Genomic DNA, 461,373 nt, shown 5'->3' with positions numbered 1-461,373 from the left:
TAGGCGTTGTAAGCCTTACGGGAGAATTAGTAAAGATTCAGATGAAAAAGAAAAAGTTTTCAGAAGAATTGGCACTCAAAATATACAGACAGGCCAACCAAAAAGATCTTGAGGTATGGCAGGAAGCAAGAAAAAAAGAAGACGGTGTAAAGCTTGAAGCAAGAAAAATTGCTCAGAGAATAGGCCTCGAAATGAAAGTTACCGATGTGGAATACCAGGGTGACTCTTCAAAAATAACCTTTTATTACACTGCTGAAAACCGAGTGGATTTCAGACAGTTAATTAAAGATTATGCCGGTGCATTCCGTACTAAGATCGATATGAAACAGATCGGTTTCAGACAGGAAGCGGCAAAAGTAGGTGGAATTGGATCTTGCGGACGTGAACTTTGCTGCTCTACATGGCTTACAGATTTCAGATCGGTAAATACCAATGTAGCAAGATATCAGCAATTGAGCATTAATCCTCAAAAGCTGGCTGGACAATGTGGTAAGCTTAAATGCTGCCTTAATTATGAGCTTGACAGCTATTTGGATGCATTAAGCAACTTCCCTTCTTCTTCAACCACTTTAGAAACAGAGAAAGGAAAAGCATTTTGTATCAAAATTGATGTTTTCAAAAAGAAAATGTGGTTTGCTTACGTAGACAGCTCCATTGCATGGTATGATTTCGATATTGATCTTGTTAAAAAACTGATTTCAAAAAATAAAAGAGGAGAAAAAATTCTTCCTCTGGAAGACTTGAAACAACCGGAAGCTTCTACTCAAAATATTGATTTGATCCAAGAAAACAGTGTGGATCGTTTTGAAAAGAAAAACAGAGGAAACAGGAACAGAAACAACCAGAACAAGCACAGCAATAACCAACAGGGGCAACAAGGACAGCCACAAGGTCAAAAAAGAAACAGACCGGAGAGACAAGACAGACCTGAAAGATCTGAAAAACCCGAAAACCCTAATGCTCAATCTGGAAATCAGCCCAGACCTCAAAAACAACATCCACAGCAAAAAGCGCCCGTGGAAAAAGTAGAGGGTAATTCTGATGCTGAAAACAAGCCACAAAACAGCCCGAACAAGAAGAAATTTAAAAAGAAATATCCTCCAAAAAAAGATAATAATGCATAAAATTTTAGGATTATTTTCCCTTATCCTTTTCTTTAGCTGTAACTCTTCATCAGGAGGAGATGTCATCATGAATTCCGTTGATAACAAATGGAATAAGAAAAATGAGCAAAAATTTAATCTTGAAATTTCAGATCCGCAGAATCCTAAAAATATTATATTTGTCGTAAGAAACAACAATAGTTATCCTTACAGCAATATAAGATTCATTGTGAATTTCACCAATCTCCAGAACAAAAAAAAGGAAACTGACACCTTGAATTATGTGCTGGCAAAACCTAATGGAGAATGGCTTGGTACAGGCTTTGGTGATACAAAGGAAACTTTGTTTCAGTATAAACTGAATTATCAGTTTCCGGGAAAGGGAAAATATGAAATCGGTCTGACCCAGGCGATGAGAAATGACAACCTTTCAGGAATTGAGGATATTGGGGTAAAAATAGAAACGGCTAAACCGTAACCATAAATGGAAGAAAACAAAAAAAATGCAGGAAATAAGGGGAAAACATTTCCTCTGCCTCCTAAAAAAAAGAAAGATACCTCCTGGAAAAAATGGGTCTCATTTATTTGGATTGGACTCGTTGCGGTAGTTTTGGGAATTTCAGGACTTTTCTTTGCAGTTTCTCAAGGATTTCTTGGGGAAATGCCTGATGTAAAAGAACTTGAAAATCCTGATATCTTTGTCGCTTCAGAAATCATTTCTTCAGACGGAGTTATGCTGGGTAAATTCGAAAAGGAAAAAACACAGCCTATCGTTTATAAGGATCTTCCTCCTTACCTTATTTATGCCCTTCAGGCTAAAGAAGATGAGCGTTTCAAAGAACATTCAGGAATCGACTTATATTCTATCGCAAGAGCCGTGGCATATGGTGGTGGCCGTGGTGGTGGTTCTACGATCACTCAACAGCTGGCAAAACTTCTTTTCACAGGAAATGCTTCTCAAAATAAAGTTGAAAGAGCATTCCAGAAATTAAAAGAATGGGTAGTAGCGGTAAGCCTTGAGAAAAGATATACCAAAGAAGAGATTGTTACTCTTTATTTCAATAAATTTGATTTCCTTTTCAACGCTAACGGTATTGAAATGGCTTCCAGAGTTTATTTTAACAAAAAGACTTCGGAACTTACACTACCTGAAGCTGCAACATTTGTAGCAATGCTTGAAAATCCAAGAAAAAATAATCCTTACAGATACCCTGAAAAGGCAAAAGAAAGAAGGAATGTTGTATTGGATCAAATGCAGAAAACCGGATATATTGATGCTGCCACCTATGAAAAAGCAGCCAATACTCCTATTGAAGTAGACTTTCACCCTATTAAAAGCATCACTGACGGATATTCGGCTTATTACAAATTCTATCTGAGAAAAGAGATTGATAAATATCTTGAAACTCATGAAAAAGAAACCGGCAAAAAACTTAACCTTTACAAAGACGGTTTAAAAATATATGTTACGCTTGATTCTAAGATGCAGAAGTATGCAGAAGAAGCAATCAAAGAACACTTAACGGATCTTCAGAAAAGATTTGATGCAGAACAAAGAGGTAGAAAAAACAGACCTTTCTACTATCTTAATGACAAACAGATCAAAGATGTGATGCTTCAGGCTATGAAAAGAACCGGGCGATATAAGCTGTTAAAAGCTGACGGAATGCCGGAAGACTCCATTATGATGGAATTCAAGAAACCAATCAAAACTTCAAGATTCACATGGAGCGGAGAAGAAGAAGTTGAAATGTCTCCTTGGGATTCTATCAGATACCACAAACAAATTGCACAGGCAGGTCTGATGTCTATGGTTCCTGGAACCGGAGAGATCAAAGCATGGGTAGGAGGTATCGACTGGCAGCACTTCCAATATGACCACATCAAGCAGGGTAAGAGACAGGTAGGATCTACCTTCAAACCTTTCGTGTATGCAACCGCTATCATGAAACTGGGAATGACTCCTTGTTCAGCTGTTTCTAACGGAACGTATGATCATAACGGATGGCATGTGCCGGGAAGAGGAGGAATGCTTACTTTAAAAGATGCATTAGCGCACTCTCAAAACCCTGTTGCTGCAAGATTAATTGAAATGACAGGAGTAGATGCTGTTATCCAGACCGCAAGAGATCTGGGCGTAACAGAAGATATTCCAAGAAACAATACAATCGCTTTAGGTTCATCAGACATTACTATTTATGAAATGCTAGGTGCTTACAGTACTTTCGCCAACTATGGTAATCACAATAAACCGGAAATGATCTGGAGAATTGAAGATGCCAACGGTAGAGTAATCAAGGAAGTAAATGTAGAACCAAAAGAGGTCATGAACCCAATGTATGCTTACACCATGATTGAACTGATGAAAGGTGTTGCACAGTACGGAACCGCTTCCGGAGAGCTGGGAAGAAGAGGAATTTCAAAAGCAGTAGAAATTGCCGCTAAAACAGGAACAACTCAGAACAACTCTGACGGATGGTTTATGGGAATCACGCCAAAATTAGCAACCGGAGCATGGGTTGGATGGGAAGACAGAGCAACTCACTTCTTTGGAACCGGTGAAGGTCAGGGTGCAAAAATGGCATTGCCGATCTGGGCAATTTTCATGAAGAAAGTATGGGCAGATAAAAGCTTAGGAGTTACTCCTGATGATAAGTTTGTTAAACCTTCCGATTGGAAAGACGGCTGTTCAAACCTTAAAGGATTAAGCGGAGGCTATGGAGACGATGGAAGCCTTCAGACGATCGATGAGATCAAAAATCCAAGGCCGGCAGACCCTACGCCTAAAAAACCAACAGAAAAGAAAGAGGACAACATCAATGAAAATCTTCATTCCAATGATGAAGTAGATTTCAATAAATAAATTCTCTTTTAGAAATACATAAGACCTTTCAATAATTTGGAAGGTCTTTTCTTTTATAATTAATACCTTTGAAGGATGAATATCGAACGTATCAGACAACCTTTTATCGAGACTTTTCCAGGTGACTTTTCAAACAATCCTATGCAGAGAAATACCCCAAAGGTTTTATTTGCTACCATCAAACCTGCTGGTTTTGGTCAACCCGAATTAATTGCTTTTAATGAAGTTCTGTCCAAAGAAATAGGATTAGGAAAATTTGAAGATAAAGATCTGGACTTTCTGGTTGGAAATAACCTTCCGGAAAATGTTAAAACCTATGCTACAGTTTATGCAGGACATCAGTTTGGAAACTGGGCAGGACAACTCGGAGACGGAAGAGCGATACTTGCGGGTGAAATCACAAATGAAGCTGGAAAAAAAACAGAGATCCAATGGAAAGGTGCCGGAGCAACCCCCTATTCCAGACATGCTGATGGAAGGGCCGTATTGAGATCTTCTGTACGCGAATATCTGATGAGTGAGGCTATGCATCATTTAGGAGTTCCAACTACAAGAGCACTCAGCCTGGCTTTTACGGGCGAAGATGTAATGCGCGATATTATGTACAGTGGAAATCCTCAGCTTGAAAAAGGCGCAGTGGTCATCAGAACTGCTGAAAGCTTCTTACGCTTCGGACATTTTGAACTGATGTCTGCTCAAAGAGAATACAACAGTCTGCAGGAACTTACCGATTTCACCATTGAAAATTATTATCCGGAAATCACATCATCAGACAGCCAGAAATACAGAGATTTCTTTCAAAATATCTGTACCCGGACCGCAGATTTAATGGTTGAATGGTTCAGAGTGGGATTTGTACATGGAGTGATGAATACAGATAATATGTCTGCTCTGGGATTAACCATCGATTATGGACCTTACTCCATGATGGATGAATATGATTTGAATTTCACCCCCAATACCACAGACCTTCCGGGAAGAAGATATGCATTCGGAAAACAGGGACAGATTGCCCAATGGAATCTTTGGCAGCTTGCGAATGCACTCCATCCTTTAATTAAAGATGAAAAGTTTTTAGAAGACACCTTAAATAATTTTGGAACGTATTTCTGGGAGGCTCATGATCAGATGCTTTGTAAAAAATTCGGACTGGATCAGCTACAAAAAGAAGATGAGAATTTTTTCACCAATTGGCAGGGATTAATGCAGGAACTTCAGCTAGACTACACCCTGTTTTTCAGTCAACTGGAAAAAATAACTCTGGATACCGATATCAAAGGACATTTTAAAGAGGTTTCTTATATCTCTTTAAATGAAGAAATGCTGGAAAAACTTAGCAATTTCATTAAAAGTTATGAAGCAAGATTAGGTTTAAATTCTATATCAAAAGAGGCTTCATTAGCGATGATGAAAAAAACAAACCCAAAATTCATCCTGAGAAATTATCTTCTTTACGAATGCATTGAAGAGATCAATAACGGCAAAAAAGAAATGCTGGAAAAACTCACCAAAGCTTTAGAATTTCCTTATCAGGAATTATACCCTGAGTTCTCCGTCAAAAGACCTTCCGGCTATGACGACACTGCAGGATGTTCAACACTTTCATGCAGCTCATAAAATTTCAACAACAAAAGACATATCTAATTACCATATTATCATCATATTAAATATTTTCACTATATTTAGAAAAATCTTTAATATGAAAAAAATTGTACTTTCTTTAGCATTGGCATCATGCTTTTACGGCAATGCCCAGACCCTACTTTCGGAAAATTTCGAAGGAGCGACATTTCCTCCAACAGGATGGACTAAAACTAACACAAACGCATCAAGAGCATGGGATTTAACAAGTTCTGTTTTTTCCGGAACTTCAGCATCTTCTATTGAACTCAAAACGAGATTTACTATTGCCGGAAATAATTCTGCTACTATTGACTGGATTGCTGGCTCTAACACAGCATACCTTACAAGCCCTTCATTCAGTTTAGCTGGAGCGACAAGTCCAACCCTAAGCTTCAAAGTAAAAGTTGGCTGGGGCTATATGATAAGCCTGAACAAAGGAAATCTTCTGGCACAGATATCAATAGATGGGGGAACTAACTGGGTTACTCTTTGGAATGAAGATAGCGAACCCGGCTTTACTGATGACGGTGATGGTAATATAGATACTGATTTTTATAACACGGTTACTGTACAAAAAAACCTTAGTACATACATAGGACAGGCGAATGTAAAAATAAGATTCCAGTATATGGCAACTGATGCTGATGCTGTTTCAGTAGATGATGTACAGGTTGTTGCTAATGGAACTCTTGGTACATCTGAAACTTCAAAAACAAAAAACAGCGGTATTTCCATTTATCCAAATCCAACAAGAGGAGAAATCAACATCAAAGCAGATAAAAAAATCAAATCTGCAACTGTAATTGATGCGAGCGGAAAATCTCTACTTAATAATACTTCTGAAAGATTAGATATTTCTTCGCTTCCGAAAGGAATCTATTTATTAAAAGTAGATTTTTCTGATGGAACATCGAAAACAGAAAAAGTAATAAAACAATAACAACGTTTATACAATCTTTACATAACCACCAGCTTTGGTGGTTTTTTTATTTTACTTTTGCAAAAAATCTGACACGTGTCTCTTATCAAAACAAAAACAATCAATTTCTTTAAACTTATTTTTCCTTCCACTTACACCGAGCTGGCTGTCTTTCTTTTTTTTATGATCTGCTATGGAATTTTAGGCTCATACATCGCCCTTCATTACAGAATTATTTTTGACAGCAGAATTCCATGGGATGCTTATTTCAGTTTTGATAACAAATCTATCCTTATGACAGGAGGAAGCTTTGAAAGACATCCTCTATCCTATTATTTTTTCAATTGGGTAAGAGAATTCTCATTATTCATTTCAGGCGGAAAAATGGACACCAACTTCAGGCTTACACTGGCTTGGCTCAGCAATATTATTATCAGCTTAAACATTGTTCAGGTTTTTAAATATTTAAAAAACATTATCTGTCTCCCGCTATGGTTAAGTGTATTAATCATTTTGTTTTTTGGAGTTTTTTCAACCAATATCATATTGTCCTTTACTCCGGAAAATTTCACCTACACCTTGTTTTTACTTTCATTATACAATTATTACGCAGCAATAAAACTCAGAAAAGAAGAAAAAACACCCGCAATTGCTCTTTCGCTTGCCGGAATTACCATCGGCGGGCTTACTATTACCAATTTTATAAAAGTTTTCATTCCCCTCCTTTTTGAAAAAAATCTTTTCAGAGACTGGAAAAAATTCGGAAATGCAGTGTTTAGGGTAACAATTGCAGTAATTTGTTTTGTACTACTCTATTTGAATAGAATTGATTTTAAATATCAGAATATATTTTCCAAAACCAACCAGCAGTACGAAAAATTCTCTAATGTAGAATCAATGCCCACTTGGGACATGATTCTCTCCTTCTTTTTCGGAGGCAATATTCTTTTCCCTGGATTTATTATTTCGGATAAACACAATATGAAGGGATTCGACTTTAAAGGACTTTATATGGACCTTTATTCTTCTGCTTTTCCTTACTTTTTTATAACCATATTATTGACCCTGATTATTTGGAGTTATTTTAAAAATTTCAAAAACAAATGGGTTCAGGTTATCGCCATTTCTTTTTTCGTTGACATTGTGATTCATTGTGTTATGAGATTCGGACTTCACACTTCATCCATTTATGGAGGACATTTTGTTTTCGTGTATCCACTTCTTTTGGGATGGCTTTTTTATTCCTACAGATCGTCCCGTAAAGTAATGTCAGTCTTAACATTAACTGTGATCTTACTATTTGTCTATCTACTGGCCAACAATTTATTTCGAATGGCTGAATTTTTCTGGTTTATGGAAACTTATTACCAATAAAAAAAGCTGAGAAAATTTCTCAGCTTTTTTGTTTTTATGTTGAAATGAATTCAATTCTATTTTGCTTCCGCACAGAAAATTCTGTACTGTACAGCTACCGCAGATTTAAAATATTCTCTGATTCTTGAAAGATCACCAGCCGCACTTTGTTTTGTGAAATAACTTCCTGCCAAAATCTTGTAGTTAGGTCTTAAAGAAGCATCCGTTTCCACTTTAAGGTTAGGGAATCTTTTTCTGAAATAAGACTTTACTTCATTGGCTTCTTCGTTACTTTTCACAGTAGTAATCTGAATTTTAAAACCTAAAATTCTAGGATTTTTCTTACAAATTTCAGCATTCGTAAGTTCTCTGCTCGGCACAAAGATTTTGGGAGGTTTTGTATTGATCCCTGTAGAAACTCCAATATCATTGGAACCGGAATCTTTAGGATAATTTGCGGGAGTAACTTTAGCACATTTTCCTTCAATTCCTTCCAAAGCTGCATTTATTTTGGAATCCATTGTCATAACAAGTTCCGTACCCGAAAGGGTATCTTTTTTAACAACTTGCTGGGCTTCAATATTATAAAAACCAAATAGTGATAATATCGAAAATATTTTAATCAAATTTTTCATTTAAACTTGTTTTCGCAAATTTATACAAATTAAAAAACTATACCAAACAGGTTATTTAGAATCAATACAAATTAAACGTAAATGATATTTTCCCTTTTAGATATACCGTTAAATTCCTGTTAAAAATATTATTTTTGCCGAATTGATTGAATGTTCAATAATTTACTAACATAAGATAATTTAAATGATTAGTTGGAGAAAGCATTATAAAAAAACGTTGATCGCAATAGGCTTATTGCTATCAACCAGTGCTTCATTTTACGGGCAAGACGGCGATCCTAAAAACGGAGAGAAACTTTTCAAAGCGAATTGTACTGCATGTCACGCGCTGGACAAACAAGTTGTTGGACCACCATTAAAGGGGGTTGTAGAACGAGTAAAGACAGAAGGTGGTGTAGACAAAGATTGGCTTCACAAGTGGATCAAAGACAACAAAGCTCTGAGAGCTTCTGGGGATAAATACGCCAATGAGATTTTTGAAAAGTTTAATAAGACTGAAATGCAGGTCTTTCCAAATCTTACAGATAAGGATATTGACGACATTTTAGCTTTCACGACTAATCCTCCTGCTCCGGAAGAGAAAAAGCCGGAAGCAACTCCTGCAACTGACGCCGCTGCGGCAGCACCTGCAGACAAAACTACTACAAACGTTGTTATCATTTCACTTTTAGCGATCGCAGGTTTACTGGTTTGGATCTTAGTAAAACTAAGACAATTGGTAAAACTGGGTCAATCTGAAGATTTAGCTGGGCTTAACGAAACAAGAGTTCGTTCTTTCAGTGAAATGTATGAGAAGTTCCACTACATTGGTAAAGGTTTATTAGCAATTCTTGCTATTTTAGCTGCTTATGGAGTATGGAACTGGTTGATGTGGATTGGGGTTTACAAAGGTTACAAACCTGAGCAGCCTATCTACTTCTCTCACAAAATTCACGCTGGAGAACAAAAAATTGACTGTCAGCTATGTCACTCTAGTGCTAAATACGGAAAAGTATCTGAAATTCCTTCTATGAACGTTTGTATGAACTGTCACAGAACAATTTCCGAATATAACGCAGATCACTACATGGAGCCAGGAAAAGATAAGGCATTCTATGACGGAGAAATCCAGAAGATCTACGCGGCAACAGGTTGGGATCCTGCAAAACAACAGTACACAGGAAAAACACAACCGGTTGAATGGACAAGAATCCACAACATGCCAGACTTCGTTTACTTCAACCACTCACAGCACGTAATTGCTGGAGAACAAGCAATCATCAATTCTTTCAACAAAAAGAATCCTAACAACAAAATTGATGTTGTATGTAAAGCTTGTCACGGTAAAATTGATACAATGAATGTTGTTCAAATGGCTAACGACTTTACTATGGGATGGTGTATCGAGTGCCACAGAACGACTGAAGTTGATATGAACAACGGTTATAATAAAGAGTACTTCAAAAATCTACATGACAAGTTGAAAAAACAATATCCACAAGATGGAGGTAAGATCACTGTAGATGCAATTGGAGGTCTTGAGTGTGGTAAATGTCATTATTAATAACTAAAAAATTAGAAGTATAAATGGCTTCAAACAAAATACAATTCAGAAGTATTCATGAACTTAAAGACCCAGCTTTAAATGGTAAGCTGGCTCTTAAAGAGTTTCAGGAAGAAATTCCGGTAGAAGATTTCCTTGGAGATGCTGAGAAAAACGGATCAAGTACTTCAAGAAGAGATTTCCTTAAATTGCTAGGATTCTCTACAGCAGCAGTTACTTTAGCTGCCTGCGAAGCTCCGGTAATCAAAACGATTCCTTATGTGGTAAAGCCGCATGATATTATTCCGGGAGTCCCTAATTATTACGCTTCAACATATTTTGACGGTTTCGACTTTGCTAGTGTTTTAGTAAAAACCCGTGAAGGTAGACCCATCAAAATTGAACCAAACCCGGCTGGTGGCGATTTAGGTAAAACTAACGCAAGAGCTCAGGCAAGTGTACTTTCTCTTTATGATAATGATAAAGTAAAGCAGCCTAAACTAGACGGTAAAGACGAAACTTTCGATAAAGTAGACAGCTTCGTTATTAAAGGTTTAGAAGAAGCTAAAGCGTCTGGCAAAAAGATTGTGGTTTTATCACACTCTTTTGCTTCACCAACTTTCAAAAAGTTATTCGCTGAATTCAAAGCTAAATATCCTACAGCTGAATTAGTAACTTATGATGCTTTCCCTTACTCTGCAGGATTAGATGCAGCTCAGGAAGTATTCGGACAAAGAGCATTGCCTGTTTATGACCTTAAAGGTTCTGAATTGGTAGTTGCTTTCCAGGCTGATTTCTTAGGAGACTATAACGCTTCAAGCTTAGAAACTTCTTATGCAGCAGCTAGAAAACCGGGAGCAAGCATGTTGAGACACATCCAGGTGGAATCTAACCTGTCATTAACTGGTGCTAATGCTGACTCAAGATACAGATTAAAACCAAGTGCTGTAAACAAAACATTAGTTGAAGTTTACAATGCAATCGTAGGTGCTGGTACTTCTGATAAGACTGCAACTGAAATTGCTAACGAATTGAAAGCAAAAGGAAGCAAAGCTGTTGTTTTTGCTGACGGTTCTAAAGGAGCACAGGTTTTAGCACACTTAATCAACCAGAAATTAGGTTCAGTAGCTTTCACAGGTAAAGCAAACTTACTGAAAGAATTTAACGGTGCAAGATACCAGGAATTCCTTGGATGGGTAAACGGTGGACAAGTTGGTGTATTAGTTACAAACAACGTAGACCCTATCTACTCTCATCCAAAAGGAGAAGATTTCAAAAAATCTTTATCAAAAGTTCCTTACGTAGTTGCAGTAGCAGATAAGAAAAATGAAATGTACAAAGCAGCGAAAGCTGTAATTCCTGTAGCTAACTGGCTAGAGTCTTGGGGAGATATCGAACCACAGACAGGAGTATATTCATTGATGCAGCCTACCATCCAGAAAATCTACAAATCAAGACAGATTGAAGAGTCTCTATTGGTTTGGAAGAATGGTAAAAACAATGCCGCAAACAATTACTACGATTATTTAAAAGCAAGCTCAGCTTCACTTTTAGGTAGTACTTCTTTCAACAAAGCATTGTACAACGGTATCAACGCTTCTACAAACACAGCAACTTTATCTTATGCAGGTGGAAACGCTGCACAGGCTGTTGCTGAACTAGGAAACTTTAAAGCTTCTGAATTAGAATTAGTATTATACACTAAGACTTCAATGGGAGATGGTACTCAGTCGAACAACCCTTGGTTGCAAGAATTACCTGACCCAATTACAAGAATGTCTTGGGATAACTACCTTACAATTTCTCCTAAAGACGCAGAGAAGTTTGCAATTGACAACGATCTTAATGCAAGAATGCAGTTAGATGGTTCTATTGTAAACCTTACTGTAAACGGAGTTAAAATAGAAAACGTTCCTGTATTTGTACAGCCAGGACAAGCTGAAGGATCTGTAGGTCTTGCACTTGGTTATGGTAAGAAAAACTCAGGAGCAACTGCAGATACAGGGGTAAACGCTTATCCTTTATTTGATGGTTCTAACCTTGCTCTTTCAGGTGTTAAAATAGAGAAGACAGGAGAAGACCACGAATTTGCAGGTATCCAGCTTCAAAATACATTAATGGGTCGTTATGAAATCGCTAAGGAAGTTCCTTTAGCTGAATTCATTAACGTTGCTTTTGATGATGAACACAAGGGATGGAATAAGCCTTTGGAATACCACACGATCAGTGGAGCACTTCCAGCGAGAAAAATCGACCTTTGGGATGCTTTCGATGATACGGATGGACCTCACTTCAACTTATCTATCGACTTGAACTCTTGTACTGGTTGTGGAGCATGTATTATTGCTTGTCAGGCAGAGAACAACGTTCCTGTAGTAGGAAAAGAAGAAGTAAGAATGTCAAGAGATATGTACTGGTTAAGAATTGACCGTTACTATTCATCAAGACAAAAGGTAGAAGTATACGAAGGATTGAAAGAAGGAATGGCTGTACCAGAATTGTATGGTACTGCGTTCGGAGACGGAGGAGCATTAAACCACCCTGCAGACAACCCGGATGTAATCTTCCAACCTGTAATGTGTCAGCACTGTAACCACGCTCCATGTGAAACTGTATGTCCAGTAGCGGCTACTTCACACGGTAAGCAAGGTCAAAACCATATGGCTTACAACAGATGTATCGGTACAAGATATTGTGCAAACAACTGTCCGTACAAAGTAAGACGTTTCAACTGGTTTACTTATAACCTAAATGACAAGTTCGATTTCAACATGAACAACGATTTAGGAAGAATGGTACTTAACCCGGATGTAGTTGTAAGAACTAGAGGGGTAATGGAGAAATGTTCAATGTGTATCCAAATGACTCAGAATACTATTCTTGAGGCTAAGAAAGAGGGAAGAAAAGTGAAGGATGGAGAATTCCAGACTGCTTGTTCTAAAGCTTGTTCTACCGGAGCAATGACATTTGGAGACATGAATGATAAAGATTCTGCAATTAGAGAGCAATATGCATCTAACAGAAGATATTATTTACTAGAGGAGATCGGCACAAAACCAAACGTGTTCTATCATACTAAAGTAAGAAACAGAGTAGAAAATTAAAGTTTAAATAATAAATAGGTAAAAAATGTCAGGACATTACGAAGCTCCGATAAGGGAACCTCTAATTATTGGTCACAAAACTTATCACGATATTACAGAAGATATCGCACGACCTATCGAAGAAAGAGCAGGTAAATTATGGTGGATCTCATTATATGCTGCACTAGTTCTATTCCTCTATGGATTCGGCTGTATCGCTTACACTATCGGGACAGGTATTGGAGCATGGGGGCTTAACAGAACTATTAACTGGGGTTGGGATATTACCAACTTCGTATGGTGGGTAGGTATCGGTCACGCCGGGACCCTAATCTCCGCAGTATTATTATTATTTAGACAGAGATGGAGAATGTCTGTAAACAGATCTGCAGAGGCGATGACGATCTTTGCGGTTGTACAGGCAGCAATCTTCCCTGTAATCCACATGGGTAGAGTTTGGGTTGGATACTGGGTATTCCCTTTACCAAACCAATTCGGTTCTCTTTGGGGGAACTTCAACTCTCCTCTACTTTGGGACGTATTTGCGATCTCGACGTATTTCTCAGTATCAACTGTATTCTGGTTCATGGGACTAATCCCTGACTTTGCAATGATTAGAGATAGAGCTAAAACCCCTTGGACTAAGAAAATTTATACATTCCTAGCATTCGGTTGGGGTGGTAAAGCAAAACACTGGCAAAGATTCGAAGAACTTTCTTTGGTTCTTGCAGGTTTGGCAACTCCACTTGTATTCTCAGTACACACTACCGTATCTTTTGACTTCGCAACTTCAGTTATTAAAGGATGGCACTCAACAATCTACCCTCCTTATTTCGTAGCTGGTGCGATTTTCTCAGGATTTGCAATGGTACAAACACTATTGTTAATTGCAAGAAAAGTTTGTCACTTAGAAGACTATATTACAATGTATCATATCGAAATTATGAACATCGTAATCGTTCTTACAGGTGGTATGGTAACTGTAGCTTATGCTACTGAATATTTCATCGGATGGTACTCAGGATCTAGATTTGAAGATTTTACATATCTTTCTCCAGGTGCTGCTGTAGGACCTTACTGGTGGGCATTCTGGTCATTGATCATCTGTAACCTTGTGATTCCTGCTTCTTTCTGGTTCAAAAGAGCGAGAACGAACATTATCTGGACATTCATTGTTGCATTAATCATCAACATCGGTATGTGGTTTGAGCGTTTTGATATCATCGTTATCAACCTTTCAAGAGACTACTTACCAGGATCATGGACAATGTTTAAGCCAACGATCATTGATGTGGGTGTATATTTAGGAACTATCGGATTCTTCTCTGTTTTGTTCTTATTATACGCAAGAACATTCCCTGTAATTGCACAGGCTGAATTAAAATCGATTCTGAAAATTTCAGGTGAAACTTATAAAGCAAAAGAAGGAGATGAGCACCACTAAAATTGTATACGGACTTTATGCTGACGACGACGATTTAATGAACGGCGTTAAGGCATTCAACGATAAAGGAATCGCTATAAACGAAGTGTATACTCCGTTTCCGGTTCACGGACTAGACAAGGCTTTAGGGTTAAAGAAAACCAGAATTTCTGATGCCGCATTCTTATATGCTCTTTACGGTGTTACTATCGGTGCTACTGTAACTTGGTATGTGATGAATCATGACTGGCCACAGAATATCGGTGGTAAACCAGCTTTTGACTGGGCACACAACATGCCGGCATTCGTAGTTCCAATGTTTGAATTAATGGTATTCTGTGCTGCTCACATGATGTCTTTAACTTTCTTGGTTAGAAACAAAATGTATCCAGGAGCTCCTGCTCAGAACCCAGACCCGAGAACTACTGATGATAAATTCATGATGGAATTTGTAACTGAAGATGTAGAATCTGTAAAACAGTTGCTTATTGAAACTGGAGTTGAAGAAATAACTGTTAAAGACGCTTAAAATGAAAAAGAATGTATTAAAAATTACAGCGGTTTTAGGTTTAACAACGGTTTTACTTAACTCTTGTGGACCAAAGGACAATACTCCGCTGGTATATTTCCCGGATATGTATTTTCCGGTAGCTTATGATCCATTGATGAAAGCACAGGATGCTTATTCAGATCATGAAAATGAAATTCCTGCTTTTGTTAAAAATAGTGGTGCAACAGGTCTTGCTCCAGTAGAAGGATCTGTTTCTCAAAATAAAGATGGCGTTTTTGAAGAAAGCTTACTACCTAAAAATGTTGACGAGTACAACGCTGGGTATGATGCTTCTAAAAAACTTACAGTATCTCCTCTAAATCCAGCTAATGCAGCAAAGGATATTGAAAGAGGAAAAATCTTGTTTGATCACACTTGTGCGGCATGTCACGGAACAGGAGGTGATGGACAAGGACCTATCGTACAAAGTGGGGCATTCTCTGGAGTACCCAACTATGCAGACAGAGAAATTACTGTAGGATCTGTTCATTATGTATTAACAAACGGTAGAAATGCCATGGGATCTTATGCGGGACAACTGAACGCAGGAGACAGATGGAGAGTAGCATTGTATGTGATGAGTGCTTTCAAAAAAGGAGCAGCAGCACCGGCAGCAGCTACAGCGGCGGCAGCAGCAACAACTGAAACGACTACCGAAACTAAAAAATAAGAAAAGAAATGTATAGTTTTTCACCAAAATTAAAATCAACTTCTATAATACTTCTTGTTGTAGGTTTAGTTCTTTTCGGTATTGGTTTCTTTATGAACAAAGGAATTTCTACTGAGAAAATAGAACAAATGATGGAAGCTGTTCATGCTTCTGGTCATGATGCTCCTACACACTCAAGTGAAATGGTTGGGCCACAGGATCACGCAGCTCATTTAGAGCATGCTGAGCTTCAGGTTCACAACCAGCCATTAGCATCGCTGCACTTTGTAGCAGTCTTTTTCTTTGGAGTAAGTTGCGCTGTACTGTTCTTCTACTGTATTCAGCACGCAGCTCACGCAGGATGGCCAATTATCATCACAAGAGTAATGGAGGCTATTGCTTCTTATATTCCTTACGGTGGTGCAATCCTGATTATCCTGATGATCTTAAACATCACTCATAATGGTCATTTATTCCATTGGATGGACCCTGAATTGACAAATCCAGAGTCTGCTCATTTTGACGTGATCCTATTTGAAAAGAAAAGATTCTTAAATATTCCTTTCTATGCAATCAGAACGTTCATCTATGTACTAGGTGCCTCTTTCTTCGCTTGGAAACTGAAAGCTCAGTCTAAAAAAGTAGATGAGACTAAATCTAAAGTTGAGTATCAATTCCTTTACAGATGGGCGGTAGGTTATATCGTATTCTTCGGATTTGCTTCTGCAGCTTGGGCTTGGGACTGGTTGATGTCTATTGACCCTCACTGGTATTCTACAATGTATATCTGGTATTCAATGGTTAGCTGCCTTTCAAGTGGTATTGCTGTAATCATCTTATTAAGTGTTTATCTTAAGAAAAATGGTTTCTTACCACAGTTCAATGACAACCACTTACACGATTTAGGAGTTTTCCTTTTCGCTACAAGTATGCTTTGGACATATACATGGTTCGCTCAGTTCATGCTTTACTGGTATGCAAACGTTCCGGAAGAGGTTAACTATTTCTTCGGTAGATTCCAGCACTATGGTACAACGTTTTTACCAATGCTGATTGTAAACTTCTTATTACCACTATTGGTATTAGTAAGCAGCAGCATCAAGAGAAACTACAAAGTAGTTACCACAATGGCAGTAGTAGTTATCTTAGGACACCTTTTAGATTACTTCAACATGGTAATGCCGGGAACGGTAGGACCATACTGGAACACTCCTGAAGTATTCTTGTTAATCCTGGGAGCAGTTCTATTCGTAGCTGGATTATTTATGTTTACTGTTCTTTCAGCTTTATCTAAACTGAAGTTGATTCCTACAGGAAACCCATTCTTACACGAATCCGAAATTTATGAGTATCCTTTCTAAGGACTTGTAACAAAATAAAATTATAAAAGACTGATTGTTTAACGATCAGTCTTTTTTTATGCAGTGACGTCAATAAGAATTTTCAGGCAACCATTTTCTGTTTTTCTCGTCTCTATATAGAAGTCTGTTTTTACTATTAACACCAAAAACAAAATACTGCAATGAAAAAAATTCACTTTGTTTACCTTCTGTTCATTTTGATCTCCGTATTCACAAATGCACAGGTCATTACATTTGTTTCTGAAAAAAATAATAATCCTCTTCCCAGAGTTTCCGTATTTGGCAAAGACGGAAGCATACTCGCCTACTCTGATATTGATGGTAAGATTGACAAGCAATCGCTGTCACCTGCCCAAGAAAAGTTTCAGCTGGTTTATAATAATTTTCTGGTTGCCACCCTATCCTATTCCGATTTTGATCAGCCAGTCATTAAAATCAATGACCAGGTGAAAGAAATTGAAACAGTTGTTATTAAAAATAATAAGCCTGCCAAATACATTTTCATCAAAGGAAATTTTAATGCTTATGTAACGGTGAACAATAAACTGAATAGTTATGCAGACGGAATTGTAACCTACATTTTTGATAATAAATCCAAAAAACTGAAAAGTACCAATGTAGAACAATACAGAATTTTCAGGCTGGCAGAATCTAAAAATGAGAAAAAAGAAACTTCAAAATGGGATTATAGCAATTCTCTGGAACTACCCAAACTTAAAAATGTTGGAAACCCGGAAGAATATAAAACAAAAAGAAATACCGTTAAAGAGTTGAAGGGTGAACATAAAGATCAAATAGAGATTACTGGTGCAGCCCTTCAGGATAAAGAATTTTCATTCTTTGGATATAGATTTTACGATATAAAAACAATTTTAAACATGTCTTTTGAAAAAGGATCTGAAAAAACCCTGAAAGATTTCCTGGAATATAATGAACTTGTTTTTGTAAAATTGAAACATAAAAGTGAACCCAATTACAATCAGATAACACTTTATACTAATTTTTATCCAACAGAACTTAATTTCAGCAATGACAATGATATTGATAAAGTGAAGTTTGATAAAGACAACAGTAATTACAAGACATCCTATTGGCAGGATTCGTCATTTCCTAATATGCAGACTATTTTCAGCAGTTTTTTCAAAGGTGATTTAAAAGAACAAACCAATAAAAAATAATGAAAACTCTGTTCCGGAGTACTAAATATCTCAATTGAATTCTAAAATTAAAAGAACAGCATCCATTTCCGGAAAAAAATAATAAATAAGCAAAAAACATAAAGTAAAAAATAAAATCCAGTATTAATAAAGGTTTTATTAAATTTGCAACAAACCAAATAAAAATGAAAAAGTTTTCTTTTCTACTTGTTTTCAGTCTGTTGCTTTTTACAGCATGTAAGAAAGATCATGTAGATGCTACGAATACTAAAACACTGCAGTCAAGTATCAATGATATGACTTCCAGTTTACCTACCATTAAACAGATTAAGTTTAATGAGGCTCTTTATATCCTTAAAACATTTGGCGTAGAAGCTGATGGTGATATAAACGAGCTAAAAGCCCTTGGAAAACTGATCAATGGAAAAAAAGTTCCTGAAATTATGTCCCTTGCAGACGAAGTTGCGCAGAAAAACGGAATAGAATGGGCCAGTACTGCCCCGCCATCACTCGGAGAAATGAACATCTTCGGAGATGATAAAGCCAAAGAAAGCGATCCTAATGACGTAAAAGCAGGATCATTAAGCCTTATTACAAGACCTACAGGCGATGACGGTTCCGGAGCTCCTACTGCCATTCAAATTGTACCAAGACTTGTAGATGCAGCAGGAAACCCGGTATCTTTCACAGGAGCAGGTCTGGAAGCAACCCTTGAAGTATTCAGTAACGGAGTAAGACTTGCTACCGCTAAAAACCTGATGCAGGATAATAACTTTAAAGGATTCAACTTGAAGTTCTCTTCTATTCCGGCAGCAAAAGTGGTAGATAACAAAATCGACATCACAGTTTCTGTAAAAACAACTGCGAAAACTTTCAAAATGTCAAAAATCGGTCTTGATGTGAATGCAGCAGCTCTGAAAGTTCCTGCCATTCCTAAAACTGATACAACAGCTGTACCGGAACAACCAAGCGCAGTTATTGATCCAAACAATCCAACAGCAACTACTGGAACCCCTACAGATCCTGCTACTGCTACTCCAACGGCACCAGCTACGCCAAAACAGCCGACTGCTGATCCTAAAAATACAGTAAGCAAATTTTTGAACAGCGTAAGTTCACAGAACTTAAAAGCGGCTTACGATACATCGAGCAATCCAAACTGGGGAAGCTATGAATCTTTCTCTAATCCTAATTCAGGTTTTGGAGCTGTGAAAAATGTAAGCGTAAAGAATATTACAACAAGTGGTACTACAGCCAACAGTGCAAGCGTAAATGCTACCTATGATGTAACAGATAAAAGCGGTAAGACAACTTCATTGAAAGTAACTTTCGGGCTTAAAAATGTAAACGGTGACTGGAAAATTTCTAGCTATAAAATCAATTAATAAATGGCTTCAGCAGAACTGATCAAAAAACTAGAAGAAACAATTGAAAATATTCCTGATTTTCCGATTCCGGGAATACAGTTTAAGGATATTTCACCCATTTTTTTAGATCCGAAACTTTACGAAGATGTGATTGCAGATCTTGCAGCCTTCAGTAAAGGAAAAGTAGATGCAGTCTGCGGAATCGAAAGCCGTGGTTATTTGTTTGGAATCGCTATTGCCGTAGCATTGGAAGTTCCTTTCATTCTGATCAGAAAAGCAGGAAAACTACCCCCTCCCGTCATTTCAGAAAAATATGATCTGGAATATGGAAGCGCTATTATTGAAACCCGTGAAGGACAAATAAAGCCAGGACAAAGAATTTTGATTCATGATGATCTTTTAGCAACCGGAGGAACTACTGAAGCAGCAGCTAAATTGGTAGAAAAACAGGGCGCAACTGTTTCCCAATTCAGTTTCCTTATTGGCTTAAAAGATTTGAATGGTGATGAAAAATTGAAAAAATTTGGTGCAGAAGTGTATCATGTTTTAGGATATTAAGATTGATCCTAACAAGATAAAGATATATGCTTCGACTCCGCTCAGCATGACAACGCTAATAAGGCTGTACAATTAGTACTATTAGAAGTGTCACGCTGAGCGGAGTCGAAGCGTTTTTATAAGAATTTACATTATTTGTTTAAATAAAATCAACAATATAAACAAAGTATTTTGTAAATCTCTCAGAAACAATTAAATTTGCATTTCAATTTTTAAAAACTTATGGCAAAATTGGGAAAGAGTGCTCAGAACGAGCAAGAAGGTAAAGAAACGGTTGAGTTCTTTAAAGACCTTGACAGAGAAGCTTTAAACACTGAAAGATTTGTTGAAAAATATTCAAAACCTCTAGGTTTTGTATTTGGAGCATTAATTTTAGCAGTGTTAGGATTCTTCGCTTACAAGCAATTTATAGTTGCTCCAAAGAACGCTGAAGCTGTGAAAAGTTTCCTTTCTGCTCAAAAAAGTCTTACTGAAGGTAAGGATAAAGATGCTTTGGGTGGAAAATCTGCAGCTAACCCAGGTTTTGTAGGTACATATAACGAATATTCTTCTACTAAAATCGGTAAACTTTCATCTTATAATGCAGGTTTATTGAAGTTCAAAGAAGGAAAATTCCAGGAAGCTTATGATCTTTTAGACCAGTTTTCATCTGACAACAAAACTTTAGTAGCAATGAAATTCGGAGCTATGGCAGATGCAAAATCAGGTCTTAACAAAAACGATGAAGCTTTAGCTTTATTAGACAAAGCAGCAACCGCTTCTGATGATCCGTATACAACATACTATTTCACAAGAAAAGCAGGTATCGTTGCTTTAGGATTAAAGAAAAATGCAGAAGCTAAAAAATACTTCTCTGCAATTGATGAGAAATATCAGGACTACGACAACGGAATGTCTGATTCTTATATTGAAATGACTAAATATTACTAAAAAATGGCAACAGTTAATCTTTCCGATTACAAGCCACTTCATATAACTAATGCCGAAGATTTTTCTATCGGCATTGTTTTTTCTGAGTGGAATGATTTTGTAACGTACAATCTTCGTGATGCAGCCTTGGAAATTCTTGAAAAAGAAGGGGTAAAACCTGAAAACATCAAACTTTTCCCTGTTCCGGGAGCCTTTGAACTCAACTATGCAAGCATGCAGCTTTGCAAAGAAAGAAAATATGATGCAGTAATTTCTATCGGGTGTGTGATCCGTGGGGAAACACCTCATTTTGACTACGTGTGTTCTGCAGTAGCACAGGGAATCAAAGACTGTAACATTATGACTGACACCCCTACTATTTTCTGCGTATTGACAGATGATACCAAAGAGCAGTCTATCGCAAGAAGCGGTGGTGATCTTGGAAACAAAGGGGTAGAAGCAGCCGTTACCGCTTTAAGAATGATTGATTTCAAAAAGAAATTATCTGACAAAAAAGGAAATATCGGTTTCGGACACTCTTAACCGCAGATTGCCTTAACAATATATTGGGACTATTTTTTAATAGTCCTTTTTTATTGGGTATTTTAAATCACAAATCTTACTAATAAACAGGATGTTTTTGTTTTTTTCTATCAAAAGTTCTATACAAAAACTATCTTTGTGAAAACTAATAAAGACAGTAAATACATGTTTTTAAGAAAAATAAAACCGTTCCTATATTTAGGAGTTTTCTATCTTATTATTTCATTGATAATAAGAACAGTATTCTTTTTTCACCCTATTACCACAGCTAGCTTTGGGTTTTTCGAGGTCGTAAAAGTCTTGTTAATAGGCATGGTGAATGATATTTTTGTATTCGTTCTTGCCAGTTCTGTTCTCGCGCTTTATTTTCTCTTCCTTTCCAATTCAAAATATAAAAAACCTTACGGCTACATTATTTTGGGAGCACTGGTCTTATTCTTCCTTTATATATGGCTTGTTCCTAACAATATTTTCAAGCAATATGGAGGTTCTATCATGGAGGTAGCACTTGTTTTTGTTGGAATAAAAACCTTTTTCTTCGGATTGATGCTTTTCCTTCCGACCCAAAGAATAAAGATTCGTAACACTCTATATTTCATTACATTATTATTATATGTTCTTCTGATTATTTTCAATGGAGTAAGTGAATACTTCTTTTACAATGAATTCGGAGTTCGGTATAACTTTATTGCAGTAGATTATCTGATATATACCAATGAAGTTATTGGAAATATCATGGAAAGCTATCCTGTCGTTCCATTATTTTCAGGGATAATGATCGTTACACTTACCATCACATGGTTCATTTATAAGAAAACAAAAGATGAGCTGCTGGAGCTTCCGGATTTTAAACAAAAAATGGTTCTTCTGGGGAGTTTCATGGTACTTTGCGCCCTTAGTGCACTGGCGATTCCTTCTCTGATTCAAATGAGGTCAGACAATGTTTTTGCAGACGAAATTGAGGCCAACGGACTTCCAAAGTTCTACTGGGCTTTTACTCATAATGAGCTGGATTACTTCCAGTTTTATTCACAGATCAATCAACAGCAGGCCGAAAAGAATTTTCTAAGTCAGTATCCACAGCAGACATTATCAAGAAATATTGTTGCTGAGCAGCCTGAAATGAAGAAAAACGTTGTATTGATTTCTATTGAAAGTCTTTCCGCAGATTTCATGGAACATTACGGCAACACACAAAAAATTACTCCTTTCCTTGACAGCCTTGCAGAGAAGTCATTGATGTTTACCAATCTTTATGCTACCGGAAACAGAACAGTACGCGGTCTGGAAGCTTTAACATTGTGTATTCCACCGACAGCGGGAGAAAGTATCATCAAAAGAGATGATAATAAAAACAAATTTACAACCGGGAATGTATTCAAATCTAAAGGCTATGACGTTAAGTTTTTATATGGCGGATACAGCTATTTTGATAATATGCAGGATTTCTTTAGTGGAAATGGCTACGGAATTATAGACCGAAATAATTTTAAACCTGAAGAAATCACTTTTGCCAATGTTTGGGGAGTTGCTGATGAAGATATGGCAAAAAAAGCGATTCAGGTGATGAATACTGAAGCAAAATCAGGGAAACCATTTTTCAATCACTGGATGACGGTTTCCAATCACAGACCTTTTACTTATCCTGACGGAAGAATAGACATTCCGGGAACAGCAAAATCCCGTGAAGGCGGTGTAAAATATACCGACTACTCTCTTAAATTATTCTTTGATATGGCTAAGAAACAAGACTGGTATAAAAACACTGTTTTTGTTATCATTGCAGACCACTGTGCATCGAGTGCCGGGAAAACGGAACTTCCGATGGATAAATACAGAATTCCTGCGATGATCTTTTCAGAAGGGTTTGTTCAGCCTCAAAAGTTTGATGGATTAATGTCTCAGATAGACGTAATGCCAACCGTTTTGGGACTTTTGAATTTCAGTTATCAGTCTAAATTTCTGGGACAGGATGTCTTCAAAAAAGAATTCCAACCTAAAGCTTATGTTGCAACATATCAGGATCTTGGATTTATAAAAGACGGGCGTCTTACCATTATTTCTCCGGTAAAAAAGGTAAAACAATATTCTTTGGAATTGGAAAAAAGCGATCTGGCCCCAGCTTTTAAGCTGTATTACGACGAAAAATTATTAAAAGATCCAGACCAAAAACTGGTAGATGATGCCGTATCAGCATATCAATCTACCTCCTACTGGCTAAAAACGAAACAACTTAACAGATAAATATCTAAATATTTTTAGCATAAAGTTTGGCGTAAAATATTTAAATTAACGAATAAATTTATTACTATGAAATGGACAGACGACAGAGGCGGAAACGTTGATGACCGCCGTGGTTCCGGAGGAGGAAATGGTGGTATGATTGTAGGCGGAGGGCTCGGAACTTTAATTATAGCAGCCATTGTATTCTTTTTGGGAGGTGATCCATCCGGTATTTTGAATTCCGGCAGTATGCAGTCTTCCGGAAATTCCAGTGAACAAAGAGAGCTTACAACCGGGGAAAAACAAATTGGGGAAATGGTCAAAATGATGGATGCATGGAATAGCCAGACCTGGAATCAGATTTTCACTGAAAACGGAATGACCTATACCGATCCGGGTATTGTTCTTTTCGAAAATACAACTTCTTCAGCATGTGGTACAGCTCAATCTGCCATGGGACCATTTTATTGCCCGGCTGATCAGAAAGTATATATGGACATGAGTTTTTTCGGTGAGCTTCAGCAAAAATTCGGAGCTAAAGTAACAGAATTTACGGTAGCTTATGTTCTTGCCCACGAAGTAGGACATCATGTTCAGACACTTTTAGGAACCACACAAAAAGTAGATGCGTTAAGAAGAAGTGGAAGATATTCTGAAGAACAGATGAACAGAGTATCTGTGGCTACAGAATTACAGGCTGATTTCTATGCCGGAGTTTGGGCTAAAAAAACAAATGACAGCAAACATATACTGGAACCTGGAGACATTGAGGCTGCCATAGATGCTGCAGAAGCCGTTGGAGATGACAACATTCAGAAAAGAGGTCAGGGATATGTCAATCAGGAAAGCTTTACTCACGGATCATCTGCACAGCGTAAAGAATGGTTTATGAAAGGCTACAACACCGGAGATATCAGACAAGGAGATACTTTCAACCAATTATTAAAATAATTTATCAGAATTATTCAGACTATACAAAATAAAAAAGCGGCCTTACTTTAAGGCCGCTTTTTTATTTATTGCAATTCTATAGGATTAGAATTTTTCTTAGCTTCTTCTTTTACCCTTTCTTCCATTCTTTTTCTCATATCGGCAGGATTCTGATTTCCACCACCGCCTCCAGGACCTCTTCCACCACCAGCTCTCACTGTTGTCGAAAATCCGCCTGAACCTCCACCCTGGCTCATGAATGACATAGGATCAGTTTTAAATTTCTGCTGTTGTTTTAAATAATCTGATCTTTTTACTTTCAAAGTATTTCCAAACTGATTCAAAGTAGGAAATTCCGTGATTTTGTAGTTTTTCATTAAATCAAAAGAATAATCTCCTTTATCATCTTCTACTTTTACAATCAACCCCGGAAGTCCTCCAAACTTGTAAGGTCCATCCTGATAAGGAAGATCTGTTGTAAACCATGCTGTCCATTTTCTGCCTCCAAAATCAGTTTCGGCCTTCTGAACTTTATATTCACCTATTTTTCTTGTTTCTGATTCAATTTTCCAATTTAGTGGTCTGTCTTCTTCATACGAATAGAGATCACGGCCAATTCTGTCTTTAAAATACGTCTTTTGATTTGTTTTATCTTTTTCTATGGAATAATTGATATTAGTTCTCAAGCCCTCCATCTGATCTCTGTTAATACTTCCTCTTCCACCACCGCCCTGAAATGCTTTTTGCATGATGGAATCTCTTTTAATCCTGTTTTCCGAATAAAACACAGACTTTTCCGGAGAAATATCCAGGTAAGCATTTTCTGTCTTAATATCCGTTTTATTTTCGGCATCAGGCTTCATAGTCACCTGATACACAAACCTGTTTGTCTGTGCAGAAACATTCTGTATAAAGAGTGCCAATGCAATAATACCTAATTTTTTCATTTATATTTTCTTTATTTTAATTCAATTGGGTTCTGGGCTGTGCCCGTAAAGGAAGGAACATCTACCGATGAGCCTTGTGACATAGAGGGACTCTGGTTTTCACCACCCATTCCACCTCTATGCATCCCGCCACCGCCACCGTGGCCGCCGCCTTTCATTCCTCCTCCATTCATACCACCGCCGTGCCTTCCGCCGCCAAAATTCATATTTCCGCCACCGTTATTTCCCGCCATAGTATTTCTGTTTTTACCAAATTCAAGTTCCAGAGCCGCTTTATCACCATGGAAATTAACTCTTGTACTTTGCTTGGCATCAGCATTTATCTGTTCTTCAAAAGCATTTTTAACGATAATCTTTTTAACAAGATCAAATTTATAGTCTCCTTTGTCATCTTCCAGTTTTACAATCAGTCCTGGCAATCCTGAGAACTTATAAGGTCCGTCCGACAAAGGAATATCTTTTGTGAACCATCCTGTCCAGACTCTTCCTCCAAATTCTGCAACTGCTTTTTGGGCTGAATATCCATTTTGTTTTTCAACAACATTGGTCACTTCCCATTTTACAGGTCTGTCTTCCTGATAATAAATTTGTTTTCCAGCTGCCTTTTCATAATAATACACTTTTTGGTCGGGAATACTCTTTGTAATAAAATATTCAAAAAAAGTAGGTTCAAAATGTTTTCTTCCTTCCTGTTTTGAAAAATCTTTTTCCTCTTTTTTATTTTCCTTCATTTCTGATCTCAGAGCAGTAAAAAGAGAGTCTCTTATCAATTTATTTTCACTGATAAATAAGGATCGTCCTTCCTTAATATCCAGAAAAGTTCTTTCACTTTTCATACTTACCAGATTTATAGAATCTGGATTTACCAGCGTTTCATAAACATATCTGGTGGTCTGTCCATAAGACAGTGCGGTGAAAAACAATACAAAAAAAACTATTATTTTTTGTCCCATTACCAATTTTATTTATAGATAGAAAATATGATTCAAGGTTAAAATCAGAAACAGAATCTTCCGTATCACGATAAGAAATTTATCTAATTTTAACATAAATCATGCTTTTCAAAATCGCTATTAATATAAGAATCATTAAAATAGATATCTTCGATTTGAGATTGCGGAAATTAGTTCGTATTTTTGCATCATTAAATCATTCTAAATAAATACAATGATAAAAGTATCAGACTATGCAAAGGAGAAAGCTATCCAGTTGATGACTGAAGATGGCTTTAACCCTGCTGAAGATTATATAAGAGTAGGGGTGAAAAGCGGCGGATGCTCTGGTTTAGAGTATGTTTTAAAGTTTGATAACCAAAAAACAGACACAGATCAGATTTTTGAAGATAATAACATCAAAATTATTATAGATAAAAAATCCATCCTTTATTTGGCAGGAACAACTCTTGAGTATTCAGGAGGATTGAACGGAAAAGGGTTTGTTTTTAACAACCCGAATGCATCCAGAACATGTGGATGTGGAGAATCATTTAGTCTTTAGAGAAAAGACATTAGATACTAGATAACAGATATCAGAGCCATTCTGAATGCTGAAATCTACCATCTGAAATCTAAAAAATAATAATGAGTAAATATACAGAAGACGATTTAAGGGTCGATCTAGAAAATAAAAAATATGAATTCGGTTGGGAAACGAAGATTGATTATGAAGATTTCCCGATCGGTTTAAATGAGGATATCATCCGTGCGATCTCTGCTAAAAAAGAAGAGCCGGAATGGATGACTGAATGGCGACTGGAATCTTTCAAAATCTGGTTGAAAATGGTAGAGCCTAACTGGGCGAATATCAAGTATGAGAAACCGGATTTTCAAGCAATCCGTTACTATGCTGCACCTAAAGTAAAGCCGGAACTGGCAAGTCTTGACGAAGTAGATCCTGAATTATTAGCAACTTTTGCAAAATTAGGGATCAATATCGAAGAGCAAAAAAGACTTTCAGGAGTTGCCGTAGATATCGTAATGGACTCAATTTCTGTGAAAACTACTTTCCAGGATACATTGGCAGAGAAAGGAATTATTTTCTGTTCAATCTCTGAGGCCATTAAAAACCACCCTGACTTAGTAAGAAAACATCTTGGAAAAGTAGTTCCGAGAGGAGATAATTTCTACGCAGCATTGAATTCCGCAGTTTTCTCTGACGGAAGTTTCTGTTATATTCCCAAAGGCGTAAAATGCCCAATGGAGCTTTCCACTTATTTCCGTATCAACCAGGCAGGAACAGGACAGTTTGAAAGAACACTTCTTATAGCTGATGAGGGAAGTTACGTTTCTTATCTTGAAGGGTGTACAGCACCATCAAGAGATGAAAACCAGCTTCACGCTGCGGTAGTGGAACTGATCGCTTTGGACGGAGCGGAGATCAAATATTCTACAGTTCAGAACTGGTATCCCGGTAATGAAGAAGGTAAAGGAGGGGTATTCAACTTTGTAACGAAGAGAGGACTTTGCGAAAGAAATGCAAAAATCTCCTGGACTCAGGTAGAAACAGGTTCAGCAGTAACATGGAAATATCCTTCTTGTATTCTGAAAGGAGATAATTCTATTGGAGAGTTCTACTCTATTGCGGTAACCAACAACCACCAGTATGCAGATACAGGAACGAAAATGATCCACATTGGAAAGAATACCAGATCAACGATTATTTCCAAGGGTATTTCTGCAGGAAAATCTCAAAACTCATACAGAGGACAGGTGAAAGTAATGCCTTCAGCAAAAGGAGCAAGAAACTTTTCTCAATGTGACTCTTTATTGATGGGTAATGAATGTGGAGCTCACACTTTCCCATATATTGAAATCAAAGATCCTACTGCACAGTTAGAGCACGAGGCAACGACTTCAAAAATCGGGGAAGATCAGATTTTCTACTGTAACCAAAGAGGTATTGATACGGAAAGAGCAATTGCTTTGATCGTGAATGGTTTCAGTAAAGAAGTTTTGAACAAGCTTCCAATGGAATTTGCTATTGAAGCACAGAAATTACTTGAAATTTCATTAGAAGGTTCAGTAGGATAAGAAAATATGATAGCTACAGAAAGATTAATTTTAAGAAAACCTACAAAAGAAGATTTTGAAAGATTCTTTGAAATTAATCATGATCCTCAAACCAATATTCATAATCCAGGCGGACCAATGAGTTTTGAAAAAGCAGAAAGCACATTTACAAGAATGCTTGATCATTGGGAAAAGTACAGTTTTGGAGGCTGGGTGATTGTTGAAAAGGATGATCCAGAAAATATAATAGGTTTTGGAGGATTGAGCTATAAACTCTACGGAGAAGAAGAAAAATTGAATTTAGGCTATCGTTTTGCTTCCGAGGCATGGGGGAAAGGATACGCCACAGAATTCACAAAGAAAGCTATAGATTTTGGGTTAAACGAAGACAGTAAAGAAGAAATATTCGCCATTGTCCGTCCCAGTAATATAGCTTCTGTTAAAGTATTGGAAAAGGCAGGTATGATACAAATCGGGACACTGAATGATGTCCCTGGTCAACCTGAAAGTTTAGTATATAGAATTCAAAAATAATTTGTTTAAGCAAATAAAATGTTAGAAATTAAAAACCTTCACGCCAAAATTGAAGATGGCGCAGAAATATTAAAAGGTATTAATCTTGAAATAAAGCCAGGCGAAGTTCACGCTATCATGGGGCCGAACGGAGCTGGGAAATCTACCCTTTCTTCTGTAATCGCTGGTAAAGAAGATTACGAAGTGACTGGTGGAGAAATTCTTTTCCAGGGAGAAGATATCGTTGAAGATGCTCCTGAAGATAGAGCTCACAAAGGAATTTTCCTTTCTTTCCAGTATCCAGTGGAAATTCCGGGAGTTTCTGTGACAAACTTTATCAAAGCTGCTTTGAACGAAACAAGAAAAGCAAACGGATTGGAAGAAATGCCGGCAAAAGAAATGCTTGCATTAATCCGTGAAAAATCCGAAAAACTGGGTATCAAGAAAGATTTCCTTTCAAGATCATTAAACGAGGGATTCTCAGGAGGTGAAAAGAAAAGAAATGAGATCTTCCAGATGATGATGCTTAATCCTAAACTGGCTATTCTTGATGAAACTGATTCCGGATTGGATATTGATGCTTTGAGAATCGTTGCAGATGGGGTAAATCACTTTAAAAATGAAGGAAATGCAGTTCTTCTGATTACGCACTATCAGAGATTGCTTAATTATATTCAACCTGACTTCGTTCATGTTTTAGCAGATGGAAAAATCATCAAGACCGGTGACAAATCTTTAGCATTAGAACTTGAAGCAAAAGGTTACGACTGGCTTCTTAACTAAGAAGAAAATATATTATTTCAGAGATTATAATTTTCGCAGTTATTCATAAACCCTGTAAAAATAAGAATCTCTACTATTAAAAATTGGGTTCCCTATTCCTCGGAATAACAATATTTTAGTTAATAAAAAAAGAAAAAATGGTGCAAACCACAGATATACCAGTAATGGCATTAAAAGAACAAATTATAGAGAACCATAATGAATTTTTGGAGAGTCTTCGTCACAGATTTCTGGATGACAGTAGAAAAGCAGCTCTTCAGAGGTTTCAAAATGTTGGTTTTCCGACAAAAAAAGACGAAGAATATAAATATACCAATCTAAAGGAAATCACGGAAAAAAGCTACAACTTCTTCCCGAAGGAGAGCCACAATATCACCAAAGAGCAGTTTGATGAACTGCACCTTGGAGAAGAAAACTTTGATTGGATTGTTTTTGTAAATGGTAAACTTCACAAGGAACTTTCAAAAGTTTCTATTGAAAATGTAGAATTCCTTTCATTCAACTATGCATTGAATGATGAGAAGCATAAAGAGGTTTTTGAAAAATACTTCAACACTATTGCTTCTAAAGATCAAGCTTTTACAAACTTAAATCTTGCTTACTGCAAATACGGTTTCTTTTTGAAAGTTCCTAAAAATGTAGTGATTGAAAAACCAATCCACGTTTTTTATATTTCTCAGAATCAGGAAGAGAATACGTTCTACAATACAAGAAACCTTTTGATTGTAGAAGAAGGAGCCAAAGTAGAAGTAATTGAAAGCCATCATAATTTTGACAGCGCCTATGTATTGACAAACTCTGTAACGGAAATCTTTACATATCCCAATGCAAAAGCTGACTGGCACAAGCTTCAGAATGACAACAACACAACCTATCTTATCGACAGTACGTTCGCAAGACAGGAAAAAGACAGCTTAACCACTGTAAACACGTTCTCTTTCGGAGGTAAACTGGTAAGAAACAACCTTGATTTTATTCATAATGGATCAAACATCAATTCATTCATGAACGGAATCACAATCATCGGGAAAGATCAGTTGGTAGACCACCACACGGCAGTTCACCATAACTTCCCGAACTGTGAAAGCTATCAGAACTATAAAGGAATCTTCGATGGCAATGCCCACGGAGTTTTCAACGGAAAAGTTTTTGTAGATAAAATTGCTCAGAAAACAAACGCTTATCAGCAAAACAATAACGTGTTGCTAAGTGAAGGAGCAAGCATTGATACAAAACCTCAGTTGGAGATCTTTGCAGATGACGTAAAATGTTCTCACGGATGTACGGTAGGTCAGCTGAATAAAGATGCTTTATTCTACCTGAGAGCAAGAGGAATCTCTAAAAAAGAAGCTCAGGCATTACTTTTATATGCTTTCGCAAATGATGCCATGCAAAATATTGATATAGAGCCTCTAAAAGAGAAAATTTCAAAGCTATTGGCAGAGAAACTAGGAGTAGATATAGAATTCTAAGACTTATATATATTGATACGAAAAAGCACTTCTTTTTGAAGTGCTTTTTTTATTTCTTACGGGTATCTTATCTTGTTTATTTCTTTAGCCAGCCTTGGTTATCCTTATTATCTGAACGTTTCTTACCATTATCAAAATTGTAAGCCAAACCTACGCCCAATGTCTGCTTCAGCTGTGTTTTCCAGATCTGGTTATGGTCATACAGCAGATCCAGGGTAATATTGGATGAAATATATTTATTAATCTTCATATTTAAGACCGCTCCATAAGCCAATACCAATCTATCCGGATGATCCAGATAATTTGAAAATACAGACGCTGTATTGGTCAGATTAATATTCTCCATGATTTTGATCTTATAAATGGCAGTACCAAGGAAACCGAACTGGAAAAGTGATGAATCACCATCATTTTTAAGGCCATACGTTCCGGCAGTCTGGAGATCCTTATCTAAAACAAAAGTCCATCTCGCGTTGGCAGGACGTAATGTTACGGTCAAATTATCATTAGGACGATAGGTAACCCCTGCACCCACATTCAGATATCCCGGAGCCATGAAATTGGAAATCTTTTTAGCATCAGGGTTGTTCCCATCTTCATATCCCGGAGCAAACTGAGTCTGAAGGCCGGCTCCTACTGAGAAATACCAGCTTTCAGCAAATTTTCTACCATAGTTTGTAGAAAGATTGATAACATCCTGAGTTTTTCGCACACCTGTTCCCTGGGTATTATTCTGTCCGTAGCCCAGAATAATGATATTTTCCCAAAGATCTTTCCCTTTCTCATAAGTCAGGTTATAATTGACACCAGCAAGCCATCCTACGTTGTTGGCTCCCCCTCCTACCCAGTTTGAAAAGGCAGCCTGGTTAAGCATTAATGTATTTTGTCCTTGAATAGACCAGGCTTTAACAGTGTCTGTTACCGGAGCCTCTGTTTTAGTTTCTTGCGCCAAAGCTATCGCTCCAAAAGAAATGGAACTGATCAATAAAAGTTTTTTCATAATAATGATTTATTACAAATGTATAAATAATAATCTACGTCTAAATAAAATTCACTTTAAAATGAATTTAACATAATTGATTTTTCGCCTGTAATACAATGAAAACAAATCATTTAAACAACACTATATTGCACCCCAAACTTAAGTCAACTTAAAATGACAGTATTTAAAAAACAAAAAACACCTCATTTCTGAAGTGTTTTTATATTAGAATTGATATAGTTATATTATTTTTTAATCCACCATTGACTGTCCTTACGGTCAGAACGTTTCACACCATTATCAATGGTATAAGCGAAGCCGATTCCAAGGGTTTGTTTCAGCTGAGTCTTTTCGATTTGGTTGTGATCATACAGCAAATCAACCGTCACATTGGAGGAAATATATTTGTTTACTTTAAGGTTTAACAGCGCACCGTAAGCGAGAACCAATCTGTCCGGACGGTCAAGGTAATTCGAGAAGACCGAAGCAGTATTCGTTAAATAAATATCTTCCATTATTTTCAGCTTATAAATTGCCGTTCCCAGGAAACCGAACTGCAATAAAGAAGAATCACCATCACTTTTCAAACCATAACTTCCTGCGGTCTGAAGATCTTTATCCAATACAAAAGTCCATCTGGCATTGACAGGACGTAAAGTAACCGTAAGATCGTCATTAGGTCTGTAGGTGATACCCATACCGACATTCACGTAACCTGGTGCCATAAAATTCGATATTTTCTTTGCTTCAGGGTTATTCCCATCTTCATACCCTGCGGCAAACTGGGACTGCAGCCCTACTCCACCAGAGAAATACCAGCTTTTTGAAAACTTCCTCCCGTAATTTGTAGAAACATTAATAACATCCTGAGTCTTTCTTATTCCAAGCCCCTTCGTATCATTTTGTCCATAACCTAGGATAACAATATTCTCCCAAAGATCTTTGTCTTTTTCATAAGTTATGTTATAATTGATACCAGCAAGCCATCCCACGTTATTGGCTCCACCTCCTACCCAGTTTGAAAAGGCTGCCTGATTGATCATTAAAGTGTTTTTTCCTAAAACTGACCAGTATTTTACTGTGTCTACCACAACAGAATCTTTCTTCAATTCTTCTTGTGCACTTGCATAAATCCCCATAAAAAAGGAAAGAATCAATAAAAACTTCTTCATTACTCAAATAATTTTCAATGCAAAAGTATTAATATAATTTTTTTTAAAGGTAAATTCAGCTTTAAAGAATCCTAATTCATAAAGTTTAATACCTAACAATAGCATATCTCTATAAAATCAATGCCAAAATAATAAGTTTAAAAAATAAATTTAACACCTTTTGTCTTAAAATCAAGGAAGTAGAAATTGATTCATCGACAAATTTTCCGAAATTTATGATTGGCTTTTGATTTGACGTAAAATCCTCATGTTTAAAAATGCAATTTCCAAAAGAGCGATTATCTACCCATTGCTGATGCTTTCTGCGATGTGGTTTGGGTATTTTTTACAAATGCAGGGCTTTTTTCAAAGCTGTTTTGGAGCGATTATACCGCTTTTGCCTGAAGGGCTGCTGGGTATAGTTACTTCTCCTCTTTTGCATGGAAACATCGATCATATTATAGGAAATTCTATTCCGATAGCCGCACTTATGTTTTTGCTCTATCAGTTTTACCCAATCGTAGCAAATAAAGTTTTTATTATCGGCTGGCTGGCAACAGGGCTTTTAGTATGGCTTCTTCCTCCTATTGACATTTTCTCTGGCGAATATATGTACACCTGTACCATCGGAGCCAGTGGTGTAGTCTATGTTCTTGCCTTCTTCCTTTTTTTCAGCGGGGTATTTAAATGGAATACAAAACTTCTTACCATTTCAATGCTTGTTGTACTTTATTATGGAAGTTTAATCTGGGGAATGCTGCCTGAAGAGCTGTTTTATAACATGCAGGAACCGAGTAAAATTTCATGGCAGGCCCATCTTTCCGGAGCAGTAGTCGGAAGTATTATTGCATTTGCTTTCAAAAATGTTGGGGAAAAGAAGAAGAAGTTCATTTGGGAATTTCCGAATTATTATAGCGAAAAGGATGATAAATTGTGGCAGGAATACAAGGAAAACCATCCGGAAGATTTTATGGAGCTTCCATATAAAAAAAGAGATGATATCTGGGATCATTTGGATGAATTAAGGAAAAAATAAAAACTTAATTTCACTACATTTGAAAAAAACACACATGATTTCCGAAGAATACTTTTATGCAATCGCCCTTCGCGAATGCAGCCAGATAGGTGATATTCATTTTCATAAACTTGTCCATACTTTTGGAAGTGCTCAGGAAGCATGGAAAAGAGCAAAGAAAGAATATAAAAAACTGGAAGGCATAGGACAAAAAACAGTTTCAGATATTGGGAATAACAACCATTTGGAATTCGCAGAAGAAGAAATAAATTTTTGCGAAAAGAATAATATTCAGATCAGGCTGAAGCATCTTCGTGAAACTCCTTTACTGCTTAATGAATGTAATGATGCACCGGCTATTCTTTATCAGAAAGGAAAGATTGATGATACACTGTCAAAAGTAAGTATTGTAGGAACCCGGAATATGACTGGCTATGGTCAAAAATTTATTGAAGATTTTTTTGAAGCAACCCAATCTTCAAGATATACATCAGTAAGCGGTCTCGCTCTTGGAGTTGACAAAGAGGTTCATGAACAGTCTATTCTTCATCGAAAACCCACTGTAGCAGTTCTTGCACATGGTTTCCAATATTTATATCCATCAAAAAACAGAAAACTTTCAGAGAAAATTTTGGAGGAAGGAGGTACATTAATCACAGAGTTCAGCTCTTCCCAAAAACCAGACCGTGAAAACTTCATCCAGAGGAATAGAATTGTAGCAGGAATGTCTCCCGCAACCATTGTGGTGGAAACTGGTTTTGGAGGAGGATCTGTAAGCACTGCTGCTTTTGCCAATGATTATAACCGTGATGTCTTTGCCCTTCCCGGAAAAATTACAGACCTCTGCAGCCAGGGATGTAATCAGCTGATTTTCCATAATAAAGCAACAGCCATTTCTACTATAAAAGATCTTATAAGCATGCTTGGGTTTAATGGTCCCAAAGAAAAAATCGAAGAGTTATTTCCTTATAGTGAGACCACAATACAATTGTCTGACAATCAATATTTAATATATCAATCTATTAAAGACCAACCACAGATTTCTCTGGATGATCTGTCACAGAAAATTAATATTCCTCCCTACAAAATTTTACCAATAATTTTGGAATTGGAACTTTTAGGGAAAGTAAAATCATTTTCCGGGAGGCAATTCATCGCAATTTAAGATTTAATGATTTCTTAATATTGCATTATTTCACACATAACATTTCATTTTTAATAAAATTTGAACATAAATTATCAATTTAATAATATTACGAAACATTATTATTTAATTTTTAACAATGTTGAAATACAGTGTTGTGAATCTTGAAAAAAAAATTAAATTTGTTGACAATAATATTCAACCTTAATATATGGAACAATATAATATTGACCAGAAAATCCAAGAGTTTATTGCAAAAATTGAAGCAAAAAATCCTAACGAACCGGAATTCTTACAAGCTGTAAAAGAAGTTGCCGTAACTGTAATTCCATTCATTGCTACTAAAAAAGAATATACCGGAATGAAGCTGCTTGAAAGAATGGCTGAAGCTGAAAGAATTATTATTTTCAGAGTTCCATGGGTTGATGACAAAGGAGAAATTCAGGTTAACAGAGGTTTCAGAATTCAAATGAACTCTGCTATTGGACCATACAAAGGAGGAATTCGTTTCCACCCTACTGTAAACTTATCAGTTCTTAAGTTCTTAGCTTTCGAACAAGTATTCAAAAACTCTTTAACAACTCTTCCAATGGGAGGTGGTAAAGGAGGTTCAGATTTCGATCCACAAGGAAAATCTGATATGGAAGTAATGCGTTTCTGCCAGGCTTTCATGACAGAATTGTGCAAACACATCGGTCCTGAAACAGACGTACCTGCAGGAGATATCGGTGTTGGAGCAAGAGAAATCGGATATTTATTCGGACAGTACAAGAAAATCAGAAACGAGTTTACAGGAGTTCTTACAGGAAAAGGTCTTGCTTACGGAGGTTCATTGATTCGTCCTGAAGCTACAGGATACGGTGTAGTATACTTCGCTGAGCAGATGCTTAAGACTATCGGACAGGATTTCCAGGGTAAAACAGTAACAGTATCAGGTTTCGGAAACGTAGCTTGGGGAGTGATCAAAAAAGCAACTGAACTAGGCGCTAAAGTAGTAACAATCTCTGGACCAGATGGGTACATCTATGATAAAGACGGTATCAGTGGAGAAAAGATTGATTATTTATTAGAGCTTAGATCTTCAGGGAACAACAGAGCTGAAGATTATGCTAAAAAATATCCTTCTGCTGAATTCCATGCTGGAAAACGTCCTTGGGATGTGAAGTGTGATGTTGCTTTCCCTTCTGCAACTCAAAACGAATTAGATTTAGATGATGCAAGAAAATTAGTTGAAAACGGATGTGTTTGTGTAACTGAAGCAGCTAACATGCCTTCTACACTAGACGCCATCAACTATTTCTTAGATAATAAAGTATTATTCTCTCCTGGTAAAGCTTCCAATGCTGGAGGTGTTGCTACATCAGGATTAGAAATGACTCAGAACTCTATCCGTCTTAACTGGACTTCTGAAGAAGTTGATGCAAGATTAAAGGAAATTATGATTGGTATCCATAAAGCTTGTAGAGACTACGGAAAAGATGAAGACGGTTATGTAAACTACGTGAAAGGTGCAAATATTGCCGGCTTCGTAAAGGTAGCAGAAGCAATGTTGGCTCAAGGAGTTGTGTAACAGAAAAACAAAGGTTGGGAAAAATTCCCGACCTTTTTTGATATAGCCTGTTCCCGGGATAATGGGAAAAAAGTAAAAAGTGAAAGGAGAAAGCGCTGCTATATGCAGTGCTTTTTTTTATTTTTATATCATGAAAAACGCTTTTAAAAATATTGATGAATACATTCTTCTGTTCCCCATAGAAGTACAGGAAAAACTGCTTGAACTACAACAAGCCATCCATTCACTGGTTCCTGGTCTGGAAGAGTATATTGGATATCAGATGCCTGCTTTCAGGTACAAAGGAAAACCTTTGATTTATTTTGCGGGATATAAAAAGCATATCGGATTCTATCCAGGCGCTGAAGGTATCCATAATTTTGAGACAGATTTTAAAGAGAGAAAATATAAATTCTCTAAAGGAGCTGTGCAGTTTCCAATTCATGAAGATCTTCCGCTGGATCTGATTACTAAGATTCTTCTATTCAGGGTAGAGGAAATTGATCAAAAAAAATCCTGAAATACAAGATTTCAGGATTCCGACTAGTGTTTGCTAAAGTACTTTTACTTTTTCTTCTTTTTGTCTTTCTTTTCTTCCTTAGGTGCATCTGCAGGTTTCGTTGCATCTGTAGGTGTTGTACTTACAGTTGGGTCAGTTGCAGGAGCAGTTTCCATTGTAGTTGCAGGTGTCTTTTCCTGTTGAGTCTTTGGATCCGAAGGACTTGTAGTCTGTGTATTCGGTTGTTGGGTTTGAGTTGTCGTTGGATTATTAGTAGAAGTATCCGCCGGCTTTTGTGGTGTTGATTGTGCTGATACTGCGATTACTCCGACTAATGTAAACGCTGCCGTTAAAAATAACTTTTTCATAATGTAATATTTAAATGATTGTTTAACTTAAACGAAGCATCATTTATAAAATTATATGTAATAAGCTTATTTAACGTACTTTATAATTATTTAAGAGGAATTTGCAAAAATAATTATAATAATTTGGCTGGAGGATCGAAGCTTGAAGCTTGAAGTTTATCGCAGTTGAAACATCAATTCTTTGGTGTAACAGCTTCCCTCTCCCATCATCCTGCTTCCATCCTTGAAATCTACTTCGTTATATTCTTCATCATTTTTTCTACAAATTCAAACGCGGCCGGGCAGATAACCGTATTTTTCAGCATCAGATTATTAATCTGGTAGATCTTCTTACGGTCTGTATGCGGATATTCGCGGCATGCTTTAGGTCTTACTTCGTAAATAGAACAGGTATTATCATTGTTCAGGAAATGGCAGGGAAGATTCTGCAATACCTTATCATTATCTTCATCCACTCTTAAGAACTTAGATTCAAAATCAGCAGACTTCATACGAAGATGTTTGGAAATACGCTCTATATCCTTTTCCGTGTACAAAGGGCCGGTTGTTTTGCAGCAATTGGCACATTCTAAACAATCTATTTCATCAAAAACTTCATCATGGGTCTCCTGTACAATATAATCGAGATTTTTGGGCGGTTTCTTCTTTAATCCGTCCAGAAATTTCTTGTGTTCTTTCTGCTTTTGTATCGCTTGTTTTTTATAAAAATCTAAATTCATTTATTCATTATTTCTTACAAAATCCGGAAGATCCTCTTTCTTATACTCATTTATTTTATCAAGATCAAGAACCGTCGTAAGGCTTTCTTTGCTTGGATAATACATCGGAACAAATTTAGCCCCGTAAACAATTTCCCCGGTAGTATATGAAGATCTCTGCACTACGGTGTTTGAAAACACTTCATCAAATGCACGTACCTGTACAATAAGTTCAATATCCGTATTTTTAAAATCATCTTCAGAAAAGCCGTAAAACGGAGAGTTTTCATCAATTTTATGTACCACAGTCCAGTTGAGAGCTAAAGTATTAATCTTATTTAACTGTGTATCAAGTCTGTAAAAATTACTTTTAGCAACTCCATTTTCTATGACTTCAATAGCTGCAGAAAGAATCACATCTGCATCTGTCAGCGCATTGTTTTTATAAGGAGCCAGCCTGAACATCAGTGCCGAAGATTCCTGAAAAGGAGCAATCACAGCTATATCAGAAAACCTGAGATATGCTCTTGGTCTTGAAAATCTTCCGTAAAAAAGCCCTGTTGCAATAGCAAAGGTAAGCAATCCCAAAAAAGCCTCAAAAGTAGCCACAAGGCTGGCCAAAAATCCCACCGGAGCAATTCTTCCATATCCAACTGTTGTGAAGGTCTGGGAACTGAAGAAAAAAACGTCGATAAATTCATTCAGCGGATCACTTTTATCAATTCCTGTAAGATGTTCCACACCAATCAGGTAATAGATCATTGCAAAAAGAAGATTGATAAGAATATAAGCAATAACCAAATAGGAAATAAAGCGGAATGATGAAAGATTCAGCATGGTATGATACCAGCTTAGCCTGTTGAAGACATTCACGCCTCTTCTCTGAACATTCGGGAGGCCGTCTTTATTGATAAATCTTCCGGATGCATTGGTTCCAAAACCACTGTTCTCCGCATTTTTCTGACGGATCTTTTTTCTGAATCCTCCTGTCATTTTTTAATCATTTTGATTGTGTTATATAATGATTTCTCTCTGCAAATAAGCCGGTTGATGATCAGCTCTTCCCTTTTGTTTTTATAATATTTAAAAAAGCAAAGTTATGTTTTTTAGTCATCATTTCTTTAACATTCATCATTCAGATAACAGATTATTTTTCCACAGGCTTTTATGATGTTTGTATTCAAAATAACACACACAAAAACAGCAGAAAGCTTTGAATTTCTGCTGTTTATATTATATTGATCAAAGTGGCTTTATATAGTTTGTGCAGGTGATTCCAGGACCGTAACGCTTACATTGCTGACCGATTTCACAGTCCCTGACTCTCCATGTATATTAGAAAGAAAATTAGGGAAGTTTTCAATAGGAAAAGCCCAATAATAATGGCCATTGACTGGAGAAGGAAAGTTAGCCTGCAATCTTCCATTCAATTTCATGGGAACAAAGTATTCTACAGAAGATCCTTTTAGCTTCGTGAGGATAGAAATGGTCTTTTTAGAGTGTGCCGGGACAATAGCCTTGTAAGTACTGGTTTCTGTAATTTCTTCAGAATTTTCTGTGCCTTCCGTTGTATCTCCTCCTACAACAACTTTAGTGCTTGCTGAAGCTTTTGCAACCAACGGAATATCAACAGATACAGATGCAGCTACTTCAAATGATCCTGAAACAGTACGTTTCCAGGAGGTAGAATATCCCTTTTTGTAAGAATAGGATACCGTAATTTCGCTTTCACGATCTCCATTATTAATAGCTTCCGTAGTATAAGCATTATCCGGCAAATCTATTCCGTCGGTTTTTATCGTTACCTCAGGAGTTCCTAAAACAATGGAAACATTAGGATTAGGAGCTGTATTCCGGGTATCTCCATCTACAGAAAGATCAGGATTAAAGATAATTCCATCCGGGATCTGGCCAGCGTAAGCAAAAACATTTTTCAACCTTGTTCTTTCTCCGGAAAAACCGATATCATATCCCATATCTTTCAAATGGTTAGGCTTGAAAGGGATTTCACGCTCTTCATTAGCCGGACTGTTTACACTCAGACTGTTATTATCTGACAATTTAAACTCATCTACAATTTTCCAGCCTTTCTGCAGCATCTCAGCCTCTGTCAACTGTACTTTCTTTACATCAGCAGAATTCACCTTTTCTGAATCATCATTAATAGTATTCACTTCATCTCTTGAACATGACACCGAAAGCATCAATAAGAGAAACCAAAAAGAATTGATTTTTTTAATCATTTTAATAATTTTTTTAGCATTTAATACTTAAATTTACAAAAAACAAGCTCTTTTAATCTGTTTTTTTGCGAATTAATCAAATTTTAATTTTTCCCAATTTCCCATCTGATTATCCTGTATTTTACTCTAAAATGCTGTTTATATGAAATTTATCAATTTAGAGGCTGTAATTTTTTATATGATTTACACTAACTTTGGGCTATGAAAAAGCTTGAATCACGAGAAGATATTGAAGACCTAGTCAATAAATTTTACAGCAAAGTCGTTAAAGATGAAACCATAAGCTTTTTCTTTAATGATATCGCTAAAGTAGATTGGGACAAACATCTTCCCAAGATGTATTCTTTTTGGGAGTCTATCCTTTTTGGACAAATGACGTATAAAGGAAATCCAATGGGTGTACATTTCCCTATCAATGAAATACAGGCAATGGAGCAGAAGCATTTTGACAGATGGCTTTTGCTTTGGCGTACGACTATTGAAGAAAATTTTGTTGGAGAAAACGCAGATATGGCAATCTACAAATCCGAAAACATAGCCAAACTCATGGCTTTTAAAATGGAGCTGGCGAGAAGGCTATAATGTGGTACAGGGGATCGGAAAGCGTGATATGAAGCACGAAACCCAAGATTTATTTCAAATAATAAATTTGCTTTTTTAAGGAACAATTACTGTAAAGATATAGGCTGCGAGATTCACCAGTAGAACAGTTCCGTACAGAACATTTGTTTTTCCACGGCTTAATGAAAGCATTACGATAAATACGGATAAAGAAAGCAGGATAATATCCTTTTTGTCTAAACCTAATACCAGTGGAATATCATACATGATACATACTGCAGAAACAGCAGGAATAGTCAGGCCGATACTTGCCAATGCAGAACCCAGCGCAAGATTCAAGCTGGATTGTATTTGATTGGCTCTTGCTGCTCTAATTGCGGCAACTCCTTCAGGAAGAAGTACAACGGCTGCAATAATGACTCCAACAAGGGATTTTGGTGCTCCAAGACTTTGTACCATCCCTTCTATTGTATCAGATAATCCTTTTGCCATGAGTACTACAATAACAAGGCAAACCACCAAAAAACCAAAACTGATAAGCGTTTTTGTCAGTGACGGAATATAATGTTCTTCCGGATGCTCATCAGGAACAATGAAATAGCTTCTGTGGCGCACAGTCTGCACCATCAGGAACACTCCGTAGATGACAAGACATGCAATAGATATAAAAATAAGCTGTGCTTCGTTATAGAAAGGTCCGTTGACACTTGAAGTAAAATTGGGAAGGACAAGGGTAAGTACCAGGATTGAAACAATACTTACCAGATAGGTAGTTGCTGAGGTTCTTGCAAAGAACTGCTCATGATATTTAACGCCGCCTACAAGAATACATATTCCCAGAATTCCGTTAAGAATAAGCATTACAGCGGCAAAAACCGTATCTCTGGCCAGCGTGATCGCCTGATCTCCGCCGGCCACCATCAGCGAGATGATAAGCGCGACTTCAATAATGGTGATACAAAGAGCCAGAATAATGGTTCCGAAAGGCTCCCCTACTTTATGAGCTACTACTTCAGCATGGTGTACTGCTGACAATACACTTCCGATCAGTAAAACACCCGCAAGAATATCATAAAGAACACCCGATCCCATCAGTCCGAAAAAGTAGTACCCTACCGCAAGGAGAGGAAAAATATAGGTATAATGTAAGAATTCTTTAGGTTTCATAAGTGACTACAAAATACAAAAAATCTATGAAATTTTCAATATCAAAAGAAAATATTAATAATATTTTAATAAGGCCAGAAGTTAAAGTCCTGATAATCTGTGAACATATGAAACAACAGCCCAATTCCTATAATTCTGATATTTCCTTTAAAAAACAGCAGCAAAAAATACACCGCAATGGCATAATATGAATGTAAGAAGTGAAAACCTATACTTTCCCGCGATGGATCAAAAATCGGATTGGCAAAAAGATGGTCCAAATCTACCAGCATGGTAGCCAAGAGAATAAAATAAGCCTTTTTCCAGTTTTTACGATAAAAAATCAAAGCAATAAAGATCGGAAAAACAAGATGCAAAAAATAATGAGTAAAGGTTTTAAGTAATGCGATATCTGATGGAGCCATTAATAGATAATTTTATTCGGTTTTATGCTTACCACCGTAAAATTAAGGGTAATTCTCCGTTTTTTGCTTTTATTTTCACCCAATAATCCTTTGACCTATTCCCATACAACACATAATCTATATCTGAAATGATTCTTTTTTCAGTATTACCAAGCGTTTTCAAAGAAGAATACAATAAAGCATTGTTTCTGATGAAAATATAATTTTCTTGTAAACGTGGTGATAATGTTATTGGTTTTCGGCTTGATTTTATGACAACATCATCATTATTTTGACTGATTTTATTGGGTTGGAAAGGAATTGCGGTAAATTGATTTTCACTGTTGACCCACTTTTTAGATTTGAAATACTTCCATGTTTTTTGGGGATCATCACTTTTAATATCAAGCGTATAATTCGGTTGGGTAATTTTTTGAAAGGTCTTTTTTTCAACTTCATTGAAATTGTCATCATACTCATAGCTGATAATTGTATCATTGACCTGTTCAAGATCCGCTATTGCTTTAAAGTAAATAGCCCGTGAGGAATCAGCGATACTTTTATTGAAGAAACGGCTAAAATTTCTGATGTTTACTTTGTCTAATTCTAACTCCAGAAAGTGATTCCCGTTCTGAAGTTTGGAGGCGACAGCGTTAAGAATTTCAGGATTTGAATTGTTTTTTATTTCAATTTCATTATCATGCAATTCAATAGAAAAGTTTTGAATTTTCTTTCCTGAGATGAAAGAAATGCTCCCGGCCGTATTATGGATAAACTGATCTGCATCCAAAACAGGATTTGAAGAAGTCTTAAGAATATTTTTCTGAATCTTTTCAAAAGCCAGATCCGAAGTCCCTGCAACACAATGGTCTCCATTGATCATAATAAATAGCTGATCCTTCTGAAAACGATTATTCCCTTTATCTACAAAGTTTTGTTTCTTTAAAAAGGTGATGAATTTTTGAGAATCTTTCAGTTCTAAAATACTGTACCATTCTGAGAACTTTGTGTCTTTAAGATGGAAGATCTGTAGAAAATCCGGAATTCTGATTCCTGAGTCTTTCAAAGAACCTGAACTCTTGCCCTTGGCTTTGCTTCCGGACCAATGGGAAGGATGCGTTGCCAGGCTGAAGAGGTATTGTCCCGTTACTTTCTTTATATCAATTAAAACTACGGCATCTGCATTTTCAGGAATATATCTGAGGTTCTTATTTTTATAAAAAACCACAAAATATACTGCAATAGCCAGCAATAAAACTAACGGGACAATAATCTTCTTTTTATTCATCTATAAAATTTGTGGTTTCTCTTCTGTTTCTTTTGTTTTAAAAACCTGATCGAATACATCAAAGAAATACATCAAGCTGTTTTCTGAAGAATCTTTAATATTATAATTCATTTCTGTCTGGATACTTTCTCCTTTCACTTCTGTCTTATAATACATTTCACCTACATTTTTTCTGATCGCGTCCAGCGCTTTTCTCTCTTTAGGACTTTTGAACTCTTTGTCTAAACCTGTCAAAAGTTTTTGGATATCCAATCTTCCTGATAATGGATATTTAGCCGAATCTTTCGCCCATTTTCTGGAAATATCAGACTGATTTACGGGTAAAATATTGTCCGCCGAGCTCATTAGATAAACAACACCATCTTTTACCGTGAAGAACAACTGATCTATATATCCTCCGTTCTTTTCTTCTTTAAAGGTGTAAAGATTTCCTTTTTTTGAGAATCTCTTAGCCAATTTTTTATTGGTAGTCATTACATCAAAAATACGGTTCCAATAGCCTTCATTCTCCGTTGCAAAAGCAAAAGTAAAGTTAGGAACAGCGATATCTTTAGTCTTCTTTACTTCTTTTTCGTTGAAATCAGCATCATATTCATAATCGGTGTACTCTACTTTTTTAGATTTCAGTTCATTCAAAACAAAGATTCCGTTTCCTGGTGCTATTTTGGTAATGGCCTCTTCATCCAGAACAATTTTCATCGTTTCCATAATCAGCTCCATTTCCTTTTTGTACTCGTTTTCTCCGGAATCCTGAAGCAGGCTGTACATCATATCAAAACATTTGGCTCCATTCACGTTCATAGCATAGTAACCAACACTTTTTTCATTGATCAATTCCAGTAGTTTTTTATTTTTCTTTCCTTTATAAATAGCAGAAATATTCTTTTGAATGTCAGCATTTTTGTGCTGATAATTATTAACGAGTCTTACCTTATCTTTATCAAAATACAGATTGTAAGAATAGTTGGAGTTATACATATTTTTAAAGAACTGCCCATAGCTGTAGAACTTCGTCATCTTGCCATAAATTCCTTCATTCACGATTCTTCCATAGTCTGTATAAACAAAAACATCAGAATTGGCATCTCTGAATGCCAGCATTTCTTTAGGAACTTCAATTTCCAGATTTGAGCTGAAGTATTGGTCAAAATGATCTTCAGCATTCTTTTTAATGACCTTAAAGTTTTCTCTGCGGATAGAATCCTGTTCTTTTTTGTAAGCAATATCCTCTTCTTCATCGTAAGCATAGGCATCAGCAGGCACTTCCCCTTCATTTTCAGTACTCTCCTTCTCTTCAGGATATTTATGGTGTTTCTGCAGGTATTTGATATCTTTCTGAATTCTTGCGATCTCGTTGTTGTTATCTTTAATACTTTCCTTCAGATACTTAATATCGTCTTTAAGGGTTTTAATTTCTTCTTTATAATCAAAAGGTTTTTCCGGCTCATCAGTATAAGCAGTATCTCCCGTTTCTGCGTAAACGCTGTCAACGGCAACAGCAGTGCTGTCTGTAACAGCTTCTTCTGACCAAAGATCTTTATAAGGTTTGGTATAGCTTATCATCCTAAGAACTGCACGGTTTCCGTTCCAGGCAACAAAAACATCATCATTGATGTCTACGTAAGAATAGTTCTTTTTATTAGAAACCTCCTGTCCTTTTTTCTTGACAGAATTAATAAATTCCTGAAATTTCTCCTTATTATCAATAATAAAATGAGTATTGTATGCCCTAATAGAATCATTAAAGCTTGCATAATGGTATTGAACAGCATCATATTTGATCCCGGTCTTGGAATAATCTGTCCACGAAAGGTTTTCTTTGTTCTTTTTGCTCAATTCGTGCAGCAAAGGATTCAGTTTATTCCAGTTGATTTTGTTGTTAAGCTCTTTCCCGTTGACTTCCATATAAAATACAGCATCAGTAGGGATTTTCATACTATTTTGGGCAAAAACCAGTGTAAAACCAAAGAGTACAAAAATAATTTTTTGTGTTTTTAATAAGATAGATTTCATGACTATAGTTTAGAAATTTATTGAAAAAGAATTGTGTTTTGTATTTGTTTTTTCTGAAGAATCAGATCCAGAATATCAGCTTCCAGTTTGAGTGCTTTTTTATTGGGAGAAAGCACATACGTATTATTCGTTTGTGATTTCACTGTACTTTCGAACTGCATAATGGAAGTATATCTGGCATTGTTAAAAACTTCCTTATCCGCCTTGCTCATTTTGTTGTAATCTTCTTTGAAGGTATTGACCTTATTTCTTGCGAATGTCTTTTTCTCAAGATTTTGACTGTACACTTGTGTTGGAACCATTTTACCCAATATATTCTGAGCTTTAAGTTTTTCCAGACCGGTATTAATGTTTTCAATCTTTTTGAAATTACAGCTCAGTTTGACAATATAATTATCAAAATCCATGGATGTTTTCACGTTGCTGATTCCGGGAGTTCCTTTAAAAATTTTTGCTGCTTCATTGATTTTATTTTCAATGTCAGTCTTTTTAGGAACCTTTTTCCCGTTAATGGTTTCCATTTTTGAGATGGATGCCAGTCTTGTCTTGCTTTTGCTGGCATTCAAAATAATTGTATACTCTCCCGTTCCATCAGCCTTGACATTTACTTTATCAAGAATATCGAAACAGCTTGTCAAGAGTAACAAAGGAATATATAGAAGAAATAATCTGAGAAAATTTTTCATGATTGGGTTTAAAGGCACAAAATTACTCAATTCTGACCTTAAATCCTTACAATCTTTAATTTTTTGAGCATAAATAGCTGTTTTCCGGTACTTTTTCAGGACAGGAAACTACACTACTATTGATTTTATTCTTTTTTAAATACGCCCTTTCAGATAATCCTGGCGAAGATCTTCATCCAGCTTTTCAATAGCATACCGAAGACAGGTTCTCGGCATTTCTCTGTAATACAAATTCAGATAGCTGATCAATTCTCCTTCATTCTTATTTCCCATTTCGCGTAACAGCCATCCGTTTGCTTTATGCATCAGATCGTGAGGATGCTTCAGGTTTCTGGTTACGAACTCCTTAGTAAGATCAAATGATCCTTTTTTTATATAATGCATCGTCCCGACAACAGCCACTCTTTTGCGCCACATTTCTTCAGATTCAGAAAGTTCCCTAAGAAGGCTTTCTTTCTGATTTTCAAAAGCATATCTGCCCAAAATCTTATAACAGCTTGAATCTACCAGATCCCAATTGTTGACATGAGAAAGATGATTAAGATAAAACGCAACCACTTCTTCTTTCACAGCTTTATCTTTTGTTTTTTCAAACTTTGAAATCAGCATAAAAAGCGCTGTCAGCCTATGTTCATGGTATTTGGAAGAAATTAATATACTGAGTTCTTCCAAATTTATTTTCGGATAATATTCTTTGGCAACAGAACGCTGATCCGGAACTTTTACGCCCAGAAATAAATCGCCTTCACCGTATTCTCCTTTTCCGGTTTTGAAAAACTTTGGAAAGAATTCTGCTTTTTCAGGAATGGATAGAACAGCCAGTGCTTCCTGTATTTCTTTAACAATGCTCATAGTATAAGCGTTTTTAAGCTTTTTCTTCTAAGGCAATATTCTCCTGCTCTTCCTCTTCTTTTGCAATCTTATTGGGGTTGGCTACCTTGGCAATGGTAAGCCCCTGAACGATGATCGAGAAGACTACTACACAGTACGTAATACTTAAAATAATCTCACTGTATTCACTTTTAGGAATAGACATTGCCAACGCAATGGAAACTCCACCCCTGATTCCTCCCCAAACCAGAACTTTTACGGTCTGCGGGCTGAAACTTCTTCTTAAAGAGGTAAACTTCGTAGGCCCCCAGATAGAAATAAATCTTGCAAGCAGCACTACGATAATTGCCAGGAATCCAGGAATCATAAAATGCTTCAGATCTTTTATCATCAAGAGTTCAAATCCGATGAACAGGAATAATACGGCATTCAGAATTTCATCAATCAGTTCCCAGAATTTGATCAGATAATCCTGAGTAACCGATTTCATTTTAAAACTTCTGTTGAAGTTCCCCATAAACAATCCAGCTGCCACCATAGTCAGCGGCCCTGAGATATGCATTTGTCTAGCAATAAGATAACCTCCCATCACTATAGAAAGCGTTACTAATACAGAAATAATATAATCATCCACTTCACGCATCAATCTTGAAGTAACCCATCCTAACAGAACCCCAAGTAAAAGCCCTCCTCCGGCTTCTTTAAGCAAAAGCAATCCGATAGTTTCAACACTCAGATCCACTTCTTTCCCGACTGCCAGCTGTAAAATCACTGTAAAGACCACAACCGCCATACCGTCATTGAAGAGAGACTCTCCGGCTACTTTTGTTTCCAGTGATTTTGAGACATTCGCCTGTTTCAGTACACTCAGAACCGCTACCGGATCGGTAGGTGAAATCAGAGCACCAAAAACAAGACAGTAGATAAAAGGAAGCTTAACACCTACATAAGGAAGCAGATAAAACATTCCAAATCCTACCACAAAGGTAGAAATCACAACTCCCACTGTGGAAAATATCACTACAGGTCTGAACTGTTCTTTCAGATCATTAATATTAATATGAATTCCTCCTGCAAAGAGTAGGAAATTAAGCATTGCTCCCATCAACACCTCTGTAAAGTCGATACCGTTCATAAGGTTGTGAAGATGTCCGAAAGTTCTCGGAAGTACTGTTTCTCCAAACATTACCAAAAAAATAGACACCACAATGGCGATCACCATAATTCCGATGGTACTTGGAAGTTTTAAAAACCTGTAATTGAGATATGCAAATATTGATGCTAATACGATTAATGCTGAAAATGAATAATATAATTCCACTAAGTGTTTTTTATTTTATGATTAATTGGTGAGTTCCAAATAGAGTATTTTTATATAGAGCTGCTGCCCTTCTTTTTCCCAAACATCAAACATGCCATCCTTAGCAGGTTTTGAGCTTCTTGTATAATCCTTTCCTATATTCAGAATATTCAGCAGAATATATTCATCTCCTACAGAATTGACGATATAGGCTGTTTTTTCCGATTTTCCGTCTCCTGAAACTTTTATTCCTTCCGTAAGCGAACGAAACTGATTCAGATGATGCATAAAATTGCTGCCATCCTTCACAGAATCATATGCTCTGAGAAGGATCAGCAAAACATCCAGGTTCGTAGGATCTTTATCATACAAGGCCTTTCCCTGCTTGATACAGTCTGCAAAATTGTTCTGCTTAAAGGCTTCAGCAAGATTTTTAAAGCTATCGTCTGACGTACTTACTTTATCTTTTCTGAAATTTCTTCCATAGTAAAGATATTGTGACTCTATGCTATCCAAAGATTTTGGATATCCTTTATATTTAAAAATAAGCTTCTCATAATTGTAAGGAGAATCAGAATTTTTAAGACTTTTCTCAACAGCTTTTAAATCAAGTTTTGATTTCTGGCTGAAACCAAAAACCGAAAACATGATGAATAAAAGGAAAAAGTGATATTTCATTAATTGTTGCTTTCTTCTTCCTCGTCGTTATCGAAATATTCGAAAAGGAAATCGTTGTAAGGAAATCTGGAAATATGGATTTTCATCACCTCATCGTAAATCATTTTCTTCATTTCCGGAAAGTTTTCCTTCGTTAAAGCAGAAATGAATACCGTTGGATATTTTGATTTCCCCATCCATGTTTTCTTCCACTCTTCCAGCGAAATATTTTTACGGGTTGAAGGGGTAAGATCGTCTTCATCCTTTTTCTCATAGCTGAAATCGTCAATCTTATTGAAAATCATAATCATTGGTTTCTGATGAGCATTGATTTCCATCAGAATATGATTTACAGATTCTATATGATCCTCAAAACTCTCGTGCGAAATATCCACTACATGAATCAAAAGATCAGCTTCACGAACCTCATCCAGAGTAGACTTGAATGATTCTACCAGCTGAGTAGGTAATTTTCTGATAAATCCTACCGTATCCGTAAGCAGGAATGGTAAGTTTCCGATCACCACTTTTCTTACTGTGGTATCCAGCGTGGCAAATAGTTTATTTTCTGCAAAAACCTCAGATTTTGAAATAGAATTCATCAAAGTAGATTTTCCAACGTTGGTATATCCTACCAAAGCTGCGCGAACTACTTTCCCACGGTTATTACGCTGAGTCGCCATCTGCTTGTCGATTGTCTTCAGCTTCTCCTTCAGTAAGGTTATCCTGTCACGGATAATACGACGGTCAGTCTCAATTTCCGTTTCTCCGGGACCTCTCATTCCAATTCCTCCTTTTTGACGCTCAAGGTGAGTCCACATTCTCGTCAATCGTGGCAAAAGATATTGATATTGTGCTAGTTCCACCTGAGTTCTCGCATAAGAAGTCTGAGCTCTCTGGGCAAAAATATCAAGAATAAGATTGGTACGGTCCAAAATCTTAACCTCCATGTCTCTTTCCAGATTTTTAAGCTGTGAAGGAGAAAGTTCGTCATCGAAAATTACAGTTCCTATCTCGTTTTCTTTTACATATTCTTTTATCTCAATTGCTTTTCCACTTCCGATAAAGGTTTTGGAATCCGGCTGAGTCAGTTTTTGGGTAAAACGCTTTTGTACGGTTGCTCCGGCTGTGAAAGCTAAAAACTCAAGTTCATCTAAATACTCTGTCAGTTTTTCTTCGTCTTGATTTTGAGTAATAACACCCACTAAGACCGCTTTCTCATAGTTATGTTCTTTCTTTTCTAACATTAAGTTCTATCTATGTTTATGATTTTTACAAGTTAATATTTTTCAGAAAAAAAACAAAATCAATTTTTATTTAATAACATATTTTAATATAAATTTAAGTTTGCCAGTAAAAGTTTTATAAAAAATCAATAACTTTATGTAATAATTTTCTGATTTTTAAATATTTAAATCAAAAACTAATCTCCGGAATATCATGATTACCCATATTAGATGTATGATTATTGATGATGATGAACTGGACAGACTGGTTCTTCAGCATTATATCAGACAATATCAAAACATTGAAATTGTCGCCTCTTTTGATTCTGCAGAAAAGGCAATTCCCTATCTTGACATTCCTGCTGATCTTCTGATTATCGAGACTAATTTGCGGGGTATGAACGGACTTGAATTCCGGAGGCTGGCCCATAAGATCCCTGCCTGTATTTTTGTAAGTTCCCATCCTGAGCTGGCTGCCGGAGCTTTTGAGATCAGTACTTTAGATTTTATCACCAAACCCCTTACCGCAGAACGCTTTCATTATTCTATGGAGAAGCTTTTTGATTTTTTTGAAGTGAAAGAAAAATGTGAATGCTATGATGCTATGGTAGGAGAAAACTGCATCAAAATAAAAGAAGGAGGACATATTTTTCAGATTAAAATGAAAGACATTCTGTATCTGGAAGCTCTGAAAGATTACACCAGAATTATCACTCTTGAAAAAAATCACTGTATTTTAAATTCTCTGGGAAACCTCCTGCAAAAAAACTTTTTTGATTCTTTTGTCAGAATTCACAGAAGCTACGCGGTACCACGTCACCTTATCCGTGGAAAAAGCTGTCATGAGATAGAACTTGCCCATCATATCAAACTTCCTATCGGCAGAACTTATAAGGATAATCTTTCTTTTTTTCATCCTTAAAAAAAGCCCAACAAACATTCCATCATAATTAACAAAACGCCATTGGTCGATTATTTCTGTCGTTGGTCTATTTTCCTGTCATTTGATTAAGATCGGTGGTAATTTAGTCTTCCCAAATTCCCCCAGAAAAAACACATCTATTAATCACCAAAACTGTTATCCATGGAAAGAATATCTATTTATTGTATTATTCTGTCTGTCTTTTCCATCTCCATACTGCACGCACAATCTGCAGTTTTGGCAACCGGACTGGATGCTTCAGCAGCTAATGGTTTTGTTTCTTACAGTGTAGGCCAGATGACCTACCTCGAAAAAGGAACAGGACAGGTTCTCGAAGGCGTACAACAGCCTTACGAAATTATCACTCTTACTTCCCTTGAAACTTCTTCTGAACTCACAGGCATTTTGCTCTACCCCAATCCTTTCAGAGATTATTTGTATTTGGATTTTACCTCAAATAATTTTAAAGGATCAGAGTATCAGTTATTTGATGCCCAAGGTAAGCTGGTAAAAAAAGATAAGATCTCACAATCAAAATCTGAGCTTAATTTCTCCTCACTTCCTTCTGCGATGTATATCATCAGGATCACTCAAAACGGAGAAAATATTAAAACATTTAAAATCATCAAAAAATAAAATGCCATGAAAAAAATATTATTACTGTTCTGGATCCTGACTGGTTTCTTTATGGGACTTTCTCAGGCTCCGGAAAAAATGAGCTACCAAGCTGTCATGAGAAACGGTTCCGGACAACTCTTAGTCAATCAAGGTATAGCCGTGAAAGCAAGTATATTGCAGGGATCTCCTGCCGGCGCCGCAGTCTATTCAGAAAGGCTCACCGGAAATACCAATGCCAATGGGCTTATCAGCCTTGAAATAGGAACAGGAACTGTGCTTACAGGAACATTTGCCACTATCGACTGGCCCGCAGGAAGCTATTATTTAAAAACAGAAACTGACCCTGCCGGAGGAACCAGCTACACGATAGTAGGAACGAGCCAGCTGCTAAGTGTTCCTTATGCTATGTATGCCAAATCTGCAGGTGGCGGAGGCGGAAGCTTCGCAATTCCCTATACTAATACAGTCAATAATGCCTCAACCTTATTTTCATTAACTAATGATGGTGATGGAACATCTTTAGAGGGTAACAACAATACAACTACGTCAAATATTGCAGCAGTAAGAGGAGTTGTTACCAATACAGCTCCGGGAGGATTTTCTTCAGCAGTTCGTGGTATCAATAACGGAACCGGAGGATTAGGCGTGGGTGTATATGGAAGCCAGGCCGGAAGCGGATGGGGAGTATATGGCGTAACCCCAAATGGACTAGGCGTATATGGCAATGCCAGTGCTGCCGGAACCGGGGTTTATGCCAACAGCAATACAGGAACCGGTCTTACTGCTACCAGTAATAACGGAATCCCTGCAAGTGTTTCAATCTTCAATAATGCGAATAATAATGTTGCTCTTAATGCATCCAGCGTAGGGAATGGTACAGTTGTAAATGTTACGACCTCAGGAAATGGAGCCGGAGTAAGAAGTTCTACCGGAGCAGGATTTGGGGTACACGGTTCCACCTCATCCCAATCTTCTGCAGGTATTGTTGGTGACAACACCGCAGCTGGTGAAGCAGTAGTGGGCAGAACTACCAGTGATATTGCCGGAGCTGTAGTAGGACGTAATGACGGAGGAGGATATGGAGTAAGAGGATTTGTGGCTACCAATACATCCGGAACCGGAATAGGTGTTTATGGGCAGGTAGGTTTAAATAACAGTACTGGCCGTGCCGGAAGATTTGAAAATTTTAACCAAACGAATACTACAGGAAATACTTTCGAGGTAGAAACCAATGGAAATGGAAACATTCCGGACAACACCCAGGGAAATGCAGCCTCTTTTCTGGTTGACAACACCAATAGTGTTGGTGCTGCAGTAAGAGGGGAAGTAAACACGATTTTCGGAAACTTTGGTGCCGCCGCTATTTTTGGAATTTCTTCCGGTACGGGAGGACGTGCCGGCTTATTTTATGCATCAAACCCTGCAGGAAACGGAGCTTCATTAATTGCCCTTACCGACGGGAACGGAAATGCGATCACCGCCAATGCAGGCAAAGACGGAAACGGAATTGAAACCAACATTGATGGCGCTGGAAATGCTCTCTATGCATGGGTTCCTACATTTGCTACCGGAAGAGCCGGAAGGTTTAACATCTTCAATGAGAATAATACCAGCGATGTTATAACCGTAACCACTGTAGGAAACGGTATTGCAGGAAATTTTAAAGTAGACCGAACCACAGGAACTTCAGCGGCAGTGAGAGGAGAAGTTAACTCTCAATTTGCCAATTTCGGAACAGCGGGTATCTATGGGATATCTTCAGGAACCGGAGGTTTCGGCGGATTATTCCATGCTTCCAATCCTGCAGGAAACGGACCCGCTTTAATTGCCATTGCAGATGGTAATGGTAACGGTATAACAGCTAATGCATCCAACACAGGGGATGGTGTAGAAACCACAGCAGACGGCACAGGAAGTGCTATTTATGCATGGATTCCTAATTTTGGAACAGGCCGCGCCGCAAGGTTCGTTAATTATAACACCTCCAATACCAATCCTCCTCTTACAGCAGAAACCCGAAGTGCCGGTTCTATTGCTGTATTCAGATCCGGCAATCCCAGTGCTGTAAATGTGGCTCGTATTGACAATACCGGACGTGGATTCTTTAATGGAGGAACTCAAAGCAGCGGTGCTGACGTTGCAGAGGTCTTTGATGTCAATGGAAACATTTCTCAGTACGAACCCGGTGATATTCTAGTCATCTCAACCAGTGCAGACAGAACCGTTGAAAAATCTTCAACACCTTATTCTAGCCTTGTGGCAGGAGTATATGCTACCAAACCCGGTGTACTTCTTACGGAGGAACATATTGACACTGATATTTCCAATAAAGCCCCCATGGGCGTCATTGGGGTAATTCCTACCAAAGTATGTCTTGAGAATGGGAAAATAAAAAGAGGAGACCTTTTGGTAACTTCATCTAAAACAGGTGTTGCAATGAAAGCAGATATCAAAAAGGTGAAAATAGGACAGGTAATCGGAAAAGCACTTCAGGATTATGACCAAAAAGAGATTGGAAAAATTCAAGTATTAGTCAACATAAAATAAACCGTCATGAAAATAGCATATATTATCCCGTTATTATTTTTAAGCAGTATTATCTATGCTCAGGAAAATAAAAAAGCGGCTCCGATAGAGGAAGATCAAACACTGGTTGTAAAACAGGCACAGGAACAACAGGCAAAACTAATGCAGGAAGCCAAGGAAAACAATGAAAAGAAAACTGTAAACTCAGGTCTTGTTACTGATCATGGACTTGAAGTAAAAAAACAGGATTCCAAGCCCAAAGCAGCTGCAGATAATTCAGGAAAACTTCTTCCTAATACAGCAAGTCTTGAAGACCTAAAAAAAACAATCCCAAACAGACAGGCATCTAACAATACTATAAATTCTAGGAACACAAAAATGACAGTTACCGGGCTACCTAACACAGCAACCCTGGAAGACATAAAAAAAACAATTCCCAAAAACTAATGACCATCAAAAGCTAATAACCGCAAAAAGCTGATAACCAAACTAGATTTTTCAAACAAAGAAGTCCGCTGCAAGGCGGACTTTTATATTATGATATGGGTATTATTAATCCCAATCAGCAGCTACAAATTTCATTGTATTTCCTTGATCATCGGACAAGGTAAGAAAATGTCCTTCAATAGAATACTTAGTCATCGTTTCAATTTTTTTCTGAAAAGAGGCTTCAAGATTCATATCCTGACAGGCTTTCATGGTACTTATTCCGCTTGAAATCTTTACTTTTCCTCCTTTTTTAAATTCAGAAACAAAAGACATCTGGTTACATCCCATATAGGCATTCCCTTGAATTTTATTGTCAACCATACTGGCTGTCAGATTCATTTCAGCTTTATTAGCAATCAACTGTTCTTTTGAAAAAACATCAAAAGAAATCAACATCCACTGCCTTTGAAGGGAAAGATTTTTATCCGGCACTGAGGAACAATTTAAAACAAGTCCTAAAAATAAAACTGCAAAAATTGATGAGAGTATCTTTTTCATGCGGATTATCATCCCATTTTCATACCAATCCGGGACAGAATCTCGTAAAAATTAGTAAATTAGCGACACAAAAATTATTTTATAAAATGAAAAGACTATTTCTACTATTCACTTTCTTACTGGGCTTTGCTCAGATGAGGGCGGATGAGGGGATGTGGCTGCTAATGCTCATCAAAAGACTTAACGGTGTTGATATGCAAAAAGAGGGTCTACACCTTACGCCTGAAGAAATTTATTCTGTAAACAATTCAAGTTTAAAAGATGCTATCGTAAGTTTCGGTGGTTTCTGTACAGGTGAGATTGTTTCGGATAAAGGACTTATATTTACAAACCACCACTGTGGTTACGGTGCTGTTGCTGCGGCTTCTACGCCAGAAAAAGATTATTTGAAGAACGGTTTCTGGGCTATGAAACAGAAAGACGAATTCAATGCAAAGGATCTTTATGTAAGATTTTTAGTGAGAATGGATGATGCTACGCAGAGAATCACTTCTAAACTAAACAACAATATGACCGGAGCAGAGAGAAAAGCTGTTATTGATGCTGAAACAAAAGCAATTCAAACAGAAAACTCTGAGAACGGAAAATATACTGTAGTGGTAAGAGATTTCTTCAACGGAAATGAATTCTACTATTTCGTATATCAGGATTATAAAGACATCAGATTAGTAGGTGCTCCACCTTCCTCATTAGGAAAATTCGGGGGAGATACAGATAACTGGGAATGGCCAAGACATACAGCAGACTTCACTGTTTTCAGAGTATATGCTGATGCTGCAGGAAATCCTGCTGAATATTCTCCAAGCAATACTCCTTTAAAGCCTAAACATTTCCTTCCGGTTTCTCTTAAGGGAATTAAACCTGGTGATTTCTCAATGATCTTAGGTTACCCTGGAAGAACAAACCGTTATCTGACTTCTTATGGAATTCAGCAAATGGTAACTAAAGATTATCCGGCTTGGGTTGAAGCTTCTAAACTTGCCATGGATGTAATGAAAAAGTACATGGATAAGGATAAAGCAACTCAGCTTAACTATGCTTCTCAATATGCTTCAGTAGCAAACTACTGGAAAAACAGACAGGGAACTATTGATGCTGTAGAGAAAAACGGAACTATTTCTGACAAACAAAAGATCGAAGAAACTTACAACAAATGGGCTGCAATGCCAGGAAACGATCAGTACAATGGTGTTTTGGAAGATATTGGAATGTATTACAAGCAAGTTTCTGAAAGAAATGTTGAAAGAAACTATGCTTCACAGTTTTCAAGAAACGCAAAATATATTACCCTTGCATTACAGGTAGGATCTGCTCTTAAAGCTTATGCAGCTCAGGATATGCAGGGAAGACTGGCAATGAAAGCTAAAACTGAAACAGCTATCAAAGCGGCTTATGAAAACTTTAATCCATCTTTGGAAGGAGAAATGCTTGCAGCTATGACAAGTCTTTACCAAGCAAGAGTTAAAAATCCTGAGGTTGCTTCTGCTACTATTTTAGGGTTGGACTCTAAGAATGTTTCTAATCTAGCTTACTCTTCAATCTTCGCTAATAAGACTTCTGCAACGAACTTCTTATTGAATCCAGATGCATTGAAACTTGATGCTGATCCACTTTGGAAAGCAGCTAACGGAATTATTGCAGATCAAAAGATAAGCACAGAAAGATTTGTTAAAATAGATGATAATTTTGCGAAAAACAACCGTCTGTTCTTAGCTGGATTAATGAAGGCTATGCCTGAGAAAAAATTCTACCCGGATGCTAACTCTACCATGAGATTAACTTACGGTACTGTAGATAAATTACCTATCAGAAATGACAGAAACTATTTCGGTATTACTGATAACTATTATACTGATATGACTGGTCTTGTTGGAAAATACAAGAAAGGGGATGAAGAGTTTGATCTTCCTCAAAGACTGATTGACCTTTACAACCTTAAAGATTTCGGACAGTATGCAGATGCAGCAGGTTATATGCCTGTAAACTTCCTTTCTAACAATGATATTACAGGAGGTAACTCTGGTTCTCCGGTAATTGATGGAGACGGAAACCTTATCGGTATTGCTTTCGACGGTAACAGTGAAGCATTAAGCGGTGATATCGTATTCGAGCAGGAATGGCAGAAAACAATCAACGTAGACGTTCGTTTCGTTCTTTGGACAATCGATAAGTTTGCTGGTGCAAGAAGATTAGTTGACGAATTGAAGCTTGTAAGAGGAGAAAACACTCCAGCTGATACAAAAACTAAAAACTCAGGTACTACAACAACGCCTAAGAAAATCAATAAAAAATAATCTTATTTGATTTATTTTTGAAACCGTGAAATTTACTTTCACGGTTTTTTTATTTTTAACCATTAAAATCTTTCATCATGAATCCTCAAATGATCAAATTTTCAGCTATTATTCAGCAAAACGGAGAGATGAACGCTGCATTTGTAGAGTTTCCTTTTTCTACAGAAGAACTGTTTAATAAAAAAGGGTTAGTAAAGATTAAAGCTATATTTGATGACAATGTTGAATATCGTGGAAGCCTTGCCAAAATGAAATCAGACTGTCATATTTTAGGCCTTACACAGGAGATCAGGAAGCAGCTTGGGAAAACTTTCGGGGATGAGGTTTCCGTTTCTCTTACTGAGGACAAAGAAGAGAGGGTCGTTGAAATTGCCGATGATATCGTCTCTGTCTTTAATGAGAATCTGGACGCAAAAAGTCTGTTTGACAAAATGAGCTACACGCACAAAAAAGAATACATCCGCTGGATTGAAGAAGCCAAGAAGCCGGAAACAAGAGAAAACAGGAGGATAAAAATGATTCAGATGATTCTGGATGGAAAAAAAGGAATATAATTTACCCTACTTTTCATTCTCAGAAACTATACATTGAAAAAAAATTGAATTAAGAAAATATTTTTTGTCAGGATCTCAAAAAGTAGCCGACTATAGTTACAAATACCATTTATAACTATAAAAAATTACTTTTATGAACAAGTTTATTTTCAGAACATCAGTTTTAGCAGCGGCTACTCTAGCGGCATTCACCCTTTCTTCATGCAGTGATTCAAATGACGACATGATGACGGACATGGCTTTTCAAAGAACGATTACCTTTGAAAATGTGGTAACACCTAAAGATTTTGTAGAAAGCGGAAGTTTTCAGGGAATGGGAACTGCTCCTATTATTTCGCCCGGACAATCTGTTTCTGTTACATTCAGTGCAGGAAAAACACAAGCGTTAATGTTTGCTACAATGTACGGAGCATCAAAAGACTGGTTTTTTGCCTCCCAACAGCCGGGCATCAAACTGTTTGACACCAATGGAAATGCAATTACCGGAGATGTTTCTTCAAGCGTACGGCTATGGGATAACGGAACTAAAGATGATACCACAGGACAGGTTGAAAGTAAACCCATCATGCAGGTTCCTAATGTAAACGCTTCACAGCTTATGAAGCTCAGTCTGGCTTACAATGATGTAACTTCGGAATTCACCCTCACCATTACCAATACATCTGGCGGAACTGCCAACGAAACTCCTTTTTCTCCCGGAGTATGGGCTGTTTCCAACTACAATGGTTCTCAGCTGCTGAACAGTGCCCCGTTCTTTACTCCTAACGCTTTATCAAATCCTGAAATCACAGATATTGCTCAAATGGGGAATATCAGTAAAATGATGACTCAACTGAATGCCAATACCGGAATTATGACAGGACTTTCTCCTGCATTGATTGTTGTTTACCGTGGTGATAAAAATCCAATGTATGAATTGGGTAAAACAGATAACGGAATGGGACTGAAAGACATTGCCCAGTTTGGAAATGTAGCCAAACTTCAAAACAGTTTAAAATCTTTACCCAATGTACAAGGTGTATATGTTGCCGGGAATGCTCCTGTAGCACCGGGAAGTAAGGTAACAACAAATTTCAATGCTGAACCGGGTGATAAAATTGCCTATGCAACAATGTTTGGTTTCTCCAATGATTGGTTCTATGCCAATGAACAAAGCATTGATGCCAACACTAAGGGAGACATCAGTTCAAAAACCTCATTATTTGATTCCGGAACAGGTATTGACCAATATCCTGGAGCTGGAAATCATCAGGCATTATTTGGTGGAACACCACAAATTGAAAGTAAGATCATTTCCAAAGTAGGAACCCAGTATCCTGTTCCTGCTGTTCAGAATGTAATTAAAGTAACCATCAATTAATCTTCAAATAAAGAAAAGATGAGACGATATGAATGTCTGATTTTTAAATTGTAGTAAAACAAGAATAAGCATTATAAAGCCCAAGCAGAATCTGTTTGGGCTTTTTCAATTATTAAATACTATTCAACCGGAATTCCCAGATATTTTAAATAGGAATCCAGTATTTTTTTATCAAATACCGGTTCCTGAATATCTGAACCCTCCAGAAACTGAATCACATTGGAACAATCCCATACATAAGTATTCTGATAAAGCTCTACGGTGGATAAACCTTCATGCATATTGTCCCTGAAAAGGCTTGTCAGTGGATATAACCGATTTTTACTGTCATCTTCCCATTGTTTTCGCCATTCTTTATAAGGAAGATCTTTCAGGGTGAAAGGATAATACTTTTTCATGAGTCCGAAGAATCCTTCCAGCGTAAGATTGGTTTCCGGGCGGGCAATCAGGTTGAATTTCTTACCTATTGCCTCTTTATTTTTTGTGATATGAGCCATAGATTTCGTCATATAATCTACTGTGATAAGCCCTTCTCTAAGTTCAGTCAATGCAGGATAAGATTTGAATTCTATACAGTTTTTCACCAATCCGGACCACCATTGATAGGAAGCGCTTGCTCCTGTTTCACTGTGGCACATTGCATATCCAAGACGATAAGTAATCAATGGAAGCCCTTCTTTTGCCGCCAGATCTGCTACTGCCTCCATTACCCACTTGCTTCTCACATAACCGATGTCTTTGCTTACAGACATTAAATTCTGTTCAATATCATCAGACTCCAGCATTACTGTTTTTCCTGTAAACACATGTCCCCAGCTGTATACCGAAATGGTGGATAACAAAGCAAGACATTTGGTCCTTTCTGCTCCGGCCAATTTGATGATCTCTCTTAATCCTTCTACATTTGGAGCTTTCATGTAAGAATAAGGCTCAATGAAGTTTACGGAACTTCCGGAATGGTAAATCAGATCGGTCTGTTTTGCCAGTTTTGAGAATATTTCTTCTGACAGTCCCAAAGCCGGCAATGCCAGATCTCCGATGACCGGAATAATTCTCGATTTCTGCTCTTCTTTCTGAGGAATTTTATATTGTTTAAAACACCTCTCTATCTTTTCCATCGCATGAAATTGATCCTGAGCTCTTACAAGGCAGTAAATATCAGCATTTGTAGTATCCAGAAGCTCCTGCAAAAGATGAATTCCTACAAATCCTGTAACTCCCGTTAAAAATATGGTCGTTGGATTTTCCACCTGCTTAGGATCAAATCCACCCGCAAAAACAGTTCCGGGAGCGAGATAAACATCTTTCTGCAATTCAACATAAGGTTCTACATCTTCCATGGGAACAGCCTCTCTTGTTGCTTTGGATCTTGCTATAAGAACTTCCGACAGCTCCTGCAACACCGGAAACTGATAAATATCCCGCAGATACACTTTTATATCCAGCTTTCTTTGCAATGCCACAGCAACTGTTGCTACTAACAGAGAGTTTCCACCGATATCAAAGAAATTATCTGTAATATTAATAACAGGCCTTTCCAGTGCTGAAGACCAGATATCAACAACAATCCGTTCTGTCTCATTGGTTGGCGGCTCAAATGAAATAAGTTCTTTCGCTTCTTTATCTGCCAGATCTTTTAAAGCCTGAGCATCTGTTTTTCCATTTGCCGTCAACGGAATTTTATCTATAAAAATAATCTGGGCAGGAATCATATAACCCGGAAGTTCTTCTTTCAAAGTATTTCGGACTGACGAAACATCTTTTGCTGCATCAGGCTTTAATACAATAAAAGCAATCAGATATTTGGTGCTTCCTTCCGTATCTTTGCTAATGACCACGGCTTCTCTGATATCTTTCTGCTGAACCAGCGTGCGTTCTATTTCTCCAAGTTCAACTCTGAATCCACGAATCTTCACCTGATTATCTATCCTTCCAAGAAATTCAATATTGCCATCCGGCTTCCATTTGGCAAGATCACCGGTATGATAAAGCTTTTCTTTTTCATTGAATGGGTTGGGAATGAATTTGGAATCTGTAAGCTCTTTATTATTAAGATATCCATCTGCTAAAATATTTCCTCCAATACACAGTTCTCCCACAGCTCCTACAGGTAATAACTCTCTATTTTCACCTAAAATATAGGCTTTTGCATTAGCAATGGGTTTCCCTATTGAAGAGATATATTTTCCATTGATATCTTTCACTTTTTTAAATGTTGCAAATACGGTACATTCCGTAGGTCCGTAATAGTCTATCAGTTCGTAGCTTAATTCTGTAGTAAGTACAGGCTTCAGTTTTTCACCTCCGGTAAAGAGATATTTCAACTTCAGATCATTATAATTCCGCGAGTAATTAACTACACCCGGCGCTAAAACAGAAGGCACAAAACCGTGTGTAATCTGATTTCTCCTATAGTAATCTACCAATGCATGAGTGTCTGTTCTGTCTTCATTATCTGCAATAAAAAGAGTTGCACCGGAAGTAAGGGCAGACCAGGTTTCCCATACAGATATATCAAATGCCAATCCTGCTACGAGGGTCAGTTTTGAACTGTGATCCACGTGAAAATGATGATTGTGCCAGGTTACCAGGTGCTGTATAGCCTGATGACTTACCATTACCCCTTTCGGTTTTCCGGTAGAGCCTGAAGTATAAATTGTATATGCCAGACTATTCTGGTGAATTATAATTTCCGGATACTCAGAAGGTAGATGATTAAGATTCTCCATGCTGCTCAGATCAAATACTTTTGTTCTTTCAGTTTCGGATAAAAGGTTTTCAAGATTTTGATTGGTTATAATAATATCAGCGGCGGTATCCGAAAGAATAAATTCTACTCTTTTAGCAGGATAAGCAGGATCTATAGGAACATATGCTGCTCCAGTTTTGATCACGCCAAGAACAGCAACAATCCATTCTAAAGAACGGTCCAGCCAGACAGGAACATACTTACCTTCTTTGATTCCATGGCTCAATAACAGATTGGCAATCTGATTACTTTTCTCATCTAAATCACGATACGTGATCTCCTGATCCTGATAAACAACGGCTGTTTTATCGGGATGAAGGAGTGCCTGTTTTCGGAAAAGAGACTCTAATGTTTCTTCATGATGATAGTCCCAGCCGGTTTTATTGAATCCGTTTAACAATTTTTCTCTGTCTTCAGGCGACAGTAATACAGCTGTACCTATTGATAAGGTTTCTAATGAGGGAATTGTGTTTGACATAATAATAATTTGATTTGGTTTAAAAATTTGTAATTAATGGCTTCAACCCTATTCTAAGTTGATTTTAGACTCTATGAAATAAGGAAACAACCAGGCATAAGGCATAACCACAGCTTATTTACTAAATATGTTTGCTTAATAGTTTAAAAAACTGAATGACATAAAGCCTTAAGCGATCCACTCAGAGAGCAGAACAGTAAACAGCGTTCAAACGTTATTTATTGAATCGGAAAGAAGAAAAACAGATTATATATTCTTCAGAAACGAGAGGTAAGTTTTTATTCAGTGTTTAAAAATTTGATTTCCATAATGTAATATTTTTAATAATTTGGTAATCAAACTTAACATAATATTTTAACCTATGCGTTACATAATTACTATGTTTATTCCAGAGAGTCGAATTAAACTTATGAAAACATCTTTTCTATTTATTTTAAAATCAATCAAATATAAAACTAACCATTCCAAAATTCACGATCCAGGCTTCTGTACTGTATCGCTTCAGAAATATGATGAGACAGGATATTCTCAGATCCCTCAAGGTCAGCAACTGTTCTGGCGACTTTCAGTATTCTGTCATATGCTCTTGCCGAAAGATTTAGTTTCTCCATTGCCAACTTGATGAGACCGAAAGAAGTTTCATCCAACTCACAAAAGGCTTCAATTTCCTTAGGCCCTATTTGAGCATTACTGCTGATATTGAGGCTTTGATATCTTTTATTCTGAATATCTCTTGCTTTCAGGACACGTTCCCGGATGTTTTTGCTCATTTCTCCTTTTCTTTTTTCGGAAAGCTGTTCAAACTCCACCTTCTGAACTTCAATATGAATATCAATCCTATCCAGAAGCGGCCCTGAAAGTTTATTCATATAGCGCTGCATTTCATAAGCAGATGAGGTATTGTTAGGATCATCGGGGAAGAAGCCGCTTGGGCTGGGATTCATAGAGGCTACCAACATGAAGCTTGCCGGATAGTTTACTGTAAACCGTGCTCTTGAAATTGTTACTTCACGATCTTCCAAAGGCTGTCTCATCACTTCCAGCACGGTTCTCTTAAATTCTGGCATTTCATCCAGAAATAACACTCCGTTATGAGCCAGGGAAATCTCTCCGGGCTGCGGATAACTTCCACCTCCTACCAAAGCAACATCAGAAATAGTATGATGCGGAGATCTGAAGGGACGAACGGTCATCAATGATGCTTCAGTTCCTATTTTTCCGGCTACGGAATGAATTTTTGTTGTTTCTAAAGCTTCTTTCAGGGTCAATGGAGGTAAAATACTGGGAATCCTTTTAGCCAGCATGGTCTTTCCGCTTCCTGGCGGACCGATCAAAATGATATTATGTCCGCCTGCAGCTGCGACTTCCATCGCTCTTTTAGCTGTTTCCTGACCTTTAACTTCGGAGAAATCAAAAGGAAAATCGTTGATTCTCTCATGAAACTCTTTTCTGGTGTCCAATATCATTTTTTCAAGCGGTTTTCCTTCATTAAAAAAATCAATAACTTCTCTGATATTTTCTACCCCATATACGTCAAGATCATTGACAATGGAGGCTTCTCTGGCATTTTGTTTGGGGAGAATAATTCCTTGAAAGCCTTCTTCTCTTGCCTGAATAGCGATGGGCAAAACACCTTTGATGGGCTGCAGGCTTCCGTCGAGAGAAAGCTCGCCCATAATAACATAATGTTCAATTTCCTCAGCCAAAATCTGATCTGAAGCCGCTAAAATACCAATGGCAATACTCAGATCATAGGCAGAACCTTCTTTTCTGAGATCCGCCGGAGCCATATTGATTGTGATTTTCTTTCCGGGAATTTTATATCCTACATTTTTCAGTGCGGCAGAGATTCTATAGCTGCTTTCTTTAATCGCATTATCAGGAAGACCCACCAGATGGTATCCTACTCCACCGGTATCTACATTCACTTCAATTGTTATTGTCTGTGCAGCCACTCCATGAATGGCACTTCCATAAATTTTGATCAGCATGGTGTGTTTTTGAAGTAAAAATAATGAATATACTATTTTGAAAATCTGATGTTTACATGAATGATATTCTAGTCAGAAAGGGATATTTAAAAAGATATTAAGAAAAACTCAAAATAAAAAAATCGGCACAAAAAATTGTACCGATCCAACCATTATTAAAAACTAACGAAAGAGATTATTTCATCTGAATTCCGGATAAAATGCCAAATGTGAGTCAGGAAGCCGGATGCCGGAAAGAGAGAATTCCTTTTTGGGGGTAATTATGACGTCATTAGATTAACAAGGATGAAATTTTATCTATTGAGCGTAAAGTATTAAAATAAATTACTCTAGTTCTTCTTCAATACAAGAAACATCCCTCCTCTAACATCCAATCTTCCTTCCCACAATCAAAATTTTAACACATTCAGACTATGTAATCTTATTTCTTTATAAATCTATTTTTATATTCTTTTCCATCTGCGCTTTTAGAAACAATGATATAGTTTCCTGACACGAGCTGACTTACATCAATCGCCTGATTATACCTGTGGTCATTTTTCTTTAGAACAAGTTTTCCGGACATGTCTATAATGGTAACTTCCTTATAGATTTTATCCGATTCTTTTCCGATATAAAGATGCTGCGCTGTAGGATTGGGATAGATTTTCAGATTATTATCTTTAGTCTTCACCTCTCCCGTTCCCAGATTGGTACAGAAATCCCAATTTCCGAAATTCACTTCCACAAAGGCAAACGGATCCAGCATCTGGCATTGATCCGGGCAATATTCTGTACAGGCATAAAAGCCATATTTTCCGGAACTTGTCGCAACATATGTATCTCCTATCACTCCAGGAATGATGCAGGGATCTCCCGGCAACGCAGGATTACTGCTTGGTACACATCTGAACCAGGTATGTTTGCCATATACAACAGGAAATATATTATCAAATTGTACAGATGCTCCATTACATACATTCACGATTCCCATATTTTCCTGATAGGTTCCGGGAGTATAAGTTGTCATCATAGCCGGAAGACCATATACAAATCCATCAGCAAATACTGCCGGGCTTTCTGCTGTACAATCCCCATCTGTAACGACTACTTTAAAATAATTCAGCTGGTCATTACCGCTAACGGTTAACTGCTGCGATGTAGCTCCCTGAATGGCCACCCAAGGGTTGTTGTTGGGTGTCTGCCAGGTCCATTCCTGTTTGTACCACTGATAGCTTCCATAGGTCTGTGTAGTAGAAATTATTTCATCTTCCACATCACAGAACAAAATTGTTCCCGGATATTTCTGTCCAAGTCTCGGACTGGTAATGGTAGGGGTACACTGTGCTTTTATATCCAGAATGCTGAATAGTAAAAACACTAAAAAAATTAGTTTTGTTTTCATATATAATAATTAAGTTTGGTTTTGTTTTAAAATCCCCAACATTAATCCAGCAGCACTCTGATCCCGAATTTCATGTTAAAATGAAATGGTTTCTCTTTATAAATGGTATTAGGAGCATTTTCTTCCTTGAAATGATATCCTATTCCCGGTTCAGCATAAATTCCGACTTTGTCTATGACCTTCAGCTGAAATCCTACCGCAGTGTTAACCGAAAACTGAAAAGGTTTTGGTGCCACACGCTCTTTTGAGGATTCCTTTATTTCATCATTCACCACATAAGTTGTTGTGATATTTCCTGCTATAGGTTTTTCAACAAGTGCTCCGCCTGTAACATATCCTGTAAATTTCCCTTTCTGAATGATATTATAATTGACCTGCACCGGAATTCCTATATAATGAACCGTCTGATCTCCTTTAATATAATTATTCTCAGTTCCTGAATGCAATTCAGAAGAAAGTTTCGTATAATTCAGTCCTGTTCCTATTCCCCATCTTTTTCCTAAATTGTAGTAAAGAGACAATCCAAATGTAACAGGCACCTTATGTCTGATTCTTGCTTCAACCGGCTGACTTTGATTTGCCAGAAAGATTGCTGTCAGAGGATCATCATGATATTCAGAAGTACTCCAGACCTGCTCAACATTCATTGCTTTTCCAGTGATGGAAGCATATCCCGGAAACTGCTGTTCTGCAGAGTTGGAAGCAACATTTCCTGTAAGCATACTCAGCATCCACGACTTTTTGTCACGGGATCTTTTGGTGGTATGTTTTGTATTCTCTGCATACACTTCTTTTAATTCTTCCTGTTTGAAAAGAACCTCATCAGGGGTCTTCTCTATGGCCGGTTCTTTTACTGTATCATCGGTATGAGATACTTTCTGAGCGATCTTGCTCTCCTGATGAAAAGGCTCCATTACAGCTGGAAGTTTGATGATTTCATGAATATCCTGAATATTCCCTACTTCATTTTTTTCTTCAGTATTAAAATATTTCTGTCCTGACTTTTTCTCCGGACCACCTGCTTTTGATATTTTTTCAGCTAAAAAAGGTACTGTTCCGGATTTCACTTCACCGTTTGAGAGATGTTCAGTTTCCAAAGGTTTTAAAGAATTCTTTTCCTTTTCTTTTTTCACATCTGCCGGTTTCTGAGACAGGGTTTTACCTGTATCATTCTGTGGCAGGAGTTTCGTCAGTAAAAAGAGCAGTGCAATGGCAGCTGCAATACCTCCGAGACGATAGAATAACGTTTTTTTTCCTGCACCGGTTCCCTTCTCTTTCTTGTTTTTTCCTCCTTCATGAATTTCTGGGATAAACCCGGGAATACTGTTGTTTTCTTCCCCGGAAAATAGTTCATCTTTGATGTCATCCCACAATCCTTCCGGAACGTCCTCTTCATGGTCATCCATTCTGCTTCGCAGGTTATTTAGCCATTCATTATTCATATTGTGCTTTTTTTGACATTTTAAATTCTTTTATTTTCTGAACAAGCAGTCCTTTTGCACGGTGAAACTGAGATGCAGAAGAATTTTCTGCAATTCCCAGCAGTCCGGCAATCTCCTTATGGCTTTTTTTCTCAAATACAAACAGGTTAAAAACAGTTCTATACCCTTCAGGAAGCGCTCTTATCATCATCATAATATCATCACGCGGAACCTCTTCAAAGTCCGGTTCTTCTTCATTAGGAATATCCGGAAGATCATCCACTTCCACCGCAGAATTAAAATCTCCTTTCTGTTTGATATGTTTCAAAGATTCATTGACAGCAATACGGGTCATCCAGGCTTTCAAAGACCCACTTCCTCTGTATTCAAAAGATTCTATCGAACGGAACATTTTGATAAAACTGTTCTGAAGTATATCATGAACATCTTCTTTTTCAGCTACATAACGGGAGCAGACATAAGCCAGATTTCCGGAATAAGCTCCAAAAAGCTCTTTCCAGGCAGCTTCCTCCTTCTTCAGAAGGTGCTTTACCAAAATCTGTTCTTTACTTTCTTCCATATACTGCTGCCTCCGTATCCACTGGGATGTTATAAAACTGTCAAGCAAAAATAGATTGCATCTTAACAATAAAGTGCAATCCATTGATGATAATATCTATTAATTAATTTTTTATACAGAATGGAAAATTATAATCAATCACCTCATAAGGGGTAATCAATGTACCATCTACTGTAATTTTTTCTGCTGTTACAGCATACCTCAGTGTCTGGTCCAATCCTACATAATATCCTTTTTGTTTCGCTACAAATTCTACAACGGTCTTTTTATTCACTCCGTCTACAGGGATCTGAAGTTCCATAGCCTTAGGAGCAAATGTAAGTTCTATCACATTATTCGCAGTATTAATTACTGCAGCATACTTAAGGTCATACTTCACTTTTCCCATTGATTTCAATGCGGTTTCTGCTTTTGCAGGATTTTTCACCACAGTTTTTACAATTTCTTCTATTGGAAATTCAGCAAACGAGATTGTATCTTTTTTTACTTTAAATTCTTTTATTCCTTCTCTTTTGCTATTTCCCTGCACAATAACCAGCTTACCTTTGTAGTTTCCTTTTAAGTCTTCCATTTTTACAGGAGGTATGTCCGGACCATCATTATCATTACAAGAGGATAAAGTAAATCCTACTAAAACCATTAAAACTGTTATAAAAAATCGGGGTACTGTCAATCTTTTCATTGCATTACTTTTTTCGTTAAACATTAATTATTTTCGAGTACTCATCTATATAAATCCTACTTTTCAAAAATCTTGCATCTATTTTTGAAAAAAAGATAAAATTTTTCATAAATCACTGATTTAATGAGTGTAAAATTTCATCACTCCTGTGCAAATTCCGGACCTTATGCTCAATTAAATTGTATTTACCTTTAGAAATAACAAAAAAAAGGAAGCTATAAGATGCAGCTTCCTTTTAATTTAATATCTATTATTTACATGTTATTGTACTCCTCCTCCAAGCGATCTGTACAGGTCTACTTCTGCATTTAATCTTTCAAGGGTTACATTAATGGCTTCCAGGTCATTCTGAAGTTTATTGTTCTGAGCTGTAATGACTTCAAGATAGGTTGCCATCCCGCTTTTATACAGTTTCAGGGCATCATTGATTCCTTTATCCAGAATGGCTGTTCTCTGTTCTAAAAGCTGCAGTCTTTCTGAAGAACCTTTAGACTTGGCCATGGCATCGGAAACTTCTCCCACAGCAGTCATTACAGATTGTTTAAAGTTGATGGCTGCTTTTTCCTGTTCAATCAATGCAGTTTCGTAAGCTGTTTTCAATTGTTTTTTCTGAAAAATCGGGGCTGCCAGATTTGCTGCAATTGTTTTGGTAATAGATCCGGGAATGTCAAACCATGAGCTGAACTTATTTGAGTTCACTCCTATCTGCGGGCTCAGGCTGATACTTGGGTACATGGCTGCTTTTGCCAGTCCGGTTTTGGAATTCAGGCTAATTACGTTAAATTCTGCCATTTTCAGATCCGGTCTGCGGCTCAGCAGCTGGGCGGGCAATCCTTCAGACAATCTATTTTCCGGAATCATTGTTTTAAGATTTCCTTCTCTTTCTATTCTGGTGGGATATTCCCCACAAAGAATGCTCAGTGCATTTTCCTGAATAGAAATATTCTGTTTTGCTAAAGGGATCAGTAGCTCAGCTGTTTTCTTTTGGGCTTCTGACTGCTGAACTGCCAATGAATTAATCTGTCCAGCTTTAAACTGCAGATTCATCATTGTAAGAGTATTGTCACTGAGTTCAATGTTCTGCTCGGCTATTTTCAGCTGTTCATCCAGACTTATGAGATTATAGTAAGCCTGCGCAACCTGAACTACGATCCTGCTTTTTATCGCATTCAGGTTTTCTTTCTGTCCAAAATATTCTGCCGCGGCAGATTCTTTCTGCATTTTAGCTTTTCCCCAGATATCTATTTCCCAGGAAAGCCTTAGGGCGGCACTAAAATCATCCATATACTTTGTTCCAACAAACTGTTCATTAAGAGAGCCATTAAGAGTATTTTTGGACGCCCAGCTTCTATTCGCCCCAGCGGTTAAATCCAATGTCGGCATCAGTCCCAGCTTGGCTTGTTTATAGATCAGATCCAGCTGTTCGATATTTTTCAGGGCTACGTTTACTTCGTTATTTCTTGAAAGTGCTTTATCTATTAAGCCTATCAATTTAGGATCTTTGAAAAAAGTTTTCCATGGAAGAACCACCGTATCTCCTGTTACCTGTACAGATTCTTTGTACGTTTCCGGAACCTGAAGGTCTGTTCTTGTATATTTTTTCCCTACGGCACAAGACATCAGCAGTGATGCCATTGCGCCTGAAATAAGGAAGTTTTTTATATTAAATATTCTCATTTGTCAATTGATTTTCTATCGTATTGTACTTCTTTTTGGCAGAGAATTTCTCATCCAGATACTGGAAAAACATGTAGAGTACAGGAATTACAAAAACTCCCAAAACCACTCCACTCAGCATTCCCATTGCTGCACTTGTACTGATTGATTTATTTCCTGAAGCCATTCCTCCTGAAGAAATCATCAGCGGAACCATTCCTACAATAAAGGCTAATGAAGTCATGATAATCGGACGTAATCTCGCCTTCGCTCCTTCCAGTGCAGAATCCAGGATCGAAAGCCCTGATTTTCTCCTTTGGATAGCAAATTCAACAATAAGAATGGCATTTTTGGCTAATAATCCAATAAGCATAATCAATCCTACCTGCACATAAATATTGTTATCCAGTCCGATCGCTTTTATTCCCAGGAACGCTCCTACAATTCCCGTTGGGATAGAAAGCATTACTGCCAGAGGAAGGATATAACTTTCATACTGAGCTGCCAATAGCAGGTATACGAAAAGCAAGCATAATCCGAAGATGGCAATCGTCTGATTTCCTGCAGATTTCTCTTCCAGGCTCAATCCCGTCCATTCGTAGCTGTAGTCAGAAGGCAATTTGCTTAAGGTCTGCTCCAGTTTCCCCATCAATTCTCCGTTACTTACTCCCGGTTTTGGAGATACGTTGATATTTAATGAGTTGTAAAGGTTATAACGCTGAACAGATTCCGGACCATAGACTTTTTTCAAAGTGATCAGTGTATTCACCGGCACCATATCTCCTTTTTCATTTTTCACGAAAATATCATTGAAGGCCTGCTCATCCATTCTGAAAACACCATCTGCCTTAATATTCACTCTGTAAAATTTCCCGAATCTTGAGAAGTTCTGAGACTGATCTCCTGAGAAATACGTCTGAACGGTTCCTAACAGGTTTGAAATGCTTACTCCCAGCTGTTTTGCTTTATCTTCATTCACTTCAAGCTCCATCTGAGGATAATCTGCCCTGAACATCGTGTAGGCAAATGCTACTTCCGGGACCTTCATCAGCTGACCAATTAATTCATCCGCTTTGGCCTTAAGAACCTGAGGATCTCTTCCCATACGGTCCTGAAGTACGATCTCTGCATCATTCGTCATTCCGTATCCTTCTACCGGAGGCATTCTGAAGGTCATCACACTTCCTTCTTTGATCACTCCCAATTTTGCATTAGCCATATCTACAACCTCCTGGATATCCTGAACTTCACCTCTTTCTTTTTTGGGTTTCAGTTTAACAAATCCCATGGCGTAAGCTGGCCCCGCACTGTTACTAAGCAGGTTGTATCCTGTAATGGAAGTATTTTCCTGAACGGCATCTACTCCTTTTAAGATTTCATTGATTTTGTTGGAAACTTCCGTAGTTTTTGTCAATGCCGTTCCCGGAGGCATGCTTAAGGTGTACATAAAGAATCCGTCATCTTCCATGGGTACAAAACTTTTTGGCGTGCTTGACATGAGCCATCCTGCGACACCGATAACCGCTACTATTAACCCTCCTGCAATCCATTTACGTCCAATTAAGAATCGAACTCCTTTTGCATAACGGTTGGTCATATTATTAAATCCGGCATTGAATGCCACCGCAAATCTTTGCCCGAATCCTTTTGGTTTTTTACCTTCTCCCGAATGGTTATTCTTCAAAAATACAGCACATAAAGCCGGAGTTAAAGTCAATGCATTAACCGCAGAAATAATGATCGCTATAGCCAATGTATAGGCAAACTGCTTATAGAATAATCCTGCTGAACCGGACATAAATCCGATAGGAATAAATACTGCAGACATTACCAGCGTAATAGAAATAACAGCTCCTGTAATCTCACTCATCGCTTTGTGAGTAGCCTCTCTTCCTGAAAGGTTAGTTCCTTCCATATTACTGTGGACGGCTTCCACTACTACAATCGCATCATCGACGACAATACCGATGGCCAGTACAAGGGCAAAAAGCGTCAGTACGTTGATGGTAAATCCTAAGACCAGAAGGAAGAAGAAGGTACCGATAATCGCTACCGGAACTGCCACTGCCGGAATAATAGTAGATCTGAAATCCTGTAAAAAGATAAATACTACAATAAATACCAGTATAAATGCTTCTATCAAGGTAGACTTCACCTGTCCTGTAGCCTCATCCAATCTCTCTTTGGTACTCATTACCTTTGTATATTTAATACCTGGAGGGAATGATTTTGACAACTGATCAAGGGCTTTGTTTACTCCTATTTCAATCTGATTGGCATTGGATCCTGTGGTCTGCATAATCGCTACAGTAACCGCATTTTTCCCATTGGAAAGGTTATCTCCCGTATTTGAAATCGCTCCGAACTCTACACGGGCTACATCTTTAAGCCTGATTACCTGACTTCCGGTATTTTTAACAATGATATTCTCATATTGCTCCGGCTTGTTCTTTTTCCCTTTATATCGGATGACATATTCTAAAGCCGCATCAGATTCTTCTCCCAACTTACCCGGAGCTGACTCCAAACTGTGGTCAGCAATCGCTCTGGAAACATCTGCCGGCTCAAGACCGTAAGATGACATTTTCTGAGGGTTAAGCCATATTCTCATGGAATAATCTTTCAACCCAAATACCATGGCCTGCCCTACTCCTTTTACCCTTTTGACCTGCGGAATAAGATTAATATTCGCGTAGTTCTGAAGGAAGGTTTCATCATATTGTTTATTATCTTCAGTATAAATATTGAAAATCAATACCATACTGTTCTGCTGCTTGGATGTAGTCAGTCCCATTCTCACCACCTCCTGAGGAAGTATCGGAGTGGCCTGCTGTACCCTGTTTTGGACATTTACAGCAGCCTGATCTGCATTCACACCTTGTTTGAATATGATGGAGATCGAAAATGTGCCGTCATTACTTGCACTGGATTTCATATACTCCATATCTTCCACTCCATTAATCTGTTCTTCCAGTGGAGTTACCACGGAACGGATCACTGTTTCACTGTTTCCTCCCGGATACGATCCTGAAACAGTAATGGTAGGTGGGGAAATATCCGGGAATCTGGTCACTGCCAGCTGGTTTAATCCTATGATCCCTAAAATAACAATGATAAGGGATATTACCGTCGCCAGTACCGGACGGTCTATTATCTTTTTTAACATTTTTTGAATTTTCTAAGAATGGTTATACAACTATTTCAAAGGAACTGTTGTCGCAACAACCTGTGCGCCGTCTGTAAGAGCATCAATTCTGTTGATGGCAATCTTGTCTCCTGCATTCACGCCTTCGTTGATAAAGTAATCCTGAGATGTGCTTCCAGAAACGGTAATCTGGGTCATTTTCACTTTATCCTTACCATTCAGTTTATAGACAAAGAACCTGTCCTGAATATCTTTCACAGATGTTTTCGGAAGTTTGATCACCCCATTCAGTGCATTGTGAATCATTACTCTTGCTGTTCCTCCGGCTCTCAATAATTTATCGGGATTTTGAAAAACAGCTTTCATCTGAATACTTCCTGTATTCCTATCGAAGTTTCCGCTGGCATTTTCCAGTTTTCCTTTAAGAGAATAGGTAGAACCATCTGCAAGGATCAGTTCTACATCTTCTGCATTATTTCCTGATACCGAAGCTTTACTATGCGCGATAAAATCAGCTTCATTCATTGAGAAGTATACATTCACACTGTTTATGCTTGAAAGTGTTGTCAAAGGAGAAGCATCTGACGGACTGATAAGGTTTCCTACTCTATTTGGAATTCTTCCTATATATCCGCTCACGGGAGCTTTGATGTAGGTAAAATTGGCATTGATTTTTGATGATCCTAATGATGACTGTGCCTGTGCTACTTGTGCTGAAGCGGCTTTATAGCTTGCCTGAGCTGTTTTCAACTGCATATCAGAAACTACTTTTCCTTCGACAAGAGGTTTTAGTTTTTCAACTTCAAGTCTTGCTGTCTCCTGTGCCGCCAGAGCAGATTTTAAAGCGGCTTCATTGGTATTTACCTGTTCGTTGTATACGGATGGATTTATTCTGAAAAGGGTCTGTCCTTTACTTACATATTGTCCTTCTTTGATATATACTGCTTCCAGATAACCTGTTACCTGTGCTTTAATATCTACATTGTCCTGCCCTTCTATGCTTCCCGGGTATCCTGTAGACACATCGGCATCTCCGGACTTCACCTGGATAAAATCTGTAGGCAATGCCTGCTGCATCTGCTGGGCATTTTCCTGGCCATTCCCGGAACCGCACGAGGACAGTATTGCTGCAGCTGTAAGTGAGAGTACCAGATATCCTTTTCTGTAATTCATAACATGAGTTTTTAAATTTTACAGGAGCAAAATAACTTCATATAATAAGGATATTCACTTAGAAATTGGGTGAAGTGTCATTAATCGCAGGTGAAACGTATGATAGTAAAAATGAAGGGAAAACAGCTGTTTTCTCTTATAAATCTGATAAAAAAAAGCTTTTCTGGGTAAAATAAGACTGAAACAAAAAAAAGACTGCTTTTAGATAAAGTAGTCTTTTTTTGTTTTTATGAGATTAATAATCCATCCAGGATTTGAAAATAGAGGCTTTTTCACGGCTTACAACCACTTCCATATCGGGCTGTTTTCTCAGTTCCAGTTTTAGCTTTCCATTAAAATGATTAAAGATTTGCTTTACTGAATTGATGTGAATGATAAATTGTCTGTTGGCCCGGAAAAAGAATTTGGGATCTAACTGTTTCTCAAGTTCTTCCAGCGTTTGCGGAACATTCTCTACCACCCCTGTATTCAACATCGCTTTGCTGATTCCCAATTCAGTATAAATGTATAGGATATCTTCTGCCAAAACAGTTTTATATCCATCTCTGTGGGCTATGAGAAAGCGCTTTCTGTAATCTTTCGGCTGAATATAATTCAATAATCCTTCAATAGCTGTTCCTACTACCGGAACGGCTTCCATAAAGGTTTCATAACGTTTTAAAGCGGCATCCAGCTCTTCTTCTTCAATGGGTTTCAGCAGATAATCTACACTGTTGTATTTAAATGCCTGTACTGCATATTCATCGTATGCTGTAGTGAATATAACTGCACTTTTAATTTCATGCTTGTTGAATATTTCAAAGCTAAGCCCATCTGCAAGGCGTACATCCATCATGATGACATCCGGAACGACATTATTTTCCAGCCAGTGTACTGTTGAAGTTATCGAGTCTTCTACAGACAGGATTTCGATATGGGGTCTTAACTTCAACAAGAGTCTTTTTAATCTGTCAGCATTGGGTCTTTCGTCTTCAACGATTAAAACTTTATTAATCTTCATATCAATGGGAGTTTTACAATAAATTTATCTTCCGTTTTTTCAATTACAGGCTTAGGATATCCCAGGATTTCGTACCGTGCAATAATATTGGTGAGTCCTACTCCTGAGGAATCCGGCTTATTGATCAAAGGCAGAAATGTATTGGAGACTATCAATTCTCCTTCAGAGTTTGTATAAACGTGAATTTCCAGAGGATTTAATTTAGAAGTTTGATTATGCTTAATGGCATTTTCAACCAACAATTGTAAAGACAGTGGAAGGGTAAATCTGGACCTGTATTCTTCCTGAATATCTATTTTGAATATAACACCTTCACCAATTCTTTTTTCAATCAGAAAGATGTAGGATTCTAAAAATTTGAGCTCCTCTTCTACTGCAATAATATCTTTTTTGGAATTGACCAACAGATATCTGTATACTCTTGCAAACTTCTCTGAATATTCATACCCCAGCTGCTGATCTTCAAGGATGAGTTCTGACAGTACACTTAAGTTGTTGAAAATAAAATGAGGGTCTATCTGAAGCTTAAGAGCCTGAAGCTCTGCCGCCATAGCAGCCTGCTTGTGTTTTGATGCCCTAAGTTTATGCTGGGCTGCTTCTACGGCAGTTTTTTTCCAGTTTTCAAGTAAATAATCCACGGTATTAAAGGCACTGATAATCAACGATATTACAATATTAGTTGCGATCCATTGTCCCAACAGCGTGTATTCTTTGCGGGAATCCATTTCGGGTAATGTCACTGAGGTACAGTCTACAATGGCATTAATAATGATCACAATCATGACACTTCCCACGATCTGAATCAAACACTGGATGAGCAATCGCTTCACGGTTCTGTTACTCCAGGGAAGCAGCTTATTGAGTGTTCTGTCTATAAATATACTTACCTCTGAGATGATGATAGAAAAAAAGACAATCCATGAGGCATCTTCCAGAATCATCCTCAGCGGAGCGTTCAAATATTCTTTCCAAATAGGGTCAAAAGGATCAATAAGATAGGAAAAAACACAGAAAGTAACTACTGCTACTGCCCAGATCACGAGCCTTCTCTTCATGGTAGAAAGAATCTTCTTATTTCTTACTATATTTTTTCTGATGGTAGAAATCCTATTCATATCCGGGATTTTATGAATGTAAATATAGAAATAGATTTTAGACGAATCCCTCCTATTTTAGCCGAGACCGCCAAAACCGTACCTGAAACGTAAAATAGCAGCGTTCAAATGGATGTGACGCTTCATCACCTGAAAAAGACAGTTCATCATCATTTTATGCAATGTCACCTTATTTTTACCATAGGTGAAATCCTGTATACCATAGTTTTGCAGTATTAAATCCGGAACAATGAAAACAATAATTGTCTGCACAGATTTTTCCCACGAAGCTGAAAATGCTACTCATTATGCAGCATCTATGGCTAAAGAAAATAAATACAGGATTATACTTTTTAATCTTCAAACCGTATCTATTCATGCTTTGAATGCCCAGGCTTCAGCAGATTTTTTCTATGCTCAAACGCTTAAAAATCAGAAAAAACTGGACGACAAGGCCGCCGGACTTACGACGCTTTATGCTATAGAAACCGGATATCATCTGGCTTCCGGCAATTTTATTGAAGAGCTTGAAAAGTGCATACAGATCCACGAATGTGATTTTATTGTGATGGGAATCGCAGAAAAAACGCTTGAACAAAAGCTTTTGGGTAACAGTGTAACAAGAGCTATCCATAGAATAAAAAAGCCGATATTAATTGTCCCTGCCCATATAGAGTATACGGGAATCAGGAAAATTCTTTTTGCTTATGATACCCACAAAAGCATGACCTGGACAGCAATGAATGATATTTATTATTTCATTAATAAGTTTAATGCTGAGATTGAGGTATTCAATGTAAGTGAAAGGCTGGAAGATTTTGCCGAGGTTATTCATGATATTGACCTGAATTCCGGATATGATCTGGATGATATTAAATATAGTTTTAAAATGACTCAATCCATAGAAGTTATCAAAGCTATTGAGGAGGAAATCAGACTCACAAACCCGGATCTTCTGACTATGGTTCCCTACAAATACAACCTTATAGAATCTCTTTTTCACCGAAGTAAAACAGCTATAATGGCTTATAAAAATAAAGTACCATTACTATCAATTCCCCTAAACATAGATTAAGATCAATAAAAATCTGAACACATTTTGAATTATCCTTTTTGCCTTTAAAGGCTAAATTTTACACTTAATCTTGTTTGACAGGACCGGAAATCTCTTCCCGGTCCTGTTTTTTATACTTAGTTTCGGAACCAAACAGATATTGTTATTTTAATAATCATAATTAATATTTTTTTTTAAATAAAAACAAATCAATAATTCATATTCAACTGAATATTAAAAAGCCGTAAATTTAGTAAAGGATAAAAACAGTGTTTTCCCTCTTTTTTATAGTTGTGCCGTTAGCTAATTTTGTTCCATAAAATTAAAAACCATAAAAATGAAAACTTCCTTTTTTACTAAGACTTTAAGTTTGCTTTGTGCAGCATTTATTCTAACGCTCTGTTTTTTAAGCTGCACCCGCTGCTCTGAACCTCCTAAAGAACCCGTTAGTAACAGTTATAAAAAGAAACTGATAAGCTATCGTGAAGGCCGGGTCCTTTTTGATGAATACACGAGAACCAATCATGAAATTCTCATGAAATACAGAAACGGTGAACCTGATTCCCGATGGTACTGGTTTTCACTGGAAGATATGGAAGGCTATATTAAATACGTAAAAGAAAATGCCAAAAAACAAAAATTAAAAAATCCGGGAATCAGGATCTATATGGGAAAATATCCTGTGAATCATCCTAAAAACAAAATGGCAAAACCTGAATATGCAGGCTATCAAACCATATTTTTAGTTCCTACATCCCAAAAAAGAAAAGGTGACAATGCGATGGCCAGATCGGCGTCCACCGAGGAAAATACAGACGTCACTTCTATAGAATCTATGAATATGACCAATCTGGCACCTCCTCCAAAAACCCTGTCAGGAACCATGCCTTAAAAACACAAAATTATGAACTGGAATATTGAAACAGGGAAACAGATATCGATAATCCTATCCATCATAGTGATGCTTTTAATGGTCATAAAACATAGAAAAACCGGAAAGGAGAACTTATTTTTTATTATTGGATATCTGTTGTTTTCCCTGATTGATATTTTCTGTTATTTCTACTACGACCTGACAAACCTGCCTACGGACATATTTTATGTAATTGGGTTTTTAATGATCGTATTCTTTTTGTATTTATTTTATTATCACCAGTTATTATATGTTCCGCTGCTCAAAAAGATACAGACTATCATCCTGGCTCTTTTCGTCCTCAATATTGCTGTAATGTTTTCTACGGAAGACGATCTGCTTCATCATTTTTCTTTTAATATGCTGTATGTAGATATTCTTCTGTTGTTATTTTCAATTATTTTGTTCCTGTACCAAACCTTTAATTCTGATAAGATACTGGAAATAAAGAGCTATTTACCATTCTGGATATCAGTGGCTTTACTGATCTTTTTTATTGGAAGTATTCCGATACTCTTTTTCAGAACTACTGTTTCGGAGACTATTTATTTCTTCATTTTATTTATGCTGAATCTGATCAGTAACGGTATACTCATATTGGGCTTAATTTGGAACAAACAAGAAAAAATAAGATAAATCCTTTTCAGATATGGAAGAGAATAATTTGGTCATCATCTTTACGATTACTTTATTCATCGTTGTTTTGACAATGATCTTCATTTATGCTGTTTTCATTAAGAAAAAGACAACCTTGCTGATAGAGCAAAAAGAAAAAGATTTGCGGTTTGAAAAAGAGCTGGCCACTTCACAGGTAGAAATGAAGGAACAGACCTTGAATTATATCGGACAGGAATTACACGATGATCTGGGACAAAAACTTTCTGTGGTCCGGCTGCGGCAAAACCAACTGATTACCAAATTAAAAAACAACGAAAAAGAAGATCTGATTGAGCTAAATGAACTATTGGGCGAATGTATACAGGATATAAGAAACCTGTCTAAAACATTAATTACCGAACAGATCATTCATTTCGGACTGGCAGAATCCATTGAAAGAGAAGTTCAGCGGATCAAAAAATTGAAATTATTAAAAATAGAATTTATCACTCAAAAGCAGGATATTGATATTTCCCCTAAACATGGTCTGATCCTTTTCAGGATTGTCCAGGAAAGTATTAACAATATTCTAAAACATTCCAAGGCCAAAAATGTTTCCGTACAGATAGAAGATGACTGTGAAAAATTACACATCAGTATCTCCGACAACGGAAGAGGCTTTGATACAAACATTATTCAGGATGGCTCAGGATTAAAAAACATGGAACTGAGAGCAAAACTGATTCATGCCGAACTGTCTATACACTCAGAATTGAATAAAGGAACACAAACTTTGATAACCTATCACAAAAATTTATTATGAAAACTATCCCCATAGCGATCGTTGATGATCATACCTTAATTTCCAAAGCTTTGGAAAATATGATCACAGAAAACACTCAATATCGGGTAATTATGAATCATCCCAACGGAGAAGAATTTATTGCAGATGTGGAAAAAGCTTCTGAATTACCCGCCGTAGTACTGATGGATGTTAATATGCCTTATAAAAACGGTATAGAAACTACAGAATGGCTTACGGAGCATTATCCTGACATCAAAGTCATTGCCCTGACCATGGATGATGATGAAAAAGTTCTTATCAGAATGCTGAAGGCAGGTGCTAAAGGATATTTACTGAAAGACATGCAGCCTGCTATTCTCTTTCAGGCCATAGACACTGTATTCGAGAAAGGTAGTTTTTATACTGATTTTGTAGCTCAGAAATTATTGAAAGTAAAAACAGAGGAAATGAAAAATGCATCCCTGCTTTCCGAGCTTAAAGACAGAGAGAGAGAATTTATAAAATGGGCGTGCAGTGAGCTTACCTACAAAGAAATTGCTGACAAGATGTGCCTGAGTCCGAAAACAATAGATGGTTACAGAGATTCCGTTTTTGTAAAACTGGATATCAAAAACAGAGCAGGCCTAGTCCTTTTTGCCTTGAAACATGATCTATGTTGATTGAATAGTCTCATTTTAAACTTATTTCTTACCCAATATAATAAACATCTTTACATTCTTTTTACGTATCCGGCAGCTTTTCAAGCTGCCGGATTTTTAATTCATAACATACTCATATACAATTAAAAAGGTGTTTTTCCTTTTTCAAAATACGGTTTTCTCCTCTGTTTTTGTCCTTCAGAATAATGGAATTTTGTCATAGAAAAAACACAGAAAGGCAGAACCTGAAAAGCCGAAACAGAGTAGGGAATATTTTTAAAACTAATACAATGAAAAAAGCACTTATCGTAGGTATTAATGATTATGCACCTATCGGTTACGGAGGACCGGATCTTAATGGTTGTGTAAATGACGCAAGAGATATGGCAAATACATTGGTGATCTGTGGTTTTAGTCCGGCAAAGATTAAAATTCTGACCAATCAAAATGCAACACGAGCGAATATATTAAACTATCTGAAATCCATGATCAGCACAAGTGTAAAAGGAGATTCTCTTGTTTTTTATTATTCGGGACACGGGACCAGAGTGGCTAATATAGGATCAGATCTGGAACTGGACGGTTTGGATGAAGCCATTTGCCCGCACGATTATGCCAATAACGGAGTCATTCGTGATGATGATTTTAAAACAGTTCTCAGTAAGCTGAAAGCCGGAGTCAATATGGAAGTCATTTTCGACTGCTGCTATTCCGGAACAGGAACCCGAAAAATGGATCTGGGACTGGAAGCGGATTTTCTCAACGAAACCGCCCGCTATATTCCGCCCATGCTTGAAGATGAATTTTATCTGACCTATGCCAGTGAAATGGAATCGTCTAAGAATTCAAAAAAATCAACTGTTCTTACTAAAGCACTTATCCCTGTTGCCGGAATGAATCATACGTTATGGGCAGCTGCAAAAGACAATCAGGTATCTATGGAAGGCAGTATCAGCGGACAGATACGAGGATATTTCACCTATCATTTCTGCAAAATTTTGCGCGCTACCAATGGGAGTATTGTCAGAAAAACGCTTGATAAGCAGGTTGCTATTGCATTGGCGGCTATGGGAGCAGCCCAGATCAACCAAACAGAAAGCATCACTGCAGAATTTTCACAAAAAATATTTACTTAACCAATAACCTTTACCGGCGGAATCCGAAAAGCCATTAAAAGAGTAGGAATACACTAGATTAAAAATAATAATCATGTCTAAAATTGAAAACAACAACCCAATGACAGCAGAAGAAGTTTTAAGACTTAGAACTGTTAAAGCAAAATCAACTGAAAAACCGTCAGCAATTGAAAAATTATCCAGCCAGCTTCCAGCTATGGAAACCCTTAACGGAAGAACTTTTCCGAAAGGAATGAAAACAATAGGAATGCCTATGGATGAAAAAACAGCTGAGATCCGATCTCTGGAAACTGATCATTTCTACCCTACCCATGCTGATTTTGAATACAATCCAAAGCTTGAACCGAAAAGAGACCGTAAACCAAAATTCATTGACAGAGATTCTTTCCTGACTCCGGAAAATGCAAGAACAATTTTCGGAGCAGATCAAAGAAAAGTATATAATTCTACAGCCTATCCATGGAGATGTGTCGGCAGGGTAGAAAGTTCTTTAGGATCAGGAAGTGGTGTAATGATAGGACCAAGACACCTTCTTACCTGTTCTCATATTGTTGACTGGCAGCCTAATAACACAACGGGATGGCTGAAGTTCACTCCAATGTATTATAACGGCAGTGCTCCTTACGGAACCGCTTGGGGTACATTAACCTATTACAAGTATAAAGTAGCAGGTCCATCTATTGATTCAACAGAAATACAATACGATTATGTTGTCATTGTATTAGACAGACCTATCGGAAACAGCACAGGATGGCTAGGTTCAAAATCCTACTCTGACTCATGGGATGGAGGCGCTTACTGGACTCACGCTGGATATCCGGGAGACCTTACAGGAACTCAAAGACCAACATACCAAACAGGTATCGCACTGGATGGAGATTTCTGGAGTGCTGATGACAACGAAAGCATGAGCCATAAAGCAGATATATGGCCTGGACAAAGCGGAGGCCCTTTCTGGGGATATTGGGATGGCTCTCCGTATGCTGTGGCTACTCAAAGTGCCCACAACCCAAGCGATAATTTTGCAAGTGGCGGCTCAGATTTAGTAAATCTGGTCATCAGAGCAAGAAATGAACATCCTTAATTTTTTTTAGTTTCAATAACCAGCCCATCTTTGAAAGGTGGGCTGGTTTTATTTTATGCTTTAACAATTTTACTTTTAAAGCATTTTCAAGTAATTCTTCGGAGTATTCTCAATATTTTAATACATTTGTTACAAAACATATCTCAGATGAATTTCGAGCAGATCAACTTACACCTTGAGGCTTATAAAGAACATGATCAGATTCTGGATGCAGCAAAATATCTGATCCATTCCTTTGATCTTGAACATGAGAACTTTGCAGGATTTGGATTCAGGGAAGAACTTTCTCCCACTTCAATGCTTCTTACAGCAGAAGGAGGTCTGGGCGGGCCGCAAACCGTAATGATCCCAAGAAATTTATTTGATTTTGACCTGAACCTTGTCCTTAATATGGTGGCGCACGAAATGCTCCATGTAAGGCAGAAAGCTCCCGGACAGGTAATTGAAGACAAAAATGAGAGAGAATTTCAGGCCTATTATGAAATGCTTTTTCACAAAGTTTTTCCACAAATTCCTGAAGTTTCAGATTTTCATAAAAAATTCTTCGGGGGAAAAGCTCTGGAGTATTACAAAAGAATGGGTGAAGGATCAGTCTTACAGCAAAAATATGCAGAACAGAAAACAGAAGTAGAACATTTAATCAACGAATTACCATGACAGTAAAACCAGATATCACCTGGGCAGATTTTGAAAAAATAGACATCAGATGCGGAACGATAATCTCTGTGAATGATTTTGAAAAGGCAAGAAAACCGTCTTACCAGCTGGAAATAGACTTTGGAGACTTAGGAATCAGAAAATCATCTGCACAAATTACCTCTCTTTACAAAAAAGAGGAACTTGTTGGAAAGCAGATCTTAGCGGTAGTTAATTTCCCTAAAAAACAGATTGCCAATTTCTTCAGTGAATGTCTTGTGTTGGGATTATATGGTGAAGACAAAAGTGATGTCACTCTTGTAACCCCCTCATTACCTACAAAAAATGGGATGCAGGTAGGATAATAAAAAACACAACACATATGATACAGAGTATACCTTTAGAAAGAGTTTTATTCCTTGATATTGAGACCGTTCCACAGGCGGGGTCCTGGGACGACTTATCCGAAACTGAGCAATATCTATGGGACAAGAAAACCCGGTTTCAGAGAAAAGAAGAAATCTCTGCAGAAGAGTTTTATGACAGAGCCGGTATTATGGCCGAATTTGGAAAAATCATCTGTATCTCCATCGGAATGCTTGAAAAGAATGAAACTCTAAAAATAAAAAGTTTTTCCGGACACGATGAAAAGAAAATGCTTCAGGAATTTGGCGAAATTTTCAACAGCCCAAGACTTTACAACGTGATTCTCTGTGCTCATAATGGAAAAGAATTTGATTTCCCATGGATTGCCAGACGATATCTTATCAACGGGATACTGCCTCCTGCTCCGTTTCAGATGTTTGGAAAGAAACCCTGGGAGGTTCCTCACATCGATACGATGGAACTATGGAAGTTTGGAGATTATAAAAGTTTTGTATCCCTTGAATTACTGGCGCATGTCTTTGGAATTCCTACTCCAAAAGATGATATTGACGGCTCAATGGTTTCATCAATTTACTACATAGAAAAAGACTTGCAGAGAATTGTAGACTATTGTGAAAAAGATGTCTTAACTTTGGCGAATATTTTCCGGCGCATGCGTCAGGAAGATTTGTTGAAAAGGAATATCAATCTAGATTAAAAAATGAAATTTACAGACGATCAAATTGCTGACATTGGTGAGGAAATCATTGGTGTACTGAAAACCGTATATGACCCCGAAATTCCGGTAGATATTTACGAATTAGGACTGATTTACGATGTTCAGATCTCCGATGATGCTGACGTAAAAATTATAATGACCCTTACTACTCCCAACTGCCCTGTTGCAGAAACACTTCCTCAGGAGGTAAAAGATAAAGTGGCTGAAGTAGAGAACGTAAAAAGTGTAGATTTAGAGTTGACTTTCGAACCAAGCTGGAATAAGGATATGATGAGCGAGGAAGCGAAGTTTGAATTAGGAATGCTATAAAATCATTCAGAAAATAATGGCAAAAAAAATCGGAGCAGTAGCCCTTGCCTTTCTTGGAATATATATGCTTTATTTAGGAGCCCGGATGCAGGCACAACCTCCTTTTATTACTGGAGTAGGCTTCATCATTATTTCTCTGTTTCACTTAACTAAAAAATAAGTACAGCTGAAAATATTGTACCATAAAAGAAAAGGATGTCTGATTAGACATCCTTTTTTCTGTATTCATATTGCTTACATTTCTTTTGCTATTTCCTTTCCATCTCTTCTGCTCCACTCACTCCATGAACCTACATACAGATCCGGCACTGGGAAACCTGCATAGTCCAGCGCCAAAATAGTATGACAGGCTGTAACTCCTGAGCCACAATGAATGATCAGATGCTCAGGTTTATTCTCTAATAACTGCTTATATTTTTCTTTTAACACTTTCGGATTCAGAAAGTTTCCGTTTTCATCAAGATTTTCAGAAAAAGGAATATTGATCGCTCCGGGAATATGCCCCGCAACCAGGTCAATGGGTTCAGATTCCCCTTTATAACGATAGGCATCTCTTACATCAATGACCGTAGAAAAATTGTTTTTCAACTCGTTTTCAACAACTTCCAAACTCGAAACAGGAAGAAACCAATGTTCTTTTTTGATTAGAGAAGCTTTCTCAAATGTTTCCTCTCCAGAAGAAAATTCAAGTCCGTTTTTTTCAGCGGCCTGCATTCCGCCATCAAGAACCTGAACTTTTTCAAAACCGAAAGATCTTAACATCCACCAGGCTCTTGCAGCAGCATTTGAGGCATTTTTATCATCATACACAATGATATGAGAATTTTCTGCAATTCCAAGGTTTGAAAGTGTTTCCGCAAATTTTTTTACGGAAGGAAGCGGATGTCTCCCGCCAAAAGCAGCATCTTCCCCTATCTCAGCCAGATCTTTATCCAGATCTATGAATCGAGCTCCTTTTATGTGTCTTTCAAGGTAATTCTGCTTTATGTCTTTTCCGGTTCTTGCATCAAGAATGATAAGATTTTCTGTTGGAAGGTTTTTCAAATCGGATGGGGAGATTATTGGAGTCATTTTGTCGATTTTGGAATTAATACTAAATATGATCATGGACACAATCCATTATATTTGAACACATTAAGAAGACAGATAGTTCAGCCGTATTTTTTTCATTCCGTAGGAATCTTAATTCCATTATTGAAAAAACAATCTGGATTCCTAACGGAATGACAAATTTAACTCTTATCCATCCTAAGATCTATTTAAATTGTTAGATCTGTGAAATTTATGATTTATTCTTTTTAAAAATGAAAAATATCCTTCGCTTTATTATAAGAACTTTCAAAATTCAGAAGATTCAGTTTATGTTCTGCTTTTTCAACGCTCATAAAGTTAATCACCTGCTCAGTAGGCATATTCCCAACAAGATCATCTTTAGCCATAGGACATCCTCCGATTCCCTTGATGGCGCTGTCAAATCTTCTGCAGCCTTTATCATAAGCCGCTTTTAATTTTGAATAAGAATCTTCATAACGGTTATGAAAATGTCCTCCGAAGTTGATTTCAGGATATTTTGAAGGTATTTTTTCAAACAAAAGGGCAATAGTTTCCGGTGTTGCCACCCCTGTTGTATCCGATAATAAAATATCTTTCACTCCGATATCTGAGAATCTTTGTGCCCAATGATCAACATCTTCCCATTTCCACATTTCTCCGTATGGATTTCCAAAAGCCATGGAGAAATAGATGTTAAGCTGCTTGCCTTCACTTTTTACCAGATCAAGCATTTTAATGATTTCATCAAAAGCTTCTTCCTGACTTTTATTGGTATTTCTGTGCTGAAAAGTTTCGGAAATAGAAAACGGAAAACCAAGAATATCAACAGATTGGTGTTTCAATGCTTTTTCAGCACCTCTATAATTACCGATAATTGCTGAAACCTTCGTTTTGGAACGTGATTTGTCAATATTTTCGGCCACCTCATCAGAATCAGCCATCTGCGGAATTGCTTTCGGAGAAACAAAACTCAGACAATCCAATACATCAAAGCCAACATCCATCAAGGAGTTGATATAATCTATTTTTTTATCGGTAGGGATAAATTCTCCCCATCCCTGCATGGCATCTCTAGGACATTCGGTAAGAAACATTGTTACTTTTTGATTTTCTCAAATATAATAAAACTAAACTACTTAATATACTGTACATACAAAGCTAACACTATTTTGATTTTCAAAGTTTTATATCTGATTTATAATTTCGATAACTGATATTAAATCGCAAATAACGTATTCTCAGCATCAAATTTGCTAACTTTGTTAAAATTTATGATATCTGATGAGTACAATAGAATTCAACCCATTGTGGAAAGAGAAATTACTGAACCGTTTTCTTAGCTATGTAAAAATATATTCAACCAGCGATGCAGAAAGTGAAATTACACCTTCTACTCCCCGCCAGTGGGATATTGCCAATTACATTACTGAAGAGCTGAAAACTATCGGCCTGGAAAATGTTTCAATTGATGAGCATGGATATATTATGGGATATGTTCCTTCTAACCTTGAAAATGATGACAGACCTACGATCGGATTTATTTCACACTATGATACTTCACCGGACTTCAGTGGAGAAAATGTAAAACCTCAGGTTTGGGAAAATTATGATGGAAATGATCTTCTTTTGAACCAGACGACAGGATTCACATTATCTCCTGCAAGATTTGAAAGTTTAAAAAAATATATCGGCCAGACGTTAATTACTACTGACGGAACTACTCTTCTCGGTGCTGATGATAAAGCGGGTTGTGCAGAGATTGTAACGGCTGCAGAATATCTTATTGCTCATCCGGAAATCAAACACGGAAGAATTGCTATAGGATTTACTCCTGATGAAGAAATCGGAAGAGGAGCACATAAATTTGATGTCGCTAAATTCGGTGCTGAATGGGCGTATACAATGGACGGTGGAGAAGTTGGAGAACTTGAATATGAGAACTTTAACGCTGCCGGAGCTGTGGTAAAAATTCATGGATTGAGCGTTCACCCGGGTTATGCTTACGGAAAAATGATCAATGCAGCTCTTTTAGCGGCTGAATTTGCTCAGACACTTCCGGCTAATGAAACACCTTCAACAACAAAAGGTTTTGACGGATTCTATCATTTAATGGATATTACCGCTGATATCTCTGAAGCTAAACTTCAGTACATTATCCGTGATCATGATGCAGATAAATTTGAAGCCAGAAAGAAATTCATGGAAGGAAAAATCGCGGAATTCAATCAAAAGCATGGTGAAGGAACTGCTGAAGTGGAGATCAAGGAGCAATACAGAAACATGAAGCAGCAGTTTGAAGGTAAAATGCACATTGTAGATCTTGCTGCAAAAGCAATGACTGAAGCTGGTATTGAACCTAAGATCAAGGCAATCAGAGGAGGAACAGACGGTGCTCAGCTTTCTTATATGGGACTTCCATGTCCGAATATTTTCGCAGGAGGAATCAACTTCCACGGACCCTATGAGTATGTAGCTCTGGAAAGTATGGAAAAAGCGACTGAAGTAATTATTAATATTGTAAAAGCTTAATAAATCATGAAAAAGGTCTTAGCATCAGCATTCATTTTCACTTTTATTTTCGGCAGTGCCCAGATTTCTGAATTTCAAAGGGCAGATTCACGCTATGAAAGAAAGAAAACGGCTCTGTATAACAAATATCCTAAGCCTAATGATTTAAGAACGAAAAAAGAATGGCTTTTGACGGAAGATAAAATAGCGGCTTACCAGGATGCTTTAGATAAAGCCTCTCTTGAAGATCAGAAAATGATTGCTGCAGATCCTCCGACAAAAGCAAAAGTCACTAAAGAAGCTGAATATGATAAAGGCAAAGCAGCCTTTCAAAAATTATTATATGAAGCTGTGGATCTTGATTTTTTAAACTTTTCTTCAGAAACATACAAATCAACAATAACTTTTGTTGTTGATTCTAAAGGAAATGCTCTGAATCCTAATGTAAAAGGAAATAATGAAGATGTAAATGCATTTATTGAAGCCGCTTTTTACCGGATGAAAGATAAAGGCAAGTGGAAACCGGCAGAAGACAAAGGAAAACCAGTGTCATCAAATGTTTCTATTCCTTTGGCGTTGACTTTTAAAAAATAATATAAGTAACCCGCTCCCATAAGAGCGGGTTTTTCTTTGCCTTTTTAGGAATATATTATGAGGAATTAAAATATAAATTCCATTGAAAACCATTATGTTATTGACAGTAATTTAATATGATTCTTTTGTAATCTTTAAATAATTCACTTAAATTAGAGAAAACTTAAAATCACTGCTTATGAAAAGGAAATCTAATTTCTTCAAAATCAACAGAAAATTTTATTTTTCTCTTATTTTTTCTATTTTCTGTTTGTTTCTTTTAACGTCTTGTTCTCAGGAAGATCCGGCGGAAGCTCCTGTTGAAAAGCCCGCAGAGTCATTTCCTATGAAAACATTAGGAAATCTTACTTTACAGAGAAATGTTATCATTCTGAATGATGAATCTGTCAATGCGATTTCCATTCACAATGACAGGGAAATTACATTTAGCCGTACAACTCCGCAAACGGATAGTATTTCGGCAGGAACCGTTATTGTTGGTACAAAAGTAGAAGGTGACCAGGTGAGCACAATCCTTTCAAAAGTAAGCTCTGTTTCTAAGGCCAATAATCAGTTTACTGTACAAGCCTCCAGCGCGAAGCTTGAAGAATTTATCTATAGCGGAACGTTAAGCGGAGTGTATGATCCTTCAGATAAAGCACCTGTAAGCATCAATGGGAAAATGGTGAATTATGTTCCCGTAGAAGGCTTGGTTTCCCAGGAAATTAATCGTAAAATACTTTCTATTGAAGCAAAGAATCTCCAAAATCAAAAGATAGTTGCCTTCAACCGTTTTAATTTTGATAAAACTTTTTCTTTTCCTTTATCTTCAGCAGGAGCATCCAGCGTGAACGTAAAAGGTGGATTTACTCCAAAAATTGATTATAATATCACATTCTCATGGGGACATTTAGCTGATTTTTATGTCAATCTTATCATGGATGACATCCAGCTTAAAAGTTCTGCGAGTATTGTAGGAAGCTTAGGGTATACAGCAAGTACTACAGATTACCTGAATATTCCTATTGTTCCTATTGTGTTGGGACCTACAGGACTTATTTTAAGTCCTACCCTTTCTGCCGGACCTTTTCTGGGTGTAGAAGCGGCAGGAAAAGTACAGGGACAGCTTTTGGATCTTGAAGGAAATGCCAACTTTCTGGTAAGCAAAACCCCGGCACTCAATATCAATCTGAAAAAGAAGTCAGATCCCGTTATCACCGGTGCTGAAGGAAACCTGTCTGCTGAAGCAGGCGTAGAGGCTAAAGGAGCAGTAGGACTGATGTTTATTTCTATTCCAATTGCTAATTCCGGATTGAGAGGAAGAGCTTCTGCCCTTTCATCTTTAGGGCTCACATTCATTCCTGAAAGAAAAGGCGTGATCTCCGTAAAAGGCAAAATTCAGGCTGATATGTTTTATGGTTTTGGAATAGCTCCTCTCAGATATGAAGGAACGATTCCTCTTTTCAAAAAAGAATATATGCTGTATCAAAAGGATTTCAGTTTCTAAGACAAAACTTTCTATCTATCATAATAAAGCCGCTCCTGTAGTGGCTTTATTCTCATAATGCATCTGCATGCAATTCATTTACAATTCATTAAGACAATTTTATTATATTTACAAGGATGTACAATTTTAAACAATAACATTTAATACCAAATTAATCATGAAAACAATGAAAAAACTTTTGAGAAAGGACTTAACTACAATTCTGGGCAGCGGAATAGATGGCTGCCATATGGGAGGTAATTCTTATAATTGTCAGGACGACTGCCAATGTGCCTGGGGGTATGCATGTGAAATGTATGAAGACGGAAATCCGGGACAATGCATCTTTGTAGGAGGCGGCGGAAATCCTGGCGGCGGCGGATGTAATCCACCTTCGATCTGTGAAGAACAACCGTATTAGTAATAGCAAACCGGAAGTAGAGATACTTTCGGTTTTATTTTTCACCCTAAAACAGATTCTTGTCAAAGTATCTTTACCGTTCATCAAATAAAATTTCATCCCATACTTCATAATTGTTGTTTTGCAACAGATTTTTAACAACACTTAATTTATGAAGCAGCAATTTTTAGCGCTGAGCTCACTATTATTGTGCATTTCCTGCACCATAGAAACGAAAGCACAGCAGACCCCGGCTTTTCACATCGGAGTAAAGGGAGGAGCAAATTTTACAAAAACCTCAACGGAATCTTCTTCCTTAGAAGGGAAATACGGATTCGGTTATCAGGCAGGAGTAATGACAAGAATGGATATCGGAAGACTATATGTGCAGGGAGAGGCTCTGTTCAACAAAAGAAAAACATCATACCAATCCCAAGACGGAAGCTCTTCCAAACTTTCATGGAACGCTATTGATATTCCTGTAGTGGTAGGGTATAAATTCATCAAAACCAATGATTTTAATGTAAGAGCATTTGCCGGAGGTGTTTACAGCTATGCCTTTAATAATAATTTATCTTCTTCTGAGGCTTTGCAGGAAGGTTTTAAAAAATTCGACAAATCCAATATTGGAATTACGGGAGGTATCGGGGTAGATTATAAAAACTTCACGGTAGATCTCAGGTATGAAACAGGTCTTTCAAGCATCAGTAAAGAGTTTAAGTCCAAACCCCATAGTTTTTCCCTTGGAATAGGTTATTTCCTGTTCTAAAAAACTTAAATTATCTTTACCATTAGAAACTGTTTCCCTGCAGTTTCTATTTTTTTATCAACCTATTTCCAGTTCTATGACAAAATCTTTTGTTTTCAAAGAATACGTATTTACTTTTATATTCTGGCTTACTCTTGCTATTGTATTGTGGTGTAATATTCAGATTTCTACAGAAAAATATCTTGCTGTTATTCAGGCTATTATCATTACAGCTTCTTCTTTTACATTCACCCATTTTTTAACCAATAAGCTTCTATCAAAAGCCTTACGGGAAAAAAAGATGAACCAGTTTCTGATACAGGCAGTCATTGTTATTTTCATATTGAGCCTGATCTTCGCTGTTATTTTTACTTATCTTGAAGTCACTCCAAAAAACCCTCTTCCACAGAGTTTTTCAGATCAGCTGCCTATTGTATGGCAGGGCTTTTATATGTCTTTACCAGCCTCCTTTCTTATTACCGGAGTGGCATGTGGCATAAAATTTTATAAAGAACACGGAAGAATAGAACGTGACCATATTCTCCTTCAGCAGGCTCATCTTGAAAACCAGCTCAAACTTCTACAGGATCAGATCAATCCGCATGTGGTATTCAATATTCTGAACCACATTCATATTCTGATGAAAACGGACACGCAGCTTGCAGATTTTTTACTGATGAAATTTTCAGATATTCTACGGTATCAGCTGTATCATTGTAACCAGCCTTTGGTTCCTTTGTATAAAGAGATAGAATACCTTCAGAATCTTGTGGAGGTAGAAAAATTAAGATGGGGAAATGAGCTTGGGGTAAAGGCTTCCTGGGAAATTGATAACAGGAAAACATTTATTGCTCCTTTACTGCTGGTTCCTTTTATTGAAAATGCCTTTAAATATGTCTGCAGACTTCCCGGGCATAAAGGGTATGTGAAAATCTCCTGTAAAGAAAAAGACAATAACCTCTATTTCTATGTTGAAAATCCCTATTCCGATATGGCAACCCATAAAAAGAAAGACGGAGCGGGCGGAATTGGTCTTCAAAATGTAAAAAAACGTTTAAAGCTGCAATACCCTGATTCTCATGATTTAAAAATTGAATCAGATCATCATATCTTCAAAATAACTTTAATTCTTACTTTATCTGATCATCATGAGCTGTAATATTCCTAAAATGAAATGCCTGATTATAGATGATGAACCTCTTGCAAGATTCCATCTTAAAGAACTGGCTGGTCAAATTGATTTTTTATCCGTTGAAGATACGTGCGCTACAGCACTGGAAGCAGACACCAAAGTAAAGGAAAACCAAATAGATCTTCTTTTTTTGGATATCAACATGCCCTATCTTACTGGTCTTGAATTTCTGGAACAGCTGGAAAATCCGCCTTTGTGTATTCTTACCACAGCCTATTCTGAATATGCTTTGGAGGGATTCCGTTTACAGGTAGTGGATTATCTTTTAAAACCCATTGCCTTTAACCGTTTTTATCAGGCTGTAAATAAGGCCCAGCAGCAGTTTATCATCAGTGAAAAATTGAAAAAAAATACACCTCTGGATGATCCTTTTCTGTATGTGAGACAGTCCGACTCCTTTATTAAGGTTTCCTGGGTAGATATTTTATATATTGAAAGTATGCAGAATTACACCAGACTTCATTTTAAAGACAAATCACTGACTATTCACCAGACGATGAAGGCGATTGAGGAATCTCTTCCTTCAGATCATTTTTTCAGGATTCATAAATCTTACCTCATCAATATTACCCATATTGATATGATCTCGGGAGGACGTCTTTTCATTAATAAAATTGAGCTTCCTATTTCCCGTACCCGTAAAGAAGAGTTGCTTAATCAGGTGGTGTATAAGAAATTAATAAGTAAGTAGTGGAAGAGAGAAGCTGGAAGCTGGGAGTTATCAAATTCCCCGCCTCCGGCATTTTTTATGGCAGATTCCAGCGCAGTGATACGGCAGCGTAGAATGTACTTGCAAACCTTGGATCTGCTACTTTTTTGTCTCTGAAAATACTTTTGATCTTTCGGTCATTTTCGTTGAAACTTCTCAGTATTGCTGTTCCACCCGTGAGACGCAATGTAAGATTGTCATTGATTTTTAATTCCGGTCTGAGTCCTGCAGTGATTTGCTGATAACCCAAAAGTATAGATTTTCCGCCTACATTTCTCTCTGCCGTCATCCCGTTAAGATCTACAACAGCTTTTAAAGCAAATTTATCTGAAAACAGATAACCGGCTTCCATCCCTTGTGGGAAATTGATGTTGAATTTAATTTTCCCGTTGGTCTTCCAGTCAAAATAGATCCATGGTAAAATCATAGGAACTCCAAAAGCTGTGGTGAGCACCGGCCCTCCACCCAACGAAAGATTTGGATTAAAATGTCTGATAAACAAAATTCCTCCCTGTCCCAGTACATCATCAAAACTGACTCTTTCAAGGTCTGTATACACTCCCACGGATGCCGTCATCATCATACTCCACTTTTTGCCTAAAGGTCTCATATGCTGTATTCCGACCTGTGCATTCAGCATCTCATCCGGAAATAATTGAGTTTCATAATTTTTATGCGTCATCTTCGCATAAGATCCGCTCAATAACATCGACCATGATCTTACTTTTCCGTCGGTATCTTTTTTTACAGATAAAGGAATACTCAGGTTAAGATCTATTCTTTTAAAATCACTTTTAGAATTTGTCTTTGTACTGTCTTCAGGGCGGATATAGTTTGAGCCCGGAATATATTCTGTTTTTAGCTCCGCAGAGAGCCCGGATTGTGCATTTACCCAATATCCTAATGGCAATAAACAGCATAAAACTGTCGAAAGGGTTCTTTTCATATTTTAAATTTTATGCAAAGAGAACCCTTTGGTTATTTTTCACAAAAATTACTTGATTAAGTGTCCGGATAGTATGACAACAGGATCAAATAAGAGGATGAGTTTCCGGACTAGAACTGGCAAGTAAGCTTTCTCTTTTTTGATTTTTAAAAATACAATACCCGAACCATACTGCAATCAATGCCATTGCAGAGCGTGTTACCACCATTGGAATGATAGAATCTGCTTCTAAAAAACCCAGTAATGCTGAGATTAAGAATGTAACCATCAGCTGCATGAATCCAAGTAAAGCCGCCGCTGTTCCTCTTCCTTCTTTAAATGGAGACAGCGCATGGGCGGATGTAATAGGAAATAAGATACCGATAGCCAGTAATGACAGATAAAGCATTGCAATTTCCAGGGCTACAGAAACGTTTTCAGCGGCAATCAGAATATGAAGGGAACATACCACCAGTAATACAATGGTAGCTGTAAATAACAGTGCTGAGTTGCTTATTCTCTTGATCAGCTTTGGGGTAATATAGGCCGCAGTGATCAATGCCAGGGAATTAAAAGCAAATATAAAACTAAATGTACTGCTCGAAAACCCATGGATCTCCATGAATAGAAAAGGCGCATTTGAAATGTAAATAATAAGGGATGCAAAAGCAATACTTCCCACCATTGTACTGTTGATAAAATCTTTGTTGGAAATGATCATTTTCAGCTGGTCTTTTAATCCTTTTTCATTCACCAGCTCCTCATCAGGAAGATTGATTCTGCTGTTGGTTTCCGGTACATATTTGTATACCATGAAAAATGTGATCAGTCCCATGATGCATAAAAAGGCAAAAGAGCTGTTCCAGCCCCAGAATTTAAGGAAAACACTTCCCAATAGCGGAGCCACAATAGGAGCGATACCACTGATCTGAGACTGCTGGGAAAAGATTGTTACCGATTTTTGTTTATCATAAAGATCAATAATGATCGCTCTACCAATAACAATTCCGGCACTTCCTCCGAACGCCTGCAGAAAACGCATTGCCCATAAAACATAAATATCTGAGGTAAAATAGATGGCCGTAGCTCCTATAATAAAAAGTAAAAGCCCGCAATACAGCATGGGTTTTCTCCCTTTTTTGTCAGATAAAGGCCCCCATAACAGTTGTCCAAAAGCAAACCCGGCAAAGAACACCGAAATGGATATCTGGATATGTCCGATATCGGTATTAAAGATTTTAGCCATACTTGGGAAAGCGGGAAGATAAAGATCTATACTTAGCGACTCCAGTGTGTTGAGCAGTGCCAAAATAAACACTACAATATTCAAATTCTTCTTCATAAATACATAAGCCTTCACAGGCGGTTTTTCAGCTGCAAAGTTGCTGTAAAAAGCACCACATTTCAATAAAAGAACTGAAGGAAGTATAGGACAAACTGAAGATTTAAATACAACAATAAATGAAAAATATTATTTTAAGCCCATCATTACAGTAAATATTGAGGATTATATTTTTTCATTATTCTTAAAACTGTCAGGATTTTGGCTAGTATGTTTCTTAAAAAACCTTGAAAAATATGAAGCATCGTTAAAACCGAGTTTAAAAGCAATTTCCTTTACTGTGAGCGCTCCAAAGCTAAGTTCTCTTTTGGCTTCCAGGATAAGACGCTGGGAAATCATTTTTTTGACTGTCGTTCCTCTCAAAAGGCGCACAATATCATTAAGATGATGTGTACTTATCTTTAATTGAGCTGCATAGAAACTTGTTTCTTTATGCACTATATAATGCTTCTCAATAAGCCCCACCAGTTCCTGAATCCGTTGACGGTCATTCAATAAAGGTTCCTGAGTATGAATTTGTTCTCCAATAATGATACAAAATGCTTTCAGATATGCCTTTAAGAGTTCTGTTCTTGATGTAGCTTTATATTCCTGCTCAATCAATGATATAATTGTACTGCAGGTTTTTTCATTTTCCGGATTTAAAAAAAAGGGAAGCTCTCCTCCTGTAAGTACCGATTCTATATCACAGGCTTCGTTGAAAATCTCCCTGCTTATCGCCATTGCGTATCCCTCCTCTCCTTCCAGCTTCATGTTGAATGCCTGTCCTGGTGCAATGATACAGATCTGATTGTTTTCAAGTTTATAGCTTTCAAAATCCAGTTCCAAACGGCTATTTTCATACACTTCCCTGAACCAGATAATTTCAAAAAAATTATGCCGGTGAACATCATGAAAATTCTCCGGGCCTGCTGCACTCAGAGTACTCATCTGAAATTCTTCGGAAGTCAGATGGTGAACCGGGATTTCTTTTTCGGGTGTAATCATCACTATATTGTAAAGTAATTAACTATAAACAAAAACCACAGCAAAAAAAGTGCTGCGGTTCTCTTACAATATTTAAAATTAAATATAATTTTTCAATTTTATCAGACTGATATTTATAATCATCAGTCTATTTTTAGCTAAAAACAAAATAATAAATCAAACTCCAGACTGTTACGAAGAAAAAAACAAAAAAGAGCGATTCTTTCAGATTCTGATCCTGTTTTTTAATGTAATGTTTATAAAGAGTCACTATTATGAATGCAATAATAACTAAAACCGGTAGTACGGTAAACGTATACATTTTATTGGTTTAAAAAAGCATCCCAACCCTGAGCAGTAAGTGCTACCAACTGGTTAGATCCTCTCGCCACCATAAAGTTTCCTTCTTCTTTTTCTACGGCATGACCTATAATGGTAAAATCCGGGTGATTTTTAATTTTATCAAAATCATCTGGCGAAATCGTAAATAAAAGTTCATAATCTTCACCACCGCTTAAAGCAGTCATTACCGGATTCAAATTCATTTCATCCGCGGTAGAGATCGTAAGGTTGTCCAGTGGTACTTTTTCTTCATACAATCTGAATCCTACTTTTGACTGATCTGAAAGGTGAAGGATTTCGGAAGCCAGGCCGTCTGAAATATCAATCATAGAAGTTGGCTTTATATCCAGTTCTTCCAAAATCGTTTTAACGTCTGTTCTTGCTTCAGGTTTCAGCTGTCTTTCCAGTATATAGTCGTAGCCTTCCATTTCCGGCTGCATGTTCGGATCTGCAAGATACACAGCATGTTCTCTTTCCAGAATCTGTAATCCCATGTAGGCACCCCCTAAATCTCCGGTTACCACAAGAAGATCATTAGGTTTTGCTCCGCTTCTTTTTACGATATTTTCCTCATTTTCAATTCCTACAGCGGTAATACTCATCACCAGCCCCGAATTGGAACTTGTAGTATCTCCTCCAATCAGATCAACCTTGTATCTTCCGCAAGCAGCCTGAATTCCGGAATAGATTTCTTCTAAAGCTTCCACCGGAAAACGGTTGGAAACCGCAAGAGAAACCAATATCTGTGTAGGAGTTGCGTTCATTGCTGCAATATCGCTAAGGTTTACTACCACCGCTTTATAACCTAAATGCTTCAATGGTACATATCCAAGATTGAAGTGTACTCCTTCCGCCAGTACATCTGTGGTAAGAACTACTTTTTTGTTATCAGGATTGATAACCGCTGCATCATCTCCTACTCCAAGCTCCGAAGATTCATTGGATAACGGAAAATGCTCTGTCAAATGCTTAATAAGACCGAATTCTCCTAATTTTGAAATGGGCGTCAGCTCCTGTGATTTATCTTCAAACATGATTTTTTTTTATTAATGTCCAATGTAAAAAGTATGAATGATTTAAAATTGCTTCTCAAACTCTAAACCTTGAACCTTGAATTTTAAACTTTGAATTATTTAATCAATTCTGCCGGGTCGATATTGTGTGGATGGAAAGGAAATTTTTTGAAATCTTCTTTCGATAATACAACCGTTTCCGGGCTTTTATATTTATTCATTGCTTCCACTACATCATCCGGCGGAGTGGTCATTTTTCTAAGCATCATATCAATCCATACTCCTGTAGCTTCTGCAGTGGCGCAGTGCATTCCATCTGGTGTATAGAATTTGTGTACGAAACGATAAATGGAAGAATCTTCTGCACAACCATCTATTTCCACACTTACAATGACAATTTGATCTGCATATATTTCTTTGAAGAAAGAATATCTTTCGTGCAGGATAACAGGACCAATTCCCCATCTGCTTAGCTGGGTAACTCCCATTTTCTCTTTAGTCATAAAAGCCATTCTGGCTTGCGCACAATACTGTACATATGATGAATTGGCTAAGTGCTTATTGGCATCAAGATCGCTCCATCGCACTTCAAATTTATGGTAGAAAATCATTTTTGGTCTCGTTAAAATTATAATCTTCAAAAATACTCAAATAAGATGGTTTATAAAAATTGTACTTTTGAAAAAATAATCTTCCGCATAGGATTACATATACATGAAACAGATCATTATTATCGGAGGCGGTGCTGCAGGCTTTTTCTGCGCATCCAATCTTGACGAAAAGAAATATACAATTACGATTTTAGAACAGAACTCGGATGTTCTTCAGAAGGTTAAAATTTCCGGAGGTGGGCGTTGCAATGTGACTCACGCATGCTTTGATCCCAGAGAGCTTGTTCAGTTTTATCCTCGTGGAAATAAGGAACTATTAAGTGTTTTCAGCAAATTTCAGCCTGGAGACACGATGGAATGGTTTGACCAGCGTAATGTTCCGTTGAAAATTGAAAATGACAACAGAACTTTCCCTGAAAGTAATTCTTCTCAGACGATCATCAATACTTTTCTGAACGAAACCCAAAAGAAAAATGTCTCTGTAAAAACAAAATGTACGGTAAAAGAGATTGAAAAGCAGGATGAAAAATATATCGTAAAGACCAATTCGGGGGATTTTGAAGCCGATTATATCGTATATACTACCGGAAGCTCACCAAAATCTCTAAAAATGGTTGAAAATCTGGGTCATAAAATTGTAGACCTCGTCCCTTCCCTTTTTACATTTAATATTAAAGATGAATTGCTTAAAGATCTTCCGGGAACAAGCTTTGAAAATGCAGGAATTTCCATTCCAAAGCTGAAAACTGACGAGAGCGGGCCGCTGCTTATTACCCACTGGGGACTTTCCGGACCTGCTGTTCTGAAAATCTCCGCATGGGAAGCTATAAGTCTGGCAAAACTTAAATATAACTTTGAAATTGAAGTTAATTTTGTTTCCATAGAAATGGATGAGGCTGAGGAAATCTTCCATAATTTTAAACAAAGCAATCCTAAAAAGACCATCGGACAATCGAAGATTTTTGATATTACCAACCGATTCTGGCAGAAGATTTTAGACATTTCAAAGGTTGACCTGAACAAACAGGTTGCTAATATTTCCGGAAAGGAAATGCAGAAGATCCTGGAAAATCTTTGTCAAAAGAAGTTTCAGGTAACCGGAAAGTCTACTTTTAAAGATGAGTTTGTGACGGCTGGAGGTGTTGATTTAAAGGAAATTAACTTTAAAAACATGTCTTCAAAATTACTTCCTAATTTCTATATTGCCGGAGAAGTTTTGAATATAGATGCAGTGACTGGCGGTTTCAATTTCCAGGCATGCTGGAGTGAAGGATGGCTTATTGCACAGGATCTCAATAATTTGTAAAAAACACTATTTTTACTAAAAACTAAATACATGAAAAAAAATTTCGTATTCCTTCTTCTGTTCTGGCTGTTCTTAGGATATAGCCAGGAAAGATCTATTGTTTCTAGCTGGACCGCATTTGCACAAGCCCTAAATATAGAGAATAAACAAAACTGGAATTTCCGGGTAACGGCAAAAATCCGAAAAGACAATAAAGATAATAATTCCAACTGCGGCCTATGGTGCAGAATAGACAATAAAGACCGTTCTACTGGTTTTTTTGAGAATCAATATTATGGAATCAAAGTCACTAATGAATGGAAAACATATGAAATAAAAGGAATCATCAATACCAATGCGAAAACAATCAATATCGGAGCTTTTGCACAAGACAATGGAGATTTTTATTTTGACGATTTCAAGTTGGAAGTCAATGATGGAAAGTCAAAAAAATGGCTTGAAATTCCTTTAGAAAATTCAGGTTTTGAGAACGATATTACTGCATCAAATGCCTGGTTTGAAGGAATCCATTCTCAGAAAATAACCCATGTAAAACATTTTACGGTTGGATCTTCAGATTACAAGCCATTCAGTGGCCATAAATCATTGCTGATAAAGGGTCAGGGCATTATAGGTTCCATGCCGGATGGAAAATTTATGGAGGTCAATGGTATTAAATTATATTACGAGATCTATGGAGAAGGAGAACCATTGCTTATGCTTCATGGGAATGGACAATCCATCAGTGCTTTTATGAACCAAAAGGATACTTTTGCTAAAAAGTACAAAGTTATCATTGTAGATTGCCGTGAGCGTGGAAAATCTACTTATGACAAAACGAAAGAACTTACCTTTGATATTCAGACAGAGGACCTTAAGCAGTTTTTAGAGAAACTGAACATCAAAAAAACAAAGATTCTGGGCTGGAGTGACGGCGGAATTCTTGCTTTATCCATGGCTATGAAATACCCTCAGCTAGTAGATAAAATTGCCTGTTCCGGAGCCAATATTTTCCCTGAAGGAGTCAAAGATGATGAGTTTAAATCTATGAAAGAAATGCTCGCCAGCCTTACTAAAGAGAATAAAGACCATAAAAATGATGTTTTCATAGACCTTTTGAATCTTGACCTTAAATATCCAAACTGGCAATATGAAGATCTGAAAAAAATTCAGTGTCCGTCATTGATTATTGCTGGCGATAAAGATCTTATAAAAACAGAACATACGGTAAAAATAGCGGAATCTATTCCACAAGGGCAACTGGCTATTATTCCGAATACAAGCCATTATGTTCCTGAAGAAAAACCAGAATTGTTCAATGAACTCGTTATCGATTTTTTTGAAAATAAATAATCTGAATTCCCCATAAACCATGAAAAAAATATCAATACTGATTTTACTGTTAGGAGCTCAGTTTGCCTTTTCCCAAACAACACAAAAAGAAGAGCAGCAATCACCATCTCCTTCGTCAGAGATAAATAAAGATGAGCATAAGGTAGATGATACTATATCTATTGCTCCGGAATTTCCAGGTGGAATGGTAGCCATAAGAAAGTATATAAGCAGTGAAATGGATATTTCTAAATTTTCGAACTCTCCTGGAACATTTAAATCTGTAACGACTTTTGATGTTAATCCTGATGGAAGTATTAGCTCAATTTCTACAACTGGCAATAGTCCTATTCTGAATAAAGAAATGGATCGTATTATGAAGAAATTAAAGAAAAAATGGAAGCCCGGTACTATAAACGGACAACCGGTTAAAACCAAATTTACCATGCCGATGGGCCTAAGTATTTAAAAAACTAATCCAAACAGACTATAAACTAATATGATGAAAAAAATATCAACATTCATTTTATGCCTTGGATTTGGGCTGGCTTTTGCTCAGACACAGGAAACTAAAACGCAGCCCACAGAAGATCATTCCAGAAATGAGAATATACCTGAGCAAAGTAAGCCATCAGAATATCCTGGTGGAATTTCTGCATTCATGCGGGATGTAACTCAAAAAATTAATTCTAATCGAATAAAAGGGCCAAAAGGTAAAGCCCGCTCCAATGCAAAATTCTCAGTCAATGCTAAAGGTGAGATAGAAACTATTATCGTAACAGGAGAAAATGAATCTCTTAATCATGAAGTGGAAAGAGCTATGAAATCTATGAAAACCAAGTGGACTCCCGGAGAATACAAAGGGCATCCTGCGTTGATTTGGTTTACCGTCCCTTTCACTATCAATTTTGAATAATTAAAATGCTCTCTGCTAAAAGAAATAGTAATTCCTTCTTTAAAATCCTTCTCATCATAGGATTCGGGTATTTCTTTTGGCTGATGCTGAAGATCACCTTAGAATACATTCCTTTTAATCCTGAAGTCAGTTTTCTGATGATCAAACAGACGGAAGTTATAGACAGACCTGAATATCTTACATTTTTTTATACTCACGTTTATACAAGCATTTTTGTCCTTCTTTCAGGATTTCTGGCTATTCTCAGACTGAATTTTGGATTAAAAAACTTTCATCGGAATATGGGAAAAATGTATATTTTTCTCATTCTGATTTTCGCTGCCCCTTCTGGAATCTATATGGGACTCTTTGCAAACGGAGGGCTTTTATCAAAGGTTTCTTTTGTTATTTTGGGCTTTTCATGGTGGTTTTCAACATATAAAGCATATCAACTGGCAAGACAGAAAAGGTTCAAAGAGCACAAGCAATGGATGTGGCGGAGTTTTGCTTTTACATTATCTGCCATTACTCTGAGAATGTGGAAAGTAATTATTGTATATTTATTTCATCCCAATCCAATGGATGTCTATCAGATCATTGCCTGGTTGGGCTGGATTCCCAATATCCTTATTATTGAATATTTAATCACAAAAAAACATATATGAAAATTGTAAATTACACTCTTATTTCTTTACTGGCAGTTTCTTTGGCAAGCTGTAAAAAAGAGGGAAATACCAATGAATCGGGGAAAGATTCTCTGACCGCCAAAAAGGACTCTGTCGTAGTACCTGAAGTTCATCAAGAATATTACGGAATTTACACAGGTGAATTTGCCGGAATGGAAAAGGTAGTTGACGAGACAGATGGTTCGGAATATGATGTCAACAATTATAAAAGAATTTCTTTAAAGATCAACAGAATTACAAAGGACAGCGTTTACGGACAAAGTATTGTAAATGGCAACCAACGCCCGTTCAGAGGTGTTTTCAATGAAACATCTACCTCTTTTGTCCTGGATGAACCGGGAAATGACAAAACAGACGGAAGGTTTGAAGTAAAACTAAAAGGTGACAGCTTAACCGGAAAATGGAATGCCTTCGATAAAACAACAGTTAAAGCGCCTTCAAAAACACTTAAGCTCACTAAAAAAGAGTTTGTTTATAATCCCAACTTTATGCTTGATAAGGATTCTGATCTGGTAGACTGGTCCAATCCCAAAGAATTTACAGAAAAGTACAAAGATGAAGAAACCGGAAAGACAGAAAGCTATAAAACGTCTAAGAACCGTATCGCTTCAGAAGCAATATTCAAACTAAATGCCTCCAAGCAGAAACTGACAGAAAAAGATCTTAAAAACTTAAGAAAACTTGATCTTGAGATCATCAAAAATTCCGTATTTGCAAGACATGGTTACTCTTTCAAAAAAGAAACCTACAGAAATTTCTTCGAACAAACAGACTGGTACATCCCGGTTTCCAGCAATGTAGACAATGATCTTTCTCCAATGGAAAAGGAAAATGTGGCTTTATTGAACCGTTTTACCAAATATGCAGAGGATAAATATGACAGTTTTGGGAGGTAGGTAATAGGGGTTAGGTTGCAGGGATTAGGAATTAGAGGTTGAGGTTACGCCTTCACTTTTTGTTATTCTTACGAAAATATAGAGCAGTAGACAGCCTATGGCATAGCAAAGGTTATCAATCCATGAAAAAGAATTTCCAATAACAATATACATCAGGCTTCCAGAACGGAAGCCTAATTTTTCTGCAATATGGAAATACTGTGCAAATTCTATCAAAAATGAAAAAATAAGGATCCTCAGAATCAGTTTCTCATCATTTACTTTTACAAAACTCTTTACGAAAGTATAAAGAAGCATCACCACAATAACATCCCCGAGATAAGCTCTTACGAAGAAAATACCGCTCAGTTTAGTGGCAATCAATACTTCTACAAGAAAAATAAATAGGGTCAGAAGGAGATATTTAAGGCTGAATTGTAATTTCATTTCAAAAGGGATTAGGCATAAAAAATCGGTATTCAAGGAACACCGATTTTATTTTTATGTGAGCAAATATATTATTTCTTTATTTTAATTGTACATCCGATAGCTACCGTTTTAGTCATTTTTACCGGCTCTCCTTTTATCAGAGCATTTACGGCATCCTGAGCATAATATTCGGATACATCATTCGGGTTATCATAATTATTGTCGATAGCACCAATATATTTCACGATATTCTTTCCGTTTTCTTTCTTCAGTACAAAAACATGAGGAGTCTTTGTCGCTCCGTACTGTGGATAAATTTTCTGCCCTTCATCTACTAGGTATGGGAAAGTAAAACTTTTTTGCTTTGCTCTTTCAATCATCTGCTGGAAGCCGTCTTCAGGCTGTACATTAGGATCGTTAGGATTAATCGCGATTACCGGGTAACCCTGAGCTTTATATTTTTTATCCAGCTCAATAATTCTGTCTTCATATTTCTTGGCGTATGGGCAGTGATTGCATGTAAATACAACAATGAATCCTTTTGCACTCTTAAAATCGCTTAAAGAAACCATTTTGCCATCAATATTTTTAAGCTTAAAATCAGCAGCTTCATCTCCTACTTCATAGCCTTTTGAAGAAATATTCTCTTTCTGAATTTTGTTTTTATCATGATCTGTCGTTGTAAAGCTCAGTAATCCAAGCCCAACGATGAATGCGGTCATTAAAATTTTCAGGTTTTTCATAATTGATTATTTATTGTAGATTTTCTTTAATTGTTTTCCCAAGGTCTTCTTTGCTCATTTCACCGTCATTGAAATGAACTTTCACTCCATTTTTATAGAACAGCGTTACAGGAATATTCCCATCCCAGTCTTTTTCAAACTTGGGGATCCAGGTATTCATTCTTTTGATATCATCCAGCAAGAGAACCTCAGCAGTAAGATTTTTATTTTTAATAAATTTCAATACTCTTTCTTTATCTGCAAGCCTGTCCAGTGAAACCAAAATCATTTTAAATTTCTGATTATCAGCAAACTCAACATTCACTTCCATAAAGTGAGGAAGCTCTTTTACGCATGGCCCACAGGTTGTTGACCAGAAATTGACAACCAATAATTTGTTTTTTTCCTGCTGAATCCGCTTTTCCAGATCTTCATATTTTATCACAGAAACTTCAGTCTGCTGGGCTTTAAAAACCGTACAAAATATAAATATAGCTAATATCTTTATTAAATTCTTCATATTAAAAACCATAAAACACTAAAATTCAACGATATATAAAAATAAAATTCACCTATTTCATAAATTATTTACAAATGAACAATTTATTTTTATCATGGATACATTTTTTTAATACTTTTACAGCCTTAAACTTAAAACCATGAAAAAAACTTATTTGCTTCTGCCAATTTTCTTGTTGGCATCATGCTCTAGCAGCAACGACGATAATGATTCACCTAACAACAACGGAAATAACAATGATAACAGTCCGGTTTTGGTAACAAAAATGACGATGGACGGAGATGTTTTAACGTTTACGTATAACGGTTCAAAAATTTCTCAGATCAAAAATCTTACTGAAGGAAGTGTAACTACATTTATCTATGCAGGTGATCTTATTTCCCAGTCTGTAGTCAATGGTTCAAATACCTCTCTTACTACGAAATTTACCTACGACGGAAATGGCAGATTATCAAAAAAAACAATTAACGGGATTGATTTCGGTGGATCATGGAACTCAGAATCCAACTATACTTATCAAGCGAATAACAATGTGAAAATAGTATACACTGCGTCTACTTCAGGATCAACAAGATCTGAAACAAGAAATGCTGTACTGAATGCTGATGGATCGATGAGCAGCTGGACTGGTACTCTTTCAAGAACTCAAAATAACACTACTGAAACAGCAACTTCTACCTTAAAAACAGTGGTATATGATACCAAAAATGCTCCTTTAAAAAATATTACCGGATACCTAAAAATCATTGATAATGAAGATGAAAGCGGATCTGCTCACAATACATTAAGCTACAATCACATCGTCAGTTACAATAATGGAACCGGAACGGAATGGACAATCTTCAAATCCAATTTTGAATACAATGCCAGTGGTTACCCTACAAAAGAAATTCGAAGCTATTACGAGAAAACAGGGAATACACCTTCAGGTTCCACGGATGTTAATACTTACGAATACAATCATTTATAAAACACAGAGCGCTTAAGGCGCTCTTTTTTATTTTTAGACACAGAGGTGTTAATTTTTTTCACAAGCTATAGAATTATACAGATGATTTTGTATATTTGAGTAGAATCAAAAACTAAATTACCATGAAAAAATCAAAAACTCAAAAGAGAAAGCTTTCCAAAAGCGAACTAAAAGAAATTAATGGTGGAGCACTTCCTCCAAGATGCCTTCGAGGGTTCTGTACACATCCTGATTCGGGAGAAATGGTTCCGGGTCTTGTAGGAAAAGACGGATTCTGTTGCTAATCAAAAAAATTTCAAGAAATCAAATCAAAACTAAAATTATCATGAAAAAATCAAACATTCAAAAAAGAAAATTGACAAAAAGTGAATTGAAACAAATCAATGGAGGTAGCGGCCCCCTTTGCCCGGGAACTTGTTTCTGCAATATTGACGGTGAAATGACTATAGGCTCATGTGACACCAAAGGAAGATGCTGTTAATAGCAAAAAACTTTGTTAAATAAAAAAGATTGAGGGGTTTCCTCAATCTTTTTTATGAAATGACATTTGCGTCAAAAAAAGTTAACAATTTGACTTACAATATTTTGAACATAATAAAATAACTTGTAAATTAGCTTTCACCAAATTCAAATTATTATGAAAAATTCAAAAAATCAAAAAAGAAAGCTTAGTAAAAATGAGCTTAAAGAAATCAGTGGCGGAGCCAACAGACCCATCTGCCCAAGAGTAATAAGCTGCACAGATCCTCACACCGGAGAAGAACGCTCAGGAGTGCCTGGCATGCAGGATGGATTTTGCTGTTAACCAGGTTGATAATATTTAAACAAGGCGGATATGAAAAATTCAAACCTTAAAAGAAGGCTCACCAAAGCTGAGCTCAAAGAAATCAACGGAGGTGCAGCTGCATGTGCAGAAGGTCTATGTAAACTAAGAGGAGTAAGCCATTTCCTTATTATCGGACCGAGGGGTAAAGACGGCTATTGCTGCTAATTAAAACTAAACTTTAACATCATTAAAAAAAATGATTGGATTAACCTCCAATCATTTTTTTTATCGCATTCAGCTTCATTAAAGCTTCAATAGGTGTCAATGTATTGATATCTATTTTTGTAAGTTCCTCACGGATATTTTCCAGAACAGGATCATCCAGCTGGAAGAAGGAAAGCTGCATATTTTCCTCAGTCACTCTTTTGATACTTTCAGAAGTACCTCCTCCTCCCTGAGTTCTGCTCGCCTCAAGTGTTTTAAGAATTTCATTGGCTCTGTTGACCACTTTGGCAGGCATTCCGGCCAGTTTTGCCACATGGATACCGAAACTGTGTTCACTTCCACCAGGAATCAGTTTTCTCAGGAAAATGATGTTTCCTTTATTTTCCTGAATAGAAACGTGAAAGTTTTTCACTCTTTCGAAATTGACTGTCATTTCATTCAGCTCATGATAGTGCGTGGCAAATAAAGTCTTGGATTGCGTTGGATGCTGATGAAGGTATTCAGCAATCGCCCATGCAATAGAAACCCCGTCATAAGTGGAAGTTCCACGACCGATTTCATCAAGCAAAATCAGGCTTCGCTCTGAAATATTGTTCAGAATATTGGCGGCTTCATTCATTTCTACCATGAAAGTTGATTCACCTGCAGAGATATTGTCTGTAGCTCCTACCCTTGTGAAAATCTTATCCAGCATTCCTATTTCAGCATGTTTTGCAGGCACAAAACTTCCAATCTGAGCCAAAAGACAAACAATTGCCGTCTGGCGCAGAATTGCAGATTTACCGGCCATGTTCGGTCCTGTCACCATGATAATCTGCTGGGAATCTTTATCCAGAAAGATATCATTCGGAATATACTTTTCACCCAGAGGAAGTGCATTCTCAATGATCGGGTGTCTGGCTTCTTTTAAATCGATAGCATAGCCATCATTTAAAACAGGCTTAGTATAGCTCTCAGAAACAGCCAGTTCAGATAGTCCGGCAGCCACATCAAGCTGTGCAATAATATTGGAGTTCCCCTGGATCTGATCAATATAAACCATTGTTTCTGCACATAAATTTCTGTACAGTGAAGTTTCCAGAACCCCTATTTTTTCTTCGGCACCCAGGATCTGGCTTTCGTATTCCTTTAATTCTTCGGTAATGTATCTTTCAGCATTCACCAGGGTCTGCTTTCTTACCCAATCATCCGGAACTTTATCTTTATGAGTATTTCGAACTTCAATATAGTATCCGAAAACATTATTAAAATCAATTTTAAGGCTTGTGATACCTGTTCTCTCAATTTCTCTCTGGCACATTTCGTCCAGGAATCCGCGTCCTTTATTCTGTAGATTTCTCAATCTGTCAAGCTCTTCAGAAACCCCTTCTTTAATGATATTTCCTTTGGCAATACTTACCGGAAGTTCTTCATTAAGATGATTCTGCAGGAACTTAATCAATTCTTCAAGATCAAACAAAGGTTCCAGCCACGCCAGCACATCCGCATGAGGATGCAGTAATGCTTTGATTTTATGGATATTAATTAAACTTTGGCGAAGATATCCCAATTCTTTAGGTGAAATTTTCTCTGCAGCCAGTTTTCCCATCAATCGGTCTAAGTCAGAAATCGATCTCAGAAGCTGGCAGATTTCATATTTCAGATGATCATTTTCGTTTAAGAAATCAATCAGAGAAAGCCTTCTCATAATCTCATCCACTGATTTTAAAGGAAGAATGATTCTTCTTCTCAAAAGCCTTCCTCCCATCGGAGTAGAGGTTTTATCAATGATATCCAGCAGCGATTTTCCCTGTGGATTACTGGGATAAACAATTTCAAGGTTTCTCAGGGTAAAATTATCCATCATCAGATAATCTTCCTGTGGAATGATCTGAAGTTTTGTAATATGGGCCAGCAGATTGTGGTGGGTATCTTCTACCAGATAGGCAAAAATAGCTCCTGCTGCAGTAATAGCCAGTGGAAGGTTTTCTACTCCAAACCCTTTTAAAGAATTGGTTTTAAAATGATTCGTTAATTTCTCGTAGGCAAAATTATATTGGAACGCCCAGTCTTCCAGTTTAAAGGCACTTTTATTCTTAATCTGCTCCGGAATCTGTACACTTCTCTGGTAAATAATCTCACTTGGGTCAAAAGTATTGACAATATGAAGCAGCTTTTCCAGGTTTCCTTCACTTACCAGAAATTCTCCTGTAGAAATATCCACTAAAGCAATTCCATATTTCTCTTTTTCTTTGTGTAGAGAAAGCAGGAAATTATTCTTTTTTGAATTTAAAACCTGATCATTGAAGGTAACACCGGGTGTAACCAATTCAGTTACCCCTCTTTTTACAATCCCTTTCACCATTTTAGGATCTTCCAGCTGATCGCAGATCGCCACCCTCATCCCTGCTCTTACCAATTTTGGAAGATAAGAATCTACAGAGTGATGCGGAAATCCGGCCAGCTCTATATGCCCATCGCCATTGGCTCTTTTGGTAAGGACAATTCCCAGAATCTGAGAAGTTCTGACAGCATCCTGCCCAAAAGTTTCATAAAAATCCCCAACCCTGAATAATAATAGCGCATCAGGATATTTACCCTTGATGGTATTGTACTGCGTCATTAACGGAGTTTCTTTCTTCGCTGCTTTTGCCATAGTAAAAAATGAGCCCCAAATTTAGAAAAATAAATTCAGGGTAAGAGAATTGTTTAGAGGTTAATCTTCCCCACTTTTCTTTATCAGTAATTAATTGTATTTTCACCATCAAATCACATCATTCATGGAATTTCCTGTTTTAGAGACTGAAAGGCTTATTTTACGTCAGCTTACTTTCGATGATATCCAAGACCTGTTCGAGTATTTTTCTCTGGATGAAGTTATGGAATATTATGATCTGGATACCTTCAAAACAGAAGAAGACTCCCGACGCATTATTCAGCATTTTAACAATGAATTCGAAAATGGGAAAGGTTTCAGATGGGCTTTGGAGCTGAAATCCAATGGAAAAGTCATTGGCACCTGCGGCTATCATAATTGGTACAGGGAACACTTTAGAGCTGAAATTGGTTATGAGCTCAATCCTAAATTCTGGCAGCAATCTTATATGAAAGAGGCTATTCTCCCTATTCTGACTTACGGATTTGAATCTATGAGACTTCACCGGGTGGATGCTTTCATTGATCCCTCCAATATTTCTTCTGAAAAGCTACTGTCTTCATTAAATTTCAGTAAAGAAGGAACCTTGAAAGATTATTTTTTTGAAAAAGGAAAATTCGTAGATGCCACGATCTTCGGTCTTATCAATAAATAAAATTAATCCAAAATTTAACGCTAAGAGGCAAAGAAAATTGATATTGACTCCTTTTATTTTCGTTCGAAGGCATTTCATTTAGCAACCGAAAGCTTTCTTCGCTGAGTGAAACGCCTTTGCGAACCCTTATCAGCAAATAAAAGTTTGCGTTCCCTGCGTTAAAATAATCTAAGGTATACTGTCTATTTTCCCGACTTTAGATGTTTTTCCAGGGCTTCCGAACTCTTTCTGTAAGCCCATTTTTGTTTATAGCTCACCCATTTGGCTTTGAAAAGTTTTCTCATGAGTTTATCCGTATATCTCATAATGAAAACATGATACAGCATATTGGCAAAGACATTCGGTTTATTGGGAAGCGCTCTCAAAGAAAGTGAAAAACCAGGCTCCAGATATCTGTTGAAGTGCCAGAAAGCTCCCGGAATAAAGAGTGCATCACCATGCTCCATAAAAATTTCGTACCCTTTGGCATATTGTAAAGCCGGAAACTTTTCATAATCAGGGTTTTCATAATCCAGCTCATAAACGGTATGAACAGATAAAGGAACTTTATATAAAAATGGTGACTGCTTCTGATCAAACAAAAGAATTCTTTTCTTTCCTTCAAAATGGATATGCATAAAATCACCCAAATCCACATCATAATGCATTAAAACATGAGCATCACTTCCCCCGAAGAATAACGTTGGAAGTCTTTTAAAAAACTTCATCCCCAAATCCGGATACGTAAAGTTTTTCAGCAGCTCAGGAAGTCTGTCTGTAATGATATAGAAAAAGATACGCAGATCTGAAGGTTTACTTTTTATAGTATCAATATATTCTTTCATTTTCATCCGGGCTACCGGAGCATCAGAGCTTTTCGCAGCATCCGCAGGTTTATTGTCATACAGCGGCACTTCCTGATCTCCCGCTTTTTCACGGATGTAAGCCAGATTCCATTTGTCAAAAGCATCCCATCGACTGGCAAAATTCTTAATTAAAAGAGGTTTCTGCTTTTTAAAATAATTCTTCTGAAAATCTTCTTTACTGATATCATTTACAATATCTACGTTTTCGAGGATCATGTATTTTGTATTTAATGCGAAATAAAAATAGTGTTTTTTTGAAACCTGAGAAAATTAAGATTAAAAGAGCAGGAAGCTGGAAGAGAGATGCTGGAAGTTAAGATTTGTCTACAAACATATATACCTCATTCCATAAAATCTTTTTATGGAAACTTAGACCTCTTCTTCGGCTTCAATAACTTCCCTCTTCCAGCTTCAGGCTTCTTTACTTTATTAGCAGAGCTCAGATGAAAAATTTATATTTGTGGTAACAAGTGAATTTATGAGAGTCTACAATACCAAACATTTCCTTAAAATCCTTTTCAGTTTACACAAAAGTGATACACTGAAGATTCTTTTTCCAAGTATGGTTCTTATAGGGTTGTATTCCTGGGGAATTCAGTATCTGGAAGTGGAATATCTGCACCTTACCTCAAAATCAGGAATCAGTAATGTGGGGATGATTCACTCGCTGTTAGGTTTCGTACTCTCGCTTTTATTGGTTTTCAGGACCAATACGGCTTATGACAGATGGTGGGAGGGCCGGAAGCTTTGGGGGAAACTGGTCAATGATACCAGAAATTTCGCTATAAAAATCAATACTATTCTTGGTGACAACCGTCAGGATGCTGAACAGATTGCAAGATATTTAAAATATTTCCCTCACTTTTTAGCCAAACATCTTTCTAAAGAATCTACAAGGCTGGCTTTGGATGAAGATTATTCTGAAATAGAAAGTTCATTAAAAAACCATGGCCCAAGTGAAATTGTCATCCTGCTCACCCATAAATTGAACTTATTAAAAAAAGAAGGTAAAATTTCAGAAATTGAAATGCTGTATTTAGACACTCAGCTTTCAGGATTTCTTGATGTATGCGGAGGCTGTGAGAGAATCAAAAACACTCCGATCCCTTATTCATATTCTTCTTTTATCAAGAAATTTATTATTCTGTACGTTTTCGCTCTGCCTATTGCTTATGTGATCACTATTGGTCTTTTCATGATTCCTCTTACTGTTTTTGTATATTATGTTTTAATGAGTCTTGAGCTTATTGCAGAAGAAATTGAAGATCCTTTCAATAATGATGAAAATGATATTCCAATGGAGACCTTAGCCCAGAATATTGAGAAGAATGTACATCAGATTATGAACAGAAAATAAAAAATCAAGCTGTTAAAGCTTGATTTCTTTGAGTTCGCCGTCCTGTTTTATTTCTACAAACTTGCTTTCCCTGTTGGCAGCCGAGTATCCATAGAAAAACGTACTGTATATGGGGGTTGAATACAGATAAGCTCCATACCCGTTATAAGCATTTGAAGTTCCTGTCTGCTGCTGATAGCTTGCCGTCGCTGTAAAATTTACGATCGTTTCAAGATAATATTTACCAGGTTTCAGTTTTTCGAATTTAAACCTGCCGTGATCATCCGTTAAAGCTTCCACTCTGTATTTAAAAGCTTCTTCAGACATGTACACCGTTGTTTTTTTGTTTTCATACTTCCTTCTCATGTCATAAAATTCCTCAAAATAAGGAGTGACAGGAAAAAGCATGATAACTGTTCCTTTGGGTGCATAATGTTTTTCTCCAAGCAATGGTTTGATGCCCCAATTGTTTTTTTGTTTTGTGGAAGCAACGCCTTCAATCGTAGAATTCCCGAATCCCAGCATGTCTCTGGCTAGTTTTTTATCAAAAAAAGCTTGAGGATAATATGCATTTTGTGCTCCCAGATACATAAATCCCCACATCAATATGAATAATGTGAATAATTTTTTCATAGTATATTTTTGAGTCAAATATAAGTATTTTACTATTTTTGAAATAAAAATAGCTATGAAGTACATGTTTCTATTGTTTTTTTCCACGTCTGCCATGATTATGGCACAGAAACCATGTGGATATAAAAACGGGTTACAGGAAGGATCCTGTAAAGAATTTTATGACAACGGGCAGGTAAAAAATACAGTAGAATGGGAAAAAGGAAAGCTGGACGGAGAGGCTATTTTTTATTATGACAACGGAAAAATGCAGTCTAAAGGAGAGTATAAAAAAGGATTTAAAGTAAAAGAATGGTCCTATTTTGATAAGAACGGAGTACTTACTTCCAAAGAGGCTTTCAGAAACGGAGAAAAGAATATTTATGATAACAGTCTTACGGCTACTTTTTATTCTCCAGCCGGCAAAATAACTGAAATTTCAAATTATAAATTCAATAAATTACAGGGTGAAAGCAAAACCTTCCATGAAGACGGAAAATCAGTGAAAGACATTGGCCAGTATGACAACGGCCTTGCAACCGGAAAATGGAAAGTATTTTATCCATCAGGAAAATTACAGCGTGAAACTGAACTTGCCAACGACAAGAGAAATGGCAACAGGGTTCATTACCGTGAAGACGGAAGCATAGAAAAAACAGAGGTCTATAAAGACGGAAAATTAATCTCAACAAAATAATACAATTGGTACAGAAACTAAAACTGGAAGAACTTAACAGAATAGATGTAGAAACATTTAAGAAGGTTGAAAAAATTCCGTTGGTCATCATTTTAGATAATATCAGAAGTATGCACAATGTAGGTGCTGCTTTCAGAACGGCAGATGCCTTTTTAATTGAAAAAATAATCCTTTGTGGAATTACACCACAACCACCCCACCGTGAGATCCATAAAGCGGCATTGGGAGCAACAGAAAGTGTAGACTGGTCTCATAAGGCAGAAACCAATACGGCGATTTCTGATCTGAAAAGCAAAGGGTACGAAATCATCGGAATTGAGCAGACTACCGGCAGCCAGCTGATTACTGATTTTACGATTGACAACTCGAAAAAATATGCATTGATTTTAGGAAACGAGGTAGAAGGAATCAGTGATGAAGTACTTCCAAATGTTGATGTATTTTTAGAAATTCCACAGCTTGGAACAAAGCATTCTCTGAATGTAAGTGTATGTGCCGGAATTGTAATGTGGGAGTTTGCAAAAGCGTTAAAATAAAAAAAACTGCATATGTCCTTAGTAGACAGTGCAGTTTGAAATAAATCTAATAAAAAGTAAAAATGAAAGGCGACAAAGGTACTTTTTTTTTCCTTACAAACAAATTTTGATGGCATTTTTTTTGTTTCAGCTTAAAAAAAGTCGGGTTTTCAGAAAAAGTTTCATTTAATTTTTTATAAATTAGCACAATGTTTATCAAGGACTATATCTCAAAAGACTTTCCATGTTTTAGCCTGTCTGACTCCATAGAGTCAGCCAGAAATATGTTGGAGGATTTTGGATATTCCCATATTTTCATCAAAAAATCCCACCATTTCTACGGAGCTCTTGCAATGGACTTTCTGTATGAAGAAGATGGCGGGACTCTGAAGGATCTTGAACATCAGATTGAACGGTTCGCTATCCTGGAGGACAGCAATATTATGGACAGTATCCGTCTGTTTTACACCTTCACCAGCAATGTGATCCCGGTGATTAATAAAAATGAAAAGTATCTGGGGTATATTACCTGTGAAGATGTTTTTCAAGACCTTTCCCGTTATCCTTTATTTTCAGAAACAGGTGCTATTCTTACGGTAGAAACTCCTGCCAGAAAATATTCTATGACGGAAATTACCAATATCGTAGAAAGCAACAACTCGAAGTTTTATGGAGGGTTTATAAGCTTTATGTCTGAAGAAGTGGTCCAAATCACAATAAAGATCAGCAATGAAAACCTAGCCTCGATAGACTCAACTTTTGACCGGTACGACTACAGAATTGTTGAAAAATACTATTCTGATGAGAAATCCGATCTGTTTAAAGACCGATTTGGTTTTTTACAAAAATTCATAGAAATATAACATGAAGGCAGCCATATATTCTCAGAAAAAAGATCTTGATACTTTTTTATATTTAAGCAAGTTTATCTCTGAACTTGAAGCCAGAGATGTAAAATCTGTTCTGTATGATGAAATGGCTGAAGCACTTCAGTTCTCAAAAATTTTCGAAACCTTCAACTGTAAGCAGGATCTTCTGGATAAGGAAGTTGATCTGTTTTTCACTTTTGGTGGAGACGGAACGATTGTAAATTCTTTAACCTTCATTGAAGATCTTGAAATTCCTGTTGTAGGAGTTAATACCGGAAGACTTGGATTTTTAGCCTTTTTCACTAAGGAAGAAGCTTTTAAAGAGCTTGATTCCATATTAAAAGGAGATGTAAAAACAAGTCGCCGTTCCGTAATTGAAGTTGTTTCTCCAAAACTTGAGGGATCTTTCCCTTATGCTTTGAACGACGTTACTGTTTCAAGAAAAGAAACCACATCAATGATTACCGTAGATTCTTACATCAACGATGAATTTTTGAATGTCTTCTGGGGTGATGGTGTTATCATCTCTACTCCTACGGGTTCTACCGCTTACTCTTTGAGCTGTGGCGGGCCTATCATTTCTCCAAACAACGAAAATTTCGTCATTACTCCAATCGCGCCTCACAATCTGAATGTGAGACCTTTAGTGGTAAATGACAAAGTAGAAATAAAATTCAGGGTGGAAAGCCGTGTACCTCAGTATTCCCTTTCTCTGGACTCCCGACTGATCCATATAGAAACCGATAAGGAAATTATCATCAAAAAGGCCGCATTCCAGCTTCTTCTGGTACAGCCCAACGGTTTAAGTTTCTATGAAACGATCCGTCAGAAGTTACTTTGGGGAAGAGATAAAAGAAATTAGTAATTTCTTAAAAATGATTACCTTTACACGAAATTAAAACACCTAATAAATTTATAATAAAAAGTAAAACATGAGCAGAATTTTTCCGGCAGGAGTTGCCACAGGTCAGTTAGTTACTGATATCTTTCAGTATGCTAAAGAAAACAAATTTGCATTGCCTGCAGTAAACGTAATTGGATCAAGCAACATTAATGCTGTGATGGAAACTGCAGCGAAATTGAACTCTCCTGTAATTATTCAGTTTTCAAATGGTGGAGCTGCATTCAACGCAGGGAAAGGATTAAGCAATGACGGACAAAAGTCTGCAATCTTAGGAGCAATCGCTGGAGCAAAACATATTCACACTCTTGCAGAAGCTTACGGAGCAACAGTAATTCTACACACAGACCACTGTGCAAAGAAATTACTTCCTTGGATCGATGGGTTGATGGATGCTAACGAAGAATTCTTCAAGCAGACAGGAAAATCTCTTTACTCTTCTCACATGTTAGACCTTTCTGAAGAATCTTTAGAAGAAAACCTTGAGATTTCAGCTCAGTATTTCGAAAGAATGGCTAAGCTTCAGATGACTCTTGAAGTAGAAATCGGGGTTACAGGAGGTGAAGAAGATGGTGTTGACAACTCAGACGTTGATAACTCTAAATTATATACTCAGCCTGAAGATATAGCTTACACTTATGAAAAACTAAAAGCTATTTCTGACAACTTTACCATTGCTGCTGCTTTCGGTAACGTACACGGAGTTTACAAGCCAGGAAATGTAGTTCTTACACCGAAAATCCTTGACAATTCTCAGAAATATGTTCAGGAGAAATTCGGAACGGCTGCTAAACCTGTAAACTTTGTATTCCACGGAGGTTCAGGATCTACTTTAGAGGAAATCAGAGAAGCTATCGACTACGGAGTAATCAAAATGAATATCGATACTGACCTTCAGTTTGCATATACAGAAGGCGTTAGAGATTATATGGTAAACAATATTGATTATTTAAGAACTCAAATCGGAAACCCTGAAGGAGAAGAAAAACCTAACAAGAAATTCTATGATCCAAGAGTTTGGGTAAGAAAAGGTGAGGATACATTCTCTACAAGATTGGTGAAAGCATTTGAAGATTTAAATAACGTAAATACTTTAAAATAAGAACTGTACATTTGTACCGATGTAAAAAGTATTCATAAGAAATACATTTACATTGGTACATTTTACATTTATACATTAATACAAGCAAAAATGGCATTCGACTGGTTTAAAAGAAAAGCAAAAAACATTACCACTTCTACTGATGAAAAAAAGGACGTTCCCAAAGGCCTTTGGCATCAGACTCCATCCGGAAAAGTTGTGGAACATGATGAACTAAAGAGAAATAACTATGTTTCTCCTGAAGACGGATTTCATGTAAGAATAGGAAGTGCGGAATTTTTTGACATCCTTTTTGACGGTGGTAAATTTACCGAACTGGATGCCAATGTTGAAAGTATTGATATCTTAAACTTCAAAGATACAAAGCCTTACAAAGACCGTTTGAAAGAAGTAAAAGCAAAGACCAAGCTTACTGATTCTATCAGAAATGCTGTAGGAACCGTAAAAGGAACTGAAATGGTAGTTTCTTGTATGGATTTTGCTTTCATCGGTGGATCTTTGGGTTCTGTAATGGGAGAAAAGATCAGAAGAGCAGTAGATTACTGTATCAAGCACAAACTTCCGTATATGATTATCTGTCAGTCCGGAGGAGCAAGAATGCAGGAAGCCACTTACTCTTTGATGCAGCTGGCAAAAGTTCAGGCTAAGTTGGCTCAGCTTTCTGAAGCAGGGCTTTTATACATCGCTTATCTTTGTGACCCTACATTCGGAGGAATTACAGCTTCTTTCGCAATGACCGCTGATATCATTATGGCAGAGCCGGGAGCACTGATCGGTTTCGCAGGACCAAGAGTAATCCGTGAAACAATTGGTAGAGACTTACCGGAAGGATTCCAGACATCAGAATTCTTACAAGAAAAAGGATTTGTAGATTTCATTGTAAAAAGAACTGAAATTCAGGATACTGTTGCAAAAACAGTTAATTTATTAGCTGTAAAAGCATAGTATCTGTAACAAAAACAATACAATCTCTCTCTAATTAGGGAGAGATTTTTATTTATGAGGACTTTTAAGATATTTTTCAATACCATCAGAAGCATGAGTTTTAAAAAGATTATCCGTCTTTTATCACTTATCCTTCCCCATCCTCTTTTTGCCCTGTTGAGCTTTCATGCCACTGTAAAGGCATTTACCATCGCTCAGAAAAGATTCCCTGATACGGCTTCCAATAATGGAATTGGAAATGCTTTCAGACATGCTCTTTGGTGCAGCTTCATTATGATGTACTGCTGTAAAATTTCTTCCCCTGAGAAAGCGCTTGATTTCTGCAAAAGAATAACAGACATGCATGAAGAGCTATTCCCGAATGAACCTTTGGAAACAAAAATGGATCTCCACAATAACAAAATCGGAATGGATTATTTTATGGAACTTCTGCCGGGTATTCACCGCCAGTTTTTTGAAAAAAGTTTTTTTGTGGATGCATTAGTCAAAAAAATGGATGATGCCAAAGTTCTGAAAAATCTGGATGATGATTTTGAAGGGCACCTTGTCTATTTGGAAGAGTAAATAATTCATTTTAAACGCTAAGGATCGCAAGGGAAATCTAAAAACTTAACGTATATTTTTTGTCCGCAAGGGTATTTCATTCAGCAATATTTCCTGATTGTGGTTATTTGCTTAGTGTTAAAGTCTTTGCGAACAAAAAATCATATTTATCTTCATTAGAAACTTGCGAACATTGCGTCAAAATAATTTGAAATCAGTAAACCATCATTAGTTCTCTCACTCCAGAATAACAAAAGACTTTAGTTATTTTTGTGGTTTAAAGTATTTTTGATAAGTTTAAACAATTAAATCAATCAAATGGTTCTCAGCAGAATTTGGTCGGCTTTTATTATCATTGCCATTGCCATTGCCAGTATAAAATACGTTTCGTCAGGTCACTACAAAACCATTTTCAATGATATGGTGGTAGGAAAAGGAGGTGATACAGTGAAGATTGCATCACAACCGATGAACAGCCTCTCCCCTGTTGTAAGAGACAGCCTGATGAAAAAAAATGATTTTGCAGACAGCAGAATTCACTATAAAACAGATTCTTTAAAACAAAATGTAAATGTTTATCGTGTTCAGGAAGCTGATGGAGTCATCGGAACATCTGAAACAGCGGTGAAGATCTGCCTTGGCCTTATCGGGATCATGACCTTATTCATGGGATTCATGAGTATTGCTGAAAAAGCAGGAGGAATCAACCTTCTAAGCCGTCTGATTCAACCATTTTTCTCAAAGCTGTTTCCTGATATCCCTAAAAATCATCCCGCATTCGGACATATGCTGATGAATTTCAGCGCCAATCTTCTGGGATTGGATAATGCGGCGACTCCTTTTGGACTAAAAGCCATGGAAAGCCTCCAGTCTTTAAATCCAAATAAAGATACAGCCAGTAATTCACAGATTATGTTTCTGTGTCTCCATGCCGGAGGTATGACTTTGATTCCCGTATCCATTATTGCTATCAGAGCATCTATGGGCTCAAAGACACCTACTGATATCTTTCTTCCATGTATGATTGCTACTTTTGCGGCTACTTTGGCTGCAATGATTATTGTTTCTCTCTATCAGAAGATCAATCTGCTTCGCCCTGTAGTTATAGCTTATGTAGGAGGAATTTCGGCAGTTATCGCTTTATTGGTCGTATACCTTGTACAGCTGAGTAAAGATCAATTGGATGACTTCAGTAAAGTCTTAAGCAATGGTTTAATCCTGTTCATATTCCTTGCTATTGTGCTTGGAGCCGTTTACAAGAAAATAAATGTTTTTGATGCCTTTATTGAAGGAGCGAAAGAAGGGTTTACTACCTGCGTTAAGATTATTCCTTATCTGGTTGGGATGCTGATTGCTATTTCATTGTTACGAACTTCCGGTGTTTTTGATGTTATCATTGACGGAATGAAATGGGTTGCCAATATAGCCAATATGGATCCGAGATTTGTGGACGGGCTTCCGACAGCGCTAATCAAGCCCTTATCAGGTTCAGGAGCCAGAGGAATGATGGTAGATACAATGGCAACGTTCGGAGCCGACAGCTTCCAGGGGAAATTAGCCGCGGTACTTCAGGGAAGCTCAGATACTACTTTTTACGTGATCGCAGTCTATTTTGGCGCTGTAGCTGTTAAGAATACAAGATATACGGTAATTGCTATGCTTCTGGCCGATTTGGTGGGTGTTATCACTGCAATTGCATTGGCTTATCTGTTCTTTGCTTAACCTACCCCGCTCCTTTAAAAACATTAAACTCTAAACTTTAAACTATCATATGATTACCGATAAAGAATTTACCTTAAGACTCATCCGCCAGTTAACCCAGGCACTGGAAAAACTTATTCTCGATAAACCTGAAGAAAGTTTAATGCAGAAAGAACTGGATTTTGATACACTCATGCGGGACATTTTCAAGATGAGCTTCACAGAAGTTTCTTCTAAAACGAAGGAAGAAATGATTGCCATTGTCAATGAAAGACAGGAAAGAGATCACAAAGATTATTATGAGATGCTGGGAAATCTTTTCTACTTTAACAGCAGACATGATCATAACAAAGATTTTCAGGATAAGGCAAAAACATTCTACGAGCTGTATCTTCAGACCAGTGGTATTTTTGCACTTCCGATAATTAACAGAATCAACGAATTAAAAAAAGCACTTGAATAAAGTGCTTTTGTATTTTTAGAATGTAATTTTATAAGTTCCGGTGGAAGAAGTACTGGCTTTCTCTGCTTTTACATATTTCTTTACCCAAGCTACTGATGTAGATGATACACAAGGATCTGAAACACCTCCCAATCTTCTTGCAGACACCACATTTCCTGCTTTATCTACGGTGTAGGCAACGGTAATTGATCCACTTGCTGTACAGCTGTGAGAGGGTTGTGCTCCTCCTCTGCCCATTGTCCCGGGAATATATCCAACCAGCTTTCTGTCGATTCCTACTTTACTGTCTCCATTTCCGTCACCACCTAAAGGATCTCCTGCGTTTCCTATACCCTCGCCCGTTCCCTGGCTTCCGGCTTTTGTTCCTCTTCCTTTAATCAGGTTTCCAATAGCGGCATTTCCTTTTCCATCTCCATTTCCGGTCTTTGAATTGGCTGTTGCAGCCCCGGATTTCTTAGTATTTTTAGACGCGCTGGTACTTGTTGCTTCCTTTTTTACCGCTTTTTTTGATTCCTCTTTTTTAGGAACTGTTGCTTTTGAATTGTTTCCTGTGATAACTTTCTCCTTAACGTCTGCTTTCTTTGGCTCAGGAGTTGGTTCCGGCTTTACAACAGTTTTTGTTTCCGGGACAGGTGTTTCTGCGGGTTCAGGTGTTACTTCTTCTGTTGCTGCAGCAAGACTTCCCGGCTGTTCAGCAGGTTCTTCAATTCCTTTCCCATTTCTGTTGTCCCCAAAGTTGACCAGCATAGTAGTAATCACTTCAGGATCTTTGTCCAGTTCAGGTTTCAATTTATATAAAAAAACAAAAAGCAAAATAGCAGCCCAGATAAGAACAGAAAGCAGAGCGCTCTTTATCCTATCTTTGTTTTCTTCGTTTCTATTTGCTGTATAGCTTCTCATCTTAACAGGTAATTTCCGGAGATCCGGATTTATTATTTATCTTTAACTGTTGCAATCGCAATATTAAACTTATGTTTTTCAGCAATTTCCATCACAAAAACAACATCTTTATGCAGTGTGTTTTCGTCAGCTCTGATTGTGAACGATTGATTGGTCTGACCAGTCAATTTATCTACAATAATCTTCTCCAGTTCTCCTTTATTGGCAGGATTGTCATCTACAAAGAATGAGCCATCCGGCTTAATGCTTACTGTCACAGGATTGGGTATATTATCGTCAACAGCTCCGGCTTTCGGCAGATTCACATCAATAGCACTTTGATTGGCGGCAGAAGATGTGATCATAAAGAAAATCAGCATCAACAGGATAACGTCTGTCATCGCTGCTAAACTGAATTCCGGGTTTGCTTTATTTCTTCTCTGAATTTTCATCGTAAGAAAGATTTATAAAGGTTTATTGATAAGGTCTAAAAATTCTCCTGACATATTCTGAGCCTTCAGTACAAATTTATCAATCCTTGTCAAAAGAATGTTATAGCAGAAGTTTGCAGGAATTGCCACTGCCAAACCTACCGCAGTCTGTCCCAAAGCGGTATAAATACCTTCTGAAAGTGTTTTCGGAGAGAAAGATCCTGTGGCATGGGATAAATTAAAGAAAGCGATAATCATCCCGATTACGGTACCCAAAAGACCTAACATTGGTGCAATACTTGGTACTACAGCCAAAAGATTCAGATTTTTCTCCATATTAGCAACCTCCACCTGGGCCTGCGCTTCCATAGCACTCACGATATCAGAAACAGGACGTCCCAATCTTGAAATTCCTTTTTCTAAAATTCTTCCTTCCGGAGAGTTTTGTGTTTTGCAGTAATCTGCAGCAGCCTCTATTTTTCCTGCTTTAATAAAGTCTTCAATATTATTCATGAAGTTGGAATCCGTTTTTGAAGTCAGTCTTTTGATAAAGAAAAATCTTTCAAAAAACAGATACAGAGAAAATATTCCCAACAGCAATACCGTGACCATCACTATTTTAGCGAACGCTCCTCCGTGGAACATAATTTTCCAGAATGAGAACTCTAAGTTGTCTGCAGCAACTGCAGGGGTGGCGATTTGTGCAAATAAAATCTGAGAAAGTTCCGTTAACAGCATTAAATGTAAATTTTATTAAATTTCAACGACAAATGTAGTAGAATATTATGAATTGAACTCTTAAAAATTGCTTAAAAACAACTTAAAATTTGTTATGATTTACCAATAGCAAATTTCTTTCCAAAAATAAATTTGAAAAGAAATCCGGTATTAAAAAAGGATGAAGACGATCGTTAATCCTCGTCTACCTCAATATCATCCTGCTTGAATTCGCATTTTAATCTAAAAGGAATAGGTGTATCTGATCCGGTGTAGAAATCATCAATGGTACCCTTCCAGATGACCTGAAGCTCTCCTTCTTCATTCCTTTCGAAGAGAAGCTCATTGTCATAGATATAGGCATCTTCGTCATCGAAAAGGTCTACTTCTGTGTAGGTTTCTTCATCAGAGTCATTGATTGTGATAGTTTTTCCTTCTATTTCCGCTGATTCGATAGGAAAATCAAAAACTTCAAGTGAAAGCTGCGGAAAGTTGTACTGTAGTGAATCATCGTCTACGTGATCCAAACTGTCATCCGTAATAACTTCAACCTCTAAAAAATGTTGTTGGTTGCTGTAAACTGCCTTACAATAAGTATTTCTGATATTGTATTTTAGCGTCTCCTCCGGATGGTAAATTTTTAAAATCCCTTTCATTTTTTCTTAAAAAAGAACTGTAATAATATGATTGTTAAACGTTTTAGACAAAGATAAAAAATTGATTCAAAGTTGAAAGGATTTTGAAAATAATTTTTTAAAATCAACTCATACCATAAGTCTGAATATCCCAATAATACTTACTTTTGTTTTCATAAAGATTCTGAAAATGAAAAACATTTTATCAAAAGGTATTCTTGGATTAGGATTGATAATCGGGCTTGCTTCATGCAAAAAAACGGACTCTCCTCTTACCAAAGTAACCCCCAGCAACCTGGATTCTATTGCTTCCAACTATTATGAGCAATATCTTAAGCTATACCCTTTAGATGCTACATCTCAGGGAGATACAAGATACAACGACCAGCTTCCTATTAATATTGATAAAGATTTTATCTCAGGAGAAATCGCTTTCTACAATTCTGTACAGAAACAACTGGAGCATGTAGATTACAAATCCTTGTCTGATGAAGATAAAGTGGTGTATGATGTACTGGATTATACTTTAAAAGATAAAATTGAGGCCTATGCCTATCATCCGGAATATATTCCTTTTACCCAATTCGGAGGTCTACCGCTTACTTTTCCGTTGTATGGGAGCGGACAGGGCAGTCAGCCTTTCAAAACTGAAAAGGATTACAGCGACTGGCTGAAAAGAATGGAAAAATTCCCGGAATGGATGGATGCCGCAGCAGACAACTTCCGTGAGGGAATCAACAATAAGGTGGTACTTCCTAAAAAACTGGTTGCCAAAATGATTCCTCAGATGAAAGCCGAGGAAATCACAACGTCTGATATGGAAAAAAATATTTTCTACGGACCGGTTAAAAATTTCCCGAAAAACTTCACGCAGGATCAGAAAGATAAATTTTCAGCACTTTTTAAAGAGGCAATCACGAAAAAAATTATTCCGGCTTATACTAAAATGGGAGTATTTTTAGAAAAGGATTATCTTCCCAAAGCTAGAAATACAGACGGATACAACAGTCTTCCCAATGGCAATGAAATTTACAGCTATTACGTAAAAAGCTGGACAACTACGAAGAAATCTCCTGATGAGATCAATAAAATTGGTCTGCAGCAGGTAGCTATGCTTCGTGCAGAAATGGAAAAAGTAAAGCAGCAGGTAGGTTTTACCGGAAGCCTGGAAGAGTTTATTACTTTTGTGAAAACAGATCCAAAGGCAATGCCTTATAAAACGTCTAAAGAAGTTTTAAATGCCTTCAACGGTATTCTGACAAAGATTACTCCGAAACTGAAAACGATGTTCAATGTAACTCCAAAAACAAAGTTTGAAATCAGACAGACGGAAAAATTCAGAGAGGCCAGTGCCAGTGCAGAATACATTCCGGGAACTCCTGACGGGAAGAGAGCGGGTATATTTTATGTTCCGCTTCCAGATCCTACGAAATTCAATGTTACTTCAGGAATGGAGTCTCTTTTCCTTCATGAAGCAATTCCAGGACATCATTACCAGGTTTCTCTTCAACAGGAAAACACAAAGCTTCCAAAATTCATGAGATTCGGATGGTTTGGAGCGTATGGTGAAGGATGGGCACATTATTGTGAAACACTAGGTCCTGAGTTCGGTTTATATACAGATCCTTACCAGAAAATGGGATACTTGAGCGATCAGATGCTAAGAGCTGTACGACTTGTGGTAGATACAGGGCTTCATACGGGAAAAATGTCAAGAGAAGAAGCTATTAAATATTTCTTAAGCAATATTTCTTATGATGAAGGAGCTGCTGTAGCAGAAGTGGAAAGATATATGGCTATGCCGGGACAGGCTTTAGGCTATAAAATAGGTTCTTTAAGAATTCGTGAGCTGAGAGAAAAGTATCAGAAAGAACTTGGAAACAAATTCAATCTGGCGAGCTTCCATGATGAAATATTAAGCCAGGGATGTCTTCCTTTAGATGTTCTGAACAGAAAAATGGAGCTTTGGGCCCAAAAACAGAAATAAACTTATACTAATAAAAAGGGGTACGATTGAAAAAAGTACCCTTTTTTATTTACCCTTCTAAATAAACAAAAATTGATATGATCACAGAAAGCCTTAGATCTCTTTACAACAGAGATTTAAACAAACTAAAATCAGAGATAGAAGCCTATCAAAATGAAGAAAATCTCTGGAAAATTGATAAAAGTATTGCCAATTCTGCTGGTAACCTTTGTCTTCATTTGGTTGGAAATATCAATCATTTTATAGGTGCACAGCTAGGAAATACAGGATATATAAGACACCGTGAGCTGGAATTTTCATTAAAAGATATTTCAAAAGCTGAACTTATTGAAAAAATTGAAGCTACAGCAGCCATGATAGATTCCGTGCTTCCACAATTATCAGATGATGATCTGAAAAAAGAATATCCACTGGTTGTTTTTGAAAGCGCTATGACAACAGATTACTTTCTGATTCATCTGATTGCTCATCTGGATTATCATTTGGGACAGATCAATTACCACAGAAGGTTATTAGACATTTAATCCATCAATAAAAATTAAAATAACGCAACAATCACTAAGTAATTGTTGCGTTTTCTTTTTCGTTCACAAAGACGTTTCACTCAGCTAGGAAAATATTGCCTTTGCTAAACGAAGTGCCTTTGCGAGCTATTTCAACGTAATTTTTTATAAAATCCTTGCGAGCATAGTGCTAAAATCAATGAATTATTTTTCAAACATCATTTTCGTAATAAAATCCTTCTCTCCTTTTCCTCTTGCCGGAGAATATTCTCTTCCATAAAAAATGATCTGAAGATGAAGTTTATTCCATACCTCTTCAGGGAATAAACTCTTGGCATCACGCTCTGTTTCCACAACATTTTTTCCTGAAGTAAGTTTCCATTGTGTCATCAGACGGTGAATATGTGTATCTACAGGAAAAGCAGGAAATCCGAATCCCTGGCTCATTACTACTGAAGCCGTTTTGTGTCCTACTCCCGGAAGTGCTTCCAGTTCTTCATAAGTCTGGGGAACAATACCGTTGTGCCTTTCCAATAGAAGTTCAGCCATTTTTTTCAGGTTTTTGGCTTTGGTATTGGATAATCCTATTTCTTTGATTAATTCTTTGATTTCAAATTCTTCCAGCTTCGCCATTCTTTGTGGTGTTCCTGCTACTGCAAAAAGATCAGGGGTAACCTGGTTTACTTTTTTATCTGTTGTTTGTGCAGAAAGTGCTACGGCAACCATCAATGTATACGGATCAGTGTGATCTAACGGGATAGGCGTTGTAGGATATAATTTCTCCAGTTCTATCTGAACGAGCTCAGCTCTTTGTTTTTTTGTCATGTAACCCTTAAATTTGAACAAAATTAAATCATTATGCTGAAAGTTGGAGATAAATTACCTGAATTTGAAGAACTCAACCAAGACGGAGAAACAGTAGCCTCATCAAAATTAATTGGAAAAAAACTAGTGGTTTTCTTTTATCCACAAGCGAATACGCCAACCTGTACGGTGGAAGCCTGCAACCTGAGTGATAACTATACTAAGCTTAAAAAAGCGGGATTCCAATTATTGGGAATAAGCGGTGATTCTGTAAAAAAACAAAAGAATTTTCACAGCAAATTTGCCTTTCCTTATGATCTGATTGCGGATGAAAACCGTAATATCATTGAAAAATTCGGGGTATGGCAGGAGAAAAAAACATTTGGAAAAACCTATATGGGAATTGTAAGAACCACTTTTATTTTTGATGAAAATGGTATCTGCACAAGAGTCATTGAAAAAGTGACTTCAAAGACTGCTGCTGAACAGATTCTGGAGGGATAATTTCTTTTTTGAAACACAGATATCACAACTATTTTCACAAATAACACAATTATGTATCTGTGTTATTTGTGAAAATAAATTTTTATGTATTTATTATTCTGTTTCGTAATAGTTTAATTCTTCTGTTTCTCCGGGAAGAGTTACAAAATTTTTAAATCTTAGTCCCAATTTTTCGATCAGTTTTTGGGAAGAAACGTTATCTTTTGAAATGATAGCCGATATTTTTAACAGTCCAAAATCATCCATCCCAATGGATTTGACCTTCTGAGCCGCTTCAAAAGCATATCCTTTGCCTTCAAACTCTTCCAGTAGAGAATATCCTATATCTACAATATCCAGACCTTCTCTTTCAAAGATTCCTACTGCTCCTACTTTTTCATTCCCTTCTTTAGTTACTAAAAGATAGTTCCCAAATCCCAGTCTTTCAATCTGTGGAGCAAATCTGTTCAGTATATAATTTTCGGCATCTTCAATGCTATTGACATTACGGTTGCCGATATGTTGAATAAATTTGGGTCTGTTGTAAAGCTCAAAGATAAAATCACTGTCTTCACGGGACATCGGGCGAAGTATTAATCGTTCCGTTTCATAGGTATTATCTGCGCTTGGGTGTTTTTTTAGGCTCATCTTTCTTTGGTTCTTCTTTTTTTTCGATTTTTAAAAGTCTCGGATTATTAGCACATTTTTTATTGTAAAGCTCAATATAGGTTCCATTGTCCTTCACATTACTTACTGCGCCTGTTGATTTATTTACAGTCACTGTATAATGTGTTTTTTGGTAAGGACACTCCTTTGAGGTCAGTTTTCCAAGGTCCAGATAATAGTTTGATTTATCTTCATGATAGTTACCCGCAAGGTCTTTGAATTCTTCATCCACCATATATCCTTCGGCAGCCAGCATTACAGCAGCTTCCTGAGCATTATCAATCCGGTCTATAAACTTCTTAAGTCCCTCAACATCGGCAACATAATTGATTTTACCACCTTCTGAATAAGCAATATAATAAAAGCTGTCTTCACTAGGGAAAAGATTAAATCCGGAGAACTGAGGGGTATAATCCAGTTTACCCGAAACCTTTATTTCCTCCCCTTTTCCATAGCTGTTATATACCAAAATCCATGAGTCTACCCTATTGCTTGGGTTGATCTGCTGTAAAATATTCGGGATGCTTGAAAATTTTTTCTTCTCCTGAGAAAATCCTAAGATTCCCAAAAGTAAAAATGTAAGAATTGTAATTCGGGTTGCGGCTTTACTCATAATTTAAAAATCAGCAGAAAATATACCAAATATTACATAAACTTATCTCCTTTCTTAAAGTTTTTTAAGTCAAGGACATAATCCTTTATAAGCTGGTCGTTATCTCGCGGGCAGATAAGAAGTGCTTTATCGGTATCTACAACAATGTAGTTTTCAAGGCCGTCAATGATTACCGCCTTATTATTATTTCTCAGACGGATAATGTTTCCTTTTGAATTATAGGAAAGTAAATGCTTTAATTTCACAGCATTTCCGTCTTTATCTTTTTCTGTATTTTCGTAAACAGATGTCCATGTTCCCAGATCACTCCATCCCAAATCCGATGGAATCACATATACATTTTTTGCTTTTTCTAAAATTCCGTTATCAATTGAGATTTTCTGAACTTTTGGATAAATGGTTTCAATACAGCTATTTTCCTTTTCTGAATTGTATTCACAAGCCATAAAATGCTGCATCATCTCAGGAAGATAAAGATCAAAAGCATGGTGAATACTTTTTACGTTCCATATAAAAATACCTGCATTCCAAAGGAAATCACCACTCTCTAAGAAGCTTTGGGCAATTTCAAGGATCGGTTTTTCTGTGAATGTTTTGACTTTAAAATAATCAGAACCCTTCTTTTCTACAAATTGAATGTAGCCGTAGCCTGTATCAGGCCTTGTTGGAGTAATCCCTAATGTTACCAGATAATCATGTTTTGAAGCCACCTCAAATGCCAGCTCCACTTTTTCCAAAAATACATCCTCTTTAAGGATCAGATGATCCGCCGGAAGCACAATCATTGTTGCATCCGGATTGATCTCAGCAATCTTGTTGGCCATATACAGGTTACATGCAGCTGTATTTTTCATAAGCGGTTCACCCACAATGTTTTCTTCAGGAATCTCCGGAAGCTGCTGATGGGAAAGAGCCACATACTCTTTATTCGTAATCACGAATATTTGCTCTTTAGGAATTACCTTGCTGATTCTGTCATAGGTCTGCTGAATCATAGTGCGTCCGGTTCCTAAAATATCCTGAAACTGTTTTGGAAATTTCTGCGTGCTCATGGGCCAGAACCGGCTTCCGATTCCCCCCGCCATTATAACGCAGTATCTATCTGATTTTAACATTCTTAGCTACATTTTTCTACCCTCGCTAAAGGCTTGAAAGAATACTTCCTTCCAGTAGCCAGGTTCTTACAAAGATAGTTTTTTTTAACTAGACCTTCTAATAAATACTTTTCGTTGCGGTATATAAAAAATTCACCCTTCTGAAGTTGTTCAATAAAATGAAGAGTATCATCTTGTTTCTCAGTATGAAAATATCTTACCAGATCCGGGCTGGCCATGAAATTGGCCTTTGGGGATTTTGAAAATTTTACAATGATAGGCTTTAGTTCTTCATCATAAATTTCAAGGCTTTCGAGGAGCATATTTCTGAAAGTTTCTTTCCATTCGTTACCGTGAGGAGAGATTTTTCTTCCATATTTTTCAAACGCAATCAGGTGCGCGAGCTCATGGGTCAATACAAAGAAAAAAAGCTGCGGGGTAAGCGTAGAGTTTACCGTTATTTCATGTGAATTGTCCGGAAGTTTTCTGTAATCTCCCAGTTTTGAATTCCTGTTTCTTGTAACTTTTATGTGGATATAGTAATCTGAAAACCATACCCTTAAATATTTGAGTGTATTTTGAGGTAAATATTTTTCTAATGATTGGATAGACATTTTACAAACTTAATGGAATTCCGGCATAGAAATTCAATAGTTTAAGACTAAAAAGATAATTATATTTTGCCTGCGCTACTGATCCCTGTGCATTTGCATAATTATTTCTTGCCACGTTTACGTCATAGATGGTAGATCTTCCTGCAGCATAACTTTTGTCTGCAAAATCAAGAGCCAGTTTGGAGCTTTTTTCGGCTTCCACAGCTGCCAGGTAATTTTCATAATTGGCGTCTGCATCAAACTGAGCTTTCTGTACATTCTGTCTTACGGTCTGTTTCTGCTGCTCAAGTGTATTTTTAGCAAGACTTTCGTTAACCTTAGATTGTTCTACCTGTAATTTTGTTTTTCCTTTATTGAAAATAGGGATATTAAGTGATAGCCCTACATTTTGTCCAAACTGATCTTTATATTGTTCAAAAAAATTCCCCTGCACAGTACCTGGCATAGGATCAAACTGCCTGTTATAGAAAGTGTTAAGACCAGCGCTTGCTGTTAATGTAGGCCAGAATGCTGTTTTGCTTACTTCAGTTTGTGCTTCGGCAGATCTTATACGGCTTTCCGCTGCTTTTATCTGAGGTTGTATCTCATATGCAGTTGCAAGCACATCATCTGCGGTAGTAAGTTGTAAATCAAGTTTTTCCGGAATATTCACATCTTCCACATCAAAACCCTTATAATCTGACAGTTGTAAAAGCTGAGCGATGGCAAACAAAGCACGTCCAACATTTACTTCTGCTGTTTTAAGGTTTTGTTTTTCTCTTGCCAGTGCTGCTTCAGCCTCTGCCAGAACCGTCTGGGCAGTTGTTCCAACCTGAGTTGTGATTTTAGCTCTGTCAAACTGCTTCTGAGCATTCCCCACAGCACTCTGAGAGATTTTAACAATCTCTTTATTCAACAAAGTGGTTAGATATTGTTGAGCAATCTGAAGAGAAATATCATTTTTAATGGTTTCAATGTCATATTGGCTTGCTTCTACATCAAACTGAGCTTTTCGAACATTCTTCTCTAATCTCCTATTATTATAAACCAAGATATCGGCTCCCAGGCCAACACTGTTATTGAATCTATCGTTTCTAAAGCTTCCGGCTCCTAATGATCCTTGTCCGAAACTCACCCCAGTCGTCATACTCCCTGTTACCGAAGGCAAATATTCTTTTTGAGCTGCTTTAAGATTGTATTCCTGGTTTTGTTTGTTATACTGATTTTGGATAACCTGAAGATTATGCTCCACTGCATAGCTTACACATTCTTTTAAGGACCATTTCTTCTGAGCACTTAAACCCAGATAACCTAATCCAAAAACGATGATCCAAACTTTTTTCATATTATGTAGATGTTTATTTGTTTTTAATGGCATATGGAATCGTGTCACCTGCATTGTAATTTGTAAATCACAGCGATTTCATATTAAGATTTTTCAATATTAGACGAATTAAATATAAAAAAGTTACAGATTGAAAAATTATATTTTTTTTTAAAAAAACTTTTGGGAATTTTGCACCATGACAAATGAACAATATCAGGAAGCTATTGACTGGCTTTTCGTGCAGATGCCCAACTATCAGATAGATGGGCAGAAGGCTTATAAACCCGGACTTGACAATATTACAAAGCTTTGTGCTTTCTTTGAAAATCCTCAAGATAAAATCAAATGTATCCACGTTGGAGGTACCAATGGAAAAGGTTCTTCAAGCAATATGCTGGCATCTGTCCTTCAGGAAGCTGGTTATAAAACCGGGTTATACAATTCTCCTCACCTGATAGACTTTACAGAACGCATCAAGGTTAACGGAAAAAACTGTAATAAAAAATTTGTCTTTGAGTTTATTCAAAAGCTAAGGGCTCTTCCGGAAGATATCCGCCCTTCTTTCTTTGAATTTACCACTATCATGGCTTTTGAATATTTTTATCAGCAACAGGTAGATTTTGCCATTATTGAAGTTGGATTGGGAGGAAGACTGGATTCAACAAACATTATTAAACCACTGATCTCTGTAATTACGAATGTTCAGCTGGATCATCAGAATATTTTGGGAGATACCATTGAAGAAATTGCCACTGAGAAAGCGGGAATTATTAAAAGTAATATCCCGATTATTTCAGGTGATGAGAATGAAACAGTCAAAAATATCATCCAGGAAAAAGCGATTAAAGAAAATGCTCCCCTTATAGACGCCACTCTTATTAATACAAACCTTGAATCTGATTTGAAAGGAAATTATCAGAAGAAAAATATCAGAGTTGTATTGGCTGCGGTAGAGGAATTAAGAAAACTGGAGGTTCCTATTTCCTACAAAGATCTTGAAAACGGACTGCTCCATGTTCATCAGAACACAGGATTCATTGGCCGTTGGTTTGAGTTTTCAAAAAATCCGCTTACAATTTGTGATACGGGACACAACCAGGCAGGTTTGGAATATGTTTTTTCGCAATTAAATTCAATTGACCGTCACAAGCATATTATTTTGGGGTTTGTGAATGACAAAAAAATAGATGATGTGATGAAATTACTTCCTGGAAATTCTGAGTTCTATTTTGCAAAACCATCTGTCAACAGGGGAAGACATCCAGAAGATTATGAAAATCTGCTTCAGGAGGCGAAAATTTTTTATAAAATTTTCGATTCTGTACAGGAAGCGTATCTTGCTGCAAAAGAACAATGTACAAATGAAGAAATGATTTTTATCGGGGGAAGTAACTTTGTTGTGGGAGATTTTTTAGAAAAAAATTTGGAGATTTCCGAATAAGTCGTATATTTGCACCACTCTAAACGAGGAAACAAGTTATAGGGGCTCTTAGCTCAGTTGGTTCAGAGCATCTGGTTTACACCCAGAGGGTCGGGGGTTCGAATCCCTCAGGGCCCACAAAAAGGATACTGAAGCCTTTCAAAAAATTTCAGGGCTCTTAGCTCAGTTGGTTCAGAGCATCTGGTTTACACCCAGAGGGTCGGGGGTTCGAATCCCTCAGGGCCCACAAAAATCTCTCAAGAAATTGGGAGATTTTTTATTTTTATACCTAAGCTATTTTAGAGTTTCCTCACCACTTTTCCTTATATTTATTTACCTTTGCCTGCATTTGAATTTGCTTGACGTGAAGGAACTCCATATCATATCATTCAACTATCCCTACCCTCCTTCTTATGGCGGCATCATTGATGTGTATTACAAGATCAAGGCTTTATCTGATCTGGGGATAAAAATTCACCTTCATTGTTTTGTAGACAAAATTCCTGTAAAGATTGATCCGGAAATAGGAGGAATCACAGAAAGCGTATTTTTTTATGAAAAGAAAAAGAATTTTCTTCTTTATTTCTCAAAAACGCCTTTCGCGGCCGCAATAAGAGATTCTGAAGCTCTCCTTAAAAATCTGGAAAAGATCAAAGCTCCAATATTGTTTGAAGGCCTGCAGACAACGCATATTATCAAGTTTCTGAAAAACAGTCGTCATAAACTGTATCTTCGCCACCACAACAACGAAACAGCGTATTATAAAGGACTTTCATTATCAGAAAAAAACATCCTCAAAAAGATTGTTTACAGCATTGAATCTTTAAAATATAAAGGATACCAGGAAAAGCTTTTAAAGAAGTTTGAAACTGTATTCTGCCTGTCTGAAAAAGAATATAATGAAGTGAATATTTATTCGGGAAATGCACAATTGATCCATATTTTCCATGGCAATCAATCGGTAAAGCAACTGGATAAAAAAGGAAATTATTTTCTTTTCCATGGAGATCTCACTACTGCTGATAATAAAAAAGCACTGATTGAGACTATTGATTTATTCAAAACTCTCCCACAGTATAAACTGATTGTTGCCTCCGATCGTGCCAATGAAGATATTAAAAAAAGGATGTCAGCGGTTGAAAATATCACCCTCACTCCTATCCTGACGACAGAAAACCTTCACCATCTCCTGGAAAATGCCCATGCCAACATTCTGATTTCTTACCAGAATTCAGGAACCAAGGTGAAGCTTTTCAACACCCTTTACAATAGTCGTTTTGTGATTATTAATGGAAATATTACAGATAACCCTGCTTTGAAGGATTTATGCCTGTATGGGGCTGATATGGCTGAAATTCGCCAACAGATTATCAGCTCTGCCGAAAAAGATTATAATGATACTGAAAAAAGAAAGCAAATCTTAGAAAAAACACATTCGGATCATACTAAAGCCGAAGAGATGGTAAAGATTATTTTTAAAAATTAACCCTATCTATCACTTTCTGAATATTGAATTCCTCAAGACAAGCCCAGTCTCCTCTGTAACATTCTTTATCTCCAAAAACAGAACATGGTCTGCAGGTGAGATCTTTTACCTGAACAACATCTTCTTCACTCTGCCCGAATCCTAAAAATCCTGCATAGGGATGAGTAGCACCCCAAATAGAAACACATCTTGTTCCTACAAGACTCGCAAGATGCATATTCGCAGAATCCATGGATATCATCAGTTCCAGCCCGGCAATATGATTGAGTTCTTCGGTAAGGTTTAATTTTCCGGAAAGATTTTTGGTATTGGGAATCTCACTTTCCCATTTGTCAAGGGTTTCGGTTTCTTTTTTACCTCCACCAAAGAAGTACACCGTATGTTTCTGAGCCAGAATTCTGACCAGTTCATAGGATTTTTCCAGAGGAAGCATCTTTCCTTTGTGTTGGGCAAAAGGGGCAAAACCAATTCCTGATTGATGCTCCGAAGTAGGTCTGAGCTGATGTGAAAGCTCAACTTTGAATCCCATTTTACGGAATACATCAGCATAACGTTCCACGGTTTTCCTCAGCTGCACTTTCTCAAGATTCCAGACATCTGTAAGGTGTTCTTTCTCCTCTTTACCCTTATCTATTTTGAAAACTTTAAGTCCTTTTCTTCTATATATCCTGTCTAAAACCTTGGTCCGGATTACATCATGAAGATTGGCAATACAGTCAGGATTAAACTCCCGGATCAGTTCATTGCTCAGTTTCCTCAATCCAAAGAGACCTTTATAGTCATCAAGATCAATTCCTTTAAAAGTTACATTGGGAACTCCCGCAAACAACGCTTCGAAATTCTTCCTGGACACCATAATAATTTCCACACCAGGGTTCTGCTCCAGAAATTCTCTGAAAACAGGTACGGTCATCGCAACATCTCCGAATGCGGAAAAACGATATGCTAAAATTTTTGTCACGGCTATGATTTCAGTTGATAAGCAACTGCATAAAACTTGATCTGTTTGGTCATTGCCATCAATCCGTTGGCTCTGGATGGCGAAAGAAATTCCTGTAACCCTATTTCTGCAATAAAATCAAAATCAGAATCCAGAATTTCCTGAGTGGAATGCCCACTATAAATACTTACTAAAAGAGAAACGATTCCTTTGGGTAAAATACCGTCAGAATCTGCATTAAAGAAAAGTTTCCCATCTTTAAATTCGGCATCAATCCAAACTTTACTCTGGCAGCCTTTAATCAGATTTTCTTCTGTCTTTCTTTCTTCCGGCAGGCCTTTCAGTTCTTTTCCAAGATCAATGATGTACTCGTACTTTTGCTCCCAATCGTCCAGAAAAGCGAATTCGTCTATTATTTCCTGCTGTTTTTCTTTAATGGTCATTTTTAATCAAATTTCTTTTGCAAAGATAACCAATTTTGTAAAATTTATTACCGGGATGCTTTTTCAAAAAGCTGAAGAATTTTTGTTTCTTCGTTCTCCCAGCAAAATACATCTGCAGCTTTGTTCAATTCGCCCTGATAGTACAGTCTTCCTCTTTCAAGAACCAGATTAATTGCTTTTTCAATCGTTTCAGGCTGATGATCTGTAATGATCTCTCCTACATTAAACTGATTTTTTATACGCTGCATTTCCGGGAAATTAATCATAACAAGCGGCACTCTGGACTGGATATAGTCACAAACTTTATTGGGAAGTGAGTAATAATAACTAACTCCGTTATTCTCTTCAAGACTAAATCCTACATCTGCTGTTTTTGTAATTTCTCTGAGATTTTCCGGTTTCAGTTTACCCAGGAAAAAGACTTTGTCCTGCAGTTTTTCCTGAATGACAAGTTCTTCATATTCTTTTTTCTTCGGTCCGTCACCAGCAATTTTCAGAACAGCATCTTTAATATGATGCATGGCGGCAATCATTTTTTCAATTCCTCTGGATTGATTAATCGCTCCCTGATACAGAATAATTTTAGGATGGTTTTCAGGAATTTCAGGGGCAGAAAGAATTTTTCTCGGGATATTTCTGACAACTACCGGGTTTACCTTATATTTTTCGTGAAACCACTCAGCATAGCTTTCACTTTCTGTCATCATAAATTTCACATAAGGAACCAGCTTTCTTTCCAGCACTCTCCAGAATTTTTGTGAAAACCTGTTTTGTACTGATGGCATTTCCGTGAAAATTTCATGGCTGTCAAAGACCAATGGAATATTGAGTTTTTTGGCAATGAGATAATTTGGCAGAAGCGCATCAATGTCATTGGCATGAAGGATAGTATCTTTGTCTGCTTTTTTCTTAAGCTCATGGTATAATTTCCAGTTGAACTCAAAATAAGCTGTCTTTAGGCTTTTTGACGTCAGTCCTATTCTTGAAAAAGGATAAGGACGTTCCATTGTCTCATTTCCTTCCCAATCGTTTCCGATCAATTCAATGGGATATCCGTTGTCAAAAAGGGTTTTGCATACCTTTTCTATTCGCTGATCGGTATACAAACTGCTAAAGGCAGATACTAGTATTTTTTTCTTCATCAATTTTTCTTGTCTAATATTAAATAATAGATCTGAATGAAACAAATGAGCCCGTTTGGAATGATAACCGGCCAAAGCATTCCATTGAAGATACCATAAATGACAAAACAAATACAGCCGATCATATTGACTACCCTAATTTTTCTTACATCTTTCAGTATGAAACTCAATACGATAAAAAGAGATGCAGAATAGCCGATGTAGGTGGTAATTTCAGTATTCATGGGGGAAATTTAAGGATAACAAACTTAATCATTTTCAATAAGATAATAAAATTTTTTCTGCCATAAAGTCATTAATTGATTTTTGGTAAAATATTTGTAATTTAGATAATGAATAAAAGGTAATGTTGCCTTTGTTCTAATGAGATATATTATGGATTATAAGTTTTCACAAGGTTTGAGCCAGGTGTTCAAACAAAGCAAAAGCGAAGCTAAAAGGCTGAAAAGTGAATTTCTTAATACAGAACATCTACTTTTAGGTATTATAAAAACGGAAAACTCTGCAAAAGAAATCCTTCAAAACCTTAATGCGGATTTAACACAAATCAGAAGAAAAATTGAAACTTTAAATACAGCAAGTCTAAATCCTATTTCTGAAGAGGTTACCAATATTTCTTTCACCAAGATGGCAGACCATGCCATTAAACGTGCAGAGCTAGAATGCCGTCAATATAAAAGCAATGAAATTAATACCGTTCACCTGCTTTTAGGTATTCTTTATAAATATGAGGATCCTACTTCAAATATCCTGGGAGCTTATGACATAGACTATGAGGGAGTTTCAAGAGAATACCAGACTATGCTTAAAAATTCAGGCCAGTCTCCACAGATGAGTGCTTATGATGACGATGATGAAAGAGAAGAATTTGAGCAAATGAGAAAGCCTACAGGAAATCTAGGTTCTGCAAAAAGTAAAACACCTACATTGGATAACTTTGGTAGAGACCTTACTTCTTTGGCCAGGGATGGAAAGCTAGACCCGGTAATCGGCCGTGAAAAAGAAATTGAGAGAGTTTCTCAGATCTTATCCCGTAGAAAGAAAAACAATCCTCTTCTTATTGGAGAGCCGGGAGTTGGTAAATCTGCTATTGCTGAAGGTTTAGCATTAAGAATTCAACAGAAAAAAGTGTCAAGAGTTCTTTACGGAAAACGTGTGATCACTTTAGACCTGGCAAGTTTAGTTGCCGGAACTAAATACCGTGGTCAGTTTGAAGAAAGAATGAAGGCCATCATGACGGAACTGGAAAAAAACAGAGATGTCATCTTATTTATTGATGAGCTTCATACGATTGTAGGAGCGGGAAGTTCTACAGGAAGTTTAGATGCTTCCAATATGTTCAAACCGGCTTTGGCAAGAGGAGAAATTCAATGCATCGGGGCTACGACTCTGGATGAATATCGTCAGTATATTGAAAAAGACGGTGCTTTAGAAAGAAGATTCCAGAAAGTAATGGTGGAGCCTACTTCTATTGATGAAACCATTCAGATTCTGAACCAGATTAAGGATAAGTATGAAGAACACCACAATGTAATTTATACGCCTGAAGCAATTAATGCCTGTGTCAATCTGACAGCAAGATATATTACAGACCGTTTCTTACCGGACAAAGCGATTGATGCAATGGACGAAGCTGGGTCAAGAGTTTACATCAAGAACATGAAAGTTCCTACGGAGATCATTGATTTTGAAAAGAAAATTGAAGATATCAAAGAACTGAAGCAGAAAGCTGTAAAAGCTCAGGATTATCTTGAGGCAAGAAAGCTTAAAGATGAAGAGGAAAGACTTCAGATGGAACTGAATGCTGCTCAGGAAAAATGGGATAAAGATGTAAAAGAGAAAAAAGAAACCGTGAGTGAGGAAAGTGTAGCGGAAGTGGTTTCTATGATGAGTGGAGTTCCTGTAACAAAAGTTGGCAAGAACGAGCTTGATAAGCTTGCCCAGATGGATGAAAAACTGAACGGAAAAGTAATCGGTCAGGAAGATGCTGTGAAAAAAGTTGTGAAAGCAATTCAAAGAAACAGAGCCGGTCTTAAAGATCCAAATCGTCCTATCGGTACATTTATTTTCCTTGGAACAACCGGGGTTGGTAAAACCGAGCTGGCTAAAGTAATGGCGAGAGAACTGTTTGAATCCGACGAATCTTTGATCAGAATTGACATGAGTGAATACATGGAGAAATTCGCAGTTTCAAGATTGGTGGGTGCGCCTCCGGGATACGTAGGATATGAAGAAGGTGGTCAGCTGACTGAAGCGGTAAGAAGAAAACCTTATGCTGTGGTTCTTTTGGATGAGATTGAAAAAGCTCACCCGGATGTATTCAATATTCTGTTACAGATCCTTGATGAAGGTCACGTTACAGACAGCTTAGGGAGAAAAATCGACTTCAGAAATACGATTATCATTCTTACTTCCAATATCGGAACCAGAGATCTTAAAGACTTTGGAGATGGTGTAGGATTCGGAACTTCAGCTAAAAAGACAAGCTCAGATACAAGAGCGAGAAGTACCATTGAAAGTGCTCTTAAGAAAGCATTTGCTCCTGAATTCTTAAACAGAATTGATGACATTGTGATCTTCAACTCTCTTGTTCAGGATGATATCAAGAAGATTATTGATATTGAATTGAACAAATTGTATGGCAGACTTGAAAAATTAGGATATAAAGTTGACTTAACTGAAGATGCTAAAAACTTCATTTCTGAAAAAGGATGGGATAAAGATTTCGGTGCAAGACCATTGAAACGAGCAATCCAGAAATATATTGAAGACTTATTGGCAGAAATGTTGGTAAACAAGCAATTGAATGAAGGAGAAACCGTAGTTCTTGACCTTAATGATGCTAAAGACGGACTGATTGGAAAAACGCAGAAAGCGAAAAAATCAGCTGCTGAGAAGTCTTCTCAATCATAATTGAATAAATAATTTAATTTCAAATAGAAAAGCCCCGGGAAATTTTCCGGGGCTTTTCGTTTTATAAGTTTTACGTTAAAACCAATTATATTGAGTATTGTATTGAACTCCAAATATCTTTGTGGCTTAACATTATGAGGTTTGGCTGAAGCCGAATGAATTTTGTTCTTTGATTAAACGGGCTAAAGCCCGTTCCTATTGATAAACCAGGCATTAAAGCCCTACTACAAAACCGATATTCGGGATCAGACCGCTTGAAAACACACTGGAATTCTGCTTCCAGAGTACATTATACATCAATCCAATCTGCATAAAAGAATTATTCCCGATTCTTTGCATATATCCTCCTCCAAGATACAATGCATTTTCTTCTGTATTGTATTTATAATCATAGTATTTATCTTTATAGTCAACAAAATAATGCTGATAGTTTGCTCCCACATAAAATGATCTGGCAAAATAGTAATTGACAAATGGCCCTACCCCAAACATGGTAGATTTATAAGAATTGGAAGTCTGCCAGGATACACTTCCCACAACACCTGCCTCAAGATCATCCGTAAGCCTGTAACCTACTCTTGGTGAAGCAGACAGATTAAAAGCACTATTACTCCCGAATCCTAATCCGATTCCCCCTCCAAAAGTCCATTTGCTGTTTTCCTGCACCGGAGTTCCTACTGAAACCTGGGAAAACGCTGACCCCGAGATGATCAGCATCATTGAAATAATAATTTTTTTCATATGTAGATATATTTTGTTTTGATGATATTGTATACTCCCATCACTTGTTATAGTACGGTATAATGGCAAATACGATTAATATCGTTTTTATCAATGTTTAAAATTATGGTTTTTTTACGAATTTATTTAGTTGTATTTTTGCCGCATCAAACTAAGAACTCCCGTTAAGAGTTTCGTAAAATTGAAATACAATGAAAATAGTAGTAGGCCTCTCCGGAGGTGTAGATTCTAGTGTTACAGCGTATTTGCTGCAACAGCAAGGCCATGAAGTGGTGGCTTTGTTTATGAGAAACTGGAACGATGCTTCCGTAACTCTGGAAGATGAATGTCCCTGGATTGAGGACAGTAATGATGCCCTTATGGTGGCACAAAAGCTTGGAATTCCTTTTCAGGTGATAGACATGAGTGAACTTTACAAGGAACGTATCGTTGATTATATGTTTGCAGAATATGAAAAAGGAAGAACTCCCAACCCGGATGTATTATGTAACAGAGAAGTAAAATTCGATGTTTTCATGAAGACCGCAATGTCATTGGGGGCAGATAAGGTGGCAACCGGACATTATGCAAGAGTAAACTCTACTTTTGACGAAAACGGAAAAGAAATTTTCCACCTTCTTGCCGGAAAAGACAACAATAAAGATCAGTCTTATTTCCTTTGCCAGCTAAGCCAGGATCAACTTTCAAAAGCGTTGTTCCCTATCGGAGAACTTACAAAACCTCAGGTAAGAGAAATCGCAAAGGAGATCGGGTTGGTAACAGCAGATAAAAAGGATTCTCAGGGATTATGTTTTATCGGGAAGGTGAGCCTTCCACAGTTTTTACAGCAACAATTGAAGCCCAATGAAGGGGAAATTGTAGAAATTTTCAAAGATTCACCTTTATTTTCGGAAGAAAAACCAGAATTCGCTTCTAAAGAAGAAGAACTTGAGTTTTTATCCAGAAAAATCAACTATAAAAAGTCTGACGGAAAAGTAATCGGGAAACATCAGGGAGCCCAGTTTTTCACCATCGGACAAAGCCGGGGCCTTGGAATAGGCGGGCACAAGGAAAGCTGTTTTATTATCTCCAGAGAGATGGAAAACAATATCATTTTCGTGGGAGAAGGAAGCCATTTCCCTGGTCTTCACAAAAAAGCATTGAAAATAGATAATTCTGAACTGCACTGGGTACGTGAGGATATGAAACTTCAGAGTGGAGAATCTATGGAAGTAATGGCCAGATTCCGATACAGACAGGCTTTGCAGAAAGCAATTCTGTATCAGTTTGAAAATGCATTATATATTGAGTTTGATGAACTTCAGTCTGCCATTGCGGAAGGACAGTTTGCTGCATGGTATATTGATGATGAACTTATCGGAAGCGGTGTGATTGCGTAAAGGATGATGAGTTCAGGGTTGAGAATATATAAGTTTGTTTTTTGAAGAAATAATTTTAAAGTTTTCTGTAACGTTTTTTAAGTTGTCTTACTTACTGAGTAAATAACAATAAAAAATTACTATGAAAACAACTACAAAAAACCAGTATGCTTATGTAAACAATATCCTGATCTCAGTTGTATCTGCGGTTTTCGGTTACAATCTTTATCAGGCAATTGTACATCCTGAGAATTCAAATATCGGAATCAGCCTTATTTTAGTGGTGATCACTTCCATTATGGTTAGAAAATATGGCTACCAGCCCATAAAAGAAAAAAAGTAAGAGATTTGATCTCTATACCTTATTATAAAGCCCGGAACAGTTCTGTTTCGGGTTTGTTTTTATGAAACAATTACTTTGTTTTCTTGTTGACGTGGCTCATGATAAGAAACACTGCCACAATACATTCCAGGATTAAAATCATAACGAGAAATCCAACGGGTTTTCCCAGCATGATTCCTCTTACCAGTTTTATAATTCCCAGTAAAAAAATGAAGCCTGTAAAATAAAATGTAGTCTCCGAAATGGTTTCTCTCAAGGAGTTTAAAATAAAAACTGAAGCATAGAATCCGAGAACCAGAATGAGATAAAACTTCAGAAAATCCGGCCCTTTAAGAATAATGGGATTCAATGTCTGACATGCTGTCATAAACCACATAAAGCTTACTCCAACAGGAACTGAGTGAATGGTTAGTTTTTTCATATTGATTATTTTTTATCCTCCACATCCCCCACAACCACCACAGCCTCCGCCACAACCACCTCCTCCGCTGCAGCTCGATCCTCCGCAGCTTCCACCTCCTCCTCCATCATTGCTTTGCTTATCCTTTCTATTAGGATCGGAAATTTCACCATCTCCTATGATTGAGGTTATTGTTCCCAAAATAAAAATAATGGCAAAAATCACTGCCGTGACCAACAATCCGGTGAATCCTCCTCCTTCTGTACAGGAAAACAGCAGCAATAAAATAAAAATTGGAGAAAAAAAGGCCATCTTTTTCATCCAGCGTCTTACTTTAGATTCTTTCTTTTTCCCTTTCCATATTTCTTCGGGTGCTTCCTGCTGAAATATGTTCCTGTAGCCGGACATCGTATCTTCAAACCAATTCTCATGCTTCACTCTTTCTGTGTTTCCTCCTTTAGAAGGATAATGGTGAAGCGGTCTTTTTAAAATATTCGGACAGAATTCTTCCCAATAATTCTGGGTGTAGATCAGATGCAGATGCCATACTTTATCCACTATTTCGCTGGGAGAGGCCCCGTTGGGAAGAATACAGCAGAGATAGACAAACTTTTTATATTCTTCTATCGCTTTTTTTGCAAAATCAAGGCTCCAGCTTTCTTCTTTTGCCAGTTTTTTTGAAAAAGGGAAAGCAACGCCGGGAGCATCCAGCGAAAATCCCTGTATCCGGTTCCAGAGGGATTCATCTTTTAATAACATTCTTGTTTCCATTGTTTTAAATTTTGTTTTCTATTCAAATATCAATGGATTTTAAAATATAAAAATCTCTCAAAAGTCTTTTTTGGCTTGATAAAAATCTTAAATTAGTCTTATAAAACTAAAACGAATCTGACCATAAAAAATAAACAGATGAAAAAGGAAGATATACTGCATCTTGAAAAACTGATGAATTTCTTAAGCCGCCATTTTTTAAAGAAAAACCATTGGGAAGACGTTACCAAAACCGAATGGTCCTACATCAGCGCAGAACTGAATGAGCTCATTATCAATGATCATTCAGAGAAAGAAATTAAAAAAGAACCAGATCTTCTGGGGACTAATTACCTGTATGAACACCTGATTATCAATAAACTGAAAAAATTCAGGCAAAATGAAAATGCTGTTCTGAGCAGACCGAACCTTGCAAAACTGAGTCTAATTGTCAAAGTTCTGGGTTACTCCAATTATATAGACTTCATCAATTCCACTACAGAGTCTTTCAACTTTAATGATCTCAGGATTGAGATGAATAATGTAAATCTGAATACCGCTCTTCTGGACCGCCTGGTAGGCTGCTGGTACTCTTATAACAGAAATCTTCCTGACAATCCTTTAATGGCAAAAGAAGACCGTATATGGCGCTCTGCGATGGAAATTTATAAATCGGAGACAACCGGAGAATATTTTATTGAAAGAAGCGGTGGTGACCAGCATAAGTATTTTGGTAAGGTAACAGCTTATTCCGACTATGTTTTTATCATTATGAACAGCAACACTTTTATCCGCCAGCGGCATTTTATTTCAAGAATTAAAGATATTAAAGAAAAACTTAAGAATCCTGACTATAAACTCCACGAAATCCACTTTATAAGTACCTGTATCAGTTTCAATCAGGAGCCGATAGCCTTGTTTGAAATCTTCAGAAAAGCAGACAGAAAAAACTTTATTTCCGACTCTATCAGCTTTCCCATTGACAGCGATGAAATTCCGGAATCCATCCTTAAACAGCTTGAAGACACTGAATCTAACAGGATTGATTACAGATAGTTATGTAATTATTGATTATTATTTTGAAAATTGTTGTAACGTATTTTGAATTGTCATACTTACTGGATAAATAACAATAAAAAACATCATTATGAAAACAACAATTAAAAACCAATATGCATCCGCTAACAATGCTCTTATCTTTTTTGTCTCAATACTTGTAGGCTACAATATCTACCAGGAAATCTTTCACCCTGAAAAAGCAGATCTTATCTTGTGCATTGTCATGATCATCTTTACAGCTGCTACCATCCAGGAAAACGGAAAAAAAGCGGAAGCAAAAGAGTAAACATCCTTATCAATTTATATATCTACTGCCCCGGAATAAGACTGTTCCGGGGTTTATTTTTTCTCCTATGCCTAGAATACATTTAACTCTTAAAAATCAACATATTATAGCAATAATTCTCTAAATTGATAGTTCTAAATATGAATCCCTTCAATTGTCGTACTATGGAATATTATGAATTGTATGAAGTTTTGAAAAGTCATTTTGATTCCGGAAAAGACAGGGTTGAAATAAAGGAATTAAATGTAACTATTGAGGCTGTTCCTTTTGAATCGAAGGTTTCTGATCTGCTTTATGGTTCGGAACATCAACATTGCATCACCCACCAGCAATTACTGGAAATCAGTGAAAAAGGGTATCTTTTTTATGGTCAGCCTGCAGTGGACATCAAGGATTTCGATATTGAATGCAATAAAAGGTTTACATATTATATACTGAAGAGAGCGGATATAGAAACCGTCAAAGGGTGTATTTTTTTCTTCCATGGCCTGAATGAAAAGAAATGGGACAAATATCTGCCATGGGCATATGAACTGGCCCAGAGAACACAGAAAGCCGTTATTCTGTTTCCTATTGCTTTTCATATGGATCGTGCAGAACCTATCTGGAGTGACCGTCATCACATGATGGAAGTGGTTCGTTTCAGGAGGAAAAAATATCCGGAAAATATGAATTTCTCCTATGTGAATGCTGCGATAAGCTCAAGGCTGGAAGCACATCCTCAAAGAATATTCTGGTCCGGCCTGCAGACTTATTCTGATATTACTGAAGTAGTAAAAGAGATTAAAAACAATAAAATAAAAGGGATTTCCCCAGAAGCAGATCTGGATTTATTTGGATATTCTATTGGATCTTTTCTTTCAATGATCATTAAAATGGCAGATCCGAACCATTACTTTACCCGGTCTAAAGTTTTCTGTTTTTGTGGAGGAATGACTATTGACAGGATGTTTCCGATATCCAAATACATCATGGATACTCAGGCTACTATTAAAATGCAGTCTGTCTTCACAGAGCTGCTGAGTTCTGATTTTAAATCAGATACCCGTTTGAAACATTATCAGAATGAAGAACTTCATCCGCAGGAAAGCTGGTTCAAAAAAATGCTTCGCTACAATTATTTTCAAAGGGAAAGAGAAGAAAGAATTCATGAAATTCAGTCCCAGATAAAAGCGTATGTCCTGGAAAAAGATAGTGTTGCCCCTCCAATAGAAGCGTTGAATACTTTACGTGGAGGCTACAGGAACATTAATGTAGAAGTAGAAATCAAAGATTTCCCGTATGAGTATTCCCATATGGTTCCGTTTCCTCTTGCTCATAAGCATAAGAAAGAAGTCACAGAAGCCTTTCACCAGTTTGTACAATCTGCCAGTAACTTTTATAACTCCTGACAATTCCTGTTTTCAGGCATAAAAGAGGGAAAGGAACAGTTTAAAAATCAATAATATAAGATCCATGGTGTTTGTTTTTGTATGATGAGGAAATTTCTTCCTTTTTTATCAACTGACCAGCCAATCTTTGAAGTCTTTGACGCGGTCTCTGCTTACTGTAATTTCTTCTTCAGGCTGAAACTCCATATCCACTTTATAATAAGGTGATGTATGGATATTTTTAATATAATCTGAGCTTACAATAAACTGTCTGTTTACTCTGAAAAATTTTTTCTCATCCAGAACATCTTCCAGCTCATCAAGTGTAAAATCTGATGGATAGATACGGTCTTCTGTCTGAAGATAAACGATTTTATTCTCACTGAAAAAACAGCTTATTTCCTGAGTCTGGATAATTTTAAGGTTATACCCGATTTTTACCAGAACTCTGGACAGTGTAGATTTCTCTTTTCTGATCAGCTGTTTGATATCCTGAGAACCATTCGTATCATTGGCAGGAATAAAGGATTTAAACTTCTCTACTGCGCCTTCCAGATCTTCATCAAGAATAGGTTTTAAAAGATAATCAATACTGTTCAGCTTAAAAGCTTTCAGTGTATACTGATCAAAAGCCGTGGTATAGATGATGAATCCTTTCGTTGGAATTTTTTCAAAGATATCAAAGGACAGTCCGTCACCTAAAACAATATCAGAAAAGATCAGCTGCGGATGTTCGTTTTCAGAAAACCAGACAACTCCTTCTTCTACTGATTCTATTTTCGCAACGATCTCTATTTCAGGAAAATTACTCAGCATACGTTCTAATTTCCTTGAAGCAGGTTTTTCATCTTCTATAATGACAGTTTTGATCATTGAGCTTTAATTTTGGTTTTTAGATTTTAGGAAATAAAGTTAGATAAAAGCGGGCATATTTTAATATTTTATTGGCTTTTTCTCCTTCTCAAGCTCTTTTTCAATCATATTTCTTTCCCATTCAGAATCAAAAAGAAACAGTTTTACGGCTTTAATGAGAATAATAAATCCCCAGATCCCAAGGATAGTATATCGGTCAAACAATCGAAAATTAATAATCTTTTCGCCAAAAATATCATCCGGAATGATAAGAGCAGCAAAGATTGCAAATATAAAAATGCTTTTATAGAATTTTCTGATGTTGTTCGTTCTTGTGCTTGCAGTTTCGTAATTCATGATCGTGTAAGTTTTTAGTTATGATTATTGTTAGAATGTTTTTATTTTTCCTTTTTCCTCTTTCTCCATCAGTTCTTTTATCTTTCTTTCTTCCCAGCTTTTTCCAATTCCGAATACATTTATTGCATGAAACGCAATTCCTATTCCCCAGCCCAGCGCCGGCCATAAAAACCACAGGTATCCGGGAGCGGTCATAAGATTCAGTATTGCCAGAAATGGAATAACAATACAATAAGAAGTAAGATTTCCATAAAATTCTTTTAATTCTTTCACTCTTCTGGATGCTTTTCTGTAAGCAATGGTCTCTTTATTTGGTAAAATTTCCATAATGTTTTGTTTTAAAAGGTTAATTTGTTTTTTTCTTGAATCAAAGGTAGTTCAGGAAAAGGGGTCAAATCAATTTTATATTACCGAATGGTAGATTATGCTATCCGAATCGTAAAAACGGGTAATTAATAGATAAACGGGATCAGCTTCTTTGTACTTTTTCTGTATTCAATATATTCATCACCGAACTGCTCTACCAAAGCCTGTTCTTCGATCTTAATCCTGTGGGCGAAGGCTAAAAACGGAGGTACAAAAGCAAAGACTAAAGACAGCCAGTTATTCAAATACAAACCAAGACCAAGAGAGGTTAGCAGGGAAAAGGCATAAGAAGGATGTCTCAGATATTTATAAAACCCTTCTTTTTTGATTTTATGATCCTGTCTGATGGTAACATCTACGGTAAAATATTTTCCCAGGGATCTGATGATCATATATCTGAAAATAATTCCGGTAAGAATGAGGAGTTCTCCCAGATAAAGAATCCAAATTCCTGCAGCAATCGTAAAATGAGTGTTATAAGATATGAATATCGAACTCATTATAGAAAAAGGAATGGCAAGCCATAGAATATTCAATGTTGATTTATCTTTGTTCTTTTGATCTTCTTTACCGGATTTCAACATGTTTTTGTAAAGAAATTCTGTAAGAAACCAGGCGGCCATTGAAATGTAGAATAGCGTTGACAAAGTGTTCATCTTTAATGAGTTTTTAAAATTAAAAGTGTTTGAATAAAAAAGGAAATTCCTTTAATGATTTTTCTGCTTATCCATGAGTTCTTTAATCTTATGGTCTTCCCATTTCCTGATAAAATTAATACGGGGTAAAAAAACCGTAACAGCGTGTGCTGCAACTCCTATTCCCCAGAAAGTGGCTGTAAAAAAGTTTTTAAACTGAAAATAACTTTCACCGGGTTTCAGGTTCATACAGTTGTATACAACGATCATAGCATTCACTGCGATATAAGCGAATAAATGTCCGTAAAATCCACGTAACCGTTCTACCTCTCTTCTGGCACGTTGGTATTCAATATCATTTTCGTCAAATCTTTCCATCGTTTTATTTTTTTTGTTTGTTCATAATTTCACGAATCTTCTTTTCCTGCCATGATTCTCCTACTCCAAACACCTGAAAGGCATGGGAAGCAACCCCAATTCCCCACCCCAGTACCGGAAACCAAAACCACTGATTTCTGCTGCTGGTGTAAAGATTGATAAAGATTAAAAAGGAACATACAGTGCAGTAAGAAATAAGATTCATATAAAAGCTTTTCATTTCTTTTACTCTCTTCTGTGCACGCTTGTACGCAGCAGAATCATCTTCAGGTTTTGCACTGGAAACTTGCGGTTTATTCAAAAGCATCGGAAGTTTTACTTTAAAATGATCCTCTGACTTTTCTATGAATACATTTCGATCGGTAAGCAGAGAATAACGCTGTACAATATTGGCAAGACCAATTCCCGAACTTTCTTTGATCTGCTCTCTTACCTGTAAGTTATTTTCAATACAAAGTATATTTCCCGCTGAAAAAATTCTTATCATCAAAGGTTTTGATGACGTAGCGAAATTATGTTTGATACAGTTTTCCAGCAGCAGCTGTAAAGACAGCGGAACAACATATTTCTGGTAATCTTCCCGGGCAACTTCAAAAGTAAAATCTACACTGTCTTCAAATCTTGTTTTCAAAAGGTCACAATATGTTCTGGCAAATTCTATTTCATCTTCCACCGTTACAAGCTCTTTATCTTTCTGTTCAAGTACATAACGGTAAATCTTTGACATTGAAGCGGTAAACTTCTGAGCTTGGCGCGGATTCTCATCAATCAGTGAGCTTAAAACATTCAGAGAATTGAAAAGGAAATGAGGATCCAGCTGATTTTTTAAACTTTCAAACTGAGCGTTTGCTGATTTCGCGATTAGCTTCTGCTCTACTACTTCTTTTCTGGAAGTCTTTTTCAGCTCTTCCATAAAGCTTTTAGCATGAAGAAAGGCAGAGATCAAAAGAGCAATATTGATCATAAACCAATTCGTTACCCCATACTTTGAAGAAAAAAACTCTTGTATGGTAGCCGTTTTCTGAATCACCACATAGTTCATATAATTACAGAAATAGACCAGAATAAAGTTCCCGATGATAATGGAAACAATACTTAAAACCGCTCTCGTTCGGGTAGCTTCCGACCATGGGAATTTTCTGTTGAGAAATTCATTGATAAATCCGTTTCCAAACCCCAGTACAAAGGAATACATGGTTGAAAGAAGCAGCGTGATCAGAAAAGAATTCAAAGTCTTTTCATCATTAAAAAACAAAAAGAAAAATAATGTGGTTCCTAATGACGTCCAAAGTAATATGGTAAAGTATTTCCGTTTCATGATCTGTTTTCTTGACTCAAAATTAGTTTTTATTAAAGGTATCAAAAATTAATTCTTACCGAAGGGCTGATTTTCTTCCCTGAACGGTATAAAAAAACCTTCACGAATGAAGGTTAATTTATAAGTAAAGCAAAGAATGTATTATTTCGCTTTTTCTGCCGGAAGGCTTAGAAAATAATCAGCTTCACCTCTTCCCCAGTTAGGATCTAATGCCGTTTTAGGTTTGTAGGTCTTAAATTTTGCCTGTGCATCTTTGAACATTTCCAGTCCTTTGGTTTTGCTTCCTCCGTACTGCTCAGGAGTAAAATAAACGTCTTCTGCTTTGATAAGAGCAATTCTTGGATTTGCAGGCTCTAATTTTTCTGCAATATTAAGTTCTTCAGCAGCTCTGGCTCCGTCTGTCATATAACGCTGTGCCGGATTTACCATCATTCTCAGTGAGTAGGACATTTTTCTCAGCAAGTGAATTTCTGCATTATCTGCTCCGGCAAGATTCTGTGCCATTGACAGTTGTTTCTCGGCCTGATCTGCAATAGCATCCAGTTCCTGCATTTTTCCGTCTCTCATCAAGGTTCTTCCTTTCTGGATATAAGAAAATGCCGAATAGTACGCCGGAAGCCATTTTGTGCTTTCTTTACTTCCTATCCTCTGGAAATCATTGGCCAGAGTCTGGAAATCTTCCGATGTTTTACAGACTTCAATTCTTCCGATTTTTTCAGTCATTATTTTGTCGTAATCTGCCTGTGCAAAAGCTGTTAAGCTCACAAAAGCTAAAGCAAAGCTTAAAAGGTATTTTTTCATGATATCAAATTTTAAAAGTTAGTCTATTTGTTTGCCCTAAGGTATGTTTTTTATAAATTATTATTGATGGCATCATCCGTTTTATCTACTCCGAAACTTATAAATGCTCCAATGAACACAAAAGTATTGACTGGCGGAACGATTGCAGAACTTCTGGATCCGTCTGCAGAGAAATTATAGCCATATACATTCTTTGATCCTAAAATATTGCTGACACTCAATACGAACACCGGAAAAGCTTTCGCATCTTTTTTACCGATATTGGGTAGATAATTGATACTGAAATTCAAAGCATTATAATCTTTTAATCTCCCTTCATTTCTGGTATAATTAATTGCTTTCCCGTTCTCAAACGTAGAGGCAATATCATAATAAGGACGTCCTTTAGCATAGGTATACGATAAGTTTACTCCAAGCTTCCATTCCGGAATAAATCTTTTTGCCACTGCAGAAAGGGTGTGTTCCGCGGCAAAACTTGGCTGCAGGCTAACCGGATAATTAAGAAAATCTCTTTTAGAATTCAGGTATGAGTAGCTGATCCAATAATCAATATTCTCAAATGTTTTTTTATTGTCTCTCCAGAAAAATTCTACTCCTTTTGCATATCCGTATCCACTGTTGTTTAATGCGGATTGAGTCTGCTGATTCTGTTCTTTATCCTGATTAACATTAAATGTTTTAATCAATTGGTCATATTTTTTATAAAACGCTTCAAAACGTAATGTTCTTCCTTCCGAAGCTCTCTGAACCTGAAAAATATAATGCTGAGACTTCTGGAAACCAAGATTTGCAGGACCATTGATATATTTACTTTCCGGATTCTGATAAAAGAGACCATACGCTAAGGAAGTGGTCCAGTCTTTTGCCAGACGGTAAGCAATGGCAAAACGAGGGGCAATATTATTCTTCCCTAAAAAAGAAGAGTGCTCTGCTCTTACTCCTATTTTCGCTGACAATGCATTACTGAATCCCAGATCTGTTTCAAGAAAAGCAGAAGATATCAAATCCTTATAATATTTCTGCACCGCTTCAAAGTTCAGATTTTCATCCGTATTATTCAACTCAAATCCTCCTCTCAGAGCGCTGATTTTGTTGATCTTTCTTTCAATAACTGCTTTGAAGTTAAAATAATTTCCGTCTGTAAGAAGCTGGCTTCTGTTGGATTCAATATCATTGGTTTCTGTAGAAAAATGAAGATCAGATCTGTTGTAAGAGTAAGAACCCCCTACATTCAGAAGGTATTTTCCAAATTTCTGTTTAAAGGAAAGATTATGAAATGTATTTTTACCGTTAAGCTTTACCAGACTGAAATCATATCCGGGTTCAAGGCTTTCCGATCTCACTCCCATTTTATTGGAATTAAACATCCCATAATATTTGAAAAAGCCCCCTGATTTTGTTTTAAATCTGAAATTCAGATCTCCGTTAAGACCCTGTGGTGCTTCAACAAAATCTGTATTAAAATTAAAGACTTTCTGCATCAGACTTAAAATAGAATATCCTGCTGTAGCGCCGTAGGAATAGTTTTTATTGTCTCCAAGCTTCTGAAATCCGGCACTCAGGAAAATAGGTGAAACACCTAAGCTGTAAGAACTTTCATCCGGAAGATCAACACTTTCCAGCATCAAAGCTCCTGAAAGAGCCTGTCCGTATAATGCAGAATATCCGCCGCTTGAAAATATATTCCCTTTGAAAAGTGAGGTATTGAACTGATCTCTTCCTGCAATTCCCGGAACAGAATTTGAAAAATAATTATTGATAAGACTTCCATCCATAAAAATTTTAGATTCCGTTCCTGTACCACCTCTGATAAAAAGACCTTCTGTTCCACCTACTTTCTGCACTCCCGGAAGGTAGGTTAAAGCTGAAGAAATCTGCCCGTCAGCTCCTGCTGTGGTGTAAATATCTATTGGAGAAAGCAGTGCTGTTGCTCTTTTCTTATCACTTGCTTCAATGGATCCCGCAGAAACTACTACTGCATCAATCTCACTGATCTGTTCTTTAAGGTCAACAATCAAAGAAATTTCCTGATTTTCAATAGAAACTGTTCTTTCTATATTCTCATATTTCGGATGGGTAAATGTTATTTTATGCTCTCCTTTTTCTGAAGTTTCAAAAGAAAAATTACCTTGGGCATCTGTGGTTGTCCCGTCATAGGTATCTTTCAGAGTGACGTTTACTTCACTTACCCCTTTGTTTTTAAAGGAAACTTTTCCTGAGATCTTCACCTGCGAATATCCCATTATGGAAGCGATCAGGAAAATAAGAAGCAGTATGTTTTGTCCTTGCGTTTTCATTTTTATTGTTTTCTGGGTCAAAAATAGGATGAGAAATGCCTTCCCGTAAAAAAATTGTTACCGAAAGGCATTCTTTTGTTACCGAATGGGAAATTAATGAATCGGAATACAAAAATCAACGATCATTTTTCCTTCCGGATGTTCTTTAAAGTTGGAGTGATAGATTTCGTAAGGAAAGGTTTTTCTGGTGGTATACTTGTTTTCATTCATCCATAAAAACAAAGAAACCCAGCATTGCTCGAAGTCATCCAAAGTAACTTCGCCACTTCCTACAATGTATTTGCCCGCATCTAAAGTTTCGGCAAATACTTCGCCCTCCTGCTGCCTCAGTTTTTCATCCAGGAGCATGCAGGCATGAATTCTTACTTTGTCAAGAGGGGTAATCTTACAGCTGTCATGATATATAGCGATCATTTTCACATTTTCCCGCGGAAAAAGATTCTTCTTTATCGCCCAATCTATTAATACGTTGAAAGAAGATTCCACATTTGCAATTCCAAGGCTCATTACAGACGCCAGATTCATTTCTGGCATTTCTTTTACTTCGATTTTTAAATTCATGTTGGTCCAATTTAACAGGTTTTCAATATTGCAAATGTATTGGCTGAAAACCGTATCAATTTGTCCGTTCTTGCTATGTGTTTGTAAAATCTTGTGAAATTTTTCAGGAGCCGACCTGCGGAATTCTGTAGGGGGCACACCATAATATTTTTTGAATGTTTTGCAGAAAGCTGAGTGGTTTGAAAATCCAAGATTCCAGTAGATCTCTTTGATCTCCATATTTTTATGCATTGCCAGATGAAGGGCGCTTTTTTCTATTTTCTTCCTGATAATATAGCTCTGAAGAGTCTCTCCGGTGACAAGCTTAAATATTCTGTGGAAATGAAAAGGCGAATAAGCGCTTATCTCTGAAACTTTCTCCAGAGACAAATCCGAATCAATATGATTATCAATGTATTGAATTGTTTTTACAATTCGTTTTTTATATTCTTCCAATTCAAAGTTGTTAGTTTACAAAGATATTTTTCCGGGGCAGAATTCTGTTGTCTTTTATTGCTATAATAAAGATAAAGAACCCGCTTTTACTATAGGATATCTCCTTCAAAATGTTTGAAAAGAGGGACTACATTTTTAATTTTTGGATCTGAAGAAGCCATATAGCTATGATAGTCTTTGTGAATAAAAATCTCTTTTATAAAGAACTTCTCATCTTCAATAACACACTCCCCATTAGTTACTTCAAAAGAATCTAAGGGAAGTATCATCCCACCTCCATGTGCTTTTATAGCAGCTTCTTTTCTCGTCCAATAGGTGAAGAATCCTTTCATTTTATCCATGCCATCCTGAATTTCCTGCATCTCATTAGGAGTCATCTGAAATATAAAATCCCGGTAACTGACCTTCGGATCATTGTATTCTACATCTATTCCCAAAGGATATTCTGCAATGACACAGGCAACAAGGTCCTTGGAATGCGATATATTAAAATGAAGGTTATGTCCTTTCAAATAAGGCTTTTTGTTGGGAAGAATACCTATTTCCACCTCCGGAATATTATAAAAAGTTCTTAATCCATGCCGTAAAAGTAACTTCCCCAGCAAAGAAAGCTGTGCATCCTGCCATCTTCTGTATCTCAGAATATCTCTTTTCATATCATCAGAAAAAACAGGCAGATACCGGTCAAGAAGAGACTGGTGTTTTTCTTCGCTGATAAATGTATATAGAATAATCATTTTTTCTATTTCTTCCTTCTTTTGATGTTAGAGATTAATTACTTTCTCCGTTAAAAATAAGCTTTTTTCATCTCTTTTTAAAGCAAGCAATATTCTTGACAAAGCTGCAGAATCTGAGGCCAAAACCTATTGGATTTCGGCTGTACTGCGCCGTATCTTTTGAAAAAAAGACTGGAATCATAAAGCGCTTTGGAAAATCTTTTATAATTTTAGGGATAAAATCACTTTAAATCATTTAAAAAATGAAAGTACAAACATTAGCATTATTGGCAGGATTTGCATTTTTAGCAGCTTCATGCGGAACAACAAAAATGTATTCTGTAAATGCCAAAAGCGGAACACAAACAGGAGGAACGGCAAAGTTTACCCAGCAGGGAAATGACGTGATCATGAAACTGAATGTAACAAACCTTACTCCCGGAATCCATGCAGTACACATTCATGAAAAAGGAGATTGTTCTGCTGCAGACGGAACCTCTACTGGTGGTCACTGGAATCCTTCCAAAAATGATCACGGTAAATGGGGTGCTGAACATTTCCATATGGGAGATATAGGAAATCTGGTTGCTGATGAGGGCGGAACGGCAACACTGACTTTCAAGACAGACAAATGGTGTCTGGGCTGTACTGATGAGTCTAAAAACATCATCGGCAAAGGTCTTATTGTACATGCTGCTGCAGATGATTTCCATACTCAGCCTACTGGAAATGCAGGAGGAAGAGTGGGATGTGTAGAAATTAAGTAAGCCTTTTTACTCAATAAAAAAACCCGCTAATTTTCATTAGCGGGTTTTTTATGTTTAGGATTTCGCTCCCATATCTGATACAATATTCATTGCTTCCTGCAGATAAAGATCTTTTTTCAGATTTTTGATCCACATTTCAGATTTCTTTTTGAAAGCTTCGTCTTTTTTCTCTCTTTCAACTTCACTTGGATACATCATGAACTGAAGTCCGTTCTCAAATTTAGTTAAAGCTTTGAACTTTTCAATCTGAGATTTTCTGTTCTTCATTAGTTCATTGAACTTAGTGATATTCAAAGTGATATTTTCTTCTTTGTCCAATTGTTCTCTCCACTGGGCAGACTCTAATAACAACTGATAATTGCTGTTTTTAGCCATTCTGTCTGCACTTGCTTTTTCCAGCGCCTGAATGTTGAAATAGTTAAGCTTCTGGAATTTCGTAGGCGGAATTTTATCCCATGCCAATGCATAATCATCATATCGCTCTCCTACTTCAGCATAGGTAAAGAAGTCTTTCATCTGGATATCAGAAACGATACCTTTTCTCTGTGTAGATTCTCCGGTAATTCTGTAGAACTTCTGGATAGTCAGTTTTAAAGATCCGAAATCATCTTCTGTATTCAGGAATCTGTTCAGATCAACAAAAGTCTGAACGGTTCCTTTCCCGAAAGACTGCGGAGATCCGATAATCATTGCTCTTCCATAATCCTGCATTACTCCTGCAAGGATTTCTGAAGCCGAAGCAGAAAGCTCGTTTTGCATAATCACCAATGGACCTGTCCAGATAGGAGTTTCATTTTTATTCTTAAGAGTCTGTATTTTCCCGTTTCCGTCTTTCACCTGAACATAAGGTCCAGCTTCCATGAAAAGACCCATAATATCCCCTACTTCAGTTAAAGAACCTCCTCCATTATTTCTAAGGTCAAGAATAATTCCCTGGATATTCTGTTCTTTCAGTTTAATGATCTCATTTTTAATATCATCAGAAGCATTTCTTCCTTTAGCATTTTCAAAATCAGCATTAAAACTTGGAAGGTTGATGAAACCATATTTCTTTCCGTTTGGAGTGTTCACTACGATACTTCTTGCAAAAGTGTCTTCAATAGCTACTTCTTCACGAATCATTGTTACGTCTTTGATGGTACCGTCTTTTTTCTGAACCGTTAGTGTTACCGGAGTTCCTTTCTCTCCTCTGATCAGTCTTACAGCTTCATCAGAAAGCATTCCTACTACATTTACAGCATCGTCTTTCGGTTTAGACCTTACTTTCAGAATTTTATCACCCTCAGAAAGCTGCTTAGACTTCCATGCCGGTGCACCAATGGTAAGAGCTCCTAAGTAAAGATTTCCTTTTTTCTCCTGAATCAATGCTCCGATACCGATTACTTTTCCGGTAAACTGAGTATCAAAATCTTCTTTATCTTTTGGAGAATAATAGTTGGTATGTGGATCAAATACTTCTGTATAGGCATTCATATACACGGTAAACCAATCCATTTTCTTTCTCTTTTTGAATCGGGTAAAGGTATCTTTTACAAGATCTTTTACTTCATCAGTCGCTTTTTTGATCTTTTCATCCTGAGTAAGAGGCTTAAACTTGATCGTATCTTTCAGCTTGTATTTCTGAACAGAGTCTTTCTTTTCTTTCTGAGCTTCTTCTTTGCTGTTCATCGACTCTACTTCCTGAAGGATATTGTACTTGATGAATTTTTTCCACTCATTATACTGTTCCTGCTTGTTGGAAGGTACCTTTTTGAGTTTCGGCTCAAGAGTAAGCGTTTCATCTTCCTGAAGATTGATTGGCTTATTGAAAATATCCTGTGTTATTTTATCGATCTCATCCACTCTCTGGTATAGCCTGTCAATCGTAAGCTTGTAGAATGTAAGGTCACCCTGGCTGATATAATCGTCAAGCTTTGTCTCATGCTTGTTGAATTCATCCATGTCAGATTGCAGGAAATATCTTTTCGCAGGATCTACCAATTCGAAATAATGCTTATAAACGTCCTTCGAATAGGCATCATTGATAGACTTGGGGCTATAATGCAGATAAGAAAGTGTGTTTTTTACGCTCACCATAATCGTCTGCATCTTTTCATCGTCATTCTTTGGCGAGTTGAAACAAAACATTAGACTGGTTAATGGAATAAGAAGTAAAAATTTATTCAGTTTGAAATTTTTCCACATAAACTGTCTTTATTTATTAATTTTTTTAAAATAAGTATAATAATTAGTAGCAGTAAGTTTGGTACTGTTACAAATGATCAAATTTAATACCTTATTTGCAATTATCAGATAGTTTTGAACATTTTTATTAAATAGATCTGCAAATAATAATAACAGTGTTAGCCATTTCCTATTATCAGGCAGTTTAGCTCCAAAATGAAATAATTATCGTTCCATTTTCAGGGAATGGCCGCAACATGTATTTCTCATTGGAAATTAAAAACAGATACCACAAAAATCAATTTTCATCCATAAAGGCATAAAATATGCTGATATTTAACCAAATAACTTTAAAATGTAAAGTCATGAGAAGTTTATTATGGTTAATTGCAGTCATCTGCATCGTTGTTTGGCTTTTAGGAATGTTAGGAATAGTCCCAGGCATCAGCACGGGTTATTTGATTCACATTCTGCTGGTCATTGCCATTATTGTTATTCTTTATAACATCATTACAGGCAGAAAACCTCTTGATTAGTTTATTATTTTGTACAACCACTTAAATTGAACAACCATCAGGCTTAGCAGGTGCTTTTCAGATGAAGTATAAGATTCTTTCTGAAAAAGCACCTGTAAAGTACTGAGGCCATTAATGAAACAGGAATTAATATTTGAGAATGTGAGATCAAATCAATGTATTAATTTTTCTTCATTCTTAATTTATTTTCTAAACTTTAAACTTTTCTTTTTTCCTGCTCACAGCCTCATTTTTTAATTAAAATAGGGCAATCTCTATTCTGAATTCACAACAATTAATAATAAAACAGCTGTTTTATCACGTCTTATTTTTACCTACATTTGATGTGTTGAAAATCTATTTGTTCAATTCTTAAATGAACAAATTCACTCTATTTGAATAAAAAATATTAAAGATAATTTATGGAAAGACCACTTATTCTGGTTACTAATGATGATGGAATTACAGCTCCTGGTATCAGAAATCTTATCAGTTTTATGAATGAAATCGGAGAAGTAGTTGTTGTAGCCCCCAACTCTCCTCAAAGTGGAAAAGGCCACGCTATTACCATTAATTCTACGCTAAGCTACGAAGAAGTTACTCTGGATGGTCCGCAGACTGATTTTTCTTGCAGCGGAACTCCTGTAGACTGTGTAAAAATGGCTCTTGATAAAATTCTGAAAAGAAGACCTGATATTGTAGTTTCAGGAATCAATCACGGAGCAAATTCTTCTATTAATGTGATCTATTCGGGAACAATGTCCGCTGCTGTAGAAGCAGGTGTAGAAGGAATTCCTGCGATAGGATTCTCATTACTGGACTTCAGCTGGGAAGCTGATTTTACCCAGGCTAAAGAATTTATCCAGAATATCGTAAGAAGAACCCTGGAAAACCCAATGCCAAAAGGTATTGTCCTGAATGTGAATATTCCTAAACTTCCGGCTGAAGAAATAAAAGGTGTAAAAGTGTGTAAACAGGCTCATGCAAAATGGGAAGAAAGCTTTGATGAAAGAATAAACCCGCACGGTAAAAAATATTACTGGCTGACCGGTTATTTCAACAATATGGATGATTCCGAAGATGCTGATGAGACAGCTTTGGCTAACGGATATATTTCCATTGTTCCGGTAAAGTTTGACCTTACGGCATACGAATACATGAAAACACTGGAAGAAGTGATGACTTTTGAAAGCGTTAAAGAAGTAAAATAAACCCGGAAATTAATGATAATAAAAGCGTGAAATTAATTTCACGCTTTATTTTTATACTGTTCAAAATAATACTTTATCTTCTTTTCTGAGTTCTTCAAGATAAGCCTTTTTTTCATCTCTATAGAAAAGATTCATTGTTTCAAAGGGTATTAACTTCAGGTCTTTATTGACAATGTGTACGCATGATTTTTTCACTGCTCTTACATCAAAATCATGTGCATCCATAAAATTCATAATGATTATTCTAAACAGGTTATCATAATCAAGATCCGGCGCACAAACTTCGGGTAGACAACATAGTAACTGATTTACCTTGGGCTGAACTTTATCTACAGAAATCCCCGTACTGAATATATCCAGCAGTTGCATATGTAATCCCTTATCCTGTTCGTAAACAATAGTATTTCTTGATTCATTATTCAGAAGATCTGCAGGATTGATATATCTGGTTAAAGGAATCGTTTCGTCCTGAAGTTTTAATATATAACCCATAGCCAGAGCATCCGGATTACATGGTACCGGAATAATATCATCAGAATTTAATAGCGGAAACTGATTGATTATTTCCTGTCTTACCTCAGTTAGAGTAATCTTTTCATGGGCAGAATCTTCCCTGTTTCTTCCAGCAATTTCAACGGGTTGGAAGGTAATTCCTCTAACACATTTCTGCTTCAAGGCAAATTCTATAATTTTTCCTATTTCATCAATATTTTTGTCTTTTTGAAGGACAATAACCAATGTAGTAGAAAGATTAAGCTCATTAAGTTTTTCCAGTGCTTTCATTCTGACTGCAGTAAGATCCTTTCCTCTGAAATCTTGCAGTACTTCAGGTTTAAATGAATCAAACTGAAGATATATTTCAAACTCCGGGGCATAAGTTGCCAATCTTTCAGCAAATCCCGGATCATTGGCAATTCTGATTCCGTTGGTATTCAGCATCAGATGTTTGATTGGTTTTGACTTGGCAATATCCATGATTTTGAAAAACTCCGGATGAATTGTAGGTTCTCCTCCACTGATTTGCACTACATCCGGTTCACCTTCATTTTTTACAATAACATCAAACATAGCCTCTATTTCCTCCAGACTCCTATGACTTCCATAATGTGGAGAGGACATCGCATAACATGTGGGACAAGTCAGATTACAACGATCTGTAACTTCTACAATAGAAAGACAGCTATGCTGTTCATGATCTACGCATAGTCCACAATCATAAGGGCAGCCATATTCTACATCGGTTCCGAAATGTAAAGGTATTTCAGAAGCTTTATTATAGTTTCTGATGTTTTTATAATAATGCACATCTGAAGCTATTTTTGTTTTAAAAAAACCATGATCAGGGCATCTTTTGGTCATAAAAACAGTTTCATCCTCAATAATGATCTTGGCGCCCACCCTTTTAAGACATTCCGGGCAAAGACTGATTGTATAATCGTAATAGGTATAATTTCTTACTGGCATAGCAAAATTTTTAAAGTCCTCCGCAAATATAACCACTGATCAATCCACAGATCAGAAGGGATATAAGCATTGTCTGAATAAATTGTTTCTTGGTAAATTTCCGGTCTCCCTTTCTTTCGTAAATAAGTTTTGTTATAACAGTGATAATAAGGGAAATAACCAGTGCAACCAAAATAATTGCACCAACGATAATTACGACTAAACCTGCCAGATTGCCGACTTCTAAAATAGTTAAAGTTTTCATCTTGAATATTTTAAATATAAAGGCTTGGTATTTTTGATTTTATAAATGTAGTAAATAATTACGCAAATACAGACCATTTGAATTGTACCCATATTTCCCATGATCTCTGCCCTTGGTTTTATAAAATCTAAAAAGAATCTAAACGTAAAATAGCTGACCATAAACAGCTGAAAAATAAAACCGGAAGGGTATTTCTTATGATTTTGAATATATTTTAACCCCACCCACAGAAGAATTAAAAAAGCTATTTCATACAAAGCAACTGGATGCCTGAGGTATTGGTCTCCTAAATGCATTCCAAAAACAGAATCAGTAGGGATGCCATATGTTTCTTCATAAATACCAGTGAGAAAACACCCTATTCTACCTATAATAATAGCAAATATCAGAGGAAAAACAATAAGATCTCCTGTGCTTTCTTTATGATGCACTATCTTCTTTGCCAGCTCTACTCCCAATAATCCAAAGGCCAGGCCTCCGACAATGGTATTGTTTGACCAAAACTTTTTGATTGTAAAATTCTCAAATAAGGTATAAGGGTTTTCAAGATTACCAATCAGCTTGGAACCTATCAGAGCACCAGCAGTAGCCCCTATTAAAACTGCAGCCGAGGTGTTGAAAGAAAGTTTTTCTTTGGACTTGCGTTTCAAATAAAAATAATATCTCATACCCAAAAACATACCTCCAGCCTCAAAAAGTGGATGTGCAAGAATTGTTTTGCCGAAAATATGAAATGTTACAGGAAAATCCATTATTTCAAAAATACACTATTTCAGATTATTCACTACCTTTATTCTGACAAATAATTACAAAATGCGTATAGAATATGACATAAAACTGGGGTTCAAGGATGTAATGTTCCGCCCTAAGCGTTCTACTTTAAAATCCAGGTCAGAAGTTGATTTACAAAGAGAGTTTACCTTTAAACATACTAAGAAAAAATGGACAGGTGTTCCGGTAATTGCCGCCAATATGGATACCGTAGGAACTTTTGAAATGGCTGTAGAGCTGGCAAAAGAAAAAATTATCACAGCTGTTCACAAACATTACACCCCCGAGCAATGGGATCAGTTTCTACAGAGTCAGCCTGAAAGTATTTATCAATATATTGCCTTAAGCACAGGAACAGGAAAAGCCGATGAAGAAAAAATAAGACTAATCCTTGAAAAGCATCCAAAAATTGAATTTCTCTGCATTGATGTAGCCAATGGTTATTCTGAGCATTTCGTTGGATTTGTGAAGAAGGCAAGAGCTAATTTTCCGGATAAAATCATTATCGCTGGAAATGTCGTTACCGGAGAAATGGTAGAAGAGCTGCTTCTTGTAGGTGCCGATATCATAAAGGTAGGAATTGGCCCTGGATCAGTTTGTACTACCAGAGTAAAAACAGGAGTAGGATATCCTCAGCTTTCTGCTATTATTGAATGTGCTGATGCTGCCCATGGTTTAGGCGGACATATCATCGCTGATGGCGGATGTAAAGTTCCCGGCGATGTTGCAAAAGCTTTTGGAGGCGGCGCAGATTTCGTAATGCTGGGTGGAATGTTTGCCGGTCATGATGAAAGCGGTGGAGAAATGATTGAAGAAAATGGGAAAAAATACCGTCTTTTCTATGGGATGAGTTCCAAAACTGCAATGGATAAGCATTCCGGAGGTGTAGCAGAATACCGTTCCTCTGAAGGCAAAACTGTGAAAGCCGCGTATAAAGGTCCTGTAGCAGACACCGTAAAAGATATTTTGGGAGGTGTACGGTCTACCTGTACTTATGTAGGCGCTTCAAAACTTAAAGAGCTTTCCAAGAGAACCACTTTTATCCGTGTTCAGGAACAGGAAAATCAGGTTTTTAAAGACTAAAAATAAAAACATAATAAAGGCTTTAGAATTATTATCTAAAGCCTTTATTTTATTCTTTTGTTCTGATATATTTTTTGTTAAAGTATTTTTGGAGCTGATCATTTACATAGGTTTCCTGTTCTTTTTCTGAAGCCATTTCATCGAAATATAAAATTCTCGGAATCTCTTTTATTTTATCTACTACAACAGAGTCTTGAGGAGAGTTTTTGATAATATCTACTCTTTCGTTCATTTCTCTCTCATATTCTTTCAAATCTGTAGTCACAAGTTCCATCATAATATTTTCACCATTAAAATCAATATTAAAATAATCATATTTTTCCGGGAAAATTTTAAGTTCAGGAAGAAAAATAATGAACAGAGAAATCCACCAGAATTTTTTAATTTTTTCAAATTTAAAATATACTAACAGAGAAAAAGTAAGCAAAAAATAAAAGAGTATACTTTCAAACTGTCTTGCAATAGAGGTGAGAATATAGCTCGTAAATAACAAGGGAATCAATGAAACAGACCAAAATAGAACTGCTTTTTTCAATGTAATTTGGGCAGTGATCTTTTTGAGTTCTTCTTCAAAAACTTTAATAAATAATGGAAGTACTGCAATAACTTTTAATCCTACATAGAATGTATCAGCACCAAAAAGAGCAATTCTTTTCAGCCATTTTACAATTCCTCTTTCTACCTCTCCCATTCTGTTGAAATTTCCTGGTGCAAGAAAACATGCTAGCAAAAAAACGGTTCCTAACAGTACCAGAAACAGGCTTTCTTTATTCCGTTTCTGATAATAAGATACTAACAGGAGGCCTTCAAGAATCAATGCCAGAATTTCATTAGAACCCATCAGAATGATGATAAACAAAACTGAAAGGTAAAACCATATTTTCTGTTTTGTATCCTGATATTTTTTGAAAAAATAAAGTAAGATCCCGGATAAAATAACAGGAACGAAATAGACATTGGAACCTGTGATCCAGAAGTAATGTTCTGGTAAGCTTACAAGAAGCACTGTATAAAAGAAAAACAGAAGAAATCCTTTTTTGAGGGATTCTTTCAGAGAATAGTTGAAATATTCTTTAAAATTTAATGCTGAAATTCCAATAAAGGAAAGTAGTAAGAAAACAGGATATATTTTCGGGAGAATCGTATTGCTGTCGTAAAAGACTGGATTAAACATATTAATTGAATACCCGAAATACCTTCCGCCCCATGTTGTATAGGTATCTATAAAACTTTGCAGCAATCCTGCTTTTCTGGTTGTATAGGACCAGAAATAATCATCGGTCTGATATACATTAAAAAAACTAATGTATGCCAGACCGACGCCTATTAAAATCGACAAGAATAATACTATATTCTGTACTTTTTTCATTTTCTAAGTTAACATTCCACCGTCAACATTTAACGTTTGTCCGGTAATGTAAGCTGACATTTCGCTGCCCAGGAATACACATGCATTTGCGATATCTGCAGGTTGCCCTCCTCTTTTCATTGGAATTTCCTCTCTCCATCCCTGAACCGTTTTTTCATCCAGAACGGCTGTCATTTCAGTTTCAATAAATCCTGGAGCAATAGCATTACATCTGATATTTCTTGATCCTAATTCCAGTGCCACAGATTTTGTAAATCCTATTACACCTGCTTTAGAAGCTGCATAGTTGGCTTGTCCGGCATTTCCTTTCACTCCTACTACAGAAGTCATATTGATGATAGATCCAGATCTGGCCTTCATCATCGGTTTGATTACCGCTTTGGTAAGATTAAAAACTGAATCTAAATTTACTTTGATTACTTTATCCCAATCTTCTTTGGACATTCTCAATAACAGGTTATCTTTTGTAATCCCTGCATTGTTTATTAAAATATCAATCTGCCCGAACTCTGCCATCACATCTTCCACCAATTTCTGGGCAGCATCATAATCTGATGCGTCAGACTGATATCCCTTAATTTGGGTTACAGAACTTAAAGCTGCTTCTAATTCTTTTGCTTTGTCTACAGAGCCAGCGTAGGTAAATGCTACTTTTGCCCCTTGCTGAGCAAACATTTCAGCGATACCTTTACCGATTCCTCTTGTAGCTCCGGTAATTAGTGCTACTTTTCCTTCTAATATTTTCATATCTATTGATAATTATTTTCTTTTAACTCATTCAGCTTGTGACAGCTGACACTTATAATTTTTACAATTCCTATCCGGAATTAAACGGTTTGCAAAGATATTATAAATTGTTATTCAACCCATTTAAATTGTTAAAATACTGGATTATTTTGATAATTATTTAGATTTTTATCAAAGCTGAACAGGATTATTTTTAAATCTCGTGAAATAAATAAAGTCTGTTTTTTTGCTTCTATCCAGCTTCAGTACTTCTTTCTGCCAGAAATATTTATCATAAATAATCTCCTTCAAAGGCTCATTCTGAAAGTTTGAAACTCCGAATTTTCCTTCTTTCTTTACCACAATTTCGTTCTCAGCATTCCCGAATGTAATGATATCTTCGTAAATAAAGGGAACAATTTCCGTTCCTTTCCCATCCAGAATACCATATAAATTGTTTGTATTTTTACATACCAATGGTTTTGAATACTGATTAAGCGGATTAAAATATTCAACGTCTTCATTTCTGATTTCACTGATATTCTTCAGCTCTGCCGTTGAGCCATCCTTCACAGAAAACCTATAGTAACGATCCTGTTTTCCAATAATAAGATTGTCCGGATAAAAGCCTAAAATCTGTACTCCTTCTCCAACAATATTTTTAATATCCTTATCCAGGAATTGTTCTTCAGTTCCTTTTTTAAGATAGATAAAATCTTTTCCGGAAATGCTAAAAGCCTTAATAAAATCGTATTCCAGAGGAAAAATAATATTCCCTTCCAGATCAACAATTCCGGATTTTTTTACTTTATCGTTATAAACACTGAAGAAATTACTCAATAAAGGATTTACATATTTAAAAGTCTGGGAATACAGCTTCTTATCTTTTTTATTGAATACCGTTGTTTTTCCATTTTTTATGAGGTAGATGTATTCTTTTCTGCCAAAGTATTCCGGTGTGATATCATTAAAGATTTCCTCTGCAATTGTATTTTCTTCTGCATCTATCAAACCATATTTTCCTGTACTTTTATTTTTAGTAATCAGATAAGGATATGCATTGATATCTACCACCTGTTTTGAAAATTTATGCAGGGTCTGACCGTTATTTCCTATGATTTCACTCTCATTTTCTTCATTAATGATCAGTGCTTTGCCATATTCAAAGCTGTAATCTTCTTTAAATTCGCGGCTGCTGAGCTGTTTTCCGTCAAGGTCATACAGAAACCATTTTTTATCTTTTAAAACAAAGAATCTGTTCTTTCCCGAAAAACGGATTTTTTCAGCATAAGGAATAATTTCTTTCCCATTATAATCATAGACGGCTTCTTTATCCTGTTTCGAAGAAATAATACGGTCTTTGCTCCACCAGGGTGTATTGAATTCCTGATCATCCAAAGCAATGAATTCCTTCCCTTTTTCGTTAATAATGGCTGATTTTCTATTATTGCCATCTTCAGAATAAAGAATAAATCTGTTTTTAAAAATATGTAAAATTCCTCCTCTGTAAGGAGATTCAAAGGTAATGGTTCCTAAAGAGTCTATGATTCCCTGCTTTTTAGAACCCGAATCGTAAACCGTTCCATATCCGTCTGAATAGGAAGTCACCTCCTTCCCTGTCTTTTTTGACAGGATCACTTTCATATATTGGTTGGTCTGTGCTGTACAGACTACAGAACATAATACAAAGACTAATTTTTTCAAGAAAAATTAAATAGAATTGTTGACAATAAGAACGATCTCTCCTTTTAATGTTTTACTCTTGGAAAATTCAATTAATTCATTGATTGTTCCCCGTTTGGTTTCCTCAAATTTTTTAGAGATCTCACGACTTAAGCTTACTTTAGTTTCCTCTCCGAAGAATTCTTTTATCTGCTCCAGCGTTGTATTGATTTTATGGGGACTTTCGTAAAGAACGATGGTCTTTTTTTCTTCAGCAAGCTGCTTAAGCTTTGTCTGTCTGCCTTTTTTCTGTGGTAAAAAACCCGCAAATAAAAATTCATTATTGGGAAGTCCTGAAACTACAAGTGCAGGAATGAGAGCTGTTGCTCCGGGAAGGCAGATCATATCAATATTATTGTCTGCTCCTGCTTTTGCCAGCAAATATCCCGGATCCGAAATACCGGGAGTTCCCGCATCGGTAATAATAGCGATATTCTGACCGTTTTTAAGGTCTGTAATTACTTTCTCCGTTGCCTGGTGTTCATTATGTAAATGATAAGATTTTAAAGGCTTTGAGATTTCAAAATGTTTTAAAAGTATTCCGGAAGTTCTGGTGTCTTCACATAAAATATAATCAACTTCTTTAAGGACATTTACCGCCCTGAAAGTCATATCTTCCAGATTCCCAACAGGTGTGGGAACAAAATATAAGATTCCGCTCAAAATTATAAGAATTTATTTTCCACCAATATCCAAAGTCTCTGAGCATATTCATCCACTTTATTCCATTTTCTTTCGTAATACAGATCACTAAGATATTCTTTGGCTTCTTCCAGTGTTTTGAACTGGTTCAGCTGAAATACCGTATCATTCAGATCTGTCTGACTTCCTTCAAAGAGCATTTTTGAAAAAGCAATTCTGTCATTCAGATCCAGTTTAAATTCCGGTTTCTGTTTGTCTGCTTCCATAAAGTTGGTAGGAATATTAGACTTCAGAATACTTCCGCTATCTTCTTTCTCTGCCACATGTTCTTTTTCGTTAGGAAATTCTCTTTCCAAAGGATCGTCATCAAAAAGTGACTGAACAGCCTTCATTCCTTTGATATTGGCTAATTTTATTTTTTTCTCCTGGTGATACGCTTCTAAATTTTCAAAGCTTTCATCAGAAGGATGTTTTTCTGTTTCTTCGGCAGAAGGTTTATCGATCTCAACGATTTTTCTTCTGTCATAGACTTCAGCAAGGATGCTTTCCTCTTTTGTCTCTTCTACTGAATGATCATTTTTTATCTCGCTCAGTATATTTTCCACATTCGAAGTTTCTGTGGCCAATTCACCCTGTTCAATAGAAACATTTGAAGCAACAAACTGCTCTTCGTTTTCTTCGATAAGTATTTCATCTTCCAGAGTTTCTGTATCAAAAATACTTGGAATAATCTCTGTCACAGGAACTTTAGCATCGTTTACCCCGGCAAAATCAGTTTCTTTTTTTGATTCTTGCTCAATGTTTTCCTCTTCCTGCTCATCCATTTCATTCAGCTGGTTGTTGAAAATGGCTTCTTCCTCAGTCACTTCATCATGAAACAGGTCTTCATTGAGATCTTCATCAGAATCTGGTGTAGAATCAGCAAGAATTTTTTCTTCATCTACAAAGCTCAGAACAGCTCTCTGCTCTTCTGAAATTTCATTTTCATCAATTTCGTTCAACTGATTATTGAAAACGGCTTCCTCTTCTAAAGTTTCATGACCAGAAGCCTGTTCCTGAGTGTTTTCCAGTGTTTTTTCTTCGTAACCTTCTTCCACAAAGCTCACAATATTTTCATGGAATTCATTTTCAACAATTTCATTCAGCTGATTATTGAAAGCAGCTTCCTCTTCTTCAGAACCGGTTGAGAAAATTTCATTCTCATCAATTTCGTTCAGCTCATTATTGAAAATAGCTTCCTCTTCTGTTACTTCATTTCCTTTATCATAATGTTCCGTTTCTCCGGATGCAAAAGAGATGTACTCATTGTTCGGAGACTGCTCCGGATGATCTGTAACAAAATATTCAATATTCTTTTCCAGCAGTTTCAAAAAAGAAATCCTGTTAGCAAGCTCATCTACAAGATCTTGCTTGGAAAGTAATTCGTCTACGTTGCTTATTTTGTCCAGATTATCAATGATATTCATGGACTCAAAAAAAATCTTTTCCTTTAAATCTTGGATATTCTGCATAATAAGATTCTTATTAAAATTGCTTACTTTTGATGTTAAAAATATACGGCTAATTTAACAAATGTTTTTAGAAAATACAATTAATCATTCCAAACAAAGTGGTTGGATGGAAGTGATTTGTGGCTCTATGTTTTCGGGTAAAACCGAGGAACTGATCCGCAGATTGCGAAGAGCGGAAATGGCAGGACAGAATGTGGAAATTTTTAAACCAAAAATGGATATACGATATTCTGAAGAGGATGTAGTATCTCATAATCAGAATAAAATCCGCAGTACATCAGTAGAAAATCCTAATGAAATTCTTCTGTTGGCTTCCAATTGTGATGTAGTAGCCATTGATGAAGCTCAGTTTTTTGATGAAAGTATTGTTGATGTTGCCAACCAGCTTGCCAATAGCGGGATCAGAGTGGTCATTGCAGGATTGGATATGGACTTTTTGGGCCGTCCGTTCGGGCCAATGCCCAATTTGATGGCTACTGCCGAGTATGTCACAAAGGTGCATGCTATTTGTAAGAGAACAGGTAATCTCGCCAACTATTCTATGAGAACTTCCCAGGGAGATAATCTGGTAGAATTGGGAGAAACTGAAAGCTATGAAGCAGTAAGCCGCCGTGTATTTATTGACGAAGTACTTTTAAAAAGAAAATAAGGGATTGAATACACCCATAAAAAATATTCACTCAATAAAAAATAAAAACGAGAAAGCAATAGAGTAAAATCTGGAAAAAAGAATCAGTATAAATTATCATTTTCTTACTTTCTTGAAGTTTTACTTCTGCTGTTTCGTTCAAAAAATAAAGCAGAAAGGGCACCAATGAACTATACAGTACAACACATTGCAGAAATCACCAATGCACAGATCATTGGAGACAGTAATTTAATGATCAAAAATATAGCGTATGACAGCAGGATTATTTATTCTACTAAAAATACAGCTTTTATTGCGATCAATACCCATAAAAATTCCGGCGAAAAATTTATAGATTCTGCAGTAGGCAGGGGAATCAATGTCATTATTTCTGAACATCATTATCCGGAGTTTGAAAATATAACCTGGCTTATTGTTGAAAATTCCGTGGAGTTTCTTCAAAAATTAGCAAAATATCATTTCGAAAATTCTCATTTACAATCTATCGGAATCACGGGAAGTAATGGTAAGACTATTTTAAAAGAGTGGTTATATCAATGCCTCTGGAATGAATTTCCTACTGTAAAAAGTCCTAAAAGTTTTAATTCTCAGATTGGTCTTCCGCTGTCTCTTCTTCAGATCAACAGTTCGTATAAGCTGGGAATTTTTGAAGTTGGAATTTCAAAACCACATGAGATGGATAAACTTGAAAATATGTTCCATCCTCAAATCGGGCTGCTCACCCACATCGGGACAGCTCATGCTGCCAATTTTTCTTCTGAAGAGCAACTCATTGATGAAAAGATCAGTCTTTTTAAAAATTCTGAAGTAATCATTTATAATGGTGACAATTCTTTGGTTGAACAAAAAATTAAAAACTTCTATTCTGATAAAAAATTAATTTCTTACGGTTTTAAAAAAGAGAACCAGGTTTTCATCAAAAGCAATATTTCCAAGGATGACAACATTATTGTTGATTATTTTGGCGAAGAAATCAGTTTTCCTGCTCATCAGAGAGACGAAGCTACATTAACCAACGCTATGGCGCTTATCACAGTTCTCAAGGAACTGAATATCGAAAATAAAAAGATCGTTGAAAAAATCAACCTTTTAAAAGCCGTTGAAATGAGGCTTGAAGCGATCGAAGGAATTAAAGGCAATATTGTCATCAATGATTCTTTTAATCTTGATCTTGATTCATTGAAGACTGCCCTGCAATTTTTGAATGAATATAATAAGTCTAAAAAATCCCTGGTCTTAACTGACATCGTAGGGGTGAGTACCAACGTAAAAGAATTATATGAGGAAGTTTCTGAGCTGGTGAATGAACAGAATTTTGATTCTGTTTTCTTAATCGGTGATGAAATATCAAACTTCAGTGAATTATTTAAAGCTAAAACATATACATTTATTGACACTAAGGAGCTAATTGAAAGTAAGCATCTTACTGAAATAGAAAATCAGATTATCTTGCTAAAAGGAGCCAGAAAATTTGAGATTGAAAAGCTTAAAGATATTCTTGAGCTTAGAAAACATGATACGGTACTGGAAGTAAATCTTAATGCTATTCTTCACAATATCAACTATCATAAATCATTGCTGAAACCGGGAACTAAAATGATGGCAATGGTAAAAGCCAATGCTTATGGTCTGGGAAGTTATGAAGTATCAGAATTTCTTCAGCATCATCACATAGATTATCTGGGGGTAGCCTATGTGGATGAGGGAGTTGAACTTCGTAAAAAAGGAATCACAACTCCTATCATTGTTATGAATCCTGAGCAGCACAGCTATCAGACGATCATAGAATATAATCTGGAACCTGAAATTTACAGCTTCAGAGTGTTGGAATTATTCTATGAAGCCGTTCAGAAATCAGGTTATGATAAAAAATATCCTATCCATATTAAACTGGAAACCGGAATGCACCGTCTTGGTTTTAAAGATTTTGAACTGGATCAGTTAAGCGAAACCTTAAGCCAAAAAAATCTGAAAGTTCAGAGCATGTTCAGCCATTTATCATCTTCTGATATGCCTGAAGAAAAAGAATTTACTTTGAAGCAGCTGGAAGTTTTTGAAAAGAATTCCAGTTACCTGATAGAAAAATTAGAATACGCTCCGCTTCGTCATATTCTGAATTCATCCGGAATAACAAGCTATACCAATTATCAGTTTGATATGGTAAGAATCGGTATTGGAATGCTTGGAGAGTCACCGGATAATGAAATTCAACAGCAGCTGCAGTCTGTTGTAAGTTTTAAAACCGTAATTTCACAGATATCAATGGTTGAAAACGGAGAATCTGTAGGCTACAGCAGGAAGTATAAAGCTGATCATCTTACCAGAATTGCTACTATACCTGTTGGATATGCAGATGGTATTCCGAGATTGATAGGAAATCAGGTAGGAAATGTAGGTATCAACAAAGTCCTGGCACCAATTGTTGGAAACCTCTGTATGGATATGATGATGATTAATGTAGATAATATTCCAAATGTAAAAGAAGGCGATACTGTAACTGTTTTCAATGCCAAACCAAGTTTAAAAGAATTCGCAGGCTACTGCAAAACGATAACTTATGAAGTATTAACCTCCATTTCACCTCGGGTGAAACGGATTTATATAAAAGATTAACTATGAGAAAACTCCTGATTCTGCTTTCCATATTCCAACTGTTATTGATCCATTCTCAGGTAAAAAAAGATTTGGTGATTCCTAAAAATCCAAGGATAGGACTGTCGCTGGCCGGTGGCGGAGCCAAGGGGTTTTCACATGTAGGAGTTCTTAAAGTATTAGATTCATTGGGAGTGAAGGTGGACTATGTTTCCGGAACAAGTATGGGTGCCATTGTAGGGGGTTTGTATGCCGCAGGTTACTCCGGAAAAGAAATAGAAAAAATTGTCATGGATACGGATTTCTATTCTTTAATTATGGATCCAAAATCCAGGCAGGAAACCAGCTTTTTTAACAAATCTGTAGACAAATATCTTTTATCCATTCCGCTCAAAAACGGAAAAATCACACTTCCCTCTTCTATCAGTACTGGCCAAAGAAATGTTTATCTTCTGAAAGAACTTTTTAAAAATGTTTCCAATATTGAGGACTTTTCCAAAATGCCCATTCCATTCATGTGTGTTGCAACCAATCTGGAAAGCGGCAATATGCAGATCTTTGAAAAAGGAGATCTCGTACAATCTATTATGGCGAGTTCTGCTTTTCCTTCTTTAATGGATCCTGTTAAAATTGGCGACAGCATTTATATTGACGGGGCCATGACTGTAAACTATCCTTCAAAGCCTTTAAAGGACAAAGGAATCGATATTGTGATTGGAGTGGATCTTAATCAGGATCTTTCAAAAAGAGAGGATTTAAACAATATTATATCCATACTGAATCAGGTAATCGATTTCGGAATAAAGAAAGATACAAGAAAACAGTATAAATATACAGACATCAATATCAAACCCAACCTGAAGGGCATGTCTGCAACAAGCTATGACGATAAGAAGAAAATTCTGGACAGCGGATATGTAGAAGGGCTCAAATATTCACAAGTACTGGATCAATTGCCAAAGCGCCCTTTTGACCGCCTCAGACAACGCATAAACCCTATATATTCCAACGTATACAAGATAGATAGCATTTCTATTGAAGGAAGTAAAATATATGGTAAAAACTACACCCTGGGGAAAATGGGACTTCGTCTACCCTCTTTACAGACTTATGGAAGCATCAATAAAATGGTGGATAAATTGGTGGCGACAAATAATTATCGTTTTATCAATTATGATATCGTTCAGGAAAATGATGCCAACTACTTAAAGCTTTATGTCACTGAAGATGACACCCGCCATTTTATAAAATTCGGGCTGCATTATGATGAAGTTTTCAAAACTGGGCTTCTTTTAAATTATTCAGCAAAGAGGCTGTTATTTAAAAATTCAAACCTTTCCCTGGATGTTGTTGTGGGAGACCGCGTGAGATATTATATGAACTATTTTATAGATAACGGATACATTCCTGGATTTGGTCTTTATTCATCAGGAATGAGTTTCGATATAAAAAATGTTGATAATTATGTTGTGGACCGATGGGAATGGTTAAGAAATGAAGCCTATATACAGTCTATATGGAAGGATAAATTTGCTATTGGAGGTGGTATCAGCCATGATTATTTCAAAGCGGAAAACAGCAATGGAGACAACAGACGTTACAGCCGTTTTCTGAACCCTTACATCTTCATAAAAACCGATACGCAGGATGATAAAGAGTTTCCTACCAAAGGAATTTATTTTGCTGCAGAAGGAAAGGTAGTGGATCTTTTAAAATCTGAAGTTGATAAAAGAATAATTCAGATCAAAGCAGATCTTAAAATCAATATTCCTCTGGGTAAACAATTCACTTACCGTCTGAACGTGTTTGGAGGGGTTACTATTGGTGAAAATCTTCCTGCTTACTACCAATACAGATTGGGTGGAATTTTTGAGCAGAATCTAATGAATTTTAAAAGTTTTGGAGGATTTTATTTTGCCCAGCTTTATACTAATAATGTGATATTAGCTTCAAACGATGTTCAGTTTAAATTTAACAAAAACTATTTCATCAGTGGAAACTTCAGCTTTGCTAACTTATCAAATGATATCAAGTTTGAAGACGCAGTTAAAGTAAATTATAGTTCCCTGGGAATTACGGCAGGTTACAAATCTCCTTTCGGGCAGATAAAAGTTAACTTCAGCCACTCACTTAAAAACAACCAAAAAGGTATATTCAGTGTTATTCTAGGACACTGGTTTTAAAAAAATGATACAGTTCTTTTACGAAAGCTTACCAGAGTCGGTAAGTACAGATTACAAAAAATGGCTGGAAGATCTTATTCTTTCAGAAGGAAAAAAGCCAGGAGAAATCAATTACATTTTCTGTGATGACGAATATCTTCTTAAGATTAATCAGGATTATTTGCAGCATGATTATTATACAGATATCATCACTTTTGATTATGTAAAAGGCAAGACAATAAGCGCTGAGATTTTCGTATCTTTGCAGCGCATTTCTGATAATGCCTCTACCCTATCCCGAGATTATGAAGAAGAATTAAGAAGAGTTTTAGCCCATGGTATTTTACACCTTATAGGCTATAAAGACAAGACGGAAGAGGAAGAAAAAGAGATGCGGAGAATGGAAGATTTGTACTTGGCCAAATACGTGGATTTAAAGTTTTAAAATTGAACAATCACTTAAAGTCCCATACCTAAAGTACTCAATTCTAGTAATAATATAACTTTACCTAGAGTGCATTCTTCAAAAATGTTTCACGTGAAACATTGGTTATAAAGATAAGGTTTAAAGCTTAAAACAAGCGAGATAAAAATGATTTCAGAAATATATGATGTAATAGTAGTAGGTGCCGGACATGCAGGTTGTGAAGCAGCAGCAGCCGCTGCCAACCTAGGTTCAAAAACACTACTCGTTACAATGAATATGCAGACCATCGGACAGATGAGTTGCAACCCGGCAATGGGCGGAATCGCAAAAGGACAGATCGTAAGAGAGATTGATGCAATGGGAGGATATTCCGGAATTGTAGCAGACAAATCTGCTATACAATTCAAAATGCTGAATCTTTCAAAAGGTCCTGCGATGTGGTCTCCGAGAACCCAAAATGACAGAATGCTTTTTGCCGAAGAATGGCGCTTAGCATTAGAGAATACACCCAATCTTGATTTCTTTCAGGATATGGTGAAACAACTGATTGTTGAAAATAACAAAGTAACCGGAGTAGTTACTTCTTTAGGAATTGAGATTAAAGCAAAATCGGTAGTTCTTACTAACGGAACTTTTCTTAATGGTTTAATTCACGTTGGAGATAAACAATTAGGCGGAGGAAGAATGGGTGAACCAAGAGCATTTGGAATTACAGAACAATTGGTCACTTTAGGATTTGAAGCAGGAAGAATGAAAACCGGTACTCCACCAAGAGTAGATGGAAGAAGTTTGGATTACTCAAAAATGGAAGAACAAAAAGGAGATGAAAATCCTCAAAAGTTCAGCTATCTTGACACCCCAAAATTGACAAAACAATTAAGCTGCCATATCGTATATACGAACGAAACAGTACACGATATTTTGAGAGAAGGTTTTGACAGAAGCCCAATGTTCAATGGTACAATTCAAAGTTTAGGTCCAAGATACTGCCCAAGTATTGAAGATAAGATCAACCGTTTTGCAGAAAGAAACAGACACCAGCTATTCGTAGAACCGGAAGGATGGAAAACTGTAGAGATCTACGTAAACGGATTCAGTTCTTCTCTCCCTGAGGATGTACAGATCAAAGCAATGAAACATATTCCTGGATTTGAAAACGTAAAAGTGTTCCGCCCAGGTTATGCAATTGAATATGACTACTTCCCTCCTACCCAATTAAAACATACCCTGGAAACAAAATTAATTGATAATTTATATTTCGCAGGACAGATCAACGGAACAACAGGATATGAAGAAGCAGCAGGCCAAGGATTAATCGCCGGCATCAATGCTCACAATAAAGTTCATGAAAAAGGCGATTTCATTCTAAACAGAGATGAAGCTTATATCGGAGTCTTAATAGATGATCTTATCACAAAAGGAACTGAAGAGCCTTACAGAATGTTCACTTCACGTGCCGAATACAGGCTTCTTTTGAGACAAGATAATGCAGATATCAGATTAACTGAAAAAGCTTACCACTTAGGATTGGCAAAAGAAGACAGATTAAGAAGGATGGAAACTAAAGTATCTGAAAGTCAATCACTTGAAGAATTCCTTCGCGAAACTTCTTTAAAACCAGGTATCATCAACCCTGTTCTTGAATCTATAGAAAGCAATCCGGTAGATCAGGCATATAGAGCAGCACAGATTCTTACCAGACCTCATATGACATTAGGAAAACTGGATGAAATTGATTTCATTAAAGAAGTTTCAAGCCAATACAACAATGAAGTAAGAGAACAGGCTGAGATCAATATTAAATATAAAGGATATATTGAGAAAGAAAAAGAAAATGTAGCCAAACTAAACCGTCTGGAAAATATTAAAATTCCTGAGGATTTTGATTACACAAAGCTTTCCAGTCTTTCTGCAGAAGCAAAACAGAAGATGTCTAACGTACGTCCAAAGACTATTGCCCAGGCAGGAAGAATAAGTGGAGTTTCTCCAGCCGATATCAACGTTTTACTAGTCTATTTAGGACGTTAAAAAAGATATGTTTCACGTGAAACATAAAAAATAATAAAGCAAAAATTAAGGTATTTGTGAGCATACATCAAGCTCTGGATATCTTAATTTTTTTTACAATATAAAAGATAACGATTTCAATGAAAATAAAAGATCATTTTCTTTCACAGGAAATTTTTGAAATTAAAGAGACAGAAACAAAAGGAGTCTTCAGGACCACTCCTATTCCATCCGATATTTCCAGATATTATGAAAGTGAAGATTACATTTCTCATCATCAGGATTCCGGAAGTCTGAAAGAAAAGCTTTATAAATTCCTTCAGTCTTTTAATCTTCAATACAAGAAAAATGTATTGGTAGACAGAATAAAAAAAGGATCAAAAGTTCTTGATTATGGATGCGGTGCCGGAGAATTTGTTAAATTTATAGAAAATGATTTTGAAACTTTCGGTTTTGAACCAGATGCAGATGCAAGAAAAGCAGCACAAGGAAAAATAACGAAAGCTTCTATATTAGATAATATCAATGCAATTGAAGAAAACAGCTTAGATGCTATTACCCTATGGCATGTGTTTGAACATATCGAGAACCAGGATGAAATGCTTAGTGCATTTCACGGGAAATTAAAAGAAAAAGGAATTCTTATTATTGCTGTTCCCAACCCTACTTCATATGATGCAAAACATTATAAAGAATATTGGGCCGCCTATGATGTACCCAGACACATTTATCATTTTTCAAAAGTTGGAATGGAAAATCTGATTTCAAAAAAACCAAACTGGAAAATGAGAAAAATAAAACCTTTAGTGCTAGACTCCTATTACATCTCAATGTTGAGCGAAAAATACAAAAAATCACCCCTTTTTTGGGTAAAAGCAGTAGTCTACGGAACAATTTCAAACGTAAAAGCATTATTTTCCAACGAATTTTCAAGTTTGATATACATTATTGAAAAAAGATAGAAAGTGGATTTTTGACCCATTTATGAAGGTCGGATTTTAGCATTTCAAGGCTTAAAAAATAAAAACTCAGGATTTTTCTCCTGAGTTTTCTATTTTTCAACTAAAATCATTTAGAAAAAGGAAACTTTAAAATTTAAGATCCTTATAATTTTTATAATAAATACTCCCCTACTCCATTTCAATTAAAAAAAGAAAAATCAAGAACTCTTATTCTTGATTCAGTTAAAGTATTGCTCTAATCATTTATCTACTTTCCAGTTTCTGAACAAAGTTGATCCAAAAAAAATAGAAAAAACAGATATTAGAAACTAAATCCTGACAAAAAGGGTATAAATTTCGACTCAAAATTACTCAAGATGTAAATACTCGGGAAAATTTAGTTTTTAGATTTTAAAGGTGATTATAAAGGTCGATTTTTGGGGACTTCATTGGAAAAAATAAAAAATTAAGAGCCTTAGTAAATTTCTTTTTGATCAAATCCAAAATCTAAAATCTGTTTAGTCAAAAAATTTTATGTTCAACCAGAAAAGGAAATTTAAAATCCGGAATATAAAACTCCCCTACTCTATTCTATCTTTCACATAAAAAATTTTCAAAGAAATTTCTTTAGGTTAATTTAAAGTTCAAAAAAATAATGAAGTTGAAAATTCTGATAAAATAAAAAGTACCGAAAAAAATTACTGGTTGCAGAAAAGAGTAAAGCAAATATATTTCAAAAAAATTCTTGAAATTATTTTTCTTGAAAACTGAGTTCATCCTTCATTTTATAGTATTCAATAAATAATTTCTAATTTTTAACTACCCTTTAAAGTAAAAACAGCATATAATTTAACAATAAAAAATAGTTTAAAAACTGATATAGAATACATTACAAAACTATCACTAATATGTGAAATAAAAAAATATAAAATTCAGATAAAAATAAAGCTTAAACATATAAAACTTGCTCTTTAAATTAAAAAAAATACTAACAAGTCACATACATATGTAAATTATGGTGACAATTGAATTTTACACCATTGTCATTGACTATGGACGAATCATCGATTTCTGACGAAGGAAAAATCTCATGTAAAGCTTAGATTCCTCATTTCACTACGTTACATTCAAAATGACAGCGTCACAATAGTAATATAGCAGGATTAATGCAAAGTTGTATATAATTACCTAAATTATTATAGAGTTTAAAGGTTCAATGAAACTCCAAGATCCAATTTAAGCAATCACAAATTCTTCGGCAAAAAATTGTTATCAGAAAATACTCTTAGCTTTCAGAAATTTTATGTCACATCACATCATTTTATCAATCTAATGTTTGTAAAATACAACATGATAATTAATAAAAAAAAGATATCATTATCTCTCAAAAAAGTACAAATTCATATCAAAAATCATAGCTAATCTATCACAAAAATCTGATTATGAAAACAAGAACACATTCTTTCTAATCCCAAATTTTAAAAAGAAAAACTAAGCACACAATTTATTAAATACCTAAGTGACTGAAAGCGAATTCAAGTCAAACCAATATAACTACAGGTTATATCTAAGATACTATGAAAAATCCGATCAATAAAGGAATTTTTTATAAATTCAAAAACAAAAAAACCTGCTAATATAATTAGCAGGCTATAAAATATCTTTAATTTTTATTTAATTGTTGATTGCAGCTACACCTGGTAACTCAAGTCCTTCAAGACTTTCAAGCATGGCACCACCACCGGTAGAAACATAACTTACCTGATCCGCATATCCGAATTGCTTAACAAAAGCAACACTGTCTCCTCCTCCAACTAAAGAGAAAGCTCCTAATCTGGTAGCCTCTGCAATACTCTCACCTAATGCAACAGTTCCGCCAGCAAAATTTGACATTTCAAAAACTCCGATTGGCCCATTCCAAAGAATAGTTCTTGAATTTAACAATACATCATTAAACTGATCTCTTGATTTATGGCCTGCATCAAGGCCCATCCATCCTTCAGGGATTGCATAGATATCAGCTTCTTTTCTTTCCACATCATTACTAAAACTTTCAGCGATAATAGCATCAGAAGGAAGATATACTTTTACTTTATGTTCTTTTGCTTTGCCTAAAATCTCAAGAGCTAAAGGAAGTTTATCTTCTTCTACTAAAGAATTACCAATTTTTCCTCCAAGAGCCTTAATAAAGGTAAATGCCATCCCTCCACCAATGATCAAATTGTCAACAGCAGGAAGGATATTTTCTATAATGGTGATTTTAGTTGAAACTTTAGAACCACCAAGGATAGCTGTAACAGGTCTCTCACCACTCTTTAATACTTTATCAATAGCTTTAAGTTCATTAGCCATTAATAAACCGAAATATTTAGTTGAAGGAAAATATTGAGCGATTACTGCTGTAGAAGCATGAGCTCTATGTGCAGTCCCGAATGCATCGTTTACATAAGCATCTCCTAGTTTAGAAAGTTTCTCAGCAAAACCTGCATCTCCTTTTTCTTCTTCATTATGAAAACGTACATTTTCCAATAATAAGATCTCCCCTGGTTTCAGATCTGCAGCAGCCTGTTCCGCTTTTTCTCCGATACATTCATCAACAAACTTTACCTCCTGTCCAAGAACAGCAGAAACTTCGCCAAGAATATGTTTAAGAGAAAATTCATCTTTCACTTCTCCCTTTGGTCTTCCAAGGTGTGTGATTAAGATGACAGAACCACCATCATTAAGGATCTTTTCCACTGTTGGTTTTACAGCAACAATTCTTGTATTGTCTGTCACCTTCAGCTGATCGTCCTGAGGAACATTAAAGTCCACTCTTACCAGAGCTTTCTTATCTTTAAAATTGAAATCATTGATTGTTTTCATAAGCAGATTTATTTTTGTCAAAGTTCTATGAAGTCTCGCTGGCCAGATCCCGGTTTGCATTTCCGCAAATCCAGCGGAGACAAATTCATGAAACTCATTGAATTTTCGTTTCACAAATGTAAGGTTTTAAACTTTTTCAACAGATTGATTAAAATAAAAGTTTTCAAAAACTTTCCCCGAACCCAATCACCCATTAATCAACAATTTTTTCTCTTTATAAAAAAAGAATAATGTAGTTGTTGTTGAGTGTTGTTAGTTTCGGGGATAAGTTTTAGGCTAAAAATTGATAACATTCAACTTTTATTCAATTCATATTTAACTCACAATATAAATCCTTGTAAACCCGCTATTTCACATACTTATTAACAAATGTTGGTAACTTTGAGATCAAGTCATTATTAGTTATTTTATTATGGAAAAATCTGGGGATAGCTGAAGAAAACATCTGGAAAGTTGTGGTAAAAATTTGCGGAAAGAATTTCTATTACGAAATAAATTGATCTTTAAAAATAGAAAGTTGAGAAAAGTTTTCCACAGTTATTAACATACCTCTTAACAATTAACTCAGGGTTTACTAACACGAATTGTTATTATTCTTACCTTTGTAAGGAAATAAAATCTAATAAAGCTTAATAAGAGTATTATGAAAAGAAAAATTGCTATTGCAGCGGACCATGCAGGCTATGAATATAAGGAGATTGTTAAGAACTATCTTTCAGAACGATTTGAAGTTCAGGATTTTGGAACGTTTTCCACAAACAGTGTGGATTATCCGGACTTTGTACACCCTGCTGCAACCTCTGTGGAAAACGGAGAAAATGAGCTTGGAATTCTTATCTGTGGAAGCGGAAACGGGGTTCAGATCACTGCAAACAAACACCAGAAAATAAGATGCGCTCTTTGCTGGATGCCGGAGATTGCAACGCTGGCAAGACAGCATAATGATGCCAATATGATTTCAATGCCTGCGAGATTTATATCAAAGGAACTGGCGATTGAGATTGTAGATAAATTTCTTTCAACAGATTTCGAAGGTGGAAGACACCAGAACAGAGTTGATAAAATTGCAGTTTGCTAAATATACTAAGGCTTGTAAATTACATTACAAGCCTTATTTATTTTTTATTCGTATATTTGCAGTGTCCAATAGAAATTACATTCTATTATTCTCTAAAGCCTTTCTTATATTTGAAACATATTTAATAGAAGGTTTTTCTCTTTTCTTCTCAAGAATTGTATTAAATTTATACAAAACTAAAGCTCCCGTTCTAAGTAAACTGAAAGATAATTTCTGATGATGTACGGAAAGAATCTAATGATGAAATTGAATAACCTTTATAAGGAATGAACGGGGAAGATTTATAGAAAGGTTTTATTTTAAGTAAGACCAAAATAATTAAAAGAAAATTAAAAATGCCAAAAAAAAGAAAATATATAAGTCATAAAAATGATTTAAAAATGATGGAGATCGGAAGATTGATCCTCCGTTTTATGAATGCGAATTCATCAAAAATTTATAATTATAAGCAGATCGCTGATGGAATAGATTACAAAAATCCAAGACAAAGAGAACTTGTCATCCAGGCACTGCACAAACTTCAGGGATCTGAAAAGATCAAAGAAGTAGAAAAAGGAAAATATATAGTGAACCTGAAAATTGCAGGAACGCTTACTGGAATTATTGACTTCAACCAAAGTGGAAATGCTTACGTAAATGTGGAAGGATTGGAAGATGATGTCTTCATTCACGCCAAAAATGTGAAGGATGCTCTGCAGGGAGATAAGGTTCTTATTATAACTTATCATTATAAAGGAAAGAAATTGGAAGGTTCCGTTCTGGAGGTTTTGGAACGTACCAGAACTGAATTTGTAGGAACATTTCAGAAGGTGGCTCATAAAGATTTCGGCTTCGTTGTTTGCGATAAAAAATCAATCAATACAGACATCTTTATTTCAAAAGCGAAGTTCAACAATGCTGAAGATGGAGATAAGGTCATCGTAAAAATGACTGAATGGAGACCTGGAGATAAAAACCCTGAAGGAGAAATTATCAAGGTGTTGGGTGCTCCGGGAGAACACGAAACAGAGATCCACTCTATTCTTGCAGAATATGGCCTGCCTTACGAATTTCCACAGGAAGTAGAGGCCGATGCCGATAAAATAGACAGAAGTATTACTGATGAAGAAGCTGCAAAGCGTTGGGATATGCGTAACATCTGTACATTTACGATTGACCCTAAGGATGCGAAAGATTTTGATGATGCCTTATCCATAAGAAAACTGGAAAATGGCAACTGGGAAATTGGTGTTCATATTGCTGATGTATCTCATTATGTAGTTCCGGGAACTATTCTTGATGATGAAGCATATAAGAGAGCTACTTCAGTATATCTTGTTGACAGAGTTGTTCCGATGCTGCCGGAAGTTTTGAGTAATGATGTTTGTTCCCTTCGTCCTAACGAAGATAAATATACTTTTTCAGCAGTTTTTGAACTGAATGACGAGGCTGAAATTCAGAAACAGTGGTTTGGAAGAACGGTAATCCATTCAGACAGAAGATTTACTTATGAAGAAGCTCAGGAACGTATCGAAAGCGGGCAGGGAGACCTGGCAGAAGAGATCAATACTCTTGATAAGCTGGCAAAGATTATGCGTAATGAACGTATAAGAAGAGGTGCTATTACTTTTGACAGAAGTGAAGTAAGATTCAATCTTGATGAAAATAATGAACCGATTGGAGTTTACTTTAAAATAAGCAAAGACTCGAATCACCTGATTGAGGAATTCATGCTTTTAGCCAATAAAAAAGTATCTGAATATGTTTCTCTGAGCAGAAAAGATGAAATCACCAACAATACATTTATTTACAGGGTTCATGATGATCCGGATCCTGCAAAATTAGAATCGTTAAGAGACTTCGTTGCTACTTTCGGATACAAAATGGATCTGGCCAATACCAAAAAGGTTGCCGCATCTTTAAATAAACTTCTTCATGATGTGAAAGGAAAAGGAGAAGAAAACATGATTGAAACACTTGCAATGAGAAGTATGAGCAAAGCGGTGTATTCTACTGAACCTATTGGCCACTATGGCTTAGGTTTTGAGTATTACAGTCACTTTACCTCTCCTATCCGTCGTTATCCGGATTTGCTTGCACACCGTCTTCTTCAGCATTATCTGGACGGAGGAAAATCTCCAAACAGAGGGGAACTTGAAGATAAAGCAAAACACTGCAGTGCCATGGAAAGACTGGCTGCAGATGCGGAAAGAGACTCTATCAAGTTTATGCAGGTGAAATTCATGGAAAAACACCTGGGAGAAACTTTCAGAGGGGTTATTTCCGGAGTGGCAGAATTCGGTTTCTGGGTTGAAATTCCTGAAAACGGAGCGGAGGGACTGATCAAACTTAGAGACCTTGTAGACGACTCATATATGTATGATGCAAAATCCCATGCGGTATACGGAATAAGACACGGAAACAAGTATCAGTTGGGAGATGAAGTTCAGATCAAAGTGGTAAAAGCTAATCTGATTCAGAAGCAGCTTGACTTCCAGATTGTGAAGTAAGAAATAGGTCTTAAAATAAGACTCCAGATAAAATTATAAAGAGGCTGAATGTTCATGAACATTCAGCCTCTTTATTTTTTGAAGCAAAAAACTTTTGAATATACCCTCCTCTCCTATTTTCTTAAAAAATTTACATTAAACTCTCCTTAAAATCCACTTGATATATCACAACTTTATTGAATAATTAAATCATAAAGTATAACTTTGTATAAAACGAAATGAATTTTTTTCATTTTAAAACACATTAAATGCTAGAACTTGTACTATCGGCGGTCATATTAGGATTCATGCTGAGCTTGGTTTTTATAGGACCTATATTTTTCCTGTTAATAGAAACCAGCTTTTCCAGAGGCCCAAAACATGCCTTATCATTGGATCTTGGAGTTATCACTGCAGATTTATTATGTATTGTAGCGGCGTATTATGCCAGTACAGATATTGTAGCTTTAATTGATAAACATCCTGGCTTCTACAGGATCACTTCCATTCTTATTTTTATTTATGGGATTGTGATGTTGGTTACCAAAACCAAGATGCATATGCCTGGTGAAGAGAAGATTATTGGCCAAAATTATATTAAAACATTTTTCAATGGTTTTTTCTTTAATCTTTTGAATGTAGGAGTCATCCTTTTCTGGCTGGTAACGGTAATTTCTGTGAGGAATCAATATCCGGACACCAGCAGTTTTATTTTATACATAGGGATCGTACTGGCCACTTACCTTTCAATAGATCTTGCTAAAATATTTCTTGCCAAGCAATTTCACGATAAATTAACACAAAAGCTGGCGAACCAAATCAGAAGAGTTGTCGGCTGTATTCTTATTATCTTCAGTTTCTTTATCTTCCTGCAGAGTTTCAAAAAGTTCAATCAGTTTGAAAGACAACTGGAGGAAGCAGAAAAGAAAGAAGTAAAATATCAAAAAACAGAATGAAAAAAATGATCTTTCCAAAGTCCCTTAAAAAAGGTGACAAAATAGCTGTTATTTCCCCTGCAGGAGCGGTAGATGCCTCTCAAATGGAAAAGGGAATAGAAATGATTAAAAGTAGAGGTTTTGACCCCGTTCTCGGGGAACATCTTTACACCAGATTTTCAAACGGATATAATTATGCCGGAACAGAACAGGAAAGAATAAAAGATATCAACTGGGCTTTAAATGATACAGAAATCAGAGCGGTATGGGCTTCCAGAGGAGGCTATGGCTGTCAGCACCTGATTCAGCACCTAAAAATGAAGGGTTTTACAGAAAATCCAAAATGGTATATCGGCTATTCTGATAATACGGTTATACAAAGCTATCTGTTAAAGAAAGGCTTTGCATCCATTCATGGGCAGACCATTAAAACATCAAGTTTCGGCGTTACTGATGAAAGCTATGATCTGATCTTTGATATCCTCAAAGGAAAAACTCCAAAATACACCCTTGAATCAAATCAATTCAATAAAGAAGGGAATATTGAAGGAGAATTGGTTGGAGGAAATTTAGCCCTTATCTATGCCCTTTTAGGAACAAAATATTCTTTTGACTTTAAAGATAAAATCTTGTTTATTGAAGATATCGGAGAAAATTTCTATGCCCTGGATCGCATGATTATGAGTCTGGAGCTGGCAGGAGTCTTCAGTAAGATCAAAGGACTTATCGTTGGCGGGATGACTAATATGGGAGACGAAAAGGAAAATAAAAGCTATGAAGAAAGCTTTGATGAATTTGCCTATAAACTGATCTCGGAGAGAATTTCAAAATATAAATTCCCTGTAGTATTTGCTTTCCCGAATGGACACATTAAAGATAACCGGCCACTTTTAATTGGTGGTAATCTTAAAATGAAAGTTGGAACTAAAGTAAAGCTCGAATTTTAAAAAGACGACTCTCCTATCTTCAAACTCTTAAATACAAAATATGGCTGATCACAACGATTTTGGAAAAATAGCAGAAGATATGGCCGCCGGTTATCTTCAGAAAAAAGGCTGCAAAATCCTTGTGAGAAATTACCGTTTTCAAAAAGCGGAGATTGATATTATTGCTGAAAAAGATAATCTGATTATCATAGTGGAAGTGAAAGCAAGATCTACTGATGCATTTATGCTCCCTCAGGAAGCTGTAACCAAAGCAAAAATAAAATCAATTGTTTCTGCAGCCAATCATTATCTCGAAGAATTTAATAAAGATAACGAAGTCAGATTTGATATTATCTCCGTTCTTCCTGATGAAAACAGAAACTTAAAAGTTGACCACATAGCTGATGCTTTTCAGGCATTGGATGCAAATTAATAAATCAATAACAATGTATGAAAGGAATAATATCATACTCCAGGTAAAGTATTCCATTCATATCGTTAATAAGCAATTTTATGAAGACAATATTAATCACCGGAGCAACTTCCGGTATAGGTAAAGCCACTGCAGAACTTCTTGCAAAACAAGGAAACAGAATCATCATCTGTGGAAGAAGAAGTGAAGTACTGGAAGCTGTAAAATCAGAGCTATCTCAGTATACCGAAATATTTAGTTTATTGTTTGATGTAAGGAGTCTTAAAGAAGTGGAAGCAGCCATTGATTCGCTTCCGGAAAACTGGAAAGAGATTGATGTTCTGATCAATAATGCAGGAAATGCTCATGGGTTGGACCCTCTTTCTGCCGGGAAGACTGATGACTGGGATTCTATGATTGATGGGAATGTAAAGGGACTACTCTATGTTTCTAAAATGATCATCCCGATTATGAAAACTAAAAATTTAGGTCATATAATAAATATAAGTTCTGTAGCGGCAAGACAAACCTATGCGAATGGAGTAGTGTACTGTGCAACGAAGAAAGCTGTAGACGTGATTTCAGAAGGAATGAGACTGGAGCTTACGGAATTTGGGATCAAAGTAACCAATATTCAGCCGGGAGCTGTAGAAACCGATTTCTCTTTGGTAAGATTCAAAGGTGACAGTGAGAAAGCTTCAACAGTGTATGCAGGCTATGATGCTCTGAAAGCTGAAGACATTGCGGATGCCATTGCTTATTGTGTGAATGCTCCGAAACATGTTACCGTTTCAGACATGACAATCTACCCGAGTGCTCAGGCAGAACCGAGAACGATTTATAGAAAATAGTCAAAATAATGGACTAAATTTGCAGAATATTAAAAGCAATTTTGCTGTTTAGCTTAAAACAAAAAAATGAAAATTCTATATCTGGAAACATCTTCCAAAAACTGTTCAGTAGCGGTATCAGACAATGAAAAACTGCTGTGTGTATGTGAAGAAGTTTCTGAAAATTATAAACAATCTGAAAGCCTTCATACCTATGTAGAATGGGCGTTGGAAGGGGCTGGAATTGCTCTTAAAGATATCGAAGCCGTTTCTTTGGGGAAAGGTCCCGGATCTTACACAGGCTTGAGGATTGGTGCAGCCTCTGCAAAAGGATTCTGCTATGGTCTTAAAGTTCCATTGATTGCTATAAACTCCCTTGAAAGCATGATAGAGCCCTTTTTAGACAATAACTATGATTTTATAGTGCCTTTGATTGACGCGAGGAGAATGGAGGTGTATACGGCCGTTTATGATGGAAATACGGGAAAAGAATTATCTGAGACCGAAGCCAAGATTTTGGAAGAAACTTCTTTTGAAGAATTCAGAGATAAAAAAGTATTGTTTGTAGGTGATGGTGCCAAGAAAGCAAAAGAGATTCTGAATCTTCCTGATGCTGTTTTTAACGAGAATGTGTATCCTTCTGCGAAATATCTTATCAAAAAGACATTGGAAAAAATAGGAAATAAAGAATTTGAAGATATGGCTTATTTTGAGCCTTTCTATCTCAAAGATTTCCATGGAGTAAAGAAGAAGAACCCGTAAGATTATTAGTTCAAATAATAAATAACTGCATAAAAAAAGCGAAGAGTAGATCTTCGCTTTTTTATTTTATTGAGGTCTTGGCGGTGCCTTTGACCCAGGTTTGGTTTCTGTTGATTTTTTATTTTTTTGCTGCTGCTGGTCAGGATTTCCCTGTTGTGGAGTAGGATCCATATTCAGAGTTTTTGTACTGATATTTTCCAGCTTTTGTACTTTTCCATTGTTCATTTGCGGAATGCCGGTGTTCTGGGCATTAGGTTGTACAGGTGCTCCTGCGGGTTGTTGAGGGACGGCATTTCCTTTATTATCCGTTGCCTGGAAGCTGAGGTCGCTTTTCAGATAAATCAACATTTCTTTAGCTCTTATCCCTTCAGGAGTTTTAGAATAATTCAGGGCAATCTGTTCAAGCTGCAGAATCATTACTTCCTTTCCACTGGATTTTCCTGCATTGAATGCATTGAGCAGGTACAATTTAGGAACTAGTGCATCTTTAGGAAATTTTTGAAGAGTCTGATCTATGACCTCCTTACTTTCCAAAAATTTTTCCGATTCAAATAAGGCATATGCTTTTTTATATTCATTTTCAACTTCCTCCGTTGATTTTACGAACGATTTGTTTTTAGGATTTCTGGCAAATTCAGCATAAGAAGTGTAAGGATAATCCGCCAACAGAATTTGTTTCGCTTTTTCAGATGCCTGTGGATTTTTCTCATAATTCATGGCAAAAATTTCATACAATGCCTGTAGCATTACCTTTTCTTCCGGTTTTACATCTACAAGATCATACAGCGTTTTTGTCGCCAGGGGAGTGTTGGTAAAATAATTCTGATACATGATTCCCAGACCTAATGAAGCGGTATCTCTGTCCTTTTTCAATTGGGATAATTTACCCTGATCTGTTGGGATCTGCTCAATATAGTAAGAAGGTTCAAAACGTCTAGGATTAGGTGCTGAAGTTACCCCCAACGCTTCATTCTTCATATCTTCAATGGAAGCCATTTTCTTGGAAAAACGCCAGTTATCAGCAAGAGCACGATCTCCCCAAACTTGTTTAAAGGTAGAGGTTCCTTTGCTTACAGTACCGGTATTTCCGAAGTAAAATCCTTTGGTAGTTACTCCGAAATCCTCAAAAGCATTGGAGCTGTTAGCAAAAATAGAATTAGCGCTATAATCTCCGGTATCAAATCCTTTGTTCCTTTCTGCGCGTCTTCTTTCCTGTTCCTCTTTTTCTTCTTTAATCTTTAATTTTGCTATATATTTTGTGAAATAGTCTGTTTTCTGGCCTTCATCCATCTTTGCCAGTGAAAGAATACTGTCATTCTTTTTGATCAGATAATAATTCCTTGAAATCTTTTTGATGTAGGCAGACTGATCTTTTAAAAGGATTTTTGATGGCTCATACGTCATTACGGCAAGCGCAGAATCATAATAGCTTCCGGCCCCGATGTAATCATTCTTGTCAAGATAGCTTTTTCCTATTTCGTAATAAGCCAATCCACGGATCTGAGGGTCAGACACCTTTTCAAACAGTGATTTTCTGAAGAATTGCTGGGCTTCTTCTTTTTTTCCTGCTTTGTTGGCCATTAAGCCTAAAGCATAATAAAATTCATTTTTTCTGGAACCATAAGTACCTTTTTTACTGATTCCTTCCAGATAGTTTTTGGCTCCGGCATAGTCACCTTTACCATTAAAAGTTTTAGCAATGGCAATCTGAGATTTTACTTCAAATTCAAAATCATTGGCATATTTATAAGCTGCGGTATAGCTTTCTCTTGCTTTATCATTCTGGTTCAGATTTTCTAAAACCTGGCCTCTCAGATAAGCAATTCTACTCTTTAGTTTTCTGTTGCTGTTCAGTTCAAAAGCTTCATCAAGCTCTTTGGCTGCCTCTTCCTTTTTACCTGCATCCAGCAGAGATTCAGAATAATAGATGCTCAGCAGTTTTGCATAGCTTTTATTAATGTCTTCTCCTTTCAGTTTAGCAAAAGTTTCATGAGCTCTGTGATAATCTTTGATTTGGTCATAGGCAAGCCCCTGATAAATTCTTGCCAGTGCAATTCTTTTATCGTCTTTCATATGGGTGAACACATAATTAAGAGCATCCAGCGCTTCCAGGGATTTACCTCTATAAATTCTCGCTTGGGCAAGAATCATATAGGCATCGAAAATCTGCTTGTTTTTTTCTTCACCATTTCTGGTCACAGAATATTTATTAATCGCTTTTAAAGCTTTTGCTTCCGCAATTTCAAGTGTAGTAGCACCTTTACCTTGTTCTCCTTCAGGCCTTGCAGGGGTATTTCCCTGAGGTCCGCCAGGGATATTCGGCACTCCGGAATTTCCTCTTCCTGAAGGTTTGTTGGCTACTTCAGCCATTTTCATGGAGTTTTCGGCAAAAGCCTCTGATTGTCCAAGATCACTTCCCAAAGGTTGTTCTTCATAGGTAAGAATAGGTATATAAGGAGCATAAAAATTGTCTTTATGTCCCTTATCTCTGGTTGTAAACTCACTGTTTAACGCATCTTTCGCATTAAAAAGAGTGTTGTAATATGTGGAAAATCCTTTCAATAGTTTTGATCGCTGCTCCGGCTTTTTTGTTTTGGTAGCACAGGAAGCAACAAGGCATATCACTAAAAGGAATAATATATTCTTTTTCATTATTCAATTATAACTTGCTAATCTGCTTTTTATTATCAGCAGTTTGATGATTTTGTAAAAATAATAAAATTTTATAATGAATAATATTTATATTTCTTGTGGAAATATTTTATTTCTTCTTTAACTGATATTCGAAACTTCAATAATTTCTTAAATCAGGGAGGTTTCTTTCAATATTTTATAAACAAGATGAGTAGGAAGTCCCATAATGGTATAAAAACTTCCTGTAAGGCTGGTGATCTTTGCCATTCCCAGCCATTCCTGAATACCATAGCTGCCCGCTTTATCAAAAGGCTTATAGTTTTGAACGTAATAGTTTATTTCCTCATCGGAGAGCTCATCAAGTGTAACGTCAGCAACATCAGTTTCTGTAATGGATTTATCTGCAGTTTTGATGGTGATTCCTGTATATACCTGGTGAGTTTTTCCGGAAAGGCTCTGAAGCATTTTGTAAGCATCAACTTCATCTTTTGGTTTCCCAAGAATCTGATTGTCAATGGCTACAACAGTATCAGCGGTCAGCAGAACTTCATCTGCTTCCAAGTGTCTGAAAGCATCTGCTTTTAAATCAGATAGATAAGCTGCAGCTTCTTCTATTTTTATATGTTTTGGAAGAATTTCTTCACAGTCTATTTTTACAACTTCAAATTCAAAACCCAGGTTGGAAAGAAGCTCCTTTCTTCTTGGCGATTGAGAGGCTAAAAGTAATTTCATACCAGTAATTATACAGATTGAGTATTATCGTCATGCCAGTTTCCCTGAACCTTCATCACCTGTTCAATCACATCGCGTACTGCTCCGGTTCCTCCTTTTTTCGGGGAAATATAATCGGAGATTCCTTTTACTTCAGGAACTGCATTTTCAGGACATGCCGCAATAGCCGAACTTTCCATAATATGAATATCCGGAAGATCATCACCCATAGTCAGGATTTCTTCATTTTTAAGATTGTGTTTTTTCTTAAAATCTTCAAAATCATCTATTTTGTTGTGGGATTTCGGATAGTAATCCTGGATACCCAGGTAATTGATTCTGTGTTTTACCATTTCATCATTTCCACCGGTAATCACTCCAATCAAATAATTGTTTTTTAATGCTTTCACTACTGCATATCCGTCCAGAACATTCATTACTCTGCACATATTTCCTCCGGGAAGAAGATAAACACTTCCGTCTGTGAAAACGCCGTCAACATCAAATACAAATGCCTTAATATCTTTTAATTTCTCTTTATAACTCATACATTTCCTGAATAGAATGATTCATTGTTTTATAAATTTTAAGACTTTCGTCTTTTAATAACTGTTCATGCAGCTGTAAAATTCTTACATCATTTCTCACTGCAGGGCCGGTCTGTGCCTGTTTGGGTTCAATTTCATAAATTTTCTGAACCGTTTCATCAATCAGCGGTAAAAAATAATCAAACGGAATATCCTGAGAATCCGAAATTTCTTTAGCTCTTGAAAAAAGATGATTCACAAAATTACAGGCGAAAACAGCCGTTAAATGAATATATTTTCTTTTTTCGTGGCTGCTTTCCATTACTTTCTCTGAAATCTGTGAAGCGAGATCAAGCAATATTTTTTGATCTCCCTCATTTTCTGCTTCTATGAAGAATGGTATTTTTTCATACTCCAGTTCTTTTGATTTTGAAAAAGTCTGCAAAGGGTAGAAGCTTGCTTTCCTGTACTCACCAGACAAAGCTTCTTTTGGAAGTGATCCTGATGTATGGGCAACCAAACAGTCTTTTCTGGAAATACTCTTTGAAACTTCTTCTATAGAATTATCACTGACACAGACGATATAAAGATCTGCTTCCTCCAGATGATCTGTGGAATAAGGAATATTTAATTCTTCTGAAATCTTACTCAATTCTTTTTCGTTCCTGCCAAAAATCTGGGCCAGGGGAATACTTTTCAAAGTGAAAGCTTTTGCCATATGATAGGCAACATTTCCGGAACCGATGATTACAATTTGCATATAACAAATATAAGATTTTAAGCTGAGCCGGAAAAGGAAGATGTCCTCAGAAATCTCACACTTCAATATAGGCACGTTTATTGCGTAAGTGTCTCATATTATTTTAAATATTTAAATTGAAAATTGAAGTTTTAATTTAACTTTCAGTTATTTTTGTAATCCAAAACAATGTAAGGCATCTCATGAAGATTAAGGACGCGGAAATTATTTCGTTGATGCAGAATCCACGGACCCAGGATAAAGGTGTCCGGGCCTTGATGGATGCCTATCAAAGCAGATTGTACTGGCATATAAGAAGAATTATTGTGGACGGAGATCTTGCACAGGATACTTTGCAGGAAACTTTTATTAAAGCTTATCAAAATTTTCATCAGTTCAAAAATGATAGCCAGTTGTATACCTGGTTGTACAGAATTGCAACCAACGAAGCATTGCAGCAGGTGAATAAAATGAAGAAGATGCAGAAAACTGATGAAGATCCGGAGTATCACATGCAGAATCTTGTAGCTGATAATACGGAAGGAGATGCCGAAGAAATACAGCTTTTGCTGCAGAACGCCATACAAAGCCTGCCCGAAAAGCAGAAACTGGTATTTATGATGCGGTATTATGATGATTTACCCTACGAAGAAATATCAAAAATTGTAGATATGTCGGTAGGAACATTGAAAACAAATTATCATTATGCCAAACAAAAAATAGAAGATTATATTAAAGAAAATTACGAAAGATAATTTTTTGACCCAACAAAGATGAAAGAGTTCGACATAGAAAAATTAGAGCGTAAAAACATTTACACAGTTCCTGATAATATGTTTGAAAATATTCAGGAGAACGTTATGAATGATATAAAGACAAGTAAAAAAGCACCTGTCTTTAAGCTGAACTGGATGTATGCTGCAGCGGCATCACTGGCTTTGATCTTTGGAGCAACTTATGTTTTTAATTCAGATAATGATTCTACGCAAAAAGGATTGAATTCTGAAACAACATATACAGCCAATACCAAAGAACCAAAAACAGAGGGCGAGCTTGCTTACGAAACTTTAAAATCTGATTTAACTTCTGTTGAAAATAATAATCAAACAGTTGGAAATCAAAAGAGTAACAATGTTTATGCTTCTAAAAATGTAAGCGAAACTGAAAAAACAATCGAGACACCCAAACCGGTGAAAACCGTGAATAAAAAAGTAGAAACACAAATGAATGAATATCTGGACTCGTTTTCTAACTCTGAAATTGCAGAGCTAGCAAGTAATTCGACTCAGGACGTTTATTTGGATATTTATAATTAAAAGAAAATGAAAAAGATATTATTGACGTTTTTGATTATTTATGGCTTTGGATTAAATGCCCAAAGGAGTGATTACGACTGGAAAAAGATGGACCCTAAGGAAAGGAAGGAAGTCATCAATAATCTTTCTCCGGAAGAGAGAAAAGAGCTCCTGAAAAAATTCAGGAACAATATGATTATGGATAATCTGAATGTCGATCCAGGTGATAAAGCCGAATTTACACAATTGTATAACGAATATCTGGATAGCCAAAAGCAAATCAAAAGTCAGTTTAATTCAAGCTTTGATCCTGAAACTCTAACGGATGAAGAAGCAAAGGCCAAATTGCAGCAAAGCTTTGAAGTAGGACAAAAACTGTTAGATAACAGAAAAAGATATGCAGAAAAAATGCAGCAGGTAATTCCCTGCCAGAAAGTTCTGAAGTTGTTTCAATCCGAGAAAATGATGAAGGATAAAATGGATGAAAGAAAACCTCACGGAAACAATAATGCTTCGGGACCTAGACAAAACCCATAATAGTTTATTTTTTTAATGTTGGACGGCTCTTACAGATCTTTCTGTGAGAGCCGTTTAATTTTTACAACAAAAAAAATTACTTTTACCAGAAAGTTCACATATGAAAAAAACACTTTTCTTTTTATTATTTTCGATGGTATTATTGGGACAGAAAATAGAAACAATTGATCTTTCAAAATCTATTAAAGATAATAAAAACTCTATTAAAAGTTTTACGGTGATAGATCAAAGAGCAAATCAGGAAGTCGGAATGGTCATGTATCATAAAGACGAGGTGAAAATTATTTTCGAAAATAATGCCGGCAAAGACATAACAGATTGGTTTTATAAATACAATCCGGTAAGAGGAAATGATGACATGGTTCTTTTGCTGGAAAGGTTGAATATCTCAGAAGACAAAAAAGAAAAATACTCTATCGGAAAGCTTGAATTAAGAGCAAGTACATTTATTAAGAAAGAAGATGGATATCATTTTATTGACAGAAAAGATACAATAGCAACAGTTTCATCACGTATAACGCCCTATTTAGCCCAAAGCCTGTCCAGAAAAGCGACTTTAATTCTTACTGATCTGTTTAAAGAATCTTATAAAGGAGAACCATGGGAATTTAGTGTTTCAGAAAGTGATCTTCCTAGCTATTGCTCTCTATTAAAAGAAAAACTTAGCATCCTGAATGCAAACGAATTGAAAGAAGGGGTGTACAAAGATTATTACAGCTTCTTTATCCATAATCCTGAACCCGGATTTACTTTGCAGGCTAATGATAAAGGAGTGGTGACAAAAGCAGTAAAAGGAGAGGAGAAAACGGGGATAAGACATTTTTACGCTTTTGTGTATAAAGGAATAGCATATAAAAATATTCCTGTTGGTTACACTGAGATTTTTAAAGATGAGAACGGTGTTTTTATTGAAGTAACAAAAGCAGAACTATTTCCTGAAACAACTGCAAGTGGTGTCACCATTGGAGTTGCTGCAGGTGGTTTGGTTGGTGGTGTTATTGGCGCGGTCATAGATGTTAGTCTCTCAAATAAAAAAAAGAATACTTTAGGCCCCAAAGTTTATCTTGATCCTTTTACAGGAAATTACCTGTTGCCGGAAGACTTTGGTAAAACCAAATAATATTGAAAAAGGGAAAAATTGAGCTTCTCTTCCTATTGTTATCTGTGTTTCAGTTAAAAGAAAGAATTAGAATGAAAAATTCTCTTGCATTTTCTTATCTTTGCAAATTACAAGATTCTTAAATGAAAAACATACGAAATTTTTGCATAATCGCTCATATCGACCACGGTAAAAGTACCCTGGCAGACCGTCTATTGGAGTATACGAATACCGTTACCCAAAGAGAACTACAGTCTCAGACGCTTGATGATATGGATTTGGAGAAAGAACGTGGGATTACAATCAAGTCGCACGCCATCCAGATGGATTATGAGTATAAAGGAGAAAAATATATTCTAAACCTTATTGATACACCGGGACACGTTGACTTTTCTTATGAAGTTTCCCGTTCTATTGCTGCCTGTGAAGGAGCACTTCTTATTGTTGATGCTGCACAGAGTATCCAGGCACAAACCATCAGTAATCTATACCTGGCATTGGAAAATGATTTAGAAATTATTCCAATTCTTAATAAAATAGATCTTCCGTCAGCAAACCCTGAAGAAGTAACCGACGAAATTATGGGCCTTTTAGGGTGCAAATATGAAGATGTTCTTAGAGTTTCTGGAAAAACAGGTGAGGGGGTTCATGATTTGCTTGAGCAGATTGTCAACAGAATTCCTGCTCCGGTTGGAGATCCCAATGCTCCGTTACAGGCACTAATCTTTGACTCTGTTTACAATCCGTTCAGAGGAATTGAAGCGTATTTCAAAGTAGTAAACGGAAGTATTTCTAAAAACGAGAAGATAAAATTTTTCGCGACTGGAAAAGAATATGGTGCTGATGAAGTGGGAACTTTAAAACTAAAACAGGTTCCGAAAAAGACAATTGAATGTGGTGATGTAGGGTATATTATTTCCGGGATTAAAGATGCAAGAGAAGTGAAAGTGGGTGATACCATTACCTCTTTTGTGAATCCTGCTGCTGCTGCAATTGACGGTTTTGAGGAAGTAAAACCAATGGTTTTTGCAGGAATTTATCCTATTGAATCTGAAGATTTTGAAGAATTGAGATTCTCATTAGAAAAATTAAGACTGAATGATGCTTCTTTGGTGTTTGAACCCGAAAGTTCTGCAGCATTAGGTTTTGGTTTCCGTTGCGGATTCTTGGGAATGCTTCATATGGAAATCGTGCAGGAACGTCTCGAAAGAGAATTTAATATGAATGTAATTACTACAGTTCCCAACGTTTCGTATCACGGGTATTCTAAAAAAGATCCTGAAACGGCAATGTTAATCAACAACCCATCTGAAATGATTGATCCCAATCTTTTAGACAGAGTTGAAGAGCCTTATATAAAAGCTTCTATTATTACCAAATCGGATTTTGTGGGTGCAGTAATGACGCTTTGTATCGAGAAAAGAGGGGAAATTGTAAACCAAAGCTATTTAACAGCAGACAGGGTGGAATTAACATTCAATATGCCTTTGGCTGAAGTTGTTTTTGACTTTTACGATCGTCTGAAATCTATTTCAAAAGGATATGCATCATTTGATTATTCCCCAATCGGAATGCGTTCTTCTAAATTGGTGAAAATGGATATCCTGATCAATGGTGACATGGTAGATGCACTGTCTTCATTGATTCACGATTCTAATGCTTATTACATTGGTAAAAGAATGTGTGAAAAGCTTCGTGAACTGATTCCTAGACAGCAGTTTGATATTGCAGTTCAGGCAGCATTGGGAGCCAAAGTAATTGCTAGAGAAACCATTAAAGCCTTAAGAAAAGACGTTACCGCAAAATGTTATGGTGGAGATATTTCCAGAAAACGTAAGCTATTGGAAAAGCAGAAAGAAGGTAAGAAGAAAATGAAACAGATTGGTAGAGTAGAAGTCCCGCAATCGGCATTCATGGCTGTATTAAAACTAAATGATTAATTCATTATAAAATAAAAACCGCTTCAGATGAAGCGGTTTTTTTATTTCCTGATTTATTTTTTACGGGTATATTTTATTTCCATGGTTTTGTACTCTTTGCCTGTTTTGGAATCAGGGCCGTACATTTCCAGTTTTTGATTATTATCATCTACAAATGTGAAAACTTCTCTGAAATCACAATCTTTTCCTGGTCTTGAAGGGTCAGTCATTTTTCCTTTAAACTCAACTGATTTTGTGGATGCATTCCATTCTCCTTCTCCATGCATGATTCCCGTTCCCATATTGTCTATCCATGTACTGATAAACTTCTTCTTTGAGTTGTCATATCCTACAATACTCATCCCTTCAAAAGGCATTCCCATAAAGTCACCTTTGTGATTAGTGATCTGATAACGTCCACCATACATCATTTTATTGGTTGCCTCGGATTTACTCATCATAGGTTTTGCTCCGTTTTCCATCCACATTGTTGTTTCTCCAGTCCAGGTTCCATCAGATTTGGCCAGCATTTTGTGCATTTCTCCAGGAGTAGAATACTCCATCCAGGCTTTCATAGCTGTTGCAGAATCTACAGGTTTCCATTCAGAGGTCGAAGTAGAATCGGCTTTGTCAGTAGTATTAGCAGCAGTAGTTTTTCCTTTCTCACATGCTGTTAATAAAAAAGCAATAAAAAGAATTGTTAATACATTTTTCATAATGATTTAGTTTTAAGATGGTTAGAATGATAACTTAAAGATAGGAACTTTTATTATAACCGAAATTATTTTTTAATTTGAGCATAAATCGTAACTTTGTGTATTCGTAACGCAAATTAATTTATGGAGTCTCCAAAAAAATTACAGGATATAAAAGTGGCTGTAGATGCCGTTATTTTCGGATATTTTGATAAAAAAGATCTTCAGATCCTTCTGATTAAAAGAAATATTGAACCTTTTAAAGGTGGATGGGCTCTTCCGGGAGGACTTGTTCTTGATGATGAAAGCGTAGATGACGCCGTAAAAAGAGAACTCTATGAAGAAGCAGGCATAAAACCCGATTTTCTGGAACAACTCTACACATTTGGTAATCTGGGTCGCGATCCGAGAAACAGAGTAGTTTCTGTAGCATATCTGGGCCTTGTGAACCCATCTTACCATGAATTGTTTGCAGATTCTGATGCTGAAGACGCACAATGGTTTAGTATTAATAAACTTCCTTCAGTTGCTTTTGATCACAAAACAATCATTGAGACTGCCTTAAAGAGACTTCGTACAAAAATTCAATACCAGCCGATCGGTTTCAATCTTCTCAACGAAGAATTTCCTTTTTCAGACCTTGAAAATCTTTATAAAACCATTGTAGGACAGGAAATCGACAGAAGAAATTTCCGTAAGAAAATCATGAGTTACGGACTGTTGAACGAAACGAATAATGTTAAAAAAGAAGGAAGCGGCAGACCTGGAAAGCTTTTTACTTTCAATAAAGAAAAATATAAAGAGCTTGAAGAACAGGGTTTTTATTTTGAAATTAAATAGTTTTAAACACAAATTTCATAAATTAGTTTACACTAATGGTCACAAATGCATAGGAGAAAAAAAAGAATTATATAAGAAAAATCACTCAAAATACATTCAATAGGAACGGGCTTTAGTCCGTTTTTTTATGATCAAATTCTATCAGTTTTAGCCTAAATCAATTAAAGATTAGGATCATTTGTGATAAAAATAAGCGTTATCCGTGTTTTATAAAATAAATTTTTGCAATTGAAAATCAGTAGGTTATGTACATTAGCGTAAAATTAACACAAACAAATTTGGTGCAAAGACTGATAATATTTTAAATTTGTGTAGAAATAACGCAATAATGAAATACACCATACAAAATATTACAGAACGGTTTCAGAAGAAAGAAAGGATAAAATTTCTCTTTTTCTGGGGACATACGGCAAAAGATATGGTAACCAAATCATGCTTCAGCCAATGGTTTCCCGGAAAATTTGAAGAAAACGGGATCATTTATAAAACGGCAGAGCACTATATGATGGCCGGAAAAGCAAGGTTATTTAATGATCCTGAAACGGAAGAAGAAATCTTAAAGGCAGCTACTCCTAACCAAGCAAAAGCTTTAGGCCGAAAAGTAAAAAACTTTGATCCGAAACTTTGGGATGATTATAAATATGAAATTGTAACTCAGGGAAATCTTTTGAAGTTTTCTCAAAATCAGAAATTTAAAGACTTTCTTTTGTCAACCGGAGATAAAATTCTTGTGGAAGCGAGTCCTTATGACAGAATCTGGGGAATCGGAATGCTGGAAACAGACAGCAGAGCAGAAAATCCTTTATTATGGAACGGAGAAAATCTCTTAGGATTTGCTTTAATGGAAGTAAGAGATCAATTAAAAAACTAAAACACATCACCAATACAAAATAGGAATCATGGAAAAAACAGAATTACACCCACAGATATTTCTGATTGAAGATTTTCTGACCGAAACGGAATGCAATCATTATATCAGTCTTTCGCAGGAAAAAGTTTTTGAAGAAGCAAAAATCAATGTATTTGGACGTCAGCAGATGAATAAAGGAGTCAGAAATAATGACCGACTGATGATTTTTGATGAAACAATGGCTGAAGATCTGTTTAAAAAGGCAACCGAATTTCTGCCTCAGGAACACGATGGATATCAGCTTCTTAACTTTAATGAAATGCTTAGGGTCTATAGATATGCTCCCGGACAGCAGTTTAAAATGCACAGGGATGGAAGTTATATCAGAAATGAAAAAGAGAAAAGTTTTTACACCTTTATGATCTATCTGAATGATGATTTTGAAGGAGGAGAAACAGAATTCGAAAGTCTGTTTACCGTGGCTCCGAAGAAAGGAACAGCACTGATTTTTCATCATCCTCTGAGACATGAAGGAAAGACCTTGATTAGTGGACTGAAGTATGTTTTAAGAACGGATATCATGTATTCTAAAGAATAAACATTCTTAAAAAATGGCATTGCTATGTCTTGTTTAATTAGCGTAATATTAACACAAATAAAAATATTTGATCATGGAAGATGAATTAAAACCCAGATTTATCGAATCATTACAAAGAAATAATGATCAGATCAGAGAAGACCGTGCAAAGATCATCGGAGCAGATTCCGAATTGATTTACAGACGCAGAGTTGAAGATATCGAATTAAAAATCAAAAGACTCGAGCGTGAACAGGAAGGGCTTATAGATATCAGTCCTCTAGACAGGAACAGTCTGACATTCGCGGATTTCAATCCCGAATCATTCGTTCAGAAAGACATGGAATTATCATTAACAATCAGAAACCTTAATATTCAGCTTGAAGTAACCCAGAAGAGATTTGAATATTTATTTGGAAAAACACTATAGTCATGGGAAGTACAAGATACGATTTAGACGCTCGTTATGACAGAGCAAGAAAAGCAGGGTACGGAACAAAATCCGCAGGTGAAATTTTTACCCAGAATGCCAAAAGAATGGCTCACGAATCAATGAATCCTCACGGAATTTCTTTCAGAGAATCCAGAGACTCTGAAGTTCACCCCAACTCAGCTCCGATTATTTTAGGACTGGATGTTACAGGAAGTATGGGACATATTCCTCATGAGCTGATCAGAGATGGATTGCCTAAACTGATGGGAGGAATTATTCAGGGAGGCGTTCCGGATCCGGCATTATTATTTCTTGGAATCGGAGACCATGAATGTGATGGCTATCCGCTTCAGGTGGGACAGTTTGAGTCCGGGGATGCAGAACTGGATATGTGGCTTACCCGTACTTATATTGAGTCTGGCGGCGGCGGAAATGCCGGAGAAAGCTATCTATTAGCGTGGTATTTCGCAGCGTTCCATACCAGGACAGATGCCTTTGAAAAAAGAAATCAAAAAGGATTGCTGTTTACCGTTGGAGATGAACCTTGTTTAAAAACACTTCCCGCTTCCGCCATCAGAGAAATTATGGGAAAAGGACAGCAAACCTATACTCATATTGAATTGCTGGAAGAAGTAAAGAAGAAGTACGAAGTATACCATATCAGTGTTTTACATTCAGATCAGGCACTGAGAGCAGACAGAGGATGGAGAGAATTATTAGGACAAAATTGTATTTCCATAGAAGATCACAGAGAAATTCCAAATGTTATTAAAGGAATTATCTGCGATACATTTAAAAATAAAACCTTGGGAACTACAGGAACAGAAGGGTTGGATCAATTTCAAATGCTTTAAAACAGAGCAATTGCCATCAGGAAAATTAAAAGCACAAATGAAGGTGGCAAAGACTTTAAAAAAAGAAAAAAGGACATGAAAAAGGCACAGATCGTTATAGGACTAGGTTTTGGTGATGAAGGAAAAGGGATCACTGCAGATTTTCTGGCTTCTCAGAATCCGGAGGCTGTTGTAATCCGGTTTTCAGGAGGGCAACAGGCTGCTCATACCGTGATGATTGATGATAGAAAACATGTGCATTCAAGCTTTGCAAGCGGATCTCTTCGCGGTTTACCTTCTTATTTTACGGAACATTGCACTATTCATCCGGTTTTTCTACTCAATGAAAGAGAAGAATTAAAAATAAAGAACGGAAATATTGAGCTGCATATTCATCCATTGGCAAAGGTAACCACTCCTTTTGATGTATGGCAGAACAGAACCAATGCAAGAAATCTGGAACACGGAACCTGTGGAAAAGGAGTAGGAGCAACCATGAAAAGATACGAAAGTCCTTATAAACTGTTTGCCATAGACCTGATTGCGCCCAGAGAAATGTTATTGGAAAAACTGAAAGGGATCGCCTATTATTATGGTTTTGCAGATGAAAAAGAAGTTAATGAACTTTTACATCCTTTTTTGAAAGCTATTGACAGGATTGATTGGAAAATAAATGATTATACCTGGCTGGCTTCGTTCAGACACCTTATTTTTGAAGGCAGCCAGGGTATTTTACTCGATATGGATCATGGCGTTTTCCCCAATGTGACCTATGCTCATACCACTTCAAAAAATGCATACGAAATCTGTAAGCTTTTAAAAATTGAAGACATTGAAATGTATTATGTCACCAGAAGCTATTCAACCCGTCACGGAAACGGCTGGATGAGCAATGAAAAAGAAATGGATCTGAAAAATAATGAAGAAGAAACCTGTACATTTAATGAATATCAGAAGGAGTTAAGAACAGGAGAAATAGATTATAACCTGTTGAATTATGCCTTGAAACTGGATGCAGCGTATGTATTTCCGGTTAAAAAGAATCTTGTTATTACATGCCTGGATCAGATTGATGAGAAATTTAAGGTAGAAAATATCGATGTAGAATTTGATGCGATCTACGGATCATATTCTCCGTATTCAAAAGATTTTAAGCAGATTTTATAAATTTTGCAGATACAAGTATTAATTTTATACGAGTCAGAACCAGGGTATTGATAATGAATAAAAGTAAATAACCATGAAAACGATACAATATTTAAAAGGAGATGCTACAGCACCACAGGCAAAAGGAATAAAAATTATCACTCATATCTGTAATGATATCGGAGGCTGGGGAAAAGGTTTTGTAACTGCTATTTCCAAAAGATGGAAGCAACCTGAGCAAGAATACCGTGATTGGTTTAAAAACAAAGAAAAATTTAACTTAGGGGAAATCCAGATTGTTCAGGCAGAAGGAGATATCTGGGTCTGCAATATGATTGCTCAGCATAAAATCATTACTCATTCAGAAGTTCAACCTATCAGATACGATGCAGTGGAAGAATGTTTGTTGAAACTCGCTGATGAAGCTTTGCAGTACAATGCAAGTGTTCATATGCCACGGATAGGATGTGGCTTGGCGGGAGGAAAATGGGAAGAAATAGAACCTATTATTAAAAGAACACTGCTTGCAAAGAATGTAGAGGTGTATGTGTGTGATTTTTAATAGATTAACAACGATGAAAGAATTTGAAATAAGAGCAGATTATAAAAATGACACTCTGGTGGTATACCAGGCTTATAATAAAACAATTGCAAAAGCAGCCGTAGAGAATCAGAAGTTTATGGCACCGTTTTCATTCAACAGAATGACCTGGATAAAGCCTTCTTTTCTTTGGATGATGGAACGCAGTAATTATGGACAGAAATCCAATCAGGAATGTACGCTGGCAATTCACATCAAAAGAGAGGCCTGGGAGAAAGCTTTAAGCAAAGCAATACTTACTTCGCCAGAAAAAAGAGTTTATCCTGATCCCCGAAATTGGGAAAAAGACTTTGAAAATGCTGAAATTTATGTGCAATGGGATCCTGAAAGGAATATTAAGGGAACAAAACTTAATTACCGTTCCATCCAGGTTGGGATCAGCAGATCGCTGATTGAGGAATTCAATGAAGAATGGATTATGAAAATAGAGGATTATACCCCTTTGGTTAAGAAGATTTTGAACTTTACTCAATCAGGGGAATTCGATAAGGCAAAAAAACTGCTGCCTGTAGAAAAGAATTATCCCTTATCAAATGAACTGGCCCATAGAATTGGGGCCACAGTATAATAAATAATTAAAAGAAATGCCATGAAAACAACAACATTATACAGACCAATAGGAGAAAAAGAAATGATATTGATTATAGAAAGTGGGTTTAAAAAATTTCCTCCCAGACTGGATTGGCAGCCCATTTTTTATCCTGTTCTTAATGAAGAATATGCTTCTGAGATTGCTGAAAAATGGAACACCAGAGACGAAGCGGGAAACTATCTGGGCTTTGTAACCCGGTTTGAAGTGTTGGAAGAAGTGGCAGATCAATATCCCGCACAGAATGTAGGAGCCATGAACCACAATGAATTATGGGTTCCTTCGGAAGAGCTGAACAGCTTTAATGAAGCAATTATAGGAGATATCAAAGTCACCAAAGTATTTATAGGAGATGATTTTAAGAATGCCGGAAATACTGAACTGGAAGAACTGATGCTTAACATAAAAAAAACTAACGATGACAAATAAAGGAATGGCAAAAGATACCCTGGATATCCTTGCTAAAAAATATTATATCAACGAACATAGCGAAAAAATAAATATAGAACACGAGCTGGAAATCAGTAAAAAAGAAACCACTCTTTTCACCCCGGAACAGCTTTCAGAAATGATAGAATCCCCAATGCCGGAAACCGGTTTTGAAACGCAGTTTGAAACAAGAAACTGCAGTTCTTTAAAAGCAATTTTACAATTAGCTGAAGAAGAAAATCAGGAAAAAATGATGTGTCTGAACTTTGCTTCAGCAAAAAATCCCGGAGGAGGATTTATCAACGGAGCTGAAGCACAGGAAGAAAGTCTCGCAAGAACTTCCGGATTGTATGAAAGTCTGCTTCAGGCCTGGGACTATTATATGATTCACCGAGCGATGGAATCCTGTTTTTATACTGATACAATGATTTACAGCCCGAAAGTTCCGGTTTTCAGAAAAGATAAAGGAGAATTGCTTCCCAAACCTGTTCTGTGTAATTTCATCACCTCTCCGGCAGTCAATGCAGGGGTGGTAAAACGTCAGGAACCGGAAAGAAAAAATGAAATTCTCCCTGCCATGGATGTCAGAATGGATAAAATGCTTTCGCTGGCTTTACATGAAGGAAATGAAGTTTTAATTTTAGGGGCATGGGGCTGCGGAGTGTTCAGAAACGACCCGAAGGAAATTGCAGGATTATTTAAAACACATCTTCAGGGTAAATATAAAAATAAATTTAAGAGAGTCGTTTTTGCGGTGCTTACAAAGAAAGAAGAAATGCTGAAACCATTTGAAGAAATATAATGAAAATTGAATTAATAAAAGGAGACCTCACAAAGATCCAAGTTGGTGCGATTGTCAATGCTGCCAATTCATCCTTACTTGGTGGAGGCGGAGTGGATGGAGCTATTCATCGAGCAGGAGGGCCACAGATCTTGGAAGAATGCAGAGCGATCAGAAACAGACAAGGTAAATGTAATACTGGTGAAGCTGTAGTAACAAATGCGGGAAATCTCCCTGCAAACTATGTTATTCATACGGTAGGTCCGGTTTGGAATGGTAATGAAGAAAAAGAATCAAAGCTTCTGGCAAACTGTTATCATAATTCCTTGAAATTAGCAGAAAGCCTTGGTGTAAAAACAATTGCTTTTCCAAACATCAGTACAGGAGTATACAGATTCCCAAAAGAACTGGCAGGAAAAATTGCAATAGATGAGGTCAGAAAATTTAAGTCAGATGTCATTGAGAAAGTTATTTTTGTTTGTTTTGATGATGAAAATGAAATGATTTACAAAAAACTATTAGAGTAAACCAATGAAAAAACTAACCATATTAAGCGGCGCAGGAATCAGTGCCGAAAGCGGAATAAAAACCTTCAGAGACGGAGACGGTCTTTGGGAAAATCATAATGTAACAGATGTGGCAAGTCCGGAAGGATGGAGAAAAGACAGGGCTTTAGTGCTGGAGTTTTATAACCAAAGAAGACGTCAGCTGCATGAAGTACAGCCGAACGAAGCGCATCAATTATTAGCAGAACTGGAAAAACATTTCGATGTTCAGATCATTACCCAGAATATTGATGACCTTCACGAAAGAGCAGGATCTACCAATATCTTTCATATTCACGGAGAATTGTTCAAATCATGCTCATGCAACAATAAAAGTCTGATTTATGACCAAAAAGAGGATATCAAAATCGGTGATAAAGCAGAAGATGGAGCTCAATTAAGACCTTTTATCGTTTGGTTCGGAGAAGATGTCCCTTTGTATCAGACCGCAAGAGAAATTGTAAAAGAATCAGATATTTTACTGGTAATTGGAACGTCTTTACAGGTGTATCCGGCTGCCGGACTGATTCATGATATCAAAGATGATTGTCTTTTAATCGTAATCAACCCTAATGAAACAGGATTTGGATACGGACAGAGAGCAGTTGTAATGAAAGAAACAGCAACCCAGGGAATGAAACTATTATTTGATAAACTGGTAAACCTTGCCTGATGGAAAATAAAGTAAAAGCAGGAATCATGGGCGTTTGTATTGGAGATGCTCTTGGTGTTCCTGTAGAATTTAAAAAAAGAGAAGATTTAAAACGTTTTCCAGTAACAAAAATGCTGGAATACATGTCCTGGAATCAACCCAAAGGAACCTGGAGTGATGACAGCTCTCTTACACTTTGTCTTGCTGATGAACTTACCAAGGGATATGATCTGGAAAAGATCGGGCAAAGCTTTGTAAAATGGAACAAATATGGTCACTGGACTGCCCACGGAAGACTTTTCGATATAGGAGGAACAACAAGACATGCCTTGGCGAGATTAATTAAAGGTGAAAGTGCCAGATTTTCAGGAAATATTTTTGAAGAAGACAATGGGAATGGTTCTTTAATGAGAATTCTTCCCCTTGCTTTTTATCTTGAAAATGAAAATGATATTCAGAAACTCTATCTGACGGTAAAAGAAGTCTCAGCAATAACTCACGGGCATTTCCGTTCTGTTTTTGCCTGTTTCATCTATGTTATTTTTACTATTCAATTGTTGAAAGGGAAGAGCAAAAGAGAAGCATATGCTTATACACAAAAAATTGCATTAGATTATTCTGAAGAACAGGGATTTAATCCAAATGAGATTGAGCTTTTCAGAAGAATTCTAAAAAATGATGTTTCCCAATATCCTGAAGATGAAATCAAGAGTGGCGGATATGTCCTCTACAGCCTTGAAGCTTCATTATGGTGTTTTTTAAACTCAGAAAGCTATGCAGAAGCAGTTTTGAAAGCAGTCAACCTGGGCGAAGACACAGATACAACAGGAGCTATCACTGGAGGAATTGCCGGAATTTATTATGGATATGGAAGTATTCCGGAAGAATGGATTGCAGAGCTGGTGAGAAAGGAAGATATTGAAGCATTATGTGAGAAGTTAAACCAAAAATTAATGAATTAAACACAAACCATGAACGAAATAGAAAAGAAAAAAATAAGTAAATTTTTAAGCCTGATTCTACGTCATCAGCCAGAAAGTATAGCACTTAAGCTGGATGAAAACGGGTGGGCAGATATAGATGAGCTGAGAGCAAAATCTGCTAAAAAGAGAATGTTTTTTACTCCCGAAGAATTGGATGAGGTTGTAGAAACCAATAACAAAAAACGTTTTGCTTTTAACGAAGATAAAACCAAGATCAGAGCAAATCAGGGTCATTCTATTGATATAGATCTGGCTTTGGAAGCCAAACAGCCTCCTGAATTTCTTTATCACGGAACTGCAGAAGCCAATATCACTTCCATTTTAGAAAAAGGAATTGAAAAAAGAACCCGCCAGCATGTACACTTAAGTGCTGATAAAGAGACTGCTGCAAAGGTTGGAATGAGACACGGTAAACCCGTAATTCTTACCATCAGAACAGGAACCATGCATCAGGAAGGATTATCTTTCTACCAGTCTGCAAATGGAGTTTGGCTGACAGATTTTGTAGATGCAAAATATATTTCGAAGTAAAATGAAAAGAACATTAGTAATAGGAGACATTCACGGAGGATTTAAAGCATTACAACAGGTTCTTGAGAGAGCTAAAGTCACAATGGATGATCAGCTGATCTTCCTCGGTGATTATGTGGACGGATGGAGCGAATCTTCTGAAATTATTAAATTTTTAATGGAACTTTCCAAAAAGCAGGAATGTATATTCATCAAAGGAAATCATGATGCCTGGTGTGAAGATTGGTTAGCTTTGGGACAAAGCCCCGATGTATGGCTTTTCAATGGCGGAAAAAGTACAGTGGAAAGCTACGCAGATTATCTCCCGGAAGATCTGGATATTCATCTGGAATTCTTTCAAAGAATGAAAAGCTATCATATTGACAATCAGAGCCGCTTGTTTATTCATGCGGGATATGCTTCGATGCACGGCCCTGAAAAAGAAGTTTATTCCAGCAATTACCGATGGGACAGAACCCTTTGGGAAACAGCCGTAGCAATGGATAAAAAACTGGAAAAGAATTCAGAGCTGTATCCCAAAAGACTGCTTTTATACAAAGAAATATTTATCGGGCATACACCCACTCTTGATATTGGGATTACAACGCCGGCCAACAAAGCTAATATTTGGAATATGGACACCGGAGCAGCCTATACCGGAGCTTTATCAATTATGGATATTGATTCTAAAGAATTCTGGCAAAGCGATCCGCTTCCCTCTTTATACCCAAATGAAAAAGGAAGAAATTAATAAATTTAAATAACCCTTACTTGTTTTTAAAACTGGTGAGGGTTTTATTTTTAAAAACAATTTTGGAGTTTCATATATCTGCTTTTTCATAAAAGATGGTTACTTTTAAAGTCTGAAAAATATGACTTCAATGAAACTGAAATATCTTTTATTCACCCTGAGTTCTACCTTATTTTTTGCCCAAAAATCATTTCAGACCCCATTTGAAAAAGGGAATGGCAACCAAACTGTTACCTACGATGAAATGAATAACTATTATCAGGATCTGGCTAAAAACTTCAATACCATTCAGTACCTTAAAAAAGGAGAAGATGATAACGGAAAACCAATTTATGTGGTGGTTTATAATCCTTTTCCGGAAAAAAGCGTTGAAAAATTAAGAAAAGATAAAGCCGTTCTCTTCGTTAACAATGGTATTCACCCCGGAGAACCGGACGGAATAGATGCAACTATGATGCTGATGAGAGATCTTGCTACCCAAAAGATCAAAACTCCACAGAATTTTATCATTGCCGCTATTTCCGCATACAATGTGAGTGGAATGCTGAACAGAGGGGCTTATTCCAGGGCCAATCAGAATGGTCCGGAGCAATATGGTTTCAGAGGAAATGCAAGGAATTATGACCTGAACAGGGACTTTATTAAAGCGGATTCCAAAAATGCCAGAAGCTTTCAGGAAATCTATCAATGGTTAAAACCAGATGTTTTTATAGATAATCATGTCAGCAACGGAGCAGATTATCAATATACATTCACCTATATTTCAACCTTTAAAGAACGCCTGGGAAACACACTTGGAGCTTATTTCTATAACGATTATCAGGCTAAAAATCTTGAGGATATGAAAAAACTGGGGTATGAAAGTACGCCTTACGTCAATATTCATGGTGATGTTCCTGAAGTAGGATTTGCTTCATTTGAAGACTCTCCAAGATATTCCACAGGGTATACTTCTCTTTTCAACTCCTTAGGAACTGTCCCTGAAACCCATATGTTAAAACCTTATGACAAAAGAGTAGATGCTACTTACAAATATATGTTGGTCAACCTGCAGAATTTAGATAAAGAGTACCACAAAATAAAACAGCTCCGCATTGAAAATTTAAAACAATACCAGGCTGGAAAACAATATGGAATCCGTTGGAAAATAGATTCCACCAGGTTTTCTACCATAGATTTTAAAGGCTTTGAAGGGAAATATAAACCCAGTGAAGTTTCCGGCAAGCCAAGGCTTTATTATGATAGAAACAAACCTTTTACAAAGAATATAAAGCTATTTACTACTGCGGTTCCAACAGGATATATTACCATTCCAAAATATTATGTGATTCCACAGTCGCAATACCGCGTTATTGAGGAATTTAAAAGAAATAATATTCAGATGAAACCGATTCGGAAAGACAGTATTTTAGCGGTGGAATCCTATAAAATCAAAGATTTTAAAACAGTTAAAAACCCCTATGAAGGTCACTATCTGCATTTTGAAACCACAGTAGACAAATTCAATAAAAATCTGATGTTTTCTACCGGAGATTACCTGGTTTCTACCAATCAGCCTGGTGTGAAATACATCATAGAAACACTTGAACCTGAGGCATTAGACTCATTTTTCAACTGGAATTTCTTCGATGGGATTCTAGCTCAGAAAGAATACTATTCCGCCTATATTTTTGAAGATACCGCCGCTGAACTGCTGAAAAAAGATAAAAAACTGAAAGAGGCCTTTGAAACAGCGAAAGCATCCGATAAAAAACTGTCTGAAGATGGAGAAGCACAACTGGATTGGGTGTACAGACATTCCCCTTATTTTGAAGAAAAGACTTTCAGACAATATCCTGTTTATAAGGTGTTGTAAAGGGTTTTCATAAAAGTCTGGGTTATTTTTTGGGTTTTCGTGATTATTTGCTAATCAATTTGTTTATTTTTTATTAAATTAGTATGAAAAATAAACACTATGAAACAAATTTATCAATTCGTAACATTGCTGTGCTTTGTACCAATAGGTCTGCTGGCACAATATTCTCAAAGTTTTGATTCGGCAACAATGCCTGCCGATTGGACCGTCATTAATGGAGGCGATCCGGGAACCTGGGAAACCTGGGATTCTTATGATTCCTCATTCAATGCTCCTCATTCCGGAACTCATTTTCTGGGATTGGAATATGGCAGTACTGCCCATGATGATTATGTCATTAGTCCTGCTATAGTAGTGACTGCCGGAGTATCAGATAAGCTTACTTTCTGGGCAAGAAACAGAGGGGCTGGTCTTGCTGAGACGGTAGATATAAAAATATCAACAACAACACCCACCATCGCTGGGCTTACCAATACGCTCGCTGCTGCAGTAAAGCCTCCTACTTCATGGAATCAATATACTTATGATCTGACCCCTTATGTTGGACAAACAATCTATATTGCTTTCTATTCCACTACAGAAGATATCTGGTTTATCGGGATAGATGATTTCCAGGTTTCTGCAAACAGTCTGTCGGTTTCTGATGTGAAAGCAGATAACAGCCGCGCATCTGTCTATCCGAATCCGGTAAAAGATATGTTATATATCAAAAATAAAACGAAGATGTCTGAAATCAATATCTATGATTTTAGTGGTAAGCTGGTGAAAAAAGAAATGATGAACTCAGAAAACGGAACTGTAAATGTAAGCGAATTGGCTGCAGGAAATTATATAGTAAAGGTTAAAGATAAAGAGACTGAGAAAGGCTATAAAATTATTAAAAAATAACATTTTTATAATAGAATCAAAAAGACGTTTCAATTGAAACGTCTTTTTATTTATCTTGGTAAGCCTCTTTTTAAAGCGATTTCTGCCCTTTCAATAGCAAGCTTTTCTTTCCAGTCCATGTATTTACTTTTAAACTGAGACTTCATAACATCGTCAAATTTACGTTGTACGGTAAGATTCCATAAAGAATGAGCTTTTACTGCCCATGATTTGTCCCATGCTCTTAAAGAAATAGAGAAACTTCCATCAAGGTATTTCATCCAATGCCACCATCCTGTAGGCATGAATAAAGTATCTCCGTGTTCCAGGAAACATTCAATTCCTTCTACGCCATCCAGTGCCGGAAACTTTGTGAGGTCTGGATTTTCAATATCATAGTCTTCTAATGCATAGGTTGCATACGGTATCTGATAGAGTCTTTCTCTCCATTTATAATCGAAAAGAAGAATATGTTTTCTTCCGTTGAAGTGAGTATGGAAAATATGTGCCATATCAATATCAAAATGAAGGAATGTTTCAGATCCTTTTCCACCGAAGAACATATTGGGATATTTATCAAGAAACCCTCCCATGAGTTCTTTGGGCGAAATATAATCTTCCAAAAGATTCGGTGCGTATTTTATGGGGTCAAAAAGGAATATTCTCAGATCGGTAGGCTCTCGCTGAATGAGATCTATATAATCTCCAAATTTCATTTTTGCGGCAGAAGAATTGATGGGAGCAGAAGGATCTGCCTTTGAGCTGTCGTATAAAGGAACCTCTACATCTCCTACAACCTCCTTCATGTATTCCATCGTCCATTTTTGGTAAGCTGGCCACTTTTTTGCCATATTTTTGATGACAACGGGCCTTCTGGGCTTCAGATATTTTTCGTAGAATTCCTCTTTGGAAATGTCATCTACAATATCTATAGGCTTTAAAATAATTCCCATTTTAGTAAATTTATATGACAAAATTATTAAATAAATGTTAACGATCCTTGTCTTTAATTTTTTTTTAATCTATGATTCAAATCAGATTTTACTATTTGGAATAGTTAAAAATACTATTTTTTTTTATTAATTGATCAGATCCCTCTTTTTGTTGTAAAAAAAGGCTTAAAATGACGATATATTGTATCAATGATCTAAAATAAGCTAAATTTTGGAGATAGTTTTATTATTGATTAATATGAAATATTTATTTAATAGATTCTTTTTTTTAACAAATCATAAAATTGTAAATTTTAAAGCAGATATTATTAGGTAAATAAAAATAGAGTTTTGATATAGTTTATCTATAATGTTTCTGTTAAAACATAAAAAAAACGAAAATTGTTTTGTTAATTATTGTTAATAATTTAAAAGAAATTACAATTAGTTTTTTGAAACTTGTAAAAAACAAAATTATAACTATGTTTATAGTGATAATGGATTTAACTTTTAATAACAAAAGTCATCTTTATAAAAGTGTAACAAAAAACTACAATGATTAACTAATTGAGCAAATAATAGGTATGAAAAAAAATATTTCTTTATTTCTGATGCTTTTCTTTACGGTGCTCACTTTTGCACAGAAGACAGTTACAGGAAAGATTACTGATGATGACGGGGTAGCAATACCAAGTGCCAGTGTGACTATAGAAGAACCAGGTAAAGATGCAATTCTGGCTTACGGAATTACCAACTCTAAAGGAGAATATAAAGTAACTTTCACATCCGCAGAACCCAATGTGGATCTTAAAGTGAAAGCGTTCAATCAGAAACCCCTTACTAAGCAAATCAGCAACAGCGATCAGACTCTGAGCTTTAAAATGCAGTCTGAAGCTACGGAAATAAAGGAAGTACAGCTGAAAACAAAAATGATTACCGCAAGAGGAGATACCATTTCTTACGATCTTAAAGCTTTCAACAGCAAGAATGACAGAACCCTGGCAGATGTAATGAAAAAAATCCCGGGAATTGAAGTCAATAATGACGGAACAATTCTTTATCAGGGAAATGCCATTAATAAATTCTATGTCAATGGAAAAGATCTTATGGAAGGTGGTTATGGTACCATCAACAATTCACTTCCGAAAGATGCAGTACAGAAAGTGGAAGTTCTGGAGAACCACCAGCCGGTAAAAATACTTCAGGACAAAGTGCCTTCAGATCAGGCAGCCATCAATATCAAACTGAAAAACTCCGTAACCATGACTGGTAGAGGGGAAGTAGGAACAGGATTCGGAGATCCATGGCTTTGGAATGTAAAACTGACCCCTATGTTCTTTGGACAGAAAAGCCAATGGGTAGTCAATTATAAAACCAATAATATGGGTGAGCAGGTGGAAAACGAAGGGAATATTCTGGCGTTTGGAAATAGATTTGAAGGAAAAAGAATCAATGCTTCACAAAATGACTGGTTGAACGTAGAAAATGCAGATACCCCTAATCTTCCAGTGAAAAGATATCTGATGAATAATGTTCATTATTTATCAGCCAATTATCTTACCAATATTGATAAGAAAAAGGAGTGGGAACTTAAAGCCAACGCAAACTATACCAACAATGCTGTAGAAAGAGAATCCTATAGTCAAAAGGATTATTTTGGAGGAACTTCCAATAGTATAAAAATCCTGAATAATTTTTATACAGATAAAGCAAAAGGAGAATTAATATTTACAAAGAATGCAAAAAAAGGATTTTTTAAAAATACCACAAGTTTCTCTCAATATTGGAATGCAGACAGGGGAATTGTTGACAGAACAGATCTGAAAAGTGGAATACTGAGAAATGCTAATGAGGGTGTTGAATCTCCTACAACATCATTCCAGAACTCACTAAGTACAATTATTCCTTGGAAAGAAAAAATGGTAAATCTTTTATCCTATGTAAGCTACCAAACGGACAGACAGACTTTGCAAGTTTCTCCATCATCTTATCTGGATATCCCTGGATTTGAACCGGTAGCTAATACAGAATTTGCAACACAGAGTTTAAGACTTAAGACTTTTGAAGCTAATCACTCTGCCAATATTGGTTTTTCTGCTAAAGGATGGACATTTACTCCTGAAGTTGGATTTAATTTTAAAAGCACAGGTATGGTGTCAGATTTGTCAAACGTGAAAGCAATTCCATCTGCCAATCCTGATAAAGATCCCAAACCAGAGGCATATAGCAATGATTTAAATTACACCATAGCTACACCATACGGAAGTTTAGGGATAAATTATAAAAATGAATCATGGATGATCTATGCCAATCTTCCGGTAAACTCAAACAATATTAAAGCGGAAGATCCATTAAGACTCGTTTCAAAATCGGTAAATAAAGTAACGTTTGAACCTAATATTTTTGCACAATATTCTTTTGCTTCATTCTGGAAAGCATCCGTAAATGCTAATATTAATAATAATTTTGGAGAAATAAATACAGCATATTCAGGATTCTTAATGACATCACCAGAGGGAATTAGAGCAATGGATGTTAAAAACCCAATTCCTCAGAATAACAATAAATCTGCAGGAACAAGAATAGAATATAGAAACCCATTGAATAATCTGTTCTTCAATGTTAATTACAGATATTCTGATGCAAAGAGAAACTTAATTTCAAATCCGGAGATCAATGGAGCCGGATATACCATAATGAAATATAAAGAGCAGGATAATCATGTATTGAGTAATGGATATAGTGTAGAAGTTGGAAAATATTTTCCAAAATTTAAAACAAACGCATCTCTTAGTTATAGCAACAATACGACAGAATCTGATGCATTTTTGAATGATAAATCCTATACTAATAAAAATAATGGCCAGTCATTTGGTATTAAATTCAATAATACCTATTTCAGTTGGATGAGCGTTGATTATAATGCAAGTCTTACCAGAACAAAACAAACAAGTGTTGGAGAATTAAACTCAAATGCTACCAGAACAGGATTTACCCATAACCTAGGGGTTTTCTTCTATCCTATGGAAAGTCATACTGTGGGATTCAATTGGGATCAGGTAAATACAAATGCGGCAGGTCAAAAATATCATAATGGATTCTACGATGTATCATATCAGTTCACTTGGACTAAAAAGAAAATTGATTTTGAATTGAAATGGATGAATATCGCGAATAAAAAAGTTTTCGAAACCTATGATATTAATACCACAAATATTACATATACAAGATATCAACTCCGCCCTAGTCAAGTCATGTTTACTGTAAAATTCAACTTTAAATAAAATAAAAACCAATCCATCAGGATTGGTTTTTTGTTGAGATATACTGATGTATTAAAATTAAAAACTTTGCTGGTCTGCTGAAGGCCCATAGCTTCCTGGCAAAGGAATGTTGTTCAGTCTGTAATATACTCCCAATTGTGCTCTGTGATGCGTAATCTGATTTAATGCATGCCGTATCGCTCCGTATTTACTCCAGCTTGCCAGTTCATGGCCGTCATTTTTAATCGTCCAGCTGGGGGTCAGATCGTCCTCCGTACTATTTTCCAATGCCGCTTTACCTGCCTGATAATCTTCTTCCAGTTTTTTCATAAGATCATCTTTTGTAGAAAGAATTGTCGGTTTGTAATCGCCTTTACCAAAATCCAGTTCAGAAGTTTTCAAAATAGTGTTCGGCCATTCAAAAACTTCTACGAGATGGGTGGCAAGAGGCATCATTTTCATGCTTTTTTCATGGGGAGCGAAGTCATTTTTTCCTTCGGGAAACAATTCAATAAACTTTTTTGTGGTTTGGAATTCTCCTTCCAGTTCGGATTTTAATTGAGATAACGTGTCCATAATATTTTGTTTTTTAGAAACTTAAAGGTAAGCGTTTAAAAAATGAAACTGTTTTAAGAGAATCATAATTTTTTAATCACCACGTAATCCGGAGGAGATAAATCTTTTCCTAAAAAATAAAATTTCAAAAAAACTGTAACAAAAGAAGACATGTGATTACTAATTATATAAAACTTGTTATAATGAAAAAGTTATTCTCTATATTTCTTATTGCTCTTTTTGCATTTGCAGGAGCTCAGGAATCAAAGGAAACTGCAAACCGTTTCTTTTATGAACTGACTTTTAAACCGAAGAAAGATTCGGCAAAACTTGATAAGATCATTACCATCCTTGATATTACTCCAAAGAAATCAATCTATCAGGATTATACAATGCCTGCTCAGGATTCTATCATTAAAATTCAGATAGAAGAAATGGAGAAAACCAAGTCTTTCAAGGATATGACCAAACTGATAAAATGGCCTAAATTCTCCTATAAAATTATCAAAAGCTATCCGGACATGAAGGTTCAGTATGTAGACAGAATCAGCAGAAACCTATTTTCATACGATGACGAGCCGAAACTGCAGTGGAGTATTTTACCTGATAAAGAAAAGGTGGGTGCATACAATGCTCAGAAAGCAACTACAGAATTCGGAGGAAGAAAATGGACGGCATGGTTCAGTTCAGATATCCCTTTTCAGGATGGACCTTATAAATTTAAAGGACTTCCAGGTCTGATTGTAAAAATTGAAGACGCTGATAAAAACTATTCCTGGCAGTTGAGCGGAAATAAAAAGATCGAAAACTATGATGAATTGTCATATGCAGATAAGATCAATGCTAAGATGGGAATGATGAGCAATACAATAACACCTACATCCAAAGATAAATTCCTGAAATCCTACGAAGGATATAAAGCTGATCCGTTTGCAGAATCAAGACCTTATATGACGGCAGAGAATATGAGCAGACCTATGCCGGGAACAGATGGAACAGTAGGAGATTTCATGAAGAGATTGGAAAAACAGGTAAAGGATTTCTTCGGATCCAATGATAACCCAATAGAAAAAGAACAAGCTTCTGACAAGAAGAAAAAATAAGACTTCATATCAACTAAATTATATTTTGAATCAACCCAGATACAGCAATGTGTTTGGGTTGATTTCTTTTATCCCTAAACGTTATTTAGATTAAATTTAAATAACGTATATTTGCAGGACTAAAAATTAGGCTTTGAAAGAGAAAGGATTACATAAATTAAGTGGATTCCCTAAAAACAAAATGGGGAAGATATTGGGGTATGATAATGACCATCTGAAAATGCCCAATAAAATCATTGAAATGGGGCTTCTTCCGGAAACCACTTTCAGAATTTTGTATCAGGCTCCGTTCAACGGGCCAATGTATGTGGAGTTTGGAGCAGAAAAAAGCCGGATTGCTCTTCGTGAGGAAGAAGGAGATTACATCATTGTTGAAGAATTGAATTAATGCAGGAAAACAAGAAAAAACAGATACTTTTAGTCGGAAATCCTAATGTAGGAAAGTCAACGGTTTTCAATACGCTTTGCAACAAAAAGCAGAAGACCGGAAACTATGCCGGCGTTACCGTTGCTAGCCATTCGGGGAACTATACTTATAAAAATGAAGAAGTGGAAGTAATTGATCTTCCAGGTTCTTACAGCGTATACCCGAGTTCAGAAGATGAAGCTATTTTTTCCAAATACCTTATTGACGAGCAGAAAAACTATGCAGGAGTTGTTTATATTCTTGAAGCATTAAGTTTAAAAAGAGGACTGCTTCTGTTTCAGCAGATTCAGGACCTTGGGATTCCAATGATTCTGATTGTCAATCAGATTGATCAGGCAGAAAGAAGAGGAATCACTATTGATATTCAAAAATTTTCCGAAGCATTAGGCATTAAAATTATCCAGACCAATGCCAAAGAGCAGATCGGGATTGAGGAAGTAAGAGAAGCTGTTTACAACAATGAGTTTGTAAAAACAGATCAGGTTTCTTTTGAAACACCAAACGAACATAGAGATTTTATTCAGAAACTGGCAGCACATAAAGGTTTCGATAATGAATACAAAGCCTGGATGAGCCTTTCACTTGGGACAGACCTCGGCAGAATAAGCTCTGTAATGGAACAACTGAATGAATCCGATTCTAAAAGCCTGGTTCCAAAAAGGTTGCAGGTTCAGGAAACCGTTAGAAGATATCAGAACGTAGACAAAATACTGGCTGATGTAATTTCTAAAAAAGCCCAATTCAAAGAATTATTAACTGAAAGACTGGATAAAGTTTTAGTACATAAATTCTGGGGTTATGTCGTCTTTTTAGTGATCTTACTGATTATTTTCCAAAGCGTTTTCTTCCTTGCAGAATTTCCTATGAACTGGATTGAAGAGTCCTTCTCTTGGCTGGCAGCATTTACAAACGAACACCTTCCTGAAGGACCAATTAATTCGCTGATTTCAAACGGAATCGTTCCGGGAATCGGAGGAATTGTCGTTTTTGCACCACAGATTGGAATTTTGCTGTATTTTCTTTATCTGTTGGAAGACTCAGGATATATGGCAAGAGTTGTATTTCTGATGGACAGATTACTTCGTCCTTTCGGACTTAACGGAAAAAGTATTGTTCCGCTTGTATCGGGAACGGCCTGCGCTATTCCTGCGGTAATCTCTACCAGAAACATTGAAAATGTAAAAGAAAGATTGCTGACGATATTGGTAACACCATTTATGACATGCTCTGCAAGACTTCCGGTGTACAGTATTATTATCGGTCTGATCATCTCAGAAGGATCATTTTTAGGAATAAAATATAAAGCGCTGGTTCTGATGGGGATGTATCTACTAGGTTTCTTGGTCGCTTTATTGTCAGCAGCAATCCTAAAAAGATTTATTAAAAGTAAAGGAAAAACATACCTGGTAATGGACCTTCCGGCCTATAAAAAACCACTTTTTGGCTACGACTTTAAAATGGTTTTAGGGAAAGTATGGGACTTCGTTACAGGAGCAGGAAAAATCATTTTTATTGTAAGTGTTATCATCTGGTTCCTGAGCTATTTCGGACCAAGTCAGAAAACAGATGAATTGGTAGCAACAGACGTTCATCTTGACCATTCTTACCTTGCCAAAATGGGTAAAGGAATAGAGCCTGTTATTGCTCCACTGGGCTACGACTGGAAAATGGGAGTTGGAATTCTTACCAGTTTTGTGGCGAGAGAAGTGTTCGTAGGGACAATGTCTACCCTTTACAGTTTGGAAGATGATGCTCCGGAAGTAAAAGTGATTGATAAAATGAGGAGAGATGTAAAACCCAACGGAGAAAAAGTCTTCAGCTTTGCAACCGGAATCTCAGTTCTTCTTTTCTATGCATTTGCAATGCAGTGTGTTTCTACACTTGCAGTAGTCTACAGAGAAACCAAAAGCTGGAAATGGACCGGCTTTCAGGTAGTCATGATGACAGGTTTGGCATATTTTGTGTCGATGATAGTATATCAGATTTTAAAGTAATGGACTCATCATTAATTTTTCAATACGTACTTATCTTATTAATTGTAGCATTTGCCTGTTACTCTCTATTTAAAGTACTTAAAAAGAACTTTGCCCCTAAGAAATTCAGCTCCAAAAGAACCAACTGTGATAAAGATTGTGGCTGTTCTTAATACTGGGTTCATCGGATAATTGAAAAAAATGTAGTAATTTCATTTTTCTAACGTAAATTATTCGGTTTGAATTTTTTAAAGACAGGATTACTTGTACTATTTTCTTTATCAGTCTTTCAGGTAAAAGCACAGTCGGATACCGCAAATACCAAGTCTTATGCAGACCAGGTAATGATCCGTGTGAATCTTGATACTAATATCGAAAACTATGTTTTTTCAACAGGAGAAGGCAAGAATGCGTTCGAAATGGACCTGTCAATCAACAATAAAACGAAAACATCATTTTCAGTCGATTATAGAATTATAAGTGCGACCGTATCATTTGCACCCAGATTTTTAGAGGGTAATAATGATGATGAAATGAAAGGAAAGAGCTCTTATACCGATTTGAGTTTCAGATTATTCCCCGGAAGATTTATCCAGAATATTTATTATAAAAATGTAAGCGGGTTCTATGTTGAAAATATGAAAGACCTGTCCCCCGAATGGCAGGAAGGAAGAGATCCATACATTCAGTTTCCGGATTTAAGGGTTCAAACCTTTGGTGGATCCACCTCCTATATTCTCAATAAAAATTTTTCAGCAAGAAGTATCTATACACAGGGAGAATGGCAGTATAAAAGCAGCGGAAGCTGGGTTCCTTTTGTAGACTATGACCTTACTATTTTCAGAAATAAAATTTATGGTATAAAAAGCAAAGAGACCCAATATAATATCGGCGGAAATATAGGATATTTCTATAATTGGGTCATTGGTAAGAATGTTAATATCTCACCTTATCTGGCTATTGGGGTCGGAGGGAAGTTCTCCAGCTACCGTGATTTTCAGAATGGAGGAACCAAAGAAAATGCCCAGTATGCCACCATAAGAATGCAGGGCGGGCTTCACATCGGGTATAATACAGACCGGTTTTTATTCGGAGGTAAAATGAATTTTAAGACCTATGCCTATGATCAGAAAAATAATCAGACCGTAGAAAATAATAACCTCTATGGACTGTTATATATAGGGTATCGTTTTGCACCACCGAAAGTTGTGAAAAATACCTATGATAAAATCCAAAAAAAGATTCCCGTTTTATAAGTTGAAAGGTCTTTTAAGTATCTTTGCGTTGGAAAATTTAGAAAGAACAAAATAAAAGTAAAAACATCATGTCATTAATAAAATCTATTTCCGGAATTCGCGGAACCATTGGCGGTAAAGTAAATGATAACTTAACACCGCTGGATGTAGTAAAGTTCGCTTCCGCATTCGGAACCTGGCTTCAGAATAATAAAAACAAAAAAGATCTTACCCTTATCATCGGAAGAGATGCCAGAATTTCTGGTCAGATGGTTTCTTCTTTGGTTACTGCTACATTGCAGGGATTGGGAATTAATGTAGTAGATCTTGGCCTTTCTACAACACCAACAGTTGAAATAATGGTTCCTGAGCTGAATGCAGACGGAGGAATCATCCTTACCGCTTCCCACAACCCAAAACAGTGGAATGCCCTTAAATTATTGAACGAAAAAGGAGAATTCATCACTGGAGAAAACGGGGCTGAAGTACTCGCTTTAGCAGAGAGTGAAGACTTCAACTATGCAGAAGTGGATGATCTTGGAAAATATGAAACAAGAGATGATGCTTTTGATATCCATATCCAGCAGATCCTGGATTTACCAATGGTAGATGTAGAAGCAATCAAAGCTAAAAACTTTAAAGTAGCCCTGGATGCCGTAAACTCTACAGGAGGTATTGCCATTCCTATGCTTTTGGATAAACTAGGTTGCGAAACCATCAAATTATACTGTGAGCCTACAGGACATTTCCCACACAATCCTGAGCCTTTGAAAGAACATTTGGGAGACATCTGTGAATTGATGAAAAGAGAAAATGCAGACGTAGGAGTTGTAGTAGATCCGGATGTAGACAGATTAGCCCTGATTGATGAAAAGGGAGAAATGTTTGGTGAAGAGTATACATTGGTTGCTGTTGCAGATTATCTGTTGAAACACAAAAAAGGAGCAGCTATTTCCAATCTTTCTTCCAGCCGTGCTTTGAGAGATGTAGCGCGTTCGCATGATTCAGAATACTTTGCCAGTGCTGTGGGAGAAGTGAACGTAGTGACTTTGATGAAAGAGAAAAATGCTGTCATCGGAGGAGAAGGAAACGGAGGAATTATCTATCCTGATTTACATTACGGAAGAGACTCTTTAGTAGGAGTTGCACTATTCTTAACGCATTTAGCTAAAGAAAATAAGACTGTTTCTGAACTTAGAGCAGGATATCCAAGCTATTTCATGGGTAAAAAGAAAATAGAACTGACTCCGGAGATTGATGTAGATGCTATTTTAAGCAAAATGGAGCAGGAATATCAGAATGAAGACGTTTCTACTGTAGATGGTGTTAAAATAGATTTTGAAAACAACTGGGTTCATCTTAGAAAATCCAACACAGAGCCGATTATCAGAATTTATACTGAAGCTCATTCTCAGGAAGAAGCTGATCAGTTGGGTGATGATATCATTGCTAAAATTAAGAGTTTAATCTAAAAAAATAGAAAAAGAACGGGCACATTGTCCGTTCTTTTTTATATCAGGCATGTTTGAGCATATCAAAAAAAGGTTTCCCTTCCCTAAAGAAAAATGGAGAAAATTCCTGGGCAGCTTCGAACGTATGGAAGTTCCCGCCAAAACCTTACTTTTAAAAGAAGATGAGGTTTCCTACAATGCCTATTATATTGAAAAAGGAATGGTGAGAGCATGGTATAATAATGACGGAAAAGATGTAACATTCCAGTTTTTTCTTGAAAATACAATGTTTTCTTCCCTTGAAAGCTTCAAAAAAGGCTTACCAAGTATGGTGTCATTTGAGACCATAGAGCCCTGTATTTTATATAAAATCAACAAACCCGATGTAGAGGCTTTCCTGGAAGAAGTATATGAAAATCCAGAGCTCAGAAACCTGTTTATGGATGCTCTTTTTGAAAGGGTATTCGATTATATGAAACATTTCTTTTCATTCATTAAAGACACTCCGCAGCAACGATATCTGAATCTGGTTAAGCAAAAACCCGAGATTATCAAAAGAGTTCCCCAGCATTATATAGCCTCCTATTTAGGCATTACAACGGTGCATCTCAGCAGGATTAAAAGCAAAATATTAAAGGAGAGGCTGGAATAGGCTGGAAGATGGAAGCCAGAAACTTAAAAAGAAACTGCATAAATTAGACTCATCTTAAACGCAACGTTCACAAAGATTAATATGTATTGTTGAATACGATCGCAAAGGCGTTTTACTCAGAAATGATGGTTCTTTACTAAACGAAGTGCCCTTGTGAACAAATAATAATAACAATATTATGTTATCCTAGCGTCCTCTGCGTTTTTAATTCTATTATCAGGGTTATAAATTTCCTTTCCCAAAATCCAAATCTCATAACAAATGTTATCGTTCCACAGCATTCATCCCTCATAATTTTGTATAAAAATTAAAGAATGAAAGCAGCAGTAGTATTTGAAAAAGGAAGTATCCCTCAATATGCAGATTTCCCGGAGCCTGAAGTACAGGAAAATGAAATTTTGGTTTCAGTAAAAGCAGCCTCCATTAAAAACCTTGACAAAGCCAGAGCGGGAGGGAATCACTATTCAACAGAAAATCAGGAGCATGAGCCAACAATTATTGGAACAGATGGGGCAGGATATCTTGAAAACGGAAATAAAGTCTATTTTTTCAGCAAGAAAGGAACCGTATCCGAAAAAGCCGCAGCAGATAAAAAAATGATCATTCCGATTCCTGAAGAACTGGATTTTTCGTTAGCAGCAGCACTACCCAATGCTGTTATGGGATCAGCGATGGCTTTGAAATTCAAGGCAGGGTTGCAACCGGGAAATACGGTCCTGATTAATGGAGCAACAGGAATTACAGGCAGAATTGCTGTTCAGATCGCCAAAATATATGGAGCTGGTAGAGTTATCGTTACCGGTAGAAATGAAAAATCTCTGGAGTCTTTACTTGAGTTGGGCGCTGATGAGGTAATTTCACTCAAACTGGACGATCATGATTTTAAACAAAAAATAAAAGAAGTTCATCAGGAAACACCTATAGATATTATTTTGGATTATATCTGGGGCCATTCCGTAGAAATGATATTGTCCGCCTTTAAGGGATACGGAACTTTTTCCCATAAAACAAAACTGGTAACAATAGGAGGAATGAGCGGAGATACCGTTCAGCTTTCTTCACAGATTCTCAGAGGAACTGATATTCAGATTTCAGGATCGGGATTGGGCAGCTGGACAAAAGAAGAATCTGCACTTCTGTTTTCAGAAATTATTCCGGAAATGTACCAGGCAGCTGTTGAAGGAAAAATTAAAATGGAAACAGAAGAGGTTGATATTAAAAATATCGAAGCCGTGTGGAATGCTGAGATACAAAGCGGAAAACGCCTGGTCATAAGAATTTAACCCCAATTTCCATTTTTTTATCCACAATCCTTTTATCGGTTTTCTTTTTTTACTATTTTTATAATAGAAATTTATGAAATGGAAAATTCAAAAAAAAGTTGCAACTTTGCATAAATATTTGAATATCAGTTTCAGATGTATTATTAACTAACCGTTTGCCGAGGTTTGTAAGCAAATTCAGACATCAGGCCGACAAAGAGGACACTATTGGAAGAGTATTTTGGAAATGAACTTGTAAAAAAGTTCGAGGAAATGATGGAAAACAATGACGAATTCTACTTTGATACAGAAGAGTTGGAAGACATTATTGTTTATTATTTGGAGCTTGGTGATTTTAATTACGCTGATATGGCGGTTAATTATGGACTGAAGCTTCATCCCAATTCATTGGATATCAAGATCAAAAGGCTTGAGATCCTTTTGGAGTGGGAAGAGTATAATATGGCGAAAGAACTTATCAACGAGCTGAAAGGTGCTTCTATGGAGAACACAGACTTTTTGGTTTGTTACGCCAAATATTATTCGAGCTTAGGAAATCCCAGAAAATCCATTGAAATTTGTAAAAAAGCTTTGACATTAGAGGAAGAAGAAAACTTTCTCCACAACTTTATTGCGGATGAATATGTGAATCTCGGAGATCCTTTTAACGCCCTTAAACATTACAGAAAAGCACTGAAAGAAGATCCAACGGACGAATATTCGCTGGAAAACTGTATGGTGTGCTTCAGTGACCTGAATAAGAGCGAGGAGGCTATAGCCTTTCTTAATGAATATTTAGATGAATTCCCTTATTCTGAAACCGCCTGGTTTGAATACGGACAATTCTATTTCAACAGAAAAAATTATGATGAAGCCATAAGAGGCTACGATTATTTGTTGGCAATCAATTCAAGCTCTGTAGGAGTATATGCTAACAAATCAGCCTGTTATGAAGCTATGGGACAATACCAGAAAGCTATCGATACTTATGAAGAAATGCTGGAGCTGGAATACACAAAAGCATTTACTTTTTATAAAATCGGATTGTGCAATAAGGCATTAAAACAACCTATTTTAGCTTTAAATGCATTCCAGAAATCATTGAGAGAAGACCCTCAGTTTTATCTTGCAATGATGGAACAGTCTTATCTTTACGAAGAAATGGGCGGAATGTCTGAAGCATTGCACTATGCTAAAGAAGCTACCCAGCTGAATGAAAACAATCTTGATTACCAAAAAAGATTAGCGTTTCTTTTCATCGACTCAGGGAAGTTTGAAGAAAGCCTTTCATGTCTTAAAAAGCTGGTGGATGCAGAGCCTACAAGGTTCTACAACTGGTATGCCTATTCAGAAGTTTTAATGTTGGTAGGAGAGTACGAAGATGCAGTAACGGTGTTGAATAGTGCCATAAAAAAACATCACAGAGCTGAGCTGTTTTATCAGTTGAGTAATTGTTTTTTCAACCTGAAAGATCAGGATAAAGGAACAGAATCACTTCAGAAAGCATTAGAGCTTGATCCGTCTTTAGCTAAGGATATGCAGAAAAAATATCCTTTCATTAAAGATGAAGTGAAAAAGGTTAAAGCTACTAAAGTGAGGAAAAAGAACTAGATTAATCTAAAAAATAATAGAAAAACCTGCAGAAATGCAGGTTTTTTTATTGATAGTTATATTCGTAGATGAATTTATCAGGAGCACTTGTGAGAGGGTTTCCATTACTGTCAAGAGACTGTCTGTCTTCTACAGACGGATAACCTGCGGTATTAAATGTAGCGGTATATTTATGAGAAGTTGTTCCGGTTCCGGTTCCTACACCAGCTGTAGTATTGGTAAACTGCCCCTTATAGGTGCTTAGGCTGTTCTTTATATTTGAAAACAACATGCTTACGCCATCGCTGCTTTCATTTCCATTGAATATGATTTTATCAAAACCCTTTACGTTTTTAAAAGGATAGTTTTTATCCGTGTAAGTGTAGGTCTCTGTTTCTGTGTAATTAACGGTGTTTCCATTTACGATTCCGGTGCCTGAACCTACATTGCTTACCATATTTCCATTGTTGTAGGTAAATACACTGTTGATTGTAGAAGATCCTGCAACCCCGGAATTTGTTTGTCTTTTTACATTGATTTCTGTATTGTTTGTATAAACATAAGTAAATGCAACCGTGTTCTGTACTGTGCCTGTAGTAGAATATTCTTTAGTAACTGCTGAAGACATACGACCGTTATTATATCCATATTCAACCGTGCTTTCAAGAACATTGTTTTCGTAATTTTTGATTCCGGTAACATACTCATCGGTATAAGTGAATTCAATTCTTTGCCCATGATTAATGTTGTTAATCATACTGATGATTTTAGTACCGTTGTAATTGATTTTCATTACAATACCATCCTTGATCATTTTTGTAGGAAGAATTACACTTTGATTGGAGGGATCACTGTTGTCAAAAGGAGTGTCATCGTCAGAAGAACACGAAAGTGTTAATAAAGCTATTGAGCCACAAAGTAGAAGTTTTTTCATAGTTATAAGTTAAATCGGTCAAATATAATTTAATTTATAATATGATTTATCTTTTTTGATTTGTTCTTAAAAATATAAGCCCTCCAATGATGATTCCGGCCCCTATAAATTGTAAATAAGTCAGTTTTTCACCATCTAAAATTCCCCAGATAATAGCCACAATTGGCATTATTAAAGTAACCGTGGAAGCAAAAAGGGGAGAAGAAACTTTCAGCAAACGATAATTCATTGTCATCGCAAGACCCGTTCCGAAGATAGATAAGAGACCGACAAACATAAGTCCCAGGAGATTATCTTTCGAAAAACTGAATTCGGAAAAGAATCCGGTGGAGGTCAGTGCTATAATGGATGGAAATAGTAAGACAAATGAGAATACAAAAGCTGATAAAACAGTGGAAGAAACCTCCATAAGCTTTGATTTGACAGTTGTTGTACTTATGGCGTAACATAAAGTAGCCAATAATAACAATAGGATTGGAATCATTTTCAATTCTCCGCTGTCACCCCCTCCAAATGCAAGGATGCAAACCCCGGTAAAACTTATTAAAGTCCCTATAATCTGCTTTTTTGTTGTTTCGAATTTCCAGACCAAAGCCCCTACAATAATGACGAAAATAGGCATCATAGAGTTGATGATTCCCGCAATACTGCTGCTCACTTCGGTTTCTGCTATTGGAAACAAAAACATAGGAATAAAATTCCCTGTAAAAGCAGCCAGAATTAACCATTTTAAATGCTTTTTTGGGAAAAGCTTGTAATTGGAAATCGCAATCGGAAGTAAAATAATCCCCGCAATAAGAACCCTTAAAGATCCTACCTGATAAGGATTAAAATGCTCGAGAGATTTTTTGATCAAAATAAAGGAAGATCCCCAGATAATACTCAGGATAACCAGAAGAACCCATTTTTCTTTATCCGCGTTCATTATTTTCGTGTAAGATTTTTAGAAATTCTTTTTTAGGAATCATTTTAGCACCCAGGCTTTCAAGATGCTCTGTATGGGATTGACAATCAATTAATTCAATATTGTTTCTGTTACTCTCTACAAAATGAATAAATCCTGCTTTGGAAGCATTGCTTACTTTAGCAAACATGCTTTCTCCACAAAAAACACTGCCAATCTGCAATCCGTAAAAGCCACCCACAAGCTCTTCATCCTGCCACACTTCAATACTTTTAGCAAGACCATATTCATGAAGCTGGATAAAAGAATACATCAATTCATCAGAAAGCCATGTCCCGGACTGCCCTTTTCGGGTTGTCTTTTGACAATTCCTGATTACTTCCCTGAAATTTTTGTTCTCTGAAAAAGTAAAAACGTTTCTGTTTAATATCTTTCTCATTGATTTTGAAACTTTCAATTCTGCCGGGTCAAGTACAAACCTTGGATCCGGACACCACCATAGAATTTCTTCTCCGGGATTGTACCAGGGGAAGATACCAAGTTGATAAGCAAACCAGATACGCTCTACAGACAAGTCGCCTCCAAAAGCAACCACTCCTTCATGACCGTCATACAGCTCAGGGTCAGGAAATGAAATCTCGTTTTCGTCTAATCGAACCATGCTTAGAAAAAAAATCCCACTTCAAAAAGCAGGATTTATATTTGATCTTATTTTCTTTAATTAAAAAGGTAAATCATCATCATCGTCTCCCGCAAACGGATTTTCGTTTGAAACTGGAGTTGCAGATTGCTGAGACATTGCCTGAGTAGGTTCTGAAGCATTTTCAGAAACTTTCTCTACTCTCCACCCTGTAATAGAGTTGAAGTATTTAGTTTCACCTTGAGGAGAAACCCATTCTCTACCTCTGATGTTGATTCCTACCTTTACGTTTTCTCCTTCTTTAAGGTTATCTAATAAACTGATTTTATCAGATAAAAATTCTATGTTTATAGGCTGTGGATACTGTTCTTGAGTTAAAATAACCATTTCTCTTTTTTGAAACCCGCTCGCAAATGTTTGAGCATCAAAAAGTTTCTTTACCGTTCCTTGTAATTCCATATCGTAAATATTAACGATGTAAAAGTAAGAAAATGAAATGTAATAAAAGGTGCCGTGAAAAAAAAATGTAGAAATTTTAATTTTTTTTCTTGAAAAGTTTGGTGGTAAAGGAAATTGCCCTATATTTGCACTCACAAAAACGAAGCAAGCTCTTTAAAACTTACAATATAAAAAAACCAGCGGATGTGGTGTAATTGGTAGCCACGCCAGACTTAGGATCTGGTGCCGTGAGGCGTGGGGGTTCGAGTCCCTTCATCCGCACTATGCGAAAATAGCTCAGCTGGTAGAGCACAACCTTGCCAAGGTTGGGGTCGCGGGTTCGAATCCCGTTTTTCGCTCCACACCATGCCCTGGTGGTGGAACTGGTAGACACGCAGGACTTAAAATCCTGTGTCCGCAAGGACGTACGGGTTCAAGTCCCGTCTGGGGTACAAGACCCTCTGTAATATCTTACGGAGGGTTTTTTGTTTTAATAGAGAGCGTTCTTTAAATAAAAATCTTATATTTGTAAGAAATATAGCTGAAATCTGTAAAAACAGATTGGCAAATCAGCGGATGTGGTGTAATTGGTAGCCACGCCAGACTTAGGATCTGGTGCCGTGAGGCGTGGGGGTTCGAGTCCCTTCATCCGCACTATGCGAAAAGACTCTTCAGAGTCATTCAAAAGGTTGGAACGCTAGTTCGAATCTTTTTTTTTGCCCACACCATGCCCTGGTGGTGGAACTGGTAGACACGCAGGACTTAAAATCCTGTGTCCGCAAGGACGTACGGGTTCAAGTCCCGTCTGGGGTACAAGTCCCTCTGTAATCTGATTACGGAGGGATTTTTTATGTCTGGTAAGCACAACTTGTCATATTTTATATATTAATAAGATGCCTTTAACGGTTGTTTCCAGCTTTAAATACTTGTTAATGCCAAGACGAAGATGGGTTTGATTACAAATAATTTTAAATAATTAAAAAATTGAGGCTGCTTTTGGTACATTTGTTTCAGAAATAAAACAACCATGAAATTATTGAATACCGTTTTAGCAGTTACGATGATAACTGCTTCTCATCAATTATTCTCACAGACAACCAACGAGAAAAAAGCCCGGGAAATTATTGAAAAAGCCATTCAGGCAGAAGGAGGAAAAAAGCTTTTAAGCAGCATAAAAACACTTTATTCCAAATCAGAAACGGTAATGGACGGCCGTAAGGTAAACTGGATCACAAAAGAAATGGTGCCTAACAAAGGAAGTTTTGAGATTGAATATCAGGGAAGGATCGTATACAGATCCTGGTTTGATGGGAAAACAGGATATGAGTTGGTTAATGGTGAGAGAAAACTGGCTGATCCTGATGAATTCAAAGATAAAGCTGACAGGAAATATATCATCAATGAATTAGCCTACATAGATCCTAAACTGTACAAAATTGAACTTATTGATGAGAATCCTGATAAGATATATTATAAAATAAAAGCGACCTATGTAACAGGAAAGGTGACTTATCTGTATTATGATGTGAAATCATTCTTTCTAAGCAAAGAAGAAACTGTTGAAAATGGAGAAAAGAATACGTTTTCAACGGTTTTACAAAGTGATTACAAGAAGTTCGGTGATCTTTGGTATGCCACTCAATCTACTTTTGTTTCTGAAAGTGGAAATCAGGGAGCCAACCTCGTGGAATTGTATTATAATAAGGGTATTGAAGAAAACGATTTTAAATAAAATATGATAGCTCATAAAAATCCCTATACAATCAAATGCATAGGGATTTTTTATTTCCTGTATGATTGACGGGCTATCCTTTATTTTCCAGCCTTTCCAGTCTTTCAAAGATGCTGTCAAAAATATTCTTTTCAGTAGTAGAAACATATCCTACAACCTTATAGTATTCCTTATTTTTTTTGTTTGTTAATTGATTATCAGTTGAATGTTGAAAATTTCCATTGATGTGAACTAATAGATTATCAATAGAGTCTGTTGTCAGATCAGCTTTATTCAGAAATATAACATCTCCGTATTGATATTGTGGTAATAGATGCTTTTCTATAGTAAATTCATAGATCAAATCAACGGATGCTAATATTTTTTGCAGTATTGATGTGTTGAGACTCTTATTTTCCGTTGTTACTTGCGTTTCCTTATCATTCTGATGAGTCAATTCCGGGAAAAGCATGAGCTGATCAGTGCTTGAAATACTTCCCAATTGGTTTGACTGCAGGGTTTCTGTCAGAAATTTATCAAGATTAAGATTAAAATGATTGGCAACTTTCAGTATTGTTTCTATTTTTGGTTCTGCACGTCCTTCCTCATAAGAACTTATTACCCCTCTGTTTAAATCAAACAAGTCTGCAAAGGCCTTTTGGCTTAATCCTTTAACCTGTCGTATTTTCTTAATATTACTTCCAAAGAAGCTCATGTTGTCTAAAATTTTTTGCAAATATAGATAATGCGAATAAATGATTGATAAAAATATTTGCAATTCTGTGCAACTCAACGATAAGCAACCATTTGGTATCACAATATTTCAGAGAATGAATAGAGATTGCATAATTTGTTTTAAGAATACAAACTGCTACAAATGAAGTTCCTTATAATATCAATTTTCTATGCTGTTTGTGGAACTGTTTTTCTTTCGTTATCACAAATTCCTGCGAGTATAAATCTGTACCCAGAATATTGTATAGTTCTGTATCTGTATCCAAACTTAAAGACTCCATAATTTTGTTAAACAAGAAGAGTACTTATGGAAATGATGGTTCAACCTCAGGAGCAGATTCAGTATGCCGAAGCATATATTTCGGACATGCCTGAACTGAAAAAGATTTTCCTGCAAATGAAAGAAGTAAAGAAAGTAGACCCGAATTTCGGACTTCCTTTTATGTTGGCGAAAAAGAAAAATGAGACCGTTGCATTTGCCAGTCTTATTGTGAATGAAAAGGATGAAATATCTTTCATAATCTATGATAAAAACAGAATAACAGAATCTGAAAAGAGAAATTTCTTTTCCCGTGCTGAAAGATATTTTAAAAATAATAGTACCCCTAATTTCAGGGATTCAGAACAATTGAATAGCAGTATAAGAAGAATGGTCAGCTGGCTGAATCTTGAATAAAGCCATGATAAAATTGTACATTTACTTAAAACCGTAATGCAATGCCAAAAGATGTTCTGTACCTTAAAATAGCAAACTCTGTCACAGAGCAGATCAAAAGTGAAACCCTGCAGTTTGGAGACAGGCTGCCTTCGCTGAGAAGTGCCCAGAAGTTATATAACGTAAGTCTGAATACCATAAAACAGGCTTATATGGAGCTTGAAAGCAGGTCTCTGGTAGAATCACGTCCTAAATACGGATATTATGTAAGCCAGACTTCCCAGCGGAAACTTGCCCTGCCGTCTGTAGCTCAAATGAAGCATTCGGAAGGAAAAAATACGCCTGAGGATCTCTTTGATAAAGTATTCGGGACGATTGCCGGTACTGATGTAACGCAGTTTGCTCTGGGAATTCCCGGGAAAAGCCTTCTTCCGGTAGCCAAGATGAAAAAATGCATGATTGATGTGGTGAAGAGGAAAAGTGACAGCGGAGTCAATTATGAATCGGTACAGGGAAGTGAACAGCTTCGGCGTGAAATAGCAAAATGGGCGATGGTAATGGAAGGGAAAATCACAGAAGATGACCTGGTAATTACATCCGGAGCAATGAATGGAGTATATAATTGTCTGATGGCAGTTACTAAGCCGGGAGATTGCGTAGCGGTGGAAAGCCCGGTTTATTTTGGAATTCTTCAGGCCATTCATTTATTAGGGTTGAAGGCCGTAGAAATTCCTACTCATCCTATTACAGGGGTAGATCTGGATGCTTTAAAAAAAGTGCTTCCAAAGCTGTCTGCGTGTTGTTTTGTGGTAAACTATAACAATCCGCTAGGATTCCAGATGCCTGATGAGAATAAAAAAGAACTGGTAAAAATGCTTACCGAGCAGAATGTTCCGCTGATTGAAGATGATGTCTACGGAAACATCTATTTTGGTGCAGGAAGACCCAAACCCTGTAAATTTTATGATGAAGCAGGAATTGTGATGTGGGTGGGATCTGTTTCCAAAACATTAGCTCCTGGTTTTAGGACGGGATGGGTGGCTCCCGGGAAGTTTAAAGATAAAATTATCCGTCAGAAACTCGTTCAGACGGTTTCCAGTCCGTCATTATTTTCAGATGTAATCTCAGATTTTCTTGCCCACGGACGGTACGACCATCATCTGAGAATGTTCAGGAAGAAACTCTACGCCAATTATCTTCAAATTCAGAAATCAGTGATTGAATATTTTCCGGACAATACCAAAATCTCCGAACCAAAAGGAGGTTTTATGCTGTGGCTGGAACTTGATAAGAGAATCTGTACAGAAGATCTTTATGATGCGGCTGTCAGTCAGAAAGTAAATTTCGCCCCGGGAAGAATGTTTTCACAATATAATCAGTACCAAAACTGTATGCGTCTGAATTATGCATTAGAATGGACAGACAGAGTGGAAAGTGATCTTGAAAAGCTCGGAAAAATGATAAAAAACAGAATTTAATAAACCTTATAGCGATGAATGATAATAATAATGAAGTAAAAATTGTAGCCTATGAACCTCAGTATAAAGGAGCTTTCAAAGCTTTAAATGAAGAGTGGATCAAAACATTCTTTGTGATGGAAGCCAGTGATTATAAGCTGTTGGATAATCCGGAAGAACATATTTTAAATAAAGGAGGGCATATTGTTTTTGCCCTGTTAAATAATGAAGCTGTAGGAACTTGTGCATTGGTGAAAGCGAAAGAGGAACCTCTTACTTTTGAGCTGTCAAAAATGGCGGTAAGTCCTAAAGCTCAGGGTAAAAAAATAGGATATTTACTGGGAGCCACATTAGTAGATCTGGCAAGAGGCCTGAATGCTGAAAAAGTAGTTCTGGAAACAAACTCTGTGCTGGTTCCTGCAATAAAACTTTATGAAAAGCTTGGGTTTAAACATGTACCTATTGTAGCTGCAGGATATGACCGTGTAGATGTGCAGATGGAGCTGGATTTGAAGATATAACAAAAAAAATATTAGAACTCGGATAGGAATATCCTTGTTCTAATATCAAAATTTAAATCTAATTGCTTTACTGTTTTATTTCTTGATGAAAGTCTGGGTCAGTGGTTTTTTACTTCCGTTGATTTTAATAAAATACATTCCTGCCGGAAGATTTCCGATATTTATTTTTTCATCGTAATATTCTCTTGAAGACTGTAAATGTGATGTTGAAACAATCGCTCCTTTACTGTCGATGATTTCTACTTTAATTTCCTTATCCTCAGACTTGTACTGGATTCCGATGAATGTTGAAACAGGATTGGGATATACTTTAAAATCATCAGCGATGACCTTCGTCTCTTTTGATGCCAATACTTCTTTGGAACATGCCGGAATTCTGTTCACGCCGTCAATTCCCCATGGAGACTGAACCGGAATACAAAGCCAGTTCAATACAGTAGGGAAATGATCTGTTTCTCTTGTCGTTGAAGTATAATCATACACCTTAAAGTTATTAACCGTACCGGTATTATAAGTAGGAGAACCTGTTACTGACATATTATTAGCATTTGGACTTGAATCCGTCAATGTATTTCCTGAAGTTCCATTACATTTCCAGTTGGCTAATAATTGAGAATAATAAGGGTGTGAAGCCGTAATATCCTGATTAGCCCAATTCACAATCACATCATTAGGAAGAGCCGATTTCCAGATTCTTACATCTTTATAAGAAGCCGCCAGATTGATTCCATAAGTATTTGTTCCATCCTGATTTAAAGTTAAAGGAAGCCCGGAATCAATATTTCCGATCGTATTCATTTTAGCAAAAGTTACCGGAACACCATCTTCATACAGCGTTACAAGGCCGTCTCTGTCAAAGCTGGCAGCAATATGCTTCCATTTATTGGTTTCCACTTTTCCGCCAACAAGATCTATTCTGCTGGTACCATCACCAATATTCATCTTGAATGTCTGCCCGGAATATCCTGAGAAAACAAATCCTTTATTTTTCCCATTAGCCCAGTTTTTATTACTGATCATTACCGGATCACTGGAATAGGCTGCATTAGGTTTTACCCAAAATTCAATGGTAAAATCCTGATTGGCACCAAAATTAAAAGGCGTTTGGTTAGATGGTTTTGCATAAGTTCCCGCTGGAAAATTCAACTGATTAAATGTTTTATTGGATTCCAGAACGGTTTTGCTGATCTGCTGAGGAGTAAATCCCGGATTAGAATATACTGTAAAAATATTTCTTTCAGAAAGATTTCCACCACCATGAGAGCTGTCTACCGCACCATGATCTGTAGTAAGAACTACGAGCCAGTCTTCATTGTTATAAGAAGGTCTGTTTTTCATCGCTGCAACAATCTCTCCAATGTAAGTATCTGTTGTTTTAATAGAAGATACATATTGAGGAACGGTGGAAGAGAACCCGTAAGAATGTCCTGCGTGGTCTACATCGTCAAAATCTACAAAGAGAATATCAGGATTATCATTCTGCAAAGCAGTTACAGCAGCATTTTTCACTGCAAGATCTGTTGCCAGATTGGTTTTTACATCAGCGTTTTGGATAATTTTATCGTTGATGGGTGCCCAATGAGCGAGAGAAATAGTTCTCAGACCAGGATTGTAAGTTTCAGCTCTTGTTAAAAAGTCAGGATAATTGACGTAGTTCGGGCTTGTAAAATTATTGTCCTGAACATTATGCTTGGTGTGCCATACACCGGTAAGCATCGTACTCCATCCGTTTCCGCTCCAGGTAGTGGCAGCACAAAGCCCGTCGACAGAATATATCGACTGACTGATAAGATTTTGAATGTTGGGAGTAGGAGTAGACATCATTACGTCTGCACGGCAACCGTCAATACCGATAAAAAGTACTTTTTTGGTCTGAGCTCCAAGGAAACAGCTCATTACAACAGCCATTGAGAATAGTTTTGTTTTCATAGGGAAAAGAGTTTTTGAAATATAAAAGTTTACAAATAGTAATTTATTTTTAACTATTGTAAAATTAGTTTACTATTTGTAAATATTTATGAACTGAAAATTAATTAATTGATAATTAAAAAGCTCCAGAAAAAAGTTTTCTAAAATCTTCAATTGATTGTACTAAATGGAGGCTGTTTCAAAAATGTCATTCTGAACGAAATGAAATGTAGTGAAGAATCTAATGTTTCGTAAATCAATAAAATTCTTCCTTCGTCAGAATGACAAAAGCGAAATTATCTGGCTTTTGTGAAAACCTCTGTCAAATTGGAAATTTGACGGGGTGGTAAAAACACAAACGTTTCCAATGATTTGCCTTGAAAACATTTGTGTAAAGAAGTACTAAAAATTAGTTTGAAAAAGATGTGTTTAAAGAAGATCTTCAGCCTCAGAAATTGTATTTAGAATATAATCAGGGGATGCTTTTTTAAGTTCTGATCGGGTCTGAGCTCCGGAAAGAACGGCTACCGTAAGTCCGCAGCCTGCATTTTTGCCCTCTTTAATATCAATAACAGAATCTCCCGCTTTTAAAACCTTATGTGCTTCAGTGATATTGAATTTCTTCATCGCAAGATGAATCATTTCAGGGCTTGGACGGCTTTCCGAAACATCATCCGCAGTAATTAAAGCATCAAAATGAATACTTTCTTTCCAGTTGAGTTTATCCAAAAGCTGATGAGCGATTTCAGATGTATATCCCGTATTCAGAACGATTTTTTTGTTTTGAGACTTCATGCTGAGAAGGAAATCTTCCGTTCCGGTGATGGGTTTTACTTCAAGATTTTTGTAAGACTCTTTAAGCTGATCAGAGAAATTCTCAAAGATTGCGGGAGCGTCCTCTTCATTGCCATTAATTTCTTTTAAAAGACTTGTGATGGCTTCCAGTTTTTCCATTCCGGCACAGCTGGATAATACCTTTTCCAGACTTACCACATAGCCGTAATCATTCACGGCATTGGTAAGTGTTTTGTACACTACATTATCCTCATCAATTGTTGTTCCGGCCATATCCAGAACCAATAATTCTATATTTTTCATTTAAATTTTAAGCGTAAATTTTTTCAATATTAAATTTTGAGAAGCCACCGCTTCCTGTCATTCCTTTTCCTCCAATACCCGTTACAATATGAATATTGGCAGATGGGCTGTGTTCAAAAATATCTTTGGTTTTGCACTGAGAATAAATTCCGAACCATCTTCTCTGAATATCATACGTGGGAAGATCAATGATTTTTTTAGCCTCAAGAATCATGAATTCATCAATCTCCATATTAAGATCATATCCAAGATCATCCGCATTTTTAGCATCGGCATACTCATGAGAATCTCCAATGATGACAGAACCGTCAAGAGCCTGTTTGAATAAAATATGAACTCCGTATTTCTTTTCAAAAGAAATCGGGTCTTCTAAAGCCTTGATTTTCTGGAAAGAAGGACATTCGCTGAATGATTCATATCTCCTGACAGAAAGACCGGTAAGAATATTTCCCTGAAGCGAATAAATCCCCTGCGGTTTGGTCTGAAGCATCTGAAGTTTACTGACTTCCAGATCACTGTCATTGAATACTTTAGGGTATAAAGTCTTAAACTCATGTCCGCCACAGATGATGATTTTAGATGCATTGAATTCCATTCTGTCTGCAGTTACAGCTGTACATTTCTGATCATCTTCATGGGTTTCAAGAACCGTTGTATTGTAGAAAATCTGCAGTCCCATTTTTTCCTGAAGCAGCTTGTGAAGTTTTACAATCATATCTGCAGAATCTACTGAAAGTTCCTGAGGGAAAAACAGACCTCCTTTACAATAATCCGAACGGAGCCCGTCATATTTTTTAACGCAGTCATTTTTTGATAATAAAATAGATTCATAATCATTGTTTCTGTTGATTTCATAAAGCTCTTCAATCAGCTGAAGCTCTTCATCATTGGATGCGATATATACAGATCCGTTTTGTCTGATGGTAAGATCCGCCTGGGTATGAAGTTCATTGTATATGGTGAGACTTTCTCTTCCGAAATTCTGCCATTTCAGATCCATTCCGGACGGTACTACCTGTCCGAAGTTCCTTACAGTGGCTCCCTGAGGAACAGAATTTCTTTCCAGTAAAGCTACTTTAAGATTTTTCTTCAGCGCATGATAAGCATGGAATGTTCCTAAAATTCCACCTCCTACAACGATTAAATCAAATTTTGTTGTCATTGTATTATAATTTATAAAATTTTCGATGTATCGAAATTGATGAATTGATTAGAGTTTGATTTTGGCTTTGATTTATTTCTGAAAGCCAGAAAAGCAATCACCGAAAGAATGAAAACGGTAACGGTGATGATGTAATTTAAGTTGATATAGAAATTTAACCATGAAGTCTGAGCCGAACCAAAATTTTTATACAAAAGAATCAGAACACTTCCCAGATACCCGAATGAATCTACAATATAAATGAGAAAACCTACATTTCCTTTGATTTCAAAAGCGGCAATCATCCGGTCAAAGTAAATTCCGTTAAAAGGAATATAACAGATATACATTCCGAAGCCGGAAATCGTCATCCATAAAAAAGGAGATAAAGAGCCCTGCTGAAAAAGATAAGTAGAAAGCCCTACTGTTAGAATTCCTATGAAAAGTATATAGTGATAGTAGGCAAATGCTTTTTTGTTGTTCTTTACTTTGACCATGAAACTGAAGATCAAAAGGACCATCACCGCAATAGGAATTTCCGTTAAAGTGAAAATGGAACTGTCAAAAGTAAAATGCAGTCCGTCCCAGATCTCACGGTTGAAATTATCTCTGAAATCTCTTAAAACCGTTAAACTGATATATAAAAAGATAATACACATGATGGGAACAAAAAACTGTTGGATCAGTGCTTTTCTTTCCCTGCCGTTCAACGGTTGTCTTTTGTTTTTAAGCAAAATGTCTTCTTCTGAAGGTTGGGGAATTCTTTCAAGAAGCAGCCCGAAAAGAATCAATGGAATAATAAAAATAAGTCCGGCTGAAAACGGCATCCAGAACTCGGAAATGGAGAACGTATCCATTAAAAATTTTCCTGCGGATTTTGTAAATCCTGAAGAAACGACAAAGCTTGAACATAAAAACAGACCGATGATTTCCGTGGTTTTTCTCCCTTCGATGTAAGAGAAAACAATTCCCCAGATCATTCCCAACGGAATCCCGTTGATAAACATAAATATAATATTGTAAGGAGCAGGAACCGCTGCAAATCCTAACAGGGCAAGCTCTGCAATGGCAATAAAAACAAACAGATAAGTAAGTCTTTTTTGTGGTTTCAGCTCAGAAATAAATTTGATCCCGATGAATTTTGAAATAAAATAGCCTACTGCCTGCGCAATAATAATCAGAATCTTATAATCTACTCCGAAATAGGAAAATCCCTCGAAAGAAGCTACAGTAAAAGGTTTTCTGAAGCCGTACATGCAGAAGTAAACACCAAAAGCAGCAAAAGCGGCTTTCAGTGTTACTAATGTTTTTTTATTGATGGTTCTGGCCATGATAATGGTTTAGAAGTTCAGTTTTACTCCAAGATTGAATCGTACTCCGTAATATTCTACCTGTTCAGGGCGGTCTTCATTTTTACCGAAGTGATAGATCAGAGGTTTGTTCAGAATATTGTTTACATCTGCATATAAAGTCAGATATTTTGTAAACTGATAAGACCCTCCGAAATCAAGATTGCTGTATTTACCATAATAAGAATCGTTGATATCTTCCTCAGCATATTCTACAGCATACTTTCCTTTATAGTTGTAAGCCAGCCTTGCATTGAATCCTTTTTTCTCAAAGAAAAGCTGTGCGTTGTATAATTCTTTTGCCTGATAGGGCAGTGCTACCGTTCTTCCGCTTGGCTTCTCCATTTCAGAGGTCATGAATGTAGCATTCAGCTGTACTCCGAAGTATTGTAAAAACCCTGGAAGGAAGTCGAATCTTTTGTTAATTCCAAGTTCAATACCTCCAAGCCATGCTGCTTTTCCATTATTAGGTGCTGTAAATTGTACACCCGTAATTCCGTTATAATTTCCGATAAAAGAATCCTGAAAAATAGGATCTGTAATCGATTTATAGAAAACGCCGCCACTCAGAATCCCTACGTTGGAGAAATAATATTCTCCCATCAAATCAAAATTCAAAGAATAGGTAGGATTAAGATTTGGGTTTCCTCCTTTAAACTCATTGTCTGCTTCAATATAAGTTCCTCCAGGGGTGAGATCTCCAAAGTTCGGTCTTGAGAAAGTTCTAGTCGCAGCAAAACGAAGGTTGGTTTTATCATTTAATGTATATTTCAAGTGAATCATCGGAAGAATAGCCAGATAGTTTTTGGTGTTTTCTACTGGAGTCAGTACATCATCATTTACGCTGTATCCTCTTACTTTGGTATTGGTATTTGATAATCTGATTCCTCCTAAAATGATGATCTTATCATTCAGTTTATAGGTTGCCATCCCGTAAGCGTCTGCATGTTTTTCAAAGACATCAAAATTTCTTCCTAATGCTTTATTGTACTGCAGTGCTTCGGAATCAGCCGTATTAATCTTTAGATTCCCTTGATTCTGATACCAGAACTGGTTCATTCCTGTTGTAGAAAGTACGGGTCCAAAAGTATTGCCGATATGAGCATTCATTTCACTTAAATATTTCGGTCCATTGGGCTGTGTTGTGATATATTGTGAATACTCAGACAGAAGTGGGGCAGTACCATTGTTCCAGTTGTAGAAAATATCAGAGAACTTTGCATTACGTTCTTTATCTCTGTATTTAAAACCATATTTTAAGGTCAGTTTATCAGATGCATTAATTTCGTGGTTGAATGCTGCTACGATTTTGTCTTTTTCCTCTACAAAAACTTTATAGAACTCAAGATCTGTAAATCTCATCTGGGAAGCATCCATCTTAAAATTCGGATCACTGTAGAAACTAAACAGAGCATCCGGATTTTTATAATCTAATTTTCCGCCATCGGCTTTCCAGTAGGCTCTGGGACCATTTCCATGATTGGAAATGTAATCTGGATTGATCCCTACACCAGATTGGGTATACTTGATGACATAATAGGAATTGTTCTGTTTATCAGGAATGTTTCCATACTTGAATTTGTTGTCGTAGTAAGATAAGTCCCAGTCGATTTTTCCTTTATTTAAATTATGAACGGCTCCCAAAGAGACAGAAGTAAGCTCTGTAATTAATAAATTGTGGATATTCTGAAGCTCTACTCTCGCTGTATTGTTGGCGCTGCTGAATTTATCAAATCGGATTCTATGTTTGTAGTGGGTTTCATCATCCGATAATGTACCATACATTCCTTTTAAATAGAAAGTAGTTTTTGGAGACAATACATATTCAAAAGCCGTATTGATCCCTGTTGTTTTTCTTACTCCGTTATAATCACGAAGTTCCAGTCTGAAAACACCTTCGTCACCACTTCTCCTCGCTTCAAAGTTATCTGTAGACCAGTTTCTGATGAAATGGGCAAAGTTGAATAAATACCCGAATTTTTTATCTTTCGTTCTTCCTCCATATAAAAATCCAAGGTTGTAAACTCCTTTATCAGCTTTAGCATTATATCCACTTCCAATAGTTGCTTTGAATTCTGTTTTCATTGGCGGAGTCTTGGTGATAAAATTGACACCACCACCAATTCCGTCTGCTTCCATGTCTGGGGTAAAAGACTTGTTTACATGTACATACGAGATCAGTTCCGTAGGAAAAAAGTCGAATGCTGTTGCTCTTGATGTTGTTTCCTCCTCAGCGGTAGGAAGTCTGTTTCCATTGATGGTTGTAGAAGCCCAGAATGGCGGAAGTCCTCTCAGAGAAACAAATCTTCCTTCGCCCTGGTCTCTTTCAATAGAAACTCCCTGTACACGCTGTACGGTCTCTGCCGCATTTCTGTCCGGTAGCTTTCCGATTCCGTCAGAGGCAATGACATTGGTAATATTGATTGCATTTTTCTGAAGATTCAACGCTCTTGCTTCCGTATTTTTCAGCGTTCTGGTAACGACTACTTCATCAATGTTTTTTCGGGGCTGGGAAAGTTTGATGATTCCCAAATCAACCGTTTGTTCTGGCTTCAGATCTACATTGATGTCTGTAGATTCATATCCGATGTAGCTGATTTGTAGCGTGTACTGACCTTCTTTGATATCATTGATGGTAAATTTTCCTTCAATATCAGTCGCTATATTTTTAGATAAGCCTTTTATTTTGACTGTGGCCCCGGGGAGAGGCTGGCTGTCGTCCAGAACAGTTCCTATAATTAACTGTTTCTGTGCTGAAACAAAGACAATGAAACAGACAAAAACAAGGGTAAGTAATTTCTCTAAATTTGCTTTCATTTTTACATATATTAAATTTTTTATGCAAATCAAGCTAATAATTTTAATATATATAAATATTCTGTATTAAGTATTGTTTAACAAATAGACACTGTTTATTACGACTATTTTACTTTGGAAACCATTGAAATTGATCTTTTAAAATAGAATAAAACAGAGATAGAGTTTGTTCACACAACGTTTTTTATAAATATTGCTTTATAGTTATTCAATGGGAAATTGATCTAAAATAGGGGTGTTTTGGTTCATATTTCGTTCATTTTGGGAGAAAGTAGAAAATCAAAAATTGCATATTTGTAAACTTTTGTTTTGTCTGGAAATCAAAAATTGAAGAAGAATGAGTAAAATGATTATTATTTTAAACGCAAAGTTTAATGATTCTAACAGTATATTTATAAGGATGCAAAGGTTGCGACTTTGTCGCTGATGAAGCGTTCTTGTGATGCGTGTACTCATAAAGAATCAATGAGATTGATTCTACTCTAGAATTGTCATTCTGAATGCAATGCAATGAAGAATTTTATACTATTGAATGTAAATAGGATTCTTCCTTCGTCAGAATGACAAAGTCAAATAAAAAACTTTGCGTTAAAAAAAATGCGATTAAGCAGTATAAAAATAAAGGACAAGCATCACACAGCTTTCATCGCTGATGCTTACCGGAACGTGAGGAAACTTACCATTGAAATATAGAGAATCACCTTCTTTTAAAATGATTTCTTCATTATCAATCACGTATTTCACTTCTCCCTTCAGGATATATTTGAATTCCCAGGCATCGGTAATAACTTTTTCCCTTTTTGAATTGGGTTCAAGGGTAAGGAGTGCCGCTTCAAATCCCAAAGAATGAAGACTTTTGCTGAAGATATGCATATACTTGAATCCTTCAGCTTCTACCTCTTTTTCTATTACCTGCTGGCTTTCTTTCGGAACATAGATGAATTTTGCATTGGATTTTTTCTCAACCCCTTCAAAAAAGTAGCTGGCATCAATCTCAAGAGACTGAATCAGATCCAATAAGACAGGAAGTGAAGGAATCGTCCTTCCGTTTTCAATTCTGGAAACAAGACCGTTACTCACATTCGCTTTGAAAGCCAGATCATTGATGGTTAAATTATTCTTTTTTCTAATATCCTTTAATCTCTTGCCGATACCTATTAAAAAGTCGTTCATACTCTATGTAATTTAACCTGAATTATTTTTTCATCATTCTATTAAAAGCAAAGGTAATATTATTATATAGAGTTTGAATAAGGTAGGGAATCAATTCATTGAAAATTATTATTGAAAAAGGAATACTGAATTTGCCTTCTGCTTGCTCTTTTTGTCCACCCCAATAAAATTTCCCTATTTTTGTGAAACTCCTTATTTCATTTATGAAAAAAATTATTCTTATCGAAGACGAAACCAGTGTAGTTTCTTTTATTAAAAAAGGACTTCAGGAAAATGGATATGAAATTTCTGTAGCTTTTGACGGCCGTACAGGAGTACAACTGGTGCAGGCTAACGATTTTGATCTGGTAATTTTAGACATTATGCTTCCGGAAATGAATGGTCTGGATGTCTGTAAAGAGATAAGAAAAACAAATCAGAGCGTTCCGATTTTGTTTCTAACTGCTTTGGGAACTTCTGAAAATATCGTTCTTGGACTGGAAAGCGGAGGAGATGATTATCTTGTAAAGCCTTTTAAATTCATAGAGCTGGTAGCACGTGTGAAGTCTTTGCTAAGGAGAAGCAACAACAACGGTCCGCAGGAAGCCATTGAATCTGAACCTGATAATGAAGATGTTTTTCAGTTTTCAGACCTGATGGTGAATGATTATACCAAGAAGGTAACCCGCGCAGGAGAAGACATTTCGCTTACTTCTACAGAATATAAACTCCTGCTATATTTCCTGAATAATCCGGAAAAAGTAATTTCCAGAGCTGAAATTCTGGATGCAGTATGGGGAGTGAACTACGAACTGGGAACCAATGTGGTAGATGTATATGTCAACTATTTAAGAAAAAAACTGGATAATCAGGATGATAATAAGTTGATTCATACAGTGATAGGAATGGGATATGTGTTGAAAAAAACATAATGGATGTTTAATAAAGTGATTACAAATCAGACCAAAACGATGGTGCTTTTGATGTTGGTTTTTACAGCCATCATTTTGCTGTTCAGTGGTTTGGTATACTTTTCTATCGTGAATTTTTCCCATCAGAGATTTTATGAGCTCCTGAAAATCAGAACAGCTACTATTGTTCAGATCGAAAAAAGCAAAGATCATCTCGACCTTCCGGAAAATTATATTCTCAACAGTCTGAATGATGAGGAACTTCCAATGGAAAAGGACTATGTTTTTGCCGTTCCCAGAGATTCCAATTTCAAAAAAATATCTCAGGAAGTTCATATTCCTGCTTATTTCTTTAAAAATATTATCAAAGAAGGAGAGTCCAATTATAATGATGAAGAATTCTATTATATAGGACAAAGCTTTAAATATGATAATAAAGATTATATCGCTATTGCTTCAGCTAAAAATCATTATGTCATTTATTATCTGGGCTTTTTAAAAAGAACACTGCTTACCTGTATCGTTCTTTCTTTGTTCTTCAGTATGATCTTCTCTTTTTATCTTTCCAAAACGTTATTCAGACCTATCTTAAAAATTACAGGAAAAGTAAAAGAGATAAGTTCTGAAAATCTTCACTTAAGGCTGGAGTCTCAGCCTGATAACAAAGAGCTGAACGAGTTGGTAGATACTTTCAACGATATGCTCAACCGTATTGAAACCTCATTTGAAACTCAGAATCACCTGATCGGAAATGTTTCCCACGAATTGAGAACTCCTCTTACCTCCATTATGGGAGAAGCTGATGTTGCTCTTTCCATCAGCAGAACAGCCGATGAATACAAAGAAACTCTTGGAATCATTCTGGATGAAGCTGAAAAGCTGGATAAAAAGATTAAAGCTCTCTTAATGATTGCCCAAACCGGATTCGATGGGAAAATCCAGAAAATGGATAAGGTAAGAATAGATCAGCTGCTTTGGGATGTTATTGAAACGCTAAGAAGAATAGATTCCAGAAATAATATTTATCTTGATATCAGTATGCTTCCCGATAATCCGAAAAAGCTGAAAGTACAGGGAAATGAACAGCTGCTCCATCTTGCGGTAGCCAATATCATCAGTAATGGCTGCAAATATTCTAATTTTCAGCAGGTAAAAGTATCTCTGGGAGCTACCAATACAGATGTCTACATTATTGTAAAAGACAATGGTATCGGAATTCCTGAAGTAGAGATGAATAAAATCTACGATCCATTCTTCAGAGCCTCCAATACGAACAACTATGAAGGTTATGGAATTGGGCTTCCTTTAGCAAGAAACATCGTAAGAATGCATCACGGGGAACTGATCGTAAGTTCACACGAAAACCAGGGAACTACAGTACAAATGCGCTTCCCAAATTTCTATAGTACGCAGAAAGGAGAGTAGCCTGATCTTATTCAGCCTGAAGAACAATCCGGAACAAACAATGTCTATGAGCAATTTCGTCCTTTTACGATTTTGTTTTTTGCTATATGAACTCTCCTTAACAATTTTCTAATCTCATTTTAATCTCTTTAATCACATTTTAATTTCGTTCCAAAGATGTTCTAATATGGTCGTTCTAGTTTTGTATCATCAAAAAAGATAAACACAATACAAAATAATAAAGAACATGGCTAAAACAATTTTAATTGCGACAGATTACTCTCTTGAGTCATTGAATATATTGAAAAAAGTACTTAAGGAGAAAGATGCATCAGAAGATCAGAACCAATATAATATCCTTCTGACATCCGGGTATGATGGCGGAGATTCTATCAGAGATCTTTTATTCACAACCAAAACATCGGTTTTTAATAAAATAAGACCGGAAGAGTTCTGTGATGCCTATGGAATTATCAGTAATAAATATCCCCACCTGATTAATAAAATCACTTGTGATATTTTTACAGGAAGTTTCCAGAGAACATTCAACCAATATGTAAAGGCAGAAAATATTGAAGAGGCTTATTATTCTCCATCTATCAAAAGTAAGGGAAAAGGTAAGTTTGATCTGATTCCTTACATCAAAAAATGCAAAGAACTGCAATCCCAAGAAATTACCGTTGAAGTAAGAGAAAGACTTCCGGAAAGAGGAAGATTGGCAGAGATCTTTGTAGAGGTCTAAATAAAACACAAATAAAAAAATAAAAAAATGTTAAGAAATTATAGTAACAGCAGGACACTGGGAGATAATATCAGGTTGGGGACGCTGACTGCCTTTACGGCGGGTACTATAAATATTGCTTCCCTATTGATATTTCTCTCTTTTACATCGAATGTAACGGGACACTACGCTATTTTAGCAGCAGAAATAAGTAAAGGAAACTGGACGCAGGTAGGAGTAGTAGGGGGATGGATCTTTTTGTTCTTCTTCGGAAGTTTTCTGTCCAACTTTATCGTTATCAACTTTAACAAGAAAAGTAAATATTTTGCCCATTCTATGCCTATTGCGCTGGAAATTATATGTCTCCTTTTTGTGGGAATATACGGGCAGTTTTACTATCAGAAAACATTAGTGGAAACAGAATATCTGGTAGCATTGATGCTTTTTGCCACCGGACTGCAAAACGGTCTTACGGCAAGTATCTCCAACTTCTCCGTGAAAACGACCCACCTTACGGGAACAACCACCGATTTAGGAATCCTGGTATCTATGTTTACACAGAAAAAATATAGAAAAAACGGAGAGCTGATTGGCAGAGCAAAACTTCTGATGAGTATTATGCTTGCTTATATCATGGGAGCAGTGTTCTCAGGATTGACTTATTACTATCTGGAATTCAGAGTGTTCTATGTAATCAGTCTGTGTCTTCTGATTGTCATCGGGTATGATGCTTATAAAATTCATGTTCGACACTTTAACACGAAATATAGATATAGCAGGATTTATAAAAAGCCTAATCTCTTTGCATATCTCTATGATAAAATCCATGGAATTCCTAAAAGAGAGAAGAAAAGAAAGCTTGTCTTTGAAGATTAAAATATAAAACACACTATTGATTTTTTGTATAAACTAGCTGTAAATGCCCTTATTTTATTATGAAATAGGGGTGTTTTTCTTTAAAAATGTCTTAAAAATCTATAAATCTGTTGTTTTTTATCCTGTTTTTCAAAGGTGTTAAAATGAAAATTTCCCGATCAGATTAATAAGTGAGCTAACGCCCTTCATTACAAACATTAAAAAAAATGGTTGGGGATAAATAAGTAAAAATGTTGATAATTAAATATTAAATCACGATTTTGGTATTTTAATTCCCGTTTCCATTGACTATTTTTGTAAGTTGATTTACGTTTTTATGTCAGATATTATTCAGCTTTTACCGGATCATGTAGCCAACCAAATTGCAGCGGGAGAGGTGGTGCAGCGGCCTGCATCCATCGTGAAAGAACTTTTGGAAAATGCTATTGATGCAGATGCAACGAAGATTGAATTGATCATCAGAGATGCCGGGAAAAACCTTATTCAGGTGGTAGACGACGGAAAAGGAATGTCCGAAACAGATGCCCGTATGGCATTTGAAAGACATGCTACCTCCAAAATCAAAGGAACAGAAGATATCTTTAAGATTGCTACAAAAGGCTTCCGGGGTGAAGCACTGGCTTCTATTGCCGCAGTTTCACAAGTAGAGCTCAGAACGAAACAGAATGACACATCCATTGGTACCAACATTTATATTGAAGGCGGAGTTTTCCAGTTTCAAGACCCGGTTCAGACAGCAGACGGATCAAATTTTTTAGTAAAAAATCTTTTCTATAACGTTCCTGCAAGAAGGAAGTTTTTGAAAAATAACAATATTGAATTCAGACATGTAATTGATGAATTTCAGCGTGTTGCACTGGCTCATGAAAATCTGGAGTTTTCCCTTTTCCATGATGATGAAGCTGTTTTCAGGTTGAGAAAAGGAAGTCAGATGCAGCGTATTGTAGATGTTTTCGGAAGGAAACTTCAGCCGCTTTTGATTCCTATCAAAGAAGATATTATCTGGTGTAAACTTCATGGATTCGTTGCTAAGCCTGAAGGTGCCAAGAAAGCAAGAGGAGAACAGTTTCTTTTTGTGAACGGAAGGTATTTCAGAAGCCCATACTTCAATAAAGCAGTACAGGAAGCCTTTGAAGGATTGCTTCAGCCCGGATATGTCCCTTCATTTTTCCTTTTCCTGGAGCTTGATCCTGAGAAAATTGATGTGAATATCCATCCACAGAAAACCGAAGTGAAATTTGAAGATGAACATCTTATTTTTGCTTTGCTCCGCTCAACCATCAAAAGGTCGTTAGGGATTTATAATGTCTCTCCAAGCCTTGATTTCGACAGAGATCCGGAGTTGGATGAAATGATGAATAAACCGATTCCAAGCAAAGGAAACGGAGGTGGAAGTGGTTTTGTAAAAATGCCGGAGATTATTGTAGATAAGGATTATAATCCGTTTCTGGAAGAAAAAAATGTAGTGCATCCAGAAGAAATTCAGAATCTTACAGAAATGTACCATCAGAATATTACTGCTGAACCTTCAAAGATTAATTTATTTGAAGATGAAGATTTTGACGAAGATCTGATGAGGCTTCCAAATGGCTACTGGCTTTTCAATAAAGGTGATGTGACCTTGATGCTGGATCTCGGAAGAATGCACAGATTATTGGTTTCTGAAGGGAATAAATCTACCAGAAAATCAAATACAAACAGCCATGCTCTTCTTTTCTCTCTGGAATATCATATGAATGAGATTGAGAAGACAAAATACAATTCGATCAAAAAATATCTTCCGGAATTAGGGTTTGACATGAAAATTGCTCATGAAAGCGTACTTCGAATAGATTCACTTCCTGAAGGGCTGAAAGAAACCCAGGCAATGAAATTCCTGGAGAACCTTTTTGAAATTCTGGAATACAAAACAGAAGAAGAATTTTTGCATTACTACCATAATCAGTGGAACAAAATGCAGTCCAAGTCAAGATTTGACTTTATTTATAAAAAAGATGCGGAACAGCTTATCAAAGACTTTACAGCACTAGGTTTCCCGGAGTTTTTGCCGGATGGAAAAAGATGCTATTATGAAGTTCCGTTTAATGATTTTAAAAACAAATTTTAAATTATGTTTAACAATATACCGCCCATTACAAGGAATATTATTATAATCAATGTTATAGTATTTATTGTTACTTATTTCATGGGAAACCAGATGATTGGTTATCTCGCGGGCTTTTATCCGTTCTCCCCTTTTTTCCATTCATGGCAGGTTATTACCCATATGTTCATGCACGGAAGTATCATGCATATTTTATTTAACATGATGACGCTCTTTAGCTTTGGACCCATTCTGGAGCAGACATTAGGAGATAAAAAGTATTTGATTTTATATTTTGCAAGTGGTTTAGGTGCATTTTTCCTTTTCAATTTGTGGAATTTTGTAGAAGTTCAGCAGCTTTCCAGTGAATTGGAACAGCTGGGGTTTAATGTAAATGCATATTTGTCAGGTGCCAGTGTTGGGTTTGCAGGGAATGCAGATTCCATTCTTAAACAAAAAGAATTACTTGAAAGTTTCAAAGACATTGTAGCTACACCCATGGTTGGGGCTTCTGGAGCTATTTTCGGAGTTGTAGCGGCATTTGCGACGCTTTATCCAGATTCTAAAATTGGAATCATGTTTATTCCGGTTCCTATAAAAGTAAAATACCTTCTGCCAATTATTGTTGTTGTTTCTGTGTTCCTTGGTGTCTCCGGGAATGGAGGTGGCATTGCTCACCTCGCTCACGTAGGGGGAGCTTTGGTAGGATGGCTGCTGGCAGTAATTTGGAAAAAGCATTTGTACAGATTCAATTAAAATAAGATTGTGAAGGTTTTCCGACTCATACTATTCATCCTGCATCTGGGAATTCTGTTTTTACTGCTGGGTACATTATTGAATGCTTATGTTCCACCGAAGGTTTTCCCATGGTTTAACTTGCTTTCCTTAGGTTTTCCGGTACTTATGATCTCTTATATCATTCTGACGATATTCTGGGTTTTCAGCTGGAAAAAAAGAGCTTTTGTATTCATGTTTGCAGGGCTTGCATTTATCAACCCGGTAAAAAGATGGGTGAATTATTCTTCTCCTAAAAATGGAAATTCAGAAATAAAAATAGTCTCTTTCAATACGAGGGCAGGGGGAAGAGGAAATGCCGGAATTGGACCTTATCTGAAATCTCAGCGTGCAGATGTTATCCTTTTACAGGAAGATGCTGGTAAAGATTATCAATTTGAGGGATATCAGAAAGTAAATCCGGGAGCAGGGTTAACGATTTTGACCAAACATAAAATTATTAATCATAAAATTATCGACCCACAGGATGAAAATATAAGAATTCCTGGTTTACAGGCTGATATCGAGATTAATGGAAAGGTATATCGGTTTATTGATGTATATCTTAATCCGTTCCACTTTGATAAAGATATGGTAAGACTTAATGGAAATACCGATTCCAACGAACAAAAAGCAAAAGATGTTGTAAAAAGGCTGATTCCAACTTTTAAGAAACATCAGGAGCAGACAGTTTTGATCAAACAGGTTATTGAGACCTCACCTTACCCCGTTATTCTTACAGGAGATTTCAATTCTGTTCCTAATTCTTATGAATATTATCATTTATCGGATGGGCTTGAAGATGCATTTTTATCGGCCGGAAAGGGCAGTGCAACCAGTTTTCACGACTATAAATTTCCAATCAGGATCGACTATGTTTTTTCTTCAAAATCATTAAGGGCAATATCTTATGAAGTTGACCGTTCTGTAAGTATTTCAGATCATTATCCTGTCATCGTGAAATTTTCCACGGAAAGCAAATAATCATAAAAAGAGTTAAAGTTATCTGCTTGGTAGGATTTTTGTTGAAAGAAAAGCGTACCAAGACCGTTTTTTCATGAAGTCGAATCAGATATTACTATTTATACATATCGTTATTGCTGTTTTGCTGTTAAGCACATTAGGGAATGCATGGATTCCGCCTAATCTTTTGGGCTACCTTAACCTGCTATCACTTGGTTTCCCCTATCTGATCTTAGCACATTTGATTCTTACACTGATATGGATTTTCAAAAAACAAAAAATAGCTATCGCTTTTGCACTGGGTACACTTATCTTCTATAATCCCATCAGACGATGGGTCAACTTTTCACCAAAAACAGAGAATGGAAAAACAATACGGGATATTAAAGTATTGACATTTAATGTAAAATATGGAGAATATGGTTGGGATAAAGTGAAAAATTACATTAAAGAACAGGATGCAGATATTATTCTTGTACAGGAAAAAGATACTAACCGTGCCATAAAACGGGATCTTATAAAATATCCTTCTGTTATTCTGAAAACAAAACATAAAATTGTAAGACAGGCAGAGTTGATTGATGAGAAAGCAAGAGGAAATTCATTCTATGCTGATATTGATATCAATGGAAAGGTAGTCAGAATCATTAATGTCTATCTTGAACCTTTCAGACTTCATAAGTCAATGTTTACGAAGTTAGATGCACTTGGATTTGGAAATGTTTCAACATTGCTCTCTCACATGACTCCTACATTTCAGGCCCATGAAGATCAGGTAAAAAGAATCAGAAAGATGGTAGATTTATCACCTTACCCGGTTATTTTAGCCGGAGATTTTAATTCTGTTCCCAATTCTTATGAATATTATAATCTGGGAAAAGATCTTCAGGATGCCTTTTTAGTAGCAGGAAAGGGAAGCGCAAGCAGTTTTCATGACTATAAAGTACCTTTGAGAATTGATTATATCTTCAGTTCAAAATCTATTATTCCTCTAAGCTATAAAGTAGATCAGTCTGTGAAATTATCGGATCACTATCCTGTAATTGCAGAATTTCTGCTAAATTAGTTCCATGAAAAATATACTGTCTGTGATTTTTATTTTCACAATTCTTCTCACTGCATGTTCCAAGAAGGAATCTCCGGGTTTCGCTGCGGAACAGGATGTTAAAAGGAACTATGATACTATTGCTGTTGATTCCTTTTCTACCGGCGCTGTTTCAGTAGATATTGCCCGAAAGATAAGAATGTCTTCCCCCCAGTATCTGGACTCTGTAAAACAGGCTAAAAAGCTTCAGGAAGAGGAGAGCAAGCTAAAGGCAGAGCTTGAAAAAGAAAATAAAGCAAAACAGGAAGAGGAAAAGAAAAAAGCAGATGCAGAAAAGAAAAAGAAGTCTGTAGAAACGCCTTCGGGTCCAGACTCTAAAACACAATAACGCCTATATCATTAAAAAATAGACAATATGAAAAAACAAATCCTTACAGCAATGGTGATCTCAGTATTCACTGTAGCATGTACAAAATCAACAACGAAAACAGAGCAGGTAGATAACGCTGACGGATCAGTTACTACAACCACTACTACCGTTACAGAAACTCCAACTACTGTTGATACTGCAAAAATCAACAATGCAAAAGAAGATGTGAAAGCAAAAGTAGATGCCGCTGGTAATAAGATTGATGATGCAGCTCAAAAGGCTAAAGATAAAATTGATGCAACAGCTGATAAAACGAAACAGGATCTTCAGAAGGCCGGTCAGGATATCAAAACTGAAGCAAATAAAGTAGGACAAGATGCTAAAGAAGCCGCGAAAAAAGGAGCTTCAAAAGTAGAGGAAGCTGCGAAAAAAGTGAAAGAAGACTTAAGTAAATAAAAAAAAAGCCGTAATTCTAATTGAGTTACGGCTTTTTTTTATTAATTGACCAGAATGGATATTCTGTATCTTTATTTATTCATTTCCAGCAAAGGTTCAATATATTCTCTGTCATTGCTCAACCTTGGCACCTTATTTTGCCCGCCAAGTTTTCCTTTAGCTTCCAGCCAGTGATAGAAAAGGTTGGTTTTAGCAATATGTACAATAGGTCTTTTAAGCGTCAAATTGTTGTATCTCTTTGCTTCATAATCAGAGTTGATTGTTTTTAAATGCTTGTCAAAAGCATCAATAAATAGGTCCAGGTTATCTGGATGCTGACTGAACTCAAAAATCCATTCATGGGCACCTCCTTCGTTTCCTTTCATAAAGACAGGAGCTCCTGTGAAATCGGTGATCTGCGCTCCCGTAGCTTCACATGCCTTTGAAAGGGCAGATTCCACATTGGTAATCATCAGTTCTTCACCAAATGCATTGATATAATGTTTTGTTCTTCCTGTTATTTTTATTCTGAATGGATTGGTTGATGTAAAGACAACGGTATCGCCAATCAGGTATCTCCACAGACCGCCGTTGGTTGTAATTACCATGGCATAGTTTTTACCTACTTCCACATCTTCCAGACTTACCACTTTCGGATTTGAAAAATGGAACTGATCCATGGGAATGAATTCGTAAAATATACCGTAATCCAGCATCAGAAGCATCTCATCACTGTCTGATCTGTCCTGTATCCCGAAGAAGCCTTCAGAAGCATTGTAAATTTCGTAGTAATTGATGTTTTTTCCGATGATCTGTCTGAATTGCTCCCTGTAGGGCTTGAAACTGATTCCGCCGTGAAAAAACACCTCCAGATTCGGCCATAGTTCTGAAATACTTCCGATATTGGTTTCCTTTAATACTTTTTGAAGGAGAACCATCATCCAGCTTGGTACCCCAAGGATACTTCCCACATCTTCATTTTTTACTTCAGAGGTGATCGCCTTCAGTTTGCTTTCCCATTCTCCCATCAATGAGACTTTTTTGCTTGGGGTTGTGGTTATTTCTACCCAAAATGGAAGGTTATCAATTAAAATAGCGGATAAATCCCCAAATTTTGTGTTGAAATCAGCATACAGTTCAGAACTTCCTCCTAAACGTAAATTTTTATAATTAAAAAGCTGATTTTCGGGATGGTTATTGGCGTAAATGGAAACCATATCCTTTCCTGCCTTCATGTGACAGTATTCCAGGCTTTCTGCAGAAATGGGTATAAATTTACTCTTGGCATTGGTGGTTCCCGACGATTTGGCAAAATGTTTAATGAGCCCGGGCCAGCTTATATCTTTCTGACCCTGCCTTGCTTTTTCAATATAAGGTTCCATTTCTTCATAGGTAACGATCGGGACTTTATTTTTAAAATCCTGATAACTTGATATAGAATTGAATCCGTACAGTTTACCGTATTCCGTGTCTTCTGCATGAAACAGCTGGGAAAAGAGTATACCTTTCTGGGTCTCAATGGGATGATCCATGAAATTCTGTATCTGATCTATCCTCTGACGGATGAACCAGTTGACGACGGTATTGAAAAGTGCTTTGGTTGCCATTCCAACAAATATAATGATATTTGAATTTTCTGAAAATTTTTTGCGTGATTAAATAAAAAAACCGTTACAAAATTTGTAACGGTTTGATATTTAGATTATTGTTTCTTAGCAATACTCATCATATGCAGCCTGTAGGTTTGCTGCGATAGCTCCTGCAGGGTTTCCTTCGATGTGGTGTCTTTCCAGCATGTGAACCAATTCACCATCTTTGAAAAGAGCTACACATGGAGAACTTGGAGGGAATGGAGCAAGGTGTTTTCTTGCCTCAGCTACAGCCTCAGTATCAAATCCTGCAAATACAGTTGTTAAATGATCAGGTTTCTTATCTCCAGTCAAAGAGTATACAACTCCCGGTCTTGCAGCACCTGCTGCACAACCACATACGGAGTTAATTACCAATAATGTAGTTCCGGACTGCTTCAATGCATCTTCTACCTGAGTTGGAGTTGTCAAGTCCTGGAAACCTTTATCTGTAAGCTCTGCCTTCATAGGCATTACTAAATCTGTTGGATACATATATTTTGTTTTTATCTGTACAAAGTTAAGCATTTCTTTGCGTTTGTTCAATATATAAAAACTATCAATCGATTAGTCATATAAAATTAATCAAATATTAATATTGTAATAATATTCAAAAAAATGTGAATTAAGACTAGGAATAATGGAAAATTATTATTAATTTTGAAATGATTCTGAAAAACAAACGACCATGAAAAAAACATTTAAGGCTTTCCCTCAAGCAATCAATCACTTAAATACTCTATGAAATATGGTAGTATCTTAATTCTTTTTCCAGTTTTAGAATCAAAACTGATTAACAAACTTTAATATCCAAAGAAAGCGAAGCCCGGAACTGAAAAGTTCCGGGCTTCTTTAATCAAATCGATATGCAAAGGTTGTATATCCTAATATAAATAGTTGATAGAAAATAAGTTGAAGGGTTATGGATCGCCGTCAACGGTTAGTTATCAACTAAGACAGGAGCTTTTTAGCCATCTCGGAAATACTTTTTCCGTCAGATTTTCCGGCTAATACTTTTGATGCTGCTCCCATTACCTTCCCTAAATCTTTAATAGATTCAGCTCCGGTTTCAGAAATAATATTTTTAATTTCTGTTTCAAGTTCTTCAGCAGAAAGTTGTTTAGGTAAAAACTTCTCAATTACTTTCATTTGAGCTTCTTCTACTTCTGCAAGATCCTGTCTTCCTTGAGCTGAAAACTGCTCAAAAGAATCTTTACGCTGCTTGATCATTCTCTGCAGAATAGCAATTTCCTGCTCTGCGGAAACTTCAGCGCCTCTTGCTTCTGTCTGTAAAAGAAGAATCTGAGATTTTACAGCACGAAGAGAGTCCAGAGCTACTCTGTCTTTTTCTCTCATGGCTGTTTTTATAGCTTCGCTTATTATATTTTCTAAACTCATGTTATTCTTATTTGTACTAATGTGAAAGGATTAATGTATTGATGATTTTACAGAGTGACTCATCAATACATTAATACACTTATTTTAGTCTACGTCTTTATTTAAAAATCTGTTTTCTCTGATCTGCATAGATCCATTGTTGTCAGACAGATACGTGTTGATGTTCTGATCTGAAGCATTGGTTCCGTCGATCGAAATATTTTTTCTTTTGAAAGCAGGAATAGATTCAAACTCACTCGTGCTGTCAAAGCTCTGGTAGCGTGAGTTGAATTCTTTCAATTTATTTCTTCTTTCAATCACTCTGTCCTGGTCGATCGTTTTATTCACAAAAGTGAATTCTGATTCTTCCGTTTTTGGAGCTTCAATTTCTGTTTTGTTTTCAAAAGCAGTTTTTGTTTCTGCTTTTGGTTCTTCCTGTTTCTGATAGAAGGTTTCAATCTTCTGAGCCGGTTCAGCTACAGCAGCATTGCTTGGGTTGTTAAATTCTGCTTTTGGCTGTCCGAAATCGGTATTAGGCTCGTTTCTCACAGGTTCGTTTACAAAGAAGCTGAATTCAACAGGCTTTTCTTCTGTAAACGAGCTGCTGAATGGAGTTCCTGCCTGTGGTTCATCTTTTTTATTTTCAAAATCAAATGAGAAAGACTGAATTTCCAGGTCGTTTGGATCTTCATTCTCTTCGTCAATAGAAAATAAGCTGTATTCCTGCTCACTTTCTTCTTCGTTTTTCCACGCCTGTTCAGGAGTGTTTATAATATCTTCCTCTTTATCAGAGAATTTTATTTCGGGTCTTACCTGCTCTTCTTCAAGAATCATTTTTTTTTCAATGGATGTAACCTTGAACTGTGTGCTGTGGTCTTCATCATCTAATCTGAAATGATTGGCTCTGCTGGAATCATAGGTGGTATCAGGTGCAGACTCTCTTTCCTCTCTTGTTTTGAAAGGGGAGTTTTTCGGAGCATCGAAGCTGTCGTTAAGACTGATTCTGATTTTCTCTGTAGGTCCTGCAAATTTCTTATTGTCGTTAGAGAATCCTGTTGCGATAACAAGAACGCTTACTGCATCTCCCAATTCCTCATCAGCACCTACTCCGAAGATAATATCTGCGGTGTTTCCAGCTTCTTTCTGAATATGGTCCATGATGATACCGATCTCATCCATGGTTACTTCTTCAGCACCACTTCTGATCAATAACAGAACGTTTTTGGCACCTGTAATCTTATTATCATTCAATAATGGAGAATCAAGGGCTTTTCTTACCGCTTCTTCGGCTTTATTTTCACCTGAAGCAGTTCCTGTAGACATCAAAGCGGTACCTGAATTCTGAAGTACAGATTTAGCATCTCTAAAGTCAATGTTTACATCAAAGTAACCTGTAATAACTTCTGCCATACCTTTGGCTGCATTAGCTAGAACTTCATCGGCTTTTGAGAATCCCTGCTTGAATCCAAGGTTTCCGAACTGCTGTCTTAGTTTATCGTTGTTGATAACAATTAATGAATCAACATTATTTTTTAGTTTATCAAGACCATTTTCAGCCTGATCAAGTCTTCTTTTACCTTCAAAACTGAAAGGAACGGTAACAATACCTACAGTAAGAATTCCCATGTCTTTTGCTACTTTAGCAATGACAGGAGCCGCTCCGGTACCGGTACCACCGCCCATTCCGGCAGTGATAAACACCATTTTGGTGTTTTGTCCCATAGCTGCTTTAATATCTTCAATACTTTCGATTGCAGATTTTTCACCAACCTCAGGGTCTGCACCTGCTCCAAGACCTTCTGTGATTGTGGTTCCTAACTGAACTTTATTAGCAACCGGGTTATTATCAAGAGTCTGAGCATCTGTATTACAAATCACGAAATCAACTCCGTGAATACCTTTCTCGTACATGTGCTTCAGAGCGTTGTTTCCACCGCCCCCTACACCGATTACTTTTATGATGGATGAATTTCCTTTTGGCAAATCAAATGAAAATCCTTGTGTACCTATATTTTCCATAACTATACTTTTAATAATTATAATTGATAATTGATTGATGATAATTGATAAGGAAAAGATCGTTTATCGCTTATCATTCACCATTTATAATTTATTCTACTTCTTCAAAGAATTTTTTTACTTTTTCCATAAGCGACTGTCCGAAGGTCAATTTCGCCTTTCTGTTCTCCTGTCTTTCATTTTCAAAAGACTGCTGCTCCTGAATGGGTGTTGCATGCTGAACCGGCTGAACAGTTTCTGTCTGTACTGAAGCGGTTTCAGGCTTTGGCTGTTCTACAACAACTTCCATGATTTCATCAGCATTCTGCTTTTTGTCTCTGATCTTTAAACTCTCCATCAGTAACCCGATAGACGTAGCAAATTCAGGGCCTTTCAGGTACTGATTTTTATCGTTGGCGATATATTCATTCGCAAAACCTATTCTGCTGTCAAAACCAGTGGTATAATTGGCCAGCTGACGAAGATGTTTTAAGTTTGAACCACCACCTGTAAGAACGATTCCTGCAATAAGTTTTTTCTTTTGTTCAAAAGCACCATAAGCTTTCAGTTCTGTATTGACCATTTCTAAAACTTCTTCTACTCTTGCATTGATGATTTGTGCTAAAGTTTTTAAAGAAATTTCTTTGTCCGGTCTGCCATGAAGCCCCGGTATGGTTACAAAAGTACTATCTTTTTCTAATTCGGGAACAGCCGAACCAAACTTTACTTTAAGTTGTTCTGCATGTTTCTCTATGATGGAACAGCCTTCTTTGATATCTTCGGTAATAATTCCGCCTCCGTATGGAATCACACAGGTATGACGGATGATGTTATCTTTAAATATCGCAATATCTGTTGTACCACCACCAATGTCAACAATAGCGACACCAGCTTCTTTTTCTTCTTTTGTAAGAACAGCTTCAGAAGATGCCAATGGCTCTAAAGTAAGGGCTTCCATTTCTAGTCCGGCTTCACGAACGCATCTTGCAATATTTCTGATGCTGCCCATTTGGCCTACTACAACGTGGAAGTTAGCTTCTAAACGCTTTCCATGCATTCCAACGGGTTCCTGAATTTCACCCTCGGAATCCACTTTATATTCTTGAGGAAGTACGTGGATAATTTCTTCTCCAGGAAGCATAACCAGCTTTTTCACCTGATCTTTTAATGCTTCAATGTCATCGTCTGTAATAAATTTATCAGGATGTTCACGCATAATATAATCGGAGTGCTGCAGAGAACGAATGTGTTTTCCTGCAATACCTACCGTAACTTTGCGGATAGGAACACCAGCACTGGACTGTGCTTCGGATACTGCAGCCTTGATTGAATTAATAGTCTGTGAAATATTATTCACAATACCTTTATGAACACCAAGACTTTTAGCTTTTCCTACACCGAGAACTTCTATTTTCCCGTGTGCATTCCTTCTTCCGACAATCGCGACTATCTTTGTTGTCCCGATGTCCAGACCCACTGAATACTCTTGATTTTCCATTTTTATATCGATTTGATTTTTTCTACTTTTTCCTTTTTTTCTCTAAAGATGATCTCCTATTTGTGTATTGAATGTCCCGAAAGGACTTATTCTATTTTTACTTTTGCCTTTGGCTTGGATAAGGCCTTAGCGGTTGATTTTTTTTCTGTTTTTTTCGCTTCTTTTGTATGTGTTTTCGGTTTCGCGCTCTCTTTCGGTTTTGCCGGCGTGGAGCTCGTTTTTTTTGCTTCCGCTATTTTTGGTCTGGCCTCTGTCTTCTTTGTTGCTGCCATTGGAGCAGGAGCTTTTGCCAGTTCTAATTTTCCTGCTTTTAAAATACTGTCATTTTCTTTAAAATAAGGGTTTAAAGTAGTAACAATCTGATTCTGGTATTTTACAGAAATCATACTGTACTTCTGTGGATCCTGGTAGACAAGATATTTTTCCACGAAGGTTTTAAATCCTTTTACTTTAAAATCAATATTATCCAGATCTCCAATCTCTACCCGGTAATTTCCTTCACTTGTCAGAAGATTGTAGCTTTCTTTGCTTTTTGAAATCCCGATAAAATATTTCTTACTGAAATCATCTTTATCGATCTTTCCTACCAGCTCTGCCAGTTTTTCATATTCATCCGGCTGTACATTTCCGGTTACCAGCATACATGGATGCGAATACGTTCTTGAAATTGGAAATTCAACTCCTTTTTCATCTACGTAAAAGTCTTTTCCGTCTTTATTAAGCCTGAAAACAGGAACTCTCTGCTTGATATCCAGATTCAGTTTTCCATTCAGGTTCAGGTAGACATTAGCACTATCTACCGCCGGAAGTGAATTGATTCTTTTTTCTAAAGAAGGAATATTAAGGTCACCTACTTTTCCAGAAGGGTTTTCTTTTTTTACAATCTCCCTGATGTCTTTTTCATCAACAAAATAAACCGGAGTTTTTTCACTCATTTTTACAGAAATCTTATTGTCTGTAATCTGTTGGTGGCTGAATCTCTTCAACGAGAAACTCAGTAACAATCCAAGGATGATTACAGTGACAGCAATTTTTAATATTCTGTATTTATTTTTCATATTTTTTGTACAGCACTTATCCACTCACAAATAGGATCATACAGGGTATCTATATTTCCTGCACCTACGGTAAGAAGGATATCAAAATCTTTTTCTTTTATTTTTTCAAAAGCATCGGATAATGTCGATACTTCTTTCTTATCTAATGTCACTTTGTCCAGCAGCCAGCTTGAATTAACTCCTTGAAAATTCTCCTGAAGTTCTCTTGCAGGGTAAATATCAAGCAGAATAAGTTCATCGGCTTTGCTTAAACTTTCTGCAAATCCATCTGCGAAATCTCTTGTTCTGCTGAAAAGGTGAGGCTGGAAGACCACCACTAGTTTTTTATCAGGGTAAAATGTTCTGATTGAGCTCACTACAGCATTGATTTCTGTAGGGTGGTGAGCATAATCATCAATATAAATTTTACCGTTTTGATAAATATGTTTGGTATATCTTCTTTTAATTCCTTTAAAGTTGGCAATAGCTTTTTTCAGCGTATCAAAATCTGCGCCTAAATTATGCAGAATCGCTAGTGCTACAGTAGCATTCTCCACATTATGGATTCCCGGAATTTCCCACACAAAATCCTTTATTGTTTCGGTAGGAGTATGGAAGTCAAAATAAATTTTATCATGATCCATTCTCAGGTTGTCAGAATAGTAGTCTGCAGGCTCATTTACAGCATACGTTTGATGTCCTCTGCCAATTTCTACTCCTTTTCTTACAAAGAGCTGTTTATCCTGAGGCACTAAAGCCGCAAACTGTCTGAACCCTTCTTCAATATGACTTTTATCTCCATAAATATCCAAATGGTCTGCATCTGTAGAAGTTACAACTGCCCAATCAGGAGAAAGGTTCAGGAAGCTTCTGTCATATTCATCCGCCTCTACCACAGAATATTTGGAACCGTTGTACAGGAAGTTCGATTTAAAGTTTTCAGAAATTCCTCCTAAAAAACATGAGAAAGGCAGATCTGCTTCTTTGCATAAATGAGCTACAAGGGTTGACGTGGTTGTTTTTCCATGAGTTCCCGCAATAGCGATACAATCTGTATTTTCAGTGATTAATCCTAAAACTTTAGCTCGCTTCAACACTTCAAATTGATTTTCATTGAAGTAATCCAATATTCCAAGCGTTTTAATAGCCGGAGTATAGATGACCAATGTATCTTCTTTCTGAAGAGAAGTTATCCTTTCATCAATAAAGTCTTCAAAAACAATATCAATCCCTTCATTCATCAGATTCTGAGTCAATTTTGTATTGGTTTTATCGTAGCCCAATACTTTTTTTCCGGATGCATTGAAATAGCGCGCTAATGCACTCATTCCGATACCTCCGATTCCAACGAAGTAAAAAGTCTGATATGTTTGTAAAATGTTCATTTATATTTTAATCTTTAATGACTCTTGAACCAATTCAGAGTTTAATTACTAATATTTTTATTATAAAGCTTTAATCAACTAACATTCATGACTCGTTAATGAAATAAGTTTTAACGGTGTCAGGCTGAGCTTGTCGAAGCCTTTCCTAATTATTTTATTACTTTAAAAATCTCATCTACAATCTCTTTTGCGGCATTTGGCTTGGCAAAATATTTAAGATTGTCAGACATTTCTTTCCTTACCCTTTCATTTTCGCAGATTTCTGATAATGTATTCCAGAATTTTTCCTGCATTTCAGAGTCTTTTACCATTCTTGCTGCATTTTTTTCAACCAGATTCATGGCATTTTTAGTTTGGTGGTCTTCCGCTGCAAAAGGGAAAGGAACCAAAAGGACCGGTTTTTGTGCTACGGCCAACTCTGAAATGGCAATAGCTCCGGCTCTTGAAACGATGATATCAGCTGCAGAATAAGCCAGTTCCATATCTTTGATGAATTCAAGGATCTGAATATTAGGAGTGTCTGTATCTTTTGTTTCGTTTACAATATCTTTATAATCAAGCTTTCCTGTCTGCCAGATCAGCTGATAATCTTTATCTGTCATTTGTTTTAAATGAGATTTCCATGCATTATTCAATGTTCTGGAGCCTAAAGAACCACCCACAGACAGAATCGTAAGCTTATCTTTATTCAATCCCATTTTTTCTTTTGCCTGGGTTGTTTCCTGCATTCCTGAAACAATGTTCTCACGAATCGGATTTCCCAGAAATTTTATTTTTTCTGCCGGAAAACCTTCCACTTTTGGATAAGCTGTAAAAACGGCTTTCGCTTTCTTGCTTAAAATTTTATTGGTTACTCCCGCATGAGCATTCTGTTCCTGTATGAAAATAGGAATTCCCATTTTGCTTGCTTCATAAAGAGCGGGTCCGCTGGCAAATCCTCCAGTTCCTACGGCAAAATCAGGAGCAAAATTTTTAATAATCTTTTTAGACTTTGATAAACTCTTCAGAATTTTGAATGGCAGGCCTAAATTGGATAACAAATTTCCTCTGTCAATTCCTGCGATATCAATTCCCTCAATTTTATACCCTGCTTGTGGAACTTTTTCCATTTCCATCTTTCCATTGGCACCAATGAACAAAAATTCTGCATCAGGAAATCTTTTTTTGATTTCATCAGCAATGGCGATGGCTGGGAAGATATGACCTCCTGTTCCTCCGCCTGATAATAATATTTTTAATTTTTTGTCCATCTTAAGCGATATCGTTTATTTCTGCTACACTTTGTTTTTTGCCCATTCCTTCTTCATCATAAATCTGAATCCTTGAGCTTATATTTAAAATAATACCTAACTGTAAATAGGTTACCAGCATTGAGGTTCCTCCGTAACTTATCAAAGGCAGCGGCTGTCCTGTTACCGGGATCAGGTTGACTGCAACGGCTATGTTTACTGAAAGCTGTATAAAAATCATTACCCCGAGACTGAGAACGAGCAAGGATCCGAAAAATGCCGGCATTTTACTGGCGATCATCACGATCCGTATCATCATAATCAGATATAAACAGATGAGAAAAGCAGCTCCAATCACTCCGTATTCTTCTACAATAACCGCGAAGATAAAGTCGGAGGCAGATTGTGGAAGCATTTGTTTCAATGCACTTTTTCCTGGTCCCATTCCGGTGATTCCACCATGTACGATGGCTGCTTTAGCCTGCATTACCTGATAGTTTTTTGCTTTTATACTTTCATCATCTACATCGGCTGATTTTGCTTTGCTTGAAGTAAATGTTTCTACACGGCTCATCCATGTATGAACACGGTTTCCGCCAATCATGTTCGTATTCAGAGCTATTAATAAAAATAAAACAATAGCTACAAATGAGGCAGAAATAAATCCTGCAATGTATTTCCAGTGAAGCTGTCCTATGACAAGAACCACTACGGAAACCATTAAAATCATTAATGCGGTGGAACCGTTATCTTTTGCTACCAATACAAAAACAAGCAGGATAGGCCCGAAAATATACATGATATTCTCTATTGGAAGCCTTTCTCTTGTGATCTTTTTGGTTAAATATCTGCACAGGTAGATAATCAGCATTAAAAAGGCAAATGATGAAGGCTGGAAGGAAATTGGTGTTCCCGGGATTTTCAGCCATCTGGAAGCACTGGCTCCGTCAATGGTTTGCCCGGTAAACATGGTAACAATCAGCAGAACAATCATAAGACCGAGCAGAATACTGCTGAGCTTTCCGATATATTCATATTTTATTGTTCCTACCAGTCGCATAATTGCTAATCCTAAGACTACAAAGAACATATGTTTGATAACGTGACCCGTTGTAGTCCCGTTATTAACAATGTATTCGAGATTTGAACTTGCAGAGTATACAGGGAAAATAGAGAAAATGGAGATCACAAGGATGACCATCCAAAGTACTTTATCACCCTTTAGAAATTCAAATCTGCTTTCTGTGTTCTGTTCGTCCATAATTTTGTATTGATGTATAATGTACTTTGTACAAAAAACATTTTACTTTAGTACCTGCTCTTTAAACTGGCGTCCTCTGTCTTCATAGCTTTTGAACAAGTCAAAACTTGCGCAACACGGAGATAATAAGACGGTATCGCCTTTCTTAGCCAGTGATTTGGAAATCCTCACGGCTTCTTCCATGCTTGAAGTATCATAAATAACTTCTTTTTTGTCTTTAAAGAAATCTATGATCTTCTTGTTATCTACTCCAAGGCAAACAATTGCCTTTACTTTTCTTTTGACTAAATCTTCAATTTCGGTATAGTCATTTCCTTTATCTAATCCACCAACGATCCATACGGTTGGTGTTTTCATGCTTTCTAGAGCATAATAAGTAGCGTTCACATTGGTTGCTTTACTGTCGTTGATGTATTTTACACTATCAATTTCAGTCACCAATTCCAATCTGTGTTCTACAGCCTGGAATGTCATCAATGAATGTCTGATGCTTTCATTGTTGATTTTTAATATCTTACCTGCAATAGATGCTGCTAAGCTGTTCGCTACATTGTGATTTCCCAACAGAGACAATTCATCAACTTTCATTGAGAATTCGTCTTTCATTTTTACAACAATCTCATCTTCATTTACAAAACCTCCTTCAGATAACTTCTCTTTTGTTGAGAATGGAATCATTTTAGCCTTTATTTCAAGCTTTTCAAGAAGATTTTTGCTCATTTCATCATCCTTGTTATAGATGAAGAAATTATCATTTTCCTGATTTTCAGTGATTCTGAATTTTGCCAAAGCATATTCTTCATAGTTGTAGTTATACTGATCCAGGTGATCCTGAGACAGATTCAACAGTAAAGAGATATAAGGTCTGAAATTTTGAATATCATCCAACTGGAAAGAGCTTACTTCCAATACATAATATTCATGGTTTTCATCTGCCACCTGCTTGGCAAAGCTGTATCCGATATTTCCTCCCAAACCTACATTCAATCCGTCATTTTTCAGGATATAATAGATTAGGGAAGTAGTGGTTGTTTTTCCGTTGCTTCCGGTAATGGCAATAATCTTTGCATCTGTAAATTCAGAAGCAAATTCAATTTCAGAGGAAAGTCTGATTCCTTTTTCATGAATTTTATGAATGATCTCCGCCTTTTTCGGAATTCCCGGGCTTTTTACGATCCAGTCAGCGTTTAAAACCCTTTCTTCATCGTGGTTTCCTTCTTCAAATTCAATTTCATTATCGGTAAGAAACTGCTTATAGTTATCCTTAATGGCTCCTTTATCTGAAAGAAATACTTCCAGACCTTTCTTTTTAGCCAAATAAGCAGCTCCGCATCCGCTTTCTCCACCTCCTAAAACAACTATTTTCATATTATTTGGATTTAATGATTAAAAGATTTAGTGATTAAAAAATTCTTCAATATTTCAATCTTTTAATTTTTAAATTGGTTTTTATCTCATTTTTAATGTGATCAGACATACAATAGCCAGTATTACCCCAATGATGATCATTCTGTTCACGATTTTACTTTCGTGGAAACCTTCTTTCTGATAATGGTGGTGTAATGGTGACATTTTGAATAGTCTATTGTTTTGGGCATATTCCAACCCGTATTTTCTTTTTCTGTATTTGAAAACAACTACCTGAAGCATTACAGACAGGTTTTCAATTAAGAAGATTCCGCATAATACAGGAATCAGCAATTCTTTTCTTAAAATAATGGCTAAAACGGCAATTACTCCTCCCAGCATCAAACTTCCGGTATCTCCCATGAAAACTTGCGCAGGATAGGTGTTGTACCAGAAGAATCCGATCACCGCACCTACCATTGCCACGGCAAAAATGGTGGTTTCACCCATATTGGGAAGGAACATGATATTGAGATAGTCTGCAAAAATGATGTTCCCGGAAAGATAAGCAAAGAGCGCCAGCGATAGTAGTATAATGGCACTTGTTCCTGCCGCCAGACCGTCGATTCCATCTGTAATGTTGGCACCGTTTGAAACAGCTGTTACAATGAAGATGACAATAGGAATAAACACAATCCATGCCCACTCATGAGCATCTTTATCATTCATCCAAAACAAAATTCCGCTATAATCGAACTCATTGTTTTTGGCAAAAGGAACGGTAGAAACAGTAATTTTTTCAGTAGGCATAAAGTTTTGCTCGACATTATTTCTGTTGACCACTTTAGCATCGGCATATTTTCTTTTAACGGTAATGTCCGGGTGGAAATACATTGTAATTCCGACAATTAGCCCTAAACCAACCTGGCCTACAATTTTGAATTTACCACTTAAACCGTCTTTATTTTTTTTGATTTTCTTTAAATAATCATCCAGGAAACCAATAGCTCCCATCCAGAACATTGAAACCAGCAACAGAACAATATATACATTGGTAATTCTTGTAAACAGCAATACGGGAATGATGGTTGCCAAAATGATGATGAGCCCTCCCATGGTAGGAGTTCCTTCTTTTTGTTTTTGACCATCCAATCCAAGATCACGTACCAATTCTCCCATTTGTTTTGTTCTCAGGTAATTGATTACTCTTTTTCCATAGACAAGAGCAATAATCAGAGAGAATAGTACAGCCATCCCGGCACGGAAGGAAATGTATTTCAACAATCCTAATCCCGGAACGTGGATTCCATGGTTGGTTAGATATTCGTATAGATAGTATAGCATAGTTTCAATTGTTAATAAATAATCATTGATAATTGATGAATGATAAAGTTGTTATTATGTATCAATTATCGCCTGTAATTTACTTGCTCATTAATTTCCAAAGCTCATTAATTACTTCTTTGTCATCAAAATGATGTTTTACACCATTTATCTCCTGATAGGTTTCGTGCCCTTTTCCGGCAACCAAAACAATATCTTTAGGTTCTGCAAATTTTATCGCCATCTTTATGGCTTCTCTCCTGTCTGGGATTGAAGTGTACTTGCTGAAGTTTTGAGGTTCAATGCCTGCTTCAATTTCTTTGATAATCTGGGTAGGATCCTCTGTTCTCGGATTATCCGAAGTGATAATTGCCAATGTTGATTTTTTAGAGGCAATATTTCCCATTTCAGGTCTTTTGGAGTGATCTCTGTCTCCTCCACAGCCGAATACAGTGATTAATCTTTCGTTTTTGGTTCTGATATCGTTAATGCTGTCCAGAATGTTTTCCAATGCATCCGGAGTGTGTGCATAATCTACAATAAAGAAAATTCCGCCATCGGATTTGAAGGTTTCAAATCTTCCGGAAACTCTTTTTAATTTGCTGACCGCCTGAAGAATTTCATCCTGCTCAAAACCAAGTTCAGCAGCAATCCCGAATACAAGCAGCAAGTTGTATACATTGAACTTCCCGGTAAGTGTCGTCCAGAATTCCTTTCCGTTGAAGTTCAACAGCATTCCGTTGAAATCTACTTCCAACAATTTTCCGTGATAGTCTGCCATGGTTTTCAAAGCATAAGACTTTTTTGAAGCCTTAGTATTCTGAAGCATGACATTCCCATTTTTGTCATCTACATTAGTGATGGCAATAGCTGTATCTTCTAACTGGTCAAAGAATCTTTTCTTTGTTTTTAAATATTCTTCAAAGGTTTTATGATAATCTAAATGATCATGAGTAAGGTTAGTGAAGCCCGCTATTTTGAAGTGTAGTCCTTCAATTCTGTTTTGGGCAATTCCGTGTGAGCTTACTTCCATAAAAGCAAATTCGCATCCTTTTTCTACCGCTTCTGCTAAAATTCTGTTGATGGTAATCACATCAGGAGTGGTATGGGTAGCCGGAATAATTTCTTCACCGATTCTGATCTCAACAGTGGAAAGCAAAGCAGAGTCATAGCCCAGGTTTTTGAAAACATCAAAAAGAAGGGTAGAAACAGATGTTTTTCCATTAGTTCCGGTAACTCCTATCAGCTTTAGTTTCTGAGAAGGGTTTCCGTAGAAATTGGAAGCAAGGTGACCCAGAGCTTTAGATGAATCTTTCACCTGAATATAGGTTATATTTTCAACCAATGTTTCTGGAAATTCTTCGCAAACGATTGCTGCAGCACCTTTTTCAATAGCAGATGCAATGAATGAGTGACCATCCACCACTGTTCCTCTCATAGCAATATAAAGAGAGTTTTCTGTAACTTTTCTGCTGTCAATCACCAACTCAGCCACCTCACGGTTGCTATCACCGTGGATTTCCAGTACTGGGATTCTGTTTACTAATTCTGTTATAATCATCTTTATCAATAAGGCTTGCCCTATTTTGTTTTAAATGGTCCTTGCGGGACTTTGTTCTTAATGTTGCAGAGACAAATAAATTCTCTGGTTCTTGCTGATCGTTGTGCCTTCCAGAGGGAATTGTTCTTTAATTCTTCCCACTCCTTTATAGTCGACACGGTATCCTAAGTTTTCCAATTGCGGGATTACGTTTTTACCGATTAATCCTACCACATTAGGCATTTGTTTATCATTTACTGCTACTTTTACATTAGGTTCAACCATTTTGCTCAGGTTTACCTTTTTGTCTACAAGCATTTCTTTTTCGATATTCTGAGGAGTTTTCAGGAATGTTTTTCCTGCAATTTCCTTAAATACGGGTGCTGAAACGGGTCCTCCATAAAATCCTATTGATGTATTGGGTTCACTTATCATTACATAGCAGGTGTATTTTGGTGCGTCTGCCGGATAAAACCCGGCAAATGATGCGCGGTATTTCATAGGGCCAGGCAGCCAGTATTCAAATCTTGCAGTTCCTGTTTTACCTGCCATTTTAAGGTTGGGAGTAAAGATGCTTCGTCCTGTTCCTTTTTCTACCGCTTTGGTTAAAGCACTGGTCATCATTTTAATCGCTTTTTCAGAAGCCATTTTGTTTACCATTACTTCAGGTTTGGCATTGTACATTACTTTGCCATCTTTCATGATTTTATCAATGAATAAAGGTTTAAGCATTTTTCCGCCATTGGCAACGCCGTTGTAGAAAGTTGTCAACTGCAGAAGGTTGATGTTGGAAGAATACCCATAAGAAATAGAAGCCAGCGTGGCGGCATTCCATCTTTTATTTTGTGGAGTTACGATCTTTGGTTTTGTGATTCCCGGAAGTTCTATATCCATTTTGTCGAATAACTTCCAACGTTTCAGGTGGTCAAGGAAAATCTGAGGCTTTTCTGCATAATATTTTGTGATCAGTTTTGCTGTTCCTACATTACTGGATTTAGCTAAAACATCACTGATATCATATGTTCCTCCGCCGTGTCCGTCAGAAATTCTCTGTTTTGCATAAGTCCAGACACCGTTTCCTACGTTTACAGTTGTATTTTCATCAATGAAGCCGTCATCCATTGCTGCTAAAAGCGAAATGGTTTTAAAAGTGGATCCGGGCTCAATATTATCTTTTAGGGCGTAGTTGTAAGAATCTTCGTAATCTCCTGAATCTGTTCTTCTTAAGTTCACAAGGGCACGTACCTTTCCGGTTTCAACTTCCATTACAATCACAGTTCCATGTTTTGCTTCAAAATGGACCAGCTGCTTCTCCAGAGCGGAGTGTGCAATGTCTTGAATTCTAAGATCTAAGGTTGTATATACGTCTTCTCCGTCTACCGGTTCCTGAACTTTCCAGAAGTCGATAGGTTTCCATTGGGAAGAATTGATTCTCTGCTCCAGTCTTTTACCGTCGGTACCCGTTAAATATTTCGAGAAAGCACCTTCTAATCCTGATCTAAGCTCTCCGTTATCCATACCGATAGTTCCGGCACCGATTTCTGAAGTGGCCAACTCTCTTTTGTAGTTTCTGTCAACGATAAATCCTCCTTTATTTTTACCTTTTTTGAAGATAGGGAACTTTCGGATTCTGTCATATTGATCGAAATCCAGTCCTTTTACCAAAGTATAGTACTGGTTTTTCTTTTTCTTCTGTTCGTCAAATTTCTGTCTGAATTCTCCTCTGGATTTTCCGAACATTTTGCTCAGAGAATCTGTCAGCGCTTCGATGTGGTTGGAGTACACCGTATCTTTCATCGTTTTGAAGTCAAGAAAGATGTCATATCGCATCACTGTGGTTGCGAGAATAGAGCCGTCAGAAGCAAAAAGATTACCGCGGGCAGCCTTTAAAGTAGCTTCACGATAGTTTTTATTAATGTAATCGTCTTTAATTTCCTGAACATTGGTATTCTGAAGAATAACAATTCTTGCCAAGAACATTACAAACACGCACAAAGCTACCACTGCAAAGAGGTAGCCCCATCGTAACGTTTTCTTACGTTTATTGTCGTATTCATTTTGCTTTTGCATCTGTACTGTCCAGTTTTATTAGCAATTTGTGAGGGTGGTTTTCCAGGGTCATCAATGAATCCCGGGCAACTTCTTTCCCCAGCTCTGATTCCATTTTTACTTTGATCAGCTTACTCTGGGCGTAAGCATTTCTCGATTTGTATTCTTCTGTTTCCTCTTTTAAGGCGTTTACAATTTTAATTTTTTTATTGACGAGATGGTTGGTATAAATCATGGCCATCATCAATATAAACAACAGGAGAAAATACTTGTAATGTATTTTGATCTCATCACGATTCAGAAAGTTTCCTTTTATAATATCTATAAAAGTGAGTCTTTTCTGGGGTCGATTTGTTGTTCTTTTTGCCACTTTATAATGTCAGTTTGCTTTGTAGTGAATTCGCTTTGTTCATCAGTCGTGAATATTATGATATTAAAAATTGACCATTGACGATTCACTATTCATTTTATATTTTTATTCCCGTTCTCATTTTGGCACTTCTTGCCCTTGAGTTTTCTTCGATTTCCTGATCATCAGGAATGATTGCTTTACTCTTTATCAATTCGAATGCCTTTTTATAATTTCCGTAAATATCTCTTGCCGGTTCTCCTTCAAACATTCCGTTTTTCAGGAATCTTTTTACCAAACGGTCTTCTAAAGAGTGGTAAGAAATAACGACCAGTCTTCCTTCCGGTTTCAACACATTATAAGCCTGAACCAGCATTTCTTTTAATACTTCAAGCTCCTGGTTAACTTCAATTCTTATTGCCTGGAAAAGCTGGGCATAAAATTTATTAACCTTATGAGGCGGAATGTAGCTGAAAAGCTTTTTCAAATCCTCAGTTGTATTTATGCTCTTTGTTTTTCTGTGGTGAACAATTTCTCGCGCCAGTTTTCTTGCTTCTCTTAATTCTCCATAATGATAGAAAAGATCTGCAAGCTCACTTTCTTCATATTCATTGATCACTCTTTTAGCATCAAGATTCTGCATTACGTTCATCCTCATGTCCAAAGGAGCATTGCTTCTTGTAGAGAAACCTCTGTCTGCTTCATCAAACTGGTGTGAAGAAACACCCAGGTCGGCCAAAACACCATCTACCTGAGGAACTCCATACATTAGTAATGAATTTTCCAGAAATCTGAAATTCTGATTAACTAATGTGAATCTAGGATCATCAATTGTATTTTTAAGTGCATCCAGATCCTGGTCAAAACTGAACAATCTCCCTTTATCAGAAAGTCTGCTCAAAATCTCCCTGGAGTGGCCTCCGCCTCCAAAGGTGCAGTCCACATATATTCCGTCAGGATTCGTCACCAAATCATCAACACTCTGCTTCAACAAAACGGGGTTATGATACATGCTTAATTGTGTTTTTTATTTAATATATAATCAATTAATAACCTACAGTTATTCTTCCTCGAAAGAGCCCATCACATCTTCGGCAAGGCTTGCAAAATCAGTTTCGTTGGTTGAGATTACCTTTTCGTAGGCTTCTTTATCCCAAATTTCGAAGAGCTCTCCCGCGCTGGTAATCACAATATCTTTCTGAAGATTTGCAAAATTCGTCAGGTCTTTAGAGATCTGTAACCTTCCTGCATTATCCAATTCTACTGTCTTTACTCCTGCCGTAAACATTCGTATGAAATCAGCATTCTTTTTTATGAATCTGTTCAGTTTATTAATTTTGCCCATCAGTTTGTCCCATGCATTCATAGGATAGACTTCCAGACAGGGTTGGAACACAGATCTTTTGACTACAAATGCCTTGTCTTCGAAGTTTTCCATCTGTTTAATTAAAGATGAAGGAACTTTTAGGCGGCCTTTGTCGTCAATTTTGCACTCATATGTTCCAATGAAATTTTTCATTTGGGACAAATTTATATAATAATTTCCAAAATTTCCCACTTTTTCCCACTTTTTGACTCAATGTTAATAAGTTTTATTAGAGATTGAATTTCAATAATGTAAAATACTGATATGAAGACAGTTGTAAAAAGTGTTATTTAGGCCATAGTAAAGCATGTTTGAAAAAAAAAGTTAAAAAGGAGAATATTATATTATTTTTATCTTAAATTAGGATAATCAAAATTTTTTTGAGGTTTAATTTGTATTTTTGCAGGGCTTTATTAAGGCGTTTTATGATATTTAGTACAAAAAAAGAAAAGAAATATTCCTATGTAGAAGCGGGAGAAGGACATCCATTAGTGCTGTTGCACGGGTTAATGGGTGGTTTGAGTAATTTCGATAAAATGGTAGATTTTTTTTCGGAAAGAGGCTTCAAAGTATATGTTCCTCAGTTGCCGATCTATGATCTGCCGGTACTCAATACGAATCTTACCACTATCGCAAAATATATTATCAAGTTTATAGAAAGTCATATTTCAGGCCCGGTTACCATTATGGGAAACTCAATGGGTGGGCATGTAGGGCTTATCTTGACGTTGGCAAGACCTGATTTGGTGAAAAATCTTGTGCTTACAGGAAGTTCCGGATTATATGAAAGAACTTTCGGGGACAGTTTTCCAAGAAAAAATGACCGATCTTATATCAAAAAGAAAACGGAAGAAGTTTTCTATGATCCAAAGATTGCGACAGAGGATCTTGTAGATGAAGTTTTTGCGGTGGTAAATGACAGAATGAAAGGAATAAAAACGGTAATGCTGGCAAGAAGTGCCATCAAACACAATATGCTGAACGACCTTCCTAAGATTTTGACACCTACGTGTCTGATCTGGGGAAAACAGGATAATGTGACTCCTCCGGAAGTGGCTGAGGACATGCACAAGTTTATTCCAAATTCAGATTTATTCTGGATAGAGCATTGCGGCCATGCAGCCATGATGGAAAAGCCGGATGAATTCAATGAAATCCTGTACAACTGGATAAAAGATAAAGTTTAATAAATACATCATAAAAAGACCATTAAGAGCTTTTCTTAATGGTTTATTTTTCTAAAATACATTCAAAAATGATTATCAAGACAGCAGAATTTGTAAAGAGTAGTGGAAAATGGCAGGAATGCCCAGAACCAAATATTCCCGAATATGCTTTTATCGGAAGGTCGAACGTAGGAAAATCATCACTGATCAATGCCATGATGAATCATAAAGATTTGGCTAAAACTTCGGGGACTCCGGGAAAAACTCAGCTGATCAATCATTTTTTGGTGAATGAAAACTGGTACCTTACCGATTTACCAGGATATGGATATGCAAAAGTTTCAAAAGTTCAGCGAAAGGATTTTGAAAAACTGATCACCAACTATATTCTGAACAGGAGAAACCTGGTGAACCTTTTTGTTTTGGTAGATTCAAGACACTCTCCACAGAAAATTGATCTGGAATTTATCCAATGGTGCGGAGAAAGTGGAATCCCATTTTCAATTGTCTTTACAAAAGCAGATAAGCTAAAACCGAATGTGGTTATTAAAAACGTTGAGGATTATAAGACCGAACTTCATAAAACATGGGAAGATCTTCCTGAACTGTACATTACGTCAGCAGAAAAGAAAGAAGGCGGAGACAACATTCTTGATTTTATACAAAAGACCAATGATTTTTTAACGAATAATAATATAAGTTTCGATGAGTAATATTGTCTGGAAAATCAAAACGTTTGATGAGTTCACCGTTCCTGAATTGTATTCGGTATTGAAAGCACGTATAGATGTTTTTGTTATTGAACAGAACTGTCCTTATCCTGATCTGGATAATTATGACCAGAAAGCGGTTCATATCTGGGCTGAAGAAGATGGGCAGGTGCTGGCATACTGCCGTGTTTTTGATAAAGGAATAAAGTATGATGAAACTTCCTTCGGCAGAGTTCTGACTACGGAGCAGGCAAGAGGAAAAAGTCTTGGGAAACAGCTGATACAATATGCTGTAGAAACCATAGAAAATCGTTTTCATACTTCTGAAATCAAAATATCCGCACAAGATTATCTTTTAAGATTCTACAGTGGATTTGGATTTATAGATACAGGGAAAAAGTATCTTGAAGATGATATTCCACATACGGAAATGATAAGAAAATAAAAAGGTATCTCATTTGAGATACCTTTTTTCGAACTGTATAAAATTATATTGGGTGTTATTAGTTTTTTTCATCATTTACTACTTCAAAAGTAGGATAATTAAGAAAAATAACCTTACGGAAAACCGTAATAGGTTAAATAATTCCCAAATCTTTACAAAAAGCTACAAGCTGTTCATTGCTTGTTATCTGAAGATCTTCTTTCATGCTGTTCAGTTTTTTCTCTATACTGCTTAAACTATAGGGCTTAATATCATTATTTTGAAGATAAACAGGGATGTTTTTCTGTAAAACACCCTGAGACAGGAGAGATACCAAAGTTATGTCATAGGTGGAAAACTCATAATTATTGAGCTTCTTTACTTCTTGTTTAAGATCGAGAGAAAGATAATTTTCATTCACATAAGTTGAGGCAATTGCTTTTTTCAGTTCTTTTGAGTCATTTCGGGCTTTACGAACAAAACCATTGATTCCGTATTCGTTGAAAAGGCTATCAATAATTCCGGACCTATGCTCTGCTGAAAAAACAATTATTTTCAAAGAAGGCTGTAGTTCTTTAACGGCTTTTATCAGCTCTTTTCCATTTTTAAGATTTTGTATGTTGTGGTCTTCTTCAAAAGAAAGATCTGTAATTAACAAATCATAAAGATCATTTTCACGAATGGATTTTTGAATTTTAGCTAATGCATCATCACAATAATAAACATAATCTGTGGTGGAAATAGTAAGGTCTTCTAATGTTTTCTGTACAGAAATACTGCTGCTTTCGTGATCTTCAGCTATTAAAATTTTTTTGAACATTCTTTTTCTTTTTTAAGAAGCAGGAAATGAAATATAAATTTTCAACCCTTTTTCGGTTTCAGTGTCAAAAATAATTTCTCCATTGATAGCTTCAATACGGGAATCCGTATTTGTCAAACCATTTTTGTAGGTAATTCCTTCTGAAATGCCGATGCCATTGTCTGTATACTGAATTTGTATCCTGTTATTTTTTCTTTCAAATTTAAAAGCAACATGGGTGGCGTGGCTGTGTTTTTTCATATTTACCAAAAGTTCACGCATAACCTGATAGATTTCTTCCCGCGTAAATTCTTTTAGCGTTTTCCATATATTTTCATCATTTCCGGCCAGGTACGTTTTTACATTTTCATTATTAAAAGATGCAATAAGAGTTGATACCTTTTTGCTGAATTCCTGCTTATTTTCAGAGGCTGTTTTCTCATAGGAAATATCTCTGGACTTTTCGTACACAAACTCAAGCTCGTCGAGTACTTTTTCTTTATCAAAATCTTCCTGATTTTCGATCTTTGTCATCACCTGATAGATACCATTGGCTACCACATCATGCACTTTTTTGGAAAGATGAAGCTGATTTTCTTTTATTCTTAATTCATTTTCCCGTTTCAGTCTTTTTTTTCTTCTCTTGTATAATATTGAGCCACCAATTAAACTTAAGGAGAGAATTCCTAAAATAACATTCTGTTTTAAAATTCTGTTTTGTTTCTGGACGGTAATCACTTTAAGCTGCTGGTTTTCTGCATTCTTTTTTTCTACATCAAACTCTATCAGTGCAAATCTGTTTTTTGCCTTATCTCGGGATAATTGAATGCTGTCATTTAGATATTGATATTCTGTGAAATAGTTTTGTAAACGAACTCCTTTATCATTTTTAACCATAAATTCAAGAGCCTCTAATCTATCATTAGGGTTTTTGATTACTTTTGCTAAACGATATTTTTCATTGATATGATGTAAAGCTTTGGTCTTATCAGAGTTTAAATAGTATTCAGCAAGATGAGAATGGCTGGATATAAGTCCGGATTTGTCATTGATTTTTTGTCTTAAAAAGAAAGCTGATAATAAACCTTCTTCTGCTTTATAATTATTGTTTTCAAGCCAACTGATATAATTGTAATTATCTAAAATTCTTGCATAATCTATATCATGTTGTAGCAGCTCTTTATCCTTAAGGATAGATTGATAGATACGGATTCCCTGTGAATAATTTTTCAGTTTTCCATAGGTGTCTGCAATATTATTTTTAATTCTGATTTTCTGATAATTATCTGAACTTGCATGCAATGCCTTATGATACCAGGTAAGAGCTTCTGCATAGTGCTTGAGATTTTTTTCAGATATCGCAAGGTTATTGTATATGGAAGGCAGATAGGCAGAATCTTCAGGCAGTTTTAGAAAGGTTAATGCATCAAGAGCTCTTTCATTACAGCTAAGATAATCTCCAATATCATTCAGTATAATTGCTTTGGTTGTTAAACAGGATGCTATATTAAGTGAGTCATTCTTTAGTTTATAGATACTCTCTGCTTTTGACAGAAGTGTAAATGCTCTTTCGTTATCATTATTATACAGAGCTGTTGCTTCATTATACATTTTGTCCGCTTCAGCTGAAGGGGTTTTCGCCGGAGAAGTTCTGTTTTCGGAAAAATTACAGCCAATGAATAAAAGAAAGACTCCTAGAAATTTTAACCCGGCATACATGATAATAGTTGATAGCAACTAAAGGTATTAAAAAAAGGACAATTTTCATTGCCCTTTTATTTAATTATTTTTTTGGTGGTAAAATCTGTCCTGTCTCGCCACTTGTATCTTCCAAAGCTGTTCCTACTGTTTCGGCAGAAAAGCCTGGTGCAGACTCGTAATTGTTGTTATCTGTTGTTGATGTACTGGCATTATTATTTGAAAATGCTAAACCTAATAGCATCAATATAATTTGGATCATTTCCTTTAAAATTTTCGAAGTTGAAACCGTATTTCTTCCTCTCACGAAGTATTTATCATGAGCTGTACACTGTTAAAATTTCGAAGCGCTTCTTAATTTTTCAGGGAAGTGAACCTTTAAAAACGGAGATGAAACGTCTGCTTCCCAATCCGGAGTTTAGCCTCTGTTTTTTCTGGTTTTTTTGAAATCAATTTTTATAAACGTTTTATTTGTTGTTGATTTCTAAGGCAAATTTGCAGTAAAACAGGAGAGATATGGTAGACAAAACATAGACATCAATAGACAGTAAGTAAGTGTGGAGTTATTACGGAAATCCGTAATGTGGTATGATTGAAAATCATCTACTTTGTAATGCCCGAAAACGTTGTTTATGTCCAAGAAAAAACTACTGATTAATGAAGTATTTGAGCAGGCAAGAAGAGAATCAGAAAAAACCACAAAAAGTGGCTTAGCTTCTTATCTGCATCTTTGTTTTATTGATAATCTGAAATTCTATGATATTTCGGAGAAAACATTTATACGATATTACGAAGACTTTGTTGAAGGCAATAGCAGCAGGAATATTGAGTCTGAGAGGCTTAATAAAATGAGTCAGTATGTTGGATATGAAGATTTTACGGATTTTTCCAGAACTTTTATCAGGAATGATGAAAAAAAAAATCTGACTACAGTAAAAATCAGTGTGGATCAGGATGAGGAGATTATATCAGAAAGGCTGTCCAAGATCAATATTAATATCATCAATGAACAGCACTTTAGAATGCCGGAATTTGTCAGACAGAATAGTTTTGGCCTTGTCGGTATGTTTATCCTTGGAGGATTTTTGATTGGTAATTACTATTGTTCAACGGGAAATAAGACTCCATATGAACCATTGAGTATTTTGAGTACGTATTCGATTGAAAAGAACTGCATGTATTGGAATAATAATGAATACAAGCTAACAGATTGTAAGGAAGGAAATCCTGTTCTGACTGTTGTTCCGAAAGATAATGTTCAGATTAAATACTTTAAACGTATTACAAGAAAAGATACACTTACAGTAGAAAATGCTCTTGGGAAAACATGGTATTCCAAGGTCAACGGAAAAGTTGAGTTTTTTACAATGGACGGGATTGATCCGGAGAATAAAAAAGAGCTAAAAAGATCAACCGAATATATTATTAAAAAATATTCCGGCAAAAACTCTGATATGATACCAATAGAATAAATTTCCTTCACAATAATTTAAAATTCAATTAAAACAATTCCCCATTCATTCCTGTAATTTCGTCTTATTTTTAAGATGGATAAACAAATAGTCTTCGTTTTATTGTTTATAAGCACGTTTTTCTCGGCGCAGAAACCTGTACAGATTGCTTTTCTGTCTGACATACATTTTCAGGATTTATATGGAAGTTTTTCAGATCATGATTTTAAAGGAATTCTGAATCCTAAAACGGGAAAATATACAATCCTGAGAACGATGGATTCTCAACTGCATTCCACAAGAATCTTCAATGAGAACTATTTTGCCTTTCTCAAAGCGTTGGATGATATTGCTGCTAAAGGAATTAAAATCGTAGCGATGCCCGGAGATTTTTCTGATGATGGACAGGCTTATAACCTTCGTGGGCTTCATAGAATTTTAGAACAGTATCACCAGAAATACGGGATTAATTTTTATCTGACCACGGGAAACCACGATCCTGTTGGGCCGTTTCGAAATGACGGAGGAAAAGATGATTTCCTCGGACAAAATGGAAACCCATTGGGGATTTACAGTAAAGAAAGTATCGGAAAATCAACAGATAAGATCATCACAAAAGATATTGCAGAATCCGGATATTTTGAAATTTTAAATGAATTAAAAGATTTTGGTTTCTATCCTAAAAAAGAAGATCTGTTCTGGAGTACACCCTTTGATCATGATACTTTTAAAAATTATACTTACAAAAAAGGGTTAGAGGCTGCAGAGTATTCCAAAAGGCTATATGAAGTGGAGAATGGTTTTTCTGTTCCGGATTTAAGTTATGTTGTTGAACCAGTGAAAGATGTATGGGTGATTGCTATTGACGGAAATACCTATATTCCTAAAAATATCAATGAAAATTCCCACAGTCCGTCTAATTATAAAGGAGCAAGCATTGGCTATAATAATGTGCTGACCAACAAACAGCATTTGATAGAATGGATAAGAAGACTTTCTGGTGAAGCAAAGAAAAACAACAAAACCCTGATTGCATTTACCCATTACCCAATGATTGATTTCAATGACGGTGCAACCAACGAAATTAAAAACCTCTTGGGAGAGAAAAAGTGGCAGTTGGAGCGTGTTCCTCAGGAAGAAGTGGCAAAGGTATTTGCTGAAACAGGATTACAGATTCATTTTGCAGGGCATATGCATATTAATGATACAGGAATCAGAAAATTCGGTGAGAATATTTTGGTCAATGTTCAGGTTCCATCACTGGCCGCCTATCTGCCGGCGTATAAAATTCTGACGATACAGTCTCCTGACAAACTGGAAGTACAAACTGAGGTTCTAAATGAAGTTCCGCGTTTCAATGAATTGTTTCCTTTGTACGAAAAAGAATATAAAGCTTTACAGCATGATATAACTAAAATACTTTGGAATAAAGACATTTTAAAAACAAAATCCTACCATGATTTTATGCTTTTCCATTTAAAAGAATTGGTCCGTTTGCGAATGATTCCTGATGACTGGCCAAAAGACTTTATAGAAAAAGCAGGGAAGCTGAATGGTGAAGATCTGTTGTTATTCACCCAAAATAATAATCAGCTCAAAGAAAAGAGAATCAGATCTGAAACTTTTACAAAATGGTCTTTTGATGATCTGTTGCTGGATCTGTATAAATTTCAATCAGCAGATGAGCTGGCGAAAAGAGATATTCCCAAAGAAAGGCTGAAGCAGTACCAAATATTGGAAAAACTCTATCAGGAGAATCAGTCACAGAATGTATTGGTAAGACAGTTAAAATCTGTTTTTAAAATTCTTACACTGCTTTCTAACGGAGATCCGGCAGATCAGTTTGAAATAGATTTGACAGAACAGGAAATAAGAAAACGGTAATTAATTTGCCGTCTATTACCGATTCCATGGATTTTCCGTTCAAAAGAAAAGGCCGTCAATCTGACGGCCTCCTCAATTATAAATCTAATAGCAAAACAGGATTAATTTCCCGTTATAGGATTTTTTCTTTCATAGGTATTGTTGTCAAAACCCACCTTATAGTTGGATTTGAATAATTTGCTGGGATAATAATAATCTGTAGTGATAATTTGTGCACCGCTTTCCTTTGCTTTTTCAAATCTTGAATAATCCTCACTTCGTGCTTCCATCGTATCCGCATCGGCTCTGGTACGGATGATATATCCTTTTTTAACCAGATCTTTGATTATCACATCGTCCTTCTTCGGTTCATTCATAAACAGAACAGCCGATTCTGGAGTTCCGGGAGTGGAGTTGGTGAAAATCATTCTTCCTTTCAATGAAGGATGATCCGTTGCGTACAGATCCCTGTTTTCTCCATTGTTATCTAAGACAAAAAGAAACTTTCCCTTGGCATCTTTTACTTTTGGCCAGTTTTTATTTAAAACAGCTTCGTTCAGCGTTTTATAAGAACCTCTGATATCATCCGGTGTAATAATTTTCTCTTTTCCTAGGTACTTTTTCAGTTCATTATCCAGATCATTAAAAAGCTGATTGGTATAATGCTCAGGCTCTGTCCCGAATTGATTTGCTTTTCCATCTTTGGGTTCAAGCGTGATAAAAACCGGATCGTGATCAGGATGCCTGTCAGACCATTTTTTCAAATCCTTCAGACATTCTTCCAGCGTATAATACCAGGTCTGAAAATCAATATCCGTAATATGAATCATCTTGTAACCCGGTTTTTTCATTTTTCCTTCCGGATCAAAAGATTCGGTGGTCTTTACAAGATCCAGAATTTTCGGATGGGCATATTTTCCTCCTTTGCTGTCTGCATAGACATCAATCTCAAGATTTCTAAGCCCAAGATCCAGCTGCTGAGGAATAGGAATGTGTTCATATTGAATCTTCGGTAAAGAGTTCTGAGTATCTTTTTGGGATAAATAATGGTATACTTCAGGTAGAATGGCTTTTTTATAAGAATTGTGAGAGCCAATTATCTGAATTTCATTGATCTTAAGCTCATCGAGTTGCTGAGATTGTGACCAATAAAGGTTAAATGAAGATAAACAGATACCAAGAAAAACAGCCTTTTTCATTTCTATACATTTTATATGCGAAATTAAGGACTCTTTGTTGGTGATGATTTGTATATTATGTTAAGTAATTTTTAAAATTCTGTGAATGTTGAAAAAATAGGGGTGCATAAATGTTTGATATATAACAAGTTTATATTCTCTCAATTTGAGATATTTATATTTTGTTGACTTTAAGATAATATTATGTTAAAATAGATTTGTAGCAGATCCTTTTACTTTGTATGCCGAAATAAAAACTAACCGTTGCCTGAAAAGAAAACCACTGTTGCGGGAACAACAGCGGCTTTTTGATAAGCAATGTAACGTCTTGCAATTACTTTACTTATTGATATGTACCACAAAATTAATTTTTTTAAGTTTAAAAAGCTAATCCCGATTGCATTAATTTTTTTGGTGGCCCACCAAGCTGATGCTAAAGGATTTACTTCAAACTATCCTGTGTTTTCGCAGGTAAACGAAACCATTTCCGGAAATGTAACGGATCAGAATGGTTCTGCAATAGAAGGCGCGAAAGTGACTGTTGTAGAAACCGGAGATACTGTTTCTACCGACTCATCAGGAAACTTTTCAATTTCGGCCAGCATTGGGCAGACCTTATCCATTTCATATGACGGATATGGAGAACAGATGGTGAATATCTCCAGTACTTCAGTTTCCATAAAATTAGAATCCAAAAAGGGCTCAACCTCTATTGAAGAGGTAACTCTGGTTGGATATGGTTCTCAGAAAAAATCTGATTTAACAGGAGCTGTAAGCCAGCTGAAAGCAGAAAATTTCAAAGAAGGAATGAACATTTCCGTGGATAATCTGATGCAGGGAAAAATTGCAGGTGTCCGTATTGTTCAGTCGAGTGGTGAACCCGGAGCAGGAGTGAATGTTTCCATCAGAGGTATTGGTTCCATCCGAAGCGGAAGTACACCATTATTCGTTGTGGACGGTATTCCTTTGAATAATGATCCGGTAAGTGCACAAAGTCCGAATGTAGGACTTGGAAATACAACTGCAAAGAATCCGCTCAACTTTTTGAATACAAGTGATATCGAATCCATCACGGTTTTGAAAGATGCTTCTGCCGCTGCAATCTATGGAGCAAGAGGTTCAAACGGTGTTGTTTTGGTAACAACAAAAAGGGGAAAGAAAGGAGAACCAATGTTTACGTACGATACGTATTTAGGTTTTTCTTCAGTGATTAAGAAATTAGATCTGATGACTGCCGATGAATACAGAGCGGCAGGGATTGATAAATCGTATGATCATGGCGGAAATACAGATTGGCAGGATGAAATCTACAGAAATGCGGTCTCATCCAATCATTCCGTATCATTCTCAAAGGCTACAGAAACAGGGAATTATTTTGCATCCCTTTCTCACATGGATCAGGACGGTATAGTCCTGAACAGCAGCTTTAAAAGAACAACAGCCCGTTTGAATGCAGAAGAATCTTTCTTTGATAACAAGAGATTAAAGGTTAAACTGAATCTTACGGCCAGTGATATCAGAGAAACGGGAATTCCAAACGGTGGAAATGCAGGGTCTGATGGACAGCTCATTATTCATGCTTTAATGGCCAATCCTACGCGTTCTGTCTATGACCAAAATGGAAATTATACCAATTTCAATATGAACGCCCATTACAATCCACTTTATTTATTGAGCGTTTACGAAGATAAGACGAATACTTTCAGAGTGTTGGGGAATACAGAAGCAACGTTGAGAATTTTACCCGGATTGAATTATAAATTTAATTTAGGGGTGGACAGAAGCTTGTCAGAAAGAAACACAACAATGTTCCCGAATATTACAGACAGAAGTCCAAAAGGAATCTATTCACAGGCCAATCTGGATTCTTATAATATTCTTTTGGAGCATTATTTAACGTATGACCTTAGCTTAAACAGACATAATTTCAGCGTATTAGGAGGTTTTTCTTATCAGAAGTTTAAAGCTACTGCTACTTATCTTGGTGTAAGAAACTTTGTTAACCAGGGAGCGGGGATTTCGCCGGAAATTAATCCTGGATATTCCGGAGACGTATTTATTCCACAGCCGGGAACTTCTCAGGAAAATGAACTGCAGTCTTACTTCGGAAGAGTAAATTATAATTTTGATAAAAAATATTTCTTAACAGCTTCATTAAGAGCCGATGGTTCCACACGTTTTGGAGATAACAATAAATATGGATATTTCCCGTCAGTGGCTGCAGGCTGGACCATTTCAAAAGAAAATTTTCTGAAAGATGTTTCATTTATCAATGAGTTGAAGTTAAGAGGGAGCTGGGGAGAGACAGGAAATCAGGAAGTTCTCAATAAAATTACAAAAGCAAGTTATCTGTTATCACAAAGTGCAGGATACTATTTGTATGATAACTTAAATCTGATCAATGGAGTTCAGGTGGTAAGAACACCCAATCCCAATCTGAAATGGGAAATTGTAGCGCAAACCAATATTGGATTGGATTTCAGCTTGTTCAGAAACAAACTGTACGGTTCATTGGAATACTACAACAAAACCACCAAAAACCCGATATTATTTATTCCTTCCACTCCATTAAGCCCCACAGATTTTGTCTGGCTGAATGCCGACGGGAAAATCGTTAATAAAGGTTTTGAATTCTCTTTAGGTTCAGAAATTATTAAAAACGAAAACTTTACATGGAATCTTGATATCAATGGAGCTACTGTAAATAATGTGGTGAAAGATCTTCCGGTTTCCGGAATTAATTCCGGTGAAGTTTCCGGACCAGGGCTTTCAGGCGTTACCGCAAATATCTACAGAAACGGATATGAAGCAGGATCTTTCTATATGTACAATTATTTGGGGATTGATGCCAACGGAAAATATATCTATGAAGATCTGAACGGAGACGGAAAGATTGACCCGAATGACAGAAAGATTTTTGAAGGAGCGATTCTCAATTTTACTTTCGGGATCAATTCTTATATGAAATACAAGAAGTTTGATTTTGCATTCTCTTTCATTGGGCAAACGGGAGGGTATTTGGTGAATAATACGGCTTTGGACTTAAATATCAACAATTTAGCTTCAGACAGAAACGTGTTGAAGAAATATTATGACTCAGGAGCAAGCTTTGCCAATCAGCCGCAATTATCTTCTTTATACCTTGAAAAATCAGACTTTATTCGCTTAAGCAATGTAAGATTAGGATATACTTTTGACATGAATCAATTGAAATTTTTGAAAAGTATCAATCTGTATGTAAGTGCACAGAATCTATTTACAATTACTAATTATTCAGGATACGATCCACTTGTTGACACCAACAAGCAGGTGCAGGGAAATCAGTCTTTAGGAATTGATTATACGACCTACCCGTCTGCGAAAACTTTCATTTTGGGAGCTACTATTAAATTTTAATTTAAGTTAAAAGAAATCATGAAATCTAAATTTTTAAATCTAAATAAAATCGTTTTGTCCATCGCAGTAATGTCTTTAGTGGGATGTACCAATCTGGATGAAAAAGTAATTGATGAGGTAATGGGAACTGAAAATGCAGACCCTGAAGCATCTCTTGCTGCGGCTTACGGACAGCTTGGTGACGGGACTTTTGTAGACCATGGAAGTGTGTTTGCCTTACAGGAATATTCTACCGATGAAGCCATTTTGCCAACAAGAGGAAGTGACTGGGGAGATGGAGGAAAATGGAGAGCGATGCACGAATTTACCTGGGACGCGAATAATGATGTGGTAAAAACCACCTGGAATCAGCTGAACTCAGGAATTACAAAATCTCTGTTTGCTATAGGAAGTATCAACAAGAGTACGATCAATAATAAGACTTTATTTCTGGCTGAAGCAAAAGGGTTATTGGCATTTTACACGTATACAACAATCGATTTGTATGGACAGGCTCCGTACAGAGATCCGGATAATTTAAATGCTCCCATACAGATCAGAAAGGCTGAATCTACCATTGATGCATTAATCACTGAAGTGGAAGGTCTTATTCCAAATCTGGCAGATATTAAAACCCAGAATACACATGCAGGAAGGTTTACAAAACAGGCAGCGTATGCATTATTGGCTGATATGTATCTTAACAGAGCGGTTTTAAAGAACAAGACGGCAGGTAGTTTTAACTTTAAGGAGCAGGCTTTAAGCGGAGGAGGGAATGATATGGAGATGGTCATCAAGTATTCTGATATGCTGATTAATGGAGGTCTTTTTAGTTTAGAATCAAATTACTTCCACAATTTTGATATCAACAATGATACAAGTAAGGAAATGATCTTTACTATTGTTCAGAAAAAGAATTCCAACAGAAATGCAGACAATGATCTTGCATATATGTCTATGGAAAGAATCCAGAAGCCGTCGCCTGATAACAGGGGAACCAATGCAAATTGCGTTACTCCGGAATTTTATTATTCATGGAATGGAAATCATGATGACCCGCGTTTCCAGAGAACCTATCAGTATGAAGACGGAACATGGTTCAGAAATGACGGAACCGATGTAAGTGTGCCATCAACAAGTAAAGTGGAAGGAACAGGAAAACCATGGTTTCACTTCAACAGGGGATTACAGGTTGGGCAGCAATATGGACCTAAAATTCTTGCCAATGGTAACTTCGACTTAACGGCCGATGGAAGAATTAAAGTGTATAAGCTATTCACAGAAAAAAATACAACACTTGCCGCAGATTTTACTCCGGACCTGAATTTTGATAATCCTTCAGAGGCGGTATTTACACAGGCTCAGATCAACAGAGGAGTAAGAAATTTCAAGTTTGAATTTGATCCTGGTTATGGAAACAACGGAACAAGCGGAATGGATGTTCCATTATACAGATTAGGAACCATCTATATGATGAGAGCAGAGGCCTTTTTCAGAAACGGGAACGTATCGGGAGCGCTGGCTGATGTTAATAAATTAAGAACAATAAGAACGAATGATGCTTTGAAGAATAATGCCCCGGGAGTTGCACTTACTTCTTTGGATGCTGATGCTCTTTTTAAAGAATCAGGATATGAATTGTATTGGGAAATGTACAGAAGAAAGGCAATGATCAGGTTCGGAAAATTTGATTTGCCGGGAACTGCAAAAGCAGCTACTCAGCCCTACAGAAGAATTTTCCCGATTCCTCAGGCAACCCTTGATGCTTCAAAAGATTTCGCTCAAAACCCAGGATATTAGTTTTTTTCATATAAACAATTATTTTTGCGTAAACAGAAGCGAAGAGATTTCCTCCTCGCTTCTGTTATTTTGTATCGGTTTGTAGCCATTCTATTGATGTCAATAGGAACGGACTGAAGTCCGTTTAACTCAATATACATTATCAATCTGGCTTTAGCCAAAATTTAAAAAGCAATTTTTTACTCTGCGTTCAGCATTCCCAATTCTCCATAATGTTTTTTGAACTTCTGGATTTTTGGACCTACTACAGCGCTGCAATAAGGCTGTGTTGGGTTTTCATTGTAATATCCCTGATGATATTGTTCTGCTGGCCAGAATTTTTCGAATTGAGTCAGTTCTGTCACATAAGTACCAGCCCATCTTCCTGATTCCTGAGATACTTTGATGGCTGCTTCAGCTTTAGCCTTCTCAGCAGCATCTTTATAATAAATCACAGAACGGTATTGAGTTCCTACATCATTCCCCTGTCTGTTGAGTTGAGTAGGATCATGAAGGAAGAAAAATACATCCATCAATTGTTCATAAGAAATAACAGCAGGATCATAAGTGATCTGTACAACTTCTGCATGTCCCGTTTCACCGGTACAAACTTCCTGATAAGTCGGGTTATCTTTATGTCCTCCTGAATATCCCGAAATAGCGGATTGTACCCCTTTCAGCATATTGAAACAGCTTTCCACACACCAGAAACATCCACCACCGAAAGTAATCTGCTCTAAATTATTGTTATCCATTTTTGGTAATTATATTGTTTTATGATCCTTTCCTGATCCGGAAAAGACTGATCAAAAATAGGAAAAACTTTTCCATTTGAATATGATTTTAACCTCTTAAACTTAAATTGTCGTGATAGATGTGACAAATGATTTGTAAACCATTTTATGAATAAATATAGGATATAAATCAAACAGATCATCTTCGAAGTTATTTTAAAGATATTAATATTAGCAATGTCATGCTGAGCGGAGTCGAAGCATTTCAATTAAATTTAATCTTTAAGATGTTTTTTCGTCTTCTGTTTTTTAATTCCAAGACCAATAACACCAATGTTTTCACAAATAATCACAAAAAAAGCACCCTAAGAAGGATGCTCTATATTATTTAAAAAGGTTCAGTTATTTTTCCCAAACCAAAGCACTTGCTCCAAGAATGGCAGCATCTGCTTCGTCAAGTTCACTGAAAACAAGTTGTACTTTATTTCTGAAGATAGGAAGAAGGTTTCTTTCCATATGAAGTTTAGCTGGTTTCAAAATAAAATCTCCTGCTTTGATCACTCCGCCAAATAAAAGAATGGCTTGCGGGGAAGAGAACATCACAAAATTGGCTATTGCTTCACCCAATTTCTGACCTGTATATCTGAAAACTTCAATAGCAATTGGGTCTTCTTTGATAGCACATTCATATACTGTTTTAGAATTGATTTCATCTTCAGGATACTGGTTCAGCATAGATTCCGGAAACTCAGCTCTCATTTTCTTTGCTGTAATGGTAATACCGGTTGCAGAAGCATAAGCTTCCAGACTTCCTTCAGATCCTGTGCTCCAATGTTTTCTTCCGCCTGGCTTTACAATGGTGTGACCCAACTCTCCGGCAAACCCGTCGTGCCCATAGATTAAACTTCCGTTGGCGATAATTCCACTTCCTACTCCTGTTCCCAACGTAATCATGATGAAATCTTTCATTCCTCTGGCTGCTCCGAAAAGCATTTCCCCCAGGGCTGCAGCATTGGCATCATTGGTCACTGTACAAGGAAGGCCGAATTTTGCTTTCATAAGCTCAGCAAAAGGAATTACCCCTTTCCATGGAAGGTTTGGAGCTAATTCTATGGTTCCTTTATAGTAGTTTGCATTAGGAGCTCCTACTCCGATTCCGTCAAAGTGTGCTTCAGTACCATATTTTTCCATCATTGGACGAACACTTTCATATAACGCATCGATGAAATCCTCAACTTTGTCATAAGCATCGGTTCTCAGATTTCCTTTATCCAGAACTTCTCCACGGTGGTTTACGATTCCGAATTTAGTATTGGTTCCGCCGATGTCAACTCCAAGGGCAACTTGTTTTGATAAATCTATTAATGACATTTCTATTATTAAATTCTAGGGGCTAAAATTATAAAAAAGATTGTATTAATGGATTATTAACTGGATTTTATTTAGTATGTTAAGCTGTTTTTAATGGTTTTTTCTTTTTTCTACCCCACCAGATCATAAATCCGGTAACCGGAAGAGAAGCACAGATAAGACTTACAATAAAGGCAATAATCTTAGTAGGAAGGCCCAAAATAGCACCTACGTGGATGTCATAATTGGCATTTACAGCTTTTTCTCCAAAATTTTTGTCCTTCGGATCATGAGTGTGCAGCAATTCTCCAGAGTTTTCATCAAAGATTAAGCTGCTGCTTTTATGATAAGAATAAGAAAGATGTTTCACATACACCTCAAAGTTGGGATGCTCGTGATCATCCATATGTGGGTGGCCTAAATCTATAGCAAAACCATAGGAATCAGGATATTTTGTCTGTACTGTATTAATGATTTTATCCAATGTACCTTCTGTTCTCAGCTCAATAGGAGCCTTTGTCTTGATATGGGAAAAGTCCGGGTACTTTGTTTCTCCTCCTGAAAAGATGACATAGATCATTGCCTGAACGACAAAAAATGCATAGAAAAGACCTGTAATGGAGAAGATCAAAGCAAAAATAGATGCATAAAAACCCAGCACATTATGAAGGTCATAGTTCTTACGCTTCCAGCTTTTAATATTTTTCCATTTGAAGGAAAAACGCTGCTTTCTTGCTGCTTTGTTCTTAGGCCACCATAGAATGATCCCGGAGATCAGCATAATGATAAAAATAATAACCGGAATACCTACCACATAAGTTCCCCAATCCTGTTTTAAAAGGTAGCTCCAGTGGATCATTTTTACGATATTGAAGAAACCGTTTTTTTCATCATAAACTCTTAGTACTTTCCCGGTGTATGGGTTTACATAAGCTTGTTTATAGATAGGAAATTCATCAAAATAATTCCAGGCATCCGTATTATGTTCATACCAGAAGAACATATAGGACATCTTTTTGTCAATAGGAACATTTACCCAGTGAATCGGATATTTTTCCTTGACCTGTTCTGCAACAGCTTTTTCCATTACTCTGATAGGAAGTACCTGTTTCTGTTCTATATTTTGCTCCTGATGATAGATAACATCTTTTCGGGTGATGTTTTCCACTTCATCCTTAAAAACGTACAAGGCTCCGGTGATAGAGATAATAAAGATCAGAAAACCTATTCCCAATCCGAACCAAAGGTGAAGTTTGGCAGACCATTTCTTAAAGAATCCCGGTTTCTTTTTATGATGATGATTTTTCTTCATATAGCAGTAAAAAGTAAAGCAAAGATATGCTTTACTTTTTATTTAGTTTAATTAAAATTTGTATTCAATCATAAATGTTCCTCTCAATCCAAGAGCATTCGTAAAGTCACTGTCTCTTGCTGTCCACCATGAAATGGCAGGCTGATATACTTTATTGAAAAGGTTTTCAATTCCTAATGATACCCTCCAGTTGTTGTTAACCTCATAGCTTGATTTGAAATTGAAAACGGTATACTCAGGAACATATCCTTCTCCATAGGCATATAATCCTGTTTTTGCATTAGGCTCGAATCTGTTTTGCTGGAAAGAATGAAGCATATCTAAACCAACTGATAATGCCGGAACAGGTCTTGCCTGTACATAAGCCAGAACTTTAGGAGCAGAAATTCTGCTGTTATTGATTTTTGCGGAATAATCACCATCATCTTTTACAGAAGTAATGCCTTCCATCCAGCTGTAGCTTCCTCCAAACTGAATCCATTTTGTAGGGGTAAAGTGTAAAAATCCTTCCACTCCATATACAATTTCGGGAGATCTCTGAATCATCAGCGCTCTGTCCGGGCTCTGTACAAATGATGCTCCTAGTTTGGATGTACTCACATAAGACGTCAGTTCATAATTCAGCCAGCTGTAAAGCTGTCCTGTCGCCCCCAATTCATAATTGTTAACAATAATTGGTTTCGTTTCCAGGCTATTAATCGTTTCAGAAGTTGAGGTTCTCAAAATTCTGCCTAACTCATTGATGGAGTAGGCTTGAGAAAAACTTCCAAAAAGGTTGATATAAGGTTCAATATTATAACGTACTCCGATATTTCCCACCAACGCATTATAGCTCAGTTTTCCGCCGGCTACAGGAATGCTTTTGGTGAAAGTTCCGTCACTTTTAAGGGTAGAAAGCGTGTTGAAATCATCTACATTCACTTTGATGTTTTCGTAACGAAGACCTCCTTTGATGGTAAATTTTTTGAAAAGATCAATTTTTGCCAATACGAAAGGAGCGATATTGGTCATGCTCATATTAGGGGTCCAGAAACGTCCGTCTTCCAGTTTTTGTACGGTTTCATCATTCAGAATATCAGCTCCGTAGATGATTTCTCCCTGTGAATTCGGAGAATTCCATAGTTGGGTATCCAGGTTGATTCTTGCCCCTTTTTTATGGGAAATGACATTGGATTGCCCACCATTGAAGAATGTGTCACTATATCCGTAAACGGTTTTAAAATCCTGATAATAAAGATTAATATTTAAAGAAGTTCCTGCAAACAGGTTCTTATTATCATAGCTCACTCTGATGTTGTGGTTTTTCGGAGTTCCCTGAGGTGTGGTTTCCAACCCTTTTCCTATTCCTTCACCAATGGTAGGCGTGATGCCGTATTTTCCTGTTTTCAATCCTACATTCAGGTCTGATTTTGAAGAATAGCCAATATAAGAAGCTTCAATTCTTTGATTCTCATTGATATCATATCCTATTTTCAGCAATCCATTGTAGTTGTCCATCTTGGCAATGCTGTAAGTAGGGCTGATCAAAATGCCATCTCCATCTTTTGTATATCCCGTTCTTTCGTAGGCTAATGAAAGGGTATAGTCAAATTTGTTGATTTTTCCGGATAAAAGCTGGCTGGCTCTTACTCCTAAAGTGCCACCGTAAGGCTGTCCTGTAAGACCGATCTGTGAAACCCCAGAAATTTTTTTATCTGTTTTGTTTCTTTTCGTAATATAATTGATGATCCCTCCATCTGCTCCGTTACCATAGATGGACGAAGCTCCTTTGATTACTTCAATTCTTTCGATTGCAGAAGGGTCTATAGTCCTTAAATCTCTTGCTCCGTTACGAAGTGGGGTAGACTGTGGAATCCCATCAATCAAAACCAAAACCTGACGCCCTCTTAACGTCTGCCCTGTGTTGGAAGTCTGCCCGGAATTTGTTCCTAAACTGGGAACTGTATACTGCAGGATGCTCGTAATATCAGAATTAACAGTCAGCTGAGACTGAATCTGTTTTTCTCCTACAACTGTAATAGAGCTTGGAACCTCCTTTATATTTTCCTTTTTTCTGGAGGCGGTCATTACAACCTCGTCTACATTTTTAGTTTGTAGAGTATCTTTTACCTGAGCAAAAACGGTAGTAGTTCCTAAGCAGGCAGCTGATAAAAGCGCTTTTTTCATTATATTTTCTTTCCTTTTTTCTTTCTTTTTCCCCACCAAACCAGGAATCCGGTTACAGGGAGTGATGTACATGTGAGGCCGGCAATAAACCACATGATTTTTCCAATGATTCCGAAATAGGATCCGGTATGGATATCATAATTGGCGTTGGAATATTTCTCGGCAGTAATGAGCTTGTGATGAGGTTTGTTGGCCAGTAGTTTTCCGGAGTATTTGTCAAATGTCAGGATATTTCTTTCACTATATCTTCCATCCAGTCCGTAAACGGTTACCGGAAGGTTTTTCAGTTCTTTTCCTTTTTTATTCTTTCCGTTCAGAGTAATTCTGAAGCTGGATGATTTTGCATACAGTTTTTCTGTCTGTGCCGCAGCCAGATCAAAAACAGCTTCATTCTTAACCGTAAGGGAGTCCGGTGATTTTCTTTCTTTTTCTTTTGGAAGTTCCCATGAGCCGGATAATGCAAAAGTAAAAGTGTTTTTTACATAAGGATAAGCAAAATAAAGCCCTGTAACACTTAAAAGCAGGGCAATAAATGATGCATAAAAACCAAGGATATTATGAAGATCATAGTTTTTACGCTTCCAGTTTTTTACATTTTCCCAATTGAACCAAAAACGTCCTTTTCTGGCATTTTTATTTTTAGGCCACCATAAAATAATTCCTGTAATCAGCATGATAATAAAAAGAACAGTTGGGATTCCTACGGTGTATGGCCCCCATTCTGAATTGAGCAGAAGCCCCCAGTGGATATATTTCAGAATATTGAATACATCATATTTTTCATTGTACACCGCAAGAATTTCTCCGGTATACTGATTGACATAAGCCAGCTTATTGATGCGCACCTGCTGAAAATAGTTCCATCCTTTTTTGCTTTTGTCATAGTATTCAAACTGATAGGATTTTGTTTTGTCCAAAGGAATTTCTACAGCGCTTATCGGATACTTTTCATTAAGCTCCAGCGATACTTTTTCACGAAGAAGGTTAATTGGTAAAGGTTTTGATCCAATCTTGTCTTTTTTCAGATAAATCTCGTCTTTGCGCAGGGTATTCTGTATTTCATCCTTAAAAACATATAAAGTCCCTGAAAGAGAGACAATAAATACAATGATGCCAACGGATAAACCAAACCACAAATGCAGTTTGGCAGACCATTTTTTTGAAGGAGCTTTCTTTTTATGATGATGCTTTTTTCTCATAGCAAAAAGTTAACCCCGTGAGGGGCTAACCTTTGATTTTTTAAAATTTATATCCTATTGATAATCTCCAGTTACGTGGAGCATTGTAGATCCATGCATATTCACCTGCATCTCCTCTGTATCCGCTGTAAAGCTTTTTATTAAGGACATTATTTAACATTAAATTGACATCGAATTTCTTGGCAACATAAGAAACTCCAAAGTTGGTATCAAAATAATCCGGAAGGCTCTGATCTTTCGCAGCACTTACTCCATACCAGGATTGTCTTCCTCCCTGATACTGATACCCTGCTGAAATACCAAAGCCTTTCATAAGACCATTTTCAAACCTGTAGTTTACCCAAGTATTTTGTACATTTTTTGCATTTCCAGGAGACTGGATTCCTATTCTTGTAGGATCTGTGTCTTTGATAGTTTTTGCATCTGTATAAGCATAATTGATAATAATATTCAAACCTTTGATGATCTCTCCTTTGATATCTGTTTCAAAACCTCTTGCTCTTTGCTCGCCTGTAGCAACCTGAAATGCAACGCCATTGTTTTCATTTGCATTTCCTGATACAAGAATATTCTGTCTTCTGATCTCATAAACCGCAAAAGTAGAATTCCATTTTCCTCCGAACCAGTCTTTCTTTAATCCGAATTCAATATTCTGTCCTCTGAAAGGATCTGTAATCAATGTTTGATTGATTCCAGTTCCGGATTGTGGAACAAAAGTTTTGTCATAGATACCGTAAGCTGAGAAGTTTTCATTAATAGAATAACTTATTCCTACTCTTGGTGTAAATTCACCTGCTTTATCTGGTACTATAGGAGTGCCAGGGCTTAGATTAGGATATGCAGAATAGGTTTTTCCACTTGTATATCTTCCTGCTAATGTTAATCTTAACTTATTGTTAAACATTTCAATCTGATCCTGAGCGTAATAAGAAGTATATTTTACTCCCTGATCATTATAAAAAGGAGCAGATTTGTTTAATCTATAAAAATCAGAAGAAGGAAGTTCCGAAGGATCCACTCCATAATTCACATTATAAATGTCAATTGGAAAAGGTCCTCCTGTAAAAGATGAAAAGTCAGCAATGTATTTTCTGTCTCCATAATCAAACCCTGCAATTATTTTATGAACAATATTTCCTGTATTAAGCTTTCCTCTTACATACGTCTGGAAAATATGATTTTTTCCTTTTGCCTGCCAGTTGCTTAATGTTCTGTTTAAAACATTTTTATTGGCTGGATCAAAAGTTCCCCACCATGAACCTCCATCATAATTCAGGTCCATATAAGCATACTGTGTACTCCAAACCCAGTCTTTGAACAGTTTCTGGTCTAAGCTTAAGAATAAACTCTGATCTTTTACTTCAGTTTTTTTGAAGTTCGGATCATTAAAATTGGTATGTACATTCAATGAAGCATATCCGTCATTAGACATCAGGTAAGCTCCCGGCTGATTGAATTTTAAATACTGATAGTTGTATTGTGCTGTAAATGTAGTGGTCTTCGTAGGTCTGAAAGTAATCGATGGAGCAACAATGATTTTGCTTGTTTTATCATTTTCTACCCATGAATTGTTGGAGCTTCCCATCAGATTGATACGGTAATCTAAAACACCGTCTTTTACAAGTACTCCATCCAGATCAGCTTCTCCTCTGAAAAGGTTATAACTTCCCGTAGTGAAACGTACACTGTTGGCAAACTTTCCGGTAGGCTTTTTAGTTACAACATTATAAAACCCGGCAGGATCTCCCATAGAACCCATAAATCCGGCTGGACCTTTTACAAACTCTATTCTGTCTATGATAGAGGCATCAGGATTGATTGGGCCCCAGGTAGAAGAAACATTCATTCCGTTCATAAAAGTGGAAATACTGGCACCTCTCATGAAAACATTGGAGTATACATTATCCCAGTGCTCCACTTTTCTTGCCCCACTTACGTTACGGACAATTCCTTCAGACATGTTCAATGTAAGTTGATCAGCAAGAACCTGAGAACTTACAGACTGTACATTTTGAGGAAGCTCAAGAATAGGCGTCTGGATTCTTAATGAACCTGAAACCTCATTCAGTTTGTACTTCTGATAATATCTTCCGCTTACAACTACTTCTTCAATATCGTTGGATTTGATGGTGTCTTTTTTTTCCTGTGCAAAGCTTAACATAGTTGTTAATAATGCAGCTCCTATTGTTATTCTTTTCATTGTTTATAAGGAGAGTAATTTTACTCTAACAGTTTAAAATTTATAAGTGAAGCTTCCTAATATGTTAGCTAGTACCTGAGCATTGGCAGTTGTATACCCGCTCCAGTAATGTTCGTTGGTAAAGTTGTCTACCTTTACACCAATTCTGAATTTTTTAGTATCATAAAACGCGTTGGCATTCAGTACCAGATATTTTGGAAGGATGAATGTACCCATGGTTGTAGAGTTCACAATCTTGTTATCACTCGCATAGTTTCCTCCTACCCCGAATCCAAGACCTTTTAAATTTCCGTCTAAGAACTGATAACTTGCATTGAAATTAACCAACCATGGAGATGATGCTGTAGCGGGTCTTCTTCCGATAACCGTTTCATCAGCTTCTGTATATTTCATATCGTTGTAGCTTACTCCGGCGATTACGGAGAACCCTTTGATCAGATAAGCATTTGCTTCCAATTCTACTCCCTGGCTTCTCAATAATCCAGCCTGGTTTTGTACAGCCTGTCCTGTTCCCGTCATTTCACCAGTATTTAGGAGCGTATTTTTTACCTGAATATTATAGTAGCTTAAAGTTGTAGTAACTCTTCCTTTGATAAGATTTGTTTTGAAACCTCCTTCAAATTGATTGGCTCTTTCAGGAGTTGAAAGTGCTACATTTCCTGTCTTATCTGAAGTATAATATCCATTTACTGAAAAACTGTTCTGATAGTTTCCGAATACGGATAATTTCTCAGGGAGTATTTGATAAACGATACCAAATTTTGGTGACCATGCTCCCTGGCTGTATGAATCAGTAAGTTTCTGTCCGGTTTGTCCTCCTTTAAAATTTACACTTTCGTATCGTACTGAAGTAAGAATATTAAGACCGGTTACGGGAGTAATTACATTGGAAATATATCCACTATAGGTATCTTTCTTACCGCTGCTTATATAGGCGTTGTTTTTCTCAAAATCAGGCTGATTTCTCAGATTATCATACATTGCCCCCAATGTCTGTCCATTCATATTAGAATAGTCTGTACCTGTGAAAGGAACCCAGTCAAAATTGGTAAACATAAAGTATTGATTGTCATTCAATCTCATATAATCGAAACCTGCTACAGTTCTGTTTCTCACGCTTCCGATGTTGAAATCAAAATTAAAGTTCTGCTGAACCTGGAAATAAGTTCTTTTGCTGTCTTTAGTTGACTGGTCAGCTCTTACAATTCCCAATTCTGTATCTGTAGGAACTCCTGTTACCATTCCTTTCGGAGCAAAATAGAAGTATGGGTTAAATCCATCTGAGTAAGAATATGAAGTGCTTACATTGGTAGAGGATTTAATGTGCTCATTAATTTTATAGTTAACCTGTCCAAAGAAGTTTCTTGCTTTACCAACAGTTTTAAGCCCTTCTCCTGTGTAAGATTGCTTATAGTCATAACCAAGTTTTTCCAGTTTATCCATGCTGTCTGCACCAAGCTGCGCACTCGGAACATAAAAGAAGAAAGCTGTTTCAGGATATGAATTGGTTTCAAACATTTCCAGTTCCGCATTGATCTCTAAATTATCCGTAGGACGGTAAGTAATGGATGGGGTAAATGCATAGAAAGAATTCTTTGCATTGGTTCTCTGGAAGGTTCCCTGGTTTGTATAAGCTGTATTTAATCTGAATAATAATTTTTTATCTTTTGTAAGGGGAGCATTTACATCTGCCTGTACTCTGTAATAGTTATAGCTTCCTCCTGCCAGAGAAACGGCGCCTGCAAAAGTTTCAAATGGTTTTTTGGTAACTCTGTTGATAACACCTCCATAAGATGTCACGTTACTACCAAATAATGTGGCAGAAGGTCCTTTTAACACTTCAATTCTCTCCACATTGATAGCGTCCATAGAAGTTGTAATAGGAGCTACCATACCATTTCTGATAGAGTTTCCGGCCACAAAACCTCTTAAATTAAGATAAATACCTCCATCTCCGGCTCTGTTTGTTGCACTCCACATTTTCTGTGCACCTGCCACATTTCTGAAAGCATCATCTACGGTGAATAACAATTGATTTTCCAATACTCCTTTGTCAATAGAAGAATATACCTGTGGATCCTCTATTGCCTTCAAAGGCATCTTATTGGAGTATTCACTGTCTTTCTTGACGTATGTATTGATAATTACTTCATCAATGCTTTTAGTGGCTAATGAATCTTTTTTTTGGGCAGAAACCAGCATTGTTCCCAGAGCGGAAGCACAGATCAGTACATTTTTCATGAAAGTCAAATTTTTTGCAAATATATTATTTTTAACTGTTCTAAATAAATAATAAGATTGATATTTATCATAAAAATATTATATACTGAATAACAAAAAACCGCTATGACCAATGCCATAGCGGTTTTTAGATGATATTATTAAATTTTTCTTAAGCTGGAATTTCTCCTTTGTATAAGAAAGAAATAATTTCTTTGTTTAGTTTGTCGATCATTTCGCTGAATAAGTGGAAAGATTCCTGCTTATAGATTACCAATGGATCTTTCTGCTCGTAAACAGCTCCTTGTGAAGATCTTCTTAAATCATCCATCTCACGAAGGTGAAGTTTCCAGTTTTCATCAATGATTGATAAAGTGATGTTCTTTTCGAAATCGTTCACTAAACTTTCACACTGTGTATCGTAAGCTTCTTTAAGATCAGCTACAATAGTCATTGTTTTGTGTCCGTCTGTGAAAGGGACCTGAATCATTTTGAACATTGAACCTTGATTTTGGTATACATTCTCAATGATTGGGAATGATTTTTCTTTCAATAGATTCAGTTTCATTCTGTAATCTTCCTGAGCTGCGTTGAATAAGATATTTGTCAGATCCTGAACATTTTTATTATTAAAATCATCTTGGGAAACCGGAGATTCCATTGTAAATGTTTTAATGATTTCGTATTCAAAATCTTTATAACTTCCTGAAGCTTTTCCTTTCGCAACGATAGAATTGGAAACATCGAAAATCATATTCGTAATGTCATACTTCAGGTGGTCTCCGAATAAAGCATTCTTTCTTCTCTTGTAGATTACGTCACGTTGTTTGTTCATTACGTCATCATACTCAAGAAGTCTCTTTCTTGTTCCGAAGTTGTTTTCTTCTACTTTCTTCTGCGCTCTTTCAATAGACTTACTGATCATAGAATGCTGAATTACTTCACCTTCTTTATGACCCATTCTGTCCATCATTTTAGCGATTCTCTCAGAACCGAACAAACGCATCAGGTTATCTTCAAGAGATACATAGAACTGAGAACTTCCAGGATCTCCCTGACGTCCCGCTCTACCTCTAAGCTGTCTGTCAACACGTCTTGAGTCGTGTCTTTCAGTACCGATAATAGCTAAACCTCCAGCTTCTTTTACTTCCTTAGATAGCTTAATATCCGTACCACGACCTGCCATGTTCGTTGCAATAGTTACAACTCCCGGCTGTCCTGCTCCTGCCACGATCTCAGCTTCTTTCTTGTGAAGCTTCGCGTTCAGTACCTGGTGAGGAATTTTTCTTAACTGAAGTGCTTTTGAAAGCAATTGTGAAATTTCAACAGAAGTTGTCCCTACAAGTACAGGTCTTTTTGCCTCTGTTAATTTTTCTACTTCTTCAATTACAGCATTATATTTTTCTCTGTTAGTTTTGAAAACTAAATCCTGTTTGTCATTTCTTAGAATTGGACGGTTTGTTGGGATAACCACTACATCTAGTTTGTAGATTTCCCAAAGTTCACCAGCCTCAGTTTCAGCTGTACCAGTCATCCCCGCAAGTTTATTGTACATACGGAAATAATTCTGAAGCGTGATTGTTGCAAAAGTTTGAGTAGCTGCCTCAATTTTTACATTCTCTTTCGCTTCAATTGCCTGGTGAAGACCGTCTGAATAACGACGACCTTCCATGATACGCCCTGTCTGCTCATCAACAATTTTTACTTCACCATCAATCACCACATACTCGTCATCTTTTTCGAATAATGTATATGCTTTCAATAGCTGGCTCATTGTGTGAACACGCTCAGACTTTTCAGCAAAGTCCGCAAATAGTCTTTCTTTCGCTTCAAACTCCTCTTCTTTAGAAAGGTTTTTAGCTTCTAATTCAGCAATTTCAGTTCCAATATCAGGAAGAACGAAGAAGTTATTGTCAGAGTTTCCTTGAGACATATACTCAACCCCTTTATCAGTAAGGTCTACCTGATTGTTTTTCTCCTCGATAACGAAGTAAAGATCTTTATCTACAATCGGCATGTCACGGTTGTTGTCCTGCATATATTGCGATTCAACTTTTTGAAGCAAAGCTCTGTTTCCGCTTTCCGATAAGAATTTGATTAATTGTCTGTTTTTTGGAAGACCTCTGTAGGCCTGAAGCAATTTGAATCCACCTTCTTTTGTATTTCCTGCAGCGATTAATTTTTTTGCTTCGTTGAAAATAGCAGAAACGGTTTTCTTTTGTACTTCAACAATTCTGTCAATAGAAGGTTTAAGAACATCAAACTCCTGTCTGTCTCCCTGAGGAACCGGACCGGAAATGATCAATGGCGTTCTTGCATCATCTACCAATACAGAGTCAACTTCATCCACGATAGCAAAGTTCAATTCTCTTTGTACCAATTCTGAAGGTGAAGTTACCATGTTATCTCTCAGATAATCGAAACCAAATTCATTGTTCGTTCCGTAAGTAATATCTGAGTTGTATGCTTTTCTTCTTCCGTCTGAGTTCGGCTGGTGGTTATCGATACAGTCGATAGACATTCCATGGAATTGATAAAGAGGACCCATCCATGCGGAGTCTCTTTTTGCAAGATAGTCGTTCACGGTTACAACGTGTACTCCTCTTTCCGGAAGTGAATTTAAGTAAATAGGTAATGTTCCTACCAAAGTTTTACCTTCACCGGTTGCCATCTCGGCAATTTTACCACTGTGAAGAATAACCCCTCCGATAAACTGAACATCATAGTGGACCATATCCCAAACTACTGGAGTTCCGGCAGCATCCCATGAGTTTTTCCAAACAGCTGTGTCTCCCTGAATGCTCACGAAATCTTTTCCTGCATCAGCCAGTTCTCTGTCCCAGTCACTTGCCGTTACACGAATTTCTCCATTCTGTGCCCATCTTCTTGCCGTTTCTTTGATCAATGCAAAAGCTTCGGGAAGAACCTGAATAAGAACTTTCTCTTCAATTTCGTATGATTCCTTCTTTAGAGACTCAATTTTTGAAAAAAGAGCTTCTTTTTCGTCAACATTTGTTGAATTTTTTATCTGCTCTTTTATCTGTTCTATTTGAGCTGTGATCTTGCTGGTTGCAGATTTTATATTCTCTTTAAACTCAGCGGTCTTTTGTCTCAAACCATCATCCGACAATTGTTGAATGTTAGGTTCTACAGCCTTGATTTTTGTTACAACTTTTTTTACTTCTTTTAGGTCCTGCGCTTTTTTGTCTCCCAAAAACCCTTTAAGAACTTTGTTTAAAAAACTCATAAATTTTTTGCTTTATGCTTAATGCAAAATGCTTTAAGCGTTTTAAATAACACTTATCGTGTAGATTAATATATAAAAAGGGCAAAAAAGCTCTAAGCACGCAGCCTAAAGCTTATCGCTTTATTAATATTCGTCCTCGTTCCAAAGGAAATCTTCGTCAGTAGGATAGTCGCTCCATACTTCTTCGATAGATTCATAAATCTCTCCTTCGTCTTCGATTGCCTGAAGGTTTTCTACTACCTCCATAGGTGCACCAGTTCTGATTGCGTAGTCAATAAGCTCTGCTTTTGTCATTGGCCAAGGTGCGTCACTTAAATATGAAGCTAATTCTAATGTCCAGTACATAATTTTCTAATTTTTTGCAAAAGTATAAAAATAGGTTGTATAATAAACTTTTTTATACTTGATTTTCAATTCTTTTTATAATTTTTTCTTATAAACGGCTGTCACAAACTGAATGGCAGCTATGTCAGCAATTTACTTATTGTCGTTTTCTCAAAAACCATTCCACAAATTTTTTTATGCCATTTTGGAAGTCTGTGGCAGGTTTGTACCCTATTAAATCCTTTGCTTTTGTAATATCGGCATTTGTTTTTGTGACATCTCCCGGCTGCATTGGCAGAATTTTTTTGATGGCAGCTTTTCCTAATACATTTTCTATAGTAGAAACCATCTCGGATAAAGTGATCACCTGGTTTTCTCCGAGATTAAGAATCTCATAAACCCCGGAATTATTTTCCAGGTAAAGGATAGACTTGGTAATTCCGTCAATAATATCATCTATATAAGTATAGTCTCTGGCGGTACTTCCATCACCATAGAATGGAATTTCCTGATCCTCTGAAATAAGCTTTACAAACTTGTGTATTGCGAGATCTGGTCTCTGTCTTGGCCCATATACTGTGAAGAACCTAAGCTGGATCATATCTATATGGTATAGATTGTGGTAAACATGTCCTATGACTTCACCACTTTTTTTAGTAGCTGCATAAGGAGAAATAGGATTATCTACATTATCTGTTTCTGCAAAAGGAATCTTTTCATTGTTTCCATAAACACTTGATGAGGAGGCGCAAATAAATTTTTTGATATTAAAATCCTTACACAGTTCCCAAAGGTTCATAGTACCTCTTACATTGACTTCCTCATATTCTAAAGGACGCTCAATGGAAGGACGTACACCAGCAAGTGCAGCCAAATGAATCACCATGTCGATATGGTGGTTTTTAAAAATGTTTTCAAGACCTTTCTGGTCCCGGATATCCTGCCAATAGAGGGAATATTGGTCAGAATGAGCAAGTGATACTAAATGACGGACATCAGTCTCTTTGTCTGAGTATTCAAAATCCGAAATTTTACCAATTGACTCTAAAGTATTTTTAATTTTTACCTGATAGTTATAGAAATTATCAAAATTGTCAATGTTTATGACAGAATGTCCATTTCTTAATAATCGTTCAATTAAATGAGATCCGATGAACCCACTACCGCCTGTTACAAGATAAACCATTTGTATTTTTTATTAGTACAAAAATATAAATTTTACTTTTTGAAAAATATAATCATTAAATTTACTTAAAAAAGTAATATAAATATAATATGCAGTTTCAAGGGCAAATTTTAAAGATGACAAGCTACGATGCAAAGCCAATCCAATACTATCTCAATCTTTCAGGAGATCTGGTTCATATGAATGAGTTGATTGGAAGGGAGTTAAGCATCAGGCATACCGGATTCCAATGTGTAAATTGTGGGGAAAACAAGCCTATTTACAGGATGGGATTCTGCAAAAACTGCTTTTTTGAAAGTCCTTATGCAAGTGATACCATTATCCGTCCGGAGCTTTCTACGGCACATTTAGGAGTTGCTGAACGAGATCTGGAGGTTGAAAAACAAATTCAGCTTCAGCCGCACACCGTCTATCTGGCTTATACCGGAGATGTAAAAGTAGGAGTAACGAGAAATACTCAGATTCCAACACGATGGATTGATCAGGGAGCAACTTTTGCATTGCCTATAGCAAGAACCGAAAACCGGTATGAAGCAGGAATGATAGAAGTGGCTTTAAAAGAACACCTGGCAGATAAAACCAATTGGAGAAAAATGCTGCAGGATGATTTTGAAGGGGAAGTAGACCTTGCGGACTTCAGACAAAAGATCAGAGAATATTTTCCTGAAGATTTTCAGAAATTCTATAGAGAAGGAGAAGAATTATGGATGTTTGATTATCCTTTTGAAAAACCGGAAAAGGTTACTTCATTTACATTAGATAAAAAACCTGAATTTACAGGAAGGCTTTCCGGCATCAAAGGACAGTACCTGGGATTTGAAGGAGGAAACTTTATCAATGTAAGAGGACATGAGGGATATGTGATAGATCTTGAAATAAGAAATTGATTGATGTAAAATAAAAACCAAATCGCAAAATATGGGAAAATGGGTTAAAAGACTATTGATAAGTTTCGGAATCCTGGCAGGAATTCTTCTGGCTGCGAATTTCGGACTGAATATATGGCTTAAAACCCAGGTTCCAGAGTATATAAAAAAGAATACTGACTACAAAGTTTCCTACAAAACCCTGGATGTAGATTTAGGAACAGGAAATATCTTCGCCTCAGGAATTTCTGTCAACAGTAAAGATCCTCAAAACATAGACGTTATTGGACTGCAGGGAACTATTGATACCCTGAAAATAAGCCGTTTTGGGATTTACGATGCTATTTTTAATAAAAGAATAAGCTCCTCGGATCTGTTGCTTGCAAAACCTAATTTGAATGTCATTCTCGCAAAACCTGTTGATCGTAAAACAGGAAAAAAGAGAAACCCGTTTTTGTTTGAAAATATCAGGATCAGCAACGGGAAAATTGCTATTTTCAAACATACCAAACAGAAGTTTTTGTCTGTACAGCAACTGGATCTTTTTGTAGAAAACTTACAGATGACAGAAGAATCTGTTGAAAATAAACTTCCTGTAATTTTCGATCGATACAGCATTAAAGGAGAGAAATTCTTTTTCCGGCCTAATGAAACGTATGCTATTACTATCAGTAGTATCAATACAAGTAATGGGCAGATGTCAGTTGGAAATTTCAGACTGACTCCGCTTCTTTCTTTTGCTCAGTTTAAAAAGTTTTATCCCCAAAAGACTCAATTATTTGAATGCATCATTCCCAAAATGGAATTCAAAGATGTGGTTTTAACTAAAAATAAGGTAGCACTTACCAACGCGGATTTTCAAAATCCAGCTTTTACAGTATATAAAACAGGAATAAAAGCTAAAAAGAATGAAAAAAAATCAAATTTTGAGGTTGATTTAAAAAATATAAAACTAAATAATGCCATAGTTCAGGTCAACAAACCTGATGGCAATACACTTTTGTCTGTCGGAAATCTTAACTTAAATATTAATGAGCTTAAGTTTGATAAGGAAAGTTCAGAACAGGTCATTCCTATCGGATATAAAGATTTTCTGCTTTCGGGAAGGGATATACTATATTCTAATCATCAGAATATTGCAATAAGAAGTCTTGCCCTGAAGCCTACAAATGGTGAAATTCTGGACGTTGTATTGACGCCAGGTTCTTCCCCAGCTGGAAAAACAACAATTAATTTAAAAACAAATCATATTGCTTTTAATATCAATAAGCTGGAATTTGTTGATAAAAAACTCAATCTGGATATCAAAGATGTTCTTGTTGATAATGTAAACGGAACGCTCAAAGCAGGGGAGAAGAAGCAAAATAAAACTTCTGAGCCAGGTATTATACAATCTGTTATTGTAAGGAAAATGTCTTTGAAAAATTCAAATATTACCTATGATAACGGAAAAGAGCCATTGAGTTTTCATGATTTGAATGCCACAATAAATAATATTGAGTTATCACCCAAAGCCAATCAGCAGGGACTATCTTTTAAGGTGAAAGATTATTATCTCACCACCCGGAACTTTGCTTACAAAACACAATTCTATAATATGAGTTTAGGATTGCTGAAGCTTAACAAAAATAAAGTTCAGATCAATAATTTTGCAATGAAACCTCTTGTTTCGAGGGCGCAGTTTATCAAAATGATTCCTGTGGAGAGAGATCTATATGATATAAAAGCCGGGGAAATAACAGCAGAAGGAAACTGGGACCTGTTTTCTCATCATAAAATGATAAATGCTTCCCATGTCATGATCCAGTCGGCAGATGCCAATATTTTCAGAAGCAAAATTCCGAAAGACGATCCAAAGGTAAAAGCTTTGTATTCCAAAATGCTGCGTTCTATTAAAATTCCGATGACGATCAATAATCTTGATATTAAAAACTCAGTATTAGTATATGAAGAGGATACTCCGGAAAGTATGGGACCCGGAAAACTGATCTTCAGTAACTTTAATATGAATGTCAGAAACCTGAATTCTGCTAAAATAAAAGGAAAATCCACAAAAGTAGACATCAAAATCAACTGTTCATTCATGAACCTCTCACCACTTTCCGTAAACTGGAACTTTGATGTTGCTGATAATAACGATAATTTTGCAATTTCCGGAAAAACCACCAATCTTCCAGTCAGTGGTATTAATCCGTTTATCAGGCCCTACCTTCATGTGACAGCTACTGCGGGAACAATTCAGGAAATGCTCTTTAATTTTAAAGGAAACCCTGCCGGATTACACGGAACCTTTAATCTTAAACATAAAGATCTGAAAATTGCCGTACTCAATAAGAATAATCATGAGGAAAAAGGCTTCCTTACAGCCGTTGCCAACGTTTTTCTAAAATCAAATTCGGGTAATTTCCCTGAGGCTGTTACCGTAGAAAATGTAGAGCGTGATCCGACAAAATCTTTCTTTAATCTGTTCTGGAAAGGAATTGAACAAGGATTAAAGAAAACCCTTATTGGTAAAAATGTAGAAAAAACAGAAAAAAAGGTAAAAGAAGCGGTTTCTTCTGTGAAAGAAATGAAACAGTCTGTAAAAGAAATAAAACAGGAGATCAAAAATAAAAAAGAAACTCCCAAACCGGAAGCAGAAAAAAAAGAAAAGAAAGGTTTTCTGAATAATATTTTCAAGAAAAAGGAAAAATCTGAAGAATAATTCTTTAAACCATTAAGATTGACCCCATTAATTGATGATCATATAAGAAGATGTCTTTTTTAATTTAAAACAACCTTAATGGTTTAAAAAATTAATATAAGTATAGATTCAGTTAAAAGTTGAATTCGTCACTTTCCAGAATGGGAATATCTCTTAAAAACTTATCAAACTCTTCACCGGGATAATTGCTGTCCGCCCCGTAAGAGTCTATAATCATTCCACGGTTTCCGGCACCATCTTTTACGACATAAAGCACCGCGTTGTCATCAGGATTGCTGTCTCCTTCAAAACGATATGTTTTTAAAATCACCAGTTCTGCAGGCTGATAAACTTTATCAGAATTTTCAAACTTCATTTCACATTTTTCGTTCATTCTGAATTCTCTGTGTATTCCTCTTTCAGAAAGCGTTTTCATGACTTCACTTAAGGTTGTCATTGCATCAAAATTCCCTGAATTTTCCATAATAATATTTTTCTTGTTAAGTACAATAATTAAACCATTGCAATCTTTAAATATAAGAAAAATAGTGGATTGTAATTTTCCTAAAAATAAAGTTTAATGTTAACAAAATTTATAATTTAAAAAAATAAAATAGGTATACTTTTTGCAATGCTAACAATATTAAATCAATGAAAATATGAAAAAAGAAGTTGGAGTTCTACTGGCAGGAGGAGTTGGTCTTTTGGCAGTATTAAGTTTAATCAGCATCAAGAAAATATTGACTAAAAAAGATAAAAAATATAGTGATTCCTATTCGGATTATCACAGACACTTTGATGAAAAGAATCAGGAAGATGAAACTCATGGAGTGGAATTTTACGCACTGAAGTAGTAAAAAAATATATTTAATTATGTTAAATCCAACGCTTTTGAAAGTGTTGGATTTTTTTGTGGAAAACTTTAATGTTAAAACTCATTATTTTATACAAATTCCATTCTAATTTTACAAAGGAATGCAAAACGAAAATTTCATAAAAGGTCAGGGCGCTCAGCGAAACGTTATTAATCATTTCGACAGATATACCTATGAGCCTGAAGATGAAGATTTCGAAACAGTAAAAACCTCCTTCACTGAAGTTTTTCCCAAAACAATTGTTAATCAGGTGAAAAGCGAAGACCTTCCGATGGAATATTCCATGAATCCTTATCAGGGATGCGAACATGGCTGCTCTTACTGTTTTGCAAGACCTACCCACGAGTATTGGGGATACAGTGCCGGGATTGATTTTGAAAGAAAGATCATGGTAAAGAAAAACGCTCCCGAATTACTGGAGAAATTTTTTCAAAAAAGAGGCTATAAAGCAGCCCCAATTCTGCTATCCGGAAATACAGACTGCTATCAGCCCGCCGAAAGACAATTTGAAATCACCCGAAAACTCCTGCAAGTTTGTCTTGATTACAGACATCCTGTCAATATTCTGACAAAAAATGCAATGGTACTAAGAGATCTTGATATTTTAAAACCCATGGCGGAGCAGAACCTGGTTTCAGTTTCTTTAAGTATTCCTACTATCAACGAAGAACTGAGACGAAAGATGGAGCCCAGGACGAGTTCTGCAAAAAATAAATTAAAAGCTGTAGAAATTCTCTCCGGAAACAATATTCCCGTACATGTGATGGTTGCTCCCATCATTCCCGGACTCAATAGCGATGAGCCGTTGAATATATTAAAAGCGATTTCCGATGCAGGTGCTTCAGGATTCGGATATACCCTGGTGAGATTAAATGATACTGTTGAACCTGTTTTTGTTAATTGGATAGAAACCCATTTTCCGGACAGAGCACAAAAAGTCTTAAATCTTATCCGCTCTATGCGGGGTGGTAAGCTTGGAGATAAAAGATATTTTGAAAGACAAAGGGGAGAAGGTAACATCGCTGAAATGATTCATACAACCTTTAAGATCGGCAGAAAGAAGTTTTTTGAAGGCAAAGAATTTCCAAAACTCTCAACGGCCAATTTTACTGGGACCCGTGATCAACAATTGAGATTGTTCGATTGATTACGAGATCCGGGTTGATCCCACCTATTATATATTGTATATAGTATAAAAAGGAGCTATTTTCAACATTGTTGTTCTTAATAAACTTTCCACTGCTCATGTTTCCTGGGCTTATCATATATATAGTATATAATGCGAATCTTTTTCAGGAGCTATTTCCTGCTATCCATTCATACTCCTCACGCCCGGGCTGTGCAATTCTCAAATCCACCTGCTCTCCAACGCATGCTGCGGGGTACCCATTCCTATCAGGGCTAGGGGTGAGGTTAATGATGAATTATGAATTATGAATTATGAATTTCCCCCGAAATACCCTATACTAAATATACATCATCATCTGTGCAAATCTTTGTGATCTGTGGTTACCCCAATACTCATTCCATAAGAACGCGCTATTATCCTGAGCGTAGACGAAGGGAGCCTGTTTTATAAAAGCTTCCCCCTGCACCTTTCCCCCAACCTTCCCTTTATCTTATATATAATAGAATGTATCTTTCATTACTCATTACCCATGATTCCCCTTTCACGCTCAAACCCTCCAACCCTCAAACGCTCAAATTCTCCCACCCTCCAACCTTCCACTTGGAATCCCAAACAAATGTTTAAAATTTTTCTCTCTGCGTTCCAGCGTATTAGGGTTAAATATTACGGGTGTGTAAAATTTATGTTAAATAAAGTTGTTTTGCGTTGCAATAAGTTGTTATCTTTGCCCCACTGAAAAACGAGAGTAATACAGTAGCGCAGGAGAGCTTTTAGATAAGCATAGACATTATGATACTTCAAAAAAGAGGCAGACAAAAAACTTTAATTTTTTTATCAAAAAAAGTTGCGAGTTTAAAAAGAGTTTGTATCTTTGCAGTCCCAAATAAAGGGAGCGCAGGAGTAGAGTGATTGAGGTTTAGGAGAGGGATTAAGGTTACTTAAAAAACTTTAAAATTTTCTTTCAAAACATTTGGTCATTAAGAAATAAAGTTTTACTTTTGCACTCGCAAATACGGAGCGCCACTGACAGAAGAGAGTGCTTCGTTACAAAGCGAAAGATATAAAGATCATTGACATACAATATAACAACCAAGTAAGGAAAAACTAAAGCGTAAAAAAACTTTGAGTGAGTCAGACAAACATACAATGGAGAGTTTGATCCTGGCTCAGGATGAACGCTAGCGGGAGGCCTAACACATGCAAGCCGAGCGGTATTGTTTCTTCGGAAATGAGAGAGCGGCGTACGGGTGCGGAACACGTGTGCAACCTGCCTTTATCTGGGGGATAGCCTTTCGAAAGGGAGATTAATACCCCATAATATTTAGAATGGCATCATTTTAAATTGAAAACTCCGGTGGATAGAGATGGGCACGCGCAAGATTAGATAGTTGGTGAGGTAACGGCTCACCAAGTCAACGATCTTTAGGGGGCCTGAGAGGGTGATCCCCCACACTGGTACTGAGACACGGACCAGACTCCTACGGGAGGCAGCAGTGAGGAATATTGGACAATGGGTGAGAGCCTGATCCAGCCATCCCGCGTGAAGGACGACGGCCCTATGGGTTGTAAACTTCTTTTGTATAGGGATAAACCTACCCTCGTGAGGGTAGCTGAAGGTACTATACGAATAAGCACCGGCTAACTCCGTGCCAGCAGCCGCGGTAATACGGAGGGTGCAAGCGTTATCCGGATTTATTGGGTTTAAAGGGTCCGTAGGCGGATCTGTAAGTCAGTGGTGAAATCTCACAGCTTAACTGTGAAACTGCCATTGATACTGCAGGTCTTGAGTGTTGTTGAAGTAGCTGGAATAAGTAGTGTAGCGGTGAAATGCATAGATATTACTTAGAACACCAATTGCGAAGGCAGGTTACTAAGCAACAACTGACGCTGATGGACGAAAGCGTGGGGAGCGAACAGGATTAGATACCCTGGTAGTCCACGCCGTAAACGATGCTAACTCGTTTTTGGTTTTTCGGAATCAGAGACTAAGCGAAAGTGATAAGTTAGCCACCTGGGGAGTACGTTCGCAAGAATGAAACTCAAAGGAATTGACGGGGGCCCGCACAAGCGGTGGATTATGTGGTTTAATTCGATGATACGCGAGGAACCTTACCAAGGCTTAAATGGGAAATGACAGGTTTAGAAATAGACTTTTCTTCGGACATTTTTCAAGGTGCTGCATGGTTGTCGTCAGCTCGTGCCGTGAGGTGTTAGGTTAAGTCCTGCAACGAGCGCAACCCCTGTCACTAGTTGCCATCATTAAGTTGGGGACTCTAGTGAGACTGCCTACGCAAGTAGAGAGGAAGGTGGGGATGACGTCAAATCATCACGGCCCTTACGCCTTGGGCCACACACGTAATACAATGGCCAGTACAGAGGGCAGCTACACGGTGACGTGATGCAAATCTCGAAAGCTGGTCTCAGTTCGGATTGGAGTCTGCAACTCGACTCTATGAAGCTGGAATCGCTAGTAATCGCGCATCAGCCATGGCGCGGTGAATACGTTCCCGGGCCTTGTACACACCGCCCGTCAAGCCATGGAAGTCTGGGGTACCTGAAGTCGGTGACCGTAAAAGGAGCTGCCTAGGGTAAAACAGGTAACTAGGGCTAAGTCGTAACAAGGTAGCCGTACCGGAAGGTGCGGCTGGAACATCTCATTTTAGAGCGTCGTAAGACGATAAAAAAACAAAGGTACTTAAATGTACCATGCACTTACTTCAAAGTAAAGCTTTAGTTTTTTGTTTGGTTGGTTATATAAAAAATACAACACCCACTAGAAATTAGTATAGGGAAAGAGATTGAGAAATGAAGAAGAGGAAAAGTATAACTTACTTACTCATCCCCATAACTCATATAAAGTCTCGTAGCTCAGCTGGTTAGAGCGCTACACTGATAATGTAGAGGTCGGCAGTTCGAGCCTGCCCGAGACTACTAATTAAAGCGGCTGGCAAATAGCTTATAGCTGATGGCAAAAATGCCAGAAGCCAGAAGCAAATAGCCAACAGCAACTAGAGGGGGAATTAGCTCAGCTGGCTAGAGCGCCTGCCTTGCACGCAGGAGGTCAAGGGTTCGACTCCCTTATTCTCCACAGTTTTGGAAGACTGATTTAAAAGTTACGGATAGAGCCAAAAACAATATCTGTTCATCAGTTGTACAAAAAGAATTTAAGATCATTGACATTAACGGTAAAGACATCACAAAGAGATAACCGAGCACTTTCGAGTGCCGAGTTTATAAAAATATCGATAAATTAAATTTATCAAAAAATACTGAACTAATATAATTATTAGGAAAGAAATCGTTAAGGGCGTATGGCGGATGCCTAGGCTTTCAGAGGCGACGAAGGACGTGGTAAGCTGCGAAAAGCTGCGGGGATTGGCACACACGAATTGATCCGCAGATGTCCGAATGGGGCAACCCGGCTGGTTGAAGACCAGTCACCTCGTAAGAGGAGCAAACCCGGAGAACTGAAACATCTAAGTACCCGGAGGAAAAGAAATCGAAGAGATTCCGTAAGTAGTGGCGAGCGAAAGCGGATTAGCCCAAAAGCTGATATATGTTTAATAGAATGTTCTGGAAAGAACAGCCGTAGAGGGTGATAGCCCCGTATATGAAAGGCATATTTGAGTGATAAATGAGTAGGGCGGGACACGTGAAATCCTGTCTGAATATGGGGGGACCATCCTCCAAGGCTAAATACTCCTGAAAGACCGATAGTGAACAAGTACTGTGAAGGAAAGGTGAAAAGCACTTCGAATAGAAGGGTGAAATAGAACCTGAAACCGTACGCCTACAAGCGGTCGGAGCAGCATTAAGCTGTGACGGCGTGCCTTTTGCATAATGAGCCTACGAGTTAATTTTACTAGCGAGGTTAAGGTATTAAGTACCGGAGCCGGAGCGAAAGCGAGTCTGAATAGGGCGTATAGTTAGTAGGATTAGACGCGAAACCTTGTGATCTACCCATGGGCAGGTTGAAGCTCTGGTAACACAGAGTGGAGGACCGAACCGGTTGACGTTGAAAAGTCTTCGGATGACCTGTGGGTAGGGGTGAAAGGCCAATCAAACTGGGAGATAGCTCGTACTCTCCGAAATGCATTTAGGTGCAGCGTCGTATATAAGTTTATTAGAGGTAGAGCTACTGATTGGATGCGGGGGTTTCATCGCCTACCAATTCCTGACAAACTCCGAATGCTAATAAATGTTCTACGGCAGTGAGGGCATGGGTGCTAAGGTCCATGTCCGAGAGGGAAAGAACCCAGACCAACAGCTAAGGTCCCAAAATATATGTTAAGTTGAAACAACGCGGTTGGACTGCATTGACAGCTAGGATGTTGGCTTGGAAGCAGCCATTCATTTAAAGAGTGCGTAACAGCTCACTAGTCGAGCGGTCCGGCATGGATAATAATCGGGCATAAACATATTACCGAAGCTATGGATTTGTACTTTATGTACATCTGGTAGGAGAGCATTCTATTTGCGCTGAAGCAGTACTGTGAGGTATTGTGGAGCGGATAGAAAAGAAAATGTAGGCATAAGTAACGATAAAGCGGGCGAGAAACCCGCTCACCGAAAGACTAAGGTTTCCTCAGCCATGCTAATCAGCTGAGGGTTAGTCGGGACCTAACGCGAACCCGAAAGGGGTAGTGGATGGACAATGGGTTAATATTCCCATACTTGCTCACACTAAAAAGGGGACGGAGTGCCGTACTTACTGGAGACTGACGGAATAGTCAAGGCCTAGCCTTCGGGCGAAGCTGCTGTAGGGAAAGTGCTTCCAAGAAAAGCCGAAGTGAAGCAACCCGTACCAAAACCGACACAGGTAGTCGAGGAGAGAATCCTAAGGTGCTAGAGTGAATCATGGTTAAGGAACTAGGCAAAATAGTCTCGTAACTTCGGGAGAAGAGACGCCATCAGCAATGGTGGCCGCAGTAAAGAGGCCCAGGCGACTGTTTATCAAAAACACAGGACTCTGCAAAATCGAAAGATGCAGTATAGGGTCTGACACCTGCCCGGTGCTGGAAGGTTAAGGAAGGTGCTTAGGGTTAAACCGAAGGCATTGACTGAAGCCCCAGTAAACGGCGGCCGTAACTATAACGGTCCTAAGGTAGCGAAATTCCTTGTCGGGTAAGTTCCGACCTGCACGAATGGTGTAACGATCTGGGCACTGTCTCAACCATGAGCTCTGTGAAATTGTAGTATCGGTGAAGATGCCGATTACCCGCAATGGGACGAAAAGACCCTGTGAACCTTTACTATAACTTCGTATTGACTTTGAGTAAGTAATGTGTAGGATAGGTGGGAGGCTTTGAAGCTTGCACGCTAGTGTAGGTGGAGCCAACGTTGAAATACCACCCTTTACTTACTTGGAGCCTAACTTCTTAAGGGAAGGACATTGCGTGGTGGGTAGTTTGACTGGGGTGGTCGCCTCCAAAAGAGTAACGGAGGCTTTCAAAGGTACCCTCAGCACGCTTGGTAACCGTGCGTAGAGTGTAATGGCATAAGGGTGCTTGACTGTGAGACCTACAAGTCGATCAGGTGCGAAAGCAGGACATAGTGATCCGGTGGTTCCGTATGGAAGGGCCATCGCTCATAGGATAAAAGGTACTCCGGGGATAACAGGCTAGTCTCCCCCAAGAGCTCACATCGACGGGGAGGTTCGGCACCTCGATGTCGGCTCGTCACATCCTGGGGCTGGAGAAGGTCCCAAGGGTTGGGCTGTTCGCCCATTAAAGTGGCACGCGAGCTGGGTTCAGAACGTCGTGAGACAGTTCGGTCTCTATCTATTGCGGGCGTTAGATGTTTGAGAGGGCTTGATTCTAGTACGAGAGGACCGAATTGAACAAACCTCTGGTGTATCAGTTGTACCGCCAGGTGCACTGCTGAGTAGCTACGTTTGGAAGAGATAAGCACTGAAAGCATATAAGTGCGAAACTCGCCTCAAGATGAGACATCTTTTAAGGGTCGTTGGAGATGACGACGTTGATAGGCTACAGGTGTAAAGACAGTAATGTCATAGCCGAGTAGTACTAATTACCCGTAGATTTATAGCCTAATATGGCGCACGAAAGTGCAGCAAGGTTACCTCTTTGTGAAAGTTTTTATCGAAAATAACCAGGTAGCAGATGGTAGCTATTGGGAAGCAGGTAAAACCTGTATCCTTTTATCTATACCGTGCAGCCTTATATACCTTCTTTAGGGTGGTTTTAGCGGTGGGGCTCACCTGTTCCCATTCCGAACACAGAAGTTAAGCCCACCAGCGCCGATGGTACTGCGAAAGCGGGAGAGTAGGCCGCCGCCAGTTTTTATTTTATTTTTAAAAAATCCTTTATCATAAGATAAAGGATTTTTTTTTGCTGTATACCCAAACCAAGCACAACCCTAAAAGATAAGTAATGAGCAATAGATATACATCATTGATACATACTCCACTCCGTAGAGTCTATACAATACCTTTTAAATTTTATAATTAAGTAGATCTAAGATTATCAATTTATCAATCACTTAAATATTAAAACATCTATAGTATTCCTTTGAACTCTTAAGATTCTAATAAGCCTTGATTCCTACGGAATGACATAATCGGAAAAAGGGATATTAGTTCGATTTAGAACTTATCATTTCTCATCCACAGTTCATACGCAGAACCCAGAGCCACACAACTCATCATTCATAACTTATAATTCATAATTAGACTTCTTCCTAGCCCCGATAGTAATGGTTACCCCGCAGCATGCCTGGGAGAGCCAGTGGGATGCAGCGTAGGGCAGCCTGGCGTGAGGAGTATGAATGGATAGCGGGAGAAGGCTTCTGAAATTTGTTAAAGTATTTCCTCATCACTCCTATTTTATCGTATATATAAATCTTACTTAAGAATACTTTAAATTTAAGCTTATAAATCGATTATTATACTTGAAGGCTTACTCAGATGTAAGAAAGATGTATAACTTACCAAAATCCATCTTATTTTAATTCAAAAGAAATAAAAAACCGCTTCTCTAAAGAAACGGTGCTATTTTATCACATTTTGATTTTCAATCTTACATATCACTGTTTGTGTCCGGGCATTTGAAATCATCACTGCAGGTAGCGCAAACAATTACTCCGCTGCAATAATACATACAGAAATCTATTTCAGGAAGAGTAGCACCTCCAGAAATGTTTTTTAATTGATCTTTTTGTAGTTTTTTTAAATTTTTCATATTTTTTTAATTAAAAATTTGTAGGTAAAGTAAAAATAAATAAAATATTTTAAATTAAACAGGATATGGTATATAAAAAAATAAATTTTAATGAAACCAGTGTCTCTTGAATTTATTAGAAACTCAATTTTATTTAAATATTTGATTATTAAAGGAATAAATATTATTTTTAAGTAAGCGTTATCCGAAAAGCTTATAGAGTAGGAAATACTAAAAATCAAAAACTATGAAAAATCTAAAAAAACTTTCAAGAGAAGACAAGAGAAGTATTGTAGCCGGAGTAGACTTCCCGGCCTATTGTTTTGAAGGCGGAGGCCCAGGAGAAGGAGGATGCTCTGCGGGGGAGATCTGTTCAGGTGGAAAATGTGTGCCTTACGGAGGAAATCCGGGAGGTGGAGGAAATCCTGGCGGTGGTGGTGATTCTTATACCTGTATCTGTCCGTGGGGAACTTTTACACAGCCTACACCATGTCCTGAATTTTATTGTATAACAGGATAAAACAAAATGATTAAACATCAATTTGCTATGTAAATGTGTTTGTATATTTCTTATAATAAGGAATAGAATAAAAAAGGCTGTCTCAACGTTGAGACAGCCTCTTTATTTATTTTTTAATCAATCCTAATTCGATCAAGCGTTCATGCAGGAATTCTCCGGCAGTTGTATCTTCGTATAGTTTTGGATTATTTTCGTCTACACAATTTTCAAGTGCATTTAAAGACATTGCACTGATAGGATGCATAAAGAAAGGAATTGAATATCTTGAAGTACTCCACAGCTCTCTTGGCGGGTTTACCACTCTGTGGATTGTAGATTTCAGTTTGTTGTTGGTATGTCTTGAAAGCATATCTCCAACATTAATCATCAGTTCATCCGGTTCTGCAATGGCATCAATCCATTCTCCGGTGTGGTTCTGAACCTGAAGTCCTTTCCCTTGTGCTCCCATTAAAAGAGTAATAAGGTTAATGTCACCGTGAGCAGCAGCTCTTACAGCATCATCCGGCTCTTCAGTAATTGGAGGATAATGAATAGGTCTTAAAATAGAATTTCCTTCTGCTATTTTGTCATCAAAATAAAATTCATTTAAACCAAGGTGCAATGCTAAAGCTCTTAGAACATACTGTCCTGTTTTCTCAAGCATCTGGAATGCTTCTTTACCCACTTCGTTGAATTTCGGAAGTTCTTCAACGATTACATTGTCTGGATACTCAGTTCTGTATTTTGAATCATCAGACAAATATTGCCCAAAGTGCCAGAATTCTTTTAAGTCTCCTCTTTTGAAACCTTTTGCAGTTTCTTTTCCAAATCCTACATAACCTCTCTGGCCGCCAATACCTGGAATCTCATACTTCTTTTTTGTTTCCACTGGCTGTTCAAAAAAGTTTTTTACCTCTCCATACAAATCATCCACTAGGTTGTCATCAAGAAAGTGGCCTTTTAAGGCTACAAAACCAATTTCTTCATAAGCTTTTCCGATTTCATTTACAAATTTCTGTTTGCGTTCCGGGTTGTCCGAAAGGAAATCACGCAGGTCTACACTAGGTATTTTATCCATTTTTAGAAATTTACGAATAGCAAAATTACATTTTTTTTAAATTAAATGATTTTAAAATCATTATTTATAAGTTAAATTTGCTGTATGAAAAAATATTCTTCTAAGAGAAGTATCCAAATACTTGCACATCTTCTTCAACAGTACGGAATTGCTGATATTGTAATTTCTCCGGGGTCAAGAAATGCTCCTTTGGCCATTCATTTTTCAGAGGTAGATAGTTTCAACTGTTACAGTATTGTAGACGAAAGAAGTGCTGCTTTTGTGGCAATGGGAATGGCGAAAAGCGAAAAGAAGCCGGTAGCAATTACCTGTACCAGTGGATCTGCAGTGGTAAATTACTATCCTGCTGTTACTGAAGCTTTTTATCAGAATATTCCACTTTTGGTACTTACTGCTGACCGACCGACTGATTATGTTGATCTGTTCGATGGGCAGACGATAAGACAGAAGGATGTTTTTCATCAGCATTCTTATGGTGACTTCCAGCTTTTGGAAGACAGCAAAGAACATGCAGAAGATATTAATTTCGATATCATTAAAAAAGCCATTGAACTTTGCTTTGAAAAGCAGGGGCCTGTACATATTAATATTCCATTGGAGGAGCCTTTGTATGAGCTTGTATCAGAACTTCCTACTTTTCCTACGGTAGAAAAAACAATCAAGCATAAAGAGTATGAAATCCCTTCAAATTTAATTGCAGAATGGCACACTTCACAAAGAATTATGCTGTTGGTAGGAACAAGAGATTACAGTCCTGAGTTGGAAAATCAATTGACGCAATTGGTGAAAAACCATTCTGTTATTGTTTTAAGCGAAGCTAATTCTAACCTGCATCATGAGAAGTTTTTCAAACATATAGACCGCTATATATTTAATTTTACAGAAGAAGACTATAAAACCTATGCCCCCGACCTGTTGATTACAGTAGGGCAGAATGTAGTTTCCAAAAAAGTAAAACAGTTCCTGAGAAGTGCCCGTCCTAAGCAGCATTGGCATCTGGATGAAGTATGGCAGCCGGATACTTATTTCTCACTGACAGAAAAAATTGAAGTTAAGCCTGAAGTTTTCTTCTCAAAATTGTTGAAATTTATCAATCTGGAGCCTAGACCTTATTTTAACCTTTGGGACGTTTTAAGGGATAAAAAAGATGCTAAACACGAGCAGTTTTTAAATACGATTGATTTCTCAGATTTTTATTTCTTCAATAAGGCTTCACAGACGATTCCTGAAAATTATAACATCCATTTCAGTAATTCTTCCGGGATCAGATATGCACAGCTGTTTGATTTTGGAAAACGAAAAATGTACTGTAACAGAGGAACAAGTGGTATTGACGGATCTACTTCTACGGCAATGGGGTTTGCTATTAAAAATGAAAACCCTACTTTACTGATCACGGGAGATTTAAGTTTCTTTTATGATATCAATGGACTTTGGAATCAATATATTCCGCCGTTCGTAAGAATTATGATCTTCAATAATGGTGAAGGAAATATCTTTAAAATCATTCCTGGTCCCGGAAATGCCAACCCGAATACATTAGACGAGTTTATTGCCACAAAACACCGTAAAAATGCAGAATCTCTTGCCAAGCACTTTGGGTTCTCCTACATAAAGGTAGAGGATGAAATTACGCTTGACAGAGTTCTTGAGAATTTCTTCAAACCTGACGCACAGCCAAAAATCCTTGAAGTAAATACTCACGGGAAGAATAGCGCAGATGTACTGAAGTCATACTTTGAATTTATGAAATAATCTTAAAGATCAAGATATTCTTCATTCCCCGGCAGATTGATAATTCTGTCGATGGGATAGATGAACATATCATCAAAATCATTCAATGCATTAATGATCTGGAAATGGGTGAATTGCTTTATATTTTGTAAAGTGATCTCCGTTTCTTTGATCTTTTTATGCTTTAAAAGATGTTGTCTTTGTACCCCGTTCAGAAGATAGGTAGCGGGAGTAAACCAGTCTTTCCCTTTTAAAAATAAAAGGTTGGAAAAAGAGGTGTCGGTGATATGATTATTTTTAACGATGATAATTTCTTCTGCTTTGGATTTCATCTTCATTTTATCCAACTCTTTACGGTCTTCAAACTTAAATGAATAATCAAAACTGTTGTTCTCTACCAGCTTGAAATTCTGAATCTCAGGAATAGCATAAGGAATCATCTGTGTCCTGACTCTTTTGTCGAGATCATAAGAAATTCTTAGTTTGAAAAGACCATCCTCGTCATGCTGCAGATTTTTGTAGATCTTGGCCAGATCAATAGAGTCTTCTTTCCCAAAATGGGAAAATGTTTGATTGACACGTTTCTGGTGTAAGTCTAATAGAAAAATCTCCTGATCTTCTACTTTAATGCTTTCAATGAATTGGGACATAGATTTTATTTTTCATTTCCTGATACTCGTCTTCTAATTTACTCATATGCGTTATACCGCCTCCGCTTTTGAAATAGAGTTGATTTCCTTCTTTTTCTATAAAACGGATCATCACACAGCTGTCAACATTTTCGCCGTCAAACCAGCCGCAAACGCCCGTGTAATATCCTCTTTCATACCCTTCCGCATCCAGAATTATTTCCAGCGTTTTAGGCTTGGGAGCTCCTAAAATAGAGCCAGCAGGAAGAAGCTTCTGCATAATACTTCCTACTTTTCCATCAAATTCAGGTTTTATTATTCCTGAAATTTCAGAACTCATTGCATACAGATCCTTTTGCTGGGTTTTGATGAAATCAATATGCTGGAACTGGTCCACACTTACATCATCAGCCACCATGCTCAGATCATTCCTGAGCAGATCTACTACAGTGTAATGTTCTGCTTTTTCCTTTTTATCATTTTTCAGTATTTCCGCAGCATTTTCAATAGAGGCATCAATAGTACCTTTCATGGGATAGGTTAAAATTTTACCGTTAATGATCTTTACAAAAGTTTCAGGAGAAAAAAATACAAAAAAATCTTTATAAAAAACTTTATACTTTGCATTTGAATGATAAAAAATCTCTTTTAAGGTTAAATTTGTCTCTATTTTCGTTTTTCTAGTATAGTTTACTAAATAAGAGTTTCCCAAACGAATATTTTTCTGAACCTTATCAAAGCCGGTTTTAAAGCTTTCCAACGTTTCAGGAAACGACTTCCAGAGTACTTTTTTATCTAGCGTGTGTGTTTCTTTTATGTTTGAAAACTCTTGAAAATCAATAATTAAACCTGATTTTTCAATTTCATGTTGCTGATATATTTCGACATTCTCCGAGAGAAAGTCGATTACGAAAAAATAGGGAACCTTCTGAAGAGAAAGCTCGTCCATTTCCATAAATTTTTGATGATTCATTGAAAACATTCTGCAAAAATAATTATTGATGTTTACTTTTGCATAAATTTTTTATGATGCAGAACAAATATCCTCAGAAACCGGGACTAGATTTTATATTGAAGCAGGCTTTTTTTTATTGGAATAAAACACTGGTCTTTCAGTTGATGTTTTCCATCATCTTTTTTGCAATATTGCTTACCGCTGTTATGCTTTTTGGAGCGAAATATGACGTTTTCTCTTACAATAAAGAATTGGAGGAGGCCTTTTTGCAAGGCACTAAGGTGTATCTGAAAAAAATGGAAGAAATAACAGCTACCGAAAATTATCAGATGTTTACACTGGCCATCTGGGGAACTACAGCGTTTTTGTATCCATTAAATCTTGGGATGTTCCAGATCTTCAGGAAAATTGATCTTAAAGAAAATATTGTGATCGGGGATCTGTTCGCAGGGTACAATGGGCTCAACTTTTTTAAATATGTAGGGTATTTTCTTTTCTGGTTCTTTATTTACAGATTTACAATTCCTACCGTAATACTGGCGGTGGTTTGGGTTGCAGTGACCCTATTTGTAGCGCCGCTCATGTTTTTTACGAATAAAAGGATATTTGAAGCAATTTCTCTGAACTTTAAAGCCCTTAAAATGTATTTTGTGGAAATAATGGTTTGTGTAATTGTTGCTTTTCTATTTAAGTATTTGGGTTTTGCTCTGTTTTTGATAGGAGGACTTTTCACATTCCCGTTTTGGAATGCTATGATATATTCACTTTATAAAACTGTTTTTTCAGAGAAAAGTTAAAATTCATTCGTGTTTGATATGATTTTTTACTAAAAAAAGCTAAATTTGGTAAAATCATTAAATATTTAAACTATGTCTGAATTTAACGAATTTGATCAGCAAGGCTCTGTACCTAACAGAGATACGGGGTCGATTATTTCTCATGCCTTTGAAATGTATAAAGGTGTTTTCGGTTACGGAATCGTAGCAATGATTATTTATCTGGTTGGAGGATCTGTTATTCAGATGCTTACTGGATTTGACTCTGCTTCTATCGTAGAAGATATGAAATCTTCAGGAGGTGACTTTAATTATTGGAGTGCTCCGGGACTTCCTTTGTATATGGGTGCTTCCAGTCTTTTCGGTCTCTTATTATCTCCTTTGTATGTAGGATTGATCTACATGGTGAATAAATATAATACCAAAAGTCCTATTGAGTTTTCTGATCTATTCATCGGATACCGTCAGAATTTTGTAAATATATTGATCTACAGTCTTCTATCGGGGATTATTTCTTCAGTTGCTCTTGCATTGTGTGTGCTGCCTATTATTTTTGTATATCCTTTCCTTTTATTAGGGTATCCAATTCTGTTATTTGAAAATGCTTCAGCTACAGATGCCTTAGGGAAATCTTTCAATATTGCTAAAGAAAATTATGGGATTTTCTTACTAACCGGATTCTTAGGGTTTCTGATCTCTATTGCAGGGGTTATTCTTTGCGGAATTGGGGTAATCTTAACCGCTCCGTTTATTATGATTGTAATGTACTCTACGTATTGTGCTTTCTTAGGAAAACCAAGACAAATTATGTACAGTAAATAAATATAAAATACATGATGAATAAGGACAAACAAATAAGCAGTGTTGCGATAAAGCAGATGTCGTTGCTGGCCATTATTGTGGTATTGGCAGGGTTGATCTGTTTTAATCTGGCATTGTTTATTCCCTCCGTTTTGGGAGCAATCACCATTTATGTAGTCTGCAGGAAGTATAACTTTTATCTGCAGGAAGAAAAAAAATGGAAACCTTCGCTTGCTGCGTTTGCATTAATGTTTGCGAGTCTTATCGTTCTTATTCTTCCTATCTATTTTATTGCCGATCTGATTATTGATAAGCTGGGAAATGCACAGGCTTATATGGCCAAGTTCAATATTTTCCTGGATAAAATACATTCTTATATTTTCTCTAAAACAGGATTTGATATTCTGAGCAAAGAGAATATGGCAAAACTGAAAGATAATGTAGGGAAGTTTTCTACATCTGCAGTCAGTGGTACTTTCAATACGCTTACCGTAGTGATGTCCATGTATTTTATACTCTATTTTATGTTGGAAAGACCAAGACTCTTCGAAAAGATTCTTACTTCTTCCGCACCATTGAAGAGATCCAACATTGCTTTGATTGGCGATAAAATGAGAAAACTGATTATGGCCAATGCTATCGGAATTCCCGTTGTGGCAGTAGGACAGGGGATCGTAGCGCTTATAGGATATCTTATTTTTGGGGCACCGGGAGCAATACTCCTTTTTGCACTGACGGCAGCAGCTTCAGTAATTCCTGTGGTAGGAACTGCTATTATATATGCTCCGGTGTGTATCTTTATGATTGCTGAAGGAAATACAGTACAGGGAGTCGGCTTAGCAATCTATTGTGTTGTTGTGGTTGGCCTTACAGATAATCTTCTTCGTTTTACCCTTTTGAAAAAACTGGAAAATATCCACCCTTTGAATACTGTATTCGGAATTATCATGGGAATGAATCTTTTTGGCTTCATGGGGCTTATTTTCGGGCCTATTCTGATCTCACTGACACTTCTTCTGGTTCAGGTGTACAGAAATGAATTTTCAGACGAAGATACGCCTCCAGACCTCGAATTACCCAATAAGAATGATCTTGAAGAAAAATTAATTTAATTATATAAAAGCGTGGAAGGAATCAATCCGGAAATATTAAAAGAAATCTGTGTCATGAAAATGCCTTTCGGGAAGTATGAAGGAACGGTCCTGGTAGATCTTCCGGTAAGCTACCTGGAATGGTTCAACAGAAACGGAATGCCAAAGGGAAAACTGGGAATGCAGCTTTCAACAGTTTATGAGATCAAATTAAATGGTCTGATGGATCTTTTGACTCCTATCAGAGCAGCAGTAAGAAACGGATTATAAAAATTAAAATATTTCAATCTCAGAATAAAGCTTCGGCGGCATCAAAGATGCCGCCGAAACTTTTTATAAAACAGTTTTATTTAAGCTTTCAAAGCTGTAATTTCATCTCTCAGTTTGGCTGCTTTTATAAAGTCAAGATTTTTTGCAGCAGCTTCCATTTCTTTCTGCTTCTGCGTAATCATTTTCTCTATATCTTCACTTGCATAGGTTGCTTTTGTTTCGGCAACTTTTTGAAGAATCTCTTTTTGAGTATATTTTTCATCAGGGAAGTCTTTGCTTCTTCCGACAAGATTTTCAGAAATCTTTTTATTTAATGCTTTTGGCTTCAGGCCATGATCATCGTTGTACTGTATTTGTTTAGCACGGCGGTATTCAGTTTCATCCAGGGTAGCCTGCATAGATTTGGTGATTTTGTCAGCATACATAATCGCTTTTCCGTTCACATTCCTTGCAGCACGTCCCACGGTTTGAATCATTGATCTTCTGCTTCTCAGCATTCCTTCTTTATCAGCATCCAGAATAGCAACCAACGAAACCTCCGGTAAATCCAATCCTTCTCGTAATAAGTTAACTCCGATTAGCACATCGAAAAGACCCAGACGTAGATCCTGCATGATCTGAATACGTTCCAGCGTTTCAACATCAGAGTGAATATATCTTGTTCTGATTCCGAATTTAATAAAGTATTTCGTAAGCTCTTCCGCCATTTTCTTCGTTAAAGTGGTTACCAGTACTCTTTCATCAGCATCAGATCTTTTATGGATTTCCTCCATCAAATCATCAATCTGGTTGATAGTAGGTCTTACCTCAATAATCGGGTCAAGAAGTCCAGTTGGGCGAATGATCTGCTCTATATAAGCTCCTCCGGTTCTCTCAAGTTCATAATCTGCAGGAGTTGCAGATACATAAATTACCTGATTCTGAATGGCTTCAAATTCTTCAAACTTTAAAGGTCTGTTATCCATTGCAGCCGGAAGTCTGAAACCATATTCCACTAGTGCTTCTTTTCTGCTTCGGTCACCTCCATACATGGCATGAACCTGTGGAACTGTTACGTGGCTTTCATCAATAACCATTAAAAAGTCTTTAGGAAAATAATCAATCAGACAGAAAGGTCTTGTTCCCGGAAGACGGCCGTCCAGGTATCTCGAATAGTTTTCAATTCCTGAACAATAGCCCAGCTCTTTAATCATTTCAAGATCCAGTTCGGTTCTTTCCTGAAGTCGCTTGGCTTCTAATGGTTTTCCAATAGAGCTAAAGAAATCAACCTGTTTTACCATATCATCCTGAATATCTTTAATGGCACCATTTAAGGTCTCCTTCGATGTTACAAAAAGATTGGCAGGGTAAATCTGTATTTGATCAAAATTATCCTCTACATTTCCCGTAACTGGGTCAAAACTTTGAATTTTTTCAATTTCATCCCCAAAAAACTGAATTCTGATCGCATTATCAGTATAAGCAGGGAAAACATCAATTACATCTCCTTTTACACGGAATGTTCCTCGTTGAAATTCATTTAATGTTCTGGCATATAATGCATTGACTAATGAGTGGAGAAGTGCTGTTCTTGTCACTTTTTCACCAATAGTAATGGAAATTAAAGATTTATGAAATTCTGTAGGGTTTCCGATACCATAAATACAGGAAACGGATGCCACAATCAAAACGTCTCTCCTTCCGGAAAGCAGACTGGCTGTTGCAGAAAGACGTAGCTTTTCAACTTCTTCATTGATGCTCAGGTCTTTTTCAATATAAGTTCCTGTTGTGGCAATATAAGCCTCAGGCTGGTAGTAATCATAATAGCTTACAAAGTATTCCACGGCATTTTCCGGAAAAAACTCTTTAAACTCCATGAAGAGCTGTGCCGCAAGAGTCTTATTGTGTGCCAGAACTAAGGTTGGGCGCTGAACATTTTTTACAACATTCGCAACAGTAAAAGTTTTTCCGGAGCCGGTAACCCCGAGAAGTGTTTGATATTTCTCACCGATCTCTATACCTTCAGTAAGTTTTTCAATAGCTTGGGGCTGATCTCCGGTAGGTTTATATTCTGATTGAAGCTTAAAATCCATAGAAAAGAATGTATACAACAAAAATACAAAAGAAATTATTAGACAGGATAATGTTTTGAAGATGAATATTTTGATAATAAAATTTTAACAGTCTCAACAAGAATAATTGAAATAATAAAAAGCGCTAATTTTTAGCGCTTTTCATTATTAAGGTTTGGTAAAAGTCATTGTTGCGGGGATTTTTAATACCGAAGCGATGGCTTTCCCATCTTTTGTGGCGGGTTTCCAGACTGTTTCGCTGCTTATTGCAGTCATTGTTCTAAGGAATTCCTTATTGAAAACATCGTTGTCACCGGAGGCTGTCACATTGGTTGTTTTCCCTGTTTCGTCTATATGAACATACGCAAAAGCTTTTATTGTTCCGTTTACTGAGTTCAGAGTATTGAGATCCATGGTTCTGCCTATTTTTGTTCTAAGGTCTTTCATCCCATTTGGATATTCAGCACTCACAAAGGTTTTGTCTTCCTGTAAGTTTGTGTTTTTACCTTCGCTGCTCACTATATTGTTTTCTCGTGGCGTTATGGTATCCTGAGTTTTTTTTAGCTCTTGTCTTTTAAAACCCATCATCATTGAAGATTTTCCCTCTTCTTTAGTTTTTGCAAAATAGGGATGAGTCATTAAGCTAACCTGATAAGGCTGAGGATTTTTTGCTGTTTTTGCATTCGGATAAATTTTGCTGATAGAAACATTTGAAAAATCTGTTTTTTTATAGTTTTTCAAAACGCTGTTTTCAATTTTTTTTGAATCAATCCAGACTGCATACTCATTTTTATTTAAGAATGATTTCAGCTCATTCTCTGTTGGAATTCTTTTTTTCAATTCAGGCAGCGCAAAGAATGTGATTTTCTGTTCATTCTTCTGATTTTCATTAAGTAAAGGATAGAGTTCTGCCAACCTTTTTTTATCACTTTCAGTAACGTTTTTTGAAAACTCAGCATATTTCCCATGATTCAGCAAATCTGCATACTTAGCTAATATGTCCTTAAATTCCTGGTAAGAATTCTGGCTATTAGCCTGAACAGAAGTTTCTGCTATTTTTTCAGGCATCTGAACATTCGCTGGATTGCCTGCATAAGTTCTTTCAGAAAGTAATACTGCAGCGACGATCAATGTTGTGATTCCAGCTGTTTTCTTTAACAGACTGAATTTCGATTTTTTTGTTTTCATCATAATAAATCTTTTTTTGGTGTTATTAAAATTAAATGAATGAGTAAGAGGAGGATTTTGGCGGCTAAGAATCTCTTCAAGAATAAGGTTTTGGTACTCCTTAATATTATAATTCTTTTTCAGAACCGCTTCATCTGCTAAAAATTCGTGATTCGTGATCACTGCTTTTTTGTATAAGAAAAGAACAGGATTGAACCATGTAAAAATCTTTAAAAGATTCAGTATTACTAGATCTATGCTGTGTTTCTGGTCAATATGAGCCTTTTCGTGCAGGAAAATCCTTTGGTCAATGACATTATTTTCCATATAACTTTTCCCCATATATATTGTATTCCAAAAGCTGAAAGGAGAAAGGCTTTCACTCGTTAATAGGATATTGTAATCCTCATAAATTTGTTTTTCTCCCTGAATTCTTCTGACAGCTAAAAGAGCGAAAAGGCTTTTTATCAGTAGAAAAAGTGTGATTACAGCATAAATAGCCCATATAATATTCATCCAGTTGAAACTTTCCGGTTCCGGCTGAATAAAGACCATTTGCTGAGCTGTTTCTTCAATGATCATTTGTGGTTTAGTCTCTGCTTCAGGTCTTTGTATGGTAATGTTGATCAATGGAATTATATAAGAAAGGAGTATAGCACTTAGCAAATACCATCTGTTGAATCTGTACATTCTTTCTTTTTCCAGGAAGAGATAATAAACGGCAATGAAAATAGAAGAACACAGAACTATTTTCAGAATAATAGCTGTCATATCTATTCTTTTATCTGTTCATCTATAATATCGCGGAGTTCTTTCAGCTGCTTTTGGCTGAGCTTGGCATTCGATGTAAAAAAGGATGCAAACTGTGTTACCGAGCTGTTGAAAAAACGATCAATCATGGATGACATTTCCTCCTTGAAATATTCCCCTTTTTCTATTTTCGGATAGTATTCACGGGAATTTCCATACACTTTATAGCCTACAAGTTCTTTGTTCTGCATTCTTTTAAGCAAGGTTGCAATAGTAGTTGCAGCAGGCTTAGGGTCTGGGTAGGCTTCCAGAATATCCTTCATGAAAATCTTTTTCTTCTCCCAAAGGATGTCCATGAGAATTTTTTCAGAATCTGTTAATTTAATCTCTTTCATTCTACAATGTTATAATTTGTTCTACAAATGTAGAATAAAAAATGAAACACACAAACTTTATGGCATTATTTTTCCATTCATTGTACAATCACCAATCATAATATTATGAAAATCAATCAATTTTATATCCCGGCACTGAGTTTTTTTCTTATTTTTTCTTCATGCAAAGAAAATCATGCGAATGCTCAGAAAACCGGAAATGATGGAAGTGTAGAAACAGAGAAGCCTAATTCTGACTACAAACCGGCATTTAAAGGGCAGACAAGAATCAAGGCAGTAAAGAGCACAACGGCCTATAATGTAGAGGTATTGAATAAAGATTTGGGAAGACCGTGGGGGATTATCAATTTACCTGACGGAAAATTTCTGATCACAGACAAAAAAGGTTACATGAATGTTGTTTCAACAGATGGAAAGCAGGTATCAAAAATAGAAGGCTTTCCAAAAGTAGATTCAAAAGGGCAGGGTGGAATGCTTGATGTAGCTCTTGATCCTGATTTTACTACCAACAGTATTATTTATTTCAGTTTTTCGGAACCGTTTGGAAAAGGAAATTTAACTTCTGTAGCGAAAGGTAAGCTGTCTGCAGATCTCAAAAATATCTCAGAAGTAAAAGTTATTTTCCGTGCGGAACCTTCTTATGACGGAGATAAGCACTATGGAAGCCGTTTGGCTTTTGATAAAGATGGAAACTTATTTGTCAGTACAGGAGAAAGATCAGATAAAGTAACCCGTGTGTATGCTCAGAAAACGGATAATTATCTTGGGAAAATTCTAAAAATCACAAAAGACGGAAAACCGGCTCCGGGAAATCCTTTTATCGGAAAATCTGGCTATAAACCTGAAATTTATGCTTATGGTGTACGTAATCCGCAGGGAATGGCCATTGATCCTAATGGAAATCTTTGGGATGTGGAGATGGGCCCGAGAGGCGGAGATGAGATCAACCTGATTCAACCCGGAAAAAATTACGGATGGGGAGATGTGACGTATGGAATTGAGTATTCAGGAGATAAAGTAGGGCAAGGAATCACTCAAAGAGAAGGTACTGAGCAGCCCGTCTATTACTGGGATCCTGTGATTTCACCAAGCGGAATTACTTTTTATACAGGAAATATTGAGGAGTGGAAAGGAAACCTGATTATCGGATGTTTAAGTGGTGAGCATATTGACAGAATTGTAATGAAAGATAATAAAGTAGTGGGTGAAGAACGTCTTCTTGCAGATCAGAAAGAACGTTTCCGGGATGTATTGAATGGAATGGACGGAAATCTTTATGCGGTAACCGACAGTGGTAAATTGTATAAGATTTCAAAAAAATAAATAAAAAAACTCCTGAAAATTTTCAGGAGTTTTTATTTTCAGTTAAAACTTAAAGTTAAGTCTGGCAAAAACCTGTCTTCCGGAAAATCCCATCTGAACAGGGTCAAAAATACCTCCGCCTTCTGTATTTCCCTCGCTTACATGAGTGGTTTGCAGCGTAGGATATCTGTTGAATAGATTTTTACTACCTAGAGTTAGGTTCAGATTCTTACAAAATTCATAACCAAAAGAAAGATCGGTAGTTACTTTGGGATTATATAGCTGTTCTGTACCATCATAACCAATTAGTGTTGCTTTGTCAAATCTTACCAACTGCAGATTCGCATTGAATTTGTTGATCTTATAATTGAGATTTAAATTAACTTTTGTTTTTGGAGCAGAAGCAAGGATAAAAGCTTTTTCTCTCTTACTCAGGTAAATATCTTCTTTTCCTGCCAGCTGTTCTGAAGTATTCACTTTGGTAATTTCCATATCATTATAGTTTCCGGCTAAGGTAGCAGTCAGTTTCCCGGAACCAAGATTTTCAGTATAACTTAAAATAAGGTCAACCCCTTTTGTGCGGGTATCTATTGCATTGGAAAAGAACTGTACCTGATCAATAAATGGATTATCTGCCTGAACATCTGCAGGCAAGTCTGGCTGTGCGAAATATCCGGTAAGAACGATTCTGTTTTTTACCTGAATATAATATCCATCCACTGTCGCTGTGAATTTTCCTGTATTGAAAGTAAATCCGGCACTTCCGTTCACAGAGGTTTCCTGCTTCAATTGAGGAATTCCAAGACTGCTTGCAATTTTACTATCGTTAGAAGCTAGCTGAATAGTAACCAACTGCCCACCCTGAAAATTGGTAAACTGCTGGCTGTAGTATTTCTGAGCCAGAGAAGGTGCCCTGAACCCGGTGGAAACGGAACCACGAAAAGCGAACTGCGGTGTGATCGCATATCTTGTCGCAAATTTTCCATTCAGGGTACTTCCGAAATCATTATAATTTTCAAATCTTCCGGCAACACTTATCATCCAGTTTTTTGTAACATCCAACTCGGTGTCTACATAGGCGGCAAAGTTATTTCTGCTTTTGCCAATATCTGTTGAATATCCCGGGAATCCCTGAGAACCGCCTGGTCTTACATTACCGCTTAAAGGGTTGGTAACAAGAAGGTTTGGAGGAGTACTGGCGGTTACAGGATTTCCATTGACATCATACATGGCATAAGAAGCTTCTTCTCCTTTGATGATATCAAATTTCTCATACCTGAATTCCGACCCGAAAGCAACGTTTAGCCCTTCCAGCACTTTGAACTGTTTCACTGCATTAAAGCCGGTTGTATTCTGTAATAATGAATGTCCTCCGGCATTAAAACTTGTAGGTGATTTGATGCCCAGAGTAGCATTAATCGTATTGTCAATCTGATAGGTAAATCTGTTGTTGCCAAAAGCATTATAAAAATCTACGTCCCAGTCAGCAACCTTAAATTTCAGACCGTTATCAAACGTAAAATCTGTAATACTTGTATTTTCAATCGGATTAAATCCTGTAGGGTAAACTTCGGGAATATTTCCGTCTGCATCTGCTGATCTGGTCCATGCGTAAGCTTTGGTATTTCTATGGGAAAAGCCCTGACGAGAATAGAATTTCAGACCATCAGATAAAGGAAGCTCAATATTTCCGAAAAAGTAAATGTTTTGAGCTTTTGCATCCCCGAAACGCTGCCTTGGTGCAGTATACACATCAGGATTTGCATTTCGTATCGCATAATCTTTGTTCATAAACTCTACTGTAAAGTTTCCAAAACCTCCTTTTGAACCTATTTTAGTTCCTAAATTTCCACTGAAATCAACGGTTGTTCCGTCTATTTTATGATCAGAAACGACATCATTATTTCCGGGACTTTTAAAAAGGTTCATTCCTGTGAATAGATTTCCCTCAAAACCTTTATCACGATCATTCAAAATAACATTGATTACCCCTGCGATAGCATCTGAGCCATATTGAGCTGAAGCTCCGTCACGAAGGACCTCCACTCTTTTTATGGAACCAATGGGAATGGTATTCATATCGTATCCCGTATTTCCTCTTCCTTTAGTTCCGAAAAGATTGATCAGTGAAGACTGGTGATATCTTTTTCCATTTAATAAGAGTAGGGTTTGATCTGGGCCTAAGCCTCTTAAAGTGGCAGGATCTACTGCATCAGCTCCATCAGACCCTGATTGTTTGTTGGAATTGAAAGAAGGTGCAGAGAACTGTAAAAGCTGGTTGATTTCTACTTGCCCAGTTGACTGGCTTACCTGTTTGATGTCGATGATATCAATAGGAACGGGTGTATTTACTACAGTTCTTTTTTTATTCCGGCTTCCGGTAATAGCGACTTCGTCTATCTTAGATTCTTTCAGGGTATCCTTTATTTGCTGGGCATAGGATAGGGTGGAAACTCCAAGAAAAATAATGCTGATGTATTTTATTTTCATATAGATAATTTTGAGTGGTGATTTAATCAAAATTATCAATATTTATTTTTAAATCCATACTAAAATTAAATATTTAGTATGGATATCTTAATTTAATAGAGATTAGCGTTAATTTAAGAAAAATAATAACTTATTATTTGAAATTAATGAAAAATTTTAATGTTAAAAGCTGGTAATGATTCTGTTAATTCCTTCTTCTAAAATTTCCTGTGAGGTGGAAAAGCAAATTCTGATATGTCCTTCCGCTCCTTTTCCGAACCATCTTTCTGATCCTGGAACAATGGCAACTTTCCCCTGTTTTAAAACATGTTGGGCAAATTGATCACTGGACATTCCGTTTTCAATCTTTGGAAAGAGTACGAAAGTAGCCTCAGGGAGATTGGGGTTTAGAATTTCTGAGCGGCTTAATAATGTAAACGCAAGATTCCTGTTACTCTGTAAATGAGCTAAAAATTCCTCATACCAAGGTTTTGCTTTCTCCAAAGCTACGCTTCCGGCAATCTGTGACAAAGTAGAAACACCTTCTATCGTTGAATTGAAATTGGATTTCTCTGTAAAATCCTCAAGGATATCCTGATCATGACACAAGACAGCCCCGATTCTCAATCCTGCTATTCCAAATGATTTTGAAAACCCATACACGGTAAAGCTTTTTCTCTTTGCTTTTTCAGAAACAGAAGAATAGGTATGAAAATCTTTGTTGTCATAAATAATATCACTCCAGATTTCATCGCTCATCACCCAAAGATCATGAGCTGAAGCGATCTCTGCTATTTTTATTAAGACTTCTTTAGAATAAACCCTTCCCAGGGGATTGTGTGGATTGCAAATGCTGAGAAGTTTGGTTTTGGAACCAATTAAAGAGACCAGTTTTTCAAAGTCAATGTCTCCGGTTATTGTATTTACAGGACAAAGCATCACTTTTCCACCTGCTGTTTCTACTGATTTTTTGAAAAGAAAATCTACAGGATCCAGAATAATGGCTTCATCTCCCGGATTCAGAACATAAGAAGCAATCAGGAACATTCCCTGAGCAGCACTGTTGACAGCCAGAACATTTTCAGGAGAAAAAGTTCCGTGTTTCTCTTTGTTGAAATGGTCTGCAACACTTTTTTTGAATTCCGGAAGACCAGAAAACGGTCCGTAGCTTAGATAGCCGTCTTTTAGGTATTCAATAATTCCCTGTTCTATTTCAGGAGCTGTCCTGAAGTCCGGATCAGCAGCGGTAAGGGGAATAATTCCTTCTTCCAGGGTTGCCCATCTTCCGTTATAAGCCTTTCTTTTCAAAGCTTCAAAATTGATATCATTATTGCTGAACATAGTTATTTATAAGATATGGGTAAAATATTTTCTGATTGTTGACTAAGTGGCAAGAGGAACTGATTGAGCAATGTTCTTCCGTTGTTGATATGAACCTCAATTTCAGGCTTCCTTTTTTCTTCATATTTTCTGAAGGCTTCCTTTATGTTTTTATCTTCAACTAAATATTTCGTTAATGTAAAAGAATCTTTTAGTGCAGAGGTTACTCCCTGGCTTGTAAAAGGAATCAGCGGATGGGCTGCATCTCCTATGAATACAATATTATCTTTATAAAACGGATTGAGCTTTTCCAACTCATACACACACCATAAATGTACGTTTTTATAGTCTGATTTCTGTATAATTGACGGGACTAAAGGATGCCAGTTTTGAAAAACTTCAAGCATATATTTCCTTAGATTCTCTGGTGAACACTCATTGATCGTGTATTTCTCATTATCAAACTGTGAATACCAAAGAATGGTATCAGCAGAAAGTTTAAGGATTCCAAATGTAAGGCCTCCTTCTTCATGATGGAATTTTATAAAGTCATTTTCAATAGAATCCGCAATTTCCTTATCCTGAATAATATTGACTACTTCACTTTCTCTTACCGCTTTCAGTGTTTCACTTTTGAAGAGGCTTCTTCTGATGCGGCTTTTGGAGCCATCAGAAACAATAGCAGCATCCGCGTCAATATCAGTGCCATCCGAAAGTTTCAATTTTCCATTGCGTCTATCATCCGGGGTGATCGTTTGTTCATAGGTTATTTTTTCTGGGGAGATGTTTTGTACCAGCAGATCAATTAATGAATGTCTTGAAATGGCGAAGACATTGTTCAGCTCCTTTTCTGCCAGCATCTTTCCTGTATGGGAGTACTGTATGTATTTTTTTAGAAAATTTCCATGCTGAAGAAGAAGATCAGGATCGAGAATCTGATAAAGGTATTCCATCCCTTCCTGTGGAATGAGAAAGCCATGACCTGCCAGATCTTTCTTTTTTCTTCTTTCGTAAATGTGGTAATCAATCTTGTGCTTTTCTAAGTAATTCGCCATGCTTAAACCGGAAATACCGGCACCCACGACAGCAATTTTCTTCATTTTTTTCGGAATAACGGATTTTTCAGGTTGGTTCTCAAGTATTTTTACATCTGTTTCATCAGATGGATACAAAATTAAAATTAAAAACATTCACTATTTCAAAAAATGGATTAATTTGATTTTGTTTTCTTAAAAATAGAATGAAAAGAATAATATGTTATATGTAATAAAGAAATATGCTTGATTTATATTTATTTTTAAAATGCAGTATCTGATTGATTTTGAATTTGTTATTAGTGTGTGTTTTGGAATATAAAAAACAATATTGTCTTAGTGTTGGAGGATTTTGAACTTTAAAGCATAAAAAAACCGGAAAAAATTCCGGTTTTATGATTAAGCTTTTTCAAGCTGAACAGTAAAGTGTCTTAAGATTTCCGGCTCCCAGGTGATCTTGTACCCTTTTGCTATTTCTTCACGTCTTTCATAAACGTTCTTGATAGCGGCAGCAATATAATCCATATGGTTATTGGTATAGGTTCTTCTAGGAATTGCCAGACGTACCAATTCTAATTTCGGATAACGGTTTTCTCTTGTTGCAGGATCTCTGTCTGCCAGTAATGTTCCTATTTCTACGGTTCTGATCCCTGCTTCTTTATAAATTTCAAGACCTAATGTCTGTGCCGGATATTCTTCACGGGAAACATTGGGAAGGAAGTTTAGAGAATCAATGAATACAGCATGTCCTCCGATTGGTTTTTGAACCGGGATTCCATATTCAATCAGCTTATTGCCTAAATATTCAACCTGAGAAATTCTGCTTTCAAGATAAGCAAACTCAGTAGCTTCATCAAGACCTACAGCTAATGCTGCCATATCTCTTCCGGCCATTCCACCGTAAGTAATAAAGCCTTCGTAAATAATTGTAAAGTTGGAAGCTTTTCTGAAAACCTCTTCATTATTCAAAGCAATAAATCCTCCGATATTTACTAAACCGTCTTTTTTAGAACTCATTGTCATCCCGTCTCCGTAAGAGAAAATTTCCTTGCAGATTTCTTTGATGCTTCTGTTTTCCTGTCCTGCTTCTCTTTTTTTGATGAAGTAAGCATTCTCAGCAAATCTCGCTGAATCAAAGAATACGGGGATTCCATATTGGTCAGAAAGTGCTTTTACAGCCTTCATGTTTTCTAATGATACGGGCTGTCCTCCTGAAGAGTTACACGTAATGGTAATTAAGCAGAAAGGGATGTTTTCTTTAGGGTGGCTTTTATAAACTTCTTCCAGTTTTTCAAGGTTGATATTTCCTTTGAAAGGGTGAAGGTCATTAATGTCAAAAGCTTCATCAATTGTACAGTCGATGGCATGTGCTTTTCTGATCTCGATATGTCCTTTTGTGGTATCAAAATGTGAGTTTCCCGGAACTACATCTCCTTCTTTTACCAATACTGAAAAAAGAACGTTTTCAGCAGCTCTTCCCTGGTGTGTAGGTAATAAATATTTGAATCCTGTAATTTTTTCAACAGTTTTCTGTAATTGTTCAAAAGAACGGGATCCTGCGTAGCTTTCATCTCCGGTCATCAAAGCAGACCATTGTTTATCAGACATTGCTCCGGTTCCTGAATCGGTAAGCAGGTCAATATAAACATGTGAAGATCTTAAATTGAAAAGGTTATAATTAGCTTCTTTAAGCCATTGCTCTCTTTCTTCTCTGGTGGATTGATAGATTTCTTCCACCATTTTAATGCGGAAAGGTTCCGCGTACGGTAAATTCATGAGTTAAATTATGTTTTAAATTGTTTGTAAAGAAAATGTGTTTGAAAATAATTTTCAAAATTCATCAATGTATAAATAAGGCTTGGGAAGTATTATTCCGGAGCTTTAAATATGTTTTCATCAGAATGGAATCCGGCTACACCGCCGCTCACTGCAAACTTCATTGCAGAAGCTGCTGTCATTCCCACTACAGGTTTGATGTTTTTTTCTTCAGTAACAATTACCCAGCCCGAGATGGCGTACGAGTGGGGAAGATATACCGCAACGTAATTATGCTTGTCAACGTCCGACATTTCTTTTTGAGTTAAAAAACCAATTCTCCAGATCTCCGGATTTTCATTGGTTTTTACCCATACAGGATCGTTGAATTTTTTCTTATCACCTACAAATGAAGACATCACGTCTTTTGTGGGAGTGTAAATATGTTTTACTCCCGGAGTTTTCTCCAGTAAACTGTCCATAGTATCGAAAAAGAATCTTCCGACCACGAATTTATTTCCCAGATATCCTAAAATAGCTGTAAACAGAATAATGGATACGAATACAAGCCCTGGAATCTGCTTGGCCAGCGAAGGAACAAGATTGTCAATGGCGCTTACAATATACCAGATTACAAAAATGGTAAGCCCGATAGGGCCAATGATAACGAGTCCCTGAAAAAAGTTTTTCAGAAATAGATTGGCAATATTTTCAAAGCTTGGCTTCTTCAATGTGTATTCTTTACTGTTTCTATTTTAACCGTGAATAGTTTCTTTGTTTCCGTAGGATTTAATAATATTAGCTTCATATTCCAGCCATTCTTCCCAACGTTTGTTTACTTTCTCCGGATCTCCAAGCTGTCTTGCAAATCCAATGAATGTAGTGTAATGATTAGCTTCAGAAATCATAAGTTCTTTGTAAAAAACTTTAAGTTCTTCGTCTTTGATGTTTTCGGTAAGAACCTTAAATCTTTCGCAGCTTCTGGCTTCAATCATAGCAGCAAAAAGCATTTTGTCTACGATGAGGTTGTCTCTTGTTCCCTGAACGATAAATTTCGCCAGTTCATTCACGTAATCATCTTTTCTTGCTCTTCCAAAGGTATATCCTCTTTTCTTAATGATCTCATGAACCTGATTGAAATGATCCAGTTCTTCCTGTGCAATGGCAAGAAGTTCTGTTACAATCTCAGGATATTCCGGAAGCATTGTAATCAGGCCTATGGCATTAGTAGCTGCTTTTTGCTCACACCAGGCATGATCTGTTAAAATTTCTCCGATGTTTCCTTCTGCAATATTTGCCCACCTTGGATCGGTAGGGAGTTTCAACTTAAACATGTTGTAAAATTTCTGTAAATTTAAACAAATTGAGGTAAGAAATGTGACTTTATTTCAATTTGATCATTAAAGTCTTAAGAGGCGGTCTTTCTTCTTAGGAATTCCAAAATATTCCAACCCCAGATATCTACTTTTTTTAATCCGGCAGAGATAACAAAAGCTAAAACGATATTAATCCCATAAATAATGATCATTAAAATCCACCATGACATATTTTCTTTTAACGGAACGACCAGAAAATACACCAATGAAGAACTGATGCCCTGTGCAAAGTAGAAGAAAATAGCATTCTTCCCGATGTGGGTGATAAAATTTTCTTTTGTGATCTTTAATCGGTTATAAAGGACAAATAATGTTACGAGTGAGAATAATGTCCAGATGATATAAGGTATTTTTGGTGGGAATTTGTTTTTGTTGATTTTATAGAAAATTTCTCCCCCATAGTACCAGAACATCCATATAAGAGCTGCCCCAACGCATGCATATAGTATAGGAATTGCTTTGGCAGGAATCTTTTTCCCACGCATCCTGTGACCAATTAAAAATACAGCAAGATAAAAAGCTACATACCCCACCTGTCCTGTTGGATAATATTCCGGGAAAAGATTGAATAATAAAGTCAGACCCATACAAAGCCCAATGAACCAATTGATATGTTTCGCGAAGAACCTTAAGATAAGGACACCAAAAACAGTGAGAACATAATAAACTTTAAGATACCAGAAGCTTCCCATCACTACAGGAAAAGTGTCAGCATTGGTATATTGATGAAGATACCAGTTGCCCAGATTTTCCCATTGAGGGGTTGCTGAAATACTGGTGGCCGAGTATTTAGATCCAAATGTGGAATAAAAGTTTTGAAGCCATTCCATGGAAAAGAAGCTCAGTCCAAAAACTTTAAAGAAGTAATCTAAAAAGAACAGGAAAGTCACAAATATCATATAGGTAATCTGCAGTTTCAATAGCCGGTACAATGTTTTTTCAATATTGGCTCCGGAAGTGATTCCACTCAGGGCATAAAAAAGAGCAACGTCAAAAACAAGCGAGAAGACTCTTACTTCTGCGGGAATATAAAACTGTCCAGACCAGAAAGCGGTATGGATAAAGATGATAGAAAGTGTTGCCAGTCCTTTGGCGAAATCAATATAGAGATCTCTGTTCATTATAGATTGCTTGGAAGATTTTATTTTTTCAAAAATACAAACAAATTGATTTTATAGAACATAAAAGATTTTAAAAACAAAAAAGGGGCGGAACATACTGTCCGCCTCCTTTCTTAAATATGCTAAAAATGAATGTTCTCGTTTATTGAAGATGTTTAAACTCTTCTGCGGAAATTTCTCCGGACTGAATTTTTCTCAGCTCATCAATATATTGACTCATATATGCGTCAATTTCAGGATTTACTGTATTCTTAGCCATCTTATAAGTTCCGTTTAATACTCCCTGATAATAATAGAAGAAGTTATAATCGAAATTTGATGCATTAAGATCATATTGTCCTAAAAGGAATCCTAAACGTACTGCTGATCTTCTTTGAGCAGGAGTTCCGTGGTGTCCCGGATTGGTGGTCTGATAATCTCCGATGCTTTGTGCAAACTCGTAAGCTGCTGCAATTTCAGGAAAGCTGGTTTTATTATAACCATTAGGTCTTCTCAGGTAGTATCCTGCAAAGCCATCAGCTTCAAGCTCATTAGGTCTGGCTGTATTTTCATTTACAGAAGGAAGCCCAAATATATATTGCAGCTGATGCCCGTATTCATGTGCAAGAATCATCGCATTCACAATATCTCCGCCTTTTGCTTTTGCATCATAATAGATGGCATATCCATAATAGATCTTTCCGGTAGAATAGGAAATTGCATTGTACGTTGAATTGAAATTGGATGCATCATTCACAAATCTCAGTGTAGGATTGCTTCTTCCCCACAAACTTGCGATTTTAGTCATCTGACTATTCATAAAATTGGTATCTGTGGAGTTTTGTAGACCGGTTAATAAAACCGAATTGTTGCTCCAGTTGTTGTCTACATAGGAGCAGATTTTTTCAAGATCTCCGGGTTGATCAATTTTAGCACTAAGTGCTTCTTGCTGGGGTTGAACATTGCTGTCCATTTGGTCATCACTACATGCTGTCAGTGAAGTGACAGCAATGGCACCTGCTAGTAAGCAGAGATTAAAGTTTCTTTTCATATATAAATTCAATTTGGTAAAACGAAGGTATGAAATTATCTCTTAAGTGTGAGTACTTTATTAAAAAAAATTATTCAAAACATAGTGAATAGGATTTATATTAAAAAAACATTACTTTGATTGTAAGCTATTTAGAAAATTATATGTATATTTGCACCTCGAAATAACTAAAAATTTATAAACAATGTTTGCAATTGTAGAAATAGCAGGGCTTCAATACAAAGTTGAGCAAGACCAGAAGTTGTTTGTAAACCGTTTAAAAGGAGATAAAGGAGGAAAAGTTTCTTTCGATAAAGTTCTTCTTACTGTAAACGGAGCAATCACTGTAGGCGCCCCAGCTGTAAATGGAATCACTGTAGAAGCAGAGATCCTTGACCACGTAAAAGCTGATAAAGTAATCGTTTTCAAAAAGAAAAGAAGAAAAGGTTACAAAGTGAAAAACGGTCACAGACAATCTTTAACTAGAATCGTAATCACTGGTATTACTGGTTTTGAAGGTGGAGCTAAAAAAGCTGCTGCTAAAAAAGAAACTGTGAAAGGTGAAGTTCTTTCTGACAACGCAACTGTTAACTTTGGTGAAGATCATGAATTGAACTATCACTTGAAGAAAAACAACTTGTCTCAGTCTAAAGAGAACAGAGAAACTTTAATTACTTTAGGTAAAGCAGTTAAAGTTGAATTAGAAAAGAATATTCTTACTCATGAAGAAGTAGATGCTGCTATCATTAAGAATATCGATCAATTTAAAGCACTTAATAAATAATCCAGTAATAAAATGGCACACAAGAAAGGAGTCGGTAGTTCCAAGAACGGTAGAGAGTCTCACTCTAAAAGATTAGGTGTGAAGATTTTCGGAGGACAAGCAGCTATTGCCGGAAATATTATTGTTAGACAAAGAGGTACTCAGCACCACCCAGGTGATAACGTGGGAATCGGTAAAGATCACACTTTGTTTGCATTAGTAGATGGTAAAGTAGTTTTCAGAAAGAAAGCAAACAACAGATCTTTTGTATCTGTAGAGCCAAACGCATAATTTTTAAGCGTTTTATAAAAATTAAAGCCTCAGCATTTGCTGGGGCTTTTTTGTTATTTCTACTGTAATATTTTTTTCTGGATATTCTATTGTTTGTGAAATATTTTTATATTTGTTAACTGCCCAATTATGAGTCAGTTGCGAGAGCCGAAAAGTATAAAGAGTAGGCACGTATTAAAACAATATATCTATGAAAAATCTAAAAAAATTAAGCAAAAAGAATTTAAAAGAAATAACCGGAGGAGTAGCGGCAGTCTGCCCTTCTATGTTTCAATCCTGTGATGAATGGTGCAGATGGTCACCATGGCAAAAATCACACTGTATACTTTCTCAGCCCTGTACAGAATGTTTTGAATGATATTAAATGAGATCCCTTTGAGATTTTTTAGAACTGAATCTTTAAACAGGGTTCAGCTTTTATATTGAGTTAAAAAAACTTAAAAAATATCCTATGATAGTGAAATAATTATATATTTGTTTATAATCAACTAGAAATCGTTGCGGAAGCCGAAAAGCAGAGAGAGTAGGCAACAAAATAAAACTAAATATAATCATGAAAAATTTAAGGAGATTAACGAAAAAAAATCTGAAGAGTATTAACGGAGGTGCTGTATGGTGCCCGCCAAAACCTATTACATCATGTAGTACATGGTGTGGGCTGACAAAGGAGCAGAAAATGCGTTGTCTGCTTGATGTAGAAGAACCTTGCGAATGCTTTTAATATCTTATATGAGTTAGAAAATAAAAGTTCGGCGGCTTCAAAGAAGCCGCCGAACCTGTTTTTGTATTGTATTTTGTTTAGAATCCTACCTGGAATCCTGCTTTAACACCGAATTTTGAAATATCCGGCCTGTCAAGATAATTTCCTCTCCAGTTGAAATCTACCCTGAAAATTCTAATGTTTCCGATTCCTATATTTTCAATTCCGAATCCATATTCATAATAAATATGTTCGCTTGGCGCTGAGTATCTAAAACCTTCTACGTTGATTGCCTTAGAAGCATCGCTTAGCGTTCCGTAGGCTCCTCTGATGAATGCTACTTCCCTGAATTTCAGCTTTTTAATCAAAGGAATATAAGAAAGGATCTTACCGTTAAAATGATGTTCCAGCTGAAGCGTGGTATAAGCATCAGTCACAAATTCATAATAGTTAAGCTGAGAGAATGTATTCGGTACCAAACCATATGAAAGGTTGGCCGGAATGATATTCTGTAATGCTAAAGGAACTGTACTGAAGTTCTTTCCAGCCTCAAAATTTACTACCAGTTTTCCCATGCTTCCAATCAAAAACGGCTTATAAAGCATGAACTGAAGCTTATCATAATTGAAGTCGGCATTAAATAAACCTTCAATACCTCTGGTGTATCTTAAAACAATGGTTGGTGCCAGGTTTCTGGCCTGATAACGGTCAATTCCGGTTTGAGAAAATTTAGCGCCTGGTTTAGCAATTAAACTGATGGTAACATGTGAGTCATTCACTGTTTGCCTTAGTCGGCCATCTTTGTAATACATCAGGTTGAATTTCTCCGGAATAGCGGATTTAATGCTCTGCATCACTCCATCCACTCTTATCTGAAAGTTTTTCCAGGGTTCAATAGCCGCAAAAACACTTGTTTTGTTTACAGAACTCAAAGAAATATTTTCTCCTCTAGCAAAAAAGGTACTGGAAGATGAAGATTGTGGAGTGACACCATCACCGGATGTAAGCTGGCCTCCAAGCTGAACGATGTCTCTGCTGGTTCCTGCTCCAATCATAAATCGGTTAAGCTTATTGAACATATATCTTGCCTCCACTCCATATTTAAACTGCTGATCTTTGAAACCATAGGCTGTATAAAACTGAGCCCTCCAGGTATCATTCAATCCGAAATAAGTTCTTGCTCCTAATCTTATTCTGTCCCCTTCCACTTCATTCCTTCCGTAAATAGAGAAAATAGGACCAATATCTATTCCTTTAAAGGCATTGTAATACCGTGAGCCAAGGGTCTCAAACAGTTTTACCATTCGGTTGAATTTTGGCGTCTGCTGAAGCTGATCAAGCATACTGTAAACACCCTGTTCTGCTTTAGATAAAGTATCAGGTCTGGCTTTGGTCCAATAGGCATCATCTTTATTGGTAAATTTATCTTCATATTCCTCTTCCGTGCGTTTGAATACTTTCGGATCAAGAGGTTTATTAAACTCATATTCGGAATAATCTACCGATCTTTTGGCTATAATACTTTTAGATCCCTTCTTTTTTGAAAAAGGGCTCATTTCAAATTCTGTAACCAGTTTTTTAGGAAGAAAAGTCGTTTCATCAGGATTGTCATACTCCACCTGCGTATAGACACTGTTGACGAAATTGACATTGATTTTTTGGGTTGACTTTAATGTTGCCCCTAAAACGGCATAGGTGTCCGTATCTATATAAAGATTTCCCTGAAAGGCGAGGATATCTTTTCTTTTAGGCTGATATCTGATCTGAAAGGCTTTCTCACCACGAACAGTAATGGTATCCATAAGACTGTAGTCGTATGTACTGAATCCATCTGTTCCCACAGGGCTTTGGAATCCGATATCAAAATAATTTAAGGTATTGTCGTAGATATTAATATCACGATATAAATTTTTAGCTGAAACGGTAATTACCTGATTGTCCTGGAATCCCGAAGTTTTCTGAGCAACCAATGTTCTTTTGCTGTCTTTGTCTGGTTTGTTTTTACCATAATTTTCATAAACAGCTTCGTTCAGGAAAACAGGAAGTCCAAGTCTTCCGCTTGCGGTGGAATCAGCATAATCGAAAATGAAATCCAGTTTATTGAAAATCTTTTTCTTCATGAAAGCACTGTCCAGGTTGTTTAGGTCAAATTGGGTTTTTTCGTATTCTTTATACGAGTAGGTATCAAACTTTTCTAACCCATTGTTTCTTTTTTGTGCCCAAACTTTTTGCATAATGGCGTAAGCAGGGTTTTCTTTTTTATTCTTGTATTTAGTCTTACCACTTTGAAGAACGATCTCCTGAATATCACTTACTTTAGCCTGAGAAAGCTGCACAAAAATATTTTCAGCATTTTCAGGGGTAATGTCAAGTGTTTCTGTAGTGTAACTTTTTCTGGAAAATTTTAACTGATGGATAATACTGTCTGACTGAATAGTGAAACTGCCTGAAGTTGTCGTCAGGGATGGAGTCTTATCATTGTTGATAAAAATATCAACTTTATTGAGTTCTTTATTGCTTTTTTCGTCAACTATCTTGCCACTGGCTCGGTTTTGAGCACATACGGAACTGGAGAGAATCAGGAAAAAAAATAAAAGATAGTGTTTTTGGGAGTTATTGTTTAACATCATTCGTTTCTTCAGGCAATTAGCATAAACAAAAAGTATGCAGTTTATTAAAAAAAATAGGTAAAAAAATAAAATATTTTTAGTATACCCTATAAAACGGCAAATGTAGGAAAAATTATATATGTGATTATTAAAATTAAATGAGAAATTTTAATGCTTAAAGGATAATAATCAGGGTATTAATAGAGTAAGGGAGATACTGTGTTAACGGGATGCTGTTTGCTGCTGCGCTAAAATTATAAACAAAAAAAAGACCTACATTTCTGTAAGTCTTTTTGCTCCTCCTGCTGGGCTCGAACCAGCGACCCTCTGATTAACAGTCAGATGCTCTAACCAACTGAGCTAAGGAGGAATGTCCTTTGTTTTAAGTGGTGCAAATATAATAGGAATATTAATATCAGTCAAGTCTTTCTCCTTATTCAGGGTGACTTTTGACTAAATGTATTGAATTTCAATAAGAAATATTTCTGAATATTTTTATTTAGATCTAGAGGTCTTCAAATAAATGTTGAAAATACCGCTCCGGTGCTTCTAAAAAATTCTTTGTTAACTGATAATGCTCTGTTTCTTTATAGTGGATTTTTTGAATTTTGTCATCAAGTGCATAAATTTCAGCAGATGGGTAACTCATTAATATGGGTGAATGGCTTGAAATTATAAACTGAGCCTTTCCTGTTTTTTCTAATTTATGAATAATGGATAGCAAAGAAAGTTGTCTTTGTGGTGATAAAGCAGATTCCGGTTCATCAAGAATATAAATACCATGCTGGAAATGGTTATGGAATAATGATAAAAAAGCTTCACCGTGAGATTGCTGGTGCAAAGATTTTCCTCCATAGGCTTCCAGCACTCTTTGATCTTCTTTCGCCACTTCATCAATATAGGTAGCAAAGTTGAAAAAACTTTCTGCTCTCATGAAAAAGCCTTGAGAAGTCTTATTACGCCAGGAAAGAGTAGGATAATCTGACAGTACAGACTCTGTTTTATGAAAATTATAATGATGATTGCGGCTTCCACCGGCCACATTGAAATTACATTGGTCTGCAATGGCTTCAAGCAATGTGGATTTTCCAATTCCATTTTCGCCAATGAAAAAGGTAACATTGCTTTTTAGCCTTATATCTAAACCGTTGCGTAGAAAAGGCAGATTGAAAGGAAAGTCTTGTGGATGATTATCTTTTAAATAAATCTTTGATAAGTAAGGCATTTTGCTTGATAGAATTATTTATCCTATCAAGCAAAATATGTGCAAAAAATAAGAGCAATTTTCTTAATTCTTATTTCTTTAAATCCTTAAGTATTTCCTGAACAGCTCTTTCCAGCTGAGGGTCATTGTCCTGAAGACGGTCCAGAAAGGTATTTTTAACATAGATATCAGGTTTCACGCCCGTTTTTTCAAGATTTTGTCCGTCCAAAGTATACGTTCCCCATGAAGGCAGTCTGTAAGAAGATCCGTCTACCAAACCTTTAGCTGAAGTGAAAATAATCCAGCGATAGGTATCCTGGCCAATAATTTTACCCAGTTTTAGTGCTTTAAATCCGGCTGCAGTCATCTCGGCATCGCTTAGTGAAGCTTCATTAATCAGAAGTACAATAGGTTTTCCGGAAGGAGCAAAGTTAGGCTGTGTCGTCATTTTTCCTTCACGATATTTCCATTGTAAATAAGGCTTCTGAGAAAGGAAATTTAAAACCTTATCATGAACATTTCCGCCTGTATTGTAACGCAGATCAAGAATTACAGCGTCTTTTCTGTTTTCCTGTTCTACCATATCCAGAAGGAAACGGTCCAGCTCATCTGTAGACATATTTTTCATGCAGGAATAGGCAATACGGTTATTGCTAAGCTTATCAACACGCTGATGATTGTTGTAGATCCAATCATCATAAAGCAATCCTTTTAATTCTCCATTAGAAATCGGATGTACTTTGGTGGTTATATTTTTACCATCACGGTTAAAAGTAAGAACAAGTTCTTCCTGTTTTTTGGGGCTTGTAAAATACGTTTCGATATTTTCGTTTAGATCCACCTTTTTCCCGTTTACAGAAATCAGCTGGTCGCCAGGCTTAATATCAACTCCTGAGCGGAAAGCCGGAGATTTTCTTACAATACTTTCTACAGTGTAAGGCTGATCTTTTTTGAAGATAATTCCTGTTTCGTTAGTGAAATAGTTCAGGTACATTGTTTCTTCTTTTCCGGTTGAAGAAAATCCGGTGTGTGAAGAATTAAGCTCTCCTAAAAGATCATTTAATAAAATTCTCAGATCATTTCTGTTATGTACATACGGAAGATATTTGGCATACTGTTCCTTTTTTGCTTTCCAGTCAATCCCATGGAACTTCTCATCATAAAAATTTTCTTCCACACCAGTCCATGCTTCAGCAAACATCTGAGTAAATTCTGATGCCAGGTCTTTATCAAAACTATATTGAATATTTATTTTCTCAGGTTTTAAAGCCGCTACAGTTGTTTTATAAATATTACCTTCTATCAGCGCAAACAGGTTTTTCTCATTTTTGGTAAGATAATACGCTGCTTTATCGAAAACTTTTTCGGATTTGGCAGGCTCAAAATCTGTGAACACTTTTTTGTACAACTGTCTTTTCCCATTATCCTGATTAGAATTGAATAATAGAATTTCCTTTTTTTCGTCTGCAAAAACTGCAGGATCATCCTGATATCCATATCGGTCGGTTACCAGTTCGATTCTGTCTAGGGTATCTTCAGGATTTACTTTCAGTTCTTTAATTATTGGTTCTTTTTCTTCCTTTTTCTCCTTATCCTTGTCCTCCTCTTTCTTGTCCTTCTTATCTTTATCTTTCGCTTTATCAGTAGATTTTGTTTCCTTCTTTTCTTCAGTAAAGAGAGTATCGAATTTTTCAGATTTAAAAGGTTCGTCAAACCAGTCCAGAGCCATGCGGTAAATGTTAGACTTCTGCATGCCTAAAGGATAAGACGGATTGGTTCTATCGCTGGCAAAATAAATGTATTTGCCGTTTGGAGACCATACAGGATCTTCCTCTGAAACACCAGTATTGGTAAGATTGAGCGTCTGTCCTTTTTTGATATTATAGATGAAAATATCCAGTTCAAAGTTTCTTTTCGCAGAGAACAGTACGTATTCATTGTTTGGCGAAAAAGAAGGTCTTGAGTTTTGGAAAGCCCATATTTCGTCTTTTACGATCGTTGTAGATTTGAAATTTTTTAAATCCAGCAATCTTACTTCATCACGGCCGCTTAAATAAACCGCTTTTGAAAGGTCGCTATTAAGCGTGATGCTTCGGTTATTGCGTAAATCTTCTGTTAATTGTTTGAGCTGGCCTTTTCCGTCTGCTGGAATAGTAAACCAGTTTTGGTATCCATTGTAGGTCTGACTGTAAAGCAGGGTACGGTTGTCTTTCAACCATTTTACTTCCATGGCACGTTCTTTCCCATCAGAAACCTGTTGTGCAAATTTTCCTTCAATATCAGATACAAATAAAACACCGCGGCTTATAAAGGCCATTTTTTTACCATCCGGAGATACATCATAATAGGAAATATTATTTTCCACGTTGAAGTTTTGTTCTTTTTCCAGCGTTTTATTAGTATTCAGGCTTACATTCAGAGGTTTTGCATTTTTTGAAGCGATATCGTAAATATAAAGCTGGTAATCTTTTTCAAAAATGACTTTAGATCCGTCTGCTGAAACAAAAGGTTTTTTAATAGAAGTGTCAAATTGGGTTAATGAAGCCTTCTTACTATTTTCGAGTTGATAAAGATTGTATTCTCCATTATTCTCATCGGAAATAAAGTAAATAATACCTTTTTTATCTACACTTGGGTTGAAATCTTTTCCTTCATAGTTAGTGTACTGTTTGAAAGAATTGCTTTTAGGGTTGTATCCTAAAATATCAGGATTATTTTCTCCTTTATAGCGCTTGCGTTGTACCTGATGGGCACTTTCTGAAGAGCTGGTGAAAAGATATTCTCCCGCCGGCGTTTCTACAAGTCCATTGGTGTTGTTAAAATAATTACTGAAAAGCTTTTGTGGTGTTTTTCCTTCAATTGTAGTTTTAAAACTGCCAAAATTATTATTTCTGCTGGAAGTAAAATAAATGGTTTTGCTGTCCCATGCCCAGCTTTCCATTTCGTCTCTTCCGGTGTGGAAGGTTAGCTGCTTGATCGTTCCCCCTTCTGCAGGCATTACATACACATCATAATTTCCATATTGGTTAGAACTGAATGCAAGCCATTTTCCATCCGGTGAAAGGCGGGGATTGATTTCTTCTCCGTCAAGGGCTGTAATTCTTGAAGCGTTTCCACCATTTGAATCTACTTTCCAGATATCGCCGTCATAAGAGAAATAGGCTGTCTTGCCATCCGGACTCAATGAGGGGCTTGATAAAAAATAAGACTTTTCCTGTGCTGAAATCCCTATAATAGAAAATGCTGTTAATAACGAAATAATAGTTTTCTTCATGGTATAATAAGGTATTTATAAAATACAATAATGTTGGTTTTGTTATTTTTTTTAGATGCAAGTTATTAGAGAAGTATTTATAAGATGTTAATTTCTCAAATTCTATAATTCCTTAAGTAAGAATAGTCGGATTATTGGGGAAATCGTTACATGAAAATACCCGAAATGGTGGGTGATATTCCGTAAAACAAATAAATAGTTCATAAAAACTTAAGGTAAGTTACAAATATCTATCTTTTTAAATGATATCTTCAGATGAAAGCACAAAAAAAAGACTTACATTTCTGTAAGTCTTTTTGCTCCTCCTGCTGGGCTCGAACCAGCGACCCTCTGATTAACAGTCAGATGCTCTAACCAACTGAGCTAAGGAGGAATGTCCTTTGTTTTAAGTGGTGCAAATATAGGACGAATATTTATACCTTACAAATATTTTTATAAAAATTTCTAAAAAAATTATAATTTCCCTGTAAACACCTTGAAGATGTCGCTTCCGAAGATCAGTAACATCAATCCTAACAGGAAGATAACTCCAATCATTTGTGCGTTTTCCAAAACCTTCTGTGGAACCGGTTTTCCTACAATAATTTCATATAAAGTAAATAAAACGTGTCCGCCATCAAGTCCCGGAATAGGAATAAGATTCAGGAATGCCAACCATACGGAGAACATTGCTGTAAAGCTCCAGAAAGCAACCCAGTTGATCTTAAAGTTTCCGTCTGCATCTTTATCTACAGGCATATTCTTTACAATCGCAATAGGACCTCCTACATTTTTATACCCCTGAACTTTAGAGTTGAACATGATTTTGAACTGCTTAACCTGGGTAGTTAATGCTTCAATAGTTCTGGTAAATCCTCTTGGAATAGCCTCCCCAAAAGAGTATTTTTTATTTGTTACAACAGCTTTTGCGATGTTTTTTGTATCAATTGCTACCCCTAGTTTTCCGTTTTTATCAACAGAAACTGCTGGTAATGTCTGCAAAGCCCCATTTCTTTCAACATCTACAGTAATCGTCTTACCTTTATTTTCACTTAGAAGAGTGCTTACTTCATCAAAGAATGCCGCTTTTTTACCGTTGATTCCTACAATTTTATCTCCTTTCGCAAGACCTGATGCCTGAGAAGAAGGAGTTGCCAATGAATCAATGACCATAGAAACTCTTGGAGTGATATACAATTTTGCTTCTCTCTGCTTAAGAACATCTGCAACACCGTCAGCATTTACCGGGAAAGTAACTTCCTGGCCGTTTCTGTTTACGGTAACATTGTCTCCTAAAAGAATATTGATTGATGTATTTTCAAGTCTCTCTGCAGGTTTTCCATCTACGCTGATGATTTTGTCACCATTCTGGAATCCCATTTTCTTTCCTGCTGAAGTCGCTTCAATACCATTGTCGAATTTCGTGATATCTGTATAGGTTTCTCCGTTGAAGAATGATAAAGAGCTATAGATCAACCATGCAAGGAAAAAGTTAACCGTAACTCCACCCAGCATAATAATAAGTCTCTGCCAAGCCGGTTTCGATCTGAATTCCCATGGTTCTGCCGGCTTTTTCATTTGGGCAGTATCCATACTTTCATCCACCATTCCTGCAATTTTTACATACCCTCCGAAAGGAAGCCATCCAATTCCGTATTTGGTTTGTTCAGGATGTTTTCTCCAGTCATTGTCCGGTAGTTTTGATATATCGATAGGAACTTCTTCCTTCTTTCCGTTTACCTCTATTACTTCAGAATCCGGCAGGTTCTTTGATAAAAACTTATACTGCCATTTCCCGTTGATTTTCTTCATGGAGAATATGGAGAAGTAAGGATCAAAAAACAGGAAAAACTTCTCTGCTCTGGTCTTGAACCATATTGCCGGTAAAAAATGCCCAAGCTCATGAAGAAGCACAAGTATAGAGATGCTCAGAATGAACTGAAAAAGTTTGATTGCTATTTCCATTAATAAATTTTAGATTTTAATTTGCAAAGGTAACAATTATCAAAACTATGCCAAATAAAAAAGCTCCCCGAAACGAGAAGCTTTGTCATATTTAAAGACGATTTGATTATAAATTGAAAGAAACACCCAGACTGCCATTATTACCTACTTCTGCAAATACCCCTATTTTCTCTGTGAAGAAATAACGGGCTCCAATGTGAGCGCCAACTCCGAAGTCTCTTCCGAGAACTCCAAGGTCTACACCAGGGTAGATATCCCATTTTGAGGGAAGGTTCAGTGCTTCCTGTAAATGAAAGTTCAGTCTCCCGAAAACAAAAACACGATTATCCTTATCGTTGTTTTTATAATTGTCAAAATAGCCGTTGATTCCGGCTCCTACTGAAATAAGTTTATTGAGCCCATAGTCGTAGGTTCCCGTTACTCCGGTTCCATATCCCCAGGCACTCAGCCCCAGTTGTACTTTCTGATCCCCTTTTCCCGTCCAGGCCTGAGCATTAGCCATGGCCCCAAAAAAGAAAATCGTCACCATAAAAAACAATTTCTTCATAAATTTTAAATTTTTAAGGATAGTAATAAAAAATATCTCTATCAAAAATGAAACCGAAAGAGAATCCGTATTATAAAAATGAAAGACTTTAATAAATTATTATGAAATATTGTTTGATATTGGAGAAGGAGACACTGTTTTTCTGCAGTTGAATTCTCCTGAGAGTTTTCTTTTTGTAATGATAAAAGGCGTATTTTTATACTTCAGATTTGAAATAATTTAAAAAGAATAAAAGATGAAAGTTGTAGGGCTTAATTTAGATATCATCTGGAAAAATAAAGCTGAGAATTTTAAACTCATAGAAAATGAGCTTCATAATGTGGAAGCGGATCTGTTTCTTCTACCCGAAATGTTTTCTACTGGCTTCTGTATGGACGCTTCTGAAGTTTCGGACAGAAATAATGAATCACTGGAATTTTTGAAGAAACTTTCAAAAGATAAAAATGCAGCATTCTGTGGAAGTGCTCCGGTAGAACACAACGGAAACTTTTACAACAGAATGTATTTCGTACGGCCGGGTGGTGAAGTTTCTTTTTATGATAAACGGCATCTGTTCTCTTTTTCAGGAGAAGATAAAGTATATACACCTGGAAAAGAGCGGGTAGTTGTTGTGTATCAGGGAATACGATTTCTGCTTCAAGTATGTTATGACCTTCGTTTTCCTGTTTTTGCCAGAAACAATGATGACTACGATGCTATTTTATATGTGGCCAACTGGCCCGAGAAAAGAGTAGGAGCATGGGAACATTTGCTAAAAGCCCGGGCTATTGAAAATTTATCTTTTGTATTTGGCTTAAACAGAATTGGAACTGATGGAAACAATTTGTTTTATCAGGAAAGTTCTCACTGCTTCTTTGCAGACGGAAAAGAAATTTCTGAAAAACAAGGGAATCTTGTGTCCGCAGAACTAAATATAGATGAATTGAAAGATTTCAGAACCCATTTTCAGTTTTTAAATGACCGGGATAGTTTCTCTATTCAATTGTAATAAAAAATAAAGGCTGAAATTCATTTGAATTTCAGCCTTTATTTTGGTCCTTATCTAAGCATATTGCTGGAGAAGATTAGTGAGTGTATTCACATCATGTACACCACTTTCTTTCCATAATAGTTCTCCTTTTTTGAAAATGGCAAGAGTAGGAACTCCGCGCACTCCATATTGAGCTGCTAATGCAGGATATTGGTCTACATCTACCTTGATGATTCTTGCTTCTTCGCCAACATTCTCCTTTACCGTATTTAATACTGAAGACTGTACTTTACAAGGCTGACACCATGTTGCGAAAAAATCGATCAGTACAGGCCTTTCGGAATCAATGATTTCCTGAAATTTTTGTGACATAGTTTTGGTTTTATTAGTTTACTTTTTTGTTTGTTTCGTCCTGGATTGCTTTTACATTCTTCCAGCTTGTACCATCATAGGCTTCCACTCCGTTTTTCTTCAGAATTTCCATAGCCTGATCTGCCTGAACTCCTTTATTACAGAACACAACAACTTTTTTACCTTTCAAGGTTTCTATATTGCTTTGAAGCTCTGCTAATGGTATGTTGACAGCATTTTTTGCTGTTCCTGCAGCATACTGTTCCGGAATTCTGACATCCACCAATGTTACATCAGAGCTATTGACTACTTCTTTGATGTTAGCTTTGGGTGTGAAAGCGGTATGAGATGTTTTACAGGCACTTAGCGTAAAAGCCATTGCTAAAGCAAGCCCAAAAAACTGTATCTTCATGATCTTATGACGTTTTAGATTGGCATACAAAATCTGTAGTCGGGAATTTTTCCGTCTTTTTGATGCCGTTAAAACCTCCTTCTATTTCGGTAAAGTTTCTGATTCCGTGTGAGTTAAGGATGCTTGCTGCGATCATACTTCTGTATCCGCCTGCACAGTGAAGAAAGAAATGTTCCGAATCATCCATAGTGCGGGCCCAGTCACTGATCGTATCCAGTGGCCTGTTATAAGCGTTGTCAATATGCTCTGCAGAATATTCAGTCAGTTTTCTTACATCAATTACTTTTGCATCTTCTGTAAACTGTTCAGCAAACTCAGATGGGGTAATTCTTTTGATCTCATCAGTTTCCTTACCTGCATTTTTCCAGCCTTCAAAACTTCCTTCCAGATAACCTACTACATTATCAAAACCTACTCTGCTTAGTCTGGTAATTACTTCTTCCTCGGTTCCTTCATCTGCTACCAGTAATAGAGGATGCTTTACATCCACGATAAGATTTCCTACCCATGGGGCGAAATCACCTTTCAATCCTATATTGATAGAGTTAGGAACAAATCCTTTATGGAAGTCCGCCGCTCCTCTTGTATCTAAAATTAATGCTCCGGTTTCTTCAGCCAGTGCCTCAAAATCTTCCGGCGCTACAGGTTGTAATCCTTTGTTCATTACAACATCCAGACTTTCATATCCACCTTTGTTTAATGCGACATTCATTCCGAAATATTTTGGTGGTGCTGTTAAACCATCAAGAACCTCTCTGATGAAAGAGGCTTTATCGGGTTGATTAAGCGCATAATTCGTCTTCTTTTGGTTTCCTAAAATATCTACCGTTTCCTTCTGCATGTTTTTTCCGCAGGCAGAACCTGCCCCGTGAGCAGGATAAACGGTAATGCTGTCATCCAAAGGCATAATTTTGTTCTGAAGACTGTCGTATAGAATTCCCGCAAGGTCTTCCTGGGTAAGATTGGTTGCTTTCTGTGCAAGATCTGGTCTTCCGACATCTCCTAAAAATAAGGTGTCACCTGTAAAAATTGCAGTTTCAATACCGTTTTCATCTATTAAAAGATAAGTGCTGCTTTCCATGGTGTGTCCGGGAGTGTGCATTACCTTTATTTTTACTTTTCCGATCTCAAAAATCTGATTGTCTTCGGCAATAATTGCTTCAAATTCAGGAGCAGCAGTAGGTCCATATACAATCGGAGCACTTGTTTTCTTGCTTAAATCCAAATGGCCTGATACAAAATCTGCATGGAAGTGAGTTTCAAAAATATATTTTAAAGTGACATTATCTTTTTCCAGACGATCCAGGTAAGGTTTTACTTCTCTTAAAGGATCTATAATGACTGCTTCATTCTCTGATACAATATAATAGGCACCCTGAGCCAGACAGCCCGTATATATTTGTTCAATTTTCATTGGGGTCTTTTTTTAATGAGTTAAAGATACAAAGTATTAGATAAATTCTAAATGAAATGTTAAATCCCATTGATAGTTTCTTTCAATACTTTGTTAAACGGATGTTTAATACATTGTCTTTTTCAGCAAAAAGAATGCCTTACAACCTGTGAATTTGCAAATGCTGTTTTTTATCATGTTCTCTTTAGAAATCATATATTGTTCGCAGGTTAATACATGTGGTTTAAAATTTGTTTATGCAGATACAAATTTATTTTTCAAAGAAATAAAGATAAGTTCATTGGAAAATATCTTTACATATTCTCCAAAAATTTTATATTTATAAGTTAAAAAAGCGATCAGATGGCAGACAAAACACAATTTATTGAAGAACTAAACACGAGATACACTCCAAAAGGAGAACATATTATATTGGGAAAAGGAATGCTGGATGGTGAAGTGGTCACAGAAGTAAATGTAACCATTCCCCTGAAAACGATTAACCGTCATGGTCTTATCGCCGGAGCTACGGGAACTGGTAAGACAAAAACATTACAGGTATTTGCAGAACAGCTTTCTCATGCAGGAATTCCCTCTTTGGTTCTTGATATTAAAGGAGATTTCTCCGGGATTGCAGAAGCAGGCCAAATGAATCCTGTTATTGAAGAAAGATATGCTAAAACACAGCTTCCTTACAATCCACAGAGTTTTCCGGTAGAATTGATGAGTATTTCCGGTGGTGAAGGCGTGAAGTTGAGAGCTACCGTTACAGAATTCGGGCCCGTTTTACTCAGCAAAATCCTTGAACTTAACGATACACAGCAAAGCATCATGTCGATTGTCTTCAAATACTGTGATGATAAAGGGCTTCCGTTGATTGATCTTAATGATTTGAAGAAAGTACTGCAGTATGTGACGGATAATGCGCAAGGAAAAGCCGAGCTTGCAGCGAATTACGGGTCCATTGCATCAGCATCTCTTGGAACAATTTTAAGATCTATTGTCGCGTTGGAACAACAGGGAGCGGCAGGATTCTTCGGTGAATTAAGCTTTGATGTTCATGATTTACTGGAAACAAGGGACGGAAAAGGAGTGGTCAATATTTTAAGAGTATCAGATATTCAGAATAAACCACAGCTTTTTTCTACGTTTATGCTTTCGCTTTTTGCAGAAATTTATATGACGTTTCCTGAAGAAGGAGATAGTGGCAAACCAAAGCTGGTGTTATTTATAGATGAAGCACACCTGATTTTTGATGAAGCTTCCAAAGCACTTCTTTCACAAATTGAAACAATGGTAAAACTGATCCGTTCCAAAGGAGTAGGGATCTATTTTATTACTCAGATTCCTGGTGATGTCCCTGAAAATGTACTTTCTCAATTAGGATTAAAGATTCAGCATGCATTAAGAGGTTTTACAGCAAAAGATAAAAAAGAAATTTCCAAGGCCGTTGAAAATTACCCTACCACAGAATATTACAATGCTTCCAGCCTGATCCAGAATTTGGGAATTGGAGAAGCATTTGTCACGGCTCTTGATGAAAAAGGAATACCTACACCATTAGTACACACTTATCTGATCTCTCCGGAATCAAGGATGGATGTTTTGAGTGAAGCGGAAATCTCTGATCTGACTTCAAAATCAGCACTTGTTGCAAAATATGAACAGCCTATTGACAGAGAGTCAGCTTATGAAATGCTAACCAACAGAATGGAACAGGCAGCACAAAATCCAGCGCCTACTCAAAAGACAAAACCGGTAAAAGAAGAACCAGGAATGTTTGAACAGGTATTGCAGAGTAAAGCCGGCCGTACTTTTACTTCTACATTAATGAGAGAAGGAGCAAAAGCTATTCTCGGAATGTTTGGTCTGGGAGGCAGAAGAAGATAATTTTGAAGGATAACCTGCTATATTTTGCTATATTTTTTGTTATTTTAGCAGGTTATCTTTACATAACAGTAAAAAATAGAACCAGATTTTATCGGGGAATAAGCTTTGGTTTTAAATATAAATGACAAAACAGCAGTTAACACACATTCAATGTATTCAATTATAGATATAGAAAGTAATGGTGCAGGTTATAGAAATGAATGCATTATCGATATCGCCATCTACAGATATGATGGTCAGAAAATTACTGACCAGTTTATTTCTCTGGTAAACCCTGAAGGAGATATTACCCCTTTTGTACAGAAACTGACCAGTATTACCCCAAAAATGGTCAAAACTGCTCCGAAATTTCATGAAATTGCCAAGAGGGTTATCGAAATAACTCAAAATACAACCCTGGTAGGTCATAATATTGATTTTGATTACAGAATGCTTCGTCAGTCATTCAAAAGGCTTGGATATGACTTCAAAACCAATACTTTAGATACAATTCCGTTGGCTAAGAAACTGATTCCTGATGAGGTAAGTTATTCACTGGGAAAACTGGTGAAATCTCTGGGAATTCCTTTGACCAATCATCACAGGGCTGAAGGTGATGCAAGAGCTACATTAGAACTTTTCAAACTTCTGATTTCAAAAGATACTGAAAATGAGATCATTCAGAAACAACATGATGAGTCTAATGCAAAAACCTATATCAACAAGATCAAAGAGCTTACTCAGGATCTTCCCAACGATAAAGGCTTTGTCTATTTTCAGGATGAAGCGGGACGGATTATGTTCTCAGATTATGTTCAGGATATCAACAAGTTTTCAAAAAAAGTTTTCAATTCGAAATCAAAAAAATGGGAACAGATTCAGAAAGATGTTGAGCAGATTAATTTTGAGCTTACCGGAACAGACATTATTGCTAAGCTGATCCTGAACTCCAAAAATATTAAAAAGAAAGAAGTACTGCCTTTCGGATTGTATTTCAGGAACAATAAATATATAGTTGAGAAAAATACACTCAATAAAACCGAAAAACCGGTTTTAAAATTCAGATCATTTACGCAAGGAACAAAAGCGGTTCAGTTTATTGGTTCTCAGGAAGATTTTAAAGATTTTTCAGTATTGAAACAGAAAATTGAATTCAGAAAAAGAAATGAACTTTGGCTGGGACCAGGAAGAAAACTGGGGGAAAAATTATTTTTAATTATAGAAAACGGGAAAGTGGTTTCATTTGGTTTCTATGAACTGTTTACCCAAATTCAGACTTTAAGTAAGCTGGCTAAATTAAAAATTGACCTGCCGTTATCTTCCACAGATCTGAATAATGAACTGCAGCTGGCACTCCTTCGCAGCGATTTTGAAACACTGCCTTTACCGAAATGATATAGGAATTAACACTTTATAAGTTGATCTGAAAGAAGGTGCTTTTAAAATCAATTTTCGAAAAATAAAAAATAAATAGTATTTTTGCAAAAAATAAATGGAAGCAATGCAAAATTTTAAACAAATTAAAACTGGAAAAAAGGGAGCTGTAAGGTTCTCTAAGGTTTGGAATATTTAAAAGAGTTGTCTTGCATAAAAAATAATCAATGCGGCAGGCTCTTTTTATAAGAATCTGCCTTTTTTTATGTTAAAATGAAATTATGAATTCAAAAGAATTATTAAAGATTGCCAATGAGTTTGGCACCCCGGTGTATGTTTATGATGCGGAATCCATCAAAGTTCAATACGAAAAACTTACATCTTCTTTTTTAAAACATACAAAGTTCTTCTATGCAGCGAAGGCGTTGACAAACATCAATATCCTTAAGTATGTCAAGAATCTGGGAGCTTCTTTGGATTGTGTATCCATTAATGAAGTAAAACTTGGGTTAAAGGCAGGATTTTCAAAAGAAAAGATTTTGTTTACTCCCAACTGTGTTGATCTTGCTGAAATAGAAGAAGCAATGACTTTCGGAGTTCATATAAATATTGATAACATTTCTATTCTTGAGCAGTTCGGTAATAAATATGGAAATTCATATCCTATTTTGGTAAGAATCAATCCGCATATTTTTGCCGGAGGAAACTACAAAATTTCAACGGGGCATATCGACAGTAAATTCGGTATTTCTATCCACCAGGTTCGTCACATTGAAAGAGTGATGAAAAGTACAAACCTGAATGTGGAAGGTCTTCACATGCATACAGGAAGTGAGATCAAAGATCCTGATGTATTCCTGCAGGCTCTGGAGATTATGTTGGAACTTTCTGAACATTTCCCGAACCTGAAATATCTGGATATGGGAAGTGGTTTCAAAATTCCTTATCAGGATAGTGAAGAAGAAACTGATGTGAGAACATTAGGTAAAAAAGTAGAAAAAGTAATTTCTGAGTTTTCAAAATCTACAGGAAAAAAATTCGAATTATGGTTTGAACCTGGAAAATTCTTGGTTGGTAAAAGCGGGTATTTATTGGTGAAAGCTAATGTGATCAAGCAGACAACGGCTACTGTTTTTGTGGGTGTGAATTCCGGATTCAATCACCTGATTCGTCCAATGTTCTATGATTCTTACCACATGATCGAGAACTTATCCAATCCAAAAGGTGCTGAAAGAATTTATACGGTAGTAGGAAACATTTGTGAAACCGATACTTTTGCCTGGGACAGAAAACTGAACGAAGTGAGAGAAGGAGATATTCTTGCTTTCCACAATGCTGGAGCTTATGGTTTTGAAATGAGTTCAAACTTCAATTCAAGATTAAAACCTGCAGAAGTACTATTCTTAGACGGAAAAGCACATTTGATCCGTAAAAGAGATGAATTTGAAGATCTGTTGAGAAATCAGATTGAAATAGTAATGTAAACTTAAGTGATACGATATAAACAGCCACCTTTTTGGGTGGCTGTTTTGTTTTTTAATCAATTTGTTTGAGGGGTAAGTAGAAAGAAAATTCAAAATTAAATTACAAGTTTTTAACATTGAAATCGGATGAAAGTTCCAATTTTATTAGCTAAATTTGATAGAGATAGGGGCATTATTATCCCTGTTAAATACTATTTTTCACCAAAAACAACCACCAAAATAGAATAATTATGGCCAAAAACATAGCAGAGCAGATTGTTGAAATGCTCGAAAATGCCAATGTGAAAAGAATTTATGCAGTAACTGGCGACAGTCTCAACCATCTGAATGTTGCTGTTAAAAAAAGCAGTATCCAGTGGATTCATGTGCGGCACGAAGAAGTGGGAGCTTATGCAGCTGCTGCAGAAGCCGAACTGGATGGCCTGGCAGTATGTGCAGGGAGTTGCGGCCCGGGACATGTTCATCTTATCAATGGAGTGTATGAAGCACACCGCTCTCATGTTCCTATGCTGGTTATTGCCTCTACGATTCCCAGTGATGAGATGGGAATGGATTACTTTCAGGAAACCAATACAATAAAACTGTTTGATGACTGCAGTTACTATAATCAGATGATTACCCGTCCGGAGCAGGTGCAGAGAACTGTGCAGACGGCTATTCAGCATGCTATTTCCAAAAAAGGAGTTGCCGTAATAGGCCTTCCGGGAGATGTTTCTGAGCTGGATGCAGAAGAAGGATCTACTTCTACTCAAATCTTTAAAACCAATCCTGTTGTAAGACCTTCTGATGATGAATTGAAACAGCTGGCAGCATTGGTAAATAATAGCAAAAAAGTAACATTGTACTGCGGAGTTGGAGCGGGTGAAGCAAGTGCGGAAGTTATAGAATTGTCTAAACTATTAAAAGCGCCTGTAGGATATTCATTCCGGGGAAAAATGGCAATTCAGCCTAATAATCCTAATGAAGTGGGACTTACCGGGCTGTTGGGATTTCCATCAGCATATCATGCAATGCACGAAGCAGATCTGGTTCTTCTTTTGGGGACTGATTTTCCTTACCAGAAGTTTATGCCGGTAAAAAATAAAATTGTACAGATAGATGAAAGTCCGGAAAGATTGGGAAGAAGGGCAAAACTGGAATTAGGTCTTGCAGGAGATATCAAAGAAACAATAAAAGCATTACTCCCTTTATTAGAAGAAAAAACAGATGTTCACTTTCTGAATGAGCAACTGGCATTTTATGAAAAAGTAAAAGAAGGTCAGTTAGAATATGTAAAAGATTTTGGAAAAGAGAATGCTATCCAGCCGGAATATGTGGCACATACCTTAGATAAACTGGCCAAAAAAGATGCTATTTTTACCGTAGACACCGGAATGTGCTGTGTTTGGGGCGCCCGGTTTATTACAGGAACGGGAGAAAGAAAAATGCTTGGCTCATTTAATCATGGATCAATGGCTAATGCAATGCCAATGGCAATCGGAGCAGCTTTAGCCCATCCGGAAAAGCAAGTTATAGCAATGTGTGGAGATGGAGGCCTATCGATGCTATTAGGAGATATGGCGACTATTTTTCAGTATAAACTACCCGTAAAACTAATCGTGTTCAATAACAGGACCCTTGGAATGGTAAAACTGGAAATGGAAGTCGGCGGAATGCCCGATAATGAAACCGATATGATTAATCCGGACTTTGCCATGGTAGCTCATGCAATGGGATATCCAGGGAAAAATGTACACCTTCCCGAGGAAGTGGAAAGCGCGATCAAAGAATGTTTAGATCACAACGGGCCTTATCTTCTGAACATCTTTACCAATCCCAATGCATTGGCTCTTCCTCCTAAAATTGAATTTGATCAGATTATGGGAATGACCAAATCTATGGCTCAATTGATGCTTGGAGGTAAAATGGATGAGGTTTTTGAAACAGTGAAAAGCAATTATAAACACATTAAAGGTCTCTTGTAAGGCTTCAAAGTAAATCTTGTATTTACCATATTCGTATTTTAAACTTCATGCTTTGCGTGAAGTTTTTCTTTTTTATAAATAAGCTAAATATTTACCTTTGCTTATTATTAGGAAACAAAATTATGAGAACAGTACTTTTATTTTTGGCTTTGTGTGCAGGGACTTTTTCATTTGCACAGGATCAGGAAGAACGGGATGATTCCTTCATAAGAGAAAGTAATAAAAACCTTTTAAAAATAGATATTAAAGAGCCTTTTATGCAGGTTGCCGTGAAATGTAATGATTTTAAACCGGCTGCTTATGAAGGTGGAGTTGCAGCTTACAAAGATATCCTCAACAAGTATATTTATGCTTATCTGAATTCAGATTTCTATGCGCTGACGGGAGATTTTACATTTACTTTAGTGCTTGATGACAAAGGAAAAGTTGTGGATGTGAAGGGAATGCCCAAAGTACAGAACAGCGAAGTTTTTTTTGATGACATGCAGTATGTCGTAAGAAGAATAAAGAAAAACTGGACTCCGGCGTCTTGTAACGGGCAGCCTGTAGCTTCACAGATTAAAGTTAAAATGAACTTCTCTTCAATGTCAGCAGATATTGATTAGCAGATGAAAAAGTAACTTTTGATTACAAAAACAATACTGAAAATCAGATTTGATAATCTCAGCTATGATTATGATTAAGAAAACTCTACAACTACTTGGATTGATGCTGGTTTGTGCTATGGGCAAAGCGCAGACATTTGATCTGCTTCAGGGAGATATGAACCCTTATAAAGGAGGTGCTGTCCAGTTTTATAAAGATTTGAATACAGTTCTGATTGAAAGTCATTCAGAACACTGCAATAACAGAATGTCTGAAATGTTTCTGGCTGAACTTGAAATCGAAAAGGGACAGGCTAAAATTATTAATAAAACTCTTTCTGATAATTGCCCTACCGCTGTATTTGTAAAGGCTCTCAATGAAATAAATAAACTTAAAAAATGGAAAAAGGTGCGGATGTACAGAAATATGTTTCCATCATATTCTATCCGATCGATTATTTTGACAACTTTAAAGAAAATTATACTACACAGGGATTAAAAAAATCTGCTGAATTTCCAGGAGGAATGGGAGAATTCAGAAACCGTCTGCTCATTAATCTGAAAAACCAGAATATCAGAAATGCTGATGGAGTAACAGCTGAAATACGATTTAAAGTTAATCAGGAAGGTTTTTTACAAGATATTATAATACAACCTGATGATTTACAGGATGATATTAAAAACAAGGTAATGAAAGCTGTAGGACAAATTACCGAAAAATGGCAGCCGGAATCTTTTCGCAGTGTTCCGATAACATCCACTTACACTATGCGTGTAACTTTATGATTTTGTTAAAATAATAGCGCTGACAATCTGTCACAATATTTTGTATCTTTGCAAACTTATTTGTTCGTAATTTAAAATTGCGGGCCTTAAATTGATTATCGTGCAGGAAAAATATATAGACGAAACGAAACAGGGCGAAGCTTTTGCCATTGCTGAAAGACCGGAGAATTCTAAAAAACTGTTTTTAGAAAGCTATGGCTGTCAGATGAATTTCTCTGACTCTGAAATTGTTGCATCCATCCTTAATGAACAAGGATACAATACAACAATGAAGGTAGAAGAAGCAGACCTGATTCTTTTAAATACATGTTCCATCCGAGAAAAAGCAGAACAGACCGTAAGAATGCGTCTTTCCCAATTCAAAAACCTGAAAAAAGAAAAACCGAATATGACGGTGGGCGTTTTAGGCTGCATGGCGGAAAGATTAAAAACCAAATTCCTGGAAGAAGAACAATTGGTTGACCTTGTTGTAGGTCCGGATGCTTATAGAGATCTACCTAATCTTTTAAAAGAAACTGACGATGGAAGAGATGCAATTAACGTAATCCTTTCCAAAGAAGAAACTTATGCAGATATCAATCCTGTTCGTCTGGGCGGAAACGGTGTTACAGCTTTTGTTACCATTACTAGAGGTTGTGATAACATGTGTACATTCTGCGTAGTGCCTTTTACAAGAGGAAGAGAACGAAGCCGTGATCCACACTCAATTATAGATGAATGTAAAGATCTTGCTAACAACGGATACAAAGAAATTACCCTTTTAGGACAAAATGTAGACTCTTACCTTTGGTATGGAGGAGGTCCGAAAAAAGATTTTGCCAAAGCTTCTGAAATGCAGAAAGCAACAGCAGTTGATTTTGCCCAGCTTCTTGATTTGGTAGCTAAAGCCGTTCCTGAACTGAGAATCAGATTCTCTACTTCAAATCCACAGGATATGAGTCTGGATGTGTTCAAAATGATGGCAAAGCATGACAACATCTGTAAATACGTACACCTCCCTGTACAAAGCGGAAGCAATAACATGCTTGAAGCAATGAACAGACAGCATACCCGTGAGGAATATCTGGATCTGATTAAAAAAGCGAAAGAAATTGTTCCTGATGTGTCCTTTTCTCAGGATATGATCGTTGGATTCTGTAATGAGTCAGAAGAAGATCACCAGGATACCCTAAGCCTTATGAGAGAAGTGGAATATGACTACGGTTATATGTTTGCGTACTCAGAAAGACCGGGAACTCCGGCTCATAAGAAAATGGAAGATAATATTCCTGCCGATGTGAAGCAGAGACGTCTTGCTGAGGTTATTGCTCTTCAGGGTGAACTTTCAAAACAAAGAATGAAATCTTATGTGGGAAGAACACACCAGATTCTGATTGAAGGAATTTCCAAGAAAAACAAAAACCAATGGAAAGGAAGAAATTCTCAGAATGCAGTATGTGTCTTCGATCAGCTTGAAGGTCAGAAAATAGGTGACATTGTGAACGTTTTTGTCTATGATAATACACAAGGCACGCTTTTAGGGAGAACAGCGGAATAATATAAATATATCTTCTGAAAAGAAAATCAACGGTTATATTACCGTAAGATTTTTAGTAAATTGTGAAGGAAAGACAGGATTCTTCAGATTACAGCATATGAGCCCGGATCTGAAAGATACTGTACTGGATGAAGAATTAGAAAATAAACTGCTGCAGTTTATAAAATCACTCGATGGCTGGATGCCAAAAGAGATAAAAGGTTTAAAAGTAGATTATTATCAGTATTTAACCTATAAAATTGAAAATGGAAAAGTTTCAGAGGTATTACCTTAGCTTTTTGTTACTTATCGTTTACACCAATACTATTGCACAGGTCAACTGTAATGCAGTAGAGGGTGAGAACTGCAAAAAAGCGTGTGAGTTATACAACTGGGCTTCAAATTTACAAGGTTTCGCAGAATCTCAGGAGGGTTTTGATAAAGCCATTGAGCTGTGTCCTGATTTCTCCCGTGCTTATATGGAAAAAGCAGTTCCATATCTTAAAAACGGAGATTTTGTAACCTGGAAAATTTTAATTGATAAAGCAGTTGCCTTAGACCCCCAAATGCACCTTGGTTACAGAGGTTGGACCAAGTTCCAGTTTTTGAGAGACTATAAAGGGGCAATTCAGGATTTAGAAGGTTTAAAAAAATATTATCCCAAAGACTTAGGAAGATCTCAAAACGGAGACTATAACCTGGATGTAGTAAGAGCTATGTCCTACAGTGCATTAGGCCAGAAAGGAAAAGCAGCGGGAATTATAGAAAGACTTCTGGCAACCAGAGGTTATGTGAAGGGAATGTTTGATCATTACCAGCTGGGAGTTACTTATTTCGAGCTGGGAAGGTATGACAAAGCCCTGGAAAATTTTGAAAAACAAAGCAAAGAATACAACTTTGCCGAGAATATATACTTTAAGAGTAAAGTTTCTAAGATCAGAAACAAAGATTATTTAGATTTAAAAATGTTAGCCCTGCAAACGTATGATGAAGGAAAGACGATGAAAGATGTCTACACTCATCATTTCAACAAAGTCTACAGAAAAGAGATTGAAGAGCTGTAGAAGAGTAACATTAAATCAATAATCAAAAATTTACTTATGAGCAACGAGTTACAAAACATAAAAAACCGTTTCGGAATTATAGGGAACTTTCCGGCACTCAACCGGGCCCTGGAAAAATCTATTCAGGTAGCACCTACAGACATTTCTGTCCTGGTGATAGGAGAAAGTGGTGTGGGAAAAGAATTTATTCCGAAAATTATCCATTCAGAATCCAAAAGAAAACATCAGCCTTATATTGTGGTCAACTGTGGAGCAATTCCGGAGGGAACCATAGATTCTGAGCTGTTCGGGCACGAAAAAGGAGCTTTTACAGGTGCTACAGCAACAAGAAAAGGGTACTTTGAAGTCGCAGACGGCGGAACAATCTTTTTGGATGAGGTAGGAGAGCTGCCATTACAGACGCAGGTGCGCCTTTTGAGAGTACTGGAAAGTGGGGAATTTATGAAAGTAGGGTCTTCACAGGTACAGAAAACCAATGTGAGAATTGTAGCCGCTACCAACGTTAATATGATGAAGGCAATCCATGACGGAAGATTTCGTGAGGATTTATATTACCGGTTGAATACCGTTCAGATTGATATGCCGCCTTTGAGAGAAAGAAAAGGAGATATTCATCTGCTGTTCAGAAAGTTTGCGATAGATTTTGCAGAAAAGTACAGAATGCCGGAGCTGGAACTGGAGCAGAGCGCTGTTCATTATATAGAAAGTTATTCCTTCCCTGGTAACATCCGCCAATTAAGAAACTTAGTAGAGCAGATGACTGTTGTGGAAAGAAACAGAAATATCACTGCTGAGAAACTTGCCGAGTATATTCCGATGGAAACACACCTTCCCATGGTAGTGAGCACTCAGAATACTCCTAAACAGAATGATTTTGGAAGTGAAAGAGAAATCATGTATAAAATTCTGTTCGATATGAGGAATGATATTAATGATTTAAAATCCTTAACTTCGGAATTGATTAAGAACAGAGGAACGGCAGATCTGAGCAGCCATGAGAAAAACCTGATCAACAGGATTTATACTCCTGAAAATCAGCCACAGGTAAATTCCGGATCTTTAGTCTATTTTGAAAATAATAATGACACACCGGTAGTTCAGACCCCTACGATTATGTCAACACCTGATGACAGCTATGAAGATATCGAGGATATCGAAGTGGAAGAAAACAGACCGGAGTCACTTTCTCTTCAGAATAACGAGAAGGATTTGATTATCAAGGCGCTGGAGAAGCATAAAGGTCGCAGAAACAGAGCTGCAGATGAATTGGGAATCTCACAAAGAACTTTATACAGAAAAATAAAACAATATAACCTGGAAGATTAGCACAACATAAATAATGAAAGTAAATTTAAAACCTAAGCCAATCAATTTTAAACTCGGAGAATATATTAATAAAGGGGTCGAACTTTTAAAGAAAGATTTCGGGAATATATTTGTAGCATTTTTAGTGTGCTTTATCATGTCGATTATTCCGTTCTGCGGACTATTAGCGATGGGTAATTTATATAAATACCTTCAAAGGCTGAACAGAAATCAGCCGGCAAGTCCCGGAGATATCTTTGATTTTAAAGACTTCATGCCTTACTTTATGCTGCAGCTCATTGTTTTTGGAGGCGTTTTACTGCTTTACATTCCTTTATTTGCTGTATTGGGTGTATCGGGGGCAATGTCAGAGGGTAATCAACCCAATCCGATGGTAACTCTTTTTGTGTTTCCTTACATGTTCTTATTGATTGCTGCGATATATTACTTCGTATTGAAAGGTTTTTATATCATTCCATTAATAAGTCTTAAAGGAGTTAAAGAAATAAAAGAAGCCTGGAATATTTCAAAAGTAATGACCAAAGGGAATCTATTGTCAATTTTTCTTTTCTCATTAGTAGTAAGTATTCTAGCACAGATTGGTATTGTTGCCTGCGGAATAGGAATTTTTCTTACCCTGCCATTTTTATACACAGCAAACTATTTTGCCTATGAAGATGCTATTCAACAAATTGAGTATGATGAAATTACTGAAATTGGATCTAAAAATGAATTTTAACATTAAAAATATCAGCCTGAAACAATCACTGCTTACGGTAATGCTTTTTGCATTGCTGGGAGTTTTAAATTCATGTTACAGCTTTACGGGATCATCCCTTACAGATGAAAAAACCGTTCAGATCAATGAATTTCCGAATAATGCACCCCTTGTAAACCCTGCATTATCCCAACAGTTTTCTACAGCAATACAAAACAGATTCCTTCAGAGAACAACTCTGAAAGGAACCAAAGAAAATCCAGATATCCTGATAGAAGGAGAAATCACAGACTATTCCATTACACCTACCACAATCAGTTCCAATACCCAGACAAACCCTTCTGGTGGAGTGATTCAGCAGGCACAGAATAAACTTACGATTACAGTAAAGGTACATTATGAAAACAAAATTCATCCGGATGCAAGTTTCGACAGAACCTATTCCGATGAAGCAGCTTTCAACAGTGATGTATCACTAAGCCAAATCGAAGACCAGCAGGTAAAGCTGGTAACAGATAGAATTATTAATAAGATATTTAACGACATTGTAGCGAATTGGTAAGATGAATCCGAGAGTTTTAGAATTAATAAAAAATCCGAAAAATATTCAGTCCGAGGACCTTGGTCTTTTGAAAGAAGAGATTCATACTTTTCCTTATATTCAAAATATCAGGGCGCTTCACCTGTATGGAGTCCATCTGTACGAAAAAGAAAATTATCAGAAAGAGCTTTCTACAACGGCGGCATATACTACTGATAAAAAGATTTTGTATCAGTTGATCAACGGAAAGATCAAGCAAGAGGCCAAACCAGAGGTTGCTGAAGAGAAGAAACCTTCTAAAACAATTGAAAAGCCTGCTCAATTGGCCCAGAAAACCAAATCTTTCCCTATCAAAAGAGAAGAGGACGGTTCTGTAGAAAAGCCAGCAGAAGAGCAGGAAACGGCATGTGTTTTACCAACTGTACAGGAGATTAAACACATTTATATCAATGGTGAACGAAACAGAATTTTATTTGAAGGAGAAGAAAACTTCCTTGATGAGCAAAATTCCGAGACAATAGATATTGAGTCTACTCTGGAATCAGGAACTTTGGTAACCCAAAAGACTGAAACTGTAACAGAACCTGTTGCCGAACAAAAAGAAGAGATTCCATCCGAAACAGAGAAATCAGAAGAAAACTTTACACCGGAAACAATCATTCATGAAGATCAGATTTCTTCAGAAAAAGAAGAAGAAGAAAAGGTTGACGACGAAGAAAATATCAGTTTCCATGAAGTATCTCCTTTATTACAGGAGGAAAATATTGTAAATGTAGCAGAAGAGCCTTTAAATACAAGATCAACAGATAACGAAGCTAAACCTGTTTCTGAAGAAGAACCTGCTCAACAAGAAATACAAGCTGAAATAGAAGAGAATGCTGGAGAAAACTTTACGCCAGAAACCATTATCGACGAAGATCAGATTTCTGCTGAAAAAGAAGAGGCAAATAGTAATGAAGAAGAGTCATTAGTAGAAGTATCTGATGCTGAAGTAAGCTTCCATGGAACAGATTCGTTCATGCCAGATGTTAAAATCCAGGCCAATAACGAAGAAATTTCTGAAACAGCTGAAGTTTCCCAGCCCCATGTCAATAAACATGAGGAGGAAATGAGACGTCTGATTGAAGAAGTTGAGAAAAAGATGAAGGAAGCTAAGCCTGTTTCTCAAGAAGAAAAGGTAGAGCCTGAAACAACTGGGGGGCATGAAATTAGCTTCGCGGAAACCCAGAATTTTCATTTTTGGTCAACAAGTGAGGACAAGCCTGAGGAAGTTAAAGAAGAGCCTGTAAAAGAAGAAATTGTTGAAAACCAATTGCTTGAAGAAGAGGTTAAAGTTGAAATTCCAGAAGAAAAAGAAGAAGATATTCCTAAAGTTCAGACAGCTTGGAAACCTATGAGTGTGGAATCCAATATGCCTGATTCATTAATCAGCAAATCAAAAGAAGTATCAGCTCCTGAAATAAAAGCTCCGGTAGCAAAAATTTTCCCTGCAGAAAAAAAAGAACAGGTAATTGAGACTGAAACACCATCTGAAATGATGGATACCGCTACAGAAATTGTTCAGGAAGATACTCTTTCAACAATAGAAAAAAGTTCGGAAGTTTCTGAAAATCAATCTGGATCTGTGGAAACGGCCGAAGAGAATACTGATAAAGCTGTTGCAAAAGAAGAAGTTCCTGTGATGAATGTTTCTTTCTTTGGAACCGATATTTCTACCCTTAAGGTTGAAGAAAAGCAGAAGGAAAGTAAAGAAGAATCTGTAGAACAAATGCAGGAAGTTACTATGAAGAATACAACGCAGCCGCAATTAGACAGTAATGTTCCCGGTTTTATCAATACCTGGCAAAGCTGGCTAAAGATTGACAGAACTGAAGAGATCGAAAAGGATAAATCAGAAATCAAAGAAAAGGCTATTGAAACCTTCATTGAAAAAAATCCTAGAATCAGTCAGTTAAAAGAAGAAAGCTCCTATGTTGTTAAAGAAAAGAACGATGATATCTCACATTTGATGACAGAGACGTTGGCGAATCTTTATTTTGAACAGAAATTATATACAAAAGCAATAAAAGCGTTTGAAATATTAATCAAAAAGAGTCCAGAGAAAAAAGAATATTTTGAATCTAAAATTCAGGATATTAAGGACTTCAGAAGTAAAAATTAAAAGGAAAAAGGTACTGTTTTTAAAGCAGTACCTTTTTATTTATAAATTCTGGGGATTACTTTTATTGCCTCTTAATTTTTTCCAGGCTCTCCGCCCAAAAACAACAACAAGAATTAAGATAATTATGGCAAGAATTGCTGCGATTACCGGCGCTGCCATAGCAAGAACAGACATAAGACCTGCTCCGGCTGTTTCCGTGGTTCCTACCACAGAATTTCCCAGTCCTCCGGTTGTTGCCGTAGAAGCAGCCCGTATTCCTGCAAATCCGGAGCTGATTGTGGCCGCTGTACCTCCACCCGCAATTAATGCCAGCCCCCATTGTGGAAATGTTCCCAGTTCGGCAAACTGACTGGCAAATAATATAGAGCCTGCTACCGTCGCCATCGGAATAGAAACCGTATCCAGCAAATGATCAACAAAAGGGATGTAATAGGCCAGGATCTCTGCCACCGTGGCAATTCCTGTTGTAATCAACGCAGGAAGACCCGCAAGCCACTCAAAATGCTCATTCATGGGAATCCAGTTGAAATAAGACGCAAGACTTACGATAAACATCGGGAGAAATACCCGAAATCCAGTAGCCGCTGCCAGTCCAATTCCGATAAATGCACTAATGATATAAGAAAAATAGGGAATATTATCTAACATATTAATTTTCAGATTTATTGTTTTCCCTAAAATTACAAAAAGTATATGATATTAAGACGTGTTAATTTCTAAGTTTGAGGTACAGGATTCAAGCTTTGTTATTCATGATTTGCTGTAGAATAAAAGATAGTATCTACGCAATCATCTGTGTGGTCCAAAGGAAAATAAAAATCTGCGAGATAAAATACCTCACAGATCTCTTATTTTAATAAAAAAATTATTTTTTCTGCGTTTCACAAAGCGTTATAAACTGTGCTTCCACATCCTGAAATTTCAGAGGCATTTCAGGGGATGCCCAAAATAGCATGGCCATTGTTTTTTCTCCGAAGGCTTGTTTAAATAAGTCTTTATTCAGACGGTATGATTCTCTCAGCAATCTTTTGATCCGGTTTCTGTGTACAGCTTTTTTAAAATATCTTTTTGAAACAGAAACCCCGAATCTGGATGCTTCTACTGGAAGGGTGGGCTTGTCTTTCAGAATAATGATTCTCAGATTTCCACTGGTTCTCCATTTACCCTTATCAAAAAGCAAACTGATTTCCGTGTTTTTTTTGAGCTTTTCCGCTCTGGGATACTTGGAATTTGTCATTTACGGAGTGTAAATATTGTTTTTTATTTTTTTTCACAAATTTCTCAGATTAATTTACGAAACCGTTTTTACAAATCTGCAGAATGGGTGGGAAAATATTTTAATCCTGGTTTAATAAATGATTAATCACTTCTGAAGCGGTGTACAGGCCGAAAATGGCAGGCATGTAGCTTATTGTTCCGTAAAAAGATCTTTTATAATTGGTTCCGTCAGTCATTTTCAAACTTTCTTCATCCTGAATATCATTGGCAAAAACACAACGGACTCCTTTGTCAATTTTTACTTTTTTCAGTCTTTTTCTTACTTGTCTTGCAAGGTGGCAGTGTTCTGTTTTGCTGATATCTCTTACCAATACTTTGCTTGGGTCGGTTTTTCCGCCGGCTCCCATTGAACTTACGATTTTTATCCTTCTTCTTTTGGCAGCAATAATCAAGGAAAGTTTTGGCGTAACACTGTCGATACAGTCTAAAACATAATCAAATTTTGCGGAATCTAGTACTTCATCCATTCTTTCCGGATTCAGAAATTCATTGATTTTCGTTAAATTAAGCTGTGGATTGATGTCAAGAAGCCTTTCAGCAACCACATCTACCTTATGCTTTCCGACAGTAGAGTGTAAAGCAGGCAGCTGTCTGTTGATATTGGTAATATCTACCGTATCACCATCCACAATGGTCATATTTCCTACTCCGGCTCTCGCCAGAAATTCTGCGGCAAAAGAACCTACTCCGCCTAAACCTACAACAAGCACATTCGCTTTGATCAGTCTGTCCAATCCCTCTTCCTTTACCAAAAGTTCGGTTCTTTCCAGCCAGTATTTATCCATTTTTTATTGAGTGTAAATTTTCTAAAATTTGTTCATTCAGTTGTTCCAGAGAAATAGCTTTTATTTCCGAAACTTTAATGTACAATTCTTCAATGTTAAATTCTTCATTATCAGTTTCTAAAAAGATTCTGTCTAATGGAGTGTTTTTTATAATATCCTGCAAAGATAAATTATACAAAACAGCTTTTCCAAAACTCAGGTAAAAATTATTGCGCAGAAGATCTTCAGCAATTTGTTGTTTTTTATTGAAACCATGGATGACCATTGGCTGTTCGGCCTTCTTTTTAAAAGAAATCACTTCATAAAATTTTCTTACACAATGAATAATCAGGGGCTTTTTTACCTCATTGGCGATCTTTATCTGTCTTAAAAAAACTTCCTCCTGAATTTTCTGGTCTGTAGAAACCAAAGAATCCAAACCACATTCACCAATGGCAAAACAGTTTTCAGACATCATGCTCATCATCCATGAAAACTGCTGCTCTATAGTATTAATATCAATATCATTTGGGTGAATGCCGATGGAATATGGGAAATCAGGCGGAATACTCTCAATGTCCAGATTATAAATTCCGTTTCTGATATATTTTTTATGGTGGTGAAAATCAAAAAATTCCATATTCAAAAATAGTGCTTTTCAGATTTAATTTAAAATTATTAAACGATCGTTTATAAATGTGTTAAAAATTTCTTAACTTTACTCAAAGTGCACTTCATGAAAAAAAAATTTACGGAAAAACAGATTCACATATTGGATATTGCAGAAGAGCTCATTGCCAAAAAAGGATATGAGGGTACTTCTGTAAGAGATATCTGTTCCAAAGCAAATATTAATGTTGCTATGATCTCTTATTACTTCGGTTCTAAAGAGAAAATGATGTCTTATCTCTATCAGTACAGGGTATTGAAGACCAGAGAGAATTTTTCAGAATTTGCGGATACTATCAAAGATGGGAAACCGGAAATGCAGATGCGGGAGATGATCAAATATATCGTTTCTCAACTGTTCAAGTATAACTATTTTCATGGGTTTGTAACCCAGGAACTCCGTCATACAGAAAATCTGAAAGACGAACTGCTTGATTTCTACCAGTTATTCGTAAAAAAACTGGATGAAGTAATTAAAAAAGGGGTGGCTTCCGGTGTTTTTACTTTTACTCCCAAACCTGAAGATATCCTTACCATGATTATTGGATCCACTTTATTTGTCATCAGGAATAAAAACTTTTATGAGCTTTATGTTCCGAGTAAAAACGAAGAAACCTACACCAAAGAAGCTGAAAAAAAGGTAAGAATGAATCTTTTATTAAGTGTTTTTGCAATTTTGGGATACGCTGCAGACTAAAATTACGTTAAATATTCATAAAAAAAAATCTATTGACAAAAAAGTTATATTTTTGCAAATTAGTAAATCGGCTGTATAATCCGAAAACTGTTGAACTTTTTATATGAAAAAATATATTTTAGGTCTTTTTGCTGTAGCGGTGATTTCATCTTGTGTAAGCCAGCAGGAAAGAGCAATGAGGAGTGCTGATAAAGAATTTATCTTGAAAGCAGCTAATGAAAACTTTGCTAAGAAAAAGTGGAAAAATGCATTGGCTCTTTATGACAGACTTGCAAATCTTGTGGCAGGAACAGATGATTTCCCTAACGTAGGTTTCAACACTGCTTATGCCAACTATTATGACAAGAGCTATAAGCTGGCAGGTCACCAGTTCAAAAATTTTGCAGTTAGTTTTCCAAAAGATCCGAGAGCCGAAGAAGCAGCTTATATGTCTGCATTGTGCTACTATGAAGGATCTATGGATTACAACCTAGATCAGTCTAGTACAGAATTAGCGATCAATGAACTTCAGGACTTCCTGAACAATTATCCAAACTCTGAGAGATCTAAAAATATCAGCCAGCTCATTGATGAATTGTCTTATAAGCTTGAGTTTAAAGCATATGAAAATGGAAGACAATACTACAAAATGGGAGAGTATAAAGCAGCGAATGTAGCATTTGAAAACGTTCTGGAAGATTTCCCAAGTACAAAACTTCGTTCAAAAATTTATGATTATATCATGAAGTCCCGTTATGAACTGGCGATGAAGTCAATTTATAATCTTAAAGCTGAACGTATTGAAAGTGCGTTAACTTATACAAGAGTTGTAGAGAAAGAACTTCCTAATACAGAATATTCTAAAGCAGCAATAGATCTTAGAGAAAAACTGGAAAAGGAAAAAGAACACTTTGCTGTCGTTAAAAAAGAAACAGATGCAAGAATTGCAGCTTTAACGGCAAGACAGAAAAAAGAAGCTGAAAAATTGGCTGATCAGGGTAAAACTGAACAGCAAGTTAAAGATCAGATAAGCAATGAAAAGAAAGCAATGCAGTTACAGAGGGACAGTGCAGCACTTAAGACCCCTCCTCCTGCAGCGACTTTCAAAATTCAAAGATAATTCGTAAATTTGCCATCTTAAAATAAAAATAATTTTCTCAAAATGAGTGTAAAAGATACAAAAGCAGAAGTAAATACAATTACTTACGATAAAGATAAGATTGAAGATAAAGTAGGTTCAATCTATGAAGCTATTGTTATCATGGGAAAGAGAGCAGAGCAGATCAATGCGGAGATCCGTACGGAACTTCACAACAAATTAGATGAATTTGCGGTTCACAATTCTACATTAGAAGAGGTTTTCGAAAACAGAGAACAAATTGAGATCTCTAAACATTACGAAAAGCTTCCAAAGCCAACTTCAATTGCTATTGAAGAGTGGTTAAACGAAGATGTTTATTTCAGAAAAACAGAAGAAAGAAAATAAATCTTCTGTATTCTTATAAATGAAGGTCATAAAGGAAATCTGTTCTTTTATGACCTTTATCGTTTTAAAGCCAGATTGTGTGGGAAAAAATAAGTATTTTAGTATTTCAAAAAAATTAGAACTTAATGAGTGTTTCCGGTAAAAAGATTCTTATCGCCGTCTCTGGTGGGATTGCAGCCTACAAAATTCATTTTTTGATAAGGGATTTTGTGAAAAAAGGAGCAGAAGTACAGGTTATTATGACTCCTGATGCAGAACACTTTGTGACAAAACTAAGCCTGTCTACACTATCCAAAAAGCCGGTGTATTCAGAGTTTTACAGCGATAACGGAACATGGAACAGTCATGTGGAAATGGCACTGTGGGCAGATGTTATGATCGTAGCTCCCTGTACAGCCAATACACTGTCTAAGATGGTTCACGGGATGTGTGATAATCTGGTTATTGCAACTTATATGTCTGCAAAATGCCCGGTTTTCATAGCTCCGGCAATGGACCTTGATATGTATATACATCCTTCCACAAAGAAGAATCTGGAGCTTGCAGAAAGTTTTGGACATATTGTAATTCCTGCTGAAAACGGTGAGCTGGCTAGCGGACTGATCGGGCAGGGAAGAATGGCCGAGCCTGCAACTATTTTTAGTGAAGTTGAAAATCATTTTACAAACAGTAACCACTCCAAAAGCCTTGAAGGAAAAACCGTTTTAATTACTGCAGGCCCTACGTATGAAGCTATAGATCCGGTAAGATTCATAGGAAATCATTCATCAGGTAAAATGGGATTTTCTCTGGCAGAAGAAGCTTCAAAAAGAGGCGCAAAAGTGATTCTGATTTCAGGACCGAGTTTCCAAACCATTAATGATCCCAATGTTGAACTTCATAAAGTAACTTCAGCAAAAGAAATGCTGGCAAAAGTATTTGAATTTTATGACAGCATAGACATCGGTATTGCAAGTGCTGCGGTAGCAGATTATGCTCCCAAAGAAGTAGCAAAAGAAAAGATCAAGAAAAATGATGATAACCTGACCATTGAACTGGTGAAGAATCCGGATATCCTTAAAACGATGGGCGAAAAGAAAACACACCAGTTTTTGGTAGGTTTTGCACTGGAAACCCAAAATGAAGAAGAAAATGCAAAAGGAAAACTGGAGAAGAAAAACCTTGATATGATTGTTTTAAACTCTCTGCGTGACGAAGGCGCCGGATTTAAAAATGATACCAATAAAATAAGGATATTTACCAAAACGGAGAAGAAAGAATTCGACCTGAAATCCAAAGATGATGTAGCGAAAGATATTCTCAATTTTGTTGAGTCTCAACTTTTAAAATAATTTTAATAAATTTCCGTTCTCAATTTTTAATAGACAATGAAAAAAATTATAAGTTTATTTTTTCTGTTTTTTATCTATACCCAAAGTTTTTCTCAGGAGCTGTTGGCAACTGTTCAGGTAAACTCTCAACAGGTAGGAGGAAGTAACCAGCAGGCATATAAAGCATTGGAGAAAAGTCTCAGGGATTTTATCAATAATACGAGCTGGACAGGGAAAAAGCTTCAGAATTTTGAAAAAATAAAATGTGGTTTTTCCGTTGTTATTGGAGAAAGAGATGGGAACAGATTCAAAGGATCCATTGTTGTTCAGGCTATGCGCCCTGTTTACAATACAACTTACGAATCCCCGTTAATTAATCTTCAGGATCAGAGATTTGGTTTTGAATATGTTGAAAATGAGAGTCTTATTTTTAATGAAAGACAGTTTTCAGGAAAGAATCTTACGGATGTGGTTAGTTTCTATATTTACCTTATTTTGGGACTGGATGCAGACAGTTTCCAGTCTATGGGTGGATCTCAATGGTACGCAAAAGCACAGCAGATTGCGCAGAATTCTCAGAACAGAAACTATGAAGGCTGGAATACCATCAATGAGCCAAGAAGCCGTTCTATATTGATTAATGAAGTTATGAATCCTAACTGGAACCAATTGCGTTCTACTATTTATACTTACCACAGAGCCGGAATGGATAATCTTTTCAATCAGGACCAGACTGCCGGGAAAAAAGTAATCTTTGATGCCCTGATGCAATTGAAAATGTATGAGAACACATTTCAGCAGGCATTTTTCTTTAATCTGTTCATGGATACAAAAAGTGATGAGATCTTCAATATATTCAATTCCGGAAATAATGGAGGTTTGATTCTGAATGATCTTAAACAGACATTGATTATTCTTTCGCCAAAAAACATTGATAATAAGTGGAATAAGTGGAAGGTGTAAGATAGTAGGCTTTAAAAATTTTTGAGAAACAGCTTTATAAAAAATTAAAGAAGCAAAAAGTGTCAAGAACAGAAAGCATATCTAAACATTTTCTCAATTCATTAAAAAAAAACTTATTTTTACAGTTCAAACTCAAGTTGGATCATAACCCGGATTATCAATGCTTTCGAGAATTTACATTAAAAACTTTGCCCTGATTGATACTCTTGAAGTATCTTTGAATAATGGTTTACAGGTTATTACCGGTGAAACGGGTGCGGGTAAATCTATTATTTTAGGAGCGCTCCGGCTTATTTTAGGAGAAAGAGCAGATGTAAAGTCCATTGCCAAATCTGAAGAGAAAAGCGTGGTGGAAACTGAGTTCTCCCTTAACAACCAGTTTAAGAAATTCTTTATTGAAAATGATCTGGATTACGAGCTTCAGACGATTATAAGAAGAGAGATCCTGCCATCAGGGAAATCCCGTGCATTCATCAATGATGTGCCGGTAACGCTTGATATTCTTAAAGAACTTTCCTCACAGCTGATTGATATTCATTCCCAGTTTGAAACATCCAATCTTTTTACTTCAGAATATCAGTTTAAAATTATCGACGGACTTTCTGAGAATAAAAAAATTATTGAAGAGTATCAGAAGGAGTTTTCTGACTTTCAAAGCCTGAAAATGCTGTTGAAAAAATTGAAGACTCAACTTTCAGAAGCCAATAAAGAAAGTGATTATAAAGAATTTTTACTCAATGAGCTGGAAGAACTGAAACTTGATGATGTAGACTATGAAGATGTTCAGAACCAGCTTTCTATTCAGGAAAATGCTGGGATGATTTCAGAAAACGTAGGTCAGATCCTGTCCAGGTTTCATCAGGAAGAAATAGGGATTCTGTCTTTCTTTCATGAAGCTACCCATAAGCTTTCAAAAATTTCGGAAGTTTCTACCAGTTTCGCAGAGCTTGATGAAAGGCTGGAAACCTCTTTTGTAGAGCTGAAAGATATTATTTCTGAACTGGAACATGCGGCCGAAAGAGTTGAAATCAATCCTGAAAATCTGGTATACCTTACCGATCTTAATAATAAAATCAACGCTCTGTTTCTTAAGCATAATGTTTCAGATCTTAATGAACTGATTGAAATCAGAAACCAGCTGGCAGGAGACCAGAAGGGGGCTTCAGAACTGGAAGCACAGATTGAAGCAACAGAAGAAAATATTTCTCAGAAAGGAAAAACACTTCAGAGCCTCGCTGCAAAGCTTTCTAAGAACAGGCACAAAAATATTCCTGTCTTCATCAAAAAAGCAGAAAGCCTACTGAAAAAATTAGGTCTTGAAAAAGCAAAAGTAGATATTGAACTGCAGGATGCCGAGGAGTTCAATCAGTTTGGAAAAGAAAATATCCAGCTGCTATTCCAGGCCAATTCCGGTTTTCCTTTAAAACCCATTCAGACCGCTATTTCCGGAGGGGAAAGATCAAGGGTAATGCTTGCTGTTAAAAAGATTATTGCCGAAAGTGATGAGCTTCCAACCCTTATTCTTGACGAAATAGACACCGGAGTTTCAGGGAAAGTTGCCGAAGAGATCGGAAACCTTATGAGAGAAATGTCTGAAGACATGCAATTGATTGTTATTTCACACCTTGCACAGGTTGCTGCAAAAGGAAATGACAACTATAAGGTGGTAAAGCAGGATGTTTCCGGCAGAACACAATCTACTATAATTCCTTTGAGCAAAGAAGAAAAGCTAAACGAAATTGCCCAGCTGCTGTCCGGAAGCAAAATTACAGAAGCTGCGCTGGCACAGGCAAAAGAGCTTATTGGATAATTACATAAATCTATTTTTCTTTAAAAACTTGTAACATATTTTACATTATATTTACTAATGTAAAAAACTAACATATGTTTCTAAAGTTACTTAAGCTTGAAATAAAAAGCTTCTTCCGTGGTACATCTTTAGGGATCAATCTGACCATGAAAATCCTCCGGCTTATTGGAATACTTTATTTCGTGGGCTGTCTTGTAGGCGGGGCTTTTATTGCTTTTTTCTATGTACAGGAGGAGATGCATCAGAATCCTGTAAAGGTGGTTTCAAAATTCATGATTGTTGCCTGGATTATTGATCTTGTTCTTAAATATCTCTGGCAGGAAATTCCAACCCAGAATATTAAGCCATTTCTTACCATGAATGTCCGGAAGAATACATTGGTTAATTATATGCTGGCCAAAACCTTTCTTTCCGCATTCAGCTGGCTGAGTTCTCTATTCTTTATCACATTTTCATTGATTGCTTTATTTAACGGATATAGCATTTTAGGAGTGTTGGTGTGGCTTATAGGAGTTATTTCATTGCTTTATCTGAATAATTTTATCAATATTTTCTTTAACGGTAAAGAAACTCTGGCGGTGATCATAGGGGTATGCTTTTTGGGCATAGGAATGTTAGGATATTATAAAATAGTTCCTGTTCTGTCTTATTCTGAGTCTGTTTTCTTTAGTTTCTATGAGAAACCTTACTTTGCACTGATCCCTGTTGCGTTGTTCGTAATACTGTGGTGGATGTGTTTCCGGTACCTGCGCAATGAATTTTATCTTGACCAAGGGCTTGAAGCCAAGAAAACAGTAGGAAAAACAGAGAATATTGCTTTTCTGAACAAATATGGAGTTATTGGAACATTTATCAATAATGATATTAAAATGCTGAGACGTAATAAAGTACCCAAGGGGATTTTACTGGGCAGTTTTATGTTTCTGTTCTACGGATTGCTGATGTTTACTTCTTCAATGTACAAAACACCGGCAATGATGATGGTTATGGGACTTTTTGTAACAGGAGGCTTTCAGTTTCTGTTTGGCCAGAGAGTTCCTGCTTTTGACAGTTCTTATTATCCATTGATGATGACCCTGAATGTTCCATATAAAGAATATTTAAAAGCGAAATGGTGGCTGATGAATATTGTAACGGGAATTTCTATCATTATAGCGCTTTGCTATGCATACTTCGGCTGGGAAGTCTACGTTACATTTTTTGCAGCAGGATTATATAATATCGGTGTGAATTCTCAATTTACCTTGTGGTCAGGAGCTTTCAATAAAACTCAGATTGACCTTAATACAAAAGAAAAAAGATTAGGACAGAAAGGGAGTTTCAATATGATAGCTATGCTTCTGCTGATTCCTAAAATGCTTCTTCCGATGGGTGTATTTGCTTTAACAAAATATTTATGGGGAATTACCGGAGGAGTGATAAGCATTGCAATTATCGGGATTATAGGATTTTTCCTGAGAGAGAAAATCTTCGATATTATCGTAAAACTTTACAAGAAAGAAAAATACAGCACACTGGATGCGTTTAAAAATATAAGTTAAGCCATGATCAACATACAAAATTTATCTAAAACATACGGAACGGCAACGGTTCTTAATATCGAACATCTTGAAATTCCAAACGGGGAAACATTTGGTCTCGTAGGAAACAACGGAGCAGGAAAAACAACTCTTTTCAGCCTGATGCTGGATTTAATTCAGGCTACAACAGGTTCTGTAAGTATTGACGGAATTAAAGTAGATGAATCTGAAGCATGGAAAAATAAAGTTTCAGCATTTGTTGACGATACATTTCTCATTGGATACCTTACTCCTGAGGAATATTTTTATTTCATTGGAGAGTTGAGAGGGCAGAACAAAGCATCTGTAGATGAATTCCTGAAGCCTTTTCATGATTTTTTCAATGGAGAAATCCTTAAATCAGGAAAATACGTCCGTGACCTTTCAAAAGGAAATCAGAAAAAAGTAGGAATTGTAGGAGCAATTATTGGAAATCCTGAGATTATTATTTTGGATGAGCCTTTTGCCAATCTCGATCCATCTACTCAGATCAAACTGAAAAATCTTATCAAGGAATTATCAAAACAGGATGGTGTTACTTTTCTGATATCCAGTCATGATCTTTCCCATACAACGGAAGTCTGCAACAGAATTGTGGTAGTAAACAAAGGCCTTTTGGTAAAAGATATTCAGACCAATCCGGAAACATTAAAAGATTTGGAACAATATTTTGCAGATCAGGTTTCTGTTTCGGATATTTAATACCACAAAAATAGAGGTATGAATACGATAGAATCACAGAATGTAACAGATTATCCGAACAGCAATACTATTTTCATGGTCTGGAAACTTAATGACAGCCCACAGCTGAAAAATATTTTTCAGGAACTATGCGCTTTGGTATTAAATCTTAATAATTCCGTTTTTAACCGTTTTCCAGACAGCAGGGCAAGCTGTGTAATGGGAATTGGGGCTGAAGCATGGAGAAAACTGGATCTTCCTACACCTTTGCCAAAAGAATTAATCAATTTTGAAGAAATAAAAGGAGTGAAGCACACAGCTGTTTCCACTTCTGGAGACCTTCATTTTCACTTGAGAGCGGATAATAAAAGCCTGATTTTCGATATGGCTGTTGAAATATCCAAACTATTGAGTTCAGTGGCAGAAAGTATTCTGGAGATTCATGGATTTAAATATTGGGATGCACGTTCCATTCTTGGTTTTGTAGACGGAACAGAGAATCCACATGGTGATGACCGTGATTATTTTGCAAAAATCGGAGATGAAGACCTTCAGTACAAAGGCGGAAGTTACCTTTTTGTTCAGAAATACCTGCACAATATGGATGCCTGGAAAGGGCTGTCAACAGAAGATCAGGAGAAAGTCATCGGGAGATCAAAAGAAAACGATATTGAAATGTCGGATGATGTAAAACCTTCCAATTCACATATTGCTTTAGCCAATATCGAAGGAGAAGATGGGGAAGAATTGAAAATAGTCAGAGATAATATGCCTTTTGGAAATCCTTCTACTAATGAGTTCGGAACCTATTTTATTGCCTATTCAAGCACATTCGCAACAACCAGAAAAATGCTGACCAATATGTTCATAGGTGATCCTCCGGGAAATTATGACAGAATTTTAGATTTCAGTACAGCGGTTACAGGAACGCTTTTCTTTGTTCCTACCAGGAATATGCTTGATGAATTTTCAGGATAAAATACAAAAAAGGCAGCTTCGAAATTAAGGCTGCCTTTAACAATTGTTTTACAATACTATACTGGATTTCCGGGGTTGTACGAATCACACATTCCGTTTTCCACCAGACATTCTCTTTTTTTCAGTTCACAGGGATTGGTTGTAGGTACGCTGCAACATGCATAAAATCCGTTGTATTGTATCAGATACATATTACAAAGTGGCGTATTTCCCCCATTAATTGTTTTCAGGTTCTCTCTTTTTAATTTCTTTAAATTTTTCATGGTTTTAGTTTTAAATTAATTATATCTCCAATATAGGAAAAAATGAAACACTGAATAGATTAAGTAAAAAATTGTACCTCAGTTTTTTAATTAAAATCTTTCTCGCCTTTTTGAAACAAAAAAGAAGGTAAAATTTGTAACTCTGAACAAAAAAAATCAACTTATTGCAATAAATAGTAAAATATTTTTTTTCAAGTTGTAACCTTTTTTTGTTTTGATTGTCTTTAGTATAGAAACAGCATAAGCATGAAACTTTTGTTCGGAAATAAAAAGAATGATTTGTTGAGCCTCCTGAAAAAACAGGATCCGGCTGCACAGAAGATTTTCTATGAACAGAATGTAAAGAGATTCCTGAGCGTAAGCAAAAGCTATGTAAGCGATTTGTATCAGGCGGAAGATTGTCTCATTAAAGCATTCTGTAAAATTTTTAAGCACATAGAAAGCTTCAGAGGAGAGTCGAACCTGGACAGCTGGGCAAGAAGAATTGTCGTGAATGAATGCCTGAATTTTATCAAAAGCCATAAAACGGTATTCTATCTCGATGAGATCAACCAATCTTTTCATGAAGACATCCATGAACCGGGGATTGATTGTGATTTTAATGCGCAGGATCTTTTGGATCAGCTTCCCGATGCCTACAGAATGGTTTTCAATCTTTATGTCCTGGAAGGATATTCCCATCAGGAAATTGCTGATACTTTGCAGATTTCAATGGCTGTCAGCAAAACACAGCTGTTCCGAGCTAAAGAAAAATTAAGAAAGATCTACTTTCAACAACAAAAAAAAGTGAAAAATGAAAACGTCTAAAGATAATATTGAATGTCAGATCAAAAAACAGATTGAAGAAAGAGAGATTACTCCTTCCCGTGATTTGTGGTCTGAAATTGAGTTTCAAAACAGCAGCAATAGCCGTCCCAAATCACAGATGAACTGGGTTTTAGTGGCTGCCTGTCTGGTCTTGACATTGAGTTTAGGAACCGTTCTGTTTTTTCTTAATCAACCTTCAGAAATTCAACCTGAAATAGTAAAGAAGGCAGAAGAAAATAAGGCAGATGAAATCATAAAAAAACCGGCTCAATATAATACACCTCTGGCTGTTCAGAATAATGATAAAAAGGAAGTAAAAATAATCCTCCCCCAGGATAAAGAAGAAGTGATTTCTGCAGTAACAATAGGTCAAAATAAACTTATTCCCAGAGAAACCGCAGTGAAAAAACTGGATATTCCTCAGATTTCTAATCCTAAGCTTATAGCAAAAGCTGATTCTTTGAAAACTCCGGTTAAAAAGAAAAAATATGTAGACCCTTCTACCCTCCTTTTTTCGGTAGAGCATAAAGATGTTATCGAAAAGACAAAGGATGGAAGTAATGTGGCCACAACTATTGACCTGAATGCCAGATAATTTGTCCGTAAAAAATTAAAAATTAATAATATGATCAAGAAATTAATCGTAATGGGATTGCTATGCTCTATTTCAGCATCATTCCATGCACAAAAAGCTTTGAATATTAACCTGTCTTCTAAAAAAGATACTGAGGTAAGCCCTATTGTAAAAGAGAAAGTGGAAGAATATGCCACAAAGATCAATACCATTATTCAGGAAGAAAAGAAACTGATGGAAGAAGAATTAGTTGTCTTGCAGGCAAGAAACCTTGATAAAACAGATTTTGACAGAGAAAAAGCCCAGATTGCAGACCGTTATTCTGAGAAAATGGATAAAAGAATAGAGGAACTTGGATTTGATCTGGATGACGTTATTCAGAAACAGGTAAGATATTCACTTTTAAATACTGATGTTACTTCCAAAGAAGAGCTTAAAGAAAAGCTGTTGAAAAAATTCCGTCCCAGCAGAAGTTTTACAGGGTATTTCTCTTACGGAATTATGACATTGACAAACAGTTCTCCGGATAATGAACTGGACAAAAATATAGGATATGCCAATAACCTGGAATTTGGTCTGAAACTGAATTATCAGCTTAGCAGAACAAGCCCGTGGGCAATTACCTCAGGATTAGGATTCTCATGGAGAACCGTAAGAGCAGATAACAATATGCTTTTTACAAGAAGTGCAGATCAGGGAGTGGCTTTGGCTCAGTACAGCGGAAACCTTGAGAAAAGTAAGCTGAGAACCGGGTATATTATGGTTCCTCTTGGTGTACAGTATAATTTTTCCAAGCTTAAAAATGCAGGAATGGACATCCAATACCGAAGTTATTACACCGGATTTAAAATAGGAGCCAATGTATATGGCGGGGTGAAAATGTCTACCAACAATATTGTAAAAGGAAATGACGGAGAGACAAGAGACCGGGGAAACTATCAGGTGAATCCTTTTGTATATGGGGCACAGATTACATTCTCATATAACAGTTTCAGTCTTTTTGTGAAAAAAGATTTCAGCAATTTCTTTAAAGACAGTTATTTCAAAAATGATAAAGCGCTGATATTCGGCTTAGCCATTGGATTGGATTAAATACATTTTGACAGCAAAACGAAAAACTCCGGGAAAAGCTCCCGGAGTTTTTGCATTGTATCAGTTATAGAATCATTATTTTAAACTTCCTACCATATCTTCAGGTTTTACCCACTCATCAAACTGCTCAGCAGTTAACAAACCAAGATTGACGGCTTCTTCTTTTAAGGTTGTACCATTTTTATGGGCTGTTTTAGCAATTTTTGCTGCATTTTCATATCCGATATGAGTATTTAAAGCTGTAACAAGCATTAAAGATTTGTCTACAAGTTCTTTAATTCTCTCATGGTTGGGTTCAATTCCTACAGCACAATGGTCATTGAAAGAAATACATGCATCAGCGATCAATTGGGCAGACTGGAGAAAATTATAAGCCATTACCGGTTTGAAAACATTCAGCTCATAATTTCCCTGAGTTCCTGCAAACGAAATGGTTGTATCATTTCCTAAAACCTGAGCGCAAACCATTGTTAAAGCCTCATTCTGAGTAGGGTTTACTTTCCCTGGCATGATAGACGATCCGGGTTCATTTTCAGGAATATGAATTTCCCCGATTCCGGAACGTGGCCCTGATGCCAGTAATCTTACATCCTGAGCAATTTTATATAAAGAAACGGCCAATTGTTTTAAAGCTCCGTGAGATTCAACAATTGCATCATGAGCAGCAAGGGCTTCAAATTTATTTTCAGCAGTAATGAAAGGGTGTTTTGTAAATTGAGAAATATATTCTGCAACCTTTACATCATAACCATTAGGAGTATTCAATCCTGTTCCTACAGCTGTTCCACCTAATGCAAGCTCAGAAAGGTGAGGTAATGTATTTCTTAAAGCTCTCAATCCGAATTCCAATTGAGCCACATACCCGGAAAATTCCTGTCCCAGAGTAAGCGGAGTAGCATCCATCAGATGGGTTCTCCCGATCTTTACCACGTCTTTAAAGGCTTTAGATTTTTCAGCCAGCGTATTTTTTAATTTCTCTACTGCCGGAATGGTTACCTCCACTACTTTTGTATAGGCAGCGATGTGCATGGCAGTAGGATAGGTATCATTGGAAGACTGGGATTTATTCACATCATCATTTGGGTGAATTTCAGATTTTTCACCCAATATTCCTCCATTATTAACATGGGCTCTGTTTGAAACTACTTCATTGACATTCATGTTCGATTGCGTTCCGGAACCCGTCTGCCAGATCACCAACGGAAACTGGTCATTAAGTTTTCCTTCAAGAATTTCATCACATACCTTGGCGATCATATCTCTTTTTTCAGCAGGAAGCACTCCCAGATCAGTGTTGGTATAAGCTGCTGCCTTTTTCAGATAAGCGAAAGCTTCAATGATTTCATGCGGCATTGAACCTTCAGGTCCTATTTTGAAATTATTTCTGGAACGTTCCGTCTGTGCACCCCAAAATTTATCCGCAGGTACCTGCACTTCTCCCATGGTGTCTTTTTCAATTCTGTAATTCATAGTGGTTGAAATTTGTATGATCTGTTTATTTAAAAGCTATAAAAATCTTTAACATTATTGATTTTTAATGAAAGAAATAATGTTTTGGCTTTGCTTATTAAGCTTTTATAAAGTTAATTATAAACTCACAAACCCGCAATTTATAATCATTATAAATATCAATTTAAATGACTGATTTTACTCATATTTTTTTTAATGAGACGTATTTTTGCACAAACAAAAATTGAATGGACTTTAGATATCAGGATCCGTATCCAATTCAGAAAGATGATACGGTGTACAAGAAGCTTACATCAGATTATGTAAAGGTTGAAAAACTGGGTGACAGAGAAATTTTAACTGTAGATCCGAAAGGACTGGAATTGTTGGCTGAAGAAGCTATGGCAGATGTTTCTTTCATGCTTCGTTCTTCACACCTGGAAAGCCTTAGAAGAATCATTGATGATCCTGAAGCTACTGATAATGACAGATTCGTTGCTTACAACCTTTTGCAAAATGCTGCAGTAGCTGTGGAAGGAGCTCTTCCTTCATGCCAGGATACGGGAACGGCTATCGTAATGGGGAAAAAAGGAGAAAATGTATATACAGGAGTAGATGACGGGGAATATTTGAGCAAAGGAATTTTCAATACCTATCAGAAAAGAAACTTAAGATATTCTCAGGTAGTTCCTTTGACGATGTTTGATGAAAAGAACTCAGGATCTAACCTTCCTGCACAGATTGATATCTACGCTAAAAAAGGAGATTACTACGAATTTTTATTCTTGACAAAAGGAGGAGGTTCTGCTAATAAAACATTCTTATATCAAAAGACGAAATCTTTATTGAACGAAAAATCTCTTGAAGAATTCGTTAAAGAAAGAATCTCTGATCTTGGAACAGCTGCCTGCCCGCCTTACCACTTAGCGTTGGTAATTGGAGGAACTTCAGCAGAAGCCAACCTTGCTGCAGTGAAAAAAGCATCAGCAAAATATTATGACCATCTTCCAACAGAAGGAAATGAGGCCGGACAGGCATTCAGAGACCTTGAATGGGAAGCAAAAGTTCAGAAAATCTGCCAGGAAAGTGCAATCGGAGCTCAGTTTGGAGGAAAATACCTTACCCATGATGTAAGAGTAATCAGGCTTCCGAGACATGCCGCATCTTGTCCGGTAGGAATGGGTGTTTCCTGTTCTGCAGACAGAAATATCAAAGGAAAAATTACTAAAGAAGGTATTTTCCTTGAGCAGTTGGAGCAGGACCCAAAAAGATTCTTACCTGATACACCTCCACATCTGGAAGAAGCAGTTGAGATTAATCTAAATAAACCAATGCCGGAAATTCTTGCAGAGTTATCCAAATATCCGATCAAAACAAGATTGAAACTGAACGGAACATTGATTGTAGCAAGAGATATTGCACACGCAAAAATTAAAGAAATTATCGACAGTGGAAAACCAATGCCGGAATATTTCAAAAACCATCCGATCTACTATGCAGGACCTGCAAAAACTCCGGAAGGAATGGCTTCAGGAAGTTTCGGACCTACTACAGCCGGTAGAATGGACGTTTATGTGGATGAGTTTCAAAGCCACGGCGGAAGTATGATTATGCTGGCAAAAGGAAACAGAAGTAAAGATGTTACCAATGCCTGTCATAAATACGGAGGTTTCTACCTTGGATCTATCGGTGGGCCTGCTGCTATTCTTGCCAAAGACAATATTGTGTCTGTAGATGTAGTAGACTTCCCGGAATTAGGAATGGAAGCAGTAAGAAAAATTGAAGTAAAAGACTTCCCTGCATTCATTATTTCCGATGATAAAGGCAACGATTTCTTCGCAAATCTTGCTCACTAATTAGTTTAAAATTAAAATAAATAATAAAATAGAGCGCTGATCTTTTGTGTAAAAAAGAAAAAAGCTTTATTTTTGCCTAAAATCTTTAAGAGAATGATAACGATATTATCAGCATTTTGGCCGTTTTACCAGTTCCTTTGGACTATATTCTTCATTACTATGTTCTTAGTAGGATTCTGGTGTATTTTTATGTTCTTCGGATTAGTAATCCCAATGTGGCTAACTGAAGGTTTGAAAGAGTATTTCGGAAAAGTAAAGCCTTTCGATCCTGAAGACATCAGAAGAAAGCTTGTTTCTGAGCAGGAAGGTGTAGAAGTTATCTATAGCGAGCCTAAAGGAAACGGACCTTTCCTTCACGATCACGGACATCATCATTAATTGATTGTCATTGCTTTTTCACCTGAATTCTGAAAAAGTAATATCAAAGCAAAACAACATATATAAAACCGCTTAATTCGTTAGGCGGTTTTTCTATTTATTATTCCTGAGGCTTTCCGGAGATACTCCAAATTTCTTTTTAAAAGCCCGTGTAAAGTTCTGGAGATATTCATAACCGCATTCAATAGCGATCTCTTTGATCATAATCTCTTTGTCAGTAATCAGTTTCCTCGCTTTCAGCATTCGGAGTTCCGATATATAATGAGCAATCGTTGTATGATAGTAGGCCTTGAATTCCTTTCTGATCATATTCTGATTCATTCCGATATACTTTCCGATCTCTTCCGCTTTTATATTTCTGTGGTAATTTTCATCAATGAATTTCCTGATCATTTCAGGCGTTTTTGGTGTGGATTCCAAAATATTTTTCTCATTGAACTGTTCAAAAATCAAAATCAGAAGCTTAATAATCTTGGCTTCTATAAATAATTTCTGCATGATTCCTTTCTTGGTATATCCTAGAATTTCCTTTACAATCATATGCATTTCAACCGTCATATCCGGTGGTGTTTCTTTGTGAAGGAAGATGAAGTTATTATGGGTCATGTTTTCCAGAATTTCTGCATTCTCGCGGTTGAGATCCGGATTGATGAGGTTGAAAACATATTGATAATTGATCTGAATCTGGAGATATTTAAGAACTTCCTGGTTTTCCGTCCATAGTTCAGCGACATTTTCTTTGGGCGAGTAATGAAGAATGTATTGGTTTTTCTTAAATGAAAATTGGGTTCCGCAGTCATGAGCTTCCAAATTGATTCCCTCACTCAGCAGAAAAAGAAGATTAAAACTTGCCTTCCCTTCCAACATGTGAGATTTGAAGGATTGATCAGGGCACAGATCTTCCTGCATGATGATTTTGATGTCTTCGGATCTGAACAAAAGTCCACTTTTAGATGATTTCCTCATGCAACACATTTTTACAGCCATGGTACAACTACTTAAGGTAAAAGTCCTTCGCAGGATAACCAAAAGTTCAGAAATGATAACTCGGGGTTAATTATGTGAGGTACTTTTGCGCAAAATTAAATTAAATTTAGAATAATTAAAAATAATATTTTATATGTTTAGAGATTTACATTTTGCAATACAGAAAATCAGAACGGGATTAACGTTGCTGATTATCGCCGGAAGCTGCTTGTATGCTCAGCAATGGGAAAATGTTGGAGGCATTCAGGATGTATCAGCAGGAGGAAGTAGTTTTAACAATTTAGTTATAGACAACTCAGGAAATTATTATCTGTCATATTATGATGTTTCCGTAGCCAGAGGTTCTGTTCAGAAATTTAACGGGAGTTCATGGTCATATTTAGGAGGAAGTGCGGGAGTTACAGCAGGAACGGCAACTTACAGTTCACTGTCTATAAGTCCTAATGGAAACAGTCTTTATTATACAAACCAGCTTGGTTATCCTGATTCCGGAATGGAAGTACGTTTGTTTACGGGGTCTTTATGGTCTCAACTTCCGAATGCTACAGACAGTTCTGTAAATTATCAGGCTTCTGCAGTTTCTTCTGATAATATTATATTCACTTATGGATCTTATGGTTCAGGAACGGTAAAAAGATATTTTGGAGGAACCTGGGAGCAGGTAGGAAATGCCGGCTTTTCAGGAGGTGCTGAATTTGCTGAAATGGTTATCGGAACCAATAATATGGTGTATACGTGTAATGTTTCCGGAGGTTTAAAAGTGTATCAAAACAGCACTGGTGCAGATTCTTCACAAAACTGGAGTCTGGTAGGAGGTGCTGCTGCAGATGCTTCTTCTTCAGGAGAACAGTACAACGCCGATATTGCTTTGGATGGATCTAATACGATCTATGTAGCCTATGTTTCAAACTCAGGAGGAGGAAAAAAAGTGAATGTTAAAAAATTTGACGGTAACTCTTGGGTTCAGGTTGGAAATGCTAATTTTTCAGAAGGAAAAGTTCAGCATGTTGCCTTAGCTGTGACGGAATCCGGGAAACCGTATGTCGTTGCCAGCCGTTTTGAAAATGACAATTTCCTTAGAAATACGGTTTATAAATTAGATGATTCTCAAAACTGGGTTGCTTTTGGAGGTGATTTTGTTTCAGATGGTGAGGCAAAATACAATGATCTTGCTATAGATAAAGCGCATAACTATCTTGTTCTTGCTTATTCTGACAATACCACAAAAGTGAAAAGAATTTCTCTGACACTGAATCCTCAGACATGCAGCAATACGGACCCGGGAACCAATGTGGGTGATGTAGGCTGTGTAAGTTTTATGTATCGTGGTCAGCAGGTTGCTTATACTACTGTAAGAGGAGCAGACGGAAAAATATGGCTTCAGCAGAATCTGGGAAGTACACAGGTAGCTTCATCAGTAGCCGATGCGAACGCATATGGAGACCTTTTCCAATGGGGAAGATGGGATGACGGCCACCAGCTTAGAAATTCACAGACAGCGCAAGCACCTTCATCCAATACTCCCGAAGGAATTGCAGCGGCTGGAGGAGTGTATATTGCAGGATCTCCGGCATGGTGGGCGGGTTTTGCAAGTTCAGATACATGGGCTGGTACATCAGTGGCAGACGTTAATGCATCCGCTGGGGTAGATCCTTGTAAAGCGATCGGAACAGACTGGAAAATGCCTTCTCAGGCAGATTGGGCTGCTTTGGTAGGGGCTGAAGGTATTGGTAATCCGGCAACTGCTTACAGCAGCAATCTTAAATTACCGGCAGGAGGAAACAGAAGTTCCAGTAATGGCGACTTTAGTTTTGTAGGACAAAGAGGATATTTCTGGAGTTCAGATACATCAAGTTTAGGAGCGAAATATTTATATATCGGATCCACTATTGCCAACCCATCAGCCGGAGGAATGAGAGGTCAGGGGTCTTCAGTAAGATGTATTAAACCGACATCTTCTTTAGGTACTTCAGACATTAAGCTGAATAATGTAGTAATAGGAATGTATCCCAACCCGACAAAAGGAATTCTTACTGTTAAATCAGACTCCGCGATTGACAAAGTGAACGTTATCAATGCGGTAGGGCAAAGAATGAATGTACAGTTCTCAGATAATCAAATCAATATGACTGAACTTTCTTCAGGGTTATATATCGTAGAATTAAAATTAAAGAATGGACAATCCGTTTCTAAAAAGATTATAAAAGACTAACTGAATTTCTATAACAAAGATTTTCGTCCAAAAAATAGTTCATTACAATTACTTTTATTGGGAGGCTCATGAAAATTTCATGAGTCTTTTTTTATTTTATTTTTTCCCGGAAAATTGAAATATTTGATGAAGACTGGACAAGAATAGTCACTATGAAGAAAAATTTATACTATATTCGATAAAAAATAAGAAATGAAAAAACTTTATTCCGTTGTTTTTCTGTTGATTGCAATGGCAGTTTTTGGGCAGATCAATTACTCCATCAGCCCGAATCCATTCAATGAAACCGATGCCGTAACCCTTACTGTTCCCGGAGATCAGATTGATGAGTCGGCATGGGGCGTGTCTAATAATGCCATTTATATCTGGACATGGTCTTTTGATACTAATTATCAGAACAGTCAGGACTGTCCTACCAATGGCAGCTGGAACAACTCCAATGACCTGAATAAACTAAATTATAATGCTGCTACAGACAGCTATTCACTTACTTTTACCCCGACTTCTTTTTTCGGAAGAACAGGAATCGGGAGGTTCGGGTTTTTATTAAAAGATAAAACAGGATCTCATCAGAGCTCACCGGACATTTTTGTAAATGTGGGCACTTTAAGCTTAAATCTTACCAATCCTCTGGCTAATAGCCTGACTTCTGTTCCGGCAGGAAACTCTATTAATATTACGGCTACCACAAATAACAATGCAACATTTCAGTTAAAAGCAAACGGAACTGTTGTCAACTCTACAACAACTCCTTCACAATCCTATTCTTACAGTTATACGGTTACTCAGGATGCCAGCATGGAACTTGTTGCCACAGAGGGAGTTAATTCTAAAACTGCGACATTCATTTTACAGGTTCCGAGAAATGTAGTTGCTGAAGCCATTCCAAACTGGATTAAACAGGGGATTAATTATCATCCGACAGATCAGACCAAAGTAGGACTTGCGTTATATGCGCCTGGCAAAAGCTTTGTACATGTCATTGGAAGTTTTAATAACTGGGCGGTGAATGATACTTATTTAATGAAAAAAGATACCACAAACCCTGATCTTTATTGGATTGAGCTCAATGGGATTACGCCTCAGCAGCTCTATACTTTTCAGTACAGAACGAATGATCTGAGAAAAGTGGCAGACCCTTATTCACCCCAGATCTTATCTTCTTATGATGATCCGTGGATCTCAGCTTCTACCTATCCGAATTTACCTGCATTTCCTGCCGGACAAGGTTTTGAAGTTTCAACATTTAAAACGGGGCAGACAGCCTATAACTGGCAGACAACCAGTTTTCAGAGACCCGCGAAAGAAGATCTGGTGGTCTACGAATTATTATTGAGAGATTTTACACAGGAAAAGAACTGGCAGTCTCTGATCAATAAAATTTCTTATTTAAAAAATCTAAAGATCAATGCAATAGAATTACTTCCCATCATGGAATTTGACGGAAACCTTTCCTGGGGATACAATACTTCTTTCCATTATGCATTGGACAAAGCTTATGGAACCCCCGAAAAATTCAAAGAATTTGTAGATATCTGCCACCAGAACGGAATTGCAGTTATTCTGGACGTCGCATTTAACCATGCAACAGGACGTTCTCCTCTGGTAAGGCTTTGGAATGTAGATACTGATGGAGACGGTTACGGGGATGTTGCTCCAAACAATCCTTATTTCAATCAGGTCCCGAAACATTCATACAATGTATTTAACGATTTTAATCATACAAGCCTTTCAACTCAATATTACGTTGAAAGATGTCTTCAACAATGGCTGACAGAATATCACATTGACGGATTCCGCTGGGATTTAACAAAAGGATTTACCCAAAGCTGCTCCGAAAATGATGAAGCATGCACCAACGCTTATCAGCAGGACAGAGTGGATATCATGAAACATTATGCAGACAGACAGTGGGCAATCGATCCCAATTCTTACATGATTTTTGAGCATCTGGGAACGGATGCAGAAGAACAGCAATGGGCAAACTACAGGGTAGCAGAGGGAAAAGGAGTGATGCTTTGGAATAAACAAACGGAGCCTTATAACCAGAATACCATGGGATATAAAGACAACAGTAATTATGACAGAATGAACCATAGTCTTCATGGGTTTACCAATATGCGTGCTGTAGGGTACGGAGAAAGTCATGATGAAGAAAGATTGATGTTTAAAAATCTTGCATATGGTGCTGCGAACGGTAGCTATGACGTTAAAAACCTTAATACAGCTCTTGAAAGAATGAAAACTTTCGGTGCGACATTCTTTACTATTCCAGGTCCGAAAATGATCTGGCAGTTTGGGGAATTAGGATATGAATTCAGTATCAACAGATGTGCTGACGGTACTATCAATAACGGGTGCAGAACGGATGAAAAGCCTGTTGCATTTACTTTAAACTATGATACCAACGTAAACAGAAAAGCTGTATATGATATATGGGCTAAAATAATCACGATCAGAAATACCCATCAGATTTTTAAAACTAAAACGTACAGTATAGAATCCAATAATCTGATTAATGATCCGGACGGATTGATCACAAGAATTTATCTCTATGATTCGGCTATTACAACCGGGATAAAAAATGTTGTCGTACTGGCCAATTATGATATATCTGCAAAAAATGTTGTTCCTTTCTTTCCTTACACAGGGCAATGGCAGAATCTCATGGATGACAGTATTTCGAATATCGCCTCTACCACGGCTCCGATAACTTTACAGCCAGGAGAATTCAGGATTTTCGGGAATTATGGAGGTGCACTGTCAACAACAGATCCAAATACTGTAAATAAATTATCACTTCAGATCGCTGATAATCCAATACAAAACGGAGTGGCGAAATTAATTTTTAATAAAGCAAAAAACGGAGAAATTTTGATTTTTGATATGACGGGTAAAAAACTGGATTCATTCAAACTGAATAAAGAAAACGGAACTTATGAAATGAAAGTCAGTTATCCTGCAGGAACTTATCTGGTGCAGTTGAAATCGGAAACCGGAATTGCCATTCAAAAGATGATAATCAGATAAAAACAAATTATGAAGTTGTTTAGACTTAAAAATGTAGGATATATTGAAACCATTAAGAAGGATTTAAGAAATAAAGTGTAGTTAAGATGAATCATTCTGATTTTTAAGCTTAAGGCGAAGCTTATCTTAATACTCTTATCGCCTTACTATAATCTTAATGTTTCAAAAATAAAACTTTAAACAAGTTCTATAAAATAATAAAAGGCAAATTTGCAGTGTAGCAGATTTGCCTTTTTTGTCTATTTAAAAAAATAGTCTACTTTTGCAGTAGATTTATCAAGAAAGGTGGAGGGATTTGGCCCAAAGAAACCTTAGCAACCTGCACGATTCGAGAAGTGTAAAGGTGCTAATTCCAACCCTGAGGGGGAGATAAGCGAAGTCAATATTCTTATATGAATTCCATTTCTTGAAGTCTTGTATATCTGCGGAAAAATCCGTCAGACTGTAATTATTAATTGGCAAGAACAAAAATGAAAAAATTAAGTACAGCTGTATTATTGCTTGGGGCAATTTTGGTTGCTGCTCAGGAGAATGAGGAGAAAGGAAAACAAATAGAAGATATTGTTATCGTTGGAAACCGTAATGTAAAAAGAACAAAACTGGAAACACCGGTTCCTGTAGATGTTATCAATATTGACAAAATTCAAAGGAGTTCTCCGCAAATGACTGCTCAGGATCTTCTGAATTATGTTATCCCATCGTTTAATTCCGTAAGACAGTCTGCTTCTGATGGTACGGAACATATTGATCCTGTAACCTTAAGAGGAATGGGCCCTGATCAGGTTCTCGTATTGCTGAACGGGAAAAGAAGACACACCACTTCTTTAGTCAATTATCAGAATACCGTGGGGAATGGCTCTGTAGGAACAGATCTGAGTACAATTCCTGTTATTGCTATTGATAGGATAGAAGTGTTAAGGGACGGAGCTGCAGCACAATACGGTTCTGATGCCATTGCAGGAGTGATCAATATTATTCTTAAAAAAAATACGGGAGCCTCAGCAAGTCTTACGTATGGATTGACCGGGAGAAATGATGGAGATACCTATCAGGCAGGAGCCAATTATGGTACTTCATTAGGAAAAAAAGAGGGTTATATCAACCTTTCTCTACAATTAAGCCACAGAGGAAAAACCACAAGAACTCAAAATCACGATCTAGATATTTTCGGAGATAATTTCGCTTACGCCTTTGCAAATGATCCTGAAGCGGCAAGAGCTGCAGATGATGCGAAGATTAAGGAGCGGGGATTGTCACGTGATGATTTCAATTTCCAGATTGGAGATGCGCAGATCAGGCAGGGACAGTTGTTTTTCAATGCAGAATATCCTTTTAACGATCAATTTAAAATCTATTCTTTCGGAGGTTTTAGTATCAAAGAAGGAAAAGGCTTTGGTTTCAGAAGACTGCCGAGCGAAACATCCAATGTGGTTTCATCCATTTATCCGAACGGCTTTCAGGCAACTCTTGGATCTCAGGTATATGATATTTCCTATGCTGTAGGAGCAAAATATAATGTCAATGATTGGGTATTAGATCTAAGCAACACATTCGGAAGTAATACCTTCAATTATAATGTAAGCAATACCAATAATGCTTCTCTCGGGGTAAAATCGCCAACCCGGTTTTATGCAGGAGCCCATAGTTTTCTTCAGAATACCGTGAATCTTGATGTTTCCAAAAGTATAAACCGTTTCAATATCGCATTTGGGGGAGAATTCAGGTTTGAACAATACCAGATCAAACCAGGGGATGAAGCTTCTTATACCCAATATGATATCAATGGAAATGTAGCTACAGAAGGGTCAACAGTATTGGGTGCGGGTGGATCTCAATCTTTTATCGGGTTTTCTCCAAACAATACCTTGAAAAAAGACAGACACTCAACTGCTGTGTATGCGGATGTTTCCTATGATTTAGATAAAAAATTAAATATTGACGCCGCTGCCAGATTTGAAAATTATTCAGATTTCGGAAATACGTTGAATGGAAAGCTTGCCGTTCGATATGAGTTCGTAAAAAATTATGCAATAAGAGCTGCCGTTGGAACAGGATTCAGGGCACCTTCCCTTCAGCAGCAGTATTTCAATAATTCATATGCGGATATTTCTACTTCAGGCTCAAAGATTGTTACCAAAGGAATATTCAGTAACGATAGCGAAGCCGCCAGAATTCTGGGATTTGATAAACTCAAACAGGAAACTTCTGTCAACGCGAGTGCGGGATTTACCCTGAAACCTTTACACAATTTAACGGTCGCTATAGATGGATACTGGATTAAAGTGAAAGACAGAATTGTGATTACCAGTAATATAACAGACCCAAGACTAGACCAGTTTAAGGTGGAAAGCGGAAGGTTCTTCGCCAATGCCATTGATACAGAAACGAAAGGAGTAGATGTAGTGGTTTCTTATGACTGGATTCTTGGTAACGGAAAATTAAATATGAATCTTGCCGGAAATTATACAGAAACTAAAATTACAGACTTTCATTTTCCGGAAAACTTAGGAACTCCTCAAAATCAGTTTTTTGGTCCGGATCAGATCAATATCATTGAAACACTGTCTCCAAAAACAAAAGCTTCATTTGGATTAAATTATGGAATCGGGAAGTTCAATTTTCTCGTGAGAAATACCTATTTTGGTAAAGTAATAAGAGATGGTTATCCATTTGGAGGCGTTCAGGAATTCTCCCCAAAAGTAGTTACGGACATCAGTATTGGATATGATATCACAAAAAGTATAAACTTTACAGTAGGGGCCAACAATGTATTTGATGTTTTTCCGGATCGCCAGATTTATGAAAATTCATACTATGGAGTATTCAAATATGCGCCAGTTCAGATGGGAACACTGGGGAATTATTTCTTCGGAAGGTTTAATTTTAATTTTTAATCATTAAATGAGTACTACCTCACATCAGATTGGCTGGAAAACAGCAGCAGCCATCGTCGTTTCCAATATGATAGGAACAGGGATTTTTACAACCCTGGGATTTCAGTTATCCGATATTACCAATACCTACAGTATTTTCCTGTTATGGAGCATTGGAGGAATTCTCGCCTTATTCGGGGCTTTTTGCTATGCCGAATTAGGCTCACATTTCAAAGGAAACGGAGGTGATTTTATCTATCTTAAAGAAACCTATCATCCGCTGTTCGGATATCTGATAAGCTGGGTTTCACTCATCATCGGATTTTCCTCTCCGGTTGCGCTGGCTGCACTGGCAATGTCGAAATACCTTTCTGTATTCAATTATTCTTTTGGAAATGGGTTTGCAATTGCCGCTATTTTTCTGGTAGCAGTGGCATTGTCATTCAGTTTAAAAACATCCAGTAGGTTTCATAACTTTTTTACATTCATCAAGATAGCCTTTATTATTGTACTGGTTATTCTGGGAGTTGGGCTTTCAGAATCTACACAGATTGGCAACAGTCTGAATTTCAGTGGCAGCTGGCAGAATGAGATCATGCTTCCTGCCTTTGCTACGTCTCTGGTGTTTGTTACCTATTCTTATACAGGCTGGAATTCTGCTTCCTACATCGCAGGAGAAATAAAAGACGTCCAGAAAAACCTTCCCAAATCTTTGATCATTGGAACTATTTTCGTGACGATAAGCTATATTTTGGTGAATTATATTATGCTGAAACATGCTCCTGTGAGTCAGTTGGCAGGAAAAGAAGACGTAATGGGGGAAGCTGCTGTCAATATGCTGGGGCCTATCTTTGGAAAGATTGTCAATATTTTTATTGCGCTGCAGCTGGTTGCAACAATTAGCGGATATTTATGGGTAGGTTCAAGATTGACACAGGCTTTTGCAAAACATACTTACATCTGGAAACCGTTATCAGCGGGTAATGCAAGAGGAATTCCCGTAAGAGCTATTTTTGCCCATGCAGTTATTGCTGTGGTTATTATTCTCACCGGAAGTTTTAAAGAAATCTTTGTTTACACAGCCTTTATTTTACAGCTTTTTGCAAGTCTGGCGATTTCTACCGTATTCTTCCTGAAGAAAAAAGACAGGAAAATTTTTAAATCCAATGCTTTCCATATTTTTCCAGCCGTTTTTCTATTGTTCAGTATCTATATTCTCTATTTTACATTTATTCATAATCCTAAAGAAAGTCTTATAGGAGTAGGAATTATTGCTGTAGGAATTATTTTATATTGGGTTGACAGGAGACTTTCCAAACAACATCAAAACAAACCTTAATGGCATAGAAAGGTTAATATACAATTGATAAATTCACCTTTTTACAGTTTAGCCCTCTTTATCCCTAATGCTCAAAAATTTATGATGCTCAGTAATTTTAATTTTGAATTAATAATCCTTATCTTTGCACCCACAAAATTTCTACAATGTCTAAATCATTAATTCCAAAATTAGAAGCTATAAAACAAAGATATAATGAGGTTGCAGACCTTATTATACAGCCTGATGTCATTTCAGACCAAAAAAGATATTCTTCTTTGAACAAAGAATATAGTGATTTGGGAAAAATTGTAAGAGTTTACGATCAGTATAAGGGAGCACTGGACAGTATTGAAGAATCTGAAGAAATTATTGCAGACGGTTCAGACAGAGATTTGGTAGATCTTGCTAAAGAAGAAAAGCTGGAAGCTCAGGCTAAACTTCCAGGATTGGAAGAAGAGCTGAAAGTATTACTGATCCCTAAAGATCCTGCTGACGACAAAAACGTTATTGTGGAATTACGTGCCGGGACAGGTGGTGATGAAGCCGCTATTTTTGTAGAGGACGTGTACAGAATGTATACCATGTATTTTAAAACAAAAGGATGGAGACATGAGGTAACAGACTCTAACGAAGCTGCCAAAGGATACAAGGAATTGATCATGAAAGTGGAAGGAGAAGGCGTTTACGGAATCATGAAATTCGAATCCGGAGTTCACCGTGTACAGCGTGTACCTGAAACAGAATCTCAGGGAAGAGTACATACTTCTGCCATTACAATTGCTGTTCTTCCGGAAGCTGAAGAAGTAGATTTTGAACTGAATCCTGCTGATATTGAAATGCAGACATCCCGTTCAGGAGGTGCCGGAGGTCAGAACGTAAACAAAGTTGAAACGAAAGTTCAGCTTACCCACAAACCTTCAGGGATGGTAGTGGTATGTCAACAGGCTCGTTCTCAGTTAGCTAACCGTGAACTGGCAATGGAGATGCTAAGAACAAAATTATACGATATCGAATTGCAGAAAGTACAGGGAGATATTGCTGCACAACGTAAATCTATGGTTTCTACCGGTGACCGTTCTGCAAAAATTAAAACATACAATTACCCTCAGGGAAGAGTTACAGATCATAGAATCAACAAGTCTATGTATAATCTGGATGCTTACATGAATGGAGATATTTCTGAAATGATTGATGCCGTAATCATGGCAGAAAATGCAGAGAAAATGAAGGGGGAAGAAGAAAATTATTAAAATTAAAAACAAAATAAGAATAAAGCCTCTGATCCTTCAGGGGCTTTGTTTTTTCAAATAACTAAACATAAAAATATTAACTATGAAAAACTACAAAATTATTTTACTGCTGCTTACCATGATAGGGCAGCATCTTATGGCTCAAACTGAAGTGAAGAAGCCCAAAGAAGCCTTCGAATTATTTTTCGGAACTTTTGTGAATAATGATGAAGCGGCGTTGAATAAACTGAATGATTACTTAAAACCAACAGTGGAAGGACAGAATGCTTACCAGGTAGATTTTAAAGAAACGTCAAAAGAAATGATGGATGGGAGTGTAGAGAATTTTCTGTCTGCTTTCCCTAAGGCAACGGCTGCAGCATGTAAAAAAGAAGCGGAGGAGTACTTTACCGCAATGTTTGGGAATTTTAAAACAGGAAAACTGACAATTAAAAATGTAAAAGTTGTCCCGAATGAATATATTGAAGGACAAAAAATTGCAGAAATAAGTTATTCCGTAAGCTTCCTGGTTCCCTCAAAATTAACTTCCGGACCCAAGGGTGATCTCAATAAAATAAAAGCAGAAGACCTTAAGAAATATTTGATTCAGGCGGTTCAGGACTTCAAAAATGCTGATAAAACAGTAACAACCGATCAGAATTTTAATCTTTATGAACTTAAAGAAGGCGATAAAATATACTACTGGAACGGAAGTCCCGATGAGATTGTTACCAATCTTACGGATTTCTATTTTGAAAGCTTCGGAGCCAATGAATAGTTGAAAAATATTCCATTAAAGAATAAAGAGTCCCAATATAAAGGGACTTTTTTTATTTCACATACTTTACGTATTTTTGAGAAAAACCGATCAGTATGAATTTTAAACCTATATTGTTAACCGCTGGAGTGTTGTTTTCAGCATCTTTTTATTCTCAGAAAATGAATTACCCTAAAGCATTAAAAGGAAGTCAGACAGATACCTATTTTGGAACTGCTGTTTCTGATCCTTTCAGAGATCTGGAAAACGATTCTGAACCTACAAAAAAATGGGTAGATGAAGAAGTAGCTTACAGTCAGAATTATCTTTCTAAAATTCCGTTCAGGGATAAAATTAAAAATCAGTTGAAGGAAATCTGGAACTATGAAAAAATTTCAGCACCTTTCAAAGAAGGAGATTATACCTATTATTATAAAAATGATGGTTTGCAGGCGCAGTCTGTTTTGTACAGAACAAACAACAAGACCAATGCTACAGAAGTATTTTTAGATCCTAATAAATTTTCGGAAAAAGGAACAACTTCTCTTTCCAATCTTTCATTCAATAAAAAAGGAAACCTTGCGGCTTACTCTATTTCTGAAGGAGGAAGTGACTGGAACAAGATCATCATCATCGATGCTGTTACCAAAAAACAAATTGATGAGACTTTACTGGATGTGAAATTCAGTGGAATTTCATGGCAGGGAGATGAAGGATTCTATTATTCAAGCTACGACAAGCCGAAAGAAGGAACTGTGCTTTCCGGTATGACAGACAAGCATAAAGTATATTTTCATAAATTAGGTACAAAACAGTCTGAAGATAAATTGATCTTCGGAGGAGATAAAACGCCAAGAAGATATTTGGGGGCCGGAGTTTCTGAAGATCAGAGATATCTGATTATTTCTGCCGCTAACGCTACGAATGGTAATGAATTGTACATCAAAGACCTTCAGAAAGGAGGAGATTTCGTACAGATTGTAAACGGATTTGATATCAATGCCAGCATTGTAGATACACAAGGTGATGATCTTTTCATTTTTACAGATAAAGATGCTCCGAATATGCGTCTTGTAAAAACTACGATAAGCAATCCTGCTCCGGCAACATGGAAGGATGTCATTCCACAAACTGAAAATGTGTTAGGAATTTCTTCAGGAGGTGGATATTTCTTTGCAACCTATATGATTGATGCCATAGATCAGGTAAAACAATTTGATAAGGCTGGAAAACTGATCAGAGAAATTACATTGCCGGGTAAAGGAAATATTTCAGGATTCGGTGGAAAAGAAAAAGAGAAAGATGTTTATTTTTCTTTCAGCAATTATATTACACCGGGAACTACTTATAAATTCAATGTAGATTCAGGGAAATCTGAAGTCTATCAAAAACCTAAGGTGAAGTTTAATCCGGACGATTATGTTTCAGAACAGGTATTCTATACTTCAAAAGACGGCACGAAAGTTCCTATGATGATCAATTATAAAAAAGGAACTAAGCTTGATGGTAAAAACCCTACGATCTTATACTCTTATGGAGGTTTTAACATCAGCTTACAGCCATCATTCTCCGTAGTAAACGCGATCTGGATGGAAAATGGAGGTATTTACGCTGTTCCAAACATTCGTGGTGGCGGTGAGTATGGTAAAAAATGGCACGATGCCGGAACAAAACAGCAAAAGAAAAATGTCTTTGAGGACTTTATTGCTGCAGGAGAATATCTTCAGAGCAAAGGGTATACTTCAAAACAATACATGGCGCTTTCAGGAAGATCAAACGGAGGTTTGCTGGTAGGTGCAACCATGACAATGAGACCGGATCTGGCAAGAGTAGCCTTCCCGGGAGTTGGTGTTTTGGATATGTTGAGGTATAATAAATTTACAGCCGGAGCAGGATGGTCTTATGACTACGGTACTGCAGAAGACAGTAAAGAAATGTTTGAATATCTTAAATCTTATTCTCCCGTACACAATGTAAAAGCAGGAACTTGCTACCCATCAACAATGATCATCACTAGTGATCATGATGACAGAGTTGTTCCGGCACACTCATTCAAATTTGGAGCAGAACTTCAGGAGAAGCAGGCATGTAAAAATCCTATTCTTTTGAGGATTGAAAAGAATGCAGGACACGGAGCCGGAAGAGCTACAGATCAGGTAATTAGTGAAAATGCAGATCTTATATCATTTGCTTTATTTGAGATGGGAATAAAGAAATAATTGTAAAAAGTATAATATTTAAAAAAACAGTCGATTTTGTTTAAAATTGACTGTTTTTTTTATGTGGTTGTGTTTATAATTCTTATTTTTATGGCGGATATTTAAAGTTTATTAATTCTAAATTAATTAAGTAATTATGAAAAAGAGAATTTTACTAGTTTGTGCATTGGCTGCTGGGTTGTCCAGCTTTAATGCACAGAGGTGGGAACCAGCCTCCCAAAGGACATCACAAATCAGAAAAGAAGTAGAAGTTCAGTATTCTTACAGATTTGATTTGCAGTCGCTTAGAAACATTTTAAAAGATGCTGTAGAAACAGGAAAAGGCGCTCAGGCTGTTATTGTATCTCTTCCTACAGCGGAAGGAAAGATTGAAAAGTTTGCGGTATATAGTGATCCTGTTATGGAAAAATCTATGGCAGACAGATATCAATTAGGATCTTATATAGGAGTAGGGGTTGATGATCCGGGTAAATATGTAAGATTCAGTACTGCACCTACTGAAATGCAGTCAATGATTATAAAAGACGGGAAATTCCAGTTTATAGAACCTATTACTACAGACAAGCAGGTGTATGGAGTTTTTTATAAAACGAAAAGAACAGATGCTGATCATGGCTTTGAATGTACTACAGAAGAGAAAAGCTTAAAAGATATAAAGTCTTTAGAAGCTTTCGGGAAAAAAAATCTTTCTAATCTAGGAATTACAAACAGACCGGCAAGTACAAAATACAGGACGTATAGATTAGCTCTTTCTACTACAGGAGAATATACAAAGAAATTTGATCCGTCTGGAGGAACAGCCAATACGGTTACTCAGATGAATGCTACGATGACCCGTGTAAACGGTATTTTCCAGAAAGATTTTGCAATTAAGCTTATTATTCAGGATCTTCCGAATATTATTTTCACTGATTCCACAACAGACCCTTATACTGGAAATTTAAATCTAAATCTTCAGCAAACTTTAACAAGCCTGGTTGGAAATGCTAATTACGATATGGGACACGTTTTCAATGCCTCAGGAGGTAATGGAAATGCTGGATCTATCGGATCTACATGTGTTGATCCTGCAACAGCTACTTCATTAGCAAAAGGATCTGCATTTACACAGAATACAAACCCGGTAGGAGATTCTTTCGATATAGATTATGTTGCTCATGAAATGGGACATCAGCTGGGAGGTAACCATACATTCTCGCATGTTTCAGAAGGTTCAGGGGTAAACATAGAACCAGGTGGGGGAACTACCATAATGGGATATGCAGGAATCACAGGAGATAATGTTCAGGATTTTACAGACGCTTATTTCCATTATTCTTCTATTAATCAGGTTCTTAATAGTTTAGACAGCAAACCTGGATGTGGAACATCAGAAAATATTACAACAAATACCGCTCCGGTAATTTCAGCTCTTCCTGCTTACAGTATTCCAAAAGGAACAGCATATTATTTGGATGCTTCAGCTACAGATACTGATCCTATTAAATATACATGGGAACAGTATGATAGTGTGGATTCTTACAACTCTATCTCAGGAGACAGCGGTTGGGGGTATAATGCTCAGGGAGCTTTAACAAGATCTTATTTTGGTACAGCAAGTGGAAGAAGATACTTCCCAAGTCTTCCTGTAGTAATGGGAGGATCTTTAACTGATAAAACTAAATGGGAAACTGTTTCTTATATTCCAAGAGTACTTAAATATGCAGTCACTGTTAGAGATGAGAATGCTGCTAAACCTATGCTGGTATCTGCTGAAACTACGGTAACTGTTACCAATGACGGGCCTTTCAAATTTAATGGTCTTATTGATAATACTACATTATACAATAATGCAACTAATACAATTTCATGGGATGTAGCGAATACCAATGTGGCACCTTATAATGCAGCTAATGTAAAAATTGAATATACAACAGATCTTGTTAACGGATCAGCATGGACGGAACTTGTTGCGTCTACCCCTAATACGGGAAGCTATACGGCTCAAATGCCTTCCGGTTTAACAGGTCCTATTAAATTGAGAATTTCTGCCATTGGAAATGTATTCTATGCGGTGTCTCCTAAGGTTATAGTGGGAACTGCTCCTACTTCAACTACAGATGCTCCAACAGGGGTAGGTTCAATAGCTTCAGGAATTTTGAAAACATCCGCTACGATTGGATGGAATAGTGTTCCAGGTGCTACCTATGCTGTTAAATATAGAAAATTGGGAGAGACTAACTGGACAAATGCTACCAGCACTACTAATTTTGTATTGTTGAACTCTCTTGAAGATGAGACTAACTATGAGTTTCAGGTGGCTGCAGTAGTGAACACTGTTCCAGGAACATTCTCTTCTACTTATGCATTCAAAACAAAAGGGTTAAGAACTGGTTCAGACTATTGTTTAATGACAACCGGTGGAAATAGCTTTGCAAGCTTTAGCTTTAACAGTGGTTTAGCTCAATTAAACTTAGCTAACCTGGCTTATTCTCAATTAACATATAAAACTATTTTCAGTACATATCAGGATTTTACTGAAGATGTAACTAAACAAGTTAATTTAGTTAAAGGAACACAATATACACTATCTTATTTCAATGTTGGTAACACAGCAGGTTACAATGACAAAATGGAAGTTTGGATTGACTTTAACAGAAATGGAGTTTTTGAAGCTTCAGAGAAAATAGGGACTAAGACTACTGTTCCTCCTGCAAATGGACAATATACAGGAACTATGGTATTTACTGTTCCTGCTACTGCCTATGCTGGAGACAAACTCCTAAGAATGAGAGTAGCAAATACTTTCTTTAATGCTGCTACAGGGCCGTGCGGTAGCCCGTCAGTTCCTGTACAGGGAGGAGGCGTTATTTCACAAGGTTCATTCAAGGATTTCTCTGTGAAAATTTCAGAAACCCTTGCTGTAAATGAAACAAAAGATGTAAAATCAACTGAAATTTCAATTTACCCGAACCCTGCAGATACTTTCGTAGAAGTGAAAAACCTTAAAGGTAAGGCAGATTACAAAATCTATACTGCTGACGGAAGATTAGCTCAGGAAGGTCAGATTGATGGACAAAGAATTAATGTTGCTTCATTAATCAAAGGAATGTATGTGATCACGATAAAAGATGACAAAAACACTTACAATACGAAGCTTATCAAAAAATAAGCAGACGATATAACAATAAGAAAGGCCGGGCATTTGTCCGGCCTTTTTCTTTTGCTAAATTTAAGTAAAACAGAACGTTAACAGAAGTTTCATGTTTCGTTCAAAAAAATTAACTTTACGGAGACAAAAATAATTGGAATGCGAAAGACAATTTCTGTGAAAAAACCGGATTTTAATGTATTACCTCAGGAAAGAGAGATTTACAATTTTGAAAAAGACGGGCTTGAACTCAAATCTTCCTATGAGAAAAAAGATGTAAAAGATGAATCATTAACGCAGACTTCTCCAGGAATTGCTCCTTATCTGAGAGGACCGTATTCTACGATGTATGTACAGAAACCTTGGACGGTTCGTCAATATGCAGGGTTCTCTACTGCCGAAGAATCCAACGCTTTTTACAGAAGAAATCTTGCCGCAGGTCAGAAAGGACTTTCAGTGGCATTTGACTTGGCAACACACCGAGGATATGATTCTGATCACTCAAGAGTGGTGGGTGACGTAGGAAAAGCAGGAGTTGCCATTGACTCTGTGGAAGACATGAAAATCCTTTTCAATGAAATCCCACTGGACCAGATTTCAGTATCCATGACCATGAATGGGGCGGTACTTCCTATTTTGTCTTTCTATATTGTAGCAGCAGAAGAGCAGGGAGTAAAACAGGAACTGCTTTCAGGAACCATTCAAAATGATATTCTGAAGGAGTTCATGGTAAGAAATACCTACATCTATCCGCCGGCACCTTCCATGAAGATTATCGCAGATATTTTTGAATATACTTCGCAAAATATTCCAAAATTCAACTCCATTTCTATTTCCGGATACCATATGCAGGAAGCGGGTGCCACACCGGTACTTGAAATGGCGTATACGCTGGCCGATGGTCTTGAATATGTAAGAACAGGAATAAAAGCAGGAATGAATGTAGACGATTTTGCTCCAAGACTATCTTTCTTCTGGGCAATCGGCATGAATCATTTCATGGAAATTGCTAAAATGCGTGCTGCAAGATATATCTGGGCAACCCTTTTAAAACAGTTTAATCCTCAGAACCCAAAATCTCTTGCATTAAGAACCCACTCTCAGACGTCCGGATGGTCTCTGACAGAGCAGGAACCATTCAATAATATTACAAGAACAGCCATTGAAGCTTTGTCTTCAGCTTTAGGAGGAACACAGTCTCTCCACACCAATGCACTGGACGAAGCCATTGCTCTTCCTACAGATTATTCAGCAAAAATTGCAAGAAATACACAAATCATTCTTCAGCAGGAAAGCGGAATATGTGATGTGGTAGATCCGATGGGAGGAAGTAACCTGGTGGAAAGCCTTACTCAGCAAATGATCGAAGAAGCAATGAGGTACATCGATGAGGTAGAGCAGGAAGGAGGAATGACCAAAGCTATCGAAGCCGGAATCCCCAAAATGAGAATTGAAGAAGCTGCAGCCAAAAAACAAGCGAAGATCGATAGCGGGGAAGAGTTCATTATTGGAGTGAATTCATTCAAATCCTCATTAAAACAGGATCAGATAGAAATCTTAGACATTGATAATACAGAAGTTCGCAGAAAGCAGATCGAAAGGCTGAATACCATTAAAGCAGAACGAAATACTGACGCTGTAGAACAGATCCTGAATGAAATCCGTGAAAGCGCAAAAACAGGAAAAGGAAACCTTCTGGCATTATGTATCGAAGCCGCAAGAAGAAGAGTTACTCTTGGCGAAATGAGCGATGCCATGGAAGAAACCTTTGGAAGATATAAAGCAAATATTAAAACAATCTCTGGTGTATACGCAATGAATGCCGGTAAAAACGAATACTTTGAAAAAGCCCTTCATCTGACTCAGAAATTTGAAGAAGAAGAAGGACGACGCCCAAGGCTTATGGTTGCCAAAATGGGACAGGACGGTCATGACAGAGGAGCAAAAGTAGTAGCCACAGCATTTGCCGATATGGGATTTGATGTGGATGTAGCTCCGTTGTTTCAGACACCGGAAGAAGTGGCTAAACAGGCTGTGGAAAATGATATTCACATTTTAGGAGTATCATCATTGGCTGCCGGACACAAAACATTAGTTCCGCAGGTAGTGGAAGAATTATCTAAATTAGGTGCGGATGATATCACCATCGTTGTAGGAGGTGTAATTCCTCAGCAGGACTATGAATTCCTTTATGCCAACGGTGCAGATTTTATTTTCGGACCTGGAACCAACCTTCCGAAATGTGCAGTGGAAATCTTAGAAAGATTTTTAGAAAAATAAACAGAAAAGCTTTAATTTCAAGTTGAAATTAAAACACAACCTATGAATCTGAAAAATATAATAAAGCCTACGAGGAAAAAACTGTTTCTTCTCGTAGGCTTATTTCTTCTCGCTGGCGTTGTCCTGTTAGCTTCAGTGAAGAAAAATGTATCCATACAAAGCTCGAAGATCATTGCAGATACTTCCTTGGTTAAAAAGCATTTGACAGTACTTACCCAAACGCCACAGTTTAGAAACCATAAAAATATAGACCAGCTGAATGCGGTTGCAGACTATATTCATCAGACTTTTAATGTCTATGGTGACAGTACCGCCTATCAGGAATATAAAGTGGATGGAAAAATATATAAGAATGTCATCTCTTCTTTTGGAACTGAAAACAAGAAACGAATCATTATAGGAGCTCATTACGATGTTTGTGGAGACCAGCAGGGTGCAGATGATAATGCAACCGGAGTTACAGCTCTTTTGGAGTTGGCAAGAATGCTTAAAGGACAAAAGCTGAAGTACAGAATAGATCTTGTAGCCTACACATTGGAAGAACCCCCTTATTTCAGAACTGAAAACATGGGAAGCTATGTTCATGCAAAATATTTAAAAGACAACAAGATCGATGTCTATGGGATGGCCAGTGTAGAAATGATTGGATATTTCAGAGATGAAAAGGGATCACAGAGCTTTCCTTTAGGGATACTTTCATGGTTTTACGGTGATAAAGGAGACTTTATTACTTTAGCTAAAAAGTTCAGTGGGGCAGGTCCGTTTGTAAAAAACTTTATTAGCAATTTTAAAGGTTCAGAGCAGATAAAAACAGAAACCTTCTCAGCTCCAAAATTTGTAGCAGGAATAGACTTTTCCGATCATCTCAATTATTGGAATTTTGATTTTCCCGCACTCATGATCACTGATTCATCTTTTTTCAGAAATAAAAATTATCACGAACCCACTGATACTCTGGAAACCCTAGATACAAAGAGAATGACAAAGGTTATTGACGCCATTTTTCTCAGTATTATTAACCTTAGGTGAAAAAAATATTTTGATTCTCAGAAAAATTTATATATTTGCACCTGAAAATCAAGTTTAACCAATTAAAAAGCGACGAAGCAATGTTCAAAACAAAACAGAATTCTACAGTTGGATTGCCACTTATGGTGGTAAGGCTTCGCGGTTTGGTACATTCTTAGAATAATAGTACAATACAATATCAAAACCCGAAGTCGTAAAGATTTCGGGTTTTTTATTGCGCAATATTTCAAACTCCCAGGTTTACCCGAAATCTTTTTTAGTGTCATTTCGAACGAGGAGAAGGAATCTCAATATGCAGAACTTTCTCATCAGTTCATAACATTCATCTTGTCATTCTGACGGAGGAAGAATCTATTTCTTTTCCCGTTAAAAATGATAAATATTAAGTCAACTAACTGTTTAGTTGAGCGAGAATTAATGGAAAATGATAACCTTCTGTTTTTCCGTCTGAGAAGCATGAGAAGCAGGAAAAGAACAATTAGAAAAGATGTAGAAAAGCAGATAAGAAAAAAATATCAACGTAGTGATGAACTTTGGGATATCAGACGAAATACCCCATGGATTCCTTTGGATAAACCTTATCAAAGAGGATTTGTAAGATTCTTTGCGGTAAGGGAAGATGTATTAAGATCCAAAGACGGAGAATTCTTTGAAGGAATATTGAAGAAGATTAATACATACATGTATTCAGAAAGCCGACAGTTTTTAAAAAAGAAAAGAAAATTTGGGCGAAGAATATATGTAGAAAGAGTACAGAAACTCGAACATATCTCTTCATATTCCTGGAATGACCCAAAGCTGGGACTTACTCCAAGGGAAAGACAGTATTTTCTGAAACAGGAAGAATATTGTCCTGCCCGGAAGACTTATGTGCCTTACTACGAATTTACTGAACCCTGGAGATTTATCCTGCGTATAAGACCCAATATGATTACCCACTATAAACCTGTAGACTTTGAATTGGAAAAAGAATGTGCAGAGCTGGAAGATTATTTGGGACAGCATAAAATTGTAGGAATTATCCATAAAAAAATTTATGGCAGGTCATATCCATGGAGAAGAAAAAGAGAAGATATTCCACTTATCAAAAGCAGGAAATATATTACCTGCACTATGTCTGCAACAGAGATTGCAGAAAGCTTACAGGACTTATGAGTCCAACTGTTATTTAAAACAAAAACAATGGGAAATTTAAAACTAAAAGGAAAAGATATATTAAAACTGGGCTATCCAAATAACCAAAGCGTAAACGTAGCATTGGAAGTCATGAAAAGAAATTTTGCAACGAAAAATATTCACCACGTAAAATCTCTTTTAAAAGAAATCCTGCTGAATCCGGAGGAATTTGAAAAAGATCTCACCTTCGGACAAATCGCAGAAACCCTGCTTTCATCCAAAAAAACTGAAAAAAGAATGTTGAATTCACAGCGTGCTTCATTTCATATTTTTGGTAACAATATCTCAGAAGAGGCAAAAAATCAGTTATACACTGCTTTGAAACTGCCTGTTTCTATTCGGGGAGCATTAATGCCTGATGCCCACAGTGGGTACGGACTTCCAATAGGAGGAGTTCTGGCGGTGGAAAATGCAGTAATTCCTTACGGAGTAGGAATGGATATAGGATGCAGAATGAGCCTCAGTATTCTGGATACACCCATTTCATATCTTGAAGGAGCAAGAGATAAATATGAAAAAGCTCTTGCAGAACATACAAAATTCGGAATGTATGAAACGCACAAATCTCACATAGATCATGAGATTTTTGAAAGAGATACATTCGATATGATCCCTATCTTAAGAAGACTAAAGGGAAAAGCAATCAAACAGATGGGATCCTCAGGCGGAGGAAATCATTTTGTAGAATTCGGAGAAGTAGAAATCACTGAAGAAGACGAGCAGATTGGCCTTCCAAAAGGAAAATACCTGGGAATCCTTTCTCACAGTGGCTCAAGAGGTCTCGGAGCAGAGATTGCCCAATATTACTCAAGAGTGGCTGCAGAACAGTGTCCATTACCAAAAGAAGCGCAAAACTTCGCCTGGCTGGATCTGAGTACACACCTGGGACTGGAATACTGGACGGCCATGAATCTTGCCGGAGATTATGCTTCGGCCTGTCATGATGATATTCACAGAAGGCTGGTAAAAGCAGTCGGTGGAAGAGTAAAAGCCAGAATTGAAAATCATCACAACTTTGCATGGAAAGAAATCCATAACGGCAAAGAAGTGATTGTTCACCGCAAAGGAGCAACACCTGCCAATGAAAATGAGCTTGGAATGATTCCAGGATCCATGACAGCGAAAGGATTTATCGTTCGCGGAAAAGGAAATCCGGAATCACTGAACTCAGCATCTCATGGAGCGGGAAGAGCCTATTCAAGGGGAGAATGCAGAAGCCTTTTCACTCAGCATGATATTAAAAAAGAATTAAAGCTTAAAAATGTCACACTGATGGGTGGAAACGCAGAAGAAGCACCAATGGCCTACAAAGACATCAATGAAGTAATGAATGCACAGAGTGAACTGGTAGACATCCTGGGAACATTCCAGCCGAGAATTGTGAGAATGGACAGATAATTTGGTTGATTGTTTATAGTTGTCAGTTGAAAATACTGAACTGTCAGCTATAAACCTTCAGCTTTTAACTTAAAAACAAAGAAATGGGAGCACCACATAACATAAAAAGATACGGTGAAGTCTGGCCGGAGTTCAGAATCCGGTGGGGACTCGAAATTTTGAATATATTAAAAGATAAAATCATTATCTCAGGTGGCTGGGCATGGCATTTTATGTCAGAAAAAGGACATACGGAATACAAGCATGCTCACGACCACAAGGATATTGATGTTTTTGTAAAGAAAGAAAATGTCGCAGAAGTCGTTATCATTCTTCAGCAGGAAGGATTTCAGAAAGTCTGGACCCGATATGATCATCTGCCGAGTGAAGAAAATTTTCGCAGGTATGAGAAAACGGTAGAATTGGAAAATGATAAGTTTCACAGAATTACCATTGATTTCTTCGAAAGAGATGATTTTGAAACCATCGAAGCCAATGGTTTTACCGTTGTGAAACCTGATATTTTACTTTCATTTTACAGAAATATTCACTCCAGCGACAAATGCTGGGCAGTAATGGCTGCAAAAGATTTATTACAAAAGGGAATAGATCCTGTTGGACACCCTTTATTAAGCAAAATGCCAACATAAAATGGAAAAATTAATACAGATCACTTCAGGAAGAGGGCCTTTAGAATGCCAATGGGTAGCAGCCAAGGTCCTGAAGACCTTTATTGAAGAGGCAAAACAAAATACAATAGATTACGAAATCATTCATCGTGAAAACGGTGATGAAAACCTGACATTAAAATCAGTAACCCTGCTTTTAAAAGGAAAAGAGGTAAACCTGTTTTTAAAAAACTGGCTGGGAAGCGTTTGCTGGATAGGAAAAAGTACTTTCAGAAAACTGCATAAAAGAAGCAATTGGTTTATCGGAATTTTTGAACTGGAAGATGTAAAAATGATTGATTTCAATGAAAAAGATATCCGGTTTCAGACCGCGAGAAGCCAAGGGAGTGGTGGACAAAATGTAAACAAAGTAAATACTGCCGTTCGTGCCACTTATATTCCTACTAACGAAACTGTTTTTGTGCAGGATTCCCGTTCACAGCTGGAAAATAAAAAACTATCCGTTATCAGATTAAAAGAAAAGGTAATGGCAGTTTATATACAACAGCTGGAAAGAAAACTGAAAGACACCTGGTCTCTTCAGATGCAGATAGAACGTGGAAATCCGGTTCGCACATTTTCAGGAACAGATTTTAAAAAGAATTACGAAGACAGGACATTCAAAAAACAAAGGAATGCCTTGAAAAATGAACTCAAAAACTACAAAAATGACCTTAACTAAAAGTAAATATTATTTTGAAGCATTAGATTATTTTCCATTCAATCTTTCCGAATGTATGGATGCTCTGAACTATGCTCTGTCTTATGAACCTGAAGATGCAGACAGCCTTTGTCTGATGGGAAGAGTATATTCCGAAGAACTGAAGGATTATGAAACGGCAAAGAAGTACTTTGATGAAGCCATGCAGAGTAACATTGGTAATGTCAATACTCCCAAATATTATATTGAATGTCTTTTGAATAATGAAGATTATAAAGAAGCAGAAAAATTGATAGCATTTGCCTTAGAGCTCAAAGGAATTGATAAATCGGAAATCCTGAACTGTCTGTCTCTTTTGCATGAAAGAAACTTTGAGTATAAACAGGCTCTAGGAACGCTGAAAGAAGCTAAAAAATTTGCTTACAACAGGGCTGCGCTTGAAATACTTGAAGACCGGGAAAAACTGGTTAAAGGAAAGGTAACCAGAACAAGAACTATAAAAAAGACGGAATAATCTGTTTTTGACTTTTGTCATTCTGACGAAGGAAGAATCTTGTTAGTAATCATAATAAGAGATTCTTTACTCCATTCCATTTCGTTCAGAATGACAATTTTGAGGCAGTCTTATTTTTTGTTTACAGAGATCAGATAGTCATACACCATTTGATGCTGGTCATCAGTCAGTTTAGCCTTTGGAGCCATTCTGCTTAAAGTGTTGATCCATCCCTTGTCGTCATGCTTGGTAGGTTCTGGCAGCTTATGACATTTTGTACAGGAATTTTCAAAAATGGTTTTTCCTTGGGTCAACTGCTCAGATGAGGTATACTTCGGCCCTGTCACAGCCACACTTTTTGGTCCGCAGGATACCAGAAATGCTGATGCTGCGATACCTGTTAAGATGAATTTTTTCATATCCTATTTTTGTTTGATGATTACTTCTTCGCAGAAACAATATAATCATAAACCCATTGGTGCTGTTCATCCGTTAGTTTTGCCTTTGGAGCCATAGAATTCATGATTCCTACCCATTGTACAGGATTGTGTGAAGCAGGATCAGGTAACTTATGACATCTTCCACAAGAGTTTTCAAAAATGGTTTTTCCTTGGGCAATCTGCTCCGCAGTAGACGTTGAAGTTCCTGCAGTAGCAGTGGATGTAGCAGCTTTTGGCGTACAGGAAACCAGCAAAATAGCAGTAAACGAAGCCGCAGCGATGAGTTTTTTCATGTTTCTTCTTTTTGAGATATAACAAATGTAATAAATTCCTTAAGCCTTTGATACAGGGCGTTCTAGTTTTAATTTAGAAGAAATAAAAATTGAATTCATGAAGAATCGATAATCCAGAATGAAGACAATTTTTAAATCTTTTGTCTCATCATTATGAGCCGGCTATTGATCATTCCCATTTTAATTATTAATTTTGAATCAATGAAATTTTCTACAGAAGAGCTAATAGAAGGAATACAGTCAGGAAACAAACGCCTGATTGCAAAAGCTATTACATTGGTTGAAAGTAAAAAAGCAGAGCACAGGGTACAGGCAGAAGATCTTCTGAAGAAGATTATGCCTTTTACCGGAAACTCTGTGAGAGTAGGAGTAACAGGCGTTCCCGGAGCCGGAAAATCCACCTTTATAGAAAACTTCGGCCGCTTGGTTATTGCACAGGGTAAAAAAGTGGCTGTTTTGGCGATTGATCCCAGTTCTGCGATCAACAAAGGAAGTATTTTAGGGGATAAAACCAGGATGGAAGAACTTGCAAAAGAAGAAAATGCGTTCATACGTCCTTCCCCAAGCTCAGGTTTTCTGGGCGGAGTAGCCAATACTACTTTTGAAACGATGATGATCTGTGAAGCAGCAGGATACGATTATATTTTAATAGAAACAGTGGGTGTAGGGCAGTCAGAAGTCCTTGTTGCTGATATTACTGATGTTTTTTTATTCCTTAAAATCATTGGAGGTGGAGACGAACTTCAGGGAATAAAACGCGGTATCATGGAAATGGTAGACCTTATTTTCATCAATAAAGTAGATCAGGACAATCTCCAGAAAGCAAAAAATACAAGGCTGGAATTAAAAAGAGCTTTAGACTTTATCCCTCCTAAAGAAAAAGGCTGGAAAATTCCGGTTTTATTAGGCTCTGCTCTTCATAACCAAGGATTACAGGAAGTTTATGATACAATCTCTGAATTTATTGATCTGAAGAAGAAAAGCGGACGTTTTGAAGAAATCCGTGTTCAACAGGCAGAGAAACGCTTTGAATATTGGGTTCAGGAATATATTTTATCCCTGATGAAAAAGAGTGATGCGGTAGAAGAAGCTTATCATATGCACAAAAAAAATGCTTCAGCGATGGTTTCCAATCCAAGTACTGAAGCAAAATTATTTGTTGAAAAATTTTTATCGAACGAAAACAGGGATTAAGGTTTCTCTTTTTCCTGTTTTACCTCAGTTTTTGAAACATATCCGTCATAGGAAATCGGCTGTCTGTCGTTACTTCTCATAGAAACGAAAGCTTTACCGTTTTTAAAAATTTCAATATTCACTTCCTCCACATTCCTTACATCATTAGGCTTGAACTTTAAAGTCCATTTTCCTTTTTTATTCTGAATTTTATTGACTGTGAAATCTTTAGAAGTAAATCTATAGCCATTTTCACTAGTGTTTCCATAGGTTGGATTGAATAATCTTCCGAAATATGGCAACACTACTTCCAGTGTATTTTTACTGACATCAATGGTATAATCTCCGTTCAGGTTCAGTATTCTTGTGGCAGTAGCATTAGGCATTGAGTTCATGACATTAATAACGTCATAATTCGTAGGATTGGCTCTTTCTGCATGGAAAGTAAACTCCTGAGAACTTACTAAAGTATCCACTGTTTTTGAGTCTAATGAGCCTTGTGATGCACAGCTCTGAAATAAGAACAGGAATCCAAAAATCATCAGTAAAGAAATATACTTTTTCATAATGAGATAATTATTAAATTTAAACAGCAAAATGTATGCAAATATATTCTTTCTGAAATATTTTGGAATAAAAATTGTTAAGGTTGAATTATTAACACTCAAACTATGAAAGTTACACATCTATTAGGAATGGGAGCTATTGCTCTGTCGGCTGTTGCCTGTACTACAAACCCGATTACTGGAAGATCGTCTTTACAGCTGGCCAACAACTCGGAAATTTTAACAATGTCTTCACAGGAATACAAGACGACATTGTCTAAAGGTAAGGTGATTACCGGTACGGCAGATGCAAAGAGAGTGGTAAATGTAGGAAACAGAATTAAAAGCGCTGCAGAAAGATATTATCAGAGCATAGGAAGATCAGCAGATCTTGCGAGCTACAGCTGGGAATTTAATCTTCTGCAAAGCAGCGAACTGAATGCCTGGTGTATGCCAGGTGGTAAAGTAGCTGTCTATACCGGAATATTACCGGTTACAAAAGATGATAACGGACTTGCAGTAGTACTGGGACATGAGGTTTCCCACGCACTGGCAGGCCACGGAAACGAAAGAATTTCTCAGGCAATGGTAGCCCAGTACGGAGGGGCTATCCTGGGAGGAACAATTTCAAATTCACAATGGGCCAGTGTTTTCCAAAAGGTATATCCTATCGGTTCACAGGTGGCATTATTGAAATACGGAAGAGGTCAGGAGTCAGAGGCTGATGAAATGGGACTTTATCTTATGTCTATGGCAGGATATGATCCAAGAGCGGCAATCCCTTTCTGGAACAGAATGGAAGCGGCATCTACAGGAGCAAGACAACCAGAATTCTTATCTACCCACCCAAATCCGGAAACAAGAATTTCAGATATCAATAAGGATCTTCCGAAAGCTTTGGAATATTATAAGGCTGCGGGAGGAAAAATATAATTAGAATTTTAATCTTGAATAAGGCCTTATTAAATTTTTAGTAAATTTGGTAAGGCTTTTTTATTTAAACCACCTAAACACAATATTATGAAGAGTTTATCAATTACCGGACTTATACTTTTGGCTGTTTCTGCATTACTTTTCTATTTAACGACTGATTTTGCAGTAGAACAAATAAAAATTTCTCACATTATGGGAATAATGGCAGGAGTAGGAATAGGACTTATCATTGGAGGAATGGTAGGTTATCTAAGTAAAGGAAGCGCTATAAAAGCAGACCAGAAGAAAAAAGAATTCAAACAACTGCAGAAAGACAAAGAAGAGCTTGAAAAACAGGCTGCAGACATTGCAAAACGCCAGGCTGAGCTTGAAGACCAAAATAAAAACCCTCAAATTTAATTTGAGGGTTTTAAGTTGTTATTTCGATATCTGATTAGAATTTATATCCTAAACCTACCATAAACAGGTTAGGTCTGTTATCATATCTGATTTCCGAACCGGAAACTCTGTTGATAAAGTTTCTTTCATCTTTACTGAAAGCGCCTTCATATCTTGCATTTACAATGAGCTTCTTGATTTCTAGCTGTGCCCCAAACTGGTAGCCAACGGTAAAATCATTTTTAGCATTTTCTTTGAAATCGTTGTAAGTATTGTCTTTATTTAAGTTAAAACTTCCAACAGGACCTACAAAAACACCTAGCATATTCCCCAAAAGGTTATATCCTAAAAGAACCGGAACATCTATACGGTTGCTTTTAACATCAAAAGTAGTGTTCTCTGTAGTAAACTCATTTTTAAAATGAGTATAATAGATTTCCGGCATCACAAACAATGAAGTAGGAAGACCCACTTTTAATGAAAGTCCTACATTGAAACCTACATTGTTTTTACCTGTTCCGTCAATGGCATCATTCACTGTTCCTTTAATATTAGACCAGGAAGGAGATCCGGTAGGAAAGATCAAGTTAGCCTTACCTGCCAGTGAAATCTGTGCAGAAGCCCACATTGAAAATCCTATTAACGCTATACTAAGTACCTTTTTCATTATCGTCTATTTTTGTAGTTGTAGTTTCAATCGTTTTATTATTCTCAAGTAAATATTCTCTCAGCTCTTTAAACAGTTCTGAAGAATAAACGAAATCAATCAGATTTTTATTGCCTGCGGTAATCAGGATGTCTTTATTCCCTTCCCATTCTTTGATTCCAAGTCTTAGGTATACAATTTTCTCGCCAATCGTCATTACAGAGTTCATATCGTGAGTATTGATGATGGTGGTCGTATTATATTCTTTGGTGATCTCGTAAAGGAGATCATCAATTATCTTAGAAGTATAAGGATCCAGCCCGGAATTGGGTTCATCACAGAATAGATACTTCGGATTGTTGACAATAGCTCTGGCGATCGCTACCCTTTTCTGCATTCCTCCTGAGATCTCAGAAGGATACTTTCTTTCCGCTTTGTCAAGATGTACTCGTCCTATTACTTCGAAAACCCTTTTCTTTTTTTCTCTGTAGGTAAGATTGGTAAACATATCAAGAGGAAACATGATATTCTCTTCCACAGTTAAGGAATCAAATAATGCACTTCCCTGGAATACGGTTCCGATTTCTGAACGAAGATGCTGTTTTTCTTCCCTGTTCATGGTATTTACATTTCTGCCGTCGAATAAGATTTCTCCTGAAGAGGGCATATAAACATTCAATAAACTCTTTAAAAAAACGGTTTTTCCGGAGCCACTCTGCCCAATGATTAAGTTTACTTTTCCTTTATCAAATGAAGTTGAAATTCCCTTAAGTACTTCAACATCATCAAAACTTTTCTTAAGATCTTTTACCTCAATCATCAGCTTAATATTAATTGGGTTAAAATTAATTCGGAAATGATAATAAATACCATTGTCCATACTACAGCCTGTGTACTGGCTCTACCTACTTCCAGCGATCCTCCTTTTACATTGTATCCGAAATAAGACGGTACAGTAGCAATGATAAACGCAAAAACGATAGTCTTGCTAAATGCATAGTAAATAAATAAATTCGGCATATACATCTGAATCCCAACAATATAGTCGTTTTCCGTCCAGTTTCCTGTTAAAATCCCGGCTATATAGCCTCCTCCAATACCAAATACGATACTGATAGCAATAAGAAGGGGATTAAAAATCATACAGGCGATAATTTTAGGTAGTATCAGAAAATTGGGTGAGTTTACTCCCATAATATCTAATGCATCAATCTGCTCGGAAACCCTCATTGTTCCAATACTGGAAGCAATGTATGAGCCTACTTTTCCTGCCAGAATCAAACTGATAATAGTAGGTGCAAATTCCAGAACCAAAACTGCTTTTGTAGCATATCCTACAAATGAAGGTGGAATAGGAAAAGAAGAAGCATCAAAGTTGTTGAACATCTGAATAGCCACTACAGCTCCAACGAATATGGATGTGAAGATGACAAGTCCGAAAGAATTTACTCCCAAATCATTAATTTCTCTCATGAACAGCTTCCAGAAAACCTTCATTTTCTGAGGTTTCTGCAGGGATTTCCCCAAGAGGATCATGTATTCTCCTACTGCTGTGAAAAACTTTTTTAACATACTGCTAAATTAGACTTTTTTATTTAATTGGACTAGAGTCGAGAATAAGACTAAAGCCTGGTTTTGTGTTAAAATTATTTCGATATTGAACTGGTCCTGTTCTTTATTTTGCATTTTTATCTCCCCCTATAACCAGAAAAACGGTTTTTAAAGTAATCACAAGATCGAGTACAAAACTCCAGTTTCTTACATAGAAAGTATCGGCCAGAACCCGTTTTTTCATCTCTACTTCCACATCTCCGAAGTCACCGCGTAATCCATTTACCTGTGCTAATCCTGTGATGCCGGGGCTTACCATACTTCTTAAGCTGTATCTTCCGATTTTTGGTTTATAATAATTATCAACGGAAAGCATATGAGGGCGCGGCCCTACTACAGACATTTCCCCCTTCAGTACATTGATAAATTGCGGAAGCTCATCAAGACTTGTTTTTCTTAAAAACTTACCCACTTTGGTAATCCTTGAATCGTTTACTGAGGTGGTTTTGGTTGTGGACTCATCATTTACAACCATTGTTCTGAATTTAAGACAATTGAATACCTCTTCATGAAAACCGTATCTCTTCTGAAGGAAAAATACCGGGCCTTTGGAAGTAGCCTTGATTAAAACGGCAATGATCGGGAATACCCACGAGCAGATAAAAACCAGTATAATAACAGAAAACAAAATATCAAACGTCCTTTTCATTAGAAAATTAGAATAATAATCTAAAGGATATCTTGCCTGATTAAGAACCGGCTGGGTTTGTATATATCCCAGATCATACAGGAAAAAATCACTTTGTGTGATACTCGGAATGAGTGAAATATGAATCTTATTATCTTCTGCCAATTTGAAAATCTCATTCTGAATCCATTCATCATAAGAGTTTTCCATTGATAAAAACAGAGTATGAATCCCGTTCTTTTTCCAGAAAGTAACCAGCTCATTACTATTGATATCAGAATTTTCATATTCAAATATTCTGTATCCGTAGTCTTTACGGTCTGTAAAAATATTTTTCAGGATCTCCGTGGAGTGGCTGTCTCCTAAGAACATCACATTCCTGTAATTGGCTCCAAGGGATCGTAAGTACTTGATTGCGAAATAGATCAAAGACTTTACAAGGAAGATGAAAATAAAAAGATAAAGAGAGAGCCAGTATATATCCGAATTGAAAAATACATTGTTACTTACCTTTCCTATAAGCAGTACGCCAAGTATAAAAAAGAGGAAGTGGATTAAAAGGCGTTCAAGAAACAAGGTATAAGTAAGGTTTCTAGGAATGTTGTATATTTTTGTCCTACCGCTCAGAAGCACCCAGAACAAAAACAACAGAATCAGAGAAAAAATATTCTGATACCAGGTTTCTTTATTGTATTTTAAACTTTCGTTTCTGCTTATAAAAAAGAATATGAAGATAGATGCAATAACCATAAGGTCAAGCAACATAATGATCGATTTCAGGTATCTAGAGTATCGAATTCTCTGCATCTATCGGTATTATAGCGGATAAGCCCAGCTAATTTAAGCTTTTTTACGGGATATTCAGATATTTGTGAGTCTGAACTGAAGCCTGCCATTCCGGATGTTCCAGGATGAAATCTGTGATCTTAGGATACATATCATCTCTTTTGCTCCATTCACTCTGAAGATAAAGCTTGCAGTTTTCAGAAACTTTTGCTGCCTGTTCCTGTGCAAATGTAAAGTCATGCTGATTGAAAATGATAACTTTAAGCTCATGGGCCTTCTGATAGATTTCTTCTTTAGGAAGTCCTGTTTTCTTTGGCGAAAGGGTGATCCAGTCCAGCTGTCCGCTCAGAGGATAAGCTCCCGAAGTTTCGATATGCACTGTACATCCCAGCTCTTTCAATCTGGAAGTCAATATATCCAAGTTCCACATTAGAGGTTCACCACCCGTCAGAACAATTGTTTTACAATGTTTTGCAGCTGTTTCTGCAATTTCTACTGTATTCATCAGAGGATGGAGTTCCGGATCCCAACTTTCTTTTACATCACACCAGTGACATCCTACATCACAACCTCCCAGCCTGATAAAATAAGCGGCTTTTCCGGTGTGTGCTCCTTCTCCCTGTAAAGTGTAAAAATGCTCCATTACAGGGAGCATTTTACCTTCTTTTAATAAAATATCTTCTTCTTTATTCATTTTAAAATTAGTCGTTATAGACCGAAGTTTTGTAAGCAATGATGGTGTTTTTCATCAACATCGCTCTTGTCATTGGGCCTACTCCTCCAGGTACCGGAGTAATCCAGCTTGCTTTAGCTGCACAGCTGTCAAAATCTACGTCACCTGCAAGATAATATCCTTTTGGAGAGTCATTATCTACTCTTGTAATACCCACGTCAACAATTACAGCTCCTTCTTTGATCATATCTCCTTTTAAGAAATGAGGATCTCCCAAAGCGGTAATTACGATGTCTGCTTTTCTTGTATATTCTTCAATGTCTTTTGTATAGGAGTGTGTAAGGGTAACTGTAGAGTTTCCAGGGAAATCTTTTCTACCCATCAGGATACTCATTGGTCTTCCTACAATTTTACTTCTTCCGATAATTACACAGTCTTTCCCTTTAGTTTCAATATTATATCTTTCTAATAATGTTAAAATACCGAAAGGAGTTGCCGGTAAGAAAGTATCCATTTCAAGAGCCATTTTTCCAAAGTTTTCAGGGTGGAAACCATCCACGTCTTTTCTTGGATCAATTGCGTTGATAATTTTTTCCTGATCAATCTGATCTGGTAAAGGCAACTGAACGATAAATCCGTCAACTGCTTTAGATTTATTAAGCTCGTCAATTTTTTCCAATAGTTCAGATTCAGCAACTGTACTAGGAAATTTGATTAAGCTGGATTGAAATCCTACTTCCTCACAGTCTTTTACTTTAGAGTTTACATAGGCTTTGCTTGCTCCATTATTTCCTACAAGAATAGCTACCAAATGGGGTGCTCTTCTTTTGCTTGCGAGAATCTTTTCTACTTCAACCTTGATCTCTGCTTTAATTTCCTTGGATACTTTAAGTCCGTCAAGAATTTCTGCCATTTTTACTTTTTTACTTTATAGATTTACTTTTACTTTCTTTTTACTTACTATTTGTTTTCCTTATAGTAATTGATCAATCCGTTGGTTGAGCTGTCGTGAGTACTTATTGCTTCATTGTTCTCAAGCTCAGGAAGGATTTTGTTGGCTAATACTTTTCCTAACTCCACTCCAAACTGGTCAAAGCTGAAAATATTCCAGATTACTCCCTGAACGAAAATTTTGTGTTCATATAAAGCAATTAGCTGACCTAATGAAAAAGGAGTTAATTCTTTGAATAATATAGAGTTAGTAGGTGTATTTCCGTGGAAGACTTTGAAATTGATCAGTCTGTCTATTTCTTCATCAGATTTCCCTGAATTTCTAAGCTCTTCTTCAACCTCTTCTTCCAGTTTTCCGAAGGCAAGTGCTTCAGTCTGAGCGAAAAAGTTAGCTAATAATTTATCCTGATGATCCGAAACTTTGTTCGGACTCTTTGTATAAGCAATAAAGTCTGCAGGAATCAATTCTGTTCCCTGGTGGATCAATTGATAGAATGCGTGCTGACCATTTGTTCCAGGCTCTCCCCAGATGATAGGTCCTGTTTCATATTCTACAAATTCACCGTTTCTGTCCACACATTTTCCGTTACTTTCCATATCTCCCTGCTGAAGATAGGCTGCAAACCTGTCCAGATATTGGGAATAAGGCAAGATGGCATAAGTGGTTGCTGCATAGAAATTGCGATACCAGATTCCCAGAAGTCCCATTAATACGGGAACGTTTTCAGAGAAATCAGCAGTCTGGAAGTGCTGGTCAGTATCAAAAGCTCCTCTTAAAAGCTGCTCGAAGTTGTCATATCCTACAGAAAGAACGATGCTTAATCCAATAGCGCTCCAAAGAGAATATCTTCCGCCTACCCAGTCCCAGAACTCAAAAATATTTTCTTCTGCAATTCCGAACTTCTTAACTTCTTCAATATTAGTAGATAAAGCAACAAAATGCTTTGCTACGTCTTCCTGCTTTCCGGCCTTCAGAAACCAGTCCTTTGCTGAGTTTGCATTGGTCATTGTTTCCTGAGTCGTAAAGGTTTTGGAAGCAATGATAAATAAAGTGGTTTCAGGATTTAAGTTTTTCACCACTTCTGCGATATGATTTCCGTCCACATTGGAAACAAAATGAACGTTTAATCTTGTTTTGAAATGCTTTAAAGCCGAACAAACCATTACAGGACCCAAATCTGATCCTCCAATACCGATGTTTACGACATCCGTAATCTCTCTTCCACTGAAGCCTTTATGTTCTCCTGAAATGATTTTCTCAGAAAAAGATTTCATATGATCAAGAACTCTTTTGATCTGTGGTTTGATATTTTCTCCATCCACAAGAATTTCACGGTCTGAGAAATCCCTTAATGCCGTATGCAGAACAGCTCTTCCTTCCGTTTCATTGATTTTATCACCGGAGAACATTCTGGAAATAGCATCTTTTAGCTGGCTTTCTTCTGCCAATTGTAACAAAAGATCCTTCGTTCTGGAATCAATTAAGTTTTTAGAATAATCAAACAGATAGTTGTCCTTTTGCAGGGAAAACTCATTAAAACGGTTCGGATTATACTGGAAAAGAGTTCTAAGATCAAAGTCATTTCCACCGAAGTGTTCGTCAAGCGCTTTCCAGCTGTTAGTTTGTGTTGGATTTATTTTTGATAGCATATTACAGAATTTTTATCGCTCAGAAAATCATGTATCGGATGAAAATAGCTCATAATCCATAATGATTTATTTCTGATGTGCAAATTTACGGAAAAATAAAACCTCAGATAAATTTGAAGATGATAAATAATGATTTTTTAAAGAACAAAGCCTCAGATATTCTCTGAGACTTCATTTTTATGGTTTATAAAGAGTGGTTTACTTATTCTTCCATTTCATTCAGAATCTTTTCCAATTGTCTGGCACTGGGGCCGTAAATATACTTTGTCCATAAGATAATGCTTACTACGACAGAAAAAACGCCTATCAATACTAATAAAATGAGTGATATTTGATATTTATGGGTAATATCAGCTAACGATTCACCCTTTTTCTCCAACATATTAAATGCAAGTAAACCTAAGGTTATCAGAAAATGGGGAAGTAACAAAAAACCAAAAGATTGATATCTCTCCATGTTTAACCTGAGCTCGTGATATATCTTCCACAGGCTGTTTCTTGTGTTTCCAGTATAAAGTTCGACTTGTTTGTAAAATTGATAAAACCCAAATAAATAATAACAGGAGACTACCACCAATAAAGTATAGGATATATAATAAATGGTATATTGTGAAGAAGGAAATTGGAATAGCAGCGGGAAAAAGCCAATAAGTATGATAGAAAGAACCTGCGCAGGAAATTCCTTTTTCATACTCTTTTGAATCTTTTCTATAGGGTGTTTGCTTTCCTTTAATTGTTCTATGTTGTCAGGAATATGGACGTTACCGTCTTCATTATTCCATTGTTCTTTTAATTGATCAAAATTCATAACCTGATTTTTTTATGATTTGTTGTATTTTTTCTTTTGTTCTGTTAAGTTTTACGCGGGCATTGCCTTCGCTGAGTCCTAAATTATTTCCAATTTCTTTGTGTGACATTCCTTCCATGAAATAAAATATGACTGCTTTTTCTAAAGAATTCAGCTCCTGAACGGCACTGTAGAAAACTTCCAGCTGCCTGTCCTTTGAAGGGTTATAATCTTCCTGCTGAACTTCAAAATGAGCAGGAGCATCTGTATGATTACCGGATCTCTGTTTTTCCTTTTTTAAATAGGTAATAGCAGTATTGATGGCAACCCGATACATCCACGTAGAAAACTCGCTGTTCCCTTTGAAATTCTGATAGGATTTCCAAAGCTGGATAAGAATTTCCTGCTGCAGGTCTTCCCGGTCTTCTACAGAATCTGCGTAGATCCTTGAAGCTTTGTATAAAATGCCCTTGTGCTGGTTGATGAGCTTTAAAAAAGCAGTTTCAGTTGGAGTACTCACAATAGTTTCATGGTTTGGTTAGTGTTATAAACTAGACACAGGTTTTACTGTATAGCCTTTTGACTGAAGAAGAGGAATAATGCCGTTTTCCCCCATAAGATGAGAGCCGCCCACTGCAAAGAAAGAACTTTCCTTTTTCATCATTTCAGGCATTGTCTTTACCCAGTTTTGATTTCTGTTGGTCAGCATTGCTTTTTCCTGTTGAGCATTCATAAACCTTTCATCCTTAAATAGACTGTAAAGTGACTGTGCATTTTCATTTTTGAAGGCTTCAATCATCTGTCTGAATAATATTTCATATTCCTTACCCATTTTAAGCTGTGCGATGGTGCTTTTCAGATCATAAGCTTCATTAATACTTCTCATCTGCTCTTCTACTTTTTCCAGACCCTTAATATTCTTTTTATCTTTTATTGCCTTTTGAAGAAGTTCCATTTCGTAAAGTTTTACTTCGCTCTGAGAACATGGGATTGCTTTGGTGGAAAGCAGTGCATAAAGCGCCTGTGGACTTGAAGAATCTATGCTTTTCAGATCTGTTCCGTAATTGGCGAGAATCGTATTGAGTTCCTTAGCTTCTTCAGGAGAATGCTGCTCAGATATTTTCTTATCTGTCTTAAACATTTTTTGTAATGACATTATTTCAGTAGGATCTGTATAATTGATTTCCATAACAAAGTTGTCAGATTTCTCAAGAGCTTTTAATACCTTAGGTTTTATTTCAAAATCTTTACTGCATAAGATATGAAAAGTCCCGGTAATATAAGAGGGTTTAGAAAGGCCGTTTCCGGATACTTCCCAAAGCAGGCTGTTTTCATTATTTGTATTTGTGTTCTGTGCTTTTGTGGTTATCATGCTTACAGATAATAAAGCTGCGAATCCAATTTTTACTAAATTTTTCATATTATTAATTTTTTTGATTTTCTGTTCTTTTAAACAGTGGGTAAAGAAGGCATTACAATCGTTACAGTTTTTTTCAAAAAAAATAAAAACCTCCCGAAAACAGGAGGTTGTAAAATCTAAAATTATGATGATAACCAATTGGTTAGTAGAGTTTTTTTATTGTTGAATCTTCGGTTGTTCAGGTTTTGAAATTTTTCTTTTTCTTAGAAAATAGATCAGCGCAGCTGCAATTAATAGAATAGGCCAGACGTTGATAAGGGCTATTATAATTCTCTGGATCAGATAAAAACCATACACAAAACCATCTTTTGCATCGTAGATGAAATTGTATTTATATTTATTATCAATGCTTGTAGTGTTCGTCACAGCAATTTCAGCAATACGTAACTGAGGTTCTTTGATGTAAATATCAATGGTGCTGTATTTCAGATCGTCTGTCATATTCATACTCGCCAGCTTTTGAAGATTTCCTTCAGACATATTCCCATCATCCAGAGTTACTTTATCTTTATTTGTTTTCAGTTTGCTGATATTGTCAGATGTTTTTTGGTTTCTTTTTCCTTCCAGTTCCGAATATTTGATGTTGGCAGTCACATCCTCTGCATTAATGGATCTTGAATTAAGAAATAACTTGTTTGTATTGATTGCTGTCAATAGTTCACCAAGCTTTTCCGTAGGAATACGTACCTGCATTCTGTTTTCCGACTGATATTTTTTGACAAGCATTGCTTCTTCATTGGATGTGTTATAGGTGTTTTCAGAAACCACATTACTTTGAAGATTACTATTGGTGACAAACCCTCCAAGCTCCTGAACCGATTTTTCAATAGCGATGGTTGCATTATATACATCTTTTACTTCCATACTGACATCTGCTGTCTTGATGAACTGTTTATCCTTTATCTTCATATCGGCAACAGATGAGATGCTGTCTGAAACAATGGCAGAGGCAGAATCTGTTGTAGCGTAAGCATCAAGGTCTGCTGAAGAAACTTCACCCTTTTTACATGAATAAATACCTAATAAAAGAACAGCGGATAGAGATAGTTTAATGTAAGTCGTTTTCATAGCGTTGATTTTTGTTGTTTTCCTTGAGTCAAAGTTCAGTCAGGATCTTTTGTAACGCTTGAAAATCAAAAGTAAAAAGCTTGTAAACGGAATATTCTGTTTTAATTGATTGAAATTAAGTGTTTTGTAAAACAAGGTGCAGTTCCGGTGCTTGCTTTCGGAGCAATTTTTGCTTATCTTTTACAAACCAAAACTACAAACGATCACTATGTCAAATACCTTTTCCAAAATCAGAAACGCAATAGGACTATTCACATCCATAGATTTTGATCAGTTGAGTGCCATTTCTCAAAAAGTGGATCTACCCAAACTGATGCATAATTTCTCAAAACTGGATGATAAACAGCTTTCCGGGCTCATGAAAATGCTTGATCCGGAAAAGAAAAAGAAAGAACTTCCTCCTATTGATGGTGATTTTTATGATATCTACCATACCCTTACTCCTGAACAACGTGAAATTCAGCTTAAAGTAAGAACATTCATGGAAAAAGAAGTAAAACCTTTGGTCAATCATTACTGGCTCAGAGATGAATTCCCATTTGAACTGATCCCGAAATTTCAGAAACTTGATATCTGCGGAGTTACCTATGAAGGCTATGGGTGTCCGGGAATGCCTTTCCTGATGGAAGGAGTCATTGCAATGGAAATGGCGAGAGTGGACGCTTCCATTGCTACATTTTTTGGAGTGCAATCCGGGCTGGCAATGGGTTCTATCTATATATGCGGATCTGAAGAGCAGAAGCAGAAATGGCTTCCACAGATGCAGAAATTTGAAAAAATAGGAGCTTTCGGGCTTACCGAGCCGGAAGTAGGTTCCGGTGCTGCTGGCGGACTTACAGTAACCTGTAAAAAAACACCAGAAGGCTGGGTTCTGAATGGTCAGAAAAAATGGATTGGTAATGCCACTTTTGCTGATATAATAATTATTTGGGCAAGAGATCTGGATAGTGGAGAAGTGAAAGGGTTTATTGTAGAAAAAGATAATCCGGGATATTCTGTAGAAAAGATCAAAGGGAAAATGGCTTTAAGGATTGTCCAGAATGGATTGATTACTTTAAAAGACTGCCTTGTAACCGAAGAGAACCGTCTGCAGAATGCCAATTCTTTTAAAGACACAGGAAAAGTACTGAGAATGACCAGAGCAGGAGTGGCATGGATGGCCACAGGCTGTGCACGCGGAGCTTATGAAAGCGCTTTGGATTATACCCGAAAAAGAGAGCAGTTTGGAAGACCTATTGCTTCGTTCCAGATGATTCAGGGGCATTTGGTAGAAATGCTGTCCAATCTTACGGCGATGCAGACTATGGTGTTCCGGTTGTCCGAAATGCAGGATGAAGGAATTTTAAAAGATGAACATGCTTCTTTAGCTAAAGTTTTCTGTACTCTAAGAACAAGAGATATTGTTTCCAGAGCAAGAGAGGTGATGGGAGGCAACGGAATTCTGCTGGAGTACGATGTAGCCAGATTTGTTGCTGATGCAGAAGCTATTTATTCTTATGAAGGAACAAAAGAAATCAATTCATTGATTGTAGGGCGCTCCATTACAGGCTTTAGTGCTTTTGTATAGGAAGCAGGTAAGATGATAGGTTGTAGTTTTTAGTATGTTTTTAAAATTGATTAAAAACAATAAATTTTATTTGAACACTATAAGAACTGCAACCTATTATCTGCAGCCTTATGAAACTAAATGTTTATATTTTTCCTTGTTGTCAAGAATCATCCAAAGATTGATCAGGAACATTACTCCGGCAATGCCCATTCCCATTGGAGATTTATCCATAGTGAAAACATGAGTGACAATTCCTACCATCACGGGTAAAATAACAATAGCTCCCAGTGCTCTTGTCTTTGGAAAAATAAATAATAATCCGCCAATGACTTCAACGATGCCCACTAATGGCATCAGCCAGCTGATTTCTCCAAAAGCAGCGAAAAGTTTCATTTGCTCAGGAGTGGGTTTCTCCATAGGCATATAATTAAAAAACTTGTTTAATCCGGCATTAATAAACATAAGACCGAATAATAAGCATAAAATGAATTTTATAATTTTCATGATTGATGATTTGACATCAAATGTAAAATAAAAATAGGATATTTTATGATTAATTTAACAAAAAATATTAAATCAATTGTTAATGTGCGTTAATTGATGTTTTTGTATAATTTTATTTTATATCTTTGAAGAACAAACAAAAACTAATAGATCATGCTAAAAAATCTTAAAAAATTAAACCGCACGGATTTAAGAGAAATCCAAGGGGGTGGAGGAGTTGGAAAATGTGATATAGGACCAATTGGTTGTCCATGTAAAATTCCACCAGGAGATCCTTGTTTAGGTGGCCCTGGAGGAACGCCGCCACCTCCGGATTATGGATACTGCCCGGACGTCCAGTCTTATATTCTATGTACAGACACTTGCCCAAATGGAACGAGCCCTTTGTGTCCTCTTTCATAAAAAATAAAAAAAAGACTGTCTTGAAAAAGGCAGTCTTTTTATTTAAAGTTCAAAGTTTAAGCTTTCAAAGTAATTATTTATTACTCATTGCATATTGCTCATTATTCACGATCAGTCCATTTCTTTCAGTGTAATATTCTTGGATATCTTATAGCTTTTCTTCTTCTTGTGAGGTCTTGGTTCTTCTCCCAATAACCTTCCCCAAGGTTTAAGATCGTCTACTCTTTCACAAATAATCTTAATAATAGCAATAGCCGGTATACACAGGAACATTCCTGCAATTCCCCAAAGATGCTCTCCTAAAAGAATACCGATAAAAGAAAATAAAGCATTAATTTTTACCTTGGAACCCACGACAAATGGCAGCACAATATTTCCGTCTACAGCATGAATGGCAATATATCCCAAAGCAACATAAATACACGTTGAAGGAGTGGAAGTTGCAAAAGCTATAAAACAGGAAATTAGAAGTGAAATAAAAATTCCAAGATAGGGAATAACGTTTAGTAGCCCGGTAAGAACTCCTAAAAGAATAGCGTATTTCACTCCCAGAACTGTAAGGAGAACAGATGTTAAAATTGAAACGATAACCACCTGAAGAAAAAGCCCGAAGATATATTTCTTGGTCATGATACGGATCTCATTCACTGCTTCCTGTACGCTTGATTTATGTCTTTCGTTGAAGACGGTAACGATAAAATTATTTAAAAGCCTTCTGTAATTTAAAATAAAGATAAAAAACAGGGTGAAAAATATAATAAAACCGAATCCCGTAGAGAAAATCCCAAAAGTAAATCCTAAAATAGCGCCTGAAGAAGACAGCAGTTTATTCAATCCCTGGTTAATATAGTCTACCTGTTCATCAACTTTTACATTGAATGTTTTGGAAACCCAATGCTGAAGGCCATTGAAAACAGTTGTAAACTGTTCACTGAGATGAGGAAGATCCTTGCTGAAGTCTGATAGCTGATTGGTAAAAAAGTAAATGATCCCGCCTAAAATAATCAACATAATGAACACGGAGGTCATTGTGGACATTGATCTTGGAAATCTTAGCTTTCTTTCCATAAAAGTCGCTGCCGGTAAAAACAGCATAGCCATCAGGAATGCAAGAAAAAACGGAGCTAAAATAGTCTGTCCTAATGCCAGAAGATAGCCAAGACCGATGATAGAAATTACCACAAGTGTAAGCTTGACAAGGAAAGGAAGTCTAAGAAAATTCATAATCTAAAAATCTGCAGTGTGGAATAAAAATAAGAAAACCCTTCTGAATTTAAAAATTTTTTATTCAATCCTTCAGAATTTTCTTCTATTACATCAAATTTTATTCCATGCAGCCAAGAAAAGAATGTATTTATTTATAAAACAGAAACACGCTCTGAATATCAGAACGTGTTTCCTTATTGAGAAGTTAATATGTTATAAATTGTTTTACTCTTCAATGGCGATATCAATGACTTCTTCCATTCTGTTGACGTAATGTACCTTCAGATTTTTTAAATAATCTTTTTTGATCTCTTCTACATCTTTTCTGTTGGCTTCACAAAGGATAACATCTTTAATTCCAGCTCTTGTAGCGGCAAGAAGTTTTTCTTTGATCCCTCCTACAGGAAGTACCTTGCCTCTTAAAGTAATTTCTCCGGTCATCGCAAGGTGGGGTTTTATCTTCTTGTTTTTGAAAGATGAAACCATTGATGTAAGCATTGCAATACCTGCAGATGGTCCATCTTTAGGAGTTGCTCCTTCAGGAACGTGTACGTGAATGTTTTTCTTATCCAGTTCCTCCTGAGGAATTCCCAGTTCATCGTGCTTCGCTTTAATATATTCAAGTGCAATAGTAGCAGATTCTTTCATTACCGTCCCAAGGTTTCCGGTCATCGTTAATGCTCCTTTACCATTGCTTAAAATACTTTCAATATAAAGAATATCTCCTCCTACGCTTGTCCAGGCAAGACCTGTTACAACTCCGGGTACTCCGGTAATTTCTGATAAACTTTTCGGTCTTGGAACTCCAAGAATTTCATCTACTTTATCAACAGAAATTTTTGGATCATATTCTTTTGCCAAGGCAGTCTGTAGCGCTACCCATCTCCCAACGGCAGCAATTCTCTTCTCCAGAGTTCTTACACCGCTTTCCGAAGTGTGGGCTTCTATAATATGCTTAAGCTCTGCATTTCCAAGTTTGAATGATTTTGCATCCAGACCATTTTCCTCCTGCTGTTTCTTGATTAAGTGTCTTTTCGCAATTTCAATCTTTTCCTCCAAAGTATAACCGGCAATCTGAATGATCTCCGTTCTGTCTAAAAGAGGAGTCTGTATCGTTGAAAGAGAATTGGCTGTAGCAATAAACATCACTTTTGACAGGTCGTAACCCATCTCAAGGAAATTATCATAGAAAGACTTATTTTGTTCAGGATCAAGAACTTCCAGTAATGCTGAGCTTGGATCGCCGTGAAGACCTTGCGCAATTTTATCAATCTCATCAAGTACAATTACCGGGTTTGAAGTACCGGATTTTTTGATCGACTGTAAAATTCTTCCTGCCATAGCACCGATATACGTTTTTCTATGTCCGCGGATTTCACTCTCGTCATGAAGACCACCTAAAGATAATCTTACGTATTTTCTTCCTAAAGCATCTGCAATAGACTTTCCTAAAGATGTTTTACCAACTCCTGGAGGTCCTACCAGTAATAGAATAGGAGACTTCATGTTGTTTTTTAATTTTAAAACAGCCATGTGTTCCAGAATTCTTTTCTTGATATCTTCCAGTCCAAAGTGAGCTTTGTCAAGCACTTTTTCTGCTTTTGCAATATCAAAAATATCTTTTGTATACGTTTCCCAAGGCAGGTCTGTAAAGAAATCCAGATAATTTCTCTGTACATTATAGTCCGGAGAATTAGGGTTCTGGCGTTGCAGTCTGCCGATTTCCTTCTGGAAATGCTCCTCTACTTCCTTGCTCCATTTTCTGGATTTAGCCTTGGCAAGAAGATCTTCAACATCGCTTTCAGGTCCTCCGCCCAATTCTTCCTGAATGGTTCTGATCTGCTGATTCAGGAAATATTCTCTCTGCTGCTTGTCAAGATCCTTGGATGTTTTCTGATGAATCTGGTTTCTTAACTCTAGCTTTCTGAAATCTTCATGCATCATTTCGTAGCATTGATTAGCTCTTATCATCAGGTTTTTCTCTTCAAGAAGCTTTTGTTTTGCTATTGAAGAAAAATTGGCATTGGTGCAGATGAAATTAAGAAGATCATCATTGTTGTTGATGTTTTTGATCGCAAAGTTGGCTGCATTAGGAATATTCGGGTCAAGTTCAATGATCTTTAAAGCAAGATCCTTGATGTTCTCAAGTAATGCTTCGTATTCCTCCTGGTTTTTAGGACGTGTGTCTTTTAATTTTGATATTTCTGCCCTGAAATAGGGCTGGTTTTCAACGATCTTTTTAATCTTGAATCTATGGAAACCTTTCGTGATTGCTGTAATATTTCCTTCCGGAAGCTTAATGATCTTAATGATCTTTGCCAATGTACCGGTAACATAAATATCTTTTTCGGCAGGCTGTTCCATATCCGAATTTTTCTGGCTTACAATTCCAATGAAATCTCCGTTCTTCTGTGCTTCCTCAAGAAGCTGTATAGAGGTTTTTCTCCCGGCAGTAATAGGAATTACCACATTGGGAAACATCACCATATTTCTTACGGGAAGTATCGGGAATATTTTCTGTTCGGAATTTTTATCAGTCTCAGCGAAGTCGGAAAGATTGATTTCTTCAGCTACGATATCAAATCCGTCACTGATCATTTCTTCTAAACTAATATCTTCAAATTCTGTCATAGTCAATCGAATGACAAATTGTCATTTTCGTTTTTTATCGTTAAAGGGATTTTTTATAATATGCTCTGAAAACGTGTGGCATATTATAATATTCTAGAAATGCACAATACTTATGCCATTTGTTTTTTACTTAAAAATACGGTCAAAATTTCCTTTTTTAGATAATCTTTGCATTAAAAATCAAAATAAAGCAGTTCTGTTTCTGTAATTTCTTAAAAATGTGTATTTTCGCAAACTGATAAAAAACTATAATTTATAAAATGGCAATTTTAGGACAGATTAGGAGTAAGCCTTGGCTTTTAATGGGAGTAATAGCCTTAGCGCTTTTGGCGTTCTTGGTGAACCCCGATAGTATCGACAAGGTTTTTGGTAAGAATCCTGACGTTTTAGGAAAAGTAAATGGTGAGAAAATCACCCGCGAAGAGTTCAATGATCAGCTTTTCGTGTTGCAGCAGCAGGCTGATCAACAAGGTCGTCCGAAAAGCGGTCTTGAAGAGCAGGCTTGGCAGTTACTTGTACAATCTAAACTTATCAAACAACAGTTTGAGAAACTAGGCTTTGAAATGACTGATGATTATTTCTGGAACCAAATCCAGTACGATCAGATGTTTGCCCAGAATCAACAGTTCTTTGATGAGAAAGGTAATTTTAAAACTCAAGAGCTTAAAAAAGAAATTGAAACATTAAAAAACACCAATCCCGAAGGATACAATCAATGGTTGAAAACTAAAAAGACGATTGAGTACAGACTGATGGCAAGACAGGTGTTTACCAATATTTCAGCAGGTATCACTACCGGTAAGAAAGAAGCAGAAGAATTGATGAAGCAGAGAGATCAGCTTGCAGATATAGACTTTGTGAAAGTGGATTATGCCGCTTATCTTCAGAAAACAAAGATCAATGTTACAACACAAGATCTGGCAGACTACATCAAGCAGCACCCTGTAATGTTCAAAGCTGAACCAAGCAGAAATATCGGGGTTGTATATTTCCCATCAAAACCTAGTGCAGCAGATGATGCAGCAACTTTGAAAGAAATTACAAAATTATATTCAGGAGGTACAGATGCAAGCGGAGGTACTGAAAACTTCCAGAATACGAAGAACGATTCTATGTTTGTAGCAGCAAACTCTGATGCGCCATTCAATCCTCAATATATGAATCCTGCACAATTGCCTCCAACGATCAAAGATCAGATCACTGCAGCAGCAATAGGTCAGACTTTTGGTCCTTACAAAGAGCAGGATGTTTATGTAGTTTCTAAACTTGTAGGTAAAAGAGCTTCAGATTCTACGTTATCTAGACATATCCTTATTGCATTCAAAGGAAGTCCTGCAGGTGAAGGGGTAACAAGATCCAAAGAGCAGGCTAAAAAATTAGCAGACTCTATTGGAGCTATTGTAAAAGCAGCTCCTGCTAAATTTACAGAATTCCTTAAGCTTTCCAGCGATCCGAATTCTGCAGCTCAGGGAGGTAGCTTAGGATGGACAACTCCTGAAACACCTTTCGTACCTGAATTCCTTGCTTACCTTGCAAGCAATCCTAAAGGAGCTACAGGGGTAGTAGAAACACAGTTCGGTTACCATATCATCAATATTGAAGATAAAAAATCAGGATCAATGGGGTATAAAGTTGCAAACCTTGTGAAAGCAATTAAACCTTCAGATGCTACTGAGGCTGAATCAGACAAAAAATCAAGAAAATTCATTCAGCAGGTTCAAGGGAAATCTTTCAACGATTTCGTGAATATTGCTAAAAAAGGAAATTACCAGTTCTCTAATCCAAAAGCAGCAAAAAGATTTGAGGGTCAGATTCAGGGCTTGGGAACTGAAAAAGACGCAGAAATCCTTACTTGGGCTTTCGATAAGAAAAGAACTAAAGGAGATACTGAACTATTTACTGTAGATGGAACAGGTGATAAAATTGTAGTTTATCTGAACGGAAAACAAGATGCAGGTCTTGCTGATCCGGAATCTGTAAGAGATCAGATCGAGGTTATAGTTAAAAATAAATTGGCTGCAAAACAAATTTCTGATAAGATTACAGCAGCAAAAGCTTCTAGCTTAGATCAGATTGCTAAATTATTCGCAGCTCCAAAACAGTCTGCTCAGGTAAATCTATTGAACCCTTCAGTAGCTGGTGCTATGGAACCTAAAGTTGCCGGTGCAGCATTCGGTGTTGCAAAAGGTAAACTTTCTAACCCGGTTGAAGGAGGAACAGGAGTTTATGTTTTGATCAAAAAATCAGAAACAATCAACAAACAACCTGGTGATCTTAAGCAGTTCACAGAGTCTCTTACTCAGAGAAGTTCTGGAATGTTCGGACAGGCTTGGATGAAGAGTCTTCAGGACAATGCAGATATTGAAGATTTTAGAATTGAAATCTGGGGTAAACTTGGAAATCAGCAACAATAAGAAATTCATTTCAATGATATAAAAAGCGACAAATTTTTTTGTCGCTTTTTTTTGTATTTAACGCAGAACAATATTGGAAAAGATTTATTTAAAATGTGTTATATTTGCTTATTAGAAAAAAATTAGCAAGTGAAGTTCAGTAAAGAATTAAAAGCTGGTGTGATCACACTTCTGGCTATTGTAGGCTTTGTGGTGTTGTTTCAGTTTATGAAAGGGAAAAGCCTTTTTACTACCGACAATATATTTTACGCAAAATATGATAATGTAGAAGGTCTGGCGCAGTCTTCGGCAGTTTCTATCAACGGATTGAAAGTAGGGCAGGTGGACAAAATTATTCCTCTGACCTCAAAAGACGGTAAAATTAATTTTGTTGTAAAAATTACAGTAGATAACAAATTTGAATTTTCAAAAAATTCATCATTAGAAATCTTTGAACCAGGATTGATGTCCGGCAAAGAAATGAGAGTAAACCTTATGTATGGTGGCCCGACTGCAAAAGACGGAGATACCCTGAAAGGTGCTTTCAAATTGGGAACATTGGGAAGTCTTTCTTCTCAGGTAGGCCCGGTAAAAGATCAGCTGCAGGTCGTTCTACATAGAGTAGACTCTTTAATGGCTAATGCCAATCTGCTTGTTGATGCACAAAACAGAGCTGAAATAAAAGCTTTATTATCCAACCTTAACAAAACCGTAGGTGCATTGCAGACTACAGCAGGAAGTGTAAACAGCCTGGTAGGACATAATGATCCTAAACTGCAGAAAGTATTGGACGATGCGAGCCTTACAATGCAGAGTGGAAAAGTGACGCTGGATAAATATGGAAATCTGGCTCAGAGCATTGATACCAAACAATTGAATGCAACGATCGCCAATTTGGATGCTACTGTAGGGAAATTGAATCAGGTGATTGGTGGAATTGACAAAGGAGAGGGAAGTTTAGGTAAACTGATGAAGGATGATCAGCTTTACAACAATCTGAACTCAGCTTCTTCCAACCTGAATACATTAATCGAAGATATGAAAGCGAACCCGAAGAGATATATCAACTTCTCGGTTTTCGGTAAAAATAATAAAGACTAATACACCTTATGCAGTACATCGATAACATTATTTTTCTGATTTTATTAGTGGCCGGATTTGGGTTGTTTACCAAAAGCCTTCTGAAGATCTATAGAAATATCAGGCTGGGTCATGAAATCAATAGAAACGACAGAAAAGGAGAACGTTGGGAAACTATGGCTCGTGTAGCAATGGGACAGAGTAAAATGACAGCACGTCCTGTTGCAGGAGTGTTACACCTTTTTGTATATGTTGGTTTTGTGATTATTAATATCGAATTAATAGAAATCGTTGTTGATGGAATATTTGGGACACATCGTTTCTTATCAAGCATTTTCGGACATACATTTTATAATTTCTTCACCGCAACACTAGAAGTTTTAGCACTTTTGGTAGTAATTGGGGTTGTCATTTTCTTTATTCGTAGAAATTTTTACGGAGTGAAAAGATTGACAATGAAAGAACTTTTCGGATGGCCGAAAAATGATGCAAACTGGATTTTGATCATTGAATTCGCTCTGATGATGGCTTTCTTTATGATGAATGCTTCAGATTTTATTTTACAGGCGAGAGGTATTTTTCCTGAACATGGAAGTTTCCCGATTAGTGAAATGACATTTGTTCCATTTTTGGAAATTTTCAATTTTGATAGCGGATTTTTGATGTTCACAGAAAAAGGAGCCTGGTGGTTCCACTTTGTTGGAATTCTGTTCTTCATGAACTATCTTTATTACTCAAAACACCTGCATATTATCCTTGCATTTCCAAGTACATGGTATGCAAATCTTGATAAAAAAGGAAAATTCAATAATCTTGAGTCTGTAACAAAAGAGATCAAATTAATGATGGATCCTAACGCAGATCCTTATGCGGCACCAGCTGAAGGAGCTGAAGCAGATGTCCCTTCTAAATTCGGTGCTGAAGATATATTTGACCTGAACCAGGTACAGCTGCTTAATGCCTATTCATGTACAGAATGCGGACGTTGTACTTCCGTTTGTCCGGCTAATATTACAGGTAAAAAGCTTTCTCCGAGACTGATCCTGATGAAGACAAGAGACAGACTGGAAGAAGTGGGAAGAAATATTGATGCAAACAACGGGAAATTCGTTGATGACGGTAAAAAACTGCTGAACGATTATATCACAAAAGAAGAACTTTGGGCTTGTACAACATGTAATGCATGTACAGATGCTTGTCCGGTATTGCTTGATCCACTTTCCATTATTTTTGAAATGAGAAGATTCCTGGTCATGGAACAGTCTGCTGCTCCACAGGAACTGAACCTGATGATGACCAATGTGGAAAACAACGCAGCTCCTTGGCAGTACAATCAGGCTGACCGTCTGAACTGGGCATCGGAAAACTAGATAATTAATCAATTTGAAAATTTGAAATTGATACCATTCTACATCATTTCAAATTTCCAAATTCTCACATTTTCAAATTGAAAAAGAAATGGATTTCAATATAAAAACAATGGCAGAATATGCTGCCGAAGGAAAAGCCCCGGAAGTTTTATTTTGGGTTGGATGTGCGGGAAGCTTTGATGACCGTGCTAAAAAAATTACAAAAGCATTTTGCAAGATATTAAATAAGATAGGAGTAGAATTTGCAGTTTTGGGACAGGAAGAAAGCTGTACCGGAGACCCTGCAAAAAGAGCGGGAAATGAATTCGTTTTCCAGATGATGGCCCTTACGAATATTGAAGTGCTGAATGCCTACGAAGTAAAGAAAATCGTAACGGCTTGCCCACACTGTTTCAATACCCTGAAAAATGAATATCCAAGCTTAGGCGGCCACTTTGAGGTAGTACACCATACGCAGTTCCTTAAAACCTTAATGGAAGAAGGAAGACTGAAAATAGAAGGTGGAGCATTCAAAGGGAAAAAAATAACTTTCCATGATCCTTGTTACCTGGGACGTGCCAATGACGAATATGAAGCTCCAAGAATGCTTCTTGAAAAGCTGGATGCAGAGCTTGTAGAAATGAAGCGTTGCAAAACCAACGGACTTTGCTGTGGAGCAGGGGGAGCACAGATGTTTAAAGAACCTGAAAAAGGAAAGAAAGACATCAATATTGAAAGAACAGAAGAAGCCTTATCTTTTGAACCAAAGGTAATTGCTACAGGATGCCCTTTCTGTAATACCATGATGACGGATGGTGTAAAACACTTTAATAAAAATACCGAAGTTGCCGTAAAAGATATCGTTGAACTTCTTGCTGAAGCAGAAGATTTATAATTGTAATCCTATACAGGTTTATGAAGGTAGAATGGAGACTCTCCTTTTTGTTTATCATTTCGATACTTGCTGCTCTTACATTCTGGAATTACCAAAACAGAGTATATGACTGGGATATGCCGGGTTATTTAGGGAGTATGTATACTTCAGAATTCCCGAATTCACCAGATAAAGTTAGAATTATCACTTATGATGAAATCAAAAAAGAAGCTCCTGCAGACCATTATACAGATATCATCGGAATAAAGCAATGGGACATTCCAAGGCAGTATTTCGTAAAAAATACACAATCTTTTACAGAACAATTACCCTATTTTCAAATCAAAGTAGGGTATATTCTTGTAATAACCCTCTTTTATAAGCTGGGACTTTCCTCCCCAATGGCAGTCCTATTCACCAGCCTTATTTCTTACTTTTTTTCAGGGTTATTATTATTTTATATTCTAAAACTCCTGTTTCCAAAGAAATACTGGTTTGTAATAGGACTAACGGTTGTATCCATGCTTTTGCCACCCATGACGTATATGTCCAGAGTTTCCACACCGGATATGTTTATTTTTCAGTTTATCCTGATCTTTATCATCGGTTTGATCAAAAAATGGAGCAAATGGGGGATGTTTGTGCTTCTGTTTGCAATCACTTTTATACGTCCGGACTATATTACATTTACCCTGACTTATATTATTGCCGTTTTCTTCTTTTATTATTTTAGAGAAAAGAAGATTGATATTTCCCTTATTGCACAGGGCACAGTACTTCTGCTGATGTATCTGGCAATCATTAAATTTTACCATTATCCCGGCTGGAAAGACGTTTTTTACGATACTTTTATGGACAGAAGACCTATTATTTCCACACATCCCATCGAAGTAAGCTTAAAAGACTATCTGAGTATTATTTATATCAAGATTATCTACTTTAAAAAAGTAACTCTGTCTGTAAGCATCATGATCACAGTAGTATTTTGGCGTTCCAAAGATGCATGGGTAAGAATGATTTCAGTACTTTTCCTCGTAAATGTGTACATCAAATTCTTTTTCTTTCCGCAGTCGGCGGCATTGAGGTTCTTCTTTCCGTTTATTTTTCCGCTTTTCATTATGATGCTCTATGTACTGAGTAAAAAATACAATGATCTCAAACTCGAGAAAATTGCGTAATTTTGTCTTTAAGATAATAAGGATTTGAAATCACGATTACAGTATATTCTGTTCAATAATCAGAAGTGAAAGTGATTGCGCAGTTCCTTGAAAAATAAATACTTACATTATGAAAATCGAAGAATCTAATATTGTAGAAACCAACGACTACAGAGTCATTATATATCCGGCTTCAAGACCTTTTGAAACTAAAGAAGCAAAGGCGATTACCGAAAAACTGTTTGATTTCCTTTCTACATGGGCCGCTCATGGAAAACCACTTTCTTCTTCATTTAAAATTGAAAAGAATCAGTTTATTGTGGTGTGTGTAGATGAAGAAAAAGAAATGGCTTCAGGATGCAGCATTGATGCTTTAGGGAAGGTAATGAGAGAAATTGATGAAGAGTATACACTAGGGCTTTTCGACAGAATGAAAGCTAGTTTTGTAGAAAATGGTGAAATGAAGACTTTAAAGCTGATTGATTTTAAAACGAAATTGAGAAATGGAGAACTTTCAAATGATATTCAGGTTTTTGACTTCTCAAAAAACACCTACCTTGACTTTTTGAGCCACTTTCTTCTTCCTTTAGAGAAGAGCTGGGCAGGTTCTATAAAATAAACGCTATTAAGCTTATACAGCTGAATAATCATAAAGTGAGAACCTGTTTCTCACTTTTTTGTTTTAATGTATCTTTGTATAGATTCGAGTAAGACTAATGCCTAAAGTACTTTTTTTAACGACATCCCACAGCTATAATGATGACCGTATTTTTTATCATCAGGCAAAGGCTCTTAGAGATAATGGGTATGAAGTAAAAATATGCAGCTTGTATGCAGATTATAAAGGAGTTATTGACGGAATTGAAATAGAATCCTATGCCGTTCTGGAAGAAAGTATAGAAAAGAAAATGGAAACATTCCGTAAGGTTTGTGACAATTTTCAACCCCAGACTATCATTTGTTCCGAACCTCTTGCTGTGGTGGCTTCAAAGAAATTTGTAAAAGAATATAATGCAAGCTGTATCTATGATGTTACAGAATGGTATCCTTCGATGTCAATGCTTCAGAAATACCGTTTTCCAACTAAAATTATTAAGGCAGTAAAATTTTCTCTTATTCAGTTATATGCAGGGTTTTTAAGCACTCATTTTATATTTGGTGAAATTACCAAAAAATTTCCGCTGGCCTATTTTTTTGGATTCAAAAAACAAATGATTCTTCCTTATTATCCGGATTCTTTTTATATCAAAGAAAGTATAAAACAGCTTGATGCGGATGCAATTACGCTCTGTTACACAGGCCAGATTTCTAAAGATAAAGGCATTGAGAATTTTTTCAATGCAGTAGATAAGCTCAGGCAAAAATTACCAACACTTCACATTAAGATTCTGATTATCGGATCGACGGTTGAAAAAAATGATGAACTTTATTTTTCAGCATTACTGAAGAAATATTCTTTTAATACTGTTGAGCTTAGAAAACCTGTGACTTTTGAACGGTTTACAGAAGCATTTGCAGCAGCAGATATATGTTTTGACCTTCGGGAAATCAGTTTTGAAAACAACCACTCATTGCCGATAAAATTGTTTTACTTTATGGGAGCAGGAAAACCGGTGATCTATTCAAACTTGGAAGGAATCCGAAAAAATATGGGTTCGCTTTCATTTGGCAGTTTGGTAGATCCACACAATACTGATGCTATTTCAGAAGTTATCCTCAATTATATAAGAAACCCGGAGCTTTATGATTTGTATGCTCTCAATGCCCGGAAAGAATTTGAAGAAAAATATAATTGGAGCACGATAAAAGAGTCTTTTGTTGATTTTGTGAAAAGATCTATTGATAAATAATTGCTATGCAGCTTACTATTATTAAAACTTTTGTCTCACGTTTTCTTATTCTGATCCTGAGTTTCGGACTGGTGATCTATTCTACGAATATGTGGGGCAGCGAAGGAAAGGGAACCATTTCTATTGTGGTTGCCAATGCCGCTGCAGTGAGTTTTTTCAGCAGTATCTTTTCAGGAAGCAGTGCTTCCTATTTTGCATCAAGGTTTAAAATAGAAAAAGTTTTATTATTTGCCTATCTGTGGTCGCTCCTAACAGGGCTTTTAATTCCTTTTTTATTCAGCCTGGCTTCTATTCAGAGTGAATATATTTTGTATCTTATCGGAATATCCGTTTTTTCTTCACTGTTATCTACCAATATTAGTTTGTTTATTGGAACACAGGATATTAGGAAGTTTAATGTTTATACTGTTTTACAGCAACTTGTCCATATTATCTTTATCGGAATATTGGTGTACCTGTTTGGTAAAAAAGATGTTTCAGTATACTTTCTTGCACAAATCGGGTGTCTGGCACTTCTTTTTCTAACCAGCTTTTTTCAGATCATCAAAAAATGCAATCTTTCTGAAATATCATTCAGTAAAGATGTTGCCAGGAATATGTTTGAATACGGCTGGAAAACCCAGCTGAGCGCTTTTGTTCAATTTCTGAACTATAGACTTTCCTTTTATTTCCTGGAATATTTTGAGGGTATTGCCAGTGTAGGAATCTTTTCTATCGGAGTTACTTTTTCTGAAGCTATATGGACGATTACCCGCAGTATTGCCGTGGTTTTATATTCAGATGTGGTTAATAGTAAAAGCAGGGAAGAATCGGTAGGGAAAACCAAGGATTCTTTAAAACTGACGTTTATTCTGATGATAGGTTTTGTACTGGGAATCATTATCATCCCGTCACAGATCTATGAAATTATTTTTGGAAGAGAATTCAGACATACCAAAGAAATCATGCTTCTCTTATCTCCGGGTATTTTTGCCATTGCTGTAAGTGATATGGTAGGGCATTACTTCTCAGGAATGAGGGAGCTAAAGATTCTCAATGTAAAATCAATAGTCGGATTGGTTGTTACGGTGGTATTTTCTTTCATTGCAATACCAAGATGGGGAATTTTGGGCGCTTGTCTTGCCACTACATCATCATATTTGGTTTCAGCCTTCCTGCTGTTCCGGAAATTTTATAGTTCTACTACATTCAGTTTGAAAGATTACATGGTCTCAAAAGAGGAAATTCAGCTTTTAAAAGAAAAGTTTTTGAAGAAATAATTTATTCTGTTAAGGTGCAGAAAACAAAGTCATTTTCCTATTTTTACAATTCTATTAAGTCATATTATGTGCGGAATCAGCGGTTATTATTCATTTCATAAAAGTATTTCCTCTACAAATATTCTGGAAATGAATCAGGTGATCAAACATCGTGGACCGGATGATGAAGGATTCTGGCTGTATGATCATGACCAGGGAATTTCTTTTTCAGGAAATGATTCTACCCCGAAAATTAAAGAACAGTTTTCAGTTTTACAGGAAAGAAGTTCCGAGATTGCCTTGGGTTTCCGCAGATTATCCATTATCGATCTTTCTGAAAAAGGCCATCAGCCGATGCTTTCAGAGAATGAGCAGATCATTGTTACTTTTAATGGTGAGATTTATAATTTTAAAAAATTAAGAAAAGAGCTTGAGGCTTTAGGTCATTCTTTCCGAAGTAACTCCGATACTGAAGTTATCCTTAAGGGGTATCAGGAATGGGGAAATTCAACCTTTGTGAAGCTTGATGGAATGTTTGCGATCTGTATTGTTGATCTTATCAATAAAAAATTGATACTGGCAAGAGACAGGGTAGGGATGAAGCCGCTCTTTTACCATCAAAGTGAAGAAGGATTGGTTTGGGCTTCAGAAATAAAAGCGTTGTTGAAAAATGAATTTGTAAAACCTGAAATCAACTGGAATGGGGTGTATACCAATTTTCTTTTTCAAACGACATTGGCTCCACGAACCTGCTTTCAGGATATTTTATCCCTGGAACCTGCTTCTTTTATGACCATTGATTTAGCAGATCAAAAAATTACGAAAGAAAAATTCTGGACACTGCCTTCTCCTTCTGTGAAAGGTGTTTCGGAAGAAGAAGCCGTAAGAAAAATAGATGAACTTCTTTCTGAAAGTATATCAGAACAATTATATGCGGATGTTCCCGTAGCATTGATGATGAGTGGTGGAATAGATTCTACGTTAATTGCTTCAAAATCAAAACCTTTTAATCCTGATATCAATACATACACCATCTCCTACCCGTTTTCTGAAGAAGAAGTGAAAAATGCATCGCTGGCTGCCAGACATTTTGGTGTGTTGCATGAAATAAAAGAAGTGAATGATGATGAAGCACTGGAGCATCTTAAAGAAAATATTCAGCATTTTGAAGAACCTTACAGCAGTTTTGAAGTCTTGATCAATGCGGCGAAATATGCACATGATAAAGATTTAAAAGTGGTATTAAGCGGAAATGGTGCCGATGAGCTCTTTGCCGGCTATTCTCATACCTTGAAGCTGAATAGATGGCTGTTGATGAGGAATTTTAATTTTGTAAGACCTTTTATTTTTACAAAAGACAAATTTTCGCAACGGGTAAAAAACTACTTCTCCCAGGATGATATGTTTGATTTTTTCAGACAGAGCCAGATCAGCATGATGCCTCTTGAAGCCAAAGCTCTCATCCAACCAGATATTTATGCTAAAATTGATGTAAAGCTCTCAAAATACCATGCTTCAGAAAGAAAAAACTATTCCGGGTATTTTGAATACGATATGAAATATTCTTTGTCTTCCCATCATGTATTCAGGGATGATCTGAGTGCGATGAAATACAGTGTGGAATTTCGGTATCCTTACCTGAGCAACAGTTTGATCAATTATGTAGCTTCACTGCCTGAACATATTAGATTTAATGGAATTCAGAACAAACCATTACTGCGTAAAACAGCTGAAAAATATCTTCCTGAATCAGTTTTGAATATGCCTAAGAAAGGATTTTCTTTTCCGGTTTATTATTTCATTAAAAATGAAAAAAGAGTAAGGGATTTCATTGTTGAAAATCTTAATAGCTTAAAAAAGAGAAATTTTTTTAACGCTGTAGTGATTGATGAATGGTGGAATCACCAAAAGCAAGAGTATGACTGGGTGAAAATCTGGCAGCTGGTTACTTTTGAACTGTGGTATCAGAAATATTTTGAAAAATAAAGAAGCAGCCTAAAGATTAATATTTTACCTTTGTATTTATGATGAAATATTTTTGGGGCATACTTATTGTGGTTTTTGCACTTGTAAGTTGTAAAAGTGATGATGATTCTTTGCAGAGAATAGATCAGTTACTTAATATCTATGTGAAAAACAGCGCTGGACAGGATCTGCTGAACAATAAAAAAACCGGATCTTATACCGGATTTTCTGTAAACGATATTTTTGGAACAAAAGATATTTCTCCGGTAAGTATTTCGTTAAGAATGACAACGGATTCATTGTTCTACATGGAGTATCTGGCAGGGGCAAAAAGAAGAAAACTGGATTCTATAAGCCCTGATAATCCGGGGACTGGGAATTCTTACTATTCCAGAATGCAGATTACATATACAAAAAGTACTAATGTAAGTGATAATGTGATTGATACTTTGGAGGTTCAGTATCGCAATACACCAACGGTATTCCAGGTTTCAAAAGTTTTGTATAACAGAGTTCCTGTGTTTTCAAAAGATGCTGATGCGCCAACTTCGATAAATACCGTGACTATCACAAAATAATTTTTAAATTTGTACAATTGTTAGCTTATTATAAGCTAAACATCTAATATTTAACATCTAAATAAAATGTTACAAGTCAATTTTTTGCGCGACAATAAAGAACGCGTTTTAGAAGGTCTTAAGAAAAGACAATTCAAAAATCTTGAGTTGGTAGACGAGGCTATCGCTGCCGACGACGAAAGAAAAAGAATCCAGTTTGAACTAGATTCCCAATTATCGGAAATCAACAAAATTTCGAAAGAAATCGGGCTTTTGATGAAAGAAGGGAAAAAAGAAGAAGCGGAATCTGCAAAATCTAAAACAGCACAATACAAAGAGTCGAGCTCAGAATTGAAGTCCCAGTTAGAAGGTAAGGAAAACGACTTACTGAATGTCCTGTACCAGCTTCCAAACATTCCAAATGAATTGGTAAAAAGCGGAGCTTCTGCTGATGATAACGAAATGATTTTTCAATCTCATCCGGTAGAGGGTCTTGGTGAAGGAGCTATTCCTCACTGGGAACTTGCAAAAAAATATAATCTTATTGATTTTGAATTAGGGGTTAAAATTGCAGGAGCAGGATTCCCTGTTTATTTAGGAAAAGGAGCAAGATTACAGAGAGCTTTGGTTCAGTATTTCTTAGATAAAAACGTAGAGAAAGGATATACAGAAGTGAATCCTCCTCACGTAGTCAATGAAGCATCTGGATTTGGAACCGGGCAGTTACCTGATAAAGAAGGGCAGATGTATTATATCAATGAAGATAAATTGTACCTGATTCCTACAGCAGAAGTTCCTGTAACGAACCTTTACCGTGATGTATTGCTTGATGAGAAAGATCTTCCCATCAAAAATACGGCATTCTCTCAATGCTACAGAAGAGAAGCAGGAAGCTACGGAGCTCACGTAAGAGGCTTGAACCGTCTTCATCAGTTTGAAAAAGTAGAAATTGTAAGAATTGAAAAGCCTGAAAATTCTTATGCTGTTTTGGAAGAAATGGTAGAGCATATCAAAGAAATCCTTACAGATCTTGAGCTTCCGTTCAGAGTATTAAGACTTTGCGGAGGGGATACTGGTTTTGCATCTGCAATGACCTATGATTTCGAAGTATGGAGTGCTGCTCAGGAAATGTGGCTGGAAGTAAGTTCTGTTTCTAATTTTGAAACGTTCCAGGCGAACAGATTGAAATGCCGTTACAAAGGAGATGGTAAATCTCAATTGGTTCATACCCTGAACGGATCTGCAATGGCATTGCCAAGAATTATGGCGGCATTGCTTGAGAATAACCAGACAGCGGAAGGAATCAAACTTCCTAAGAAGATTGCAGAATATGCAAGATTTGAAATAATCAACTAAACTAATCAGTTAATTTAGTATACAATAAAACCCACCGGAATCCGGTGGGTTTTGCTTTATTCTGTAACGATGATAATCTTTTTATCTGCGTTTTTAAGTTTTTTATCCTTCTCATAAATGGCTTTCAGATCATATTCTATTCTTATTGAATGATCATCGATCTGCTTTATCCAGTCATGCTTCCCTGTCATTGATTTTATGTGATTTTCAAACTTTAAAGTAGTACCGATCTTTTTGAAAAACATAATCATCATTCCGGCCATCTTCTCAGTTTCTTCCTTTGAGCTTTTGGAGCGAATAGCCTCTTCAATACTTTTAAGATTAAAGTTTTCGGTATCAATCGTCAGGGTTTTTCCATCCCAATTATTGTAAATATTTTGATCCAGAGGGATTTTTTCAGTTTTTGTAAAGTTTTTCAAAGCCTGATAATCTTCCGGAGCAAAATGTTCCATTTTAAAAGAAAACTCTGCAAGTGTGTTATCTTCTTTCGTAGACTTCATGAAGATCTTTTTCATGATCCTGATTGAATCCGGATTTTCGGTTTTCAATTTGCCTTCCTTTTTGGCAAGATCATACATACTTGTCCAGGTGGTTGGAAGCCTATCCATTTCTCCAAATTCTTTCTGCTTTAACGAATCCGGTGTCATGGCCATCATTTCTGACATGAACTCTCTCGTATCGATATCAGTAACAGAAGTGGAAGCTGCATCTTTATGATAGACAATTTCAGAATTGACACTGCAGGATTGCAGCATAAAAAGGCTTATCAGAAATAAGACAATGGTTTTCTTCATGGTATATTGTAAATACTGATTAATGGCAGTTGACAGCTCCGTTTGGATCTTTAGAGATTGTCATTGCTTCTGCTTTCGGGGAAACATATGGAATTCCCAGCTCAAGACCTCTTAGAATGAATAATCCTCCTAAAATGATCATAATTACAGGAACGGCTTTCAAAACCTTTACCCTGAATGCCTGATTCATGAGATTTCCAGCCAAAACAATAGCAAACATGAACGGAAGGGTTCCCAATCCAAATAAAGCCATATATAAAGCTCCCTGCCATATTCCTCCGCCTGCAAGACTTGCTGTAAGCGCCATGTAAACCATTCCACATGGTAAAAAGCCATTAAGAAGCCCCGTGGTAAATCTTGATCGGTAGTCCGCTTTCTGAAGTAGTCTTCCCAGATTCATTTTTACAGTATACAGAAATTTGGATAGGAAAGGAATCTTTGAGGCAAAATCTTTTCCACCAAAGGAAAATACAGCCATGATAATCAGAAGAACACCTGCTGTAATAGTAAGATATTTCTGAAAGCCTGCCATTTCAAATCCTTGCCCGATAATTCCAAGAAGTGCACCCAATAATGAATAGGTGAATATTCTCCCGAATTGATAGGTAAGGTTCTGAAGGTAGAAGTTGGCTGCCTGTTTTTTGGTTAATCCCATCGATAGGGCAATAGGACCACACATTCCGATACAGTGAAAACCGGAAGCAAAGCCTAAAGCAATAGCCGATACAATAAGTCCTATTTCCATATCACATCATAATCCATTCTGTAGTCTGTTTTATTTGTTATCCAACTCAGTCTTAGTGTATAGTTACCCATTTTCAATACCTGTGAAGGGATAATGAAAGACTGGCTGGCATCAAGCTGTACAGATTTTTTGATATCTAAATTCTGGTCGTCGGTTCTGTTTAAAACAAATTTTACCGTAGTATTTGAGTTGTTGTAATCTTTTGGAAAAGTAATTTTAATTCCCTTAGGATCCTGGCTGTATGCAGGTTTTTCCGGTAATTCATCTGCTTTTTTCTTGGCATCAATGACATCCTGATATTTCAACTCTTCTTCATAATAATTATCTGTTACCATTTCAGAGTTCTTCTGTCCGTTTGGAAAGAGAAATAACATAGATAATATAAAAACTATGAATGCAAATAATGCAATTACAACACCGTGTCCCCAACTAAAGTTCTTCATTTTTTTCTAATTAAAATTGCAGTTTGAATGGCCCTTCAAAATAAGTCTGATATGAATCAATCAGTTTTCCTTTCATATCGTAAACGCCAATGGTAATATTCTGTTTGGATAGTTTCATTTCATCTTCCGGGAAGCTGATATTAATGGTCCCTTTAGAAATTTTATCCCGGTCTACCTGAATCTTGCTTGATGCACTATAAGTAATCTCACCATGTGCCGGCTCCATTACTTTGATGGTAACGATTTTTTTCTCGTTCGTTTTATTAAGGAAAGTATAATTATAGGTATTGGTAATTTTACCCTCTTTTACAAAGAATGTACTTCCTGCCGGTTTGATGAATTTAGCTTCCATCTCGCCGCGGCTGTACAGAAGGTACCCTAAGAATCCTACAAGAAGGAATAGGAATACAGTAAATCCTTTCATTCTTCCTGTAAACTTAAATTGGGTCTGTTTTTCAATTTCGTTTTCAGAAGCATATCGGATCAGTCCTTTTGGAAGCCCTACTTTTTCCATCACTTCATCACAGGCATCAATACATGCTGTACAGTTTATACATTCCAATTGCTGTCCGTCTCGGATGTCAATCCCGGTAGGGCATACCACTACACATTGATGGCAGTCGATACAATCTCCTTTGCCGGCAGCCTTACGGTCTTCGCCTTTTCTCCATTTTGATCTGTTTTCTCCTCTTTTGAAGTCATAGAAAACGTTGATCGTATCTTTATCAATTAATACTCCTTGAAGTCTTCCATATGGGCATACCAATGTACAAACCTGCTCTCTGAACCATGCAAATACAAAGTAAAATGCAGCAGTAAGAAGAATCATTACGATAAAATTGGTAGGATGTGCAAATGGTCCTTCACCAATGATTTTAAATACCTCTTCATATCCTACGATGTACATGAACATAAAGTGGGTGATCACCAATGAAATAATGATATAAACAGTCCATTTTAAACTTCTTTTCCAGATCTTTTCACTGTTCCACTCTTGTCTGTCCAGCTTCATCTGCTTGTTTCTGTCACCTTCAATCAGATATTCTATTTTACGGAAGATCGATTCCATAAAAATTGTCTGAGGGCAAATCCACCCGCAGAAAATTCTTCCGAACGCAATCGTAAAAACAATAATAAAGATTAAAGAGGCAATAGCACCTAAAGTAAGGATAAAAAAGTCTTGTGGATAGAAAGGCTGTCCAAAGATGAAAAATTCTCTGTCTATGACATTGAACAATAATAATGGATTACCATTGATTTTGATGAATGGTAATGAAAAATAAATAATTAATAATAAATAGCTTACAATGTTTCTATAGTTGGTATATTTCCCTTTAGGCTTTCTTGGGAATACCCATCTTCTTTTTCCGGATTGCTCCATTGTCCCTATAGAATCTCTGTAAGTTTCAGGGTCCAGAACCTGTCCCTGTCCGCCGCGTACTTCTATTTCTTCTATGTCTGACATTTGTAATAGGTTTTAAAAAAGAAAAAACATAATTCGTTACTATTTTAATCTAATAACAAATTATGTTTTTTTCATATGTTTCTAATTTTTTAAATTATTCTTTTTCCCAATGTGCTTCAGTTCCTTGAGGAGCTGCTCCTCCTTGAGCTGGAGTCACTGGTGGTTGTTCCTGATTGATGTGATATACATACGCTGCAATCTTTTCAATTTCTGCACCTGAAACTTCTCCGTTTTTACCGAATGCTCTCATCGCAGGGTTAGTAGGAGAACCATTCCAGTCCATATGGAATACATTTTTAAATAATGTCTTCTCAGGCTGGTTGATCCAGTAGTTATCAGTAAGGTTTGGTCCGATACCTCCACTACCGTCTTCTTTGTGACAAGATGCACAGTTTGTTTTAAATAATTCTTTACCTTCTGCAATATTATCAGCAGAGTATTTTGCTGTTTCTATTGTTACAGGAGGCTGAGTTTTTTGGTATTCTTCAATACTTGCCAACTGTTCTTTATATTCTTTTTCATATTCGCTTAACGGGTGAGCGAAGTCTGTGAAAGAGTATGCAGCAATATATACAATACAAAAAGCAGTCCCAAAATAGAATAAACCTACCCACCATTTCGGTAACTGGTTATCCAGCTCCATGATTCCATCGAAACCGTGGTCAATAAGGATATCTTTTTCTTCAGTTTCTGATTGCTTTTTGAATGCAGCCAAATACATTCTTTTTAAGAAAGGAACTTTCTTTTCAGCTAAATAAGCTGCTTTTTCCTCCGGAGATAATTTTTTGAATTTGTTGTTTTCAATCAGATCTCCAATTGCACCATGGATATAGGCAAGGATACCAGCGATCACAACAGTTCCCCAGAAGTAAGGTGAAGAAAGGAACGCGTAGCTCTGTACAAATAAATAATAAAAAACTATTAAAAGTCCAATTATTATTAAGATGTTTATAACAACAGGTGTTCTTTGTTTCATAAAAAATAGTTTAATTTTTTAAATTAAAATCGTCATCTTCTTCATCCCCAAGAGGAGCCTCTTCTTCTTCTTTGTAATATTTTTTAGGCCTGCTAAAAACATAAATTACCAAAGCAACGAAGAACAGCATAAAGAAAATCAGAGCCAGTGTCTGGTAGAAGCCAGCATTTTCTGTATTGGATAATATATCTTTAAAGTTCTGAGGAATCATAATATGAGCCTTTTAAGGTTTTTTAGTTATTACTTGCTGTTTTGATTTCAGTTGTTTTAATATCTGTTCCTAATCTCTGAAGATAAGAAATAAGAGCTACAATTTCTTTTTTCTCTAATTCTCCCTGAGGTCTCTTAGCATAAGCCTGCTTAAGGTCATTTGCTTCTGAGAAGATATCTTTTACAATTTTTGCTGATTGGTTGTTTGCCCATTTATCTGCAGAATCAATTTCAGCCTTAGAATAAGGTACATCGAATACATTTTTCATCAGCTTCATTTTGTCTACCATCTTAGTTCTGTCTAAGTCAGTAGCAATTAACCAAGGGTAACGAGGCATGATAGAACCTGCGGAAGTAGATCTTGGGTTATACATGTGCTTGTAGTGCCAAGAACTTGGGTTTTTACCACCTTCTCTATGTAAATCCGGTCCAGTTCTCTTAGAACCCCATAGGAATGGTCTGTCGTATACAAATTCTCCAGCTTTGGAGTATTGTCCGTTTTTACCGTTGAACCTTGTAATCTCATCTCTGAACGGTCTGATCATCTGAGAGTGACAAGCATTACATCCTTCACGGATATAAATATCTCTACCTTCAAGTTCAAGTGGTGAATATGGTTTTACCGCTGAAATCGTAGGTACACTTTTCTTAAGAGACAGCGTAGGGATGATTTCAATTGAACTACCAATAGATATTGTGATGAAAGATAAAATACCTAATAATACCGGAGTTCTTTCCAGCCAAAGGTGAGTACCTTCTCCTTCTTTTCTGTTCTTACTGATGTTTGCTAATGCAGGAGCTTCAGCAGGAACTTCTTTCTGGAATGATCCTTTTCTTACCGTAGCAATTACGTTTACGATCATTAGGATAGATCCTGAGATATAGAATAAACCTCCTACGAATCTCATTTTAAAGTAAGGGATAATAGCAGTTACTGTATCCAACCAGTTTTTCCATAATAATGTACCGTCCGGGTTGAATTGCTTCCACATTAATCCTTGTGTGAATCCTGAAATATACATTGGAACTGCATAGAAAATGATTCCTAAAGTACCTAACCAGAAATGCCAGTTAGCTAATTTTACAGACCAAAGTTTTGTTCTCCACATAATGGGTACCAAATAATAGATAACCCCGAATGCCATGAAACCATTCCATCCAAGAGCTCCTAAGTGTACGTGACCGATAACCCAGTCTGTAAAGTGACCAATTTTGTTGATGTTTTTAGTTGCCAAAAGCGGCCCTTCAAACGTTGCCATACCATAACAAGTAACAGCTACAACGAAGAACTTAAGGATAGGATTTTCTCTTACTTTATCCCAAGCTCCTCTTAACGTAAGAAGACCATTTAACATACCTCCCCAAGATGGTGCAATAAGCATGATAGAGAACCCTGTTCCTACCGCCTGAGCCCAAGCCGGAAGAGCTGTATACTGAAGGTGGTGAGGACCAGCCCAGATATATACGAAAATTAATGACCAGAAGTGAATAATAGACAGTTTATAAGAGAATACCGGTCTGTCTGCAGCCTTAGGAAGGAAGTAATACATTAAACCTAGAACCGGAGTCGTCAATACGAATGCAACCGCATTGTGTCCATACCACCACTGTACAATAGCATCTTTTACCCCTGCATATGCTGAATAAGATTTCCAGCCTGTGAAAGATAAAGGTACTTCAAGGTTGTTGAAGATGTGAAGCATTGCTACCGCAATCCATGTACCAATGTAGAACCAGATCGCTACATAAAGGTGTCTCACTCTTCTCTTTGAAATAGTCAGGAACATATTGATACCAAAAATGATCCATGAGAATGCGATCAATATGTCGATCGGCCACTCGTGTTCAGCATATTCTTTAGAGGTATTGATCCCCATAAAGAACGTAACGAACGTAGCAACGATCATAAACTGCCAAGTCCAGAAATGTAACCAAGACAATGTGTCACTGTACATTCTTGTTTTTAATAATCTCTGTAATGAGTAATAAATACCCGTGTAAACAATGTTACAAACGAATGCAAAGATTACGGTGTTGGTGTGCAGCATTCTGATTCTACCAAAACCAAATGCACCATGAGTGTTTATTAAACCTTGAATATTACCCGATGCCAAACTCTTAATGGTTGTGTCATCTGTCCCGAAAAAGAATTCAGGTAATTCAGGGTAGAAAAGCATTAATGCCGCCGTAAGCCCGAACGTAAACCCTATAAGACCGAAAACTAAGGTCGCATAAAGGAACGCACGGACAATACTATTGTCATAACTAAACTTCTGTGTTTCCATATCAACTATTCACTATTTTTCTCAATTTTTATTATTTTCTCCTATTTCTTTCTCGTCTTTATCTTTGTTGCCTGCTTCATCATTTTCTTTGATTTTTTCATCATCAAAAAGGATTCTGACAGCCGGAGATTCATCATCTTCAAACTGTCCTTTTCGGGCATACACTATAAATACGACCAAGAAAATCGCAGCCAAAGAAACACTGCAGAGGATCATTAAATATAGAATATCCATTGGACAACAAAATTAACCTATTTTCGGGGTTCAAATTTAGTGAAAAATAATGACTTTCATCACGAAATGACGATTTCAGCTAATTTAAAATCAGTCTAAATAAGGGCGTTTAAGCCTGTTTTTTGAAATACTTACGACCTAAAATCCAGGTTGAAAGTGTAGTAAAAGTAACCACCGTGATAGAACTGATTGGCATGATGATTGCTGCAAAGAGCGGATGCATATGTCCTGTAACAGCGTAACTTAAACCAACGATATTGTATAGAAAACTGATTATAAATGTCATTTTCACAATGGTGATAGAGCCTTTACAAACGTTCAGGTAATTGTCTAGTGTAACTACTTTATCACCGTTCATAATTACATCAGAGGATGGTGTAAAACTGTTTGTGTCATCAGCAATTGCAATTCCTACATTACTTTGTTTTAAAGCTCCTGCATCATTAAGCCCATCTCCAAGCATGGCTACTTTCATGTGCTGGTCCTGAAGAGTTTTAATGTAATTCAGTTTGTCTTCCGGATTCTGATTAAAGGCCATTCCTTTGTAATTTGGAATAAGCTCTTTAAGCTGGTTCTCTTCTGAAGAGTTATCTCCACTCAGGATAAATATTTTGTAGTTGGTTAATTTTGTGAAAAGTTCTTTCAGCTTCGGACGGTATTCGTTCTTAAAAATAAATTTACCTAAATATTCACCATTTTTGCTGATATAAACTGCTGTTTCAAGGTTTTTAGGTTTCTGGTTATTATAACGGGCTGATCCAATTTTATAAAGAGTTCCCCTTACGCTTGCTTCATATCCTTTTCCTGAAATTTCAACAAAATTCTCTACCGGGAAATAATCATCATTTACTTCGATGAATTCATACAAAGATTTTGAAAGCGGGTGATTGGAATTCTTTAATAATGTTTTAATATTCAGGGAATCAAAATCGTTGATCTCTGGCCCTTCATATTTGATATTTGATTTTTTTCTGTGCGTAATGGTTCCGGTTTTATCAAAGACAATGGTGTCAAGCTTCGCGATTTTTTCAATCGTTAAAGTATCTTTTACATAAAACTTATTTCGACCTAAAATCCTCATAATGTGTCCGAAAGTGAACGGTGCAGACAATGCAAGAGCACAAGGGCATGCAATAATCAGAATGGCTGAAATAACCTGGAACATTTTATTTAAGTCAATAAAATACCAATAAGTTCCTGCGACTAAAGCAATCCCTAAAATAATGAATGTGAAATATTTGCTAACGTTATTTGTTAACGTGTCAAGTCCTGTTTCATGTTTTTTAAAAGCTTCTTTATTCCAAAGCTGAGTTAAATAACTTTGATCTACGTTTTTAATCACTTCAAGTTCTAAAGAAGATCCAATCTGCTTTCCTCCCGCGAAAATTTTATCTCCAGGCTGTTTGCTGATACTTTCGCTTTCCCCTGTGATAAAACTATTGTCAATATTTCCTTCTCCGTTGATCAGAATAGCATCTACCGGAATGATTTCCTGATTTCTAACCAGAATTCTATCACCAACTTTTATTTCAGACAATAAAATATTATCCTGTTTTCCTTCGAAATCAACTTTCGTTACGGCAATCGGATAGAAAGATTTGTAATCTCTGTCATAGGAAAGAGCATTGTACGTTCTTTTCTGGAAAATTTTCCCGAGAAGCATGAAGAATAAAAGGCCACAAAGGGTATCAAAATATCCCGGACCATAATCTGTTACCACTTCATAAATACTTCGTCCGTATAGAACAAAAATTCCTAAGACAATCGGAACATCAATGTTGACAATCTTGTTTTTTAAACCATACCAAGCAGATTTATAGTAATCAGAAGCTGAGTAGAATACAACAGGTGTTGCCAGGAGGAATATCAAGGTTCTGAACAAGCCTTTATAATGTTCCATCCAATAATCTTCACCTCCGATATATTCAGGAAAAGCAAGGAACATTCCGTTACCAAAAGCAAAGGCAGCAATAGCAAATTTTACTAATAAAGATTTGTCGAGATGATCTTCATTTTTATCAGCAGTTTCAAGGCTGATAACCGGCTTATATCCTAGATTGGTTAAAAATTTAGCAAGTTCGCTTAATTTCAGATCGTTATGGTTGAATGAAATCTGTAAGGTCTTTCTTGTAAAGTTGACCTGTGAATATTTGATGTGGGTATTTAAAGTATGAAGACTTTCTAATAACCAAATACATGAAGAACAGTGAATTACTGGGATTTTGAATGTGACAAGACTGGTGTTTCCTTCAGAAAAATCAGTGACTTTTTCAAAGATTTCCGGTGTGTCCAGGTAGTCAAATTGAGTAGAATTTTCATCATTCGGACGAATTCCCGCTCCTTTATTAAGCTCATAGAAATTGCTTAAATTATTTAAATTTAGAATTTCGTAAACAGACTTACATCCATTACAACAGAAAGTCTTTTCATCAAATAAAATTCTCTCTTTTTCTATCCCTTGACCACAATGAAAACAGTTCTCGCTCACCCCATAAAATATTGAACTACAAAATTATAACAAATTTTTTTGTTTATCGCGTTAAAAAGTTCTATTTTTGTGATAAATATCATATAAAATGCCGCAGGAACAACAGATAGCAATTGAAGAGAGGTTCGCCAGAGTTTTTAATGATAAATCATTTAAAGAAAGACTTTCTAGCGCAGATTTTGAAAAATACATTAATGGCAAAAAGAAACTGAGTTTTCAGAAACACGATACCATTTTCGAGGATGGTGAAACTCCAAAAGGAGTTTTTGTTTTGGAAAAAGGGGCTGCCAAACTTTCGAAATCAGGAGCGTTCGGGAAAGATCAAATTTTAAGATTTATCAAAGAAGGGGATATCATCGGCTATCGTTCTTTGCTTTGCGGGGAGAATTTCCAGGCCAAAGCAGAAGCAATGACAGATATTGAATGTGTTTTCTTACCAGCAGATATTTTCATGTATCTTCTGGAAGTAGATCCACAGCTGTCTTTCGTAATGCTTCAAAAAATCTCATACGAATTAGGAGAATCTTCAAATACCATTACCTTCCTTGCCCAGAAAACGGTAAGAGAAAGATTGGCTGAAATACTGCTGCTTTTGGAACAGAAGCTGGGAGTAGATCCTGAAGGGTTCATCAAGATCTCATTGACGAGAGAAGAAATTGCCAATATCATCGGTACTGCTACAGAAAGTGCCATCCGTCTGATCTCAGAATTCAAACAGGATAGTCTGATTGAAGTAGACGGAAGAAATATTAAGATCTTAAATCACGATAAACTGATGAAACTCGGTCACGTAGTTTTATAAATCATACAAAAACTTAAGTCGGCTGAAGGCCGACTTTTTAACTTTTAAAAATAGATAAATTATGTCTGTTCACTCTGAAATTAAAAAAGTTACGACTGAAACCTTGCGTAAAATGAAATTCGACAAGGAAAAAATAACAATGCTTACAGCCTATGATTTTACCACAGCAAAGATGGTAGATGCAGGTGGAGTAGATGCTATTTTAATTGGAGACTCTGCAGCGAATGTAATGGCTGGTTTTGAAACCACATTGCCTATTACGCTGGATCAAATGATCTATCATGCTCAAAGTGTGGTAAGAGGAACCGACAGAGCTTTGGTGGTAGCAGATTTACCTTTCGGAACTTATCAGAGTAATCCTGAAAAAGCATTGGAATCTGCGGTAAGAATGATGAAGGAAGGTGGAGCGCATGCCGTGAAAATTGAAGGCGGAAAGGAAATTTCCAAATCAATCAAAAAAATTATCAACGCCGGAATTCCGGTAATGGGACATTTGGGATTAACACCACAGTCTATTTATAAATTCGGAACGTATAAAGTAAGAGCTAAAGAAGAGGCAGAAGCTGAAAAACTGATTGCTGATGCGCAGCTTTTAGAAGAATTAGGTTGTTTTTCTGTTGTATTGGAGAAAATTCCTGCTGAATTAGCAAAGAAAGTTACTGAAAGCATTTCTATTCCTACTATCGGAATCGGTGCCGGAGCAGATTGTGACGGACAGGTTTTGGTATATCATGATATGGTAGGAATGAACAAAGGTTTCAGTCCGAAATTCTTAAGAAGGTATCTTGATCTTTACACAGAAATTACAGGAGCTGTTTCTCAGTATGTAAAAGATGTGAAGAATGTAGAATTTCCAAACGAAAACGAAAGCTATTAATCCATGCAGAATCAACAATCTATTCAGGGGATATTATCTATTGCAGCACTGGTTTGCCTTGCTGTAGGATGGTTTAATTTATTTTCTCCGGAAATCAACCATTTACTTTCAAGAAAGGTTTTTTATGTTTTGATAGGTGCGAGTTTCTTTATTCAGGCTCCGCTGCTTACCAATAGGAACTTTGTCTATGCAATGTATGCTGCTGCTGCCATCTGTGTATTAGGAGCATTCATACCGGAAGGTTCAAAGCTTTCAGCCGTTAAAACAGTAGGCCTTCTGGCGGGAATTATCCTGTCTTTATCCAATAGAAGAAGATAGAGAGAAGAAGCATGAAGGAGCAGATTATATATGAAGACAACCATCTTCTGGTGATTAATAAAAAGGTGGGTCAGCTTGTACAGGGTGATAAAACCGGAGATGAATCACTATTAGAATCTATCAAGAATTTTATAAAAATAAGAGATGCTAAGCCGGGAAATGTTTTTCTCGGCTTGGTTCATCGTATAGACCGCCCAACTTCAGGGCTGGTGATCTATGCAAAAACTTCCAAAGCGCTTTCACGCCTTACACAGATGGTAAAAAATCGTGAGGTGAAAAAAACATATTGGGCGGTTGTAGGAAAAGAAATGATTCCACAAAGTCAAAGGCTGGTACATTATTTAAAGAAAAACGAAAAAAACAATAAAGCAATTGTTTTTCCGAAAGCTACCGAAGGGGCAAAAGAAGCGATTCTGACTTATAATGTTATCAAAACATTAGACAATTATTTGTTGTTGGAAATAGACCTTGAAACCGGAAGACATCACCAGATCAGGGCTCAGTTGTCTAAAACAGGGATTCCGATTAAAGGAGACCTGAAATATGGAGCACCACGTTCCAATCCGGACGGAGGAATTAATCTTCACGCAAGAAAGCTGGAGTTTATTCATCCTGTTACAAAGGAAAATATTGAAATCATAGCTCCCGTTCCGCAGAATGATGCGATCTGGAGAGCTTGTGAAGAATAGCAAGGGATCTAAAGCAATCAAAGAAAAAATATAAAAGTCCGTCTCAATTTTGAGGTGGACTTTTTCTTTGAGTTCATTTAAGATTTTGCCCATTCTAAAAAAATGTCTAACTTCGTCCCAAACTTTAGGGGTGTCTGTTACCAACAGACTGAGACTTTACCCTTTGAACCTGATCTGGATCATACCAGCGTAGGGAAAAGTAGATGACTTTTGCTGTACATTCTATTGTACAATAATGGCCATTCCTAAAGT

The 461,373-nt window shown here is 36.7% G+C and carries 421 protein-coding genes, 11 tRNA genes, 3 rRNA genes and 2 riboswitches (1 of these 437 running past the window's edge); of the genes, 247 read left to right on the top strand and 188 right to left on the bottom strand.

All coding sequences use genetic code 11. The annotated features are described in order from the left end of the window. The 6 genes from CHRYMOREF3P_RS14820 to CHRYMOREF3P_RS14795 form a co-directional block, all read left to right on the top strand. Positions 1-1,124, top strand: partial view of a stage 0 sporulation family protein gene (locus tag CHRYMOREF3P_RS14820; protein WP_077413376.1) — the 3' portion only. The gene continues 274 nt to the left of window position 1, outside the view; 1,124 of the gene's 1,398 nt are visible here — the last part of the coding sequence; its start codon lies beyond the left edge, outside the window; the stop codon is at positions 1,122-1,124. Beyond that, complete coding sequence (locus tag CHRYMOREF3P_RS14815; RefSeq protein ID WP_077413375.1) at positions 1,117-1,581, top strand: gliding motility lipoprotein GldH; 465 nt, start codon at positions 1,117-1,119, stop codon at positions 1,579-1,581. Before CHRYMOREF3P_RS14820 ends, CHRYMOREF3P_RS14815 begins: the two co-directional genes overlap by 8 nt. Before the next feature lie 6 nt (positions 1,582-1,587). Continuing rightward, entirely contained in the window at positions 1,588-3,966 is a 2,379-nt protein-coding gene (locus CHRYMOREF3P_RS14810) for a transglycosylase domain-containing protein (protein ID WP_077413374.1), read from the top strand. Between the two features lie 75 nt (positions 3,967-4,041). Further along, positions 4,042-5,583, top strand: a complete 1,542-nt coding sequence (locus CHRYMOREF3P_RS14805) for a protein adenylyltransferase SelO (RefSeq protein WP_180564933.1) — start codon at positions 4,042-4,044, stop codon at positions 5,581-5,583. Between the two features lie 82 nt (positions 5,584-5,665). Further along, on the top strand, positions 5,666-6,529 hold the full coding sequence (locus tag CHRYMOREF3P_RS14800; RefSeq protein WP_180564932.1) for a T9SS type A sorting domain-containing protein: 864 nt from the start codon (positions 5,666-5,668) through the stop codon (positions 6,527-6,529). A gap of 75 nt (positions 6,530-6,604) precedes the next feature. Further along, positions 6,605-7,882, top strand: coding sequence for a DUF6080 domain-containing protein (locus tag CHRYMOREF3P_RS14795; protein WP_232539034.1), 1,278 nt, complete (start codon positions 6,605-6,607; stop codon positions 7,880-7,882). Between the two features lie 56 nt (positions 7,883-7,938). On the opposite strand, the gene CHRYMOREF3P_RS14790 is transcribed toward CHRYMOREF3P_RS14795, so the two are convergent. After that, positions 7,939-8,496 carry an SPOR domain-containing protein gene (locus tag CHRYMOREF3P_RS14790; protein WP_047380203.1) on the bottom strand — a complete coding sequence of 186 codons (558 nt, stop codon included), beginning with the start codon at positions 8,494-8,496 and terminating at the stop codon, positions 7,939-7,941. Between the two features lie 184 nt (positions 8,497-8,680). Here CHRYMOREF3P_RS14790 and CHRYMOREF3P_RS14785 point away from each other — a divergent pair, with 184 nt between their 5' ends. From CHRYMOREF3P_RS14785 to CHRYMOREF3P_RS14725, 13 genes are all read left to right on the top strand, one after another. Beyond that, positions 8,681-10,039: a c-type cytochrome gene (locus tag CHRYMOREF3P_RS14785; protein WP_047380202.1), complete on the top strand. Its 1,359-nt coding sequence runs from the start codon at positions 8,681-8,683 to the stop codon at positions 10,037-10,039. Between the two features lie 23 nt (positions 10,040-10,062). Further along, positions 10,063-13,122 carry a TAT-variant-translocated molybdopterin oxidoreductase gene (locus CHRYMOREF3P_RS14780; protein WP_180564931.1) on the top strand — a complete coding sequence of 1,020 codons (3,060 nt, stop codon included), beginning with the start codon at positions 10,063-10,065 and terminating at the stop codon, positions 13,120-13,122. A 25-nt stretch (positions 13,123-13,147) separates the two neighbouring features. Continuing rightward, positions 13,148-14,545, top strand: coding sequence for an NrfD/PsrC family molybdoenzyme membrane anchor subunit (gene nrfD / locus CHRYMOREF3P_RS14775; protein WP_077413369.1), 1,398 nt, complete (start codon positions 13,148-13,150; stop codon positions 14,543-14,545). Continuing rightward, positions 14,532-15,053: a DUF3341 domain-containing protein gene (locus CHRYMOREF3P_RS14770; RefSeq protein WP_047376185.1), complete on the top strand. Its 522-nt coding sequence runs from the start codon at positions 14,532-14,534 to the stop codon at positions 15,051-15,053. The genes nrfD and CHRYMOREF3P_RS14770 overlap by 14 nt, the downstream gene beginning before the upstream one ends. A gap of 1 nt (position 15,054) precedes the next feature. Further along, positions 15,055-15,744 carry a c-type cytochrome gene (locus CHRYMOREF3P_RS14765; RefSeq protein ID WP_077413368.1) on the top strand — a complete coding sequence of 230 codons (690 nt, stop codon included), beginning with the start codon at positions 15,055-15,057 and terminating at the stop codon, positions 15,742-15,744. Positions 15,745-15,752: 8 nt separating this feature from the next. After that, on the top strand, positions 15,753-17,084 hold the full coding sequence (locus CHRYMOREF3P_RS14760; protein ID WP_047380198.1) for a hypothetical protein: 1,332 nt from the start codon (positions 15,753-15,755) through the stop codon (positions 17,082-17,084). Between the two features lie 161 nt (positions 17,085-17,245). Continuing rightward, a complete protein-coding gene (locus CHRYMOREF3P_RS14755) occupies positions 17,246-18,262 on the top strand; it encodes a hypothetical protein (RefSeq protein ID WP_077413367.1) in 1,017 nt (338 codons plus the stop codon). Between the two features lie 164 nt (positions 18,263-18,426). Further along, positions 18,427-19,626, top strand: a complete 1,200-nt coding sequence (locus CHRYMOREF3P_RS14750) for a hypothetical protein (RefSeq protein WP_077413366.1) — start codon at positions 18,427-18,429, stop codon at positions 19,624-19,626. 3 nt (positions 19,627-19,629) lie between these two features. Then, entirely contained in the window at positions 19,630-20,166 is a 537-nt protein-coding gene (locus tag CHRYMOREF3P_RS14745) for an adenine phosphoribosyltransferase (RefSeq protein WP_180564930.1), read from the top strand. Positions 20,167-20,388: 222 nt separating this feature from the next. After that, positions 20,389-21,096 (top strand): tetratricopeptide repeat protein, encoded by a 708-nt coding sequence (locus CHRYMOREF3P_RS14740; protein ID WP_077413364.1) that lies wholly within the window; start codon positions 20,389-20,391, stop codon positions 21,094-21,096. A 3-nt stretch (positions 21,097-21,099) separates the two neighbouring features. Next, positions 21,100-21,618, top strand: a complete 519-nt coding sequence (ribH, locus tag CHRYMOREF3P_RS14735) for a 6,7-dimethyl-8-ribityllumazine synthase (protein WP_034734563.1) — start codon at positions 21,100-21,102, stop codon at positions 21,616-21,618. A 165-nt stretch (positions 21,619-21,783) separates the two neighbouring features. Beyond that, positions 21,784-23,862, top strand: a complete 2,079-nt coding sequence (locus CHRYMOREF3P_RS14730; RefSeq protein ID WP_180565789.1) for an alkaline phosphatase family protein — start codon at positions 21,784-21,786, stop codon at positions 23,860-23,862. A gap of 66 nt (positions 23,863-23,928) precedes the next feature. Further along, a complete protein-coding gene (locus CHRYMOREF3P_RS14725; RefSeq protein ID WP_077413362.1) occupies positions 23,929-24,792 on the top strand; it encodes a neutral zinc metallopeptidase in 864 nt (287 codons plus the stop codon). A gap of 65 nt (positions 24,793-24,857) precedes the next feature. Here CHRYMOREF3P_RS14725 and CHRYMOREF3P_RS14720 read toward each other — a convergent pair whose 3' ends face one another. Next, the gene (locus CHRYMOREF3P_RS14720) at positions 24,858-25,718 is read right to left on the bottom strand and encodes a GLPGLI family protein (RefSeq protein ID WP_077413361.1); all 861 of its coding nucleotides are present in this window, start codon (positions 25,716-25,718) and stop codon (positions 24,858-24,860) included. A gap of 11 nt (positions 25,719-25,729) precedes the next feature. Next, complete coding sequence (locus tag CHRYMOREF3P_RS14715) at positions 25,730-26,671, bottom strand: GLPGLI family protein (RefSeq protein WP_180564929.1); 942 nt, start codon at positions 26,669-26,671, stop codon at positions 25,730-25,732. Between the two features lie 214 nt (positions 26,672-26,885). Between CHRYMOREF3P_RS14715 and CHRYMOREF3P_RS14710 the strand changes: the two genes are divergently transcribed. The 5 genes from CHRYMOREF3P_RS14710 to sufD all read left to right on the top strand — a co-directional run bounded on the left by CHRYMOREF3P_RS14710 (position 26,886) and on the right by sufD (position 31,494). Then, complete coding sequence (locus CHRYMOREF3P_RS14710) at positions 26,886-27,215, top strand: HesB/IscA family protein (protein WP_027372006.1); 330 nt, start codon at positions 26,886-26,888, stop codon at positions 27,213-27,215. 83 nt (positions 27,216-27,298) lie between these two features. Continuing rightward, positions 27,299-28,747, top strand: coding sequence for a Fe-S cluster assembly protein SufB (gene sufB / locus CHRYMOREF3P_RS14705; RefSeq protein ID WP_077413359.1), 1,449 nt, complete (start codon positions 27,299-27,301; stop codon positions 28,745-28,747). Between the two features lie 6 nt (positions 28,748-28,753). Then, positions 28,754-29,260, top strand: a complete 507-nt coding sequence (locus tag CHRYMOREF3P_RS14700) for a GNAT family N-acetyltransferase (RefSeq protein ID WP_077413358.1) — start codon at positions 28,754-28,756, stop codon at positions 29,258-29,260. Positions 29,261-29,278: 18 nt separating this feature from the next. Beyond that, positions 29,279-30,022, top strand: a complete 744-nt coding sequence (sufC, locus tag CHRYMOREF3P_RS14695; protein ID WP_077413357.1) for a Fe-S cluster assembly ATPase SufC — start codon at positions 29,279-29,281, stop codon at positions 30,020-30,022. Between the two features lie 164 nt (positions 30,023-30,186). After that, a complete protein-coding gene (sufD, locus tag CHRYMOREF3P_RS14690) occupies positions 30,187-31,494 on the top strand; it encodes a Fe-S cluster assembly protein SufD (protein ID WP_077413671.1) in 1,308 nt (435 codons plus the stop codon). Positions 31,495-31,570: 76 nt separating this feature from the next. Here the strand turns inward: sufD and CHRYMOREF3P_RS14685 are convergent, their stop codons facing one another. Then, positions 31,571-32,494: a DUF3078 domain-containing protein gene (locus CHRYMOREF3P_RS14685; RefSeq protein ID WP_077413356.1), complete on the bottom strand. Its 924-nt coding sequence runs from the start codon at positions 32,492-32,494 to the stop codon at positions 31,571-31,573. A gap of 227 nt (positions 32,495-32,721) precedes the next feature. After that, positions 32,722-33,648, bottom strand: a complete 927-nt coding sequence (locus tag CHRYMOREF3P_RS14680; protein WP_077413355.1) for a DUF3078 domain-containing protein — start codon at positions 33,646-33,648, stop codon at positions 32,722-32,724. Between the two features lie 247 nt (positions 33,649-33,895). Here CHRYMOREF3P_RS14680 and CHRYMOREF3P_RS14675 point away from each other — a divergent pair, with 247 nt between their 5' ends. The 4 genes from CHRYMOREF3P_RS14675 to CHRYMOREF3P_RS14660 all read left to right on the top strand — a co-directional run bounded on the left by CHRYMOREF3P_RS14675 (position 33,896) and on the right by CHRYMOREF3P_RS14660 (position 37,855). Further along, entirely contained in the window at positions 33,896-34,663 is a 768-nt protein-coding gene (locus tag CHRYMOREF3P_RS14675) for a rhomboid family intramembrane serine protease (protein ID WP_077413354.1), read from the top strand. Between the two features lie 34 nt (positions 34,664-34,697). Further along, a complete protein-coding gene (gene dprA / locus CHRYMOREF3P_RS14670; RefSeq protein WP_077413353.1) occupies positions 34,698-35,807 on the top strand; it encodes a DNA-processing protein DprA in 1,110 nt (369 codons plus the stop codon). 190 nt (positions 35,808-35,997) lie between these two features. After that, on the top strand, positions 35,998-37,356 hold the full coding sequence (gene gdhA / locus CHRYMOREF3P_RS14665; RefSeq protein WP_047376148.1) for an NADP-specific glutamate dehydrogenase: 1,359 nt from the start codon (positions 35,998-36,000) through the stop codon (positions 37,354-37,356). Positions 37,357-37,486: 130 nt separating this feature from the next. After that, a complete protein-coding gene (locus CHRYMOREF3P_RS14660) occupies positions 37,487-37,855 on the top strand; it encodes an iron chaperone (RefSeq protein ID WP_180564928.1) in 369 nt (122 codons plus the stop codon). A gap of 44 nt (positions 37,856-37,899) precedes the next feature. Here CHRYMOREF3P_RS14660 and CHRYMOREF3P_RS14655 read toward each other — a convergent pair whose 3' ends face one another. The 4 genes from CHRYMOREF3P_RS14655 to CHRYMOREF3P_RS14640 all read right to left on the bottom strand — a co-directional run bounded on the left by CHRYMOREF3P_RS14655 (position 37,900) and on the right by CHRYMOREF3P_RS14640 (position 41,143). Next, positions 37,900-38,202, bottom strand: coding sequence for a hypothetical protein (locus tag CHRYMOREF3P_RS14655; protein ID WP_077413351.1), 303 nt, complete (start codon positions 38,200-38,202; stop codon positions 37,900-37,902). Positions 38,203-38,432: 230 nt separating this feature from the next. Then, positions 38,433-38,921: a YkgJ family cysteine cluster protein gene (locus tag CHRYMOREF3P_RS14650; RefSeq protein WP_180564927.1), complete on the bottom strand. Its 489-nt coding sequence runs from the start codon at positions 38,919-38,921 to the stop codon at positions 38,433-38,435. Continuing rightward, positions 38,922-39,893: an ion channel gene (locus CHRYMOREF3P_RS14645; RefSeq protein WP_180564926.1), complete on the bottom strand. Its 972-nt coding sequence runs from the start codon at positions 39,891-39,893 to the stop codon at positions 38,922-38,924. Positions 39,894-40,153: 260 nt separating this feature from the next. Further along, positions 40,154-41,143, bottom strand: coding sequence for a hypothetical protein (locus CHRYMOREF3P_RS14640; protein ID WP_077413348.1), 990 nt, complete (start codon positions 41,141-41,143; stop codon positions 40,154-40,156). 201 nt (positions 41,144-41,344) lie between these two features. On the opposite strand from CHRYMOREF3P_RS14640, the gene CHRYMOREF3P_RS14635 reads away from it, so the two are divergent. Beyond that, positions 41,345-41,725 carry a group III truncated hemoglobin gene (locus CHRYMOREF3P_RS14635; RefSeq protein ID WP_180564925.1) on the top strand — a complete coding sequence of 127 codons (381 nt, stop codon included), beginning with the start codon at positions 41,345-41,347 and terminating at the stop codon, positions 41,723-41,725. Between the two features lie 75 nt (positions 41,726-41,800). On the opposite strand, the gene CHRYMOREF3P_RS14630 is transcribed toward CHRYMOREF3P_RS14635, so the two are convergent. The 9 genes from CHRYMOREF3P_RS14630 to hflX all read right to left on the bottom strand — a co-directional run bounded on the left by CHRYMOREF3P_RS14630 (position 41,801) and on the right by hflX (position 51,276). Next, positions 41,801-42,871 (bottom strand): calcium:proton antiporter, encoded by a 1,071-nt coding sequence (locus CHRYMOREF3P_RS14630; RefSeq protein ID WP_077413346.1) that lies wholly within the window; start codon positions 42,869-42,871, stop codon positions 41,801-41,803. A 65-nt stretch (positions 42,872-42,936) separates the two neighbouring features. Beyond that, positions 42,937-43,275, bottom strand: a complete 339-nt coding sequence (locus CHRYMOREF3P_RS14625) for a DUF6122 family protein (protein ID WP_180564924.1) — start codon at positions 43,273-43,275, stop codon at positions 42,937-42,939. A gap of 28 nt (positions 43,276-43,303) precedes the next feature. Continuing rightward, entirely contained in the window at positions 43,304-44,542 is a 1,239-nt protein-coding gene (locus CHRYMOREF3P_RS14620; protein ID WP_180564923.1) for a hypothetical protein, read from the bottom strand. After that, on the bottom strand, positions 44,543-46,555 hold the full coding sequence (locus CHRYMOREF3P_RS14615; protein ID WP_077413343.1) for a hypothetical protein: 2,013 nt from the start codon (positions 46,553-46,555) through the stop codon (positions 44,543-44,545). It lies immediately after the preceding gene. Between the two features lie 17 nt (positions 46,556-46,572). Then, the gene (locus tag CHRYMOREF3P_RS14610; RefSeq protein ID WP_077413342.1) at positions 46,573-47,241 is read right to left on the bottom strand and encodes a hypothetical protein; all 669 of its coding nucleotides are present in this window, start codon (positions 47,239-47,241) and stop codon (positions 46,573-46,575) included. A gap of 135 nt (positions 47,242-47,376) precedes the next feature. Beyond that, positions 47,377-48,093 (bottom strand): DNA alkylation repair protein, encoded by a 717-nt coding sequence (locus tag CHRYMOREF3P_RS14605; RefSeq protein WP_180564922.1) that lies wholly within the window; start codon positions 48,091-48,093, stop codon positions 47,377-47,379. 13 nt (positions 48,094-48,106) lie between these two features. Beyond that, positions 48,107-49,393, bottom strand: coding sequence for a cation:proton antiporter (locus tag CHRYMOREF3P_RS14600; RefSeq protein ID WP_180564921.1), 1,287 nt, complete (start codon positions 49,391-49,393; stop codon positions 48,107-48,109). Positions 49,394-49,414: 21 nt separating this feature from the next. Further along, positions 49,415-50,050, bottom strand: a complete 636-nt coding sequence (locus CHRYMOREF3P_RS14595; RefSeq protein WP_077413339.1) for a DUF4919 domain-containing protein — start codon at positions 50,048-50,050, stop codon at positions 49,415-49,417. Next, complete coding sequence (gene hflX, locus CHRYMOREF3P_RS14590) at positions 50,050-51,276, bottom strand: GTPase HflX (RefSeq protein ID WP_077413338.1); 1,227 nt, start codon at positions 51,274-51,276, stop codon at positions 50,050-50,052. The genes CHRYMOREF3P_RS14595 and hflX overlap by 1 nt, the downstream gene beginning before the upstream one ends. Positions 51,277-51,469: 193 nt before the next feature. On the opposite strand from hflX, the gene CHRYMOREF3P_RS14585 reads away from it, so the two are divergent. The 4 genes from CHRYMOREF3P_RS14585 to CHRYMOREF3P_RS14570 all read left to right on the top strand — a co-directional run bounded on the left by CHRYMOREF3P_RS14585 (position 51,470) and on the right by CHRYMOREF3P_RS14570 (position 55,768). After that, entirely contained in the window at positions 51,470-52,177 is a 708-nt protein-coding gene (locus CHRYMOREF3P_RS14585; protein WP_228408587.1) for a LytR/AlgR family response regulator transcription factor, read from the top strand. Between the two features lie 162 nt (positions 52,178-52,339). Further along, complete coding sequence (locus tag CHRYMOREF3P_RS14580; RefSeq protein WP_077413337.1) at positions 52,340-52,813, top strand: T9SS type A sorting domain-containing protein; 474 nt, start codon at positions 52,340-52,342, stop codon at positions 52,811-52,813. A gap of 6 nt (positions 52,814-52,819) precedes the next feature. Further along, a complete protein-coding gene (locus CHRYMOREF3P_RS14575) occupies positions 52,820-55,342 on the top strand; it encodes a beta strand repeat-containing protein (RefSeq protein WP_077413336.1) in 2,523 nt (840 codons plus the stop codon). Positions 55,343-55,348: 6 nt separating this feature from the next. Then, complete coding sequence (locus CHRYMOREF3P_RS14570; protein WP_180564920.1) at positions 55,349-55,768, top strand: hypothetical protein; 420 nt, start codon at positions 55,349-55,351, stop codon at positions 55,766-55,768. Between the two features lie 105 nt (positions 55,769-55,873). On the opposite strand, the gene CHRYMOREF3P_RS14565 is transcribed toward CHRYMOREF3P_RS14570, so the two are convergent. Further along, positions 55,874-56,308: an META domain-containing protein gene (locus CHRYMOREF3P_RS14565; protein WP_232539033.1), complete on the bottom strand. Its 435-nt coding sequence runs from the start codon at positions 56,306-56,308 to the stop codon at positions 55,874-55,876. 86 nt (positions 56,309-56,394) lie between these two features. Here CHRYMOREF3P_RS14565 and CHRYMOREF3P_RS14560 point away from each other — a divergent pair, with 86 nt between their 5' ends. From CHRYMOREF3P_RS14560 to CHRYMOREF3P_RS14550, 3 genes are all read left to right on the top strand, one after another. Further along, the gene (locus CHRYMOREF3P_RS14560; protein WP_077413668.1) at positions 56,395-58,602 is read left to right on the top strand and encodes a S46 family peptidase; all 2,208 of its coding nucleotides are present in this window, start codon (positions 56,395-56,397) and stop codon (positions 58,600-58,602) included. Positions 58,603-58,679: 77 nt separating this feature from the next. Continuing rightward, the gene (locus CHRYMOREF3P_RS14555) at positions 58,680-59,156 is read left to right on the top strand and encodes a YdeI/OmpD-associated family protein (protein WP_180564919.1); all 477 of its coding nucleotides are present in this window, start codon (positions 58,680-58,682) and stop codon (positions 59,154-59,156) included. A gap of 133 nt (positions 59,157-59,289) precedes the next feature. After that, the gene (locus CHRYMOREF3P_RS14550; RefSeq protein WP_180564918.1) at positions 59,290-60,516 is read left to right on the top strand and encodes a spondin domain-containing protein; all 1,227 of its coding nucleotides are present in this window, start codon (positions 59,290-59,292) and stop codon (positions 60,514-60,516) included. Positions 60,517-60,635: 119 nt separating this feature from the next. Here CHRYMOREF3P_RS14550 and CHRYMOREF3P_RS14545 read toward each other — a convergent pair whose 3' ends face one another. From CHRYMOREF3P_RS14545 to CHRYMOREF3P_RS14490, 12 genes are all read right to left on the bottom strand, one after another. Next, positions 60,636-63,743: a non-ribosomal peptide synthetase gene (locus CHRYMOREF3P_RS14545; protein ID WP_180564917.1), complete on the bottom strand. Its 3,108-nt coding sequence runs from the start codon at positions 63,741-63,743 to the stop codon at positions 60,636-60,638. Positions 63,744-64,198: 455 nt separating this feature from the next. Then, the gene (locus CHRYMOREF3P_RS14540) at positions 64,199-65,734 is read right to left on the bottom strand and encodes a YifB family Mg chelatase-like AAA ATPase (protein ID WP_077413331.1); all 1,536 of its coding nucleotides are present in this window, start codon (positions 65,732-65,734) and stop codon (positions 64,199-64,201) included. Positions 65,735-66,155: 421 nt separating this feature from the next. Then, entirely contained in the window at positions 66,156-67,118 is a 963-nt protein-coding gene (locus CHRYMOREF3P_RS14535; protein WP_180564916.1) for a T9SS type A sorting domain-containing protein, read from the bottom strand. Positions 67,119-67,159: 41 nt separating this feature from the next. Continuing rightward, entirely contained in the window at positions 67,160-68,560 is a 1,401-nt protein-coding gene (locus tag CHRYMOREF3P_RS14530) for an outer membrane beta-barrel protein (protein WP_180564915.1), read from the bottom strand. Continuing rightward, positions 68,553-69,119: an RNA polymerase sigma factor gene (locus tag CHRYMOREF3P_RS14525; protein WP_077413328.1), complete on the bottom strand. Its 567-nt coding sequence runs from the start codon at positions 69,117-69,119 to the stop codon at positions 68,553-68,555. Before CHRYMOREF3P_RS14525 ends, CHRYMOREF3P_RS14530 begins: the two co-directional genes overlap by 8 nt. 103 nt (positions 69,120-69,222) lie before the next feature. Further along, complete coding sequence (locus CHRYMOREF3P_RS14520) at positions 69,223-69,801, bottom strand: DUF4840 domain-containing protein (protein ID WP_180564914.1); 579 nt, start codon at positions 69,799-69,801, stop codon at positions 69,223-69,225. A gap of 261 nt (positions 69,802-70,062) precedes the next feature. Then, positions 70,063-71,478 carry an efflux transporter outer membrane subunit gene (locus tag CHRYMOREF3P_RS14515; protein ID WP_180564913.1) on the bottom strand — a complete coding sequence of 472 codons (1,416 nt, stop codon included), beginning with the start codon at positions 71,476-71,478 and terminating at the stop codon, positions 70,063-70,065. After that, positions 71,465-74,623, bottom strand: a complete 3,159-nt coding sequence (locus tag CHRYMOREF3P_RS14510) for an efflux RND transporter permease subunit (protein WP_180564912.1) — start codon at positions 74,621-74,623, stop codon at positions 71,465-71,467. Before CHRYMOREF3P_RS14510 ends, CHRYMOREF3P_RS14515 begins: the two co-directional genes overlap by 14 nt. A 30-nt stretch (positions 74,624-74,653) precedes the next feature. After that, positions 74,654-75,775, bottom strand: a complete 1,122-nt coding sequence (locus CHRYMOREF3P_RS14505) for an efflux RND transporter periplasmic adaptor subunit (protein ID WP_180564911.1) — start codon at positions 75,773-75,775, stop codon at positions 74,654-74,656. A 235-nt stretch (positions 75,776-76,010) separates the two neighbouring features. Further along, positions 76,011-76,775 carry a LytR/AlgR family response regulator transcription factor gene (locus tag CHRYMOREF3P_RS14500; protein ID WP_180564910.1) on the bottom strand — a complete coding sequence of 255 codons (765 nt, stop codon included), beginning with the start codon at positions 76,773-76,775 and terminating at the stop codon, positions 76,011-76,013. Next, on the bottom strand, positions 76,772-77,890 hold the full coding sequence (locus CHRYMOREF3P_RS14495; protein WP_180564909.1) for a sensor histidine kinase: 1,119 nt from the start codon (positions 77,888-77,890) through the stop codon (positions 76,772-76,774). The genes CHRYMOREF3P_RS14500 and CHRYMOREF3P_RS14495 overlap by 4 nt, the downstream gene beginning before the upstream one ends. 57 nt (positions 77,891-77,947) lie before the next feature. Next, positions 77,948-78,142, bottom strand: coding sequence for a hypothetical protein (locus tag CHRYMOREF3P_RS14490; RefSeq protein ID WP_180564908.1), 195 nt, complete (start codon positions 78,140-78,142; stop codon positions 77,948-77,950). Here CHRYMOREF3P_RS14490 and CHRYMOREF3P_RS14485 point away from each other — a divergent pair. The 12 genes from CHRYMOREF3P_RS14485 (at position 78,120) to CHRYMOREF3P_RS14430 (ending at position 86,306) form a co-directional block, all read left to right on the top strand. Beyond that, the gene (locus CHRYMOREF3P_RS14485; RefSeq protein ID WP_180564907.1) at positions 78,120-78,944 is read left to right on the top strand and encodes a universal stress protein; all 825 of its coding nucleotides are present in this window, start codon (positions 78,120-78,122) and stop codon (positions 78,942-78,944) included. The genes CHRYMOREF3P_RS14490 and CHRYMOREF3P_RS14485 overlap by 23 nt on opposite strands. Before the next feature lie 316 nt (positions 78,945-79,260). Beyond that, positions 79,261-79,815: a hypothetical protein gene (locus tag CHRYMOREF3P_RS14480; RefSeq protein WP_180564906.1), complete on the top strand. Its 555-nt coding sequence runs from the start codon at positions 79,261-79,263 to the stop codon at positions 79,813-79,815. A 12-nt stretch (positions 79,816-79,827) separates the two neighbouring features. After that, positions 79,828-80,472, top strand: a complete 645-nt coding sequence (locus CHRYMOREF3P_RS14475; protein WP_077413320.1) for a hypothetical protein — start codon at positions 79,828-79,830, stop codon at positions 80,470-80,472. A gap of 13 nt (positions 80,473-80,485) precedes the next feature. Continuing rightward, positions 80,486-81,256: a sensor histidine kinase gene (locus tag CHRYMOREF3P_RS14470; RefSeq protein WP_077413319.1), complete on the top strand. Its 771-nt coding sequence runs from the start codon at positions 80,486-80,488 to the stop codon at positions 81,254-81,256. After that, on the top strand, positions 81,253-81,897 hold the full coding sequence (locus tag CHRYMOREF3P_RS14465) for a response regulator transcription factor (RefSeq protein ID WP_077413318.1): 645 nt from the start codon (positions 81,253-81,255) through the stop codon (positions 81,895-81,897). Before CHRYMOREF3P_RS14470 ends, CHRYMOREF3P_RS14465 begins: the two co-directional genes overlap by 4 nt. Positions 81,898-82,166: 269 nt before the next feature. Then, positions 82,167-83,012, top strand: a complete 846-nt coding sequence (locus CHRYMOREF3P_RS14460; RefSeq protein WP_175627171.1) for a caspase domain-containing protein — start codon at positions 82,167-82,169, stop codon at positions 83,010-83,012. 73 nt (positions 83,013-83,085) lie between these two features. Then, on the top strand, positions 83,086-84,096 hold the full coding sequence (locus CHRYMOREF3P_RS14455; RefSeq protein WP_077413316.1) for a trypsin-like serine peptidase: 1,011 nt from the start codon (positions 83,086-83,088) through the stop codon (positions 84,094-84,096). Positions 84,097-84,243: 147 nt separating this feature from the next. Beyond that, entirely contained in the window at positions 84,244-84,753 is a 510-nt protein-coding gene (locus CHRYMOREF3P_RS14450) for a hypothetical protein (protein ID WP_077413315.1), read from the top strand. Then, positions 84,750-85,097, top strand: coding sequence for a tRNA-binding protein (locus tag CHRYMOREF3P_RS14445; protein WP_180564905.1), 348 nt, complete (start codon positions 84,750-84,752; stop codon positions 85,095-85,097). The genes CHRYMOREF3P_RS14450 and CHRYMOREF3P_RS14445 overlap by 4 nt, the downstream gene beginning before the upstream one ends. A 17-nt stretch (positions 85,098-85,114) precedes the next feature. Continuing rightward, entirely contained in the window at positions 85,115-85,816 is a 702-nt protein-coding gene (locus CHRYMOREF3P_RS14440; protein ID WP_077413313.1) for a 3'-5' exonuclease, read from the top strand. Positions 85,817-85,819: 3 nt separating this feature from the next. Beyond that, positions 85,820-86,146 carry an SUF system Fe-S cluster assembly protein gene (locus CHRYMOREF3P_RS14435; RefSeq protein ID WP_034691980.1) on the top strand — a complete coding sequence of 109 codons (327 nt, stop codon included), beginning with the start codon at positions 85,820-85,822 and terminating at the stop codon, positions 86,144-86,146. A gap of 16 nt (positions 86,147-86,162) precedes the next feature. Then, complete coding sequence (locus CHRYMOREF3P_RS14430) at positions 86,163-86,306, top strand: hypothetical protein (RefSeq protein ID WP_180564904.1); 144 nt, start codon at positions 86,163-86,165, stop codon at positions 86,304-86,306. 74 nt (positions 86,307-86,380) lie between these two features. Here CHRYMOREF3P_RS14430 and CHRYMOREF3P_RS14425 read toward each other — a convergent pair whose 3' ends face one another. Together CHRYMOREF3P_RS14425 and CHRYMOREF3P_RS14420 are read right to left on the bottom strand one after the other, a co-directional pair. Beyond that, a complete protein-coding gene (locus CHRYMOREF3P_RS14425) occupies positions 86,381-87,217 on the bottom strand; it encodes a sulfurtransferase (protein WP_180564903.1) in 837 nt (278 codons plus the stop codon). Between the two features lie 227 nt (positions 87,218-87,444). Continuing rightward, positions 87,445-88,293: a hydroxymethylglutaryl-CoA lyase gene (locus CHRYMOREF3P_RS14420; RefSeq protein ID WP_180564902.1), complete on the bottom strand. Its 849-nt coding sequence runs from the start codon at positions 88,291-88,293 to the stop codon at positions 87,445-87,447. Between the two features lie 187 nt (positions 88,294-88,480). Between CHRYMOREF3P_RS14420 and pepT the strand changes: the two genes are divergently transcribed. The 7 genes from pepT to CHRYMOREF3P_RS14385 all read left to right on the top strand — a co-directional run bounded on the left by pepT (position 88,481) and on the right by CHRYMOREF3P_RS14385 (position 94,797). Further along, positions 88,481-89,728 carry a peptidase T gene (gene pepT, locus CHRYMOREF3P_RS14415; RefSeq protein ID WP_180564901.1) on the top strand — a complete coding sequence of 416 codons (1,248 nt, stop codon included), beginning with the start codon at positions 88,481-88,483 and terminating at the stop codon, positions 89,726-89,728. Between the two features lie 6 nt (positions 89,729-89,734). Continuing rightward, positions 89,735-90,301, top strand: a complete 567-nt coding sequence (locus CHRYMOREF3P_RS14410) for a hypothetical protein (RefSeq protein ID WP_180564900.1) — start codon at positions 89,735-89,737, stop codon at positions 90,299-90,301. Positions 90,302-90,479: 178 nt separating this feature from the next. Further along, the gene (locus CHRYMOREF3P_RS14405; RefSeq protein WP_180564899.1) at positions 90,480-91,787 is read left to right on the top strand and encodes a hypothetical protein; all 1,308 of its coding nucleotides are present in this window, start codon (positions 90,480-90,482) and stop codon (positions 91,785-91,787) included. 166 nt (positions 91,788-91,953) lie between these two features. Beyond that, the gene (locus tag CHRYMOREF3P_RS14400; protein ID WP_139348448.1) at positions 91,954-92,187 is read left to right on the top strand and encodes a hypothetical protein; all 234 of its coding nucleotides are present in this window, start codon (positions 91,954-91,956) and stop codon (positions 92,185-92,187) included. 151 nt (positions 92,188-92,338) lie between these two features. Further along, positions 92,339-92,935 carry a porin family protein gene (locus tag CHRYMOREF3P_RS14395; protein WP_077413306.1) on the top strand — a complete coding sequence of 199 codons (597 nt, stop codon included), beginning with the start codon at positions 92,339-92,341 and terminating at the stop codon, positions 92,933-92,935. 76 nt (positions 92,936-93,011) lie between these two features. Beyond that, a complete protein-coding gene (locus tag CHRYMOREF3P_RS14390) occupies positions 93,012-94,073 on the top strand; it encodes a sensor histidine kinase (RefSeq protein WP_077413305.1) in 1,062 nt (353 codons plus the stop codon). Then, the gene (locus CHRYMOREF3P_RS14385; RefSeq protein ID WP_077413304.1) at positions 94,063-94,797 is read left to right on the top strand and encodes a LytR/AlgR family response regulator transcription factor; all 735 of its coding nucleotides are present in this window, start codon (positions 94,063-94,065) and stop codon (positions 94,795-94,797) included. Before CHRYMOREF3P_RS14390 ends, CHRYMOREF3P_RS14385 begins: the two co-directional genes overlap by 11 nt. Before the next feature lie 55 nt (positions 94,798-94,852). Here CHRYMOREF3P_RS14385 and CHRYMOREF3P_RS14380 read toward each other — a convergent pair whose 3' ends face one another. The 5 genes from CHRYMOREF3P_RS14380 to CHRYMOREF3P_RS14360 form a co-directional block, all read right to left on the bottom strand. After that, the gene (locus tag CHRYMOREF3P_RS14380; protein ID WP_077413303.1) at positions 94,853-95,761 is read right to left on the bottom strand and encodes a DUF6268 family outer membrane beta-barrel protein; all 909 of its coding nucleotides are present in this window, start codon (positions 95,759-95,761) and stop codon (positions 94,853-94,855) included. Positions 95,762-95,846: 85 nt separating this feature from the next. Beyond that, positions 95,847-97,082 (bottom strand): multidrug effflux MFS transporter, encoded by a 1,236-nt coding sequence (locus tag CHRYMOREF3P_RS14375; protein WP_139348447.1) that lies wholly within the window; start codon positions 97,080-97,082, stop codon positions 95,847-95,849. Positions 97,083-97,247: 165 nt separating this feature from the next. After that, positions 97,248-98,069, bottom strand: coding sequence for a helix-turn-helix domain-containing protein (locus tag CHRYMOREF3P_RS14370; RefSeq protein WP_077413301.1), 822 nt, complete (start codon positions 98,067-98,069; stop codon positions 97,248-97,250). A gap of 302 nt (positions 98,070-98,371) precedes the next feature. Continuing rightward, a complete protein-coding gene (gene thiL / locus CHRYMOREF3P_RS14365) occupies positions 98,372-99,424 on the bottom strand; it encodes a thiamine-phosphate kinase (RefSeq protein WP_077413300.1) in 1,053 nt (350 codons plus the stop codon). 95 nt (positions 99,425-99,519) lie between these two features. Continuing rightward, positions 99,520-100,014, bottom strand: a complete 495-nt coding sequence (locus CHRYMOREF3P_RS14360; protein ID WP_047380131.1) for an acyl-CoA thioesterase — start codon at positions 100,012-100,014, stop codon at positions 99,520-99,522. Between the two features lie 103 nt (positions 100,015-100,117). On the opposite strand from CHRYMOREF3P_RS14360, the gene CHRYMOREF3P_RS14355 reads away from it, so the two are divergent. The 6 genes from CHRYMOREF3P_RS14355 to CHRYMOREF3P_RS14330 are packed head-to-tail and all read left to right on the top strand — an operon-like array spanning position 100,118 to position 105,108. Then, the gene (locus CHRYMOREF3P_RS14355) at positions 100,118-101,320 is read left to right on the top strand and encodes an NAD(P)/FAD-dependent oxidoreductase (protein WP_047380130.1); all 1,203 of its coding nucleotides are present in this window, start codon (positions 100,118-100,120) and stop codon (positions 101,318-101,320) included. Between the two features lie 30 nt (positions 101,321-101,350). After that, the gene (locus CHRYMOREF3P_RS14350) at positions 101,351-102,652 is read left to right on the top strand and encodes an alpha/beta fold hydrolase (RefSeq protein WP_180564898.1); all 1,302 of its coding nucleotides are present in this window, start codon (positions 101,351-101,353) and stop codon (positions 102,650-102,652) included. A gap of 19 nt (positions 102,653-102,671) precedes the next feature. Beyond that, positions 102,672-103,100 (top strand): energy transducer TonB, encoded by a 429-nt coding sequence (locus CHRYMOREF3P_RS14345; protein WP_077413298.1) that lies wholly within the window; start codon positions 102,672-102,674, stop codon positions 103,098-103,100. 33 nt (positions 103,101-103,133) lie between these two features. Then, a complete protein-coding gene (locus CHRYMOREF3P_RS14340; RefSeq protein WP_139348446.1) occupies positions 103,134-103,547 on the top strand; it encodes a hypothetical protein in 414 nt (137 codons plus the stop codon). Between the two features lie 5 nt (positions 103,548-103,552). Further along, on the top strand, positions 103,553-104,191 hold the full coding sequence (locus CHRYMOREF3P_RS14335; RefSeq protein WP_180564897.1) for a DUF2306 domain-containing protein: 639 nt from the start codon (positions 103,553-103,555) through the stop codon (positions 104,189-104,191). Continuing rightward, a complete protein-coding gene (locus tag CHRYMOREF3P_RS14330; RefSeq protein ID WP_180564896.1) occupies positions 104,188-105,108 on the top strand; it encodes a YARHG domain-containing protein in 921 nt (306 codons plus the stop codon). Before CHRYMOREF3P_RS14335 ends, CHRYMOREF3P_RS14330 begins: the two co-directional genes overlap by 4 nt. Positions 105,109-105,132: 24 nt before the next feature. Here the strand turns inward: CHRYMOREF3P_RS14330 and CHRYMOREF3P_RS14325 are convergent, their stop codons facing one another. The 3 genes from CHRYMOREF3P_RS14325 to CHRYMOREF3P_RS14315 all read right to left on the bottom strand — a co-directional run bounded on the left by CHRYMOREF3P_RS14325 (position 105,133) and on the right by CHRYMOREF3P_RS14315 (position 106,758). Beyond that, the gene (locus CHRYMOREF3P_RS14325) at positions 105,133-105,534 is read right to left on the bottom strand and encodes a DUF2809 domain-containing protein (protein WP_180564895.1); all 402 of its coding nucleotides are present in this window, start codon (positions 105,532-105,534) and stop codon (positions 105,133-105,135) included. A gap of 71 nt (positions 105,535-105,605) precedes the next feature. Continuing rightward, positions 105,606-106,259 carry a thioredoxin family protein gene (locus CHRYMOREF3P_RS14320; protein WP_077413293.1) on the bottom strand — a complete coding sequence of 218 codons (654 nt, stop codon included), beginning with the start codon at positions 106,257-106,259 and terminating at the stop codon, positions 105,606-105,608. Positions 106,260-106,269: 10 nt separating this feature from the next. Further along, positions 106,270-106,758 carry a TlpA family protein disulfide reductase gene (locus tag CHRYMOREF3P_RS14315; protein ID WP_180564894.1) on the bottom strand — a complete coding sequence of 163 codons (489 nt, stop codon included), beginning with the start codon at positions 106,756-106,758 and terminating at the stop codon, positions 106,270-106,272. A gap of 139 nt (positions 106,759-106,897) precedes the next feature. Between CHRYMOREF3P_RS14315 and CHRYMOREF3P_RS14310 the strand changes: the two genes are divergently transcribed. The 5 genes from CHRYMOREF3P_RS14310 (at position 106,898) to CHRYMOREF3P_RS14290 (ending at position 108,719) form a co-directional block, all read left to right on the top strand. Continuing rightward, positions 106,898-107,728 (top strand): hypothetical protein, encoded by an 831-nt coding sequence (locus CHRYMOREF3P_RS14310; protein ID WP_077413292.1) that lies wholly within the window; start codon positions 106,898-106,900, stop codon positions 107,726-107,728. A gap of 122 nt (positions 107,729-107,850) precedes the next feature. Then, entirely contained in the window at positions 107,851-108,012 is a 162-nt protein-coding gene (locus CHRYMOREF3P_RS14305) for a hypothetical protein (protein WP_172625708.1), read from the top strand. Positions 108,013-108,053: 41 nt separating this feature from the next. Next, positions 108,054-108,209 (top strand): bacteriocin, encoded by a 156-nt coding sequence (locus CHRYMOREF3P_RS14300; protein ID WP_139348445.1) that lies wholly within the window; start codon positions 108,054-108,056, stop codon positions 108,207-108,209. A 156-nt stretch (positions 108,210-108,365) separates the two neighbouring features. Further along, entirely contained in the window at positions 108,366-108,533 is a 168-nt protein-coding gene (locus CHRYMOREF3P_RS14295; RefSeq protein ID WP_139348444.1) for a bacteriocin, read from the top strand. 30 nt (positions 108,534-108,563) lie between these two features. Next, positions 108,564-108,719 carry a hypothetical protein gene (locus tag CHRYMOREF3P_RS14290; RefSeq protein ID WP_175627169.1) on the top strand — a complete coding sequence of 52 codons (156 nt, stop codon included), beginning with the start codon at positions 108,564-108,566 and terminating at the stop codon, positions 108,717-108,719. A gap of 40 nt (positions 108,720-108,759) precedes the next feature. On the opposite strand, the gene mutS is transcribed toward CHRYMOREF3P_RS14290, so the two are convergent. Next, entirely contained in the window at positions 108,760-111,354 is a 2,595-nt protein-coding gene (mutS, locus tag CHRYMOREF3P_RS14285; RefSeq protein ID WP_077413290.1) for a DNA mismatch repair protein MutS, read from the bottom strand. A 124-nt stretch (positions 111,355-111,478) separates the two neighbouring features. On the opposite strand from mutS, the gene CHRYMOREF3P_RS14280 reads away from it, so the two are divergent. Then, positions 111,479-112,009 carry a GNAT family N-acetyltransferase gene (locus tag CHRYMOREF3P_RS14280; RefSeq protein ID WP_077413289.1) on the top strand — a complete coding sequence of 177 codons (531 nt, stop codon included), beginning with the start codon at positions 111,479-111,481 and terminating at the stop codon, positions 112,007-112,009. A 182-nt stretch (positions 112,010-112,191) separates the two neighbouring features. On the opposite strand, the gene CHRYMOREF3P_RS14275 is transcribed toward CHRYMOREF3P_RS14280, so the two are convergent. Next, positions 112,192-113,070, bottom strand: coding sequence for a cupin-like domain-containing protein (locus CHRYMOREF3P_RS14275; protein ID WP_180564893.1), 879 nt, complete (start codon positions 113,068-113,070; stop codon positions 112,192-112,194). A gap of 244 nt (positions 113,071-113,314) precedes the next feature. Here CHRYMOREF3P_RS14275 and CHRYMOREF3P_RS14270 point away from each other — a divergent pair, with 244 nt between their 5' ends. Then, positions 113,315-114,211: a bestrophin family protein gene (locus CHRYMOREF3P_RS14270; protein ID WP_228408582.1), complete on the top strand. Its 897-nt coding sequence runs from the start codon at positions 113,315-113,317 to the stop codon at positions 114,209-114,211. Between the two features lie 12 nt (positions 114,212-114,223). On the opposite strand, the gene CHRYMOREF3P_RS14265 is transcribed toward CHRYMOREF3P_RS14270, so the two are convergent. After that, the gene (locus CHRYMOREF3P_RS14265) at positions 114,224-114,823 is read right to left on the bottom strand and encodes a hypothetical protein (protein ID WP_232539032.1); all 600 of its coding nucleotides are present in this window, start codon (positions 114,821-114,823) and stop codon (positions 114,224-114,226) included. Between the two features lie 64 nt (positions 114,824-114,887). Here CHRYMOREF3P_RS14265 and CHRYMOREF3P_RS14260 point away from each other — a divergent pair, with 64 nt between their 5' ends. The 9 genes from CHRYMOREF3P_RS14260 to CHRYMOREF3P_RS14220 all read left to right on the top strand — a co-directional run bounded on the left by CHRYMOREF3P_RS14260 (position 114,888) and on the right by CHRYMOREF3P_RS14220 (position 122,538). After that, positions 114,888-115,499, top strand: coding sequence for a toxin-antitoxin system YwqK family antitoxin (locus CHRYMOREF3P_RS14260; protein ID WP_232539031.1), 612 nt, complete (start codon positions 114,888-114,890; stop codon positions 115,497-115,499). Positions 115,500-115,504: 5 nt separating this feature from the next. Next, positions 115,505-116,035, top strand: a complete 531-nt coding sequence (locus CHRYMOREF3P_RS14255) for an RNA methyltransferase (protein WP_077413285.1) — start codon at positions 115,505-115,507, stop codon at positions 116,033-116,035. Between the two features lie 188 nt (positions 116,036-116,223). Further along, positions 116,224-116,877: a CBS domain-containing protein gene (locus tag CHRYMOREF3P_RS14250; RefSeq protein ID WP_077413284.1), complete on the top strand. Its 654-nt coding sequence runs from the start codon at positions 116,224-116,226 to the stop codon at positions 116,875-116,877. 1 nt (position 116,878) lies between these two features. Beyond that, complete coding sequence (locus CHRYMOREF3P_RS14245) at positions 116,879-117,745, top strand: NAD kinase (protein WP_077413283.1); 867 nt, start codon at positions 116,879-116,881, stop codon at positions 117,743-117,745. A gap of 70 nt (positions 117,746-117,815) precedes the next feature. After that, positions 117,816-118,886: a class II fructose-bisphosphate aldolase gene (gene fbaA / locus CHRYMOREF3P_RS14240; RefSeq protein ID WP_077413282.1), complete on the top strand. Its 1,071-nt coding sequence runs from the start codon at positions 117,816-117,818 to the stop codon at positions 118,884-118,886. A gap of 90 nt (positions 118,887-118,976) precedes the next feature. Beyond that, positions 118,977-119,831 carry an acetyl-CoA carboxylase, carboxyltransferase subunit beta gene (accD, locus tag CHRYMOREF3P_RS14235; RefSeq protein ID WP_047095043.1) on the top strand — a complete coding sequence of 285 codons (855 nt, stop codon included), beginning with the start codon at positions 118,977-118,979 and terminating at the stop codon, positions 119,829-119,831. Positions 119,832-119,885: 54 nt separating this feature from the next. Beyond that, the gene (locus CHRYMOREF3P_RS14230) at positions 119,886-120,395 is read left to right on the top strand and encodes a DUF6973 domain-containing protein (RefSeq protein WP_077413281.1); all 510 of its coding nucleotides are present in this window, start codon (positions 119,886-119,888) and stop codon (positions 120,393-120,395) included. 297 nt (positions 120,396-120,692) lie between these two features. Further along, positions 120,693-122,096, top strand: coding sequence for a nucleoside recognition domain-containing protein (locus CHRYMOREF3P_RS14225; RefSeq protein ID WP_047380110.1), 1,404 nt, complete (start codon positions 120,693-120,695; stop codon positions 122,094-122,096). A gap of 49 nt (positions 122,097-122,145) precedes the next feature. Further along, positions 122,146-122,538, top strand: coding sequence for a hypothetical protein (locus CHRYMOREF3P_RS14220; RefSeq protein WP_047380108.1), 393 nt, complete (start codon positions 122,146-122,148; stop codon positions 122,536-122,538). 15 nt (positions 122,539-122,553) lie between these two features. Here CHRYMOREF3P_RS14220 and CHRYMOREF3P_RS14215 read toward each other — a convergent pair whose 3' ends face one another. The 4 genes from CHRYMOREF3P_RS14215 to CHRYMOREF3P_RS14200 form a co-directional block, all read right to left on the bottom strand. Then, positions 122,554-123,438 carry a ferric siderophore ABC transporter substrate-binding protein gene (locus CHRYMOREF3P_RS14215; RefSeq protein ID WP_180564892.1) on the bottom strand — a complete coding sequence of 295 codons (885 nt, stop codon included), beginning with the start codon at positions 123,436-123,438 and terminating at the stop codon, positions 122,554-122,556. A gap of 32 nt (positions 123,439-123,470) precedes the next feature. Then, the gene (locus CHRYMOREF3P_RS14210) at positions 123,471-123,869 is read right to left on the bottom strand and encodes an ExbD/TolR family protein (RefSeq protein WP_077413279.1); all 399 of its coding nucleotides are present in this window, start codon (positions 123,867-123,869) and stop codon (positions 123,471-123,473) included. Positions 123,870-123,881: 12 nt separating this feature from the next. Further along, positions 123,882-124,586 carry a MotA/TolQ/ExbB proton channel family protein gene (locus CHRYMOREF3P_RS14205; RefSeq protein ID WP_077413278.1) on the bottom strand — a complete coding sequence of 235 codons (705 nt, stop codon included), beginning with the start codon at positions 124,584-124,586 and terminating at the stop codon, positions 123,882-123,884. A gap of 173 nt (positions 124,587-124,759) precedes the next feature. Then, positions 124,760-125,221, bottom strand: coding sequence for a hypothetical protein (locus tag CHRYMOREF3P_RS14200; protein ID WP_077413277.1), 462 nt, complete (start codon positions 125,219-125,221; stop codon positions 124,760-124,762). 169 nt (positions 125,222-125,390) lie between these two features. On the opposite strand from CHRYMOREF3P_RS14200, the gene CHRYMOREF3P_RS14195 reads away from it, so the two are divergent. Both CHRYMOREF3P_RS14195 and CHRYMOREF3P_RS14190 read left to right on the top strand, forming a co-directional pair. Then, positions 125,391-127,187: a DUF885 domain-containing protein gene (locus CHRYMOREF3P_RS14195; RefSeq protein WP_180564891.1), complete on the top strand. Its 1,797-nt coding sequence runs from the start codon at positions 125,391-125,393 to the stop codon at positions 127,185-127,187. Between the two features lie 77 nt (positions 127,188-127,264). Then, complete coding sequence (locus tag CHRYMOREF3P_RS14190; protein WP_077413275.1) at positions 127,265-127,711, top strand: DinB family protein; 447 nt, start codon at positions 127,265-127,267, stop codon at positions 127,709-127,711. A gap of 183 nt (positions 127,712-127,894) precedes the next feature. Here CHRYMOREF3P_RS14190 and CHRYMOREF3P_RS14185 read toward each other — a convergent pair whose 3' ends face one another. Then, complete coding sequence (locus CHRYMOREF3P_RS14185; protein ID WP_077413268.1) at positions 127,895-128,515, bottom strand: endonuclease III domain-containing protein; 621 nt, start codon at positions 128,513-128,515, stop codon at positions 127,895-127,897. Between the two features lie 33 nt (positions 128,516-128,548). On the opposite strand from CHRYMOREF3P_RS14185, the gene bcp reads away from it, so the two are divergent. Then, positions 128,549-128,998: a thioredoxin-dependent thiol peroxidase gene (gene bcp / locus CHRYMOREF3P_RS14180; protein ID WP_077413267.1), complete on the top strand. Its 450-nt coding sequence runs from the start codon at positions 128,549-128,551 to the stop codon at positions 128,996-128,998. Positions 128,999-129,091: 93 nt separating this feature from the next. Here the strand turns inward: bcp and CHRYMOREF3P_RS14175 are convergent, their stop codons facing one another. Genes CHRYMOREF3P_RS14175 through CHRYMOREF3P_RS14155 form a run of 5 tightly spaced genes read right to left on the bottom strand, consistent with a single transcriptional unit; the run spans position 129,092 to position 133,288 of the window. Continuing rightward, positions 129,092-129,625, bottom strand: coding sequence for a GNAT family N-acetyltransferase (locus CHRYMOREF3P_RS14175; protein WP_077413266.1), 534 nt, complete (start codon positions 129,623-129,625; stop codon positions 129,092-129,094). Continuing rightward, positions 129,594-130,256 carry a hypothetical protein gene (locus CHRYMOREF3P_RS14170; RefSeq protein WP_077413265.1) on the bottom strand — a complete coding sequence of 221 codons (663 nt, stop codon included), beginning with the start codon at positions 130,254-130,256 and terminating at the stop codon, positions 129,594-129,596. The genes CHRYMOREF3P_RS14175 and CHRYMOREF3P_RS14170 overlap by 32 nt, the downstream gene beginning before the upstream one ends. A gap of 32 nt (positions 130,257-130,288) precedes the next feature. Further along, complete coding sequence (locus tag CHRYMOREF3P_RS14165) at positions 130,289-131,371, bottom strand: mannose-1-phosphate guanylyltransferase (RefSeq protein WP_228408576.1); 1,083 nt, start codon at positions 131,369-131,371, stop codon at positions 130,289-130,291. Between the two features lie 2 nt (positions 131,372-131,373). Continuing rightward, a complete protein-coding gene (locus CHRYMOREF3P_RS14160) occupies positions 131,374-131,964 on the bottom strand; it encodes a SprT-like domain-containing protein (RefSeq protein ID WP_077413263.1) in 591 nt (196 codons plus the stop codon). 1 nt (position 131,965) lies between these two features. Further along, the gene (locus CHRYMOREF3P_RS14155) at positions 131,966-133,288 is read right to left on the bottom strand and encodes a TolC family protein (protein WP_077413664.1); all 1,323 of its coding nucleotides are present in this window, start codon (positions 133,286-133,288) and stop codon (positions 131,966-131,968) included. Positions 133,289-133,466: 178 nt separating this feature from the next. Between CHRYMOREF3P_RS14155 and CHRYMOREF3P_RS14150 the strand changes: the two genes are divergently transcribed. From CHRYMOREF3P_RS14150 to CHRYMOREF3P_RS14135, 4 genes are all read left to right on the top strand, one after another. After that, on the top strand, positions 133,467-134,711 hold the full coding sequence (locus CHRYMOREF3P_RS14150) for a bifunctional folylpolyglutamate synthase/dihydrofolate synthase (protein ID WP_180564890.1): 1,245 nt from the start codon (positions 133,467-133,469) through the stop codon (positions 134,709-134,711). 42 nt (positions 134,712-134,753) lie between these two features. Then, positions 134,754-134,828, top strand: a tRNA-Val gene (locus CHRYMOREF3P_RS14145). Positions 134,829-134,862: 34 nt separating this feature from the next. Further along, a tRNA-Val gene (locus tag CHRYMOREF3P_RS14140) sits at positions 134,863-134,937 on the top strand. Between the two features lie 117 nt (positions 134,938-135,054). After that, positions 135,055-136,176: a glycosyltransferase gene (locus CHRYMOREF3P_RS14135; protein ID WP_180564889.1), complete on the top strand. Its 1,122-nt coding sequence runs from the start codon at positions 135,055-135,057 to the stop codon at positions 136,174-136,176. Here CHRYMOREF3P_RS14135 and CHRYMOREF3P_RS14130 read toward each other — a convergent pair. The 4 genes from CHRYMOREF3P_RS14130 to CHRYMOREF3P_RS14115 are packed head-to-tail and all read right to left on the bottom strand — an operon-like array spanning position 136,166 to position 138,925. Beyond that, positions 136,166-137,089, bottom strand: a complete 924-nt coding sequence (locus tag CHRYMOREF3P_RS14130; protein WP_077413663.1) for a glycosyltransferase family 9 protein — start codon at positions 137,087-137,089, stop codon at positions 136,166-136,168. The two genes, CHRYMOREF3P_RS14135 and CHRYMOREF3P_RS14130, sit on opposite strands and share 11 nt — an antisense overlap. 50 nt (positions 137,090-137,139) lie before the next feature. Then, positions 137,140-137,559, bottom strand: coding sequence for a SufE family protein (locus CHRYMOREF3P_RS14125; protein WP_047375924.1), 420 nt, complete (start codon positions 137,557-137,559; stop codon positions 137,140-137,142). Positions 137,560-137,606: 47 nt separating this feature from the next. Continuing rightward, positions 137,607-138,701 (bottom strand): glycosyltransferase, encoded by a 1,095-nt coding sequence (locus CHRYMOREF3P_RS14120; RefSeq protein ID WP_180564888.1) that lies wholly within the window; start codon positions 138,699-138,701, stop codon positions 137,607-137,609. Continuing rightward, positions 138,701-138,925 carry a hypothetical protein gene (locus CHRYMOREF3P_RS14115; RefSeq protein WP_047375919.1) on the bottom strand — a complete coding sequence of 75 codons (225 nt, stop codon included), beginning with the start codon at positions 138,923-138,925 and terminating at the stop codon, positions 138,701-138,703. Before CHRYMOREF3P_RS14115 ends, CHRYMOREF3P_RS14120 begins: the two co-directional genes overlap by 1 nt. A gap of 151 nt (positions 138,926-139,076) precedes the next feature. Here CHRYMOREF3P_RS14115 and CHRYMOREF3P_RS14110 point away from each other — a divergent pair, with 151 nt between their 5' ends. Continuing rightward, positions 139,077-141,614: an ATP-dependent Clp protease ATP-binding subunit gene (locus tag CHRYMOREF3P_RS14110; protein WP_077413662.1), complete on the top strand. Its 2,538-nt coding sequence runs from the start codon at positions 139,077-139,079 to the stop codon at positions 141,612-141,614. Positions 141,615-141,827: 213 nt separating this feature from the next. Here CHRYMOREF3P_RS14110 and CHRYMOREF3P_RS14105 read toward each other — a convergent pair whose 3' ends face one another. Next, entirely contained in the window at positions 141,828-142,355 is a 528-nt protein-coding gene (locus CHRYMOREF3P_RS14105; protein ID WP_180564887.1) for a hypothetical protein, read from the bottom strand. 191 nt (positions 142,356-142,546) lie between these two features. Here CHRYMOREF3P_RS14105 and mnmA point away from each other — a divergent pair, with 191 nt between their 5' ends. Both mnmA and CHRYMOREF3P_RS14095 read left to right on the top strand, forming a co-directional pair. Beyond that, a complete protein-coding gene (mnmA, locus tag CHRYMOREF3P_RS14100) occupies positions 142,547-143,734 on the top strand; it encodes a tRNA 2-thiouridine(34) synthase MnmA (RefSeq protein WP_180564886.1) in 1,188 nt (395 codons plus the stop codon). Positions 143,735-143,855: 121 nt separating this feature from the next. Then, entirely contained in the window at positions 143,856-144,056 is a 201-nt protein-coding gene (locus CHRYMOREF3P_RS14095; RefSeq protein ID WP_077413256.1) for a hypothetical protein, read from the top strand. Between the two features lie 70 nt (positions 144,057-144,126). Here CHRYMOREF3P_RS14095 and CHRYMOREF3P_RS14090 read toward each other — a convergent pair whose 3' ends face one another. Both CHRYMOREF3P_RS14090 and CHRYMOREF3P_RS14085 read right to left on the bottom strand, forming a co-directional pair. Beyond that, a complete protein-coding gene (locus CHRYMOREF3P_RS14090) occupies positions 144,127-144,477 on the bottom strand; it encodes a hypothetical protein (protein WP_180564885.1) in 351 nt (116 codons plus the stop codon). Between the two features lie 12 nt (positions 144,478-144,489). Next, on the bottom strand, positions 144,490-145,227 hold the full coding sequence (locus tag CHRYMOREF3P_RS14085; protein WP_180564884.1) for a glycine-rich domain-containing protein: 738 nt from the start codon (positions 145,225-145,227) through the stop codon (positions 144,490-144,492). 138 nt (positions 145,228-145,365) lie between these two features. On the opposite strand from CHRYMOREF3P_RS14085, the gene CHRYMOREF3P_RS14080 reads away from it, so the two are divergent. The 3 genes from CHRYMOREF3P_RS14080 to CHRYMOREF3P_RS14070 all read left to right on the top strand — a co-directional run bounded on the left by CHRYMOREF3P_RS14080 (position 145,366) and on the right by CHRYMOREF3P_RS14070 (position 147,942). Further along, on the top strand, positions 145,366-146,262 hold the full coding sequence (locus CHRYMOREF3P_RS14080) for a hypothetical protein (protein ID WP_077413253.1): 897 nt from the start codon (positions 145,366-145,368) through the stop codon (positions 146,260-146,262). Positions 146,263-146,353: 91 nt separating this feature from the next. Then, complete coding sequence (locus CHRYMOREF3P_RS14075; protein WP_077413252.1) at positions 146,354-146,551, top strand: hypothetical protein; 198 nt, start codon at positions 146,354-146,356, stop codon at positions 146,549-146,551. A gap of 164 nt (positions 146,552-146,715) precedes the next feature. Then, entirely contained in the window at positions 146,716-147,942 is a 1,227-nt protein-coding gene (locus CHRYMOREF3P_RS14070; protein WP_180564883.1) for a DUF6051 family protein, read from the top strand. Between the two features lie 108 nt (positions 147,943-148,050). On the opposite strand, the gene CHRYMOREF3P_RS14065 is transcribed toward CHRYMOREF3P_RS14070, so the two are convergent. The 10 genes from CHRYMOREF3P_RS14065 to CHRYMOREF3P_RS14020 all read right to left on the bottom strand — a co-directional run bounded on the left by CHRYMOREF3P_RS14065 (position 148,051) and on the right by CHRYMOREF3P_RS14020 (position 156,658). Next, positions 148,051-148,794: a LytR/AlgR family response regulator transcription factor gene (locus CHRYMOREF3P_RS14065; RefSeq protein WP_077413250.1), complete on the bottom strand. Its 744-nt coding sequence runs from the start codon at positions 148,792-148,794 to the stop codon at positions 148,051-148,053. Between the two features lie 60 nt (positions 148,795-148,854). Beyond that, positions 148,855-149,130 carry a 2TM domain-containing protein gene (locus tag CHRYMOREF3P_RS14060; RefSeq protein ID WP_077413249.1) on the bottom strand — a complete coding sequence of 92 codons (276 nt, stop codon included), beginning with the start codon at positions 149,128-149,130 and terminating at the stop codon, positions 148,855-148,857. A 30-nt stretch (positions 149,131-149,160) separates the two neighbouring features. Next, positions 149,161-149,457: a 2TM domain-containing protein gene (locus CHRYMOREF3P_RS14055; RefSeq protein ID WP_047380084.1), complete on the bottom strand. Its 297-nt coding sequence runs from the start codon at positions 149,455-149,457 to the stop codon at positions 149,161-149,163. Positions 149,458-149,582: 125 nt separating this feature from the next. After that, positions 149,583-150,152, bottom strand: coding sequence for a methyltransferase family protein (locus CHRYMOREF3P_RS14050; RefSeq protein ID WP_180564882.1), 570 nt, complete (start codon positions 150,150-150,152; stop codon positions 149,583-149,585). A 51-nt stretch (positions 150,153-150,203) separates the two neighbouring features. Next, a complete protein-coding gene (locus CHRYMOREF3P_RS14045; RefSeq protein WP_077413247.1) occupies positions 150,204-150,509 on the bottom strand; it encodes a 2TM domain-containing protein in 306 nt (101 codons plus the stop codon). 4 nt (positions 150,510-150,513) lie between these two features. Next, positions 150,514-151,827 carry a 2TM domain-containing protein gene (locus tag CHRYMOREF3P_RS14040; protein WP_077413246.1) on the bottom strand — a complete coding sequence of 438 codons (1,314 nt, stop codon included), beginning with the start codon at positions 151,825-151,827 and terminating at the stop codon, positions 150,514-150,516. A gap of 141 nt (positions 151,828-151,968) precedes the next feature. Beyond that, the gene (locus CHRYMOREF3P_RS14035) at positions 151,969-152,628 is read right to left on the bottom strand and encodes a hypothetical protein (RefSeq protein ID WP_077413245.1); all 660 of its coding nucleotides are present in this window, start codon (positions 152,626-152,628) and stop codon (positions 151,969-151,971) included. Between the two features lie 50 nt (positions 152,629-152,678). Then, on the bottom strand, positions 152,679-154,925 hold the full coding sequence (locus CHRYMOREF3P_RS14030; protein WP_077413244.1) for a TonB-dependent receptor: 2,247 nt from the start codon (positions 154,923-154,925) through the stop codon (positions 152,679-152,681). Positions 154,926-155,018: 93 nt separating this feature from the next. Continuing rightward, positions 155,019-155,921, bottom strand: a complete 903-nt coding sequence (locus CHRYMOREF3P_RS14025) for a GyrI-like domain-containing protein (RefSeq protein WP_180564881.1) — start codon at positions 155,919-155,921, stop codon at positions 155,019-155,021. Positions 155,922-156,010: 89 nt separating this feature from the next. Next, positions 156,011-156,658 carry a 4'-phosphopantetheinyl transferase family protein gene (locus CHRYMOREF3P_RS14020; RefSeq protein ID WP_180564880.1) on the bottom strand — a complete coding sequence of 216 codons (648 nt, stop codon included), beginning with the start codon at positions 156,656-156,658 and terminating at the stop codon, positions 156,011-156,013. A gap of 242 nt (positions 156,659-156,900) precedes the next feature. Here CHRYMOREF3P_RS14020 and CHRYMOREF3P_RS14015 point away from each other — a divergent pair, with 242 nt between their 5' ends. Beyond that, entirely contained in the window at positions 156,901-157,404 is a 504-nt protein-coding gene (locus tag CHRYMOREF3P_RS14015) for a superoxide dismutase family protein (protein WP_077413241.1), read from the top strand. Positions 157,405-157,458: 54 nt separating this feature from the next. On the opposite strand, the gene CHRYMOREF3P_RS14010 is transcribed toward CHRYMOREF3P_RS14015, so the two are convergent. Beyond that, a complete protein-coding gene (locus CHRYMOREF3P_RS14010; protein ID WP_077413240.1) occupies positions 157,459-159,588 on the bottom strand; it encodes a carboxy terminal-processing peptidase in 2,130 nt (709 codons plus the stop codon). Positions 159,589-159,932: 344 nt separating this feature from the next. Here CHRYMOREF3P_RS14010 and CHRYMOREF3P_RS14005 point away from each other — a divergent pair, with 344 nt between their 5' ends. Then, complete coding sequence (locus CHRYMOREF3P_RS14005) at positions 159,933-160,103, top strand: lmo0937 family membrane protein (protein ID WP_047380070.1); 171 nt, start codon at positions 159,933-159,935, stop codon at positions 160,101-160,103. Between the two features lie 401 nt (positions 160,104-160,504). Then, positions 160,505-161,293 carry a 5'/3'-nucleotidase SurE gene (surE, locus tag CHRYMOREF3P_RS14000; protein WP_077413238.1) on the top strand — a complete coding sequence of 263 codons (789 nt, stop codon included), beginning with the start codon at positions 160,505-160,507 and terminating at the stop codon, positions 161,291-161,293. Between the two features lie 60 nt (positions 161,294-161,353). Here surE and CHRYMOREF3P_RS13995 read toward each other — a convergent pair whose 3' ends face one another. From CHRYMOREF3P_RS13995 to CHRYMOREF3P_RS13985, 3 genes are read right to left on the bottom strand one after another with little or no spacing between them, the layout of a single operon-like run. After that, positions 161,354-162,757 (bottom strand): radical SAM protein, encoded by a 1,404-nt coding sequence (locus tag CHRYMOREF3P_RS13995; RefSeq protein WP_077413237.1) that lies wholly within the window; start codon positions 162,755-162,757, stop codon positions 161,354-161,356. Positions 162,758-162,767: 10 nt separating this feature from the next. Then, complete coding sequence (locus CHRYMOREF3P_RS13990) at positions 162,768-163,001, bottom strand: hypothetical protein (RefSeq protein ID WP_180564879.1); 234 nt, start codon at positions 162,999-163,001, stop codon at positions 162,768-162,770. Next, positions 162,998-163,753, bottom strand: a complete 756-nt coding sequence (locus CHRYMOREF3P_RS13985; protein ID WP_180564878.1) for a prolipoprotein diacylglyceryl transferase — start codon at positions 163,751-163,753, stop codon at positions 162,998-163,000. Before CHRYMOREF3P_RS13985 ends, CHRYMOREF3P_RS13990 begins: the two co-directional genes overlap by 4 nt. A gap of 61 nt (positions 163,754-163,814) precedes the next feature. Between CHRYMOREF3P_RS13985 and CHRYMOREF3P_RS13980 the strand changes: the two genes are divergently transcribed. Beyond that, a complete protein-coding gene (locus CHRYMOREF3P_RS13980; protein WP_077413234.1) occupies positions 163,815-164,855 on the top strand; it encodes a GMP reductase in 1,041 nt (346 codons plus the stop codon). 49 nt (positions 164,856-164,904) lie between these two features. On the opposite strand, the gene CHRYMOREF3P_RS13975 is transcribed toward CHRYMOREF3P_RS13980, so the two are convergent. From CHRYMOREF3P_RS13975 to CHRYMOREF3P_RS13955, 5 genes are all read right to left on the bottom strand, one after another. Next, positions 164,905-166,224, bottom strand: a complete 1,320-nt coding sequence (locus CHRYMOREF3P_RS13975) for a DUF6056 family protein (RefSeq protein WP_077413233.1) — start codon at positions 166,222-166,224, stop codon at positions 164,905-164,907. Positions 166,225-166,227: 3 nt separating this feature from the next. Next, entirely contained in the window at positions 166,228-166,971 is a 744-nt protein-coding gene (gene fabG / locus CHRYMOREF3P_RS13970) for a 3-oxoacyl-[acyl-carrier-protein] reductase (RefSeq protein ID WP_047377912.1), read from the bottom strand. A gap of 171 nt (positions 166,972-167,142) precedes the next feature. Then, positions 167,143-168,654 (bottom strand): WG repeat-containing protein, encoded by a 1,512-nt coding sequence (locus CHRYMOREF3P_RS13965; protein WP_180564877.1) that lies wholly within the window; start codon positions 168,652-168,654, stop codon positions 167,143-167,145. A 6-nt stretch (positions 168,655-168,660) separates the two neighbouring features. Beyond that, the gene (rsmI, locus tag CHRYMOREF3P_RS13960) at positions 168,661-169,335 is read right to left on the bottom strand and encodes a 16S rRNA (cytidine(1402)-2'-O)-methyltransferase (protein ID WP_047377914.1); all 675 of its coding nucleotides are present in this window, start codon (positions 169,333-169,335) and stop codon (positions 168,661-168,663) included. A 2-nt stretch (positions 169,336-169,337) separates the two neighbouring features. Beyond that, positions 169,338-170,825 carry a hypothetical protein gene (locus CHRYMOREF3P_RS13955; protein WP_180564876.1) on the bottom strand — a complete coding sequence of 496 codons (1,488 nt, stop codon included), beginning with the start codon at positions 170,823-170,825 and terminating at the stop codon, positions 169,338-169,340. Positions 170,826-170,886: 61 nt separating this feature from the next. On the opposite strand from CHRYMOREF3P_RS13955, the gene CHRYMOREF3P_RS13950 reads away from it, so the two are divergent. The 6 genes from CHRYMOREF3P_RS13950 (at position 170,887) to CHRYMOREF3P_RS13925 (ending at position 179,624) form a co-directional block, all read left to right on the top strand. Continuing rightward, a complete protein-coding gene (locus tag CHRYMOREF3P_RS13950; RefSeq protein WP_077413230.1) occupies positions 170,887-171,474 on the top strand; it encodes a thymidine kinase in 588 nt (195 codons plus the stop codon). A gap of 165 nt (positions 171,475-171,639) precedes the next feature. Next, positions 171,640-174,087 (top strand): bifunctional UDP-N-acetylmuramoyl-tripeptide:D-alanyl-D-alanine ligase/alanine racemase, encoded by a 2,448-nt coding sequence (locus CHRYMOREF3P_RS13945; RefSeq protein ID WP_180564875.1) that lies wholly within the window; start codon positions 171,640-171,642, stop codon positions 174,085-174,087. A gap of 2 nt (positions 174,088-174,089) precedes the next feature. Beyond that, complete coding sequence (locus CHRYMOREF3P_RS13940; RefSeq protein WP_077413228.1) at positions 174,090-176,249, top strand: patatin-like phospholipase family protein; 2,160 nt, start codon at positions 174,090-174,092, stop codon at positions 176,247-176,249. 4 nt (positions 176,250-176,253) lie between these two features. Next, positions 176,254-176,673 carry an rRNA maturation RNase YbeY gene (ybeY, locus tag CHRYMOREF3P_RS13935; RefSeq protein WP_077413227.1) on the top strand — a complete coding sequence of 140 codons (420 nt, stop codon included), beginning with the start codon at positions 176,254-176,256 and terminating at the stop codon, positions 176,671-176,673. Between the two features lie 147 nt (positions 176,674-176,820). Beyond that, complete coding sequence (gene mnmG, locus CHRYMOREF3P_RS13930) at positions 176,821-178,683, top strand: tRNA uridine-5-carboxymethylaminomethyl(34) synthesis enzyme MnmG (RefSeq protein ID WP_077413226.1); 1,863 nt, start codon at positions 176,821-176,823, stop codon at positions 178,681-178,683. 119 nt (positions 178,684-178,802) lie between these two features. After that, positions 178,803-179,624, top strand: a complete 822-nt coding sequence (locus CHRYMOREF3P_RS13925; RefSeq protein WP_180564874.1) for a class I SAM-dependent methyltransferase — start codon at positions 178,803-178,805, stop codon at positions 179,622-179,624. Positions 179,625-181,277: 1,653 nt separating this feature from the next. Here the strand turns inward: CHRYMOREF3P_RS13925 and CHRYMOREF3P_RS13920 are convergent. Beyond that, positions 181,278-182,468, bottom strand: a complete 1,191-nt coding sequence (locus tag CHRYMOREF3P_RS13920; RefSeq protein WP_180564873.1) for a phosphoglycerate kinase — start codon at positions 182,466-182,468, stop codon at positions 181,278-181,280. 643 nt (positions 182,469-183,111) lie between these two features. On the opposite strand from CHRYMOREF3P_RS13920, the gene rpiB reads away from it, so the two are divergent. From rpiB to tsaB, 7 genes are all read left to right on the top strand, one after another. Continuing rightward, positions 183,112-183,546, top strand: coding sequence for a ribose 5-phosphate isomerase B (rpiB, locus tag CHRYMOREF3P_RS13915; RefSeq protein WP_027372149.1), 435 nt, complete (start codon positions 183,112-183,114; stop codon positions 183,544-183,546). Between the two features lie 335 nt (positions 183,547-183,881). After that, positions 183,882-186,035, top strand: coding sequence for a ribonuclease R (gene rnr, locus CHRYMOREF3P_RS13910; RefSeq protein WP_077413224.1), 2,154 nt, complete (start codon positions 183,882-183,884; stop codon positions 186,033-186,035). Between the two features lie 248 nt (positions 186,036-186,283). After that, positions 186,284-186,970, top strand: a complete 687-nt coding sequence (locus CHRYMOREF3P_RS13905) for a LysE family translocator (protein WP_077413223.1) — start codon at positions 186,284-186,286, stop codon at positions 186,968-186,970. Next, positions 186,967-187,896, top strand: coding sequence for an LD-carboxypeptidase (locus CHRYMOREF3P_RS13900; protein WP_180564872.1), 930 nt, complete (start codon positions 186,967-186,969; stop codon positions 187,894-187,896). The genes CHRYMOREF3P_RS13905 and CHRYMOREF3P_RS13900 overlap by 4 nt, the downstream gene beginning before the upstream one ends. Positions 187,897-187,936: 40 nt before the next feature. Next, a complete protein-coding gene (locus CHRYMOREF3P_RS13895; protein ID WP_077413221.1) occupies positions 187,937-188,308 on the top strand; it encodes a YraN family protein in 372 nt (123 codons plus the stop codon). Between the two features lie 80 nt (positions 188,309-188,388). Further along, positions 188,389-189,138 (top strand): SDR family NAD(P)-dependent oxidoreductase, encoded by a 750-nt coding sequence (locus CHRYMOREF3P_RS13890; protein WP_180564871.1) that lies wholly within the window; start codon positions 188,389-188,391, stop codon positions 189,136-189,138. A gap of 66 nt (positions 189,139-189,204) precedes the next feature. Further along, positions 189,205-189,879 carry a tRNA (adenosine(37)-N6)-threonylcarbamoyltransferase complex dimerization subunit type 1 TsaB gene (tsaB, locus tag CHRYMOREF3P_RS13885; RefSeq protein WP_180564870.1) on the top strand — a complete coding sequence of 225 codons (675 nt, stop codon included), beginning with the start codon at positions 189,205-189,207 and terminating at the stop codon, positions 189,877-189,879. A gap of 66 nt (positions 189,880-189,945) precedes the next feature. On the opposite strand, the gene CHRYMOREF3P_RS13880 is transcribed toward tsaB, so the two are convergent. The 4 genes from CHRYMOREF3P_RS13880 to CHRYMOREF3P_RS13865 all read right to left on the bottom strand — a co-directional run bounded on the left by CHRYMOREF3P_RS13880 (position 189,946) and on the right by CHRYMOREF3P_RS13865 (position 194,511). Then, positions 189,946-192,531: a tetratricopeptide repeat protein gene (locus tag CHRYMOREF3P_RS13880; RefSeq protein ID WP_180564869.1), complete on the bottom strand. Its 2,586-nt coding sequence runs from the start codon at positions 192,529-192,531 to the stop codon at positions 189,946-189,948. A gap of 150 nt (positions 192,532-192,681) precedes the next feature. Further along, on the bottom strand, positions 192,682-193,245 hold the full coding sequence (locus CHRYMOREF3P_RS13875; protein WP_180564868.1) for a Maf family nucleotide pyrophosphatase: 564 nt from the start codon (positions 193,243-193,245) through the stop codon (positions 192,682-192,684). A gap of 8 nt (positions 193,246-193,253) precedes the next feature. Then, positions 193,254-193,772 carry a KdsC family phosphatase gene (locus CHRYMOREF3P_RS13870; protein WP_047380044.1) on the bottom strand — a complete coding sequence of 173 codons (519 nt, stop codon included), beginning with the start codon at positions 193,770-193,772 and terminating at the stop codon, positions 193,254-193,256. Next, positions 193,762-194,511, bottom strand: coding sequence for a Rossmann-like and DUF2520 domain-containing protein (locus CHRYMOREF3P_RS13865; RefSeq protein WP_180564867.1), 750 nt, complete (start codon positions 194,509-194,511; stop codon positions 193,762-193,764). Before CHRYMOREF3P_RS13865 ends, CHRYMOREF3P_RS13870 begins: the two co-directional genes overlap by 11 nt. Positions 194,512-194,693: 182 nt before the next feature. Here CHRYMOREF3P_RS13865 and CHRYMOREF3P_RS13860 point away from each other — a divergent pair, with 182 nt between their 5' ends. The 5 genes from CHRYMOREF3P_RS13860 to lepA all read left to right on the top strand — a co-directional run bounded on the left by CHRYMOREF3P_RS13860 (position 194,694) and on the right by lepA (position 199,361). Then, entirely contained in the window at positions 194,694-195,245 is a 552-nt protein-coding gene (locus tag CHRYMOREF3P_RS13860; RefSeq protein ID WP_047380042.1) for an RNA polymerase sigma factor, read from the top strand. Positions 195,246-195,263: 18 nt separating this feature from the next. Next, a complete protein-coding gene (locus tag CHRYMOREF3P_RS13855) occupies positions 195,264-195,806 on the top strand; it encodes a hypothetical protein (RefSeq protein ID WP_077413215.1) in 543 nt (180 codons plus the stop codon). A gap of 6 nt (positions 195,807-195,812) precedes the next feature. Further along, positions 195,813-196,322, top strand: coding sequence for a hypothetical protein (locus CHRYMOREF3P_RS13850; RefSeq protein ID WP_180564866.1), 510 nt, complete (start codon positions 195,813-195,815; stop codon positions 196,320-196,322). A 100-nt stretch (positions 196,323-196,422) separates the two neighbouring features. Continuing rightward, positions 196,423-197,442, top strand: coding sequence for a hypothetical protein (locus CHRYMOREF3P_RS13845; RefSeq protein ID WP_180564865.1), 1,020 nt, complete (start codon positions 196,423-196,425; stop codon positions 197,440-197,442). Positions 197,443-197,564: 122 nt separating this feature from the next. Beyond that, entirely contained in the window at positions 197,565-199,361 is a 1,797-nt protein-coding gene (gene lepA / locus CHRYMOREF3P_RS13840) for a translation elongation factor 4 (RefSeq protein ID WP_077413212.1), read from the top strand. Positions 199,362-199,414: 53 nt separating this feature from the next. Here lepA and CHRYMOREF3P_RS13835 read toward each other — a convergent pair whose 3' ends face one another. Then, positions 199,415-200,056, bottom strand: a complete 642-nt coding sequence (locus CHRYMOREF3P_RS13835; RefSeq protein WP_077413211.1) for a DUF1579 domain-containing protein — start codon at positions 200,054-200,056, stop codon at positions 199,415-199,417. A 123-nt stretch (positions 200,057-200,179) separates the two neighbouring features. On the opposite strand from CHRYMOREF3P_RS13835, the gene CHRYMOREF3P_RS13830 reads away from it, so the two are divergent. From CHRYMOREF3P_RS13830 to CHRYMOREF3P_RS13750, 17 genes are all read left to right on the top strand, one after another. Then, positions 200,180-200,875, top strand: coding sequence for an NUDIX hydrolase (locus CHRYMOREF3P_RS13830; RefSeq protein ID WP_034694004.1), 696 nt, complete (start codon positions 200,180-200,182; stop codon positions 200,873-200,875). 328 nt (positions 200,876-201,203) lie between these two features. Beyond that, a complete protein-coding gene (locus CHRYMOREF3P_RS13825) occupies positions 201,204-201,746 on the top strand; it encodes an NADAR family protein (protein WP_180564864.1) in 543 nt (180 codons plus the stop codon). A gap of 28 nt (positions 201,747-201,774) precedes the next feature. Further along, on the top strand, positions 201,775-202,323 hold the full coding sequence (locus CHRYMOREF3P_RS13820; RefSeq protein WP_180564863.1) for a 2OG-Fe(II) oxygenase: 549 nt from the start codon (positions 201,775-201,777) through the stop codon (positions 202,321-202,323). 73 nt (positions 202,324-202,396) lie between these two features. Then, positions 202,397-202,732 carry a hypothetical protein gene (locus tag CHRYMOREF3P_RS13815; RefSeq protein WP_077413207.1) on the top strand — a complete coding sequence of 112 codons (336 nt, stop codon included), beginning with the start codon at positions 202,397-202,399 and terminating at the stop codon, positions 202,730-202,732. A gap of 2 nt (positions 202,733-202,734) precedes the next feature. Further along, positions 202,735-203,589, top strand: coding sequence for a hypothetical protein (locus CHRYMOREF3P_RS13810; protein ID WP_180564862.1), 855 nt, complete (start codon positions 202,735-202,737; stop codon positions 203,587-203,589). Positions 203,590-203,664: 75 nt separating this feature from the next. Then, complete coding sequence (locus CHRYMOREF3P_RS13805) at positions 203,665-204,735, top strand: adenylosuccinate synthetase (RefSeq protein ID WP_180564861.1); 1,071 nt, start codon at positions 203,665-203,667, stop codon at positions 204,733-204,735. Between the two features lie 73 nt (positions 204,736-204,808). After that, positions 204,809-205,276 carry a macro domain-containing protein gene (locus CHRYMOREF3P_RS13800; protein WP_180564860.1) on the top strand — a complete coding sequence of 156 codons (468 nt, stop codon included), beginning with the start codon at positions 204,809-204,811 and terminating at the stop codon, positions 205,274-205,276. Between the two features lie 13 nt (positions 205,277-205,289). Continuing rightward, positions 205,290-205,883 carry a DUF4291 domain-containing protein gene (locus CHRYMOREF3P_RS13795; protein WP_180564859.1) on the top strand — a complete coding sequence of 198 codons (594 nt, stop codon included), beginning with the start codon at positions 205,290-205,292 and terminating at the stop codon, positions 205,881-205,883. Between the two features lie 21 nt (positions 205,884-205,904). Then, positions 205,905-206,333, top strand: coding sequence for an ADP-ribosylation/crystallin J1 (locus CHRYMOREF3P_RS13790; RefSeq protein ID WP_180564858.1), 429 nt, complete (start codon positions 205,905-205,907; stop codon positions 206,331-206,333). Further along, a complete protein-coding gene (locus CHRYMOREF3P_RS13785; RefSeq protein WP_180564857.1) occupies positions 206,323-207,135 on the top strand; it encodes a TIGR02452 family protein in 813 nt (270 codons plus the stop codon). Before CHRYMOREF3P_RS13790 ends, CHRYMOREF3P_RS13785 begins: the two co-directional genes overlap by 11 nt. Further along, positions 207,135-207,641 carry an O-acetyl-ADP-ribose deacetylase gene (locus CHRYMOREF3P_RS13780; protein ID WP_180564856.1) on the top strand — a complete coding sequence of 169 codons (507 nt, stop codon included), beginning with the start codon at positions 207,135-207,137 and terminating at the stop codon, positions 207,639-207,641. The genes CHRYMOREF3P_RS13785 and CHRYMOREF3P_RS13780 overlap by 1 nt, the downstream gene beginning before the upstream one ends. Positions 207,642-207,645: 4 nt before the next feature. Then, entirely contained in the window at positions 207,646-208,332 is a 687-nt protein-coding gene (locus CHRYMOREF3P_RS13775; RefSeq protein ID WP_077413200.1) for an SIR2 family NAD-dependent protein deacylase, read from the top strand. Further along, positions 208,332-209,273 (top strand): ADP-ribosylglycohydrolase family protein, encoded by a 942-nt coding sequence (locus tag CHRYMOREF3P_RS13770; protein WP_180564855.1) that lies wholly within the window; start codon positions 208,332-208,334, stop codon positions 209,271-209,273. Before CHRYMOREF3P_RS13775 ends, CHRYMOREF3P_RS13770 begins: the two co-directional genes overlap by 1 nt. A 9-nt stretch (positions 209,274-209,282) precedes the next feature. Then, a complete protein-coding gene (locus tag CHRYMOREF3P_RS13765) occupies positions 209,283-209,825 on the top strand; it encodes an RNA 2'-phosphotransferase (protein ID WP_180564854.1) in 543 nt (180 codons plus the stop codon). A gap of 1 nt (position 209,826) precedes the next feature. Then, entirely contained in the window at positions 209,827-210,555 is a 729-nt protein-coding gene (locus CHRYMOREF3P_RS13760) for a metallophosphoesterase family protein (protein ID WP_180564853.1), read from the top strand. A gap of 130 nt (positions 210,556-210,685) precedes the next feature. Next, positions 210,686-212,410, top strand: coding sequence for a hypothetical protein (locus CHRYMOREF3P_RS13755; RefSeq protein ID WP_180564852.1), 1,725 nt, complete (start codon positions 210,686-210,688; stop codon positions 212,408-212,410). Between the two features lie 99 nt (positions 212,411-212,509). Beyond that, positions 212,510-213,298: a T9SS-dependent choice-of-anchor J family protein gene (locus CHRYMOREF3P_RS13750; protein ID WP_077413196.1), complete on the top strand. Its 789-nt coding sequence runs from the start codon at positions 212,510-212,512 to the stop codon at positions 213,296-213,298. 50 nt (positions 213,299-213,348) lie between these two features. Here the strand turns inward: CHRYMOREF3P_RS13750 and CHRYMOREF3P_RS13745 are convergent, their stop codons facing one another. Further along, complete coding sequence (locus tag CHRYMOREF3P_RS13745) at positions 213,349-214,230, bottom strand: cupin-like domain-containing protein (RefSeq protein WP_047377953.1); 882 nt, start codon at positions 214,228-214,230, stop codon at positions 213,349-213,351. Between the two features lie 563 nt (positions 214,231-214,793). On the opposite strand from CHRYMOREF3P_RS13745, the gene CHRYMOREF3P_RS13740 reads away from it, so the two are divergent. Continuing rightward, on the top strand, positions 214,794-217,493 hold the full coding sequence (locus CHRYMOREF3P_RS13740) for a Plug and carboxypeptidase regulatory-like domain-containing protein (RefSeq protein ID WP_077413195.1): 2,700 nt from the start codon (positions 214,794-214,796) through the stop codon (positions 217,491-217,493). A gap of 57 nt (positions 217,494-217,550) precedes the next feature. Here the strand turns inward: CHRYMOREF3P_RS13740 and CHRYMOREF3P_RS13735 are convergent, their stop codons facing one another. Further along, the gene (locus CHRYMOREF3P_RS13735) at positions 217,551-218,048 is read right to left on the bottom strand and encodes a DinB family protein (RefSeq protein ID WP_180564851.1); all 498 of its coding nucleotides are present in this window, start codon (positions 218,046-218,048) and stop codon (positions 217,551-217,553) included. 182 nt (positions 218,049-218,230) lie between these two features. Between CHRYMOREF3P_RS13735 and CHRYMOREF3P_RS13730 the strand changes: the two genes are divergently transcribed. The 8 genes from CHRYMOREF3P_RS13730 (at position 218,231) to CHRYMOREF3P_RS13695 (ending at position 227,741) form a co-directional block, all read left to right on the top strand. Next, on the top strand, positions 218,231-219,130 hold the full coding sequence (locus CHRYMOREF3P_RS13730) for a GLPGLI family protein (RefSeq protein WP_047380020.1): 900 nt from the start codon (positions 218,231-218,233) through the stop codon (positions 219,128-219,130). A 133-nt stretch (positions 219,131-219,263) separates the two neighbouring features. Beyond that, positions 219,264-219,518 (top strand): ferrous iron transport protein A, encoded by a 255-nt coding sequence (locus CHRYMOREF3P_RS13725; protein WP_034693968.1) that lies wholly within the window; start codon positions 219,264-219,266, stop codon positions 219,516-219,518. After that, positions 219,518-221,551 carry a ferrous iron transport protein B gene (gene feoB / locus CHRYMOREF3P_RS13720; protein ID WP_077413193.1) on the top strand — a complete coding sequence of 678 codons (2,034 nt, stop codon included), beginning with the start codon at positions 219,518-219,520 and terminating at the stop codon, positions 221,549-221,551. The genes CHRYMOREF3P_RS13725 and feoB overlap by 1 nt, the downstream gene beginning before the upstream one ends. Positions 221,552-221,769: 218 nt before the next feature. After that, the gene (locus CHRYMOREF3P_RS13715; RefSeq protein WP_180564850.1) at positions 221,770-222,786 is read left to right on the top strand and encodes a DUF4421 family protein; all 1,017 of its coding nucleotides are present in this window, start codon (positions 221,770-221,772) and stop codon (positions 222,784-222,786) included. Between the two features lie 68 nt (positions 222,787-222,854). Then, positions 222,855-224,237 (top strand): phosphoglucosamine mutase, encoded by a 1,383-nt coding sequence (gene glmM, locus CHRYMOREF3P_RS13710; protein ID WP_180564849.1) that lies wholly within the window; start codon positions 222,855-222,857, stop codon positions 224,235-224,237. 49 nt (positions 224,238-224,286) lie between these two features. Beyond that, complete coding sequence (locus CHRYMOREF3P_RS13705; protein WP_180564848.1) at positions 224,287-224,868, top strand: Crp/Fnr family transcriptional regulator; 582 nt, start codon at positions 224,287-224,289, stop codon at positions 224,866-224,868. A gap of 314 nt (positions 224,869-225,182) precedes the next feature. Next, entirely contained in the window at positions 225,183-226,151 is a 969-nt protein-coding gene (locus tag CHRYMOREF3P_RS13700; protein WP_180564847.1) for a zinc-binding alcohol dehydrogenase family protein, read from the top strand. A gap of 207 nt (positions 226,152-226,358) precedes the next feature. Then, positions 226,359-227,741: a tetratricopeptide repeat protein gene (locus CHRYMOREF3P_RS13695; RefSeq protein WP_077413188.1), complete on the top strand. Its 1,383-nt coding sequence runs from the start codon at positions 226,359-226,361 to the stop codon at positions 227,739-227,741. Between the two features lie 46 nt (positions 227,742-227,787). Here the strand turns inward: CHRYMOREF3P_RS13695 and CHRYMOREF3P_RS13690 are convergent, their stop codons facing one another. The 4 genes from CHRYMOREF3P_RS13690 to CHRYMOREF3P_RS13675 are packed head-to-tail and all read right to left on the bottom strand — an operon-like array spanning position 227,788 to position 230,657. Next, positions 227,788-228,654 (bottom strand): hypothetical protein, encoded by an 867-nt coding sequence (locus CHRYMOREF3P_RS13690; RefSeq protein WP_180564846.1) that lies wholly within the window; start codon positions 228,652-228,654, stop codon positions 227,788-227,790. A gap of 46 nt (positions 228,655-228,700) precedes the next feature. Next, positions 228,701-229,579, bottom strand: coding sequence for a DMT family transporter (locus CHRYMOREF3P_RS13685; RefSeq protein ID WP_077413186.1), 879 nt, complete (start codon positions 229,577-229,579; stop codon positions 228,701-228,703). Continuing rightward, positions 229,566-230,219, bottom strand: coding sequence for a leucyl/phenylalanyl-tRNA--protein transferase (aat, locus tag CHRYMOREF3P_RS13680; protein ID WP_180564845.1), 654 nt, complete (start codon positions 230,217-230,219; stop codon positions 229,566-229,568). Before aat ends, CHRYMOREF3P_RS13685 begins: the two co-directional genes overlap by 14 nt. 60 nt (positions 230,220-230,279) lie before the next feature. Beyond that, complete coding sequence (locus CHRYMOREF3P_RS13675; protein WP_047380715.1) at positions 230,280-230,657, bottom strand: DUF3127 domain-containing protein; 378 nt, start codon at positions 230,655-230,657, stop codon at positions 230,280-230,282. A 179-nt stretch (positions 230,658-230,836) separates the two neighbouring features. Between CHRYMOREF3P_RS13675 and CHRYMOREF3P_RS13670 the strand changes: the two genes are divergently transcribed. The 6 genes from CHRYMOREF3P_RS13670 to CHRYMOREF3P_RS13645 all read left to right on the top strand — a co-directional run bounded on the left by CHRYMOREF3P_RS13670 (position 230,837) and on the right by CHRYMOREF3P_RS13645 (position 232,368). Continuing rightward, positions 230,837-230,918: transfer RNA gene (locus tag CHRYMOREF3P_RS13670), tRNA-Leu, on the top strand. A gap of 4 nt (positions 230,919-230,922) precedes the next feature. Then, positions 230,923-230,998, top strand: a tRNA-Gly gene (locus tag CHRYMOREF3P_RS13665). Between the two features lie 6 nt (positions 230,999-231,004). Then, positions 231,005-231,088: transfer RNA gene (locus tag CHRYMOREF3P_RS13660), tRNA-Leu, on the top strand. 120 nt (positions 231,089-231,208) lie between these two features. Beyond that, a tRNA-Leu gene (locus CHRYMOREF3P_RS13655) sits at positions 231,209-231,290 on the top strand. Between the two features lie 75 nt (positions 231,291-231,365). Beyond that, positions 231,366-231,449 (top strand) — tRNA-Leu (locus CHRYMOREF3P_RS13650). A gap of 214 nt (positions 231,450-231,663) precedes the next feature. Beyond that, positions 231,664-232,368, top strand: a complete 705-nt coding sequence (locus CHRYMOREF3P_RS13645; protein ID WP_180564844.1) for a hypothetical protein — start codon at positions 231,664-231,666, stop codon at positions 232,366-232,368. Between the two features lie 73 nt (positions 232,369-232,441). On the opposite strand, the gene CHRYMOREF3P_RS13640 is transcribed toward CHRYMOREF3P_RS13645, so the two are convergent. Further along, entirely contained in the window at positions 232,442-233,062 is a 621-nt protein-coding gene (locus tag CHRYMOREF3P_RS13640; RefSeq protein WP_180564843.1) for a helix-turn-helix domain-containing protein, read from the bottom strand. Positions 233,063-233,389: 327 nt separating this feature from the next. On the opposite strand from CHRYMOREF3P_RS13640, the gene CHRYMOREF3P_RS13635 reads away from it, so the two are divergent. The 3 genes from CHRYMOREF3P_RS13635 to CHRYMOREF3P_RS13625 are packed head-to-tail and all read left to right on the top strand — an operon-like array spanning position 233,390 to position 235,715. Next, positions 233,390-233,758 carry a hypothetical protein gene (locus CHRYMOREF3P_RS13635; protein ID WP_180564842.1) on the top strand — a complete coding sequence of 123 codons (369 nt, stop codon included), beginning with the start codon at positions 233,390-233,392 and terminating at the stop codon, positions 233,756-233,758. Between the two features lie 41 nt (positions 233,759-233,799). Then, positions 233,800-235,215, top strand: coding sequence for a PLP-dependent aminotransferase family protein (locus CHRYMOREF3P_RS13630; RefSeq protein WP_077413181.1), 1,416 nt, complete (start codon positions 233,800-233,802; stop codon positions 235,213-235,215). A 14-nt stretch (positions 235,216-235,229) separates the two neighbouring features. Then, entirely contained in the window at positions 235,230-235,715 is a 486-nt protein-coding gene (locus tag CHRYMOREF3P_RS13625) for a GNAT family N-acetyltransferase (RefSeq protein ID WP_077413180.1), read from the top strand. A gap of 75 nt (positions 235,716-235,790) precedes the next feature. On the opposite strand, the gene CHRYMOREF3P_RS13620 is transcribed toward CHRYMOREF3P_RS13625, so the two are convergent. The 6 genes from CHRYMOREF3P_RS13620 to CHRYMOREF3P_RS13595 all read right to left on the bottom strand — a co-directional run bounded on the left by CHRYMOREF3P_RS13620 (position 235,791) and on the right by CHRYMOREF3P_RS13595 (position 245,201). Further along, positions 235,791-237,644 (bottom strand): alkaline phosphatase family protein, encoded by a 1,854-nt coding sequence (locus tag CHRYMOREF3P_RS13620; protein ID WP_180564841.1) that lies wholly within the window; start codon positions 237,642-237,644, stop codon positions 235,791-235,793. Between the two features lie 408 nt (positions 237,645-238,052). Further along, a complete protein-coding gene (locus CHRYMOREF3P_RS13615) occupies positions 238,053-238,721 on the bottom strand; it encodes an HAD-IA family hydrolase (protein WP_077413178.1) in 669 nt (222 codons plus the stop codon). 7 nt (positions 238,722-238,728) lie between these two features. After that, entirely contained in the window at positions 238,729-239,883 is a 1,155-nt protein-coding gene (locus tag CHRYMOREF3P_RS13610; protein ID WP_077413177.1) for a TIGR03364 family FAD-dependent oxidoreductase, read from the bottom strand. Between the two features lie 11 nt (positions 239,884-239,894). After that, positions 239,895-241,193 (bottom strand): DUF5690 family protein, encoded by a 1,299-nt coding sequence (locus CHRYMOREF3P_RS13605; protein ID WP_180564840.1) that lies wholly within the window; start codon positions 241,191-241,193, stop codon positions 239,895-239,897. A gap of 9 nt (positions 241,194-241,202) precedes the next feature. Beyond that, a complete protein-coding gene (locus tag CHRYMOREF3P_RS13600; protein ID WP_180564839.1) occupies positions 241,203-244,028 on the bottom strand; it encodes a TonB-dependent receptor in 2,826 nt (941 codons plus the stop codon). A 603-nt stretch (positions 244,029-244,631) separates the two neighbouring features. Next, positions 244,632-245,201: a helix-turn-helix domain-containing protein gene (locus tag CHRYMOREF3P_RS13595; protein ID WP_077413174.1), complete on the bottom strand. Its 570-nt coding sequence runs from the start codon at positions 245,199-245,201 to the stop codon at positions 244,632-244,634. Positions 245,202-245,404: 203 nt separating this feature from the next. Here CHRYMOREF3P_RS13595 and CHRYMOREF3P_RS13590 point away from each other — a divergent pair, with 203 nt between their 5' ends. The 10 genes from CHRYMOREF3P_RS13590 (at position 245,405) to CHRYMOREF3P_RS13545 (ending at position 254,783) form a co-directional block, all read left to right on the top strand. Beyond that, positions 245,405-246,112 carry a response regulator transcription factor gene (locus tag CHRYMOREF3P_RS13590; protein ID WP_047380001.1) on the top strand — a complete coding sequence of 236 codons (708 nt, stop codon included), beginning with the start codon at positions 245,405-245,407 and terminating at the stop codon, positions 246,110-246,112. A 3-nt stretch (positions 246,113-246,115) separates the two neighbouring features. Continuing rightward, positions 246,116-247,516: a sensor histidine kinase gene (locus CHRYMOREF3P_RS13585; RefSeq protein WP_077413173.1), complete on the top strand. Its 1,401-nt coding sequence runs from the start codon at positions 246,116-246,118 to the stop codon at positions 247,514-247,516. A 226-nt stretch (positions 247,517-247,742) separates the two neighbouring features. Next, entirely contained in the window at positions 247,743-248,237 is a 495-nt protein-coding gene (locus CHRYMOREF3P_RS13580; RefSeq protein WP_077413172.1) for a hypothetical protein, read from the top strand. Between the two features lie 27 nt (positions 248,238-248,264). Beyond that, positions 248,265-249,092 (top strand): YoaK family protein, encoded by an 828-nt coding sequence (locus CHRYMOREF3P_RS13575; RefSeq protein ID WP_180564838.1) that lies wholly within the window; start codon positions 248,265-248,267, stop codon positions 249,090-249,092. 316 nt (positions 249,093-249,408) lie between these two features. Further along, positions 249,409-251,199 carry a DNA mismatch repair endonuclease MutL gene (gene mutL, locus CHRYMOREF3P_RS13570; RefSeq protein ID WP_180564837.1) on the top strand — a complete coding sequence of 597 codons (1,791 nt, stop codon included), beginning with the start codon at positions 249,409-249,411 and terminating at the stop codon, positions 251,197-251,199. Between the two features lie 3 nt (positions 251,200-251,202). Further along, complete coding sequence (locus tag CHRYMOREF3P_RS13565; RefSeq protein WP_077413169.1) at positions 251,203-251,931, top strand: rhomboid family intramembrane serine protease; 729 nt, start codon at positions 251,203-251,205, stop codon at positions 251,929-251,931. Positions 251,932-251,940: 9 nt separating this feature from the next. Further along, entirely contained in the window at positions 251,941-252,933 is a 993-nt protein-coding gene (locus tag CHRYMOREF3P_RS13560) for an endonuclease/exonuclease/phosphatase family protein (protein ID WP_228408572.1), read from the top strand. A gap of 73 nt (positions 252,934-253,006) precedes the next feature. Further along, complete coding sequence (locus CHRYMOREF3P_RS13555; RefSeq protein ID WP_175627164.1) at positions 253,007-253,978, top strand: endonuclease/exonuclease/phosphatase family protein; 972 nt, start codon at positions 253,007-253,009, stop codon at positions 253,976-253,978. A 4-nt stretch (positions 253,979-253,982) separates the two neighbouring features. Then, a complete protein-coding gene (locus tag CHRYMOREF3P_RS13550; RefSeq protein WP_180564836.1) occupies positions 253,983-254,345 on the top strand; it encodes a hypothetical protein in 363 nt (120 codons plus the stop codon). Between the two features lie 27 nt (positions 254,346-254,372). Then, positions 254,373-254,783 (top strand): hypothetical protein, encoded by a 411-nt coding sequence (locus CHRYMOREF3P_RS13545; protein ID WP_077413166.1) that lies wholly within the window; start codon positions 254,373-254,375, stop codon positions 254,781-254,783. 71 nt (positions 254,784-254,854) lie between these two features. On the opposite strand, the gene CHRYMOREF3P_RS13540 is transcribed toward CHRYMOREF3P_RS13545, so the two are convergent. The 16 genes from CHRYMOREF3P_RS13540 to mraZ all read right to left on the bottom strand — a co-directional run bounded on the left by CHRYMOREF3P_RS13540 (position 254,855) and on the right by mraZ (position 274,302). Then, positions 254,855-256,369 (bottom strand): GH3 auxin-responsive promoter family protein, encoded by a 1,515-nt coding sequence (locus tag CHRYMOREF3P_RS13540; protein WP_077413165.1) that lies wholly within the window; start codon positions 256,367-256,369, stop codon positions 254,855-254,857. Positions 256,370-256,474: 105 nt separating this feature from the next. After that, positions 256,475-256,885 (bottom strand): BrxA/BrxB family bacilliredoxin, encoded by a 411-nt coding sequence (locus tag CHRYMOREF3P_RS13535; RefSeq protein ID WP_047379990.1) that lies wholly within the window; start codon positions 256,883-256,885, stop codon positions 256,475-256,477. Positions 256,886-257,341: 456 nt separating this feature from the next. Next, positions 257,342-257,788: a GatB/YqeY domain-containing protein gene (locus CHRYMOREF3P_RS13530; RefSeq protein ID WP_047377988.1), complete on the bottom strand. Its 447-nt coding sequence runs from the start codon at positions 257,786-257,788 to the stop codon at positions 257,342-257,344. Between the two features lie 84 nt (positions 257,789-257,872). Continuing rightward, the gene (gene ftsZ / locus CHRYMOREF3P_RS13525; RefSeq protein ID WP_077413164.1) at positions 257,873-259,786 is read right to left on the bottom strand and encodes a cell division protein FtsZ; all 1,914 of its coding nucleotides are present in this window, start codon (positions 259,784-259,786) and stop codon (positions 257,873-257,875) included. A gap of 91 nt (positions 259,787-259,877) precedes the next feature. Then, positions 259,878-261,263 carry a cell division protein FtsA gene (ftsA, locus tag CHRYMOREF3P_RS13520; RefSeq protein WP_180564835.1) on the bottom strand — a complete coding sequence of 462 codons (1,386 nt, stop codon included), beginning with the start codon at positions 261,261-261,263 and terminating at the stop codon, positions 259,878-259,880. 86 nt (positions 261,264-261,349) lie between these two features. Beyond that, the gene (locus CHRYMOREF3P_RS13515; protein WP_180564834.1) at positions 261,350-262,321 is read right to left on the bottom strand and encodes a cell division protein FtsQ/DivIB; all 972 of its coding nucleotides are present in this window, start codon (positions 262,319-262,321) and stop codon (positions 261,350-261,352) included. After that, the gene (murC, locus tag CHRYMOREF3P_RS13510; protein WP_077413162.1) at positions 262,318-263,685 is read right to left on the bottom strand and encodes a UDP-N-acetylmuramate--L-alanine ligase; all 1,368 of its coding nucleotides are present in this window, start codon (positions 263,683-263,685) and stop codon (positions 262,318-262,320) included. Before murC ends, CHRYMOREF3P_RS13515 begins: the two co-directional genes overlap by 4 nt. Positions 263,686-263,834: 149 nt before the next feature. Then, positions 263,835-264,935: an undecaprenyldiphospho-muramoylpentapeptide beta-N-acetylglucosaminyltransferase gene (gene murG / locus CHRYMOREF3P_RS13505; RefSeq protein ID WP_077413161.1), complete on the bottom strand. Its 1,101-nt coding sequence runs from the start codon at positions 264,933-264,935 to the stop codon at positions 263,835-263,837. 1 nt (position 264,936) lies between these two features. After that, positions 264,937-266,175: an FtsW/RodA/SpoVE family cell cycle protein gene (locus CHRYMOREF3P_RS13500; RefSeq protein ID WP_077413160.1), complete on the bottom strand. Its 1,239-nt coding sequence runs from the start codon at positions 266,173-266,175 to the stop codon at positions 264,937-264,939. Between the two features lie 42 nt (positions 266,176-266,217). Next, complete coding sequence (murD, locus tag CHRYMOREF3P_RS13495; protein ID WP_180564833.1) at positions 266,218-267,543, bottom strand: UDP-N-acetylmuramoyl-L-alanine--D-glutamate ligase; 1,326 nt, start codon at positions 267,541-267,543, stop codon at positions 266,218-266,220. A gap of 81 nt (positions 267,544-267,624) precedes the next feature. Further along, the gene (mraY, locus tag CHRYMOREF3P_RS13490; RefSeq protein ID WP_047377995.1) at positions 267,625-268,866 is read right to left on the bottom strand and encodes a phospho-N-acetylmuramoyl-pentapeptide-transferase; all 1,242 of its coding nucleotides are present in this window, start codon (positions 268,864-268,866) and stop codon (positions 267,625-267,627) included. A gap of 79 nt (positions 268,867-268,945) precedes the next feature. Next, positions 268,946-270,406 (bottom strand): UDP-N-acetylmuramoyl-L-alanyl-D-glutamate--2,6-diaminopimelate ligase, encoded by a 1,461-nt coding sequence (locus CHRYMOREF3P_RS13485; RefSeq protein WP_077413158.1) that lies wholly within the window; start codon positions 270,404-270,406, stop codon positions 268,946-268,948. A 57-nt stretch (positions 270,407-270,463) separates the two neighbouring features. After that, positions 270,464-272,455, bottom strand: coding sequence for a penicillin-binding transpeptidase domain-containing protein (locus tag CHRYMOREF3P_RS13480; protein ID WP_077413157.1), 1,992 nt, complete (start codon positions 272,453-272,455; stop codon positions 270,464-270,466). Beyond that, a complete protein-coding gene (locus CHRYMOREF3P_RS13475) occupies positions 272,439-272,804 on the bottom strand; it encodes an FtsL-like putative cell division protein (RefSeq protein ID WP_047377999.1) in 366 nt (121 codons plus the stop codon). Before CHRYMOREF3P_RS13475 ends, CHRYMOREF3P_RS13480 begins: the two co-directional genes overlap by 17 nt. A gap of 97 nt (positions 272,805-272,901) precedes the next feature. Further along, on the bottom strand, positions 272,902-273,795 hold the full coding sequence (gene rsmH, locus CHRYMOREF3P_RS13470) for a 16S rRNA (cytosine(1402)-N(4))-methyltransferase RsmH (protein ID WP_077413156.1): 894 nt from the start codon (positions 273,793-273,795) through the stop codon (positions 272,902-272,904). A gap of 48 nt (positions 273,796-273,843) precedes the next feature. After that, complete coding sequence (gene mraZ, locus CHRYMOREF3P_RS13465; RefSeq protein WP_047379979.1) at positions 273,844-274,302, bottom strand: division/cell wall cluster transcriptional repressor MraZ; 459 nt, start codon at positions 274,300-274,302, stop codon at positions 273,844-273,846. 272 nt (positions 274,303-274,574) lie between these two features. Here mraZ and CHRYMOREF3P_RS13460 point away from each other — a divergent pair, with 272 nt between their 5' ends. The 3 genes from CHRYMOREF3P_RS13460 to CHRYMOREF3P_RS13450 all read left to right on the top strand — a co-directional run bounded on the left by CHRYMOREF3P_RS13460 (position 274,575) and on the right by CHRYMOREF3P_RS13450 (position 276,470). Then, complete coding sequence (locus tag CHRYMOREF3P_RS13460; protein ID WP_077413155.1) at positions 274,575-275,336, top strand: alpha/beta fold hydrolase; 762 nt, start codon at positions 274,575-274,577, stop codon at positions 275,334-275,336. Between the two features lie 68 nt (positions 275,337-275,404). Then, positions 275,405-276,028 (top strand): ribosome biogenesis GTP-binding protein YihA/YsxC, encoded by a 624-nt coding sequence (gene yihA, locus CHRYMOREF3P_RS13455; RefSeq protein WP_077413656.1) that lies wholly within the window; start codon positions 275,405-275,407, stop codon positions 276,026-276,028. Next, a complete protein-coding gene (locus CHRYMOREF3P_RS13450) occupies positions 276,021-276,470 on the top strand; it encodes a GNAT family N-acetyltransferase (protein ID WP_180564832.1) in 450 nt (149 codons plus the stop codon). The genes yihA and CHRYMOREF3P_RS13450 overlap by 8 nt, the downstream gene beginning before the upstream one ends. Before the next feature lie 133 nt (positions 276,471-276,603). Here the strand turns inward: CHRYMOREF3P_RS13450 and CHRYMOREF3P_RS13445 are convergent, their stop codons facing one another. From CHRYMOREF3P_RS13445 to CHRYMOREF3P_RS13435, 3 genes are read right to left on the bottom strand one after another with little or no spacing between them, the layout of a single operon-like run. Further along, on the bottom strand, positions 276,604-277,269 hold the full coding sequence (locus CHRYMOREF3P_RS13445; protein WP_077413153.1) for a response regulator: 666 nt from the start codon (positions 277,267-277,269) through the stop codon (positions 276,604-276,606). Positions 277,270-277,281: 12 nt separating this feature from the next. Then, complete coding sequence (locus CHRYMOREF3P_RS13440; RefSeq protein ID WP_175627162.1) at positions 277,282-278,985, bottom strand: ATP-binding protein; 1,704 nt, start codon at positions 278,983-278,985, stop codon at positions 277,282-277,284. A gap of 46 nt (positions 278,986-279,031) precedes the next feature. Then, entirely contained in the window at positions 279,032-279,208 is a 177-nt protein-coding gene (locus CHRYMOREF3P_RS13435) for a hypothetical protein (protein WP_175627161.1), read from the bottom strand. Positions 279,209-279,578: 370 nt separating this feature from the next. Between CHRYMOREF3P_RS13435 and CHRYMOREF3P_RS13430 the strand changes: the two genes are divergently transcribed. After that, positions 279,579-280,418 carry a hypothetical protein gene (locus CHRYMOREF3P_RS13430; protein ID WP_077413150.1) on the top strand — a complete coding sequence of 280 codons (840 nt, stop codon included), beginning with the start codon at positions 279,579-279,581 and terminating at the stop codon, positions 280,416-280,418. 75 nt (positions 280,419-280,493) lie between these two features. Beyond that, positions 280,494-282,281 (top strand): metallophosphoesterase family protein, encoded by a 1,788-nt coding sequence (locus tag CHRYMOREF3P_RS13425; protein ID WP_180564831.1) that lies wholly within the window; start codon positions 280,494-280,496, stop codon positions 282,279-282,281. A 101-nt stretch (positions 282,282-282,382) separates the two neighbouring features. On the opposite strand, the gene CHRYMOREF3P_RS13420 is transcribed toward CHRYMOREF3P_RS13425, so the two are convergent. Continuing rightward, positions 282,383-283,459 carry a phosphatidylinositol-specific phospholipase C1-like protein gene (locus CHRYMOREF3P_RS13420; RefSeq protein ID WP_180564830.1) on the bottom strand — a complete coding sequence of 359 codons (1,077 nt, stop codon included), beginning with the start codon at positions 283,457-283,459 and terminating at the stop codon, positions 282,383-282,385. A 330-nt stretch (positions 283,460-283,789) separates the two neighbouring features. Between CHRYMOREF3P_RS13420 and CHRYMOREF3P_RS13415 the strand changes: the two genes are divergently transcribed. Both CHRYMOREF3P_RS13415 and CHRYMOREF3P_RS13410 read left to right on the top strand, forming a co-directional pair. After that, positions 283,790-286,834 (top strand): SusC/RagA family TonB-linked outer membrane protein, encoded by a 3,045-nt coding sequence (locus CHRYMOREF3P_RS13415; RefSeq protein ID WP_180564829.1) that lies wholly within the window; start codon positions 283,790-283,792, stop codon positions 286,832-286,834. Positions 286,835-286,852: 18 nt separating this feature from the next. Next, positions 286,853-288,613 (top strand): RagB/SusD family nutrient uptake outer membrane protein, encoded by a 1,761-nt coding sequence (locus CHRYMOREF3P_RS13410; RefSeq protein WP_077413146.1) that lies wholly within the window; start codon positions 286,853-286,855, stop codon positions 288,611-288,613. Positions 288,614-288,792: 179 nt separating this feature from the next. Here the strand turns inward: CHRYMOREF3P_RS13410 and msrA are convergent, their stop codons facing one another. The 10 genes from msrA to CHRYMOREF3P_RS13360 form a co-directional block, all read right to left on the bottom strand. Beyond that, positions 288,793-289,347: a peptide-methionine (S)-S-oxide reductase MsrA gene (gene msrA, locus CHRYMOREF3P_RS13405; RefSeq protein ID WP_077413145.1), complete on the bottom strand. Its 555-nt coding sequence runs from the start codon at positions 289,345-289,347 to the stop codon at positions 288,793-288,795. Positions 289,348-289,728: 381 nt separating this feature from the next. Continuing rightward, positions 289,729-290,697, bottom strand: a complete 969-nt coding sequence (locus CHRYMOREF3P_RS13400; RefSeq protein ID WP_180564828.1) for an ROK family protein — start codon at positions 290,695-290,697, stop codon at positions 289,729-289,731. 79 nt (positions 290,698-290,776) lie between these two features. Continuing rightward, the gene (locus CHRYMOREF3P_RS13395) at positions 290,777-291,988 is read right to left on the bottom strand and encodes a PepSY-associated TM helix domain-containing protein (RefSeq protein ID WP_077413143.1); all 1,212 of its coding nucleotides are present in this window, start codon (positions 291,986-291,988) and stop codon (positions 290,777-290,779) included. A 51-nt stretch (positions 291,989-292,039) separates the two neighbouring features. Beyond that, the gene (locus tag CHRYMOREF3P_RS13390) at positions 292,040-294,154 is read right to left on the bottom strand and encodes a TonB-dependent receptor (RefSeq protein ID WP_180564827.1); all 2,115 of its coding nucleotides are present in this window, start codon (positions 294,152-294,154) and stop codon (positions 292,040-292,042) included. Further along, the gene (locus CHRYMOREF3P_RS13385) at positions 294,154-295,353 is read right to left on the bottom strand and encodes a PepSY-associated TM helix domain-containing protein (protein ID WP_180564826.1); all 1,200 of its coding nucleotides are present in this window, start codon (positions 295,351-295,353) and stop codon (positions 294,154-294,156) included. Before CHRYMOREF3P_RS13385 ends, CHRYMOREF3P_RS13390 begins: the two co-directional genes overlap by 1 nt. A 40-nt stretch (positions 295,354-295,393) precedes the next feature. Next, positions 295,394-297,553: a TonB-dependent siderophore receptor gene (locus CHRYMOREF3P_RS13380; RefSeq protein ID WP_180564825.1), complete on the bottom strand. Its 2,160-nt coding sequence runs from the start codon at positions 297,551-297,553 to the stop codon at positions 295,394-295,396. A 33-nt stretch (positions 297,554-297,586) separates the two neighbouring features. Next, complete coding sequence (locus CHRYMOREF3P_RS13375; RefSeq protein ID WP_180564824.1) at positions 297,587-299,794, bottom strand: TonB-dependent siderophore receptor; 2,208 nt, start codon at positions 299,792-299,794, stop codon at positions 297,587-297,589. 151 nt (positions 299,795-299,945) lie between these two features. Further along, positions 299,946-303,020 (bottom strand): preprotein translocase subunit SecA, encoded by a 3,075-nt coding sequence (secA, locus tag CHRYMOREF3P_RS13370; protein ID WP_180564823.1) that lies wholly within the window; start codon positions 303,018-303,020, stop codon positions 299,946-299,948. 123 nt (positions 303,021-303,143) lie between these two features. After that, entirely contained in the window at positions 303,144-303,365 is a 222-nt protein-coding gene (locus CHRYMOREF3P_RS13365; protein WP_002662059.1) for a DUF2795 domain-containing protein, read from the bottom strand. A gap of 136 nt (positions 303,366-303,501) precedes the next feature. Continuing rightward, the gene (locus CHRYMOREF3P_RS13360) at positions 303,502-304,530 is read right to left on the bottom strand and encodes a GDP-mannose 4,6-dehydratase (RefSeq protein WP_077413138.1); all 1,029 of its coding nucleotides are present in this window, start codon (positions 304,528-304,530) and stop codon (positions 303,502-303,504) included. Between the two features lie 89 nt (positions 304,531-304,619). Between CHRYMOREF3P_RS13360 and CHRYMOREF3P_RS13355 the strand changes: the two genes are divergently transcribed. After that, positions 304,620-305,417, top strand: a complete 798-nt coding sequence (locus CHRYMOREF3P_RS13355; protein WP_077413137.1) for a DUF2797 domain-containing protein — start codon at positions 304,620-304,622, stop codon at positions 305,415-305,417. Between the two features lie 31 nt (positions 305,418-305,448). Then, positions 305,449-308,100, top strand: a complete 2,652-nt coding sequence (locus CHRYMOREF3P_RS13350; protein ID WP_180564822.1) for a hypothetical protein — start codon at positions 305,449-305,451, stop codon at positions 308,098-308,100. A gap of 112 nt (positions 308,101-308,212) precedes the next feature. Here CHRYMOREF3P_RS13350 and CHRYMOREF3P_RS13345 read toward each other — a convergent pair whose 3' ends face one another. Beyond that, entirely contained in the window at positions 308,213-308,563 is a 351-nt protein-coding gene (locus CHRYMOREF3P_RS13345) for a hypothetical protein (RefSeq protein ID WP_047379955.1), read from the bottom strand. A gap of 175 nt (positions 308,564-308,738) precedes the next feature. On the opposite strand from CHRYMOREF3P_RS13345, the gene CHRYMOREF3P_RS13340 reads away from it, so the two are divergent. From CHRYMOREF3P_RS13340 to rrf, 7 genes are all read left to right on the top strand, one after another. Further along, positions 308,739-308,933 carry a hypothetical protein gene (locus CHRYMOREF3P_RS13340; RefSeq protein WP_047379954.1) on the top strand — a complete coding sequence of 65 codons (195 nt, stop codon included), beginning with the start codon at positions 308,739-308,741 and terminating at the stop codon, positions 308,931-308,933. A 121-nt stretch (positions 308,934-309,054) separates the two neighbouring features. Further along, on the top strand, positions 309,055-310,101 hold the full coding sequence (locus CHRYMOREF3P_RS13335) for a PA0069 family radical SAM protein (protein WP_180564821.1): 1,047 nt from the start codon (positions 309,055-309,057) through the stop codon (positions 310,099-310,101). A 1,125-nt stretch (positions 310,102-311,226) separates the two neighbouring features. After that, positions 311,227-312,743 (top strand): 16S ribosomal RNA (locus CHRYMOREF3P_RS13330). A 197-nt stretch (positions 312,744-312,940) separates the two neighbouring features. Continuing rightward, positions 312,941-313,014, top strand: a tRNA-Ile gene (locus tag CHRYMOREF3P_RS13325). A gap of 83 nt (positions 313,015-313,097) precedes the next feature. Then, a tRNA-Ala gene (locus CHRYMOREF3P_RS13320) sits at positions 313,098-313,171 on the top strand. A 203-nt stretch (positions 313,172-313,374) separates the two neighbouring features. Beyond that, positions 313,375-316,133, top strand: a 23S ribosomal RNA gene (locus tag CHRYMOREF3P_RS13315). A 143-nt stretch (positions 316,134-316,276) separates the two neighbouring features. Next, positions 316,277-316,384: ribosomal RNA gene (rrf, locus tag CHRYMOREF3P_RS13310) — 5S ribosomal RNA — on the top strand. Together the 16S, 23S and 5S rRNA genes with 2 tRNA genes alongside form the textbook arrangement of a ribosomal RNA operon. Positions 316,385-317,120: 736 nt before the next feature. Here rrf and CHRYMOREF3P_RS13305 read toward each other — a convergent pair. Then, entirely contained in the window at positions 317,121-317,282 is a 162-nt protein-coding gene (locus CHRYMOREF3P_RS13305; protein ID WP_175627299.1) for a bacteriocin-like protein, read from the bottom strand. Positions 317,283-317,508: 226 nt separating this feature from the next. Here CHRYMOREF3P_RS13305 and CHRYMOREF3P_RS13300 point away from each other — a divergent pair, with 226 nt between their 5' ends. Beyond that, the gene (locus CHRYMOREF3P_RS13300; protein ID WP_077419382.1) at positions 317,509-317,781 is read left to right on the top strand and encodes a bacteriocin-like protein; all 273 of its coding nucleotides are present in this window, start codon (positions 317,509-317,511) and stop codon (positions 317,779-317,781) included. A 106-nt stretch (positions 317,782-317,887) separates the two neighbouring features. Here CHRYMOREF3P_RS13300 and CHRYMOREF3P_RS13295 read toward each other — a convergent pair whose 3' ends face one another. Further along, positions 317,888-318,838 (bottom strand): isopenicillin N synthase family dioxygenase, encoded by a 951-nt coding sequence (locus CHRYMOREF3P_RS13295; RefSeq protein ID WP_047381935.1) that lies wholly within the window; start codon positions 318,836-318,838, stop codon positions 317,888-317,890. A gap of 84 nt (positions 318,839-318,922) precedes the next feature. Between CHRYMOREF3P_RS13295 and menD the strand changes: the two genes are divergently transcribed. Next, the gene (gene menD / locus CHRYMOREF3P_RS13290; RefSeq protein WP_180564820.1) at positions 318,923-320,593 is read left to right on the top strand and encodes a 2-succinyl-5-enolpyruvyl-6-hydroxy-3-cyclohexene-1-carboxylic-acid synthase; all 1,671 of its coding nucleotides are present in this window, start codon (positions 318,923-318,925) and stop codon (positions 320,591-320,593) included. A gap of 2 nt (positions 320,594-320,595) precedes the next feature. On the opposite strand, the gene CHRYMOREF3P_RS13285 is transcribed toward menD, so the two are convergent. Together CHRYMOREF3P_RS13285 and CHRYMOREF3P_RS13280 are read right to left on the bottom strand one after the other, a co-directional pair. Next, a complete protein-coding gene (locus CHRYMOREF3P_RS13285; RefSeq protein ID WP_077419385.1) occupies positions 320,596-321,222 on the bottom strand; it encodes an aminotransferase class IV in 627 nt (208 codons plus the stop codon). Further along, a complete protein-coding gene (locus CHRYMOREF3P_RS13280) occupies positions 321,206-322,183 on the bottom strand; it encodes an aminodeoxychorismate synthase component I (RefSeq protein ID WP_077419386.1) in 978 nt (325 codons plus the stop codon). Before CHRYMOREF3P_RS13280 ends, CHRYMOREF3P_RS13285 begins: the two co-directional genes overlap by 17 nt. A gap of 47 nt (positions 322,184-322,230) precedes the next feature. Here CHRYMOREF3P_RS13280 and CHRYMOREF3P_RS13275 point away from each other — a divergent pair, with 47 nt between their 5' ends. From CHRYMOREF3P_RS13275 to CHRYMOREF3P_RS13260, 4 genes are all read left to right on the top strand, one after another. Further along, positions 322,231-322,953, top strand: a complete 723-nt coding sequence (locus tag CHRYMOREF3P_RS13275) for a hypothetical protein (RefSeq protein WP_232539029.1) — start codon at positions 322,231-322,233, stop codon at positions 322,951-322,953. 72 nt (positions 322,954-323,025) lie between these two features. After that, positions 323,026-323,754, top strand: coding sequence for a beta-carotene 15,15'-monooxygenase (locus CHRYMOREF3P_RS13270; protein WP_047381924.1), 729 nt, complete (start codon positions 323,026-323,028; stop codon positions 323,752-323,754). 11 nt (positions 323,755-323,765) lie between these two features. Then, positions 323,766-324,845, top strand: a complete 1,080-nt coding sequence (locus CHRYMOREF3P_RS13265; RefSeq protein WP_077419388.1) for an AI-2E family transporter — start codon at positions 323,766-323,768, stop codon at positions 324,843-324,845. Positions 324,846-324,866: 21 nt separating this feature from the next. Continuing rightward, complete coding sequence (locus CHRYMOREF3P_RS13260; protein WP_077419572.1) at positions 324,867-325,094, top strand: DUF3820 family protein; 228 nt, start codon at positions 324,867-324,869, stop codon at positions 325,092-325,094. An 80-nt stretch (positions 325,095-325,174) separates the two neighbouring features. Here CHRYMOREF3P_RS13260 and uvrB read toward each other — a convergent pair whose 3' ends face one another. The 3 genes from uvrB to CHRYMOREF3P_RS13245 form a co-directional block, all read right to left on the bottom strand. Then, on the bottom strand, positions 325,175-327,166 hold the full coding sequence (uvrB, locus tag CHRYMOREF3P_RS13255) for an excinuclease ABC subunit UvrB (protein WP_180564818.1): 1,992 nt from the start codon (positions 327,164-327,166) through the stop codon (positions 325,175-325,177). A 147-nt stretch (positions 327,167-327,313) separates the two neighbouring features. Continuing rightward, positions 327,314-329,083 carry a M56 family metallopeptidase gene (locus CHRYMOREF3P_RS13250; RefSeq protein ID WP_180564817.1) on the bottom strand — a complete coding sequence of 590 codons (1,770 nt, stop codon included), beginning with the start codon at positions 329,081-329,083 and terminating at the stop codon, positions 327,314-327,316. A 2-nt stretch (positions 329,084-329,085) separates the two neighbouring features. Then, positions 329,086-329,457: a BlaI/MecI/CopY family transcriptional regulator gene (locus CHRYMOREF3P_RS13245; protein WP_077419391.1), complete on the bottom strand. Its 372-nt coding sequence runs from the start codon at positions 329,455-329,457 to the stop codon at positions 329,086-329,088. Positions 329,458-329,562: 105 nt separating this feature from the next. Here CHRYMOREF3P_RS13245 and CHRYMOREF3P_RS13240 point away from each other — a divergent pair, with 105 nt between their 5' ends. Then, the gene (locus tag CHRYMOREF3P_RS13240) at positions 329,563-330,780 is read left to right on the top strand and encodes a PQQ-dependent sugar dehydrogenase (RefSeq protein WP_180564816.1); all 1,218 of its coding nucleotides are present in this window, start codon (positions 329,563-329,565) and stop codon (positions 330,778-330,780) included. Positions 330,781-330,822: 42 nt separating this feature from the next. Here CHRYMOREF3P_RS13240 and CHRYMOREF3P_RS13235 read toward each other — a convergent pair whose 3' ends face one another. From CHRYMOREF3P_RS13235 to CHRYMOREF3P_RS13200, 8 genes are all read right to left on the bottom strand, one after another. Then, positions 330,823-333,249 carry a TonB-dependent receptor plug domain-containing protein gene (locus tag CHRYMOREF3P_RS13235; RefSeq protein WP_180564815.1) on the bottom strand — a complete coding sequence of 809 codons (2,427 nt, stop codon included), beginning with the start codon at positions 333,247-333,249 and terminating at the stop codon, positions 330,823-330,825. Positions 333,250-333,411: 162 nt separating this feature from the next. After that, entirely contained in the window at positions 333,412-334,569 is a 1,158-nt protein-coding gene (locus tag CHRYMOREF3P_RS13230) for a pyridoxal phosphate-dependent aminotransferase (protein ID WP_180564814.1), read from the bottom strand. 2 nt (positions 334,570-334,571) lie between these two features. Next, positions 334,572-335,738, bottom strand: a complete 1,167-nt coding sequence (locus CHRYMOREF3P_RS13225) for an FAD-dependent monooxygenase (protein ID WP_232539027.1) — start codon at positions 335,736-335,738, stop codon at positions 334,572-334,574. Between the two features lie 243 nt (positions 335,739-335,981). Beyond that, positions 335,982-337,358, bottom strand: a complete 1,377-nt coding sequence (locus CHRYMOREF3P_RS13220; protein ID WP_047377239.1) for a tryptophanase — start codon at positions 337,356-337,358, stop codon at positions 335,982-335,984. 92 nt (positions 337,359-337,450) lie between these two features. Continuing rightward, the gene (locus tag CHRYMOREF3P_RS13215; protein ID WP_047377240.1) at positions 337,451-338,068 is read right to left on the bottom strand and encodes a DUF502 domain-containing protein; all 618 of its coding nucleotides are present in this window, start codon (positions 338,066-338,068) and stop codon (positions 337,451-337,453) included. A gap of 24 nt (positions 338,069-338,092) precedes the next feature. Continuing rightward, on the bottom strand, positions 338,093-338,671 hold the full coding sequence (locus CHRYMOREF3P_RS13210; RefSeq protein ID WP_077419396.1) for a tRNA-(ms[2]io[6]A)-hydroxylase: 579 nt from the start codon (positions 338,669-338,671) through the stop codon (positions 338,093-338,095). Positions 338,672-338,745: 74 nt separating this feature from the next. Beyond that, positions 338,746-339,834 (bottom strand): acyltransferase family protein, encoded by a 1,089-nt coding sequence (locus CHRYMOREF3P_RS13205; RefSeq protein ID WP_180564813.1) that lies wholly within the window; start codon positions 339,832-339,834, stop codon positions 338,746-338,748. Between the two features lie 142 nt (positions 339,835-339,976). Next, positions 339,977-340,864: a metalloprotease gene (locus tag CHRYMOREF3P_RS13200; protein ID WP_180564812.1), complete on the bottom strand. Its 888-nt coding sequence runs from the start codon at positions 340,862-340,864 to the stop codon at positions 339,977-339,979. 184 nt (positions 340,865-341,048) lie between these two features. Between CHRYMOREF3P_RS13200 and rplU the strand changes: the two genes are divergently transcribed. The 4 genes from rplU to CHRYMOREF3P_RS13180 all read left to right on the top strand — a co-directional run bounded on the left by rplU (position 341,049) and on the right by CHRYMOREF3P_RS13180 (position 342,618). Next, complete coding sequence (gene rplU / locus CHRYMOREF3P_RS13195; RefSeq protein ID WP_077419399.1) at positions 341,049-341,627, top strand: 50S ribosomal protein L21; 579 nt, start codon at positions 341,049-341,051, stop codon at positions 341,625-341,627. A gap of 12 nt (positions 341,628-341,639) precedes the next feature. Beyond that, complete coding sequence (gene rpmA, locus CHRYMOREF3P_RS13190) at positions 341,640-341,897, top strand: 50S ribosomal protein L27 (RefSeq protein WP_027372929.1); 258 nt, start codon at positions 341,640-341,642, stop codon at positions 341,895-341,897. A 190-nt stretch (positions 341,898-342,087) separates the two neighbouring features. Next, complete coding sequence (locus tag CHRYMOREF3P_RS13185; RefSeq protein ID WP_139348602.1) at positions 342,088-342,255, top strand: bacteriocin-like protein; 168 nt, start codon at positions 342,088-342,090, stop codon at positions 342,253-342,255. 195 nt (positions 342,256-342,450) lie between these two features. Then, a complete protein-coding gene (locus CHRYMOREF3P_RS13180) occupies positions 342,451-342,618 on the top strand; it encodes a bacteriocin-like protein (RefSeq protein WP_175627300.1) in 168 nt (55 codons plus the stop codon). Positions 342,619-342,695: 77 nt separating this feature from the next. Here the strand turns inward: CHRYMOREF3P_RS13180 and CHRYMOREF3P_RS13175 are convergent, their stop codons facing one another. From CHRYMOREF3P_RS13175 to CHRYMOREF3P_RS13145, 7 genes are all read right to left on the bottom strand, one after another. Next, positions 342,696-345,227, bottom strand: coding sequence for a DUF5686 family protein (locus CHRYMOREF3P_RS13175; protein WP_232539025.1), 2,532 nt, complete (start codon positions 345,225-345,227; stop codon positions 342,696-342,698). A 275-nt stretch (positions 345,228-345,502) separates the two neighbouring features. Beyond that, positions 345,503-345,576: transfer RNA gene (locus tag CHRYMOREF3P_RS13170), tRNA-Asn, on the bottom strand. Between the two features lie 135 nt (positions 345,577-345,711). Next, positions 345,712-346,431 carry an AAA family ATPase gene (locus CHRYMOREF3P_RS13165; RefSeq protein WP_180564811.1) on the bottom strand — a complete coding sequence of 240 codons (720 nt, stop codon included), beginning with the start codon at positions 346,429-346,431 and terminating at the stop codon, positions 345,712-345,714. A 70-nt stretch (positions 346,432-346,501) separates the two neighbouring features. Then, positions 346,502-349,684, bottom strand: coding sequence for a S41 family peptidase (locus CHRYMOREF3P_RS13160; protein ID WP_180564810.1), 3,183 nt, complete (start codon positions 349,682-349,684; stop codon positions 346,502-346,504). 299 nt (positions 349,685-349,983) lie between these two features. Then, positions 349,984-350,057, bottom strand: a tRNA-Asn gene (locus tag CHRYMOREF3P_RS13155). 80 nt (positions 350,058-350,137) lie between these two features. Then, complete coding sequence (gene rseP, locus CHRYMOREF3P_RS13150) at positions 350,138-351,628, bottom strand: RIP metalloprotease RseP (protein ID WP_180564809.1); 1,491 nt, start codon at positions 351,626-351,628, stop codon at positions 350,138-350,140. Between the two features lie 106 nt (positions 351,629-351,734). Continuing rightward, positions 351,735-352,175 (bottom strand): DUF6646 family protein, encoded by a 441-nt coding sequence (locus CHRYMOREF3P_RS13145; protein ID WP_047377248.1) that lies wholly within the window; start codon positions 352,173-352,175, stop codon positions 351,735-351,737. Positions 352,176-352,410: 235 nt separating this feature from the next. On the opposite strand from CHRYMOREF3P_RS13145, the gene CHRYMOREF3P_RS13140 reads away from it, so the two are divergent. Continuing rightward, entirely contained in the window at positions 352,411-353,163 is a 753-nt protein-coding gene (locus CHRYMOREF3P_RS13140) for a nitrilase-related carbon-nitrogen hydrolase (RefSeq protein ID WP_077419404.1), read from the top strand. 54 nt (positions 353,164-353,217) lie between these two features. Here CHRYMOREF3P_RS13140 and CHRYMOREF3P_RS13135 read toward each other — a convergent pair whose 3' ends face one another. From CHRYMOREF3P_RS13135 to CHRYMOREF3P_RS13125, 3 genes are read right to left on the bottom strand one after another with little or no spacing between them, the layout of a single operon-like run. Beyond that, positions 353,218-353,517 carry a thioredoxin family protein gene (locus CHRYMOREF3P_RS13135; RefSeq protein ID WP_077419405.1) on the bottom strand — a complete coding sequence of 100 codons (300 nt, stop codon included), beginning with the start codon at positions 353,515-353,517 and terminating at the stop codon, positions 353,218-353,220. A gap of 13 nt (positions 353,518-353,530) precedes the next feature. Next, positions 353,531-353,908, bottom strand: a complete 378-nt coding sequence (locus tag CHRYMOREF3P_RS13130) for a rhodanese-like domain-containing protein (RefSeq protein WP_180564808.1) — start codon at positions 353,906-353,908, stop codon at positions 353,531-353,533. Between the two features lie 4 nt (positions 353,909-353,912). After that, positions 353,913-355,322, bottom strand: coding sequence for an MBL fold metallo-hydrolase (locus CHRYMOREF3P_RS13125; protein WP_077419407.1), 1,410 nt, complete (start codon positions 355,320-355,322; stop codon positions 353,913-353,915). Between the two features lie 342 nt (positions 355,323-355,664). On the opposite strand from CHRYMOREF3P_RS13125, the gene CHRYMOREF3P_RS13120 reads away from it, so the two are divergent. From CHRYMOREF3P_RS13120 to CHRYMOREF3P_RS13060, 13 genes are all read left to right on the top strand, one after another. Then, positions 355,665-357,191, top strand: coding sequence for a helicase HerA-like domain-containing protein (locus CHRYMOREF3P_RS13120; RefSeq protein ID WP_180564807.1), 1,527 nt, complete (start codon positions 355,665-355,667; stop codon positions 357,189-357,191). Positions 357,192-357,341: 150 nt separating this feature from the next. After that, a complete protein-coding gene (locus tag CHRYMOREF3P_RS13115; RefSeq protein ID WP_077419409.1) occupies positions 357,342-358,565 on the top strand; it encodes a PolC-type DNA polymerase III in 1,224 nt (407 codons plus the stop codon). Positions 358,566-358,825: 260 nt separating this feature from the next. Continuing rightward, complete coding sequence (lysA, locus tag CHRYMOREF3P_RS13110; protein WP_175627301.1) at positions 358,826-360,028, top strand: diaminopimelate decarboxylase; 1,203 nt, start codon at positions 358,826-358,828, stop codon at positions 360,026-360,028. A 230-nt stretch (positions 360,029-360,258) separates the two neighbouring features. Beyond that, positions 360,259-361,992, top strand: a complete 1,734-nt coding sequence (locus tag CHRYMOREF3P_RS13105) for a thiamine pyrophosphate-dependent enzyme (RefSeq protein WP_180564806.1) — start codon at positions 360,259-360,261, stop codon at positions 361,990-361,992. 122 nt (positions 361,993-362,114) lie between these two features. Beyond that, a complete protein-coding gene (locus CHRYMOREF3P_RS13100) occupies positions 362,115-362,597 on the top strand; it encodes a hypothetical protein (RefSeq protein ID WP_180564805.1) in 483 nt (160 codons plus the stop codon). Between the two features lie 378 nt (positions 362,598-362,975). Next, complete coding sequence (locus CHRYMOREF3P_RS13095; RefSeq protein WP_180564804.1) at positions 362,976-363,362, top strand: hypothetical protein; 387 nt, start codon at positions 362,976-362,978, stop codon at positions 363,360-363,362. A gap of 100 nt (positions 363,363-363,462) precedes the next feature. Continuing rightward, a complete protein-coding gene (miaB, locus tag CHRYMOREF3P_RS13090; RefSeq protein ID WP_180564803.1) occupies positions 363,463-364,899 on the top strand; it encodes a tRNA (N6-isopentenyl adenosine(37)-C2)-methylthiotransferase MiaB in 1,437 nt (478 codons plus the stop codon). A gap of 97 nt (positions 364,900-364,996) precedes the next feature. Then, positions 364,997-365,173, top strand: a complete 177-nt coding sequence (locus CHRYMOREF3P_RS13085; protein ID WP_180564802.1) for a hypothetical protein — start codon at positions 364,997-364,999, stop codon at positions 365,171-365,173. Further along, entirely contained in the window at positions 365,145-365,942 is a 798-nt protein-coding gene (locus CHRYMOREF3P_RS13080; RefSeq protein ID WP_180564801.1) for a tetratricopeptide repeat protein, read from the top strand. Before CHRYMOREF3P_RS13085 ends, CHRYMOREF3P_RS13080 begins: the two co-directional genes overlap by 29 nt. A gap of 36 nt (positions 365,943-365,978) precedes the next feature. Beyond that, on the top strand, positions 365,979-367,268 hold the full coding sequence (locus tag CHRYMOREF3P_RS13075) for a sigma-54 interaction domain-containing protein (RefSeq protein WP_180564800.1): 1,290 nt from the start codon (positions 365,979-365,981) through the stop codon (positions 367,266-367,268). Positions 367,269-367,281: 13 nt separating this feature from the next. After that, on the top strand, positions 367,282-367,986 hold the full coding sequence (locus CHRYMOREF3P_RS13070; RefSeq protein WP_180564799.1) for a hypothetical protein: 705 nt from the start codon (positions 367,282-367,284) through the stop codon (positions 367,984-367,986). Then, positions 367,976-368,527 carry an LptE family protein gene (locus tag CHRYMOREF3P_RS13065; protein ID WP_077419575.1) on the top strand — a complete coding sequence of 184 codons (552 nt, stop codon included), beginning with the start codon at positions 367,976-367,978 and terminating at the stop codon, positions 368,525-368,527. Before CHRYMOREF3P_RS13070 ends, CHRYMOREF3P_RS13065 begins: the two co-directional genes overlap by 11 nt. Position 368,528: 1 nt before the next feature. Further along, positions 368,529-370,667 carry a hypothetical protein gene (locus CHRYMOREF3P_RS13060; protein WP_180564798.1) on the top strand — a complete coding sequence of 713 codons (2,139 nt, stop codon included), beginning with the start codon at positions 368,529-368,531 and terminating at the stop codon, positions 370,665-370,667. Between the two features lie 39 nt (positions 370,668-370,706). On the opposite strand, the gene CHRYMOREF3P_RS13055 is transcribed toward CHRYMOREF3P_RS13060, so the two are convergent. The 4 genes from CHRYMOREF3P_RS13055 to CHRYMOREF3P_RS13040 form a co-directional block, all read right to left on the bottom strand. Beyond that, entirely contained in the window at positions 370,707-371,315 is a 609-nt protein-coding gene (locus CHRYMOREF3P_RS13055; RefSeq protein WP_077419417.1) for a DUF4126 domain-containing protein, read from the bottom strand. A gap of 217 nt (positions 371,316-371,532) precedes the next feature. Then, a complete protein-coding gene (rnpA, locus tag CHRYMOREF3P_RS13050) occupies positions 371,533-371,904 on the bottom strand; it encodes a ribonuclease P protein component (RefSeq protein ID WP_077419418.1) in 372 nt (123 codons plus the stop codon). Positions 371,905-372,004: 100 nt separating this feature from the next. Beyond that, positions 372,005-372,730 (bottom strand): ThiF family adenylyltransferase, encoded by a 726-nt coding sequence (locus tag CHRYMOREF3P_RS13045; protein WP_077419419.1) that lies wholly within the window; start codon positions 372,728-372,730, stop codon positions 372,005-372,007. Next, positions 372,723-373,349 (bottom strand): TatD family hydrolase, encoded by a 627-nt coding sequence (locus CHRYMOREF3P_RS13040; protein ID WP_180564797.1) that lies wholly within the window; start codon positions 373,347-373,349, stop codon positions 372,723-372,725. The genes CHRYMOREF3P_RS13045 and CHRYMOREF3P_RS13040 overlap by 8 nt, the downstream gene beginning before the upstream one ends. Before the next feature lie 96 nt (positions 373,350-373,445). Between CHRYMOREF3P_RS13040 and CHRYMOREF3P_RS13035 the strand changes: the two genes are divergently transcribed. The 9 genes from CHRYMOREF3P_RS13035 to CHRYMOREF3P_RS12995 all read left to right on the top strand — a co-directional run bounded on the left by CHRYMOREF3P_RS13035 (position 373,446) and on the right by CHRYMOREF3P_RS12995 (position 382,841). Continuing rightward, positions 373,446-374,075, top strand: coding sequence for a TetR/AcrR family transcriptional regulator (locus tag CHRYMOREF3P_RS13035; RefSeq protein ID WP_027372956.1), 630 nt, complete (start codon positions 373,446-373,448; stop codon positions 374,073-374,075). Positions 374,076-374,178: 103 nt separating this feature from the next. Next, on the top strand, positions 374,179-375,174 hold the full coding sequence (locus tag CHRYMOREF3P_RS13030; RefSeq protein WP_077419421.1) for an outer membrane protein assembly factor BamD: 996 nt from the start codon (positions 374,179-374,181) through the stop codon (positions 375,172-375,174). Positions 375,175-375,216: 42 nt separating this feature from the next. Further along, positions 375,217-375,540, top strand: coding sequence for a DNA-directed RNA polymerase subunit omega (locus tag CHRYMOREF3P_RS13025; protein WP_034681463.1), 324 nt, complete (start codon positions 375,217-375,219; stop codon positions 375,538-375,540). A 125-nt stretch (positions 375,541-375,665) separates the two neighbouring features. Further along, positions 375,666-376,871 carry a bifunctional phosphopantothenoylcysteine decarboxylase/phosphopantothenate--cysteine ligase CoaBC gene (coaBC, locus tag CHRYMOREF3P_RS13020; protein ID WP_077419422.1) on the top strand — a complete coding sequence of 402 codons (1,206 nt, stop codon included), beginning with the start codon at positions 375,666-375,668 and terminating at the stop codon, positions 376,869-376,871. A gap of 36 nt (positions 376,872-376,907) precedes the next feature. After that, positions 376,908-377,813 carry a DUF4835 family protein gene (locus CHRYMOREF3P_RS13015; protein ID WP_077419423.1) on the top strand — a complete coding sequence of 302 codons (906 nt, stop codon included), beginning with the start codon at positions 376,908-376,910 and terminating at the stop codon, positions 377,811-377,813. A gap of 160 nt (positions 377,814-377,973) precedes the next feature. Beyond that, on the top strand, positions 377,974-379,623 hold the full coding sequence (locus CHRYMOREF3P_RS13010; protein ID WP_077419424.1) for a DNA repair protein RecN: 1,650 nt from the start codon (positions 377,974-377,976) through the stop codon (positions 379,621-379,623). A gap of 74 nt (positions 379,624-379,697) precedes the next feature. Next, a complete protein-coding gene (locus CHRYMOREF3P_RS13005) occupies positions 379,698-381,164 on the top strand; it encodes a DUF5687 family protein (RefSeq protein WP_180564796.1) in 1,467 nt (488 codons plus the stop codon). A gap of 3 nt (positions 381,165-381,167) precedes the next feature. Further along, positions 381,168-381,884: an ABC transporter ATP-binding protein gene (locus CHRYMOREF3P_RS13000; protein ID WP_047381821.1), complete on the top strand. Its 717-nt coding sequence runs from the start codon at positions 381,168-381,170 to the stop codon at positions 381,882-381,884. Positions 381,885-381,902: 18 nt separating this feature from the next. Further along, positions 381,903-382,841: a Dyp-type peroxidase gene (locus CHRYMOREF3P_RS12995; RefSeq protein WP_077419426.1), complete on the top strand. Its 939-nt coding sequence runs from the start codon at positions 381,903-381,905 to the stop codon at positions 382,839-382,841. 56 nt (positions 382,842-382,897) lie between these two features. Here the strand turns inward: CHRYMOREF3P_RS12995 and CHRYMOREF3P_RS12990 are convergent, their stop codons facing one another. Then, positions 382,898-383,104, bottom strand: a complete 207-nt coding sequence (locus tag CHRYMOREF3P_RS12990; RefSeq protein WP_077419427.1) for a bacteriocin-like protein — start codon at positions 383,102-383,104, stop codon at positions 382,898-382,900. A 246-nt stretch (positions 383,105-383,350) separates the two neighbouring features. On the opposite strand from CHRYMOREF3P_RS12990, the gene CHRYMOREF3P_RS12985 reads away from it, so the two are divergent. Genes CHRYMOREF3P_RS12985 through CHRYMOREF3P_RS12975 form a run of 3 tightly spaced genes read left to right on the top strand, consistent with a single transcriptional unit; the run spans position 383,351 to position 385,577 of the window. Beyond that, positions 383,351-383,911: an RNA polymerase sigma factor gene (locus CHRYMOREF3P_RS12985; RefSeq protein WP_180564795.1), complete on the top strand. Its 561-nt coding sequence runs from the start codon at positions 383,351-383,353 to the stop codon at positions 383,909-383,911. Next, positions 383,898-384,506: a hypothetical protein gene (locus tag CHRYMOREF3P_RS12980; protein WP_180564794.1), complete on the top strand. Its 609-nt coding sequence runs from the start codon at positions 383,898-383,900 to the stop codon at positions 384,504-384,506. Before CHRYMOREF3P_RS12985 ends, CHRYMOREF3P_RS12980 begins: the two co-directional genes overlap by 14 nt. 30 nt (positions 384,507-384,536) lie before the next feature. Continuing rightward, a complete protein-coding gene (locus CHRYMOREF3P_RS12975; RefSeq protein ID WP_077419430.1) occupies positions 384,537-385,577 on the top strand; it encodes a porin family protein in 1,041 nt (346 codons plus the stop codon). A 75-nt stretch (positions 385,578-385,652) separates the two neighbouring features. Here the strand turns inward: CHRYMOREF3P_RS12975 and fumC are convergent, their stop codons facing one another. Beyond that, positions 385,653-387,047: a class II fumarate hydratase gene (fumC, locus tag CHRYMOREF3P_RS12970; protein WP_180564793.1), complete on the bottom strand. Its 1,395-nt coding sequence runs from the start codon at positions 387,045-387,047 to the stop codon at positions 385,653-385,655. 227 nt (positions 387,048-387,274) lie between these two features. Between fumC and CHRYMOREF3P_RS12965 the strand changes: the two genes are divergently transcribed. Together CHRYMOREF3P_RS12965 and CHRYMOREF3P_RS12960 are read left to right on the top strand one after the other, a co-directional pair. Continuing rightward, a complete protein-coding gene (locus tag CHRYMOREF3P_RS12965; protein WP_047381802.1) occupies positions 387,275-388,882 on the top strand; it encodes a fumarate hydratase in 1,608 nt (535 codons plus the stop codon). Between the two features lie 93 nt (positions 388,883-388,975). Beyond that, positions 388,976-389,260, top strand: coding sequence for a hypothetical protein (locus CHRYMOREF3P_RS12960; protein WP_172625768.1), 285 nt, complete (start codon positions 388,976-388,978; stop codon positions 389,258-389,260). Positions 389,261-389,353: 93 nt separating this feature from the next. On the opposite strand, the gene CHRYMOREF3P_RS12955 is transcribed toward CHRYMOREF3P_RS12960, so the two are convergent. Further along, positions 389,354-390,226, bottom strand: a complete 873-nt coding sequence (locus CHRYMOREF3P_RS12955) for a helix-turn-helix domain-containing protein (protein ID WP_175627303.1) — start codon at positions 390,224-390,226, stop codon at positions 389,354-389,356. Between the two features lie 154 nt (positions 390,227-390,380). Here CHRYMOREF3P_RS12955 and CHRYMOREF3P_RS12950 point away from each other — a divergent pair, with 154 nt between their 5' ends. From CHRYMOREF3P_RS12950 to CHRYMOREF3P_RS12880, 15 genes are all read left to right on the top strand, one after another. Further along, entirely contained in the window at positions 390,381-392,459 is a 2,079-nt protein-coding gene (locus tag CHRYMOREF3P_RS12950) for a T9SS type A sorting domain-containing protein (RefSeq protein WP_180564792.1), read from the top strand. 192 nt (positions 392,460-392,651) lie between these two features. Then, on the top strand, positions 392,652-395,489 hold the full coding sequence (locus CHRYMOREF3P_RS12945) for an alpha-amylase family glycosyl hydrolase (RefSeq protein WP_180564791.1): 2,838 nt from the start codon (positions 392,652-392,654) through the stop codon (positions 395,487-395,489). A gap of 270 nt (positions 395,490-395,759) precedes the next feature. Then, positions 395,760-395,865: riboswitch (SAM riboswitch) on the top strand. Positions 395,866-395,959: 94 nt separating this feature from the next. Next, positions 395,960-398,383 carry a TonB-dependent receptor plug domain-containing protein gene (locus CHRYMOREF3P_RS12940; RefSeq protein WP_180564790.1) on the top strand — a complete coding sequence of 808 codons (2,424 nt, stop codon included), beginning with the start codon at positions 395,960-395,962 and terminating at the stop codon, positions 398,381-398,383. A 7-nt stretch (positions 398,384-398,390) separates the two neighbouring features. Next, positions 398,391-399,701 (top strand): APC family permease, encoded by a 1,311-nt coding sequence (locus tag CHRYMOREF3P_RS12935; protein WP_180564789.1) that lies wholly within the window; start codon positions 398,391-398,393, stop codon positions 399,699-399,701. 146 nt (positions 399,702-399,847) lie between these two features. Then, complete coding sequence (gene prfA, locus CHRYMOREF3P_RS12930) at positions 399,848-400,933, top strand: peptide chain release factor 1 (protein WP_077419437.1); 1,086 nt, start codon at positions 399,848-399,850, stop codon at positions 400,931-400,933. An 82-nt stretch (positions 400,934-401,015) separates the two neighbouring features. Beyond that, on the top strand, positions 401,016-401,690 hold the full coding sequence (locus tag CHRYMOREF3P_RS12925) for a hypothetical protein (protein WP_180564788.1): 675 nt from the start codon (positions 401,016-401,018) through the stop codon (positions 401,688-401,690). 95 nt (positions 401,691-401,785) lie between these two features. Further along, complete coding sequence (locus tag CHRYMOREF3P_RS12920; RefSeq protein WP_077419439.1) at positions 401,786-403,888, top strand: prolyl oligopeptidase family serine peptidase; 2,103 nt, start codon at positions 401,786-401,788, stop codon at positions 403,886-403,888. A 136-nt stretch (positions 403,889-404,024) separates the two neighbouring features. Beyond that, positions 404,025-407,039: a reprolysin-like metallopeptidase gene (locus tag CHRYMOREF3P_RS12915; protein ID WP_180564787.1), complete on the top strand. Its 3,015-nt coding sequence runs from the start codon at positions 404,025-404,027 to the stop codon at positions 407,037-407,039. Between the two features lie 138 nt (positions 407,040-407,177). Next, complete coding sequence (scpA, locus tag CHRYMOREF3P_RS12910) at positions 407,178-409,298, top strand: methylmalonyl-CoA mutase (protein ID WP_077419441.1); 2,121 nt, start codon at positions 407,178-407,180, stop codon at positions 409,296-409,298. Positions 409,299-409,340: 42 nt separating this feature from the next. Next, the gene (locus CHRYMOREF3P_RS12905) at positions 409,341-410,327 is read left to right on the top strand and encodes a M28 family peptidase (protein ID WP_180564786.1); all 987 of its coding nucleotides are present in this window, start codon (positions 409,341-409,343) and stop codon (positions 410,325-410,327) included. A 417-nt stretch (positions 410,328-410,744) separates the two neighbouring features. Beyond that, a complete protein-coding gene (locus CHRYMOREF3P_RS12900; RefSeq protein ID WP_077419443.1) occupies positions 410,745-411,482 on the top strand; it encodes a hypothetical protein in 738 nt (245 codons plus the stop codon). Between the two features lie 27 nt (positions 411,483-411,509). Further along, positions 411,510-412,901 carry an RtcB family protein gene (locus CHRYMOREF3P_RS12895; RefSeq protein WP_180564785.1) on the top strand — a complete coding sequence of 464 codons (1,392 nt, stop codon included), beginning with the start codon at positions 411,510-411,512 and terminating at the stop codon, positions 412,899-412,901. An 83-nt stretch (positions 412,902-412,984) separates the two neighbouring features. Next, on the top strand, positions 412,985-413,530 hold the full coding sequence (locus CHRYMOREF3P_RS12890) for a hypothetical protein (protein WP_180564784.1): 546 nt from the start codon (positions 412,985-412,987) through the stop codon (positions 413,528-413,530). Position 413,531: 1 nt separating this feature from the next. Continuing rightward, positions 413,532-414,230 (top strand): peptide chain release factor H, encoded by a 699-nt coding sequence (gene prfH, locus CHRYMOREF3P_RS12885; RefSeq protein WP_180564783.1) that lies wholly within the window; start codon positions 413,532-413,534, stop codon positions 414,228-414,230. Further along, entirely contained in the window at positions 414,217-414,723 is a 507-nt protein-coding gene (locus CHRYMOREF3P_RS12880; RefSeq protein WP_180564782.1) for a tetratricopeptide repeat protein, read from the top strand. The genes prfH and CHRYMOREF3P_RS12880 overlap by 14 nt, the downstream gene beginning before the upstream one ends. A 110-nt stretch (positions 414,724-414,833) precedes the next feature. On the opposite strand, the gene CHRYMOREF3P_RS12875 is transcribed toward CHRYMOREF3P_RS12880, so the two are convergent. Next, entirely contained in the window at positions 414,834-415,121 is a 288-nt protein-coding gene (locus tag CHRYMOREF3P_RS12875) for a cytochrome C (RefSeq protein ID WP_077419447.1), read from the bottom strand. 20 nt (positions 415,122-415,141) lie between these two features. Then, positions 415,142-415,435, bottom strand: coding sequence for a c-type cytochrome (locus tag CHRYMOREF3P_RS12870; protein ID WP_077419448.1), 294 nt, complete (start codon positions 415,433-415,435; stop codon positions 415,142-415,144). Positions 415,436-415,636: 201 nt separating this feature from the next. On the opposite strand from CHRYMOREF3P_RS12870, the gene meaB reads away from it, so the two are divergent. Further along, on the top strand, positions 415,637-416,629 hold the full coding sequence (meaB, locus tag CHRYMOREF3P_RS12865; RefSeq protein ID WP_077419578.1) for a methylmalonyl Co-A mutase-associated GTPase MeaB: 993 nt from the start codon (positions 415,637-415,639) through the stop codon (positions 416,627-416,629). Here the strand turns inward: meaB and CHRYMOREF3P_RS12860 are convergent. Beyond that, on the bottom strand, positions 416,626-417,174 hold the full coding sequence (locus tag CHRYMOREF3P_RS12860) for a DUF4251 domain-containing protein (RefSeq protein ID WP_077419449.1): 549 nt from the start codon (positions 417,172-417,174) through the stop codon (positions 416,626-416,628). The genes meaB and CHRYMOREF3P_RS12860 overlap by 4 nt on opposite strands. A gap of 105 nt (positions 417,175-417,279) precedes the next feature. Here CHRYMOREF3P_RS12860 and CHRYMOREF3P_RS12855 point away from each other — a divergent pair, with 105 nt between their 5' ends. Further along, complete coding sequence (locus CHRYMOREF3P_RS12855; protein ID WP_047381756.1) at positions 417,280-418,086, top strand: M48 family metallopeptidase; 807 nt, start codon at positions 417,280-417,282, stop codon at positions 418,084-418,086. Between the two features lie 87 nt (positions 418,087-418,173). After that, a complete protein-coding gene (locus CHRYMOREF3P_RS12850; protein WP_077419450.1) occupies positions 418,174-418,485 on the top strand; it encodes a hypothetical protein in 312 nt (103 codons plus the stop codon). A 34-nt stretch (positions 418,486-418,519) separates the two neighbouring features. Here CHRYMOREF3P_RS12850 and CHRYMOREF3P_RS12845 read toward each other — a convergent pair whose 3' ends face one another. From CHRYMOREF3P_RS12845 to CHRYMOREF3P_RS12795, 11 genes are all read right to left on the bottom strand, one after another. Further along, complete coding sequence (locus CHRYMOREF3P_RS12845) at positions 418,520-419,131, bottom strand: outer membrane beta-barrel protein (RefSeq protein ID WP_047377301.1); 612 nt, start codon at positions 419,129-419,131, stop codon at positions 418,520-418,522. Beyond that, positions 419,115-419,930 (bottom strand): ABC transporter ATP-binding protein, encoded by an 816-nt coding sequence (locus tag CHRYMOREF3P_RS12840; RefSeq protein WP_047381751.1) that lies wholly within the window; start codon positions 419,928-419,930, stop codon positions 419,115-419,117. Before CHRYMOREF3P_RS12840 ends, CHRYMOREF3P_RS12845 begins: the two co-directional genes overlap by 17 nt. Further along, entirely contained in the window at positions 419,930-420,682 is a 753-nt protein-coding gene (locus CHRYMOREF3P_RS12835; protein ID WP_077419451.1) for an MlaE family ABC transporter permease, read from the bottom strand. Before CHRYMOREF3P_RS12835 ends, CHRYMOREF3P_RS12840 begins: the two co-directional genes overlap by 1 nt. Positions 420,683-420,785: 103 nt before the next feature. Next, positions 420,786-422,156: an exopolysaccharide biosynthesis polyprenyl glycosylphosphotransferase gene (locus CHRYMOREF3P_RS12830; RefSeq protein ID WP_077419452.1), complete on the bottom strand. Its 1,371-nt coding sequence runs from the start codon at positions 422,154-422,156 to the stop codon at positions 420,786-420,788. A gap of 43 nt (positions 422,157-422,199) precedes the next feature. Then, positions 422,200-422,829: a 7-carboxy-7-deazaguanine synthase QueE gene (locus tag CHRYMOREF3P_RS12825; RefSeq protein ID WP_077419453.1), complete on the bottom strand. Its 630-nt coding sequence runs from the start codon at positions 422,827-422,829 to the stop codon at positions 422,200-422,202. A 7-nt stretch (positions 422,830-422,836) separates the two neighbouring features. Continuing rightward, entirely contained in the window at positions 422,837-423,721 is an 885-nt protein-coding gene (locus tag CHRYMOREF3P_RS12820; RefSeq protein ID WP_077419454.1) for a bifunctional 5,10-methylenetetrahydrofolate dehydrogenase/5,10-methenyltetrahydrofolate cyclohydrolase, read from the bottom strand. A 47-nt stretch (positions 423,722-423,768) separates the two neighbouring features. Next, positions 423,769-425,409, bottom strand: coding sequence for a glucose-6-phosphate isomerase (gene pgi, locus CHRYMOREF3P_RS12815; RefSeq protein WP_077419455.1), 1,641 nt, complete (start codon positions 425,407-425,409; stop codon positions 423,769-423,771). A 202-nt stretch (positions 425,410-425,611) separates the two neighbouring features. Beyond that, positions 425,612-426,217 carry a hypothetical protein gene (locus tag CHRYMOREF3P_RS12810; RefSeq protein WP_077419456.1) on the bottom strand — a complete coding sequence of 202 codons (606 nt, stop codon included), beginning with the start codon at positions 426,215-426,217 and terminating at the stop codon, positions 425,612-425,614. Next, positions 426,207-426,641, bottom strand: a complete 435-nt coding sequence (locus CHRYMOREF3P_RS12805; RefSeq protein ID WP_410500288.1) for an RNA polymerase sigma factor — start codon at positions 426,639-426,641, stop codon at positions 426,207-426,209. Before CHRYMOREF3P_RS12805 ends, CHRYMOREF3P_RS12810 begins: the two co-directional genes overlap by 11 nt. A 99-nt stretch (positions 426,642-426,740) precedes the next feature. Beyond that, complete coding sequence (locus CHRYMOREF3P_RS12800) at positions 426,741-427,616, bottom strand: TraB/GumN family protein (protein ID WP_180564780.1); 876 nt, start codon at positions 427,614-427,616, stop codon at positions 426,741-426,743. A gap of 156 nt (positions 427,617-427,772) precedes the next feature. Then, a complete protein-coding gene (locus tag CHRYMOREF3P_RS12795) occupies positions 427,773-428,684 on the bottom strand; it encodes a DUF4349 domain-containing protein (protein ID WP_077419459.1) in 912 nt (303 codons plus the stop codon). 208 nt (positions 428,685-428,892) lie between these two features. Between CHRYMOREF3P_RS12795 and CHRYMOREF3P_RS12790 the strand changes: the two genes are divergently transcribed. Beyond that, positions 428,893-430,251 (top strand): acyl-CoA dehydrogenase family protein, encoded by a 1,359-nt coding sequence (locus CHRYMOREF3P_RS12790; RefSeq protein ID WP_077419460.1) that lies wholly within the window; start codon positions 428,893-428,895, stop codon positions 430,249-430,251. Positions 430,252-430,359: 108 nt separating this feature from the next. Here CHRYMOREF3P_RS12790 and CHRYMOREF3P_RS12785 read toward each other — a convergent pair whose 3' ends face one another. Beyond that, positions 430,360-430,737 carry a DoxX family protein gene (locus tag CHRYMOREF3P_RS12785; RefSeq protein WP_077419461.1) on the bottom strand — a complete coding sequence of 126 codons (378 nt, stop codon included), beginning with the start codon at positions 430,735-430,737 and terminating at the stop codon, positions 430,360-430,362. 153 nt (positions 430,738-430,890) lie between these two features. Between CHRYMOREF3P_RS12785 and CHRYMOREF3P_RS12780 the strand changes: the two genes are divergently transcribed. Further along, positions 430,891-431,139, top strand: a complete 249-nt coding sequence (locus CHRYMOREF3P_RS12780) for a bacteriocin-like protein (RefSeq protein ID WP_077419462.1) — start codon at positions 430,891-430,893, stop codon at positions 431,137-431,139. Between the two features lie 111 nt (positions 431,140-431,250). Here the strand turns inward: CHRYMOREF3P_RS12780 and CHRYMOREF3P_RS12775 are convergent, their stop codons facing one another. Both CHRYMOREF3P_RS12775 and lon read right to left on the bottom strand, forming a co-directional pair. Beyond that, entirely contained in the window at positions 431,251-432,363 is a 1,113-nt protein-coding gene (locus CHRYMOREF3P_RS12775) for an AI-2E family transporter (protein ID WP_077419463.1), read from the bottom strand. 207 nt (positions 432,364-432,570) lie between these two features. Beyond that, positions 432,571-434,976, bottom strand: coding sequence for an endopeptidase La (gene lon, locus CHRYMOREF3P_RS12770; RefSeq protein ID WP_077419464.1), 2,406 nt, complete (start codon positions 434,974-434,976; stop codon positions 432,571-432,573). Between the two features lie 260 nt (positions 434,977-435,236). Here lon and CHRYMOREF3P_RS12765 point away from each other — a divergent pair, with 260 nt between their 5' ends. From CHRYMOREF3P_RS12765 to serS, 11 genes are all read left to right on the top strand, one after another. Next, on the top strand, positions 435,237-437,390 hold the full coding sequence (locus CHRYMOREF3P_RS12765) for a peptidylprolyl isomerase (protein WP_077419465.1): 2,154 nt from the start codon (positions 435,237-435,239) through the stop codon (positions 437,388-437,390). Between the two features lie 129 nt (positions 437,391-437,519). Continuing rightward, on the top strand, positions 437,520-438,470 hold the full coding sequence (locus CHRYMOREF3P_RS12760) for an MlaD family protein (protein ID WP_077419466.1): 951 nt from the start codon (positions 437,520-437,522) through the stop codon (positions 438,468-438,470). A gap of 8 nt (positions 438,471-438,478) precedes the next feature. Further along, positions 438,479-439,819, top strand: a complete 1,341-nt coding sequence (locus CHRYMOREF3P_RS12755; RefSeq protein ID WP_077419467.1) for a (Fe-S)-binding protein — start codon at positions 438,479-438,481, stop codon at positions 439,817-439,819. Between the two features lie 88 nt (positions 439,820-439,907). Next, entirely contained in the window at positions 439,908-440,693 is a 786-nt protein-coding gene (locus tag CHRYMOREF3P_RS12750) for a (Fe-S)-binding protein (protein WP_077419468.1), read from the top strand. Positions 440,694-440,713: 20 nt separating this feature from the next. Further along, complete coding sequence (locus tag CHRYMOREF3P_RS12745; RefSeq protein ID WP_180564779.1) at positions 440,714-441,850, top strand: hypothetical protein; 1,137 nt, start codon at positions 440,714-440,716, stop codon at positions 441,848-441,850. A 109-nt stretch (positions 441,851-441,959) separates the two neighbouring features. Then, complete coding sequence (locus tag CHRYMOREF3P_RS12740; RefSeq protein ID WP_180564778.1) at positions 441,960-442,448, top strand: hypothetical protein; 489 nt, start codon at positions 441,960-441,962, stop codon at positions 442,446-442,448. 97 nt (positions 442,449-442,545) lie between these two features. Continuing rightward, the gene (locus CHRYMOREF3P_RS12735; RefSeq protein ID WP_180564777.1) at positions 442,546-443,679 is read left to right on the top strand and encodes a glycosyltransferase; all 1,134 of its coding nucleotides are present in this window, start codon (positions 442,546-442,548) and stop codon (positions 443,677-443,679) included. Positions 443,680-443,684: 5 nt separating this feature from the next. Beyond that, entirely contained in the window at positions 443,685-444,938 is a 1,254-nt protein-coding gene (locus CHRYMOREF3P_RS12730; RefSeq protein WP_180564776.1) for a polysaccharide biosynthesis C-terminal domain-containing protein, read from the top strand. Positions 444,939-445,004: 66 nt separating this feature from the next. Next, positions 445,005-446,903, top strand: a complete 1,899-nt coding sequence (gene asnB / locus CHRYMOREF3P_RS12725; RefSeq protein WP_180564775.1) for an asparagine synthase (glutamine-hydrolyzing) — start codon at positions 445,005-445,007, stop codon at positions 446,901-446,903. Between the two features lie 38 nt (positions 446,904-446,941). Then, positions 446,942-447,460: a hypothetical protein gene (locus CHRYMOREF3P_RS12720; protein WP_077419475.1), complete on the top strand. Its 519-nt coding sequence runs from the start codon at positions 446,942-446,944 to the stop codon at positions 447,458-447,460. Positions 447,461-447,526: 66 nt separating this feature from the next. Next, entirely contained in the window at positions 447,527-448,795 is a 1,269-nt protein-coding gene (serS, locus tag CHRYMOREF3P_RS12715; protein WP_077419476.1) for a serine--tRNA ligase, read from the top strand. A gap of 56 nt (positions 448,796-448,851) precedes the next feature. Here the strand turns inward: serS and CHRYMOREF3P_RS12710 are convergent, their stop codons facing one another. The 9 genes from CHRYMOREF3P_RS12710 to CHRYMOREF3P_RS12670 form a co-directional block, all read right to left on the bottom strand. Further along, a complete protein-coding gene (locus tag CHRYMOREF3P_RS12710; protein ID WP_180564774.1) occupies positions 448,852-449,589 on the bottom strand; it encodes a hypothetical protein in 738 nt (245 codons plus the stop codon). 19 nt (positions 449,590-449,608) lie between these two features. Continuing rightward, on the bottom strand, positions 449,609-450,334 hold the full coding sequence (locus CHRYMOREF3P_RS12705) for a sulfite exporter TauE/SafE family protein (RefSeq protein WP_077419478.1): 726 nt from the start codon (positions 450,332-450,334) through the stop codon (positions 449,609-449,611). Continuing rightward, positions 450,325-450,777, bottom strand: a complete 453-nt coding sequence (locus CHRYMOREF3P_RS12700) for a FixH family protein (protein WP_077419479.1) — start codon at positions 450,775-450,777, stop codon at positions 450,325-450,327. The genes CHRYMOREF3P_RS12705 and CHRYMOREF3P_RS12700 overlap by 10 nt, the downstream gene beginning before the upstream one ends. Positions 450,778-450,787: 10 nt before the next feature. After that, positions 450,788-452,242 carry a cytochrome c oxidase accessory protein CcoG gene (gene ccoG / locus CHRYMOREF3P_RS12695; RefSeq protein WP_180564773.1) on the bottom strand — a complete coding sequence of 485 codons (1,455 nt, stop codon included), beginning with the start codon at positions 452,240-452,242 and terminating at the stop codon, positions 450,788-450,790. A 94-nt stretch (positions 452,243-452,336) separates the two neighbouring features. Further along, a complete protein-coding gene (locus CHRYMOREF3P_RS12690; protein ID WP_047381687.1) occupies positions 452,337-453,218 on the bottom strand; it encodes a cbb3-type cytochrome c oxidase N-terminal domain-containing protein in 882 nt (293 codons plus the stop codon). Positions 453,219-453,228: 10 nt separating this feature from the next. After that, a complete protein-coding gene (locus tag CHRYMOREF3P_RS12685) occupies positions 453,229-453,429 on the bottom strand; it encodes a cbb3-type cytochrome oxidase subunit 3 (RefSeq protein WP_077419481.1) in 201 nt (66 codons plus the stop codon). 22 nt (positions 453,430-453,451) lie between these two features. Further along, complete coding sequence (gene ccoN / locus CHRYMOREF3P_RS12680) at positions 453,452-455,713, bottom strand: cytochrome-c oxidase, cbb3-type subunit I (protein WP_047377333.1); 2,262 nt, start codon at positions 455,711-455,713, stop codon at positions 453,452-453,454. 21 nt (positions 455,714-455,734) lie between these two features. Then, positions 455,735-455,947, bottom strand: coding sequence for a cbb3-type cytochrome oxidase assembly protein CcoS (gene ccoS, locus CHRYMOREF3P_RS12675; protein ID WP_047377334.1), 213 nt, complete (start codon positions 455,945-455,947; stop codon positions 455,735-455,737). A gap of 109 nt (positions 455,948-456,056) precedes the next feature. Beyond that, entirely contained in the window at positions 456,057-458,435 is a 2,379-nt protein-coding gene (locus CHRYMOREF3P_RS12670; protein WP_077419483.1) for a heavy metal translocating P-type ATPase, read from the bottom strand. A gap of 88 nt (positions 458,436-458,523) precedes the next feature. Between CHRYMOREF3P_RS12670 and CHRYMOREF3P_RS12665 the strand changes: the two genes are divergently transcribed. The 4 genes from CHRYMOREF3P_RS12665 (at position 458,524) to CHRYMOREF3P_RS12650 (ending at position 461,121) form a co-directional block, all read left to right on the top strand. Beyond that, entirely contained in the window at positions 458,524-459,237 is a 714-nt protein-coding gene (locus tag CHRYMOREF3P_RS12665) for a Crp/Fnr family transcriptional regulator (protein ID WP_034692595.1), read from the top strand. A gap of 61 nt (positions 459,238-459,298) precedes the next feature. Beyond that, entirely contained in the window at positions 459,299-460,114 is an 816-nt protein-coding gene (gene panB / locus CHRYMOREF3P_RS12660) for a 3-methyl-2-oxobutanoate hydroxymethyltransferase (protein ID WP_047381678.1), read from the top strand. Positions 460,115-460,117: 3 nt separating this feature from the next. After that, positions 460,118-460,432 carry a hypothetical protein gene (locus CHRYMOREF3P_RS12655; RefSeq protein WP_180564772.1) on the top strand — a complete coding sequence of 105 codons (315 nt, stop codon included), beginning with the start codon at positions 460,118-460,120 and terminating at the stop codon, positions 460,430-460,432. A gap of 11 nt (positions 460,433-460,443) precedes the next feature. Beyond that, positions 460,444-461,121: an RluA family pseudouridine synthase gene (locus CHRYMOREF3P_RS12650; RefSeq protein WP_077419486.1), complete on the top strand. Its 678-nt coding sequence runs from the start codon at positions 460,444-460,446 to the stop codon at positions 461,119-461,121. Between the two features lie 116 nt (positions 461,122-461,237). After that, positions 461,238-461,334: riboswitch (TPP riboswitch) on the top strand. Positions 461,335-461,373: the final 39 nt, after the last annotated feature.

The sequence above is a fragment of the Chryseobacterium sp. JV274 genome (assembly GCF_903969135.1).
Lineage (GTDB): Bacteria > Bacteroidota > Bacteroidia > Flavobacteriales > Weeksellaceae > Chryseobacterium.
The sequence above is the reverse complement of the archived record's forward strand: the minus strand, read 5'-3'. Positions and strand labels throughout refer to the sequence as shown.

Excerpts from the sequence above, each read along its gene's own strand:
- CHRYMOREF3P_RS14390 (WP_077413305.1), top strand. The coding sequence starts at position 93,012 with ATGACAAAATCTTTTGTTTTCAAAGAATACGTATTTACTTTTATATTC.
- CHRYMOREF3P_RS14655 (WP_077413351.1), bottom strand. The coding sequence starts at position 38,202 with ATGAAAAAGTTATTTTTAACGGCAGCGTTTACATTAGTCGGAGTAATC.
- CHRYMOREF3P_RS13895 (WP_077413221.1), top strand. The coding sequence starts at position 187,937 with ATGGCTGATCACAACGATTTTGGAAAAATAGCAGAAGATATGGCCGCC.
- CHRYMOREF3P_RS14535 (WP_180564916.1), bottom strand. The coding sequence starts at position 67,118 with ATGAAAACAAAACTAATTTTTTTAGTGTTTTTACTATTCAGCATTCTG.
- CHRYMOREF3P_RS13890 (WP_180564871.1), top strand. The coding sequence starts at position 188,389 with ATGAAGACAATATTAATCACCGGAGCAACTTCCGGTATAGGTAAAGCC.
- mraZ (WP_047379979.1), bottom strand. The coding sequence starts at position 274,302 with ATGAAAAATTTCATTGGAACATATGAGTGCAAAATTGACGACAAAGGC.
- CHRYMOREF3P_RS14585 (WP_228408587.1), top strand. The coding sequence starts at position 51,470 with ATGATTACCCATATTAGATGTATGATTATTGATGATGATGAACTGGAC.
- CHRYMOREF3P_RS12795 (WP_077419459.1), bottom strand. The coding sequence starts at position 428,684 with ATGAAAACGACTTACATTAAACTATCTCTATCCGCTGTTCTTTTATTA.
- menD (WP_180564820.1), top strand. The coding sequence starts at position 318,923 with ATGAAAAAATATTCTTCTAAGAGAAGTATCCAAATACTTGCACATCTT.
- CHRYMOREF3P_RS13235 (WP_180564815.1), bottom strand. The coding sequence starts at position 333,249 with ATGAAAATAAAATACATCAGCATTATTTTTCTTGGAGTTTCCACCCTA.
- CHRYMOREF3P_RS14445 (WP_180564905.1), top strand. The coding sequence starts at position 84,750 with ATGACAGTAAAACCAGATATCACCTGGGCAGATTTTGAAAAAATAGAC.
- CHRYMOREF3P_RS14205 (WP_077413278.1), bottom strand. The coding sequence starts at position 124,586 with ATGCTGTTAACGGAACTTTCTCAGATTTTATTTGCACAAATCGCCACC.
- CHRYMOREF3P_RS13360 (WP_077413138.1), bottom strand. The coding sequence starts at position 304,530 with ATGGTTTATCTTGTAACAGGCGGTAGTGGGTTCATCGGATCTCATTTA.
- CHRYMOREF3P_RS13160 (WP_180564810.1), bottom strand. The coding sequence starts at position 349,684 with ATGAAGAAAACTATTATTTCGTTATTAACAGCATTTTCTATTATAGGG.
- CHRYMOREF3P_RS13380 (WP_180564825.1), bottom strand. The coding sequence starts at position 297,553 with ATGAAAAGAATAACAATAGGAGCTGCATTATTAACAACTATGTTAAGC.
- ccoS (WP_047377334.1), bottom strand. The coding sequence starts at position 455,947 with ATGGATATTCTATATTTAATGATCCTCTGCAGTGTTTCTTTGGCTGCG.
- CHRYMOREF3P_RS14340 (WP_139348446.1), top strand. The coding sequence starts at position 103,134 with ATGAAAAAAATATCAACATTCATTTTATGCCTTGGATTTGGGCTGGCT.
- lepA (WP_077413212.1), top strand. The coding sequence starts at position 197,565 with ATGAAAAACATACGAAATTTTTGCATAATCGCTCATATCGACCACGGT.
- CHRYMOREF3P_RS13390 (WP_180564827.1), bottom strand. The coding sequence starts at position 294,154 with ATGAAAAAAGCGCTTTTATCAGCTGCCTGCTTAGGAACTACTACCGTT.
- CHRYMOREF3P_RS12735 (WP_180564777.1), top strand. The coding sequence starts at position 442,546 with ATGCCTAAAGTACTTTTTTTAACGACATCCCACAGCTATAATGATGAC.
- CHRYMOREF3P_RS13415 (WP_180564829.1), top strand. The coding sequence starts at position 283,790 with ATGTACCACAAAATTAATTTTTTTAAGTTTAAAAAGCTAATCCCGATT.
- CHRYMOREF3P_RS12750 (WP_077419468.1), top strand. The coding sequence starts at position 439,908 with ATGGATTTCAATATAAAAACAATGGCAGAATATGCTGCCGAAGGAAAA.
- CHRYMOREF3P_RS13075 (WP_180564800.1), top strand. The coding sequence starts at position 365,979 with ATGAGCAACGAGTTACAAAACATAAAAAACCGTTTCGGAATTATAGGG.
- scpA (WP_077419441.1), top strand. The coding sequence starts at position 407,178 with ATGCGAAAGACAATTTCTGTGAAAAAACCGGATTTTAATGTATTACCT.
- CHRYMOREF3P_RS14110 (WP_077413662.1), top strand. The coding sequence starts at position 139,077 with ATGGATTATAAGTTTTCACAAGGTTTGAGCCAGGTGTTCAAACAAAGC.
- CHRYMOREF3P_RS14435 (WP_034691980.1), top strand. The coding sequence starts at position 85,820 with ATGAAATTTACAGACGATCAAATTGCTGACATTGGTGAGGAAATCATT.
- CHRYMOREF3P_RS14370 (WP_077413301.1), bottom strand. The coding sequence starts at position 98,069 with ATGATTACACCCGAAAAAGAAATCCCGGTTCACCATCTGACTTCCGAA.
- sufB (WP_077413359.1), top strand. The coding sequence starts at position 27,299 with ATGAGTAAATATACAGAAGACGATTTAAGGGTCGATCTAGAAAATAAA.
- CHRYMOREF3P_RS14510 (WP_180564912.1), bottom strand. The coding sequence starts at position 74,623 with ATGTTAAAAAAGATAATAGACCGTCCGGTACTGGCGACGGTAATATCC.
- ybeY (WP_077413227.1), top strand. The coding sequence starts at position 176,254 with ATGATACAGTTCTTTTACGAAAGCTTACCAGAGTCGGTAAGTACAGAT.
- rsmH (WP_077413156.1), bottom strand. The coding sequence starts at position 273,795 with ATGTATCATAACCCCGTTTTGTTGAAGCAGAGTGTTGATGATTTGGTG.
- CHRYMOREF3P_RS13035 (WP_027372956.1), top strand. The coding sequence starts at position 373,446 with ATGAAAAAAAAATTTACGGAAAAACAGATTCACATATTGGATATTGCA.
- CHRYMOREF3P_RS12740 (WP_180564778.1), top strand. The coding sequence starts at position 441,960 with ATGAAAATCGAAGAATCTAATATTGTAGAAACCAACGACTACAGAGTC.
- CHRYMOREF3P_RS14750 (WP_077413366.1), top strand. The coding sequence starts at position 18,427 with ATGAAAAAGTTTTCTTTTCTACTTGTTTTCAGTCTGTTGCTTTTTACA.
- CHRYMOREF3P_RS14660 (WP_180564928.1), top strand. The coding sequence starts at position 37,487 with ATGAAAAACGCTTTTAAAAATATTGATGAATACATTCTTCTGTTCCCC.
- rnr (WP_077413224.1), top strand. The coding sequence starts at position 183,882 with ATGCCAAAAAAAAGAAAATATATAAGTCATAAAAATGATTTAAAAATG.
- CHRYMOREF3P_RS14650 (WP_180564927.1), bottom strand. The coding sequence starts at position 38,921 with ATGAATTTAGATTTTTATAAAAAACAAGCGATACAAAAGCAGAAAGAA.
- CHRYMOREF3P_RS13750 (WP_077413196.1), top strand. The coding sequence starts at position 212,510 with ATGAAACAAATTTATCAATTCGTAACATTGCTGTGCTTTGTACCAATA.
- CHRYMOREF3P_RS14010 (WP_077413240.1), bottom strand. The coding sequence starts at position 159,588 with ATGTGGAAAAATTTCAAACTGAATAAATTTTTACTTCTTATTCCATTA.
- CHRYMOREF3P_RS13810 (WP_180564862.1), top strand. The coding sequence starts at position 202,735 with ATGGGAAGTACAAGATACGATTTAGACGCTCGTTATGACAGAGCAAGA.
- CHRYMOREF3P_RS13240 (WP_180564816.1), top strand. The coding sequence starts at position 329,563 with ATGAAAATCAATCAATTTTATATCCCGGCACTGAGTTTTTTTCTTATT.
- CHRYMOREF3P_RS14220 (WP_047380108.1), top strand. The coding sequence starts at position 122,146 with ATGATTACCGATAAAGAATTTACCTTAAGACTCATCCGCCAGTTAACC.
- CHRYMOREF3P_RS14055 (WP_047380084.1), bottom strand. The coding sequence starts at position 149,457 with ATGGAAATTTTACCAAATAAAGAGACCATTGCTTACAGAAAAGCATCC.
- CHRYMOREF3P_RS14105 (WP_180564887.1), bottom strand. The coding sequence starts at position 142,355 with ATGAAAAAAATTATTATTTCAATGATGCTGATCATCTCGGGGTCAGCG.
- CHRYMOREF3P_RS14755 (WP_077413367.1), top strand. The coding sequence starts at position 17,246 with ATGAAAAAAATTCACTTTGTTTACCTTCTGTTCATTTTGATCTCCGTA.
- asnB (WP_180564775.1), top strand. The coding sequence starts at position 445,005 with ATGTGCGGAATCAGCGGTTATTATTCATTTCATAAAAGTATTTCCTCT.
- CHRYMOREF3P_RS13775 (WP_077413200.1), top strand. The coding sequence starts at position 207,646 with ATGAAAAAACTAACCATATTAAGCGGCGCAGGAATCAGTGCCGAAAGC.
- CHRYMOREF3P_RS14640 (WP_077413348.1), bottom strand. The coding sequence starts at position 41,143 with ATGATTAAAAAAATCAATTCTTTTTGGTTTCTCTTATTGATGCTTTCG.
- sufD (WP_077413671.1), top strand. The coding sequence starts at position 30,187 with ATGGCATTAAAAGAACAAATTATAGAGAACCATAATGAATTTTTGGAG.
- CHRYMOREF3P_RS13010 (WP_077419424.1), top strand. The coding sequence starts at position 377,974 with ATGCTTTCGAGAATTTACATTAAAAACTTTGCCCTGATTGATACTCTT.
- CHRYMOREF3P_RS14505 (WP_180564911.1), bottom strand. The coding sequence starts at position 75,775 with ATGAATTACAGAAAAGGATATCTGGTACTCTCACTTACAGCTGCAGCA.
- CHRYMOREF3P_RS13985 (WP_180564878.1), bottom strand. The coding sequence starts at position 163,753 with ATGGATTTTCCTGTAACATTTCATATTTTCGGCAAAACAATTCTTGCA.
- CHRYMOREF3P_RS13615 (WP_077413178.1), bottom strand. The coding sequence starts at position 238,721 with ATGAAAAATATAGAATTATTGGTTCTGGATATGGCCGGAACAACAATT.
- CHRYMOREF3P_RS14675 (WP_077413354.1), top strand. The coding sequence starts at position 33,896 with ATGTTTAAAAATGCAATTTCCAAAAGAGCGATTATCTACCCATTGCTG.
- CHRYMOREF3P_RS13250 (WP_180564817.1), bottom strand. The coding sequence starts at position 329,083 with ATGACAGCTATTATTCTGAAAATAGTTCTGTGTTCTTCTATTTTCATT.
- CHRYMOREF3P_RS13875 (WP_180564868.1), bottom strand. The coding sequence starts at position 193,245 with ATGAAATTACTTTTAGCCTCTCAATCGCCAAGAAGAAAGGAGCTTCTT.
- CHRYMOREF3P_RS14450 (WP_077413315.1), top strand. The coding sequence starts at position 84,244 with ATGAATTTCGAGCAGATCAACTTACACCTTGAGGCTTATAAAGAACAT.
- CHRYMOREF3P_RS14805 (WP_180564933.1), top strand. The coding sequence starts at position 4,042 with ATGAATATCGAACGTATCAGACAACCTTTTATCGAGACTTTTCCAGGT.
- secA (WP_180564823.1), bottom strand. The coding sequence starts at position 303,020 with ATGAGTTTTTTAAACAAAGTTCTTAAAGGGTTTTTGGGAGACAAAAAA.
- tsaB (WP_180564870.1), top strand. The coding sequence starts at position 189,205 with ATGAAAATTCTATATCTGGAAACATCTTCCAAAAACTGTTCAGTAGCG.
- CHRYMOREF3P_RS13865 (WP_180564867.1), bottom strand. The coding sequence starts at position 194,511 with ATGCAAATTGTAATCATCGGTTCCGGAAATGTTGCCTATCATATGGCA.
- meaB (WP_077419578.1), top strand. The coding sequence starts at position 415,637 with ATGAAATTTTCTACAGAAGAGCTAATAGAAGGAATACAGTCAGGAAAC.
- CHRYMOREF3P_RS13830 (WP_034694004.1), top strand. The coding sequence starts at position 200,180 with ATGGAGTCTCCAAAAAAATTACAGGATATAAAAGTGGCTGTAGATGCC.
- CHRYMOREF3P_RS13595 (WP_077413174.1), bottom strand. The coding sequence starts at position 245,201 with ATGAACGACTTTTTAATAGGTATCGGCAAGAGATTAAAGGATATTAGA.
- CHRYMOREF3P_RS13575 (WP_180564838.1), top strand. The coding sequence starts at position 248,265 with ATGTTAAGAAATTATAGTAACAGCAGGACACTGGGAGATAATATCAGG.
- CHRYMOREF3P_RS13205 (WP_180564813.1), bottom strand. The coding sequence starts at position 339,834 with ATGAACAGAGATCTCTATATTGATTTCGCCAAAGGACTGGCAACACTT.
- CHRYMOREF3P_RS14530 (WP_180564915.1), bottom strand. The coding sequence starts at position 68,560 with ATGAATAATGAATGGCTAAATAACCTGCGAAGCAGAATGGATGACCAT.
- CHRYMOREF3P_RS13705 (WP_180564848.1), top strand. The coding sequence starts at position 224,287 with ATGTTTGAGCATATCAAAAAAAGGTTTCCCTTCCCTAAAGAAAAATGG.
- CHRYMOREF3P_RS13820 (WP_180564863.1), top strand. The coding sequence starts at position 201,775 with ATGGAAAAAACAGAATTACACCCACAGATATTTCTGATTGAAGATTTT.
- CHRYMOREF3P_RS13430 (WP_077413150.1), top strand. The coding sequence starts at position 279,579 with ATGTCCAAGAAAAAACTACTGATTAATGAAGTATTTGAGCAGGCAAGA.
- CHRYMOREF3P_RS14630 (WP_077413346.1), bottom strand. The coding sequence starts at position 42,871 with ATGAAACCTAAAGAATTCTTACATTATACCTATATTTTTCCTCTCCTT.
- CHRYMOREF3P_RS13675 (WP_047380715.1), bottom strand. The coding sequence starts at position 230,657 with ATGGAATTACAAGGAACGGTAAAGAAACTTTTTGATGCTCAAACATTT.
- CHRYMOREF3P_RS13745 (WP_047377953.1), bottom strand. The coding sequence starts at position 214,230 with ATGGGAATTATTTTAAAGCCTATAGATATTGTAGATGACATTTCCAAA.
- CHRYMOREF3P_RS14440 (WP_077413313.1), top strand. The coding sequence starts at position 85,115 with ATGATACAGAGTATACCTTTAGAAAGAGTTTTATTCCTTGATATTGAG.
- msrA (WP_077413145.1), bottom strand. The coding sequence starts at position 289,347 with ATGGATAACAATAATTTAGAGCAGATTACTTTCGGTGGTGGATGTTTC.
- CHRYMOREF3P_RS14130 (WP_077413663.1), bottom strand. The coding sequence starts at position 137,089 with ATGACCGTACCTGTTTTCAGAGAATTTCTGGAGCAGAACCCTGGTGTG.
- CHRYMOREF3P_RS14455 (WP_077413316.1), top strand. The coding sequence starts at position 83,086 with ATGTCTAAAATTGAAAACAACAACCCAATGACAGCAGAAGAAGTTTTA.
- CHRYMOREF3P_RS13530 (WP_047377988.1), bottom strand. The coding sequence starts at position 257,788 with ATGAGTTTAGAAAATATAATAAGCGAAGCTATAAAAACAGCCATGAGA.
- CHRYMOREF3P_RS13940 (WP_077413228.1), top strand. The coding sequence starts at position 174,090 with ATGAGAAAACTCCTGATTCTGCTTTCCATATTCCAACTGTTATTGATC.
- CHRYMOREF3P_RS13220 (WP_047377239.1), bottom strand. The coding sequence starts at position 337,358 with ATGAATTTACCGTACGCGGAACCTTTCCGCATTAAAATGGTGGAAGAA.
- CHRYMOREF3P_RS13030 (WP_077419421.1), top strand. The coding sequence starts at position 374,179 with ATGAAAAAATATATTTTAGGTCTTTTTGCTGTAGCGGTGATTTCATCT.
- CHRYMOREF3P_RS14575 (WP_077413336.1), top strand. The coding sequence starts at position 52,820 with ATGAAAAAAATATTATTACTGTTCTGGATCCTGACTGGTTTCTTTATG.
- CHRYMOREF3P_RS13905 (WP_077413223.1), top strand. The coding sequence starts at position 186,284 with ATGCTAGAACTTGTACTATCGGCGGTCATATTAGGATTCATGCTGAGC.
- CHRYMOREF3P_RS13545 (WP_077413166.1), top strand. The coding sequence starts at position 254,373 with ATGAAAAAACAAATCCTTACAGCAATGGTGATCTCAGTATTCACTGTA.
- CHRYMOREF3P_RS14070 (WP_180564883.1), top strand. The coding sequence starts at position 146,716 with ATGGAATATTATGAATTGTATGAAGTTTTGAAAAGTCATTTTGATTCC.
- CHRYMOREF3P_RS13335 (WP_180564821.1), top strand. The coding sequence starts at position 309,055 with ATGCAAAACGAAAATTTCATAAAAGGTCAGGGCGCTCAGCGAAACGTT.
- CHRYMOREF3P_RS14715 (WP_180564929.1), bottom strand. The coding sequence starts at position 26,671 with ATGGGACAAAAAATAATAGTTTTTTTTGTATTGTTTTTCACCGCACTG.
- CHRYMOREF3P_RS12665 (WP_034692595.1), top strand. The coding sequence starts at position 458,524 with ATGCCGCAGGAACAACAGATAGCAATTGAAGAGAGGTTCGCCAGAGTT.
- CHRYMOREF3P_RS13765 (WP_180564854.1), top strand. The coding sequence starts at position 209,283 with ATGAACGAAATAGAAAAGAAAAAAATAAGTAAATTTTTAAGCCTGATT.
- CHRYMOREF3P_RS13805 (WP_180564861.1), top strand. The coding sequence starts at position 203,665 with ATGAAAAAGGCACAGATCGTTATAGGACTAGGTTTTGGTGATGAAGGA.
- CHRYMOREF3P_RS13040 (WP_180564797.1), bottom strand. The coding sequence starts at position 373,349 with ATGGAATTTTTTGATTTTCACCACCATAAAAAATATATCAGAAACGGA.
- gdhA (WP_047376148.1), top strand. The coding sequence starts at position 35,998 with ATGGAACAATATAATATTGACCAGAAAATCCAAGAGTTTATTGCAAAA.
- CHRYMOREF3P_RS13500 (WP_077413160.1), bottom strand. The coding sequence starts at position 266,175 with ATGGACGAACAGAACACAGAAAGCAGATTTGAATTTCTAAAGGGTGAT.
- CHRYMOREF3P_RS14315 (WP_180564894.1), bottom strand. The coding sequence starts at position 106,758 with ATGAAGAATTTAATAAAGATATTAGCTATATTTATATTTTGTACGGTT.
- CHRYMOREF3P_RS14165 (WP_228408576.1), bottom strand. The coding sequence starts at position 131,371 with ATGTTAAAATCAGATAGATACTGCGTTATAATGGCGGGGGGAATCGGA.
- CHRYMOREF3P_RS14420 (WP_180564902.1), bottom strand. The coding sequence starts at position 88,293 with ATGTTTCTTACCGAATGTCCTAGAGATGCCATGCAGGGATGGGGAGAA.
- fumC (WP_180564793.1), bottom strand. The coding sequence starts at position 387,047 with ATGAATTACAGAATTGAAAAAGACACCATGGGAGAAGTGCAGGTACCT.
- murC (WP_077413162.1), bottom strand. The coding sequence starts at position 263,685 with ATGAACATTTTACAAACATATCAGACTTTTTACTTCGTTGGAATCGGA.
- CHRYMOREF3P_RS13980 (WP_077413234.1), top strand. The coding sequence starts at position 163,815 with ATGCGTATAGAATATGACATAAAACTGGGGTTCAAGGATGTAATGTTC.
- CHRYMOREF3P_RS12860 (WP_077419449.1), bottom strand. The coding sequence starts at position 417,174 with ATGAAAAAGTATATTTCTTTACTGATGATTTTTGGATTCCTGTTCTTA.
- CHRYMOREF3P_RS14810 (WP_077413374.1), top strand. The coding sequence starts at position 1,588 with ATGGAAGAAAACAAAAAAAATGCAGGAAATAAGGGGAAAACATTTCCT.
- CHRYMOREF3P_RS14460 (WP_175627171.1), top strand. The coding sequence starts at position 82,167 with ATGAAAAAAGCACTTATCGTAGGTATTAATGATTATGCACCTATCGGT.
- CHRYMOREF3P_RS13825 (WP_180564864.1), top strand. The coding sequence starts at position 201,204 with ATGAAATACACCATACAAAATATTACAGAACGGTTTCAGAAGAAAGAA.
- CHRYMOREF3P_RS13210 (WP_077419396.1), bottom strand. The coding sequence starts at position 338,671 with ATGTTTAAGTTGAAACTCCCTACCGATCCAAGGTGGGCAAATATTGCA.
- CHRYMOREF3P_RS13785 (WP_180564857.1), top strand. The coding sequence starts at position 206,323 with ATGACAAATAAAGGAATGGCAAAAGATACCCTGGATATCCTTGCTAAA.
- CHRYMOREF3P_RS12915 (WP_180564787.1), top strand. The coding sequence starts at position 404,025 with ATGAAAAAGAGAATTTTACTAGTTTGTGCATTGGCTGCTGGGTTGTCC.
- murD (WP_180564833.1), bottom strand. The coding sequence starts at position 267,543 with ATGAAAATAGTTGTTTTAGGAGGTGGAGAAAGCGGATGCGGAGCTGCT.
- CHRYMOREF3P_RS13225 (WP_232539027.1), bottom strand. The coding sequence starts at position 335,738 with ATGTTTTTAATTTTAATTTTGTATCCATCTGATGAAACAGATGTAAAA.
- CHRYMOREF3P_RS14085 (WP_180564884.1), bottom strand. The coding sequence starts at position 145,227 with ATGGAAACAAGAATGTTATTAAAAGATGAATCCCTCTGGAACCGGATA.
- murG (WP_077413161.1), bottom strand. The coding sequence starts at position 264,935 with ATGGACAAAAAATTAAAAATATTATTATCAGGCGGAGGAACAGGAGGT.
- CHRYMOREF3P_RS13955 (WP_180564876.1), bottom strand. The coding sequence starts at position 170,825 with ATGCAGAATATCCAAGATTTAAAGGAAAAGATTTTTTTTGAGTCCATG.
- mnmA (WP_180564886.1), top strand. The coding sequence starts at position 142,547 with ATGAAAATAGTAGTAGGCCTCTCCGGAGGTGTAGATTCTAGTGTTACA.
- CHRYMOREF3P_RS14615 (WP_077413343.1), bottom strand. The coding sequence starts at position 46,555 with ATGAAATCTATCTTATTAAAAACACAAAAAATTATTTTTGTACTCTTT.
- ftsA (WP_180564835.1), bottom strand. The coding sequence starts at position 261,263 with ATGGAAAATCAAGAGTATTCAGTGGGTCTGGACATCGGGACAACAAAG.
- CHRYMOREF3P_RS14760 (WP_047380198.1), top strand. The coding sequence starts at position 15,753 with ATGTATAGTTTTTCACCAAAATTAAAATCAACTTCTATAATACTTCTT.
- nrfD (WP_077413369.1), top strand. The coding sequence starts at position 13,148 with ATGTCAGGACATTACGAAGCTCCGATAAGGGAACCTCTAATTATTGGT.
- CHRYMOREF3P_RS12990 (WP_077419427.1), bottom strand. The coding sequence starts at position 383,104 with ATGAAAAATTTAAAGAAATTAAAAAGAGAGAACCTGAAAACAATTAAT.
- CHRYMOREF3P_RS14405 (WP_180564899.1), top strand. The coding sequence starts at position 90,480 with ATGAAAAGGAAATCTAATTTCTTCAAAATCAACAGAAAATTTTATTTT.
- CHRYMOREF3P_RS12685 (WP_077419481.1), bottom strand. The coding sequence starts at position 453,429 with ATGATTCCTCAGAACTTTAAAGATATATTATCCAATACAGAAAATGCT.
- CHRYMOREF3P_RS13345 (WP_047379955.1), bottom strand. The coding sequence starts at position 308,563 with ATGGAAAATTCAGGGAATTTTGATGCAATGACAACCTTAAGTGAAGTC.
- CHRYMOREF3P_RS13420 (WP_180564830.1), bottom strand. The coding sequence starts at position 283,459 with ATGAAAAAGGCTGTTTTTCTTGGTATCTGTTTATCTTCATTTAACCTT.
- ccoG (WP_180564773.1), bottom strand. The coding sequence starts at position 452,242 with ATGTCAGACATAGAAGAAATAGAAGTACGCGGCGGACAGGGACAGGTT.
- CHRYMOREF3P_RS14030 (WP_077413244.1), bottom strand. The coding sequence starts at position 154,925 with ATGAAAACGCAAGGACAAAACATACTGCTTCTTATTTTCCTGATCGCT.
- CHRYMOREF3P_RS13860 (WP_047380042.1), top strand. The coding sequence starts at position 194,694 with ATGAAGATTAAGGACGCGGAAATTATTTCGTTGATGCAGAATCCACGG.
- CHRYMOREF3P_RS14635 (WP_180564925.1), top strand. The coding sequence starts at position 41,345 with ATGAAAAAGCTTGAATCACGAGAAGATATTGAAGACCTAGTCAATAAA.
- CHRYMOREF3P_RS12730 (WP_180564776.1), top strand. The coding sequence starts at position 443,685 with ATGCAGCTTACTATTATTAAAACTTTTGTCTCACGTTTTCTTATTCTG.
- CHRYMOREF3P_RS14375 (WP_139348447.1), bottom strand. The coding sequence starts at position 97,082 with ATGAAGAAGAATTTGAATATTGTAGTGTTTATTTTGGCACTGCTCAAC.
- ribH (WP_034734563.1), top strand. The coding sequence starts at position 21,100 with ATGGCAACAGTTAATCTTTCCGATTACAAGCCACTTCATATAACTAAT.
- CHRYMOREF3P_RS14260 (WP_232539031.1), top strand. The coding sequence starts at position 114,888 with ATGTTTCTATTGTTTTTTTCCACGTCTGCCATGATTATGGCACAGAAA.
- CHRYMOREF3P_RS14710 (WP_027372006.1), top strand. The coding sequence starts at position 26,886 with ATGATAAAAGTATCAGACTATGCAAAGGAGAAAGCTATCCAGTTGATG.
- CHRYMOREF3P_RS13060 (WP_180564798.1), top strand. The coding sequence starts at position 368,529 with ATGAATCCGAGAGTTTTAGAATTAATAAAAAATCCGAAAAATATTCAG.
- CHRYMOREF3P_RS13610 (WP_077413177.1), bottom strand. The coding sequence starts at position 239,883 with ATGACAACAAAATTTGATTTAATCGTTGTAGGAGGTGGAATTTTAGGA.
- CHRYMOREF3P_RS14730 (WP_180565789.1), top strand. The coding sequence starts at position 21,784 with ATGTTTTTAAGAAAAATAAAACCGTTCCTATATTTAGGAGTTTTCTAT.
- CHRYMOREF3P_RS14310 (WP_077413292.1), top strand. The coding sequence starts at position 106,898 with ATGAAAAAAACTTATTTGCTTCTGCCAATTTTCTTGTTGGCATCATGC.
- CHRYMOREF3P_RS13095 (WP_180564804.1), top strand. The coding sequence starts at position 362,976 with ATGGAAAAAGGTGCGGATGTACAGAAATATGTTTCCATCATATTCTAT.
- CHRYMOREF3P_RS13730 (WP_047380020.1), top strand. The coding sequence starts at position 218,231 with ATGAAAAAGTTATTCTCTATATTTCTTATTGCTCTTTTTGCATTTGCA.
- CHRYMOREF3P_RS14740 (WP_077413364.1), top strand. The coding sequence starts at position 20,389 with ATGGCAAAATTGGGAAAGAGTGCTCAGAACGAGCAAGAAGGTAAAGAA.
- CHRYMOREF3P_RS14175 (WP_077413266.1), bottom strand. The coding sequence starts at position 129,625 with ATGAGCCTAAAAAAACACCCAAGCGCAGATAATACCTATGAAACGGAA.
- mutL (WP_180564837.1), top strand. The coding sequence starts at position 249,409 with ATGTCAGATATTATTCAGCTTTTACCGGATCATGTAGCCAACCAAATT.
- CHRYMOREF3P_RS12935 (WP_180564789.1), top strand. The coding sequence starts at position 398,391 with ATGAGTACTACCTCACATCAGATTGGCTGGAAAACAGCAGCAGCCATC.
- feoB (WP_077413193.1), top strand. The coding sequence starts at position 219,518 with ATGCAGGAAAACAAGAAAAAACAGATACTTTTAGTCGGAAATCCTAAT.
- CHRYMOREF3P_RS13305 (WP_175627299.1), bottom strand. The coding sequence starts at position 317,282 with ATGAAAAATTTAAAAAAACTACAAAAAGATCAATTAAAAAACATTTCT.
- CHRYMOREF3P_RS14125 (WP_047375924.1), bottom strand. The coding sequence starts at position 137,559 with ATGACCATTAAAGAAAAACAGCAGGAAATAATAGACGAATTCGCTTTT.
- CHRYMOREF3P_RS14680 (WP_077413355.1), bottom strand. The coding sequence starts at position 33,648 with ATGAAGAAGTTTTTATTGATTCTTTCCTTTTTTATGGGGATTTATGCA.
- CHRYMOREF3P_RS13100 (WP_180564805.1), top strand. The coding sequence starts at position 362,115 with ATGAGAACAGTACTTTTATTTTTGGCTTTGTGTGCAGGGACTTTTTCA.
- CHRYMOREF3P_RS13005 (WP_180564796.1), top strand. The coding sequence starts at position 379,698 with ATGTTTCTAAAGTTACTTAAGCTTGAAATAAAAAGCTTCTTCCGTGGT.
- CHRYMOREF3P_RS14485 (WP_180564907.1), top strand. The coding sequence starts at position 78,120 with ATGAAAACAATAATTGTCTGCACAGATTTTTCCCACGAAGCTGAAAAT.
- CHRYMOREF3P_RS14200 (WP_077413277.1), bottom strand. The coding sequence starts at position 125,221 with ATGAAAGGGATTTTAAAAATTTACCATCCGGAGGAGACGCTAAAATAC.
- CHRYMOREF3P_RS12765 (WP_077419465.1), top strand. The coding sequence starts at position 435,237 with ATGGCAATTTTAGGACAGATTAGGAGTAAGCCTTGGCTTTTAATGGGA.
- mnmG (WP_077413226.1), top strand. The coding sequence starts at position 176,821 with ATGATTTCAGAAATATATGATGTAATAGTAGTAGGTGCCGGACATGCA.
- CHRYMOREF3P_RS14475 (WP_077413320.1), top strand. The coding sequence starts at position 79,828 with ATGAACTGGAATATTGAAACAGGGAAACAGATATCGATAATCCTATCC.
- CHRYMOREF3P_RS12890 (WP_180564784.1), top strand. The coding sequence starts at position 412,985 with ATGGGAGCACCACATAACATAAAAAGATACGGTGAAGTCTGGCCGGAG.
- CHRYMOREF3P_RS14245 (WP_077413283.1), top strand. The coding sequence starts at position 116,879 with ATGAAGGCAGCCATATATTCTCAGAAAAAAGATCTTGATACTTTTTTA.
- CHRYMOREF3P_RS14060 (WP_077413249.1), bottom strand. The coding sequence starts at position 149,130 with ATGAATTACGAAACTGCAAGCACAAGAACGAACAACATCAGAAAATTC.
- CHRYMOREF3P_RS12820 (WP_077419454.1), bottom strand. The coding sequence starts at position 423,721 with ATGGCAGAAATTCTTGACGGACTTAAAGTATCCAAGGAAATTAAAGCA.
- CHRYMOREF3P_RS13995 (WP_077413237.1), bottom strand. The coding sequence starts at position 162,757 with ATGCCAGTAAGAAATTATACCTATTACGATTATACAATCAGTCTTTGC.
- CHRYMOREF3P_RS12985 (WP_180564795.1), top strand. The coding sequence starts at position 383,351 with ATGAAACTTTTGTTCGGAAATAAAAAGAATGATTTGTTGAGCCTCCTG.
- CHRYMOREF3P_RS14800 (WP_180564932.1), top strand. The coding sequence starts at position 5,666 with ATGAAAAAAATTGTACTTTCTTTAGCATTGGCATCATGCTTTTACGGC.
- CHRYMOREF3P_RS12950 (WP_180564792.1), top strand. The coding sequence starts at position 390,381 with ATGTTTAGAGATTTACATTTTGCAATACAGAAAATCAGAACGGGATTA.
- CHRYMOREF3P_RS12840 (WP_047381751.1), bottom strand. The coding sequence starts at position 419,930 with ATGATTGAGGTAAAAGATCTTAAGAAAAGTTTTGATGATGTTGAAGTA.
- CHRYMOREF3P_RS12710 (WP_180564774.1), bottom strand. The coding sequence starts at position 449,589 with ATGAAGAAAACCATTGTCTTATTTCTGATAAGCCTTTTTATGCTGCAA.
- CHRYMOREF3P_RS12945 (WP_180564791.1), top strand. The coding sequence starts at position 392,652 with ATGAAAAAACTTTATTCCGTTGTTTTTCTGTTGATTGCAATGGCAGTT.
- CHRYMOREF3P_RS13145 (WP_047377248.1), bottom strand. The coding sequence starts at position 352,175 with ATGAAGAAATTGTTTTTTATGGTGACGATTTTCTTTTTTGGGGCCATG.
- CHRYMOREF3P_RS14300 (WP_139348445.1), top strand. The coding sequence starts at position 108,054 with ATGAAAAAATCAAACATTCAAAAAAGAAAATTGACAAAAAGTGAATTG.
- CHRYMOREF3P_RS12790 (WP_077419460.1), top strand. The coding sequence starts at position 428,893 with ATGTCAAATACCTTTTCCAAAATCAGAAACGCAATAGGACTATTCACA.
- CHRYMOREF3P_RS14700 (WP_077413358.1), top strand. The coding sequence starts at position 28,754 with ATGATAGCTACAGAAAGATTAATTTTAAGAAAACCTACAAAAGAAGAT.
- CHRYMOREF3P_RS12755 (WP_077419467.1), top strand. The coding sequence starts at position 438,479 with ATGCAGTACATCGATAACATTATTTTTCTGATTTTATTAGTGGCCGGA.
- CHRYMOREF3P_RS13515 (WP_180564834.1), bottom strand. The coding sequence starts at position 262,321 with ATGAAAAATAAATACAGAATATTAAAAATTGCTGTCACTGTAATCATC.
- CHRYMOREF3P_RS13640 (WP_180564843.1), bottom strand. The coding sequence starts at position 233,062 with ATGAGCTTCTTTGGAAGTAATATTAAGAAAATACGACAGGTTAAAGGA.
- CHRYMOREF3P_RS12745 (WP_180564779.1), top strand. The coding sequence starts at position 440,714 with ATGAAGGTAGAATGGAGACTCTCCTTTTTGTTTATCATTTCGATACTT.
- CHRYMOREF3P_RS14095 (WP_077413256.1), top strand. The coding sequence starts at position 143,856 with ATGAAAACAACTACAAAAAACCAGTATGCTTATGTAAACAATATCCTG.
- CHRYMOREF3P_RS12895 (WP_180564785.1), top strand. The coding sequence starts at position 411,510 with ATGGGAAATTTAAAACTAAAAGGAAAAGATATATTAAAACTGGGCTAT.
- CHRYMOREF3P_RS13850 (WP_180564866.1), top strand. The coding sequence starts at position 195,813 with ATGAAAAAGATATTATTGACGTTTTTGATTATTTATGGCTTTGGATTA.
- CHRYMOREF3P_RS12940 (WP_180564790.1), top strand. The coding sequence starts at position 395,960 with ATGAAAAAATTAAGTACAGCTGTATTATTGCTTGGGGCAATTTTGGTT.
- CHRYMOREF3P_RS13920 (WP_180564873.1), bottom strand. The coding sequence starts at position 182,468 with ATGAAAACAATCAATGATTTCAATTTTAAAGATAAGAAAGCTCTGGTA.
- ftsZ (WP_077413164.1), bottom strand. The coding sequence starts at position 259,786 with ATGGAAAATATAGGTACACAAGGATTTTCATTTGATTTGCCAAAAGGA.
- thiL (WP_077413300.1), bottom strand. The coding sequence starts at position 99,424 with ATGTTTGAAGATAAATCACAGGAGCTGACGCCCATTTCAAAATTAGGA.
- coaBC (WP_077419422.1), top strand. The coding sequence starts at position 375,666 with ATGAGTGTTTCCGGTAAAAAGATTCTTATCGCCGTCTCTGGTGGGATT.
- CHRYMOREF3P_RS12850 (WP_077419450.1), top strand. The coding sequence starts at position 418,174 with ATGAAGAGTTTATCAATTACCGGACTTATACTTTTGGCTGTTTCTGCA.
- CHRYMOREF3P_RS13600 (WP_180564839.1), bottom strand. The coding sequence starts at position 244,028 with ATGAAAGCAAATTTAGAGAAATTACTTACCCTTGTTTTTGTCTGTTTC.
- CHRYMOREF3P_RS14595 (WP_077413339.1), bottom strand. The coding sequence starts at position 50,050 with ATGAAATATCACTTTTTCCTTTTATTCATCATGTTTTCGGTTTTTGGT.
- CHRYMOREF3P_RS12800 (WP_180564780.1), bottom strand. The coding sequence starts at position 427,616 with ATGAAAAATTTAGTAAAAATTGGATTCGCAGCTTTATTATCTGTAAGC.
- CHRYMOREF3P_RS13620 (WP_180564841.1), bottom strand. The coding sequence starts at position 237,644 with ATGAAAACAAAACTATTCTCAATGGCTGTTGTAATGAGCTGTTTCCTT.
- CHRYMOREF3P_RS13900 (WP_180564872.1), top strand. The coding sequence starts at position 186,967 with ATGAAAAAAATGATCTTTCCAAAGTCCCTTAAAAAAGGTGACAAAATA.
- CHRYMOREF3P_RS14120 (WP_180564888.1), bottom strand. The coding sequence starts at position 138,701 with ATGAAGAAAAAAATACTAGTATCTGCCTTTAGCAGTTTGTATACCGAT.
- CHRYMOREF3P_RS12960 (WP_172625768.1), top strand. The coding sequence starts at position 388,976 with ATGATAACGATATTATCAGCATTTTGGCCGTTTTACCAGTTCCTTTGG.
- sufC (WP_077413357.1), top strand. The coding sequence starts at position 29,279 with ATGTTAGAAATTAAAAACCTTCACGCCAAAATTGAAGATGGCGCAGAA.
- CHRYMOREF3P_RS13070 (WP_180564799.1), top strand. The coding sequence starts at position 367,282 with ATGAAAGTAAATTTAAAACCTAAGCCAATCAATTTTAAACTCGGAGAA.
- CHRYMOREF3P_RS13815 (WP_077413207.1), top strand. The coding sequence starts at position 202,397 with ATGGAAGATGAATTAAAACCCAGATTTATCGAATCATTACAAAGAAAT.
- CHRYMOREF3P_RS13990 (WP_180564879.1), bottom strand. The coding sequence starts at position 163,001 with ATGAAAACTTTAACTATTTTAGAAGTCGGCAATCTGGCAGGTTTAGTC.
- CHRYMOREF3P_RS12845 (WP_047377301.1), bottom strand. The coding sequence starts at position 419,131 with ATGAAAAAGGTACTTAGTATAGCGTTAATAGGATTTTCAATGTGGGCT.
- CHRYMOREF3P_RS12875 (WP_077419447.1), bottom strand. The coding sequence starts at position 415,121 with ATGAAAAAATTCATCTTAACAGGTATCGCAGCATCAGCATTTCTGGTA.
- CHRYMOREF3P_RS13855 (WP_077413215.1), top strand. The coding sequence starts at position 195,264 with ATGAAAGAGTTCGACATAGAAAAATTAGAGCGTAAAAACATTTACACA.
- CHRYMOREF3P_RS14565 (WP_232539033.1), bottom strand. The coding sequence starts at position 56,308 with ATGAAAAAGATACTCTCATCAATTTTTGCAGTTTTATTTTTAGGACTT.
- CHRYMOREF3P_RS13300 (WP_077419382.1), top strand. The coding sequence starts at position 317,509 with ATGAAAAATCTAAAAAAACTTTCAAGAGAAGACAAGAGAAGTATTGTA.
- CHRYMOREF3P_RS14225 (WP_047380110.1), top strand. The coding sequence starts at position 120,693 with ATGGTTCTCAGCAGAATTTGGTCGGCTTTTATTATCATTGCCATTGCC.
- CHRYMOREF3P_RS12965 (WP_047381802.1), top strand. The coding sequence starts at position 387,275 with ATGGACTTTAGATATCAGGATCCGTATCCAATTCAGAAAGATGATACG.
- CHRYMOREF3P_RS13085 (WP_180564802.1), top strand. The coding sequence starts at position 364,997 with ATGAGCCCGGATCTGAAAGATACTGTACTGGATGAAGAATTAGAAAAT.
- rseP (WP_180564809.1), bottom strand. The coding sequence starts at position 351,628 with ATGGAAATAGCAATCAAACTTTTTCAGTTCATTCTGAGCATCTCTATA.
- CHRYMOREF3P_RS14355 (WP_047380130.1), top strand. The coding sequence starts at position 100,118 with ATGAAACAGATCATTATTATCGGAGGCGGTGCTGCAGGCTTTTTCTGC.
- CHRYMOREF3P_RS13280 (WP_077419386.1), bottom strand. The coding sequence starts at position 322,183 with ATGTTTTCAATGAATCATCAAAAATTTATGGAAATGGACGAGCTTTCT.
- CHRYMOREF3P_RS14150 (WP_180564890.1), top strand. The coding sequence starts at position 133,467 with ATGACAAATGAACAATATCAGGAAGCTATTGACTGGCTTTTCGTGCAG.
- CHRYMOREF3P_RS13115 (WP_077419409.1), top strand. The coding sequence starts at position 357,342 with ATGTATTCAATTATAGATATAGAAAGTAATGGTGCAGGTTATAGAAAT.
- CHRYMOREF3P_RS13000 (WP_047381821.1), top strand. The coding sequence starts at position 381,168 with ATGATCAACATACAAAATTTATCTAAAACATACGGAACGGCAACGGTT.
- CHRYMOREF3P_RS13340 (WP_047379954.1), top strand. The coding sequence starts at position 308,739 with ATGAAAAAAGAAGTTGGAGTTCTACTGGCAGGAGGAGTTGGTCTTTTG.
- pgi (WP_077419455.1), bottom strand. The coding sequence starts at position 425,409 with ATGCTATCAAAAATAAATCCAACACAAACTAACAGCTGGAAAGCGCTT.
- CHRYMOREF3P_RS13880 (WP_180564869.1), bottom strand. The coding sequence starts at position 192,531 with ATGAAAAAGAATATATTATTCCTTTTAGTGATATGCCTTGTTGCTTCC.
- CHRYMOREF3P_RS14560 (WP_077413668.1), top strand. The coding sequence starts at position 56,395 with ATGAAAAGACTATTTCTACTATTCACTTTCTTACTGGGCTTTGCTCAG.
- CHRYMOREF3P_RS13055 (WP_077419417.1), bottom strand. The coding sequence starts at position 371,315 with ATGTTAGATAATATTCCCTATTTTTCTTATATCATTAGTGCATTTATC.
- CHRYMOREF3P_RS13230 (WP_180564814.1), bottom strand. The coding sequence starts at position 334,569 with ATGTTCAGCAATAATGATATCAATTTTGAAGCTTTGAAAAGAAAGGCT.
- CHRYMOREF3P_RS12855 (WP_047381756.1), top strand. The coding sequence starts at position 417,280 with ATGAAAGTTACACATCTATTAGGAATGGGAGCTATTGCTCTGTCGGCT.
- CHRYMOREF3P_RS14320 (WP_077413293.1), bottom strand. The coding sequence starts at position 106,259 with ATGAAAAACCTGAAAATTTTAATGACCGCATTCATCGTTGGGCTTGGA.
- CHRYMOREF3P_RS13135 (WP_077419405.1), bottom strand. The coding sequence starts at position 353,517 with ATGTCACAAAAATTTCAGGAAATCATTGATTCCGAAAGGCCTGTACTG.
- ccoN (WP_047377333.1), bottom strand. The coding sequence starts at position 455,713 with ATGGAAACACAGAAGTTTAGTTATGACAATAGTATTGTCCGTGCGTTC.
- CHRYMOREF3P_RS13410 (WP_077413146.1), top strand. The coding sequence starts at position 286,853 with ATGAAATCTAAATTTTTAAATCTAAATAAAATCGTTTTGTCCATCGCA.
- CHRYMOREF3P_RS13605 (WP_180564840.1), bottom strand. The coding sequence starts at position 241,193 with ATGGCCAGAACCATCAATAAAAAAACATTAGTAACACTGAAAGCCGCT.
- CHRYMOREF3P_RS14790 (WP_047380203.1), bottom strand. The coding sequence starts at position 8,496 with ATGAAAAATTTGATTAAAATATTTTCGATATTATCACTATTTGGTTTT.
- CHRYMOREF3P_RS14350 (WP_180564898.1), top strand. The coding sequence starts at position 101,351 with ATGAAAAAAAATTTCGTATTCCTTCTTCTGTTCTGGCTGTTCTTAGGA.
- rnpA (WP_077419418.1), bottom strand. The coding sequence starts at position 371,904 with ATGACAAATTCCAAGTATCCCAGAGCGGAAAAGCTCAAAAAAAACACG.
- CHRYMOREF3P_RS14540 (WP_077413331.1), bottom strand. The coding sequence starts at position 65,734 with ATGCTGATCAAAATTTATGGAAGTGCCATTCATGGAGTGGCTGCACAG.
- CHRYMOREF3P_RS13690 (WP_180564846.1), bottom strand. The coding sequence starts at position 228,654 with ATGAAAAAACTTCTACTTTGTGGCTCAATAGCTTTATTAACACTTTCG.
- bcp (WP_077413267.1), top strand. The coding sequence starts at position 128,549 with ATGCTGAAAGTTGGAGATAAATTACCTGAATTTGAAGAACTCAACCAA.
- CHRYMOREF3P_RS13870 (WP_047380044.1), bottom strand. The coding sequence starts at position 193,772 with ATGAGTTATAAAGAGAAATTAAAAGATATTAAGGCATTTGTATTTGAT.
- CHRYMOREF3P_RS13590 (WP_047380001.1), top strand. The coding sequence starts at position 245,405 with ATGAAAAAAATTATTCTTATCGAAGACGAAACCAGTGTAGTTTCTTTT.
- CHRYMOREF3P_RS14685 (WP_077413356.1), bottom strand. The coding sequence starts at position 32,494 with ATGAAAAAACTTTTATTGATCAGTTCCATTTCTTTTGGAGCGATAGCT.
- CHRYMOREF3P_RS14280 (WP_077413289.1), top strand. The coding sequence starts at position 111,479 with ATGGAATTTCCTGTTTTAGAGACTGAAAGGCTTATTTTACGTCAGCTT.
- CHRYMOREF3P_RS14040 (WP_077413246.1), bottom strand. The coding sequence starts at position 151,827 with ATGAAACGGAAATACTTTACCATATTACTTTGGACGTCATTAGGAACC.
- CHRYMOREF3P_RS13435 (WP_175627161.1), bottom strand. The coding sequence starts at position 279,208 with ATGATCCAAATTATATTGATGCTATTAGGTTTAGCATTTTCAAATAAT.
- rpiB (WP_027372149.1), top strand. The coding sequence starts at position 183,112 with ATGAAAAGAAAAATTGCTATTGCAGCGGACCATGCAGGCTATGAATAT.
- CHRYMOREF3P_RS13945 (WP_180564875.1), top strand. The coding sequence starts at position 171,640 with ATGAACTATACAGTACAACACATTGCAGAAATCACCAATGCACAGATC.
- CHRYMOREF3P_RS14605 (WP_180564922.1), bottom strand. The coding sequence starts at position 48,093 with ATGAGCATTGTTAAAGAAATACAGGAAGCACTGGCTGTTCTATCCATT.
- CHRYMOREF3P_RS13735 (WP_180564851.1), bottom strand. The coding sequence starts at position 218,048 with ATGGACACGTTATCTCAATTAAAATCCGAACTGGAAGGAGAATTCCAA.
- pepT (WP_180564901.1), top strand. The coding sequence starts at position 88,481 with ATGAGTACAATAGAATTCAACCCATTGTGGAAAGAGAAATTACTGAAC.
- hflX (WP_077413338.1), bottom strand. The coding sequence starts at position 51,276 with ATGTTAGAAAAGAAAGAACATAACTATGAGAAAGCGGTCTTAGTGGGT.
- CHRYMOREF3P_RS13385 (WP_180564826.1), bottom strand. The coding sequence starts at position 295,353 with ATGAGAAAAAAGCATCATCATAAAAAGAAAGCTCCTTCAAAAAAATGG.
- CHRYMOREF3P_RS12705 (WP_077419478.1), bottom strand. The coding sequence starts at position 450,334 with ATGGAAATAGGACTTATTGTATCGGCTATTGCTTTAGGCTTTGCTTCC.
- CHRYMOREF3P_RS12995 (WP_077419426.1), top strand. The coding sequence starts at position 381,903 with ATGAATACGATAGAATCACAGAATGTAACAGATTATCCGAACAGCAAT.
- CHRYMOREF3P_RS13355 (WP_077413137.1), top strand. The coding sequence starts at position 304,620 with ATGCAGTTTCAAGGGCAAATTTTAAAGATGACAAGCTACGATGCAAAG.
- CHRYMOREF3P_RS13635 (WP_180564842.1), top strand. The coding sequence starts at position 233,390 with ATGGAAATGATGGTTCAACCTCAGGAGCAGATTCAGTATGCCGAAGCA.
- CHRYMOREF3P_RS13565 (WP_077413169.1), top strand. The coding sequence starts at position 251,203 with ATGTTTAACAATATACCGCCCATTACAAGGAATATTATTATAATCAAT.
- CHRYMOREF3P_RS13130 (WP_180564808.1), bottom strand. The coding sequence starts at position 353,908 with ATGAAGATACAGTTTTTTGGGCTTGCTTTAGCAATGGCTTTTACGCTA.
- CHRYMOREF3P_RS13200 (WP_180564812.1), bottom strand. The coding sequence starts at position 340,864 with ATGAAAAGAAACTTTAATCTCTGCTTACTAGCAGGTGCCATTGCTGTC.
- CHRYMOREF3P_RS13450 (WP_180564832.1), top strand. The coding sequence starts at position 276,021 with ATGAGTAATATTGTCTGGAAAATCAAAACGTTTGATGAGTTCACCGTT.
- CHRYMOREF3P_RS12690 (WP_047381687.1), bottom strand. The coding sequence starts at position 453,218 with ATGAAACAAAGAACACCTGTTGTTATAAACATCTTAATAATAATTGGA.
- CHRYMOREF3P_RS13485 (WP_077413158.1), bottom strand. The coding sequence starts at position 270,406 with ATGATTATAACAGAATTAGTAAACAGAATCCCAGTACTGGAAATCCAC.
- mutS (WP_077413290.1), bottom strand. The coding sequence starts at position 111,354 with ATGGCAAAAGCAGCGAAGAAAGAAACTCCGTTAATGACGCAGTACAAT.
- CHRYMOREF3P_RS14495 (WP_180564909.1), bottom strand. The coding sequence starts at position 77,890 with ATGAATAGGATTTCTACCATCAGAAAAAATATAGTAAGAAATAAGAAG.
- CHRYMOREF3P_RS13065 (WP_077419575.1), top strand. The coding sequence starts at position 367,976 with ATGAATTTTAACATTAAAAATATCAGCCTGAAACAATCACTGCTTACG.
- CHRYMOREF3P_RS13445 (WP_077413153.1), bottom strand. The coding sequence starts at position 277,269 with ATGTTCAAAAAAATTTTAATAGCTGAAGATCACGAAAGCAGCAGTATT.
- CHRYMOREF3P_RS13580 (WP_077413172.1), top strand. The coding sequence starts at position 247,743 with ATGGCTAAAACAATTTTAATTGCGACAGATTACTCTCTTGAGTCATTG.
- uvrB (WP_180564818.1), bottom strand. The coding sequence starts at position 327,166 with ATGGATTTTAAGCTTCAATCAGAATATAAACCTACCGGAGATCAGCCC.
- CHRYMOREF3P_RS14785 (WP_047380202.1), top strand. The coding sequence starts at position 8,681 with ATGATTAGTTGGAGAAAGCATTATAAAAAAACGTTGATCGCAATAGGC.
- mraY (WP_047377995.1), bottom strand. The coding sequence starts at position 268,866 with ATGCTATACTATCTATACGAATATCTAACCAACCATGGAATCCACGTT.
- CHRYMOREF3P_RS13800 (WP_180564860.1), top strand. The coding sequence starts at position 204,809 with ATGAAAACGATACAATATTTAAAAGGAGATGCTACAGCACCACAGGCA.
- CHRYMOREF3P_RS13925 (WP_180564874.1), top strand. The coding sequence starts at position 178,803 with ATGAAAATAAAAGATCATTTTCTTTCACAGGAAATTTTTGAAATTAAA.
- CHRYMOREF3P_RS13700 (WP_180564847.1), top strand. The coding sequence starts at position 225,183 with ATGAAAGCAGCAGTAGTATTTGAAAAAGGAAGTATCCCTCAATATGCA.
- CHRYMOREF3P_RS13770 (WP_180564855.1), top strand. The coding sequence starts at position 208,332 with ATGGAAAATAAAGTAAAAGCAGGAATCATGGGCGTTTGTATTGGAGAT.
- CHRYMOREF3P_RS12905 (WP_180564786.1), top strand. The coding sequence starts at position 409,341 with ATGAATCTGAAAAATATAATAAAGCCTACGAGGAAAAAACTGTTTCTT.
- CHRYMOREF3P_RS12870 (WP_077419448.1), bottom strand. The coding sequence starts at position 415,435 with ATGAAAAAACTCATCGCTGCGGCTTCGTTTACTGCTATTTTGCTGGTT.
- CHRYMOREF3P_RS13755 (WP_180564852.1), top strand. The coding sequence starts at position 210,686 with ATGAAACTGAAATATCTTTTATTCACCCTGAGTTCTACCTTATTTTTT.
- yihA (WP_077413656.1), top strand. The coding sequence starts at position 275,405 with ATGATTATCAAGACAGCAGAATTTGTAAAGAGTAGTGGAAAATGGCAG.
- dprA (WP_077413353.1), top strand. The coding sequence starts at position 34,698 with ATGATTTCCGAAGAATACTTTTATGCAATCGCCCTTCGCGAATGCAGC.
- CHRYMOREF3P_RS13630 (WP_077413181.1), top strand. The coding sequence starts at position 233,800 with ATGCCAAAAGATGTTCTGTACCTTAAAATAGCAAACTCTGTCACAGAG.
- CHRYMOREF3P_RS14265 (WP_232539032.1), bottom strand. The coding sequence starts at position 114,823 with ATGAAAAAATTATTCACATTATTCATATTGATGTGGGGATTTATGTAT.
- CHRYMOREF3P_RS14395 (WP_077413306.1), top strand. The coding sequence starts at position 92,339 with ATGAAGCAGCAATTTTTAGCGCTGAGCTCACTATTATTGTGCATTTCC.
- CHRYMOREF3P_RS13080 (WP_180564801.1), top strand. The coding sequence starts at position 365,145 with ATGGAAAAGTTTCAGAGGTATTACCTTAGCTTTTTGTTACTTATCGTT.
- CHRYMOREF3P_RS12955 (WP_175627303.1), bottom strand. The coding sequence starts at position 390,226 with ATGAGGAAATCATCTAAAAGTGGACTTTTGTTCAGATCCGAAGACATC.
- CHRYMOREF3P_RS13625 (WP_077413180.1), top strand. The coding sequence starts at position 235,230 with ATGAATGATAATAATAATGAAGTAAAAATTGTAGCCTATGAACCTCAG.
- CHRYMOREF3P_RS13015 (WP_077419423.1), top strand. The coding sequence starts at position 376,908 with ATGAAAAAAATTATAAGTTTATTTTTTCTGTTTTTTATCTATACCCAA.
- CHRYMOREF3P_RS14160 (WP_077413263.1), bottom strand. The coding sequence starts at position 131,964 with ATGTCTATCCAATCATTAGAAAAATATTTACCTCAAAATACACTCAAA.
- CHRYMOREF3P_RS12775 (WP_077419463.1), bottom strand. The coding sequence starts at position 432,363 with ATGAATTTTCTTAGACTTCCTTTCCTTGTCAAGCTTACACTTGTGGTA.
- CHRYMOREF3P_RS12835 (WP_077419451.1), bottom strand. The coding sequence starts at position 420,682 with ATGTTAAAAAAGTTTTTCACAGCAGTAGGAGAATACATGATCCTCTTG.
- CHRYMOREF3P_RS14190 (WP_077413275.1), top strand. The coding sequence starts at position 127,265 with ATGATCACAGAAAGCCTTAGATCTCTTTACAACAGAGATTTAAACAAA.
- CHRYMOREF3P_RS13685 (WP_077413186.1), bottom strand. The coding sequence starts at position 229,579 with ATGAACGCGGATAAAGAAAAATGGGTTCTTCTGGTTATCCTGAGTATT.
- serS (WP_077419476.1), top strand. The coding sequence starts at position 447,527 with ATGTTACAAGTCAATTTTTTGCGCGACAATAAAGAACGCGTTTTAGAA.
- CHRYMOREF3P_RS12650 (WP_077419486.1), top strand. The coding sequence starts at position 460,444 with ATGAAGGAGCAGATTATATATGAAGACAACCATCTTCTGGTGATTAAT.
- CHRYMOREF3P_RS13375 (WP_180564824.1), bottom strand. The coding sequence starts at position 299,794 with ATGAAAAATGTACTGATCTGTGCTTCCGCTCTGGGAACAATGCTGGTT.
- CHRYMOREF3P_RS13425 (WP_180564831.1), top strand. The coding sequence starts at position 280,494 with ATGGATAAACAAATAGTCTTCGTTTTATTGTTTATAAGCACGTTTTTC.
- CHRYMOREF3P_RS13265 (WP_077419388.1), top strand. The coding sequence starts at position 323,766 with ATGATGAATAAGGACAAACAAATAAGCAGTGTTGCGATAAAGCAGATG.
- CHRYMOREF3P_RS13645 (WP_180564844.1), top strand. The coding sequence starts at position 231,664 with ATGAAATTATTGAATACCGTTTTAGCAGTTACGATGATAACTGCTTCT.
- CHRYMOREF3P_RS14545 (WP_180564917.1), bottom strand. The coding sequence starts at position 63,743 with ATGTCAAACACAATTCCCTCATTAGAAACCTTATCAATAGGTACAGCT.
- CHRYMOREF3P_RS14170 (WP_077413265.1), bottom strand. The coding sequence starts at position 130,256 with ATGAGTAAAGCCGCAACCCGAATTACAATTCTTACATTTTTACTTTTG.
- fabG (WP_047377912.1), bottom strand. The coding sequence starts at position 166,971 with ATGAAAATATTAGAAGGAAAAGTAGCACTAATTACCGGAGCTACAAGA.
- CHRYMOREF3P_RS14295 (WP_139348444.1), top strand. The coding sequence starts at position 108,366 with ATGAAAAATTCAAAAAATCAAAAAAGAAAGCTTAGTAAAAATGAGCTT.
- lon (WP_077419464.1), bottom strand. The coding sequence starts at position 434,976 with ATGACAGAATTTGAAGATATTAGTTTAGAAGAAATGATCAGTGACGGA.
- CHRYMOREF3P_RS12655 (WP_180564772.1), top strand. The coding sequence starts at position 460,118 with ATGCAGAATCAACAATCTATTCAGGGGATATTATCTATTGCAGCACTG.
- CHRYMOREF3P_RS14230 (WP_077413281.1), top strand. The coding sequence starts at position 119,886 with ATGAGGACTTTTAAGATATTTTTCAATACCATCAGAAGCATGAGTTTT.
- CHRYMOREF3P_RS14780 (WP_180564931.1), top strand. The coding sequence starts at position 10,063 with ATGGCTTCAAACAAAATACAATTCAGAAGTATTCATGAACTTAAAGAC.
- CHRYMOREF3P_RS14470 (WP_077413319.1), top strand. The coding sequence starts at position 80,486 with ATGGAAGAGAATAATTTGGTCATCATCTTTACGATTACTTTATTCATC.
- CHRYMOREF3P_RS12720 (WP_077419475.1), top strand. The coding sequence starts at position 446,942 with ATGATGAAATATTTTTGGGGCATACTTATTGTGGTTTTTGCACTTGTA.
- prfA (WP_077419437.1), top strand. The coding sequence starts at position 399,848 with ATGTCTAAATCATTAATTCCAAAATTAGAAGCTATAAAACAAAGATAT.
- CHRYMOREF3P_RS12975 (WP_077419430.1), top strand. The coding sequence starts at position 384,537 with ATGATCAAGAAATTAATCGTAATGGGATTGCTATGCTCTATTTCAGCA.
- CHRYMOREF3P_RS14250 (WP_077413284.1), top strand. The coding sequence starts at position 116,224 with ATGTTTATCAAGGACTATATCTCAAAAGACTTTCCATGTTTTAGCCTG.
- fbaA (WP_077413282.1), top strand. The coding sequence starts at position 117,816 with ATGAGCAGAATTTTTCCGGCAGGAGTTGCCACAGGTCAGTTAGTTACT.
- CHRYMOREF3P_RS14620 (WP_180564923.1), bottom strand. The coding sequence starts at position 44,542 with ATGAATAAAAAGAAGATTATTGTCCCGTTAGTTTTATTGCTGGCTATT.
- CHRYMOREF3P_RS13400 (WP_180564828.1), bottom strand. The coding sequence starts at position 290,697 with ATGTCATTAATAGATTTATCAAAACAAGTTGCCCTTGGAGTTGACATC.
- CHRYMOREF3P_RS14745 (WP_180564930.1), top strand. The coding sequence starts at position 19,630 with ATGGCTTCAGCAGAACTGATCAAAAAACTAGAAGAAACAATTGAAAAT.
- CHRYMOREF3P_RS13295 (WP_047381935.1), bottom strand. The coding sequence starts at position 318,838 with ATGGATAAAATACCTAGTGTAGACCTGCGTGATTTCCTTTCGGACAAC.
- CHRYMOREF3P_RS14275 (WP_180564893.1), bottom strand. The coding sequence starts at position 113,070 with ATGATCCTCGAAAACGTAGATATTGTAAATGATATCAGTAAAGAAGAT.
- CHRYMOREF3P_RS14645 (WP_180564926.1), bottom strand. The coding sequence starts at position 39,893 with ATGACAGGAGGATTCAGAAAAAAGATCCGTCAGAAAAATGCGGAGAAC.
- CHRYMOREF3P_RS13845 (WP_180564865.1), top strand. The coding sequence starts at position 196,423 with ATGAAAAAAACACTTTTCTTTTTATTATTTTCGATGGTATTATTGGGA.
- CHRYMOREF3P_RS13760 (WP_180564853.1), top strand. The coding sequence starts at position 209,827 with ATGAAAAGAACATTAGTAATAGGAGACATTCACGGAGGATTTAAAGCA.
- CHRYMOREF3P_RS14515 (WP_180564913.1), bottom strand. The coding sequence starts at position 71,478 with ATGAGAATATTTAATATAAAAAACTTCCTTATTTCAGGCGCAATGGCA.
- CHRYMOREF3P_RS13025 (WP_034681463.1), top strand. The coding sequence starts at position 375,217 with ATGAGTGTAAAAGATACAAAAGCAGAAGTAAATACAATTACTTACGAT.
- CHRYMOREF3P_RS12825 (WP_077419453.1), bottom strand. The coding sequence starts at position 422,829 with ATGAATAAAGAAGAAGATATTTTATTAAAAGAAGGTAAAATGCTCCCT.
- CHRYMOREF3P_RS13555 (WP_175627164.1), top strand. The coding sequence starts at position 253,007 with ATGAAGTCGAATCAGATATTACTATTTATACATATCGTTATTGCTGTT.
- CHRYMOREF3P_RS13585 (WP_077413173.1), top strand. The coding sequence starts at position 246,116 with ATGTTTAATAAAGTGATTACAAATCAGACCAAAACGATGGTGCTTTTG.
- CHRYMOREF3P_RS14555 (WP_180564919.1), top strand. The coding sequence starts at position 58,680 with ATGAATCCTCAAATGATCAAATTTTCAGCTATTATTCAGCAAAACGGA.
- CHRYMOREF3P_RS12810 (WP_077419456.1), bottom strand. The coding sequence starts at position 426,217 with ATGAATTTTGATCAATTAAAAGAACAATGGAATAATGAAGACGGTAAC.
- CHRYMOREF3P_RS12880 (WP_180564782.1), top strand. The coding sequence starts at position 414,217 with ATGACCTTAACTAAAAGTAAATATTATTTTGAAGCATTAGATTATTTT.
- rplU (WP_077419399.1), top strand. The coding sequence starts at position 341,049 with ATGTTTGCAATTGTAGAAATAGCAGGGCTTCAATACAAAGTTGAGCAA.
- CHRYMOREF3P_RS14210 (WP_077413279.1), bottom strand. The coding sequence starts at position 123,869 with ATGAAAATTCAGAGAAGAAATAAAGCAAACCCGGAATTCAGTTTAGCA.
- CHRYMOREF3P_RS13045 (WP_077419419.1), bottom strand. The coding sequence starts at position 372,730 with ATGGATAAATACTGGCTGGAAAGAACCGAACTTTTGGTAAAGGAAGAG.
- CHRYMOREF3P_RS14090 (WP_180564885.1), bottom strand. The coding sequence starts at position 144,477 with ATGAAAAAACTAACCATTCACTCAGTTCCTGTTGGAGTAAGCTTTATG.
- CHRYMOREF3P_RS13165 (WP_180564811.1), bottom strand. The coding sequence starts at position 346,431 with ATGCCTTACTTATCAAAGATTTATTTAAAAGATAATCATCCACAAGAC.
- CHRYMOREF3P_RS14465 (WP_077413318.1), top strand. The coding sequence starts at position 81,253 with ATGAAAACTATCCCCATAGCGATCGTTGATGATCATACCTTAATTTCC.
- CHRYMOREF3P_RS14500 (WP_180564910.1), bottom strand. The coding sequence starts at position 76,775 with ATGAAGATTAATAAAGTTTTAATCGTTGAAGACGAAAGACCCAATGCT.
- CHRYMOREF3P_RS12700 (WP_077419479.1), bottom strand. The coding sequence starts at position 450,777 with ATGAAGAACTTTAGTTGGGGACACGGTGTTGTAATTGCATTATTTGCA.
- CHRYMOREF3P_RS13550 (WP_180564836.1), top strand. The coding sequence starts at position 253,983 with ATGAAAAATATACTGTCTGTGATTTTTATTTTCACAATTCTTCTCACT.
- CHRYMOREF3P_RS13140 (WP_077419404.1), top strand. The coding sequence starts at position 352,411 with ATGAAAGTTGTAGGGCTTAATTTAGATATCATCTGGAAAAATAAAGCT.
- CHRYMOREF3P_RS12920 (WP_077419439.1), top strand. The coding sequence starts at position 401,786 with ATGAATTTTAAACCTATATTGTTAACCGCTGGAGTGTTGTTTTCAGCA.
- glmM (WP_180564849.1), top strand. The coding sequence starts at position 222,855 with ATGTCATTAATAAAATCTATTTCCGGAATTCGCGGAACCATTGGCGGT.
- CHRYMOREF3P_RS14020 (WP_180564880.1), bottom strand. The coding sequence starts at position 156,658 with ATGATTATTCTATATACATTTATCAGCGAAGAAAAACACCAGTCTCTT.
- CHRYMOREF3P_RS13285 (WP_077419385.1), bottom strand. The coding sequence starts at position 321,222 with ATGTCCCAATTCATTGAAAGCATTAAAGTAGAAGATCAGGAGATTTTT.
- CHRYMOREF3P_RS13795 (WP_180564859.1), top strand. The coding sequence starts at position 205,290 with ATGAAAGAATTTGAAATAAGAGCAGATTATAAAAATGACACTCTGGTG.
- CHRYMOREF3P_RS14570 (WP_180564920.1), top strand. The coding sequence starts at position 55,349 with ATGAAAATAGCATATATTATCCCGTTATTATTTTTAAGCAGTATTATC.
- CHRYMOREF3P_RS14770 (WP_047376185.1), top strand. The coding sequence starts at position 14,532 with ATGAGCACCACTAAAATTGTATACGGACTTTATGCTGACGACGACGAT.
- surE (WP_077413238.1), top strand. The coding sequence starts at position 160,505 with ATGGAAAGACCACTTATTCTGGTTACTAATGATGATGGAATTACAGCT.
- lysA (WP_175627301.1), top strand. The coding sequence starts at position 358,826 with ATGAATTCAAAAGAATTATTAAAGATTGCCAATGAGTTTGGCACCCCG.
- CHRYMOREF3P_RS13275 (WP_232539029.1), top strand. The coding sequence starts at position 322,231 with ATGCAGAACAAATATCCTCAGAAACCGGGACTAGATTTTATATTGAAG.
- CHRYMOREF3P_RS14075 (WP_077413252.1), top strand. The coding sequence starts at position 146,354 with ATGAAAACAACAATTAAAAACCAATATGCATCCGCTAACAATGCTCTT.
- CHRYMOREF3P_RS12900 (WP_077419443.1), top strand. The coding sequence starts at position 410,745 with ATGGAAAATGATAACCTTCTGTTTTTCCGTCTGAGAAGCATGAGAAGC.
- CHRYMOREF3P_RS14035 (WP_077413245.1), bottom strand. The coding sequence starts at position 152,628 with ATGAAAAAATACCTTTTAAGCTTTGCTTTAGCTTTTGTGAGCTTAACA.
- CHRYMOREF3P_RS14815 (WP_077413375.1), top strand. The coding sequence starts at position 1,117 with ATGCATAAAATTTTAGGATTATTTTCCCTTATCCTTTTCTTTAGCTGT.
- CHRYMOREF3P_RS14410 (WP_180564900.1), top strand. The coding sequence starts at position 89,735 with ATGAAAAAGGTCTTAGCATCAGCATTCATTTTCACTTTTATTTTCGGC.
- aat (WP_180564845.1), bottom strand. The coding sequence starts at position 230,219 with ATGGTTCGATTAGACGAAAACGAGATTTCATTTCCTGACCCTGAGCTG.
- CHRYMOREF3P_RS14720 (WP_077413361.1), bottom strand. The coding sequence starts at position 25,718 with ATGAAAAAATTAGGTATTATTGCATTGGCACTCTTTATACAGAATGTT.
- CHRYMOREF3P_RS13460 (WP_077413155.1), top strand. The coding sequence starts at position 274,575 with ATGATATTTAGTACAAAAAAAGAAAAGAAATATTCCTATGTAGAAGCG.
- CHRYMOREF3P_RS14330 (WP_180564896.1), top strand. The coding sequence starts at position 104,188 with ATGAAAATTGTAAATTACACTCTTATTTCTTTACTGGCAGTTTCTTTG.
- CHRYMOREF3P_RS12830 (WP_077419452.1), bottom strand. The coding sequence starts at position 422,156 with ATGCAGAGAATTCGATACTCTAGATACCTGAAATCGATCATTATGTTG.
- CHRYMOREF3P_RS14480 (WP_180564906.1), top strand. The coding sequence starts at position 79,261 with ATGAAAACTTCCTTTTTTACTAAGACTTTAAGTTTGCTTTGTGCAGCA.
- CHRYMOREF3P_RS13835 (WP_077413211.1), bottom strand. The coding sequence starts at position 200,056 with ATGAAAAATGTATTAACAATTCTTTTTATTGCTTTTTTATTAACAGCA.
- CHRYMOREF3P_RS14610 (WP_077413342.1), bottom strand. The coding sequence starts at position 47,241 with ATGAAAAATTTTCTCAGATTATTTCTTCTATATATTCCTTTGTTACTC.
- CHRYMOREF3P_RS13540 (WP_077413165.1), bottom strand. The coding sequence starts at position 256,369 with ATGGCAACCAAAGCACTTTTCAATACCGTCGTCAACTGGTTCATCCGT.
- CHRYMOREF3P_RS14305 (WP_172625708.1), top strand. The coding sequence starts at position 107,851 with ATGAAAAAATCAAAAACTCAAAAGAGAAAGCTTTCCAAAAGCGAACTA.
- CHRYMOREF3P_RS14290 (WP_175627169.1), top strand. The coding sequence starts at position 108,564 with ATGAAAAATTCAAACCTTAAAAGAAGGCTCACCAAAGCTGAGCTCAAA.
- CHRYMOREF3P_RS13535 (WP_047379990.1), bottom strand. The coding sequence starts at position 256,885 with ATGTATCCAACAGATTTAGTAATGCCTATGAAGGCAGAGCTTACAGAT.
- CHRYMOREF3P_RS14580 (WP_077413337.1), top strand. The coding sequence starts at position 52,340 with ATGGAAAGAATATCTATTTATTGTATTATTCTGTCTGTCTTTTCCATC.
- CHRYMOREF3P_RS14380 (WP_077413303.1), bottom strand. The coding sequence starts at position 95,761 with ATGAAAAGAACCCTTTCGACAGTTTTATGCTGTTTATTGCCATTAGGA.
- CHRYMOREF3P_RS14385 (WP_077413304.1), top strand. The coding sequence starts at position 94,063 with ATGAGCTGTAATATTCCTAAAATGAAATGCCTGATTATAGATGATGAA.
- CHRYMOREF3P_RS14625 (WP_180564924.1), bottom strand. The coding sequence starts at position 43,275 with ATGGCTCCATCAGATATCGCATTACTTAAAACCTTTACTCATTATTTT.
- CHRYMOREF3P_RS14400 (WP_139348448.1), top strand. The coding sequence starts at position 91,954 with ATGAAAAAACTTTTGAGAAAGGACTTAACTACAATTCTGGGCAGCGGA.
- CHRYMOREF3P_RS13180 (WP_175627300.1), top strand. The coding sequence starts at position 342,451 with ATGAAAAATTTAAGGAGATTAACGAAAAAAAATCTGAAGAGTATTAAC.
- CHRYMOREF3P_RS14155 (WP_077413664.1), bottom strand. The coding sequence starts at position 133,288 with ATGAAAAAAGTTTGGATCATCGTTTTTGGATTAGGTTATCTGGGTTTA.
- CHRYMOREF3P_RS14335 (WP_180564897.1), top strand. The coding sequence starts at position 103,553 with ATGCTCTCTGCTAAAAGAAATAGTAATTCCTTCTTTAAAATCCTTCTC.
- CHRYMOREF3P_RS13950 (WP_077413230.1), top strand. The coding sequence starts at position 170,887 with ATGTTTTTAGAAAATACAATTAATCATTCCAAACAAAGTGGTTGGATG.
- CHRYMOREF3P_RS14550 (WP_180564918.1), top strand. The coding sequence starts at position 59,290 with ATGAACAAGTTTATTTTCAGAACATCAGTTTTAGCAGCGGCTACTCTA.
- CHRYMOREF3P_RS12925 (WP_180564788.1), top strand. The coding sequence starts at position 401,016 with ATGAAAAACTACAAAATTATTTTACTGCTGCTTACCATGATAGGGCAG.
- CHRYMOREF3P_RS13480 (WP_077413157.1), bottom strand. The coding sequence starts at position 272,455 with ATGCAAAAGCAAAATGAATACGACAATAAACGTAAGAAAACGTTACGA.
- CHRYMOREF3P_RS13780 (WP_180564856.1), top strand. The coding sequence starts at position 207,135 with ATGAAAATTGAATTAATAAAAGGAGACCTCACAAAGATCCAAGTTGGT.
- CHRYMOREF3P_RS13790 (WP_180564858.1), top strand. The coding sequence starts at position 205,905 with ATGAAAACAACAACATTATACAGACCAATAGGAGAAAAAGAAATGATA.
- prfH (WP_180564783.1), top strand. The coding sequence starts at position 413,532 with ATGGAAAAATTAATACAGATCACTTCAGGAAGAGGGCCTTTAGAATGC.
- CHRYMOREF3P_RS14520 (WP_180564914.1), bottom strand. The coding sequence starts at position 69,801 with ATGAAAAGATTGACAGTACCCCGATTTTTTATAACAGTTTTAATGGTT.
- CHRYMOREF3P_RS14425 (WP_180564903.1), bottom strand. The coding sequence starts at position 87,217 with ATGACTCCAATAATCTCCCCATCCGATTTGAAAAACCTTCCAACAGAA.
- CHRYMOREF3P_RS14195 (WP_180564891.1), top strand. The coding sequence starts at position 125,391 with ATGAAAAACATTTTATCAAAAGGTATTCTTGGATTAGGATTGATAATC.
- CHRYMOREF3P_RS14115 (WP_047375919.1), bottom strand. The coding sequence starts at position 138,925 with ATGAATACTGAAATTACCACCTACATCGGCTATTCTGCATCTCTTTTT.
- CHRYMOREF3P_RS14215 (WP_180564892.1), bottom strand. The coding sequence starts at position 123,438 with ATGAGAAGCTATACAGCAAATAGAAACGAAGAAAACAAAGATAGGATA.
- CHRYMOREF3P_RS14065 (WP_077413250.1), bottom strand. The coding sequence starts at position 148,794 with ATGATCAAAACTGTCATTATAGAAGATGAAAAACCTGCTTCAAGGAAA.
- CHRYMOREF3P_RS14325 (WP_180564895.1), bottom strand. The coding sequence starts at position 105,534 with ATGAAATTACAATTCAGCCTTAAATATCTCCTTCTGACCCTATTTATT.
- rpmA (WP_027372929.1), top strand. The coding sequence starts at position 341,640 with ATGGCACACAAGAAAGGAGTCGGTAGTTCCAAGAACGGTAGAGAGTCT.
- CHRYMOREF3P_RS13365 (WP_002662059.1), bottom strand. The coding sequence starts at position 303,365 with ATGTACTGGACATTAGAATTAGCTTCATATTTAAGTGACGCACCTTGG.
- CHRYMOREF3P_RS14080 (WP_077413253.1), top strand. The coding sequence starts at position 145,366 with ATGAAAAAGGAAGATATACTGCATCTTGAAAAACTGATGAATTTCTTA.
- CHRYMOREF3P_RS13395 (WP_077413143.1), bottom strand. The coding sequence starts at position 291,988 with ATGAAGAAAAATCATCATCATAAAAAGAAACCGGGATTCTTTAAGAAA.
- CHRYMOREF3P_RS13975 (WP_077413233.1), bottom strand. The coding sequence starts at position 166,224 with ATGAAAAAAGTACAGAATATAGTATTATTCTTGTCGATTTTAATAGGC.
- CHRYMOREF3P_RS14765 (WP_077413368.1), top strand. The coding sequence starts at position 15,055 with ATGAAAAAGAATGTATTAAAAATTACAGCGGTTTTAGGTTTAACAACG.
- CHRYMOREF3P_RS13270 (WP_047381924.1), top strand. The coding sequence starts at position 323,026 with ATGTCTGAATTTAACGAATTTGATCAGCAAGGCTCTGTACCTAACAGA.
- CHRYMOREF3P_RS14345 (WP_077413298.1), top strand. The coding sequence starts at position 102,672 with ATGAAAAAAATATCAATACTGATTTTACTGTTAGGAGCTCAGTTTGCC.
- CHRYMOREF3P_RS13740 (WP_077413195.1), top strand. The coding sequence starts at position 214,794 with ATGAAAAAAAATATTTCTTTATTTCTGATGCTTTTCTTTACGGTGCTC.
- CHRYMOREF3P_RS12780 (WP_077419462.1), top strand. The coding sequence starts at position 430,891 with ATGCTAAAAAATCTTAAAAAATTAAACCGCACGGATTTAAGAGAAATC.
- CHRYMOREF3P_RS12980 (WP_180564794.1), top strand. The coding sequence starts at position 383,898 with ATGAAAACGTCTAAAGATAATATTGAATGTCAGATCAAAAAACAGATT.
- CHRYMOREF3P_RS13120 (WP_180564807.1), top strand. The coding sequence starts at position 355,665 with ATGGCAGACAAAACACAATTTATTGAAGAACTAAACACGAGATACACT.
- CHRYMOREF3P_RS13350 (WP_180564822.1), top strand. The coding sequence starts at position 305,449 with ATGGGAAAATGGGTTAAAAGACTATTGATAAGTTTCGGAATCCTGGCA.
- CHRYMOREF3P_RS13185 (WP_139348602.1), top strand. The coding sequence starts at position 342,088 with ATGAAAAATCTAAAAAAATTAAGCAAAAAGAATTTAAAAGAAATAACC.
- CHRYMOREF3P_RS14045 (WP_077413247.1), bottom strand. The coding sequence starts at position 150,509 with ATGGAAAGATTTGACGAAAATGATATTGAATACCAACGTGCCAGAAGA.
- CHRYMOREF3P_RS13245 (WP_077419391.1), bottom strand. The coding sequence starts at position 329,457 with ATGAAAGAGATTAAATTAACAGATTCTGAAAAAATTCTCATGGACATC.
- accD (WP_047095043.1), top strand. The coding sequence starts at position 118,977 with ATGGCATTCGACTGGTTTAAAAGAAAAGCAAAAAACATTACCACTTCT.
- CHRYMOREF3P_RS12785 (WP_077419461.1), bottom strand. The coding sequence starts at position 430,737 with ATGAAAATTATAAAATTCATTTTATGCTTATTATTCGGTCTTATGTTT.
- CHRYMOREF3P_RS13105 (WP_180564806.1), top strand. The coding sequence starts at position 360,259 with ATGGCCAAAAACATAGCAGAGCAGATTGTTGAAATGCTCGAAAATGCC.
- CHRYMOREF3P_RS14015 (WP_077413241.1), top strand. The coding sequence starts at position 156,901 with ATGAAAGTACAAACATTAGCATTATTGGCAGGATTTGCATTTTTAGCA.
- CHRYMOREF3P_RS13175 (WP_232539025.1), bottom strand. The coding sequence starts at position 345,227 with ATGATGTTAAACAATAACTCCCAAAAACACTATCTTTTATTTTTTTTC.
- CHRYMOREF3P_RS14725 (WP_077413362.1), top strand. The coding sequence starts at position 23,929 with ATGAAATGGACAGACGACAGAGGCGGAAACGTTGATGACCGCCGTGGT.
- panB (WP_047381678.1), top strand. The coding sequence starts at position 459,299 with ATGTCTGTTCACTCTGAAATTAAAAAAGTTACGACTGAAACCTTGCGT.
- CHRYMOREF3P_RS14185 (WP_077413268.1), bottom strand. The coding sequence starts at position 128,515 with ATGACAAAAAAACAAAGAGCTGAGCTCGTTCAGATAGAACTGGAGAAA.
- CHRYMOREF3P_RS14005 (WP_047380070.1), top strand. The coding sequence starts at position 159,933 with ATGAGAAGTTTATTATGGTTAATTGCAGTCATCTGCATCGTTGTTTGG.
- CHRYMOREF3P_RS14360 (WP_047380131.1), bottom strand. The coding sequence starts at position 100,014 with ATGATTTTCTACCATAAATTTGAAGTGCGATGGAGCGATCTTGATGCC.
- CHRYMOREF3P_RS14525 (WP_077413328.1), bottom strand. The coding sequence starts at position 69,119 with ATGGAAGAAAGTAAAGAACAGATTTTGGTAAAGCACCTTCTGAAGAAG.
- CHRYMOREF3P_RS13125 (WP_077419407.1), bottom strand. The coding sequence starts at position 355,322 with ATGAAAATTGAACAAATATATACGGGCTGTCTGGCTCAGGGTGCCTAT.
- CHRYMOREF3P_RS14430 (WP_180564904.1), top strand. The coding sequence starts at position 86,163 with ATGGCAAAAAAAATCGGAGCAGTAGCCCTTGCCTTTCTTGGAATATAT.
- CHRYMOREF3P_RS14050 (WP_180564882.1), bottom strand. The coding sequence starts at position 150,152 with ATGAACACTTTGTCAACGCTATTCTACATTTCAATGGCCGCCTGGTTT.